This is a genomic window from Paenibacillus sp. FSL M8-0228 (assembly GCF_038007385.1).
GTDB lineage: Bacteria > Bacillota > Bacilli > Paenibacillales > Paenibacillaceae > Paenibacillus > Paenibacillus polymyxa_D.
Window position 1 is genome coordinate 1,383,186 of record NZ_JBBOXA010000001.1, and the last position, 461,373, is coordinate 1,844,558.

Consider the following 461,373-nt stretch of genomic DNA (forward strand, 5'->3'; position numbering starts at 1 on the left):
TTCTTCCGATTGCTGTTACCTCCGTATTTTCTTGATTGTATAAAACATTCAAAGGTTAAAATCCGGGGGTAAAGGCAAACGCTGACGCTTCTTCAGAACAATTCTGCCCGCTCCGCTGCTTTCCGCCGTGGAGTCACAGTTTTTAAACTCCCACCTTATGGGATGGGAGTAGGAAGGGCGTATCGGAAGGAGCGGCACCGTTGAGGCCGCTCCTTCCGGTCAAGCGCCGCTGCGCCGCCCCTGTGGAGCAAGCACTACCATGCGGATACGCTATGCTGCTCCTGCGACGCAAAGACGCCATTGCTGTTGCCGAAGGCGTGAGATTTTTACAGGCTGACCGGACTTAATAATGTCCGGTCGCGCCTTTTGCAATAAACGATATGATCGGCATGATGCATTTTTGAGTAGCGCAGGGGTGGATTTGAATCTGGAGAAGCGATAGCGTTCGCCTTTGTACCGGGATTCAAACCTATATACGATTTTATATAATCGAATGAATCCCGGTCCAACAGCGATCGTAAGATCAAATCCAGCCCGTAGCGGACTACTCAACCCTGCCCCATCCGATCACCCATACATTATAGAGAGGAAGTGGAGAGTTATGAAGCTCGTACTTTTGTCTGGTGGTTCCGGTAAAAGATTATGGCCTTTGTCCAACGATTCCCGTTCCAAACAATTTTTGAAGGTACTGGAGAGCCCGGAGGGGACTTCGGAATCCATGGTACAGCGGGTATGGAGACAATTGGGAGACAACGGATTATCAGAATCCTCGTTTATTGCGACAGGGAGAGCACAGGTCGAAATGATCCAGAGTCAGGTTGGGCCGAATACGCGTATCATTGTTGAGCCAGAACGCAGAGACACCTTTCCTGCGATTGCGCTGACAGCGACTTATTTATATTCCATTGCGGGTGTTTCACCTGATGAAATTGTAGCTATATTGCCTGTAGATCCTTATGTTGAGGATGCTTTCTTCGCCTCCGTAGCCCAACTGGAACATACGCTTCAGGAGAGTGAAGGCAAGCTTGCATTAATCGGGGTTGTCCCTTCCTATCCTTCAGAGAAATATGGTTACATTATTCCGAAAAACGATGCCACCCAAGGTAGCACTGGCTACCGCGAAGTGAGCCATTTTCAAGAGAAACCCGACCGGGAGCAGGCGGAGCGTCTGATTGAACGCAATGCTCTATGGAACTGCGGGGTTTTTGCGTTCAAATTAAGTTATTTGCTGGATATCTTGGCATCCAAGGGATTGCCGCTGAATTATGAAGAAATGCAAAAGCAATACGCATCTCTGGAAAAAATCAGTTTTGACTATGAAGTAGTCGAGAAGGAAAAGGACATTGTAGTTCTTCCGTATGATGGTTTTTGGAAGGATTTAGGTACTTGGAATACGCTCACAGAAGAAATGTCTAATCAACAAGTGGGCAGAGGTGTAGTAACGGAGGATTGCGTCAATACGAGTCTTATTAACGAGTTGGACATTCCTGTGGCGATCATTGGAACGAATGATCTGATTGTAGCCGCTAGCCCGGATGGCATTCTTGTGACCAATAAGGCAGAAAGTCCTCGTATTAAAGAAGTGCTCAAGGCTCATGATCAGCGTCCAATGTATGAAGAACGTCGTTGGGGGCAGTATCGGGTTGTGGATTATGTCAAATATGACGAGGGTAACGAGGTATTGACCAAACGAATCCGCGTACGAAAAGGCAAAAATATCAGCTACCAGCTTCATTTCAAACGGAGTGAAATCTGGACCATTATTAGCGGTGAAGCGGAAATTATTTTGAATGAGAAGCTACACAAAGTAAAGGCTGGTGATGTAGTCCGCATTCCTGAAGGGACGAAGCATAGCATTTTGGCTGTGACCGATGTGGATTTTATTGAGGTGCAGACTGGCTCTGAATTGGTTGAAGAGGATATTGTCCGCTTTTGTATGGATTGGAATGAAATTTCCCGTCACCAATTTATCTCATAATTATTTTCGTGAAAACGAAAAAAAGACAAATTCATGAAAATTCATGGCCCAAACTGTCGAATTTGGGCGAAAACCTGTAAATTCATGAACATGACCTATTAAATTTTGGTAAAATAAAGTCGATACTTAGGGTAAGAAGGAATCCAAACTCCTTCCAACGATAAACGCAGCCCTGTCGAAAGGCAGGTACGCAAAGCTAAAGGGCCTTCCACAAGGATGGCAGCCTGGCTACCGAAAGGAAGAGCGAAAGTGAGATTCAATTTTATTCCTCTGTATCGACTGATACGTCATGTACTCCCCGTTGTTATACTTTTTTCATTGTTGCCCGTCGGTTTTGGTGATTCTCTGTCTGTGGCGAATGCCGCTTCATTACAACCTGTTAATTCGGACGCTTCTATTCAGGCCCGTGAACTATACAATTATTTACTCAACATCTCAGGGAAAAAAATAGTCACCGGTCAGCATGATTATTTGGAAAGTCCGGATGAATTAAGTAACAAGGTCCAAAAAATCAGTCAGGCATATGTAGGTGTACACGGCTATGAGATGGGAGCTATCTCTGGTCAATCTGACGCTACAGAAGCAGCGCAACGTAAAAATGTCGTCGATAGTGCTATCCGTTGGGACAGATCCGGTGGTATTGTGACGATGACTTTTCATGAAGCGCTACCAGGTAGGCCACTGACTTGGGCCAATGTACAGGCGAAAGTAAGTCAGACAGAGTTCAACAAATACGTGACCCCAGGTACTACGCAGTATAACCTCCTCATTGCCGATCTGGATAAGGTCGCTGTATCGTTAAAGCAGCTTCGTGATGCAGGGGTTCCGGTTTTGTGGAGACCTTACCACGAGATGAATGGCGACTGGTTCTGGTGGGGAAACAAAAATAATTTCAATCAGCTATGGAATATCATGTACGACCGTTTTACCAACACACATCAATTGAACAATCTGCTGTGGGTATGGAGTCCGAATGCGCCCAATTCGTATACTGTCCCGTACACCCCGAAATACCCGGGGGATGACAGAGTGGACATCTTGGCAGTAGATATCTACAACAATGATTTTAAGCAAAGTCATTACGAAGGTCTGCTTGGGCTGGCACGGAATAAGCCGATTGCCATTGGGGAGCACGGTGAGATGCCTAGTTCTGAGGTGTTGCAGGCTCAACCTAAATGGGTATATTCCATGACTTGGGGCAAGATGCTGACTGAGAATAACACAACAAATCAAATTCAGGATTATATGAATGATTCGAGGAGTTTGACGCGGGATGATGTGAAGAATGGATTGGAAACGATTCAACCACCTGGGACAGATATACCGACCTTACCGGACGAGGGACAAAGTGAGCCTATCCCGGCTCCGCCAGTAGTGATCGTTCCCCCAGCTCCGACTCCTCCTTCTGTTCCTGATGTGGTATATGTGAACGGGTTGCGTGGCGAATATTTTAACAATATGAATTTGAATGGAAGTCCTGTTTTGATCCGTACAGATAGCAAGCTGGACTACAACTGGCGTGCCAATGCAGCTGACCCTAAGGTGAATGCCGATCAGTTCTCGGTTCGCTGGACGGGTAAAATCAAACCGCAATATAGCGAGACCTATACGTTCACCACGATATCCGATGATGGTATCCGTGTATGGGTAGACGGCAAGTTGGTGATTGACAGCTGGTTCAAACAAAGCTGGACAGAGCGTAAAGGCAGTATGACTTTGGAAGCAGGCAAAATGGTAGATTTAAAAGTAGAATACTATGATGAAAAAGGCGACGCGATGGCACGTCTAATGTGGGAAAGTCAGCATGAAGCGAAAGCGGTGATTCCCGGAAACGCTTTGTTTCTTCCTTGATTAATACTCTTTCCCGGTCCAAAAATTTGAGGAGAGAGGGTCGATCATATGATAAAAAAATGGTTATCCCATAGGTATACAGGAGTTTTATCTGGACTACTAGCGATCGTAGCTATAGCGATGATCGCTTGGTTTATATACACGCCTTCAAGAAGCGCAGAATTGCAGACGGATAAAGTAGCAGCTGCCAGTCCAGTATGGAAGCTGGGGCAGAGGGATGACTCTTCAGCGGAATTCAAAGGTGTGGTCGGCAGGGATAATATCGACATTTCTACAGCAGCTGCCTCTACCGAATCATCTGCTAAAGGAGCAATGTCAGCGTTGTCGGTAGCAGAAGAGAGTACAACAGTTCCGGTATTGCTCAGCAGTGGAGATATTCCTCCCGGTTTGAATGCGTCCACGAACCCTGAACTGACACTCCAGTATAAGCTGAACCAGATACCTCCCAATGGTATGATATTCCGTGTTCGGATTTTGGATGCGGGCAAAGCAGTCCCGCAAATGGCTGTATTTTCAAATCATCAGCTGTCCGGTATTATTCAGATTGCCGGGGTATCCGGTACTGGGAGTACTTATAATTTCAAAAACAACTACGAGTTGTATATACCCAAAGAGCAATTGCAAAGCGGTGTTAACGTACTCAAGCTAAAGACAGCGCGCTGCCTATACTGCTCCTCTGCAGAAGATAAAAATGTGTGGTGGACTTGGGATGACTTGAGCTTGGAGACGTTAGCTTCACCTGCGACCGAACCGGTACACGGTAAATATATACTGACCGGAACAAATGTGAACAATAAAGAATTTTATTATGATCAGGGTGCAGTTAAGCATTTACCATACGTTCTCAAATGGCTGGGCATTGCTTATAGTGGCAACGTCATGAGGGTCACCTGTGCCAGTAATGTGGGTAAGGCATGTACAGACGTGGATGATTACTATCAAACGTTAAAGCAGTATAATATGCAATCGTCTGCTTTGTATTTATATACAGGTGATATTAAGCTGCAAAAAGATGGTTCTCTGCCAGAGACGGCCAAGCAAAAGTTGCGCGATTATGTAAAAAAATACGGTTCTTACCTTCAATATTATGAAGTAGATAACGAACCTGGATTATTTAATCGCTCCAAGGCGGTAAATCTGGCTGTGGCCAAGTGGTTGAATACAGAAGGCAAGCAATTGGCACCGCATCTCAAAACCGTAGCACCCGGCTGGGCCTATTGGCCAACGTACTCTACCAAGGCGTGCAAAAATCAAACCAGTGGTACGCAAAAATGCGGTGACCCAGATGGATGGGAACGGGACCCGGCACAACGTAAACAGCTGGAGGAAGTCACCGACCTGACTAACGGACACGCCTATGGTGAATCGTATAATGAAGAGGGCGGAGGCAGCTTCATTCAAAATTTGAAAACCTTCGGCGGTTCGAGCGACGGACTGGCGAAGAAGATGCTGAACACGGAGTTCGGTACCAATGATACGCATCGAGATAATCCAGATTACGGGGCTAGTCAGCCACAAGCAGCCGCATTCGACCGGATTATGCGTTCACAAATTGGGTTTGCCGATATGTTTATCCAGCACGCTGCTTTTTATAAAGATTATACGCTGTTTAAAACAGGCTTCGATCTGCAAAGTCATAACCCGGCCAACACAGAAATTTATCCGTTCGGGCAGGGACAGGACACTCGTGTTAAGATCATGAGACGCTTGAGTCTAGCCTATGCCACCCATGGGAAACCTCTGACTTATACAGTGCTGAATCCAGAGGATACCAAGGATAAAATGGTGTATGTGCGTGCGGTGGATACGTCCAAGCTTAAACCGCTGGCAGGTAGCGGCGCTACTTCAAACAAATTGCTGGTAAATCTAGTGAATTTCGAATCCACCACGCAGACCGTTCGTGTACGGGTGACAATGCCGAATGCCGGTTTGTACACGGGTGAACGTTTTGGAGCGGGTTCCACTTACAGTCAGGCACAGCGTTCCATATCAGGGCTCAAGGCTTCTCCTGCCCTTGATTTTGAAGAAAAGCTGGGCCCTGGCGAAGCGGTACAATATATTTTGGAATTAAAAAGTACAGATCAGACCGCAGCTTCAGCTCCAACAGGGGTGAAGGCTGCCTCTGTTCAGGATGGGGCGGTAGAGATTAATTGGCTTCAGGCAGAAGGCGTATCTTCCTATGATGTGCTGCGTGCTGACGGAACCGACGGGGCCTATCAGGTGATTGCCTCGCAAGTAGCGGGAAGCACGTATACAGACCGCACGGTAAAAGCCGGAAGCCACTATGTCTACAAAGTCCGAGCGACCGGAGGTACTCAGGTTTCCCAGGCAGCCGAGGCCGCTTAATCAGATCGGAATGCATATAGGACCTTAGAGTTCGAATACCTAACATCATTTCGAAATAAAACAAAAAAGAACCTATCAGGAGAAAATAGGACCTGACAGGTTCTTTTTTGTTGGAAAATCGTTCTGATTTGCCAATACTTTACGTATAATGAAGAAAAAAATAAGAAAATCCTTTTTTATTCTCGTCATAAGACGACAACATTGCAGGTGTGTATTCATATATAATAGTTTTGTTCACGACTATACATACAAGGTTTGTGGGAAATTTCTTTCCGGTGACCAAGAATAATAAAGTGAGGTTAGTGCTGAATGAACAAGGAGACAGAATTAGGGGGGAACAACCCTCTTTTTCAAAACAACGTACAGAAAGCAGGCAAAGCTGCCATCCACTTGGACATCCGGGACATTTTGCTCCAATGTGGGTTCACGATGCCAGAATGGCTAGAAAGCGACGCGGATGGAACCACATACCGGAAGGACAAGCGCGTGTAAATTCCAACGGCTGGTCTTACTTGAGCGAGACGTGAAGCAGTCGGCCGCTTTCTTTATTCCATCATTCGTTCCATTCGGACAAATGCAATAAAACGTTTGGCTTCTTCCTCAGACAAGGTGCGTCCATCAATGGTCAGGTTGAAACGTTGCAGAATATCCTCATCGGACAGTTCAAGCTGGTCCACAAATTCCCTCACATCTGAATCCAATATTGCCGCCGGATGGCTCGTACGTCCCACCAAGTAGTCAATCGTTACCCCGAAAATATCAGCGAGCTTGGTCAGGATCTCGAAATCTGGCTTGCGCCTATTTTTTTCATAGTGAGAAAGAGCTGCCCGCGTAATTCCGAGGGATTGTGCTAGTTCCTCTTGTTTTAATCCCTTATGTTCTCGTAATTCAGCGATGCGGGTGCCATAATTCATCCGTTTTTCCTCCTGAAGGCAAGGTTAAGAAAGGTAAAAAAGCAAGTTTACGCTTGACAAGATACGTTTTGTATCATAAATTAGTTATGTAAGTTACATAACGTATCTTTATTTAATAGTTTTCACTGATGTCTTCGTTTATATACCCTAAGAGGCCACCGATGATGAGCATTTTGTGCTTATTCGCTGGCTAGACCTTCTATGCGCTATTATACAACATTTTACTATAGATTAGAGGGTCATGCACCGTTCTTTTCCCCGTTATGCAGAGGATCAGTACAAGCGTTATTGCATCGAAAACAAGTCAATCAGGGAGGACTGGTCTTGTGCAGTTGAAAGAGTACATCCGTTTGATCCGTAAAAGAATGTGGTTGATTGGTAGCATCGTACTGCTAGTATGTACTGTAGTGGGCATAAAAAATATGTATTTTACCCCGCAGATTTATGAAGCTACCGCAAAGCTCATTATCAACCAGACGCCACGACCGGATCGTGCAGGTGTCGTCGATTACAGTGTAGTTCAAACGAATATAGCCTTAACGAACTCCTATAAGCAAATTATGATCTCCTCGGCGATTATGGATCAGGTGGTCGCCAGCTTCCCCGATCTTAAGGTCACTCCGTCAGCATTGGCGCAAAAATTAAGAGTGAACACCGCAGGTGATTCACAGGTTATGGATGTAACAATCCGCGATTTATCGTATACGAAGGCTGTGAAAACCGTCAATGCGGTAGCCAAAGTATTCAAACGGCAAATCCCCTCTATCATGAAAATGGACAATGTCACCATCCTAAGCGAAGCCAGTCTGAATGATCCAGCAGTTCCCGTGAACAGTAATGCCACTATACAGATATTTATTGCTTTTGCCACCTCTTTATTGTTGGGAATAGGCTTGGCGTTTCTGCTGGAGGTACTGGATGATACATTTAAGAATGAAGAGGATATTGAAATAGAACTCGGTCTGCCTACCCTAGCCCTGATTACGAAAATGAAAAAAGAAGATAAACGCTCTGACAGCTCCACTACAACTCCTAAACAGGTAGGTGAAGGGCAATATGCCGCGATTAATCAATAATCAGCTCGTTACATCCCTACATGCTCAGTCTTCCGTTTCGGAGGAGTACCGCATGCTTCGCACTAACATCCAGTTTTCTTCTATAGACGAGCCGATTGAGGTTATGATGGTGGCGTCCGCTCAGGCGGGTGAAGGCAGAACGGTCACAATTAGCAATTTGGCTGTAACCTATGCGCAAGAGGGGAAAAAGGTGCTGATTATGGATATGGATCTGCGCCGTTCCTCCTTGCACCATATGTTTGGTTTGCGTAATCATACAGGGCTGACACGGGTGCTTGCCAATCAACAGGCATGGCAGGATGTGGTTCAAGAAACCGGGATTGACCATCTGCATGCAATTACAGCCGGACCGAACCCGCCCAATCCGTCCGAGATGCTCAGTTCTCGCAGAATGAATGCTCTGCTAGTTGAGCTGAAAGAACATTATGACGTGATCCTAATGGATACACCGCCGTTGCTGTCCTTTCCGGATGGCTTCATTATAAGCGCCATGTGTGACGGAGTCATTCTGGTGGTGCAGGCAGGGAAGGTCAAAAAGGATGTCGTCAAGAAAGCAAAAGCGAATTTGGAAAGAGTAAAGGCACGCATTCTGGGCGTAGTACTTAATAATGTGAAGCGTTCGAATACCCGTGCCGAGCGGGGGATGGAGGAACGCAATCTGACATGAATAAAAAGGAGGAAAATGAGAGTATATAAAATTCTTTTAACAATGTATAAATAATACTTATTAATAAGGAGCGAGGTGATGAGACGTGTCTTCTTCCCGCTCGAATGAGGTCGAAGTGCGGGGTGCGTCAGTGGATGTTTATTCGGTCGCTCATGGGCTTGAACGGCGGCAAGGATGGAACGTATACCCGTTTGTGAAGCGAAGCATGGACATTATATTGTCTTTCATTGGAATCATCGTGCTATGCCCGGTATTTCTGCTTGTCATTTTGCTGATTAAGCTGGAGGACCCCAAAGGAAGTGCAATATTTTATCAAGTACGTATTGGAAAAAATGAGCGGCCGTTTCGCATGATCAAATTCCGTTCCATGGTGTCTGATGCCGAAGCCAGATTATCTGCACTGCTGGTGGAAAATGAAATTGAGGGTGCGATGTTCAAAATGCGGGACGATCCCCGAATTACCCGTGTGGGTCGCTTTCTTCGCAGAACGAGCATCGACGAGTTGCCACAACTGTTCAATGTACTGCGTGGGCAGATGAGTCTGGTAGGACCCAGACCCCCATTGCCAAGAGAGGTCCATGATTACACAGTGAGGGATAAGCTGCGTCTGACGGTTACACCGGGCTGCACTGGTTTATGGCAGATCAGCGGCCGTAATCATCTAAGCTTTAACCAGATGGTAGAACTGGATTTGGAGTACATATCCAGACGCAGTTTCCGCACAGATATGATTATTATGCTGAAAACATTTCGTGTGCTGCTAGGCTCCAAGGATGCGTATTAAAGTCTTTCATTTTCACGAAGAAGGTAGGGGATAAGTATGGATCTTCATTCCAACATATATGTAGCAGGGCATCACGGACTGGTGGGTTCCGCTATTGTCCGAGCGCTTCAGGAAGCGGGTTACCGTCATATTATTACTCGCACAAGCCGTGAGCTGGATCTACGTAATAAAGAGGCAGTAGATCATTTTTTTGAAACAGAGCCTGTGGATTATGTATTTTTGGCAGCGGCCAAGGTTGGTGGGATTTTGGCGAATAACGAATATCCGGCTGATTTTATCCGTGACAATCTGCTTATACAAACAAATGTGATTGATGCGGCATACCGGGCAAATGTAAGTAAGCTATTATTCCTAGGTTCTACCTGTATCTATCCTAAATTTGCTCCGCAGCCGTTACGGGAAGAATATCTGCTCACGGGTGAACTGGAGCCTACTAATGAGGCCTATGCGATTGCTAAAATTGCCGGGATTAAAATGTGTCAGTCTTACAACCGTCAGTATGGAACCCGGTTTATTTCTGTGATGCCGACGAATTTATACGGTCCGGGCGACAATTTTGATCTCCAGACTTCTCATGTGTTGCCTGCGCTCATCCGCAAGTTTCATGAAGCCAAGCTGAATCAATCTCCGACTGTAGAAGTATGGGGTTCTGGTACGCCGCGGCGAGAATTTCTTCATTCTGATGATTTGGCTGAGGCCTGTCTATTCCTAATGAACAATTATGAGGGAAATGAAATTGTAAATATCGGCGTAGGTGAGGATATCTCCATTCGTGAGCTGGCTGAGCGAGTGAAGAATGTAGTCGGCTATGAGGGAGAAATTACCTTTAACACCTCCGCTCCTGATGGAACGCCGCGTAAGTTGGTAGATGTATCCCGAATTTCCGGGCTGGGCTGGTCGGCGCGTATTTCACTAGAAGAGGGATTAAAGTCTGTGTATCAGGCATTTCAAGGTCTGGATCTGGTTGAACAATAAAAAAACGGTGGGGGAATTGGAATGAAAAAAGCGCTGATCACAGGAATTACCGGGCAAGACGGGTCCTATCTGGCTGAATTGCTGCTATCCAAAGATTATGAGGTGTACGGGATGCGCAGACGAACCAGCACACCGAACTTTGAAAATGTAGCGCATATCCAGAATGACATCCACTGGCTTTCCGGTGATATGACCGATCTGGCTTCATTGATTGAAGCCGTTCGGCAGTCCGACCCGGATGAGGTCTACAACTTGGCTGCTCAATCCTTCGTAGCGGCCTCATGGCCGCAGCCGTTGGCTACAGGGCAGATTACAGCATTATCTGTCACCAATATGCTGGAGGCGGTTCGAATTGCCAAACCGGAAGCGCGCTTTTACCAAGCGTCAAGCAGCGAGATGTTTGGTAAGGTGCTGGAGACACCGCAGACAGAAACGACCCCGTTCTACCCACGTAGTCCCTACGGTGTTGCCAAAGTGTACGGCCATTGGATTACAGTGAACTATCGTGAAAGCTTTGATATGTTTGCTTGCTCTGGCATTCTGTTCAATCACGAATCCCCACGTCGAGGATTGGAATTTGTAACGCGTAAAGTGTCGGATGCGGTAGCTCGTATCAAGCTGGGGTTGCAGCAAGAGCTGCGCATGGGAAATTTGGATTCACTGCGAGACTGGGGTTTTGCAGGGGATTATGTAAAGGCGATGTGGCTGATGCTTCAGCAGGATCAACCGGATGATTACGTCATTTCCACGGGAGAAATGCATTCTGTGCGTGAACTGCTGCAAATTGCCTTTTCCCATGTAGGTTTAAATTATGAGGATTACGTCGTGATCGATCCTCAATTTGTCCGTCCGGCAGAGGTAGATCTATTACTCGGCGATTGTGCCAAGGCGAAAGAAAAGCTGGGCTGGCGATTGGAAGTAGGCTTCGAGCAGCTCATTCGTATGATGGTGGATACAGACTTGGAGCGGGTAAAAAGGCAGGCTGCAGTTGAAGCTTCTGTCGTCGTGTAAGAGATGGAGAGGCCATCCGCCTGAGCGGGGGGTCTCTTCGCTGTACGCAAGGTCATTTTTCAAGATGGAGTAAAACCTATGACATTAGTCGAAAAACGCGCCAAACCGCGCAGAAGTTTGCTGGTGAATACATCCTGGCTGTTCGGTGACAAAATGATTCGCATGGTGTTCGGCCTGGCAGTCAGCATCATCATGGCGAGAGTGTTGGGACCAGAGGAACTGGGAAAGTGGAATTATGCGGAATCCTTTTTCGGGATGTTTCTGATTTTTACGACCCTTGGCTTTGATTCTATATTAGTACGCGATCTTGTCAAAGACCCCAAGGATGAGCATGAGCTATTGGGTACGGCGGTTCTGTTGAAATTGTTAGGTACTCTGATAGCCATTGTACTGTCCTATTCCTTCATTTCACTACTCAGACCGGAAGACAGTTCGGTGCGGTTGATCAATCTGATCTTGGCTACGGCCTCGGTATTTCAATTGTTTGATATCATCGACTACTGGTTTCGTGCGCAGATGCTGTCCAAATACACGGTTGTTGCCAAGAATACCGCTTTTGTTCTCGGCTCCACTGTCAAAATCATTCTGTTGTTATCGGGTGTTCCGATATGGATGGTGGCGTTGTGTGCTCATGGAGAGTTTCTGTTGGGAAGCCTACTGCTGCTGTATTTCTTCCGTAAGGAAGGACGACGCGTGAACCAATGGACGTTCCGTTTAGCCACAGCTCGGCGAATCATGAATCACAGCTGGCCGCTTATACTGTCATCCTCCGCTGTATATGTACAGGCACGGATCGACCAAGTCATTATCGGTGAACTGCTGGGAAACGCTGCGGTTGGGCAATACTCCGTTGCACTCCGACTCATCGAAGTGTTGGGCTTCATTCCGGTCGTTCTGACAACGGCTTATGCTCCGGTGGTGACGCGTTCCAAGCAGAAAGGAAGCGACGAGTACAGACAGACATTGTCCAAGGTGTATCGGCTGATGTTTATATGCTTTCTTGTGACCTCGATACCTTTATTTTTTCTATCCCAATGGGTAGTGGTTGTGCTGTATGGGAGAGAATTTACCGAAGCAGGTTCGCTGTTGTCTCTATTCGCGATTCGTCTGTTTTTCACCAACTTCAGTGTTGCTAAAAGCTTGTTTATTACCAATGAAAATTTGTTCAGATACACGCTGCTGACCTCGGTGGTGGGGGCGGTCACGAATATCGCTTTCAATTACGCGCTAATCCCGTTGCTTGGTGTCCGAGGGTCGTTAGTGGCGACGATTTTGTCCTTTACGATATCTGTATTTCTATTAGATTTGTTGTTTAAGGAAGTTAAATCTAATTTGGGTTGGATGATGAAGTCCATCCTGACCTTCTGGCGTGTTCATATTACAGTACCGAAAGTTGGAGAGAACAATCATGATACCCATTAAACCGTTTGTTCGGCATGAGGAACAGTGCCCGCATTGTGGAGGTAAGGTACGTGGTGGAGAGGTGCTGTGGCAGGGAATCCATGTATGTGTCAGCACTGTGTGTGAGGGGTGCGGACGCGAGTATCTTGAGGACATGAGGGTCGGTCATGCCACGTATTCACCTTATCGTGTAGAAATGCCTGACTATATTCTGACCGGTGATGCGAAGTCGAGAAAATGGCTCGGAGAACCTTTGCGACAATCGTTGATGAATCCTTCCTATGACTTAGCAGTCGGCATGACCGTGCATAAAATGAAAGCTTCTACACGTGTAATCATCGTCAACACAATGGATTATTTGTATGGTCATGCTTTGCTCAAGCTGCTCAATGTGCAACGCGAATACGAGCAATCGCCGGACCTGGGCATCATCGTCATTGTGCAAAAGTCGCTGGAGTGGATGGTGCCAGCATATGTGTCTGAAATTTGGACGGTTGATGTGCCGTTCAGCAGGGCACGAAACTTTTATCCTGTACTACATCATCGGATGATTGAGGAACTGATGCGTTTTGATGAGGTGTATGTCAGCCCGGCGTATTCACATCCCAATCAGTTTGATATTGAGCAGTTTACAGGTGTCTCCCGTTATAACGAGGATCGTGAACCGGAGCCGCGCATTACCTTCGTATGGAGGGAAGACCGCTTGTGGAGCGGCAGCCATCATATCGCAAGAGCGGTACAGAAATTTCCGCAGCTCAAACGTGGGCTAAAACCGCTAATTTATCATCAGCGCAGTAAAATCATACGGCTGTTCCGCAGGCTGAGAGAAAGCTTCCCGGATCATCGCTTTACAGTCGCTGGACTTGGGCGTACCGGGAGCTTCCCGGCATGGATTTCTGATGAGCGTGTCACACGCTTCGACCGGGAAAGTGAGCTGCGGGTCTGCAAGGTATATGCAGCCAGCCGATTAGTGATCGGCATCCACGGCTCTAATATGCTGCTGCCCTCTGCGCATGCCGGTATGACCATTGATTTGATGCCCAAGGACCGATGGGGGAATTACGCTCAGGATATTTTATTTCACGAAACCGACCATCGGCTTACAGCCTACAAATACCGCTTTGTGCCGATGGAATCGAGTGTAACTCTAGTGGCAGATATGGCAGCTGCCCAGCTCAAAGGGGCAGATCATTTTAATATGCAGATGACGGAGGAGAGGCAACGGGAACATTCAAGTTGGAGGGGGGAGGCCGCTTCGGGACGGATTTGATCCTGGAGCGACTTTTGTGGATGGAAGTCCGCTGCGGGACGGATTTGATCTTCCGATCGCTGTTGACGAGGGATTCCCTAGATTGAATAGGCCCTGTAAAAGGGCGGAATCCCTCGTCAAAGGCGAACGCTGCCGCTTCTCCAGATTCAAATCCTTACCCTCCGCTACCCACCGCCGCCAAAAAGAATTTCCCCCAGCCTATTGGGTGGGGAAGGTAAAAGCCGCCTGGTGATAGCTTCGCCCTATCGCCTAGAACTTCTATGCCGGGCATGCATCCCGGCGTAATTAATGTTCTGTACAGTTCTCTGTCAGGGTGACAGGGTCCGGTGGATAACAATCTGGACAGGCGACAGTCTAGCCATAGTTAAGGCATCTTGGTCAGCTAGCGGTAGTAGTTCCATGTTGTTTTGTGAGCTTGCCATAACCGTACCAAGCTCACAAGCTGTTCGACGAGGTCAGCGCCCTGCATGCATTTGCTCGCGTATCCACGCAGCGAGGGCACTTCATACCCAGCATTCCCTTTTTTTAAATGGGGTGACTTTATGGACACGGTGGTCAGCAGCGGAGCGGTCCATTTGAATCTGAAGAAGCGCTAGCGTTCGCCTTTGCAGTGGGATTCCTACCTCGGAATGTTTTATATATCCAGGAATCCCACTGCAACAGCGATCGGAAGATCAAATGGAACGCGCAGCGTTCTCTGAACCCTCCGTGCTCCATAACTCACTCAATATGAAATGGCAGGAGCCCTGATGATGATTCGAAAAATATTGTATCTCCGCAATTTTGCCAGCAAGGTGAACGGGGACTCATACAATTTACAGGAAGTCGGTTTGGGCAAAGCACTCGTTCGAAAAGGCTATGATTGCGACATTGTTTACTACAACGATCGTAAGGAAACCCATCTGGAACAGGTCTACCGTCACGAAGGATGCACCTTGCGTATTATCTGGCTCCACGGGTTTAAGTTCCTAAGCAACAGCATCTACAGAGATGTTCTCAAAGATTCTTTTCTGGATGCTTATAGTCTGGTCATTACTACAGAATACAACCAGATCATGACCTATCTGCTTTCCCGCAAATGTCCTGATAAGCTGGCGTTGTATCACGGCCCATACCGAGATAACACGCACGCGCTGATCCGCAAACTGTACGATATTATGCTGCTGCCGAAGGTAGCAAAATCTCTACGCCGTACCTATGTCAAATCCGATCTTGCCAAGCGCTATTTGGAGAATAAAGGTTTTGACAACGTGGTTACGATTGGAGTCGGATTGGATCGCAGTAAAGTAGAGAGAGCATCCGACAGTGACACCAGTAATAAAAGTGACAACATAAGCGGAGAGCGTGAGGAAAACCGTGAGGTCGCGAATGAGCTACGTCGAATCGGAGATCGTCCGGTGCTTTTGTATGTTGGTGTACTGGAGGAACGGAGAAATATACGTTTTATGCTGAGTACGTTCAAAAGGGTACTCCAAAAGCATCCTAGCTGTCTTTTGTTAATGGTCGGGGATGGACGGAAGACGGACACAGACCGCTATTGGACATATGCTCATGAACTGGGAATAACGGACAGTATTATACATTTTTCAAGAGTGGAGCAACGTCATCTGTGGCAAGTTTACGGAGCGGCGGATGTGATGCTGTTTCCGACCCAATACGATATTTTTGGTATGGTGCTGCTGGAAAGCATGCTGTTTCGCGTTCCGATTATCTCTTCGGTAAACGGGGGCTCGGTTACCTTGATTGAGGACGGAGTGAGCGGAGTGATGCTGAGAAGCTTTTCAGAAGAGGAATGGTCTGGTCGAATAGACGATTTGCTGGATAATGCTGAGCTGAGACGAAGTATGGCGGAGAAGGCCTTCCTTACGGTCGAGCGTATGTCGTGGGATCGCATTGCGGATGAAATCGTAAGCCATCAAGGGATCAAGCCCAGAAGTTCGAACCACGCTATGCAATCAACGCAGGAAAGAGGGGCAACCACGTGAGCCAACAGGTCAGCAGACAGATGAGCCCTCCTGTGAGCAAGGTGCTGATCATCCATAACTTTTATCAGCAAAGCGGGGGAGAAGACAAGGTTGTCGAGCAAGAATCAGCTATGCTGCGTTCCAGAGGAATAGAGACAGAGCATTACTATGTGCACAACGACAGCATTCAAAGCAGAGGGCTAGCGAACATGGCAAAGCTGGCGGTAGAGGCGGCATGGTCTCTGCCGGAATTCAAAAGAATCAAGAAGCTGCTTTTACAGGTGAAGCCAGATGTGGTACATGTGCATAATTTTTTTCCGGTTATATCCCCTTCGGTCTATCATGCTTGTGAACGGCTGGGGATTCCGGTTGTCCAGACACTGCATAATTACAGGCTGATTTGTCCGGCGGCAACCTTTATGCGAGGGAATAAGGTTTGTGAAAAATGTCTGCACGGCACGCTGCTGCATTCCATCCGTCATGGATGCTATCGAGGTTCACAGCTTCAGACGATTCCGGTAGCGGCGATGATTAAGTTCAACGATCTGATCGGCACATGGCAGCACAAGGTAAGTCGCTATATCGCGCTGACAGAGTTTGCACGGGACAAATTTGCCGAAAGCGGTATTCCACTGGATCGTATCGCGGTAAAGCCAAATTTTGTCCATCATAAAACAGTGAAAACCCAATATGACCCGAATGATCGTTATTTATTGTTCGTGGGACGGATTTCAGCTGAAAAAGGGGTTCGCAATCTGCTGCAAGCTTGGTCACAGTTGGAAGATCGGGGGGGATTGAGACTGGTCATCATTGGAGATGGTCCGGAAAAGGCTGAATTGACCGCTGCTTATCCACAGGAAGATGTTCGGTTTCTCGGTAAGCAGGATGGAGACACGGTACTGGATTGCATGAGCCGGGCCATGTATGTCATGGTGCCTTCCATTTGGTATGAAGGATTTCCCATGACCATTGTAGAGTCTTTTTCTGTTGGAACTCCGGTATTATGCAGCCGGCTCGGCGCACTGGAGGAAGTCGTGGAGGACGGGGTGACGGGTTTCCATTTTCAACATGATGATTTGGAAAATATAAAGACCGTGATTCACCGCGCAGTAGCCTATGAAAACTATGCAGCTATGAGACAGAAGGTGTCGGAAAACTACGCTGCACGCTATACGGAAGAAGTGAATGTGAAGCAGCTGATGGCGATATATAGCGAGGCGATGGAGGAGCGTGATTATGAAGCAGCTGCCCCAATATAGAGTTGGAAGGATTGCGGATGCAGATATTGCAGCACTTACGTTTCAGGAGACGGTACACACGCTGGAACAATGGGCAGCCGAACGAAAGGACGGCTATGTATGTATTTGCAACACGCATTCCATTGTCACAGCCGGGAATCATGCTGAGTTCCACAAAGCGCTCACTCAAGCCGATTTGTGTACTCCGGATGGTATGCCGTTGGTATGGGCGCTTAAGCTATACGGATTTGAGCGTCAGGATCGGGTAGATGGTCCCAGCCTGATGCTCAAGTTGTGCGAACGTGCGCCACAGACGAAGGTGAGTATATATTTTTACGGCAGTACGCCGGATACGCTGGATAGCTTAAAAGAGAGAGTAGAACAAGATTACCCTGGAATCTGCATCGCGGGCAGCTTTTCACCGCCATTTCGTGAGCTTCACCCAGATGAGGAGGAGCGGATCATTGATGAAATCAATGCGTCCGGCGCGCATATCATATTCGTCAGCTTAGGCTGCCCGAAGCAGGAAATATGGATGCATCGAAACAAAGACCGCATCCGTGGCGTGATGATTGGAGTAGGGGCGGCCTTTGACTATATCACTGGAAAGGTTCGCAGACCGCCGCTAGCGGTACAAAAGCTGGGGCTGGAGTGGCTGTATCGTCTGATCTGCGAACCGAAGCGATTATGGAAGAGGTATGCCTACAACAATCCGATATATGTATACCGTTTTCTAAAATCTTATCGGCAAAACAAACGGCTTACGCTTTATCAAAATCGGCTTGCAGGAAGAGATATAGAGAAGTGAAGTCGGTAATAGCAGGATGCAATGAGACAGCATGTAAAAGGGGGAGTTGCTTTGAAGCTATGTGTAATAGGTGCGGGGTATGTGGGGCTGGTGTCGGGGGTCTGTTTTGCCGCACTCGGGAATACCGTCGTCTGTGTAGATCAGAATGAGGACAAAATTCTTCAGCTGCGTGCAGGTGGGGTGCCGATTTATGAACCGGGATTAAAGGCTCTAATTAAAGATAATGTAGAACAAGGCCGACTAAGCTTTACAACAGATACGGCAGCTTCGGTAGAGGCGGCTGAAATTGTTATTTTGGCGGTCGGCACGCCTTCACTGCCGGGCGGGGAAGCGAACCTGTCCTATATTGAAGAAGCAGCCTGCGAGGTGGCAGACGCCATGAATGGCTACAAAGTCATTGTCACCAAAAGCACGGTGCCTGTCGGAACGAACGAACGCATTCAAAATTGGATTGCGAGCCGCACAAACTATTCTTTTGGTGTGGCTTCGGTTCCTGAATTTTTGCGCGAAGGTTCAGCAGTCCTAGACACCTTACAGCCAGATCGAATCATCATCGGGGCTTCCGATCCGCATGTGTCCGCAGTGCTCACTACACTGCACGAGCCGTTGACGACAAATATCGTAACCACAGATATCCGTTCGGCGGAGATGATCAAGTATGCGTCGAATGCTTTTTTGGCGACCAAAATTTCGTTTATTAATGAGATTGCAAATATTTGCGAAAAGGTGGGCGCAGACGTTACACGTGTGGCACACGGTATGGGGCTGGATCAGCGGATCGGCTCCTCCTTTTTGTCAGCAGGTATCGGCTATGGGGGTTCCTGTTTCCCAAAGGATACACAAGCTCTAATCCAAATTGCAGGCAACGTGGACTATGAATTCAAGCTGCTGAAATCTGTGGTGGAAGTGAATCAGGGTCAACGCTTTAACGTGATTCGTAAGCTGAAAGAGGCGCTGGGTGATCTGGAAGGAGCAACGATTGGTATATGGGGACTGGCCTTTAAACCGAATACAGATGACGTAAGAGATGCCCCGGCGCTGGATATTATGCAGTCGCTGCTGGAGGCAGGGGCGCAAATCCGTGCATATGACCCGATCGCTACCGCTAACTTCCGCAGACTGCTGGACAGCTCGGAAGTAACGTGGGCAGATAGCGCACGGGAAGCAGCAGAGGGATGCGACGCACTGTGTCTATTGACGGAATGGGAGGAGTTTGGTGAAATCGGGCTGGGTGAGCTGAATGAGCTTATGAAGTATCCTATTATGATCGATGGACGCAATGTGTATAGCGAGGAGCAAATCAGACAATCCGTCTTTGCATACTATTCTGTCGGTAGGCCACAGATGAACAATCTGGATGTAGATCGTCATCAGTCTGTAGTAAATCCGTAAAGGGGAGGCTGCATATGAAACGGTGGCTGAAGATAACATTGGGGGCTGCGGCGTTATTGGTCATAGGGGCTACTGCCTACACCGCTTATGTGTATCATTCTTTTAAAACAGCGGCGAATGCGATGTATCATCCGCGCAGCATCGTGCAGCCTGGGGCGGTTTCTACCCTTGCAACGGGCGGAGCAGGGCGATCCGTAGATACAGACTCTGGATCAATTACACCCAATCCGGCAGCCATCTCCCAGTTCAAGCCGTTCACCGTGCTGGTGCTGGGCGTAGATCGGCGGTCTCACGATCCAGGACGATCGGATACGATGATCGTCTTGTCTGTTAACCCTGCCGAAGGCTCTATGTTGATGTTCAACATTCCGCGCGATACGCGAACAGAGTTGATCGGTAGGGGGCGTGAGGACAAAATCAATCACGCTTTTGCTTTTGGGGGCGTGGATATGTCGATCCGTACGGTAGAACATTTTTTGAACTATCCGATAGATTACTATGTACAGATGAACATGGAAGGGTTTGCGAAAATGGTGGACCTTGTGGGGGGAGTCGAGGTTCATAATCCACTTGATTTTCAATATGAGGGTCATCATTTTGCACAGGGTAATTTGAACTTGAGCGGGGCTGAGGCGTTGGCCTACGCCCGTATGCGTTTCGATGATCCACGTGGGGATCTCGGAAGAAATGCTCGCCAGCGGGAGCTACTCAAGCAAATTCTTGCCCAGTCCATCAGCAAGGAAGGGCTGTTGAGGGTAAAACCGATACTGGAGGCAGCGGGGGAGCAGATTCGCACAGACATTACCTTTGACGATATGACCACCTTCCTGACCCGGATCGGTCCGTCCCTCAAGCAGACGGATACCGTTGAACTGAAGGGACATGGGCGTAAAATCAACGGGGTGTATTATTACATGGTGGATGAACAGGAACGCCAGCGTATCCATGGAGTGCTGGAGAAGCATATGCTTACCACTACCATATCGCCTTAGGTAAGCCTTATGTAGGCGGGTGCCCTGTTGGGAGGTCACCCGTTATTTTCTTCTAAAGTCTTCTAAAAAAGGCTTGTCCCACATACATCTGTAGAGAATTCGGTATAGTCCAACAGAGGGAGGGGCAGTGTGTGCTGTTTAGAAGAAGAGCGGCTTCGGCGTTCGTTCGTAAGCTATTATATTTTGCCATCATAGGTGGATTGTTATGGCTGCTGTGGCTGGGTCTGCGTGGGGTGATGTCTACAGGCGAGGGCGATCAAGCGGTAGAAGCACTGAACGAGTTCTACACGATGGAGCAATCGGGAAATTTCGGAGGTTCATGGGAGCTTTTTCATTCGCAAATAAAAAAGAAATTCGAGAAATCTACGTATGTACAGCAGCGTGCGCACGTTTTTATGCAGGATATGGGGACGGATACGTTCACGTTTGAACTGGGGGAGCCGCAGACTGAATATGACATTCGTACGGATCAGAATGGAGAAGAGTTAGGGAAAGTTTACCGTATTACGGTCACTCAGCATTACAAGACCCGATTCGGTAATTTTGATATCGTACAGCCTTGTTATGTGACGCAGGAAGATGAGAAATGGCGGGTGCTTTGGATATACAAGGACAAGGAATAGAGGTTGCGAGGTGTTTCTAAAAGGTTAAATATGGTACAATACTTCCAAAACCGGAAATGTACAGTAAATGGATAACAGCTTCACTCCGGATGGAAGGAGTTTCATAGCATGCAGCAAGCGACAGGACAGGTTCCCGTCATACGTATGGAGGGTGTGAGTAAAATCATTTCCTCCAAAGCGATCGTGGATGATCTGACGCTGGAGGTTCCGGCGGGGCAGGTATTTGGTTTCCTTGGACCCAATGGTGCGGGAAAAACGACAACCATCCGTATGATGGTTGGCCTGATTTCGATCAGCAAGGGCGATATTCATATTTGTGGAGACAGCATTAATACTGATTTTGAAAAGGCCGTTTCCCATGTCGGAGCGATTGTTGAGAACCCGGAGATGTACAAGTTTTTGACAGGCTATCAAAATTTGCAGCATTTTGCGCGAATGTCTCCTGGGGTGACCCAAGAACGCGTGGATGAAGCGATTCGTTTGGTGGGACTCGGAAACCGGATTCACGATAAAGTAAAAACCTATTCGCTCGGGATGCGACAGCGACTTGGAGTAGCTCAGGCGATTTTGCATCGACCGAAGCTGCTTGTGCTGGACGAGCCGACCAATGGTTTGGACCCGCAGGGTATTCGTGAACTGCGGGATTATTTGCGTCAATTGACCCGTACGGAGGGAATTACCGTATTCGTATCAAGTCATTTGTTGTCCGAGATGGAGCTGATGTGCGACCGTGTAGCCATTATTCAGAGCGGACGGCTGGTTGATATCAAGCAACTGAAGAACACAGGGGAGGAAGTGCAGACGGCGGAAATTGCTTTTGAGGTAAATGATGCCGAACAAGCCTATGCGCTTGCTGGAGCAGGACGCGTTGAAGGTAATCAACTGCTGCTTCACCTGGAGCGGGAACAGATTGCAGAGATGAACAGCCTGCTGGCTGCAAACGGAATTAAAGTATATGCGATTCGCCCGGTTGCCCGTACGCTGGAAGATCAATTTTTGGAAGTGACGGGAGGCGGGTTTATTGGGTGATTTCTTCAAACTGGTACATAACGAAAATCTGAAAATTTACCTGCGTGTGCGCACATGGATTATGCTGGGATTGCTGGCGGTCATCACTGCTGCGATTCCGATGCTGATCTCCCTGGTTTCCGATCAGGTCAGTGTGTGGGATGGGATTGCGTTGACGACGTTGTTTACGTTTTTCCTCAATACGACGTTTACGGTCATTGTAGCTGCTGATTCGGTGGCTGGTGAATTTACTTGGGGAACGATTAAGCTGCTGCTCATCCGACCTTGGACTCGCAGCAAAATATTGTTGTCCAAGTATATATCCGTGATTTTGTTCAGTTTGCTCGGAACGATCATTTTGATCTTGATGGTTACGCTGTCCTCATGGCTGATGTTATCCAAGGATGCACCAGCGGGTTCTGTTCCGCTGTTCAGTGATCCGATATCTTACGTAACGTTGAACTTCTTGTATAGCTATATTGCCTTGTTCGTGACGATGGCCTTTGCTTTTATGCTGTCCGCTGTTTTCCGTTCCAGTGCCTTGGCGATTGGGCTGTCGCTGTTCATGATGTTCACCAAAACAATCTATAACTCTATTGGCTTGTTCAGCACAGATCGTTTTGAATGGACCAAATATGTACTATTTACGCATATGGATCTGAAAAAATATCTAGATATGCCGCCGGGTACGGTAAGTTCCAGTCTAACCTTTTCGCTCACCGTGCTGGCCGCTTATTATGTAATTTTTATCGCCATTGCCTGGGTGGTTTTCGTAAAACGGGATGTTTCAACCTAAATCGCAGTGTCTTAGAGTTACACAAAGGACGTTCAAATGCTCAGCATTTGGACGTCCTTTTGTTATTTCAGGATTTTTCAAAATCCTCTTTAACACTGTTTATCCAGTATCTATGTCATTTTTGTTACATATTCTGCGTGCAGAGGTATATTGTAATCTATTTTCAGCAAGAATCAATCAATAGGGCCATTTTGCGTTTAAAGAGGTAGAGAGAAACAGAACAGAGGGGGCCGCATGGTATGCTGCAAAATAATCGTTTTTTTCGTGTAACTACAGGTATCGTCATGCTATTACTCATCATTTACTTGGGCACCAAAGTAAGCTTTATATTTAGTCCTCTCGTATCTTTGGTCAGCTTGCTGGTGGTACCGTTAATGCTATCTTTTTTCCTCTATTATTTATTGAGGCCGATTGTAGATGTAATGGAACGGAGAAAAATCAAACGATCGATCTCCATCTTGCTGATTTATTTGGTCATTGGAGTGTTATTGTTTGTTTTCTCATGGGGTGTGTGGCCTACACTGCGTGATCAAGTAACCAATTTATTTGAAAATGCGCCGAAGCTCATTAAAAGTCTGGTTGATCAATTGAGCCAATGGCGGCATAATCAATCCTTGAGACAAGTGCTGCCTCCGGGTGAAGACCCGCTGTCACAACTGTCAGATACGTTGAACGAAGCTTTTTCGACGCTATCTGATTATTCGGTAAAGCTGGTATCGTTCGTGTCCTACTTTTTTATCGTATTGGCTACCTTTCCCATATTGCTCTATTACATGCTGAAGGAAGGGAGCAAGTTTGGCCCTAAAATGCTAAACTTCTTTCCTAAAAAATATCACAAGGACGCATTGGAGGTTATGGAAGATATCGATAGTGCACTCAGCAGCTTTATCGTAAGTCGGGTGCTGATCAATGTCGCGTTGGGTGTGATGATGTTCCTTGGATTTTTAATTATTGGTTTGCCTTATGCCTTGCTGCTCGCCGTTATTTCGATTTTTCTTAATTTTATTCCCTATGTGGGGGCAGTGGCTGCTTCTATACCCGTGGTTATTATTGGATTTCTCGAATCACCTTCGATGGCGCTCTGGTCGCTGGTCGTGGTGATTGCTGCACAGCAAATTCAGGATAATTGGCTGTCACCTATAGTTTTTGGCAAGCAACTGGATATTCATCCGTTGACTGTCGTTATTTTACTGTTAGTTGGTGGTGACCTGCTCGGGATTCTGGGCATCATTTTGGTGATTCCATTGTATATGTGCGGAAAAATCGTCATACGCAAGGTATACCAATTATTTTTGGAACGCAGAGTGGAGGATATTATGGAATGAATGGAGAATGCACTGGATTTAAAGGAGTATATCCTGATTTTACCCTGCTTCGGATTGCAGAGTGGCTTGGCTGTCCTCCCTGTCTTTGCTGAAACTAGATTGGGTTTCGTCGTTTGGCTCATCCGTAGAAGCTGACAACTCTACATCCTTTGTTCGGTTCATTTGACTTGTGCCGTCCAGTACACCGCCTTCAGAGATGACCAATGCAGCGGTCGCGGTATTTCCGTACAGCTCACCTGTCGGCGTAATGGTTAGTCGTCCTTCTGTAGTAATGCTGCCGAACACCTTACCGGCAAGGATGACGTCTTGTGCGAAGATGTCCGAACGTACAACAGCAGATTCTCCAATGACGACAGTACGAGTGCTGCGGATATCGCCCTGAAAATGACCGTCAATCCGAATATTGGCCTCTGCCTCAACTGTACCTTCAAAGCTGGTGCCATTAGCGAGCAGTGTATCCATAGCTGGGGTGGAGAGCTTTTTTTTGGATTCCTTGAACATGATGGTTTTCCCCCAATCCTTTATTGTAAAGATTTTGAAAAATCCTCATTGTACATACAGTAATGGATCGACAGGTTGGTTATGCTTGACGATCTGAAAATGAAGATGAGGTCCTGTGCTTCTCCCAGTACTCCCCAGCAGACCGATGGTCTGTCCTTTGTGGACACGATCCCCCGGGGTCACCTGCATGCCGCTCAGGTGCATATACCAGCTCTGGAGTCCGTCAGGATGCTGGATGATGATGCACTTGCCGCGGGCGCCGCTAGAAGCAGCTTCCAAGACGGTGCCTGCTCCTGCTGCATAGACAGGATCACCGGTTTGTCCGGCAATGTCCACGCCTGAATGAAAGGCAGATCTGCCGGTAAAAGGGTCGCTGCGATAGCCAAAGCTGGAGGTCATTCGCCGTGAACCTACAGGCCAAACGGAGGGCTTCCCTTGCTCGGCAAGAGCCAGCCTACGAGTCTGGAGTAACTGTGCGGCTTGTTTGCGCTCCAGATTTTGCTGGACGGCATTTGCTTGCTGAATAGAGCGGGGAACCGTACGCTCCACCGTGTCCAACAGAGATTCGATCTCCTGAAAATCATCCATTGCCTGGCGAGTTAGGAAGGCAGTATTTTCATGTACTGCGATCAGCTCACCCCCAATATGGTCGGAAGCATCCCAGGAGAGCGGAGTCATGGTCTTTTTATGGTTACTTGTGGCAGATGAGTTTCCGTGTTTACGAATGAATTGCTGCATTTGTTGTTCCAGCTCCGTTACGCGCTGAAGGCGTTCACGAATATGGGTGGCTTGATTTGTCAGCTCCATGACTTCCTGCCGTAGTCGCCCAATGGCTGCGTCCTTGTCCGCTACCGTGACCTCCATCTGCAAACTCTGGACAGCAAGATTCGTTTCCATTTGGGAAATAATATGGGAAGAACGGATTTGCAGCCCGATCACGAGCGTAGAGATAGACGCGATCACAAGAGTCGGGACGAGAATGACAGCGGCTGTAGAGCATTGTAGCTGCTTGGGCGGTTGCTGTGCATCCCGAATAACAAGCAGGGTCATCCGGCGATTTAGGCTTCCTTTTTTCATAATCGCTCCTTTCCGGACATCGCTCCTATAGTGCTTGGTTACTATCTATTCAGCTTAAGAGGCAAACATGTCAAAAAAATTGGAGCTTAGTATAAAACGTAGATGAGGATTTTGCAAAATCCTGAGATATATAAGGAGGCTTAGACATGCTGTGGTTGCTGTTGGTTTTAATTGTTTTTATTTTTCAGACCGGGACGATCCTGCTCTTTGAATTTCGCAAGCCGTCCAAAGCGGTAGCCTGGCTTTTTATTTTGTTTTGCTTCCCGCTCATTGGCTTTGTCGTGTACTACTTTGTTGCACAGGATTATCAGAAGCGTAAAGTGGTTCGAAAAGGGGGATCGCAGCTGTTTCGTGAATTCCGCGAGCGTCTATGGGCGCAATCCAAGGTCATTGAACATGTGGAGCAAATGCATAATCCTCATTTCAAACATCAGGAGCGCCTGTTTAACCAGTTAATTCGTATGTCGGAAAACCCGTTGACTGGATGTAACCGCACACGTGTGCTGACGAACGGTGAAGAAGCCTTCGAGGCCATGCTGGCAGCGATGGAACATGCGCAACATCATATCCATGTGGAGTTTTACATATTTCGGGCCGACGAAATCGGAAGAAAGTTTCAAGAGGTCATGATCCGCAAGGCACGTGAGGGAGTAAAAGTACGATTCGTTGTAGACGGTGTGGGGAGCTACAATTTACCCTATTCCTTTATTCGCACCTGTAGTGAGGCGGGAGTGGAATTTCATTATTTTCTACCTCCGTTTTTCGCCACACTGGACCGCCGGATTAACTATCGCAATCACAGGAAAATCGTGGTGGTAGATGGCATGGTTGGATTTGTAGGAGGGATTAATGTAGGCGACGATTATCTCGGAAAATACCCCAAAGTAGGATTTTGGAGGGATACGCATTTGCAGATTGAAGGAGATAGCGTCTATTTTCTACAAAATGCGTTTCTTAGTGACTGGAAGCTGGCCTCAGGGGAGAGACTGATGGATGTGAATTTATTTCCTCCACATACCTGTACCGGGGATGAGGAAGTACAGATTTTGAGCAGCGGTCCCGATCAGGTATGGGATACGATTCAGGAAATGTGCTTTGGGGCGCTCACAGTTGCCAAAAAGCGGATTTGGATTACGACGCCGTATTTTATTCCCGATCCGGGCATTTATGAGGCGCTCAAGCTGGCGGCAGTCAGTGGCGTAGATGTGAAAATTATTATTCCCTATCAGTCCGATTCGAAGTTAGTTCATTTGGCGTCTCTGTCCTATGTACAGGAACTGCTGGAGGCAGGGGTGGAGTTCTACCAATATCGAAAAGGATTTATTCATGCCAAAGTGGTGATTGTCGATGATTTACTCGGCTCGGTCGGGACTGCCAATATGGACATGCGCAGCTTTTTCTATAATTTTGAGTTGACCGCTGTCGTTTTTGCTAATTCAGCGCTGGAACGGCTTTCGGCAGATTTTGTAGAGGACATTTCCAACTCCTCACGCATAGATTTAAACGTGTTCCGCAGACGGCCTAGATCTCAGAAAACAGCTGAAATTCTAACTCGCATGCTCTCTCCACTCCTATAAAGGCGATTTTCGCCGTTTTTATCGCTATAATCCCGCTTTATTGTGATTTATGTGCTCTTTGCTAACTTTTTTGCGCGAAATCACAGTTTTGTGATATACTATTTATATAAATAGCGCGGTAAAGAATAGGGGACTGCGGATAGCAGCCCCTTTTTTGTCCAATATATCATACTGTAACGGGGGGATTTATATATGAGTGTAGTGAGCAAGGAAGTCCAAAGTTTATCTGAGATTACAGATGTGACCGGAGAGTTGACCAAGATCAGCAAAATTCCAGCTAATCCGAAGAACAAAGTAAAACGCCTGTTTCAGCGTGCAGCCATGATTGTAGTTGGTGCAGCTCTGATGGCAGTGGGATTGGAAATATTTCTGGTTCCTAACGGCGTTATTGACGGAGGCGTTACAGGTATTTCCATTATGGCCTCCAAGATTACTGGCTATCCGCTCGGTATTTTCCTGACCCTGTTGAACCTTCCATTTTTACTTATCGGCTACAAACAAATTGGTAAAACCTTCGCTTTATCCACATTATTCGGTATCGTCGTTATGTCCATTGGAACCGCGTTACTTCACAATGTAAGTGCGTTGACTCCTGGTGAACCGCTGCTCGGCGCTATTTTTGGGGGCGTCATTCTCGGTGTTGGGGTGGGTCTTGTGATTCGGTCCGGCGGTTCGCTGGATGGAACAGAGATCGTAGCTATTCTCGTCAGTGAAAAGACTCCTTTTTCGGTCGGTGAGATCGTACTGTTCGTTAACATATTCATTCTGGGAAGTGCAGGTTTTGTGTTCGGTTGGCCAAATGCCCTGTATTCCATGATTGCTTATTATATCGCCATGAAAATGATTGATATTACGATTGAAGGTCTGGATCAGTCCAAATCGGTCTGGATTATTAGTGACAAATACCGTGATATCGGGGATGCCCTGACGGATCGTCTTGGACGGGGCGTAACTTATCTGGAAGGTGAAGGTGGCTTTACAGGCGAAAGCAAGAAAGTGATTTTCGTCGTCATCACCCGACTGGAGGAAGCGAAGCTGAAGAGCATCGTTGAAGATTGGGACCCGCACGCTTTCGTTGCGATCGGTAACATTCACGATGTGAAGGGCGGACGCTTTAAGAAAAAAGGAATACACTAGCGCAAGGGGACAATTCCTCAGCCTAATGGCTGCGGGGTTCGTCCCCTTTTTTGTTCTTCCAAGCATGGATCAGGTTCGGTGTGCCTTGGTGCGCATATGCTTGAGGACATCTTCTACAGGTTGGGGAGGAACCTTGTCGATCAAGTCGCCTACCTGATTTAGTCGTTCCTCAATATTCAGCAAATGGTAGTCAAGTGGTGATACATCTTGCCGTACCTCTTCCCATGTTAGCGGGGTGGAGACCGTAGCGCCGGGGCGTGCCCGCGGGGTATAAGGAGCGGCCAGAGTTTTCCCCTGATAATGCTGCAAATAATCAAAATAGATGGCTGTTCCACGATCCTTCTTTAACCTTTCGAGTGTGAACAGATGCGGGTGCTTTTCTGTCACAAACTGTCCGACTAATAGCCCGATGCTGCGAAGTTCGTCGAAGGTTATGCCTGTACGGATCGGAACGATAATTTGTACACCTGTGGCCCCGGATGTTTTGGGGACGGAGTCCAAACCAAGCGAAGCCAGTACTTCACCGACAATAGAGGCTGCCTCCATAATACGTGGCTCCACCTCTCTGGATGGATCAAGGTCAATCATCCATTCACAGGGCAGCTTGTTTCCCGCTTCGTGCAGAGAGGGGTGGAATTCCAACGCAGCTTGATTACCAAGCCAGAGGAGTTGTGGCAATTTGCCGAGCACGATATATTCAATGCCATCATGCAGGGCGGTTTCAATATAGTCCGGCCGAGGACGTGGGGCATTTTTCTGATAAAAAAAATCACCGTGAATCCCATGTGGCCAGCGGATGACGGTCAGCAGACGATGATGACAATATTTGAGCAGGAAGGGAGCCAGTACCGCGAGCTTGCGAAGATACAGCGCCTTAGTCACGCCTGCTTCAGGCCACAGCGGTTTATCCGGGTTGGTGATAGGAATTTCCTGACCTTCAATGGTAATAGTACCTTTAACAGCTTGTCCCATTGTGCTATCCTCCTTTGGCTAATATGCAGCAAAATCTTTATTTACAGGCTGATTGTTAAGCTTTTAGATCTACATAGGGTTTAACATGAACGTGAAGTGCTGAATTTATCCATCAAAAGGATTGACAAGATACATTATGTATCATAAATTTATAATAAAAATACGATATGTATCTATTAAAGTGTCTTGAGCAGAGGTAGAGGAGGAGTTTGCTTGATTGAAAAGCAAGGCGGAGGGCTGGTATTCCTGTTAAGTGTCCCTCGGAGTGGAAGCTCGTTGCTTACCGCCATTTTGCAAAACCATTCCCGCCTGTTTGCCACGCAGGAAATGTGGTTTCTGCTCAGTTTATATGATCTTCCGCAGTCACATACACGCCCATATGGAGGAACAGGGATACTCCGGCAATTTTTTAAAGGTATGGTCCCCTCCGACGTATTGGAGCAGGCCTCCCGTTCGTATGCACTTGAAATATATAATGGTTTGCTTCAAGGTACAACAGCAGATATGCTTATCGACAAATCCCCGCGTTACTATACGGTGCTGGAATTTATAGACCGTTTATTCCCTGCTGCCCGCAGGTTGTGGCTTATCCGAAACCCTTTGGCCATTGTGGCCTCATTCAAAAAGGTCAATCAGCTACGGAACGGACGTTTTCAACTACTGGAGGAACTGGGGAGTCCGCATTTTAATATGAAAATGACGGATATTACGGTTGGTTTGTTCCGTTATACTCATTATTTTGCTACACCTCATCCACTTGCATACCCGCTTAGATATGAACAGCTCGTATCCAATCCAACGATGGAGATCGAGAAACTGTGCAGTTTTTTGGGAATCCATTATGAAGCGGGGATGGAAAAGTACGGAGATTTCGCGGATACGCCCAAATCCAGTCTTTTTTATAGTATGGGAGCGGGCGATCCATTCGTAGGAGAGCATGAACAGGCGCATCAGGATTCGGTACATAGCTGGCAACATGTGTTGAGTAAAAGGGAAATTGAGCTGTATTGCAGAAGCATTGGGTCCCGCATGTTTAAGCAACTTGGTTACGCGGAAGCGCTGGAGCAGGCTGAACAGATGACTGGAGTTCGCTTTGAAGATGAGCCAGATATGGAGCTGCTGAGTCGACGTACACAACAATTCCTCCAGCAAAGCGGCTTTGAATGGAAGGCAGCTTATCGGATGCTGGAAGAACAGGATACAGATAACAGAGAACTCATGACAAATGCAATCCATCATACTCCACCCCAAGATCCGACATGGATGCATGTGGACCAGAGCGTGAACGATCGACGGATCCAATCACTGGAAAACAGGTTGGCACATAGCTATGAGGAGCGGAACCGTCTTATCGCTCAGCTTCAAAGCTATCAACGCCCACATCAAGGTCTCCGATCTCGCAGCCTCTTGGCCCGTAAACTCAGGTACTTGGCGTCTGTAGCATTATCAAGTATAGGAAAAGAAAAAGGGGGAAGAACGTGAGTGCGATTGCCGGAATCTATAGCTTTGGGCATGAGTCTGTATGCACCGAAGAAGGCGGGAAAATGATGCAGGCCCTGCGGAAATATCCCGCTGACCGCGTATGCGCTTGGTGTGAAGGCTCTATTTTTTTGGGTTGTCATGCCCAGTATGTGACCCCGGAATCTGTTCATGAGCGTCTTCCCTTTTATGATGAGCTAAGAGATTTGGCAATCACGGCGGATGCGATTATTGACAATCGTTCCGAGCTGTTTGAACGGCTGGGAGTTGAGCAGGAACGGCGGCAAGATATCACGGACAGCGAGCTGATTTTGCTGGCATATGACAAATGGGGAGTGGAGGCAGCCAGTTATCTGATAGGTGATTTTGCCTTTGTCATTTGGGATGCCAAGGAATATCGATTATATGGTGCTCGAGATATGACAGGCCATCGTACGCTGTACATCTACCAACATGACCGAGGATTCGCGTTTAGCACGGTAGTCGCTCCGCTTTTGGCCCTGTCCTCTCTGCGAAAAGAACTGCATGAACCGTGGCTGGCCGAATTTTTGTCCATCCGCACCATGCAGGAATCCGTCGATATCGGGACGACCGCCTACAAGCATATCAACCAGCTTCCTCCTGCACATTGGTTCACTATGGAGGAGGGGAAGCGAACCCTTCATAAATATGCATGCCTGGATGAGGTAGAGCCACTGCGGCTCAAAACAGGAGGTGAGTACATAGAAGCTTTCCACGAGGTGTTCACACAGGCGGTCACTGCCCGATTACGGACGCATCGCGCTGTAGGGGCTGCCTTGAGCGGAGGGCTGGATTCCGGAGCGGTTGCCAGCTTTGCCGCGCCAGCGCTGCACTTGCAACAAAAGCCGCTACATGCCTACAGCTATGTGCCTGTTCAAGATTTTACAGACTGGACACCGCCTACATTGCTGGCGAACGAACGAAGCTACATTCATTCTACGGCTCGCTATGTGGGCAACATTCACGAGAACTATATGGATTTTGAGGGAAAAAGTCCGTTTTCAGAAATTGATATTTGGCTGGATTTGATGGAGGCTCCCTACAAATATTTTGAAAACTCCTTCTGGATCAGAGGTTTTTATGAAAAAGCGCAGGAACACAATGTCGGTGTACTGTTGACCGGGGCACGAGGCAATTTTTCCGTATCGTGGGGCCCTGCACTGGACTATTATGCCCGTCAGTTTCGTCATTTGCACTGGTTGCAATCCTTTCAGGGATTGAGGCGGTACAGCAAGCTTACGGGCAGGCGTATGTCTCATCTACTCCCCGTGATGTTGAAGAAAGCGACTTCACTTGAACCTCGTTTATGGCTGCGGCGTGGCCATCGCAGTCCCGTTCCTTCACTGATTCACCCAGAGTTTGCCCAACGGATGAATGTAGAAGATATTCCTGTATTGAGCGGAACAGGTTGGATGAAAAATGCCGATCAGACGAGAAAAGAGAAGTTCTCAAATTTGGCGATTGCCAACAAAAATGGTGTGGTCGCGACCAAACTTTCACTACGTTACGGCCTATGGGAACGTGATCCGACCGGGGACAGCCGGGTAATTCGCTTTTGCTTATCGGTGCCTTTTGAGCAGTATGTACAAAACGGTCGGGACCGTGCCCTCATTCGTACGGCCATGCGTGATCATCTACCTGATGATGTTCGGTTGAACCAGCGGGTACGCGGCGTGCAGCCTGCAGATTGGCTACATCGTATGCTTCCTTGTTGGGATACGTTTATGGGGGAGCTTCAACTGATGTGTCATGATTTACGAGCCGCCGAATATCTCAATATTGAGTTTATTAAGACGGCTATGGCAAAACTTCACCACCCCGGCCCTGAGCAGGCGTCTGATCCGAATATAAGACTACTCATGCATAGCCTGATTGTGTACCGTTTTCTCTGTAGATTCAACTGATCGAATCTGTTCGGTCAGACAGTTCGCCATTCGTTGGAGGGGAGGTGATGAAATGAGTAAAAAAGAATGGCAGGAACCGACGATAGAGGTGCTGGATATTAGCCAGACCATGGCGGGTAAAGGCTGGAGACAGATTGATTGGGTGTCCGACCACGATGCCGATATCTATAATCCAAGCTAATAGATGGTTATACATGTTATACATGCAGCCAATGTTGGACTGGAAGCCAGACAACTGGGCCGATAACGATTGAATGAACGAAAATAGCATGATCCATTGGACTCGTATTCAATATACAGCCGTCTTTATTTCTTTCGGGTTAGAGGTGTTGCCCAAGAAATAAAGACGGGATTTTTAAAGACAGAGGAGTGAGTCCTACGTGCATGACAGGAGTGCAAATGTCAGTTGGACGAAATATACGGCCTTTGGACTCAGGATTGCGAGTGAGCTGAATCTGCCTGAGCTGATGCTGGCAGCACCAGGAGTGGTAGAGGATGTAGTCATTCGACAGGCTGATTTGACTGCATGGAGTGGTCAGCTGGAGCAGGCCAATTTTGTGATGCTGGATGAGCGATTTATGTTCCGAATACCGGGCACGGCCATTTATGCCGTCAGGGAAGGCAAGGAGATCGAGGTAAGTATATTCTCTGGGGCTGATCCTGACACCGTGCGGCTGTTTGTGCTGGGTACATGCATGGGTGTTCTGCTGATGCAAAGACGAATATTACCTATTCACGGAAGTGCGGTCGTCATCGGGGGGAGGGCCTACGCATTTGTGGGTGAATCGGGTACGGGGAAATCGACATTGGCTGCTGTTTTTAGGCAGGCAGGTTATCAGATGGTTAGTGATGACGTGATTGCTGTAAAAGCTACGGGTTCCTCTGCCATTGTGTATCCAGCTTATCCGCAGCAAAAGCTGGGGCTTGAAAGCTTGCTCCAACTGGAGGCTTTACGGGAGAACAAGCATGTACGCAAAAGAAAGCACATACAGTCCCTAACTGACGACAATTCTGTAATGCCACAATACACAGATCTGCGTACGCTTGCAGGTGAGCTGAATAAATATGCCGTACCCGCTGTAGATGATTTTTATAACGATCCGCTGCCCTTAGGGGGCGTATTCGAGCTGGTGGCAGATTCTCCAACCCGTGCGTTGATGCGCGAAGGGGAGCTAGTGTCGGTTACGGAACAGCCCTTGAACGTTCTGGAGTGCTTGCATACATTACTACAACATACATATCGCAGGGTGATTATTCCGCGAATGGGTTTGAGTGAATGGTCGTTTGATACAGCGGCTAGGATGGCTCGGAAAGTGGAGGGCTGGCGCTTGCTGAGGGATAGTTCCGTCTTTACTGCGTCCGAGGTTGTACAACGGGTACTTGAACTCATTCGTAAGGAGGAAAAGAGTTATGGCAGCCACTAATCCAGCTAAGGATCATTATCGCGTCATTTACAATGAAGAGGTCTACGTCAGTGATATGGACGGAGAAAAAGTGATGATGAGCATTAACACTGGTAAATATTACAATTTAGGCTACACAGGAGGACGAATCTGGGAACTGGCAGAATCCGGTCCTTCACTTGGCGATATCGTAACTGTCCTGACGAACGAATATGAGGTGGACGAGGAACAGTGCAGACAGCAGGTACATACCTTTGTGGCTGAGTTGGAGCGGGAAGGACTGTTAAAGCTTCTACGGGAGCCGGTATAACATGCGGATACAACGGCTTCTTCTCCTGTCTCCAGAAGTCAGAAGATTGTTGCCGGAAGCCTGGCTGGAGCTGGGATGGGCGAGGCTGCGCCAGCGTCGTTCTTTTTGGGATTACTCAAGGGCTTGGGGCATACGTATGGAAGAAACCCCATGGCAGTGTGACGTTGGGCAAGAGAAGTCCATTCAGCAGATTTCACACGCTGTAGAGCTGGCAAGCAGTTATACTCCTTGGCGTAGTAGTTGTCTTGTACAAGCCGCTGCGGCGATGACGTTGCTGGGGCGCAGGAAACTGGACTGCACGCTGTATCTGGGTACAGCCAAAAATGCCGCTGGACGCTTGGCTGCACATGCATGGGTACGTAGCGGACCGATTTATGTTACGGGGAAACGGGAGATGGAAGCATTTACGGTGGTGGGGATATTCGGAAGACGTGCTGTGATGGATACAAATAAGAATATGGAAGATAAAAGTAGTTCTTTACTTTAATGCGATGAGACACGAAGGAGAAGAATGCATGCCCACCAAGTCTGTTTTGGAACTTGCGAATTGGAATGAGGATCAAGAATTAACGTTGTTACTCTCTCTATTGGGGAAGGACGTTATTCATTGGCAGGATACGACTGCTGCTACCCAGCTGCGTGAGATGGATTGGGTCCGCTTTTTACGTCTGACCGAGCACCATCGAGTGGTACCTACGGTGTATCTCCAGCTAAAAACATTGAATCAACCATTCATTCCCGCAGAATTGTTGCGAAACCTTCAGGCGCAATATCATCGAAACACGCTTCGCATGCTCCATCTTCAAGCAGAAGCCGAGCGTCTGACCAGGCTGCTCATAGCTCATGGAATTCGTGTGCTTATGTTGAAGGGGCCTGCTCTGGCGCAGCAATTATACGGGGATGTTTCTCTGCGTACTTCCAAGGACATAGACTTACTCATTGCCCCTGACGATATGGATGAGGCTGAGCATTGGATGCAGGAAGCTGGATATTCGTCCAAGAGCGGAGAAGTGCGTGTCCTTGGCAGTTGGAAATGGAAGGACCATCATGCATCCTATTTACATCCGCAAAAACGGGTAGAGATAGAGTTGCATTGGCGGCTTCACCCGGATGGGGGTGGGGAACCCTCTTTTAACGAGCTGTGGAACTGCCGGAAAAAGGGCAAAGCTGCAGGAGCCATTCGGCAGGTACCGTTGGGATCTGCCGACAACAGGACTGTGATGACGTCCTGTATGTATACGCTTGGCAGCGAGCATCAATTTCTGTACTTGAGTGCGCATGGTGCGCGTCACGGTTGGTTCAGGCTGCGCTGGCTGGTTGACATCGACAGGCTTGCGATATGTGCTGTCGATTGGGAGGCGCTACTGCCGATGATGCGCCGCTACGGGGGCCTGCCTGCTGGCGGGCAGGCTTGGGCACTCGCCGCTGCGCTGTTGGGTACGCCGATACCGGAGCCGATGCGTCCGGTATCGGCTACCCGGCAGGCGCATAGGCTCGCGCTGAGCGCGCTGGCCTTCATGCAGGCCAGCGTACCCGCACTGTACCCGATCACCCACGGGTCGGGTACAGGTAGGCTTGCTCCATCAGAGCTGCTGCACAGCAGAGCCTTGGCGGAGCAAGCGGAGGCCGCCCCTCCAGGTGGCGGTCCTTCAGTATGCAGTACCTCTGGCGAAGCAGCCATGCTTGCCACCCGTGGCGTTACTAGCATCACGGAAGATGCCAGTAACGACGATCATAGCCCGATGAGCACCGCTACCAGTTGTGCCCCGATGACTCCAGCTGCTGCCTCCAGCCAAGTCATGACCAAAAACAGGGCTGTCTATCAGCCGGTCAGCCGCACTTACTTGCTTTCCTTAAAAGAGCCAAGACACAGACTATGGTATCTCATCAGCCGTTTGTTTCCTTCTACGGGCGATTCGAGCGTTTTTCCATTGCCTCGTCAGCTGCATTTTTTGTATATCCCTTTACGTCCATTTCTCTGGCTGAAGCGGCGATTTTCAAAGCACTGACTCGATAGAGGATTTTGTGAAAATCCAATAAGCGGCTTTTAATGAACAATATATAGATCGAAATGGTCTAGTTCGTCTATATATTGCACTTTGGAGCGATTGGGATCGAATTTTGCAAAGTCCTGAATAAGGAGTGTGCATTATGGTTCACCTGCGATTATATATGACAAAGCTGTATAGCGTGAACGGCGGTGCGTTATTTCTCAATATTGGGTGTATGATCATTGTCAGTCTACTGGAGGGTTTTGGCATTTATATGCTTGTTCCTATGCTGGCGGCCATCGGCGTATTTGTCGGTCATTCAGGGATGCCATTTCTGTCTGATGGATTGGATCATTTTTTGCCGTTCGTTCCTAAAAGCTGGCTATTGCCGGGGATGTTGATGGTTTTTGTAGTGCTGCTTACAGGGCAGGCTTTGCTTCAGCGTTACCAATCCATCCTGAATTCGCGGATTCAGCAGCGTTTTATGCGTTCTCTTCGAATAGACGTGTACACTTCCTTTATGAAGGCGCAGTGGGCCTTTTATTTGCGTCAGCGTAAATCTGATTTTAGCCATGTGATGACGACCGAGCTGGCGCGTGTCAGTCAGGGAACAAATTTGCTTCTTCAACTGACTACAGCCGTCATGTTTACGCTGATCCAGATTGCGCTGGCTTTTTGGTTATCCCCCTCTTTAACCGGACTGGTATTTCTGAGTGGATTGGGGCTGTTTGTTGTGTTTCGCCGCTCCATTCGAAATGCCAAACAATTAGGTGATCGTACGACTGAACTGTCACAGGTTTATTTTGCTGGAATTACGGATCACATGAACGGTATGAAAGATATAAAAAGCAATCTGTTGGAAGCGGCGAATATCCATTGGTTTCGCTCCCTGACGCAACGCATGGAGGATAATACGACTCAATTTGTCCGGCAAAATGCGACCACACAGTTTTTTCATCGTGCAATGGCAGCTGTTTTTGTCGCTTGTGTCATATTTATATCGCTGCAGTGGCTGCATGTTACACCTGAAAAACTGATTGTGCTGATTCTTATATTTTCCCGCTTATGGCCTCGATTTGCTCTTATTCAAGCGAGTCTGGAATACATCATGTCTATGATCTCCGCTTTTGAAAGTGTCACCAAGGTGCAACAGGAGTGCGAAGCTTTCACAGATCCGTCATTGATTGCACTTGCATCCTCTGAGACTCGCGTTCCATCTGATCCATCGGTAGTCAATCTATCATCTGCATCTGAACGGCAACCCCTGTCCCTTCGTCATGGGATTGAATGCAGCCATCTGGATTATCGCTACGAGGGTGCAGCAGAGCCTGCACTGCGTCATATTAATTTGTTCATACCCGCCCGGGAAATGACAGCCATTGTAGGGAAATCAGGAGCAGGTAAAAGTACAATGGTCGATGTCCTGATGGGTTTTTTACGTCCAACTGGGGGGCAGATTATAATAGACGGGCTTGTTCTGGGCGACGAATTATTGCCCCAGTGGCGGCAGTCGTTTGGCTACGTGTCACAAGATCCATTTTTATTTCATGCGACTGTCCGCGAAAATTTGATGCTAGCGGATAAGGATGCTAGTGAGCAGCAGCTATGGGAGGCGTTACATTTTGCAGCAGCAGACAACTTTGTATCCAGACTGCCCGAAGGGCTGGACACGATCATTGGAGATCGCGGGATTCGTCTGTCTGGAGGAGAACGTCAACGGCTAGTATTAGCACGGGCTATCTTGCATCATCCTCCGATACTTATACTAGATGAAGCGACAAGTGCGCTGGATGGTGAACATGAAGCCGCAATTCAGGCAGCACTGGAACGGATGAAAGGTCAAATGACGCTGATCGTCATCGCTCACCGTCTGTCAACCATCAGACATGCGGATCAAATTGTCGTACTGGATCAAGGCGAGGTCATACAGCAGGGGAACTACCGCCAACTGGAACAAGAGGAGCGGGGGGCGTTCAGTCAGCTACTATCGTATCAAAGCAGTGTCACCGCCACCCCTTAACCAGACCTTTCTGTAACTCAGCTTAAGTTTCTTTACGTTTGGCAGTGCTTCTTTTCTTTTTGACTGGAGTCGGAGTGAGGTTGTCGCCTGCCACCGCCTGCTGTGCTGTTGGGGCTGCTGGTTTACGCGCAGGGCGTTTTTTCGCAGCAGGGCCGGGATCGGTAACGACAGGTTGCACTGCCTCGATGCTGGCCTGAAGGGCGGCCATTAAATCTACTACATTGGTCTGAGGCTGTGTTGGGGCGATTCGCACCTCTTCACCAGCAACTTTATGCTGAATGAGATCCAGCAGACGCTCGCGGTACTGATCCGTATACTTGGCTGCATCAAAAGGTGTAGATAGCTGCTCAATCAGCATTTTGGCCATGGTCAGCTCCTTCTCTTTAACCTCTTCCTGTCCGGGTAAGTTGGGAACTTGAGCAATGGGGCGGATTTCGTCCGGGTAAAACATCGTCTCCACCGCCAAACATTCATCCAACACCCGAATCGCCGCCAAGCTGCTTTTAGAGCGGATGGAGATTTGGGCAATCCCGATTTTCCCGGTATCCTTCATTGCATTCATGAGCAGCTTATACGCATTGGAGCCGGCCTGATCCGGGGACAAATAATACGTTTTCTGAAAGTAAATCGGATCAATTTCCTGCAAATCAACAAAATCCAAAATCACGATATTTTTATCCGCTTGTCCGCTAACTTGCTCCAGTTCCTCCTTGTCGAACATGACAAATTTTCCTTTTTCATACTCGTAGCCTTTTCCAATTTCCTCCCACTCAACCTCCTTGTCACAAACGGGACACTTTCGTACATAGCTAAGTGGGCTTCCACACTCCTTGTGAATGTAACGCATGGAAATGTCCTTATCCTCCGTAGCTGAAAACATTTTAACGGGCACATGAACCAGCCCGAAGCTGATCGCGCCTTTCCAGACCGTATGCATACCGCCAGTCCTCCTTTTCTTTAATCCGCATTTTGCATCCTTCGATTCCGGGCACCCCGGGATATGAGCATATGATTTTCACTTAGTATGCTTCGTATAAGTGATTGTATGAGATGTAGATGAAGACTGCGAATTGCTGCCGCTTGCGCATGGTTACAGCAATTTTGGTACATAGTAAGGCATATCCGATTCAAAGGGGGTACACAATTTATGTCCGGAAAATCCTATCCTCGGCAGATCAGTCATCGTGTGGGTCAAAGCCATATCGCCTTTCGGGGTCCCGCCGCAGGCGAACAAGATGCATTGCCGCCCGAGTTTGCCCTTTCACATGGAACTCAGCCGCCTTTTCCCGTTGCTGTGGCTCATGTGGATTTGGAGGCTGTAGTTTCAACCTCGCCTTCCCATAGCTTTCCTTCATTGGACGTTGAACGACTTATAGATGAAGACTAGGTGACCTACATTTGTAAATTAATGCACAAACAATCAGCAGGAGGAGAACAGCATGAACGTGGAACGAGCAAAAGCCATTTATGATTCATCCGAAAATATTGCCGTACAATTGGATGGCAAACCGATTTGGATTGAGCATGTAGACGAAGCAAACGGTATGGCTACCGTACAGGTGGGCAGCAACCCCGGCAATACTCAAACTGTCCGTGTGGATCGTCTGGAAGAGCAGTAGGAGATGGGAACCAAACATCTGGTCATTATCCATGGCCGTGACAAAAAGCCCAGATGCGACGAAATGCTTCGTCTTATTAAAAAAGCACTGATCGCAGGATTGCGTTGAGTGAACGAGGAAGCGGCACAAAAACTGGAGCAAGAGCAGATTTTACTGACATTTAACGGTTGAAAATGATTTCCATCTGATGCTGAATCGAAATTTAATAGAAACTATTGATGATCAGCCGCTTATTCAGACATTCTGGAAAGATAGTCACACTGGGCGTGCTAATCCCCACAACTTCTTTGCTTATCTTAACCATACGAAGGTGGCTGAGCATGTAGCGGATTGGATTTTACGCTCAAAAAGGCTCGCAATTGCTCGATGAGCAATTAGCGAACCTTTTTTTGTAATAACAAGTGCAGTCGTAGGGACGAATTAAATGCCAGACAAGTTAATTTGAAGATGCAGCTGGTTCCTTTCTATGACCTTCACACTGCAATGGCCCTCAAATGTGGTGAAACTATCAGTTTAGCCTCTGTTGCTAATTGAACGTCTTCCACCGTCAAACCCGGAGCAATTTCTTTTAGCATCAGCCCTTTACCCGGAATAACATCAATGACAGCCTTTTCGGTTACTATGGTCTTTACAACATTTACAGCAGTCAAGGGCAGCTTGCATTGTTCCAGTATTTTCGGCGCGCCATTTTTGTTCACATGCTCCATGGCTACAATCACTCTCTTGGCTCCAACTACCAAATCCATGGCTCCCCCCATACCCGGCACCTTTTTCCCAGGGATCATCCAGCTTGCAAGGTTGCCTTTCTCGTCGACCTCCAGGGCGCCCAGCACGGTGATATCCACATGCCCTCCGCGGATGATGGAAAATGAAAGTGCACTGTCAAAAAAGCATGCTCCTTCCATGGTTGTAACGTAGTTTCCGCCTGAATCGATACAATCGAGCCTTTCTTTTCCCTGAGCCGCTTTGGGGCCTACACCGAGGATTCCGTTCTCAGCCTGCAGCATAATATGAATGTCCTCGGGGATATAGTCCACTACCATTGTAGGCAATCCGACACCAAGGTTGACAACTTCACCACTTTTGAATTCCTGGGCTATTCTTCGAGCAATGAATTCTCTGTTATTCATGCGTTTTCACCCACCTTTACAATTGCGTCGACAAATATTCCGGGAACGTTGACATGATTGGGGTCAATTTCACCCGTCTTTACGTATTCGTCTACCTGAGCAACTACATACTCTGCCGCTGTAGCCATAACCATATTGAAGTTACGTGAAGAGCCGTTGATGACAAGATTCCCCGCTTCATCAGCCTTATGGGCTCTGATTAACGCTACATCCGCTTTGAGCGGGAGTTCGAGCAAATATTCCCTTTCATCAATTTTGATTTTCTTTTTTCCTTCCTCTACAACGGTGCCTACACCTACAGGTGTTAAAACCCCGCCCAAACCGGCTCCTCCCGCGCGTATTTTTTCAGCGAGCGTGCCTTGCGGGAAGAGTTGGACCTCAGCTTCTTTCGTCATCAGGAGCCTTCCCGTTTCCGGATTGGAGCCGATATAGGATGCAAAAATTCGCTTTACTCTGCCGCTTTTTACAAGCTTATAGATAGATAATTCTGGTGTGCCTGTGTCGTTGGAAACAATCGCAAGATTGCTGGCGGGATTGGTGTCGACAAGCGCACGAACCAGCTCCTCCGGAAAGCCTCCTGCCAGAAAACCTCCGACCATCACCGTGTCTCCGTCTTTGACCTTCTTAACTGCTTCTTCAGCGGAGATTACTTTGTTATTCATGGTTCCTTCTCCTTATATATATATTTTTAGGAAAGCAAACTTTATTGAAGATAATCGTAGAGGACTCTTCCATATGGAAGCGTTAAATCAGCAATAAAATGTTTCCCGCCAATATAAGATTTAACCGGCAAATCTGCCACAGGAGCGTTGACATGGGGGATCAGGCTTAATCTGGCAGGCCCTGACCAGGCTCCTTTTACAGTAATGTTCTCAAGATTATACGCTACTAACTGAGCGATTTTGGGGGTACCGTCAACATCAGGAATTAACTTTAAATTAACTTGTGTTTTTGCGATGGCTTTTGCCGTTTCCTTTTCATCAAGAATGTTATATTTGAAAGGCATAGTTCCCGTGGCCACCAGGACGTTGTTATAATGCAATGTACCCGTCAGCGTCTCCGTCTCCTCAACGATCAAGCGAGGCTTTGCCCATTTTTTCGGAAATCCCCAGACTTCGCGTCCCCCCAGAATAGCAGGTGCGTTATCCAAATACATTTGGGCGACAAAATTGCAGGGTTCTCCTTGAAAAGTACACGGAATGACAATACCGCTTTCCTCATAACTTCCTAACCCGGATGAATCGGGCATCTTGATCCATTCATAGGAAACCGTATTGCTTCCATCCGGCTGAAGAGGTTCCGGGACCGCCTGTCTAATCGCAGCGGGATCGGTCTCATAGGTAATGATAAAAAATTCCCGGTTGATGAATCGGTATGGCGGGCGCCCGTAGCTGCCGCTAGCCGCAGGCATGGATTGGAGTGAAAGTACATCTTTTTGATTCATAACGGTCTCCCTTCCTTTTAAGAGATATTCTAAAATTCATCTTGAATACGCACTTTAAATGAGCGCATTTTCAACCAGCATCGCTATGCCCATTCCTGTTCCGATGCATAACGAGGCGATGCCGTAACGTGAAGATCTTCGCACCATTTCATGAACCAACGTAGCCAATATCCTAGCACCGCTGGCCCCGACAGGATGCCCGATCGCGATCGCGCCGCCATTGACATTCACTTTGTCCAGACTGACCCCTAGCTCTTTCACTACCGCTAATGCTTGTGAGGCAAACGCTTCATTAATTTCAAAAAGATCAATGGCATCGATGGATACACCTTGCTGCTTCAGAAGTGTCGAAATGGCTTTCACTGGCCCCATTCCCATATATGCAGGGTCAACGCCAACAAGGGAATAACCCTTGATATATGCCAATGGCTTTAATGCATGTTCTTTGCATTTGTCTTCCGACACCACAAGTACGGCCGCCGCGCCATCATTGATTCCCGAAGCATTCCCGGCGGTAACCGTTCCGTTCTCCTTAAACGCAGGTTTTAATTGAGAAAGTTTTTCTTTCGTTGTATTTCCTCTTATGTGTTCATCCTCTGTGAAAGAAATAGTTTCTTTTTTGTTTTTGATCATGACTGGAACAATCTGCTCTTCAAAAAGCTTCTTGTTTTTTGCTTCTACGGCCTTTATCTGGCTTTGATAGGCAAATTCGTCCTGCTCCATTCTTGAAATTCCATATTTATCGGCAACATTTTCTGCGGTAATTCCCATATGGTAATGGTTGATCGGGCATGTAAGGCCGTCGGCCACCAGGGAGTCTACCAACTCACCGTTACCAAGTTTGTAGCCGTTTCTTGCATTTCTTAGCAGGTAAGGGGCATTCGACATGCTCTCCATGCCTCCGGCCAAGACGATGTTGCCTTGTTCAGCCAATATTGAATTGTAAGCTAAAGCAACGGCATGAAGTCCAGAACCGCAAACCGTGTTTATCGTTGTTTCGGGTACATCAATAGGGATACCGGCTTTTAATGCCGCCTGTCTGGCAGGATTTTGTCCATTGCCCGCCTGAAGAACATTTCCCAAATAAATCTGATCAATCAAAGAAGGCTCTAATTTACTTTGCTGAAGGCATGCTGTCATCACGGTTGCTCCCAGTTCGGAAGCGCTTAGAGGCGCAAGGGTTTTGTTAAAAGAGCCGACCGCTGTTCTTAACGGGCTTACTAAAGCTACTTTTTTCATTAAAAACTCACATTCCTTTCGCTGTGTTAAAACACAATACATCCATGATTGCACTTCAATTGGTAATTTCCGCTCTTAACCTACGAGACGCAGCGATTGCAAGATATATTTGCATGCGGGCATATCATGGTGCCTAAGACAGTAAATGTGACGGTTCGATCGCCTTCTCCCATTGGAAATTAAAACCAGTTTTATCATAGTTCTAATGCAGATTTTGCTCAATGTCCAAATATTTACATATATCTATGTACAGATGTTTATAGGGTCATATAGGCCACAATAATTAGGCCATTCTAACGTTTTCTGTTATTTTCTTGTTTTTTCTGAAAATCATGATCATAAATTGAATTTTATGTTAAAAATGAAAGTTGCAATCCATACGTAAAAAAGTTTTCCTCGCAAATATCATCTAACTCAGCTGGAAAATAAAAAAAGCCTCCAGAATTTTCTGAAGGCGGCTTTGTTTCTGACCAATCTGGTCTTGAAAAAGCTAGGCAGGTTGCCAATCCAATTGAATACATTTGGAATTCCAATAAAAATGATGACGTCTTTGCGAGATAGTGAAAACTTGTGAATTGGATCAATAGCTCACGAAAAATGTACATCTGCTGTCGCGAGTAAACGCACAAAACGATTGCCAAGCAGCTCATTATGATGAGCTACAATTTGTTCACTGCTCAGCACCTTGCTATCAAATGTACTATGCGCATCCAATACGAGCACGTTGTTCTGGTATCCCAGACTATAGGCGCTTCGGCAAGTCGTGTCGAGGCAAAACTCGGTCTGCATCCCCGCGATTACGAGCTGATCGGCCCCCAGTTCCTTCAGCACATGGCCCAATTCGGTTTGGTAGAAGCTGTCCCAGGATGATTTACGGACAATTCGTTCATGAGGAAGAGGGCGCACCACATCGGCGATGGCCCAGCCTACACTGTTTTCCCGGAAATCCTCATCCGCTTCATCGGTATGCTGTACAAAAATCACCGGTGTACCTGTAGCTCTGGCTTTGTCCAAAAGCTGCTGCAAATGCGATACAACTTCCTGCTCGCGATACAGCTTCTCATCATACATGAACATCGCCTGCTGAACATCAATCAAGAGTAAAACGGTTTGTCCCATCGTTTCGTTCCCTCCCTGTGTGTATCATCTAACTTACAATAGCATGTCTTCATGCCTTGCGGCGACATAAGGTGAACTATATAATAAAGAACAAGTTGGAACGGTCCGATTCGGACGAAAGGTGATTAAAATATATGACAATTTCGCAGGAGCAGTTTACGTTCCGTTCTGTCTCAGAGGCACAGACCGGGTCATTGGCAGGTTTTTTGGCAGCCAAAGCGGTTCCCGGAACGGTGATTGTGCTGGATGGAGATCTGGGAGCGGGCAAAACTGCTTTTTCCAAGGCTTTTGCCAGCCATTTAGGTGTACCGGGTATCGTAAATAGTCCAACCTTTACTCTCATTAAGGAGTACGAGGGCCGATTGCCTTTGTATCATATGGATGTGTACCGGATTTCCCAGGACGAGGCGGAGGATCTCGGGCTGGACGAATATTTTTACGGGACAGGAGTATGTCTGGTGGAATGGGGTAGTATTATACCGGATATATTGCCGGAGCAGCGGCTTCATATGTATATAGAAACAACGGATGTGGGGGAGCGCTTGATTCACCTGACCGGGTACGGCGAGCCTTATGAACAATGGTGCCGCAGTTTGCGGGAGAATGGAGTTTGAACCATGCAAAGAGAGCATACAGATGTGAATGTAAAGCCGCGTGAGCGGTTTTTGACGTTAGATACAGCGACGACCGTGATGGCGGCCGCTCTGATGAACGGAAGAGAATTGCTGGGAGAAAGCAACGTCTATGGCGAACGTAATCACTCCGTGCATGTGATTACCGAGCTGGAACGACTGCTGACTGAAGAAGGGCTGACACGAGATGATGTAGATGGTATTGCAGTTGGTGTTGGACCGGGGTCTTATACCGGTATCCGGATTGCGGTGACTGCAGCCAAAACACTCGCTTGGGCCTGGGGTATCCCGGTGACGTCCATATCGACTTTGCACGCTTTGGCGTGGGGTGGTTGGAATCGCGGCATCGAGATGAAGGGACAAGAAGATAAAAATGAGTCTGTGAATAACGGTTCGTCCGGAGCGCAGGCAGCAGACTGGATTGTGCCTGTGCTGGATGCGCGCCGTGGTCAGGTTTACACGGGGCTGTTCGCCGTGAATACAGTTGACGACGTCGAGAGTCCGCAACGGCTGGAGCCAGATGCAATTCGCTTAATGACTGCTTGGACCGATGACCTGCTGCAACGGCTGGAGGCTTTGCCCTCTGAAGAGCGTCCTCCAGTCATTTGGCTAGTCGGTGAAACGACGGTTCACGCCGAAACAGCTGAGCGTCTGCGTGCTTGGAGCGAGCTTCGTATTGTACCTTATGAGCTGGAAGGAAGATGGGTTGGCCGCCTTGGGGCGGATAAGCTGCTTCGTCAGGAACATGACGAGCTACATACGCTGGTTCCTAATTATACCCAGCTGGCGGAGGCGGAAGCCAATCTGCTTCGTCAGCGCTGAAGAGAGCGGTGAACAACATGGCAAAGAACATACAGCGGGAAGAGAAACTTGAGTTTCGCTTGATGCAACTGGATGATATTCCCGATGTGCTGGAGATTGAGCATGAAGCGTTCACGCTACCGTGGACGGAGGAAGCATTCCGCAATGAGCTGACGATGAATCATTTTGCTAAATATATGATTATGGAACTAGACGGACAAGCCATTGGTTACGCAGGCATGTGGACGATTATGGATGAGGCCCATATTACGAATATTGCGATTCGTGAGGCTTATCGCGGACGCAAACTTGGAGACAAGCTGTTGAATGAGCTGATGCAGACCGCCTCTTATTTAGGGATGGAACGTATGACGCTAGAGGTGCGGGTAACGAACCGGATCGCTCAGGGCTTGTATGAGAAAAAAGGCTTTAAGCCCGCGGGTGTGCGCAAAGGCTATTATTCGGATAATAACGAGGATGCCGTGATCATGTGGGCGGATCTTCCCGCGCATGGGGCATCCGGTGAACAGGAAGGAAGCGTGCAGAAGCAATGACGCAAGAGGAAAAAGCAGGTACAGGCTCCGCCTCCAGCGAGCCTTGCTATATACTGGCAGTGGAAACGAGCTGTGATGAAACGGCTGTTTCTGTCGTGAAAAATGGCACAGAGGTGCTCTCGAATCTGATTTCCAGTCAGATTGAAACACACAAAGCCTTTGGTGGTGTTGTACCAGAGGTGGCTTCACGCAAACATGTAGAGAGCATCACCTATATGCTGGACGAGGCCATGCAAACATCGGGAATTACCCCTCGTGAGATTTCGGCGGTTGCCGTAACACAAGGACCAGGACTGGTTGGCGCATTGCTGGTTGGTATTGTCGCCGCTAAGAGTGCTGCTTTGGCATTCGGCAAGCCGTTAATCGGGACGCATCATATCGCGGGACATATTTATGCCAATCAGTTGGAGCATGATATCGTATATCCGTGCATTGCTCTCGTTGTGTCAGGAGGACATACAGAGCTAGTGCTGATGGAGTCCGAAGGTCATTTTCAACTCATTGGTCGTACAAGGGATGATGCGGTTGGGGAAGCCTACGACAAAGTAGCGAGAGCCATTGGATTTCCGTATCCCGGCGGTCCGCATGTGGATCGTGTGGCTCATGAATCGGAGGAAGTGGTTACTTTGCCGCGTGCATGGCTGGAGCCAGATTCTTATGACTTTAGCTTTAGTGGTTTGAAATCGGCGGTGCTGAATGTAATTAACCAGACGAAAATGCGCGGAGAAACCGTTCATGTCGGAGCGATCGCAAGAGGTTTTCAAGAGTCGGTCGTCGAGGTGCTGGTGGAAAAGGCGATTCGTGCCATGCGTGAATACGGTGCGAAGCAGCTCCTGCTTTGTGGCGGTGTGGCTGCTAATCGCGGACTGCGTACAGCATTGCGGGAGCGCTGTGAGCGCGAAGGAATCGAGCTGCTTGTACCATCAATGAAATATTGCACAGATAATGCAGCGATGATCGGCGCTGCGGCCTACGCCAAATGGAAGCGCGGGGAATTTACCTCATTGGATATGAAGGCTGATCCAGGGCTGTCTCTGGAAGAATGGTCTGTCCAAACTTAATTGAAGAAGAATGAGCAAGACATGGCACAGTTGAGCCGTGTCTTTTTTGTTCCGCACCATAACGATCATAAAAATATAAATTCAAGAGGATAAAATACAGGAGTTTGAGCAAAAGAATGGCAGCATCTCATTCCCTCGCATGATTCGTCACAATGGTTCACGATTTTTCATAATCCATCAAAAAAATCTGGAATTTTGATATTACCCGAATAATGATGTGATTTGTCAAGTTGTGAACAAAGTTATCCACATATACCGTTTCAAATGTGGATAACCCAGCCCGAAGCAAGCAGGCTAAGACTTTTTGGAGATAGCAAGTTGGGGGATATGTAACACCTTTAGTTCTTGTGAAATCTGTGGATAATGTGGATAAAAGGGTGGATAAATTTGGTTTTCATTTGAAAGTGGCTTTTTATCAATAAAAAAATGGCCCAAAAGGCCATTTTTCAATCTCACTCATACACATAAGTTGTGGATAATCTTGTGTACAAAAAAATAGAAGAGGAAAATGTGAAATTTTTAAGGCTAATATTTTATGCAGTAGTGTCTATTCTTCTAACAGCTCTTCCCAAGAGGCATAGGTTTCAGTCAATTCCTGTTTATGGGTGTCGAGCTGTGCCTGAATATTCTGAAGCGCTGTGTAATCCTGATAAATCTCAGGTAGGGTCATTTGTTCCTCCAGCCCTAAAATTTGTTCTTCCAGCGTTTTGATCTGGTTTTCCAATGCCTCCAGCTTGCGTTGACGGCTACGTTCCTCGCTTTTGGCTTGTTTGTCTGCAGCATAGGTGGCGGCGCGTGATTTGGATGTGGTCTCGTCTGTCACGGATGCAGAGGTAGCCGATGTTTTGCCGCGTGCGGCCTGATTTGCCTCCAAAGCTTCCTGTGCAATTTCCTCCAATTCCTGCTTTTTGGCTACATAGTCATCATAATTCCCCAGGAAATGTTCTATCCCTCCAGGATGAAGCTCGATGACACGTTCCGCCATTTTGTTCAGGAAATAACGGTCATGGGAAATGAACAACAGTGTACCGTCATAGTCCATCAAAGCCGCTTCCAGCACTTCCTTGCTAAACAGATCCAGATGGTTGGTAGGCTCATCTAGAATTAACACGTTGGCTTCGCGCAGCATGAGCTTGGCCAGAGAAACGCGGGCTTTTTCCCCTCCGCTTAATGCAGCTACCTTTTTTAGTACATCGTCACCGCTAAACAGGAAATTACCCAGCACTGTACGAATACGTGCTTCTTCCATATGAGGATACTCGCTCCACAACTCTTCCAGTACGGTATTGGCAGGGTTCAGGTTCGTCTGCTCCTGGTCATACAGACCGATTTTGATTTTCGTGCCCCAGTGGATGGAGCCCGCAGCAGGTTTAAGTGATCCGGTCAGACATTTGAGCAACGTCGATTTTCCGATCCCGTTCGGACCAATCAGTGCCACGGTATCTCCACGTTTTAAGTCGAACGATGCGTGCTGGAATAAAGGCTTTTTCCCTTCATATCCCACAGAGAGGTCACGGACCTCCAGTACTTCCTTACCTGACATATGGGCTGTTTCAAAGGAAAAATGAGCCTTTTTCAAGTCTCCCATCGGTCGATCCATACGCTCCATTTTATCTAACTGCTTGCGCCGACTTTGAGCGCGTTTGGTCGTGGAAGCCCGCACAATATTACGTTGTACGAATGCTTCTAAACGGGCAATTTCTCCTTGCTGCTTTTCGTAATGTTTAAGATTCGTTTCGTACTCGGCGGCCTTCAGCTCCATGTAGCGGCTGTAGTTGCCTGTATATCGAGTAGAACGATGGCGTTCAATTTCAATAATCGTCGTTACCAGTCGGTCCAGAAAATAACGGTCATGTGATACAACCAGCAGAGAACCGGAGTAGCCGCGCAAATAGTCCTCCAACCAGGTTAGTGTTTGAATATCCAGATAGTTGGTAGGCTCATCAAGCATGAGGACATCTGGTGCGAGCAGTAGGATGCGCGCAAGCGCAAGCCGAGTTTTCTGTCCTCCGCTCAGAGTAGCTACAGGCGTCTCAGGTGCAAATGAGCCAAAGCCCATACCGTGCAGCACGCTGCGAATACGGGTCTCCATTTCATAACCACCGTGATCCTTGAACCAGTCTGAACGACGTGCATAGCGTTCCAGCAGATCTGCGTAGCGTTTTTCGTTTTGAGCATTGGCTAGGTCAGCGATGTCCTGTTCCATTTGCCGCAGTTCCCGTTCCGCTTCAATCAGGGGAGTGAACACCAGCATCATTTCCCCCCAGATAGAACGGTCAGAATTCAAGCCGCTGTTTTGCGCCAGATAACCGATGCTGGTCTCCTTTGCCTTGAAAATTTGTCCACTGTCATAGGATATTTCACCAGCAATGATTTTGAGCAGGGTCGATTTGCCTGCACCGTTCACACCTACCAGTCCAATACGTTCACGTTCCAATATTTGAAGGTTAATCCCGTTCAGAACGGGCTCAATTCCATAAGATTTAGTAATTCCGGTTACTTGCAATAGCATAGCGTATCGTTCCTCCATTACATTTTGCACAGTTCTACCTGCTTTTTTCGCAGGTACCTTCCTTCCAGTTTACATGAAATTACCCACTATTGCACTGCTTTCACCCTGTAAACCCTTGAGCCGCGTGTAGTCAATTTGTATAAACAATGATAAACTTAAGCGAGAAGTGAAAAAGAATGAAAAAAACTTGCAACGTACAGCACTTACTGACAAATGGGACAATAGCAACGTTTTAAAGATTATCGACGATTGTGCGGGAGGGCGGATGTGATGGATGTCTGTAATGTGAAGAACGCGCTGCGTTTACAGCAACGGGAGGCGCGTGACTCCATGGACCCGCTGACAAGGCAGAAGGCATCGGCTGTGGCCTGTCGGCATGCAATCGAGGCATGGGAGCAGCTTAGAATAGACAGAAACGGAGATAAGCTAACCTTATTTAGTTATCTCTCTTTTGGCAGCGAGATTTCGACGACTCCCCTCATTGAGCATTGCTGGTCACAGGGAGATCGTGTCCTGGCCCCAAGAGTGGATTCGGTAACTCGGACGATGGAGCTGAGGGAGATGGATCAGAACGGAGATATTGTACCCGGCATCTGGAACATCCCTGAGCCTGCTTTGACATGCAAGGAATGGTCGCCTGAAATGTGGACGGGAATTGATTGGGTTGTTGTGCCTGGCTTGGCCTTTGATCGTCGTGGGGGCAGGATTGGCTACGGCGGAGGCTATTATGACCGCTTTACCGTACAGGTAGAGGCAGAGAAGCGTAACAACAGCCACGTAGGTCCGCTGTATGTCTCGCTGCTACTGCCGGGACAATTGCTGACACAGGTGCCCATGGAGCCAAGGGATTTGCGAGTGGACGTGCTGTTTACTCTGGATGGACGCTTAGATTGTGATTATGCAAAATTGACAAATGATGAATGAAGTAAAGTTGGGTATGTGAAAGGAGCTGTGAGGGAGTCGTGGATTCCTTTACTCATTTTAACGAACAGGGACGTGCTCGTATGGTAGATATTTCGGGTAAGACGTCTACGGTTCGTACAGCAGTTGCCGTGACTCAGATTACGATGAATCCGGCTACATTGACGGCTGTAAAAGAAGGAAGAATCGGCAAGGGTGATGTTCTTGCTGTGGCCCAGGTCGCAGGGATTCAAGGCGCGAAAAAAACGTCAGACTGGATACCGATGTGTCATCCACTGGCTCTGACAGGCGTGAACATTACTTTTTCCGATAATGGACATGATGTGCTTCATATTGAAGTTGAAGTGAAGACCGAAGGTAAGACAGGTGTAGAAATGGAAGCTTTGACAGCGGCTTCAGCCGCAGCGTTAACCGTGTATGATATGTGCAAGGCGCTGCAAAAAGATATGATCATCGGCCCTACCATGCTGCAATCCAAAACAGGTGGCAAGCATGGGGATTTTCAACGGGAGGACCACCGGGAACCTTGACATAGATAAACATTGTCGCCGAGAGGGTACTGTGATGTGATGCAGGATGCAGCGTGGCTGTTTCTGATTTTCAGAAGAGAAAGTATTCTTTCATGATAGGAGAAGGGTGATCTTATGGTGTGGAAAACGGCGATCCTAACAGCCAGTGATAAAGGGGCAAGGGGAGAGCGTGAGGATACAAGCGCACAGGTCATCCGGGAACTCATCGAAGAAGAACTGGGCGGAGAGATTGTGGAATACCGGATCGTTCCCGATGAACCGGATGAAATTATTGCAGCTTTAATCGAAATGACCGATTATTTTCATGCAGACCTGGTACTAACTACGGGCGGGACTGAGCTGGCCATTCGTGATGTGACACCCGAGGCGACTCGGCGGGTCGTGGAACGGGAAGTGCCGGGTATGGCAGAGGCCATGAGAATGATCGTGATGCAGAAAAATCCAGCGGCTATGCTATTCCGTGGAATCGTGGGAATACGCGGACGAACACTGATCGTCAATTTGCCAGGAACGCCCAAAGGCGTGCATGAAAATTTGGCGGCGATAATGGACCAGCTTCCAGAAGCGTTGCTTATGGTGACAGGTCAGTTCCGGTAGAAGGCAGCACATCGTGTGTGGTATGATACCTATAAGAATTTATAAGGCCGTAAAACGGACAAAGATTCTTATTTTGTTCGTCAACATAAGGAGGATTACTACACATGCCCAATATTGGAGCACCGGGTTATATTTTGTTAATTATTCTGGCGCTGCTGCTATTTGGTCCGAACAAGCTGCCTGAGCTGGGTCGAGCTGTAGGGCGTACATTCCGTGAGTTTAAAAACGGGGCACGCGATATTTTATCAGAAGATGAACGGACTGAGCGTAAAGACAGCAAAGATAGTGTGGTCAAAGCATCACAAACGACGTCTTCAGAAGTTCAACCTCAGCCTCAGTCTGAGGATAAACGCTTGTCATAGATTTAGTGATCGATTCTTGATCTTGTACTAAACAAAAGCCTCTTCTTCAGTGAAGGGCTTTATTTTTTAGGAGGCGCTGCTGCGTTCCGTTCAGAAAGGAGGAGTGGATTTGACCCCATCAGAGCATGAAATGCCGTTAATGGAACATCTGGGTGAGCTTCGCCGCAGAATAATTTATGTGCTAATTGTATTTGTATTGGCACTGGCTGGTGGTCTGTTCGCGGCGGGTTCTGTCTATGACTGGCTTATTCGCTCCGGTTCGGCGCAAGCTTTTCAGTTAAACGCGTTTTCCTTTTGGGACGGGATTGGTATCTACATGAAGATTGCCATGATCATCGGGATTGCGGTGGCGCTACCGTTTGCATGCTACCAACTGTGGAAATTTGTCAGCCCGGGATTAAGGCCGCAAGAACGAAGTGCGACTTTGCGGTATGTGCCTTATGTGCTGCTTTTATTCATCATTGGGACAGCTTTTGCTTATTTCATTATTTTCCCGATGGCGATTCAGTTTACATCGTCTGTCACCAAAAGTATGGGATTACAGGAAACGTACGGGATCGCACAATATTTCACCTTTATGTTTAATATTGTACTGCCTGTAGCGCTACTGTTTGAGCTCCCCCTGCTTATCATGTTTCTGACGGGGATTCATGTTTTAACACCAATGCGGCTTCGCAAATGGCGGAAGATTTCTTATTTTCTGCTGGTGTTTGTCGCGGTTGTCATTACCCCGCCGGATTTTATTTCCGATTTTTTGGTGGCGATTCCGTTGCTGGTGTTATATGAAGTGAGCGTGTACTTGTCTTCGGTCGTGTACCGCAAGCAACTGCGTGCACAGGAGGAACGTGAGGCTCAATTGCGTGTAGCTTCAGAATAATAAGGCAGGACTTGAATGGCTCAGTAAATAATTTATTCGGGTCGCGCTTCATGGCAACTTGCAGATGATGAATAGCATTTGTATATCATGACTATGTACAGAGCATGAACAGTAGCGGCTTAGTCCCCTGAAAAATAACCATTAGCCTTGAGTTAACGGTTATTTTTCAGATAGATGGATATAATCGGGAAGGGCTGTCCATAAAAATTCCCATAAAAAATACATTAGGGACTTGAAATTCAATCCCAAGTTGAGTATCATAAAGTTGGTTGTTAGCACTGACGACTGTCGAGTGCTAATACATACAACATAACAACCAAATTACAGGATAAAACACTTAATAAGGAGGCTATTTTTTCATGATCAAACCTTTGGGTGAACGCGTATTGGTGGAAGCAATTGAGCAAGAGACAACGACTTCCTTCGGGATCGTACTTCCTGACTCTGCCAAGGAAAAGCCGCAAGAAGGCAAAATTATCGCGGTTGGCGCAGGCGCATTGAAAGACGGTGCCCGTATTCCTCTGGAAGTAAAAGAAGGCGACCGTGTCATTTTCTCTAAATACGCTGGAACGGAAATCAAATATGAAGGTAAAGAATATTTGATTATGAAAGAAAGCGATATTCACGCGATCATCGGTTAACCGGAACCCGGACAAGACCTGAATATAGGAATTGAAACAAATCATTCATAATCCATAGGGAGGTTTATCACAAATGGCTAAAGATATTAAATTCAGTGAAGACGCTCGTCGCTCTATGCTGCGCGGGGTTGACGCATTGGCTAACGCTGTTAAAGTAACACTCGGACCGAAAGGCCGTAACGTTGTACTGGAGAAAAAATTCGGTAGCCCGCTCATCACTAATGACGGTGTAACGATTGCAAAAGAAATCGAGCTGGAAGACGCGTTCGAAAACATGGGCGCTCAACTGGTTAAAGAAGTAGCGACCAAAACGAACGATGTAGCTGGTGATGGTACGACTACTGCTACTGTTTTGGCTCAAGCCCTCATCACAGAAGGCCTGAAAAACGTAACTGCTGGCGCAAGCCCAATCGGTATCCGTAAAGGGATCGACAAAGCGGTTAAAGCGGCTGTTGCTGAACTGCAAGCCATCTCCAAACCAATCGAAAGCAAACAATCCATTGCTCAAGTAGCTGGTATTTCCGCTGCTGATGACGAAGTAGGCGAACTGATCGCTGAAGCTATGGAAAAAGTGGGCAAAGACGGTGTAATCACGGTTGAAGAATCCCGCGGGTTTGCAACAGAGCTGGAAGTGGTTGAAGGTATGCAATTTGACCGTGGCTACATTTCCCCGTACATGATTACAGATACGGACAAAATGGAAGCTGTACTGGACAATCCGTATATCCTGATCACAGACAAAAAAATCACAAACACACAAGAAATCCTGCCATTGCTTGAAAAAATCGTACAACAAGGCAAGCCACTCGTTCTGATCGCTGAAGACATCGAAGGCGAAGCGCTGGCTATGCTCGTTGTTAACAAACTGCGTGGTACATTCAACGCTGTAGCTGTTAAAGCTCCAGGCTTTGGTGACCGTCGTAAAGCAATGTTGCAAGATATCGCTGCCCTGACAGGCGGTCAAGTGATCACGGAAGAACTGGGTCTGGACCTGAAAACAGCTTCCGTAGACCAACTGGGTACAGCACGTCAAGTGCGTATCACAAAAGAAAATACGATTGTGGTTGACGGTGCTGGAAACAAAGCCGACATCGACGCTCGTGTTAGCCAAATCCGTACGCAACTGGAAGAAACCACTTCCGAGTTCGACAAAGAGAAACTGCAAGAGCGTCTGGCTAAATTGTCCGGCGGCGTAGCAGTCATCAAAGTCGGTGCGGCTACTGAAACAGAATTGAAAGAACGCAAACTGCGCATCGAAGATGCTCTGAACGCAACCCGTGCTGCGGTTGAAGAAGGTATCGTATCCGGTGGTGGTGTAGCGCTCCTGAACGTATACAAAGCAGTTGCAGCTGTTGAACTGCAAGGCGACGAGCAAACAGGCGTGAACATCGTGTTGCGCGCTCTGGAAGCTCCAATCCGCACCATTGCTGCTAACGCAGGTGAAGAAGGCTCTGTAATCGTTGAGCGTCTGAAACGCGAAGAAGTTGGCGTAGGCTTTAACGCAGCTACTGGCGACTGGGTAAACATGATCGACGCTGGTATCGTTGACCCTGCGAAAGTAACTCGTTATGCATTGCAAAACGCTGCTTCCGTAGCGGCAATGTTCCTGACTACTGAAGCGGTTATCGCTGACAAGCCAGAACCAGAAAAGGCTGCAATGCCTGACATGGGCGGCATGGGTGGAATGGGCGGCATGATGTAATTAGGGCCTCAAAACCCTGTAATACCGCTATTTAAAGGGCTCCCGAGAGGGAGCCCTTTTCTATAAAATCACATAAAAATCACATAAAAATCACATTCTCTGCAACGAGTCAGATTTGAAGGATGTCTGAGAAGTGATTTTTAATCTTCGCATTGGCATTTTTCTTCATTTTCTCCGTAACGTGTGTATAGACTTTCAATGTCGTTTTTGCGTCATCATGACCAACTCGCTTCATGATTGTTTTGATATCAACTTCAGCTTCAGTCAGCATCGATATGTGAGTGTGCCGAAAAATGTGAGGAGTAGCTTTCTTTTTAATTGAGGTTTTCTTGAGAATACGTTCCATACGGATTAATATATTTTTTTGAATGAGTGCCGTTCTTGTGGGCAAAAACAAAGTTGTTTTCATGATAATCATCAAATAATTTCTTGCATTCAAGTCTGAAAGCTTGTTGTTTAACAATGTGTCTTTGGAGCAAATTCATAACGTTATCAATTATATTAAATTTACCAATAGATCCTGTAGATTTGGGTGGAGTTAGAATGTATTTACGCATATTATCAGGATTGTAAAGTGTCTTGGTTATTCGTAACTCATTTAATTCAAAGTTAAAGTCCATATCTTTTAAAGCACAGAGTTCCACAGATCGTATCCCTGAAAAGGCAAGCAAGTGAAAGATTTCAATGTCATCAGCTTGTTCAAGATGAAGGATGCTATATTCAACGAATATTTCTAAATACTTATTAACTGTAAATTGACGTTTTGCTTCGCTAATAATGCATTGCTATTAATTTGATACGATATGCTGATCATTTTCATGAGCGGGGCAATCACACCATTGCCCCCTCTTTTACATAATGCAATACCAGTTGACAGACAAGGAAAGGATCACTGCAAATCCAGTATTTTTTGAATCGTGAGAAGAACACCATTTTCTTCGTTTGACTTAGTAATGAAGTTTGCTGCCTTTTTAGTATTTTCACAAGCATTACTCACTGCAAAACTGTATTTCGCAATTGCCATGAGTTCCACATCATTCTCGCCGTCACCAAATGACATTGTTTCCTCGTATGTGACGCCCAACATTTCTTGCAGTTTCTTTACTGTCTCACCTTTATGCGTATGCAATGCCGTGATATCCAGCCATCTAGCTTCTGAATCAACAATATAAATTTGTCCACCCAACGTATTCTCAACATGCGCTCTTAATGCTGTACTTCGTCCCTCCGTGTCGAAGACCGTAATTTTGATAAAACAGCTATCTATGTTTGCAAAGGAGTCTGTTTTTAATACACGTTCATAGGAGCCTTTAACAACGTTATACATATCTTCTGAAATGGAAGAATGAACGTACGCAGCATCACTTGCACATACAATAAGTGTCATATTGTTGTCGAAGTCTTGAATTTGATCAATCGCCTGTAGAGCTAGATCTCGATCAATACTAAACTCTTTAACTACTTGGCCATCTTTTTTAATTCGAGCAGCACTGTCACCCAATATCCAAACTCCTTTGCCATGTTCGTCAAACAATTTTTCAACACGTTCACATTGTTTACCTGTACATGCGACAAATGTGACTTCTTTTTGCTGCATCTCTGCATAAACTTTTTTGAAAAGTTCGACATCGTACAAACTTTTATTGTTCAGAAATGTTCCGTCTAGATCAGTGACTACAAGTTTAATCATACTTATTACCCTCCTGTTTTTTGTTGGTCTTGTTTATCCTTCTGATTGCAATGATCGACGTATTTCACTTGCATGTTCTCCACCAGAATTTGAACTTTTGCGAATATACAATTGCGCTAATGATAAAATACGAACCCATCAAAACGCACGTGGTCAATATATCCACCTAATATTCCCATCAAATTCGCCTCCTGTGAAATTCATAAAACTCTTTTTTTAAATACTTTATAATGGACATTTAAAATGTCTTTAAAAAAATTCAAAACGAGTTGGTCACATGCTTATCTATGATCTCTCGCTACAAAACAAGATTAAAATATGTAACTGGTTTCATGTCAATAAATTAATTTCAGTACATTTTTCCAAGTTACCAAGCCACAATTATGATATGTGATCGTTAAAATGCCAGCTGTTTAGGAAGAGGTATTTTAGAGAATATTAAATTTCAGAAATATCATTGCTACTTCCTATGCCTCAATATACAATAGAAGGAAATTGTTGATGAGGCCGATATGTGATGAATATTTCGTTATTTGAATCACAAAAAATCACATAAAAAATCACAATCTCGGGAATATGAATGAATATAGGCAAATGAAATTTTCTGAACAGGGAACAAACCATGTTATAAAATAAGAGTTAAGTTCAAAACGTTTATAGGCGAAAATTAATCAAGTTTTTTCACTTCATTACGCTCTAAAATGAAAGCGTTGACATGTGTTTCAACCCACTATATACTTAGCTTAATTAAATGAATAGCACTAGGATTGTTACTGTTACGCAGGCAAAACCTAAGGAACAAAATGTTAAGATCCAAGGATCTTATGTATTTTGTTATACTTAGGTTTTTTTGTTTATAGAGAGAGGGAGGTTAAATACAAGTGGTTTCGGCACTCTGCTGAAGCCATTTTCTTCTATTTATGAGGTCACATCTGAGAGGAGCGATAAACTTGGAATACAAATATGAGCTGGTCCAGGCAGACCATCATTTTCCGTTAAAAATTATAGTTCATTCCTCCAATGAACCAGCATACATACCTGGGCATTGGCACGATAGCATCGAAATATCCTATGTACTTTCAGGAAGAATTGACCATATCTATATTGATGGTGCGAGTTATAGCTCCAAAGAAGGAGATATTGTGCTCATTAATTCGAATGCTATTCATTCCTTTTCTGTGGCTAAGGGAAAAGGAAGAGAGGCCATAACCGTTCTGATTCCTTCTGAATTTATTAGAGCAAATGTCAACGGCAGTAACCCCATTTCATTTGACTGTATATCCATTTTCGAAACTAACGAGCAGAGATTACAGCATTTTGCGGAGCTGCGTGATTTGCTAAACACCTTATTTGTGGCTTATCTCAATCAGCATAATGACTCTTTAGCACATATCCATTTAACATCACTATCTTATAAACTGGTGTATCTGTTATTAATGCATTTTAAAATGAATAATGAATCTATCCGCGGCTTTAACTCCGATAAATATTTGGAGCGGCTGACGCTGATAACCAATTATATCAAAGAGAATTACGATCAAAGCTTATCCCTGGATTCCATAGCCCAGGTTTTTGGACTATCTCCCGAATATTTGTCCCGTTTTTTTGTGAAGCATGTAGGGATGACCCTATTTCAATATATCAATGCCATCCGTCTGGAGAGATCTTATCGTGTTCTTATGAATACGGATCATTCCATCATACAAATTGCGTTGGAGCACGGTTTTCCGAACGAAAAGTCTTTTGCCAGGGTATTTAAGAAGGTTTTCCAGGCAACACCGCATCAATATCGAAAAGAGAACAAGAGGTATTCTGGAGCAAGGAGTCAGTAATTGACCTGAATTAGGCTAATAAAAGACAGGATGCAAATTAAAAAGATTATTAAAATAAACAATGTAAGCGTTCTATTAATGGATCTGGGAGGTAAGACATCATGTTTAAACGGTTTCAAAAGGCTGCTAAGACAACTATGTTACTCACTTTAGCTATCGGTACGACTCTTGTTTTCAGCTCCGGTGCATGGGCCAAGGATGTAAAGATACAGCCCACCTCATACCGGACGGTTGCGGAAGTTAAGGATTGGGGAGCAGCCATTACGAAGATCATTGTTAACCTGGGTAAGCCAGTCCCTAAAGATGCGATAACTAAGGATACATTTAAGGTGCATGTGGGAAGAAGCGACAATCGGTTGTTAAATCCCTTTATTGAAAATGGCAACCGGAAAGTCACCAAGGCCTATGTATCGGACAAAAGTGGCAATCCTGTAAATAAAACCGGAAGCTATGTTGTATTGGAAATGGAAATCGGTCCGACATTAACACTAAGCTCCGCTATTCATTATGATGCGGCAGGATCCGGGTTTAATGCATGGAATGATAACAAATACACGATCACGCAGCAAAAAACTATTAAAACCAAATCCGGAACGATTTCCGATTTGAAGATTGATACTTCCGCAGGACAGATACGGAAGTTGGTTGATCAATTTGCGACCGGTAAATCTACTTTTGATGGAGTTACTTTAACCTACGCAGACTATGCACCGGCAAAAGACAAAGTGAAAAACCCTTTGGTGATCTGGCTGCATGGTATGGGTGAGGGAGGTACCGATCCAACGATTCCGATTGCCGGAAATAAAGCAGCAAATTTTGCCTCTAAGGATATCCAATCCTATTTTGGCGGGGCTTATGTGTTGGCACCTCAGACCCCAACCTACTGGATGGATGGCTTTACAAGCTTTGGGGACGGAACCTCCAAGTATGAGCAAGCATTGATGTCTTTAATTAAGGATTACGTGGCCCAAAACAAAGACATTGATACAGATCGAATCTACATTGGTGGAGACTCCAACGGTGGTTACATGACTATGCTGATGATCCGTGACTATAAAGATTATTTTGCAGCAGCTGTGGTTGCATGTGAAGCCTTGAAGGATAGTCTTATAACCGATGAACAGATTAACGAAATGAAGAACCTGCCGATCTGGTTTGTGGCTGCCAAAACCGACACTGTGGTTCCGCCCAACGATTATACGGTTCCGACTTACAACCGTTTAGTGAATGCTGGAGCAAAGGATGTTCATATGTCGTTATTTGATAACGTAGTGGATACCTCTGGTTTGTACAAGAAGAGCGACCAAACACCGTATGAATACAACGGCCATTGGTCTTGGATTTACGTATATAACAACGAAGTATCGAAGGTGATTAACGGAAAGAAAACAACGATGATGCAATGGCTTGCCTCCAAAACATTGGACTGAAGTATAGCAATGATCTTATTAATTGCCGCGTAAATCGCGGCTTTTTATATTTTGGGGGATGAGTTCCTTTTCAAAACCAAATGCCAAGAGTCTCATACTGCAACGCTATATAAAACTCCGTCAAGAAATAATTGACGGAGTTTAATTCTTCCTTTCACTTATTCACTTCAATCAGCCCATCCGGTTTTTCCCGATTAGAGAGTAATTCAGATACCGTAACGAAGGTATAACCTCTTTTCTTGAGCTCGGGTAGAATAATTTTCAAGGCTTCAACGGTTTGCGTACTTTGATGTACATAATCGTGCATGAGGACAATGTCGCCGTTACGGACGTTGCGAAGGACCTTATTAGCGATACGATGTACACCGGGTTTTCGCCAATCTAAGGTGTCCTGATGCCAGGACCATAAAATAATTTTCAGCCCTTTCTCCTTGGAGAGCTTGACCAGCGAATCGGTATAGGAGCCGCCGGGCGGCCTAAAAAGATGGGTCCCCGCACCAGTTGCCTGTACGATGCTCGCCTGAGCTTGATCCAATTCGGACAGAGCTTTGTTGCGAGAAATATACTGAAAGGATGAGTGAAGGAAGGTATGGTTGCCAACTTCATGCCCTTCTTCTCGTTCCCGCTTGACAAGGTGAGGCAGCTTTTCTACACGACTGCCGACGACAAAAAAGGTCGCTTTAGCATCGTATTCTTTAAGCAAATCCAAAATGGCAGGCGTATTGCGTCCATCCGGTCCGTCATCGAATGTGAGGGCAATCAACTTGCGATGGGTAGGAACTTCCCATACAATGTCGCCGCGTTCTTCATAATAGGCTCTTCCCTTTGTAGGAGTAGGGGAGGCATAAGATGGGGCTTGTGCATTGGTAGATGGAGTGGGACAAGAGCTGATACACAGTAAAGAAACAGCGATTCCAGCGCACAGCAAACGGTTATATTTCATCAGGCTTCTTCTCCGTTCTTACGTATTCTCACATTAGCTTGCCAAGAAAGAGCGCATACCATTCCCCGTTTCTAAGATTCATCATTTAAAATCACTCAAGATTAGATCTATTTGTCGGATTCTAGAGGGAACATCACGCTGATTAATCAGGGTGTGAACGAGGTGTTCACCCACCTGCCGAGTGGAGATTGTATAGAGATAACTAAAACCTCCAACTTCGTAATGGGCCAATGGCAGGCTCCTTACGGAATTGGAGGTTTTTTTGTCTTTTTAACTAGACAGATTGTATTTGGATCGAACGCTAGCTCAACAGGGTTATAACCGTCCTTGTGCTCATACCTATAGAGAGTTGCTTTTACAATAAGAAAAAACATTAACATTTTACTCCAGCCCACTTGACGTTCCCTTTACATCAAAACGATACACTTACTGAGGTTGGTTTGAAAAGAAAGGGGCGCTCCGTTTTGGGTGAGCTTAACAAATCTATGGGACTGGGGACGAGGAGTCAGCAACAGACTTCGTCTAAAGCCCGCATACGCACGGGTTCGCTAAAAATTCAAAGACTGCGCGAAAACGCGCTGGCGTATACCTTTTTGGCTCCATCGCTTATTTTGTTTGCTGTATTTATGTTTTATCCGATGATCAAGTCCGTTTATCTCAGCTTGCATTCTACAGATCCCGCAGGAAACGTTGCAGCATATGTAGGATTAGATAATTTCACTACACTTTTCAGCTCGGGACTGTTTCTGCAAGGGATTAAGGTGACACTCCTGTTTGCACTGTTAACCGTACCAGTAGGTATTTTATTGGCGCTGGTACTGGCTGCACTTACACACAGTAAATTGCGGGGAATGCGTATCTTCCAGTTTGCCTTTTCGCTGCCGATGGTGTTGTCGGTCGGTTCATCTGCGGTCATTTGGAAATTTCTTTTTCATCCAACACTGGGGATGTTCAACTATGTGCTTTCCCTGCTACATATCCATCCGGTTCCGTGGCTGACCAGCCCCGATTGGGCGCTGTTTTCAGTAGCCATAATGACCATCTGGATGAATCTAGGCTTCAATTACATTATCTTATCGAGCGGACTTCAAGGGATTCCAGATGATATGTATGAAAGTGCCAAAATGGACGGAGCTGGCCCGCTCGTCACGTTCTGGCGTATCTCCATGCCACTGTTATCACCGACGATCTTTTTTGTAACCGTAGTTTCTATCATTGGAGCCTTCCAGTCTTTTGCTCAAATTAACATTTTGACCAAAGGCGGTCCGGTGAACAGTACAAATGTATTCGTATATTCCATCTATCAGGAAGCTTTCGTTAATTTCCGGTTCGGAACGGGGAGCGCGCAGGCCATTGTCTTGTTTGCTGTCATTCTGCTGCTCACGATGATTCAGTTCAAATGGGTGGAAAGAAAGGTGCATTACCAATGAAACGACACCTGAATTCTACATTGCTGTATGTGCTGCTTACGATTGCAGCTGCTCTCATTTTGTATCCGGTTATATATACGTTTTTTATGGCAGTCATGTCTCCCGAGGAAGCGAGCGCTTACCCACCAAGCTTTTTCCCGCATTCTTTTCATATGGCCAATTTTACTGAAGTGTTTGAAATCGTTCCGATTGCAGCCTTTATTGGAAATACATTTCTCATTTCGGGTCTTACAATGATTGGGCAACTGATTACAGCGAGCTTGGCGGCCTATGCCTTTGCCAAAATGGAATTCAAGGGAAAAAACTTCATTTTCAGCATGTTTGTTGCGACAATGATGATCCCTTGGGAAGTGACCATTATTCCAAACTACCTGACGGTACGGAGCTGGAATTGGCTTGATACATATCAAGGGTTGACGGTTCCTTTTCTGGCGACGGCATTCGGGACATTCCTGTTAAGGCAATTTTTTCTCCAGCTTCCCAAGGAACTGTTCGAGGCGGCTCGTATGGATGGGTGCGGACATATCCGTTACTTTCTGTTCCATGTGCTTCCGTTATCGCGCCCTGCGCTCGGAACACTGGCTGTGTATTCGTTCCTGAATATGTACAATTCGTACCTCTGGCCTTTACTAATCACCAATAGCGAGAATATGCGCACGGTACAGATCGGCATATCCATGCTCGAATTTCAGGAATCGACTTCATGGAATCTGGTATTTGCGGGTACGGCTCTTGTCATTTTACCGTCTCTGCTCCTGCTGATCTTTGGACTAAAACAGTTGGTTCGTGGAATGGCGGCGGGTGCACTTAAAGGCTGACCACATATGTCAAAAGAAAGCAACACCTGCGCAAGCAGCCCATATACAGAGCTTCAACACACAAGAATATCGCAAGAGAATGCCAATTCAAGAATCATTTAATCAAAGGGAGAGAAGAGAGATTATGAGATTTTTTCGTCTGAAAAGTGCATTGACCCTGCTTATTCTGACTGCCATGGTGGTTGCAGCAGGTTGTAGCAATAATACTGCTGCAGAGAAGCCGAGTAATGGTAGTGATGGGGCAGCAGCGGCTTCTCCAGTGAAGCTGACTTGGTGGCATTCGATGTCCGGTAACGGTGAAAAAGCAATCAAGCAGATCGCTGCTGACTTTAACGCTAGTCATAAGGACATTCAGGTAGAGCCAGTATATCAAGGCAAATATGATGATAGCTTGAACAAGCTGAAAGCGTCGCTTGGTTCCGACAGCGGACCGGACATCATTCAGGTATATGAAATCGGTAGTAAATTCATGATCGACTCCAAAATGATCACACCCGTACAACAATTTATTGATGCAGACAAGTTCGATCTGTCACAGCTAGAGCCGAATATTACACGATACTATACGATTGATGGTAAACTGAACGCCATGCCGTTCAATACGTCAAACCCGATTTTATATTACAACAAGGATGCATTCAAAGCCGCAGGACTTGATCCAGCTAATCCTCCGAAAACGTATGATGAGTTCGAAAAGGCTGCTAAAGCCTTGAGCAAGGATGGTAAATCCGGTGCTTCCATTGCCATCTACGGCTGGTTTATGGAACAACTGTTTGCCAATCAGAACGCAGATTATGTGAATAATGGCAATGGTCGTGATCAAGCGGCAACGGAATCCATGCTGAATTCGGATGCAGGTGTAAAAACCCTAACGTGGTGGAAGAAAATGATCGATGAAAAGGTTGTATCCAATCTGGGACGCAACTCGGACGATACGGCAAAGGCTTTTTCCGCAGGGCAAATTGCAATGACGCTGGATTCCACCGCTTCGCTGCGTAATATTGTGGAGCAGGTTGGCGATAAATTTGAAGTAGGCACAGGATTCCTTCCAAGAGCGAATGAAGCAAAAGAAGGCGGCGTGGTTGTAGGCGGCGCAAGCTTGTACATCATGAACAACAAGCCCGAAGCCCAGCAGAAGGCAGCATGGGAGTTCATTAAATTCGTCGCTTCCCCAGCTGTACAGGCACAATGGAGTGTAAATACCGGGTACTTCCCGATCACGAAAGCGGCCTATGACGAAAAGGTACTTAAAGACAATATGGTAAAATATCCGCAATTCCAGACGGCGGTTGACCAATTGCATGCATCGGCACAATCCACCGCTACACAGGGCGCAGTGATGGGCGTATTCCCAGAAGCGCGTCAAATCGTCGAAGGTGCAATCGAGGCTGTGCTGAGTGGCCAGCAACAGCCCAAACAGGCATTGGATCAAGCTACCCAAGAAATCACAGGCAAAATTGCGCAATATAATCAAACCGTGAAAAAATAGTCGGCCTTCCCTTAAAATCAGATGATAATCCGTAGAATGCGCCTCCTTATCATCCGATTTTATGACATAGCGGATCGAATGAGTGACCCCCTCACTTATTCGATCCGTTTTTGCATTTTCACTTTTAGAATAAGCGTTTAGACGAATTGTCTAAAATGAAATATTTTCATTTTTCCTATTGCTGGATAACTAAAAATGGGCTTATAATAAATACATAATTTTTGTACTGGACGGTCAGTTCAAAAAAGGAGGAAGCATGAAACAGCAGACAAAGGAAATTATTTTTAACGGCGCACTCAAAGCTTTTTCTGAACGAGGATTTAATGAAACAAATATGGAGGAAATTGCCAAAGTTTGTGGCATAGCCAAAGGAACCCTGTATTACAATTTTAAAAACAAGCAAGAATTGTACATTTACATTTTGAAGATGGGGATGGAGCGTTTTGTCCGGGATATCCATGAAGCAATGGCTCATACTCCTAAAGATCAGGTGGAGCTTAGGATTCGCAAGCTAATCCAAGTACATATTGAGTTTATTGTGAGAGAACCGGACTTTTGCCGTCTATTGGTCAGTAAGGGCTGGGTTTCGCAAGAGCAGCATTTTAATATTAGGCAGGTGCTGGCTGACTATTTTGATTTTATGGAGGCAGAGATCGATTCCGGCAAGTTTCATGGGAAAATTTCAAGTAAGCTGGATGCCAAAACAACAGCCAATTGCTTATTTGGGATTTACATTTTTGCACCGATGAGGTCAATGGTTTGGGGCGAAACGATGAATCTGCAAGAGGTTCGTGAAAGTATTGAAGTTTTTGTGTGTAATGCATTGGGCATGCAACATTAATATACAGATGGAGTGATGAAAACATGAAAGCTAAAAAGTATACGATTTATGTCGTACTTATTATTTTAATCGCGGTTGGGATATATGCCTTAACTGCTCTTCCACGGGGTGGAAGCAGCTTGTCTGCGGATCAGTCTTCTTCCATTCCTACGGCTTATGTGGAGTCGGATACCCTCAATGCCAGCTTTAAAATGGCAGGACGGATTGACCAGATGCTCGTCAAAGAAGGCGATCAGGTTAAAAAAGGGCAGGTGTTAGCCCATCTGGAAAGTCGCGAGTTGGAAGATAAGGTGAAGCAGGCACAGGCGGCATTGCTGGCAGCCAAGAGTAATGTATCCAAAGCAAAAGCTGGAGTGTTGCAGGCTCAAGCAGGCGTAGGCCAGGCACAGGCTACTGTGAGTGCTGCTCAGGCCAAGAAAAGCCAAGGCACGACATCGGTCAGTGTGACCGCAGAGGCTTCCTCCAGCCAGATTGAACAGGCCAAAGCGGCTGCGAACGCCGCCAAGGCAAAACTGGATGCCCTCAAGAGCGGGGCAAGACCACAGGAGCTTGAGCAATTGCAAGTATCTGTGAAGGTAGCCAAGGAAACGCTGGACCTGACCGTTAAAAATCTGGAGCGTGCCAAAAAGCTTCAAGAAGCCGGTGCAGCAACCCAGGCATCTTTGGATCAAGCGACATTGGAACATCAACAGGCAGTGGCCAAGTATAATGCAGAGTCGCAAAAATTGGATATGGCACGGGAGGGAAGCCGCAAGGAGGAAATTACGGCGGCTGAAGCTCAATACCGTCAAGCCTTGGCTGCGGTGAAGGAAGCACAGGCAGGAGCGGGCAAAGTTGCTCTGCAACAGGAAGATGTCAAAGCCGCTCAGGCTTCGGTAGAACAAGCGCAATCTGCGGTGAAGGCGGCGCAATCCACAGTTGAGCAGGCTCAATCTGCGGTTGCAGGTGCCAATGCTCAGGTAGCCCAAGCGGAAGCCGCACTTCAAGAGGCTCAGACCTATTTGAGCTACACTACGCTGCGTGCGTCCGAGGATGGAATCGTAAAATCCAAGTCGCTTAGCTTAGGTGAAATGGCTAGCGCAGGGTTCCCGGTCTATACCATTGAAACTTTGACACAACGTTGGGCTAAATTCTATGTACCTGAAACGTCTCTGAACGGTCTTCAAGCAGGGGATACCGTCCAAATTAAATTGCTGTCTGGCGGTAAGGAGCTGAAGGGTAAAGTCATTCTGTTAGAATCGGCTGCTGACTTTGCCATTCAAAAACCGAGCCAAAGCTCCGGTGACAAGGATGTCCGTTCCTTCGGTGTTAAAGTAGCATTGCCAGACCTTGCTGCATCGGTTCCAACAGGCTCCACGGTTCTGTTTACAGGCAAAGGGGCGCAGTAATATGCAGGATTCACAGGAAAGACTTCGTATCCGCGATGTGTTTCGCGAGGAATGGCTGAGCATCTTCCGGGACCGCCGCTTTATGGCTATTCTGCTGATTACGCCGATTGTGTATACGATACTATTCGGCTTCCTGTATTCACATCAGCGGATTACCGAGATGCCTGTCACCGTGTACGACGGAGATAATTCGCAGCTCAGTCGCCAGATCATTCAGGCGTTTGATTCGACCGATTCATTTGCCGTTACACGGCAAGCAAACAATCAGGATGATGTAGTCCGTCAAGTAGAGGCTGGAGAAGCTAAGGTCGGAATCGTCATTCCCGACAACTTTACCACTCGGCTTAAGCATGGGGAGAATCCACCCGTGCTCACGCTGATTGACGGCAGTAATATGATGTATTCCAATAGTGCCAGTCGGATTGCGAATCAGGTTATTAGTAGCGTGAGTGCCGGAGTATCAGTCAATTCCATGAAACAAAAGGGAATGAACGCCGATCAGGCCGCCTCGACGCTGACTACCATCCCGTTCCGATCCAGAGTGCTATTTAACCCGGTATATGATTATAAGCTTTTCATGCCCCTAGGGGTTATCTCTGCGGCTCTCCAGCAGTGTTTGCTGCTTGGTATCGCGTTGTCCTGCACGCGTGATAAGGAAGCAGGGACTTGGGGGAGATTTGGCGCATGGAGAAATACCCCTTGGCGTTTGGCTATTGCCAAACTGGCACCGTATTATGCAGCGGGAGCTTTCAATGTGCTGACTGTATTCAGTATCAGCGCTTTATGCTTCGATATTCCGTTTAGGGGACAGGTACTGCCGTTGATTTTAGTGTCGCTGGTTTTTAACTTTGCCTTGTGCGGATTAGGCTTCCTGTTCAGTCTCTTTTCCAAAACCAGAGTAGATGCGACCCAAACTCTGATGCTGATTGCTGTTCCTTCCTTTATGCTATCAGGCTATACGTGGCCATTAGAGGCAATGCCCGGCTTCTTGCGGGGGCTTGCTGAGATATTGCCACTGACGTATTACCTGGATGCTGTACGGAACATCACGCTCAAAGGACTGGATATCACATACATTTTCAAAGATATGATTGCTCTAGGCGTCATTGGTTGTGTAAGTCTGCTGGTGTCTTTCGCGATCTATCCGTTATTCTTTAGACAGCACCAGACGACAGAGCAGCATGCCGATGTGTCCGCTCAAAAAGGATTCACGCTAAAAGGTTGAGAGCAACTCTAAATATTGGATATCATAAAAAGGCAGATCAGGAGTAAACCCTGATCTGCCTTTACTTGTTTATGGTTTAAAAGCGGAAAAAATATTATTGCGGCGGATTAAGATCCTCGATAGAATCAATCGGCACATAGGATGGAACGACAAGCCCGGACATAACGCCAGTCATGCTGGTTCCGATGTCATCCACCTTATCCTTGTATTGAGCCCAATAATCAGCATGCGTCAATGGAAGCCAAGCGGCTGCGGTAGCATCTACACTTCCGCCGGCCACGCCAGTCCACATCGGGCCGATTTCCACTTGCAGAGCTGTTACTTTATAGCCCAATTTTTGTTCCAATACATATTTCAATACGTTCGTACTGGCAATTTCAGAATCCCAAGCAGCGTAGCTTAGCTTCAAAGGATCGCCGTTGACGGGCTGCAGACCCTTGATCCATTCCTGAACCTTGTCAGGATGTTTATCAGCCCAATTCTTGGCAGCCTGCTGTGGGGCAGTACCGTCCTGAATCGCGATCATCACTTCACCCATATCTTCAGCAGTCCACTTAAATCGGCTTAGAAATTCATTAGCCACAGGAGCATCCTGCTTCAAGCCTTTGCGGGCGATTGTATGAATTTCTTCCTTATCACCGTACGCCTTTTTAGGATCTTTCAAGTATTTCAAATCATATTTATTAAACATCCAGTGAGGAGTCCAACCTGTTACGACGATAGGCTGCTTGGCTTTGATAGCTTTATCCAGTGTAGCGGTCACAGCAGCTCCAGAGCTTTCAAGCAGCTTCCAGTCGGATAAGCCATAGTCATTCATAGCTTTAGCGGTCAGCTTCATTAGTCCGTCGCCGGGAGCGACACCGACAATGCGGTAGCCGACCTCTTTGCCAAAGTCCTCAGTTGTGGCGGAAGCCGGAGCCGCTTCGGCTCCGTTATCCTGCAAATCAGTAATCGATTTAACATCCATGTAAGCTGGAACGACCAATCCGGTTTTAACACCGCTCATATTAGCCCCAAGGTCGTCGAGCTTATCCTTGTATTTAGCCCAGTAATCCGCATGTGTTAACGGCAGCCATGCAGCCGGTGAAGCATCTACATCACCACTAGCGACACCCGTCCACATAGGACCTGCTTCCACTTGAAGTGCGGTTACTTTGTAACCCAGTTTGTTCTCCAAAATATAACTTAGCAAATTGGTGCTGGCAATTTCAGAATCCCAAGCCACATAACTTAGCTTGAAGGTGTCACCATTGACAGGTTGCAGTCCTTGAGTCCATTCCTGAACCTTGTCGGCATGTTTCTCCGCCCAATCTTGGGCAGCTTGCTCAGGACTGGTTCCGGCTTGAATGGCGACCATCATTTCACCCATATCTTCTGGTGTCCATTTGAAACGTTTTAGAAACTCATAAGCGATAGGAGCATCCTGCTGCAAGCCTTTACGGGCAATCGTATGAATCCCCTCGGCTTCACCATAAGACTTCTTAGGGTCTTCCAAATATTTGAGATCATACTTGTTGAACATCCAGTGTGGAGTCCAACCTGTAATAATGATCGGTTTTTTCGCTTTAATGGCTTTGTCCAGTGTGGCCGTCATAGCTGCACCGGAACCTTCAACCAGCTTCCAATCAGACAAATTGTAGTCTTGAATTGCTTTGGCAGTCGATTTCATAATGCCTGCCCCGGCATCAATACCGATAATTTTGTAACCGACTTCTTCGCCAACCGGGTTGGCAGCAGCGTTACCTTTGCCAGATGCGGAATGATCCGTTCCAACAAAATATTGGGATGCACCAGCGATCAGAATGACAGCTGTAACTGCAGAAGTAATCCATACTTTTTGCTTGCTGGATACGCGGCTTTTGCCTTTTTGCGTAGGTTTAAACAGGTTTTGCGTAAAACGGTCAAGCACAATAGCCAGAACGACAACAGCTAAGCCGGCTTCAAAACCTTTACCGATTTGCAGCTGTGTCACAGCACGGTACACAACAGCACCGATGCCTTCCGCACCGATCATGGAAGCAATGACAACCATAGACAGTGACAGCATAATCGTCTGGTTAATACCAGCCATTAAGGTAGGCAATGCAAGTGGAAGCTGAACTTTGAACAGCTTTTGCGCAGATGTTGAACCAAAAGCGTCTGATGCTTCGATCAGCTCACCTGATACTTGCATAATCCCCAAGTTGGTCATGCGAATGGTTGGGGGGATAGCAAAGATAACAGATGCGATAACACCCGGCACAACACCCAGGCTGAAAAAGGTAACCGCTGGGAGTAAGTACACGAACGCAGGCATCGTCTGCATAAAATCAAGTAAAGGCGTGATAATGCGTGATGCCGATTTACTGTATGCACACCAGATCCCGATGGGAATCCCGATAACAATGGATACGAGCGCAGACGTGATGACCAGTCCGAGCGTATTCATTGTTTCACTCCAATAACCAAGATTATCAATCAGCAGGAAGCCGATGACAGTAAATAGCGTAAGCTGAACCCGCCCGATCATAAAGGCGATAATCCCGATGATTACGATGAACACCAGAGGGTGCGGAAGCATGAACAGGCCTGAGAAAAAGCCAACTACAGCTTCTATAATGGAAGAAATAACATTAAACAATCCAGCCAGATGAATACCCATCCAGTCTACAATGGATTGAATCCACTCAGCGATTGGCAGTTTCGGTATCATGGGCATTCACCTCCTTCGTAGTGGTAACATCTCCACCAAGTGCGCCGAGCAATGCTCCACGGACGATAACGCCCAGCAGCTTTTGCTTGTCATCGACCACAGCCAGCGGCACCTTGGACGAGCTTGTAATTTCAAATAAATCATTAATGACTGTCTCGGCAGCAACCTGCGGTCCGTCCGTGATCAAAATATCTTCAATTTTCAAATTATTGCGCAGTGCATGAACAGCATCCTCGGCGTTAATAACACCCAGTAGCTTTTTGGTGCGGTCAATGACGAACAAATTGGAAATCCCACGCTCTCGCATCAATTCCAGAGCCACACGCGGACCACGATCCATGGTGATGGTTTCTGGACGAAGCATGACATGAGCAGCCGTCAATACCTTGGACAGATCCACATCCTCGACGAAGCGGGCTACATAAGAGTTAGCCGGTTGGATCATAATTTCTTCCGGTGTACCGATTTGTACGACCGCACCGTCTCGCATCAATGCAATCCGGTCACCAATCCGCAGCGCTTCATCCAGATCATGGGTGATAAACACAATGGTTTTCTTCATTTTATCTTGAAGCTCCAACAGCTCATCCTGCATGTCACGGCGAATGAGAGGGTCCAATGCACTGAATGCTTCATCCATCAGGAGCACTTCAGGGTCATTAGCCAGCGCCCGTGCCAGACCGACACGCTGTTGCATACCGCCACTTAATTCATCGGGCATTTTATCGCCCCAGTTTTTAAGACCAACCAGTTCCAGCGCTTGTTGCGCCTTTTCCTGACGCTGTGCTTTTTCTACCTTTTGAATTTCAAGACCATATTCTACATTTTCTAGTACAGTCCGATGTGGGAACAGGGCGAATTTTTGAAAAACCATGCTGATGGTTTTACGACGAACTTCGCGAAGTTGTTCTTTGTTCATCTTACGGAGATCTTTGCCGTGGACCAGAATTTCACCGGAGGTAGGCTCAATCAAGCGATTTAGCATTCGCACTAAAGTAGACTTGCCACTGCCCGATAGCCCCATAATTACGAAAATTTCACCTTGCTTAATTTCCATGTTGGCCTTATTGACACCAACAGTAATCTGTTTTTCTTTGGCCAACTTTTCCTTGCCCCAGCCTTGCTCCAGGAGCGGAACACCTTGCTCTGCGTGAGGACCAAAGAGTTTGCTGACATTTTTGACTTCCAAAATCGTCATACATACACCTCTTCTTTCTATACTTTGCTTGGTATTAACCCCATGTTGCATTAAGGATTGAGTATAAAAATCATAATTCTGAACATCCTGAACGGTTAATGACAAAATTAATTGTAACAGAAGCATTGCTTACATTTCAAACAAAAAAACTGTTCATAAAGTACGTACAGAAAAAACTGTACAAAGTTTCCTTCGATATGCTCCTTCGTTCTATAGAATGCTCAAACATTCGGAACTTTACAACCGATAGTGCTTTTTTTAAAATAGACAATGAAATATAACCATAAGAAAAAGATTTATGTATATCCATAATTTAAAAATTTTACTATCATTAGCAATTTTGCGAATTATGATTTTGAACGACCCATGCTGTTGTAATATAGACAGAAGCTTTGCTTTTGAAACATTTCATTTATTGTTGAAAAATTTCATATATTGCGTCAAAGCTAATCTTTTACGGGTAAATCGTTCATACTAGGTTGTGCAAAATGCTCTAAAATTAGGAGGTTGCAAGCATGAGCTTGTACCAGTTAGGTGATGAGCAGCAGGCTTCGCTGCAAAAAATTCGCAAACGTGTCATAGAAGCTATAGGTAAAAACATGGACCTGTATGGGATTACTTTGTCTGCGGGGCATTTATACGGTTTGCTTTTTTTTGCGGATAAACCAATGACGCTGGACGAGATGGGCCGTGAAATGGAAATGAGCAAAACGAGCATGAGTACAGGAGTTCGCACATTATTGGACCTGAAAATGGTAAATAAGGTATGGAGCAAAGGCTCACGCAAGGATTTGTATGAAGTTGAATATGACTGGCATCAAACATTTACTGACTTCTTCGCTATTAAATGGAGAAAAGCGGTAGAAACAAATTTACTGGCACTGCGCAAAGCCATTGATGAGCTGGACAAATTGATGAATCAGGGTGAAGAGTACGAGGAATTTAAGGCGATTCTTCAGCAAGATCGTTTGAAAATGAAGCAGGCCGTCGCTTATTACAAGTGGCTAGACCGACTAATTGACTCTATGGAAAGCGAAGAAATTTACAAGCTGATTCCAAAAGAAGAAGTTCGGGATTAATCGCTATTTCCCTATCTTGTTTATAAAAATGCCGGAGCGCAAAAGTGCTTCCGGTATTTTTTGGTTTGGCCGTGTGCAAAGGGTATAATAGAGATATGTAAAGATTGATATTATACCGATGTGTTGAACATACGAAATAAAGGGGGCTTCATGATGGAGAGTATTATAGTACATACTCGTCTAGGTCAATTGCGTGGGGAATCAGGAAATGGATATCATGTATGGAAAGGTATCCCATATGCACAGCCTCCTATTGGAAAACTACGTTTTCACGCGCCCCAGCCTTTGGAGTCTTGGGAGGGTGTGCGGGCTGCGACGAGTTTTGGGCCAATCTGTCCGCAACCTATGCCATCCGCTGAAAGTATGACTGGAAATCTGGTGGAACCGCCTAAGCAGTCAGAGGATTGCTTATACCTGAACGTTTGGACACCTGCTTCGAAGGCTCCTGAGAAGGGACGTCCAGTGATGGTGTGGATTCATGGCGGTGCCTTTGTCACGGGGTCCGGGATTATACCTTTATATGACGGGGAACGCATGGCGAAGAATGGCGATGTTGTGGTTGTTACGATCAATTATCGATTGGGGCCGTTAGGGTTTTTGCATCTGACTCCAAAGGGAGATGGCCTGACCTCTAATGCGGGACTACTGGATCAGATCGCTGCGCTGAAATGGGTTAGGGATCACATCTCTGCCTTTGGCGGCAATCCGGACGAAGTGACGGTGTTCGGTGAATCAGCAGGCGCGATGAGTATTGCCGCTTTATTGGCGATGCCAGCAGCTGAAGGACTGTTCCAGCGTGCGATTTTGCAGAGCGGTGCGTCGCAGGTATTGCCAACTTCACAGGCCGAGCAAGTGACGGCTGTGTATCTACAGCAGCTGGGTGTGGACACTCAGCATCCAGAGAGGTTGTTTAGCCTGCCGACAGATGCGCTGATGCTAGCGATGGCGAAGACGCATGAAGTCATCGGACCAGGGATGGCGATGATCTATCAACCCGTTGTGGACGGTGTGACCTTGCCAGATGTACCCCTGTCTGCAATCGCGCAAGGTTCAGCAAAGCAAGTTTCCGTTTTGATTGGAACGAACTTGCATGAGGGGGCCTATTTCATCCGAAAAGAATCCCATCTAATGAACAAGTCAACAGCGAGACAGGCATTGGAAATGATGACGGGCATGTCAGACATCGGCGACCTGATAGAACCATTTCCGGTTACGATTGAGGGACAGGCGCAAATGTTGACCGATCTATTTTTTTGGCGTCCTGCGTTGGCTCTTGCTGTTGCACAGTCGGCGCATGCGCCTGTATGGATGTATCGTTTTGATTGGACATTGCCCGGGCATCCTACCTTTGAACAAGCGGTTCACGGTGCAGAGATTGCGTTTGTTTTCGATAATCTGGAGCTGCTAGATAAGCTTGGATTAGAGATTCAACCTTCGATGCAGAAGCTGGCTCAAGATATGCAGCAGGCATGGGTTGCTTTTGCACGTGATGGGAAACCAGTGCTGTCCGAGGGGGCTTGGCCGATGTACGACAGAGAAGAGCGGACTACAGCTATTTTCCATCAGAATATTAAGGTGGAGCACGACCCCGAAGGAGATAGACGCCGTCATTTAACCGGTCAGATGACCCTATAAGTAACAAGAGAGAGAGCATATCAAGAACTCAAATGTAAAAAGCCTTCGCCCGTAATTTGTATACGGACGAAGGCTTTTGTTAGTAGTAAGTTAAATCTTAAATCGCTTAACCAGCTGTTGCAAATCCTGCGCCATGTTGGACAACTCCTGTGACGAAGAGGCGATTTCCTCCATAGCTGCCATTTGTTCCTGAGCAGCAGCAGATGTTGTCTGCGAGCTGTCCGCCGAATTGCGAGACAGGCTTGCCAAATGGGTAACGGTGGCGGAGACTTCCTCTGTACTGGCTGAGATTTGTTCAGCAGCAGCGGACACACTTTGAATTTGTTCCACGATATGAGAAGTAGAGCGCTCAATATTCGTAAATGCACCTTCTGCATCTTGGCTAATACGCATACCTTCACCTACCTGGTTACGAACATTACCGTTCATGGTAGCGGTAGAGCGTTGAATCAAATCGAGCATCTGAGTAATAATCTGACTGATGGAATCCGCGCTTTCCTTGGATTGCTCAGACAGCTTGCGTACCTCTATAGCGACTACGGCAAATCCACGCCCGGCTTCGCCAGCTCTGGAAGCTTCAATAGACGCGTTCAGAGACAACAAATTGGTTTGCTTGGCAATGGCGGCAATAGCCGTATTCATCTGCTTCGCATCGTCTGAGAGCTGGGATAGCTCATCCATTAGGCTAGCCGTTTGGCTGACAGCCTCCAGAATACGGTCCATTTGGGTCCGTACACTACTGATCATTTGACTGCCTTGAGCCACATCATGCTCGGTTTGTCCTGCTGAATCCACGATGGAGCTTGCCGATTCGGCAATGGTGCTGACACCCTTCGCCATTTCTTCAACGGCATTAGCGGTCTGCTCGGATGCCTCGGCGCTGGTGGCTGCATTTTCCGCGGATTCCATAACCGTTTCCGCTACATGTTGTACGGACTCCGTCGTTTGCTCTGTGCTTTCCTTGATTATCAGGGAAGAGGAAGCAAGTCGGGAGGAGGTTTGGTTGACCTCTGAGACCATCGTATGCAAGGAATGCGTCATCTGGTCAAAATTCTGTGCCAGTTCGCCGAACTCATCCTTGCTGGATAGATTAACACGTTCGGTCAGATTTCCGTCACGGACGATGCGTGTTCCTGCTTGCAGCTTGCGCAGCGGAATTAAGAATGAGCGGACCATAAGCACAATGATGATCGCCGCGGCAAGTATGGAAATAACAATCACAATCAGGCTTTGTTTCAGAATTGGTTGGGCTGCATCACTATAATCCTCCAGATCCGACAGTGCGACAATGCTCCAACCGGTGAGAGGGTCCTTAAGTGTAAAGGCCAGCATATCTCGATTCATAAATTGAATTTGCGACATGGAAGGAGTATCATTTTCGACGGTTGTCGCCACTTCGGGAAGTCCTTCTATGGCGTCAGCCGCTTTTTTGCCTGTCTTGTTGAAAGCTGTTCCAGTCCCAGATACAACTTTATGTTCAGAATCAACAATAATGAGTCCTCCGCGCTCACCAATCTTAACAGACTGCAGACTTTCACTCATTTTGTCCAGGTTCAAAGCCAGGGCAACAGCTCCTTCACCGTCCTCCAGCGTTCCCGATATATTAACGACTAAATTCCCTGTCGTGACGCTGGCAACTGGAACACCGACGAATACTTTACCCTTTTCCAGCATCGCGTTTTTGTACCATTTTCTCTCCCTGGGATCATAATCGGACTCCTGTTTTTTCGGCGAACGTATGTATTGCCCCTTCTCATTGCCGAGAAGCGCTGCATCTAGCTCGGGGTGAGCCTTGACGATAACAGCTAACTTTTTCTGAAGGGCTTCTTGGTTGGTACCGATGGAATCAGAATTGATTTCAGTGGTAAGCACGTCCAGATCTTTCATAATGGGCGCTACATACTGATTGACATTGCTTCGGATCAGATACAGATTCGTGTATACGGAACTGCCCATTTGCTGACTGAGTTGTGTCGTAGCCCCCTGATAAGAAAAGTACCCGATAAGTACGCTCGGAATCAATAACACAGCTAAAAAAGATATTATTAATCTTGTCCTCATTAAATAAAACTGCTTGAGAAACCTGTTCCACCACGGAACTGTTTGTTTTGTTTTAGTCATAGTTCTTGCTCCTCTGTGTCTGATGATCACTACATTGTTTTATTCGACATAAACCGACGAATTTTATAGATGTAATCATTGGGAAACGAGGAATAGTAGCATGTTTTAGACACTTTTTTTAAAAGACGGGTCTAAAGAACTATATTTTATATGGATACGAATACATAAAAAAGCCAAATCGGAGATGCAAAAGCATCTTCACAATTTGGCTTGGGTGAGTCATGAAAGAGACATTGAACTGTTAATTTTTTTGCTGACGTGAAATCATAAAGAGCGTAATCCAGATGAGCATAAAACCAGTCAATTGCGCTACCGTAACGATTTGCTGAAATGCGATCCAATTAATCACGACACCCACCATGGGAAAGCTCAATTCTGCCATCGTAGCATAAGACGCTTTGGTCGTACTTAAGCCTTTGTAATACAGCAATAAGCTAAGAAGACCCGGAAGCAATGCCTGCAATAGCAAGTTGATAATCACAGCTGCGCCTGCCCATGTACCGGCAGGCATATTCCATGGCGCATGCTCTACAGAGGTGAGGACAATCAGCAGAGGGAGCGCCACCATGAAGCGGAGGGAGGTTACCGTTTCATATTTCATTGAACGAAGCAAGTAGCTTCCCATGACTGTCGAACCGCCCCACAGAACTGCTGCACCCAGTGCAAGCAGACTACCGACCTGGACAAAATCACGAACATGCCCGAAGGGGAGCGACCAACCGAAGGTCAGAAGATACGTCCCGAACAGAGCGACGACAATTAATAATCCAAAATGACGCGGCAACATTTCCTTCAAAATAATACGGGCTAGAACAATAGCGACCAGTGGTTGAAGCTTCTGGAGCAAGAGTACAGCATTCAAATCACCATTGCTGAGTGCCATGGTAAAAATCACGCTGGCCAGAGCCGAGCCGCCCCACGAGACGAACAAAATAGCGAAAACTTGACGAAGCCGTACCGCTTTGAGTTCCTCACGATGTTTCCACAGCATCGGTGTCAGAGCGAGGAAAAGCAGCATATGCTCCATTAGTACAATTTGTGTTGAAGTAAATGATTTTAGCAAAATAATACGAAACAGCGGATCAGCGCCCCACAAGGCTGCTCCTATTGCGACCAGCCAAAAACCGCTTTTCATGTGGGAGCTATGATCAAAACCTTTGGATGTTAGTACAGTAGAAGATTGACTCATACTCAATTAGCTCCTTGCGAATACAGGACCGGTGGCACAAAAACCCCCGTCCATGGCGAAAGACCATGCAAGACGGGGGTTGATCAAATAAACTTGCCGCTTTATGCAAGTTAAATGAAGTTACTGCAACTGCAAAATCCATAACGCAGCATTCATCCACTTTGCGGCATGTTGATATTTCGATCTTCTTCCATCCGGACTTTACCGTCGGCTTTGGCATCTCACCAAATCAGTCCGTATCCTGTTGCCAGATACAGAGTCGCGGGCTTAGCTCCATGAGCCATACCGCCGGTTGGGAATCTCACCCTACCCCGAAGATCCTTATTCCGTTTTTTAATTTCTCCTATAGGATATACCTGTTTTAGAATGAAGTCCAGTGAAAAATGTGTGTATAACTAACAATGATTTTCATCTATTTTTCGAAAGCGTTTTACTAAGTTACATACTATGAAGTAATATCCTTATACTCAATGCGTCGAATCGCTGCATAAGCCACAAGCATTCCCAGTATAGAGAAGCCTATTTGCACGGGGGCTATGGAGCTAAGTGTAGCGCCGTTATTATTGGAGAAAAGCAATGCTACAATCAGGATTGAGGTCACAATGGTGGTGGGTACAGAGTATCTTCGCATCCCCATATACAGCGGAACCAGTCCCATAAAGCTGGCAGCAACGGCATTGATCAGCGTCCGTGCTGATTGTTGACCCAGTATCGAAAGAGTAAGGTTATCGGGTACAATCAAGACAAACTGGTTGAGCAGATGAATAGCAGCCGTAATGATTATTTCCGAAATAATAATTGATAAGAAGGTAAACAGCAGCACAACCAAGAGCTTGGCGATCATCAGCTTTTGACGGTGAATCGGATACATGAACAGGATCGTAATCGATTTGGACTTAAATTCCCCTACGATAAAGCGGCACAGGAGAACAGAGGCAAACACAATAAATGTGGCTCTGACCAGCATGTCCATGAGATCGAGAAGCTGAGTGTACTGTGTAAATTCGGGTATTCCTGTACTTTGGCTGTCCAGCGCGATGATACAGAGCAGCCCAAGAATGCATGCATTGGCGATCAGTGCTGAACGGATATAACCGGCCAGATGAAATTTTTTCAGCTCCAATTGCATCAATTTAAGCATGGAGATCACCTCCGTTTAACAGCCGCAAAAAGTAGTCTTCCAGCGTACTGCTTTTCTGATGAATGGAATCCACTTCTATATCATTTAAAATGAGCGTCTTCGTAATTTGTTTCTGCGGTACATTTGAATCGTAAATACGTATACTCTGTTCATTGAGCACCCTTATATTATTCAGATTCAGATGATGGGAGAGGACGTAGGCCGCCTTTTTACAATCGTTGGTCGTAAATTCGATGTATTCCGTATTGGTTTCCCGCACCTGCTCCATCGACACTTCCTCAATCAGCCTTCCGTGATTAATCACGCCTACCGTATCCGCAATCTGCTCTATTTCCGCTAAAATATGACTGGACACGAGCAGAGTCATCCCATATTCCTTGCATAGCATGTGGAATAGTTGGCGGATTTCCTTGATTCCCACCGGGTCCAGACCATTAATCGGTTCATCCAAAATGAGTAGCTCTGGCTTAGTCGCAATAGCGCGGGCAATCCCGAGACGCTGTTTCATTCCCAGTGAAAAGTCTTTTACCGACTTGTCACCCGCATTCTGCAAGTTTACTAATTCCAGGGCATCCCGAACAGCCTGCTTATTATAGTAGCCCATGTATTCACAATGAAGTTCGAGATTTTGCTGCGCCGTCAGCCTATCATAAAAAATCGGGTATTCAATAATCGAACCCATCCGTCCGAGCAGATGATACGATTTTGGCGTTAATTTCTCACCGAATAATTCAATTTCCCCCGATGTCGGCTTGAGTAAATTCGTAATCATTTTCATCATCGTCGTCTTGCCTGCCCCGTTAGGGCCGAGAAAGCCATAGGTTTCTCCCTTGCGCACATTCATACTGACTCCTGCTACAATTTCGTTACCCTTCAGGGCTTTGGTCAATTGATGTGTACGTATTACGTAAGTCATGGGTGTTCTCCCTTCGTATACTGCTGATAATTCAAGGATAAAGGGCGAAATGTTCATTTTTCTTTCGTGATTCTTACAAATTTATTAAGTTGAGCATGTTGAGTCCGATTAATAGTTGATTTTCTTCAATGTAAAAGAGAAGACCGTCCGCTCATAAGGTTTACTAGTCAATTGAATTTCTCCGTTCATCGTTTCAACCAGACGTTTGGCAATCGTAAGGCCCAGTCCGCTGCCTTGTACCGCCTTATTGCGGGAGTCCTCCAATGTGTACATACGTTCAAAAACTTTATCTTGCTCAGATTCCTGTATGCCTTTGCCACGATCCCATACCTCTATACGCACTGTATCCTGCTGTTCTGACAGCGTCAGGCCTAGCGTTCGACCATCTGCCCCGTAGCGAATGGCATTCGAGATCAGATTGTTCAGCACCCGCCCAATCGCTCCTTCGTTCCCCAAGGCATGAATGGTATGCTCCGGGATCTCAATATGCACAGTAAACCCCTGTGCAGTCAGCAGGTCATAAAACTCTAAAATGCTGCGTCTGCACAGTTCTCCCACTTCCAGTCGTGTCAACGGAATATCCGTATCATTAGCTTCCAGTTTCGCCAAATTAAAAAAGCTTCCGATCAACTCAATCGCTTCGCTTGTCTTTTGATGAATTTTGGATAGCAGTTTTATACGTTCTTCCGGCAAAATAGTCGGATCGCCATCCAGCATCTCGGCATATCCAAGCACAACCGTAAGCGGGGTCTTGAGATCGTGTGAAATGTTCGAAATCATTTTGCGCATAGCAATTTGGCTACGGTTGTAATCTGCAGACACTCTGAGATTCAAGTCCAGCAGTCGATTAATTTCCGTCATGAGTCGTTGCAGTTCAACGTCACCTGTGACATATAGCAGCTTTTCCGCATGATTCACCGTCACAATCCGCTCTAGTAGGGCACGGATATCCCTTATTTTGCGCTTATTGGCCATACGCTCCCGCCAAAGCCATACTATAACGACTGACATGATGAGGCCGACAATCCATTCAGAAATGTTTTCGATGTTCATATCAGCCATTCTCCCATTTGTAGCCAATGCCCCATAGCGTTTTAATGTGGACAGGATGAGAGGGATCTTCTTCAATTTTCTCACGCAGGCGGCGAATATGGACGTTAATCACGTTCTCGTCGCCCATATAATCGTCTTTCCAAATAAATCCGTATAGTTGTGCTTTTGTAAATACCCGGTTCGGATTGGCTACAAACAGCTTCAAAATATCGGATTCTTTGGCTGTTAGCTGAATTTCATTTTCATTGCGAATGACTGTAAAATGATCAAAATCAATACGCAGACTGCCGTAGGTCAAAACTTGTGCTTGCGGCTGTTCCTCCTGCTGTTGCTGACGGGCATATGTAGTAGATCTGCGGATCGCGGACTGAATACGAGCGGTCATTTCCAGCATTGAAAAAGGTTTGGCAACATAATCATCTGCCCCAAAGCCTAGCCCAAGCGCTTTATCTACGTCACTATCCTTGGCTGACATAATCAGAATAGGTACGGCGCTGTGGGTACGGATTCGGCGGATCACCTCCATACCGTCCACCTTCGGCATCATCAAATCCACCAGTACCAGATCATAGGTATGACGTTCAAAGGCAAGAAGCCCCTCTTCCCCGTCATAGGCAGTGGTTAGGCTGTATCCTTCCTTGGTGAGTGCTTTAAGTAGCATTTCGGCAATGGATAGATCGTCTTCAATAAGTAAAATATGTCGTGACATAGGTGTGGAACACCCCTAATTTTTAGATTAAGCTCGTGTGACGAACTGTACCTGAATTATATAGAGCAGTGGAGGAGATTTCCATAAAAAATATCCAAAGAAAAAATGGAAACTCCCTGGATCGTCCCAAGGAGTTACGTAATCAGCTGTGTCTGGCAATATATCTTTCCTCTATTATACTGAAAGAGTTTATAATCCGGTGTTTGGAATACGATGTTATGATATACGTGACATGCTTTATACAAGAAATCAGGTATGTCGAATCACGCTGCGGTACAGGAGCGTCAATAAAGGAGAGCAACGATGTTTGTCATACGGGGAACACAAAAACTGCTGAAGGAATGGGAGACTGAACCACTTCAAGTTGATATTTATCCGCCTTTAAATAGTTGGCATGCCAGCTTATTTTTACTGAATCGAAGAAAAAATATAGTGTTTATGCATGATATATCCCGCTTAAGCATCACGCTGTTTGGGATTAAAAAATCGCAGTACAAGAACCTGCCGACTCTTTTTATACAAGCCTTGAAGGAATTAATGATCAGCGAAGGGTTTGATGAGCAGATCGTGAAGGCATACACACAGGAAGGCGAGCAGATGCTGGCAACTACGACGAATAGACATAGTGTGTTGGTAACCTTAGATGAGATTATATTTATTATGAAGGAACTGGATATGGAGCATGGGTGCGAGCTGGAAAAAAACCAGTGGAATAACCGGATTGTTTTCAAAACTGTTGAATACAAGTACCCTGTTGATGTTTTTAAAGAAGTGCTGGAAAAGCATTATAAACTAGAGCGGATTTGAGAAATTTATGATTTTACGAAATGAGTTCCATTTATTCCCTCTGTCCTATATAATCTAATATAGTTCTAAAAGACTATATAAAGAGAGGTAAGGGGTAAATGAAGATTAAATTAAGAAATAAAACTGGAATGATCAAGGAACGCAAAGTAGGTTTTTCATGGACTACGCTCTTTTTCGGTTTTTTCCCTGCGTTGTTTAGAGGGGATTGGAAGTGGGCTGTTATTATTTTTCTGGTATCGATCCTTACGAGTGGGGCGTCCAATTTTGTATTTTGCTTCATTTATAATCGCTTACATATTAATGATCTGCTGTCCCAAGGCTATGGCCCTGCTACTAAGAAATCCCAATCTATCCTGATTTCTAAGGGATTTATTGCTGAAAATTACGCTGCTAACTTTGCAGGTTAATTTGAGAGCTGTTTGTTAAACGAGACGTATCAAAAGGGCATCCACCAAAGTCCATACGGGCGGGGGAGGCTCTTTTTTTATAACTCACATGATAGCAACGCTTGCGATGAAATGAATCATAGCGCAATAAGCGGCACACTTTGGTAAAATAAAACGATACAGGGTTTGACACCATCGGTCAGACTTATAAAACGGGGGGTACATAACGAAAGATGAAGAGGATTATTGATATAGCCAAAGAAGCAGGAATTGAAGAAGAACATCTAGAGACGTATGGAAAATATAAAGCAAAGCTGAACCCGTCCCTGTGGGAGCAGTTAAAGGACCGTCCGAATGGAAAGCTGGTGCTGGTTACGGCGATGAACCCCACGCCGGCGGGAGAAGGAAAAACGCTGACCACCATTGGACTGTCACAGGCGCTGAATGCGCTGGGGCATAAAACCGTTGCTGCGTTGCGTGAGCCGTCCCTTGGCCCTTGCTTCGGCATGAAAGGAGGAGCAACTGGGGGAGGACAAGCCCAGATTGTTCCAGCGGAAGACATTAACCTCCATTTTACAGGTGATATTCACGCGATTTCGGCAGCGCATAATTTGCTGGCAGCGATGATCGATAACCATTTATTTCATGGAAATGCTTTGCGGTTGAAACCCGAGCGGATTGTGTGGAAACGCGCTGTCGATATGAACGACCGGAGTTTACGAAACATTGTAACCGGATTGGGGTCAGGTAATGGAGCAGTGAGAGAAAGTGGTTTTCTGATTACCTCGGCTTCAGAAGTGATGGCCGTATTATGTTTAAGTGAAGATATGGACGATCTTAAAGTGCGATTGGGTCGGATGGTGATTGGTTATAACGAAGATGGCGAAACGGTAACAGCTGAGGAACTACATGCGGTGGAAGGTATGGCTGTGCTGCTTCGGGAAGCATTGAAACCCAATCTGGTGCAAACGTTGGAGGGAACTCCAGTTATTGTGCACGGCGGACCTTTTGCGAATATTGCGCATGGATGCAGTAGTTTGATCGGTACGAAGCTAGCCCTGAAGCTGGGAGAGGTGGTTGTCACGGAGGCTGGGTTCGGGGCTGAGCTGGGGGCAGAAAAGTTTTTTGACATCAAGTGCCGTCAATCCGGTTTGCAGCCAGATGCGGCTCTGTTGGTCGTAACCGCCAAAGCGCTGAAATATAACGGCGGTGTAGCTAAAAATGAGCTGGACGCAGAAAATCTGGAGCAATTGCAACTTGGATTAGCCAACATGAATCGGCATGTACGGAATTTGCAAAAGTTTGGCGTGCCAGTACTGGTAGCGGTCAACCATTTTGTAACAGATAGCGAAGCCGAGCTGGAACTGATTTTCTCGGAATGCCGCAAGCTGGGAGTACCCGTAGAGTTGTCACAGGTGTGGGCACAGGGAAGCCAAGGGGGAGAAAAGCTGGCCCAAAGCCTGCTCAACCTGCTCCAGGAGGACAAAGCCCATTTTGCACCATTGTATGAGCATACCCTTGATTTGCAAGCGAAAATTAGTGTTATTGCGAAGGAGATTTACGGTGCGGCAGAGGTAGCTTACACTCCTGCGGCCAAACGGGTGTTGGCCGGTATGGAGCAGCTTGGTTTTGGACAACTGCCTGTATGCATGGCCAAAACGCCGTATTCTTTCTCAGATCAACCTTCTCTGCTAGGTGCACCGGAAGGCTTTACCATTCACGTGTCCAGCGTTGCTTTGTCTGCAGGGGCAGGCTTTGTGGTCGTGGAAACAGGCAATACTATGACGATGCCAGGATTGCCCAAATCCCCAGCAGCTGAGCATATGTCGCTGGAGGCAGATGGAAGCATTCAAGGTCTAATGTAGTATCTTTAGAAAATGGCAGCTTCTCAGGATGAAGTGCCAAGCAGTTTGGGCAGTGCAGTAAGCAGCTTTTGTCGGGTTATGGCATCGCTCCAGTTCCAGCGTTCAGCTTCTACGAAATATACCCGACCTTGACGTACAGCAGGGAGGCTGCGCCAGAGAGGGCTGCTGATCATGCGTTCCAGCGTACGTTTGGATTCTGGGGCTGTCGGGACAAGCATAAAAATGCGGTCCCCGGCGTAATCAGGCAATTCGTTCGGATCTATTTCCGCGAAGCCGTGTCCCTCGTCGAGCACCTTTTGGATCGGCTCAACGGGCTGAAAGCCCTGGGGGTGGTAGAGGGCCGATGAGAATCCGGACATACCCATGACAAAGAGCCGATCACCATGATCGAAGATGAAGACGGAGGCCGTTTCTCCGGCTGTGATTTGCGTACCGAGCTGCTGCCACATTGCCAGATTACGGGCTTTGAAGGTAGACAACCAGCGTTCGGCCTCCCGCTCCTTACCGAGCCAGGCGCCAAGTGTACGCATCCGTTCCTCCAGCGTGGCGAAGGAGTTGAAGGTGACGGTGGGGGCGATGCTGGCAATGCGCTTATATTCCTGTTCGTCCGAATTGGCGATGATAATTAGATCGGGATCAAGAGCACTAGTCAAGCGGGCATCCAGTGGAAGGCCCACATCGGCAACATTCACAAGACGATGTTTATAGACGCTGTATTCACTGAGTTGCAGACTTCCACCGATGGCTTTGGCCCCTAATGCCAATAGATCACCCATCGTTTCTCCATGATAGATGATGCGGCTTGCTCGGCGCGGAATATGAATATGGTGACCCGTCCAATCCTTGACGCGCACAGAACGGGAGACAGAAAGTGCGTACTTGCCAGGGGGAATCCCGGTCATTTGCCTAAATCGTCGATTAAAATAATATTCGTCAGAGAAACCAACCTGACGGGCAATTTCACGTAAAGGCCGTTTGCAATCCAGCAGCAGCCGCTTGGCATGATTCAAGCGCAGCTCAGTGAGGTAATGCAGCGGCTTTTTGCCTGTAATTTTACGAAACATTTGCGAGTATTGCCATATGGAAACGTTCGCCTGCTCGGCAAGCTGCTTGACGGTAATGGGCTTTTCATAGTTGTTTTCCATATATGAGAGAGTGCCTTCTACCGATGCTGGCAATGCCGGATTAGAGGTATTGTTTTGATCAATATCGGTGTGATCTTCCTGCCACAGCAAAAACAACTCTTGAAACATGATTTGCTGCCGTAATACGGATGTTTGGTTATGCGGCTGTACCGTTTGTTGGGTACTATAAAATAACTCTTCAATCAACTGAATAAGTTTGGAGGAAGAAGAGGAGACGATGTATTCGCGCGGTTCCGGCAGGACAGCTCCATGATATATGGATGGCATGCGCGCTGCGTGTTCAGCCAAGGCCATGTCCGCTTGTGGTTCCGACGTCAAAGCGATGACCTCAAACGTGATTTTGTAGTATTCAGGTACAGTTCCATTTAGGGGAGCGATTTGATAGGATTCACCTGGAGCTAGCCAATACCCATGACCTGTATGGAATAGATACTGCTCTAGGCCAATGTCCACCATCCCTGTCCCACTGATGAACATAAGCAGACAGTGATATGAACTGGGATGTGATAATAATTCATCGGTAGGCTCACCAATCAACGCAATTTCTTTAAAATGAAAAAGCAGTGAGCTGAACGGAGGAGGATATACGGACGACGAAGACTGGTTCACAGTATTGCTCCTTTTATTGAGAATGGTTATCATGTATATATGAGTATACCTCCTTTAGGTTCAACAAAAAAGAAGCCTATCAACAAGTGTCGATAAGCTTCTCCAATTTTATCTGATGAGCTTGGGCAATTCCTTCAGCAGCCATTCTCGAGTGGAAGCATCACTTTCAGTTTTGCCAATATCCTGAGTGTACACACGACCCTGTTTGACAGCAGGGAGCTGGAGCCACAGCTTGCTTTTCATTAACTGTTCGGTGGATTGTTCGGCTTCTGAACTTGGTGTTCTTAGTATGAAAATCCGATCTCCAGCGTATTGTCCGATCACTTCCTGAGATATTTGTACAAATCCTTTGTCTTCATCCAGTGCTTTCTGGATAGGAGGGGTAGGTTTGAAACCATTCTTTTCATACAGTAATTGTGACAGTCCTGTCCGTCCCATTGCGAATAAACGGTCACCTGGATAGTAGGTAAAGACTGAAGCAGTTTCCCCCGCCTTAACACCTTCTGCGTGAAGTTTGGTCCACATCTCCGCTTCCTTTATTTTATATTGGGCAAGCCAATCTTCAGCGTCCTTTTTCTTGTTCACAATGTCTCCGAGATGCAGCAAACGTTCGTTTAACGGAGCAAAGGTATCGAACATAATTGTAGGTGCAATTTTTGTTAACGCTGCGTATTGCTTTTCATCTGTATCGGCGGTAATGATCAGGTCAGGCTGTAGTTCCAAGGCTTTTTCCAAATTAATCGGGAACCCCAGATCAGCCACGTTCTGAACCTGCTTTTCGTAAACCTTGCCTTCAATCATAGAAGTTGATGTACCTACAGCTTGTACGCCTAAAACCAATAAATCCCCATAGTTTTCTCCAAAGTAAGCAATGCGCCGAGGAGTCGTAGGAATGTTCACTGTATGTCCCTTGTAGTCTGTGTATTCACGAGTTGTGGCAGCTTCCGATGTTTTTGTAGATGCTATCGTGTTGCTGTTTGCACTCTGATTGTCAGATGCGCCACATCCCAGCAGCAATGCCCCCATAAGAAAGAATAGGCAGATGAGAGCAGTGTATGGTCGAGTAGATTTTTTGTTGATTGTCGAGCTCTTGTTGGTCATAGTAACCTCCGTATAATAGAATGATTCAGAATTTTGCAAATGAGAATTATTATCACAAAAGCTATGATAAGCGCTGAACCCTCAATACTCAATGGACAAACTTGGTCAATGAATCCGATTTTGTACAAAATAAGTCTCAGGTGTTCTTAGCTCATTTCATTCTTCAAATTTTATTGATTTGTCATTTTTTATGGTATAGAATATCATTTTTATACATTTGAAAGGGGTTTTGAAATGGCATTGTTTATTACATATGTTTTACTAGGTTTCTCTATAGCACTACCTGTAGGTACAATTACGGTTGAAATGACGAAGCAAGGGCTAAAGAATGGATTCATGCATGGTTGGATTGTGGGCCTTGGGGGGATGACCATCGATTTGTTATTGATCACTGGCTTGTATTTTGGTCTGGCCTCAGTCTTGTCATTACCTGTTGTACAAGTGATTATGTGGTTCGTTGGAGCCCTTTTTTTGTGCTACGTGGGGTACGACAGCATTAAAAATGCAGATCATGATATTGCGCTAGAAGGAGAGAAAAAGACGAAATCATTATTTTCTTCCTATAAAAATGGGCTGCTTGTAGCTGTTTCACCAGGAAATTTAGTGTTCTGGGTGAGTGTTTTTGGAACTGTGCTGGCAAGTTCATTTGATCGGTCAAATACAAGTCAATTCTTGATTGTTGGCTTAGGTATTTTGTTTGGTATTCTTATCCATGATTTAGGCTTGATGACCCTCGTAGCCACAACACGGAAAGCCATGAATCGAACCGCTATCAAGTGGGTTACGATCGGTGCAGGCGTGGTTTTGATCGGTTTTTCGATTTATTTTCTGTATGAATTTATGATCACTCTCCAAAAGATTTTATAGCATTACGCAAGGATACGTTCAAGCTTGTCATGCCAGTCTGCATAAATCGAACAAGTCCTTCATAGACATGTACTAATTCATTTAAAACATGTGCTGAAGGGGTTGATGACATGCGCCGGATTTCATGGATGCTCGCCATGGTCATGTGTGTAACGCTGCTGCTGGCCGGGTGCGGCAAGAAGAGCGCGGACGATGTGGTTAAAGATTTGAGTGACGTGGTGAGCGACCTGAACAGCTACCACGGTACAGCTTTGATGACGCTGCATACCGGCGACACGCCGCAGGAATACAAGGTGGATATTTCCTACCGCAAGCCGTCCTATTACCGAATTGCCATGACGAACGAGAAAAAGGATATTACGCAAATTGTGCTTCGTAATGATGAGGGTGTATTTGTGCTAACACCCAGCCTGAACAAAAGCTTCCGTTTCAAAAGCGACTGGCCAAACAATCAGGGTCAAGTATATTTATATGAAACGTTGGTTCGCAGCATTATCGGCGATGCCTCCCGTCAGTTGGCTACCGACGATAAATCCTATGTGTTTGATGTGGCAGCGAATTACAACAGCCATGCGCTGGTGAGACAAAAGATATGGCTGTCCAAAAATGACTATGCACCCACTCAGGTACAGGTGTCTGATGCGAATGCCAAGGTAGTTGTTGATCTGAAATTCGATCAATTTGCTTTTGATACGAAGTTTGACAAGGACTCTTTTGATATGGAGCGGAATATGGCTTCAGGTAAGACGAGTACAGGTAGCGCAGGGGCGCCATCTTCCGGAGCAGTAGATCCCAGCAGTCAGCTTGATCCTTCCGGTGCGATGGATGGGACGACTGGCGTGACGACTGGCGAACCCGGACAAGAGCAGGGGACCGCAGGGGATGCAGTCCAGCAACCGTCAGGGCAAGCCAAGGTGGACGGTACTGCCACAAACGATACGTCCAAACCGGACAAAGCAGCCAACGCAGAGAGGCAGCAACAAACCCCGGGCACATCGGATGCTGCAAACGGAACGTCAGCGGGAACAGATGCGGCAGAAGCTGTGATGGGTGAGTTCGGCTTGATCGAACCGTCCTACACGCCAGCCGGAGTACAGATCAAGGATACGCCGGAGCTGGAGGATAGTGGTACACATGCCGTGATGCTACGGTATAGTGGAACATATAATTATACCATTGTGGAGGCACGTCCAAAAGATCGGGCGGTCGCACTGGCCGCAGGCGAACTGGTTGATATTGGAGGAAGCTTCGCCGTGCTGACCGGAAGCGAACAGCAGACGATGACCTGGATGAATGACGGAATCGAGTTCAGAATCACCAGTGCTGACCTGCCTGTGAGCGAAATGATACAAATTGCCGCTTCTATACAGGATCAATCGGGTAAATAAAATTTTATAGACGGATGCAGACGGTCTAGAGTGTAAAAATGCTCTGCTGCCGCCCGTATCCGTCTTTTGTTCATTCGCAGTCTAAGATGTGCATCGCTTGTATATCCTGTTCTATTGTAGAGATGGTAGAGGAGGCTGGTAAAGCCCCCCTGCCATTGACAGCCACGTTTTTGAACATTACCATTAACCTTTGGAAGCAAGCACTTTTGCCACACTCCGAATGGTAAAAGGTTATGTTACAGGCTAACAATTGAAGAAGGTGACTGGATTTGCAAGCACAATACAGATCGACCCGGGCCGAAATCAACCTGGATCACCTTGGCGCCAACTATGAAGCTTTTCGCAAGGCATTGCCAGCGGATAAGCTGATACTGGTCTGTGTCAAGGCGAATGCCTACGGACACGGTGCCGTGGAAATTTCAAAGGAATTGGAACGCCTTGGTGCGGATTATTTGAGCGTCGCTTTTCTGGATGAAGCGTTGGAGCTTCGTCATGCGGGGGTTCAGCTACCGATTCTTGTACTCGGCTATACCCCACCGGAAGCTGTACAAACGGCTTGGGAGCATGATATCTCATTGACTGTGTTCAGTGAAGAAGTGCTGGAGGGTATCCGCAGACTGGACTGCCAAGGAAATGAACGCAAGCTGAAGGTGCACATCAAAATAGACAGCGGCATGGGAAGACTGGGTTTGCTGCCTGGAGAAGAGGCTATGGCTTTTGTCCGGCAGGCTCACGAATTAGAGCAGGTGCTGCTGGAAGGCATGTACACCCATTTTGCCCGCGCGGATGAAGAAGACAAAAGCTATACACTGCTACAATATGATCGGTTTCGGGGCGTGGCGGAAGCGCTAAGGGAACAAGGTATCACCATTCCCATTATACATACGGCTAATAGCGCCGCTACCATTGATACCCCTTCTCTTTCCCCCAATATGGTGCGGATTGGTATCAGTATATACGGTCTGTATCCGTCTGATGAGGTTAACCGGCGAGCGATTGAACTGCTGCCTGTATTGTCATTGAAGACGGCGGTAGTTTATACCAAGACGCTTCCTCCTGGCTGGGGAGTTAGCTATGGCACCCGGTATGTGACTACCAGTGAAGAACGGATCGGTACACTGCCAATCGGCTATGCGGATGGATACTCCCGCATGCTGAGTGGGAAGATCGAAGTATTGATACGCGGTCGCCGCGTCCCGGTACTAGGCACGATTTGCATGGACCAGTGTATGGTATCCTTACAATCTTTCGCAAAAGATGCGGAAGAAATCCAAACCGGCGAAGAGGTTGTTCTCATCGGTCAGCAGTCCGGCGAAACTATCGCAGCGGATGAGCTGGCATCCAAGCTTGGTACGATCCACTATGAGGTGATCTGCATGATCGCAGACAGGGTACCGCGTGTATACACACGAGGCCATGTTCCTGTTATTCGAGTGAACTCGCTTCTTCCAACCCACTGGAATTAATTTCATAACGCAAATTACCGAATAAAAGCAGGAGTTTTCGCAGAACGTCCCGAAATATGTACAAAGGAAAGAAAAGAGCGCTATAACTGTCAAAAGACGCATCAGGCTCCGCTGACACTTGTATTTCGGGGATCAAACGCCTGTACGAAAACGAACTGCGTAGTTTATAATGGAATGCAGCATAGATGATATACGAATATCATATACATTCTTGTATTCCGTTTGAATAAATTACCGGGAATAACGTTATAATGGTACAATGGCGACAAGGTTTTGGGGGTGGAAGAGAAGTTGGCCAATTTGCAGAACACCAAAAGAATAATGATCAGTTTGCCAGATCATCTCTTGCAGGAAGTGGACGGGATCGTAGCTATGGAAAATTCCAACCGCAGTGAATTTATCAGGCAGGCCATGAAGCTGTATGTAGGCGAACGTAAAAAACGTTACATTCGTGAAGCTATGCAGCGTGGATACATGGAAATGGCTAAAATTAACTTGACCATGGCATCCGAAGCCTTTCACGCGGAGGAAGATGCAAACAGCACCTTGGGCCGTACAGTTAGCGGGGTGTAATCCATATTGATCGTAAAGCGCGGCGACGTTTTTTTTGCAGACCTTTCACCCGTAGTCGGTTCCGAGCAAGGTGGCGTCAGACCTGTGCTGATCATTCAAAATGATATCGGCAACCGGTTTAGTCCTACCGTGATCGTGGCAGCTATCACCGCTCAGATTCAGAAGGCAAAGCTGCCTACACACGTGGAAATCGACGCGGCGACGCATGGCTTTGATCGTGATTCTGTTGTTCTTCTGGAGCAAATTCGGACGATCGACAAGCAAAGGCTTACCGACAAAATCACCCACTTAGATGAAGAAACTATGCGCAAAGTGAGCGATTCGCTACAAATCAGTCTCGGTTTGATTGATTTTTAGCGTGATGGAACGACGAGTGAAACGGGAAAAGGGCAGCGCTTGGGCGCTGTCCTTTTGCGTGTCTGATGAAAAATGCAGGTAGGGCTTGCTCTAACGGCACCTGCTGGCGCTTTGAATCATTTTTTGTGATAATGAAAGACAAGCTGTATGACAAGAGTTGTGAGGAAGAAGGGATAGGTTTGTCTAACGAGGAAACGAAGACGGAAATCCGGCAGGAGCCGAACGAAGCAGAACGCCAAGAGCGGATTGTCAAACAAGTGGCGAGAGAGCTGTCGCTGGCACTCAAGCAAATTCGGACAACGATCAGTTTGTTGGATGAAGGGAATACAATTCCTTTTATCGCGCGTTATCGTAAGGAAATGACAGGAGAGCTGGATGAAAATCAGCTACGTGAAATTGAAGATCGTGTAGTGTATTTGCGTAATCTGGAGGATCGTAAGGTAGAGGTCATCCGCATTATTGATGAGCAGGGCAAGCTGACGGAAGACCTGCAGGCGGCTATCACCTCTGCGGTTAAACTTCAGGAAGTGGAGGATCTGTACCGTCCGTATCGGCAAAAGCGCAAAACCCGCGCCAGTGTAGCAAAGGAACGGGGACTGGAGCCGCTGTCCATCTGGATCTGGAGCCAGCCGAAGCAGGGCGATGCTCTGAAAGAAGCCGAGTCTTATGTAAATGCGGAACTGGGAGTGGACAGCGCTGAGGCGGCCATCCAAGGAGCCTTGGACATTTTAGCTGAAAATATAGCGGATGATGCGGCTATTCGCCAATGGGTACGCCGATATACGCTGGACCATGGTATGCTGACCTCCGAAGCGAAGGACGCAGAGCAAGAATCCGTGTATGAGAACTACTACAGCTATCGTGAACTCGCTAAGAAAATGCCACCTCACCGTATTCTGGCGATTAATCGCGGGGAGCGGGAAGGCATTCTTAAGGTTGGTCTGGAGGTAGTGCCAGATTCTATTTACAATTACATGGCAGGCCAAGTGATTAAAGGATCGTCTGTCGTGCAAGATCTGCTGCGCAGTGTCATTGAGGATGCGTATAAAAGACTTATCGCGCCGTCTATCGAGCGTGAAGTGCGCGCTGAAATGACGGAGAAGGGCGAGCAGCAGGCGATCTCCATTTTTGCAGGCAACTTGCGCAGCCTGTTGCTACAGGCTCCGATCAAGGGCCGACGTGTGCTCGGTGTCGATCCGGCCTATCGGACAGGCTGCAAGCTGGCGGTTGTCGATGACACCGGCAAGCTGCTCGAAGTGGCTGTGACGTATCCGACACCACCGAACAACAAGAAGCGCGAGGCTGCTGAAAAGTTCAAGCAGCTGATTGCCCAATACGGGATCGAATTGATTGTCATTGGTAACGGAACCGCTTCGCGCGAGACAGAGCAATTCGTAGCGGAAGTCATCGCGGACATTGGTGACAGCAGTCTAGCGTATCTGATCGTCAATGAGGCGGGCGCAAGCGTATACTCTGCCTCCAAGCTGGCACAGGAGGAATTTCCCGATTTGGACGTGGCCGAGCGCAGTGCGGCTTCCATCGCACGTCGTGTGCAGGACCCGCTGGCTGAGTTGGTCAAGATTGAGCCGAAGGCTATTGGTGTAGGCCAATACCAGCATGATGTGTCGCAGAAACATCTGGATGAAAGCTTAAAGGACGTTGTCGAATCAGCCGTTAACCATGTCGGTGTAGATGTGAACACGGCTTCCTCTGCGCTGTTATCCTATGTAGCAGGGATCAATGCGACGATTGCCAAAAACATCGTTAAGTACCGCGAGGAAAACGGTAAATTCAGCAACCGTCGTCAGTTGCAGAAGGTGCCGCGTCTTGGTGCAAAAACCTACGAGCAATCTGTTGGCTTTATCCGTATACCGGGTGGAGAAAATCCGCTGGATCGCACACCGATTCACCCTGAATCCTATGCTGTCGTAGACCGCCTGTTGGCGGAACTGGCCATCAATGCCCACGATCTGGGCACCAAGGCTGCAACGGAAGCACTGAACGTGTCCAACATTGACGAATTGGCTGCGAAGCTGGAAGTCGGCGTGCCGACACTGAAGGATATTCTGGACAGTCTCCAGCGTCCGGGCCGTGACCCGCGTGACGAGCTGCCGTTGCCGGTATTCCGCAAGGATGTGCTGAAGATCGAGGATCTGGCACCGGGTATGGAGCTTCAGGGAACCGTCCGCAATGTCATTGATTTTGGCGCGTTTGTCGATATCGGTATTAAAAGTGACGGGTTGGTTCATATTTCACAGCTGCGCAGTGGCTTCGTAAAGCATCCGATGGATGTCGTATCTGTCGGTGATAACGTAACGGTGTGGGTGTTAAATGTTGATTTGAAAAAAGGCAGGGTTGGTCTGACGATGAAACCTCCTGCAGAGGCGCAATCGCAGGCATAATACTTTAAATAAAACTGTGCAACCTTCTTGTGAAGGGTTAACAAAAGCCGGAATCTCCGAACTGCATCGGAGATTCCGGCTTTCATTTTGGATGCATTTAGCTTTTACCCGTTGTTGGCATCGAACTCCACGCCAGGTGCTTTATGATAAAAAAACCAACAATCGTTCAACAGTTTAATTTGGCGCCGGTCCTTTTTGTAAAAGGCCCGCATGAGCTGATTGCTGAGCCATTGAGGCAAGCCGATCTCCTCCTCTGCGTTACATCTGTATGCTTAGCATATGGGGTGGGTACCTAAAGTGTGCTTATGAATTGGGGGTTAGACTTCGGTCGTTATTTTATAATATGCTTGTCAGTAAGGAGCGAAGGAGGAGAGACCGTAAGGATGGAGTCCAAGTCCCTGAACAATTCAATGAACCATTCAATGAGCCATTCTATGAGTAATGAAGAGCTTCAAGAATGGGTAGAGCGCATTTCGCTGGAGAGCTTCGGTGTGCCGTTTCGACATCAAGCCACCTTTAATGCACGTCTGTCTTCCACAGGCGGTAGGTATTTTATGAAAAGTCATCATATTGAAATTAATCCACATCAACTCGCAGCTTACGGACGTTCTGAGGTGGAGAAAATTATTAAGCATGAGCTGTGCCATTATCATTTACATTTGCGCGGGATGGGCTATCAGCATCGAGATGCTGACTTCAAAGCATGGTTGGCCCGTGTAGGAGGAAGCAGGCATTGTCAGACTCTGCCGGGAAGAACGGAACGTAAGCCTCAGCCTTATCGTTACAAGCTAGTATGCGTTTCCTGTAAACAGGAGTATATGCGCAAGCGTAAGATGAATACACAGCGATATCGCTGTGGGAAATGTGGAGGTAAGCTTCGCCTGTTGGCACTTGACGGCACCCCCTGAATCATGGTAAATTAACCATACTGTAAGATAATTTACAGTAATGTTCCCTGATAGCTCAGTTGGTAGAGCACTCGACTGTTAATCGAGTTGTCACAGGTTCGAGTCCTGTTCGGGGAGCCATGGAGAGGTACCCAAGTGGCTATAAGGGGACCCTCTGCTAAGGGGTTAGGCTGCGAAAGCGGTGCGAGGGTTCGAATCCCTCTCTCTCCGTTGGTATTTTAAGTAGAAAAAGGACGCTCGTATGCATTGTAATGATGCTTGCAAGCGTCCTTTTTGTCTAGATCTGCTTTGAAAATAACGGTGGACTGAAATTCGTTTAAATGGAGAGACGAACGTGCTGCGTACGCCATGAAGCGACGTCAACCTGTCTTGTAAGCAGCCAATGACTTCTATTTCACAGTGTCAGCCTCAACTGTCTTAAGTATGTTCAACAGAGCATGAGCGACGCCATCTTCCGTATTAGTCAGAGTCACTTCGGAGCAGACGGCCTTAATGTCGTCTTTTGCATTGCCCATGGCAATGCCTCTTCCTGCCATTGTCAGCATGGAGATATCGTTGTAACTGTCCCCAATCGCTACAGCTTCCTGCATGGGAATGCTCAGATGATTCGCCAGATAACGCAATGCATTACCTTTAGACGCGTCCTTATGCTCGACTTCAAAGTTACGGTCTGAAGAGATGACCATGTTCAGGCCCTGAAAACTTTGGTAACGCTCACGGCCCCGATCCAATTTGGCTTGATCAAAGGAGAAACAGAGCACGTTATAAATCTCTACATCCAGTGGAATGTCCTCATATGAAGCGATGCGGGTATGTCCGGTCTGTTCATATTGTTTTTCGGCTGCGTGTAATAATGTATCCAGCGAAATATCCGGGTTGGCGCTCAGCAATCGATCCATTTCAACAGCAAGTAGCTGATGTCCGTTTTGTGGAGAATAAATAGCGCGGTCTGTCATGACCTCATAGTAAAAGTCGTTATCGTGCAGCCAGCTCAGCACTTCAAACGTTTCACTGCGGCCCATAGGAGTAGAGGTTAACTGACGACGATGCACATCGTGTACGGTTGCCCCGTTTGCTCCAATGACGGGAGTTATAAGTTCTGCTTCCTCTAGCTTTGTCCAGGCGTCATAAGCGGCTCTACCAGTGGCAATTGTCACCTGAACGCCTTGCTTTTGTGCTTGGCGTATAGCCTCCGCGTTCACTTTGCTTATTTTTCCTTCCTCGTTCAGCAGTGTTCCATCCATATCAATCGCAAACAGTTTCATTTCTCTCCAACTCCTGTCTTTCGATATCTCTGTGATAAATCTTGAGTTCTAGCTAAGCAGTCTCATATTTTATGAGGGGACAACAACTTCAATATCATGATGTTGCAAAATTTCCAGCATTGCTGGTTCTGGCAAGCGATCGGTGATCACGATATTAACTTCAGATAAATCAGCAAAACGATACGGGAAATTAATTCCGAATTTCGAATGGTCCGCAAGGATGATCACCTGATCCGCCTGTTTCATCATCTGATGCTTCAGCATACCGTCTTCTTCATGAATCAGGCTTAGTCCGTGAGATGATATGCCTCCAATCCCGATAAAAGCTTTGTCTACAAAATAGTGAGACAAAGTGGCGATTACGGACGAGCCATATACATACCGGTGCTCTTTTTGCAGGCGGCCTCCCAACAGATGAATGGAGACACCGTCTTTTCCAGATAGTACGTCGGCCTGATTAATTGAATTGGTGATAACCGAACATTCCTGCACATTCAGTCTTTCTGCACACGCCTGTACGGTGGTAGAGGAATCCAATATAATACGATCCCTATCTCGTACCATGTTGGCAGCCAATTGTCCGATCACTTGTTTCTCCTCAGATACAGTAAGCAGTCTTTCGTTATAATTTCCAATTGGATCGTGATGCAGTTTAGGGAGAAGGGCGCCGCCGCGGGTGCGAATAATTTTTTGATGCTCCTCAAGTTTTACCAGGTCTCGACGGGCCGTATCCCGTGAAACATTAAAAATTTCACAAATATCATCCACCGAAATACGCTTGTGAAGCTGTAAGTAATCAACGATTTTTAACATTCGTTCTTCCTGATACATAGAAAGCTCCTCTGATATATAATGATTTCGGTATCTCGTAAGTGATTATAAGTAAATGTAAGTGATATTGCAATCATTTATCATGATTTTTCAGGGATTAAATGATTCTAGATAAGTTAATGTAAGTGGACATGCATTTTGTAATGATAAAAACTGCTTTTTTTAAAATTTCAAAAATAAGTATTGCCATTTGTTATTCTATTTGATATACTCTTTCTTGTCGCCAAGTTGGCGCATAATAATAAGGCCCGTTGGTCAAGGGGTTAAGACACCTCCCTTTCACGGAGGTAACAGGGGTTCGAATCCCCTACGGGTCATTGTTGTCTTTATAGACTACATGTTGCATGCTTAAGGGAAATTCCTGAGGTCTGGTCTAATGGCGGACAGCTTGGATGAACAGCATGAGCCATTAGCTCAGTTGGTAGAGCACCTGACTTTTAATCAGGGTGTCGAAGGTTCGAGTCCTTCATGGCTCACCATTTATATTTTGTTATGCGGTCGTGGTGGAATGGCAGACACGCTATCTTGAGGGGGTAGTGAGCGTACGCTCGTGGAGGTTCGAGTCCTCTCGACCGCATCAATGGAATGAACGGAAAAGTCTCTCGCGGTAGAGGCTTTTTTTATTTGTGTAATGATGTAATAAAGTAATGATTATGATGAAATAATGATTCCATAGTATAATATAACGCCATAATGTTATAGAATGATAAGTATAAACTTATGAAGTGACGGTGAAAAATATGGACACTCAACTGTTAGGAAATATATCAGAAAATATTTTGGGCTTGTTTCCGATTGTGAAGAAGAAATTTTTCACCTACGGTCCGCTCGATTTCCCATTACACTTGTCGCCTAATAACTTTCAGGTGCTAATGCTCCTGCGTGAAGTACGTTCGTCTACGGTATCTGATTTATCCAAACAGCTCAATGTCTCACGTCCGAACATGACTCCTCTTCTGGACAAACTGGTGGAGCATGGGTTGGCTGACCGCCAGTCGTGTGATTCGGATCGCAGAGTCGTGAATGTGGCGATTACACAGGAAGGCGATGCTTTTTGTGAACAGGTATTTCATACCTTCTCCAATAAAATTCAAGAAAGACTGGTGTATCTGCCAGAAGAAGATTTATTGCATCTGAGTGAAACTTTGAATGAATTGAAGCATATTTTACTTAAAATCGACAACTCTGCTACGTGATTGGCGTAAGTGGACTGGCTTAAAGACCGCCCTTTCTTCGGAAAACAGGCGGTTTTTGTTGCGTGTTGTGGTATAATGGAAACCAACATACATAATTCGGTAATTTTAGCATACGTGATCTTTGAAATGGGAACAGAGAACATGATATCGTTATTTGAGAGCCTGCTAGGGAGGAAGGAACTTCTATGCAATCTATTTACCATCGCATCGAGGAACTCATCAAGGAACGGGGAATGACGAAAAAGGCGTTCTGCCAGCAGTTAGGCATTAGTACAGGGAACTTCGGGGATTGGAAAAGAGGAAAAACGACGCCGGGCACGAATAAACTCATTGAAATCGCTTCTTTTTTTGATGCGAGTCTGGACTGGATTATGCTGGGTCGAGATATACAGGGTGAGGTGCTAAAGGAGTCGCAAGACCCTTATTTTTTTGACGCTTCAGGGCAACTGAATTGCCAGGGGGAACCGCTTAGTGAGGCGGAAAGAAATTTTATACTTGAGTATATTGAATTTACCCGCTTTCGTAAAGAGAAAAACCAGCGCAATTCTACTATAGGGTAATGGTTGCTTAGGATTTAATGGGGATTACTAATGAGTAAGGCTGAAAAATGAAAATTATTTCAGAAAAAGTTACTGTTTCGGAGGGGAAACATTTTGGGAGATCAAACTATTTATCAACGGATTGAAGCTTTGATTAAAGATCGGGGAATGACCAAGAAGGCATTTTGTGAAAAGCTTAAAATCAGTTCAGGGAATCTCGGTGATTGGAGAAGGGGGAAAACAACGCCGGGTACCACTCATTTAATTCAGATTTCGGACTTTTTTAATGTATCGCTCGATTGGTTAATGAAAGGGATTAAGCCGGGAGAAGGCGTACTTCAGGAGCAGAAGGCTGCTTATTTTTTTGGAGTGATGGGGCCACTGAATTGCCAGGCAGAAGATCTTGAGACGGAAGAACAGAATTTTATTTTAGAATATGTTGAATTTGCGAAATATCGTAAGCAAAAAAGTGAGAAGGATAAAACAAAGCCGGAATGATTTTTTTGGCTAAAGATTGTCTGGGTTGAAAACCCGTAAACGAACTGGAGGGGTTCGCTTTACGGGTTTATTTGGTTTCTTGGTGATATGGAATGACCTGTATGTAACTGGAATGCTTGTTGGATTTAGAGTGGCGATGCCTCCTTATAATCGTTATCGTCGATGTTCAGAATTGCAGCAACTTGTTTTCTGTACCTTTGTGCTTTGCGGGTGCCGTGAATCAGATTGGACAAGCGTGAAGGCGGAATATTGTGTGTCTCACAAAATGTTTTCTGATCCAGTCGAAGTTCGACAAGCCGTTGTTTGATGGCCCACCCGAAGGAGGTGACAGGCATTTTGTTGTTCAAAAGAAATCGCCCCTTACGGATTCTTACGGAATAATTGGTGTGTTATAATAATCATCAGTAAACATGTTAGAATTAACCATCTGAAACTATGATACACTTTTATACGTGTTTTTACAATCGTAAATACGTTATTTCGTCAAATTAATTACTTAGTTAAGTGCTAGGTGGTTCTGATAATCCGTAAGGGGGCAACATTAATGCATAGTTCAGCAAGCGGTTATCTTTATGCAGGACGGTATTATTATCGCTCATATATGTAAGTTAAAATAATTATAATATTTTTGTTTACAAATAGTTGATGAGAGAGTATAATAAATCTGTTGCCTCAATACATTATGATTTGCGGTCGTGGTGGAATGGCAGACACGCTATCTTGAGGGGGTAGTGGGCGTACGCCCGTGGAGGTTCGAGTCCTCTCGACCGCATTATATGCAAGACCTAGTTAAAAAAGCATCCTGACACGGTTTACGTGAAAGGGTGCTTTTTTTGTTAAGCATTTTCGTTATATTCTTTAGCCACGGAAGCCACGGTTGCAACAGGTCGTTTATTAACTGTGATAATGAAGAATGTCAGTTTTGCTGCAAAAGCTTCTCTATATCTCCCGCCAGTTTATCTGGAGTGGTTTGCGGTGCATAGCGCTTAAACACGTTACCTTCTCTTGTAATTAAGAATTTAGTAAAATTCCATTTGATCGCTTTGGACCCTAATACCCCCGGAGCTGTTTGGGTCAGGTAGCGAAATAAGGGGTGTGCTTGATCGCCATTGACATCTGTCTTGGCGAACATCGGAAAGGTGACACCATAATTGATCTGGCAAAACTCGGAGATCTCCTCACTGGAACCTGGCTCTTGTTTGGCAAACTGGTTGCTGGGAAATCCCAAAATTTCGAGCCCCTGTTCATGATACTGGTCATATAGCTCTTGTAGCGCTTTGTATTGGGGGGTTAACCCACATTTGCTGGCAGTGTTCACGATAAGCAGAACGTTCCCTTCAAATGTGGATAACGGAATTTGTTTCCCTTGCAGGGTTTGCGCATCATATTCATAAACGGTCATAGCATCTCTCCTCATTCAATATTCAGCAATTAAATTTTAGACAATTTAAAGAAGGGTTGCAAGCCTGGAAAAGCTGTATAAAGCCTTCAGGCGCTGTAAAATCGTATTTTGCTCAAAACAGTAAATCGCACCGCAAATGGAGCGAATTAAGTTGTTTCTTCTTATAAAAGCGGGTTAAATCGGTGTTTAGCTGGTACATATAGCGTATTTTCTTCTCTTTTTACAAAAAAAGGCCAATAACGCTTTACCCTACGCCAATATTGACATGCTTGTCATTTTCAAAAAGGGATGAAAAACAGAGATTAAAGGAGATGTGAGAAGCATAGTTGCATTGTAAGCGTTATTATTAATCTTCTATGCTCTAAAGCCCGATTTATAACCCTGCAGTTGAGCTTTACAGTCTTCCATGCGCGGGTGTATGATTCAAGACGTAATTTCAAATTAACTTGAATGAAGCAACAACGAAATGTCTATAGCGCTGAATTTTGCAGTTGCAAAAGCGGGGGAACCAATCGAGACTGTACGGCTTCGGAAGCCGTGTGTCTCATGGGGTGAATTTTCCGGTCAAGTGCCAGAAATAGGGCGACTCTCACGTCCGAATCCGACAGCTAACCTCGTAAGCGTACAGGGAGAGGCAACAAACCGCCGTGTGCAGCCATGGTTTATTTTATCATGGATATGTCAGAAGCCGGAGGAAAGCCTTTTTCCTTCGGCTTCTTTTTGTTGTCTTTTTATACCGGGAGAGGAGCTACTGATGGAAGGTCGGTTAATTATTGTCACTGCACCGAATGAAGCGGGCAGAAGTTTTGTGAAATTGCTTATTTTCAAAAAATTGGCGTTTGCAGTTCTCACGAATAGCGCCCAGGAGGAACGACAGCTCAAAAAAATGGGTGTGGAGCACATTGTCCGCATCAATACCATGCAAGCGGGAAAATGGAATTTTCCAAAAAAAGAAATTGGTAGTGTGTATTTGTTCGAGAACAGCTTGAATCTGACTTGCCGTTTCCTGCAAATATGTCGACCACTAACATCGGAATCGATCTATGTTATTACACACGGCTGTAATCCACAAGGAATTTATCGGGGATTGGGAGCGGACCATGTGATCTACACATTGAACGGAGAGGTGGGTTTTCTGCTGAACGGATAAGCACTTATGACATAGTTGTTTTATGATTTTATGATGGAATAAGAATGGCGATCTGAGGATCGATACGGAGGGTATAAACATGATGGATATATACATGCTGCTCGTCATGGCTGTGAGTTATGGAGTGATACTGCTGTTTGTACGCTGGTGTGATGCGCAGACCTCTAAAGGAGGACGAAGAGGATGATCGTTATACTCGGGCTTACGGCTATTGTGTTTATGTATTTAATCTACGCACTCCTGAACCCTGAAAAGTTCTAGTCACTTGTAGGGATAGAGCGGGCGGGAACAACAGATCTGAGCATTAAAGCATCATTGGTAGCAGGTTTTCGCAAACGTGTGCACTTCATAGATGGTCTAATCGGGTCTGTTGTTCCAAACGCAGGAGCATTTTGAAGGAGGAATAGAGGATGGAGCTGCTTCAAATTGGAATTGTGATCGTTATATTGCTGCTCTTGGTAAAGCCAATGGGTACATATATGTATCATGTATTCTCGAATGAACCGAATCGAACGGATCGGATTTTTGGCAGAACAGAAAAGCTGATTTATAAGGTAGTAGGCTTGAAGAAAGTGGAGAGCATGCGTTGGACTACGTATGTTATGAGTTTCATTGCTACGAACGTCGTGCTTGTGGCAATCAGCTACTTGCTGTTGCGTTTACAGGGAATGCTTCCCGGTAATCCGGCTGGAAACAGTAATATGGAAGCATCACTAGCTTTTAATACGGTAATCAGCTTTATGACGAATACGAATCTCCAACATTATAGCGGAGAAAGCGGGCTTACGTATCTGACACAGATGGCGTTCGTCACGATGATGATGTTCACTTCGGCTGCTTCCGGTTTTTCGGTTGCTGCGGCTTTTATGAGAGGATTGACGCGGCGCGGTGAAGGGATGGGCAATTTCTTTCAAGATTTTATTAAAGCTATTATAAGGATTTTCCTGCCACTGGCCTTTGTGCTTACGCTGGTGCTGGTGGGATTGAAGATACCACAGACGCTACAGCCTACGGCGGATCTTACGACGCTGAGCGGAACACAACAGCAAATTTCTATGGGACCCATTGCTTCTCTGGAGTCCATCAAGCATTTGGGGACGAACGGGGGCGGTTATGCGGGAGCTAACTCTGCGCATCCTTTTGAAAATCCAAGTCCTTGGACGAACGTGCTGGAAATTTTGGCAATGTGGGTAATGCCGGCTTCGTTGCCGTATACCTTTGGATTGTTTGCCCGTAATCGTAAGCAGGGCTGGATTATTTTTAGCTCCATGATGGTATTGTTTCTAATTTTTCTATCCATTACGTATGTGTCTGAGAAGACAGGTAATCCGTTAATCCAGACACTGGGTGTGGATGCTTCTCAGGGAAGCATGGAAGGGAAAGAGGTTCGTTTCGGTATTGGACAATCGGCTTTATTCACTGCGGTCACAACAGCGGCAACGACAGGTTCGGTCAATAATATGCATGATACACTAACCCCGCTAGGTGGCATGGCTGCTTTGGGAGAAATGATGCTAAACGTCATTTTTGGCGGCAAGGGTGTCGGGCTGATGAATATGCTGATGTATGCGATTCTGGGTGTGTTTATATGCGGACTGATGGTCGGGAGAACTCCGGAATTTATGGGAAGGAAAATTGAAGGCAAGGAAATGAAGCTGATCGCCATTGCCATTTTGGTACATCCGTTTCTCATTCTCGCCCCAACTGCGCTCGCGTTTATGAGTCATTGGGGATATGATGCGGTCACTAACCCTGGCTATCACGGGTTGACTCAGGTGCTCTATGAATATGCGTCATCTGCCGCAAATAATGGTTCGGGGTTTGAAGGTCTTTCAGATAACAACGTATTCTGGAATGTAACAACGGGGATGGTTATGTTCTTCGGGCGATATGTATCTATGATTGCATTGTTGGCTGTGGCGGCTTCGTTGAATGCCAAAGCGCCGACTCCGGTGACGACGGGGACACTGCGCACGGACAACAAGTTATTTGGAGCCATTCTGATCGGGGTCGTGCTGCTGATTGGTGCGTTGACCTTTTTACCTGTCATCGTATTGGGACCTGTTGCTGAATTTTTGACCATGTGAAGAAGAAAATGAGAATGGATGAACGGGGTGTTTGACCATGAAGGAACAACGCAAACACATGCTGGACAGAAGCATCTTGAAGCATGCGATCAAGGATAGCTTTATAAAATTAAATCCGATGATGATGATGAAAAATCCTGTCATGTTCGTCGTGGAGATCGGTACATTGGTCGTGCTGCTAATGTTACTGTTTCCCGGTTATTTTGGAACTGACAAGGAAATAGGCTTTAACCTGGCCGTGTTTGTTATTCTGTTGTTTACGTTGCTTTTTGCCAACTTTGCCGAAGCGCTCGCGGAGGGGCGGGGTAAGGCACAAGCTGCCTCTTTAAAAAAATCCAAGCAGGACACGCAAGCTAACAAGCTCGTCGGAAATGACATTCAGGTGGTTAGCTCAACCGAGTTGCGTAAGGGGGACGTAGTTATTGTCTCCCAGGGTGAAATGATTCCAAGCGATGGTGAGGTCATTGAAGGTTTGGCTTCGGTGGATGAATCTGCAATTACGGGAGAATCGGCTCCGGTCATCAAGGAATCGGGTGGTGATTTTTGCTCGGTAACCGGCGGAACGCGAGTGGTTAGTGACCGGATTAAGGTGCGGATTACGACAGAGCCGGGCGAGACATTTATTGATAAAATGATTTCGCTCGTGGAAGGCGCTCAGCGGCAAAAAACGCCGAATGAGATTGCGCTGAACACTTTGCTGATTAGCTTGACGATTATTTTTCTAATTGTGGTGGTTACGCTAGCGCCGATTGCCCGTCATTTTAACATTGATTTGCCTGTTCCTGTGCTGATTTCGTTGCTAGTCTGTCTGATTCCAACCACGATTGGAGGACTGTTGTCAGCCATCGGGATTGCCGGTATGGACCGGGTCACCCAGTTTAATGTGCTAGCCATGTCAGGCAAGGCGGTAGAAGCTTCTGGGGATATCAACACGATGATTCTGGATAAAACAGGTACAATCACCTTCGGGAACCGGATGGCGAGTGAATTCGTGCCTGTAGAGGGCGTGGAGAAGGCAGAGCTAGTGAAGTGGGCAGCGACTAGCTCTATGAAGGATGAGACGCCAGAGGGTCGCTCGGTTCTCGAGTTGATGCGCAAACAGGAGCATACGTTGGATGAATCCTTGGCGGCAGGTGGAACCTTTATCGAATTCAAGGCGGAGACCCGGATGAGTGGTCTGGATCTGGCCGATGGACGAAAGGTACGCAAGGGCGCAGTGGATTCCGTTCGGCAATGGATCGTATCGCAAAATGGCAGTGTTCCAGCCGATCTGGAGGAAAAAGCGAATCAGGTAGCCTCTGAAGGAGGTACACCGTTGGCAGTCGCGCTAGATGATCAGATATACGGTATTATTTATTTAAAGGATACAGTGAAGCCAGGCATGAAGGAACGGTTTGATCAGCTCCGGGAAATGGGTATCCGTACGATCATGTGTACCGGAGATAATCCGCTGACAGCAGCTACAATTGCTCGAGAAGCGGGTGTGGACGACTTTGTAGCTGAGAGCAAGCCGGAGGACAAAATCGCGGTTATCCGACGTGAGCAGGAACAGGGTAAGCTGGTTGCCATGACTGGAGACGGCACCAATGATGCACCTGCGTTGGCGCAAGCCGATGTAGGTCTTGCCATGAATAGCGGCACAGTCGCGGCCAAAGAAGCGGCTAATATGGTGGACTTGGATTCCGATCCGTCCAAAATTATTGAGGTGGTCGCGATCGGCAAGCAGCTGCTTATGACGCGCGGAGCATTGACAACGTTCAGCATTGCGAACGATGTTGCCAAATATTTTGCCATCATCCCGGCGATGTTCATGCTAGCCATTCCACAAATGGGCGCTTTGAACGTCATGGGGCTTGGCTCCCCGCTGTCCGCTATTTTGTCGGCGTTGATCTTTAACGCGGTTATTATTCCGCTTTTGATTCCGCTGGCCATGAAGGGCGTGAAGTATAAGCCGATGAGCTCGGATCGCCTGCTGGGACGGAATTTGCTGATTTACGGTCTGGGCGGTATGGTCGTACCGTTTGTCGGTATAAAGGCCATTGATTTGCTGGTGCATTTGTGGATTTAGCGCAGAAAGGGTGAACGACATGAGTGGTTTTTATCGGATGATGTCTGGACGCAGATTTGCTGCACACGAAAAAGCTGAATCTGGCGGACAAGGTCATAACAAACATACAGGGACCGGGACTGTGTCGGAAGGAAAACCGGAGAGACAAGAGATGCGAGGAAGTACAGTTATTGGAGTGGCTTTGCGAACTTCGGTGCTGATGATTCTCTTGTGCGGTTTGGCATATCCGCTAGCCAGTACAGGAATAGCGCAGGTTCTGTTTCCGCAGCAAGCAAACGGCAGTATGCTTCGTGACGCGGAGGAGCGGGTGGTCGGCTCCGAACTGATTGGGCAGTCTTTCACTGATTCGGCGTTTTTTCAAGGTCGGGTATCGAGCGTTGATTATAATGGGGTTGGTTCAGGCTCTAGTAACTACGCACCGTCGAATCCGGCCTTGATACAGCGAGTCAAGGACTCTATTGCGGATTGGCAGAAGCATAACCCGGATGTGCCTGTTAGTCAGGTTCCGGTGGACCTGATTACGAACTCCGGCTCCGGTCTGGACCCACACATCTCGCCACAGGCGGCATGGGTGCAAATTCCGCGCATTAGCGGCTTGACGGGTATCCCGCAGGATCAACTGAGAGCACTGGTGCAGGAGCAGACAGAAGGCCGCAGCGCCGGCGTGTTCGGCGAGCCGCGTGTCAACGTGCTCAAGCTGAATCTCGCGCTTGAGGCGCAAATGAAAGTAGAGCATGTCAAGCCATAGATGGATCAAAAAAAGGTATTCCTGAGCGATAAGCTTGAGGGATACCTTTTTTTCAGGGACTGGAATGCTCTGTGGTGTAAAAATATGTAATAAAATGTTTTATTTCTTATGGGGATATGAATTTTTGGCTTTCCTTAAGGTTGAAGCGAGTACGAACATGTATATAAATACAATAATGCCTATGATTAAATAAGAGAACTTAATATTCATTAGATCCGTGAGAGTACTGCTCAAAATAGGGCCGATCATTAGGCCAATCGAGTATGCCGTGTTATAGAGTGCAAAAGTAATTCCATAAGAATGAATTCCACTTCGTTGAGAGATATCAGCAAGTTGAGGTAAGCAGGGAGCAAGGACCATACCCATGCTAACCCCTAAAATAGCTAAAATAACAGCTTGAAGCGATAATATTGCTGGAAGTGCAGTTAGAGGAAGTGCGATGGATACCATAAGTAGACCGAGGAGAATTCCGTTTTTATAGCCGATTTTACTAGAAAACTGTCCTATAAAAGGTGTTGCCAGGCCATAAGCAAGCGTGGGAATAGCAAATAATAATCCAATAATTCCTGGGTTAGCGCTAAATTTGTGCTGTAGGTGTAACGGTAATGTTGGCTCAAGTACGCTTGGGATGGATGCGCCGATAATCACCACTCCAATAACCAAAAGCAAATCTTTATTTTTCATGAACGAGAAAGGGGAAATATACTTTTCATTTTTCGCTTCCGGAATATCATGCAGGAGAATTAGTCGAAGTACAGCATCGATGACGGCCAAGGAGATGGCAAAGTAAAAAGGAAGCTGGTAACTTCCCCATTGATACAACCAACCGCCAATTGTCGGTCCGAGAAGGGTTCCGGCGGCTTGACCGGATAATGCCAAGCCCATAGCTTTACCACGTTCTTCAGAAGGGTATAGATCAGCCAAGAGAGCGAGTCCTGCTGTCCAGGTCATTGCGGCTGCTATTCCCTGAAGAGCGCGTGCCACTACAAGTAGCCAGAAAGTGTGGGCTATGGCAAACATTAAAGTGGAGGCTATGAGTCCAATTAACCCCCATAATAGAGGTGTCTTTCTCCCAATCCGATCCGTTAATAGGCCAAAAACAGGTGTAGCTATAAATAATGCGATTGCATAACTGCTGAATAAAAATCCGATTTCAGTTTGAGTTGCGCCCAAAGAATCTGCATACCTTGGCAAAATGGGAACGACTAATCCATAGATTAACATATCAATGAATACAGCTAATCCGACAACCATTAGTGCAGCTTTTTGCTTATTTTGTGCTCCTTTACTCAGTTTCATTATTACATCCTCCTCATAAATTTCTTCTGATTTCCTCTTTAATTTGTTTGACAAATTTTAATTGAAGCTCACATTGATCATAAATATTTCTGAAAATTAACATAACGTTTACAGGGATATCCATAAGTTCAGCTTTTTGTTCTTGCCCTAGTTTCATTTCTTTATAGATTTTTTCGATGGCTTGCTGCTGGAAACTTAAAGCTTCCTCAATTTCATGGAGCCCAGCCTCATTCATAAAAGTTAAAGCTGTGTACAGTGCTGTTGGAAATACAACAGAAGATTCCTTAAATGATTCGATTAAAAGCCGACTAAACTCACTTTTTCCAGCCTCCGTGATAGCATATATAGCTTTGGACCGGTTCCCTGTCTGTTCTAACGTTTCTAGCTGTACAATTCCTTCTGAATCCATTTTTTTTAAGGCATGATATATGGAAGCTGGTTGCACATAAGCCCATTTATCCGTTTGTGCTGATTGCATTTTCTGTTGTATTTCGTATCCTGACATTGCTCCATATTGCAGCAAGAGCCCAAGAACCATCACACGTGTTGTACTCAAGATAATATCTCCTCCATATAGTTTAATAATAAACTTTTAATACTAAACATTTAGTATTGTGATTTTACTGTAGCATTACAAACTAAGGAAGTAAAGAATTTTACTTAAATGAATAGACATACAATTGAAAATTGGTAATATGACTTTTGAAGTTAAAAAGAGCTTTTGAAAAGCAATACGAACAGGGTTCGTAAGTAAGGGGAGCGCTCTACAACTCGGGAATATTCGATCCGTGTCGGGTAAGGAGATCATGAGAGCATGCTTGATGTTAGATTTGTGGAAAAGAATGCGGAGCTAAGCATAAAGAAAAGAGATATCACTACGCCTTTTATGGCGTTTTGGATATCTCCTGTTTTGGGTGTAGCTAGGCGTCTGTAAGCATTATTGTTCAACCTGAAATCGTTTGGATGATGAGTACTACATTCAAGATGATAATGACTGCGGTCACGAGCCAGGTTAGTACTTTTTGCCACATTTTATTTGCGAATTCGCCCATAATCTTTTTGTCGCTGGTAAAGAGCAGTAATGGAATGATGGCAAAGGGAAGCTGGATGGACAGGATGACCTGGCTCAGCACAAGCAGTTCCTCCGCACCTTTTTCACCTGCGATGGCAGTGACGATGACCGCTGGAATGATCGCGATGAGGCGGGTCACCAGACGACGCAACCAAGGTGAAAGACGAAGATTCAAAAAGCCCTCCATCACGATTTGCCCGGCTAAAGTGCCTGTTACGGTTGAATTTTGCCCTGAGGCGAGTAACGCTACCCCAAATAGTATGCTCGCCAGTGTGGTTCCCAGTAGGGGCGAAAGCAGATAGTAGGCATCGCTAATTTCGGCTACATCTGTTCTTCCTGCCGTATGGAATACAGCAGCTGCCACGATCAAGATGGCGGCATTAATAAATAATGCGAACATCAGCGCTATACTGGAATCCCAAGTTGCAAATGTAATAGCTTCCCGTTTACCTGCTGAAGTCTGCTCAAATTTGCGAGTTTGTACAATAGAAGAATGCAGATACAGGTTATGCGGCATTACGGTAGCACCCATAATACCGATAGCAATATACAGCATGCTTGGATTCGTCAAAATTTGCGAGTCTGGTACAAAGCCACCCAATACGCCGCCCCATTCCGGTTGTGCCAAAATGAGATTAATGCCAAAACAGCCGGCAATCGTCGCCATCAGTACAATGACGAGGGTTTCCAATGCCCGAAAGCCTTTGTTTTGCAGCAGTAAAATGAGCATAACATCAAATGCGGTAATGATAACTCCGTATAGTAACGGTAGACCAAACAGCAACTTCAGCGCAATGGCTGAACCGATGACCTCGGCTAAATCCATGGCTGCTATGGCAATTTCGCACAAGAGCCATAAGCCGATCGCGACAGGACGACTGTAGGCATCACGGCACATTTGAGCCAAATCTTTACCTGTGGCAATGCCAAGCTTGCCAGATAAGGCTTGCAGCAGGATGGCCATCAGGTTGGAGATTAGAATGACACTAAGCAACGTGTAGCCGAATTTTGATCCGCCAGCGATGTCTGTGGCCCAGTTGCCGGGGTCCATATAGCCGACTGCGACCATATAGCCGGGTCCAGCAAAGGCAAGAAACTTCCGAAACCAGGTCCCGTCTTTTGGGATGCTCAAGGAACGATTCACTTCCGACAGTGAAGCGATTTCCGCGAAGTTGCCCTTTATATTTTTCATACGCTTCACCTTCTTTATGGATGTTAAAATATATTATTAGTGACATAACGATTGTGTTATCCCTATTGTACACTCCCAATAGTTTTTGTCTAGTACAACTTTTGTGTGGTCAAGCAAGTTAATCGTATTTTTGAAGCAATATGGCCATCGTATAAGCTGAACCATAGAAAAACCAAGCTATATCGCTCTGAGGGGAGCGGCTTGGTCGTTTTGGATTTTTTAAATTGTTGTCCATCTTCCGGGTGAACGCCCGTTCCATATTTTATTAATTTTTTTCTCGCGTGCGACAGGGTTACCCCATCGAATGGGTAGGATTATGAAATGGTCTTACCTTATTCTGTCCCCGAAAATTAAACGACTGGTGGAGATGGTTGTTCAATGTAGACGGCCCAAGTAGGAGCCTATAACATATAGTGTAAACATGGTGGGGTGGAACTAAACGGTAAATGTACTAGTTTACATCCATATTTCAAATGATTCATTTTATGTAGTTCGTTTAAAGTACATACGAGAAGGAAATCATGTATTAACATGACGATAGGTTCCTGCGGAATGCAAAAAATATAGTGAAGGAGAGATGAAAACATGGAAGCATTATACACAGCATCAGCAACGGTACATGGTGGAAGAGACGGTTCAGTCGCTTCATCCGATGGAGTTTTGAAGCATAAGCTCAGCACGCCGAAGGAACTGGGTGGCGCAGGTGGAGAAGCTACGAATCCAGAGCAATTGTTTGCGGCAGGCTATGGTGCCTGCTATGAGAGCGCATTGGCTAATGTGGCCCGGAAGGCTAAGGTGAAGGTGGACAATGTTGAGGTCACTAGCCACGTATCTATCGGCAAGGATCCAAGCGATGGCGGCTTCCAGCTGGCGGTACGTCTGGATGTGAAAATACCCGGTATTGAACGCGCCCAGGCCGAAGATTTGGCACGCCAAGCGCATGATTTTTGTCCGTACTCCAAAGCAACACGCGGTAACATTGATGTCGAGCTTAATGTCATTTGACTGCATTTCTATAACTTCTACACTCTGGCCGCCGATTTATCGGGGGCTTTTGCACATAGATCTTGATTCGCTGAGATTCACGACCATTTGACATCATCGCCAAAATTCATTAAGATGGCTTAGGTGATTCTGGTCATCAGGTACGAAACAAATTTGAAAAATACGGGTGATATGATGTCTTACAGACCGAATATTGTTAATTTCACGCTGGCTGGCAGCAACGAAAAAGAAGGGCTTTATGAGTTTAAAATGAGTTTGGCCGATGGAACGGAGTGCCGCGTTTTTTCTCAACGTCATCCGGAGTGGACCTTGACGAATATTAGTCGACTGCTAACGACGCCTTGCCCGGTATGCCATAAGGATTTTATCTGCAAGTGTATGGATAAGTTCCATGAGGAGTTTTTAGAGCAAATTAATACGAAACAGCTGTTTGAGAAAGCATTGAGCTAGTTTTTCGAACAGGTAAAGACTATACATTTCTAAACAAGCGTCGGATAATTTCGGCGTTTTTTTGTTTATATTCATATGGTTGCGTTGATTGTATTCATGCCGTTGATTTCCTGGAGGTGAAATGCTATATGAACCAGTCTGATCATGCTCATTCAGATTACTCCATTGTGTTGGTGGATGGGGTATGCCACTTTTGTCAGGGAGCAGTCCGCTTTATTATCAAGCGTGACCCTAAAGGGAAATTTCATTTTGGTTCCCTGCAATCCGAGGCAGGACAAGAACTATTACGTGCAGGAGGACTATCTGCGGATCAGCTGGATACGTTCGTGCTGATTGAAGACGGTACGTATTATACAAGGTCCACCGCGGCTTTGCGAATTGCCAAACGTCTTCGTTTTCCATACCCGCTGGCCTATGGTTTCATCCTGGTACCCCGCTTTGTGCGCAACGCAGTCTATAACTGGGTGGCGCGTAACCGATATCGTTGGTTTGGCAAGGATGAAGAGGATCAATGTCTGATCCCCCCACCAGAAATTAGACAACGATTTTTTTAGTTTCTTTTTTAAGTTTCTTTTTTGGAGCGATGTCTACGAATTAGTAAGATCACAGCGATCACGATCAATATCAGGCTCGTAACAGCTACATACATGATATGTCGTACATTGGGCACGTTAACAGACAATTTTAGCTCGTTAGATTCCAATGGAGCAATGTTCCAGTACAGTGTTTTTCCGTCTTCCGACACACGGTCCGCATTATGGGTAGCAGGTTGGATGGGTAAGGATAGGCTGAAGTTAAGATCCAGCTGCCGCTCCAGTAATTTGCGCGCAAACACATTCATTTGCTTAAATTTGTCACTCAGTCCTTGAGCTTCTTCAGGAAGCATCCGTGGTAGATCGAGCTTCATGGTAAGATCAATATTCGTTGTGAAAAAATGTTGGCTCACAGCGCGCTTTATTTCTAATCCCTCAGGTAGATGTAATCCCTGACTGGGATTTTTTTTGTTTGTGCTCCAATCTCCTTGATAATGCCCCTTGATTTGATATCCCTTTCTTCCCTGTTCAGCTAGCGGCTGTACATCTACATTGTTGCTTTGAATACGCTTGACTAATTGATCTAGCACCCCGGGATTGTCCAACATCATCAGTGTCTGGTTGTTTACGCTGAACGTCGCATCCATATCTACACTTTGATCGAGATGAACATCTACATGGATGTCACCTCGAGCACAGGAAGTTAGGGCAAGCAGACAGCATACCAGCATAAAAATGAGCAGTATTTTTCGTATCCGAACTTGCCGACGTTTGTTCCGATATGGGCTGTACCCTATTGGCTTCATGACCTACACCTCTTTATATGTATTCTTTGGTTTAACGATTGGATATCTTCTATATATTACACATTGGGAGAACGAAAATCGAACGGTATAACGAAATACATAAGAAGAATTATATTTCACAAAATGTTTCCCTAGGTAAAAACTTTAGTGTATACTCTAAAATATAGTATTGATAAAAAATAATTGAATCAAGGAAATAGTTTGTCCCAAAACGAAATTCAAAGGAGGATTTTAAAACATGAAAAAGCAGTTTAAGAAGGCTTTGCCGCGCTGGGTAACGACAGTTGGAGTATTGTCTCTAGCTCTGGTTCTAGCGACTGCATGTACCGATGCTAAGAAGAAGGAGCAGGGAAGTGCGAGAGAGACGGGACAAAAAATAAAGGCTACGGCTACCATCGGTATGATCTCTGACATTGTCGGCAAGGTCGGCGGTAATTATGTGGAGGTCACGGGAATTATGAAGTCAGGCGTTGACCCGCATTTGTACAAGGCTTCACAGGGAGATATGCGCAAGCTGGATCAGGCCGACGTTATTTTTTATAACGGATTGCATCTGGAAGGAAAAATGCAGGACATTCTGGAGAAAATCAGCAAGCAAAAACCCGTCATACCCGTGTCCAAAAACATCGCACAGGATCAGTTGCGTGCAGGTAGCCCGGAAATGGGATCTGAGCATGATCCACATATCTGGTTTAACGTACAGAATTGGATGTCTGCAGTAGAAACCGTCAGAGATGAATTGTCGGCGCTAGACGCTGTTCATGCGGAGGAATATAAGGCCAACGCAGAAGCCTATCTTACTGAGCTGCGAGAGCTGGATGATTACACGAGAGAGCAGATTGCCAGTATACCGGAAGCCCAGCGCGTGCTTGTCACGGCACATGATGCTTTCGGCTATTTCGGAGATGCCTACCACATTCAAGTGAGAGGACTTCAAGGTATGAGCACAGAATCAGAAGCGGGTTCTCAAGATGTGACCAAGCTGCGAGATTATTTGGTGGAGCATAAAATCAAGGCCATATTCGTAGAATCTAGTGTTCCGAGAAAGGCCATAGATGCGGTTATTCAGGGGGCCGCTCAGCAAGGTCATACAATTGAGGTTGGTGGCGAGCTGTATTCGGATGCCATGGGTGAAGAGGGCACAGAAAATGGAACATATATCGGAATGGTCAAGCATAACGTCAATACGATTGTTAAAGCTCTTAAATAAGGAGGCAGAGATACATGGGGCATTCACCACTTGTCGTTCGTGATTTATCGGTAGCTTATCAAAAAAAGCCCGTTTTGTTCGATGTTTCCTTTGAGGTGCCGGAAGGCAAGCTGATTGGTATTATCGGCCCGAACGGGGCTGGGAAATCTACACTGATCAAGGCAACGCTTGGATTGATTCCAAAGCTTAGGGGCGAGGTGCTAGTTTACGGCAAGCCCTATAAGCAACAGCTGCTTAAGGTTGGCTATGTACCACAGCGGGAGTCGGTGGATTGGGATTTTCCGACGAACGCATTGGATGTGGTTTTGATGGGACGGTATGGCAGATTGGGCTGGTTTAAGCGTCCGGGAGCAGCAGATCGTCAGGCTGCAATGGAGAGTTTGGACAAAGTTGGAATGAGCCAATGTGCAGACAGACAGATTAGTCAATTGTCTGGCGGCCAGCAACAACGTGTTTTTTTAGCCAGAGCACTCGCGCAGGACGCTCAGCTTTATTTTATGGATGAACCGTTCGTCGGTGTGGACGCTGCAACGGAAAAAGCCATTATTTCATTGCTCAACGATTTGAAACAGCAGGGTAAAACCGTGCTTGTCGTTCATCATGATTTATCTACAGTCACGGATTATTTTGATCAGGTTATGCTGTTGAACGGGCATCTTATGGCGTTTGGAGAGACGACAGATATTTTTACCGAGGAAAATCTGCAGCGTACGTATGGCGGGCGTCTGAGTATACTCAAAACAGGCCCGGATTCCGGCACGATACTTGGAGTGAGGTGAGCAGTATGACAAGCTTGGCAGCGCTTTTGACCGATCCAAACATGCAGTGGATTTTGCTGGGCTGCATTTTGCTCGGTTTAAGCAGCGGGGTGATTGGCAGTTTTATGTATTTGCGCAAGCAGTCGCTCATGGGAGATGCTTTGGCACATGCGGCTTTGCCGGGGGTATGTGTGGCTTTTATGATCATAGGTACAAAATCTGTGTTTGGATTTATGATTGGGGCCGCCATTGCAGGGATTGTTGCGACCTTTGCCATCAGTGCGTTAACCCGGTATTCGCGAATTAAAAGCGATTCGGCGATTGCAGCGGTGCTGTCGGTATTTTTTGGCTTTGGCATTATGTTGTTGACCGAAATTCAGCATAGTGGCGCAGGAAACCAAAGTGGATTGGACAAATTTCTATTTGGTCAAGCTGCGGCAATGGTATTGTCTGATGTCTATACGATGGCGGTAATTTCAGTGGTACTCATCGGAATATGTATATTATTTTTCAAGGAATTTAAGCTGCTCAGCTTTGACCCTGGCTTTGCGCGCGGACTTGGTTTTCCGGCAGGTTGGCTGGATAAGTTGTTGATGCTATTGATTGTCATTGCGGTGGTTGCTGGCATTCAGGCCGTGGGAGTCATAATGATGGCTGCCTTGCTGATTACCCCGGCAGTGTCGGCAAGATACTGGACAGAGAAGCTGGGTGTCATGGTGTGTTTATCAGGCTTGTTTGGTGCTATAGCGGGGCTTGGTGGGACGCTCATTAGCTCTCTGGGGCAAAATCTGCCTACAGGACCGTTATGTGTGTTGTGTGCGACTGTGGTGTTTGGAATGAGCTTGATTTTTGCGCCGCAGCGCGGGATGATCTCCAAGGCTATCGTTCGGTTGAACGCCAGGAAAAATCTGGAGCTGACAGTCGGAACACAGCCAAGGGAGGAGCGTGCCCTATGAGTTCATTTTATGTAATTTTGACGGGAATGTTAGTGGCAGGGGGATGTAGTATCGTTGGGTGCTTTCTTGTGCTCCGAAAAATGGCTATGATCGGTGATGCAATCAGTCATGCGGTACTGCCGGGGATTGTCATTGCCTTTCTCATCAGCGGATCGAGAGATTCGGTGTGGATGATGTTTGGTGCGGCAGTGCTGGGTCTTCTAACGGTGTACCTGATTCAGCTGTTCCAACAAAGCGGTCTGCAAAGTGATGCTGCCATTGGCGTGGTGTTTACGACATTGTTTGCTATCGGTGTTTTGCTGATCAGCGTGTTTGCTTCCAATGCCCATCTGGATATGGATCACGTTTTATATGGGGAAATTGCTTATGTGCCGTGGAATACGTTAGAGATAGCTGGCTTTGATGTCGGTCCGAGGGCTGTGTGGATTACGGGTGCGATGTTTTTGATCAATTTGCTCGTGATAGGGGGCTTTTTCAAGCAATTTAAAATTACTTCCTTCGATCCCGCTTTGGCAGCTTCATTAGGCATTCCAGTTGTTTTTTTTCATTATCTGCTGATGAGTCTCGTCTCATTAACGACGGTGGCGTCATTTGAGAGCGTGGGCGCAATTCTGGTGGTTGGCATGCTCGTTGTACCGCCTCTTACCGCTTATTTGCTGACGGAGAAGTTGTCCCGTATGATTGTATACAGTGTCGGACTTGGAGCCATCAGCTCGGTCGCAGGCTTTTACACAGCAAGTGTATTGGATGCTTCTATTGCGGCATGTATGCTGTGTGTATCGGGTGTGTTGCTGCTTTTGGCTTTTCTCTTTTCCCCGTCTCATGGTGTGGTATGGCAAAAGTTAATTCAACAACGGGGGATCGTTGGCGAAGATAGCAAGTGATTGTAGGAAGTGATCCCATATGAGTTACCCAAAATAGCGTGCATTCAGGCATAGGAGACCTGAATGCACGTTTTTTTGCGCTTATGCTACCCTGTGCGGCTTTTTTTGGGGCAAGCTTGATTGATCATCTTGAATTGATTGGGACACGGGAGTACATTCATTACAACCATATAAGATGGACGGAACGAGCGGCTACGCTGTGGGGAGGAACGAAAGTGGAGAGCTTCAAACGTAAATCACCAGAGGAAATACTGGATTCGATTAACAAATTGCATCGAGGCAGACTCAAAATATACATGGGTGCGGTCAGTGGCTCGGGTAAAACGTATCACATGCTGCATGAGGGACGGTCGCTGCAGCATGAAGGTATCGATGTTGTGATTTGTGCGGTATCGACCATGCAGCGGCCTGAGACCGTGGAACAGGTCGGCACGTTGGAGCGAGTGCCTAGTATTCATTGGATAAAAGATGGTGAGGAGCAAAAGGATCTGGATGTGGAAGCTTTGGTGGCACGAAATCCTGAGGTGGTACTGGTGGATCATTTGGCACATCATAACCGGAAAGACGCCCCATTTCCAACACGGCTGGAGGATATTCGGTATTTGCTGGAGCAGGGGATTAGCGTCATTACGACGGTCAATGTTTATGAACTCGAAGGAATTACGGAGTGGGTATATCAGTTGACAGGCTTTGAAGCGGAATATACGGTTCCGGTTGATACACTGGAGCTGGCGGATGAAATTCGTCTGATTGATGCCACCCCGGAGATGATTTTGGAACGGCTGGCGAAAGGCTACATGCATACGCCCAATCCTGAGATGTTTCACCGGGGAAATCTGGGTAAATTGCGTGAGCTTGCCTTGCGATTGGTAGCAGAGGATGTGAATGATTCGCTGGAACGGCACCGGGAGGAGTTGGGCTTGCACGGGGCGTCAGGAGCCGCAGAGCGTATTTTAGTACCTGTCCAATATCATTGGAATGGGTCCATTTATGTACGCAGGGGGGAACAGGTCGCCAAGCGGTTGGGTGGAGATATGCTAGTAGTCTCCTTTGTCAGCTCGAAGCGCAAGCTGTCCAAGGAATCAGCAGCCTTTAAGCGCTCAATTGAGCAATTGGCCGACAAGATAGGATCAACATTTGAAGAAATCCCGCTTTTTTCCCGCAGAAGGTTGCCTCGCCAACTGATTCATTATGCGGTGACGCACAATGTTACCCGTATTGTTATGGGACATTCTCGGCAGACTCCGTGGCAGGAGCTGATGAAAGGATCGCTGGTGAACGGGATTTTAAAACGAATGAAAAATATGGATCTACTGCTGATTGCGGACCGAGCCGAGCAGGAGGGTGAGCGAATTTTACCAACGATGAGACAGGAGGTAGAAGAGAATGACCCGTATCATCGTTTGAGCGTTGAGGAAGCACAGGCTGAGGCAGCCAAAATCCTGCGAGGCAAGCTCAAGGTATACATTGGCGCTGCTCCGGGGGTCGGCAAAACATACACGATGCTGAGAGAGGGAAACGATCTGCTGGAGAGCGGGATTGATGTGGTTATCGGATTGCTGGAAACGCACGGAAGAGCAGAAACATTGGCCCAGGTAGGCTCTCTGGAGATGATCCCTCGTCAGTCCATTGAGCGTCATGGCGCACACTTGGAAGAAATGGACACCGAAGCTATTCTCAGGCGCAATCCCGAGGTGGTGCTAATTGATGAGCTGGCTCATACCAACGTCCCAGGAAGTCTGAGATCCAAGCGCTATGAGGATGTGCTCGCCATTTTGGAACAAGGGATCTCTGTGATATCCACAATGAATGTACAGCATCTGGAGAGCTTAAATGATGCGGTAGAACAGATTACTGGCATACGAGTGAGAGAGACTGTTCCCGACCATATGATGCGTCTGGCCGATGAAGTGCAGCTTGTTGATGTGGCTCCCAAATCGTTGCAGCAGCGTATGCGTGAGGGCAAAATATACGATCCTGCGAAGGTGGAACAGGCACTTAGCCACTTTTTTAAACTGGGCAATCTGATTGCGTTGCGTGAACTTGCTTTGCGGGAATTGGCAGATGACGTAGATGAGCGGCTAGAATCCTGGGATCGACACGAATCACTTCGGGGACCGTGGCGCAGGGAGGAAGTGATCTTCGTAGGCGTGACGCTAAGCGAAAATGCTGAAAGGTTGATCCGCCGTGGTTTTCGTATCGCCTTTCGGCTAAAGGCTGTGTGGATTGTGACGTATGTTCATGTCGGTGAGTGTATACCCGAGAGACTGAACCCTCGTCTGGAACAACTAAAGTTGTTGACCCACCGACTGGGGGGAACCTTTGAGATGCGGCTTGTTTCCAGCCGACGCGAGATTGCCGACATTTTGATTGCTCCGGTGGAAGGATATTCAGGTACGCAGCTCATCGTGGGGCAGTCTTCCCGAAGTAGCTGTTGGGGGAAGTCTGCGGTTGTGCCGAGGATTCTTCGTCAAGCACGTCATATGGATGTTCTAATTGTGGCGGATTATGATCCGGATATTAAGCTGGAGGTAGATCATTAATTCGCCCAGTAAATTCATAAATAGTCATATGCTGGTTACCGATGGTTCGCTGCTTCCATAGTATATTCTATCTCAAAGAAATGGAGGCGAATTTAAATGTTTAAACATCGTAAGCATCATTGTCATTTTCCAAAGCCAAAAAAACGTGTCTTTAAGAAGATCATTAAGGTGACTGTCATTAAGTTTAAACCTAAATTTGAACGTGATCATCGGAAACATGAAGATTTTGATATGAAATGTCATTGCCGGAAACGTCATCATCGCCATCATCGCCATCATGACTGTCATCGTCGTCACCACAAATTCTACTAAGATGAAGATGGTAGGAGGCGGGGCTAGACTGCCCGCCTTCTCTTAGTACGAGGATTTTGGAAGATACTTGCACAAAAAATACTTGCTCTAATATAAGCGCTATGCTATTCTACCAGTAATAGATTGCACGTGACGGAAGCACCGTTCACCAACCGTATGTACTTACGGATGGATGAACGGTGCTTTTTTGCGTTGTTGTGTTAGGGAAGGGATGAGCATTATGATTCCAGTGAAAGTGGTATTAGCCGTAGAAGGTCGGGATTATATTGAGCCGCTGCTGAATTATGTTCACGGAAGCGAGTATGCTAGAAGGCTGAGAATAACGGCTTTTTCGCAACCGGAGGCATTTCATCAATACATGATGGAAACCAGCGGAATGAAAAGACCGGATGTGGTGGTTGGTGAAACTGCCTTTTTGAATCTATGGACAGACAGGGAAGCTGCTGATATTCCTTGTTTGGTATTGCATGAGGGAGAACAAGTTAGGGAATATGGACAGCCTTTATTAAAATATCAGCCTTTATCTGAACTGGTCGGTTTTATTTTGGAAACGGCGAGACAGAAGTCAAATGGTCGGAAAAGTGTAAACAGCCGGGAAGGTGGGATGATTATCGGCATGGTAGCAGCTTCCGGAGGACTGGGCAAGACAACGGCCGCACTCAATATGTCCAAACAGCTGGGGAATGAGGGATATTCGGTATTCTATCTGAATCTGGAGACGGTGGATTCAAGCTCATTATTCACTGGTTCAGGCAGTGCTAGCGGAGCAGAAGGAGAAGGGCTGTCCAGGCTGCTCTATGATCTCAAGGCAGAAGGGAGTGAGGAGACTCCGTTATCCATGGCTTCCTATTGTGTTCGTCGCCCTGAAATTCAGGCGGATACTTTTCAGCCTGTCTATAATCGCAAGGAGCTGACGGACATGACTTGTGATGAAGCGAAAGAGCTGATTCGAACAGTTGCCGAAAGTGGACAGTATGATGTAGTGATCGTAGATGGCGATTCTGAAAAAGGTGATCGGGCTCAAGCCGTGCTTGAAGCTAGTCATAAGCTGATTTGGCTGCTGGCAGACGATTTAATGAGCATGCACAAGTGCGGATTATGGCTGGATGTTTTAGAAACCACGCGGCCTGAAGGGCTTGAAGACATGATATGCAAAACCAGCTTTGTGGTGAACCGCTATATGGGAACTATGATCAACTCGTTACCTCGTGACTTCATGGAGCTAAACGGAGCCTTACCCTATATACCTTCATGGAAACAGATGCAGCACCGTGAGCTGTTGCTAAGTTCACCGATTTATCAGCGGGAAATTCGTCATCTATGCCGCGAGCTGCTGAATGTGGACGGTGTAACACATCCGGCCACCGTTTGGTCTTAAAAGGGGCTGATGAACATGAATGAGGGACGATTTAAGGCATTGCGAGCAGATATCCGAAACGGGCTGGACGTAACGTCTTCGGTAAAGGATGCAGATCTGGTACGGCATATTGAAAATCGAATTTTACACGATGTAGAGCTGGTGGGCTTAACTTCCCGTGAGAAGCACGCACTTGTCCGCAAGATTTTTAACTCTTTCCGTGGGCTGGACGTACTCCAGCCATTGATTGACGACCCGACCGTTACGGAAATTATGATCAACAGTCACCGGGAAATCTTTGTGGAGCGGGCTGGTGAGGTGATGCAGATACCCGATCAATTTGAATCCCGCGAGCGACTGGAGGATTTAATCCAGACGATTGTAGCCGGGGTGAATCGAATTGTGAATGAGGCTTCCCCCATTGTGGATGCCCGATTAAAGGATGGATCACGCGTAAATATTGTGCTACCTCCGGTTGCTCTCAAGGGTCCGACGATGACCATACGGAAGTTTCCCGAGCGTCCTATGACGATGGATGACTTGATACGAATGGGTGCGCTGGATGCAGAAGCCGCTGCTATGCTCAAGGACTTGGTACGTAGCAAGTACAACATTTTTATAAGCGGAGGAACGGGTTCTGGTAAAACAACTTTTCTGAATGCATTATCCCAATTTATCCCGCCATCTGAACGGATTATTACCATTGAAGATTCAGCAGAGCTGCAAATTGTGACGGTCCCTAATCTGGTCTCCATGGAAACACGGAACGCGAACACCGAGGGGAAGGGAGAAATCACAATTCGTGATCTGATTCGTTCCTCCCTGCGTATGCGGCCCAACCGCATTGTGGTGGGTGAGGTCCGGGGAAGTGAGGCATTGGATATGCTGCAAGCGATGAATACTGGCCATGATGGGAGCTTGTCAACTGGGCATGCGAATAATATCCGCGATATGGTCAGCCGGCTGGAAACGATGGTGCTGGGAGGGGCAGAGCTTCCGCTTGGAGTAGTACGACAGCAGATCAGCTCGGCTATTGATATATTTGTTCATCTGTCACGGATGCGCGACAAATCCAGACGAGTGCTGGAAATTAGCGAAGTGATTGGTTTTGAAAAGGGTGAGGTGACGCTTAACCCCCTTTATCGGTTTCAGGAGCGAGGAGAAAGCAAGGGGCGAATCGTAGGAGGTCTGGAACGTTGTGGCGAGGGTCTGCAACATACTTTGAAGCTGCAAATGGCCGGGATCAATCCGGAAAACTGGCACAGGGGAGGCGTATCAGTGTGAAGTCAGGAAAAACGGCGGCCAAGCAAGTATCACGTGAGGCCCCTTCTCTGCCAGATTATACGGTGTATACATTATCGACAGTACAAAAAAGTCTGTGCATATTCTTTAGTGGCGTGTTGTTCGCGATGATCGGTTATCTATTTTATCACCAATGGATATTATCGTTGCTGTGCGCTGCCGGGGCTGGGGTGATGCCTCGTTATTTTAGGCAATTTTTGCTGCAAAGACGCAGGTCTGCCCTAAGCATCCAATTCAAACAGGCTTTATATTCGCTCTCGTCTTCTCTTTCAGCGGGAAGGTCGGTGGAGAATGGTTTTCGTGAGGCAATAGAGGATTTGAGATTGCTTAGTCCAGATGGAGATCACGACCTGATTTTTGAATTTAACATTATTACCGCCTGTCTCGAAATCGGACAGCCTGTAGAAACCGCTTTGCAGGATTTGGCCCGTCGGGCGCAGATGGAAGATATTACGAATTTTGCGGACGTATTTGCGGCTTGCAAACGAACCGGAGGTGATCTGGTGGAAGTCGTAAGACGAGCTTCAAGTGTCATTGGTGAGAAGCTGGAAATTCAGCAGGAGATCGGTGTAATGATTGCGCAGAAACGTTTTGAATCGAGGGTTATGTTTGCGGCGCCTTTTTTGTTTGTATTGTTTATGACCATGACAGCGGGTGATTACATGATGCCCTTATACAGCGGTACAGGTATGATTTTATCAACCTTTTGTTTATTGGTGCTTGGTGGGTGTCTCGTGTGGATCAACCACATTATGAAGATTGAAGTGTAAGGAGAGATGGGTGTGGTGATGTTGATTTGTCTGGTCATGCTGGTTCTGCAAGTGGGAGGTTGGGTGGTGCTGAACCAGATGCACGGTGCTAAGTATGCGCATTTTCGCCATATGAAGTTGGAGGGACTGCGGCTGCAAAGACTTTCAGTCCCATTTGTACACATGATTCATGCTTCACGTGCTACTCATAGACTGCCTTTGCTAATGTTCAAGCTCCAGCGTTCGGTGCAAAAGCTGTATGGTATGCGTAACAGCGGAGAAAAAACGATGCTTTTTCTGGCAGAAATGTTGGGTTACGGATATATGATGGCTGCTGGTGGAGCTATAATATCGCTTTTGCTGGGTGGGGATGCGACCGGGCTGGTGCTCGGATTGGGACTTGGTCTTCTGGTACCCATCGCGCTGATCAAGGATTTGCACGGGAAAGTACAGAAGCGGGATCAGCAAATTTTAATGGAACTGCCTGAACTGTTGAGTAAAATGATGCTTTTAGTAGGTGCAGGTGAGACGGTACAACGGGCATTGCTACATTGCGTGGAACGTAAAGGGGCGGATACGGAACATCCGTTGTATCGAGAACTGAGGCAGACGGTGGCAGAATGGGAAAGCGGCTTTTCCTTTCAACAGGCATTTGAGCACCTGAGCAAACGTTGTGGTATTCAGGAAATGACAGTATTTACGACGACAGTTTTGTTGAATTTGAGGCGCGGCGGGAGCGATTTCGTGATGGCTTTACGTGAGTTGTCCCAGACGTTATGGGGCAAGCGGACTTCAATTAGCCGCACAAGAGGGGAGCAGGCTTCATCTAAGCTGGTATTCCCGATGGCGCTGATTTTGCTAACGGTAATTGTGCTGGTGGGCGCTCCGGCTTTAATGATGATGAATATGTAGGAGGAATACAACGATGATGACATTAGTAACGGGCAGTATTCGTAAATTGTACAAGGATGAGGATGGTCTGGGTACGTTAGAAATGATCCTGATCATTGCCATTCTGATTGCGGTGGCAATTATTTTCAAGGATCAGATCAAGAAAATTGTAGAAGGGCTTTTGAAAAAGGCGGATAAAAAAAGTAACGATTTTATGGATTCATAATGCTGTGCAAATTGGCACAAAAAGAGGACGGGAGCTTCTCCTTGGAAGCTTCCCTCGTCTTTCCCATTCTACTGCTGGTCATTTTTGTGATGTTATTTTTTTGCCTATATATATATCAAAAATCTATATTGGTGCAAGTCGCTTCTACTGCTTCAGAAAGAGCCGCTTACAGCTGGGATAACAGCTTCAAGGACCCACGTACAGGAGCATTTGCGCAAGGGCAACGGGATTCTCTCTATTGGCGCTTGAAGGATGATGTTATGCTGGGAGCCCTGTTTGGCTGGACCGGAGCCAACAATCAGGAAAATGTACAGGTGCCGGGCGGCAATGGGGGAGGCTCGTTACCTGCTCAAAAGCTGTCCAATGCAGAAAATAAAATGCCTGCGGGCATGCAGGGGCAGATGACATATGAGAACAGTATGATTCACCGTAAGGTGACCACAAAGTTAAATAAGATCGTGAAGGTACCTTTGCTGAATCAGTTTTTAGATCAGACAGATTTGCAAGGGAAAATGAGCTCTGGCGTGGTCGAACCTGTGGAATGGATTCGTACGGTGGAGTTGGTCCGTTATTATGGTGCGAAGTTTATGGGCAGAGGATCAGGTGAAAAGGTAGATTCGGCAGTTGTAGGCAAAGTATTGATGCAATATGGTCAAAATGGTCAGTGAGAAGTAAGGAATAGGAATGTAACTGGGAAGGAGGAAGCGGGTGTTTGGTAAGGGTCACAATACAAAGGACGGGGAATCAGGTGCTGTCACGGTCTTTTTAATTCTGATTTTGGCGGTCATGTTCGGTTTTATTGCTGTATTTATTGATTACGCGAGAATTGCTGCACTGCATGTGCAGACCGAACGGCTGACCCATGCGGCGGTTCGTTCAGTGATGTCTGCTTATGATCCGACATTACAACAGGAGTACGGTTTGTTTGCTTATGGCGAAGGCGGCGGAGAACAAATTATGGTCAAAGTGCTGAATGATAGCGCGCGGCGTACGGCACGCGCAGAAACGCTACCGCTTATGAATATGAAGCTGGATTCTAGTTCCCTGCAAATGGAAAGGGAGCTTGGTAAATATGCCGTATTTAACGAGCAGATCCGTGAAGAGATGAAGTATAAAGCACCTGTCGATTTTACGTTTGAAGTGCTCGAAAAGCTGAAGCCGCTCTCTCAAAATATGAAAGAGGCTTCTCATACGGTAGATTTGCTGAAACGGCTGCAAAAGCTATACGACAGACGAGAGGCCAAACTTGATGACATGCTGGAGAAGCAGCGTAAAGCAGGAGCTTATATGGAAGAGGTTCGCAAGCGGATTATTAAACAGAGGGGCACCTATATGCCCAATCAGTATATATGGGACCCGCTTGAGGTTGTAGCCGATATTGCCGCTCAATATAAGCATTACGTACATGTATATGAAGACAATAAGAAGAGTGTGGACGACGTTAAAATCATGCAGATGGAAAAGTATGCACGTAGAGCGAGGGCAGCGCTTGATCGCCTGCGTCAGATCATGGTTCAGGCTGGGGAAGAACATGATAAGTTGCTTCTGGAAGCCAAGGAACCGTTAAATGAGGCCCAACAGATTAATGAAGAGATGCGCAAAGTCATTGCCCAATATAAGCAGAGGGCGGCCAATGCAGGCTACGATGAGGTTTCAGCAGCCCCTACTCCAAGCGGGACAGGCTCCAACGCAGATCCTTCGGTAGGAAGCGCACGGCAAAAAGCAGAGGATTTGTTGATTCCAGACAAGGAATTTGAGCAATGGGAAGCAGAAATTGAAAAGCAACGGACTTCTATAAATACTGCTAACAATAGAATAACGAGTATGATGCGTACGTTATCCTTTTATACAGATCCGTTTTTGAATGCAGACATGCTCAAGCAAGAAGTCGCTTCTACGCTTAAGGAGATAGATAAATACTTAAATGCGTATGCTTGGGCGGGACCCGCCAATGTGCTCGACGGTGAAGCCAGGACGATGGATACGCGACGCGGCCCGGACAAAGAACGCAAGAAAATGGAAAAAGAGGCGAAAAACAAACTCAAACAAGCCTATCGGATTATTGAGGTTCTATCCAAGGGTAAACAAAGTGCAGAACAATTCCAAAATCTGGAGCAGTATTACAATGAAAGTATTTCGTTTAACCAGTCTACATCCAGTCCATCTGTATCCGCTGATTTGTCCTATGACACCTATGATGCAGCAGGATCTTCCATGGATAGTATGGATGGTCTATACGGTGCGGCATCCAATTTACTGACTCAACTGGGAGACGAGTTTTACCAGAATGAATACGCGCTTTCTTACTTCCATCATGTGGATTTTAGTCGTTTTGGCAGTTTGGCCGGATCGGGTGGAAATGTGGGAAATGCTGCACAGATTTTGGGAGATCAGCTGGAGGTGAATAATCAGGAAGTTGAGTACATCTTGTATGGGTTCCATAATCCGACGGGTAATCTGGCATCCGCCTATGGAGAAATTTTTGCTATGAGACTTGCCATTCGAACAATGGAGGGATTGGTTAAGAACAGCTCAAAAGGTAATCCGCTGGTCGTTTTGGCGGCAGCTTTGTTATATGGAGTAGAAAAAGCGATAGAAGACATGATTATGCTGGCACAAAAGGGGGACGTGCCATTGTCTGATTTTCTGAAATTTCGAATGACATACAAGGATCATCTGCGATTGTTCCTGATGCTCCATAGCAATAATGAACGAAAAATGTCCCGTATGCTGGCTCTGATCCGTCTGAATACAGATGTCAATCCTGCTGAGCGGCAAACGTATGCAACGGGTGAGGTCAAGAATGGGATGAGGCTGTGGTTTCTACCTGGGGTAATGAAGATGCTCGGGACCGCCTCAAAAGAAGGCGAGAGTATTAAGGGAAGTGTGTACTATGTCACGAAAACAGCGCATTTTTCCTATTAATCGGTGTTTACGGAAAGTTTGTGGGCAAAAGCAATGTGAACAAGGAAGTATTGTTTTAGAAGCGTCATTGGTGTTGCCAATGTTTCTGTTTTTTATTATTTTTCTCATTTATATGGTTCAGATGACACTGGTATCTACAGCGTTGCAGACCACCGCTTCAGAAGCGGTTAAACAGGTTTCGGCTAAAATCTACCCAGTTTCTCTAGCCGTGGAGGCGGCGTCCGCAAAAATAGATGCAGTGCGTGAACCGCTGGATGAACTGCCCAAGTTATCTGTGAGTGAATATGCAAGCCAATTCGCTGCCCAGTTGCCACCTCCAATTGGTGATTGGGTAGAAAGCGCTGTTCAGGGCGGTCAAAAGCCGATGGAGGAACTGCGGGGGCGATTTACGGAAGCTGCACTCGATCCTGTTTTGAAGCCGATGCTAAAGCCTTTTATGGAGGAAAGCATTCTGGAATATGACCGTATTCATATAACGAGCGTACATGTACCTGCTCTTACAGGAACTAAGGACCCTTATTTTAGAGTAGAACTGTCGTATGAACTGCCGATGAAGGTTCCTTTTCTGTATCGCAGCATTGTGCTTCAGGCGGCAGCTGAGGAACGTCTTTGGATTGGCGACACAGGGGAAGGGGCAGGTACAGGAAATGCGACGGGGGACAAGGATGCGGAGCATTCCATACAGTTGCTCGTTAAGCCTGAACCTGCTGTGAAGGGTGTGTACAATTTAATCAAGGCCAAGGTTGAGCCTGGGACGACTGCTAACCTTTCTGTGCTTTATAAGTCGGGTGAAAGCACAGCTCAGCACTTGGGCTGGACCTCTGCCAACGCGGACGGGATTATAGAATGGAACTGGTTTGTGGGAACGAACACAACACCTGGTCAATGGAGCTTTGTAATTGAAACAGAGGTTGGTCAACGTATAGAAGTTCCGTTTACCGTGGAAAAGCCAGCTGATGGATAGGATGGATATAGACTTGTAGGGATAGCTACGATGGAAAATGATTTGGCAGTCTGCTAGTTCTATTTTTATAAAGGGGGAAGATCGCATTGACGTGGATGTATATTGTATGCGGAGTTCTGCTCGCGATTGCGTTAGTTACGGATTTACGTAGCATGAAAATCCCTAATAAGCTTACATTACCCGGCATAGTGGTAGGCTTGGTATTCAATACTCTATTTGGGGGGTGGCACGGTTTTTTATTTGCTGTTGCTGGACTGGGTACCGGATTTGGGTTCATGCTGATTTTGTACTGGATGGGAGCTGTTGGTGCAGGAGATGTGAAGCTGTTCGGCTTGATTGGAGCATGGACAGGTGCCGCTTTTGCATGGCAGTCAGCTTTATATTCGATTTTTTTTGCAGGTATTATTGGCATAGGGATTTTGCTATGGAAGAGGGAAACCATCATGAGACTGCAGCGCGTAGCTTTTAATTTAGGAGGATTTTTTCTATTTCGCAGCGGAAAAGCACTGACCAGTGGAAATGAAGCACACCTCAGGTTTCCTTTTATGACGGCAGTCATTCCGGGGGCGATCAGTGCTTATCTTTACTTCTTGCCATGACATGTCCGCTGGGGGAGATCATGCTACCTCACGGAGATAGGAAATTGTTAAGGAGGTCATGAATTGTTTGGTTTAAGCAGGGATTTTGCCCGGAACGGCGGGACATTTATGATTCTAAACAAGGAAGACGGGCTCAAAACCGATGATTTAAATTCCGTACAAACTGGAATGATGACTGGTAATCGGATTCCCGGTCTACTGGAACTTAGAATAAAGGAAGTCGATTTTCAGATTGAGTTACATTACGACATTTCGGGGCAACGCATGCTTTCCCAATTATGGAAAGGTGGGGGCGTGTCGACTTCTGATTTCTACCGGATTCTTTTTGAAGTGGCAGATGCCCTCCATCGCAGCCCGCAATATATGTTAGATATTCGCCAGTTTATTTTGCACGAGGATTATATTTTTCTAAGTGGTTCAGGTACAAGGGAAACCGCCAGTTTAACCTATGTTCCTTTACGCAGTGTACAGTATGCAGGGCAAACAGGCAGTCAATTTAAGCAGATGGTTATTCGTTTAATGACTCGTGTGGCCCACTTTCAGGGAGAAAATATACAACGCATACTCGATCTGTGTGATAGAAATGAATTTGAATTGGGTTTGCTAAAGGAACTGCTGTTGCAAGGAATGAAGGCTGGTACAGAGAGTGCTAGCGTGCAGGCAGAAAGTATGGAAGAGCGAGCCTTTTCATCAGCCGATCCTATCCTATCTGCTCATACCTCACAGGGGAACTATACGGATCGTGGCGGAACATACGCGCGAGAGCATCGGGAAACTCTACAGGAGATTCAGGAGCTTAAACGGATCAATCGGCTCAAACCGTCCGTGAAACCAGAGGAGAATTCCGAGCATGTAACAGAAAACGAAGTAGAAGATGTGGAGCCTGGATTGCAAAAATATAAAACCTACATTGCTCTCGGATGTCTGCTCGCTTCGGCCATCGTGTGGCGTTATATTTATCTGGACCATCCAGAGACGGTACCGTTGATTATTTCCATGGTGCTGACCTTGGTACTTGCCGCTGTTGCTTATATAAGCTGGACGGGGAAATGGGAGCGCAATCGAACTTCATCTCATATGTACAGCGATTCAGTACCTGTATTGGATTCGGAATGGTTAGGAACTACTTCTTCCCCAGCACAGCGCAAAAATGATCGTTATCAGGTAGATAAGCTGACCGGATTTGTAGCGGGACGTCATCATCAAGACAAGCAATCTTCCGATTCGAGTGATCAAGGGCCGGAGAACTGGAGATGGACTTTTCCAAACTCAGAATCTAAGAGCGTGGGAAATCGAGTTACGGAAAATAGTAAGAAAACTTCAGCAAATTGTGACTTACACGAGCCATCGTGGAAAGGTGCGGAACGGGGAAATGAATTGGAAGCCAGTGATACCAGCGAGGCTTATTATAAGTCTCTCTCCGGGGTAACGGAGCTTCTAAATGCTGCATCTAAGCAGGAAACGATGCTGCTTCGTGCAGATCAAGAGATGCAGATTTCACCAGTGCAGCAATCACCGATGGCTTGCCTGGATCGCAAGCCACCAGGTAGTGGAGGGACAGAGCGCATCCGGTTGCAGCCAGACCAATTCGTTGCAGGCAGTTTTATCATCGGGAGAGATCCGCAACTGGTTCAGTTTGTAGAGCATACGGATGGAGCTTCCCGTTCTCATATTGAGCTTTGCATAGTTACAGGAGAACATAGCCACATTGTTAAGGATTTATCCTCGACGAATGGAACTGTTCTGAATGGAGAGCCTATGGTGCCTTATAAGGAGTACACAATGAAGGATGGAGATACTTTTAAAATCGCTGGAGTTTCTTATACTTACCGGTTGGACTCTTTTAAATCCTCCAATGCATCATAAATGAAGGTTATATGGATATATGTCAAGAAGAGGCCTGTTATATTCAGAGCTTCTTTCTTTATGAATAGTGGACTATTCATGGGAATAAAATGGGGCATCTTAATAACTTGTAGTCTGCTTGAGAGATTGTATCTGACTAAAAAGAGGAACCCTAAGCTGGTAGTGACACTACCTACCAGCCAAGAGTTCCTCTTTTTCAATTCAATGCTGTTTTTGGGAAGAATGGAGTTCTTTAAGAGCGTCCTTAAGTGAAGGATAGTGAAACTTAAATCCGTGCTCCAGCGCTTTGCGCGGTATTACCTTCTGACCATCCAATACTAGCGTGCTCATCTCACCAACTAGCTTTGAAACGAGAATGCTGGGGACGGGAAACCAGTGCGGACGGTGATATACCGTAGCTACTGTCCTCCCAAACTGGTCGTTCGTCAAGGGTTGTGGTGATGAAGCATTCACTGCTCCGACGATTTCCGTCGTATGGATGCAGTACGTGATCAGACGAACGATATCTTCAATATGAATCCAGCTCATCCATTGATGGCCGCTACCTATTTTGCCGCCGAATCCGAAGCTATAAGGCATCTTCATGAGTGGGAATGCCCCTTTTTTTCTGTCCAGCACAAGGCTAATGCGTAACTTAATTAAACGGGCTTCAGAAGGGTAGGCATTGGCTGCTTCTTCCCATTGCTCAACTACCTGAGACAGAAAATCTCCCGAACAGCGCGGGCTCGTTTCATCGAATGTTTCGGTCAGGGATGTACCATAGGCGGCAACAGCAGAAGCCTGAATGATTACTTTCGGTTTTTTTTGTAGAGCATTCAATGCTTGAGCCAACCGGGCAACAGATAGCAGTCGAGATTGAAGAATTCTTTGTTTGGACTTATCCGTCCAGCGCTGATTCAGCGTTTCGCCTGCTAAATTAACGACCGCATCTGTGCCTTCCAGTACTTCAGGCTTTTGTTTTAATTCGTTCCAGCTCATATATTGCAAGCGGGGGCTCGCTTCGTGTCCTACCAGTGGCTTGCGGGTAACGACTTTCACGGTGTATCCGTCGTCTAGCAGGCTTTTGACCAGTGCACTCCCCACCAATCCAGTTCCTCCACATACGATGATGTTCATGGAGCCAGCTCTCCTTCCAATTCACAAAAAATACATCCGTTATAGAATATAACCCTTTTCGAGAGAAAAAAACTTCATATGAATGTCCTTTATACGGTTAAGTGTCAATCCATGATTTTATTTACCCCTGTTTGACTAACATATATTCTGATGTGTACTTTATCTACGTATTCCCTTAATAGAGTTATTTGAGGATTTTGCAAAAGCCCAATAAGCGACTTTCAATGAAGAATATATTGATCGAAATGGTCTGGTTCGTCTGTATATTGCACTTTGGAGCGACTGGAATCGAATTTTGCAAAATCCTGATTTAAGAAAGTTGCCATAAAAGCTATGTTGTTTGATTTCAATAATCACGTTAAAATGATTAAATTAAAATAAGACAAGCATAACAGGATAAGGGGATGAATCAGGGTCATGCTGAAAATTGGTTCTCATGTGTCCTTCTCGGACAAGGGTCTGCTCAGCGCTACAAAAGAAGCGTCTACTTACGGGTCCAGCTCCTTTATGATATACACGGGAGCACCGCAAAACACGCGTCGTAAGCCGATGGAGTCCATGTATTTGGAGGAAGGCAAGCAGTTAATGGCTGAGAAGGGAATGGAAGATATCGTGGTGCATGCCCCGTATATCATCAACCTTGGCTCTTACAAAGAAAATACCTATGAGCTTGCGGTCAGCTTTCTTCAGGAGGAAATTCGGCGCACACACGCGATAGGTGTGAAAAATATTGTGCTGCATCCGGGCGCTTTTACCGATAAGGATGCGGAATATGGAATCGGGCGTATTGCCGATGGTTTGAACGAGGTACTGAACGGCGTGAAGGAGACAGATGTTAACATCGCGCTTGAAACGATGGCAGGCAAAGGAACGGAAATGGGGCGTAGCTTTGAGGAGATTGCCTCCATTATAGATAAAGTAGAGCGTAACGAGCGTCTTACGGTTTGTATGGACACCTGTCACATTCACGATGCGGGTTATGATATCGTAAATGATCTGGACGGTGTATTGGAGCAGTTCGACCGTATTGTCGGCTTGAATCGCATTGCAGTTGTTCACATTAATGACAGTAAAAATCCAGTTGGCGCTCATAAAGACCGCCATACTCCGATCGGATCAGGCTGGATTGGCTATCAGACTATTCATAATGTGGTGCATCATGAAGCACTTCAAGGACGTCCGTTTATTTTGGAGACGCCATGGATTGGGAAGGAAGCCAAAACTCAGCGTCCGATGTATGAGGTTGAAATTGCCCTGCTTCGCGGAAATGTAAAGGAGCGCTTTGGGGATGAGTTTTTGGGTCAGGTAGAGCAATTGCATTCGTTTTTCAAAAAACAGGATGTGGATGTCCGCAAATTTGTTCTGGACACCTGGGCTCTGCTGAAAAATGATGCCAAAGCAAGAAAAGCCGATCCACGTGAGCCGTTGGAACGTCTGTATGACATGATAACGGAAGCAGCACTATTTCCAGATTTGAGCGAAGAACACATTAATCAACGGTTGATTGCCTGGTTTGCCGGCAGTCATTTGCCAGTGACGGTATAAGCTAAGGGGGATTAATAGCCACATGGAAATTCACGTAAAACATCAGCCAAATAGCACTCTATCAGCCCATGAAAACCGCGCGCGTATGCTTGTATCTTGTCCAGATGGACCAGGTATTGTAGCGGCCGTGTCCCGTTTTTTGTACGAGCATGGGGCCAATATCGTTCAATCTGACCAATATACAATGGACCCGTCGGGCGGTATGTTTTTTATGCGGATTGAATTTGATCTGCCGAATTTGAGTGCAACCCAGCCACAGTTGGAGCAGGATTTTGCCGCTGTTGCTGAGCAATTCCGTATGGAGTGGACGATTTCTGCGGTTAGCCGCAAGAAAAAACTGGCCATTTTCGTTTCCAAAGAAGATCACTGTTTGGTAGAACTGCTGTGGCAATGGCAGGCAGGAGATCTGGACGCGGATATTTCATTGGTGGTTAGTAATCATCCGGATATGAAGGAGTATGTGGAATCGTTTGGTATCCCATATCACCATATTCCGGTAACCGCCGATACCAAGCCGGAGGCGGAGCGTCGCCAACTAGAGGTTATTGGCGAAGAGATAGACGTTATCATTTTGGCCCGTTACATGCAGATTATATCTCCCAAGTTTATTGAGCATTATCGCAACCGAATTATCAATATCCATCATTCCTTTCTGCCTGCATTCGTGGGTGGGAAGCCATATGCCCAAGCCTATAATCGCGGTGTGAAAATTATTGGTGCTACTGCGCATTATGTAACTGAAGAATTGGACGGCGGCCCGATCATTGAGCAGGACGTGCAGCGTGTAAGCCACGGAGATGATGTAAATGAGCTAAAACGGATCGGTCGCACCATAGAGCGGGTCGTTTTGGCAAGAGCCGTGAAGTGGCATGCAGAGGATCGTATTCTGGTTCATGAGAACAAAACAGTCGTTTTTAACTAATCTTAAAATTTTAGGAAAAATTTGTGAATCTATATTTTTTGTTAAACAAAGCCCATCGCATAACGGGCTTTGTTTTTTTATATAAGGATTTTGCAAAATCCTCATGTGAATTATTAGCCTTATAGCCGGTCAGTACATAATATTTTTGTGATTTTATATTTTTTTAAATGAGGTTAATACATTACGGGTATATTTATATGAGGACACGGTACTACATTTCCCACAATCATCTTTATAAACGATCTGGCAAACTTTCACGGCAAATGGTACAATACTTAAGAATGTATAAGTCATATTGAAACATTCAAGCAGATTCACTCACTTCAACAGATATCGTTTTTGTATCAGGCGGTGATGTTGGGGAGTATGACCGAATGCAATTGACATACTTTTTACAATATGAGGAGGCTAACCATGACTGACCAGAACCAAGCGATTCAAAAGGATGAAAACTCCACGATCGACAATTTGTCCATCACAACTATTCGTACGTTGGCAATTGATGCCATCGAGAAAGCAAACTCGGGACATCCTGGTATGCCGATGGGCTCCGCGCCAATGGGATACCAACTTTTTGCTAAAACGATGAATCATAATCCCGATCAACCTACATGGGTTAACCGTGACCGTTTTGTATTGTCTGCAGGACACGGTTCCATGTTGCTATACAGCCTTCTGCACCTGAGCGGCTATGATCTTCCTATGGAAGAACTGAAACAATTCCGTCAATGGGGCAGCCTTACACCGGGCCACCCTGAGTTTGGCCACACTGCTGGTGTAGATGCTACAACCGGTCCTCTGGGACAAGGTCTAGCAATGTCCGTAGGTATGGCAATGGCTGAAGCTCAACTGGGCGCAACCTATAATAAGGACGAATTTAAAGTTGTAGATCACTTCACATATGCAATTTGCGGCGATGGCGATCTGATGGAAGGTATTTCCCACGAGGCTGCTTCGCTGGCTGGTCGCTTACAACTGGGCAAACTGATCGTATTGTTTGATTCCAATGATATTACACTGGACGGCAAGCTTAATCTGTCCTCTTCCGAGAGTGTTGCCAAACGCTTTGAAGCTTACAACTGGCAAGTACTGCGCGTAGAAGATGGTAACGACCTTCCAGCCATCCAAAAAGCCATTGAAGAAGCGCAAGGCGACTCGACACGTCCTACGTTGATTGAAGTGAAGACAGTCATCGGCTACGGAAGCCCGAACAAACAAGGTAAAGGCGGACACGGCGGTACTCATGGTTCCCCACTGGGATCAGAAGAAGCCAAGCTGACTAAAGAATTCTACAAATGGGTATACGAAGAGGACTTCCACGTACCACAAGAGGTTCGCGAGCATTTTGCTAAAGTAAAAGAGCGCGGTATCGCAGCGAACAAAGCATGGGATGAACAGTTCGCCAAATACAAAGCTGCTCACCCTGATTTGGCAGCTCAGTTCGAAACAGCTGTAAACGGCGATCTCCCAGAAGGATGGGATCGTGACCTTCCGAAGTACACGACTGAAGACAAAGCCGTTTCGACTCGTGTAGCTTCTGGTAATGCTTTGAACGGATTGGCTCCAAACGTACCTTTCCTGACAGGCGGTTCTGCCGATCTGGAGAGCTCCACAATGACACATTTGAACAACCTGACGAACTTTACGCCAGAAGACTACGCCGGCCGTAACATCTATTTCGGTATCCGCGAATTTGGTATGGCTGCTGCGATGAACGGTATGGCGTTGCACCAAGGTGTAAAAGTATTCGGCGGTACATTCTTCGTATTTACAGACTATCTGCGTCCAGCCGTTCGTCTGGCAGCTCTGATGGGATTGCCTGTAACCTACGTTCTGACTCACGACAGTATTGCTGTAGGTGAAGATGGTCCGACTCATGAGCCGATCGAGCAATTGGCTTCCCTGCGTATTATCCCGAACTTGACAGTAATTCGTCCAGCGGACGGTAATGAAACTTCTGCTGCTTGGGCTTACACGCTGGAAAACAAGAAAAACCCGGTTGCTCTGGTATTAACTCGTCAAAACCTGCCAATCCTGGCTGCTAGTGCTGAGCATGCACGCGAAGGTATCAAACGCGGTGCTTATGTGGTTGCAGATGCAACAGATGGCAAACCAGTTGCTCAAATTCTAGCTACAGGCTCCGAAGTGCAATTGGCTGTTAAAGCTCAGGAAGCACTGGCAGAACAAGGTATTCAAGTACGTGTTATCAGCTTCCCAAGCTGGGATCTGTTCGAAAAACAAGACAAAGCATACAAAGATTCCGTTCTGCTGCCAGAAGTGAAAGCTCGTTTGGCTGTAGAAATGGCATATCCACTGGGCTGGGAAAAATATGTTGGCGACCAAGGCGACATTCTCGGTATCAGTACATTCGGCGCATCCGCACCTGGCGATCGCGTGATTAAGGAATACGGCTTTACAGTAGAGAATGTTGTTAGCCGTGTGAAAGCTTTGTTGAAATAAAACATTGGAGCATCTAAAACAGACAGTCGTAACCTGAGTAAGGCTTACGGCTGTTTGTTTCATACAGTTGATGTTTTGCGAAAAGATCACTTTGGAATTCCAGTGTATTGTATACGTGATACAGTGTGTATTTTCATACTGAAGCTGGAATCAAATCTATGTTATGATGCACCAATATTCATTCAACCATTGAGAGCAGATGAGGGGATAACGAATGACACAGTTTGATGGAGTAAGCGTAGTTAAAAAAGCAAACGTTTATTACGATGGTCAGGTTACAAGCCGTACAGTCATCCTGGGTGACGGTAGTAAGGTTACACTGGGGATTATGCTGCCAGGAACGTACGAGTTCGGCACGGATTCCCGTGAGATTATGGAGATTTTGGCAGGGGATCTGAGAGTGTTACTTCCAGGTACTGAGGAATGGCTGGAAATACAAGGGACAGCAACCTTTCACGTACCTGCAAAGTCTTCCTTCAAGCTGGAAGTACGAAGTGTAACTGATTATTGCTGTTCTTATCCCGAATAGTAAGCTAAAACGGGTAAGCACACTCAGCCTTCAAGCTAAGTGTGCTTACCCTAAAGCTATGCCATATGTACACAAGCACAGCCGTATGGTTACACAGAAAGGTACAGCTTATTCGAGAGGTTGACCACCAATGGTGCGGCCAATCCATGCTTCGTATGTCTTCACGACAGCGGATAGGTCCTCGTCGCCGTAGCCTTGCGTTTGCCCGGCTTGAAATAGGCTTTTGGCAATGGATAACATAGGTGCGGGGATGGACAGGCTGTCTGTTAGTGAGGAAGCAAGCTTCAAGTCCTTAAGCATCAAGGCAAGTGAGAACTGGTTGCTAAAATCATGCTCAATGATTTTGCGCCCTTTCAGGTCAGCGGCCTTGCTGCCTGCCGATCCGAGTTGTACCAATTCAAGGAAGCTGTCTGCCGGGATGCCGGATTTAGCCGCGATAGCAAAGCCTTCAGCCAGAGCGAGGTTATGAATACCGACCATCGTATTATGAGCGAGCTTGGCTACGGCCCCGCTTCCATTAGGTCCCATATGAAGTACCTTTTTGCCCAGGGTATCAAAAACATCTGATTGTGCCGCAATGGCTTCTGCATTACCACCAACCATGAACACGAGTGTGCCGTCTACAGCGGCAGGCTTACTGCCTGTTACGGGAGCATCAATGAAGGAACAGCCCAGCTTGTCCGCTTCGGCGGCTAGTTGTTTGACCAGCTCAGGTGAAATCGTGCTGTTGTCCATCACGGTCATGCCAGCCGTAAGGCCGGCAAACACACCGTCTTCGCCGTAATAGATGTCACGAATGGAATGATCATCACTGACCATGGTAATGACCAAGTGCTGACCTTCAGCTGCTTCACGAGGGGTTGAAGCTGTACGTGCGCCTTGCTCTTCCAGTGGCTCGCAGCGCGAAGCGGTGCGATTATAAACTGTGACTCCGAATCCCTGCTTTAGCAGATTGGATGCCATCGGGGCGCCCATGGTGCCCAGTCCGATAAATCCGATGTTTTTCATTGCTAATCACCTTTCTTGTTGGAAGTTGCCGTCCGATGCAGATGCGAGTCGGCCCTGAATTGAATATTGAAACAGGTTGATCTCAGTTAATTGTAGCATGGGCATGCTACCCTATCTACAGGAGGGGCTGTCAAGCACAGGATACATAGGTAACGCAAGCTTGTCAGGCCCAGCAAATTAAAGTATCCTATTCCTAAGTCCTTATGTTCGTATTCATGGTCTTAGTAATACCAAACAGGAGGTTCCAAACATGTCTAAAAAAGTTATTTTTGATTACACTAAAGCTCTCTCCTTTGTAGGTCAGCACGAAATTGATTATTTTGCAGAGCCTATCAAGCTGGCTCATGAGCAACTGCACAACCAAACCGGTGTAGGTTCCGATTTCTTAGGTTGGATCGACCTGCCTACCAATTATGATAAAGAAGAGTTTGCGCGCATCCAAAAGGCTGCTGCTAAAATTCAAAGCGATTCCGAAGTACTGATCGTAATCGGTATCGGCGGTTCTTACCTTGGAGCACGTGCTGCGATCGAAATGCTGTCGCATTCTTTCTACAATGCACTGCCTAAAGATCAACGCAAGGGCCCAGCTATCTATTTTGCAGGCAACAACATCAGCTCTACATATGTGAATCATCTGTTGGAACTGATTGAAGGTAAAGACTTCTCTGTGAACGTCATTTCCAAATCAGGTACGACAACAGAGCCAGCTATCGCATTCCGCGTATTCCGTGCAGCTCTGGAGAAAAAATACGGTAAAGAAGAAGCGCGCAAACGTATTTATGCAACGACCGATAAAGAACGTGGCGCTTTGAAAAAACTGGCTAACGAAGAAGGCTACGAATCTTTCATTATTCCTGATGATGTGGGTGGTCGTTACTCTGTGCTGACAGCAGTAGGCTTGTTGCCGATTGCTACTGCAGGCATTAACATCGAAGAAATGATGCAGGGGGCGGCAGACGCTTCCAAAGAATACAGCAACCCGAATGTAGCTGAGAACGAGGCTTATCAATATGCAGCCGTTCGTAACGCTTTGTACCGCAAAGGTAAAGCAATTGAAATTCTCGTAAACTATGAGCCGTCTCTTCATTTTGTATCCGAGTGGTGGAAACAGTTGTACGGAGAAAGCGAAGGCAAGGATTACAAAGGCATTTATCCTGCTTCTGTTGATTTCTCGACAGACCTGCACTCCATGGGACAATTCATTCAGGAAGGCAGCCGCAATATTTTCGAAACGGTAATCCAAGTAGAAAATGTACCTAGTCACATCACCATCGAAGCAGATGAGGATGATCTGGACGGACTGAATTTCCTGGCAGGCAAAACTGTGGATTTTGTAAATAAAAAAGCATTCCAAGGTACATTGCTGGCTCACACAGACGGACAAGTACCGAACTTGATTGTAAATATTCCTGACTTAAGCCCTTACTCTTTCGGCTATCTTGCTTATTTCTTCGAAAAAGCTTGCGGCATCAGCGGCTACCTGTTGGGTGTAAATCCGTTCGATCAACCGGGCGTAGAAGCTTACAAGAAGAACATGTTTGCGCTGCTCGGTAAACCAGGCTTCGAAAAAGAAAAAGCTGAGCTTGAAGCGAGATTGTCTGAATAAGAGTGCTGTAATCTCTGATGCGAAACAGGATTTCGGTCAGAAGTGTTATAGTGTATAGCATCAATTAAAGTACAGGAAAGCAGTTCACCAGCTGCCAGTAGCGGGGGACTGCTTTCTTGTAAAATGAAGTAAGGAAGGTTATACGTGTATGTTGGAACAATACCGAACCGTACGCGGTGCCGGCAACAAGGAAATTGTGATCCGAAAATCCCGTTTTATCGGCCATATTCAGCCTGTTCAAACTGAGGAAGAAGCAGTTGCTTTCATAGAGCGCATCAAAAAAGAGCATTGGAACGCTACCCATAATTGTTCTGCTTACATGATTGGGGAAAGAGACGAAATCCAAAAGCAATCGGATGACGGAGAACCGAGTGGTACGGCTGGAAAGCCTATTTTGGAGGTGATCCGCAACCAAAAGCTGAAAAATGTCGCTATTGTTGTTACCCGTTACTTTGGTGGGATTTTGTTGGGAGCAGGCGGTCTGATTCGCGCGTATTCAGATGGTGCTGTTGCAGCAATCGAGGCAGGGGATGCAATTACACGTGTGCTGCATCGTGAAGTTTTTGTAGAATTGGATTATACCTGGTTGGGCAAAGTGGAAAATGAATTACGCAATCGCAGCATCCGTACTGGAGAAACAATGTTTACGGATAAAGTTACCTTAACCTGTCTGCCGCTGGCTGGTGATGCGGAATCCTTCAGCAACTGGATAACAGACTTGACGCAGGGGCAATCGCTTGTGTCGGAGGGAGAGCAGCTTTACTTTATTGAAGGGGAATAAATAATATGGCTAGAAGAGCAGTAGAACAGGAGTTGTCAAGAGGGCGGATTCTGGAAGCGGCTAGGCACTTGTTTATTACCAAGGGCTACCGTGCGATTTCAATGCGCAGCATTGGCCAGCATCTGGGGTACAGTCATGGTTCGTTATATTATCATTTTAAAGAGAAGGCTGAACTGTTCTATGCTATTGTGATTGAAGATTTTAATACATTGCGTGGGATTCTACTGCAAGCAGCAACAGGTACGCCTGATAATGGCTTGAGCAGGCTGGAGTACTTGATGCTGGAATTTATCCGTTTTGGTTTGGAAAATCCATATCAGTACGAAATTATGTTTATGATGCACGATGAAGAACTATTTGCATACTGTCGCACAGAGCAAAACCGTTGTGTGGAACTATTTGCGTCCATGATCCGTCAAGAATTGAGTGGTCTGGGGCATTCGGAGGAAGATTGCTCAAGGGTACCGAAAAGCCTGTTTTTATCCATGCATGGCTTTGTATCCTTTTATATTCAGGACGGTTTAACATTTGAAGAAATTAGGCCCGCTGCTTTAGCACATGTAAAGCTGCTGTGCAGACACCTATGAGCGTACCTGCATTCACACGCTTCACCCATGAACATGTAGGGCGCTTTTCTAGGTGTATGCACTTCATGACGGTGACTTATCATTACGGTACTTTGCGAAAGCGACTAAGAATTTAACAGACGATGATGCATCCAGTAGGAAAACATCATGGTCTGTTTTTTTACCCGTTTCCGTCAGCCCTTCATGATTTTCACATGGTATTGACGTCTGCGTGGTCCGTCGAATTCACAAAAATAAAGTCCCTGCCATCGTCCGAGCAACAGCTTTCCATCATGGATGATGATCGTTTGTGAGGGGCCTGTCGTGATGGATTTTAGGTGGGACGCTGTATTTCCCTCCATATGGCGATATTGGGGATGCTCCCACGGATAGACTTCATCTAGTCTTAACATCACATCATGTTTGACATCTGGGTCTGCATTTTCATTAATGGCGATGCCGGCTGTCGTGTGTGGACAATAAACAAGTGCGGTTCCTTGTTGCACCCCGCTTTTTTCGATCAATGAAGCAACCTCTCGTGTAATATCACGAATTTCATCTCGCCGTGTAGTGGATAATTCTAAAGTATGCAACAATAACTCCATCTCCTTTCTTCCTAATACTTTACCCTTTTAATTCCTAATATAATATATAGAGTTGACGAAAATTACTTTCCTTTGATAAAGTATCACATAAGAAAAAACATAGTATATGCATTGGAATAATTAAATGATTTTAAATGAGGTACGTGCTTTGCGGTAAGCAAGGCTGCTGCTGTTCCTGAACAGGTCCAGAAGCGGAAAGGAAGTGTACGGATATGCATGTGGAAGTAAGAGGATTAAACAAGCATTTCGGTAATTTTCATGCAGTAAAGGACGTATCTTTTGATATTCAGGCGGGCCATCTTATTGGCTTACTCGGTCCAAGTGGTGGGGGGAAAACCTCCATTCTTCGCATTTTGGCGGGTCTGGAGCAACCGGATGCGGGAGAAATTCATTTTCATGGAAAAAGGGTAAACGAGCTGTCCCCGCAGGAACGTGGAATCGGATTTGTATTTCAAAACTATGCTTTGTTCAAGCACATGAGCGTCTACGACAATATTGCCTTTGGTCTGAAAGTGAAAAAAAGCTCCAAAACCCGTATCAAGGAACGGGTCACGGAGTTGGTCGAACTAACGGGGCTCAAAGGATTTGAGCATCGTTATCCGCATCAGTTGTCAGGTGGACAGCGACAGCGAGTTGCTTTTGCGCGTGCTTTGGCACCAGAGCCTCAATTGCTGCTGTTGGATGAGCCTTTTGCAGCTATTGATGCCAAGATTCGTCAGGAGCTGCGCACCTGGCTGCGAGAGTTGATTGAGCGGGTGGGCATTACTTCAATTTTTGTCACCCATGATCAGGATGAGGCGATTGAAGTAGCGGATGAAATTATGGTGATTAATCAGGGACGACTGGAGCAGAAGGGAACGCCTTGGGATATTTATAAAAAACCGGGTACCCCGTTCGTGGCTTCCTTCATTGGGGAATCTACGGTGATTGAACAGGCAGGCAGTCTCAAAGGCTTCGAAGAAGCTGCTGGAGTGGGAACACGTGCCTTGATCCGTCCGGAGTATATTGATGTCGGGCCAAGCGAGGAATTTACGCTTCTGTCGGCGACCGAGGAAGGCGTAGTGAAGCATTTGCATTTTCGTGGAAGTGAGTGGATGGTTGAAGTACAAGTTGGGGACCATCGTCTCATGACGTACCGTTCGCTGGAGAAGTCTACGCTGGAACCTGGTCAGCAGGTGCGAGTGTTGGTGCATCGAGCCTATCTATATAATGACCAGTCCAGCTGGATGGTGGAAAACCGCCTGAAGGAAGATCCCATGCCTATCATCATTTAAAAATCAGGCTTTTGCAAAATTCTCAAATATATATGATCACGCTTGGGGGGATGTCTAGCCTGATTTCACGGCTTTGGGCATGCTCCTTTTGGCGTTGGACGCTGGAAGGATTTACGCAGATGATTTACGTAGAATCGGTCTGTTCGTTATAATAGTAGTAAAAAGACCCAAATAGATAGGAGTTAAACCATGAATCGGCTTATTTTTCTTGGCACGGGGGATGCAATGGGGGTTCCGCGTGTATATTGTGATTGTCTCGTATGCACAGAAGCTCGCACGACAGGGGCGAACATAAGATTGAGATCGTCTGTGCTGATCGAAAGCGAGACGGAGGACTTTATGATTGATTGTGGCCCGGACTGGCGCAGACAGCTAGAATTACGCGATCTGCGTTTTATCCCTACGATCCTTGTGACACATGCACATTTTGACCATATTGGAGGATTACCAGAATGGGCAGATGCCTGTCGCTGGACTGGGAACAGAGGTCGATTGTACGCGCCACAGGAAGTGATCGACACGATCTTGCGGCAATTTTCCTGGCTCTCTGGAAATTTGGATCTTATTCCAGTAGATCAGGGAGCCCAACTTGGCGGGTGGAATATCCGGGGATGGCGTGTGAATCACGGGAAGAACGGATATGCCTACGCTTATCGCCTGGAAAAGGACGGCTTCTCGTGGGCCTACTGTTCGGATTCGATTGGATTAAATGAGGCGGAAATTCTGCCTTTGCACAATCTGAATTTGCTCGTCCTGGGAACGAGTTTTTATCATGAGGAGGCCGAGTATGCCACCCGCTCTGTATATGACATGCTGGAGGCACAGGAGCTTATAGGAAGGCTTAAGCCCCAAAGCACAGTGTTTACACATATGTCCCATGATGTGGATGTCACACGCAATTATGGGCTTCTGGAAGGGATTAGTTTGGCACACACCGGCATGAGTTTGCCGTTAGAATAAAGGTGCATTTTACCTTTACATCGTTCGACTGATACGTAGAAGGGCGGAGATTCCTTCTTTGATTTGTAGCTCGTTGGCGTATGAATAGGACAGTCGTACATGCGTTTTACCCTCTGCGCCGATGGGATCAAATACATTGCCGGGGACAAAGGATACAGATTCTTGTACACTTTTGGCAAGTAATTCATTAGGTTTCAACGTAGAAGGCAGCTGGAGCCACAGGTTGAGTCCTCCCGCTGGGCTGGTCCATGTCCAACCGGAATCGCGGAGACTGTCTTCCATCGTTTCCTTACGAATCTGGAGCGCGATACATAGTTTTTTAATATGCTGCTGCATACGTGGAGATTGAAAGTATTCTAAAAATAGCTTTTGATTCAGCAGTGGCGATCCATTGTCCACCAACGCTTTGACGTTGAGCAGGCTGTTCATGAGCTGTGGTCGGCAGGTCACGGCTGCGATTCGTAGACCGGGTGCGACATATTTACTGTAACTTCGAATGTAGACGACGCTTCCCGAAACATCATAGGCGAAAATCGGAGAAGGAGGCTTTTGCCCAAAGCTGATGTCATAGGTGCTGTCATCCTCAACAATGAGGCAGCCGTAGCGCTCGGCTAGTTCAGGCAGTCGTTTGCGTTGCTCATCGGGGACCGTAAAGCCCGTCGGGTTGTGGAATGTCGGATTCATATAAAAGAGACGTGGTTTTTCCGTTTTCATGCACCACTCAATCTGGTCCATATCATATCCTTCTGGTCGAATATCGGTCATGGTCAGACGTGCGCCTTGTCTGCGGAATATTTCCATGGCAGGACCATAAGCAGGGCGTTCGATCAATACACGGTCTCCTGTATGGAGCAGAGATCGGGCAATTAAATCAATGGCTTGCTGTGCTCCCGAGGTAATCATCACTTCATCCGGTGATAAAGCAAAATGCTTATCCACGCTAAAATGCTGCGCCATGGCCTCCCGAAGCTCGGTATCACCCTGTACAGCGGAATAGGTGGCTGCTACTTTCGGATGCTTTTCAAAAACCTGCATCATCAGCTCTCCCCAAAATCGGTTGGGCAGGAGAGAGGGGTCAATCAGCGCTTTGGAAAACTGGAAATTCGCATTCACTGATTGAACGCGGGTAAGTCCATCCATTCCTCTCCAGGCTGAAACTGACGGATCATCTGCCGCATGGGCAGATTTGGAGTGAATCGTGAGGTCTATGGACGTATGTCTCGAGTAGCCAGCATATTTTGCATGTCCAGTCGCTTGGGAAGCATGAACGTAATATCCTGATTTGTCCCTTACATAGACCAGTCCTCGTTGCTTCAACTCCTGATATGCCCGGAAAACAGTTAGCCGATGTACACCCAGCTCCTGAGCCAAGCTTCGTACGGACGGCAGCTTCATGTCTGTTTGCCAATCCCCGCGATCGATCCGCACAGTTACATAATGGATAACCTGCTCATACAGCTTTAAGGCATGATCGGCTGGAAAAAGTAGTTCGCTGTTGTTCTTACCCATGCTATCCACGCTCCTTTGTGTGTATTGTACTATATAGCACTTCAAAAACGTATACAACTGTTCTGTAGTTATACAACTGTTCTGTTCGTCTCCCTGTATGCTTAAAAGCAACTGAAGGGAGAGGGACGTATCATGATTGGGATCGCGTTTACAGTAATGTGTCTTATTTTTGGCACAACGTTTTTGGCCATAAAAGTGGGAGTGGAAGCCGGGCTTCCGCCGTTTTTATCGGCAGGGGTACGTTTTTTCGCCGCAGGTGCGATATTATTTATTGCTATGAAGCTGACCGGAAAGGTGAAATGGTCGTTATTATGGCGTAAGGAAATGTTGCTGATTGGAGCAGGAACGACCTTCGGTACCTTTTCGGCCTTGTATTGGGCAGAGCAATATGTCAGCTCCGGGATCGGAGCTATTCTGTCAGCTACTGGGCCGATGATGATCGTCATTTTGCAATCTGTACTGCTACGGCAAAAAACGTCACGGATTACGGTCGTTGGCTGCATGATCAGCTTTCTTGGTGTGGTGCTGGTTGTGCTGCCCGGATTGGCGGTTCAGATCAGTGGTCTGTGGCTGGCGGGATGCCTTGTTATTTTGCTGGGGGAGCTGTGTTATTCAGGGGGAGCTCTTTATTCCAAGCGAGTGATGGATGTATTTCGTGAAACGAACCCGATTGCCCTGAATGCGGCGCAAATGATCCATGGGGGATGGATGCTGCTGTTACTGTCTGCGATCACGGAACCGTGGAGTTCTGAGGGGTGGCAGTACCTTCCTGCCATGGGGTCTTTACTCTATCTGATCCTGTTTGGTTCGATGATTGCACATACACTGTTCTACTGGCTCATGGAGCGTACAAATCCCCTGTTTCCGACGACGTGGCTGTATATATCACCGCCGATTGCGGTGGGCTTGGGAGCGTTGTTGTATGGAGAGCATGTAAGCTGGTGGATGCTGGTTGGGGTGCTGCTCATTGTGACCGGACTAATCCTTATGAACAATGGAATTATCCGTTTGGTGAACAGGCGTAAGTTACGTTCTGCTGCCTGATATTTTATAGCGGTCAGGTTATTATATGATCTGACAGAAAAGGCCTCCAAACTGTCGTATGTTACTGATCATGCGACAGTTTGGAGGCTTTGTTGTTGTATTACTTTATTTAAGAATTATGGGAGCAGGCACTTTTTGCTTATTCAACATTGAGTACGAATTTGTCGATGGCGTGCTTAACACCATCTTCGTTATTGCTGCGAGTGATGTAATCAGCCAGCTTCTTCAAATCAGGAATGGCATTCTCCATCGCTATGCCGAGACCAGCGCATTCAAGCATTTCATGGTCGTTCCAAGAGTCGCCGATGGCAATCGTTTCCGACAGTTCACAGCCAAAATGGTTTGCAAGGAAGGTAAGCGCGTGACCCTTGGTGCCTTCATGGTGCATAATTTCCAGAAAGTGAGGCTTGGATTTTGTAATGTGAACTTCATTGCCAAGCAGTACGCGAAGTTCAGGAATTAATTCATCCAACACTTCCGGCTCGTCGATAATCAGCAATTTAGGAGCCGGCTGCTCTATAACTTTACTGAATACAGGCTCTACAAAATATTCCGTGTTGTTCAGCTCCGTGTAATCTTTGATTTTCTGATTATCTTCACGTGTGTACAATTTGTCATCAATATACGTTTGTAGATGCAGATTGCGTTCCACGCAGAATTCATACAGACGACGTGCAGCCACGAGTGGAACATAACGCTCATACAGCACGTTTTCGTCCAGCAGGTTTTTAACCAAAGCTCCTTGATACGTAATGATCGGCACGTTCAAACCAGTCTGGCGAGCAATTTTGTGTGCAGAGGCATAAGCTCGTCCAGTAGCGAGGGTAACCACCACACCTTTCGCTACAGCAGCTTCTAATGCCTGTTGTGTCGCTGGTGTAACTTCTTTTTGGTCGTTAATGAGTGTATCATCAATATCAATGGCAATTAATTTATACATATCGGTATTCTCTCCTTTATCTCTATCATGGGGCAATGCTAAAATTGTATCTTATAATATTCAAAATGACAATATCGCAAGGAAAAGGGGACGGCTCCTATAAGAGCCTGTCCCCTTATAACCACTGAAGTATTGGTTTGAAACGATGGGAAAAAGTAACGGTTAGTCTTCCAAAAATACAAGTCCAACAAAATCGTCCAACTCAATATTACCAAAATAGTGCTTCAAATCGAGAGAGGATAAGGCTTGACGTACCTCACCTTCATCATAACGCTTGCCGCGCAGGATGTTTTCAATATCAGCAACGTCACCCACACCGAAGAAATCCCCATAGATTTTAATATCACGGAGGTAGCCTTCCTTAAGATCCATGCGGATATCAATAATACCGACTGGAAATTTACGTGTGTGCTTGATATTGCTCTCGGGGGATAGACCGTAGTTCCAATCCCACGATTGGTAGCGTTCTTTGGATATTTCATGGATTTTGGCCCAATCGGTATCGGTGAGCTTATATTGAGGTACTTGATCCAATTCTGATTCGAATATGAAACGCAACAGTTCCTCGCGAAATTGCTCTATGGTCATCTCACGGTCCATCAGTTCGCTGATGTTAGCTACGCGACTGCGGACAGATTTAGTGCTTTTGGATTTGAATTTTTCGGGATTGGCATGCAGTGATGCAGCCACATTGTCCAGATTCAGGTTAAACATCAATGTACCGTGGCTGAACATACGTCCGCGTGTGGCAAATTGGGCGTTTCCTGAAATTTTACGTTCTCCGACCTGCAGATCGTTGCGGCCTGTCATTTCAGCTTCTACTCCCATTTGGCGCAGAGCATCAATCACAGGTTGCGTAAATTTAAGGAAATTATGAAAGGACTCCCCGTTATCCTTGGTAATAAAACTGAAATTTAAATTACCGAGGTCATGATATACAGCACCGCCGCCGGACAGGCGACGAACGACTTGAATATTGTTATCTCTGACAAACTCGGCGTTGATTTCTTCAATGGTATTTTGATGCTTGCCTATAATAATAGAAGGCTGATTAATGTAAAACAGCAAATAGCTGTCGTCCAGCGGTAGATGCTTGAGCGCGTATTCCTCAATAGCAAGATTAATGGCTGGATCGTGTATCCCCTGGTTGTCGATGAACAGCATGTCCATTCCTCCGTATATAAACTGTGTAATTTTATGTGTGCCTCCTTCTATTGTAACCCAAGTGAGCCATGTACAAAAGCTCATTTGCATTGACGGGACGCAAAAAGCAGCCTCATAATGGAGCTAAATGATTGGAAACGGGCGGAAAGGATGAGAGGCAATGATAGAGGTTTACGGTCATGGCGGGGACAGGGAAACAGCTGCGGCGACATTTGGCGGGACTGCTGCTGATTTTGTAGATTTTAGTGCAAATATTAATCCGCTTGGTCCACCGCCTGAGGTGCTTGAGGCGCTGCAACACTCATTTGACACTGTGATTCGCTATCCAGACCCTGGGCATCGGAATTTTAAAAATATGCTCGCACGGCGACTGCATGTTCCACCGGAGTCGTTAAGTATCGGAAACGGAGCGGCTGAGAGCATGGCGCTCTTGTTATTGGGACTAGCTCCTAAGCGTGTGGGTACAGTGGAGCCGTGTTTTTCGGAATATGCCGAGCTGGCTGGCAAATTCGGAGCCGAGGTCAACCGGGTGTATGGGAAGGCCTCGCTTCAATGGAAGGCGGACGTGGAGGACATCCTTCAGCTCATGGAGCAGGTAGATGTTTTGTTCCTCGGGCAGCCGAATAATCCAAACGGTGTGCAGTATGGTGAGCAAGAGCTGTGCGAGCTGGCAGAGGCGGCTGGCACAACGGGGACCGTGCTGGTGGTGGATGAAGCATTCATTGATTTTATTCCGCTGGAACGGCGAATCTCACTGCTGCCTGTGCTGGATCGCTATCCTCATGTGATTTTGATCCGGTCAATGACCAAATTTTATGCCATTCCTGGCCTACGATTGGGTTGTGCGATTGCTCATCCGGACTATATCCGGCGAATGACGGCCAAACAGGTGACCTGGAGTGTGAATGGATTGGCGTTGCTGGCTGGCGAGGCGTGTTTGAGAAGTGGGCAAGCATATGAGCACCAAACACAGGAGCTGATTGCTGCGGAGCGCAACCGTCTGTTAACCGCCTTGGCGGAATGGGGCTGCGGTGTCGTTCCCGGTGAAGCCAATTACGTGCTGGCAAGGGCGCCGGGTACGTGGAGTGCATCGGCTATTCAGCAGGCGCTTGGACAACGCGGAGTTCTTATACGTAGCTGTGCTATGTATCCGGGACTGACGACGAGCCATTTTCGGATTGCGGTCAAGGATGCAGAAGCCAACGACAGGCTGCTATCTGTATTGGGTGAAGTGCTGGAGGAGGAACAGCGGCGTGACAGTTAGCTTGATTATCCTGGCAGCCTACCTTTTGGACAGGATGATCGGTGATCCGAGGTGGTTGCCGCATCCAGTCATCGGTATGGGACATGCCATTTCGGCATTGGAAAAATTGATTCGCCGCCAGGTCCGAAGTGACCGGGGGCTGAAACGTGCGGGTATACTGCTTCCACTCATTGTGGCGGGAGGCTCCTTTGCGCTCGCCTGGGCGCTGTTGCAATTGCTTGCCTGGATTCATCCGTGGTTATCTGTCGGCGCAGAAATAGTGCTGATTGCGACCACGATTGCTTCCAAAGGACTAAAGGATGCAGGAATGGCAGTCTACCGAGCGTTGCAGGCGGATGACCTGGCTGCGGCACGGCGGGAGCTGGGCATGATAGTCGGGCGGGATACGCAGCAACTTGATGAGCCTGAGATTGTACGCGGTACGGTTGAAACGGTCGCTGAAAATATCGTGGACGCGATTATTTCCCCGCTTTTTTATGCCTTGATCGGGGGAGCACCCTTGGCGCTGGCTTATCGTGCTGTGAATACGCTCGATTCCATGGTTGGCTACAAAAATGAAAAGTATCTGCATTTAGGCTGGGCTTCAGCACGTCTAGATGATGTGGCTAACTACATTCCAGCACGCCTGACAGCGGCAATGCTTGTGATAGCGGCGTGGATGTACAAACGAGATGCTGCAAGAAGCTGGCGCACAGTCAAGCGAGACGCTCGTCTGCACCCAAGTCCGAACAGTGGCTTCCCGGAATCGGCTGTTGCTGGTGCATTGGGGATTCGTCTTGGAGGATATAATGTGTATCATGGCGTGCGCTCCTTTCGTGCATACATGGGGGATTGGATACGACCGCTAGAGTCGAAAGATATACGGCATACGATCCAGCTGATGTTCGCCGTGTCCAGTATGTTTGTAGGATTGTGTTTGTTAGGAGCCGCAGGTTGTTTTGCCTTGGGATGGGTGCGGTGAGGGTGAGGAGTGACACACTGAATAATGATCGAGCAGGAAGTGACATTTCTTGAAACAAGATATAGCAGCAAAAAGGACAGTAGAATACGCACAAAGACCGAACTCACAGGAGGATAAGGTGCCGTATGATGCTAAAGAAGATCTGCATTGGGATATGGAGCTCGTGTTAGTTCGTCACGGCACAACCTTATGGAACAAGGAACGTCGATATCTGGGACACTCCGACTTAGGTTTGCTACCGGGGGCAGAGCAGGAATTAAAGCCTTTGCAGGAAAAATTGCAAGGTCAGTCCTTTGCTCGAATCTATTGCAGCGACTTAATGCGATGTCGCCAGACCTTGCAGATCATTGTGCCGGAATCAGAGTTGACGTCTGGGCGTTCCCTATCTACTATGCCTCCTATGATGGAACCATGTCTGCGAGAGCTTCATTTTGGCGAGTGGGATGGAAAAACGTATGACATGCTCAAGGATGTGTCGTTGTATCGGGCTTGGATTGATGAGCCGCAACGGATCACCCCACCTGGTGGAGAGTCTTGGACAGATTTTGTAAATCGTCTGCGCAAATTTCTTGACTCTCTGTATGAATGGCGTGTTGCTATGGAAGTTCAACCCATGGATTTGACTGCTACGTCGCCCTCTGTTTTGGTCGTTACGCATGGTGGCGTAATTCGTCAGCTAGCTTGCATGCTGATACCGGGCCATGATTTTTGGAGTCTGAATCCGAAGCCGGGAGAAGCATTAAGGATTCAATTGAGGCTGGCAGGACCGCACAATTACATAGCGGAAATGCTTCCTCATTAGGTTAGACACCAGCGGATAAAGAGGCTGTTTGGGTTGTAAGCCGCCTCATTTTAACCTATAATCATCAAGTAAAAGAACGGCTTGACTACCACTACATCAAATATCCAGCAGACGAGGTCGGCGCAGCGTGATGAAACTATGGTTTCCCTCCCTGCGCTGTTAAAAGGGAAGTCGGTGTGAATCCGGCGCGGTCCCGCCACTGTAAATGGAAACATGCCCGTTAGTCCTCTTTATATGTTACTAAGCATATGAAAGAATTTCAGGACATGTATTTTACCATAAGTCAGGATACCTGCCCGTCCGCCTGTCACCATAATCCTTCGAGGAAAGGATGACGTGTTCGCAGTGACTGTCCATGCGGAAAGAAGCTGCCGCCTGCGCACGATCTGCGCTAACGTGACCCCTGTGTCCTGATATGAGGATGCGGGGGTTTTTGATAGGAAAAGAAGGCTAGATTTAGAAGATATCTGATGATGTTCAAGTAACGCTCTTAACGATTTATTTATGAAGGGGTGCAAATCATGGCAGGAAAAAAAATAAAGGTGTGGACAACAGGTCTATTGGCTCTGATTTTGGCAGTTGTGCTGAGTGCATGTGGCGCTAATGGAAAAAATGCAGAAAATAAAGAGGGTCAGGCTTCTTCACAGCAGCCGGGACAGGCAGTAAACGCACAAGAGCCTCCGGGCAAAACGGTTTACCCGCTCACAGTTAAAGATGCAACAGGACAGGAATTTACATTCAAAAAAGCGCCGGATAAAATCGTTTCCGTCTCCCCGGCAGAAACCGAGGCGTTGTTCGCCATTGGGCTGGATAAGGAAATTGTCGGCGTCTCCGACTACTCTGATTACCCGGAAGCAGCTACGAAAAAGCCTAAAGTGGGCGGTATTATGAAACCGAACGAAGAGGCGATCATTGCTGCGAACCCGGAAGTCGTTTTTGCAGGGATATCACTTAGTGAACAGGCTACGACCAAGCTGCGCGACATGGGAATTATGATTTTTAAAACGGAACCGAAGACAGTGGAAGATGTCATGGCTAACATCGAATTGTATGGGAAAATCACCGATCATCAGAGAGAAGCAAGAGCGGTGACTGACAAGATGAGAGCAGATGTAGCAGAAGTAAAAGAAGGAATTAAAAATATCGGTAAAGGGCAGAAGCTGCGGGTATACGTCGAGTTTTCACCAGGCTGGACAGTGGGTAAAGGCGAGTTTATGGACGAGCTGATTACGTTGGCGGGCGGCGAAAATGTAGGTGCCACGCAGAAGGGGTGGTACCAAATCAGTGAGGAAAATATTATTGCTGCGAACCCTGACGTGATTTTGTACAGCAAAAGTGTCAAGGACGACAAAACGGGCCAGACGCTCGGTGATATCATTAAAGCTCGCAGTGGATGGGATCAAATATCGGCTGTTCGCCACAACCGGGTGTTTGCCGTGGATGATAATTTGATCAGTCGTCCGGGTCCACGCGTAACGGAAGGTCTCAAGGAAGTGGCCAAGGGCGTGTATCCTGAAATTTTCAAATGAACCGTAAACTGATCGGCTTTGGAGGGACAGGTCTTGTCCTGCTGTTGCTGACGCTGCTGCTCTGTCTTGGCATCGGCTCGGCCAAGCTTCCGGTCAGCCAAATCACGGGCATTCTGGTTAACCACCTACCGTGGTTAGGCGATACGTTTACACCGGATTGGAATACATCCTCAGAGCAGATTATTTTGAAGGTCAGATTGCCACGAGTGTTACTGGGAATGTTGGTAGGAGCAGCGCTGGCGCTGGCGGGAGCCGGATTTCAGGGTGTGCTGCGTAATCCTTTGGCTGATCCGTATACACTGGGGGTATCCTCGGGGGCTTCGGTAGGAGCGGCAGTACTGATTTATTGGGGCCTTCAATTTTCATTTGTTGGCATATGGACGCTGCCGCTAGTGGCATTTACGACCGGAATGCTTACGCTGTGGATGGTGCTGACGTTGGCACGGGAAGGTGGGAAAATTCCGACACAAAGTCTCATTTTGTCGGGTGTGGTGATGCAATCCTTTCTGGGAGCGGTTGTTTCCTTTCTGACAGCCATGTCGAAGGAGACGGTCAATGAAATATTGTACTGGACGATGGGAAGTCTTAGTCTGCGCGGTTGGTCATATACAGGAATCCTTTTACCTTATGTGGTCATAGGGCTGGTATTTCTATGGAACCGGGCACGTGTGCTGAATATTTTGGCTTTGGGTGAACGTCAGGCGGCGCACATGGGAGTTCATGTAGATGCGACGAAGCTATCTGTTCTGATTATTTCCACGCTGCTGACAGCAGCCGCTGTCTCGGTGTGTGGCGTGATTGGCTTTGTTGGACTCGTTGTACCGCATATCATTCGTCTGGTGACAGGTCCTGATTACCGTATGATTGTTCCATTATCTGCGCTCGGCGGAGCTGTTTTTATGGCTTGGGCAGATACGGCGGCTCGCACATTGTTAGCCCCCACAGAAATTCCTCTGGGCGTGATGACGGCCTTTGTTGGGGCACCGTTCTTCGCATATCTCCTGTACCGAAACAAGAAGCTGCGCAGGGGAGGACTGCTGTGACAGAACAAAGTGAATCACAGAAGGTGCGTGATCGGGCATTAGAGGTAGTGGGTCTGACACGTGCCTATGGAGAGTTCCATGCTTTAAAAAATATAAGCTGGAGCGTCGACGAAGGAACTTGGTGGGGGATTATTGGTCCGAACGGCAGTGGAAAATCGACCTTGTTGCATTTGCTTTCCGGTGTAGATCAGCCAACTTCGGGAAACGTTCATATCTATGGCAAAAAGGTCGGTAGCTACAGCAGGAAAGAGCTTTCCCGACTCATAGCCGTACTCCAACAGGAAGGGCTTCCTCCCGTGGGATACACCGTCAGGGAAGTCGTAGAAATGGGACGTTTTCCCCATCAGGACTGGCTAGGCAGGGAAAAGGGTGTTGATGTGGAGGCGATCGCGGATCGCGTGCTGGAGCGATTGGGTCTTACCACGCTGGCGGACAGAGCATTAGACCGTTTGAGTGGGGGACAGCGACAGCGTGTAGCTTTGGCAAAAGTAATGGTGCAGGAGCCACGAATATTGCTGCTGGACGAGCCTACGACCTATCTGGACTTGCGCTATCAGCTTGAATTTATGGAACTGCTGGCAGATTGGCGCCAAGAAACGGGTGTGACGATCATTGCGGTCTTGCATGATCTTAACTTGACAGCCCAATTTTGCGAAGATTTGCTTGTACTCAAGGATGGAATGGTTGAAGGATTGGGAGCTTCATCGAAGTTATTAACTGAGGATCGGATTCGACGAGTATACGGTGTTGAGCCTGTGATGCTTCCGCATCCTGATAGCGGTGTGCCGCAGCTCTTGCTGCGCAGGAGCGCTTCGGATACAGCAGATTAAATAAACGATGAAACACACTTAAAAAGAGCAGGGAGTGGAAGGTATGAACGACAAGCTGCGTCAGCTGATCGATAGCATTGCCCAGCCGGATGGGGTGGCGGCCTCGGCAGCTTCAGCCCATTTGGACCAATTAACAAAGCCACCGGGAAGTCTTGGAAAGTTGGAAAGTGTGGTCATTCAGCTAGCAGGAATTACAGGAGTGGATAAGCCTGAATTCGATCGTAAAACGGTTATGGTCATGGCTGCGGATCACGGGGTGTGTGAAGAGGGAGTCAGTGCCTTTCCGGCTGAGGTTACACAGCAAATGCTGTATAACATGCTGTCAGGTGGCGCAGCAATTAATGTGCTGGCACGCCATGCGGGCGCAGATGTCAAGGTGGTAGATGTTGGCGTGAATGCGGATGTCGCTCACGCGAATCTGGTGGACCGAAAGGTACGCATGGGTACTTCGAATATAGCTAAAGGGCCAGCGATGCTGCGTACGGAAGCGGAACAGGCGATTTTGGCCGGAGCTGGAGCTGTAATAGAAGCGGTCAAAGGTGGCACACGGCTATTCGTTACTGGAGAGCTGGGCATCGGGAATACCACAGCCAGCGCTGCGGTCGTATGTGCTCTTACCGGGCTAGAGCCGGAAGTTATCGTAGGCCGGGGAACGGGTGTAAATATGGCTGGGCTTACCCGCAAAATAGCGGTTGTCTGCCGCGCATTGGACGTGAACCAGCCAGATGCAAATGATGCGCTCGACGTGCTCACTAAGGTCGGCGGTCTGGAGATTGCCGCCTTGGCAGGAGTTATCCTCGGCGCAGCCGCACATCGCTGTCCAGTCGTGTTGGACGGCTTTATTTCCGGCGCAGCTGCCCTCGCAGCGCGTGCACTTGCGCCTGCAAGCGCTGCGTACATGCTCGCTTCGCACGCCTCGGACGAGCGCGGGCACGCGGCGGTGCTCCGCGAGCTCAAGCTGGAGCCCATGCTTCATTTGGACATGCGGCTCGGGGAGGGCACAGGTGGTGCGCTTAGCTTGCACCTGATTGATGCGGCGTGCCGCATTATGCGCGAAATGGCGACCTTTGCCGATGCAGGCGTATCGGACGGTCAGGGAGCCGCGCAGCGATGAAAGCGCTCGTGACCGGCGGGGCACGCAGCGGGAAAAGCGGCTTTGCCGAGCGATTATGCATGTCGCGCGCGCCTGGCGCATGCTACATTGCAACGGCGCAGGCCTACGACATGGAGATGAAGGAGCGCATCGCCCTTCATCGGGTCCAGCGCGAGTCTGCCGGGTACGACTGGCAGACGCTGGAGGAAGCGCAGGCGCTGCCGGAGCTGCTGCGACGGCTTGGCGGCGATCAAGCGTCGCAGCCATCACCCGCGCCTATGGTGTTAGTCGACTGCCTGACCCTGTGGCTGTCGAACGTGCTGCTGGCCGCAGGCGAGGACGGCGAAGCTGCGTCCAAAGTTGCCATTAATGAACTGACGGCAGCTGTGGAGCAGTATCCGGGGCAGCTTGTCATCGTGACCAACGAGGTTGGTGACGGCATTGTGCCCGAATATCCGCTTGGTCGGCTGTATCGGGATTTGAGTGGGGTTATGAATCAGCGGATTGCCCGTCTTTGTGATGAAGTATTTTTGGTGACGGCGGGTATTCCCGTAGAACTCAAACGGCTGGAATATAAGCTATGAGCCGCGAACGTCAGGCTGTTGCTGCTGCTTTTCAATTTTTAACGCGTCTTCCGGTGAAGGCGGAATTGGATTTTTCCCCGGATTTGCTTAAACGCAGTGCAAGTTATTATCCGCTGGTGGGAGTGGTCATTGGCATCATCGTCTGGGGCTTTGCGGCGCTTGCTTCTATGGTGCTGCCGCCGTTGCCGTGTACGATTCTTACTCTTGTTGTCTGGGTTTGGTTGACGGGTGGATTGCATTTGGACGGGTGGATGGATGCAGCTGATGCCTTGTTCAGCTACCGATCCCGTGAACGGATGCTGGAGATTATGAAGGATAGCCGTGTAGGGGCAATGGGCGTTATTGCTTGCGTGTTGCTGCTCATGCTCAAGGCTTCTTTGCTATATACGGTGCTGGTTGAACGGAATGTGTCTGGCTTGCTGCTGCTTCCGATGGTTTGGAGCCGCTGGTTTATGGTACATGCGATGAAGCGCTGGCCTAAAGCCCGTAATGATGATGGACTGGCTGCGCGTTTTGCTGATATGAGTGGTGGCCGCGTAGGGTTGGCCGTATTCTGGGCTGTATTAGTGACCCTGAGTGCTGCCGTAGGACAATATCTTCTGGCAGGTTTGGCTACAGCAACAAGGGATACTGGGAATCTGTCGTTGGCAGGATCATGCTTACAAACCTTGCCTTCATATTCTGAAAGCCTTCCAATCTCGATAGGTTTTGTGTTGATTCCGCTCTTGGCTTACGGTGTTGGAACCTTCACGGCAAACCGTATTAACCGCCGCTTGGGTGGACTTACGGGAGATATATACGGAACTTTAAACGAATTGCTGGAGACTGTTTTATTGTTGTTTATTGTCATTTTGTACGGGTTGTGACCAGATTTGAAATGAATTCGTTAAAGGGGAAGAGGCAATTGTCAACTTTCGAACCGTCCTGCACGAGCCCGGCAGCCGTATTGATGCTTCAAGGAACAGCGTCGGATGTGGGCAAAAGCGTGGTGACGACTGCGCTTTGCCGTATTTTTACGCAGGACGGATATCGTCCAGCACCGTTTAAGTCGCAAAATATGGCGTTAAACTCTTATGTTACCGAAGACGGCAAGGAAATTGGACGCGCTCAGGGGGTGCAGGCTGAGGCCTGCGGTATTGAGGCCACGACCGACATGAATCCGATTCTGATTAAGCCGGTCAAAGATATGCACTCACAAATTGTTGTACACGGTGTACCTTATGCCTATATGAGCGCCTCCGATTACCGGAGGGATTTTTTGCCAAAAGCCAAGCAGACCGTTATGGATGCTCTGAATCGGTTGCGCGATACCTATGATATTGTCCTTATGGAAGGGGCAGGCAGCCCGGCAGAGATTAATTTGAAGGACCGCGATATCGTAAATATGAATCTGGCAGGTTGGGCGGATGCTCCAGTGTTGCTTATTTCAGATATCGACCGGGGCGGTGTTTTTGCCTCTCTCGTAGGAACCATCGAGTTGCTGGAACCCCATGAAGTACAGCGTATCCGCGGATTTATCATTAACAAATTCAGAGGCGATCTGTCTCTGCTGCAGCCGGGATTAGACTGGCTGGAGGAACGGACAGGCATTCCTGTACTCGGTGTATTGCCCTATCTACCAGACATTCGCATTGAAGCAGAGGATTCGGTAGTACTGGATAAGAAGCCCAAGCTATCTGCAAAGGATAAAGAACTGGATATTGCAGTGATACGATATCCGCGGATTTCCAATTTTACGGACACGGATGCTCTGGCCGCAGAGCCGGATGTGAGTGTTCGTTATGTCACAGAAGCCGGACAGTTGGGCGTACCGGACGCCATTATCTTACCGGGGACCAAAGACACCATTGGAGACCTGTTGGAATTGCGTGAGAGAGGTCTGGAGAAAGACATTCGGCAGGCTATGAATACCGGCTGCACACAGCTAGTTGGCATTTGTGGAGGTTATCAGATGCTGGGTACAGCGCTATTTGATCCCGAAGCCGTCGAATCTGGGTTGCCGCAGCAGGCAGAGGGGTTAGGTTGGCTGGCTCTGTCCACGACCTTTTTGAAGGAAAAGCAAACCGTACGCGTACAAGGAACCCTGTCTAATCATTGTCCGCTTTTGCTTAGCGCTACGCCTGATTCGGGTTATGCCTCTAAGCCAAGCATTGAAGGTTATGAAATACATATGGGCGTTACGGAGTATGTTACGGAACCATACGCACCTACAGATGGAACTTTAAAACTAAGCGAAATGAAAAGGTTATTCCATATCCGGCGTGGCGAAGGAACAGTTTTTGAGGAAGGCTGGGGTACGACAGACGGTAAAATATGGGGAACCTATTTGCACGGTGTGTTTGATAATGACCGTTTTCGCCGATGCTGGCTGGATGGATTGCGACAAGCCAAGGGCTTGGCACCTTTAGAAAGCACTTTTACTGTACGTGAAGCCAAGGAACGAGAGTTTGACCGTGTCGCAGAGGTGGTTCGGGCTCATTTAGATATGGAGCAAATTTATCGTATGATGGGAATGAATTCATAAACTTCATAAAATGATTATTTAAATCGCTCTTAAAAATAAAGAGGTATCTCTACAGCCATTTTCATGACTGAGAGATACCTCTCTTTATTCAGGATTTTGCAAAATCCTCTATGGTATCGGCTTACGTAATTTTAAATTTTTGGACAGCCTTTTGCAGCTCGGTTGCTTGTTTGCTTAATTGGCGAACAACCTCGCTGTGGCTTTCCATTTCATTCAGTTGCTCATCGGCATTTAAACCGATTTCCTGAATCATATGCTGTGCATTGGCAGCGATGAGAGCTGTCTCTTCCACGGAAGCAGATACTTCTTCCGAGCTGGCGGATACTTGTTCCGTTGCTGCAGATACCGTTTGAATCGTAGCATTGATCTTTTGCATAAGCTCACTTAGCTGGTTAAAGGCTGAGCTCGCTTGTTGAACCATTTCCGTTCCCGAATGAATTTCACGGCTCACCTGGGTCACAGAGTCCACAGATTGTTGCGATACTTCTTGAATGGTAACCAAATAGTCGGAAATTTCTTGTGTGGCTTCTTTAGATTGCTCCGCAAGCTTGCGCACTTCTCCGGCTACTACGGCGAAGCCCCGTCCATGTTCGCCCGCACGGGCAGCTTCAATGGAGGCATTCAGGGACAACATTTGAATTTGCTTCGTGATATCGAAAATAGCCGAAACGATACTACCAATGGCTTCTGAGCGCTCATTCATACTATGGATGTATCGAAGCGATTCATCGGCAGCATGTCCTACCTGTGACATTTGAGCTACAGCTTTTTGAGCGAGCGTAGTACCGTTAACCGTTTCTTTTGTCGCTTCACTGATTTGATCGGATACATCATTGGCAGAGGAGGCGATGTGCTGAACACCTTGAGCGATTTCCTCCATAGCCTGCGCATTTTCAGCAGCAGCTGTAGCTATGCTGGTACTGCCCTTTGCTATTTCCTCTGCGGCAACTGTAGAATCCTGGACTTTTACACTCATAGCCTCAGTCCGACGAAGCAGCTCGTCCGATCCTCCAACAACCGCACCGGATGTAGAAAGCATATGGCCGATCATTTCTTTTAAGTTATGAGACATCGATTGGAAGCTGCGGGCAAGTTGCGCAATTTCATTGACGCCATGAACCTTCGCTTCTTGTGAAAGATCACCTTGAGCAATTTTTTCGCTATGACGAACCAATTCAGCAATGGGTTTTACAACTTTACGTATCACGAGGGTAGAAATAATTCCGCCCAGCAGGAGTGTTGCCACTGTAATACCTATGCAAATCCATAGAATTTGTTGGGATTTTTCTTGTACGAATCCAACATCTTCGTTCACGCCCAGAACTAAATTACTACCCGATATAGCAAAGAAGGCGGTTTTGTGTACTCCGTACGAATCGCTATAAATTTCACTGATATTCATCTCGCCTTGTTTTGCTTTTTTTACATCCTCTACAGGAATGAGTGCATCCTTGACCTTGTATACTGATTTTACATTCCGTGCGACGACTTCGGCTTTACCATCCTTCACTACCGCGATATATGCCGATTCTAATTTGAGGGTATCGACTTTGTCCTGCAGATAGGATTCCATCTGTATAGCGGAGCCGGAATCAGAACCGCTTCCTTGCCCGGCCTGAACAGCTAAGGAAATATTGAGATCCTGATATACATTTTTAGCCCCAATTTCTAGCAATTGGTCTACCTGAGGCATGACACTGTTATTAATGATACTCATGGATATTGCATAGAAACTGATGCTGAACAAAAGGGATGCAAAGAGCTGAATCAGCAAAAACATAATTCGTAATTTCGCGCCAATGGAACGATTAAAACTCTTCATGAAAATTCTCCTCTCACATGATGGTAATAAAGTCAGACGAATTCCCCTGCTTGATGTAGGCCGCTTGTCCAATAAGATGCTAGACACGCCATGATCTACTTGTTTTCCTCTCCTTGCTTGAAGAAAAGACTGAAAATGTTCGGATTCTATGTATATTTCAGCTGTATTCAAGGAACAAGAATGTGAAAGGGAAGTAATCCATGATTTACTAAAAAGTAGGTTAGACCTATTTTACATAATTAACAGGCGGTTGAATAGTCATATTTGCCCAAAAACAAACAAAAAATATATAACTATGGTCTTAGGTGTTTAGATGTAAGTTTGATGTAAATTATCAGGTGCATAAAAACGAATAGATTACTCCTTCTATAAAACTATTGTAAAAAAGAAGTAATATAAGTAGCATAAGGAATACCGCTTTTACGACAATATTCTTCTAAGCTTGGTTTGGTAAGTTCGAAAGTGTTCTTCAATATACATATAAAAGGGGAAAAGGTAGTTATGAATGGGGATTTACTTTCCAAAGAAATGATTTCGCAGGTCAGAGGAGAAGATGAACTAGAGCCGACTTCCGGCAGTAACAGAGCTGCTACAGGGGGAAATCCGATAAGTCGTCTATTAGATTATGTATCAGGCGTATTCACTCCGATCTTGCCGGCAATGATTGGGGCAGGAATCATCAAGGTAATTATATTAGTTTTAATGTCCTTCGGTTTATTGTTGTCTGATCCGCAGGTATATACTATTTTAATGGCTATCAGCGATGGGATGTATTACTTTCTACCTATTTTTGTTGCGGCAAGTGCGGCAAGAAGGCTGCGCAGCAATGTATTTGTTGCGGCAGCCATCGCAGTATCCGTATTCCATCCCCAACTAACAAGTTTATTCCAGTCAAGTGAGGAGGTACGTTTTGCCGGTCTGTCAGTTATAGACCCACAAGCTGCTTCATCTATAGTACTCATACTTGTTGTCGTTTGGATAGCATCGTGTGTCGAAAGATGGTTAGACAGGTATACCCCTTATTCACTTAAATTATTGGTTGTCCCGACTTTGACACTGATACTCACTATACCTTTGATGGTGTTCGCTTTCGGACCACTGTGGAGTTATCTCGGCCAATATGTATCGGATGGACTAGGCTGGTTGTTTGACAATGCAGGAATATTTACAGGGCTGTTGCTCGGAGGTGCGATGTCTTGGCTTATTATTGCAGGCATGCAATATATAATGCTACCGATTATGATCAGCTCGCTTACAACATTGGGTTACGACCATATTTTTCCCGTGGTCATTGCAGCGGCTTTCGCTCAGGCTGGCGCAACATTTGGCGTATGTGTTAAATCCAAAAATGCCAAAGTCAAAACGCTGGCTGCGTCCACAGGTTTGTTAGCCATGCTGGGAATCATTGAACCGGCCATGTATGGTGTCAATATCCGTTTCAAAAAACCGTTAATAGCAGTTATGATTGGCGGAGCCGTTGGTGGGGCTTGTATGTGTTTGTTTGAAACAGAGCTTACTGCTATTGGTACGTCTGCTGGGCTGCTCAGCTTACCTTTATTTTCTGAACCCACGCTTGTGTACGGTATTGTGGGTATACTGATTTCGTTTGTTACGGCTGGCGTAATTACGTATTTTATGGGCTTTGTGGATGAAAAAGATGAGCATTCGCAAGTAGTATCTACATCTGGCATGAATGCTTCTCCGAACTCGGTTGTGGAAAAGAGCCCCGGCAGCTAAATCGAATACGTGTCGTTGTGTCAGGATAACAAACAGCAAGCCTTCATCTTACGAAGGCTTGCTGTTTGTCATTTTGATAAATCTAAGGCTGGAGCAGATTTATTATTTTTATTTCAATAAAACCTACAAAAATAGTTGGCTTTGTGATATAGTAATCTTCGGATTGAAGGGTCACTTTAGAAAACATCTTACGTTGAAGTTTGGAGGAAATGATATATGGATACCTTCTTTATTATTTTGAATGTCATCGTGCTGCTTGCACTGCTCGGCGTGTTGGTCTGGATGCAGAAAAAGCACATCTCCTTTACAAAAAGGGTATTTGCCGCACTTGGCTTCGGACTGATCTACGGGGCTATTCTACAATATGCCTATGGGGCAGGCTCAGAGGTCATTACAAAATCAGTTGATTGGTTCAACCTCGCAGGTAATGGTTATGTCCGTTTGCTGCAAATGGTCGTTATTCCGCTTATCATGGTGTCGATTATTTCGGCTATTATGAATTTGAAGGGAAGACAGAACCTTGGCAAAATCAGCGTGTCCATTATTGCAGTACTACTGATTACAACGGCAATTGCTGCTTCAGTGAGTATTGTAACCAGTCTGTCATTTGATTTAAAGGCCATTGAGATTCAAGGTGGAGAAAAGGAACAAGCACAGGGCTTGAAGATGGAAGAGCGCCTTGGAACAGTTCAGGACATGACCATTCCACAGCAGGTGCTGGAATTTATTCCTTCAAATCCTTTTGAGGATATGACGGGAGCACGTCGTACGTCGACGCTGGCGGTGGTTATTTTCTCGGCTTTTATCGGGGTGGCTGTGCTCGGATTGGATCGTAAAAAACCGGAACAGGCGCAAACCTTCCGTAAAGTGATCGATGCAGTGTACGCTGTAGTGATGCGGATTGTAACGCTGGTGCTGAGATTGACACCTTACGGTATTTTAGCACTGATCACTAAAGTAGTAGCTACGACCAATCCAGATGAAATTTTGAAGCTAATCAAGTTTGTGCTCGCTTCTTATGTGGCTTTGTTGGTCATGTTTATCATTCATCTTATTTTGCTGGCCTTGTTCGGCTATAATCCGGTGACGTATGTGAAAAAGGTATTGCCTACACTGGTTTTTGCTTTTACTTCTCGTTCCAGTGCGGCGACCATTCCGTTAAATGTTGAAACGCAAACGAAAAAACTTGGTGTGTCCGATGGCATCGCGAATCTGTCTGCGACCTTGGGAGCGACTATTGGACAAAACGGCTGTGCTGGTATTTATCCGGCGATGCTGGCGGTTATGATTGCTCCAACCGTGGGTATTGATCCAACGAGCTGGGATTTTATCCTCACGCTTATTCTAGTCGTTACGGTCAGCTCGTTCGGCGTGGCGGGTGTAGGCGGTGGTGCCACTTTCGCTTCCCTGATCGTGCTTTCCACCATGAATCTTCCAGTGGCATTGGCAGGATTGCTCATCTCAGTCGAACCGTTGATTGATATGGGTCGCACAGCGTTAAATGTCAATGATTCTATTACCGCAGGTCTCATTTCAGGCAAGGTGCTCAAAGAGAACGATCAAGACGTGTTCAACAATCAAGGTATGGATTTGGATGCAACGGCGCACTCTTAAGTAAAAGATAGACAAGATGGTGTAAACTACAGTCTCATATCGCATCTATCGCATATGTAACACATGCACTGTGCACCTCAATACTTAGAGTCGACCTTAAGGTCGGCTCTTTATATTAGGCTTAGGACAGTGTAAATTATAGCTGTTCACGAATCCTAATCTATGATACATTAAAATAATGTTTTTCCGGCTTGCTTCGGATGAACCGCGGTTCGCAACCATCCCGCGCTATCAAAACTAGGAGGATTTCATGTTTAATCTGTTATGGGGGGCAGCTTTTGTCCTCGTCAATTTTATGTTCTTTTTGTTATGTTTTCGGTTGTTCGGTAAAAAAGGGCTGTACGCCTGGATTGGTGTTGCTACTGTACTAGCTAACATTCAGGTAACCAAAACGATTGATCTGGTCGGCATTACCACGACATTGGGAAATACGATGTATGTTTCTATGTATATGGCCAGCGACTTGCTGAATGAAAAATATGGGCCTAAAGAGGCGCGTAAAGCTGTGTGGTTCGGCTTTTTCACTCTGATTATGACGACGGTCACGATGCAAATGGTGCTGCAATTCGAGCCTACTGCAACGGATTTTGCCCAGACCCCGATGCAACAGCTGTTTGGATTGTTGCCAAGGCTTGCGCTTGCCAGCTTGACAGCCTATGCAGTCAGTCAATTGCTGGACGTGCGTCTGTACGCCTGGATTCGCAAGTTTTTCCCGGAACGTCATCAGCTCTGGATTCGCGGCAACGGCAGCACGATGATCAGCTCGTTTATAGATACGCTCATTTTCTGTACTATTGCCTTTTACGGTTATGCATGGGGGATATGGATCGAGATATTATTCACCACCTACATTTTAAAATTTGTACTGACCGCGGCGGGTACACCCATTTTGTACATTGCACGCAATTTCCGCTTTATAGAAGAGGAGGGGCAAACCCTAAAGCCATGATGGCTTGGGGTTACCCCTCCTTTTTTCTGCTTTTTATATAATGAATAGCGATGGGTTTATCCGAGCACTGTCAGTTCTTTTGGAAAAGAGGTAAGCACTTCAACACCATCAGAGGTGACCAGAACGTCATCTTCAATCCGCACACCGCCGAGGCCTGGCACATAGATGCCGGGTTCGATTGTGAACACGAAGCCTTCATGAAGCAGATCGCTATTGCCTCCGTGTACAGATGGATATTCGTGAACACTCATGCCAAGGCCGTGTCCAACTCGATGGTTAAAGGCAGGGCCATATCCAGCGGATTCAACAACAGCCCGTGCTGCCTGATCTACGGATGCGCAGGAAACTCCCGGGCGAATGGCGGCAATTCCTGCTTCGTTCGAGCGAAGAACCGTATTATAAATTGTTTCGAGCTCAGTCGATAGCTTTCCAAAAGCAAAAGTACGTGTAATATCCGAAGCATAACCATCGGAATATACGCCCATATCAAACATGAGCAGATCGCCGTGTTGCAGCTTGCGGGTACCCGGAACACCATGAGGCAAGGCTGTTTTGGGTCCAGACAGCACTGTTGTGTCAAAAGACGGGCCATCTGCACCGATTTTTTTCATCTGGTATTCGATTTCGGCCACCAGCTCGACTTCCGTCACCCCTTCACGCACATGGGTGAGACCGTGACGAAGGGCATCTTCCACCAAACGAGCTGCATGTTTCAGACGTTGTACTTCCTCAGGAGTTTTTCTCACACGCATTTCTTGAAGCACTGGACCCAGGTCCACATATTGAGCCGCGCCAATGGCAGTATGTAGCTGTTCGTAACGGAGGACGGAGACGTGCTCCTTTTCCAGTGCGAATGCTTTCACACCGGTGCCTGTGCGTTGACGAAGCAGATCATATGGATTGTCCGTATCGGTGTGGGTGGATATACGAGTCACAGAAGAAGCAGCTTGGGCGGCTTCTGCATCCAGGGCGGGTACGATCAGTTCTGGTTCTTGGTCCCGAAGCAACACCAGACCAAGAAAACGCTCATGCGGATCACTGGCAAAGCCCGTCAGGTAGTAAATATGTTTAGGATCGGTCACAAGCAGGCCGTCCCAAGACTGTGACTTCAGTTCATCATACAGTCGGGTTATTTTCTCATTCATAAAGTCTCATTCCTTTCTGCCTATTTATTCATTATAGCTCTTCATACATCATTATTTATAGCATGGAATGACTTATTCTCTTTCCTGACTTAATGTTTGCAGACGTGCCTGTACATTCTGATCATAGTAACCACCATGGTAGCAGAGTACCTTATCAACATCCAATACAGTCAGTTTATCGAGGCTCTTTAGGGCCAGTGGCATATCCGGCGTAGCCGACTCAGCGGGACCGACCAGTTCACCTTCGACTACCAGCAGTTCATCTGCTGCCAACAGCAGCTTTTGTGCGGGCACATACAAGCTGATATGCCCGGGAGTGTGGCCGGGTGTATGTATAATCTGTATTCCTCCACCATAGGGTAGATGCTCACCATCCTCAAGAATATGAGCAAAGCGCAAATCTGGCAGGCGGCGAATCAGATCCTCTGCTTGTTGCTTGAGCGTAGTATCCAACTGATTAATCCGTTCCGGCGTTAGCTTCACAAATGGTCGCTCTCCTGTCATATAAGGGACGTCATCCTTATGGGCTAACAGGGCAGTATTCGGCAGCAAGTCCAGCAGTGCATGAACATTTCCGATATGGTCAATATCTTGATGTGTTAAAATAATTCTTTTCAGGCGGCTGATATCCTCACCCACATCTGAAATAGCCTTGCGTAATGGCTCCAATTGGCCGAGCATTCCCGTGTCAATCAGTGTAAGTCCATCCTCGTCCTTGAGCAGTACAGGATAAATGGTTGTTTTTCCAAAAAAAGATTCCATAGGTATTTCCAAAATCAAGAGTTGAGTTCCAATATTCATATTAAGCTGCTTCAGAATCCTTGACTCCGAAACATACCTCCCGTCTCGTCATGTTAAATCGCTTACTCCGTTTTTGTTTTTCTTCAAGCTCTATTATAAAACCCTTTGGGACTAATCCGCAAAACAACTCGATATGGCTGATCGGGCGCTTGTCTTGTACAATAAATAAATCACACAATAGGAGGCGGATACGAATAATGAATAACGACCAATCTTTTTCCATTGAATTTGCATGCAAAGAGGATCTTCCCGATATTGTGGACATTTATAATTCTACGATCGCAGGACGAATGGTCACGGCAGATCTGGAACCGGTGACAGTGGAAAGTCGAATTCCATGGTTTGAGGCTCATCAGGAAAACCACCGGCCTTTGTGGGTTTTAAAACAAAAGGGTACAATTGCCGGATGGGCCAGTCTTCAGTCCTTTTATGGGCGTCCAGCTTATAACGGTACAGCAGAAATTAGCATATACGTCCATGAGGATTCTCGTGGAACCGGAACAGGAAGTCGACTGGTGCAGCACTTGCTAAATGAATGTCCGAGACTGGGGATTACCACGTTGTTGGGATTTGTTTTTGGTCATAATGAGCCAAGTATTGGGCTGCTACGGAAGTTTGGTTTTGAGCAATGGGGGTACTATCCGCGTGTAGCTGTGCTGGACAGCATAGAGCGAGATTTGGCGATATTGGGTAAGCGAGTGGATGAATAAGCTTATGACATATAAATATTCTTTGTAACGTGTACAGAAAAAGGCTGTTTCCAAAATCGTCTCATACACTGCAGATGATTTTGGGAGCAGCCTCTTTTGCTTTTCTATTTTCATCGCTTTTAGCGCTGTGGTTTAAAACGTATACTGTGAAAAATCTGATTAAGCACTTCAGACAGCACCAAACCAACAGCAATCGCTCCTGCGATCATCAGCGTGCTCATCGCCAGCTCCAGTGCCTGCGGATAATGTTGTTGTACGAACTGGCGCATGGCATTATAGGCCATTCCCCCTGGAACGAGCGGAATCATGCCTGCGACACTGAAAATAATCACAGGCATTTTGTACAGCCGCGCAAAGCCTTGACTGACGATGCCGATGAGGATCGTTGCCAAAAGGCTGGCGCTCACAGGTCCCATGCTGTCCGTAGTTGAATAATAGACCAGCCAGCCTAGCATACCGACGAAACCGCATTGCAGCAGCGAGCGCCGGGGGGCATGGAAAAGTATGCCGAATGCAGCGGTGGCAATAAAGCTTGTGAATAATTGTGCAAGCATAGACTTGAATCTCCTCCGAATCACATATAAGAAATGATCACCGCAACGCCAGCTCCAATGCCGAAAGACGTCAGGCAAGCATCGGCTCCCTTGGAAAGACCCGAAACAAGGTGCCCGGACATTAAATCACGGATGGCATTTGTAATTAACAAGCCTGGAACCAGTGGCATGACAGAGCCAATAATAATTTTATCCATCATCTGTCCCCAGCCTACTATCGTTAATAGAGCCGCCAGCAAACCGATTAGAAAAGATGCAGAAAACTCTGAGAAAAACTTAACCTTAACGAGCCTGTGAAAATACTGTACGGCTGCAAATCCGATACCTCCGCATAACACAGCTGCGGGGAAATCTCGCCAAACTCCACCAAACATGATCATAAAGCAACCGCTGGCCAACGCAGCAGCCATCAGCTGTATACGGTTAGAATAACGGAGGGGACCACATTCAATCTCCGAAAGCTCCTTGACGGCAGCGCGGGGAGACAAATCACCTGTGCTGATTTTACGTGAAATGGAATTGACCTCTGTCACCTTGTGCAAATCGGTGGTCCGCTCTACGATGCGAATGAGCGTGGCAGGCTCCGAGTCATTAATGGCAAAAAAAATCCCAGTTGGTGTGACATAGCTATGGGACTGGGATATGCCATAGGCCGAAGCAATGCGGGACATCGTGTCTTCAACACGATAGGTTTCGGCTCCATTTTGCATCATCAGTTTGCCCGCCAACAGACAAACCTCAATGATTTCAGGAGTAGGATAGGAATGATTATTCATGCTCGCTCTCTTTCATTCGTACCGGGCCGTTCGACCCTATTATTTTCATTTATTGTAGCACAAAAAGCCGCCTTTTCGGAGGCGGTTAGGTTAGGGGAAATCCAAGGAATTCGTCATGATTCTATCATATCAGGAATAACGGTATAGTAGGACTCTTCCAGATATGTTGCGGCCTCAGATAGGCCCATCAACTTAAGCTGTCCAGCTACAAAAGCACGAAGGGCAGAATGGGTGAACAGATGCCGTGTCTGGGCATCTCGAATAAAGGCCAGTCTGGCTTCACGCGAACCGTTGTGGAATAACTCACGCACAGCTTCGCCTTGTTGTTCCCAAAGGAAAGGCTCCGTTACGGTCAAGAGTGCACTCTCCTTAGAAGAGCTATGCTTCGCAGAAGAAGATACCTGAATGCCCAAGCCGTTCAGCGTAGGAGCTGCTTCATTGTGCTTCCGTTCTGTACGCAAACTATCGATATAGGCAGCCATATCCTGAATCGGTTCGATACCAAAGCGTTCCCGGAAGCATTCGCGTACAAACGCGGTACGTTCATCTACAACCTGAGGCAGTCGCTGACCTGCATGTCCAGAATAGTCATCTCCACTGGCGTAGTATCGTTGTAATGAACTGTTCTCTGTATAAACAACACTTAAAAAATCCTGCAAATGACGGGCAACCACCCATACACCCGTCCAATCGACGGGAGATACGCATACGATAGGGGCCTGTGAAAGGTCCTTTTCAAGACCAAAATCCGTTAAAAAGCCATAATGTATTCCGTCCACCCCTGCATGGGCAAAAGGAATAACATCTGGTGGTGTAGCCATATATCGTGGCGCGCGGCCCTGCTCCATAATCAATCCCAAATCAAAACTCAAAGAATGCCGGTTCGCTTCGAGCTCCTTTTCAAATTCTATAAGTGCCTCAATCAAAGGTGTAGCTGATCCATAGGCTAGGTTAGAACCGGAATCCATCGTGTATGCCTCCCTTATCCAATACATCCATAAAGCGTCCATCCCTAAAAGGTACGTGATTTTACACGAAATGTAAACCTGTATGACGAATCTTTTCAAAAATGTGACCTTTTACCCGTGTGTTGTCAAATAAAACGCTTTCGGGCAAAGCAGGACAAGATACCTATATTAGCTCGGTAGAGAAGTAAAGTGAGTTTGCGAAAATGCGGTCTTTTTCAGTGTATGTTAGCAACCGTGAAGTGTGAATGCAGGAGCGCAGTGTGAAGGACAGGGTGCAACGCAACAGGCCAACGGGTATAATATCAGGACAAGGTGAAAAGGAGCGACATCCGAAGATTTAACAGAAAGAAGTGGGCATATGAACTTGCAAAAGAAGGCTATTTTTTTTGATGTAGATGATACGATGTACGATCATTTGCACCCTACACGCGATGCATTGCGAACAGTATTAGGATTGAGTGAGCGTTTTCCTTTTGAGAAAGCCTACCATCGTATTCGCTATTATAGCGATGTACTATCGGCTAAAGGAGGACTACTGGAGGGGAAGGCAGGGACGCATGAACTGGATGAGATGAGAGAAGGCCGTTTCATTCTGGCTTTACAAGAATTCGGGATAGAAATTACCCGTGAGCAGGCAGAACATGTTCAAGAAGAATATTTGGATCGTCAGTACCGAATTGAGCCTTTTGAGGGGGCTACCTCGTTAATAAATGATTTGAGCTCGGCTGGCTTTTTAGTTGGATTAATTACCAACGGTCTTGAAGAACACCAGATGAGCAAGATCAAGGCTATGGCGTTGGAAAATCATGTTGCAGCAGAGCATATCTTTGTATCTGGAACCGTTGGCTATGCCAAGCCTGATCCGCGCATTTTTGAAGTAGTGAACGAACGGACAGGAACGTTAGCAGAGCACTGCTGTTACATTGGGGATTCCTGGCGCAATGACGTGGCGGGAGCTATAGCTGCGAATTGGCAGGTGATCTGGTTCAATCACAGGAACGCTCCCCCGGAAACTGACGTGCTAGGGATCTATAAAACAGCAGCAAGCTATGCAGAGTTAAGAAGGTTGCTTTTGCCGGACGCTCGTTAGACACGGCACATACCGTTTTTTCTAAAAGAATCAACCTATTTTGAAGCCATTCCCAAAGCTAACCCGTAATACTATTTATCTGTTATAGATCTAATTTCATTGGTAATGGTTTAGAACAGAAAAGGAGGGGATCGCGCATGGTAGAACAATGGAGGCAGGCAGAAGACATCATAAGTCAAGTGACCGTATACAGTACAGAGGATAATGATCCGGTTACCATTAAAACAGCCACTCAAGACGTCCGCTGTATTGGCATCGGGACAGATGCGGCCGTATTTACGCTGGATACGTTGCCAGGCTACGCATTCAAGGTGTACTCAGACATGGCGATCGACAAGAAAGATGCGGAGGCCGACGTATATGAGCGTTTGCGAGGGTCTGACTTTTTTCCTCATTATTACGGAAAAGGCGACAAGTATATTGTCATAAGTTATGAATCCGGTATTACGCTGCTGGATTGTTTGCTGCAAGGAATTCCTGTGCCAGAGCAGGTCATTCTGGATGTGGAAAAGGCGAGAGAATTTGTCCGATCCAAGGGGCTGAACCCCCGTGACATCCACCTCAAGAATGTACTCATGCAAGACGGGCGTGCCAAGGTATTGGACGTATCTGAATACGTGAAGGAAGGCGATGACAAGCGCTGGGAGCATTTGGTGTGGGCGTATCATACGTTTTATTCCGGTATCTCGGAGGTTAAAGTTCCCTCATGGATTTTGGATACGATTAAAAAATGGTACTACAAGCTGGACAACTCCAACTTTAATCTGGAGGAATTTGCCCAGCGTGCCAGTCAATTGTTCTCTAAATGGAGGTCATAACCGCTGTGGAGATAACGGATATGCAGCCTGATCTTCCCATAGCAAAAAGGATTGCACCCGCATTAGGGGAGCAATCCTTTTCTTTTATCTGAAATCCCGAGGCACTCTTCTCGCTGTACCGCTCGCAATCGCGGCTTGAATTACCTTTTCACGCACCCGTTGAACCGCACTCTCGTTAAATACACCAGGGATTATATACAGCTTGTTTAGTTCTTCAGGACGGATCGTGCCTGCGATGGCTTCTGCGGCCGCCAGCTTCATCTCTTCGTTGATTTCACGGGCACGGCAGTCGAGCGCCGCTCGAAAGATGCCAGGGAAACAAAGCACATTGTTAATTTGGTTAGGATAGTCCGAACGTCCGGTGGCGATGACACCCGCAATGTCCTCGACGTCCTCTGGCGCAATTTCAGGAACCGGGTTAGCCATAGTGAACAGTACCGGGGCTTCTTTCATACGTTTCACGTCTTCTCGTTGCAGTAGCCCGCCTGCCGAGAGTCCGATAAACACGTCAGCGTCCTTCAGAACCTCGGACAGCGTGCCAGACAGCCGTTCGGGGTTGGTATGCTGTGCATACCAGTTCCACATCTGATGCTCGTATGTTTCATCCGCTGTAAGCGCTCCGTGACGATCTACGCCAATGATATTGACTGCTCCTGCAGATAGCAAAATTTTCGTACAGGCCACACCTGCAGCCCCGATACCACAGACGACAATTTTGACGTCAGACAGGGCCTTGCCGACAACCTTGAGCGCATTGATCAGCCCTGCGTACAAAACGACAGCTGTGCCGTGCTGATCGTCATGAAAAACAGGTATGTCCAGCTCGTTACGTAACCGCTGTTCAATCTCAAAGCATCGTGGCGATGAAATATCCTCCAGATTAATACCGCCAAAGGCTGGGGCCAATTGCTTAATGGCCTTAATGATTTCTTCGGTGTCCTGCGTATCCAGACAGATGGGAAAGGCATCGACGGACCCGAGCTGCTTGAACAGCATAGCTTTGCCTTCCATAACTGGCATGGCTGCATAGGGACCGATGTTGCCTAGCCCGAGGACAGCGCTTCCGTCAGAGACGACGGCGACCGTGTTGCGCTTGATCGTCAAACGGAAAGCTTTGTCCGGTTCCTCGTGAATCGCCATACATACGCGTGCCACATCGGGGGTATATACCCGGGATAAGTCATCGCGGTTTTGAATGGGGACCTTGGGCTGCATTTCAATTTTGCCCCCGAGGTGTAATAGGAAGGTACGATCAGAGATGGATAATACCTTAACACCTTGTGCTTTTTTAATCCGGGCAATCATTTGATCGATTTCTGCTGGATCAGCAATGGTGACTGTAATATCTCTCACAGTGACCTTCTCAGAGGTGCGGATGACGTCAATGGCGATTACATCCCCGCCATGTTCGTTTACCAACGTAATCAATTGACCAAATTGGATGTGCTCTGTGGAAATTTCCAATCGTAAAATGATATTTTTACCGCCAATACCGCCTTGCATGCAAATTCCTCCTTTGTCTTCCATGACAAAATCATACGTAGGATCGATTGATTGCGCTTACAATATGAAGCGGATGTAAAATCTATGCTGATATTTCAAATTAATGGTTTCTTCCCCTATCATAGTGAACAATCACTCGCTTGTACAGATTAAGTTGAGTAATATCTTTTATTTTGCATCAAAAAAAGGACGAAAGCCTGGCTGTATTTCAGTCCAAGCGATCATCCTTTTTTTCAATGAAATGATTCACTTTATTTTCACACATTCGATCTGTTACGTCATATTTTTACCGTAGTAAATTTCGTCCATTTCAATTTTGAGACGTGTTGATATATTTTGTTGCTCTTTTTCAGTCAGACTTTCCTTGGTGTAGCCGAACAGGTAATTGTCTAAATCGAATTGTTTTAGCTTACATTTGGTATGGAAAATATTTTCCTGATACACATTCACGTCGATCATGTCATACTGACTGCGCACTTCGTCTGGAATATAGTTTTGAATGGAGCCGATATCATGGTCGATGAAAAGCTTATGTCCATTCATATCACGTGTGAAGCCGCGTACCCGGTAATCAATCGTCATAATGTCGGTGTCGAAAGAATGAGTCAAATAGTGGAGTGCCTTGAGCGGGGAGATTTCCCCACAGGTAGAGACATCAATATCTGCTCGAAACGTACTGATCCCCTCGTCTGGATGATATTCCGGGTAGGTGTGAACCGTAATGTGGCTTTTATCCAGCTGTATCACGACAGATTCAGGTAGGGGGCCTGGTGACTCGGCATAAGATTCAGTCGGAACCTCCACAATGGGTCCCTCTGATATAAGTACTGTCACGCTGGCTCCTTGAGGAACATAATCCTGCTGGGCTACGTTGAGCACATGGGCGCCGATAATGTCAGATACATTTTTTAAAATAGCTGTCAGCCGATCTGAGTTATATTGTTCATCAATATATTCAATATACGCCTCGCGTTCTTCTTTGGTTTTGGTGTAACAAATATCGTACATATTGAAGCTCAATGATTTGGTCAGGTTGTTAAATCCGTGCAGGGTAATCCGCTGTTCCGGTGTTATGGTCATAGGCTATTTCCCCTTATAGTCGCAGTATTCATACATAATATTCCCAACACGCCTTTTCATATACCGATTCATAAAATCAGTTCTGTAGCTGTTAGATTAAAGGCTTGAACAAGTATGTCTTACCCGTTTGGCATAATTAAAAACAGGCAGGGGAGTGGCTTTGTTTTTACATGTATGGAAATTTTAATGTATATATACTTTATTTCTTACTCAGCAATTTTTAAGTAACAGGACTTATAATATGAACTATGTATACGAAGAAGGAACTGAACTGACAGAGAACTCGTAGTAGAACTTAAGAACCAGGTTAGTAATTCAGTAATTTAATGTGTATCACCTTCACAATGCCGAAAGCTTAACCGAATATGATTATAGACCCGGAAAAATAGTGATTTTGTATATTGCATAAATCGAGAAAGCAACTTCAGCTAATAATATGCGTATAATAAAATAAACGTAAGAAGCTGAGAATTATGAAGTTAAAATGAATTTGTTAGCGAGTTTAATTTACAAACCGATCCCATGTTACTGTCAGGATTTTGCACAATTCGATTCCAGTCGCTCCGAAGTGCAAGATATAGACGAACTAAACTACTTCGTTCTATACCTTTGTTCATTGGAAGTCGCTTATTGGATTTTTGCAAAATCCTTTACTGTAAGAAAAACGGTGGAAGGAGTATCAAGATGCTGGCTTTGTCCGATCCGGCCTGGACTCTGCTCCAAGGCCCTTATGGTTCTTCTCAATACGTCCCGGAAATGTTGAAGCAGCTCCAAGCCGGATATGATGGCGAAATGGCTGACACCTTGTATTGGGAGGAGCTGTATCACCAAAATACGTTGTATACTTGTACATTTGCGGCTGTACCTTACCTTGTAGACATTGCGTTAAAAAGTTCTGATATAGGGATTCGTGCAGATATATATAACATTTGCGGAATATTCGAAGCGAAGAATAACAATCCCTTACATACCAAAGTTCCTTTGGAATTTACAAGGGATCAGGTGAAAGTGGATTCTAGTCTGGCTGAATATATTTACGCGCAATATCGGTGTGCCATTGTCCGACTTGCAGAATTGACTGAAGAAATGATGCTCTATGCGAAAGAACACGAAGGAGATGTCGGTAAACGCTATGTTCTGGCTGCGGGTGCCGCTTTTCAGGGTTATCGCAGCATAGCTTATATGCTACAAAGCTTCGATACTGGTGACGAATATACGCTGGATTGTCCGCATTGCGGTACCCCGCTCTATATTTGGCCTGATGAACAGAATGACACCCTGGTTGTCTATGATAAGGATCCTGTAAATTCAGATAATCTGGTTCCCCGACCGATCCGCCCCCGTTCATTAGATCATAGAGGTGCTAATATGCAGTGGTTACACGAATATGCCCAAAAAATTGAAGAGAACAAGCTGATTGCCCAATTACCCTATTTAAATGGTTGGGTAGATTGTCCAGTGTGTAATACGCCCATATATATATGGGATGAGTTGATGAAAATGGCTGATGGTGTTCGGAGGTATACCGCTTAATCAATCAAAAAAGGGTGCTGTCCTTCTACAGCCCCCTCATTTCCTCTTCTATTTTTCTATCTAATCTCCGTATGCTTTGCTCAATTCTACTCCCGGAACGGATTCAAAAAGGTTTTAGGGATGTCGGATTCAAAACGCAGCAATACCCCGGTGACGGGATGAATAAAAGACAATACCCTCGCATGTAGGCCAAGGCGCCCAATCGACTTGGATTTGGAACCGTATTTTTTATCTCCAACAATGGGATGACCGATATCCTCCATATGTACGCGGATTTGATTTTTGCGTCCGGTTTCCAAACGTACTTCCAGCAAAGAAAAATGCCGATTGGCTTGAAGTAGCTTGTAATGAGTGACTGCGTGTTGTCCGTCATTCGGATAAGGACTGGAATACATTTTTAGCGTCTTGCTTTCTTTCAGCCATGAGGTGATTGTACCCTCAGCTTTTTTAACCTGTCCTTCTACAAGAGCAATGTATGTTCGTTCATACACAACTTCCTTCCACGCTTTTTGCATTTCCTGCTGTATGGCTTCGCTTTTCGCAAACATCATCACTCCTGATGTATCACGATCCAAACGATGCAGTACAAAAATACGATTGTACGGATGCTCGCGTCTCACATGGGCCGTAAGCTGGCGATAGGCTGTTACTTCCTGCTCCTGCGCTGAAGCCACGGACAGCAACCCGGCATCCTTATGGATAACGATAATGGCTTCATCCTCATGCAAAATACGTAGCCCAGTCAGTGGTACGACGGGAATTACCTTTTCCTTGGAAAGAGCGACAGTCTGACCTTGCTCCAGTGGAAAATTATGCACGGTACGCGGAATGCCGTTGACGGACACCTGCCCACGAGCCAGTGCTGATTTAATGGAGTTGCGACCCATGCCAGTCACATGCTCTACTAAAAAGCTTAACAGCTCGGCAGGCTCCTGGACGATGTATGTTTTGGCAGGGGCTTTATCAAAAGCATTCGTTCTCCGTGGAGCTTCCGGTCTATGGGAGCCAGATCTTCCGGCAGGTTTATGACTGCGTTTGGAATGGCTTGCGTTTGACGTAGATTTTGTATGATTTTTCCGTTGGGGTTTCCGATTGTTCATGGGTTCTTTCTCCTTCTTGGAACCGTGTCTCTTCATAATTATGGACAAATTTTCGGCACCGTGTTCACTATATCATGAGAAAACAGCGAACGCCATAAGGGACTAAACCAGATTGGCAGTCTTCTAGCGGTTGAACATTACCCTGAACCCCGGTAAACTAAAGGTAACGAAAGAAAAGCCGATATGCGTCAAGGACGCTAGAAATATGAGGAGTTTTGAAACTATGAGTGTACAAGCACCAACCTTGGAACGGGCGCAGGACTTGCTGCAAAAATTTTATGGCTATCCCGATTTCCGGGAGGGACAAAAGAAAATTGTGGCCAGTATGCTGGAGGGCAACGATACGTTGGGCATCATGCCGACAGGGGGCGGAAAATCGATATGCTACCAGATCCCCGCGTTGTTGCATGAGGGGCTGACCATTGTCGTGTCACCGCTCATTTCGCTGATGAAGGACCAGGTGGATGCGCTGACCACGATGGGGATTGCTGCTGCCTACATCAATAGTACGTTGAGTGGTCGAGAAGTGAATGATCGCATACGAGCCGCACGGAATGGTGACTTGAAGTTACTGTATGTCGCACCGGAACGACTCGAACTGGACTGGTTTCGCGATGAAATGGCTCAGTTGCCGATTTCCTGCGTAGCGGTAGATGAGGCTCACTGCGTATCCCAGTGGGGCCATGATTTCCGTACCAGCTATCTGGCTGTGGCTCCATTCGTGGACGGGCTGTATGAACGTCCAATCGTGGCTGCGTTTACGGCAACGGCGACACCGCAGGTCATGGATGACATCGTGCGCTTGCTTCGTCTGCGCTCACCGGAGACGTTCGTTACAGGCCTTGGACGGCCCAATTTGGCGTTCAGTGTGCTGCGCGGGGAAGACAAACGCAGCTTTTTACTGAATTACGCCCGTGAGCATGAGGGTGAATCCGGCATTATTTATGCTGCGACACGTAAGGACGTGGACGATTTGTACCAACGGCTGCGTGACGCAGGCATGGCGGCTGGACGCTATCATGCCGGGATGACAGATCAGGAACGTGAAGATAGCCAGGAAGGGTTTCTGTACGACGATATCCGTGTCATTGTAGCAACCAATGCCTTCGGCATGGGGATAGATAAATCGAACGTACGCTATGTCATTCACTACAACATGCCTAAAAATATGGAGGCGTACGTGCAAGAGGCGGGACGCGCAGGACGTGATGGCGACCCGAGTCAATGTATTTTGCTGTTCGGACCGCAAGATATTGTGACGCAGAAGTTCCTGATTGAGCAAAATCCACAGGATGAAGACCGCAAGCGTAATGACTATCGCAAGCTCCAGCAGATGGTTGATTATTGCTACACGACTCGTTGCCTACGTACAGCACAGCTTGAGTATTTCGGAGAAGCGGAGGAGCATAAAGCTTGCGGCATATGCAGTTCATGTACAGATGAACGGGAACTGGTTGATATGACCATAGATGCGCAAAAGATTTTTTCGTGCATTCATCGCATGCGGGAACGTTATGGGGTCTCGATGGTCGCCTCGGTATTGAAAGGCTCGCGTAACAAAAAAGTGCTGCAGTATGGTTTTGACAGCCTACCAACCTATGGCGTGATGGGCAACCGGACGGAAAAAGAGATCGCCGAAATCATCAATGTTCTTGTTTCGGAAGGCTATCTGATGTTGTCCGAGGGACAATATCCAGTCGTACGCTTGCAGCAGCTTGCCGCTGAAGTGCTGAAGGGCCAGCGAGAAGTCATGCAGCGTGTTGTGCGACATGCCACGGCTTTTGCAGGTGGAGCAGGTTCACGCGGACGACAGGGACGCGATGCATACCCGGCTGCAGTCAACGAAACCGTGTTCGAGCAATTGCGCCTGATCCGCCGCGATCTGGCCGCTCAGGAGCATGTACCGTCTTATATCATTTTCAATGATGCGACGCTGCGTGAGATGAGCGTAGCGAGCCCGCAATCCGAGGCAGACATGTTGCGGATCAAGGGTGTCGGAGAAGTGAAGTTCCGCAAGTACGGCAAGCCGTTTCTTGATTTTTTTCAAAATCAAGGGAATATCGGAGGAACGGTAAGTGAGGACGAGATTTATACAGACGATGTGTACGAGGATTTTGAATAGCCATACTAAGATAAGGATATAAAAGTTCATGCAAACTATAGAAGGTTGTGACCTATGAAAGTCATTTTATCAACGTTAAATGCAAAATATATTCATACCTCGCTGGCCATCCGATGTCTCAAAGCCTACAGTGAAAAGGACTTTGATATCGAGCTAGCGGAGTACACGATTAAAGACCCGGTGATGAACATCGTATCCGATTTGTTTCAACGGGGGGCAGATGTCATCGGCTTTTCCTGTTATATTTGGAACATTGAAGAGACGATTAAAGTCATCGATGTATTGAAAAAGATTATGCCCGAAGTCAAAATTGTTCTGGGTGGTCCAGAGGTATCCTACGATACGGATCACTGGATGAAGCGTTTGGCGAATGTGGACTTTATCGTGGTTGGTGAAGGAGAGGAAACATTCCATCAACTGCTGCAGGAGCTGGAAGGGGATCGCAAGTTCCATTTTGTGTATGGACTGGCTTACCGTAAGGGAGAAGAGGTTATTCAGATGCCCGGTCGTCCGAAAGCGGACTTGAACGAGTTGCCGTCGCCCTATCGTTTTGCTGAAGATATACCGGAACTCGGGAAACGGGTTGTTTATTTCGAAACGAGCCGGGGCTGTCCGTTCAGCTGCCAGTTTTGTCTGTCAAGCATCGAAGTTGGGGTGCGTTATTACGATATTGAGCGCACAAAGTCAGATATTTTATATCTGATCGACAATGGAGCCAACCTAATCAAGTTCGTGGATCGGACGTTTAATATTAAACGCGATTATGCACTGGAAATGTTCAAATTTTTGATTGAAAATCACCGTGGATGTGTCTTCCAGTTTGAGATTACGGCAGATATTATGCGTCCCGAGGTATTGGATTATTTGGCGGAAAACGCGCCGCCGGGCGTATTTCGTTTTGAAATCGGCGTCCAATCAACGAATGATCCTACTAATGAGCTGGTTAAGCGTCGCCAGAACTTTACCAAACTTTCTCGTACTGTTACAAAGGTCAAACAAAGCGGTAAAATCGACCAGCATTTGGATTTGATCGCCGGATTGCCCTTGGAGGACTACAACACATTCCGTAAAACGTTTAATGACGTTTTTGCGCTCGGCCCGGAAGAGCTTCAACTTGGCTTCCTCAAAATGCTGCGTGGCACCGGACTGCGTATCGACGCAGACAAGTATAACTATACGTATATGGATGTTGCGCCGTATGAAATGCTGAGCAATGACGTCCTTTCCTTTGCCGATATCGTCCGACTCAAGCGCTTGGAAGATGTATTGGAAAAATACTGGAACTCTCATCGTATGGATCATACAGTCAACTATCTGATTGAGCGTGAATTCTCGTCCGCCTTTGATTTCTTTCAGGAATTCGGAGACTACTGGGAAGGACAGGGCTGGCAAAAAATCGGACATCAGCTCGAAGACTTGTTCACACGTCTCCAGTCCTTTCTGGAATCGCGTGGAACAAAGCGAATGGATATGGTGCTTGGACTGATGAAGCTTGATTATTTCCTTAACCATAAATATAAGCCGCGTAAAATTTGGTGGGAGCATAGCTTGGAGAAGAATGATTGGTCCAGCTATATGAAAATGGTTCTCCAGCACCCGGATGCGCTGTTGTCACCTGTGGTTGCAGATTTTGTGGCAGATGCGAGCAAGGAGAGTACAGGCGGAACGGATGTAGGCAGTCAACAGCCGCAGCCATACCGCGAGATTATCCCAGCCTTTGCTTCCTTGAAGCTGAGTGAAAAAGAACTGCAAAAGCACGCTGTGCTGGATGTACTGCCGTTCAGTCTGGATCATATCCTGAGTGGGGGTAGCCCATTGACTGCCGAAGGCCGCACGCTTCTGCTTGTAGTCTATCAGCAAAATGGACAGCAAAAGCCGCTCTACTACACCATGCCGATCGGCAAAAATATCGCTGCGATTTAATATAAGAGGCATCGACTTTGATATACCAAGAGTCGGTGCCTTCTTTTGTCTTATAAAAAACAGGTGAGCACTCCAAATTTTACATTCGTGTAATCTATTGCTTTACGATGCTTTACAAAGCAGATATATGATTACTTTATCATATATGAATATTAAATTTATTGGAGTGTGACCTTGTGAAAAAGCGTTCGATGAAAAAGAGTATCCTTGCTTTAGGTGCCATTACCGTTTTGAGTGCGCCATTGTTATCTGCTAATATCCCTAACGCTTTTGCAGCCTCATCTAATACCAAGTCTACTACGACACAGGTATCCAAAGGACAGAAAACCTCGTCAGCGAAAGTCGATGCCCCTAAGAATGTCATTCTCTTTATCGGCGATGGTATGGGAGAAGCAAGTCGCAACGCGATTCGCTTGGCGACGGTAGGGAAATCGGGATTACTTGAAATGGACAACATGCCTGTAACCGGCCTGGTTAGCACAAGTTCAGGGGATAACCTGGTTACGGATTCTGCCGCCGCTGCGACTGCTATTGCAACAGGTGTGAAAACGTATAACGGCGCGATTGGAATGGATTTGAATAAAAAACCAGTGACAACGATTATGGAGCTGGCTAAAAAAGCAGGCATGTCTACAGGTGTCGTGACGACAAGCCAAGTGACAGACGCAACGGGGGCTGCCTTTGGTGCGCATGTCGAAAAACGCTCCGCTCAAAGCGAGATTGCCAAACAGTATTTGGAGAAAAGCAAGCTGGATGTTATTCTGGGCGGTGGTGAGGATTTCTGGTACCCTGCCGGAACAGTAGGCAAACATCCAGATGCTCCGGCAGAAGATCCTGAGGAAGCGAGTAAGGGAACTCAAGGGAATTTGGTAGAACAAGCGAAGAAGCTGGGTTATAGCTATGTGACGGATCAGACAGGAATGAAAGCAGCCAAAGGTTCTAAGTTGCTGGGGCTGTTCGCCAATGAAGAGATGTTCCAAGCTCACAACAAGCAGGGTAACTCTTACAATCCAACGGTTTCTTTACCGGATATGACGACCAAAGCGATTGATGTTCTTTCCAAAAACCAAAAAGGTTTTTTCCTGATGGTAGAAGAAGAAGGAACGGATGAGATGGCGCATGACAATGAAGGTGAGCTAACGATTAAGGCTGGGCAACAGCTCGATAAGGCCGTTAAAGTAGCTAAAGATTATGCCAAAGCACATCCAGATACATTAGTGTTGGTGACGGCAGATCATGAAACGGGCGGTTTGGCGATTGAAGGCGAAGATGCGGAGGATGAATCCGGTGAGGGTGTTTCCAAAGAGGACGGCCCTTTTACTGTAAAAGGCTCTAATGAAAAGTTTTATATTGACTGGACCACGGGAGGACATACATCTGTTGATGTGGCGTTAACCGCGATGGGCCCAGGTTCTTCTCAGTTTAGCGGGAATTACCCGAATACTGCCATTCATGATAAGCTGGTTAAGTTGCTTCAATTAAAGAAATAGCTCGGGTGTAAGCCGCCACTTTAAAGGCTTTCCATATTGGCAATATGGTTTTTCCTGTGATAAACTAAAGCTAATAAGTATATACTGAAAAATAGCAAAGATGCAGCCAACATCCTCACTCTTTTACAACAGCCGCTTATAAGGGCGGTAGTTGTAGGGTTGAATTAGTAAAATAGACCGCATTCCTTTTCCAGAGGGCGGTCTATTTCTTTTTGTTGAAGGAAAGAATCAAGATCACCAATGTCGCAAATTGAATCATCAACATCAATGTATCTTTAACCTCCACAGGCATCACCTCCTTTGCAGGAGACTAGCCGACCGTGTTCTACCTTTACTCCTCCGTTGTTTTCTTTCCCCATACTAATTTCATTATAAAAAATATAATGGTCAGCATGATGACAAGCAATGCCATCTGCAAGCCATAACGATGAATCAGTTCTCCTACTGCCTGTACATGATCGCCAAAGATACGCCCGAGTAGAAAGAAGATCAGCGTCCAGATCAAACCCGTTGAATAAGAGAAGAGGGCATAGCGCTTGAAGCTCATTTTATTGATTCCGACAATATAAGGAATAATGTGACGGACGATCGGCAGCAAATAACTGATGCAAATAGTGAAGTTCCCATACTTATGTATCAATTTTTCCGAAAACGTAATGTACTTGTCCATTTTTTTCTTCCGGCGTAAACGTTCTAGAATCGGTGTGCCCACGGTTCTCCCCAATACATAACCTAAGGACAAGCCTGATATAACCCCAAGATATACAATTAAAAAAGCGGGTAACGGATGAAGTATGCCCATGCCTGTTACAGCCCCGCCAGTCATCACAATGACTTCATCCGGGATGGGTAGACCCACAATCCCAAGCCATAGAGAAAAGAATAATGCTGCATAGCCGTATTGTTCGATGATGGAAATTAAATATTCCACGTCCATACCCGTACTCCTTTCTTAAGCTTTCTTTCGGCATACATACACGAATGCGGGTGGAACATTCATGGGCACAAACTTGATTTCTTCAATATCAAACCATTCACCTAACTGCTGCTTCATCTGTTTAGAGTATTGAAAGGCCACAAACATTCCTCCATCCCTGAGCGATAGATGAATTTGTTCTACAATTTGATTCCGCATCGCTTGTGGAAAATTGAAAAAAGGCAGCCCGCTGATTATGCAATCAAGCTGTTCTATTTGGGCATTTTTCATAGCAAGCTGAAGCTCACGCGAGTCGGAATAGCATAGATAATTCGGGAATCTTCTTTTTAAACTCTGCTGCATGGTTTGGTCTTTCTCAAAGAGTAAAACCTTAGGTTGAAATTCAGCAGCAGACGGGATGTATTGGGTAATTGCCCCTGTTCCAGCACCAAGCTCGGCAACAGCATGAACTTCACTCCATGGAATGGATTCTATCATATTTTTAGCTAAAAATCTGGAACTTGGTGTTACACTACCCACGTATGCAGGCGAGTACAAAAATTTGACTAGGAACATAAGTCTCTCGTGAACCAAATGGCTAATACGGATCATACATCATTTCCCTACTTTCAATTTTTAAAATACGTTCATTTATTCTTTGCTAAGAGTAACAAATTATCCCTTTACTTACTCCTGTCTCAAGTAGGGTTGATCCCCCCGTCTTGCGGAGGGGATTTTCCTTGACTATGGTCTAGGAAATAATAAAAGGGTTACGGTATTAATGAGTCTGTATTGATTCAGTTATCATTCAGCATACCCTCAGGTTGCATTCAGATTTGCTACCGATGAAAGGTAGGTGGGCAGCTAAAAACATTATGTACACTGAGAGGGGATCTACTTTGTCACTATCCATTAACAGGCATCTCATCACGACTTCCTATGATCATTCGAACATGGTGAAGTCATATGAGAATGGACTAAATACCACGGGGCATACCACACACAAGAAATCTAACGATTCACTCGAACTGAGCAAGGAATTCATGAAATACACGGGAGGAATGCAGGCTCCGCTTCCTACGAATGCCACAGAGTGCAACACCATAGCTTAGAACCGGTTAGCCCACACGTGTAAACTCATACTTTTATAAAGGGGAAATCTCGTATGAACATTTCATCCACATCCAGCAGTTCTATATCTATTTCAAGCACTTCATCTTCATCCAGTACCAACGATACAGCTAGTCTGGAAAAGCAAAAAGCTCAACTTGAAGCGGAGTACAACAAGGTACAGCAAAGTAAGGATAATAAAGATACAAAAGAAGCAAAAATGAAGCAGCTTCAGCAACAAATTAAACAGATTGAAGCTCAAATTGCACAGCAAAGTTCGCAATCCAGCAGTACGTCAACTCCAAAAATGGAAAAGCCCGCTCCAAGTAACACAGAAACAACTCGTATCAACAGCGCTAACAGCAGCGATATTACGGGAGTTGGGAGATCACTGGATATTTCAATTTAATCATCCCCTCTCTTCTCCTGTATGGCAGACGATGGATATAAAGGATAGCAGGTTCTCCGTTTCAGAGGGGCCTGCTTTTTTCGTTACTAAATATTTTGCATGAATCCAGGGAACGACTTTAATCAGCGATATTTAGATTAGAATAATTCTGTCCATCTAAATTGAATCATGTGACTAAACACAGAAAAATATATACAATATATAACAGTAGAAAGATAAAAGTATTCTAATCATAGTGTTTTATATATTTGAATTAGGAAGGTGTTATTATTCATTTCAAATTGGAGGATTTATGCCATGACGCTGGAACCTCAGATGAATCGAAGTAGTAGAGATGAAGCCCGTTTAGTCAGAAATAAGTTGATTGAGTTTAATGCGAAACACGTTCCAACAGATATTCGAACCCAATACGAAGAGATTAATCTTACGCTTAAAAATGAAGACGGTCAGGTGATAGGCGGTCTCCTAAGTGTACTATGTTGGAACTGGGTGGAGGTTGATATTTTGTGGGTAGATCAGAGCTACAGAGGAAAGGGCTACGGTTCACAACTACTTGGTGAAATTGAACAAATTGCTAGAGATAAAGGGTGTGATTTTATACAACTTAATACCTTTACTTTCCAAGCGCCCGAATTCTATGAAAAGCAGGGGTATGAAGTCGTTGGTGTCATTGACGATGCTCCGAGAGGCTTTAAACACTATTATTATAAGAAAAATATCTACTGAGGACTCTATAGATGCGCGTACAGATCAAGGAAATAAATAAAGATCAGCATATCACCATTCGTAATATTGGCAAGGAAAAAGTATACGGCTACTGGACATATTTTTGGCATGAACTGACTTCTGGATATGCGTATGTTGTCCCGTATGAACAAAGCTTAAATAAGATGATTCCCGGTTGTGTAATTTCGGTCGAGACTTCTCAATCCAGTATAGAGGGGTTCAGGAGGCTGAAGCCTACTGAAGAGACAGGGATTTTTCGACCTCAACCAAAGCTAGGCGACTATTGGATTCAAGGAACGATACATCAAGTGATGCAAGGCGAAGCAGACGAGATAGAATGTGTGGAGATTGTAGTAGGAGACACTACGTTTATTTTGGATTCTGAAGAAGTGAATGGTGATGTCAACGTTAAAGCGGGCGACGGTGTCGCCTTTGAAATCATAGGCCTACAGTTGTTTGACGAGGGACTGTGAGCGTTCTATAGCGATTGATTCGAAAAGAGGTAACACATGTCTAATGATAATAGTAAATCGAAAACGTTGGGAGCTTTTCTGAAATCACGTCGAAATCGACTTCAACCAGAGCAGGCAGGTCTTAGACTTTCACAGGGTCAGCGAAGAACACCGGGGCTTCGCCGAGAAGAAGTTGCGATGCTGGCAGGTGTCAGTGCGACGTATTACACATGGCTGGAACAAGGTAGAGAAGTAACAGCATCTAAGGAGATTATCGAAAGTATAGGAGAAGCTCTACAATTAACTCATGATGAGAGAGCACATCTAATTCAATTGTGGAATCCCAATGAGGCGGTTGCGATTTCGCCCATCCATACAAGGCTGAATCCACAGTGGCAACATATTATTGATCAGTTGTCCTATCCTTCCTTTATCAGCAATGAAAAAGCGGAAGTGCTTGCTTGGAATAGCGCGGCGAATGAGGTGATTACCGATTTTTCTTCCCTGTCCGTTTCTGAACGTGTCATGATTCGTTTATTGTTCGTGGATTCCGAATTACGTCGTCGAATGGTTAACTGGGAAGAATTCGCGTCCTATTCGGTAGCTGTTTTTAGAACCTATTATGACAAGTATTTAGGAGATCCTTGGTTTGAGGAGACGGTAGAACGGCTGCGTGTGGAAAGTATGGAGTTTGACACCATGTGGAAGCAGCATCATATCCAGCTCAAAAAGGTGAATCGGGTTTCCCTTCAAATCCCTGGCGCTGTGGAAGCAGTTTCCTATGATATTAATTCTTTAGCAAGCATTACGGACCAACCGGGTCTGCACTTTTGTATCTACACGCCAGTAAGCCAATCCTCTGCCTGGTAATCTTGTTACTAGTATAAACGTACTGTGGTTGCCTCCATATGGGTTCATTAGAATGAGTACATGTTCATTCCATCCATTTACCCAAAGAAAAGAGGGAACCATGATATGCTGAAAAGGAAATTGGGACATGAAGGGCTGGAGGTATCAGCTCTGGGCCTTGGCACGATGATGATGCCGAACAACGAGGAGTCGGTGCGTACACTTCAGGGAGCGCTGGACCTTGGTGTAACGCTGTTTGATACAGCAGATCTTTATGGTGAAGAATACGCACAGCAGAAGTTCGGCGGCAATGAGAAGCTGGTTGGACGTGCGCTCAAGGGTCGTCGAGAGGAGGCCGTGATTGCCACTAAATTCGGGATCACGCACACTCAGGGGCCCAAGGGAGATCCGGCATATCTCAAAAAATCCGTGGACGCCAGTCTATTTCATCTGGGGATTGATTATATCGACCTGTATTATCAGCATCGAGTCGATCCCAATACTCCGATTGAAGAGACCGTCGGAACGATGGCCGACTTGGTTAAGGAAGGGAAAATCCGTTATATCGGCTTGTCGGAAGCGTCGGCTGAACAGATCCGCCGCGCGCATGCGGTGCATCCAATTAGCGCGGTAGAAACCGAATATTCCTTGTGGAGCAGAGAAGTGGAAGATGATGTTCTTCCGCTACTGAACGAATTGGGAATCGGCTTCGTACCCTACAGTCCACTGGGTCGAGGTTTCCTCACGGGACAGATCAAGAAATTTGACGATCTGCCAGTGGATGATTACCGCCGTCATTTCCCTCGCTTCCAAGGCGAGAATTTCACCAAAAATCTAGAGGTTGTCCTCCTGATCGAAAAGCTGGCTGCCCAAAAAGGTTGTACTTCTGCTCAGTTGGGGCTGGCATGGCTGCTTGCGCAAGGCGACCATATCGTCCCGATTCCAGGAACGAAGAGATTGGAAAGAGTGCGTGAAAATCTTGGTGCCCTACAGGTCTCTTTGTCGGAAGCAGAGCTTCAAGAGATCGAGCGTATTTCGCCTAAAGGTTTCGCAGCAGGTTCTCGTTATCCGGAGCGTGCCTAGAAAACGGAGTATTGGCATGATGATTAAGTTTAGGATAAGACCGTTCCTTTCTGGAGCCGCTTGGTAGTACCAGCGGCTCTGTAGAAAGGCGGTCTTTTTTTTACTAATTTTGACCGACTTAGGCATGAGTTCTCAAGTCTAGTCTATGGTTAGAGTTATTGCGCTCTACAAAATAACGAGTTAAAGTATGGGAAATGCCATATTTAACCACAGTTTGTCGGTGTGAAAGTAAAACTAGATTTTAGTGAATCGTGAATAAAGAAAGGTATGATCGGATTGACAACAGAAGTGACACACAAAATATATACCATGTGTATGATTCAGGACGGAAGTAAGGTATTGCTTATGAATAGACCCAATCGAAAGGGGTTTCCGGGTTATATTGCTCCAGGAGGAAAAGTAGAGTTTCCAGAAAGCATTGTGAATGGGGCCATTCGTGAAGTAAGGGAAGAAACAGGCTTAACCGTTACGAAAATCGTATTTAAAGGAATCGACGAATATTGTGACCCAAGCCAAGGGCTGAGATATATGGTCTTTAACTATTTGGCTACAGCCACTGAAGGTGAACTATTAAAAAATCCCCCCGAGGGAGAACTGCTGTGGGTGGATATGAAGGAAGCGCTAAATCTGCCGATGCAGGATTGGTTTAAGCGGAGATTTCCATTGTTTTTTGAGCCAGGAACGTTTGAAGTTAGTTCCGTGTGGCTGGCGGATACAGATGAAACTCTGGAAGCAACGATTAAGAGCTATGGTGTATAGAGATGACGACGACCATATATTTCTCATCTAATCGGCTAGGCGAGGTAACAATTGAACAAGTGCAAAGGATGCTGAATCGTTTTGATTTGGGACGTTTGCTGTCTTACGAAAAAACGGCAGAAGGTGTCCTAGGGCAAACTCTCTATGTTTCCTCAACGGCTGGGCAGTTTGTGCTGAAGGGGAACCCGCTTTTTCCAGGGCAATGGGTAGAAGAAAAATTTATGGTGGAGCAAATACAGACGCGGACTCCAATTCCCGTGCCAACGCCGTATCTTGTGGATCATACAGAGGACATTTTTGGCTGGAGCTATGCACTTATGCCCCGTCTATACGGTCAGCATATACATACACCTGAGTTGCAAGCAAAGCTGACCTCGCTGGATAAACAGCAAATGGCTGAAATGCTTGCTACTGTTTTGTTAGTGCTTCATAGATGGAAGGTTAAGAATAGTGGAGAGCTGGATACAACAACTCTAGGCATTCGTCCTTTTGAAGTCTCTTATCGAGTATGGTTGTATGGACGAATTCGCTATTGGCTAGAGGATGCCCAAAAATACTCGAACATTTCTGTACAGGATATGGAATGGGTAGAGGAAATATTGGAGGGCTCCCATCAAGCATTCGATCAGCTGGAAGCTGCCACTTTCGTGATGGGGGATTTTAAACCGCAAAATTTCCTTGTGCAGAATGGGAATAAAGGCTGGGGAGTCAGTGGTCTTTTTGATTTTACGACAGCCTATTTTGGGGATGGGGTTGCAGATCTTCCGAAAATAACCACCATGTATCTGGAGAACGGCGAAGAAGAATTGGCAAAAGGTTTTCTTACTGCTTACGCACAAGGGATGCAAGCTAAAGAAGGATTTACTGAGCGTTTCCGGGTGCATATGCTGCATCAGCAGGTTCTAAACTGGGGATGTGCCAAAGCGATGAAGCAAATCACTTGGGATGATAAGCTCTCTTTTGCAGATTGGGCGCAAAAATTCATGGATATTGAGGTATAAAGCAATAGCAGACAAATTGAGTGTTTAAAGAGGAGGTAGTGAGTGGGATGCAGACCGTCAGATTGGTAAAGCCGGATCAGGACTGGAAGGAAGCTTATCTTTCATTTTATGAGGAATGGAAACAGAGCCAGGAGCATATGGTACCTTGGGTGATCTCTGTAGAGCCGTACGATTTTGAAGGTATGCTGACGTTTTTAAGTAATCAGGAAAATGGAATGAACCTGTCTGAAGGCTGGGTCAAAAGCTCCACATACTGGCTTGTGAATGCGAATGAACAGGTTGTGGGAGCGGTGAATATCAGGCATGACCTTAACGAACACCTAATGAATGCCGGAGGTCATATCGGTTACGGTATCCGTCCTTCTGCACGAGGGAACAGGTACGCTGTTACAATGCTGGCCTTGGCGCTGGAAAAAGCAAAAGAGCTGGGGATTTCCCGAGTCCTGGTCGTATGCGACTCCGATAATATTGCCTCCAAAAAAACAATCATACAAAACGGCGGAATGCCGGACAAGGATTACATAGAGGAAGACGGAAACCGTGTAAACCGGTTTTGGATCGAACTGTGAGTGAGAAAGAGAGGAACGCGAGAAGCTCATGAAATTATGGCCTGAATATGCGCAAAATATCATTGTTGGTGTTATTTTTGCAGGAAAATGGAATTGGTATGTGACGGAAAGAGAATATTGGTTTTTGAATACCGAGATGGAAGAACGGTTTGGTATCCCTATTTTGGATGAAACCACAGCAGGAGCATTTTTGGATCACATCTGTGAATATAAGGTGGCTACAGGGGAACTAACTTCAATGCTCCAGTTGCTGGATGATGCTATTCAGCATCAGGATGAAGTGCTGGAGTTTTATCCTGCTCTGTATGTTAACTTTGATGAGAAAGTTCTCTATTCGCTATTTCCTGAGCCAGCTTCGTTTGAACACTATGTCCCAGTGGGGTGGAAAGGAGAATATCAAAACTTTTTGAACGAGGTACCTTCATCTGAACAGTATTGGATGATCGATGGAAGTAACTTTTTTGAAACATTCACTTGATAGAACGAAAGAGGAAATGAATATATGGATGCTTCCATGCATGAGTAGCTATATTAACCCATAAAATGTAGTTCTAAGGTCACGAAAACCTCTCCAAGGGCCATGTTTTTATTTCCTAATTGATATTGATAATTATTATCACTTATAATAAAAGCAGACATATTACGCTATGATAGGGAGAGTTGCAGAGTGACAGTGTCCTTGGAATTATATGATGTAACGATCATCGGCGGTGGTCCTGCCGGTATGTATACCGCATTTTACAGTGGAATGAGAGATATGAAGACCAAGCTGATCGAAGCCAAGCATGAGCTGGGCGGACGGATGCGCATATACCCAGAGAAGATGGTATGGGATGTCGGGGGGGTTACCCCGGTTTTATGTGAAAAGCTGATTGATCAGCTGGAGCAGCAAGCGCGGACGTTCGAGCCTACCATTGTGCTGGGGCAGCAGATCACTGGTTTGGATCGGCAAGAGGATGGCACGTTCCTGTTAACTTCTGCCACAGGGGAACAGCATTGGACACGCACGATCGTTCTGGCAGTAGGCTATGGTATTCTCAAAATGGCTAAGCTGGAGATTGAGGGGGCGGACCGCTATGAGGTTACGAACCTGCATTATACTGTACAAGAGCTGGAGCCGTTCCGGGACAAGCACGTTCTGATTTCCGGTGGAGGCGACTCGGCAGTGGATTGGGCGAATGAGTTGGAGTCTATTGCGGCGAGTGTGACCGTCGTACATCGTCGGGATCACTTTGGCGGACATGAGAAAAATGTAGCTCGTATGAAGTCATCTTCGGTCCGTGTTCTCACACCATACGCGGTAAGTCAGCTACATAGTAACAATGGAGAGACGATTGAACAGGTGACGATCAGTCATATAGATACGGACGAAATACAGGTGTTGAATGTCGATGCAGTCATTGTAAATCATGGACTAAAATCCGATTTCGGCCCGCTTCGGGATTGGGGACTGGATATGGGGGAGTGGCATGCCCGAGTGAGCGAAAAGCTGGAAACGAATCTGCCAGGGATTTTCGCGGCAGGCGATTTTGTCGAGTACGGAAGCAAGCTGTATCTAATTGCTGGTACGTTCACAGATGCCGCCCTTGCATTGAACAGCGCCAAGCTGTACATTGATCCAGCAGCTGACAAAGCGGCATATGTATCTTCTCATAACAGTCGGTTCAAGGAAAAAAACCGTGAGCTTGGTGTCGTGGAGTAAGATAAGGAAACATAAGTTATATAGGATTAGAGATAGGGTAGGGAAAATGTAAAAGAACTTCCGCGACTACGATTGATGTGGTTTGCATTAAAAAATCAAACGAACCTACCATAGAAAGTATGGACTGGATTGAAAGGTGACATATGAAGAGACGAACGGAGCAACAGGAAGCGATTTGTGCAGATATTATTCAAAAGGCAGAGCCCTTTGTACAGCAACAGTTGGAGCATGATCATAGTGGTCACGATTGGTGGCATATAGACCGGGTGAGAAAGCTGTCTCTTAAAATTGCTGCCAAAGAGGGCGCAGATTCGTTTATTTGTGAACTGGCAGCACTGCTGCATGATGTAGCGGATGAAAAATTAAATGATTCCAAACAAGCCGGGCTAGATAAAGTAGAGCAGTGGCTGCTTCTGCATGTAAGTGATCTGGATATAATCGCGCACGTAATGACTATTATAGCTACGATGTCCTACAATGGAGGACAAAACCCGCCTATGGAGACGCTGGAAGGTCAAGTTGTGCAGGATGCGGATCGGTTGGATGCTCTTGGAGCGATTGGGATTGCAAGAACCTTTATGTATGCGGGCTCAAAAGGCAGTATGATGCATCACCCGGATAAAGATTTTTCACAGCATGAGTATCGTGCCGCAGGTAAAAGTGCCATATACCATTTTTACGAAAAGCTGCTCAAGCTCCAGGATTTAATGAATACCACTTATGCCCGAGAGCTGGCGGAGGTTCGGCATCAATGGATGGAGATGTACCTGGAGCAGTTCTATAGAGAATGGAATGTGGATGATAAATAGGGTGATTTAATAAGGCTGTTTCCTCTAACCGAGCGTATCGGAGGGGAAACGGCCTTTGTTTTTTATAAATGTCATATTGATATTATCGGAAACGTGTGTTATTTTATTGATAATAACAAAATGATAATAACAAAATAATATAAACTGTAAAGAAAGCGAGGAAGCGGCTATGTTTGGATTTAATTTTGTTAAATTTCAGCCCAGTGAATATGTGATGAAGGTGAAAAACGGGAAGGTGGTTCGGGAGGGTGTTGGATTATCCTTTTATTACTACGCCCCGACCACCTCGGTTGTTGTCGTGCCCGTCTCTTCCATTGATGCGCCGTTCATGTTTGAGGACATGACGAATGATTTTCAGGCGGTGACGGTACAGGGGCAACTGACTTATCGAATTGTGGATTACCGGAGAACGACGCAGATTTTAAACTATACGTATGACTTGAAGGAACGATGTTACATTTCCGATGATCCAAGCAAGCTGGCCCAACGGGTGATTAACATTGCCAAGGTGCTTACCAAAAAGTATTTGGAGCGTGTCCCGCTCAAAGAAGCTGTTCAGTCCAGTGAACGTCTGGCCCAAAACATGACGAAGGATATTGCTCAGCATACGGAAATGGAAAAGCTCGGCATTGAGGTTATGGGGCTGTCGATTTTGGCGATTCTACCTAATAAGGAGACGATGAGAGCGCTGGAGGCTCAAGCGAGGGAAGAGATTCTTCGCAACGCGGATCATGCTTTGTATGAGCGTCGTAATGCATCTATTGAGCAAGAGCGGCGTGTGAAGGAAAACGAGCTGAACACTGAGATTGCAGTGGAGACGAAAAAGAAACAAATCCGCGAAACTCAACTCGATGCCGAGCGTTCTGTGAAGCAAAAGCAAAGCGAGATGAAAGAGGAGCAGCTACGATTTGACACGGCCTTGGAGGAGAAAAAACGCGAGCTGATTGAGCTGACCGTCACGAATAAAAAGGCAGAAGCCGATGCCAAGGCCTATGAGCTGACAGCCGTCATGAAATCGTTGCAGGATGTTGAACCGAACGTACTTCAAGCTATGGCTAACATGGATATGAGCCCGGATAAACTAATTGCGATTGCATTCCAGGAGCTTGCAGAAAATGCAGGAAAAATCGGTCAGCTAAATATTACGCCGGATCTGCTGCAAGGTCTCATGTCAGATACGGGAGCAAGCGGATCAGCAGGATCGAGAGGGTCTGGAGGAAGAACACGATGAGCAGCCGAATGACAGAGCAGAAGATCATTTTGGTGAAACGTAAAACGCGACTGGAAGAACTGATTGTCCGATACAATACAGTACAGCAGGCTCGCTTCTTTATGGAACGGCTGGGTGCGGATTTCAGTGATTATGTGCTGGAGGACGAAAATTACCGCAGGGCGGTGGCAACGGCAACGTCGGAGTTAACGGCCTTGGGACGTGTTCAGATTGTGGAGCGGGAGCATGTGCCGAACTTTATTTTTGGTGAGCAGGATACAGTGGTGGTGCTGGGTCAGGATGGGCTGGTAGCCAACACATTAAAATATTTGACAGAGCAGCCGCTTATCGGTGTGAATCCAGATCCATTGCGCTGGGACGGGGCATTGCTGCCGTTTACCGTATCCGACCTGCGCTGGGTAGTGCCGGATGTGTTTGTGCACAGACGGCCAATTAAGGAAGTTACGCTGGCTAAGGCCCAATTAAATGATGGACAATCCTTGTATGCTGTAAATGATTTGTTCATTGGGCGCAAAACTCATGTCTCCGCGAGATATGAGCTAAGGCTGGAGGATCAGGTTGAGCAGCAATCCTCCAGCGGCATTATCGTTTCAACCGGGTTGGGAGCGACAGGTTGGCTGACTAGTGTGTTGGCTGGAGCGGCCGGAATTGTCGGCAGTGCTACACAGCATCCAATCTCGCTGACTCCAGGCCAACTGATGCCCGGTGCAGCCTTCAGTCAGGAAGGGACAGCAGACGGAATGAGTCATGATCATCGTGCAACCTGGAGTTCGCCATCGCTTTATTTTACGGTGAGAGAACCATTCCCCAGTCGAACGACTGCTGCGGATCTCGTGTTTGGCCAGGTAGCAGCCGAAAAACCGTTACGGATTGCATCGCAGATGCCGGAAAACGGAGTTATTTTCAGTGATGGAGTAGAAAGTGACTTTCTGGAGTTTAATGCTGGCATTGAGGCGACCATTGGACCGGCGGAGAAAAAAGGTCATCTGATCGTATAGAGGTTTGTACAGGACAGCAATGGGTAATTATGAGTAAGGTACAACCATCAGATGAAATTAAAAAAGGAGGAATCAACATGAGCGACCACACTCAAGACGAAGCGAAAATCCGCAACAAGAAGGACGAGGACGGAGATTCCTTGATGGAGAAAACGAAGCTGGAAAATGGCGTGGATATCGAGCCTGAGGCTGATGAATGGATTGCGAAGCCCTCACCAGTGTCATACGATGATACGAACTCCTCTTCGAAGAAATAAGGCTCTGGCATTCCAATAGAGCAGTGATGCAAAGACAGATGATCCCTAATCGGGTCATCTGTCTTTTTTACATAGGTTAATTGAATCTGGAATATACCTTCCATACTAGCTCACGACGGCTGCTTACATCTGTTTTCAAGAAAATCGCTTTCAGATGATCCTGCACCGTGTAGGCAGTAATATGAAGTGCGCTGGCCAGCTCCTTGGTCGAAAAGCCCTGAACAATGAGTTGGACAATTTGTCTCTCTCGTTCGGACCATGAGTACACCTCGGCCATAAGCGGTAGCATGTCAGTTGCTTTAGCAGCCTCAAACCATACGGCTAGCTGCTTCTGGCCCGTATGCTTCTGTCCGCCTTGCAGAAGGGTGGCTCTGATGGTTACCCATGGGGTTCCTGCGTCTGCGGAAGGGATACATAGTCGTGCTGGTGCAGTGGCAGTGGATAGCGCTCGCAAGCATACCGCCCGGACAGGAGCCGGAAGGCCGTCTTCATGGATTCCCTCCTGCTGCCGAAGCAGCTTTAGCCACTGTACTGCTACTGTATTGGACGAGATCGGTTCTAGCTTATCGGAAAGCATTAGAACTCCTGGCTCAAGTTCATTTTCCGTGATCATGGCAGGGGCTGAAGATAAACCTACACTGGCCTGACGCAAATGGTAGGCTATGGACGGCGCTAACGTTTCAAGCAGTTGTTGCTCTTCCACGCTAAATACAGGCTTTCCGTGATGACGGAACAACGTAAGAAATCCCCAACAGCTCCCTTTGTACATAAACGGAACACGTAGCTCGTCCCCGAATCCGGCGGGTTGCAAAACATCTCTATATCGTGTGCTCTGATCCGGTTGGCCTTGTGTAGACCCATGTAGCGTCGCTACAGATTGTCCTTCTCGCACCAACTGATCATATTTCATCATATCGTCGTGCAGGTATTCGTATTCTAGCAGTTTGTTATGAATGTCCTCCACACCCGACTCTGTAAATGCCCCTGTGGAGAGCAGCGTACGCGGATCTACCGAGGTACAGCAAGCCGCATCGAAAGTAACCTGAGTGCGCAAGCGGTTGATTAGGGTGTGCTTGTAGTGTGCGTTCATCATTTACTCCTATCGAGAAAGCTGGAGATTCTCAAGCGCGATTATTAAATCCCACATTTATGGGATGGTGGATATTCGTATTGTCTTTATAATTGAGAATGATTCTTAATTAAATCTACAATAAACGAATGGCCTGGGAAGATCAAGGCTAAATGATTGGAGGAAAGCACATATGAAACATACCCCTATTGGAAATACGGACTCAAATCAACCTATGAGCTGGAATCATCCGAATGTGCACAAGTACGCGGATACGATTGCTTTAAAAATACCTGGATATGCTCATTTGTACGAGATGACAGACGGTTTGATAACCGCACAGCTTGAGGCACAAGCTCATATTCGAAATATAGATCCAAATGTGCTAATTGTCGGAGCTGGAGGCGGCCAGGAATTGATTACGCTCGGAGAGCGCCATGAAGCATGGTCCTTTACGGCAGTAGATCCCTCTGAGCACATGCTGGATTTGGCACGTAAGCGTGTGACACATGCGGGCATCAGTTCAACAATATCGTTTGTTGCAGGTACGTTGGAAGAGTCATCCAGAGGACCGTTCTATGACGCTGCAACCTGCCTGCTGGTGCTTCATTTTCTTCAGAACTTGGAAAGTAAACAGGCATTGCTACGTCAGATATCCGCTCGACTCAAGCCAGGTGCGCCTTTTTGTCTAGCTTCTATTAATGGGAATCCGCAGGATCCTTCTTTTACCATCCAAATGCAGGCGTGGAAAGGTCATATGCTAAGTCAAGGCATTTCGCTGGAGGATTGGGAACGATTCTCTGCTTCCATCGGTCGTGAGTCAAACCCGGTATCCAATGCGGCAATACAGGAACTGTTGATAGATGCGGGTTTTACCCACATCACCCGGTATTATGGCGCTTTTTTAGTAAACGCATGGTTTGCGGTTAAAAAGGGAGAGACGGCTTATGACAAAGGATAACATCATCATTATTGGTGGGTATGGCCATGTTGGAAAAATGGTATGCACGGAGTTAAGTGAAATGTTTCCCGGCAAGGTATTTGCCGCAGGTCGTAGCCTGGAGCGGGCCACTGAATTTAGCCAACAATCGCATGGTAAGATACGGCCTTTGCAGCTTAATATTCATGAGCTGATGGACCCGTCGATATTAGAGCAAGCCAAATTGGTGATCATGTGTCTGGATCAGGACAATACGGCCTTGGTACGTGCCTGTCTTCGACATGGGGTGCATTACATGGATATTACCGCGAATGCGGACTTTTTGAGTCAGGTGGAGCAGTGTCATCAGGAGGCCCGAGATTATCAGGCCACAGCCTTGTTAAGTGTAGGATTAGCTCCGGGACTGACCAATCTGTTGGCACTGCAAGCGACACAGCTCATGGATCAGACGGATGAGTTGAATATATCTTTGATGCTAGGCTTGGGGGATCGACACGGTCAGGCTGCCATTGAGTGGACAGTAGATCAGATTCATGCCGATTTAGAGGTTATAGAACAGGGACGTCCTGTGACTCGAAAAAGCTTTACCGATGGCAAAGTAGCAGATTTTGGTGCAGGAGTGGGTCGTCATCGGGCGTATCGATTCCCTTTTTCGGATCAGCAGACACTTCCTCGTACGCTCAAAGTTCCTACGGTTAGCACACGCCTTTGCTTCGATTCGCGCCTGACCACCCGGCTTCTGGCAGGACTTCGAACGATAGGAGTATCAGGTCTACTCCGACAGCAAACCGTGCGTGATGCGGTGGTTCGCAGCTTTGGCAAGGTACATCTAGGAGGGAATGCTATAGCGGTGAAGGTAGATGCTCGAGGAATTCTCAATGGCAAGGAGACGAAGGTCGAATGCCGGCTAAGGGGTCACCACCAGTCTGAATTAACCGCTAAGGCATCCGTCTTTGCAGCGCTCGCCCTGTACCGTTCAGAACTTCCATATGGTGTATTTCACATGGAGCAGGTTTTTTCGTGGAATCGCATGCGAGTTTGGTTGGGACAGCAAGTATCCGTAGATATTCAGGTGAACGGACAGCAAGCATAGAAGTCATACATTCTAATGAAGGACTCTCATATAATCCAAGCTTATTCAGCAATGTATTGCGGATAGGTCTTGGATTTCTTTTCCTATTGAACTACACTAGAAAGAAGTACATATGATGATCATGGATACCGAGCGCGCTAGCTGCTGAGGAGTCGATAAGAGATGGATATCGCTTATATCATAGATTTATTACGTAAACACGATGTGACCCTAGCTCCAGGCTTATCCATGCAGGAGATTACCGACGTCGAAGGCAGGTATGATATTCACTTCCCGCCCGATTTGAGGGAGCTTCTGATGAGTGTTCTTCCCATCGGTAAAAGCTTTATCCCTTGGAGAGATACGTCACCACAGCGGATGGGTGTAATCCGGCAAAGGTTGAATTGGCCGCTGGAAGGTATGATTTTTGATGTAGAGCAGCATATATTCTGGCCTCCCGAATGGGGCGAAAAACCGACAGATTCGGCGGAAGCTGTTGATATATGTAAACGTGAGTTTTTACGTGTGCCCAAGCTAATCCCAATCAACGGACATCGATATATCCCAGAGCAGCCATCTGAAGAAGGAAATCCGGTATTTTCCGTATATCAAACGGATATTATCGTGTATGGGGAATGTTTGCAGGAGTATTTCAAGCTGGAATTTGGGGAGAAGCCTTATGAACAAATTGATTTTAGTGCCGTAAAAAAAGTGCGTTTTTGGAGCAACTTGTGTGAGTGAGTGTCAGGAAGATGAATAAGTCGAAACGAGGGAAGGGGAGCATGATGTGAAGGTGGAGCAGGATTTGGAAGAAATCAAAGAAAGGTTGACCCAGATCGAGACCAAATTAGAACAAAAGTCGACCTCCAAGAGAATCTTGAAGTACATGATCATTATTTTCTTGTCTATTTTTTTTCTTTTATTTCTAATCGGAATTATTCAGTTTGTTTCAGCCTAATCAGTGCAAAAGGATGAAGGAAGGGAGCTATTTATGTCCATAGAAGCAATCATTTTTGATCTGGATAATACTCTTATTCATCGTAAACAGGCGTTTGCGGCATATACAGAGCGCTTTATAGAACGATTTATTGTGGCAGAAGAACCCGCGATCCGCGCGGCTGTCGTTGAACAGATACGATTGGCGGATCAGGACGGATACCGGGATAAGAAGGAACTGTATACCGAGCTGCATGCAGATTTGGAACTGAAAAATCCCCATACGTCAGTACAAGAGATGCTGGGCTTTTGGTATAGTGAATTTCATAAGTTTACGGTGTTGATGGACGGGGCCAAGGAAGTATTGTCCGAACTGCGGTCCCGTGGCTTGAAGCTTGGTATTATTACCAACGGCTCACTCCGCACGCAGCAAGCGAAAATCGACCGAGTTATGCTGAGGGATTATGTGGATTCTATTATCGTATCAGGCGGCGTCAATATCCAGAAGCCTAATCCTCGAATTTTCGAGTTGGCTCTGAATGAGCTGGGCATTGTCGATCCCGGCCATGCCTGTTATGTAGGCGATCACCCGACAAATGATATTCGTGGTGCACAAAGTGCAGGATTGCATACCATCTGGCTGGAAGGCTTTATGACGTGGCAGGAAACGGGCATTGTACCGGACTACCAGATTGGGAGTTTGCGTGAAATCACAGGTTGGCTGGATCGTCGCAGTTATTCAACGAATAAGGAGGAGGGTGCATCATGAGTATGGAGCAGCAACCGAATCCCATTCTCTTATCGTTCCCTGACCAATTCCAGACGGAGCGATTGACCATACGCGCCCCGCAGTGGGGGGATGGAGCGGCAGTCAATGAGGCGATGCGAGAAAGTGCGAATGAACTGCGGCCTTGGCTTCCGTTTGCAAGAAATCTTCCTACGGCAGAGGAATCTGAAATCCGTTCGCGCCAAGCCAGACTTAAATTTCTGGATCGGTCTGATATGATGTTGTATATATTTGATACGGTTTCGGGAGAATTTGTAGCCAGCAGCGGTCTGCATCGTATTGATTGGGAAGCACGAAGATTTGAAATTGGGTATTGGCTCAGAACATCATGGACTGGAAAAGGCATTATAACAGAGGCCGTGCACGGTATTACGGATTTTGCCATACAGCATTTGCATGCCAATCGGTTGGAGATTCGTTGTGATTCCAGAAATACGCGCAGCGCCAAGGTAGCGGAACGTGCAGGTTTTACACTGGAGGGGATTTTAAGAAACGTCGAGTACGATGAAAAGGGAAGCATGGCACACCAAATGGTTTTTGCCAAGGTGCGTGGTATTGAATTTTAGTATCCTCACATGAACAGTTTGGAAGTTGCTGATACGTTTGTACGATATTACGGAGGCTCATTATGATTAATTATATTATGAAAAATACAGACAAGTTGGTGTGCATACAATATGACATCAGCAAAAGGTTCAGCAATCTTGCAAGCGCTATCCAAGAGAGGATGCTTTACGAATTTCCATCAGCTTGGCGAAGATGTCCCAGCATTAGGACAGGTGATTTAGCATGAGGAGCGTTCGTAAGAGTGTCAGCATGAAGACCAATCGGGAAATAAAGGCGAAATTCCGCTGGAAGGCCCGCGCTGCGTACCTAGTTGCTGTGCTGGCCACGATTTTGTTGGGTTTGGGAAGCCGAGTCTTCTCCTCCCGGTTGCCTGAATTTGTTGCTAATCACTTTGGGGATGCCTTGTGGGCGTGCATGATTTATTTTGGGCTGAGAATGTTGTGGGTGAATCGTCAATTGTCCGTAGCCCTGTGGGGCAGCTTGCTGTTTTGCTTCGCCATTGAGTTCAGCCAGATGTATCAGGCTCCCTGGATTAACCACATTCGGGCAACGACGCTGGGCGGCTTGGTGCTTGGGAAAGGGTTCCTGGCTGCGGATCTGATCAGGTATACGGTTGGCATTGTGGTATCCTGGACGCTGGACCAAGGCTGTCAAAAGCTAGCGGGGAGCAATACACGTATAGAAGATGACAAACCACCCAAATAATCTGAAAAGCGAGGGTTGCGCTTGAAACAAAAGGGAAAGCGTCACAGGTTGTTCGGTAAGATGATTGGATTATGCGCAGGGTTCAGCTTATTGTTTGCAACCATACTTATCCCGGGGCAGGCACTGGCCGAAAGACAGCTTGCGGCGCCTCTTCGATTTGACTTTGGCCCCGGCAACGTAGCTGACGGCTACACCCAAGTCACTGCCAATGATGTTTACACGCCTGAGCGAGGCTATGGATTTACCGATCTTTCCAAAGTGAATGAAGAAGATCGTGGTGGAAGTGATGCTATACGCTCAGATTTTGTTCGTGTTCAAGGATCATCCTTTGTTGTCAATTTACCACCTGCGGATTACACGCTTTCCCTGATTGCCGGAGATATTGCCGGAAACACAGACATTACGGTTAAAGCCGAGTCCATCGTCAAGGTAGAACCTACTGCCAAAACAGCAGGACAATTTATCGAGGTTGGATTTGAACTTGCACTCATCGACGGTCAGCTCGAATTGTATTTCTCAGGTAATGAAGCGAAGATTAACGCTTTGGTTATTACCCCTAAGGATGCTCGAACGGCTGGAGAACGTCCTTCGGTATACCTTGCGGGAGATTCTACGGTTCAAACCTATAAATCCGCGATGAAGCCTCAGGCGGGCTGGGGGCAAATGATTGCTCCGTTCTTCACAGATGAGCCTATTTTTGTGAACCGTTCTATTGGTGGACGAAGCACGAAAACCTTTCTGGTACAAGGGCGGTTAGATGATATTTTACGCAATATCCGTCCAGGAGATTATCTGCTCATACAGTTTGGGCATAATGATGCCGCGATCAACAACCAAGAGCGTTATGTTTCACCCACGGATTACAAAGTTTACTTAAAAACCTACATTCAAGGAGCCATCCAACGCGGTGCAACACCTGTGCTAATTACTCCTGTTGGCCGCCGGGATTATGATGCGGCAAGTGCCTCGTTTCGGATTAGTTTCCCGGAATATGTGCAGGCCATGAAGGAAACAGCATCGGAGACAAATGTTGCACTGGTCGATCTTAGCCGCTTGAGTGTAGCGTACTATGATACACTTGGACTGGAAGGAACACTCCCGTTATTTTTGCATGTGGAGCCAGGGGTGTATCCTGCATTTCCTGATGGAGTGAAGGATGATACTCATTTTCAGGAATATGGTGCGGAGCAAATAGCTCGGCTGGTAGCTCAGGGAATACGTGAGCTGAATATTCCTTTATCCTCTTATGTACAGGTGGAAGATTCGCAATAAAACATTATTTCCATAGCCATGGTATACTTAGAAAATAAGCTGGCCCTACCCAAAGATAACATTGTTTAGGCTTGGGTAGGGCTTTAATGTTCTGGATCTTAAGGAGGAAGCGAGAATGACAGTCGCTCAACTTCATAAACTTATTAACGGTCAACTCCTGTACAATCAGCATCGGAGTTTATTTTATATGCGTGAGGGTTCTGTTCTGTTAGGACCTTCAACGGAAATGACGTACTGGCTGACGCAGAGAAGCTCAGAACTGATCCTCATGCTTCAAGGCTTGAAGCGCCAGCATATGTATAACGCTTTTGTGACGGATGTAGCGGCTAAAATACTGTCCCAGTTTGTAAATACCAATCAATATCTACATTTTCACACAGCTCATGTGAGGGAGCTTACGGAGCTGTATGATCGACTTTTCACCCGGATTGAGAACCTGTTCCAGAAGAAATGTATAGATAGAGCAACCTTGGACTTACTGCTTCAGCAGCATTACGGGCATTTGAGAGATTTTTTAACTCGTACCAACGGACGTGAAATGTTTGCTAAGTATGCAGAGTGTGAGTATACCTTTTGGATACCATGTGAGGAATATACGCCGGAGTTGCAAGCCAATCTGCTAGGATTGGACATTGCTCGTTTGCAAGAGCCTGTTCTAGATGTTGGTTGCGGATCTGAGGCACGGTTGGTTACTTATTTACGTGCCTGTGGAATTGAGGCTTACGGAACAGATCGGTTGGCTGAAACAGAAGGTTGGGTCACTCAAGGAGATTGGTTAGAGACCACCTTTGGGGAACGCACATGGGGAACGATCGTTTCACATATGGCATTCTCCAATCATTTTATACATCATCATCTGAAGGCAGATGGTAATATTCATGAGTACGCTCGCAAATATATGGAATTGCTTAGAGCCATTCGGCCAGGAGGGAGTTTTATTTACAGTCCGTGCCTTCCATTTATGGAAGGGCTTTTGGATGCCCGAATGGGTTATCAAGTAGAATATATCCAGTCATCTGAAGGTTACAGGGCCACGAAAATAACGCGTATACATTCATAAGCGCTAGTAGTAGTCCATCCATTCATTTGTCAGATTCCTTCTTGGAATGGTAGTATAAGGATAGATATTACTCTATTTGGGATTCAGTTGATGATAGAAATTCTCATGAAGCTAATTTGACACCATAGAGGATGATCATTAGCAGCATGGCTGCACTGAATAATAATGATTAGCCTACGGATAACTGAATTTTAGGGAAGATTAAACCATATTTTCCTAAAAGCCGATATATGGGAATGAGGCGAGAACATACTGTTATTATACCCGCCCGAAAATGGATGTATATAATTGGGTTAGGAGTGTAGAAGAAGTGTCAGATCTGTATACGAAAAAAGAAGTAGAAGATTATGTAACCAACGTGGTTTTCGAACGACCTTTAGGTGTAAGCATTTCAGCCATTTTATTGATCTTTAATGGAGCACTTTTGTTGGTGACCCAGCTATTGACGCTTAATGCATTAAATGAGGCTTCTACGTTAGTAGGCATTTGTAGAGGCATGTTTCAAGGATTTATCGCGTTACTCGGTATGGCAGGGACGACTGCCGGTATCGGCATGTTATTTGGTAAGAAGTGGGCTTGGTGGCTGGCAGTATTTTATTTTACATATGAGACCATGCGTTATACGTGTGCAATTCTGTTTATTCCGGATGTCCCTCCAACGTTGGGCGGTGTACAGTTAAACCCTGCTTTATACTACGTAAAATATGGTATGCGTATTATTTGGAATTTGTTGTTTACATTGTTCATGTGTCGTAGTAAAGTAACAGGTTTTTTTCAAACAAGTGGAATCAGCAAGTGGAGAGCATGTATTGCATTATTCTTCATCAATGGAGTGATAGTTGGGATTGGCTGGTGGCTGATAAGATAGGGTTCTTCGATGTGAAGGAGGAGATAGATCATGGCAATGGAAACGTTTCCGGTTTTAGAAACCGATCGGCTTCGTTTAAGACAGCTTACAGTAGGGGATGCGGAGGATGTGTTCGGTTATTTCTCCAAGGATGAGGTCACACAATATTACGACTTGGAAAGCTTTACAGAGGTAGAGCAAGCCGAAAAATTTATTCGTTCGATGCTAACCAGATATGAGAAGCAAGAGGGCTTTCGTTGGGGGATTACGTTAAAAGAAGCTCCTGAGCGGATCGTGGGTACAATTGGATTTCATAACTGGCACAAGGAGCACTCCCGTATTGAAATCGGCTATGAGCTGGCACCGGAATATTGGCGGCAAGGTCTGATGACAGAGGCGATGAAGGTGGTCGTGAATTATGGCTTTCAATTGCCGAAGGTTCACCGTATAGAAGCCTTCATTGATCCAGATAACGAAGGCTCCAAACGGCTGCTACTCAAAAGTGGCTTTACTAAAGAGGGTCACCTGAGAGACTATTTTTATGAAAAGGGTCAATTTGTCGACGCTGTTATTTTTGGATACCTTCGGGAAGAGCATCCCGTGAATCGGTAAGTTTAGTTTACAAATACCCTTTGTCCCCGTAAGGCTGGAGTCGATCAAGCCAGGTCTGCTCCAGCTTTGCTAGTGCATCTTTGACATCAAAGAACGCTGATTCCTTTTTCTTCAAAACGTCCAGCACTTCAAATTCAAACGAATCTTCGCCGTACTCATTCCATTCCTGTTGTAGCTGTTTATTCTTAAATCCACCCATATTTAGCTCAAAACGCCGTCCATTCAGCGACTTTAAATTCGGTGTGGAAGAGACGAAAATTTTCCCATTATGTGTATTGCGAATGCAATAGATTCCTGCCTCTGTCTTCATCTCCATGTATTGCTGCACCAGTTCTTTTCTTCGATTCATTGTCGAATCCTCCTATTTGAGCATTTTGCATAAATCCCAAGAGCATTTTCAAATCAACAATGTATAGATCGAAACGCTTTAGTTCGTCTATATATTGTACCTACGAGCGTTGGGATCCGAATTATGCAAAATGCTGATTTCATAAGCGCCTAGCTTCAAGATTCCTTCAACCAATATTCACTGCCATCCGGTTTGCGATCCAACAGACTGTATTCAATCATATATCTTCGCACCGTGACATAATCATCATACACTTCCTGTAAAATCGCATTGATATCCTTCTCATGATATATTTGTCCCTTTACAAAACGGCCCGCAATTTCACACAGCACAATCAGCTTGTGCTTTTCTTGCATTTTAAAGGTCTTAAGGCGCCCGTCTGTACCATTCGGAAAATACTTCGTGAGTACCTTTTGCTTTTCGTCTTCTGTAATGTTGTAGCGTTCGTCCACCATCCGTGCTCCTATGGGTACTTCTACAATGGCGGGAGCGTGACGGTCCTTCTCCTTTAGCAGCTCCATTAATGTGAGAAATACCTTGGCCTGCCGTTCTTTTTCTTTGAGACCAAAGCGATGATTACGTATGGTGGATGCGCTACCGATTCCGGTTTCCTTTTGAATATCCGCATCACCCATGCCTTGATAAAATAACTGAAGCAACCGATTCTGATGATCTGTCAGTCCAGTCAGCTTTTTGTCCAGGCCGATCAAATAGTCAAAGACCGAACCATACGTGCGCTCAATATGAAGGCGCATGTACCTCTCCGCGTCATAAAATACCCCTTGATCCTGATATATGATGCCTTGCTCAAATCGCTGTCCGTCCAATAGGCAAATTACCTGCTCTCCTTGGCGAATATATCCACGCTTCAGTTCTTCAATACCAGCATTCCAGAATAGTTCGGAATGATCCATTTTAGCAAACACCTCAATTAAATGATGATTATTTTATAGACAATATAACATTTTGTTTATTTTAAATCAATGAGTGGATATCTCTTTAGGGGTTCGACAATGTTCGCTATATACAAAAGAGACATAGGATTGTTATCATATGTAAATTATTGAATTGTTTTAAGACTGGATAGTTGCTATATATTGTAATAAGGTGGGTTGGTAAACTATGAACAAAATGCGTTTAGAAGAAGTCATAGAAAGTGGAGATTTAAAGGAAGCGGTAAAGATTATAGAGGATGTGGGTGAAAAGCTGGATCATACATTCACTCCAATATTATTGAAATATTTAGTAACGACGGATAGTGTATTGCTAAGAAATGTAATCGCCATTACGTTAGCTGATCTAGGAGACAGTGAAGCGGTGTTGCCTCTTATCGACTTATTAAGAAATCCAAAGACCAAGGGGAATAGAGGAACACTGTTATATGCTTTAGAATTTTTTGATGTATCTACTCATGTTGTGGCGCTGGTAGATTTACTGGATGATACCTTTGAAGCGAGTAGACAATCTTATCAACTGATAAGTAACGTGCAAGATAAAATTACTAAGGCGCAAAAGGACATATGTAGACAATTGATAAGAAGAAAGTTGGATGATCATAAAAACAAATATAAGCGTGACTTCTTGCTGGAATCTTTAGAGCTTTTTACATGAGGACTTACTGGATAAACGAGGAGAAGTCTACACCTTAGACGGCGAATACATATCTGATTTTACAACATTTTATAGCACTTGGTGAAGCGATTAATGGGCCCGGAGGGTACTATGGATTTAGCTTGGACAGTATATCGGACTGTCTCTGTAGAGGTTTTGGGACAGTAGGACCGTTCACGATCCATTGGAAAAACGCACATTATTTCTTGGAAAGATTCGAGGGAAGTTGTAAAAAGTAATCATAGTGGGTTGGATTGAGGCATTGTTTTTAAACCAAAGTCTTATATTAGCGTAAATCGTCTTGTTATCACTGGTTTGACTAAGGAAACAGATATGGATGTGATCATGATCGTAACGAATAAAATGTATCTGGTTCTAGACGGAGAGCGTAACCCCAATGCTTTATTCGACATTTATAATACGTGGGAGAAATATATTTAAAGTTGATAGAAAGGGATTACGAAGTTCGGATCTAATTTGAATGGGAAGGTCGTTAAAATTCGAATATTATATAAAGAACAGAGAGCCGTTAAGCATGTTAACGGCTCTCTTCGTCGTCTTCTGGCAAGTATTCGATCAGTTCACCAGGGAGTACGCCAAGGGTTCTACAAAGTGTGTTCAAGGTAGGAAAGTCAATTCGGGCATTTGCGTTGGAGGCCAAAGCTTTAACCGTATTCCTATTAATTCCCGTAATAGAAACAATATCTTTCTGTTCGAGTCCACGGTCTTTCATAATTTTATCAAGAGAAAATCTAATCACAACAATTCCTCCAAAAGTAATCAAGTAAACTAGTTGACAAGTGTAGGTTAGGGGTTTATATTTGTAAATAAGTAATCTAGTTAACAAGATTATAAGTGAACTAATTTAATGCCTTCATAGTATCAAAATGCTTTAAAATTAGCAACAGTTACTATTTTGATAATCCTAAACAAATAAATGCGTGAGGAGGCTTAAAAACCGTATAGAGGTTTTCTTATGAAATGCATATAACAACGCTTTAAGATTATTTTGAGTGGATTTAAAATGGATAAATTGTAATTCAGGTTAATATTTCATCGAACTAAGCTGTGATAACTGAACAAAGGAATGGAGCGAGGATGTATGACAGAATGGGTAATGGGATTGGAACGGGTATCCATGGTTCAGGGACCGTATGATTCACCTCATATGTATGAGATATGCGAAGGGGTTCTTTATGACCAACAATATTTCTTTTACCTCGAAAATGGCATACTGTGTTTGCGCCATGTGAAGAAGGTGGAGCAATCATATCATACACATCTTTACCTAGATGGAGAGAGCGGAGGATTGCAACTGGCAGAGGGAATACAAGGGGAAGTTATGCAAGTTGTCACGGAGATCATCGAACGCTTACGCGCCAAGGATGGACTGGCATTTTTATTCGATGAACTGCTGTGGCTACATGGTAGGGGGCCCATTGAATTAAACCTTTTCGATAAGAAGGATGGAGTGACCTCAGGTGGCAGACAACTTGCTACGAAATAAATGATCCTTTTGCTCCATATCATGGAACTTGCCGCATAGAAAAAAAGCTTATGATTTCAGTGAATGTAGCAGTTGTTGACTGATAAAAATGAGCGGATACCGAATCAATATGGTCAATTTCACCACAACAGCATCAACAGCAGGAGTAAACCCAAAATCACCTCCCAATAATATGTTTTGCTGCTGCTTTGATGAAGGGAATTCCGGTTCATCCAAGCCATACTGTTCTTTGAATCTCTCTTTCGTTTCATGATCTATAACAAGGTTATCCTGTGCAAAGGTATAGCCGATAGGAACACTTAACTGTATTAAAAGAAGTAATGCAACGGGTATAAGCACTTTTTTGCTTTGCATGGTTAGCTCCTATGATCTCTGTTTTTGACCTCTTAACTTTTGTATCTACCATATAGAAAACAACTTAAAAATGCAACGAAAGAATGAGAAAATAATCCCTTTACAGGATTTTATGGCCAGAATATAATGGTGAATAACAGCATCGATCTACATACACTGGGTTATCGGGGTATAGCGCAGCTAGGTAGCGCGCACCCTTGGGGTGGGTGAGGTCGTGGGTTCGAATCCCGCTACTCCGATTTCAATCAAAATGTCCTGCTGATGCAGCTAATGCGTCTGCCGGGCGTTTTTTTTTGAAGATTACATACCCTATTAGTCTTTGTCTCTACTGGGTTTTGACGAGCTAGTCGTATGCAACGAATGTATGAAGCCACCTCTGAACTGGATTCGGAGGCAGAAGTGGCAACTCAACAATCGCAATCGCTGGCGGAATGGTCTGCTGTATGACTTTTTTAATTTGCCTATAAAGATTCCTGAAGGGTCTTGGAAGAAGTACTGTAATCAGCATAACGGGGAAGCACAATAGTGTAGTATATTCCTACAATAACGGTACAGATCCCAACTAATAAAAACAAGAGTTCAATTGAAATAAATGAAGGAAAGCTTATAGCAATGAAACCTAATGTAAGAGACTGGGACAGCATCATTAACGGATTAATTAAACCTTGCACACGTCCCATCATTTGAGGATCTACAATACGAGGAAGCCATCCTCCTATGCCAATGTTAATGAACGGAAGTATCAGTGCAATGACAAAATTGATAATCAGAAAAGCGTAGATGTGGTCAACAAATCCTAGTATGCACATACCTATTCCGGCTACCAGAACTCCCGCTGCAATCATTTGGTGTAGCTTTAGCTTGGCGGAGATGAGAGAAGCGATTAGGGTACCAAGCAACACACCAGCTCCAAAAATAATACCTGTCCAAACCATATACTGCTCATAGTTGCCTGGAGCTAGCTTATATTTAAGAATAAACATCGGTAAAACGCTAAAACCACCATTTAAAATACCGAACATAAAAAAGCCTGAAACCAACCAAAGCAATAGTCTGTTGCGTAATATGTAAAGAAACCCTTGTTTAAAATCGATCATGACAAGTTTGAATTTTAATTGTTTGAATTGATGTGCCCCGTTCGGAAGGCGTACTTCCTTTGGAATTTTGCAGGAACGAATAAGCAGTGCAGACACAATAAAAGAAATAGCATCAATTAGGATGGCTCCAGTAATTCCAAAGTGCCAGTAGACGACGGCCCCTAGAGTTCCTCCAAATAACATGAAAAGACTCCCCATCATTTGATTGAGGCCTGCGGCAATGGTGTAATCATCTTCGCTTAATATCCCCTGTATAATGGCACTTTCGGCTGGGAAGAAAAATTTGGAGGCAGCACTACGAATGAAGAGGAGGGCAAATATCAAAGGAATCGAATCGACCCAAATAAAAATAAGCAAACATAAGGATAAAAAAGCGCTGATCCAGTCACAATTAACAGCAATTTTTTGTCTGTCCATCCGATCTGCCAGCACTCCAACCACGAGAAATACTACCAGCATCGGGAGCGAATACATTAACTCGGCAAGCGTTGCATAGTATGGCTGATTTGTAAACCGTTTCAACAAATAAAACATGAATGCAGTAACCCCGATAATTCCTCCCATTTGTGAGGCGAAGGTTGCCAGAAAAAACCTGACATAATTCTTGTTTCTGAGTACTTGTTTTAGTCCAGTCACAGTTCCATCCCTTTCGCTTTCAAAGCGGTTTTTAGATGCCTAATTAAAATAATAGTGAAAAGTAGGAATATTGTACAGAAAAGTGACTTTAATGTCACTTTACGTTTGAATTTGCATCGTATCGGACCTTCTGCCTTTTAAATTCTGCTGTTGACGGTAATTATAGTGGGGTGGACTGGGAAGTTGCATTCAAACTCGTTTGGCGTTATGAGGTGCAACATAGACTAAATAACCAGCTGTCAGTTGATATTCGACGGCTGGTTATTTAAGTTGCCAGGTGTTTGATTACAGGTTAGCCCGATTCATCTCATTTACGCATGGATATGTTGAGAAAAAGGAAATGCTCATAGCTAGAAAACTTTATACAATGGAAGAGGAATAAGAACTGTGAAATTCGACTTTTGATGAAGGATTTCATATAATGTGATCATATTGTGAACAACTTAAATTAAAGGCTTAATAAAAATGAAAATGATTTCCGTCCAGCTATGAATTTCAAAATTTGACGGAGGGAACGAGATGACAATGGAAGAGAGCAGTAGACAGGTACCTTGGCAGGCGTATTACGGACCTAATTTAGGTTATGTGCAGGACCAGTATGAGAAGTATGTAGCGGACCCCGGAACAGTTGATCCGGCTTATCGCGAGCTGTTTGATCAATGGGGTGAGCCGCCACAATCCGAATACTCGGCTGCTTCCATGATAGACAACAAATTGCAAGGCCCCCCCACAAGTGCTTTGGGGCATCTTGATTCGAATACATTACAGAAAGCGGTTACAGCGGGTAAAATGGTATGGAATATTCGTGAATACGGACATTTAGCCGCCCAAATCGATCCGTTGGAACTGGATGCAGAGCAGGATACACGCTTGCTTAATCCAGCATCTTACGGTTTAACTGAACAAGACTTGAAGGCTTTTCCAGCCTCTTTAATATGGGATAACGCTCCTGCGGGAACACTTAACGGATGGGAAGCCATTCAACGGTTACGTGTAGCATACACAGGTCCGATTGCCTATGAATTTAGTCATATTCATAACGAGGAGGAACGCCGCTGGCTGAACAGCTATGCAGAATCCGGTTGGTCCTCCAAGCCCCTCACCACACAGGAACGCAAGTCGTTGCTGGGCAGATTGGTAGAAGTAGAACAGTTCGAAGAGTTTTTGCATAAAACATTTGTCGGACAGAAACGTTTTTCCATCGAGGGTAATGATGTGCTTGTCCCTGTTCTCGACGAGATTATTCGTCTAACCACAAATGCAGGAGCAAGTCATGTCCTGATGGGTATGGCGCATCGCGGCCGTTTAAATGTACTGGCACATGTGCTGGGCAAGCCTTACAGTAAAATTTTCTCTGAATTTCATCATTCGCCGAATAAGGATTTGATCCCGTCGGAAGGTTCTACCGGAATTAACTACGGCTGGACTGGCGATGTGAAATATCATCTGGGTGCTGATCGTTTTGTAAAAGATGGGGGAGCGGTGCAGGCCCGTCTGACATTGGCGAATAACCCAAGTCACCTGGAATATGTGAATCCGGTGGTACAAGGATTTTCACGAGCTGCACAGGAAGACCGCAGTGAGGCTGGTTATCCGAAGCTGGATGTGAGCAAGGCAGCTACCATTATTATGCACGGTGATGCTGCTTTCCCAGGTGAAGGTATCGTGGCAGAATCACTTAATTTCACGAATTTGCGCGGCTTCCGCAATGGCGGTTCAGTTCATATTATTGTGAATAATCGTCTGGGCTTTACGACAGAGAGTGTTGATTCCCGTTCGACCCGTTATGCCAGTGATCTCGCTAAAGGCTATGAAATTCCAATTGTGCATGTGAACGCGGATAATCCCGAAGCTTGTATTGCAGCTGCTCGTATGGCTGGCGAATATCGCAATCGTTTCAAGAAGGATTTTCTGATTGATCTGATTGGTTACCGTCGTTATGGTCACAATGAATCCGATGACCCGGAAACAACACAACCGCTGGTATATCGTAAGGTGAAGAATCATCCGACGGTGAGCAAATTGTATACTCAAAAGCTGATGAAGCAGGGGATTGTGGACGAAGCGTTTAGTGCCGGCCTCATTGAGAAGGTGCAAAACAGACTGAAGGAAGCGCATGAGCAGGTGAAGAATCAACCGGAACAAGAGCCGGAGATTACTCCTGTGAAGGCGAAAAAGAATCAGAGTTCTGTGGTACGTACTGCAGTGGAATTGAAAAAACTGCGCCAAATCAATGAAAACTTACTCAAATGGCCACAGTCTTTTCACGTATATCCGAAGCTGGATCGAATTTTACAGCGTAGAAAAACCGCTCTGAACGAGGGTGAAAAGGTAGATTGGAGTTTGGCGGAGACGCTGGCTTTGGCTACCATTCTCGCAGACGGCAAGCCTATTCGTATGACAGGCCAAGATGCGGAGCGAGCTACATTTGCTCACCGTAACCTTGTGCTGCATGAGCCTGAAACAGGCCGTACACATTGCCCGTTGCATACATTGCCGGAAGCACGTGCTTCGTTCAGTATTCATAACAGTCCATTGTCTGAGGCATCTGTCCTTGGCTTTGAATATGGCTATAACGTGTATTCTCCTGAAACGTTAGTGATTTGGGAAGCACAATTCGGCGATTTTGCCAACTGTGCACAGGTTATTTTTGACCAATTTATTTCCGCAGGCCGTGCCAAATGGAGACAGAAATCGAGTCTGGTGATGCTGCTACCGCATGGTAGCGAAGGACAAGGACCAGAGCATACGAGCGCACGTCTGGAGCGTTTTCTCCAGTTGTCCGCACAAAATAACTGGACTGTCGCTAATTTGAGCAGTGCCTCCCAGTATTTCCATCTGCTGCGCCGTCAGGCTGCATTAAGCGAAAGTGAGGAAGCCCGCCCGCTGGTGATGATGTCGCCGAAGAGCCTGATTCGCAACAATCGTGTCGCTTCGCCTGCTTCTGAATTCAGTGAAGGAGTATTCCGTCCTGTATTGGAACAGCCTGGTCTGGGTGCACGTCCGGATCGTGTAGAACGCATTGTACTGTGCAGTGGCAAGATTGCCATTGATCTCGAAGAAGCATTGGAAAAGGATAAGAATGAGGCCGAAGAGCGTCTGCATATTATTCGTGTGGAGCAGTTATACCCTTTCCCGGAAGAGGAAATTCGGAATATTTTCGGACGCTTCCCGCATGTTAAGGAGTTCGTATGGGCTCAGGAAGAACCTAAAAATATGGGGGCTTGGAGTTACATTGAACCTCGCCTGCGGAATGTTGTGCCACAGGGAGCGGAAATTCGTTACGCAGGCAGACCAGATCGTTCAAGCCCGGCCAGCGGTTATCAGCAAGTACACAGCCTAGAGCAACAGCGAATTATTCAATCGGCGTTGAAGCAGGATTCCAAAAACAATATTACACTGGGGAGGTAGCGGCTGTGAGCGATATTATAGTGCCGGCAATGGGAGAATCCATCACGGAGGGAACAATCTCCAAATGGCTTGTGAAGGAAGGGGATTCCGTAGGACAGGGAGATGTTCTGCTGGAGTTGGAAACCGATAAGGTCAATCTGGAAATTAGTGCGGAAGAAGCAGGTGTGGTGCAGAAAATCCTTCGTCAAGAGGGAGATACTGTGGTCATCGGTGAAGCTGTTGGTCTGATCGGAAGCGGCAGTGGTAGTGCGGATTCAACTGGTGCTGGAGAAGTTGCAGCGACTCAAGCGCCTGAAGCACCGTCCGTAGCGACTTCACCGTCTTCCGTAGGAGGCGGCGTTAAAGCAGAAGAAAAGTCTGCACCGCCTATTTCATTGAATAGCGACGGAAATGGGCAGACGGCATCACCATCTGCCCGGAAATTGGCGCGTGAGCGCGGGATTGATCTTGACCAGGTACAGGGAAAGGACCCGCTCGGACGTGTATTCCAGGAGGACGTAAAAACGCATAACAGCGCTGAAGTATCACGTGCAGCATCTATATCTGCGTCTCCCGCTACTAGCAAGCCTGCGCCTCCGTCTCCAGCTCAAACGGAGTACAGCAAGCCTGTGGAACGCCAGCGCATGTCTCGTCGCAGAGCGACGATCGCTAAGCGTCTTGTTGAAGCACAGCAGACAGCTGCCATGCTGACCACTTTTAATGAAGTGGATATGACCGCCATTCTCGATGTGCGTAAACGCCGTAAAGATAAGTTTAAGGAAAAACATGATGTAGGCTTGGGTTTTATGTCCTTCTTTACAAAGGCAGTGGTTGGTGCTCTCAAGCGCTTCCCTACCGTGAATGCTGAAATTAATGGCGATGATATCGTACTGAAAAAATACTATGATATTGGGATTGCTGTATCTGCCAAGGAAGGTTTGGTTGTGCCAGTTGTGCGGGATGCCGATCGTCTTGGCTTTGCTGAGATTGAGAAGAGCATTGCAGATTTGGCTGGCAAAGCACGCTCCAATTCGCTTTCTCTGGCCGACTTGCAAGGAGGAACTTTTACCATAACCAATGGAGGTATTTTCGGTTCCCTGCTGTCTACGCCAATTCTCAATACGCCGCAAGTGGGGATTTTAGGAATGCATAAAATCCAACTTCGCCCGATTGCCATCGACGAGGAACGAATGGAAAATCGTCCGATGATGTATATCGCGTTGTCCTACGATCACCGGATTATTGATGGTAGTGAGGCAGTTCGTTTCCTAGTAACGGTCAAAGAATTGCTGGAAGATCCGGAATCATTGTTACTAGAAGGATAAAATAAATGGGGTAAGTGTATCTCCTCTTTACGTGTATGACAAAAGCAGACTCTTGCGAGTCTGCTCAGGCTGTCGAGAAAGTCTCGACAGCCTATTTTATGTTAATTTTGTTTAAGACGACACCGCGTTAATGTTGTATAATATAGGTAACTATTGTAGAACGGATGGTGTTGATATGCTACGCTCCAACCGCGAAAAACAACAATCCTACGAATTTGTTTCCATCGAAGATCTGGTTCCTCAAGATCACTTGCTCCGCAAAGTAGATAAGTATATCGATTTTTCGTTTATCGATGATAAAGTTCGATCACTGTATTGTGCAGACAACGGGCGTCCTGCCATTGATCCTACCGTATTGTTTAAAATGATCTTTCTCGGTTATTTCTATGGCATTCGCTCAGAACGGCAACTCGAGCGAGAAATTCAGACGAACCTAGCTTATCGTTGGTTTCTGGGGTTGGGCTTAACGGATAAAGTTCCGGACCATACGACGATTAGCTGGAATCGTCGCACTCGCTTTAAAGACACCACGATCTTTCAAGATATCTTCGATGAAATTGTGCTGCAGGCGATCTCTCACCGAATGGTGGGTGGGCGTGTTCTCGTCACCGATTCCACACACGTCAAAGCCAATGCTAACAGGCACCAGTACACCAAAGAACAAGTGTTGCAGAATACTAAAGACTATATGGACGAGCTGAACGAAGCGGTGAAGGATGACCGGAGAAACCACGGAAAAAAGCCTTAAAATCCCGAGAGGAAGTGAACGAAGAAAAAGAAATTAAAGTGAGCAAAACAGACCCGGACAGCGGCTATATGATCCGTGATGGCAAGCCCGAAGGCTTCTTCTATCTGGACCACCGCACGGTGGATATGAAGTACAATCTGATTACGGACGTGCATGTGACACCGGGGAATGTACATGATTCTGTCCCCTATTTGTCCCGTTTGGATCGCCAAAGAGAACGTTTTGGTTTTCAAGTAGAAGCTGTTGCACTAGATTCAGGTTATTTAACAACGCCGATTTGCCGAGGTTTGCAGAACCGAAAGATTTTTGCCGTGATTGCTCACCGAAGATTCCATCCCAGACAAGGACTGTTTCCGAAATGGAAGTTTGAATACGATGCCAAACGCAATGCGTATAGATGCCCAGCCCAACAGGAACTGCCCTACCGAACGACGGACCGTAAGGGATACCGGCAGTATGCCTCTGACCCAGCTCAGTGCCAGCATTGCCCACTGCTAAGTCAGTGTACCCAGTCTCGAAACCACCGCAAAGTGGTGACTCGGCATGTCTGGGAAGACAGCAAAGAGTGGGTACGGAGCAACCGGCTGAGCCCATCTGGTAAAAAGCTGTACCGCAAACGAAAAGAGACGATTGAGCGAAGCTTCGCGGATGCCAAAGAGCTCCATGGGTTTCGCTATTGCCGTTTGCGCGGTCTTCCAAACGTCAGGGAACAAGCCCTTATGACGGCAGCCGTGCAGAACATGAAGAAGATGGCGATCCACCTAGATCGCCTGGAGAAACAGGGGTAACCCCCCCTGCTTCTCCAGAGACCAGAGCATTATGATGTAAAAAAGAAACCCACGTCTCAAAATGACGGGGTTTCTCGACAATCTGAGCAGACTCTTGCGAGTCTGCTTTTTTTCCTGCATAGTTAACACATAAGGCTACAGACATTACTGTCAGTAGATGTAGAGAAGGGCGGGAACTGTTTTGGACAAAGACTTGCGCTATCCGATAGGATCATTCGTTGTTCCAGACACCATTACAGAAGAACAGCTTATCGCATGGATTCACGACATTGCTGAATTGCCTGCACAGCTGCGTCTGGCGGTCGAAGGACTGAATGAGCAGCAGCTAAATACGCCTTATCGTGAAGGGGGCTGGACGATTCGGCAGGTAGTTCATCATGTGGCAGACAGCCATATGAACAGCTATATCCGTTTTAAGCTGGCGCTGACGGAGGATACACCGACGATCAAGCCATATGATGAGGGACGTTGGGCTGAAATACCAGATGCCAGGGAGCTTCCACTGGAGCCCTCGTTGCAATTGCTGGAAGGGCTGCATGAACGGTGGGTGACCGTGTTGCGATCGTTGGGAGAGGATCAGCTACACCGATCGTTTATTCATCCTGAATCGGGCCAGACTATCCGTCTGGAACGAAACATCGGCATCTATGCTTGGCATGGCAAACATCACACAGCTCATATTACTTCCCTGAGAGAACGAAATGCATGGTGATTTTTAAAACTATACCCAAATGAAATATAAAGGAATAAGAAAAGAAACCTTCAATCCCACTTTAATCGTGGTTTTAAAGGTTTCTTTTCTTATTTCCTCACAATGCTGATGACTTGGGCGAGGTTGATTGTTCAGGTTCATCGGAGGCTCCAGACAATGTGGAAACAGAGGTCACCTCTGTATTAACATGACGGTCGAGCCAGTCTACGATGTCACTCATCACCTCGTCGCGGTTTGTTTCATGAAGCATCTCATGGCGACCATCAGGATAGAGGCGATACTCTATGTCCTGAAGCTCCAGGCTTCGATACATTTCCACTAGTGACAACACGCCTTTACCGAACAAACCCACTGGATCACGATCCCCGGCAAAAATATAAACTGGCAGTTTGGGATTGATATGTTTCAGCGAGGAAGGCCAGTGGATTTCTTGCAATAGCCTGAAAAAATCCAGAAAAAAGCCTGTCGTGCAAATAGCTCCACATAATGGGTCGTGCACGAACTGATCTACTTCCTCAGGATCACGGGACAGCCAGTCGAACGCTGTGCGCACCGGACGAAAGGCACGATTAAAGCCTCCAAAGACCATAGCGTTGAGCAACATACTGCGATGATCCATTCCTTGCAGTTTGGCTTGCAGTAGAGCAACTTGCTCACCGAGTTTTAGAAGACCACGTCTTCCGTTGGTTCCCGATAAAATAAACCCATGATACGTCTGCCGATCGTCATACATAATTTTCTGGGTTAAAAAGGACCCCATGCTGTGACCCAGCAAAAAACGAGACTGATCAGGGAATTCCTTAGCCACAATTTCGCCTAGCTCCAGCATGCCATTTGCCATTCGATTAAACGCATTAGCTCCCGGCATACCCAGCTTATCAGGATCACCAGCCGTGCGCCCGTGACCGATATGATCGTTGGCATACACACCGTAACCGCAAGCAGTAAGCTTTTCGGCCAGTCGGATGTACCGATAGGACGTCTCGCACATACCATGCGAAATTTGAACAATCCCCTTAATGGGCAAATTCTGATCAGGCAGCCAGCGGTAGGCAAAAAGCTCTGTTCCGTCATTTTCAGCGATGGTGAAGGTGTATTCCCGCATAATTAGACATCACATCCTTTAAGCCTTAAGGAAGATAAGATCTAAGTACGGTCATTCCGTCATTCAGCGTGTAACCGCTCAGGTTAGCGGGCAACAGGAAGCAATCTCCAGCTTTACAGGAAAGAGACTCGGTATTATTGTTCCATGTTATGGTCCCACTGCCTTCACATATCACGAGAATGGTGAAGCTGTCTTCCGTTGTAGAAAGTGCCCAACTTCCATCTACGATACCCTTTTCCACAACAAAATACTCACAGGCTGCCAGCTGGAGCCATTTTCCAGGCTGTAAGCCGTCCGTTTTCATCGTTGTTGCGCCTGCACCTTCGTAGGAGGTTACATTGAGGGAATCCTCGATATGCAACTCACGAGGCTTGCCATCCAGTCCGGGGCGATTATAGTCATATAAGCGATAGGTAGTATCCGAATTTTGCTGGATTTCAGCAACGACAACGCCTGCACACAGTGCATGTACGGTTCCAGCGGGGATGAAGAATGTATCGCCTGCTTCGACTGGAACCTGACGCAAACTGCCGAGGATGTCCCCACTTTCAAGAGCTGTACGCAGACTCTCGCGGGTTACACCTTCGGTCAGACCATAAATAATCTTGGCATCCGGCTTGGCATCAAGCACGTACCACATTTCAGTTTTTCCTAATTCTCCGGCTGGAAGTCCTTTGTAATCATCTGTCGGATGTACCTGAACGGATAAGTCATCATTACAATCCAGTAGTTTGATCAAAAGTGGGAATCGTCCGCCTTTTTCCGATACACCCTTGGCCCCGAGCCAATCTTGCCCGTAGGTCTCGCGAATTTCATCCAGTCCTTTGCCTGCCAGCTCACCATTGATGACCGTTGTTGTTCCGTTTGGATGATCGGCAATCATCCATCCTTCCCCGATATGTCCTTCTGGTGGGGTTAGACCAAATTGCTCTAAGGCCCGTCCTCCCCAAACTCTCTCTTTGAACTCAGGTTGAAATTGCAGCGGGTATGGCTTTAGCATAATTTCTCTCCTCCATAATGAGTAAATGAGTGTGATCTAACAGAATAGGGAAATCAATAACGTGCCGATGGGCAATAAACTGGGATGAATAGCGCCCAAACGAGCTAAAAAAATGATATATGTAAGGCGGCTAAAAAAGCCGCTCATAACCTGAGTTTAAAATCCGACATTATTTCTTCTCAACTGCCACTACGTAAGGTGAAGCGGCTCGTTGTAATTGACGATAAATAATGCTTTGACCGCTGGAGACCGGGAGAGCAGAAGCCCATTGAAGAACGGCATCTGCTTCTTCACTTCCTCCAGCATGCCCTGGATAGAGTACGGCAGTCAGAATGCCGCGTGATCGCAGCAATTGCAAGGCAGCATCCAGTGCGACGAGCGTACTGTCCGTATGCGTGATGACCGTAGGATCGGCGCCTTCGGACGGCAAGTAGCCGAGGTTAAACATGACCGCAGCGACTTTGCCATGCAGCATGTCTGGAACAGCCTCCCGCATTTGCTCATGACCTTGTAGTAGTAGCGATACTTCCGCTAATGAAGGTGAAGCGTTTTCTTCCAGTCGACGACGGGCGCAATGCAGGGCTTCTTGTTGGATATCGAAGCCGTAGACACGACCCCGTTTGCCAGCGGCTTTTGCCAGAAATAACGTATCTGCTCCTGTGCCGACAGTAGCGTCTATAGCAGTATCGCCTGGCTGCACCCGCGTAGCCACCAATTGATGAGCGTAGCTCAGGACGGATAGGAATCCCATTTAAGGCTGCCTCCAGTATTTTCCCTGCCACGTTTCGCGTGACTTCAGTTCATGATCAATGGCATTGAGCACTTCCCATTTTTTAAGCGACCACATGGGTCCCACTAGCAAATCGCGCGGGGCATCTCCGGTTAACCGGTGAACGATCATTTCGGGAGGTAAAAACTCAAGCGTATCAACAATCAGCTTCACGTATTCGTCCTTTTCCAGAAAGCGTAGCAATCCCGCTTCATACTGCTTGACCATAGGCGTTTTGCGCATGAGATGCAGCAGGTGGATTTTGATGCCCTGCACATCCATAGCCGCTACTGCACGTCCCGTATCAAGCATCATTTCATGCGTCTCTTGGGGCAGACCATAAATAATGTGGGCGCACACGCGGATATTCCGCTTGCGCAACTTTTCCACCGCCTCCAGATAGCATTGAGTATCATGAGCGCGGTTAATCAGCTCTGAGGTCGATTCATGGACGGTTTGCAGACCCATTTCGACCCACAGGTACGTGCGTTCGTTTAGCTCGGCAAGGTAATCCACTACATCGTCAGGCAGGCAATCAGGACGTGTAGCGATGGACAGACCGACAACGCCGGGCTGCTCCAGAATTACCTCAAAGTATTCTCGCAGTTCCTCAACCGGGGCATACGTATTCGTGTAGGCTTGGAAATAGCCAATATATTTGGCGTTTGGCCATTTTAGATGCTGTCGATCCCGAATCGTATTAAACTGGGTGACCAGATCATCACGACGACGCCCGGCAAAATCACCCGATCCGCGTGCGCTACAAAAGGTGCAGCCCCCTTTAGCGATGGAGCCATCGCGATTCGGACAGGTAAAACCCGCATCTAGCATGACTTTGAACACTTTATTTTGAAATTGCTCACGCATTTCGTAATTCCAAGTGTGGAACCGTTTATCTCCCCACAGGAGAGGAGCAGGCAATAAATCTGTTTTCATGGGTGTACTCCTTTTTTTACGATCACCCTATTGTAACAAAAATTAGTCTTCATTGGGAATCATTTGACCGAACAAGTCAATAAAATGTGCGGATTTCATGGCGTTTCGGATTGAAAAAGGTTACACAATATGTTATATTGTAAGCGGTACCAGACATACAATAAAAGGACTGTTTTCGATCCTGAAGATAAAAGTTATCCGTTGCTAATGATTATTCTTCAGGGAGGCAGCTGTGCTGTTTCTATCGCCTGTTTTAGGGTAAGTGCACGTCGGTTCCATCACAAATAACCCGTGAGGTGATCTTTTATGAATGCGCAGGATAAGACGCGTATGGATAAAGTTACTGTTGAGTTAACCTTTGATGAGGCGTTGGCATTAACTGGTGTCCGTTTTGGGCAGGATCGTCAGATTGGAACGACCGCACGTCAAAAAATCAGAGCGGCTTGCCAAAAGACAATTGATTTTTCACCTGCTGATGGGGTAGACTATGAACAATTAAATTAGTTGGACCCCAATCCAAATATATTGAAAAAGGAATTTCATTTCCGTATCTTCAAGCGGGGGTGAAATTCCTTTTTCCTTGATAACAGAGTATATGGAGGAGTAACATGCGTTTACGCGGAAGAAAAGGAATACGGGAAAGTCTGGAAGAACAGCAGGACCTAGTCATCTTGGAGCCGGCACAGTATAAGGGGAAATGGCAACAGCTTTTTGGTAATGATCGTCCCATTCATGTAGAGTTCGGTATGGGTAAAGGGCAATTTATAAGCCAAATGAGCTTCCGGAATCCGGAGGTTAACTATATTGGCTTTGATATGTATGATGAGCTGGTTCGCCGTGCAACAGAAAAGTCCCGTCTGGCCTGGAGTAATTCAGAGGTTGATACGCCGCCTAATATTAAATTGGCACTGGCAAACATTGAACAGATCGAGAATGTTTTTGAACCAGGAGAAATTGAACGCATTTATCTGAATTTTAGTGATCCCTGGCCTAAAGCCAAGCATGCACGTCGTCGTTTGACGCATCCGCGTTTTTTGGACAAGTACCGTCAGCTTTTGAACAGTAAAGGACAAATTCATTTTAAGACTGATTCGGAGACACTATTTGAGTTTTCTTTGAATTCGTTTGCCGATAGCGGTTTACAAATGACGAATATTTCGTTAAACCTTCATCGTGAGGGGATCAACGAGGAGCATGTCATGACGGAATATGAACAAAAGTTCATGGGCAAGGGTATGAATATTCATCGAGTCGAGGTGCTGATCGGCCAAGATGCTTTGGAAGAGTACGGAAAAACACGCCTTGAAAAGTACGGGAAATAAAAAATAGATCAAATGGATAAAATAAGACAGGGTGCTTCCTTTTAGGAAAGCACCCTGTTCGGTTCCAGTATATCCAAAATACTCTGTGCGCTCTGAAGAGGATAATATCGCGCTACATTGTGGACGTGCTCCTGTCGTTTGCGGACGATTTCTGGAAAATCGTGTAGCAGTCGGTTCATCCATTTCACGACAACATCCAGCGAAGTAATCGGTTCTCCGTAGCCTTGAGCCGTAAAGTATTGACAATTTTCCTCCTCCTGTCCAGGGAGAGGTTTGTGAAACAGCATCGGAATCCCTTTAGCCAATCCCTCGGTGCATGTCATTCCGCCGGGTTTGGTGATGAGCAGATTCGATACCTCCATTAATTTGTCGATTTCCCGTGTAAATCCGAAGATATGAATATTTGGATGATTAAACCTGGGATCTAATTGCATTTTACGACGAATTTTATCATTATGCCCCAAACAAAAAATAAATTGAATGTTCTCTCTCCACTGAGTAAGCGAACGATGTATGACTTCGTCATTCATAAGGCCCCAGCCGCCACCCATAACGAGTACGGTCGGGATGGGTTTAAGTCCAAATTGTTCTCTAATTTCATCGTGCCCAGGATGTTCCCAAAAATTTGGATGAACGGGAATACCGGTCACCTGGATTTTCGAGACGGGTACTCCGCGTGCTCGCAGCTTACGCATGACTTCAGGCGTAGATACAAAGTACCGGTCAACCTCGGGACTAATCCATGTTCCATGTGCATCGTAGTCTGTAATAACAGTACAAAGCGGAACATGTAAACCTAAGCGCTTCAAACGTGAAATTACCGCGCTTGGGATGGGATGAGTACATACCACCAAATCGGGACGAAGCTGCCGGAGAATGTTTCGGGTCTGCGTGTAGAACAGACGGTGCAAAGCGAGCGTTGTAAGACGGTTTAATGATTTTTTGTACTGATGACGGTAAACCAATCCGACTAGGCGAGGCTGCGATACGACAGTCTTCTTGTATGCTGTAATAATAAGGGGGGCCATTCTTGGATTCAAAAAACTCCCCAGCTCCAGCACTCTTGTCTGCACATTCGGAGAAAGCTTCCGCAAACTGCTTGAGAGCGCGTAGGCAGCTTGAGTATGTCCGGCACCGAAACCTTCCGATAATAATAACACTCGTTTTTTAGCCACTCTCATTTCACCTGTTCCTGCTGGGATGTTCTCAATCATACCATATCGGCTTTAAGGCCAGAATGCAACCGTTCCTATTGCTGCAGACGTTCCGATCACCGCTCCTGCAAGTACATCCGTTGGGTAGTGGAGACCTAGATAAATCCGAGAAAAACCTACAATTGTCGCTACAGGCAACAGCAGCAGTGTTAGCATCGGTGACTGTAGCATAAAAGGCACGGTAGCTGAAAAAATAGCGGTCGTGTGCCCTGAGGGAAAAGAATGGTCCGACAAGGGGTTACGGAATGTATTTGTACCTGGTAGCGCTAAATACGGGCGAATCCGCGGGTACAGCTTTTTAACGATGGCTACGGGGATGTGACTGACCCCAAGAGCGATGGCTCCCTTCATACCGGAATCTTTCCACGGGTTCGGAGCGAGCCACCAAATAAGGAGTGTGGAGGCTATAGTAAAGGTAGCCCCGCCTAAATGTGTGAGATAATAAAGCCAGAAGTTCAAAAAACGGTTGTGTAAGCGTCCGTTGATCCATTTGAACAACTGCTGCTCCAGACTTACAAGTTTTACGACTAGACGTTGCATTTGGTTTCCTCCGGTTGCCGGTTCAGGTCAGTCGGCAAATATTTTGAGTCATTTTGACATAATCAGACCATAAGTAATTATTCTCTTGCTCTCATCATATTTTTAAACGCTGTTCATTTCAAGAATCACTAAAGATTCATAACTTACTTGGTTCAATTCTACACAAAAATGTTAATGGAATATAAGCTGTATTGTATAACTTTCTTTGCGTTCATCCGTCTAATAAGATAGAGTGTTGAGAAGTGGTTGCTAATTGGCCCACAAAAAGGAGGGACCAAAGAAATAAAAAGTTAGCAAATGGATGAAAATAAGACCTAAACGTCATGAATGAGAAGTCCAGCGCTGCATTCCCGGTTTAAACGGGAGTTTGTTGTGTTTTTTTGCTGCTGAGACCGGTTTAAGGGCTTTGACAAAAGATTGAAAACCAACGAAAATCGTAATGGCGTTCCTGTGTCAGCCAAAAGGGGGCTGCGCACAGCCAATGAAGAAAGCAAGGGTCGGGTCAAAAACTACAGAAAAGGCGCGAAAAGCGCCGCAACTTGCGCTACACAGATAGAAAACAAACAAACGCAAGATTTTAAGGGGTATAAAAAGGGGGTAACAAGAGATCATGTTAGACGCTATTTTTGTGACGCTCCAGGTCATACTGGCGGTGATCGCAGTCTATCAGTTTGCATTCTCCTTGTTCGGATTGGTTCGGAAGAAAAGGAAAGAGCACGCGGCTCCAGAAAAGTCATTTGCCATTTTAGTCGCTGCCCACAATGAAGAACAGGTTGTCGGAGCGTTGATGGAAAATTTGAAGCAACTTGATTATCCGAAGGAACTTTACGATGTGTTCGTAATCTGTGATAACTGCACAGATAAGACTGCGGACATCGTTCGCGCTCACGGCATGAATGCTTGTGAACGTACGAATCCGAATCTGCGTGGTAAAGGCTACGCTATTGAGTGGATGCTCAAGGAATTATGGGCTATGCCACGCCAATATGATGCCATTGTCATGTTTGATGCTGACAATTTGGCGCATACCAATTTTTTGAGTGAAATGAACAATGATCTGTGTACAGGTGCCCGTGTTATCCAGGGGTACATTGATACTAAGAATCCTGAGGATTCTTGGATTACAGCGGCATACGGGGTATCTTATTGGTACATCAACCGTTTGTGGCAGCTGTCACGTCACAATCTGAACATGGCTAATTTCCTCGGTGGTACAGGCATGTGCTTTGAAACAAATCTGCTTAAGGAAATGGGCTGGGGTGCGACAAGTCTCGTAGAGGATTTGGAATTCACCATGCGCTGCACGCAGTGCAACGTATATCCAAGATTTAATTACGATGCCAAGGTATATGATGAAAAGCCGTTGACGTTCAAAGCCTCGTCCAGACAGCGTCTGCGCTGGATGCAAGGTCATTTCACGGTCGCTCGTCGTTATTTCTTCCCGTTGCTGTGGCAAAGTATCAAGCATAGAAGCCTGATTAAATTCGATATGGCTCTTTATGGTCTGAACGTGTATATCGTACTGCTCACCTTCTTGATGACAGTAGCTATGTGGATAGATATCGCCTTCTTTGGTGGACCTAATATCGAGAACATCTATGTACAGTTACCAGCTTGGACCGGTGTTATAGCTATTGGTTTGAATGTTGCTACTTTTGTGCTCGCAATGATTTTGGAAAAGGTCACATTCAAAAAAGTATATCTGTACTTATTGCTGTTCCCGGTCTATGCGATATCGTGGTATCCAATTACGGTCTATGCGTTCTTCACACAAAACAACAAGCAATGGAGCCATACCCAGCATACGCGTGTCGTTCGCCTAGAAGAGGTTCAGAGCAAGCAAGGGTAATTAGACGGTGGAATAGGACTAGAGATCGGTGTCATCAATTTTTATTAAAGTGTTGACACCTCGATTGCACCGTGATAAGATATTTGAGTATGTTAATTGAAGAGTATGGATTAACAAGTAGAAGGTCCGACTTCTCACCTGCCCGGTATTGCCGGCTGGTCATGATCCAATGATTTGTGAATTGAACTTTCATGATGAATTGAGTATCAGACAGGGATGTCGGCTGTGTAGTCGTCATCCCTTTTTTGTGCTTAAACACAATACAACAATAACAGGTTCTGGAGGTGGAGGGTTATTAGTAAGGAACATATGATCAATGATGAGATTCGAGTGAGAGAAGTACGTCTAGTTGGTGCGAACGGTGAACAAATCGGGATTAAACCGACGCGTGAAGCTTTGCAAATGGCGATTGACGCAAACTTGGATCTCGTGAACGTGGCGCCTCAAGCGAAGCCGCCCGTGTGTCGGATTATGGATTACGGAAAATTCCGCTATGAGCAACAGAAGAAAGAAAAGGAAGCCCGTAAAAACCAGAAGATCGTTGACATCAAAGAGGTATGGTTCCGTTCCAACATCGAGGAGAATGACTACCAAACCAAGTTTCGCAATGTGGTGAAGTTCCTGAATGAAGGGGACAAGGTGAAATGCTCCGTTCGTTTCCGCGGTCGTGAAATTACCCATGCAAGTGTGGGTCAAAAAATTCTCGAACGTGTAAAATTGGAAGTTGCTGATCTTTGTACCGTGGAGCGCCAACCCAAGCTCGAAGGACGCAGCATGATTATGATATTGGCTCCAAAGAGTCAATGACAAATTAAGGAGGAAGTTCAATGCCTAAAATGAAAACACATAGCAGCCTTAAAGGCCGCTTCAAAATTACCGGTACTGGTAAAGTAATGCGTTACAAAGCTTACAAAAACCACTTGCTTTCCCACAAATCCAAACGTGCAAAACGCGTTCTGGGTACTAACCCTGAGATGGCACCTGGGGACGTTAAGCGTCTGAAACAAGGTCTTGCTAACCTGAAATAGCACAGCACGGCAATGAATGAAGTATAAACATTATTTGGGAGGTCATTTGATATGGCAAGAGTAAAGGGCGGATTCGTCGTTCGTCGTCGTCATAAAAAAGTATTGAAGCTTGCTAAAGGTTATTTTGGTTCCAAACACCGCATTTTTAAAACAGCTAACGAGCAGGTAATGAAATCGCTTGTTTACGCATACCGTGACCGTCGTCAGACGAAACGTAACTTCCGCAGACTGTGGATCGTGCGTATCAACGCAGCAGCTCGTTTGAACGGTTTGTCTTACAGCAAATTGATGCACGGCCTGAAATTGGCTGGTGTGGACATTAACCGCAAAATCTTGGCTGATCTTGCAGTCAATGATATTAATGCATTCAACTCTTTGGCAACTGTTGCTAAAGGCAAAATCAACGCTTAATTATTCATAATGAAGGCGTGGAAACCACGAAAGTGGTAAAGAGGTATCCCAAGCAGTACGCTGTGTAGGGATGCCTTTTTTTGTACATACTCAATGTTACGGAAAAGACTTTGTTTTCTTCAAAACACGAATAAATATGACGTGGGATGGAAGAATGTATGTTTTTTTTAATATTGTAGCGCTTACATCGATGAGATTTTAAAAAAAATTGACCCAAGGTTATTAATTGTCTAGATTTTAGCCGATCATAATTGTATAATCTCTAAAGTAAGTCTTCTGTACGATCTGTCTCGTCAGTAAATGACATGCATGAGCATGTACATGTTCAAAGAAAAGAGACAGTCCAGGGATCTAACACTAAGGGGGAACAGTATCAGCATGAAGAAAATGTTCAGTATGTCTTTGGTTATGCTGCTGGCGATCTCGGTCATTCTCGCAGGCTGCGGTAACAAAAATCAAGGTGCGTCCAACGCAAATGGTGGAGACACAGGTGGTTCTGCCAAAACATCGAATGTCCAAATCGGCATGGTTACAGATGTGGGTGGAGTAAACGACAAATCGTTTAACCAATCTGCTTGGGAGGCACTACAAGCCACTGAGAAAGAATCAGGCGTTAAAGTTAAATACTTGCAAAGTAAATCTGATCAAGATTATATTCCTAACCTGAACCAATTTGTTAAGGGTGACTTTAACCTGACTTGGGGAATCGGTTTTAATCTGGCGAATGCGATTGGACAAGTAGCGAAAGACAACCCAAGCAAGAATTTGGCGATCATTGACAGTGTCGTGGATGCGCCTAACGTAAAATCGGTTGTTTTTGCTGAAAATGAAGGTTCCTTTTTGGTGGGGGTTGTAGCTGGTAAGCTTACCAAAACAAACAAAATTGGTTTTGTGGGTGGACAAGACAGCCCATTGATCAAACGTTTTGAAAAAGGATTCGAAGCAGGCATTAAAGCTGTGAATCCAAATGCAAAATTGGAAGTTAACTACACAGGTGCATTTGATAAGCCGGACCTGGGTAAAGCAGCAGCTGCGACGATCTATAACAGCGGTGCGGATATTATTTTCCATGCAGCTGGCGGATCTGGTACAGGTGTATTTAATGAAGCACTCGCACGTAAGCAACAAGGTCAGCAAGTATGGGTTATTGGCGTAGATAAAGACCAATCGCTTGAGTTTGGTGACGAGGTAACATTGACTTCGATGGTAAAACGTGTAGATGAAGCTGTAAAACGCGTATCTAAAGAAGTAATTGATGGTAAATTTAAGGGCGGTGTCGAGACATTGGCTCTGAAGGATAATGGTATTGGTTTGGCAGACACATCAACGAAAAACGTACCTAAAGACGTGCTTGATCTTGTAGAACAATACAAGCAAAAAATTATTAAGGGCGAAATTACAGTTCCTTCGAAATAAGTTTTGGCTTGAAGAACATAGAAGTGGCGACAAGGCTGGTTCATAAGACTAGCCTTGTTCTTACGTCTGGAGTTATATGGATTATAACGGGCAAAATCAGCTCATTGGAGCACATACTATAAAGTGTATAAGGGTGATCTCATGGATGCAGCGACCCCCGTCGTTGAGTTAAAGCAAATTACAAAACGATTCCCCGGCATCGTTGCCAACGACTCTATCAGCATCAAGCTGCATAAGGGAGAAATTCATGCCCTTTTGGGTGAGAATGGCGCGGGTAAATCTACGCTTATGAATATTCTTTTCGGACTGTATCAGCCGGATGAAGGGACCATTGAAATCGGAGGTAAACCTGTACAGATTGATAGTCCAAATAAGGCGATTGATCTAGGGATTGGCATGGTGCATCAGCATTTTAAACTCGTACAGCCGTTTACCGTTACCGAAAATATTGTCCTGGGCTCGGAGCCACGTAAGGGTCTGAAAATCAATTATAAAAAGGCTGCCGCAGAAGTACAGCGGTTGTCTGAGCAGTACGGCCTTCAGGTGAATCCGAATGCCAAAATTGAGGATATATCTGTGGGTATGCAGCAACGTGTAGAAATTATTAAAACGCTTTATCGCGGTGCAGATATTCTGATTTTCGATGAGCCTACAGCTGTACTGACACCACAGGAGATCACTGAGTTGCTGGACATTATGAAACGTTTGGTGGCTGAAGGCAAATCAATTATTCTTATTACTCATAAACTTAAAGAAATCATGCAAATTGCGGATACCGTTACGATCATTCGCCGAGGTCAGGTTATTGATACGGTCAAGACGTCTGAAACAACACCAAATGAGCTGGCTGAGAAAATGGTGGGCCGTCGTGTGTCCTTTAAAGTGGACAAGCAGCTTGCGCAACCAGGACAAACGGTATTGGAAATGAACAATGTAATTTCTAAAAACAAGGATGGTATTCATGTTCTAAATGAGTTGAACCTGCAGGTCAAGGCGGGCGAGATTTTGGGGATTGCCGGAGTAGATGGTAATGGACAGAGTGAGCTGATCGAAGCTTTGACAGGCTTACGCAAGGTGGATGGCGGGAGCATTCGTTTGCTCGGACAAGAGGTGGCCAATCAGTCACCACGCAAAATTTCAGAGGCAGGCGTTTCACATATACCAGAGGACCGTCATAAGCATGGGTTGGTGCTCGATTTTTCTATGAGTGAAAATATGGTGCTGGAGACGTATTACCAGGCGCCTTACAGTAAAAATGGCTTCTTGAACAAAGATGCTATAGAGAAACAGGCTAAAAGTCTCATCGAAAAGTTTGATGTTAGAACACCGGATATTCACACGAAGGCAAGAGCATTATCTGGTGGGAACCAGCAGAAGGCTATCATTGCGCGTGAAATTGATAAAAATCCGGACCTTCTCATTGCAGCACAGCCTACACGCGGTTTGGATGTTGGAGCTATTGAATTTGTCCAGAAACAACTGATTGCGCAGAGGGACCAAGGTAAAGCTGTATTGCTCATATCTTTTGAACTGGACGAGATTATGAATGTATCCGACCGAATTGCTGTCATCTATGAGGGCAAGATTGTCGGGGAAGTGCTGCCAGAAGAAACGAATGACCAGGAACTGGGACTGATGATGGCAGGAAGTGCAGTGAAGAAAGGAGTAGAGAATGGCTAATCTATTGAAAATATTCACAAAAGACTCCTTTGTACTGGCGCTGGTCTCTATTATTTTGGGTCTCCTTCTGGGTGCTATCGTGATGCTGATTGGCGGGTATGACCCTATTGTGGCCTATTCTGCTTTGTTTAGCCGTGTATACGGAGATTCTTATAACTTTGGAGAGGCTATCCGCGAGATGACTCCGCTGATTTTGACGGGGTTGGCATTTGCTTTTGCGGCCCGCGCCGGATTGTTTAATATTGGTGGCGAAGGTCAGTTTCTGGTAGGTATGACAGCTGCTTCGATTGTGGGCATTAAACTCCACGGACTGCCAGCTATCATTCATGCACCGCTAGCTGTGATTGCAGGCGCAGTTTTCGGAGGCCTGTGGGCTGCGATTGCTGGCTATTTGAAGGCCAAACGAGGCGTGAATGAAGTTATTACATGTATTATGATGAACTGGATCGGCCTGTATTTGGCTAATTTGGTGATCAATCAGTTCGCACTTATGGAAGGTGAGAATCGTTCTGTGGATATTCAGCCTTCTGCTTCAATTTCCATCGAATGGCTGTCCCAGATGATGGGGAATGCTCGGGTACATTGGGGTACGGTTATTGCTGTGCTGGCAGCAGTCTTTTTCTACATTTTCATGTGGAAAACAAAGCAGGGCTATGAGCTACGGGCTGTCGGATTTAATCAGGATGCATCCCGTTATGCAGGTATGAATGTAAATCGTAATATTATAAAAGCGATGTTCATTAGTGGAGTTTTTGCCGGATTGGCAGGGGCCTTTGAAGTGCTGGGAGTATTCCATTATCAATCTGTCATGGCAGGATCACCGGGAACGGGTTTTGACGGTATCGCTGTAGCTCTGATTGGGATGAATAACCCATTTGGTGTGCTGCTTGGTTCTGTTTTGTTCGGAACGCTTACGTATGGTTCTGCGGGGATGAGCTTTAGCGCAGATGTACCGCCCGAAATTATCCGGGTTGTCATCGGCTCTATTATTTTCTTCATTGCGGCCCAAGGTATTGTACGTTGGGTTGTGAAGCCGCTCTACTCCAAGCGGAAGAAAGAGAAGGTGTTGTAAAATGAGTTGGTTAACACTTGGTGAATTAATCCATACAACGCTCGTTTTTGCGACGGCGATTATTTTTGCGTCTCTCGGCGGAGTTTTTTCAGAAAAATCCGGTGTGACGAACCTCGGGTTGGAAGGACTTATGGTATTTGGAGCGTTTGCAGCGGGTGTTGGCGGATTTTATGCCGAGCAAGCTGGACTAGGAGGCACCTCTGCGGCTTGGGTAGGTGTGCTGTCAGCTGCGGTGTTCGGTATTCTGGTTTCGCTAATTCATGCTGTAGCCTCTATTACCTTTAAAGCTGATCAGGTAATAAGTGGTATAGTTATTAATTTTCTGGCAGCAGGTAGTACACTGTATATGGTCAAGCTTTTATTTGAGGGTGATGGTGACACTGGTCGGATTCAGGGTTTCAACGAAATATCCATCCCTTACCTTGTGGATATCCCGATTGCAGGAAAAGCCTTTTTCCAAGCTTACCCAACGACATATCTAGCCATTCTATTGGTTATTATTGGATATTTCACCTTGTATAAAACACCGTTTGGCTTGCGTTTGCGTTCCGTTGGGGAGCATCCAGGAGCGGCCGATACCGTGGGAATTAAAGTAAATCGTCTTCGTTATATTGGTGTGATGATTAGTGGGGCGTTGGCTGGGATTGGTGGAGCTACAATCACTCTAACTACAACCAACATGTTCTCACACAATACAGTTTCGGGGCAGGGATATATTGCTATTGCCGCTATGATTTTCGGTAAATGGAATCCGCTCGGTGCTTTTGGCGCAGCAGTGTTTTTTGGTTTTTCACAAGCCATTCGCAACTATGTGCAGCTGTTCGCATGGTCACAAAGTATTCCCCAGGAAATTATTTTTATGTTGCCGTATCTCCTGACGATTATTGTACTGGTAGCGGCTGTCGGACGTTCACGCGCTCCGGCCGCTTTGGGTCAACTTTATGATCCAAGCAAGCGTTAAACTTATAAACAACTGATGCTGTATGTTTTGCAAAATGTACATGGGTGTATAAAAAATCTGGTATCTGCATATGCAGGTATCAGATTTTTTTATATTGTGCAGGCATTTAAACATACGCTACTGGCATGAATGGAATAGACTGTGCTATGCAGATTGGACGGGACGCTCGGCCCCTGTCAGCTCCGGTCTATTTTGTGGTGGTGATGAGCTATCAAGGAGCCGTTCAATCTGTCCATCCGTTGAGAAGAAGGAGGAAATACGATGAAACAGGCAGTAACCAGAAAGCAGGTGGAGAAGCTTGTCGGCAAAGTCATCTTTGCTACTCGCAAAGATGGTTCCCAGGTCAGCGGCAAGCTGATTCGCATTTCGGGTAACCGACTGGTTCTTCAACCAAACCGCAAGAAAAAAGTAAACACGAAGGCAATTATTCCTCTGGTGCTGTTTGACTTGCTTGCCATCGGCACAGCTCCATACATTGGTGCCTATGGTGGGGGATATGGTGGCTACGGTCCGGGCTATGGAGGACCAGGATATGGTCCGCAGCCAGGCCCGTATACAGACGGGGGATACCCCGGGGTAGGATATCCGTATTACCCTAATTTATTTTAGTCATACAAAATCCTGAGCCCGAAAAAGATACTTTTTACAGTAACTTTTCGAGTTCGTGGCATCGGCTCAGAGCTACGTATCGCAGCATTTGATATTGATGACGCAGATAAAAGTGGATCCCCCTGATATTGTCTTCATCCACCATCACTTTAGCCCGCTTGCAGCGACGCAGTCGTCCGTAGTGTTCGGCATGCTCAAGCAGTTTTTTTCCGTATCGCATACCTTGATGAGCCGAAGAGATTGCGATCAAATCAATGTATAATAGTTCGCCATGCAGCATAACATGAATGAAGCCAACAACCTGTGCATTATCCGGTCTGCAAGCTACAAAAGTGATGCCCCGGTTTAAGCGCCGGGGTAATTCTTTGCGTATTTGTTCCATTTCTTGGGCACTTAAATGCGATAGGGGGACAAGCTCTTGCTCGATTAGACGAAAGATGATGTTGTCATCTTGAGAGCTGCGTTTTCGAATCATAAACGGGCCTCCTTTTCTACCCTTTTAACAAGATAAGACGTGGCTTTGGAGGAGTGTACTGTCTCACCGTGTGGTCTTTTTTATAATATGCGGGTACCTCTTACAAGCGTGCGACTCGGAGGTGCTTCAGAAAAGAAACATAAATTTTTATGAAATATGGGTATTGACTATCCCAGATGGGAGACATATAATGTGTCTAAACATTTGAAAGAATGACATGAACTCAACGGCAATGAAGAGGACGAAGTGATTAGGGCTCTTTTGTTCAGAGAGTGAGGCATTAGCTGCAAGCTTCACCAAAATCCCTTTTTAACGAGCTCACCTTGGAGCTGTTTTCCTGAAAAGTATTTGGGCCCGATGACATTAACGGTGCGCTGAATCACCTATTAGGGAAAATCGTACGGTCTACGTTACAGACGCCAGATATGGAGATCCTTTGTGATTTCTGTACCTGCCAAGGTTCGATATTGCGAAATATCGGGCAAACACGGGTGGTACCACGGAAGCTACAGCCTTTCGTCCCTCAGTAACAGCAAGTCTGTTCTAGGGATGAAAGGTTTTTTTGTTTTTACAAATGTCAGATGTATGTAAATTTTGTAAAGGAGGATGACCAATGAGTGCACAAATTCCTGAAGTTAGGTCAACCAATGAATTACGTGAAAAGTGGATGAAGCCTGAAGTGATTACAGGTTCGGAAATTTTACTCCGTAGCCTGTTGCTGGAGGGAGTAGATTGTGTCTTCGGATATCCTGGTGGTGCAGTGTTATATATCTATGATGCCATGTATGGCTTTAAGGATTTCAAGCATGTCCTCACTCGTCACGAACAAGGAGCTATTCATGCGGCAGATGGTTATGCACGGGCGAGCGGTAAAGTGGGCGTCTGTATTGCGACTTCCGGACCTGGAGCGACAAACCTGGTAACTGGTATTGCGACGGCTTTTATGGATTCGGTGCCGTTGGTGGTCATCACGGGTAACGTTGTATCTTCCCTGATCGGTACGGATGCTTTCCAGGAAGCCGATATTACGGGAATTACAATGCCGATTACGAAACATAGCTATCTGGTAAGAGATGTAGAGGATCTACCGCGAATCATCCATGAGGCATTTCATATTGCCAACACAGGGCGCAAGGGACCGGTACTGATTGATATTCCGAAGGATATTTCTGCAGCCCAGACGTTGTTTGTCCCACAAACGGAACCTGTGACCATGCGGGGTTATAACCCGAAAGTGTTGCCCAACAAAATTCAACTAGACAAGCTAACTCAAGCTATTTCCGAAGCAGAACGTCCATTCATTCTGGCAGGTGGAGGAGTTGTATACTCCGGTGGACATGAAGCACTTTACGAGTTTGTTCGTAAAACGGAAATTCCTATCACGACAACATTGCTCGGATTGGGTGGTTTCCCAAGTGGACATGAACTGTGGACGGGGATGCCGGGGATGCATGGAACATACACCTCCAATCAGGCGATTCAACAGTCAGATCTGTTGATCTGTATCGGAGCCCGCTTCGATGATCGGGTAACAGGCAAGTTGGATGGGTTTGCTCCTCAAGCTAAAATCGTCCACATTGATATCGATCCTGCTGAAATTGGAAAAAATGTTGCAGCGGATATTCCTATCGTGGGTGACGTGAAGGCAGTGCTGGAATTGCTGAATCAGGATGTGAAACGTGCGGACCTGGCAGATGCATGGAGAGCGCAAATTCAGCATTGGAAGAATGAGAAACCTTATTCTTATAAGGATTCTGAAACGGTGCTTAAACCACAATGGGTTGTTGAGTTGTTGGATGAAACGACCAAGGGTGGTGCAATCGTAACGACAGACGTGGGACAGCATCAAATGTGGGCAGCGCAGTATTACAAATTCAATCAGCCACGCTCATGGGTCACCTCTGGTGGACTCGGTACGATGGGATTTGGTTTCCCTTCTGCAATCGGTGCTCAAATGGCCAATCCCGACAGATTGGTAATATCGATTAACGGGGACGGCGGTATGCAGATGTGTTCGCAGGAATTAGCCATCTGTGCAATCAATAACATTCCGGTTAAAATCGTAATTATCAACAACCAGGTGCTTGGAATGGTTCGCCAATGGCAGGAATTGATCTATAACAATCGGTATAGTCACATTGACCTGGCGGGAAGTCCGGATTTTGTGAAACTTGCCGAAGCATACGGTGTCAAAGGGCTGCGTGCTACGAATAAGGAAGAGGCACGTCGGGCTTGGCAGGAGGCGCTTGATACACCCGGACCGGTCGTTGTCGAGTTTGTAGTCAGCAAGGAAGAGAACGTATATCCAATGGTGACGCAAGGTTCGACAATTGATCAAATGCTGATGGGGGACGAGTAAAATGACAACAAAAAATACCATTGCTGTACTGGTAAATGATCAACCCGGCGTTTTGCAACGTGTGTCCGGCCTGTTCGGTCGCCGCGGCTTTAACATTGAGAGCATAACTGTGGGACAATCGGAAGAAGTTGGATTATCCCGTATGGTCATTGTGACTGTAGGGGATGAGAACAACCTAGAGCAGATTGAAAAGCAGCTTTACAAGCTGGTTGATGTGATCAAGGTCATCGATCTCAGTTCCAAACCAATGGTAGCCCGGGAATTGGCGATGATAAAGGTAAAGGCAGAACCGCCTCAACGGCCAGAGATTATGGGCGTGGTAGAAACATTCAGAGCAGCTGTAATTGATGTTGGAACGACGAGTTTGATTGTACAGGTCATTGGCGATACAGAAAAAATTGATGCCATGATCGAGTTGTTGAAGCCTTACGGTATTCGGGAGTTGACTCGAACCGGGGTTACAGCTATGATACGTGGCAATGCTTAATATGGAGCTTTAACGAATTACCGCTTATAGCGCATTACATCAATAAAGAACCGCCCGCATAAGAGCGGGGACTCGAAGAGATTTTTAGATGCTAATCACGAGGGAAAGTCTCTTGGAGTACCCGCTCATTATGAAGGGTCCAATTAAAAGGAGGAAATTAACCATGGCAGTTACAACGTACTACGAAAAAGATGCAGAACTCAGCGTATTGAAAGGAAAGACAGTGGCCGTTATTGGTTACGGTAGCCAAGGGCATGCTCAAGCACAAAACTTGCGTGACAGTGGTGTGAATGTTGTTATTGGTTTGCGTGAAGGCAAATCGGCTGATGTCGCAAGAAACGACGGTTTTGAAGTTCTGAACGTAGCTGATGCAACAAGCCGTGCAGATGTGGTTCAAATTTTGTTACCTGATGAAACTCAAGCTTCTGTGTACAAAAATGAAATTGAACCTAACCTGAAAAAAGGCGCAGCTCTTTTGTTCTCCCATGGTTTTAACGTTCATTTTGGACAAATCGTAGCTCCTAAAGATAGCGATGTATTGCTGGTTGCTCCAAAATCCCCAGGACATATGGTACGTCGTACTTATGTAGAAGGGTTTGGAGTACCGGGGCTGATCGCAATTGAGCAGGACGCAACGGGTCAGGCCAAAGAAATCGGACTTGCTTACGCAAAAGGCATTGGCTGTACACGTGCGGGCGTAATTGAAACCTCCTTCCGTGAAGAAACGGAGACGGATCTGTTCGGTGAGCAGGCGGTATTGTGTGGCGGCGTGAGCGCACTTGTAAAAGCGGGCTTTGAAACATTGACTGAAGCAGGTTATGCTCCTGAGATGGCATACTTTGAATGTTTGCATGAGCTTAAGCTGATCGTTGACTTGATGTATGAAGGTGGATTGGCAACGATGCGTGATTCCATCAGTAATACAGCGGAATATGGCGATTATGTAACTGGACCACGTGTGGTAACGGAAGATACGAAGAAAGCCATGAAGGATGTGTTGACTGACATTCAACAAGGTAAATTTGCTCGTGACTTCATCCTTGAAAATCAATCTGGACGTGCATTCTTGACGGCTACTCGTCGTAATGAAGCTAACCATCCGATTGAAGTGGTGGGCGGACAATTGCGTGAAATGATGCATTGGATCAAAAAGTAATAATCTTTTGTACTATGAATTCGACTACATGCATTATTTATAAATATTAATTACAATGCGGCCCTGCTTATTGCGTGAGCCGCATTGTAATTTAAGGGTCCTAATCCTGAGGAGGTGCGTTAGGTTGCGCAAAATATATATATTTGACACAACGTTGAGAGACGGAGAACAGTCACCTGGCGTGAACTTGAATACTCGTGAAAAAGTGGAGATCGCTCATCAGTTGGAGAAGCTGGGAATTGATCGTATGGAGGCTGGGTTCCCGGCTGCTTCTCCGGGTGATCTGGCAGCTGTTAATGCAGTAGCAAAAGCTGTAAAAAATTCGACGGTGATTGGTCTTTCGCGTGCAAGGGAACAGGATATTGATGCAGTTCGCGAGGCACTCAAGGGAGCTCAGGACCCGTGTATCCATATTTTTTTGGCAACCTCTCCTATTCACCGTCAACATAAGCTGCGGATGGAGAAGGCACAGGTTTTGGAAACTGCTCGTGCTGCCATACGCTATGGGTTGAAATATTTGCCTAAAGTGGAGTTTTCCTTGGAAGATGCAGGCCGTACAGAGCTTGATTTTGTGGTTGAAATGGTCACCATGGCTGTACAAGAAGGAGCTTCTGTCGTCAATATTCCAGATACGGTAGGTTACTTGACACCCTATGAGTATGGAAATATATTCAAACATATTAAGGAAAATGTAATCGATGTGGAGAAGATTCAATTGAGTGCACATTGCCACAATGACCTGGGAATGGCTACTGCTAATACACTTGCTGCCATCCTGAACGGCGCGGATCAGATCGAGGGAACCATTAACGGTATCGGTGAACGTGCTGGAAACACGGCCATTGAGGAAATCGCCATGGCACTGGAGACGAGACAGGAATTTTTCCAGGCCAAAACGTCTCTTCAATTGTCTGAAATTGCGCGCACGAGCCGTTTGGTTAGCCGTTTGACGGGGATGGTAGTGCCGGGCAACAAGGCAATTGTTGGAGCCAACGCTTTTGCGCACGAATCAGGTATTCATCAAGACGGCATGCTGAAAGAGAAAACGACTTATGAAATCATGACACCAGAAAGTATCGGTCTAAAAGAAAGCAAGCTGGTACTTGGTAAGCACTCAGGTCGTCATGCTTTTCGTGAGCGTTTGATCGAGTTGGGCTACGAATTGAACGAAGAAGATCTGAATCGCGCTTTTGGGCAGTTCAAGGATTTGGCTGATAAGAAAAAGGAAGTTTCGGACGATGATATTTTGGCATTGCTGGAAGAAAAATTGGCTGATGCACCTGAAGTCTTCAAGCTGGAAACGATTTTTGTTACCTACGGGAATAAGGCTACGCCTTCCGCACAAGTGCGTCTGGTTAACGATGAAGATCAGGTTATTGAGACAGAAGCTGAAGGAAATGGTTCAGTCGATGCGATCTATAATGCGATTGATCAAGCCAGCGGTGAGAGCGTTGTACTTTCAGATTACTCCATCAAGTCTGTTACCCATGGTAAGGACGCTCTGGGTGAAGTCCATGTAGTGCTGACGCAAAACGAACTGTCTGTACAGGGACGCGGGGTAAGCACCGATATTCTGGAAGCAAGTGCTCGGGCTTACGTGGATGCGCTGAATGGTTTAATCGACAAGCGTAAAAACTACAGTAATCGCGTAGATTATAAATCTTAGTTTTTATGCAGACTTAAGAGTTGGGTTTACAGGGTCGGGTTTTTCCGGTCCTGTTTTCTTTTTTTCTGATGAAAAAACCAGCTTATAGGCTGTGCCTATTGAATTGATAGATTCTATATCTTGGTCAAAGCCCTGCCATATATGTTACAAAGAAGGTATGAAAAATACGGTTGTATGGCTGTATAACAAGAGGAGTGTACGTGATGGCAGACGTTAAAAAGATTGCGGTAATAGCGGGAGATGGAATTGGACCTGAAGTGGTCGCAGAGGCAGAGAAAATTTTGAAACGTACGGAAGAAGTATTCGGCTTTTCATTTGAAACGGAGCATGCGCTGTTCGGCGGGATTGCCATTGATAAGAAGGGCACACCATTACCGGAAGAAACACTGGCAGTATGTCAGTCTGCAGATGCTGTTCTGCTGGGTGCGGTAGGAGGGCCACAATGGGATAACAATCCAAAGGAACTTCGTCCTGAAACCGGGCTGCTGGGCATTCGCAAAGAGCTCGGTCTGTTTTCGAATCTTCGTCCTGCTGTCGTCTTTGACTGTCTCAAGGACGCGTCTACATTGAAACCGGAAGTGTTGGAAGGAACGGACCTGATCGTGGTGCGCGAACTGACGGGCGGCATTTATTTCGGCGAGAAGTTCAGACGAGAAAGTCCTCAGGGTGAGGAAGCAGTTGATACTTGCGCATATAATGTAACAGAAGTAGAGCGTATCGTGCGCCAATCTTTCGAAATTGCACAAAAACGTCGCAAAAAACTTGCATCGGTGGATAAGGCTAATGTACTGGAAACTTCCCGTTTATGGCGTGAAGTAGTGAACCGGGTTGCTGTAGACTACCCGGATGTCGAGCTGGAGCATGTATTGGTTGATAACTGCGCCATGCAATTGCTGCGTCGTCCATCTAGCTTCGACGTCATCGTGACGGAAAATATGTTTGGTGACATTCTCAGTGACGAAGCGGCTATGCTGACTGGATCCATCGGCATGCTCTCCTCCGCATCACTGGGAGAAGGCAGCTTCGGCCTATACGAGCCGGTACATGGCTCGGCGCCTGACATTGCAGGTCAAGGCCTGGCGAATCCCATTGCAACGATTTTGTCCGTTGCTTTGATGTTCCGTCTTACCTTCGGGTACGAGAAAGCAGCAGATGCCATTGAGAAAGCCGTAGCTGAGGTACTGGATGCAGGGCACCGTACGGCGGATATTGCGGTGGATAAATCTCAAGCAATCTCGACAACTCAAATGGGTGATCTGATCGCTGCAGCTATTCGCTAAAAGCTCCGTAAATGCACCCGTTCTGAAAAAAAGCTTCCTATTATATAGTAAGGTTATACAGTCTAGCTTTTTGGCAAATGTTTAGCACAGTAGCTCCTGAGCAATCAGGAGCTATTTGTATATTCAAAGGTTCAAAATGTGAATAAAATGTGAATTTTTAAGCTAGTTTAAAATAATTATAAAAAAGTAATGGTTACAATATTGACTTTGATTTCAGCGAATGATAACATTTATCAAGTAAGTTGTTGTTTATTACAATACAGATGATTGAGGAAAGCACATTTGGTGTTTTTCTTACATATTTTAAAGGAGGATTTCATATTATGGCAGAAAGATTGGTAGGAAGACCCGCCCCTGATTTTGCATTGGAAACAGTGACTGGAGACGGTCAAGAATTTGGTTCGGTGAAGCTTTCCGATTACCGTGGCAAGTGGCTCGTATTTTTCTTCTATCCACTGGATTTCACTTTTGTGTGCCCTACGGAAATTACAGCATTGAGCAATGCTGCTGACCAATTCAAAGAGCTGGATACTGAAATTCTGGGTATCAGTGTAGACTCCGTGCACAGTCACAAAGCATGGATCAACACAGCTAAAGAAAACAACGGTCTAGGCAAACTGAACTTCCCATTGGCTTCTGACATCACGAAGAAAACAGCAAGCGATTATGGCGTTCTGATCGAAGAAGAAGGCGTTGCATTGCGCGGCTTGTTCATCATTGATCCAGAAGGCGAATTGAAATATCAAGTGGTTAACCACAACGATGTAGGTCGCAGTGTAGAAGAAACATTGCGTGTACTGCAAGCTTTGCAATCCGGTGGCTTGTGCCCAATGAACTGGAAACCAGGCGATCAAAATCTGTAATATAAGCTTCACAAGTTGAAATTAATTAAACAAACAAGCCCCCAACTAGCGGTTACTCTACCGTTATTGGGGGCTTGCTTGCCTGCTCTGTGCAGCGGAAAATGTGAGGACAGCCTGTTTAATGAGGCAACGCAGAGTGAGGTAACAAATAATTATGGAAATGTTGTTGTGTTCTGGAGGAATTTTGCCTGACGAAAGCGAATAAGGTATTGTAGAAGATAAGCAAGGCAGAACAGGTTTTGTTCAGAGGAGGCTGAGCCCGGATGAGTTATTGCTGTGGAGCAAGCATGGTAGGAACCAAGGGAACGCTGAAGCATTACCGCACCCAAGTTCATAATGTTCCTTTGCTGTTTTGCCCGGTATGTCGTCGCATTGAAGTTCATTATAAAGTCGAAAATGAGTATGAAATCTTGGCTGAATATGCACATGGAGATGGGGCAAGCGAGATTGATTTTCAGGATTATGTCATGGAAGACGATGATACGATATTTGAAAATTGTGTGAATCGTGAAAGTGAAGATGCGTTTGAAATTGTGAAGCGTCAAATTGACATATCCCTGGATTTATTGATGGTAGCCAAACAGATGAATGATGAAAAATGGCAGGGAGAGCTTAAGAGAAGACTGGCCGTTATGAGCCAAAGACGATCCCGGCTTCAACATAATAAGAGCGGCAGTTGACATCCTACACACCAAAGAAGCTCTCAATTCTGGAGAGCTTCTTTGGTGTGTAGGGCGCTTGTTCCTAACTTCATTTTTCATTTTGGTAATGTTGCGCAGATATTATGACGAAAGAAAACAGGATAAAAATTTGGATTCGACACTTTTTCCGATTGACTGCGATCCTTAATCTTGTCTATCATAAAATAAGACTGGAATTGGAAAGAGATGGTCGGATTTCTGTGTAACTGTTTTCTACACCATTGAAGGGTAGTCGATAGATGCCTTTCTTTTCTTCAAGATTATTACGCGTCCGATACGGCCAGTTTGTCATTCCGAAACAAGGGGGAAGCCTGGCATGATCAGTGAATTCCAAGAAGCCTTGCTTGATACCGTGGGAGCTTGTCCTTCCACACAGATCGCCAATAACAAGTATGAAAATGTGCTGGAGAACCTGGATAGTGGTATCATGCTGTTTGACAGTGACGGGGTACTGACCTTTATTAACGTGCAAATGGCGAAATTGCTGGAGCTACCACGGAGTTCGCTAGCAGGTCGCAATTTGATGCAAATTTTGCATCATCCTGAGTTAAGCCGGTTTAAGAAGAAGAAAATCATGCGGATTTATAAAGAAACTATCTTTCATAGAAAGCGCTATCATGAGTTAATTGATGAGTATGGTCGGCATTGGTTGATAACAGTAACCTATGGTGATCAGATGGATGGCGATTTTTTGTTTAGCGTCAAGGATGTGTCGGATTATAAGCAGATTGAGCAGACAGCATATCAAAACGATAAGCTGGCGATGCTGGGACGCATCTCGGCCTCTATTGCTCATGAAATTCGTAACCCGCTTACCGCAATCCGGGGCTTTATTCAATTGCTTCGACCGCATTTGGTGGAGTTGGGCAGGGATGAGTATGCCCGCATTATATTAACAGAAATTGATCGTGCGAACGACATTATTTATGAGTTCTTAAATTCGTCCAAGCCTTCGGCTCCGCAAAAAACGGCTGTATCTGTGATGGGGCTGCTGAAAGAAGTAGTGATGCTGACAGAAAGCGAAGCATTGATGAAGGGTTGCCAGATTGCATTGGACGAAAATGATGAGCTCATGAAGGTTTCCATTGATGTGAAGCAGATTAAGCAGGTTATTCTCAATATGATTAAAAATGCAATGGATGCCATTGAAAGCATGGGTGGGGAACGAGAGGGCTGCATCGATATTCATACAGTGCTTGAGGGCAATTATGTCCACATTTGTATTGAAGATAACGGATTAGGTATGGATCACAATACATTGACGCGTTTATTTGATCCTTTTTTTACAACAAAAGAAAGTGGAACCGGATTGGGATTGGCTGTGAGCTATCGAATTATCAAAAATCACGGAGGTTTCATACATGTAGACAGTAAACATGGAAGTGGCACACAATTCAAAATCACGCTTCCTGTAGTTTAATATGGAGAGGTTTTCGCAGAGGGGTCCTGTACATACTATTTCTTTTATGTTGTGCAGCGTTGGGGTATAGGTATCACCTTTTTGGAAAAGGTTATCTGAAGCGCATAATCTGACAAGATGATGCGCTTTTTTGGTGCTGTAAGCTCGGTTATTTGCGTAAATGCGAAAATGAATTCATGAATTTAAGACAAAAAAATGATTCACCTTTCACAGATTAAATGCTATTATATACCAGAATACAACATTATTTTTGATACTATAGACTTAAATAACGGCTTCCAAAGCTGTCAAACGTCTTAGATGATCGGAATCTCCGATATGCAGGGGGCTGAAGAGGCTGAATGAGTATACGGCTGGAAGTAAAAAAAACGATAGGTATCGGCATTGCTGCGATAGTTTTGTTTGTCTTGGTTCAGTTATTTCACGTAACTTTGAATAAGATATACTCCCATAATGTTTTTTTCTTGTTATATCCGATCATAGGGTTTGCCTGTGCTGCGATTTGTTTTTCTATTTTTTATCAATCCTGGTCCGTTTTACTGGAACAGTTATCCTTGCAGAGACTTCTTATTGCCCCGACGTTTTTGGTGGCTGGTCTGCTTTACCTTGTTCATATTGTTTCGTTTAGTTTCGTGAGCCTGACGGACTTTGCTTTGTCTCCGGGCGTTTCGTTATGGCTGCTGTTTGTAAATCGTGCCTTTACCTCTGTCTTGCTCTTATGCGTTTGTTTCCTCCCGTTTAACAAGACGAAATCTGAATACAAAGCGGTGGCTTTGTGGGCAGGGATAGGCTGCACTTTGCTGATTCTAGGAGTTATTAAGACATTTGGTGCAGGCTTACCGGATCTACGTATAAGATACGAAATAGGTAACCTGGGCTGGACGTTAAATCTGGCTGTCATGTTACTACTTGTGTTCACTTTTATTTTCGGGGTGCGAAAATATCGGAAAGTTCGCCCGGCGGAGTTGGGCATGTTGCTTATGGTTCGTGGAATTGGACTGTGTGTTGTGAGTCAGTTGTTCTATTTATTTTCTGAGCAAATGAGCGATATTAATCACCTATTGGGACTTTTGACCAACGCGATAGCATTCTATAATATGTTGAGCGGGCTGGTCCGGTTGATGGTTCTGGTTCCTTATCGTGAAAAGCAGGCAGCCGAATCTGAGTTTAATCACATTGCTTATAATGATGATATAACAGGACTCCCCAATCGTCGCCGCCTTTCCCAACGTTTAGATAAAATATTGCGCAAATCATTGAAATCGGATGAGACAGTAGCACTTTTAGTTCTAAATATTGATCGTTTCAAGGCGATTAATGATTCGCTTGGACATATGGCAGGAAATTATTTGCTGTATGCAGTAGGCGAACGCTTGGGGCATTTTAGCCATGAAGGGGAAGCTGTCTTTAGCATGGGCGGAGATGAATTTGCCTTTCTTCTAACGGGATACGAAGATACAGATGCTATGAGAAGTCGTATTGATGATATGGTGAAGCTGTTCGATCTGCCTTTCGATATTGATGGTGAGTCTTATCATGTGACGGTGAGCGTTGGTATAGCTTTGTACCCGTTGGATGCGAATCAGAGTGAACAGCTTATTCAGCAGGCGGATACGGCTGTACATAGTGCTAAAGAGCAGGGAGTGAATTTTCAGCGGTATGCTAGTTCGATGCAGATGCGAGCGCATGAAAGACTCCAGCTGGAAAATGATCTGCGGCGAGCGCTTGAAAATGAGGAATTTTCATTGGTGTATCAACCTCGTGTCCACCTGCAAAGTGGCGAGCTAACGAGTTTGGAGGCGCTGGTGCGTTGGAATCATCCTCATCGTGGGATGGTGATGCCAGGCGATTTTATTCCGGTGGCTGAAGAAAGTGGTTTAATTGTGCCCTTGGGGGAATGGGTGTTACGGGAGGCCTGTCTGCAAAATAAGCATTGGCAGGAGCTTGGGTACCCACCAATCCCGATTTCGGTCAATTTATCCATGCGCCAATTTCAGCAAAAAAAGCTGGTGGATGTAATTCGGGGCATTTTGACCTATACGGAACTTGAAGCACGCTATCTAGAGCTGGAGATTACCGAGAGTATGACCTTTGATAAGGATCGAGCCTTTGAACAGTTAAAAAAAATAAAGGCTATTGGTGTCGCAATCAGTATTGATGATTTTGGAACTGGCTATAGCTCATTGCATTATTTGAAGAATCTCCCGATTGATCGTCTAAAAATTGATCGTTCCTTTGTAAATGAGGTACTGGTCGACAGCAAAAATGCAGCAATTGTATCTACTATTGCCTCCATGGCTCACCATTTGAAGCTGAAGGTTACGGCTGAAGGGGTAGAAAATGAGGAGCAGCTTCATTTTTTGCAGGCACAAGATTGTCATGAGGGTCAGGGGTATTACTTTAGTCGCCCCATTCCGGCAGAAATCTTTGAAAATTTGTTTTTACGTGAACCTATGAATTGGCTGGCTCAGGATAGTATGTAGTATGCTTGCATTTTGCTGAAAGGTAAGTTATACTAAATAACATCCTGATTCAGCTGGTTGACGATAGGTTAAGCGTGCCATACATAAGAATCGAGATATTATAAAATGCGGGTGTAGTTCAATGGTAGAACTTCAGCCTTCCAAGCTGATAGCGTGGGTTCGATTCCCATCACCCGCTTACTATTTTAAGAAGTTCGAAACCCTTGTGACGCAAGGGTTTTTGTTTTGTTTGGAGTAGATAAATACATTATAGCCGGGGTGCCAATGGGGTATCACGGCTTTTTGCGTTCTTACGAACTATTTTTACATTGCCACACAAAATAAAATATAAAATATTTAGCTTATATGCTATAAATAAACAGATAAAAAGAACTATTTACCATTTACTAAAAAATAAGTATAGTCGCATTGTTGGGATTTAACTTAAAAAAGGATGGTGTAGCTGCAATGAGGAAAATTTCTTTTCTGTTTTTAGCATTAACTTTGGTGCTGCTTACTTTCCCTGCAAGTTCTACGTTCGCCGCTGCTGATTTTCCGAATACGTTGACGAATGGAATGACTGGTTTTGCCGGACAGGCTAAAAGTGAAAATGGAGTTACTAAGCCTGCCACAACAGGGGGAAAAGGCGGTCAGATTATCTATATCAATAATCTAAACGATTTAAAAAACCAGTTAGGGGATTCAACTCCTAAAATTCTGGTCATCGAAAAAAATATTTCTGCCTCCTCTAAAACCGTGGTCAACATTGGTACTAACAAATCGCTCATTGGTTCTTATGCGCAAAACAAACTGGTTAACATTCATTTGAAAACAACAAATAATTCGGGAAATGTGATCTTTCAAAATTTAACTTTTGAGCACAGTGCCAACATTAACGGTAACGATGACATCCAACTTTATCTTACTGCGGGCACAAATTATTGGATTGATCATGTTACGTTTGCAGGTCACAGTTATAATGCGAATGGCTCGGATCTGGACAAACTTTTGTACATAGGCCAATCGGCTGATTATGTAACCATTAGTAACTCCAAATTTGCTAATCATAAATATGGTCTCATTTTGGGATATCCTGATGATGGCAATAAAAATTATGATGGCATGCCCCATATCACGATCGCTAATAATTATTTTGAAAACTTACTTGTACGTGGTCCAGGACTCATGAGATATGGATATTTCCATGTTAAAAATAATTATATTAATAATTTTCAGCTTGCTTATACCATTGCTACGAATGCAAGAATCTATTCTGAGTACAACTACTTTGGAAAAGGTAGTGAAAAGGGCGGTATTCTTGATGATAAAGGCAATGGCGAGTTTAAAGATGAAGGGAGTTTTCCCACCATCAACAATCAAAAATCGCGTGTAACCAACTGGAATCCAAGCAAGAACTATAGCTATCAAGTTCAGACTCCTGAATATACTAAAGAGTTTGTAACGAAATATGCAGGCTCGTCGAATACAACTTTGGTATTTGGAAAATAACGAGGGTTATTTGCAAATGTGTTGTGATCTGCTATACTAACCGCAAGTAATTATCCCATGAAAAGGAAGGTAACCATACGTCCGATGAAGTAAGCACACTGATTTTCCCACTTAACTGCACAGTTACTGGCAGGCGGCTGTAAGCTGCAACGGGAGAAGTGTGTCTGAAAATGAATGTAGGGACGTATGCGTTTATTCTGGAACGGGATTTGGCTTATTCGTTTACGGTGTTATTTTTCATAAGCGTATATGTTCTGAAACGATTCATAACAGTCATTCTATATTCCTTGTATGCAAGCCGCAGCCTTCTGCGGCTTTTTTTATTGCTTCCGGGGTCAAAAAACCGGGCTGGGAAAGGATGATCGGTATGAGAACGATTTTGCGTATTCGCAATGTAGTAAAGGATTGGAACGGGACATCTTTATTTGAGAATGTGTCGTTGGATGTGATGGAAGGAGAACGGCTCGCACTGTTTGGAAGAAATGGAGCAGGTAAAACGACGTTATTGCGAATATTGCTGGGAGATGAAGTGCCAACCTCTGGTCAAGTAGAGCATGATTTGCCACTGGAAGAGCGGGGCTGGCTGAAGCAGCAGGATACGGTGGATGGGTCTCGAACCGCACTGGAGGCCGCACAGCAGGCCAGCCCTCGGCATTGGCTCCTCAAGCAAGCGTTGGGACAGCTGGAAGCTGACCTAGCCGATGCTGGGAAGGATATGGAGCATCATCTGGAGCGTTACGGCGAGCTGATGGATGAATACGAACACCTGCAAGGCTTTGCCTGGGAGTCTGAGGTGGAAAAGGCGCTCACTCGAATGGGAATGCCTGCCCAGACGTGGTCCATTGCTTATGGTGACCTGAGTGGCGGACAGAAGACGAGAGTGCGGTTAGCCGGACTGATGGTCAGGCAGCCGAAGCTGCTGGTGCTGGATGAGCCGACCAACCATTTGGATGCCGAAAGCTTGCTTTGGCTGGAGCAGTGGCTGTCCACGTATCCGGGAACGCTGCTGTTTGTATCGCATGACAGAGCCTTTTTGGATCGAGTGGCTACGAGTATAGTTGAGCTTGCATCAACGGGTATTGGGCGCTATAAAGGCGGCTATAAGGAATATAAAGCGCAAAAGGAGCGGGAACTGCGAGAGCAGGAAGCCAGCTATCGAAAGCAGGAGCTGGCGAAACAGGCGCTGGAGGAAACGATTCGAAATTACAGGGAATGGTTTCACCAGGCACATCGTAGCGCATCCAAAGTCGAAGTGGCTATTACACAGAGCTTCTATAAGGCCAAGGCTAAAAAAAATATCTCCCGTTATCATGCGAAAGAAAAAGAACTGGAGCGACTGGAGGCTAACAGGGTAGAACAACCACGTGAAGCTCCGTCTTTGCACATGAAATTAAGTGACAGCGGGTTTCAGGCAAAATATTTGCTGCGTGCTGAGCAGGTTGACTTTAGCTACGACGACCGTATCATTGTGAAAAATCTAAATCTGATCGTTGCACGTGGAGACCGTCTGGCTGTTCGGGGGCCCAATGGAATTGGTAAAACCACACTGCTTCGGTTATTAACAGGTCAACTGGAGCCGCAGACAGGAAAAATCACAGCCAACCCACAGTTGAACATCGGATATTTTTCACAGGAGCTGGAGCAGCTCCCAGAGGATCAAACGTTGCTGGACAGTCTGCTTGCGCTTCCGACGATGACGCAAACAGAAGCGAGAACAGTGTTGGGCTGCTTTCTTTTTGCGAAAGAGGACGTGTTTAAAAGGATCGGGACACTTAGTATGGGAGAAAAATGCAGGGTAGCTTTTCTGCGTCTGTACTTTAGTGGAGCCAATCTGCTGGTGCTGGATGAACCGACGAATTATTTTGACATTGAAACCCGTGAAATTGTAGAGGATTCTTTGCGTAACTATGATGGAGCACTGGTGCTCGTCTCACATGATCGGGAGCTGGTGAGGAGCACGGCAACTCGGTTACTCGATATGAAGCCGGGGGGCAGATATGAAATCTATGAGGGGACAGCCGACGAAAAGCAAGAAGATGAACGGAGCCGTCAACGGGAGCCAGAAGACCAGGAGCGGCGTGAGGAACGTCTTCGATTACAATTGCGTCTTACAGAGTTGATAGGAATGACAGGCACGAATGACGAAAATGAAAAGTTGTTGAGCGAAATCAGGCGCATTCGTGCAAATCTGGAGCGGTTGGATGATCTCGATATCTAAAGGGTTGAAACGTATGCCCTGCTTGCCAAAGCGCGGTAGTTTGCATATAATAATGAACAATAGTTCGAATTTTTGAAAATGTCTTGATGGAGAAGAGTAGACAGTGTCCGATTGAACAGGGAGGAAGCGTCGTAGGATTGAGAGCGTTTCTGCAAATACTGGGCTGTTGAAGTTCGCTCCGGAGCAGTTCCTTGAACCTCAGGCGCCATGTGAATGGCGAATGTGCAAGTAGGGGATACCGGTTCACGACCGTTATAACGTGCAGAGCGAGACGATGATGCATAGCATGAACAACCACCTGTAGCTAGTTGCCGTAAGGCAGAACGCCAGGTGAGCTAAGCTTATTGTCTAACGAGGGTGGTACCACGGTCTTTTCGTCCCTTACCGGGAGGAAAGACCTTTTTTTGTTGTCTGAAAAGCTGGATATGAAGAAAGGGGACTGAACAGGCGATGAGCGAAACCATCCAAATGAAGGAACATTTGCTGGCCTTGAAGGAAGAAGCACTGGAAGTATTGGAGAAGGTGGCAACACCCAAGGAGCTGGCTGATCTACGGGTCAAATATTCGGGGAAAAAGGGCGCATTGACTGAAATTTTGCGCGGTATGGGCAAGCTGAGCGCGGAAGAGCGTCCGGTTGTTGGACAGGTAGCCAATGAGGTGCGGGAGGCGATTGAAGAAGTCGTTAACCGTAAGCAAGACGAGTTCACGAAAGCGGAAACGAATGAGCGTCTGCAAGCGGAAAAGATCGATGTTACGCTACCTGGACGCACACTGCCGCAAGGCGGACTGCACCCACTCAACAAAGTGATTGAGCAAATCGAGGATATTTTTACAGGCATGGGATATCGAGTGGCTGAGGGTCCACAGGCTGAGACGGATTATTATAACTTCGAAGCATTGAACCTGCCTAAAAATCACCCCGCACGCGATATGCAGGATTCATTTTACCTGACTGAGGATCTGTTGATGCGTACCCATACGTCACCAGTTCAGATTCGCGCGATGGAAGCGATGAAGGGCGAAACACCTATTAAGGTTATCTGTCCGGGTACGGTTTTCCGACGTGATGATGACGATGCAACACATTCTTTTCAATTCCACCAGATTGAAGGGCTTGTCATTGGAAAAGACATTCGCATGAGTGATTTGAAAGGAACCTTACTTCAATTTGCACGCGAAATGTTCGGAGAATCGACCGAAATCCGTTTGCGCCCAAGCTTCTTTCCGTTCACAGAGCCGAGTGCTGAAGTAGACGTAACTTTTGTGAAGAAAAATGGCGAACGCGTGTGGATTGAAATTTTGGGCTGTGGCATGGTCCATCCGAAAGTGCTAGAGATGGGCGGTTTTGATCCCGAGGTGTACAGCGGCTTTGCATTCGGTATGGGTGTAGAGCGGATTGCTATATTGAAATACGGTATCGATGATATTCGTCATTTTTATAACAGTGACCTGTCGTTCCTGAAACAGTTTGCGCGTCAATAAACAACTATATCAAGGGAAGTGAACCCATATGAAAGTATCATTCGAGTGGCTGTCCGAGTATGTATCGCTGGATCAGGTAAGCGCGGAGGATCTGGCAGAGAAAATCACCCGTTCGGGCATAGAAATTGATGAGGTCGAGCAGCGCAATCAAGGGATTACTGGCGTCGTTGTCGGCTATGTTAAAAGCAAGGAAAAGCATCCTGATGCTGATAAGCTGAATGTATGTATTGTCGATGCAGGTCAGGAGGAAGATCTGCAAATCGTGTGCGGTGCCAAAAACGTGGATGCAGGTCAAAAGGTTCCTGTTGCAGTTGTAGGTGCAAAGTTGCCGGGAGATTTCCACATTAAAAAGGCCAAGCTGCGTGGTGTAGTATCCATGGGTATGATCTGCTCGGCCAAAGAACTGGGCATGAATGACAAGCTGCTTCCAAAGGAATTGCAAGAAGGTATTTTGGTGCTGCCTGAGGATGCTGAAATTGGTATGCCAATTACGAAGCTGCTGGCGCTGGATGATCAGGTGCTGGATTTTGATCTGACACCCAATCGTTCGGATTGCCTGAGCATGCACGGAGCAGCATATGAAGTGAGTGCGATTCTGGGACGTGATATTTCTCTGGCTGATCCGGCTAAGGATCTGGTGGAAATTAGCGATGCAGCGGCAGATCATCTGTCTGTGAAGGTAGATACTCCTGAACTGTGTACGCACTACGCGGCCCGTTATATTACAGGTGTAAAAGTGGGGGCTTCCCCATTATGGATTCAAAACCGTCTGATGGCGGCAGGTGTTCGTCCGATCAACAACATCGTAGATATTACGAACTACGTCATGCTGGAATACGGTCAGCCGTTGCATGCTTTTGATGCGGATAAGCTGGAAAATGGAAATATTGAAGTTCGACTCGCTCGTGCAGGCGAAACATTGATTACACTTGATGATCAGGAGCGTAAGCTGGAGCCGCATATGCTGCTGATTACAGACGGTGTGAAACCAATAGCATTGGCAGGCGTGATGGGTGGAGCCAACTCCGAGGTTACGGATGCGACGGTCAGCATTGCGCTGGAATCTGCGAAGTTTGACGGCGGTACAGTTCGCAAAACGTCTCGTCAACTTGGACTGCGTTCAGAAGCAAGTCTGCGTTTTGAAAAAGAGGTTGATCCAGGCGCTGTTGTGCCTGCTGTGAATCGTGCAGCTGCGCTGATTCAGCGTTATGCAGGAGGCACTGTACACCAGGGCATCGTAGAATCTGCGTCTGCAAAAGCTGAAAACCGCATTATCAAGCTGTCGCTAGATAAGATAAACCGATATTTGGGAACCGAACTGTCGCTGCTTGAGGTGAAAACGATTTTCGGTAGACTTCATTTCGGATGTGGCGACGCAGAGCAAGGGGTACTGGAAGTTCAAGTTCCTACACGCCGTGGAGATATCACCATTGACGTGGACTTAATCGAAGAGGTTGCTCGTCTGTATGGTTACGACAATATCCCGACCACGCCGATTGAAGGTCCTACAACTCCGGGAGCTTTGACAGCATCACAATCATTGCGCCGCTCCCTGCGCAGATTGCTGGCTCATGGTGGCTGGCAGGAGACGATCAGCTACTCTTTTGTACATCCGCAAAGTACGGGGTTATTTAATGCCCTGACAGAAGGCAGCCATCCGGTACGTTTGGCTATGCCTATGAGCGAAGACCGTAGTGTTTTGCGTACGAGTATCATTCCGCAGATGCTGGATACAGCGGTGTATAACATGAACCGGAAGCAAGACAATCTGGCGATTTTCGAGATGGGAACAGTATTTTATACAGAGGAACAAACATTAACCCGTCAGCCGCAGGAAATTCAAGTGCTGAGTCTGTTGTTGACTGGGGTACGCCGTGAAAAACAATGGAATATTGGTGCTGAAAAGGTTGATTTCTTTGATATTAAAGGCGCGCTTGAAACGGTGTTTGACTATTTCGGATTGAGTGCCAGCATTCGTTATGTCGCTGACCAACCGCAAAGCTACCACCCGGGCCGTTCCGCTTCGGTATGGCTGGATGTGAATGGAAGCTCTCAACGGATCGGTACCCTTGGGCAGATTCATCCGGAGCTCCAACAATCTTATGGGCTGAACGATACGTATGTTGCAGAAATTGCGTTGCAACAGGTCATTGAACACGCAAACTCTCATATTCAGTTCAGAGAGCTGGCTCGCTTCCCATCCGTGGAACGTGACATTGCCCTCGTGGTCAATAAAGACGTTGAGGCAGGCGAACTGCTTCGTGTTATTCACGCTGCAGGCGGAGAGCTGTTGCAGGATGCACGAGTGTTTGATGTATTTACAGGCAGTAAGCTTGGTGAAGATAAGAAGAGCGTAGCTATCTCTCTGACCTATCGTCACTGGGAACATACGTTGACGGATGAAGAGATCAATGCGGCGCATACTCCTGTCGTTACGTCTCTGGAACAAACTTTTGGAGCGGAATTGAGAAAGTAGCAGGAAATGCGGGAAGCCGTATCGAATCTTAGTGACAGAGGTTCGATACGGCTTTTTGGCCTATCATCATAGAAGCTCTCTTACTCTGATAATTACCCGCTGCGGGGAAGCCGGACTAATAAGGTTGAACGCTTCACGGAAGGCGGGTTACCATAGTACCGGACACACCTTAGAATCAACATACAGTAGTATTGAAGGAGGGCATAATTGTGACTACACCAGATCGTACTCGCGTCACTGTAGAGATCTACGGTACTTCTTATAAACTCGTCGGCAGCAATACCGATTATATGAAGCAGGTTGCCAATTACGTGGATGAGCGTATGCACAGCATTTCTCAAGCTCATTCGCGTCTGGATATGCCCCGAATTGCCGTGCTGGCTGCGGTTCATATGGCAGAAGAAGCTGTACAAATCCAGGAAATTCAGAGTCATATGAACCGCTTAGCAGCGGAACGAGCAGAGCTCCGGGGAGATCTGGCGCAACTCCAGACAGCTCTAGGGGAACAACAGCAGAAAAATACAGATATGCATCAATCTCTTATTCAACTGAAGGAAGAAAAGGAAGCAACGCAGAAGAAGCTGATGGAAACCGAATCTGTATCAGCCAAGGAGATTGCCCAATTGAGGGCAAAGCTGGAACAGCAGGAGAAAAAAGCGGCTGAACTTGAAAATGGACAAAAACAAGCTAAACGTGAATTGGAGGAGTCCCGTCAAGAAGCTTCTCGCAAGCTGAAAGAGCAGCAGGAGGCGGCCAATGCGCGTATCCGGCAGATAGAAGAGCAGATGAAGAAGGAAGTATCTGAAGCGGCTAAACAGGCAGAAGCCAAGCTGTCAGCTGCAGAGAAGACTCATCAGGAGCAAAAGCGCACAAAACTGGACAAGCTGCGATCTGCTTTGCAGCAAGAGCATAGCAAGAAGGTAAGCGAATGGCAAACCAAGTGTTCCGGACTGAATGAGCAGCTGGAGCAGGAACGTAAACAGGCTGAATTGGCGTTGAATGAGGAAAAGCTCCAGCATCAGGAAGCGCAGAAACGAGCTGATGAAGCTGCACTGGAGCAGGAGATTCGGGTCGAGGAGCTTCAGGAACAATTAGAACAAGTACAGGCAGGCAGTACAGAGCTTTCTTCTCGTCTGGGAGAGGCTCAAGAGCAAGCAAGAGTACTGAAGGAACAACAGTCCGAGCTGGAGTCTGTGCTGGAAACACAGCGACAGGCTGCGATAGAGCGAGAGCAGGCAGATACGCTTGCACGTGAAGAATTGCAAAGTCGATATGATCAATTAGAAGCTGAAGCCAAGGCTAAGCAGCAGCAGACGGCTAAGCTGGAGGAAGAACAGCGACGGATGCAGAAGCTGTTGGAGCAAGCTCACGTATCTTCTCGCAAGCTGCAAAGTGAGCTGGCTACGCTAGCTGAAAGCGAGAAGTCATGGAAGAAGCTTGCAGAAGAACGCCAGGTGGCAGTTGATGAGCTGGAGCTCTCCTTGCTGGAAGCACGTGAACAGAAGGAAGAAATACAAGAGCAATTACAGCACGCAGCGGCTGAGCTCGAAGCTATTAATGATAAATTTGCTTCACAACAGCAACGGCTAGTTCAACTCGAAGCGAGAATCAAGGAGCTTTCACCTGAGCTGATTCGCGTGCAGGATGAGCTTGAGAAAGCCAAAGTCCGAGAGCAAGAGGGAACTAAGGCGTATCAATCGCTTCAGGAGCAATATGGAAGCATGAAGAGCCGAGCTGGACAGCTGGAGCAAAATATCAAGCAGCTCCAGCAGGAAAATCGAGAACGGCGGAGTGAACTGGAACGTGCTGAGGAAGAATCCCTGGAATGGCAGCTTAAATACGATCAGTTGAAGGCTGAAGCGGAACGTTTGGAAGCCGAAGATGCTGCCCGTAAGGAAGAATTTGCTTCTTGGGAGCGGGAAATAGCGGTAACGGTTCAACAAAAGGAACATCTTCAGGAGGAGATTCGTTTGGCTGTTGAAACTGCCAAAACGGCGAAGGCTGAACAGCAGTCCATAGAGCAGGAACGAATGGCCTTGCAGTCTGAATTGGACGAAGTGGGTCAAAAATATGAAATGGCGGCGCATCAGCTTCGTCTGTTGCAAGTACAACAGGACGTAGATCGGGAAAATTCGGAGAGGATTTCTACGGAATTACGTCAATTACAGGAAGAATACACCAAGCTTCAAACTGAGTATAATGAATGGATTGAACTTATTGAACAGGATCAGTAGATACGGATTAAACATGTAAGGCAATCCCCGGCTGCTCATCGCCGGGGATTGTTTGTTTATTGTATCCACTCAGAGGTGTAAATGACAAAAAGCTGTCCTTTGGCAGATGAATTCTGCTTCGGGACAGCTTTGCCAGAAGCGATTACTGAAATTAATTCCCGTTTTTGCGACCGGCTTCAAACGGTGTCGATACCGGAATGAACAGGTCGATAATCCCGATAACCAATGCAGCGAGCAATGCGCCCAGAACGGAAACACTGACATGAGCGACGACATATTGAGCGACCCAGATCACCAGAGCGCTCACAAGAAAACCTACGATACCGCGTCCAAATGGGGAGACGCGTCGACCAAACACCGCCTCGACGATATAGCCAATCAAGGCAATGACAATGGCTAGGATCAGCGCGCTCCAAAAGCCGCCTACACTAAATCCGGGAACGATCCAGCTTACGACCATCAGCACCAGAGCGGCAACGATGAAACGTACAATGTGCCCGAGAATGCTCACGGAATAACCTCCTTTGTTTTTTGAATCAGGGTTAGACAAAGGTTAGTGTGTGGCATGAAGAGCTTTCTTATGTGTAAAACAGAGTTGGCAAATAGCGTAAGTTTGCTGCTTTCGGTATAATATAGATATAAGTGAAAGGAGTAGTGAAGTTGGACTCTAAAATTTTCAAAACCCTTGAATATCAAAAAATTCTAAATAAACTAAGTCACTATGCCCAAACGGCAACGGGACAACAGACAGCCCTTCAGCTACAGCCCAGCGATGATTTGGAGCATATCAAGAAAATGCTGAAAGGTACGGATGAGGCCTATGCTGCTGATCGCCTCAAAGGAGTGCCTTCATTTAACGGAGTAGTGGATATCACTCCGGCGGTGAAGCGTGCCCGTATTGGTGGAACATTAAGCCCGCATGAGTTGCTTGGCATTCGGACAACGGTTCAGGCCGCACGCCGTATACAAGTATACGTGACAAGTTTGCATGAAGAAAATCCTGTCGAAACATTGCTGTATTGGAGTGAGCAGCTTTCGGAGCAGAGAAGTTTAGAAAACTCCATCAAAGGCTGTATTGACGAAAATGCAGAAGTGTTGGATTCTGCCAGCACAGAGCTTTCACAAATCCGTCGGGAGCTGCGCTCGGGAGAAGTGCGTATTCGTGAGAAGCTGGATTCCATGATTCGTTCCTCAACTGTATCCAAAATGCTTCAAGATCAGTTGATTACGATTCGTGGAGATCGGTTTGTGATCCCGGTTAAGGCCGAATACCGTTCTTATTTTGGCGGAATTGTTCATGATCAATCCGGGTCAGGTGCAACATTGTTTATCGAGCCTGAATCTATCGTAGCCATGAACAATAAGCTGAGGGAAACAAGGCTGAGAGAAGAGCGTGAAATTGAAGTCATTTTACAAAAGCTGACCGCACTTGTCGCAGAACAAGCGGATATGTTGCTGTATGATGTGGACGTTTTGGGCAATCTTGATTTTATTTTTGCAAAAGCGCGTCTCGCCCGTGAAATGAAGGCAACCTTGCCTTTAATGAATGACCGAGGGTACTTGAAGCTGAAAAAAGGCAGACATCCTCTAATTCCGTTGGAGCAGGTCGTTCCCATAGATGTGGAGCTGGGCAATTCATACACCTCCATTATCGTTACCGGACCGAACACAGGGGGGAAAACCGTTACCCTGAAAACCATTGGCCTGCTTAGTTTGATGGCGATGTCTGGACTGTTTGTACCTGTTGAGGATGAAAGCCAGCTGTGTGTATTTGATGCAATCTATGCTGATATTGGTGACGAGCAGAGCATTGAGCAAAACTTGAGTACATTTTCCAGTCACATGACCAATATCATTAGCATCCTGAAAAATATGACGCCCAAAAGTCTTGTATTGCTTGACGAAGTGGGGGCAGGAACGGACCCCGCGGAAGGTTCGGCTTTGGCTGTGTCCATTTTGGAGCATATACATGCCATGGGTTGCCGTATGGTTGCGACGACTCACTATAGTGAATTGAAGGCGTATGCCTACGAGCGTAAAGGAATTATTAATGCAAGCATGGAGTTTGATGTCGCTACATTAAGCCCGACTTACCGCCTTCTGGTCGGTGTCCCCGGACGAAGTAACGCATTTGCCATTGCCGAGCGATTGGGATTGCCAGGGCGCATATTAGACTATGCCCGTGGTGAGGTAACAGAAGAAGACCAGCGCGTTGAGCACATGATTGCGTCACTGGAGCAGAACCGTTTGACAGCTGAGCAAGAACGGGAAAAAGCAGAGCAGTTGCGTAAAGAAATGGAAGCATTGCGTAGCCGTCATCAGATGGAGCTGGATAAGCTGGAGTCCCAACGGGACCGTATGCTGGAAAAAGCTGAGGACGAAGCAAGAGTTCTCGTGGATAAGGCTCGTAGCGAAGCTGAGAAAATCATTACTGATTTGCGTAAATTGGCTCAGGAAGAAGGGGCCTCGGTTAAGGAGCACAAGCTGATTGCAGCTCGCAGAGAACTGGATGAGGCTGAACCGAAGCAACGCAAGAAAAGTACTGTCAAACGCCCGGCCGCTACGCGTACTCGTTCTATCATGGCTGGCGATGAAGTATCCGTTCACAGTCTGAATAAAAAAGGCCACGTGGTTGAACTGTCCGGTACCAAGGAAGCTGTGGTTCAACTGGGGATCATGAAGATGAAGGTCAGTCTGGATGACCTGGAACTACTGCAACCTGCCCAAACAACGACTCCAAGAGTTCAAAAACCAGTCACTGGCGTTAAACGGACACGGGATGATAACGTACGAAGTGAACTTGATCTTCGGGGGGCGAACGTGGAGGAAGCCTTGATGGAAGTGGACCGCTTCATGGATGAAGCGTTTCTGGCCAATCTGGGTCAGGTACACATTATTCATGGCAAAGGTACGGGTATTCTGAGAACCGGTATTCAGGAGTACCTCCGTAAGCATAAACATGTGAAAAGCTACCGTATCGGTAATTACAATGAAGGCGGTACAGGCGTAACCGTTGCTGAATTGGAATAGTTATGGGTTGCGGCTTTGCCCGGGAACGCTTGGTAGAACGGGAGGGACGAAGTGAAGATGGCGATTGATGAATTGCTGTCACATCCGTTGGGGATGATGCTGGGTTATTTCTCGGTGGCGGTGCTGGAGTTAATTGTATTTTTGTCGTGTTTTGAGCTGGTAACCCGCTATAAATGCTGGGAAGAGATCAAGCGCGGCAATGTTTCAGTAGCCATGGCTACGGGAGGGAAAATGTTCGGTATTTGCAACGTGCTCCGCTTTGCAATGGAAGCCAAATCGAGCGTGTACGATACGATGATTTGGTCGTTCGTTGGCTTTTTACTGCTACTTGCGGCGTACTTTCTTTTTGAGTTTCTGACACCGGTATTTTCTATCGATCAACAGATTAAAGAGGATAACCGTGCTGTCGGCTTGTTTTCCATGATTATTTCAATATCGTTATCTTATGTGATCGGTGCCAGTGTAACTTGACACATCCTGTATACTAGAGCTTGGTATACGCTTGGAACGGAAGGATGATAAAGCTTGGAAATGACTATTTGTCCATGGTGTAACATGGAAATTATTTGGGATGAAGAATTGGGCCCTGAGGAAGAGTGTCCCTATTGCCATAATGATCTGAAAGGTTACTCTGACATCACTGATGATGATGAAGATGAGTCTGTTTCTCCACCTGTTCATAGACATGCCGGTGAGCATGGACATGAAGAGACGAAACATGATCATGTGACTTCTGTAACCCCGGCGCCTCACGCTCATGGAAAAGAAGACCTGAAGGGTTATCGTACATTGAGTATTCAGCTCGGTGATGATGAAGAGCAGGATATTTTATATGAGGCAGAGGATGAAATCGTAGTTGAAAAACCGGTTGATGCACCGTTGTTGCAGGATAATGAGCTTCATAAGCTGCCGGTGCTGCATACTTTGCAAAAATTTGAAGAAAGCGGTGCGGATCTGATGGCTTATGAACAAGGCGCTGAACAAATACTCGACAGACAAGATGAAGTTCTTGAATGTTCCCAATGTGGAGAGTACATGCTGCATGCGGGTTCGCAAACCGTAACCAGAGAAGGCTTTGAACCGTCGATGTCGCCAGCACTCGGCAAACCTGTTCTGGACTTGCCATTCGTCTTGAATGTTTATGTGTGTCCTAGCTGTTTTCATGTCCAGCACACATTGTCAGAGAATGACCGACTGCGGATGCTGGAGAAGCTCAGCGGTATTTCCAACAATTAATTAGCAATCCCCCGGATAGGCCCAAGCTCAATACGGGCATCTTAATCGAAGAAATCTTTGAACAAGCTGGCTTTAAACAAGCTGATTGGTGATTTTTCGGTTAGGGGGAACTGCATTGAAATCAAACCTAAACGGACAATCCATTCTGCTATTAAGCTTGAATGGATTGTTTGTGTTTGCAGCAGCATTGTCAGGCACATTTCTCAACGTATATTTATGGAAGAGCAGGCAGGATTACGCGATGATTGGCTGGTTTAATGTCAGCCAACAAATTGCGCTGGGAATTATGGTCTGGGTGGCTGGAAAATGGGTCAAGGAACATAACAAAATGAATGCCCTGCGCGTGGGGACAGCACTGTCCGGTCTGTTTTATTTAATCATGTTATATACGGGACCGCAGGCTGTAAACTACATATGGCCGCTCGGAATGTTATTGGGTGCAGCATTAGGTTTATTCTGGCTGGCGTTTAATGTCATTTTTTTCGAAGTCACAGATCAGGCAAGTCGCGATCATTTTAACGGATGGGTCGGTCTGCTGGGTTCGTTTTCCGGTATCGTGGGTCCTTGGCTGTCTGGTTGGATTATTGCTCGTATGGAGGATGATGCGGGTTATCGAGTAATATTCAGTATTTCCTTAGCTTTTTATGTCGTAGGAGTGGTGCTTAGTTTTTTTCTTCGCAAGCGTAAGCCGACAGGAAATTACAATTGGAAGGAGCCTAAGCAACGATTGTCACAAAAAGGGAGCATGTGGCGTCCCTTGTCGTTATCACTTGTTACCCAGGGCATTCGTGAAGGGGTTTTTGCCTTCCTGATTACGCTGCTCGTGTATGTAGCTACTCAACAGGAATGGAAGCTGGCACAGTTTTCACTTATCACCTCGGCGGTTTCATTTTTCAGCTTTTGGGCTGTCGGAAAATGGCTCAAGCCACACTATCGCTCGGCTGGTATGCTGTTGGGTGCTGTATTGTTGGTGATTGCGCTGTTACCATTATTGTGGCGTATGGAGTATATCACGCTACTGATTATGGGGATCGGCACCGCTATATTCCTGCCCTTGTATTTAATTCCTATGATCTCAGCGAGTTTTGATTTAATGGGTACGAGTGAAGGAGATGCGAATCAGAGAGTGGAACTGGTTGTACTGCGTGAACTGTGCTTAATGGTAGGACGGTTGACCGGTACACTCATTTTCTTGGGCGTCCTAAGTATCAGCAAGGCTCCTACAGCGATGATTTGGTTGTTGATTGGACTTGCATTAATGCCAGTGATCGGCTGGTTTTTTATGCGAAATGTGCTGAAGATGGAACAGAAGACAAAGCGAAGCAATTCTCATTCCCATGCACAACGCTGGCGCAAGCAAACGGAGTAACAGGAAAATTCAACACAAAAAGAACCTCAGAATTCACTTATATAGGCGAAAGGAGGTTCTTTTTGTATTCATATGTTAAACCATTGGTTTTGTTGCTTCTGGCGAGGGTTTGGTCGTACGGGTCAGAGAATACAGCTCCATTTCAGGTCGGTGTGTGCCCGTCAGTTCATCAGCCAATAGCTGTGCGGCCATCATATTCGTAACCGTCCCATTTCCCCCGTAACCCTCCAAGAAATAGCAGTTTGGAAAACGCGGATGTGGACCAATATACGGCAAGCCGTCGTGAGAGGAGCCGAATACAGCCGCCCAAGCGTAGTCGATCTGAAATGGCACACTGGGAAAATGCTCCTGTAGTGCTTGCAGCAGCTTTTGTTGTTGGTGTAGTAGCCTGATTTCACGTTGGTTGGCGTCCAATACAGGTTCATCCAAACCACCAATAATGATACGTCCTTCCGGTGTGGAGCGCATATATAGATAAGGACGGGCCGTTTCCCAGATCAGACACTGCTCATGCCACAAGGGAGCATCTCCGATTGGATTGGTGGCGATAGCATAAGAGCTTTGCAGAACGGCTCCCTGATCGGTTTTAATCTCTTGTGTTTCATAACCCGTTGCAAAAATGATTTTTTTCGCTCGGATCATTCCACCGCTGGTATGACAAACGACTTCATTTTCATTGAATTCAAAATGCTTGGCTTCCGTATGCTCATATAAGCGTACACCGAGACGGCTGGCGGATTGCAATAGTCCTTGGGCAAACAAAAATGGATTAACCTCGGCATCTTCGTGTGTGTACAAGGCTGCCGGTTTTCGAAAAGGAAATCGGGTAGCCACTTGTTGCTCATCCCAGTACTCCACTGGAAATCCAAACCGGGTTAGCTGTTTGTACTCTTCCTGAAGCACCTGTACATCTTCTAGTGTACTTGCATAGTACAGGCTGCTTCGCCGAATAAAGGAAGGGTCTGTATCCAGTGTGGCAGCCAGCTTATCTAACTGATCTAGTGCATCCTTGCACATGCGGTAAAACAGTACACCGTTCGTTTCACCAAACGTATTGATGAAAGAGGTTAAGGTCTTGTCATTGCTGTATTGCAGCAGGCCAGTATTGGCCGAAGAGCTTCCAGTTACCAGTTTGCGTTTGTCAATAACCACGGTGTCTACCTGTCGTTCTCCCAATAACCGGGAGCAGATGGCCCCTCCCATCCCTCCTCCGATGATCAATACATCACAAATTAAATCCTCTGCCAAAGGCGGAAAATCCAGTGTCTGCTCCACGGAATTCGGCCAATATGTATTCCCGCTTATCAACTCCATATAAAATAGCACTCCTCATAGGCAATATGTAGTATTTCTTATGTGTACATAGTATTTCGCCAAACGGACAAGATAACCAGCGTGCAACAAAACTTTTAAGGAGGCACAGAGATTATGCAATCTACGAACATGCAACCCCTGTCAGGCAAAGAGCTGGAGTACATCGTGGACTCCATCTCCAATGAAGAACTACTACTCAAACAATGTGCGGCCACAGCGGCGTCTATTCAGCACCCAGCCATCCAACAAGCCTGTTTACAACTGGCAAGAACTCATGAGCACCACTTGAATCTGCTTTCTAATGCTCTTCAACAGCATCAGCAGCTTGCTCCAATGCAACCACAGCAGTAATTTGGATTTACCAATAAAGGAGGTTTGACAGAATGTATTCACAAAACAATATGTCATTTATGCCCGAAGAAGATTTGCTCTATACCATTCTTGCTGATATGAAACGTACAGTGCGCGAATACACAACGGCGACGACAGAATCCAATTGTCCGTCTGTGCGTCAGATGTTCACCGACCTTACGAATGATACATTGCGTCTGCAAGGTGATTTGTATCATCTGATGAGCCAAAATAATATGTACGCCACTCCAACTAAAGCACTGCGCATCGATTTGGACAAACAGATTCAAGAAGCTCGCAAGACCCAACAAGAATGCCAACAGTTCATTCAGCAAAAGTCGACATCCGCGGGAGTATATGGTCAATCTATGCACCAGCAAGGCCAGTCTACACACCAAAACAACCCTTATTATATGTAAACGGGATTTTCTGTTTTTGAAGCAGATTCCCATAACAGCCGTCCACCTGCCGGGTTTACCGGAGTGGACGGTTTTTCTTTGCAGGTTTAAAGTGCGTATTGTATGATGTATAGTAATCTCTTTCGATGGAGGCCTTATGTAGAATGACAGAGCTGAATGAATTGAAATTAAAAGTGCTGGAATTGTTAAAAGAAGATGCAAGAAGAACACCGACTTTATTGGCTACTATGCTGGGGGTTGACGAGCAGGATGTACGCATCTCAATGAAAGAGCTCGAAGACCAACACGTGATTGTCAAATATGCCGCTGTAGTTAATTGGGACAAAGTCGACGACGAAAAGGTTACCGCTTTGATCGAAGTGCAAATTACACCCGAGCGTGGAAGAGGCTTTGAAGGGATTGCAGAACGGATTTATTTGTATCCGCAAGTTAAATCGGTCTATCTCATGTCCGGAGCATACGATTTGCTGGTAGAGGTTGAAGGCCGCAATCTTCGTGAGGTCGCTAACTTTGTGTCGGAGAAACTGTCGCCTATTGATTCGGTCTTGTCTACCAAGACTAATTTTACGCTTAAAAAATACAAGCAGGACGGAATTATCTTTGAGGACCATCAGGAAGATAATCGTCTGATGATTTCGCCGTAAAGGAAGATCATGATGAATCTCAAAACAGAAGCATTTACCGACAGTAACAAAGCTATGAGTTCCTATTTGTCCCCGTTGGTGCGCGAGATCCCATCTTCGGGTATTCGTAAGTTTTTTGACTTGGTGGGTGGCAACAAGGATATTATTACCCTTGGTGTAGGCGAACCGGATTTTACAACCCCTTGGCATATGCGGGAAGCCTGTGTCTATTCATTAGAGCGAGGTTTTACCAGCTATACGTCTAATGCGGGAACGCCAGAACTGCGTGAAGCGATCAGTGATTATCTGAATGAGCAATTTGAAGTCCGTTATGATCCTAAAAATGAGATTATCGTGACCGTTGGGGGAAGCGAGGCGATTGATCTTGCTTTGCGTGCGTTAATTGTACCTGGCGACGAAATTCTCGTGCCCGAACCGTGCTACATTTCATATTCTCCAATCACTGCAATTGGAGGCGGGATTCCGGTAGGTATTGAAACCTTTGCTAAGGATGAATTCAAGCTGACGGCTGAGGCGCTGGAGGCAAAAATTACACCTAAATCCAAGGTGCTGATTTTATGCTATCCGAGCAATCCAACTGGGGCTACGATGACTTATGAAGATTGGCTTCCGATTGCCGAAGTCGTGGAAAAGCATGATTTGATCGTCATTTCTGATGAAATTTATGCTGAATTGAATTATGGAGAGAAGCACGTCAGTTTTGCCGCTATGCCTGGTATGATGGATCGTACGATTCTCGTCAGTGGTTTTTCCAAAGCCTTCGCCATGACAGGTTGGCGTATTGGATATACATGCGGACATCCCGATCTGATTGCCGCTATGCTCAAAATCCATCAGTACACCGTAATGTGTGCGCCTTCTATGGGGCAAGTTGCGGCACTGGAAGGGTTGCGGAATGGTTTGGGTGAGAAAGATCGTATGGTAGAAGCCTATAATCAGCGTCGCCGTCTGATGGTTGAAGGGTTTCGGGAAATCGGCCTGGAGTGCCATGAGCCAAGAGGGGCTTTTTACGTTTTCCCTAGTATTCAAAGCACGGGACTCAGCTCAGATGAATTTGCACAGCGTCTTTTGGCAGAGGCTAAAGTTGCGGCTGTACCAGGTAATGTGTTCGGTTTGGGAGGCGAAGGCTATCTTCGTTGCTCATACGCGACTTCTGTTGCTCAGCTGACGGAGGCACTGGATCGGATTGGTCATTTTGTAGAAAAAGTAAGAAAAGAAGGTTAAAATTATTTTTTTATGGGTAATTCATAAAAAATAGTATTTTATTTCTAAATTTCTATGCTATAATTTGAAATCGATAGCAGGAAGTTCAATTTTTCAATTGTAGGAGGAATGCTCATGTCATATGTTGGATTTAATTCGTCTAGTTCAATAGGATACGACATTTCTCTGGAAGATGAAATTTTGTTCCTGCGCAATGAGATGATGCGGACGTTTCAGAAAGAGCAGTCCTTCACCTCTGATCTTGTCATTGAGATCAGCTGCAAGCTCGATTTGAAAATCAATGAATATATGAAGCTGTATGGTACGGAATGCAAGGTTTAACCGTGTGAAGTCAGCCAAATGTAAGAAGAAGGCCGTCGAGCCTTCTTTTTTTGCGTTCACAACTTATGATATATTAATGGCATGGAAGAGGGGGCGTACATATGAGAGCGGGGCTAAAAAGGCTATCGCCGTGGATCATCGGAATGCTGACACTTGTATTATTGGCTGGATGTGGGGGACGGGACAAGGACAGCTTCTCCATTTTTATTATGGATAAAGGGGATGCTTCAGTCATCCGTGAGGAGCTGGCACAAAAGCTTAAGGATAAGCTGGGTGAACAGGCTCCGACTATTGAGATTTCAGTCAGTCCGCTGTATAACCAGCAGAAGCTGGTTGTAGAATATGCGGCCGGGGAACATGATCTGTTTCTTTTGCCGGAAGAGGACATGAAGCTGTATGGACAGAATGGTTCGAATCTGCCGTTAGATGATGCTTTTGACAAGAAGACGTATGCCCGGGGCGTGTTCGAGGGCGGCGTATTTAAGAAGAAGGGGCAGGAGGAAGAAGGAACAGATGTGAGCAAGGAAACTCATTTGTTCGGAATTCCGGTGGAGCAGATGAAGATGTTTAAGGAGCTAAAATATAACTCCAAAACATTATTTGCTACCGTTCCGCCTCGTACAAGCAATAAGGAAGAAGCCATCAAGGTGCTGAAAGCACTTACGGAATGATAAAGGGGATGAAATGGAATGGGAATCTATACTAGAACAGGTGATGAAGGACAAACTTCTGTGATCGGCGGTCGAGTGTCCAAAGATGATGATCGTGTGGAAGCGTACGGAACAATTGACGAGCTGAACAGCTTTGTAGGACAAGCGATCAGCTTTGCCGAAGGGGAAGAGTTTGCGGATATTCGGACTCAATTGGAAGAAATACAGCAGGAGCTGTTTGATTGTGGTTCGGATTTGGCATTTGTTAAAATCAGTGAAAGCAAATATAAGGTGAAGGACGAGCTGGCAGAGCGTCTGGAAGGTTGGATTGATGCATGTCAGGAGGAAAATCCGAAGGTGGAGCGTTTTATTATACCAGGTGGTAACACATTATCCTCAACGCTTCATGTTTGCCGTACGGTTTGCCGACGCGCAGAACGCCGTGCGGTTACACTAGGTAAACATACGGACATCAATCCGGCGGTACGTCGGTATTTGAACCGCCTTTCTGATTATTTCTTTGCCGTCGCTCGCACAGCGAATGTCCGTCAGGGCGTACCCGATGTCGAATATGTGCGCAGCAAAAAAGTGTTCCGCAAATAAGGAGGCAACCGGGAATTTGTATGAGCTTGTACTATGAACCTATCGTATATACGATCCCTCCGGAGGAGGAGGGCATGCTGTTGAAGACTATTTTACAAAAACGTATGAACATTTCTCGAAAGTTAATATCCAAACTCAAGCTGACCGAGCAAGGTATTATGCTGAACGGGACACGTGTGTACATCAGCGTAAAGGTGAAATCCGGGGATCGAGTAGAAATTCGCATGGAGCGCGAGCGTTCTGATGATATTTTACCGGAACCCATTCCTTTTGAGATATTGTTTGAGGATGAACATCTGTTAGTGGTGAATAAGGCGGCGGGCATGATTGTCCATCCGACTCATGGTCATTACACAGGAACACTGGCTAACGGGGTTGTGCATTATTGGCAGACCAAGGGGGAGCTGTTCCGATTTCGTCCTGTTCATCGTCTTGATCAGGAGACGACGGGGGTGCTGGTCGTAGCCAAAAATCCATATGTACACCAGCATATTTCTGAACAGATGATTGCGGGAACGGTGGATAAGCGCTATACGGCTCTGGTGCATGGGCGCCCTGAGCTGCAGGAAGGTAAGGTAGACGGACCGATTGACCGCAACCCGGATGATCCGCATTTACGTATGGTGACTCCGGATGGTTATCCTGCACTTACGCTGTATAAGCTGGAGGAAGTGTGGAGCGGGGGAAGCCGCATCGGACTAAAGTTGGAATCCGGGCGTACGCACCAAATTCGAGTGCATATGACTTATATCGGTTGTCCGTTGATCGGAGATAAAATGTACCGGATTACACCTGATGATGCTGCGCAACGTGAGCGATATGATCAGCTTGATGCCAGGATGCCTCGACAAGCCTTACATGCTTCAGAGCTGTCCTTGGAGCATCCTGTAACCGGGGAGCGGCTGACATTCTATGCTCCCCTACCTGACGATATGGCTGAAATGCAGGAGCTTTTAAGAGAAAACCAAATGGAGGTTAATCTAGCGATGAGCCAACTGAAAGTATATCAGTATTCTAAATGCAGTACCTGCCGTAATGCAGTGAAATGGCTGCAAAACAAGGGGCATGAGACGGAACTGATTCCTATTTTTGAACAGCCGCCTGGCCCGGAGGAATTGGAAGAATTGATTCGCAAAAGCGGGCTGGAGCTGAAAAAGTTTTTCAATACAAGCGGTGAGGTGTACAAAGAGTTAAAGCTGAAAGATAAGCTGGGAGACATGAGCCGTGAAGAGCAAATTTCGCTTTTATCCTCAAATGGAAGATTAATCAAACGCCCGATTGTAACCGACGGTAACAAAGTAACGGTAGGATTCAAAGAGGAAACATTTGAGGGCACATGGGGAGCTCAATAACGCCCAATTTACCCCCACGATATGTTATACTGTGGGGGTTAAATATTATGATGAATGGGAGCAATACAATCTGTGACACAACGCAATGAACAATCCGTAATGCTGGTTGACGGCATGGCCCTGCTATTTCGCGCTTATTATGCAACCGCCGCAAACGGTTATATCCGTCGTACAAAAGCTGGGGTGCCAACGAACGCCATATATGGTTTTATTCGATATTTTTGGGATGCAGTCCAAACGTTTAATCCTACACATGTTATTTGTTGCTGGGATATGGGCGGAACGACATTCCGTGGGGAACATTTTGCTGCGTATAAGGGAAATCGAGCCGACGCACCAGATGATTTGATTCCCCAATTTACATTGATTCGCGAAGTGACGGACAGCCTCGGCATTCCCAACATTGGAGCGGAAGGCTTTGAAGCCGATGATTGTATCGGTACGCTTGCACGCCATTATTCGCAAAATGAGGACATGGATGTAATGATTCTCTCGGGAGATCATGATTTACTTCAATTAGTGGATGATCGGACACGGGTCATTATTATGAAAAAAGGCCACGGCAATTATATGGTATACACCCCGGAGACCCTGCTGACTGAAAAAGGACTTAAGCCACGCCAAGTGGTGGACCTTAAAGGCCTGATGGGGGATGCAAGCGATAATTATCCAGGAGTACGAGGTATTGGTGAGAAAACGGCACTCAAGCTGGTGCAGGAATACGACTCTATTGAGGGCATTCTGGAGAATCTGGATCAATTAACACCATCGGTCCGCAAAAAAATTGAGAGTGATTTGGATATGCTGCATCTTTCACGCAAACTCGCTGAAATTCACTGTGGTGTACCTGTAGCATGTGCTTTGGATAGTTGTCTGCTGACGTTGGATCACGTGCAAATTGTAGACAAGTTTGAGCAGCTTGAAATGAAAAGCTTGTGTACATTGATGGGTGTCGCAACCGGATCATAATGAAGCTATTAGGCCTGGTACGACAATTTAAATAAAGTAAGTTATATAGGGATGCTGAGGCGGGATGCGTCAGTGTCCTTATTTGTATACGTTATGTTAACGGAGTTATATCGTCTTGTGAAGGATTATATACAATTGCGATTAGGGGATTGACCTCAGGTACATTTCAGGTGAATATAGTGGAGAGAGAACCGGATTATCGAAAGGGGACAACAGCAACTATGACAGTATTGGGAGCAATTGAGGCAGGCGGTACCAAATTTGTATGTGGAATTGGCAACGAACGTGGAGAGGTACTGGAACGAGCGAGCTTTCCAACAACCACACCAGCAGAAACAATGGAGAATGTCATCGCATTTTTTGAAGGCAAGGGCATTGAAGCATTGGGCGTAGGATCGTTCGGGCCGATTGATCCTATCGAAGGTAGTGATACATATGGTTATATTACAACAACGCCAAAGCCACATTGGGGAAATTACAATCTGATTGGTAAACTGAAAGAGCATTTTGATGTGCCTATGGGGTTTGATACGGATGTGAATGGAGCAGCACTTGGTGAGTCTATTTGGGGTGCCGCCAAAGGATTGGACAACTGTCTGTATATCACGATAGGCACAGGCATCGGGGCAGGTGCTTTGGTTGGTGGAAAGCTGATACATGGATTATCTCACCCGGAAATGGGGCATATTCTGGTACGTCGTCACCCAGAAGATACTTACGAGGGGACATGTCCTTATCACGGAGATTGTTTGGAGGGTCTGGCAGCAGGTCCTGCGCTCGAAAAAAGATGGAAGGTTAAAGGACATGAGCTTTCTGTCGATCACCCGGCCTGGGAAATGGAAGCGTACTATCTGGCACAGGCTTTAATGAGCTATGTATTAATCCTGTCCCCGCAAAAAATTATTATGGGCGGGGGAGTAATGAAGCAAGACCAATTGTTCCCGCTCATTCGTACCAAACTACAAAAACTTTTGAACGGATACGTGCAGCATTCGAGTCTGACAACAGGTATTGAGCAATATATCGTATCTCCAGGATTGGGTGATAATGCTGGATTGTGCGGTGCTCTGGCATTGGCAAAGGAAAAACTGAATCATTAGAATTTAGGGTTGACGGCACTCCAAGGTACGGTTATTATATAGGCAACAGTATAGTACGGCTCAAAAAGGGAAGCACCTTTCTTGCGAATACGCAGGATAGGTGCTTTTTTTTGCGTTTTTGTGTTGTGCGGGACTGTCTTTCAACGATATGAGGGAGGAAGAAATCATGGAGATAGTATTTTTAAATCGCTTGTCCAAACGGAATGAACAGGGCTATGAGGACTTTGCTCAGGTATGGATTGGGCAGCATGAAGGGGAATGGAGTGCAGGCTGGAGCACACACCATGTCCCGGATGAAAGTATAGACGACCTTTGGTATGAGGGCAGCTTGTGGCAGGAATTACTACATGTATACCGTCATGAGCTGGCGCTCAAAATGGCTGAGGGCTACAGGCCCCTAATCCATGGTGTATTTCATGAGCAAGAAGGATCATCAGGACGAGGACAAACGCTGCAAAAGCTGTATTGCTACAGTGATTTGTTTCCACGTGATGAAGTGTATGAGCAATTGACGATGTGGAGACGGCAAAAAGCAGCAACGGAACGAAAAGCACCTTATTTTATCGCTACGAATCGATTGCTTCGACTCATTAGCGTTTATCTTCCCCATACCGAAGAAGAACTGTTGGAGCTGCCTGGTATGGGTCAGGGTAAGGTGTCGCAATATGGGACGGAGCTATTGGCTATTACGACACAAAATGACCGGACCACGCCATTTCCGTTGAACTGGGTAACAGAGACGCTGGAAGAAGAAGTTTTTTTGTCATGGTTATACAAGCAAAAAGAGAACCAGTACAGGCAGGAGCTGAACAAATTCAGCTTAACTAGAACGATTATTGAAGGCATTTCGGACGGTCTTTCACTGGAGCATATCGGAATGAAGACAGGTTTGCATCGTAGAGAGATGATTGAAGCTGTGGAGCATTTGGATAGAGACGGTATTGATATGGACAAGCTGATCCACAAGGAATTGGTGAATGTATCTGAGGCGGAGCAGGCAGCTATCTGGTCTGCTTATGAAGAGTTGGGGGATACGTTGCTCAAGCCCGTCATGCTGAAAGTGTATGGGGAAGAAAAGGCAACCGAAACAGGACTGGATCAGATTTATGAGCGTCTGCGTCTGATCCGTATACGGTTTCGTCATCAGCAGGTACCCGGCCGACATGTTGGATAATATAGAACTATTTGGATAAAGATGGGTATTAAAGTATATTCAGGGTCCAACATACTAAAAAGCAGCAGCCAGTTCCTCACAGGACACGGCTGCTGCTTTTTATGACCAAGCTTGAAAATAGAAAAAAGTATCCAATTTGATACTTTTTCCCCTTTTATTTTTAAACCCAGTCTTTCTTACGGAAAATACAGAACATACTGACGCCTAATGCCACCATAATACCAATGACGACAAAATAGCCATAACGTGTATGAAGCTCAGGCATATTATCGAAGTTCATCCCATATATTCCGGTAATGACCGTCAATGGCATAAATACGGTCGTAATTGCTGTAAACACACGCATAATTTCATTGGCACGGTTGGCGATACTGGATTGATAAGCTTCTCGAAGGTTACCCATCAAGTCGCGGTAAGTTTCGAAAGTCTCCGAAATTTTCACAGCATTTTCATAAATGTCGCTAAAATATTTTTGCAATTGATCGTCGATGAGCCGCAAATCCCGCTTGTTCAGGGTATTGATGACTTCTTTTTGCGGGCCCAACACTTTTTTCAGCCACAGAATCTCACTGCGTAAGCCGATGATTTCGTTCAAATGCGACTTTTTCGTATGCATTAGAATATCTTCTTCCAGCTTTTCAATGCGGACCTCAATCCGGTCACCAACCAGAAAATAGTTGTCAACAATTAAGTCGACCAACAGATACATAAAACGGTCAGGCTGGCTGACTTCTTGCTCCCACAGCATAGGCTTGAGGGTACGAAGCTCATTGATTTTCTGCTTGGTCACCGTAATGATAAAATGGCGGCCGAGAAAAATGTTCAAAGCTCGCAAAAATATTTCTTCATCATCAAAACGAATGCTATTTACAACGATAAAATAATGGCTTTCATAAATTTCAATCTTCGGACGCTGTTCTTCTTCACTCAAACAGTCTTCTACTGCAAGATCATGCATGGAAAATAAAGGCTGGAGCACTGCCAAATCATCGACATCGGCATCAATCCAATAAAAACCTTCTGCCGGTGCAGTAAGCGCCATTTCAATTTCTTCGACAGGGGTAAAAACCCCGTTGTTGACCAAACGGATTTTCATATACGTCACTCCTTATGCTCCGCCGTAACGGAAATACGTTTACCTTAAGCATAAGGAATGGACTCAGTTAGCCGGTGCGGGTAAGCGTGCACTCTCATCAAAAGCCGGAGGCTTTTGGAGCATGCAGAGCCTGGCGTCCCGTCTTTCGGCAAGCTGAAGTCATTCCTATGCTGTTGTTCAGGGATCGCCGCCTATTCGGACTCGGGTCGCCTTCCATTCCGGATTCACCTCTCAAATGTTCTTTTTTTAGATTGCCACAGTATCGCAGGAAACACTCAAGTCTGCACTACTGCTCCATATTTTTGCCTAATAGCACTTGTATAGTATAACGCTCGGCCTACGGCCTTTCAAGCGCAAAATCATGGGCAAAATCAACAGTAGTGTCAAGAGCTTCAGCGATAGGAGGGATATGATTTAACCTATGGAAAAGGTAGACAAAATGTGAATGCAGGTTACAAATTTGCAAGTCCCATCTTGACGAAGCCCAGCCGATGCATTAAAGTGAACAACAAGAACTTTGTGAACCCAAAATGAATATAGCGAAATCTTATCAAGAGCAGGTGGAGGGACTAGCCCGATGATACCCGGCAACCGGCGATTTTAATCGCACGGTGCTAATTCTTGCAGGACGCGCGCTTTGTACAAAGCGCGTTGCCCTGACAGATGAGAGAGGCGCATATGGATACAAATATGACCTTTCTCTAACCAGAGAAAGGTCTTTTTATTATATGCCCGGCATCTCAACAAGACGATTTTCGCAAAACTTACCGAACAAGGAGTGAGTTTACATGCCGATTAAAATCCCAGACACATTACCTGCTAAGGAAGTGCTGGAGGGCGAAAATATTTTCGTAATGGATGAAAGCTTGGCTTATCATCAGGATATTCGTCCGTTGCGTATCGCCATTTTGAATTTAATGCCTACAAAGGAAACGACGGAAACCCAACTGTTGCGCCTGGTCGGCAATACGCCGTTGCAAGTGGATGTCACGCTGGTGCATATGAAGTCTCATGTATCCAAAAATACATCGCAAGAATATTTGAACATGTTCTATAAAACGTTTGACGAGATCAAGAACAGTCGTTTTGACGGCATGGTCATTACAGGAGCCCCGGTTGAACAGCTTGAGTTTGAGGATGTGAACTACTGGGAGGAAATCCGGCAAATCTTTGAATGGACGAAAACGAATGTAACTTCGACCATGCATATCTGTTGGGCCTCACAGGCAGGCTTATACCATCATTTCGATGTCCCTAAATATGGGCTCGACTACAAATGCTTCGGTGTATTTCCACACACCGTGATTAAACCTAAAGTAAAATTGTTACGCGGCTTTGATGAACTGTTTTATGCTCCTCATTCCAGGCATACGGAGGTTCGTCGGGAAGATATTGATCATATCGCCGAATTAGAAGTTTTATCCGAATCCGAAGAAGCTGGAGTGTACCTCGTAGCCACGCTTGACGGTAAACAAATTTTTGTAACTGGGCATTCTGAATATGACCCGCTTTCACTGAAATGGGAATACGACCGCGATGTAGCCAAAGGAATGGATATTGAAGTCCCCAAAAATTATTTTCCTAATGATGATCCTGAGCGCACCCCCCCCTCAATTTGGCGGGCGCACGCCAATTTATTATTCTCGAATTGGCTGAACTATTATGTATACCAAGAAACACCTTATGATATCGGGCCCCAGATTTAAAAAAGGAGCATGTAGTTTACCTTTGTAGAGTATCACCTTGCAGTAGCGCAGCAGTATAGTCTTTGACATCCATTTTTGCAGGATTGGTTATAGCACCCACTATGGAAGTTAACAGGAGGATTCATATGAGTGAGAAACAGTGGAAAATCGAAAGTAGATTGGCACAAATCGGTTCAGTAGAAGAGCCAGTAACCGGGGCTGTTAATTACCCGATTTACCAATCTACGGCGTTCCGCCATCCCCGTCTGGGTCAAAGCACAGGATTTGATTACATTCGGACGATCAATCCCACGCGAAAGGTACTGGAAGAGGCTTCTGCTGCACTTGAATCGGGTGATGCAGGCTTTGCATGCAGCTCAGGTATGGCGGCGCTGCAAACGGTATTTGCATTGTTTGGACAGGGAGATCATCTCATAGTATCGCTGGATCTGTATGGCGGGACGTATCGTTTGCTGGAGCGTATTTTGTCTAAATTTGGTGTGACAGCCAGTTATGTGGATACGAACGATCTTGAAGCGCTCGAACAGTCATGTCGACCGAATACCAAAGCTGTATTCATAGAAACGCCTACAAATCCGTTAATGATGATTACTGATATTCGAGCGGTGGCTAAATGGGCATCACAACATCAGTTGCTTACCATTGTAGATAATACGCTGCTAACGCCATATTTCCAGCGGCCATTGGAACTGGGCGCGGATATTGTGGTACATAGCGCAACCAAATATTTGGGCGGACACAACGATGTGCTGGCAGGGTTGATCGTAACCAAAGGCAAAGAGCTATCAGCTGAAATTGCATTCCTGCACAATTCCATAGGGGCAGTGCTTTCCCCAAGCGATTGCTACCAGTTAATGAAGGGCATGAAGACGTTAGCGCTGCGTATGGACCGGCACGAGCATAATGCAACAGTGCTGTCTAACTATTTACTGACGCATCCGGCTGTGGCGGAAGTATTTTATCCAGCTCTAGAAGGCCATCCAGGTCGTGAGATTCAAAATAAACAATCCAGCGGAAATACGGGTATCTTTTCCTTTAAAGTAAAGGATGCTCGTTATGTGGAACCTTTGCTTCGTCACATTAAGCTCATTGCGTTTGCGGAAAGTCTCGGCGGTGTGGAATCGTTAATGACCTATCCCGCTGTGCAGACACATGCGGACATACCAGCAGAAATTCGGGATGCAGTCGGGGTAGATGACAGGCTGTTGCGTTTCTCCGTAGGCATTGAGCATACAGACGACCTAATTGAAGATTTACGTTCGGCGTTGGAAGCGGCACGTCAAGAAGTAGAAGGAGGAGAGCTGCAATGATAGAGGATGCGAGGAGGATCGGGCAGGATCTGAACAAAGAGCGGAAGTTCGCTACCAAGCTGCTGCATTTTGGCTCTGAAATTGACAGCGTTACGGGGGCATCGAGCGTCCCGATCTATCAAGCTTCTACCTTCCACCATCACGATATTTTTAATCCTCCACAGCATGACTATAGCCGTTCAGGTAATCCGACACGACAAGCTTTGGAGGATTATATCGCTTTATTAGAAGGCGGGGCGTGCGGTTTTGCCTTTGCATCAGGTATGGCGGCCATCTCTACTACATTTATGCTCTTGTCTGCTGGAGATCATGTCATTGTTTCCGAGGACGTATATGGAGGAACATATCGACTGCTGACCTCCATTTTGAAACGGATGAATATCGAAACGACCTTCGTCGACATGACGGACCTCAACCTTGTGAAAGATGCGTTGCAGGAGAATACAAGGGCTGTATATATGGAAACTCCGTCCAATCCGACACTCAAAATTACCGATGTGGCAGGAATAACTTCTTGGGCACAGGACAACGGGCTTTTAACGTTATTGGATAATACTTTTATGACACCTTATTATCAACGTCCGATTGAGCAGGGAGTTGATATTGTATTGCACAGTGCGACCAAGTTTCTGGGCGGACACAGCGATGTGCTGGCAGGACTTGCGGTAGCACGTACCGAATCGTTGGGAAGACAAATCAAGCAGCTCCAAAATGGACTGGGTACCGTGTTGGCTCCGCAGGAGTCATGGTTGCTCATGCGCGGTATGAAGACACTGGAGGCTCGTATGGCTCACAGCGAAAAGAGCGCAGCGAAGCTCGCTAACTGGCTGAACGAGCGCAACGACATTGAGGCGGTATACTACCCGGGTCTGGAGAATCATCCAGGGCGTGAAGTTCATGAGCGCCAATCCAGCGGTTATGGTGCAGTGATATCTTTTGATGTGGGTTCTGGTGAGCGTGCAAAAGAAGTCCTCAGTCGCGTACGTATTCCAATTGTAGCGGTGAGTCTGGGAGCTGTGGAAAGCATCTTGTCGTATCCGGCGATGATGTCACATGCGGCTATGCCCCATAGTGTACGATTGGAGCGCGGGATTACGAACGGACTGCTCCGTTTCTCCGTAGGTTTGGAGGATATTGACGACCTGATCAGTGATCTGGATGAGGCGCTGCGCTAGAGCGTTAGCACATCCGCAGCATCTTTGTCGTTTTCACGCTGAGAGCAAATATGTACAGTACTAAACAGCAAGTTTCCAGTATTTCAGGAGGCTTGCTGTTTTCTATAAAATAACATGAACGACAGTGTGAAAAAAGACACTTTTCAGTTCTGTTTTCTTATTTTTTGGCTATATGCAACGTTGAGATAAGCTTGGCAGTTGCCTGTTTTCCTAGGTGAAAAGCAGAAAAAAGCGGGAATAAGTATGGTTGCTTACCTAAAGATATGTTAGTATTATCATTAGGTTTTACTATGCTAAATAGCACAGACAACATACAAGGCTAGTCATGAACATACATTACGGCAGGGTTCGAACGCAGGTTTGTGAAAGCATTCTCGTTCATAAGTCCTGTCGTTCATTTCGTCGCCCTGTGACAGCGAAGGAGGATACACCATGAGTGTAATCGACCATATTTTAGATAAAGCCCTACGCGGCGAACGCCTGAATTTAGAGGATACCGTTGCTTTGTTCGAATCAGACGAGGTAGAAAAAATCGGTCATGCGGCGAATAAAGTCATGAATCGCATGCATCCCGATCCCGTTAAAACCTTCGTTATCGGACGAAATATTAACTATACAAACGTGTGTGACGTATACTGTCGCTTCTGCGCTTTTTATCGTAGACCAGGTTCTGATGAAGGTTATGTTTTGCCGGATGAGGTGATCTTTCAGAAGATCAAGGAAACGCAGGAAGTAGGTGGCACCGAAATTCTAATGCAAGGCGGTGTGAACCCGAATCTGCCGTTCAGTTATTATACCGATTTGCTGAAAGATATCAAGGAGCGTTTTCCCGATATTACGATGCACTCCTTCTCGCCAGCTGAAATTCACAAAATGAAGGAGAAATCTGGTCTTTCTATGGAAGAAACAATCCGCGCCATTCATGAAGCTGGATTGGATTCGCTTCCGGGCGGAGGTGGAGAAATTTTGGATGACCGCACACGCCGCAAAATTAGCCGTCTCAAAGGCTCTTGGCGTGATTGGATGGATGTCATGCAAACGGCTCATAAGGTTGGGATGAACACGACTGCTACGATGGTTATTGGCTTTGGCGAGTTGATGGAGGAGCGTGCGCTGCATTTGTTGCGTGTTCGTGATGCTCAGGACGAATGCATTGAAAACAAATATAATTCTGAAGGATTTTTGGCCTTTATTCCTTGGACCTTCCAGCCAGACAATACCAACCTGAAGAAGGAACGTCAGACGCCGGAGGAATATCTGAAGACCGTTGCGATCAGTCGTCTTGTATTGGATAACATCAAGCATATTCAATCCTCATGGGTAACTATGGGACCTGAAATCGGTAAAAAATCGTTGTACTACGGTTGCGATGATTTTGGTAGCACCATGATTGAGGAAAACGTAGTTTCCGCTGCAGGCGCAACGTATAAGGTTAACATTGAATCCATTTTACAGTTGATCCGCGAGACGGGTCACATTCCGGCACAGCGTAATACCCGTTATGATATTATTCGTACTTTTGACAGTGCCAGCAGTATTGAACATGATTTTATCATGCAGAATTAATATCCGTTAATATAGTGTTCATTACAAAACGCCTATCTGTACTAATCGTTATACATAGATTAGTGCAGATAAGCGTTTTTTGATGTGTTACTTTGCTATGCTTTCCATCGTTTCATATACATGATCTCAGCTTGCGGGTCTGCCATTTGGATGACTGCCTTAAAGCGCTGCAAATCCAACAGATGAACGCTGTAAACGATGACCATTTGTTCTTTTTTATCCTCAGATTCGCTTTTGATCTTGCCCTCTATCTGGGCAGAGCCTTCAACAGGCGTGCTGTGTATACGCAACCTGCGATATATAGCATCCTCGACGGTTGGCTGCTTCTTGCTGACAACACAAACCATACGCGTCAGACCGGTAAACATCAGCCGGGTCGTTTCGTAGGCGGCGAGGCAGGATAAGGCTGAATATAGAGCTGGCTCCCAGCCTAGCACAAAGCCAGCTGTAATGAGCAGCAGACCGTTACATAGCATAACAATCTGTATTAACGGAATCTTGCGGTGTGTTAGCAACAATGTGGATGGACGGCCATCGCCTGTTTCGTTAAGTCCTAGTGAATCAAGCAGACCACCGTGACGAGCTGCCAGCCCTGCGCCAAGACCGATACAGATTCCGCCGCCCAAAGCACATACGACCGGATGGCCGCTCACTGCCGGAAAAGGCGAAAGAATGATGGCTGAGCCTGAAAAGGCGAACAAGCCGGGTAGTGCACGGAGCAGCATGGGTTTGTGAGTGGATAATGAATACAGCAGCATGAGTGGCAAGTTCAAAACGAATAGCAATAACCCAAAATGCTCTTGTGTATAAAGCGACATGAGTCTGGAGATCCCCGTGACGCCTCCAGCGATCATATCATGCGGATGCAAAAACAATTCCAGACCGACGGATGCCGTAATTCCGCCAATCACCGTATAAAAGACAGGGAACCTGCTCGCATCTTCTGAAGCGGGCTTCACAAGCCGCCTCATAGAGTTTCGGCATGTTTAATAGCGTGCGGCATAGCCTTCCCTCCTATGGATTGTCGTATCCAGCTTTACAGTTACGCCGAGTTACTTTCTTCTTTTCGTAGGCGGGGGTCCTTGAACTTGAATATTTTGTTTAACATATTAAAAATAGGTTTTGACTGCTTTGTGAGAAGTGGTCCAAGAATGGCCAGTATGAGTACATAGATGGCTGCAAAAGGTTGAACAATATCAAGTAAACCACCTTCTTTACCCAAGTTGGCCATGATAATCGAAAATTCACCCCGTGCCACAATGGTCAGTCCGATATTTGCTGACGCTTTGGGAGATAAGGAGGCCGTACGCCCAGCCAACATTCCTGCCCAAATGTTCCCAAATAACGTGAGAACGACTGCTGCCAGCGCAAGCCATATCGCGTTTCCTCCTAGGGACAGTGGATCAATGGATAGCCCAAAGCTGAAAAAGAACAGAGCGCCAAAGAAATCGCGGAAAGGAACAATTAAATGCTCGATCCGTTTGGCATGTTCCGTTTCGGCCAGTACGAGACCGACTAACAGGGCGCCGATAGCTTCCGCCACATGAATCGTTTCCGAAAAACCAGCCACCAGAAACAGGGAGCCGAAAACAACAAGTCCGAATACCTCATTGGAGCGAATACGGAGAATCCGATTTAACAGAGGGACGGCCTTACGACCCATAATAATGACTGCAAGCATAAAGCCAAGCGCGATTAGCGCTGATAGCAGTACACCCCCGAGCGAGGATGAATCGCTAAGAACCAATCCGGAGAGGATGGAGATGTATACGGCGAGGAAAACATCCTCGAACATAATAATGCCCAAAATCATTTCAGTTTCAGCATTGGCAGTCCGCTTGAGATCTACCAGCACCTTCGCAGCAATAGCACTGGATGATATGGTTGTAATTCCGGCGATAACCAGTGTTTCTGCTACAGGAAAGCCGCTCAGGAAGCCAAGAGCCAGCCCCAGTGTGAAATTGATGCCAATATAAATGGTGCCACCCACGGCAATGGAGCGGCCTGATTTAATTAACCGACCTACTGAAAACTCCAGACCCAAGTAGAAGAGAAGAAACAGCACTCCGATTCTTCCCATAAAATCAATAAAAGGGGCGCTTTCGATAAAGCGAAAATCAAAATGCCATAGCTCCATCGCATGCGGTCCAACTGCCATTCCGATCAGGATATAAAAAGGGATGACCGAGAAGCGCAGTTTGGAGGAAATAAGTCCGGCTGCAGCGATGAGAGCAATAGCCAATCCAACCTCAAATACCAGATGATCCATCCAATCACCCGCTTCCGTTCATAAGGATTTGTTTAAAGCGTTTTTGCTGATCGCGTTCCCCAACAACAACTACAGTGGCATCATCGTTAATAATCACTTCAGGACCAGGATTTACATATTTCATTCCCTTTTTCTCCACAATGGCAATAACAGTGGCTCCCGAATTTTGTCTAATATCCAGCTCACCGATGGATTTGCCAACACTTGCATAGTGAGATTCCACTCTATACCATTCGATAATAAAATCGTCAAACGTCATTTCTACACTTTCAAGCTGTTTCGGCTTATAAGTCATACCCCCGATGATGGAGGCTACCAATCGTGCTTCCTGATCATTCAGGGTTGTCATAGAAATACTTTGTTCCAAATCCTCGTAATCAAAGTGATACAACTCACGCCTGCCATCATCATGAATAATAATGACAATTCGGTCGCCACTCTCTGCATCTATTCGATACTTAATCCCGATTCCTGGCAAAATAGACTCTCGAATATCCATTTGTAAAGCCTCCTGTGCGATACGTTATTTAAATGAATGGTATGGGAAATAAATCACATGCTTTGGGAGTGACATGGAAACTTTCTTTTTGTATTAAATTTTATAAATTAACATAGAAAACCTGATAAATATACTTAACGTATTACACTTATTGGGAACGGTTAACAAATAGACATGCAAATGTGGTGATGTGCATGCTTAAGGGAGGTTAAGCCACATAACTAGAGGTAAATTTGATGGGGAACAAGTACAATTGCTTCTTTAGTTTGCAAATGACAGGAATAAAAGGCAGACGTAGTTTAGGGATGCTCAATAGCAGCACAAACGCTATCAAAATGACAAAGGGAAGTGATTTGGCCGCAGCGATCACCAGATGAAGTAAAGGGGAGGATTTGCGTATAGCTGGTTTGGGATGGTGCTCCAGACCGTGAGAATCGGTTTCTAACGAGGAAACATCAGCATGAGACAGGAGAGAAGATCCCGCAGTAAACTGAAGGGATTGAGTAGTGTCTTCCGCATGAAACGTCACAGGAAGGGACAAAATCTGAACGAGGCTCAATATGACGATCATGAATGTACGCAGCATGTTCAGCATCGTTGACATCTTATCTCCTCCCTCTTGTGAAAAATTCATATTAATTAACCTTAACATACCCCACCCTAAATATTCAAACGTCTTTCGTTTTTTTCCTATACCACAGTAATTGTTTATAACACGCCAACCGGCTTTTTGAAACCTGATCATCCTCTTTTGACTATGTCTTTCTGTTTCCAGTCGTTCACTTCGTATAACCCTTCAGAGGCCGCCATATACTGAAAGCAGTGATCGAAAGGAGTGAGCCAATGGAACTGTTTACAGTGTGGACCAATACAAACGGAGATCAGGAAACCGACCGGTTTTACGAAGTGGTCAAAAGTAGAACAAAGGGGCTACATATGTCACGGCGCGGATTTCGATTCACTTTCAGACAGCTGGACAACAAAGTGGCATGGACCTGCAAGGGCACAGAAAGCAATTCGGCGTTTGAAAGCTTTCTCCCCTGTGTATACAGCATCATGTCTTCGGCAATAGCGGATTATATTATCGAGGTCAAGGAGTGGGGGCTGCTTAATCTCATTCTCACCAAAGCCTGTTCGCTGCTGGAGAAAGAGGATACAGAGCAAATTCGCAGTATGATTCGTTCACTGTTAAACGATGATGGCCCGAGAGGTCGTTTGAAGCGTCATGGTAAGCTGACCACTCTCCTGGAGAAGGATTTTAAGGAGCTTCGTGTGATCAATTTGGAAGGACTGATTCAATTTAGGCTCCATGCGTATAAAAAAGAGCTTGAAGAAATCGTCGACTATGCCATGGAAGAATTCTGGGCAGATCGGCAATACGAAGAATTTATGGGGTTGCTTAAATATTTTGTTTTTTTTCAGGAAAGCAAAGTTCCGCTCGTACACGTACTTCACCAAGGCGGACATAATTTTACGATTCTGGATAGTGCCATGGTGCCGATACCGACTCCCGATGCAGATGACATCATTGTCGAGATGCCAGGCATTGAACTGGAAATGGAGGTCGAGGATCGAATCGTGAGCACCCTTATTTCGATTTCTCCTGCTTCCATTATATTGCATACAGACGATGAGCACACCCCCATAGTGCGGACACTCCTGCATATTTTTGAAGATAAAGTGAAGCTGAGCAGATTTTATCCAGGTCAGGATGTTCAAAAATAATAATCTGTTCGTATAAACCAATGGATTTCTGGAAAGCCTTTGCCTCAAGGGGAGGTTTTTTATGAGATCCATGTTGGTATGGAAACGGATTTTGGGAACCGTGTTAATCGCAACCTGTCTGGTATTGCCCGGCAATGAAGTTTACGGTCACAAAGAACCGGTCCAGCATAAGAAATGGCAGTCCACACCTGTTTTAGCTCCACGTGAAGAGCAGGTTATTACGACCATGACGGTCACAGCAACAGGATATACAGCAGGCTATGAATCGACTGGCAAACGGCCAAGTCATCCCGGTTACGGTATTACGTATTCCGGTGTAAAAGTGCGTCGTGACAAGAACACGCTGTCTACGATTGCGGCTGATCCCAAAACGTTTCCTTTGGGAAGCATATTGTACATTCCTGGTTATGGATACGGGATTGTAGCAGATACAGGTTCTGCGATTAAGGGCAATAAAATTGATTTGTATTTTAAAACAACCCGGCAGGTGTATTCTGAATGGGGCAAGAAAGATGTGGATGTTCAAATTATAAAAAAAGGTAACGGAAAATGTACGGAAAAGATGGTGAAATCGCTCCAAAAGGCGATAGAAACGCATAAAACCATTCCGACCGCGACACTGGATGCTTCCATATAATCCTTGAATATTGTTTTTTCCAACATCACATACTATGTTGCGGGATGAGTTTATCCCACAAAACATACTGGGAGGTTGAGAATTATGCCAAATCAAGGCGGAAGTTCTTTCACGAACAAAGGCTTCAATGCAAGCACAGGAAATCAGTTCAGAGCGGAATTTGCACAAGACAATACGGTAGGTGTTGTTTCACAAAAGGTAAAGCAGTCTGAACAAAATAAAATTCAAGACAACTTCCAGACACCAAATGAGAAGTATGATGAAGAATTTGCAACAGATCAAGGCGGTACAGGTGCAGTAGCACAAAAAGTTCAAAACTCTAGTCGCAACAAAATTCAAAACAATGCTCAAACACCGAATGAAAAGTTCGACGAAAACTTTAACACGAAATAAAAAAGCATATACAATCGATTATGCTCCGGATTATATCCGGGGCATTTCGTTTTGAGTAAAGTGGTTAGGTACAAATAGGTCTAAGGTTTTATCTCCTTTTTAATTGTTTTTAAGGTGGAATTAAGGTTTAAAGTGCAAAATAAAGTCAGTTAAACAACACCACCTTGAAGCATAGGGTTTGGGAGGAGATATACAATGGACGAATTTAAAAATAATAACTCCGGACGCCGGAACGACAACGATCAGGTTGATACCGATAACGTAACTCGGCAAAACGATTCGAACGGTTCCTCATATTATTATTCTTACGGCCCTTTTTCTTCAGTTCAATCGGACGGACAACGTAAGGAAGGGCAGTCGGTGGAAAAAGATGTTGAGATCACGCCACCGCAGGCAGTAAGACCCCTTCCTCCCTCATACCATCGTGCTATGCCTGAGCAACAGGATGGTTCGGGTCGAAATGGCGGCAACTGGCAATTCAAACCGAATAAGCCCAAGTCGCAGGTGAAAACAATTTTCTTATCTTTTTTGGCCGGGATGCTGGTCATTACAGTATTGATGTATACAGCTGACCGAACAAATATGTTCACACCCGAGACGGCGTTGACTTCGGCGGCAGCTGAAAGCGGAGAAACGACTAATTCAGGAACAACCAGTTCGACTCCAAGCGCAGTTCCGGCTGTGATGCCTTCAGGTACCGCTGATGTTCAATCTGTTGTGGCTAAGGCTGGACCGGCAGTCGTCAAAATCGAAACGCTTGCCAAACAAACCAGTGGCAGCAGCGGCAGACAAAGTAGCCCTTATTACAATGACCCGCTGTATCAATACTTTTTCGGTAATCAGTATGGTGACAGTGGCAGCAGCGGTAACAGTAATGAAAATGAAGGTAGCAACAGCGGACAGCTGACTCCGCTTGGTATTGGTTCCGGTTTTATTTTTGATAAATCGGGTTACGTCCTAACCAATAACCATGTTGTTGAAGGGGCGAGTGTGGTTCAGGTTACAGTAGAGGGAACTAATAAGCCTTACGAAGCCAAAGTCTTGGGCAAAAATGCTGATCTTGATTTGGCGGTACTTAAAATTGAAGGCAAAAATAACTTTCCGACAGTAACTTTGGGTGACTCCGATAACGCTAAAGTCGGCGAGTGGATGGTCGCAATTGGCAACCCTGAAGGCTTTGAGCATTCGGTAACAGCCGGGGTGCTAAGTGCGAAAGAACGTACGATCACCATTAATAGTGAATCAACTGGAAAACCGACGCAATACAAGCATCTCATTCAGACGGATGCGTCCATTAACCCTGGTAACTCTGGTGGACCGCTGTTAAATCTGCAAGGGCAAGTTATCGGTATGAACGTAGCTGTTAGTGCAGACGCACAGGGAATCGGGTTTGCGATTCCGTCCAATACGATTTTGGAAGTCGTCGATAAGCTGAAAAATAACCAGCCTATCCCTAAAGAACCTGTGCCTTTCATTGGTGCAAGTCTGTTAAATTTGAGTCCTGAAGTAGCCAAAGAACTGGGAACAACCCTGACCGAAGGCTCGGTTGTGCGGGATATTATATACAAATCACCAGCTTATCAGGCTGATCTGCGTCCTTACGATGTGATTATCGGAGCCAATGGCACGCCTTATAGCACATCACAAGAGCTGATCCAGTTCATTCAAAAACAAAAAGTGGGTACAGCACTGACGCTTAACATCGAACGAGCTGGGCAGAAAAAAGATGTTCAACTGAAAATTGGCAACAAAAATGACTTTAGCTCGACGCTCCAGCAATAAGATGATAACTTTACAAAAATGAACATGTGCACGCAAGAAACGGAAGGAAGATCCCTTCCGTTTCTTGCTGTATGAAGTAGCGAGATGCTACGCGCGTGTACTCCTGCTACAATAGAGGGAAAAGAAGAGATAAAGGAGTTCGATCGTGTATGCGTTCTACTATTTTGATCATTGATGACGATGAAAAAATTGTTTCCATGCTGCGCAGAGGGCTGGCATTTGAAGGCTATGAAGTGCTGACAGCCGCCAATGGAGCAGAGGGATTAAATAAAATGCTGACAGCTGAGCCTGATGTAGTCGTGCTGGATGTAATGATGCCGCAAGTCGATGGTTTTGAGGTATGCCGTCGCATGCGGGAGGGGGGGAGCACGGTACCTGTCCTAATGCTTACAGCCAAGGATGAGGTTGAGAATCGGGTTAAAGGCTTGGATCTAGGGGCCGATGATTATCTCGTCAAGCCGTTTGCTCTGGAGGAGTTGCTGGCACGAGTGCGAGCGCTTTTGCGGCGTAAAACCGAACAACAGGGCAATAACGGAAATAGACTTACCTTCGAGGATTTACAACTGGATAACGAATCCCGTGAAGTGGTTCGTGGCGGCAAACGCTTGGAACTGACGGCCAAAGAATTTGAACTGCTCCATTTGTTCATGCAAAACCCGAAGCGTGTTCTGTCGCGTGATCTGATTATGGACAAAATTTGGGGCTATGACTATAGCGGAGAATCGAATGTGCTCGAAGTATATGTTGCCATGCTACGACAAAAAACGGAGCAGGATGGCGGTAAACGTCTCATTCGTACAATTCGGGGAGCTGGCTACATTTTAAGAGGTGATGTGTAATATGTCTATTCGGTGGCGGCTGACAGCTTGGTATTCGAGCATCTTGGCTATAGTGCTTGTCATTTTTGGTCTGGCTATTTACGGACTGGTTTATTATTACACATACAATGAAGTAAAAAGTCAGCTTACGACTCAGGCGCCACGGATTAACAAGCAGCTACTGCTTACAATTAAAGGGGGGTTATTTGAAGTCCCCAATCTGGATTTGGGTTTAGTGCAAGAACGTGGAATTGATGATTCACAGCTATATGTACAAATTTACAATTATACATCAGGTGTTACCAAAACCACCCAAAACATGAAAGACCTCAATATCACCTTCCCTGTTCCATCTACAGCGACAGGAGCAGTTCAAAATGAGGGAATCCGGCGTGTGAACGTAAATGGGGATACCTTTATGATTTACCAACAGCCCATTAAGTCCGAGGAGTTGGGCTTGGTAGTCGGGTTGCTACAGGTAGGACAATTCACGGGCTCTCAGGATCGACTCATGAACAGGTTGCAAAATGTGCTTGTATATGGTTCGTTGTTTGCATTACTTGCTGCTGCGACTTCAGGTCTCTTTCTGGCCCGCAAGTCTATGAAGCCGCTGGTCAAGGTAATTGAGGGGGCAAATCAGATTCAATCCAGTAATGATTTGAGTGTTCGGATTGAATATGACGGACCACCAGATGAAATTGGACAATTAATCGGGACAGTTAACAACATGCTGGGGCGTACAGAGGTGTTTTACAAGGAGTTGGAAGATGCGTACGGTGCACAGCGCCGCTTTGTGGCTGATGCTTCCCATGAGCTTCGTACGCCGCTAACGACGATCCGTGGCAACGTTGATTTTTTGCTCAAAATGTGGACTACCGAACCAGGAGAGCGACCGAATATGGATGAAGAGATGATTCGTGAGCTTTCTATGGAGGCATTAAATGACATGGCAGATGAAGGCAAACGGATGAGTCGTTTGGTGAGTGATATGTTGTCACTTGCGAGAGCAGACACAGGGAAAACGTTCGATAAGACTCCCGTTGCGCTGGAACCCCTTGTAAGTGAGGTTGCCCGTCGTGCTCAGTTTTTAGAGCGAACGGCCGAATGGAATGTGGGAGATTTTTCGTTGCTGAATGGTATTTATATGGATGGGAGCAAGGATTATTTACAGCAAATGCTATTCATTTTCATTGATAATGCATTCAAATACACACCTGAAGGCACGGTCCGATTTGATGCCATTGTTTATCAAGGACAGGTAGGGCTACGGATCAGTGATACGGGCATTGGAATGGACAAGAGTGAGGTTCCCTTTATTTTTGACCGCTTTTACCGGGCAGATGAGTCGCGCGGGGTGACAGAGGGAATTGGATTGGGGCTGTCTATTGCCAAGTGGATTATTGATGAACATCACGGGTCTGTGGAAGTGGTTACGCGTCAAGGAGAAGGAACGACATTTGTCATCTGGCTTCCGGTCAGCTTTTCCGCGCCTTTGGAATAGGCTATAATAGGAAGGCAACTACATCATAGAATTGGCCGGTAAAGGCTTGGATGCCCACAGCTACCGAGTTATCGGAGCTGTATACTGTGTCGAAGAAAGCGGGGGCTCATTTTGGAAGTACTCAGAATTTCGCCCCGGGGTTACTGCTACGGCGTAGTCGATGCCATGGTATTGGCTCGTCAGGCAGCCAGAAATCTGGACTTACCCCGGCCTATTTATATATTGGGCATGATCGTGCATAACAGTCATGTCACGAATTCCTTTGAAGACGAAGGGATTATTACACTGGACGGCCCGAACCGTATGGAGATTTTAAGCCAGGTAGAGAGCGGCACTGTTATCTTTACTGCTCATGGCGTATCACCAGAGGTACGCAAGCTGGCACGAGACAAGGGGCTGACTACGGTAGACGCGACTTGCCCTGACGTCACAAAAACGCATGATCTGATTCGGGAGAAGTCTGCCGAAGGCTACCAGATTGTTTATATTGGCAAAAAGAATCATCCAGAGCCGGAGGGAGCTATCGGTATTGCTCCTGACCATGTTCATCTGATTGAAAAGGAAGAAGAGATCGACAGTCTTACGTTGCCAGCTGGCAAAATCCTTATCACGAATCAGACGACCATGAGCCAATGGGATATCAAGCACATTATGAAGAAGCTGCTGGAGAAGTTCCCGGGTGCTGAGATACACAATGAAATCTGTTTGGCGACGCAGGTACGTCAGGAAGCGGTAGCTGAGCAAGCTGGACAGGCGGATCTGGTGATCGTTGTCGGTGATCCACGCAGTAACAATTCAAACCGATTGGCTCAGGTGTCGGAGGAAATTGCTGGTACAACAGCTTATCGTATTTCTGATGTAAGCGAGCTGAAGAGAGAGTGGCTTGAGGGCGTAGCCAAAGTGGCTGTGACTTCTGGGGCTTCAACGCCGACACTGATTACCAAAGAGGTTATTACGTATTTGGAGCAGTATGATGCGGCTAACCCGGATACGTGGGAGATTCAGCGAACCATAGATATGAAAAAACTGCTGCCTCCTGTACGAGAGAAGTCAAAAACGACGAAATAGTATGCAATTGATTACAGCCGTTATTCGGATACAACCATCCGGATAGCGGCTTTTCAATTGTTTAAATTTATAGATATTATCCGGTAAGCTTCACTAAGTTTGAATATTGAATAATTCGGGATAATTAAACCTTGACGAGTATAGCTAAAACAGGTATAGTTGCTTTAACGAATAAAAGCTTAAAAGCGAACAAGCGTCTAAGTGTCATAATATCAATCTATTACTGGTTAATAAAATATGTTTCATAGAGAGGAAGAAAAAAATGATCGTTATCGCTGGTGTTCAAACACCTGAAGAGCATATTCAAGCTATTGTTGAAGTTATTGAGAAAGAAGGATTGCAGGCTCATGTATCAAGGGGATCGGATCGCACGATCATCGGACTGATCGGTAGCGTAGAGCCCAAGCTGGCTGAACATCTGCGTCAAATGAAAGGCGTAGAAAATGTGGTTAAAATATCGAAGTCCTATAAATTGGCCAGCCGTGATTTTCATCCGGAAAATACGGTTATCTCCATTAAAGGTGTAAATATCGGTGGGGGCGAGCTTGTCATTATGGGTGGACCATGTGCCGTTGAGTCTGCTGCACAGATAGATGAGATTGCCGGATTGGTCAAAGCAGCAGGTGCGCAAGTTCTCCGTGGAGGTGCCTTTAAGCCGCGTACAGGGCCTTACAGCTTCCAGGGAACTGGTGTAGAAGGACTGATCATGATGGCTGAGGCCGGCCAAAAGCACGACCTCCTGACCATCACAGAGGTCATGACACCTGAATACGTAGACATTTGTGCGGAATATGCCGATATCCTGCAAGTAGGTACACGTAATATGCAAAACTTTGATCTGCTGCGCAAGTTGGGAACTTGCGGCAAGCCAGTGTTGCTCAAACGCGGTTTTAGCTCGACTTATGACGAGTTTTTGAATGCTGCCGAGTACATCCTGGCAGGTGGCAATCCGAATGTTATGCTGTGTGAGCGCGGTATCCGCACATTTGAAACCTACACCAGAAATACACTCGATTTGTCCGCGATCCCTGTGTTGCAACAATTGAGCCATTTGCCAGTTATTTCTGATCCTAGCCATGGCACGGGTAGACGTGAATTGGTTGTTCCTATGACGAAGGCTTCGGTTGCTGCCGGAGCGGACGGACTAATTATTGAAATGCATACAGATCCCGACAACTCGATGACGGGTGATGGTGTGCAATCCCTGTTCCCGGATCAATTTTCAGATTTACTAAAAGATTTGGAAATATTGGCTCCTGCTGTGGGGAAAACATTTCACACGCCTAGTACCATTGCCTAAAACCAATGTTTAACATTAATGCATAAAAGTTTTGCTGCAACGCAGTAATGAGATTTAAATTGCCTAAAAGCCCGATGTTTCGGGCTTTTTGTGCTATCCAAATGTTATCAAGGGCGTAAGCATATCTAACATTAGTTTAAAAAATACCTTACATAGCTATTGACCCGTGTCATGTTTGAGATTTATAATGACGACAGAAAAAAACATTCGATCATGAACATTTCAGGGTTGTATAAGACTTAATGTTCGGAAAAATTGGGAGGAAGAAGACATGTCCGTTGAAAACGTATTGAAAACAATTCAGGAAAATAATATTGAGTGGGTAGATTTTCGTTTTGTAGATTTGTCTGGTCGTGCTCACCATATTTCATTGCCAGCTTCCGAAGTAGATGCAGAAACATTTGTTAACGGTGTTGCTTTCGACGGTTCTTCCATTCCCGGCTATCGTGGCATCGAGGAATCCGACATGGTTATGCTGCCCGATGCAGAAGCGGTTTTTATTGACCCTTTCACTCAGCATCCTACACTGAATATTCTGTGTGACATTGCTACGCCAGATGGCGAAAAATACGACCGCGATCCTCGCGGCATTGCAAAAAAAGCTGAGGAATTTCTGCAATCCGCAGGAGTCGGCACAGCAGCATTTTTTGCACCTGAGTCCGAGTTTTTCATCTTTGATGATGTACGCTACGAAAGCGGCATGAATAGCTCCTCCTTCTTCGTAGATTCCGAGGAAGCAGCTTGGAACACGAACCGTAAGGAAGAAGGCGGCAACCTGGGCTTTAAAGTGGGAGTGAAGGGCGGATATGTACCTGTAGCGCCAGTAGACACCCAACAAGATATCCGTAGTGAAATGTGCCGTTTGCTTGAAGAAGCAGGTCTGAGAATTGAGCGCCATCACCATGAGGTAGCTACGGCAGGCCAAGCGGAAATCAACTTCCGTTTTGACACACTCAAGAAAACAGCAGATAACCTGCTCGTTTATAAATACATTGTACACAACACAGCTCGTCAATATGGTAAAGTGGCAACATTCATGCCGAAACCGATTTTTGGGGATAACGGAAGCGGTATGCACGTTCACCAATCTATTTTCGATGGGGACACTCCTTTGTTCTACGAAAAAGGTGGTTATGCTAATCTGAGCGAAATGGCTCTTCATTACATTGGCGGTATTCTGTACCACGCACCTGCGTTGATCGCTTTGACCAACCCAAGCACCAACTCGTTCAAACGTCTCGTTCCTGGCTACGAAGCACCAGTTAACCTGGTATTTTCCAAAGGTAACCGTTCTGCGGCTGTACGTATTCCAGTAGCAGCTGTTACTCCTAAAGGCTGTCGGATCGAGTTCCGTACACCGGACTCCACGGCTAACCCTTACCTTGCCTTCTCAGCAATGCTGATGGCGGGTCTGGATGGCATCAAGCGCAAACTGAACCCAATCGAATTGGGATATGGTCCACTTGACAGCAACATCTACGAGCTGTCTGATGCTGAAAAAGGTAAAATCCGTAGCGTACCTGGTTCATTGGATGAGGCTCTGGACGCTCTGGAAGCTGACTACGAATTCTTGACTGAAGGCGGCGTATTTACGAAGGACTTTATTGATAACTATGTAGAGCTCAAACGTTCTGAAGCTAAATCGGTGAACATCCGTGTTCATCCACACGAATACAGCCTGTATTTTGACTGCTAATAAGTCGATAGCATAGCTGCTTTGAATAAAAAACATTAGCTTACGGGTAACACTTGTTATTCAAAATAGGTCTCCGGTCTTATGCCGGGGACCTTTTAATATTAAAGTGAAAATCACAGAATAAAGATGTTAAATATGTTAACATTCACAACTTTGTCACATCATAAATGAAATTGAAAACATTTTTATACAAGTCTTGAACGCATTTATGAATACTGCTATCATAGCGATAATATCCACACCAGAGTAGAGAAGGGATGGGAATTTGTTGAGTAAGAGAGCCTACAATTTTAATGCAGGACCAGCGGCATTGCCGCTCAAAGTACTGGAACGTGTACAAGCTGAATTCGTAGATTTCCAGGGAACAGGGATGTCGATCATGGAAATGTCACACCGTGGAGCTGTGTATGAATCTGTTCATAATGAGGCGCAGGAACGTCTGTTATCTCTGCTGGGCAATCCACAGGGCTACAAGGTGTTATTCCTACAAGGGGGCGCAAGTACGCAGTTTGCAATGCTACCTTTAAATTTCTTGCGCGAAGGACAGACTGGGAGCTATGTAATGACAGGTAGCTGGTCGGACAAGGCATATAAAGAAGCCAAGCTACTGGGCAAGGCTCATATTGCTGCATCCTCCGCTGATGAGAAGTACATGCGTCTTCCGAATGTGGATTCCTTGGACTTGCCTGAGAATACTGCTTATGTGCATATGACGTCCAACGAAACGATTGAAGGTACACAATTTAAGCAATTTCCGGATACGGGTTCCGTACCATTGATTGTGGACATGTCCAGTGATATTTTTTGCAAGCCTTTTGATGTTACTCAATTTGGATTGATTTATGCTGGCGCACAAAAAAATCTGGGACCTTCTGGTGTGACGGTCGTGATTGCCCGTGAAGAGTTGCTGACTTCCTCACCGGACAATATTCCTACCATGTTGCGTTATAGCACATATGAAAAAAATAACTCTCTCTACAATACCCCCCCATCTTTTGCCATATACATGGTGAATGAAGTGCTGAAATGGATTCAGGAAGAAGGCGGTTTGGAAGGTATTGAGCGTGTGAACCAGCAGAAGGCTGCTTTGCTATACGACCGTATTGACAGTAGCGAAGGCTTCTATCGTGGTTGTGTGGACAGCGCTGATCGCTCTATTATGAATGTAACCTTCCGCCTTGCGAATGGGGATCTGGAAAAACAATTTATTAAGGAATCCGAACAGGCCGGGTTCATCGGACTGAAGGGACATCGCAGCGTAGGAGGGCTTCGCGCCTCGATCTACAATGCTGTTCCATTGGAGAACTGTCAAGCATTAGCCGAGTTTATGGACGGATTCAAGCAACGTAACAGTTGATTACGTCGACATATATTTCGATACACGATATTTGAAATCGAAAAAGTAAATGTAGAGCCTTCCCTGAATGTGTATAGGGGAAGGCTTTTAGTGGTGTGGGTTGAAATTTTTGTCGTTTGATGTTCATATCTGTCTGATTTTGTTAAAATAGAAGAATGTGTATGTTTTCAATGTATACACTTTGGTTAAACTGTAGGTTATTTGTCTGATGAATTTAATGATGAAGGGAACGAAACGAGATGCCATTACATATTGTGCTTGTCGAGCCGGAAATCCCGGCCAACACAGGGAATATTGCCAGAACGTGTGCTGCAACCGGAACTCATCTGCATTTGGTGAAGCCACTCGGCTTCCGTACCGACGATGCCACGTTAAAACGCGCCGGACTTGATTATTGGTACGCTGTCCACATTGAATATCACGAGTCTTTTGCTGAAGTGCAGGAGAAATATCAGGAAGGTCGCTTTTTTTATGCGACGACCAAAGCAAATCAGCGGTATAGTGATATTGCATTTCAGGATGGAGATTTTTTGGTATTTGGTAAGGAAACGAAAGGCTTGCCTCCTGAATTGTTAGCTGCTAATCCAGATACATGTATCAAGATGCCTATGTCTGATAAAGTAAGATCTCTAAACTTGTCGAATTCCGCTGCAATTATCGTATATGAAGCGCTGAGACAAATGGATTTTCTGGATTTATCATAAAGAGCATCAGGTGAACAAGTATAAATGCGAATAAAGAACCAGGACCTTAGTTGCTAATAAAAGTTTCACTTTTATTGCTCAAAAGTATATGACAGTGGAGCTTAAATCAAGCTTGTATGGTCAAAAATTTGCGAAATTTCTCAACTAGGGCTAATAATAATTGGCTTTCCGGTCGATAAAAATATTATAGACATTCTGTACCATACTTTGATATGGTTCATGATTTTATGAAAAAATGTAATAAAATTTCCTGTGATCAGCAGGATTCGACAAAAAGACAGCGAATACTACATAAAGAATAGTGTCTTTGTACCTAGTTTTTCGCATGGTAAGAAATTGTAAGTTATTACTCAATAGGAGAGGTGTACGATCACGATGAAACCTGCCGGTGTGGTACGTAAAGTTGATCAGCTGGGGAGAATAGTTTTGCCTAAGTCACTGCGTAAAAGATATCAAATGAATGAGGGAGATCCTGTCGAAATTTTGGTTCAGGGTGACCACATTATTTTGGAGCGTTACCGTCCAAAATGTGTATTCTGCGGGTCAGTAGAACAAGTGAACGATTTCAAAGACCGTTATATTTGTGCTCAATGCCTGACAGAAATGACACAGTATTCCTCCTAAATGAGGCAAAAGCATCACGACATTCGTTCGTGATGCTTTTTTTCGGATAGAGACGTACGTCGGCAAGCATATTTAATTTGGTAGCAGACTACACATAACTATTTATAGAACAAAAAATGAGTAGGGACTGGACGCAAATTACCATCTGACGGTTTGTTTACGACTCGACCGTTAAGTATAAGCGACGAGGAACCGCCTCCGTCCAAATTATAGGCATCTTGAACACCTAGATTGTACATTTTTCCTTGCAGTTCTTCGAGCGTCGCGCCCGAACCCCCGCTTTCATTGTAGCCGTCTACGACAATAATGAGCAACTGATCATCTTTATAGTTGCCAATGACCGTACGTGGGGCCCGCTTGGGGGAGACTTTCCATTTGTCAGGAATAGGCATTTTTTGTCCCCTTTGCAGCAGGACGGGAACGAAGGTAGCCCCAAAGGTAGGCTTTAAGCTGTCAAGTGCACCTTGACTGTAAAATTTGCCACCGATAAGCTTGCCATCGTTACTCAATCCGACGAAGGATAAATCCTTAAAACTGGACTGAAAGCCAGTAAGGTAGTGGCCATTCAAGACAGTAGTGCTTAATGGATAGCGTTTGCCGTCTCCATCCGCAAAGCCGCCTGCATTGATGCCTGCAATAGCTCCGTGTCTCAAGACTGCACGCATGGTGGTTTCGGAGCCACCCAATTTGTCACTTCCCAAAGACATTTTCATAGCAGTAGGATCTTTAAGTTTGACCTTCATAGCGTAGCCATGATAAATTCCCGGGTTTACCTTAAACAATTCAATGGTAATCCGGTTGCTATCTACCCGCTCATAGGGAACCCCCAATTTGGCGGTGATGCGTCGATCATAGATGACCGCGGGCCGCTTGGACTGCGTAGAGGCAGTCACGACAAGCTGATTCATCGTTTGGGTCGTTTGCTTGTAGAGCTCAGAAGTCCGGCGAATTGTAGATAAGGTGTACGTTGCCGTTTGCTTGGCTTCATCAAGCTGCTTGCCTACTGATTGCGTTTGTAGAGTGACTTCAGCTTTTTGCAGACTTGAAGAAGTAGACCCAGGAAAGCTCAATGAGGGATGCACTAACAAAATACACCCTAACAAACCGATAAAAGGAGCAAGGGCCAACATAAAGAACCGATTCACTTGTTTTGCGTCTACATTCATTTTAGCAAGTCCATTTTTTTCTGAAGTGTATTGAGCTGCTGCTTGACTTCGTTTAATTGGGTGTACAGTTTATTACTGTTATCGGTCTTATTGTTTGCATTATCCTTCGTGAAGGTCAGTAGTTCATTGAAGGACTGGACTTTGCCTTGCAATCCGCTAACTTCCTTGGAAAGAGCAGTCAGTTGCTTTTCATAGTCAGATTTGAGTGCTTGAATCTGTTGGTCTGTATGGGTTTGCATCTCGTTTAGCATTTGCTGCTTCAAGTGATTGCTATACAGATAGGTTGCGAGAGCACCTAGTATAATAAGAATGAACCAAAATAGCAGAAAAGCCTTTATGGGTAACCCCTTTCTTGAATTGCTCCGCCGAGCTTCGGCAGAAGGACGTTCAGGTGAAGCTTGCATACGATTTTCAACTCCCGTGTAAAGTCAAATTTCCAGTCTTTATTTGCAGTTCCAATTCTATCATGGGCCTATTTATTTCGCAAAAGCGAAATAGTCGTATAAAAATATTGGAAAAAGAGATTGCATCGGAAGGAAGTCCTAGGATACAATTTCCTTAAACGTTTTTCGCTTCCTATACGTTCACATTCGCGCAATTTCTACATATGCAATCACCAATTTTAGGATTATTTTCGCTATTAACTATGTATTTTTTTGTAAAATCAGGAGGTTTAGATATGAGAAAAGTATGGCAGGTGGTCATCATAGATATCCATCCTACAAGTATGCTGGGAACAAAGCTTATTTTGGAAGACCAGCAGGATTTGCTTGTCAGAGGGATGTCTTCCTCCGGAACGGAAGGCTTGGAGCTGGCTTGCTCCATTCGACCAGAAATCGTTTTAATGGACTACAGGTTGCCTGAGGGAACGGCGGAACCATTTTTGACACAAATGCGGGCCTTGTCTCCGGACAGCCATATTGTTATTATGACGGATGAGGATAATATTACTTTGTTTCAGCAGCTAATTTCGCTCGGAGCAAATGGAATGTTATCCAAACAGGCATCACCGAGCCAGTTAATCCATCTGATCAACGGTTTACGCGAAGGATTTGCTTCCTTGCCGATGGATTGGATTCGGTATGGAAACTGGCCCTTTATGCCGTTAATGGCATCCGAGCCTTTTGACGAATTGACACAAACCGAAGTGTTTATTATGGAACGTATTGTACAAGGAATTACATATGACAAAATTGCTATCGAGATCGAAGTTAGCCGGCGCTCCATTGATAATTATCTACGTAAAATTTATGCAAAATTAGGCGTGTCCAGCCGGGCGCAGGCGATTGAACGTTATGCCTTATATGCGCGTCAGAGGAAGCAGCTATATGCCTGATGCGTCAGCCCGGAGATCATGACCTATTTTTCAGGAGAAGGAGGATGTTCATGCAATATTCCTTTGCTTCACGAACGGCTGCGATGTTGGCTTCTCCAGTGCGTCATATCCGGGAAAATGCGAGAAGACACTCCTTTATATCTCTGGCTGAAGAATTGCCTGCACAAGAGCTGTTTCCGGTGAAGTTGCTGGAAGAAGCGGCCCATGATGTGTTTGGCTCCGGCCCTGATGCCCTCCAGTATGGTGAACCGGAGGGCTATTTTCCTTTGCGAGCATGGCTTGCGGGTGAGTGGGAACAGCGTAAAGGAGTAAGAGTACCACCAGGTCAAATCCTTCTCACGACAGGTAGTCAGCAGGCCATTGACCTGATCATAAGGCTGATGGTGGATGAGCGTGATCCGGTATTGGTCGAAAATCCTACATCTCCTGGATGTTTACAAGTACTATCTATGCAGGGTGCACAGATCGTTCCTGTAGAATCAGATGGGGAAGGTGTCATTCCTGATAAGCTTGAAGCTTTAATGATCCGTTATCGACCCAAGCTTTTTTTTGCCACGCCAACGTTTACGAACCCCACGGGCTCCTTGTGGAGCGCGGCAAGGCGGCAGGAAATTTTGGACCTGTGTAGGCATCATGAGGTACTGGTAGTTGAGGACGATTCTTATGGTGAATTGCATTTGAAGCAAAAAAATGAGTCCCATGACAAGAGTCCGCATGGTCAGAGTCGAAAATTCGCAGAGACTTACCCCTCACTATTTGCGCTGGATCATGCGGGTCAGGGCGGTCAAGTGCTCTATATCGGTTCGTTCAATAAAACCGTTGCTCCTGCGCTGAGAACGGGTTGGGCTGCTGGTCCTGCGCCGCTGATTGAAGGAATGTACGCCTTGAAGCAGTTGGCTGATATGCAATCCAGTACGATGAACCAACGGCTGCTGTTCCAATTGTTGACCAGCTCGCGTTTTCAATGGCACGAGCACTTAGCGATGCTGAACAAGGAATATTCGACTCGACTTCAATTAATCTTGGAGTTGCTCAAGCGTCCGTTTTGGAAAGACGTGACGTATCATATTCCGTCCGGTGGCATGTATGTATGGGTGCAGTTGCCCGATGGGCTGGACAGCGCATTGCTGCTAAAGGCGGCGTTACCCAAAGGCGTAGCATTTATGCCAGGTGCGCTATGTGCGGTTGGTAGTGAAGGCGCGTCCCATATTCGCCTCAATTTTAGCCATCCGGGCCGTGAGCAATTGCTTATGGGCATGAATCTGATCGGTGAGACGATTAGTGAATTTACTGCACGGAGCTAGCAAAAACCATCGCCCCATGTCAGTCATCCTCCGTTTCCGCAGCAACGGTGGAGTAAGTGATTGGCGCTTCCGCAATCTGGCGCTGTCCACTATCCTCGTCAAGCTCTGCGTCCATTCCAGCGGCCGTTTTAATGCCATGTTCTTGCAGTACTGCCGCATACTCATTTAGGGCAGCTTCGCCAAACGGAGTCAGTCGATAGCGGCCGCGGGATACGCGCTCAAACCAGCCGTAGTAGTTATGCTGAAGCACGGCAGCAGCTGTGCTGACGGCTGCTATGCGAGCGAGCTGCGCCGGAGCGGCTTCCCCCAAGCTCTGCAAGGCTGCCGCTACGCGCAGCGCTTTTTCCCGATAGGCAGTGACCAGCTTGCGTCGGGTGCTGCCGCCAGTATTGTGGTCACCGCTGCGTGCGTGAAATTCCCGCAGTAGCTTTTCCTTGCGCGAGCCCGGGCGTACCGCTGCTGCATTGCGGGCATTGTCGCTAGGTAGCGCAGGGTTACACAGTACCTCAACGAGCGGCGGCTTCGTTTTGAAATGGGTGACGGTAAGCAAGCCAAGTCCTAACTGGCGGCACAGTCCCACCAGTTCGTTCCAGCGCTGATTCACGGCCCCTTTTTTGGCACGATTCCGTTCTACAGCCACATATACATTGCTGCTTAGTTTCAAACGCTGCATGCCTTGCAGCACAAGCGCCAGGTTAAACGTCTTTTTGATCTCTACAATCAGTGGTGTCTGTTGCCCTGGCTTGATACCCACCAAATCGCAGTTGCGCACCTCTCCTCTGACTTCATATCCCAAGCTCTCAAAAAAGGCTTTCACCGGAGCGTACAGCTCCGTCTCATGCCGAACCGCCATGACTTCTCCCGCTCCTTTATCCCATTATTCCGAGCTTATATTGTACCATAATGCGTCAGGTCCGCGTCGTTGTTGTATATTTTAGCACAGTGTATCCCTTGGTTTTTTCGATAAAGCAGAGAGACCTGTCACAAAAAATAGGTCAATTCTGAAATCAATCTGCATAGGTATGTATTACACTTTTTTTAAGGGGATTGCATCATATCCTGAAAGGCGTGACGAGTGTAGCCATAATCATCCGGAGTGGAGGATAGTCATTACGCAGTCATGGGAGGAACCGAGCATGAATATTTTTGAACGCGTTGCGGAGTACCGGGCGGAAAACAACCGTCTGGCCTGGAGCGGCACTTTTAGAGAGTATATTGAGATACTCAAGAAAGACCCGACGCCGGCGATGACAGCTCATGCACGGGTTTACAAGATGATTGAATCTTTTGGTGTAGAAGAGGTTGGGGGACATAAGCGATATAAATTTTTTGAGCAGGAGATCTTTGGACTGGATCGAGCGCTGGAAAAGTTGGTGGAGGAATATTTCCATTCCTCAGCCAGGCGACTCGATGTGCGCAAGCGTATCCTTCTTTTGATGGGACCCGTCAGTGGGGGGAAATCGACACTGGTCACGTTGCTAAAGCGTGGCCTGGAGAAATTTTCGAGAACGGATCAGGGAGCCGTGTACGCGATTGAAGGCTGCCCGATGCATGAGGACCCGCTTCATCTGATTCCCCATGAGCTGCGTCCCGATTTTGAAAAGGAGCTGGGTGTACGGATTGAAGGTAATCTCTGCCCATCCTGCCAGATGAGATTGCGCACAGAATTTGATGGCGATATTGAAAAGGTCCGCGTGGAGCGGGTGTTTATATCGGAAGAAAACCGGATTGGTATTGGTACGTTCAGCCCTTCTGATCCGAAGTCACAGGATATTGCTGATTTGACGGGCAGCATCGACTTTTCCACGATTACGGAGTATGGTTCGGAATCCGACCCGCGTGCGTATCGGTTTGACGGAGAGTTGAACAAAGCAAATCGTGGACTGATGGAGTTTCAGGAAATGCTGAAATGCGATGAGAAGTTTTTGTGGAATTTGCTTTCTCTGACCCAAGAGGGGAATTTCAAGGCCGGGCGGTTTGCGCTCATCAGTGCAGATGAATAGGTTATATACTCATAAGGCTAAAGAAATCACGCGCAACCAAACCCGGCTTTAAAACTGGGTACAATACATATTTAGCAGGAATACGGCCCCGACCTCGTTCCGTTAATTCCACAATAACACGATCAAAGACACTTCTCAGTATTTTATTACGATCAGATTTATCTTCTGCTGCTTGGTACGCCTCAAGAACAGATGTTAGATTATTCTTCACCACATCAATATCAATTTGATTTCTCTCCGTAGGAAGTGGTTTACTTGCTTCTGCTTTTAGAAGGGCAAGTTCCTGTAACTCCGAATCAATCTCCGCTTTTCTTTCGTCAAACATTTCATCTGTATACTTGCCAGTTTCATATTTTTCATAAATGAAATTCATCCGGTTCTTTAGTTCTTTGCTTCGCGACTCAATATATGAAGATACGTCTTCTTTATAATTAACCTTTTTATCTTCTGCAATAAGTTGGGAGAGTTGTTCTTGTAGAATATCCTTATCTAAATTTGAGAAATGCCGCAAAACTTCCAGTAAGTCTTCTTCTATAGATCTATATTTCAAAAATGTACAGCCGGAAGTAGTACACCACAAAAATTCTTTGTGATATTTACTTATAGCCCCCGATTTTGTTTTGTAGTTTTGAACGCTGTATTGTCTAACCATTCTCCGGCCACATTTATGGCACACACATAGGCCAGCAAGTTCACAAGGGGAAAAATCCATCTTGTTACGCGGTTTATGAGCAGAGTCAATTAATTTGCCCTGTGCCTGTAACCATATGGTAGGGTTAATGATAGCCGGGAATGCATCCGGCACGATTATATGTTCTTCTTCTGGACGCTGGACCATTTTCCCATTGATTCTCTGTGTAGTTCGGAAGCGCAATGTTCCTATATACCGCTCGTTGCTTATTAGCTGTAATAGTTGATTTGGATGCCATTCTTTTTTTCCTTTAGGTGTCCGTATCAATGTTTTTTTGCTTATATATGTAGCCAAAGCCCGGAAGCTAACAGCACGTCTTGTTCCGTCAGATTCTGGCACACCATTTACATAATAATCAAATATCATACGCACAATACTAGCTTCCTCTTCATTTATAACTAGCTTTTTCGAATCCTTATCATAATCGAATCCGAACGGAGCAGGACCAGCAACCCAACGGCCTGCAATTGCGTTGTTCACTCTACCTCCAAATAGACGTTCTCTAGTTGTTTCGAATTCTTCACGAGACATAAAGAGTTCAAAGCGGATTTGTCGTAGGTCAGACGGGTTACGAGGATCATATAATTTGTAAGGAGTTAGAATGAAAATCCGATTATCAACTATTAAATCATAAATAACACCCATATCAGTATAAGAGCCACGGCCCATACGTGATATCTCTTTAACTGCAATAGCCTGGTATTTCTTCATGCGAAGATCATCAATGACACCTTGGAAAACTGGCCGTGTTGATATTTTGTCACCGGACCCTACTTCGGGACGCTGTGTATAAGGTATTCCCAAAGGTTCAAGGACTCTATCCATTAACTCTTTTTGGGCTTTTAGAACATCTTCGCCCGTTCTTCTTTCATGTTCTTCGTCTGCTCTGGATTTACGCAGGTAGTTAATTATGTTTTCAATTCCTAAACTAAGTAGAAAATCAGCACTTACAGGAGCCATATACAACATCCTTTAGTTTTTATTTTGGTATGTGTAATGTATTATATCCCAAACAAAAAAGTAAAAGAACGAAAATCTTAGAAAAATAATAGCAAAATGATAGAAGATAGTTATCACATTTTTTATTTTTGATCTGATATATTTATAACATCGAAATTTGGTGATCAGGAAACTTTTCCTTAGCTTCACCAATCCATAAGCAAGCATGAGGGGAACGAAAATTCGTTCTCCTTTTTGCTATGCCAAAACAAGGAGGAAACTAGCATGTCTGTAAAACCACGTTTCGCATTTCTTAGTTCTGACGGTATTTTGCATCTACATGATGAAGAACACGCAGCACAGCACGGCAAGCACGTTCAAACATCCCTGACGGATGATGAAAGCGGCTTTCCGATCGTAGAGGGCCAAGGCGTTGTCTATTATGCCAAAGAAGATAAAGCCTACATCAACGGCAACGAGTCAGACGGTAAACTTATTTCCACACCACCAGTGCTCAAGCAACTTGCAGCAGAGTTATTGTAATACCTTACCCGGCTCATGCCGGGCTTGTGGTGCATAAAGGACTATGGGCGGTTCGACTCCGCTGTGCGCCATTTATTAATTGGGGGAAGACATATGTTTAAATCAACCAAACGACCGCCGCCTGTGCCTGCTGTGTCGCCTCAACAGCCTACCAAGTGCCAAGGGTGTGTATGGGGTAACTGGACAGGAACAAAGCAGACATGCATGTGGGCGAACTGTAGAAAGGGGATCATCAATGGGACATGAACAAGATTACTATTGTCAGATGAATCTATTGGATAACGGGGAACTGAGAGTCGTTGTTAATCTAAAGAAGGACGTACCTCATTATCAACTAAAACAGGAGATAGCAGCTAAAGTTATACAGTATGCCAAAGACAACAAGGTGGATGTACAGTCAGTCAAAATGATTTTGACTGAACCGCCGTCCTTTATAGATTTTGAAGTCAATTATAAGTAGGTGCAAATATGAAAATACTCAAGTGGATTGTACGACTAACGGCAGGCAGGGCGAATACTCCACGCAACCGAAAGGAGCGTCGTGGTGATAAGTCAATTCATAGATGACATGATACACATGACAGAGGGAGAGAAGCTAATCGCTTATTGGCCTTTATGGATCGTTATATTGATCATATGTGTCATAGTATCAATAGTCGTTCACCGTAAAGGCAGTGGAGAATAATGAGCGATGAAGAACTGAAAGAATCATTTATTGATATGGGGTTTATACTCGACACCTTCACGCATGAAGAAATAAGCAAGGCCATTGAAGCGGATGAAGTCAAGTTGTTCAATACTCTATACCAAGAGAAATATGGATATGAGTTGAATACAGCACAACTATTCTTCTTAGCAGGACTCAACGAGAAGGGCTTAGAGCATTACGGAAATAAGCTTAATTTGTAAATTATTTTAAATTTGGGTCCTTCCCAGGCCGGGGGTACCATGCGGGTACGAATGACCCCGAAAATTCGATATTTTTTATGAAAAAAAATCACTGTGCACTGTGCATTTTGGGGGTGGTATTTTGGGCATGGAAAAGCAGGTGAAAATGATAGATGAAGTCTTGTGTATCAGCGCTTCTTACGCTGCTGAACTGTTCGGGGTACACCGCAACACACTTGCACAGTGGGTGAAGCTTGGAATGCCCAAAGCGGGGAACGGTTGGTACCCTCTAAAATCTTCTTTCGATTGGGTCATGGAGTACCGTTTGGGTGGAGACGATGAGTCTGACGATGAGGAACCAAAAAGCGATGCCGCGCGGAAACTGCGTTTTGAAGCAAAGTTGAAAGAGAAGCAGGCGGAAGCAGCGGAATTTAAAAATGCAGTTACCAAAGGCCAGTATATAAAGCGTGATGAGGTAGTTTCAGAGCTTCAACGTTTTTTTACTACGTTGAAACGTTCTGTGTCCGGAATTAGTCGCCGTGTTGCAATGGAGGTCGCACCTTACGTTGACCCTGAAACGGTCAGGATGATTGAACAAAATATAGCCGACACAACAGGAGCAGTCTTGCAACAAATGTCTGTCCGGGGCGTGTATTATGCCAAAAAAGGCAAAAAGTAAGTGGGCTGACTGGCTTACTGAGGCTTTCCAAGTATTGCGACCGCCTGAAAAGTTGACAGTAGCAGAATGGGCAGACCGATACAGGGTGTTAGATAGCAAAACATCCGCCGAACCAGGGCAGTGGTCCACGGACAGAACACCTTATTTACGCGGGATTATGGACGCTTTTACCGATCCACGAGTAGAAGAAATTATTTTCTTAAAGCCGACACAGGTCGGAGGCACAGAATGCCTTAATAATATGCTGGCTTTTGTTGTTGCCCAGGACCCAAGCCCGGCACTTGTTATGTATCCCAACTTGGACATGGCTAAATTTACGTCAGAAAACCGATTGCAACCGATGATGGAATTAAGCCCCGCCTTACGTAGTCGCTTTCGCCCGGGGAATTCTAAAGATTTGGAACTCCAATTTGACGGGATGTACACGGTTATAGCTGGGGCGAACAGTCCAGCAACACTTTCCAGCCGCCCGATTCGCTTCTTATTCATGGATGAAGTGGACAAATACCCTAAATCGGCAGGGAAGGAAGCGGACCCGCGTTCTCTGGCGAGAGAGCGTACCAAAACATTCCCATTTAACAAAAAGATTATGCAGACTTCTACGCCGACCGTTCGCACCGGACCCATCTGGCAGGCGTGGGAAGGCGCAGACATCAAACTGGAATATTACGTGCCGTGTCCTCATTGTGGACAGTATCAAACGTTCAAGTTCAAGAAAATAATCTTTGATAAGAGCTTGGATACGGAGTCTATCCGGGGGGCAGCTCACTATGAATGTGAGCATTGTAATGAAATTATACGGGACGCTCACAAGCCTGCTATGCTTCGAGCTGGAGAATGGCGAGATCCGTCTGGAGAAACTAAGCTGCGCCGAAAAACAGGCTTTTGGCTCAATGCCATATACAGCCCGTGGGTGCGTTTTGGTGATGTGGCTGCCGAGTTTATGACTTCAAGGAAAATACCGGAAGAGCTTATGAACTTTATCAATTCCTGGCTGGCCGAGCCTTGGGAAAACACGCAGATAAAGCTTAACAGTGACAAGGTGCTTGAGAAGGACAGCGGATATGAGGAAGGGGTAGTGCCTGACCGGACTATTCTGCTGACTGGAGGGGTGGACGTTCAGAAGGATCGGTTTTACTACACCATCCGAGCCTGGGGCGATGGAATGGTCAGCCAAAATATACGTCATGGTGTAGTGGAAACATGGGCGCAAATTGAAGATGTGATGAATATTTCATATTGCTCTAGAGATGGCACAGAACATTTAGTCAGGTTGTGTGCTATTGACTCCGGTTATAATGCGGATGATACCTATACATTTTGCGTCAATAACAGCGAGTGGGCAGTAGCAGTAAAGGGTTCCAGCAAGACCCTAACTAAGAAATTCAGTCTATCGAAAATCGACCGAGAGGAACGCGGCATGTACGGTATTTCTTTATATATGGTCGATGGCGGATATTATAAAGACTTCATTTTCAACCGTTTGGGGTTCAAGAATGACGACCCAGGCGGTTGGTTTGTTTATACAGGCTGTGATTTGGATTATGCCGAGCAAATCACAGCGGAAGAAAAAGTGATTGAGAAGCGCGGACGTAATGAATATGAAGTTTGGCGACCAAAGACAGCGCACGCAGATAACCATTACCTTGACACAGAGGTTTATGCCGCTTTTGCTGCGGATTGCTTGGGTATCCGGTACTTGCGATACGAAGAGAAGCCAGAACCCAAAAAAGAAGTTAGTAAAAAGCCTGCGAAGCAAAATTCATGGGTAGGGGGAGGAAATGGTTCATGGCTATGACACAGGAAGAAAGGCTCTTAAAGCTGCGCGAACAACTGCTTGAGGTTGAAACAGCAATTAGCGCCATACAGTCAGGGGCACAAGAATATTCAATCGCAAACAGGTCGCTTAAACGGGCAGATTTAGCCACATTGTACACTGAACGGAGCCGATTAGAACAGGAAATCGAAGCACTGGAAAGCGGAAACGGAATGTTCAGAAAGGTTTATTTTGAAGGGAGGTAAAGTTGATGAGTTGGCTTGATCGTTCGATAGCTGCTATTAGTCCGCGTTGGGCGTATAAACGCATGGCGTGGCGCACCGGGATGGATGTATTTGATTCCGGCAGTCGCGGACGACTCAATCATAATTGGAACCCATCTCAAACGCCAAACGAGCACATGAAGGCAACCGAAAGGTCACTAATCCGGGCACGGGCGCAGGACATGGAGCGAAACAGCGATATAGGCGGTGCGATCATCTCCGCTTTTGAACGAAATGTGATAGGGACCGGGATCATGCTTCAAGCGAAATTGCCGCATGACATGCCTGGGAATGCCAATGGCGAAATGAATAAACAGATTGAGGATCTATGGGAAGAGTTTTGCAAGGCAGAGAATGTGGATATTACCGCTACGCAGTCTTTAGAAGAAATTGAGGAAATGATGATCCGTCGTTATATTGTCGATGGCGGTATTTTCTTGATAAAGGTCTATGTCAAAGGTGAAAAGTTCCCTTTCAAAATTCAGGTTCGTTCCGTTGATGAACTTGACACGAAAAACACTATTGTTGCACCTGGTGATGGTAACCGAATTGTTGAGGGGATCGAGATAGACCAGTACAACAAGCCCGTGGCATATCATTTCAAGGTATCAGATGGATATTTTCTTAATCCGGTCGAAAATGTACGTATTCCTGCGAAGGATGTTATTTATCTATTCAAAAAGACCACGCCACAGCAGGTTAGGGAAGTTTCTAATCTGGCAACAGCATTACCACGTGTCAAGGACGCTAATCAATTCATTGAGGCCGTCTCCATAAAGGAAAGAGTTCTGGCCTGCTTGTCTGTTTTTATTAAGAAAGACACCCCGAGCGGCGGTAGAGTGGGACGCGGAGTCCAAACAGATAATGAAATTGACTATTCGGGTGTATCACTGGCTCCAGGGATGATTGGGGAACTTAATCCAGGTGATGAAGTTCAAACGGTTGTTCCTTCCGGTCAGGCATCGAATGCCAAAGAGTGGATTACCACATTGGTCCGGCTTGTATCAGCAGGAATTGGGCTGAGCTATGAAGCTGTATCTCGTGACCTATCACAAGTTAATTATTCATCGGCCCGACAAGGACTGCTTGAAGATCGTAAGCTGTACAAAAAAATGCAGAAGATGATTATTAAGCGCGTGCTGACACCGATCTATCAAGAGTTTTTAGATGCAATGCATCTCTCAGGCCAATTGGAATTGCCAAAGTACCAACAAAACAAGGAGTCGTACAGGGCGCATGTCTGGATACCGCCAGGAAGTGCTTGGATTGACCCTTTGAAGGAGGTGAAAGCAAATGAAACAGCTCTTGCTTCCAACCAAGACACTTTAGCCCGTATATGCGCCGAGCGCGGGGAAGATTGGCGTGATGTGGTGGCGCAGCGTGCAGCAGAACAGCAATTAATACGTGAGTTGTCCGGTTCAGAACCGACAGCCACGGATATTCCAAAGAAAGGAGCAGACAATGAGCCAGATGAAGAAAATAAAGATGCAGAAGATGCCGATGACGCTGCATAGAAATGCAACTGTACCGGATAAGCAATTATCTCGTGTATTGACTATCAATACTGAATCTGTAAACGAAGAAGATCGAACGATTGAGCTTTCTTTTTCATCCGAAGCACCTTATGGACGCTGGTTCGGTGATGAAATTTTGTCTCATGACCCCGGAGCGATTGACCTTTCTAGGTTGAACGATGTCGGGGTTTTATTATTCGCTCATGGCCGTGACCCTAATTATGGGAACATGCCAATCGGTACTATTAAACAGGTCTGGACAGATGATACCGAACGGAAAGCACGGGCTGTTGTGGAGTTTGATGACGACCCTGATAGTGACCGGGTGTTTCAGAAGGTTAAAAAAGGGACCATCAAAGGCGTATCAGTTGGCTATGAAGTCAGCTCCTGGGAAGAAGTTAAGGCGGGTAAGACTTCCGCCAATGGTAGATTCACTGGGCCAGCTTATGTAGCTCTTAAATGGCAGCCGTTTGAAATAAGTATCGAGCCTACACCTGCCGATCCGTCAGTAGGTATAGGACGTAATTTACAAAATGAAAGCGAGGATGAAAGAATGAAGGGATTGAAAATGTTGGCTTTGGCAGCGCAGGGATTGATGCACGCGCCGGATACAGGTGGAGAAATTGGAGGCGGAACCCCGGCAGGCGCAGGCCAACGATCCGGCGAACCACAGGCACCACCAGCGCCACCGATTAACGAAGATGGTATTCGGGCAGCGGCGGCAGCGGCAGAACGGAGCCGCGTAACGGAAATTAATGCGCTGTGCCGTAACTTCGGCGTGGATGCTTCACCGTACATTGAGGATGGCAGCGGAGTTGATAAGGTCCGTCAGGCCATTTTGCAAAAACAAATCGAAGATCGTAAACCACACGCCTCCGGTGTACAGGTCACGACAGAGGAAACGGACAAATTCCGTGCAGCTGCATCCGATGCCCTGCTTATGCGTGCGGGCAGAGGTGTTGCAAAGCCAGCGCCGGGGGCGCCAGAACTACGCTCGCTGCGGTTGCGTGATTTGGCTGTTGAGTGCTTGGTCCGTGCTGGAGAGTCGGGAGCGCATTTGTTGCGTGACGAGGACCTTTTACGCCGCGCTCTGTCGCCTGATAGCACATTCCAAGGCATTATTTCTAATGCCGCCAACAAAACGCTGTCACAAGCCTACGCAGAAGCTCCAACCACGTTCCAACATTGGACAGGTCGTGGTAGTAACTCCGATTTTAAGGCAGCAGAACACTATCGCATTTCTGAGGCTGGTGGTTTGGAGTTGACAGCGCAAAACGCTCCAATTCCATATGATGCAGCGATGAAGGATGAAAAGGTCACAAAAGCAGTGCTCACATACTCCAAGCGCTGGGGATTTACGCGGGAAGCGTTCATTAATGACGACCTGGACATGCTTTCCAAGGTGCCACAAGCCTATGTAATCTCAGCAAAACGTGGTATCAACGCTTTGGTGTATAAAATGCTGGCCTCAAATCCTCTTATTTGGGATGGTAAAGCCCTATTTGGTACGGATCATAAAAACTTGGGTACCGGGGCAGATATCAACACTGTTTCAATGTCTGAGGGTCGCACGGCTATGAGAACACAAAAAGGACAGCGCGGGGAAGCTACGCTGAATATCGCACCGCAATTTTTGTTGGTTCCCGCTTCTTTGGAAACTAGCGCTAATCAATTCCTGCACAGTGATGCGGACCCATCCGGCAAACACAGCGGAGTATCCAACGTTTTCCGTAACTCAATGGATATTATTGTGGATGCGGAACTCGATCAATATTCTGCCGCTGCTTGGTATATGGCTGCTAACCCGAATATTGCGGATACAATCGAGGTCACCTATCTGCGAGGACAAGAGGAACCGACGTTGGAAACAGACATTCCTTTTGACCGTCTTGGAATGGACTTCCGTATCTTCTTTGACTATGGTGTAACCGTGCTGGACAGCCGTGGATTGTTCAAAAATCCGGGTGCAACAGGAGGTAGTGGACAATGATTTTGAAGAAACCACTTAATTACGCTGGTCGTTTATGGGAAGCTGGCTCCAATGTAAAGGGCCAGCTTCCTATGGATTTTATTCTGGAGCTTCAAGCAAATGGAGCAATTGAGGATTCTCAGGAGCAGGAAACAGAAGGCGTAACGCCTGCTGCTGTTTCCGCTGCTGATTTTGGCGCTATGGGAGCCGAAGAACAAAAAAAGCTCCTTGAATCACTTGAGTTTACAGCATCCAGTAATAAAGAGGGTCGGCAAGAGCAATATGAAAAATGGCTTGCTGAAAATCCTGCCAAATAATAACGGAGGTGCGTTATGAGTTTGCGCGATCAAATCATTCATGATGTGCCAAATGTGTTTTTCAACCCTTTGGAGTTTTCGGAACTGCATGTGCTTGTAGCTGGTGGCAATCCTCGTCGTCTTAACATGATTGTGGAGACATTTACGTTAGATGGTCGTCCAATCCAAACGGCAGAGGGTGTATCCGCGCATAATGCAATCATCCATATTGATCCGCGTGTGTTGGGCTTTACACCCGCAAGGGAACAGGTAATTACCTTAGACAATCTCAAATATCGTATCACAGCGGTTTCAAACGACATGGGAGTGCTTAAAATTTCCCTATCCTCAAATGGTGGTGGGCGATAATGTCTTTTCTTGATGTCAGGAGTAATCTTCGGGCAGCTCGCAAGCAAATGGCGGTCATGGACAAGATACTCAAACAGGCTACACGTTCAAGCGTTAACCGCGCCACACAGCGTTCCAAGACAGAGTTGGGACGAAAGATAAGGGAAAGGTATGTTATTAAGCAATCTGAGGCTACAAAGACCGTCACGGTCCGCAAAGCGGCAGGTACGGGCATGTCTTCCGAGATTAAAACCAAAGGGAAGACTATACCTCTGATTAACTTTAGTGTTAATCCAAAACAACGACCTGCTAGACCTAAGACGGTCAAGGCGGGTGTGTTGAGAGGGTCGCCGCGCAAACCACTCAAAAGGGCGTTCATATCCAACATGGGCGGTCATACGGGTGTATTTGAGCGAGTTGGAAAGAAAAGACTTCCTGTACGCGAATTGAGGGGGCCAGCGGTGCCAGAAATGGCGAACAATGAAGAGGTTGTTACGCATGTGCAGGAGGTATATGCAGACGAAATGAACAAGCGTATGCCACACGAACTCAATAGGTTATTAGGGAGGTTGTAAAGATGGAATTGACACCAGCCAGTATGACGGACAGGATTAGGGACCACATCCTTGAAATCACGTCCGGTATGTACCTTGGCGACAAGACCAGTGACGATAATACCGATGGAAAAGTCAAAGTATTTACAATGGATTTGCCTCCTAGACAGGTGCCTGAGTTTGAGGCTATGCCTGATCCTTACGCGCCGCAGACACTAGAGCCTGTGCCTAACCAACAAACGCTGGAAACATATAGAGACGAACGATTCCCTTTTGTGATCGTTCGTTTTTTGCGTTCAACGGACACGGACGACATGATGCGGCTGTGTGAAATTGATCTGATATGTGGCGTTGAGGCAGAGGGTTTGCAGGCGCAGAAGGATACACTCCACTTGATGGAAGTTATAAGACAATCTTTGCTCAAGCATGATTACTCAGGGTGGGGGTTCAGAATAGCCCGTCCACTCGACATTGATTTTCATGAAGAGCAGACGGACCCCTATTTTATAGGCGTGGTCAGCACCAATTGGGAGGCACCCACAATACAAACGGAGGTACGACTATGGTAGAAAAAACTGAAGATAAAAGCGAAGAAACCAAGAGCACTCGTAAAGCCAAGGTTGTCGAAGCTGAACAGAGTGGTGTAATCGGGAATGAGCAACCACCTGTAGATGATCAACATCTTGTGTATATCGGCCCAAGATTGGAAAAGGGGCGATTGCGCACATATCAAATTTTTGTCGGTGGATATCCAGACCACTTGCAAGACCTGTACGACAAGTACCCGCAACTCAAGTCCTTATTTGTGCCTGTTACCCAGCTCTCTCAAGCGCAGATTGATGTAGGTGTCACAGGGCATCCACTCAACGTGGCTTATAAAATTGTGAAGGATGTGCGCTAATGACTGAATATCACGGCATTAGAACAAAGGAGTTATTCCGGGACCGCAGTGGTAGCACGGTGCAAACTACCACATTGCCAGTCTTTTTTGGTGCAGCTCCGGTCAACATGACACAAAGCCGGACACCTGTCACAAATAAGTCAATTTTGGTGTCGAGTATGGATGAATTCGAATACTACTTTGGCTATTCGGATGATTGGGCATCGTTCCCGCTTTGCGAGGCTGCTTTCTACTTTTTCGAGATTGCAAAGCTGTCTCCGGCAGTATTTATAAACGTGCTTGATCCTGCTACGGATAATACGGCGGTTGTTCCTGCTGCTGCTACGTTTACCGATGGGGTGTACACTGCTGCTGACAGCGGCGTAGTAAATTCCACAGTAATCGTAAAGTCTTCTGATGGTGCGACTACGTATGTGGCTGGCACTGACTACGCTACAACCTATGATGACAACGGAAAAACCGTGGTTACGATTATTCCAGGTGGTGCAATCCCTGCCAACACTACGGTGTTGCAAGTAGGTTACTCCAAACTAGACCCTTCAAAGGTGACAGCGGCTAAGATTATAGGCGGGGAAAACTCCACAACAGGCGTTAGAACGGGGTTGGAGGTTATCGAGGAAGTGTTTCTCACGACCAGACTTGTACCTAATCTGCTGGTTGCACCAGGATGGTCAAGCGACCCTACAGTCTATGCGGCGATGGTGGCTAAGTCTCTTAACATTAATGGACTGTTTGAAGCCCATGTTATTGCTGACCTGGACGCATCCGAACGTTACATTAACTTGGTCAACTGGAAAAACGACAATCGTTATACCAGCCCATACAGCTTTAATGTATGGCCTAAAGCCAAGTACAACGATGTGACCTATCACATGTCAGTGGTCGCGGCTGCTCGCACTGTGGCAACAGATGCAGATAATGGCGGTATCCCGTTCGAGTCTCCATCTAATAAAGATATTTTTGTGGATAGCTTGGTCATGGAGAACGGTTCAGAGGCTTACGTTCCGTTTAACCAAGCCACTTATCTAAATAATAACGGTATTGTCACAGGTCTTAATATGGGCAGAGGATGGAGGTTGTGGGGCAACCGCACAGCAGCCTATCCAACTTTGACGGATGCACAACGCGCCTTTATTCCGGTTCGTCGCATGTTTAGCTGGGTCAAAAACAATATTGTTTTGCAATATTGGAACAAGATTGACCGTCCGCTAAACAACCGCCTGATTGGAGAGATAACGGATGACGTAAATTTCTGGCTAAATGGATTGGTTGCAGCTGGTGCGCTGCTGGGTGGTCGAATTGAATACCGTGACAGCGATAACACGGTTTCCAACTTGGAGGATGGTATCCTGACATACCGCTTGTTCATCACACCTCCAAGCCCAGCACAAGATATTGAATTTATCGTTGCTTATGATCTGGCGTATCTGACTACGCTGGGCGCAGCGGCATAAGGAGGGGTAGACATTGGCTAAAAATATTCCGGTTAAATTGGTCGGTATGTCGATCTATGCAAATGGTTCAAGTACCGATTTTTCCACGGGTGACATTACGTTGCCCAACTTCACACCTTTGACAGATACATTGTCCGGGGCTGGCATCTTGGGTGAGCTTGATATCCCAACGCCAGGTCATTACGGTTCGTTAGAACTTGGTATTGCTTGGCGTACGATTGATAAAGATGCGTTTGGGCTGATAGGTACAAAACTCAAGTCGCTGGAGATTCGTGGTGCATTTACCGAGTTTAATACCACATCCGGCGAGCTGGAAACACGGGCCGTTAAGATAGTGGTTAAGGGCATCGGCAAAGGGATTGACCTTGGTACTTTCGCTCAAAATGCCACTACTGGCACCACAACTACGCTTGAAGTCACGTACATCAAAGTGTTTATTGATGGCGTAGCTGTCAAAGAATTGGACAAGCTCAACGGCGTAAGTCGTATCAATGGCGTGGACGATCTATTTGACATCAATAAAGCATTGGGCAAAGCCTAATCCTAAAAATAGAAAGGTTGATTAAACATGAGCGCACAAGGGACAACAGAAGAACAAATGAAAGAGGAAGTAGCACAACCAACAGGGACAGTCATTAGGCTGTCTCTTTCTGTTAATTGGGAGGATGTTGATTATAAAGAGCTTAATCTTGAATTCGACAAACTCACAGGCGAAGACATTATCTCTCTTGAGGGGGATTTTCTCGCTTTGAATCAAGGCAAGAACTTCCTACCAGCTTTCAAAAACGAACATCCGGCGTATCTGGCTGTCTTGGCTGCTAAAGCTGCTGGCGTACATCCCAATTTCTTAAAAAAGCTTCCTGCCAAAGACTTTAACCGGGTGATTGGAGCGTCTCGCCGTTTTTTGGACGGCTTGATCTAATTGGTAACCCGTCCGCGAAATTGATGGAGGATTGTATAGCTCTTGCCAAATTCGCGGGCGGTAGCCCGTTAGATTACATCAAGCGTCCGGCAATCGAACTGGATGATTGGATCGTTGCCATGAACAATTTTCACAGGAAAGTTGAGGAACGGCGTAAGGAAGACAACCCACAGTAGAATTGAGGTTTTTTAAATGGCTGGAGCTGGCGGAGGTTCGGGCGGTTCGAGACGATACGAGCTAACATTTGAGCTATCGGGACAGATTGACCCACGCATCATACGTAGCTTCACCGACTTGAGCCGAGATGTAGCTTTGCTTGAACAAAATCTAGATGAATTAAGGCGCACGCGTCCAATACCGGACGATGTGCCTGACTCTATACGGGATATAACCGACCGCGCGCGCGAGTTTGGTGATGTATTTCAACGGGCTTTGGACTTCACAGGTGCTAAAGCGATTATAGACGGTGTTACCGGGGCATTTGGTAACATGATCAACGATGTGGGCGAGCTTGAGGAATCTTTATTTAAGGTGCAGGCAGCTACTGGAGCAAGCGCCGAAGAAATGAAGAGTCTTGACGATTCCATCCGTGGCATGTATGAGGCAAACTACGGTGAGGGTTTCGGAGACATAGCCGATTCCCTGGTAAATGTTAAAAACGCCACAGGACTCACGGGCCAAGCGTTAAAGGATGCTACAGAATCAGCGATGTCGTTGCGTGATGTTTTCGGGTATGAGGTCAATGAAACCATGCGAACTGTCGGCGTGATGATGAAAAACCTTGGCATTACATCCGAGGAAGCATTTAACCTCATTGCACAAGGTAGCCAGAAGGGACTTAATCGTGCTGACGACTTTTTGGACACGCTGAACGAATATTCAGTGCAATTCAAGGATGCGGGCTACAATGCCCAACAAATGCTAAACGTACTCAATAGTGGCATGGAAAAGGGCGCTTTCAACACAGATAAAGTGGCAGATGCGTTGAAGGAGTTCCGTATCCGTATCAAGAGCGGCGACAAAGCTGTGGTTGATGCAATGGACGAACTGTTTGCAAGCGATAATGTAGGCGGTTATATCAAACAGCTTCAAAAAGGCGGACAAAAAACCAAGGAATTTGCCGATTTGACCGCTAAGACAAGTAAAAAATCTGCAACAGACCTGCTTAAAGCTTTGCAATCCGGTAAAAGTGGCCAAGTCGACAAAGCGAGCAAGACGATTAGCAGCTTGCTGAGCGGAAGTCAAAAGATTTTCAAAGGCATTTCTGATGGGTCAATTACAGCTAGGGATGCTCTTGCATTAGTAAACGATCAACTCCTTACAATAGACGATTTGCAGCAACGCAATGCCTTATCTGTATCGTTGTTCGGAACACAATATGAGGATATGGGATCTGGCATCACGCAGGCGCTTAATGATGTTACAGGCTCATTCGATAAGAATCTAAACACGATGGAGGATATCAAAAAGCTTAATATGGAGTCCTTTTCCAAACAGCTTCAAGGTTTGGGCAGGGAAATCATGACGGAAATTGTTATCCCAATCGGTGAAGAACTTTTGCCAATGCTTCATGAAATGGTGGATTGGGCAAAGGATAACAAGGACTTTATCGAATTTGTAGCACTGTCAACTCCTGCTGCTTTGATTGGCAAGAATGTAGCTGTGCTAGGCAAGGGATTATGGGGCTTGAAAGGTAAGTTGATCGAAGCGGCTGGAGCCGGAGGATTGCTAAGTAAATCACTGGCTTTCATGAAATCGCCTGCTGGTATTGCTGTTGGCGCTATCGGTTTAGTGACCGCTGGGGTAATTGCGTATAGAGAGCATCAAGAAGCTGCGCGAAAGTCTATGATTCACATGGGTGACACGCTCAAAACTGCTTTTGACGACTACAACGCTACGGACAAGCAACGTGATAAGCTCACAAACTTGGTCAAAGAGTATGATCGGTTAAAAGAAAAAATTGATAATGCCAAAACACCTGCTAATGAACTTGCCGAGGCGCAACGCAAGATAGCCGACATTGAACAGCAGATTATCGCCCAAAGTGATGGTTATATTACTGCTCAAGACGCTAAAACTGATGCATTACGGCAACAGGCAGGTGCTCAGCTTGATCTTTACAACAACATGGCTAAAGCCTCAGAACAAGAAGCGCGTTTCACAATTCTTGATAAAGAGGCGCAACTTCCTGATTTGTTAGAAGAGTACGGTGACCTTCAAAACAAAGAAAAAGATTTGAACACAGCGCAAGAACATAGTAGAAATGTTCTCACAAAGTTAATAGCTCTGCGCACAAAATACAACGATGTCATGAACAACACCCCGGCAGGGGCGGAAAAAGTAGCGAAGTTAAAAGCTCTTACTGATGAACTCCAAGAAATCACTAACCAAGATAATGCTAGATTGCCCGACATTAGCGAGCATGTTGACACGGCAAGAATGGTTATGACGAAAACGAGGGAAGACCTGGCAACAAACGCTGAAGAAATGAAAGCTTCTAAAGCTTCGATGGACGAACTCTACAATGCTAGATACCGCATGATAGAAGTCGAAGAACTAAATGGTGAATCCTTAAAGCAACTAACGAATCGTTATGGAACGCTATCCACCGAAGTTAGAAAGAACGTGGACGAGGCGGCGAAAAGGGTTAGGGAACTCAATCAGGAATTCGCTACTCTTCCCACATCAAAACAGATAGACGTTACCGTTGATATAAAACAAAAATATGGACCAATGGCTACTCCAAACAGTTTTCCGAACGTGGTGAAAAACACACATGGTTTCCCTCTCCAAGCTATTCCACCTCTTAAACCTCAAAAGTTTGCAGACGGTGGCATTGTAACAAGCCCTACATTGGGTCTTGTGGGCGAGGCTGGAGACGATGAGGCAATTATCCCCCTCAATAACTCCAAGCGCTCACGCGACCTCTACGCAGCCGCAGGGAGTGCATTAGGAATGGATGGTGGAGGGGGTGGACACTTTGCTCCTGTGTTTAGCCCTCAGATTATTATTCAAGGGAACGCAGACGAAAAGGTGATCCAAAAGTCATTGCGAGACTCACAACGCGAATGGGAAGCCAATATGCAGGAGTGGGAGCGCAAGAACAGAAGGAGGGCTATGGCCTGATGGCGACATATCGAACCATACAAGGTGACACATGGGATAATATCGCCTATAAACTCACAGGAAGCATCAATTTTATGACCGATCTAATGGCAGCTAACTTTAACCATGTAGATACGGTCTTTTTTGGTGCTGGCGTTATCCTGACTGTCCCTGCTATACCGGATGAGACATCGACCACATTGCCACCTTGGAGGATTGGAGAGGAAGAGGAGGGAGATGGGTAATGGCTGTCGTGAATGATGGGCGCACAGCAAGTGTCGCCCTTACTTACAATGGCAAGGTTGTCAGCAGCACGGTACTAGATCAATACCTAATTGATTTTACCTATTCAGACGGATATAACGGTCAGATTGACACCATTACAATAACACTGGATGACCGTAACAACGATTGGATTAAGGGCTGGGTGCCTTATATTGATGATAAGATACGGGCCGAAATTGTCACCCGAGATTGGCATAAAAACGGCGAGGTCAAAAAGCTGGTATGCGGCACGTTTTATGTCAAAGCGTTTCGGTTTACCGGGAAGCCTGACATGATCGTCATTGAAGCGAGCGCGTTACCTTTATCCGGGCAGTCTACCAAGCAACAAAAACGATCCAAGTCATATGAAAAGGTTCAGTTGCGGACGGTAGCTGCAGATATTGCTAAACATTCGGGTCTTGCACTTAGTTACAACGCCAAGGTAAACCCGCAATATGAGCGATTAGACCAGTCGGACGAAACCGACTTCGAATTTTTGATTAAGACCTGTCAGGCTGAGGGGATAGCTGTTAAGCTGTCCGGCAAAAAGCTGGTCTTGTTCAGCGAACTAGATTTTGAGAATGCCGCTCCTGTGATGGATATCGTCAGGGGTAAAAGCGATATCCTCAGCTACGAGTTTTCCAAAGACAGCGAAAGCACGGCATACGGAAAGGCTATTGTGAGCTACACAACAGCCAAATCCAAAACAGAAAAGAGCAAGACGGTAACCGGGACATATAGCGCTCCTGGCATGAGTAAATATCCGACCTTGAGGCTGAATGAACAGGCTGGTACCGTGGCAGAAGCCACCAGAATAGCCCGTAACAGGCTGAGGGAGCAAAACAAGAAGTCAGGCAAGGCAAAGCTTGAAATGAGCGGAGACACGCGCCTGGCGGCTGGAGTGACAGTAAGCGTGCTGAACGTTGGTTTTTATAGCGGCAAGTACATTATTGAGAGTGCAGAGCATCATATCAGTGCGGGTTCTCCTTATACGACAACACTTGAAATCAGAAAGGTGCTGGGGTGGTAAATATGTTAGCTAAATGGGGCACCTGCTCAACAGCGGATGAGGGGTCTGGCACAATCACAGCCACGTTCCCGGACCGGGAAGACTTTGTTACGGGTGACCTGCCCGTTGTGTTCCCAGCTGGGATGTTGCGGAAGACACTTCCCAAACCGGGAGACGAAGTTTTTGTTTTCATGTTTGACCGTAGTAATGGCGTGTGCTTTGGCGTTTCATCAGAGTTTGTTAATACAGAGGGTAACGGTGAAATGAAAGGCACGTTAACGATAGATGGAAACGTAAAAATAATTGGCACGCCACCGGAAACAGGTGGTCTTAAAGCGGTTGGAGATATCAAGGGCAATAACATATAAGGCGGTGTTAGCATGGCAAAGGATTGGGGCGGGTTAGCCACACTTGGCGATATTGTTTTTATCGTTACTCACTACAAGATAAGGACCTTCACCGACTTTACCCGCACCAACAATGACAGATGGGCGGCGAATGAAATCATCGGCAAAAAACCCCGTTCGCAATTCCTAGGGCCGGGGCTTGATACGATAGATTTGACGGTCCGAATTGACGCGTCCTATGGCATGAATCCCCGTAAAGAGGTGGATAAGCTTGTTGACTACAGCCGAAAGGGGAAGGTGATGCCTTTCGTGCTTGGTAACAAAGGGTTGGGTGTAAAGTGGTGGAAAATCAAAGGCATGTCGCAGAAATTTAACAATATCGACAACAAGGGTCGGCTCATATCCGCTACATATTCCCTATCATTGGAGGAATACGTATGACGGATCTTTACGAGATTACAGGGATATACAAGCCTTTTAAGTTTGGCTTAACAGGTATAGACGCAATTAAACAGCGTGTTCGAATTATCACTTCGACAGTGCTGGGAACGTGTGTTATGGACCGGGAACTGGGTGTAGATGATGTGAGTCAGGACTTGACCACGCTGGGCGCTAGACAGCTCATGATTGCAATGGTAATCACAGCAATCAATGAGCAGGAGCCTGCGGTAGAGATACAAGAGGTTGATATCGTCGAGGATGCAGACTTTGAAAAGACAGGCAGACTCGTGCCCATAATCAGATTTACGATCAATGAAGGCGGAGAGGGGACAGGCGTTTAATGGCACAGCAAATAACTTTACCGGATATCCAGTTTACAGATTACGATGTGCAAAAAATATTAAGTGAGTCCCTTGTATCTCTCCAAAACAAGACTGGAAAGGTCTACGAAAAGGCCGATCCTGACCGAATTTTGTTCCTGGCTTTGATGAATGAGATTATCCAATTGCGTGTGCTGATTGACCGGGAGAAAAAAGCGGACTTACTCAAGTATGCTACAGGCATCATGCTTGACTATATAGGTGATTTATACGGCGTGGTGAGGCTGGGCGCTAACGCAGCTACAACACAGCTACGGTTCACGCTATCCACTCAGCTCAGTACAGCGTCAACTATTCCGGGAGGGACAAGGGTAGGGTTACAAAATGGAGATGGCACGATCTACTTTACAACCAATCAAACCATTATTATACCCTCCGGCACGCTCACAGGCAGCGTAGAGGCAACAGCTAACGTTACGGGCATTGCAGGCAATGGGTTTGCAGTTGGTCAGGTTAATGTCCTGATGGATCAGCTACCTTTCATTGCGAATGTGTCCAATACAACCATTACGGGCGGCGGAGCTGCGGTAGAAGGAGACGATGCATTCAAAGAGCGTATTCGGTTGGCTCCTGAGTCGTTTTCAACGGCTGGTCCAAGGGATGGATACGAATATTGGGCTAAATCTGCCTCATCGTCAATTGTGGACGTTGGATTGTCATCCCCTGAGCCTTACGAGGTCATTATCGTACCTTTGTTGGAGGGTGGAGAGATACCGGGCGAGGAACTTATACAGAACGTTTACGACAGCGTAAATGACCGAACGCGCCGCCCGCTCACTGATTTGGTTAAGGTTCAGGCTCCGGTACAAGTGGCCTATGACATAAATGTCAAGTTCTATATAAATCGAGCTAACGAGGCCGAATCACAGACCATTGAGGCAAACATCCGTCAGGCTATACAGGATTATATCCTTTGGCAAAAGAGCCGTCTTGGTAGGGATATCAACCCCACCAACCTGATTGGACGTATGTATGCTGCTGGCGCGCTACGGGTTGAGGTCACAAGCCCTGTTTTTAAAGATATAGGTGAGCTTGAGATACCGAAGGAAACAACGCCTAATATCGTTTATGGAGGTCTTGTTAATGATTGATATTAAAGACGTTAGTATCGTTGACCTCCTGCCTCAAAGCTTAAAAGATGATCCTACCATGCAAGCCTTTGCCCTCACGTTGGACGAGTACCTTAAAGTAGCTAAGGACGAGGTTTACAAGCTGCGTAGGCTGACAAGGATTGACGAGCTAACAAATGACGAAGCAAACGACATGGCGTATCAGATGCATGTGGACTTTTACGACCCTAACCTTCCACTTGATACACGCAGGCAACTTATTAAAAATTCTATAAACTTTCACCGGATCAAGGGTACTCCAGCAGCGGTTGAACAACTTATAGATATTTTATTTGGTGACGGGGTTGTTGAAGAGTGGTTTCAATATAACGGAATACCAGGACACTACAGAGTTAAAACAAGCAATCCAGCAGCCACACGAGATAGAGTTGCGGAGTTTTACCGGGCTATCGATTCGGTTACTCGCTTCTCAGCCAAGTTGGACAGCGTGGTACTGGAGCAAACAGAGCAAATGGAGTTGTATTTTGGCGCAGGTTTGCATATGCGAGATATCATAACAGCAAGGATGGTGTAATATGGCGGCATTTGGTGGTTTGGTATTAACCATAAAAGGACGCAACCTGCAAGCTAAGGTACAGGCAGGTCAGCAGCTAAAATTTAGCAGGATGGGTTTGGGTGACGGTGTAATAACAAGCCAGTCCATCCCAAACATGACAGGGCTAATCACGGAACGCAAAAGTATAGCGGTCAGCCGGGTGTATACACCTAGCGCGGGCAGGGCAACGGTAAGCGCGATCCTTTCCAACCAAGATATAACAACAGGATTTTTCTTTCGTGAATTAGGTGTGTTTGCAGTTGACCCGGACGAGGGAGAAATCATGTATGCATACGGTAACAGTGGCAGCGGATCGGCAGAATACATCCCTCCAGGTGGTGGAGCAGATGTAATTGAGAAGCTGATAAACGTCAATTTGCTTGTGGGCAATGCTACGAATATCAGCATCACAGCAGACCCGTCACAAGTGTATGTAAGCTTGCAGGATTATACAGATTACACGACAAGCAACGATGTTAATATATTGGATTTGAAAAATCGTATGACAACCGTTGAAACAGATGTTGATGATTTACAAAATCGTCTGAATAATGTAGACACTAAACGGATAACGTTGGCTGGCGGAGTGCAAGTTTTAAACTCCATCAAGTCAGCGTTATTTAGTTTGGATGGCATTACGGGACGAATGATGGTTAACCTTCTTGGGCGCATGGGAAATTGTGAAAACGTAGGCTCCTGGTCATCTAACGTAGCTATTGTGAGTGATGCCACTAATAAAACCAGCGGAACCAGCTCATTTAAGCTTACGGTTGGCTCTGTGCCGGCTACGGCCTCGGCAACATTTTTGACCACGCCAGGTAAAAAATATGTTGCGATTGCTGATGTGAAAAACGGCAATACCAGCAAAGTAGCCATATCCATAAACGGCATCGCCGGAGCCTCGGGTAATGAGGTGACTTCAGCTTCTGCTTTTGCTCCGTCTGTTGTTCGATTTGTAGCCACAGACTATTTCCACATCTTGACCATTACAGGCACAGGTGCAAGCGGCAATACGTTTAATATGGATTCGGTACGGGTCCATGAAGTTTCAGACGCAGACTATGCAGCAGCCGCGACCCTTACGCCTGCCCAGGTAGCTGCTAAATGGCCTTACGTAGACAGCGTAATGCCTGTGCGTAATCCGTATGCAATTCGGTACGGGGAAAACCTGTTACCGAGCTTTTACGAATGGACGCTAGTTGAAACAAAGGCGACAGAGCCATATGCGGCAGCCATGACACCAACTGTTTCTAACCGCGTTACCTATTACGAGACATCTACAGCCCCAGGCAATGTATATACTCTTTCGGCGCAGCACAATGGTAATATTGCTCTGTCATTTTTGGATTCTAGTGGTAACGTTATCGGTACGCCTTCATATACAACATCACAGATGGTATCAGGTACAGCGCCAGCAAACGCGCAGCGGATGAGGGTGTCTTTTTCGAACCTAACCGTCACAACGGGTACGCTGAATATTTCAAACCCTATGCTAAACATCGGTAGTACAGAAAAACCATTCAAACCGCGCGAAGACTCTATGTTGGCGTTACAAACAGACCTGTACGCCGATCCAGTTACAGGGGCAAACACTGATATGGTGTTCGAGCGTGATGGGCAATATTTCAAGTCCAAGAAGTGGCAAGGGTTGACGCTTGATGGTAATAGAGCGTGGGTACAAGGTGAGGGCGGCGCTACCGCTGGAGTTAGACAGGTAAAACTGGTAGGGGCCGCAATAGGTGCAGTAGCGGGTAGCGGCATCGGTGTGAAGTTTGACGGTAAGATTATACCCCAGGGAAGCACAGGCAACACCGCCGACAGCAACGCCGTAACAGCAGCAGGAGATATATACTTCGGTATTCCAGTCGCAGACAGCGGGTGGGCAGACAGCTACGGACCGTCGCAGGATGACATCAAAGCCTACTTTTTCGGCTACAAAGCCTATGACGCTAATACCATCACTCCTGCAAATGCTCAAGCATCCACTACAGCAACATGGAACGGTACAGGCACTAAATATTGGGTTCAGCGTGTGGGCGCACCTAACTTCACTCAGACCGTACCACAACAGGCATACGCAGGGTACACACCGTACCAACTTGTATACCAACTCGCAACGCCTGCCGTCGAGCCTATCGTATCAGAGGGGCTACTATCCTTCAACGAGGGCGATAATCAGGTTGAGGTGGGTACAGGGATTGTGCTGCGTGAATCTGCCAGACCAAAACTGCATACTAATGGGTTTTATTACATCAACAATTCGAACGTCGCCGGAACTAATCTCACGTATTCGGTCAGTAAGGTTTTGGGGATATACAAAGGTTTACGACCCGACACTGAAAAGTGGGCGCTGTATATAGGTTCAGGCAGCACCAACGGCACGACAGCAGAGGCATCCGCCGCTAACTATGACGCAGCAGCAGCTTACAGCGTTACGTATCTTGTGCTTGCACCATCGCCAGTCGTACCGTTTACAGGTTCCTATGCAGCCAACGAAAAGACGCTGCTGTCAGACTTGGTGGACAGTGTACAGCAAAACACGGCGCGTGTGTCGGTACTGGAGAACAAGAAGGCTGACGAGGATAATCCTGCATGGCTTACACCTACCTTGCTTAATGGGTGGGTTGTGTGGGTAGGATCACAAGGAACATACACGCCAGGATACTACAAAGATAGCGCGGGCGTTGTGCACCTTCGTGGATGGGTTAAAGATGGCGTAAAAGCACAAGCTACGGTCATTTTTAGACTTCCAGTTGGGTATAGACCTTCACAGCGCAGCTTGTTCACAGTATACGATTCCAGCGATACGGGCACTAACCTGAAAACATCGGCAGTAGTTGTTAACGTAGATGGAAGTGTTTCTGTAGATGCCGTATCAGGAACAAGCGTGTCGTTTTATCAAGTTAGTTTTTTAGCCGAACAATAAGGAGGTCATAGACATGAAAATAGTACCTATAGTAAATACAGACGGCTTCTATATTGAGGACGAGCTAGTGGACGATGCCTTTAATGGTGTCGTCCCTTTTTATACCCAGCCGGATAACACTGATCAAGACGAGGATACCGAACCGAAAACGCCGGAGCTTGTAGGCTACACGGTTGGCGTACCACTTACAACACCGGGTCTATTTAAGCCAAAGTTTAATCTTGCCGTGTGGGAAATGTATCAAGCAGCCGTATACGAGGCACAGGAGGCGTATGTACAAGCGTTACACGATTGGCAGGCTAAGGGTTGGGCGGCAGAGGAACAGCCTGTGTATGTTGCTCCTAAGCAGCCTGATAACCTTTGGACAGAAGGACTAACACCGGAGCAAATAGCAGAGCTAACAAAGCCAGCTACGCCAGAGCCAAACGAAACAGATTTGCTCCGTCAACGTCTGTCCGATCTGGAATTAGTGCTTACGGAAATCATGCTAGGTAAATGAGGGGAGGTGAAGGAATATGGCAGCTATGTCCATGCCGCGCGTTCGCATTTGCGCCAATGCTTGTATTACCCGGTATGAACGCGGAGAACGAGGAATTGAAAATGTTGTTGATAGTTATCAGATGGATGATGAAAATCGCAACTTAGTTTTGGCCGAGATTTATTCCAAGCGTCCAGACCTTGCAGCCGATCCAGTACCTGAGCAACCGAAAGAACAAGTGTAACCAGCGCACCCAAAGGGATGCGCTATTTTTATGCCCCTGGAGTGGTCGGGGGCTTTTCTCTGCGCTGGAATAATTAAGAGAATATTTAACGGAATAATTTACACGGATTTTGACAAAGGTCAGGAAAAGTTTCCTGAACAGAGAGACGGGGGAGAACGATGGACGACAGATTAACGCAAATCATAAAAGGGGCGGCGGCGGGGTTTGGGGCGGTTGCTGGCTACCTGTTTGGAGGGTGGAGCGTCATGATACATTTGCTTTTTATGTTTGTAATTGCGGACTGGCTGACTGGGTGGATAGCTGCATGGATTCGCGGAGAGTTGCGAAGCCGGATAGGTTATCACGGAATAGCAAGAAAGGTCGTCATTTTCTTGATCGTGGTGGTGGCGCATTTTATAGATGTGGCATTGGGCAACTTACACTATTTCCAGGATGCAGTGATCTTTTTCTATTTGGCAAATGAGCTGTTGTCCATTATTGAGAATGTAGGTCGCATGGGTGTACCGATGCCGGATGTACTCAGGAATGCGGTCAAGATTTTTGAGTCTCGGTCACAGGCTCCTAAAAATCCAAATATGCCAGACCCGGAGCCAGATAAAAAAGATCAGGGACAAAAGCCTGCTGTATAAGGGGGAGTTATTTTGCAATCACGTAAAAAAGGTAACGCGCGGGGAATCGACGTATCCCGATATCAAGGAAACATTGATTGGAAGGCGGTTAAGGCTGACGGTATTTCATTTGTCTTCATTAAAGCAAGTCAGGGGCAACGTTACGTTGATCCTACATTCACCACGAATGCAAAAGGAGCCAGAGCAGCCGGGGTATTGCTGGGTGCATACCACTTTCTAGATGCCACCAGTGTTGAAGCAGCGAAAGCGGAAGCAAGGCATTTTGCAGAGGTATTGGAACAGGTAGGGGGTGGGAAATCACTGGACTTGCCGCCAGTGATGGACTTTGAAAACAATCCAGGGAACCTGTCTAAAACACTTATTAGTGCTGTAGCGTTGGCCTTCTTACTCGAGCTGGAGCGACTTACAGGACGCAAGCCCATTATCTATACAGGCAATGCATTCGCAGCCAATTTTAACGCATCATTGAGCGGTTATCCATTATGGATAGCCCGGTATGGTGATATTCGTGTCCCGAGCGATACAGTGACGTGGAAACGTTGGGATATTTGGCAATACAGCGACAGCGGCAAGGTAGCAGGGATAAAAGGGAACGTGGATATGAATGAGTATGATGGTACAACGGACGAACTACGAGAACGGTTCACAAAGCGCCCTGAGAAGACTGAGACAGTCACGTCCGGTTCATTCGTCGTAAATGGAAAGCAGGTAGGAAAGACTTTGCTTTTTAGTGGCAGGACGTATGTACCGCTGCGCGTGCTTTCTAATGCCTTGGGTCTGTCGTGTCATTGGGACACCAGCCTCAAGATTGCTTACCTAAACGGAGCCAAGCTGCAATCTGTTCAACTGGTTGAAGGTATGGCATATGTGCAGCTAAGACCTATAGCGGAGGCATACGGTGCTGTAGTGTCCTGGGATCCAAAATCGAAAATAGCTGTTCTGAAAACGAAAGGGGAATAACCATGATTGAACAATACATCACAACAATTGCACTGTCCGTTGTCGCTTTGGTTACTATCGGAGCTTTGACGCTTGGCACAGTAGTATATCGCAAAATCAAACCAATCTATGAAGCACGATTTAGCATTGAGCAACGCAACCGGATTGGGCAATTGGCAGGGGATGCTTATGCATGGGTGGAGCGCAATTATGCAGTAGCTGGCGCAGAAAAGTTTCACGAGGCTGTTAAGTACCTAACCGTCAAACTGGACCAAATTGGCGTATCCATCAAACCGGAAGAAGTCGAAGCAGCCATTCAGAAGGCGTGGGAAGAATATAATCCGAATAAAATTAAATCAGCTTAATGAATAACCCTACTGGCATTTAGCTGGTAGGGTATTTTTTTTGTTTACGTAGCTATGTTCCTATATTCGTGTAAGCTATGCGGAAAGTTCGCATCAAACATTAGTTGCATAACATATTGACAGGTGGTTAATTTTGGTGAAAAATGAAGTGTGTTTTTAAAAATTATGGAATATTTATGCGAAGGGTGGCTATGGCATGAAGCATACACCTACGATTCGAGCAGAATTAGACAGATACTTGCAACAAGAGGGCATGAGTCTAACACAGTTTGGGCATATAGCGGGCATGAATAGGGGAGCAGTAAGCGCCATTGTGTCAGGGAATAAGTCTATGTCAGTTAACCAACTTGACCTAATTACTGAGGCTATGGGCTTACCAGAAGGTCACTTTTATGATCTGTTTATAGAAAACTTTATCATCGACCATCCCCCGAATATGAGACGAATCGAGCCGTTTTTGTTTCGCTGTGCGGAGTTGGGCGAGTTGGATGCGATCCGTCGAGTAGTTGGAGCCATCATGGACAATCTGCTATATTCGCCCAAGCTATTTGAAATTGCAGAAGAATTATTGTCGCAGGGAAGAAATGAGGCTGCTTTGCTGCTTTATGAGGGTGTAGCTGAAACGGAGAGATATCAACATTCTGAACGCTTGGCAGTCTGTCAATATCGTATATTCACGATTCAAGTTGGAGACGACCAAACCCAAAATCTCCACGCTGCTGCGATACTTGAAGCTTTTGTTGAGCGATTGAATGAAATAGACCAACTTGACGCATTGAAGGACTTAGCGAATTTGTATCGTTCATTGAATAAGTGGAACAAGGTTGATGAAATGGCAAGAAAAATGAGAGAAAAAGCGGAAATCCAATATACAATTAAACATCAACAGAAGAAACGAGAGTGTGACGAACCTGCTAAGAAGTTAAGTCGTCCCTTGTTTGTGTACATCACATATGCCGATTTACTATGTGCAAGTGTCTGCGAAGCCCAAGGCAATTATCAACAAGCTCTAGAATATACATATGCCTACACTGAGTTAGATTGGGTATTGGAGACAGACGAAGATACTTTATATTGGCTAAATCTTTATAAGGATTGGGCGCAATGTAATAGTTACATTTATAAACTTTTGTCCGGTGATACAAGTGTGCTTCCAGATTATGTTGAATACATTGCCAAATCAAAAGTAGATAAAGAAATGGTAACTAAGATATTGAACGTACTGCTTGCAGCTAACCAGTATCAACTAGATATAGACGATATACTTAGACGTTTTGAAACTATAATTAATTCGTTTACTCAGAAGGTGCAGCCATCATCCGACATGTATACTAGTCAAGTTATACCAGAACAATATGCACGATTTGGATACGAGTTAGCTTATTATTATTTATATAGAGGATCATACGGTGATGGCTTTAAACATTTGATGTATGCAATGGTAAAGTCACATATAATAAATAACGAAACTTATTTTATAAACTGCATGGGGCTATTCGTGAAGTTTAGAACACATGCAGTTCCTGAGATCAAAGAAGAGTTTTTAAATCTTATTGAAAAGGTGTGGTTAAACAATGTTGAGAAAAATGGTTCTTCTGATCGTCGCAGCTAGTTTTTTATTTATTGTGAGTGGGCCTAATCATGCTTATGACCAGCACCCTACTATTCAGCTTAATGCTACCGTTGGAGGTTCCTAAGCTTAGATAAACACAAAAAACTCTGCTAACCTTAATTGGTCGGCAGAGCTTTTTTTTGTTAGCTTACTCTCTCCAGTATCCAGAAGGCGGCAAATTATCGTTATCGTATGCATCCTGTGCAAATATCACATTTATTAGTAACCTAGGGGGCAAGGATACAACAGTTTCACCGTTTTCCAGTAACTCCCGGACAGACTTGTCATCATCTTCTGTAAGATCAAAATCCGTTGCGGGCGCATTGCTTTTTAACCTTTGGTAATCATCATACACTTTCCTGAGTTCACTCGCTAAAAATGTGACCTCGGTTTTGCCCGACTCGCCTTGTAGCCGCGCCCACATAACGGTTGATTCTTTCATCGACTGCGTTAGTATTGTAGGCTTGATGGGCTTACTATGATCCCCATCCATATTCCCGATAATATGCATTTCCATAGTCATAGTCCTCCTATCTAATTAATTTACCGATCAGTTTGAACACAGTACACCTTATGGTATGCCGCCTTACGTGGGTTGCGGAGCCATCCCCAGCCCCGTGGCATCTTGAGTCCTGCACGGTGTGTAATCTGCCGTTTGAGGCTGGTACGGGCTGCTATACGCTTATTTAGGCTGGGTTTACGGGCCGTATTTCATTCTTCATTCTCCAATGTAGCAGAGCCTTTGAACATGTTAAGATCCAAATCAAATAGTATGCCGATCCGTACCAACTCAGCAGCAGTAAAACGGTCCTTTTTTAATTTTAATGAAAAGGTGACCTCTTTAATGCCTACTTGTTCGGCCACCCATTTATTTTTATATCCTCGCTTATCAATTTCGCGTACGATCATTTCCGCGATGGTCATATATTATCAGCCTTTCAGTACAATAATTAGAGTGATTACACTGATGATAAACCCGGCAATACTCATGATAAAGCTGGCAGCGTTTAACTTGCTCATATCAGGTGTAACCTCCTTCGCTTCGTGGTATACTTAATTAAAGAGAGAACATAAGCCCCGTTACAATCCGCCCCCTTCGGGGCGAACCGTAACCCTCAGCTTACTACCTAAGTAGTAAGACTATGAGGTTGATGATCGCTGTCATAAATGTAATCAGGACCGTCAAGAACTGGATTACATCTTTGACTTCAGGGGGCTTACGTTTTCTCTTTTTCTTTGCCATTCTTTTTCCCTCCCTTCTGATATTAATTATACACCTAAGTTATACTAATGTCAAATAAAAATTATATAAAAGTATAATAATGAATGAAGCAGGACAAGAGCCTGTTTGTTTTTTGTCTTGAATAACGAACGCTTGTTTGCATATAATATTTGCAGAGGTGATCAACATGTTACCAGACATCGAACGAAAACTACTGCGGATATTGTTTAATTTTTTTCGACAGAAAAGAAGAATGCCAACAATGCCAGAATTGGAGGTCAAGACAGGTAGGAATGTAACGGATATAAAGTCGGGTCTGTTATCATTGGAGAAGGAAAATTATATTCTGTGGGAAGACAAGTCAGACACGCGAAATATCGTCATTATAGAGGGCTGGGAGCGTGGACAGATCAGGCCTATGTCACCGGGAGATGCGACTAGATACTTCACGGAATATTAAAACCCCGGATTGCTCCGGGGCTTTTTTACGAATCGCGTTTCCAACTGTATTTAGTTACATATTTCTCTTCTATTTCATCACATAACCTCTGAGTCTTTTCTGGATCACCGTCTTTGATGGCTGCTGCAACCTCTATAAATTTCTCTTTAACGTCCTTATCAAATGATTCTGCTGAACTTTCCACAGCAGACGCAATCGTTTCTTGCATGTCAAAGTCTTCTTTTACATCATCATAAAGTCGTGCTAGTTTCAAAGTCGTTGCAATGAACCTCGTTTCATCGTCAACGTATACAATATCGTCCTGCGGATCGTTAGTAATTTCACTATCGGATGTTTGTATTTGTTTGGTTGCACAACCTGAAATCAAAAGGACAAATAGGACTAGAAAAATAACTGTTGTCTGTCTAAACCTCTGACCCAATTTGTTCCGCCTCCTTATTAATGGTCATTGAGGGTGTTTCTTTTTTATGTTCACCCAAGCGATCCATAATAAAAAAGAAGCATCCAATTATAGCGAACACAAGGGAAGCGACTCCATATAGGATACCACGCATACCCATAATAATGTAATTGTAGGCATCACCACCTACAACATGACCCATCTTATCCCAGGAACTGTCATACAACGAAGAGTATTCCGCGTTATAATCCCCGTAGTGATAGGCAACTACAAAACCAGTTATAAGTAATACAAACGAAAGCAAAAAGAAAAAATATGAAGCTTGCTTCATTTTTCAATCCCCTTTAGGTCTTATGATACGGTTAGTCTATCAGACCTAGGAATATTTTTCTATATTTTATTACTCTAGAAAATAGAGAGTTGACTTTCTAATGAGTGTTATGGTAAAAAATATTTATTAACGAATTCTAATTATCTTTGTCGATACTAATTGACAAAGGAAAGATTTGAACTTTTAAAGTTCAATATTACATATAGGCTTATTTAGCCATGGGATCATAACACCTCGTATGGGTGTTTTTTGCATTCCATGGCTTTTTTTGTTTGGTGGAGCAATAAATTCATGACAGTAACGGCTAATAGATGTTAGCAGCAACGAACGGTAAATATAGTTTGCTATTGTCAGAAAATTTTGGTAGAATAATTTCATAAATTATTTTTAAGACAAATTATTTTTTATATTAAATTACATGAGGTTTTATTTTTGAAATACTAAAGTAGTTTTGAAATACTAAAGTAGTATATAAAATGTTTTTTTAAGGAATGTTTGAATTAAGATAGAATGTTTTAATGAAGAGTTTAGGCGTTTGTCCCGAACGCATATGGATTTTGGAATGTGTAAGTGAAAATGATGTTTAAAAGATGGCAATAATGAGTAACAGGTAAGCGCACAATGATGCCACTGTAAATAATGATTACATCTAATTATTTATCAAATGTAAGGACGCTTTTATCAAAATGTATAGCAGTGAGCAAGTCGGGACCTTGCTCTAAAGTTAATTTTAACTGCGAAAAGAACATTTTGGTGAAGTCTGCCCATTTGAATGAATATTGATGGAATCTCTATTTACAGTGGTTTTTTTTGTGCGCTTTTTTTCGTTGATTCCTTTAAGGTGGTGATGCTGGATTTTCGTACTTATTTAGGTGAAAAAATACTTATAAATAGATGAAGAGGAGAACGACTATATGGAAAACGTATTTGAACCGTTGTTAGCAGTTGCAGCAAACCAGTCTGTTCAAAATGTGGAAAGCAGTGAGGGAGAAACATATTCCCGAATTGGTGAGCTGTTGGATGAACTTCAAAGTGACGATCCAAAGATGTCGAGATACGCTCTGGAATTAGAATCCATAGTTAATTATTTGGTGGGTAGCGCTGCTGAGGATGGAGTAAAAAAAGGTTTTGAGCTGTGCTTGGAACTAAAAAAGCAATTGTCCTAATAAAATAAAGAGGCCCGCAAGGGCCTCATTTATAAAATGCAATCATCTGGCTGGGAATGCCGTTTCGTTTAAAGTAACTTTCAAAGGTTTCGTCAGGTTGCATGGAATCTTTGGCGAGTAGTAGAGTTACAGCGAACTCATTAGCTTCACGTTCATACTTACCGGGATTGAAGAGGGTGTTTTGATCAATGAAGTAGTATCCCAGCCCTCTATGTAAAAAGTGGTGCCCGAGTTCATGGGCGCATACAAGCCTTTGATTCTCATACGGCAAAGCGTTATGTATTCCGATGTAACTTCGGCGCAACTTACGGAAATAAAAGCCCCGAGTTACTTTTCCGAGATCGTCATAAAAAATTCTGACCCCTAAATGTTCAGCAAGTTTAAAAGGGCAGTTGGTCCCATATTTTTTTACGAGTCTCTTTATAATTCCAATTGTGTCCATGGGCGTCAGTCCTCCTGCTGTTATTCGTCTACAGGTTTCCTTTTGTTTTGTTTCTTGGCATCCCAGAACATGGCTTCAATAACCTTTTTCAATTTTTCTTTATCATCTTCATCAATAGGTATACCATCAAATAGCACGGGTTCATCTTCTTCAAGCATTTTTTTGAAATCTCTTTTATCTTTATATGTCGCCCATTCTGGGTGTGTAAGTGTTCCAGAAGGATCGTCAATACGACCAAGTAAATAATCAGTGGAGGTACGCAATATGTTGGCTATTTCTGCAAGCTTGTCACCAGGAGGCACAGCTTTGTTTCTTTCGTAGTTAGAGAAATTAGCACGGTTCATGTCCAATTTTTCTGCCATATATTCCTGAGTGTATCCGCGTTTCATACGCAAGTCTTGTATTCTTTTACCAACTGACAAGGGTATCTCTCCTTTATAATAAAAAAAGAAAATTTAATTTACAATTTGGTGTTGCGTAAATAATATTTACGTGATATTATTCAAATCAAGAAAGGTGGTGCAAAGAAATGACAGAATATCGTACTGTTCGACATCGTCTAAAAGAACTTCGTAAAAAGAAGGGAACACAGGAACAAGTCGGTATGGCGTTAGGTGTAACTGGAACAATGATCCGCCTTGTGGAGAATGGTTACACAACGGGCAGCGGAAATCTGATGATACGATTGTGTAGATATGTGGGTGGGACGGTCGAAGAATGTTTTCCTGATGTTCACCAAAGCTCAATTTCATACTTAAATAGTAAATAATATTTCCTTTTGTTATTATATAACGTTAATATTATTTACGCAATAGGTTTTGTGATTTTCTTAAACCTTATTTAGTCACGCCTTCATAGTAAATTATATTTACATTGTGTCCGAACGAAGCAATAAATATTCACATCAACGTTGTATTGTAAACACTTTTTATTATGCGATAAGGAGAGAAGACATGAATAACAATGAACTAATGCTTTTTGATGGCCGAGAAGTTACGGTGCTGTTTCCGGCAGATGTCTCTTTCAAGTTTGTGGGTGATTTCATCATCAGCGCGAAGAGTGTTGCTGATGCATTGGAGTATCAAGGGAAAGCTTCCTCGAATCATGTTTTGAAATTTTGTAAAGAAAGTCATATTTATCACGTTGTGAATTCAGACCTTTTGAATCAGAAGGTCCGAAAATTAAACAATGCTGGAGAGAAGTTCATATCAAACCTTTCTCTAAACCGGGTGATGGGACAATCGGGACAACCAAAAGCAGAATCATTTCAAGACTGGCTGTATGAGGACATGCTTCCATCAATACAGAAAACAGGAAAATATGAGATGCCAGGATCACCAGAACCGGAATTAATTCACTTTAAGAAAGAAGCTTATATGTTGAGTGTTTCTGCTGATGTACTTCGCTTACCTGATTCTGGCCGTTTGAAGCTTTTAGGAGATTTTAATAAGCAACATGGATTGAATGTTCCTCTACCAGCTTATGCAGATGAAGGACATACCAAATCAGCTACGGCACTCCTACAAGAAAACGGGGTGAGGATGGCGACAGACAAGTTCAACAATCTGCTTATCCATCACGGGCTACTTGAGATAAAAGAGCGGCCTGCCAAGAAAATCGGCATACGCCAATTCAAGTCCCTTACTGATGAAGGTCTTTCATTTGGTAAAAACATTATCAGCCCCAATAATCCAAGGGAAACAGCACCGCACTACTACCCTGACACATTCCCAGCTTTGCTTAAGCGAGTTGGATTAGAGCAATAAGCAAAAACAAAAAAAACAAAATTCGAAGGGACGAAGAATAATGAACAAATTTGAAATGAAACAAAAATTGAATGCTTGGATGGTTAAAACAAATGAAAAGCTAGAGCAGTACAGCACTACACGTACTCAATTAGGGATCGACCTTATAGACCTTAATTTAAAAATAGGCGAATCAGTAGCGACTTTTTCCATTCGTAATATGTCACCTTCGGATGTTGAGATTGCTAGGAAGGAAGTAGGCAAGAGTTACGATCTTGACAAAATGTTGGCCCTTCCTTCATACAAAATGTCCAACGTTTTTGCAGCATTGAGAATTTACGGACGCAAGATAAAGGCCATTAACAGAAAGTTTAGAGTAGCAAAAGAAGAAATTGTTACTTTGCAAAATGAGATTAAGGAAATGAGCAAAGCTGCAAAAGAAATGGCGCAGACTGATTTTTCAGAAACTCTTGATACTCTTGTTTTTCAAACAAAGGATTATTGGGATCAATTAAAGAGAATTGTAGAAAAGCCCCTGCCGGGTAATGACGTTGATTTTATGTTGTACATTGAGGCTCTTTTCGTTAATGGAAGAGTTATCAACAAAGATGATTTTTTACAAGTCATTACTTTGGACAAGAACTCGAAATATTGGGATGGTAGCCCGAAGGAATCATTTGCAAGTCGGTACATCAAAATTCCTGATGAAATAGATAGCGAGGTTTTTAAGGAATTAATCTTTATTGAGAAGCTAGAACATGACCAAGATAGCTATTTATTGGACATCTTCATGAATCACATGTTCCGAACTATGGATAGATATAAGGCTGAAACAGGCGAGAATATGATTGATACTTTCGGGATCTTGGAAGAAATCACAGGTAAGCCCGTGCAGACCTATACAGCAGAGTTTGATGAATACGGGGATGTAGTGGGAATGACTCCAAAGAAACCTAATCTTAAGGTTGTGGAAACCAAATGAACGAGGTTATGACTCTTCCAGAACTGGCCCGATTATGGTTTGGCAATCCATTGCAACACGCTATTATCGTTCGTAACATCATTAAAAAATCACAGCGGTAAAGTACCGTTCAATAAAGGAGATAAAGACAAATGCAAAGTTTATTGCCTATGTGTGTGACTAAACAAGAACGTGAGTTAATTCAATTTATTAGAACCCTCTCTTTTGAAGATGTGTTGGATGCAGTAGATGGCATTTCTGGTGAACGAAAAAATTCAGAGACCCAATCTATTGTGAATTTCCACAAAGGAAATGAAATCAATGGGGCTGGCTTCAAGGAACGGGCTGAGCGTTTGGAAAGGCTGGAAGAATTGCTGGGCGGCGCCAATGAAGATTATCGGTCTCACATTTACGCTGATAAACCGGGGGTGATTCAATGAGCCTCGCCAACCAATTAACCCTGAAACAAGTTCGTGAGAACTGTAAAAAGTCAATTGAACAGGTTAGTGATGAAACGGGGATTTCAGTTTCAAAGTTAAAACGCTGGGAGAAAGATGCATCAAAAGCGGAAACGTACGAGTTCTTTTGTCTGTTGCAATACTACAAAATATCTTTCAATCATGTTCATGCAGGAAAAGCAGAAGACGTATACAAAGCTCATAGAGAGGCGGTGAGCGTGTAATGGGAATGGACCCTATGGTAATTGATCATTTGAATTGTCATGATAATGTGACGCAAATCAAAAAGGATTTAATCGAATTACTTTGCATTGTTCAGCAGGATGAAGTGTTCACGAGAGAAATGATTTCAGAAAAGATATTTAAAGCTGTTCAAGACCTAACATATGCAGAAGAAATCCATTTTGGTGTAATCAAGGGTTTCTATAATGAGCAAACAAAAAGCCTTAACAACACCTTGGCCGGGCGTTAAGGCAACATAAATCAAGGGACAAGCCCACGCGCAAATTATAAGTCATGTCTTCATAAAGCGCAAGGGCTGTCCCCAAAAATGGGGAGAGTTGAACATGAATAGATGCCAGATGGTTTCTTTTGGAGCAATTGAGACTGAATTTTGCAGACTTCAAGGTAAAGACCCTATGAATAGTGAACCTGTGTTAACGGATGTATTCGAAAACGGAATGATTGAGGTTCTTCGTGAACTGGCTACACATAAATTTTTAACCCGTAACACTTCCCGGGATATGCTCCCACACATCGAAGAAGCCAATAAAATTCTTTGTGATAATTTTTCTGCCTTACGCGATAAATTGCCTAAAAAGGAAAAAGAAGCATTAGGCGATCTGGAAGGCGATTTCAATATTGTTGCTGGATATGAAGAAGAAGAAGCCTTTGTTAAAGGGTTCATTGAGGGATATCGCTTTTTAAAAACATTACATGTGTCAACGGGGAAAGATTGAAACAATCGGCCCAAGCAAATGACACTTAAGTCACAGAATAGTGTGGTGGTGAAATGAATGACTTTATCCCTAATGGATATATCATCTTAGCGCGAAAAATTAGGAAGTCTAATCTTTGGCTTTCTCTCAAGGCTACTCATAGATTGGTAATGATTGAACTGCTTTTGCAAGCCGCATATCAAGATTGCGAGGTTGTTAGAAATGGTGAGATTATCCCCCTTAAACGGGGGCAAATTGCAACCTCTTATCAAATGATAGCGGATGATATTGGAGACAAAGCGGTAACAGTAAAAGTTGTGCGTAACGCGATTGAAAAATTAGAAAAACATGATTTTTTGGCAAAGGACGAGGCAAAAGCAAGGGCAAAGCGTGGATTGCTCTTAACCATTGTTAATTACGGGGTTTATCAAGATTCCGATAACTACAAGGGCAAAGCAGAGGGCAATGAAACGGGCATTATAAGGGCAAAGCAGGGGCAAAGCGAGGGCAAAGCAGGGGCAATACACAATAAGTTAAAGAACTTAAATAAATCTAATAATGATTTAAAAGATATATATGATTATTGGAATTCGCTTGAGATTATCAAGCATCGGGAACTAACTCAGAAAATGCAATCCAGCATAAACGCCAGATTGAAAAATATGAGTTTCGAGGAAATGAAAGAAGCCATAAGCAATTACAACACCATCATTAAAAGTGAGCTATATTGGTACACCTACAAATTCACTTTGGAAAAATTCATGAATGCTAAAAACATTGATCAGTTCTTGAGCGAAAACAATCCATTTGAAACATTTAGAAAGCAACAGGGAGGTGGAGGACGTGGACAGCGTAAAACCAGTCATGCGGGATCTTCTCAAGCGAGTGGAAGCTATGAAAGCTCAACAGAGGACCTCATCCTTGGAAAACCAATCGACGGAGAAGACGAAAATCTTTCCGAAGAGTTATTACAGCGAATTAGGAACACATGAGGGATGTCCTAAGTGCGATTACACCGGGACCATCAATTCTTTCCGTTGGGTGACTGACGAAAGCTATACAGACAAGAATGGAAACCCTATGCCAAGAGAAGTGGCTACGGTGGAACCGTGCTCTTGTTTACTGGATCGGCAGTTAACAAAATATACGGCAAACAGCAGCTTCAACCATGAGCAAAAGCAGCACACTTTCAAAAATGCTGATATCGACGCGAAGAATGCCCAACACTTTGCTATGGTTACGAAATTCGTCGATAACATCGAAGCCCACCAAGAGAAAGGGACCTGGCTTTATATCTTTGGGGATGAAACCCGGATTAAGGGGAGTCAGAGTGCATACGGCACTGGCAAAACGTATCTGATGGATTGTATAGCTAACGCGTTGGCTGAAAGACACATACCGGGTCTCTATGTTACTGAGGAGACACTTTTCGGGGATATCAGGTCTACCTATAGTCGGAACAGTGAAGAGAGTGAAACGGAAGTTTTGAGCCGCTACTATAACGTGCCCGTGCTAATGATAGATGATTTGTTCACCGCTTCATATTCTGAATGGGCTGAAGGCAAGTTGTACAGCATCCTAAATGAACGCATGGATAAAAACAAGATTACAATTATCACCAGCAATTACGCAACGGAACGTATACATCAGCGCTTGCCTCTGAATGGTCGGAAGATTGCCAGCCGAATTATTGGACAAGCTCAGAGAATTGAAATGATTGGTCCCGATCGGCGGGAAAAGAAAGCGCGAGATAGATTTCAACTGGAAACGGGGAACGAGTCATGAAGATAATTGTACGTTCAGCTCCAGTAGGAGCGCCATATGAAAAATTGGTCGGTAAAGAAGTGCATGTTATGTATAACGATCCAGCATGGGGGACAAATGATTTCATAGTGAAAAACGGGCCTTACTATGAGGGTCAAAATAACCTCCTTACTATTCCTTTTGGGGACGCTGTAATTACAGATATGAGCGGATCTGAATTTGAGGACGGACTTGAGCTAGGAATGAAGTTTGGAAAGCATGATAAAGCCCCTATAAAAAAGGGGAGATGAAAATTGAGGATAGAAGCCACAGAAGTAGCCCAACAGCTTAGTGATATTTTGAAGGGCATCAAAACAGAGTATGAACACCTTGACCGTGAAGTTCGATATTACGATTTGGAATGTACGGACCTGCTTCACGCTTTAGAGTTCATGGAAATTGATAACGATATGCGATTAAATATCTCTCAGCAGCTTCAAGATAACCGGAAGAAACGTAGAGTAATCAAAAACGAAAGAGAGCGCCTACAGCCCTTGTACGATGTCTCAGAAGGACATCCGCATTTAGTCTATGAATTTGAAAAAGCGAAATGGAGAGCTGAAAAGATTGAGTGCATACAGAAGCATCGTATGTACACACCGCGTATTAGAACGGATATGCAGCAGGCTTTTGACAAGGCCAACCGCAGGAATGATATAGCAGGGGGTTGAGTATGAGCCAACCAACAACCGATTTACCAAAGCTAGATGATAAGAAGACGAAAAATGCAATAGAAGGTGTTTTTGAAAAATATCAAATATTTAAAAATACGATAATTGAACAGAGAGAGGCAACCATAACGGCCAGTTATCAAGATCGTCCGAGTGGTCCGACCAATGTAACAAGTGATTCGACCGCAGATATTGCAGTGTCCAATGTGTTCAGAACCGAGCACCGCAGACAATTTTGCGAAAACGTCGAACTGGCTGTCAGTCGCCTATATCCAAAGTATAGAGAGATAATCGAATTGAAATATTTGGGTGACGACATGCCAACTGATTACGCAGTTTACAATTTCAAAATGGATCATCCCATTAGTAAGGACACTTATGCAAAATTGCGAAGAAAAGCATTTCAAAATTTAGCATATAGCTTTCATGCTTTTGGGATTATCAACATACAAAGCTTAGTGGACACAAAACGCGCGAACATACGGACAAGCAGCAACGAATAAACTATACAACCAAGATCGGAGGGGAGGGAACGATGTTAAGTCCAAAGGATTATGGCGACTCACACGCTCATAAAAAAGTGGAAATTGAAAATAAGGTCACAACGTACATCCAAGGCAAGAACGGACTCATTGGAATTATAATCCCGCCCTGTGAGGGGCCGACAAACGCATTAGAAGACCTTCACCGCACAATCGCTGAAATAGCAATTAAACAAGCTATAAAGAAAGAAGCCACTCCAGAATAAGGGGTGGCTTCTTTCTTTATAGCTAGGTAGCTTATGAAAAAAGGCTGCTACACCAACGTTTTTCTTTTGCATATATCATGACATAACAGATGAGATGATCGTGGCTCACACCAATGAATCCGAGTATAAAAGTTTCATTGCAAACAAAAAGAACGAGGCATTGCAATCAAGGATGATTGTAATGCCGATTCCTTATAACCTGAAGGTGTCTGAAGAAGAAAAGATTTACGCCAAGCTCATTAAACAAAGTGATATGAGACATATCCACATTGCGCCTCATGCGCTGCGTACGGCTGCCATTTTCTCCGTGCTTACCCGCTTGAAGGAGACGAAGAAACAAGGGATGGATCTGGTCAAAAAGATGCGCATGTATGACGGTGAAGAGGTCGAAGGATACAAGGAAGCCGATCTGAAAGAAATGCAAAGTGAGTTTCTGGAGGAAGGTATGTCCGGGGTAGACCCGCGGTACGTCATTAATCGCATTTCTAGTGCATTGATTAAGCAAAATGTGGAATCCATCAATGCCCTGGACATTTTACGAGCAATCAAGGATGGTCTGGATCAACATGCCTCCATCACAAAGGAAGAACGGGAGCGCTATCTGAATTTCATTTCCGTGGCTCGTAAGGAGTATGACGAATTGGCGAAAAAAGAAGTGCAGAAGGCATTTGTGTACTCTTTCGAGGAATCAGCCAAGACGCTGTTTGACAACTATTTGGATAACATCGAAGCTTTTTGCAATTGGGCGAAAATTCGCGATCCGCTCACAGATGAGGAACTCGACCCGGATGAGCGGCTCATGCGCTCTATTGAGGAGCAAATCGGGGTATCGGAAAATGCGAAAAAGGCATTCCGTGAAGAAATATTAATCCGTATTTCTGCGTATTCTCGCAAGGGACGGAAGTTTGAGTATCATCATCATGATCGGCTGCGAGAAGCCATTGAGAAGAAGCTGTTCGCCGATTTGAAGGATATTGTGAAGATTACGACTTCAACCAAAACGCCTGACGCTAATCAGCTCAAACGGATGAATGAGGTGATTAAACGACTGATTGAGGAGCATGGCTACACAGGAGCCAGCGCTAACGATCTGTTAAGGTATGTAGGTAGCCTCCTGAATCGGTAAGACGAAATAATAAATAAGTACAGCATGGTGAAACTATGGATTGATCTGGATGGTGCCACACAGTTGTGAGGTTCCGATAAACGTGTTTTAGAGGGAATTCGGCAAGCACAGGGGGGTCAGGTGCCTGTCGAATTCTTTTTTTAGTATCATTAGGCAGCGGAGAGTGCCTGCAATATTGCTTCTTCGCAGGAACATACAGAGGAATTGGCTTCGTTCACGAAGCTGATAAAACATGGTGAAGGAATTGGAAATGCTACAGCACTCCTCGGAAATGTTAAAGGTGTAAGATGTGGCTTGAAGACTATCCTTACGTTGGAAGCTTTACTATTGCAATGATTCAGTCATAGACTTTTTCCATTCCATATGAGCCGCAAGTACTCTTTTCCATAACTCGTCCCGTTCCTGGCGACTGTAGTTAACGAGCGGCTCGCCAAATACATCTGCCAACACTTCCAGCCACTGCGATTTCTGATCCAGCTCTATTTTTTCCAAACCGTTTAGCCCGCGCTTTTTCCAAATACATCCTCTGAGTTCATTCGCCTCTAATGCTTGCCTTTGCCGAATCAGAAATAGGTTAAACCATGGAGATTCCGCTGAGCGGCTATAGAAATGATGTTTCGGCATGAATTCTTCCAAATCCTGAACAACCGCAGGAGCAAAATCAACGCCAACAAATGAAGCAAGCGAGTCATGCTCTAACCGCCAACCTTTTGTAACAACTCCGGATTCCATGACTTTATAATGAAGAGGAGCCTGTTCATAAGTTCCCATACGGAGTGGAAGAGGCTCATATGGCATATCGCCCAGCCCGACATCAACAATCCATACTTCATCTTCATGTTGCTCATTTAGCAAGTTCACTGTTAGTCCAAGATGAAATGAATTAATGCGTGGTTCAGCTCCCAGAGGTTGTACCCCGGCACGATGCAGAGAAACTTTGTACCCTAGTGAATATAGTAGTGCACTAAAGGCACCATTCAGATGAAAACAATAACCACTTCTCCCATGTAGAATGAGTTGAATGGATTCTTGAAAACCAATGGCTGCCGGCTTCCTTGCATAAATGTCCAATGTTTGCCATGAAAGATGTTTTACATGAGCCTTATGCAGCTCAACTAAATAGGGAAGGGTAGGAGGTTGAATTTCGGGAATTCCGATTCTGTTTAAATAAGCTTTTATTTCTTCTTTTGTCATGGTGTACATGTACAGTCACCTCTATTGTTGTTAGTTTCCCAGATTCTCTTCTCGAAACCATTGAGCATTGAGTCTTAGCATCATTGTAGAAGGGAGAAGTGATGTTTACAATGCTATAAATTTTTGATTGTACCGGTACAGTTAGCAAGTCGATTGGCTTTAGCGGCATGCGCTTTTCCTGTAGTTGTTGTCAGAACACAAAAAAACAGACCGTTTCATCGGGTCTGTTTTTTTGTTTAGTTCCAAGCTGACCGATTATAATAGTGATCTGAGTTCACGTCGGTATTTGTTCAAATGAACGAACGAGGGAATGACTCGTTTGGCAGAACGGAAGCCGCCTATTCTGATATTGCGGACCACATGATAGGGAGAGATCAATAGTGCGTGAAGCAGATGCAAATCATGGGTGCTCAATGGACGATATCGTTGATAGTAATCTATCGCGCGCAGCATCTTTGTCCCATTCCAAAGACAATTCCGATGAAGAAGATGGGAGAGATCTTTCATCCTTACATGTAGGGAGCAATTTTCAAAGTCGATCAAATGGATTTTGAGCTGTTTGTCTTTAATCAGATTGGGATAATTATAGTCGCCGTGTATAAATGCGGCGGCTTTTTGCTCCCGAGCAATGGCTTCTCTAACTTTGGGCTGCTGTAGACGATGGGACACTTCTTCACAAAGAGCTACGAGATGTGCTGTGCCTCTGTATGGGATGAGGCGTTTTTTGTATCCAGCTATTTCATCGCTCAAGCCTTCATAACGGATTCTGGATGGCGGAGCTTCAGTGACAGGAAAGCCCATGGCACTGGAATGGAATTTGGCTAAAGTAGCAATTCCCTTTTTGAAGTCTATTCTTTTTGTGAATTCTGGTCTGAGTCCATGAACCCAATTGGTTAATGTATACGAAACACCTTCATAGGTCATGTAAGCCGTTTGTTGTACTGTTGGATAGACCTTTTGGCTGCGTGTAAACCCGCGCTCATCCAGGTAGGACAAGACACGTGTAATAAAACGGATCTCTTCTTCCGGGAATTTGTAGGGTTTTAAGCAATAAGTCGTATTAGCGGTCTCAATCTTGTGAATGTCCTTCATTTGACGGGTACGCTGAATTTTGATTCCATACATCTGCTCAACGTTCGATAAAATCGACATTTTGCTCCTCACTTTCTTTTATACATGAGCCCACTCCTGCAAAATATGGATGATTTGTAATCGAAGAGGCCACGACTGATCCCAATGGTCCAGGATTTCACGATCTCTTGAACGGTGCGGGTGTCGGGAAGCATGCCAGGCTTCTCGTGGTAGTTTATATAAAGCCGTAACAATCTTCCGTTCAGTTCGGCTTAGTGGCTTGCGTTTTTGGTATCCCTTCAGCAAGGACTGCACAAATTCAGGATTGAATTGAGTCGTATTCATAAGGGCCTTTGCCAAATCAGCATAGACTGAGCCGATCTTAACCCGATCCCAATCAATGATTTTGAGATGACCATCATCCGAAATAATGACATTTGGGGTAGTGATATCACTGTGTATCAAGGAGGGGTGCCGATGTTCCATCCGAAGCAGCCTTATGATGGATGCATCCTGCAAATCCTTCCATGCTCGCCTGGATAAACGTTTGCAGTTTTCGCCGTGAGCATTGTACCAGTTACGGTACGTTTTATCATGGCGACTGTTTTTTATCATTTTTTTTTGAAAAAGACGATCTTGGTTTTTCCATATCCGCAATTGTTGAATGGTCGGAGGGGACTTTACTTTATCCATCCGATGCAAGCCGGTGGAGGTGGCGTGAAGTGTGGCAAGTGCCCGCCCCAGTTTTTCGAAATCTTCAGCGGTCTCCAGTCCCCGTCCTTTGACCCACTGGCTTACATAAAATGGCGTTCCTTGATATAGAGTCCATAACTTGCCGGAATGAATGGGGAGCCATGCGGGCATGTAGGTATACTTTCTCTTTTTCAAAAGCCTTATATGGCTCGCAGCTCGTTCCATCTGTTGAATCGTATTTGAACGGACCATCTTTGTACGACTAAAGGGTTTTAATGCATAAGTTCCTTTTTTCGTTTTCACCTGGATCACTGCATTTTTTCGGTATAATGATGAGACTAAGCTTGATTTTAATGGAATCAGGCCGAAACGACGGGTGATTTTGCGAATCTGTGCTTTAGTATAGGATTTCGCCATAAGAACCTCACTTGACTTTGAATTGAAGAACAAGGTAATCCTCTGTTAGTTATCAGTCTATTCATAAGGAAATAATAGGTGCAGTTTTATGAAGCTATCTTCGTTCTTTTCTTGTGTCACATGGGTCAAAAAAAACGGAGCAGCGAAAGTTCGCTGCTCCGTTTTAATTAGCTCTGTATTTAGTTACCCTGATTATTGACCTGGGTGATTAATATTCGTTGTCATCATCTTCGTCTGTATCCACGATTGTGCCAGATGATGCATGGATTTCAAGTTCAACGGTTCCTTCGTTGGTGAGTACCTTTACCTCGTAGATGAACTGTCCATTCTCCTTATCCAATTTAGAAGACAAAAGGGTACTCCCGGGCACGTGTTTAAGCGCAATTTGCCCAGCCTGCTTTTCAGTCAGGGTGATGTGATTTGGCTTGTTAAGGATGGACTCGTCATTCGAGTCATGATCAAGCTCAGAATGGGAACGGATGGTTTTCCCAGTATAAGCATCAACATCTATATCCCAATCTTTATCTCCTTGTTGGAGATCCACCTCATAGTAGACCTTTCCGTTTTTGCGCTCCAGTTCGACATCTTCAACTTGTGCATTATTCCCCACAGCTTTCTTGGCAATGTTGGCAGCGGCGGTCGCTCCAATAAGACCCGTAGGTTTAGCGGCCCATACGGCACTCGCTGAGACACCCGTAACCGTAACTCCAAGCAGAACCGTGGCTGCCATAATTCCTAATGTATAATTTTTTTTCATTACATCATTCCTCCTTGTGCTATAAGCATGAATACAGCTTATCTCTTGAACATGAGAGGAACATAATAGAATCATGAGAAAACCATGAGAAACATGAGCTAAGATGATCGTCAAATCGTCATGATTCGTCGTGCTCCTGTTTTTCTTTTTCCCAAGTTATAGAGTCAATAGAGCCCGATACTGCATTGACCTGTACTACTGCTTCACGCCCATCTTTTACCTCAACCTCAACCAGATAGTAGAGGCCTTTGTCGTTGCGATGAAGCTCAATATCATCGGATGTTCCGTTAACTGCTTGGGCAGCAAGCTTGGCTGCTTCTTTCTCCGTAATGACGAGAGAAGCTGGGTCAGGTTTATTAGTTGGATTCGATGTGTCTCTGGTTGGTGAGGTACCGGGCTTGTGGTCCTGGGGCTCCTGCTTCGCATCTGTATAAGCCTGTGCCCGCTTAATGGATTCGATGACACCGTTATAGGCATTGGCCTTTATGTCGTACTTGCCTTTAGCGTGTTCCAGCCTGATCAGATAAAAATCACCCAAGCGTTGCGTTTCAAGCACCTCACCGGGATACTGATGTAAAACGGATTGGATGACGGCCTTTTCTTCCAATGGAGAAGCTGCTAACGACCGTGCCCAAGGCCACTGTAAAAGGCAAATTGTGATCAATACAGCCGCCAGCGTACCCCCAATCATCCACACATAGATGGCTTTCATCGTTATTTCCTCCTTTGGCTTATTATTTTGGAACGGCAGGGAGGATGATCGTTGCAGTTGTTCCGCTTCCCTCTACACTTTCTAGCCCAATTTGAGCATGTATAGCTTGTGCAATTCCTGTAGCCAATGATAAGCCTAGTCCAGTCCCACCTTCCTCGCGGCTTCTGGCTTCATCCACACGATAGAAGCGGTCGAATACTTTAGATAACTTTTCTTCTGGGATTCCAATTCCTTGATCTGTGATTTTTATGCAGGGTTGAGATGTACCGTCCACGGTATCAATCATCAGGTATATCGGCTCGTTACTGTATTTGCGTGCATTATCCAAAAAGATAAATAGGAGCTGTTTCAACTTATTTTCATCGGTATAGCCAATGCATTCTGCCTGAACATCCAGTTGAATTTGTCGGGCGAACGCATTTTCAAATGTAGCTTTTAATTCTGTCGCGATGCTGGTCAGACGTACAGGCTCCAGCACGACATTCCACTGTTCTTCGTTTCTGGCCAACAAAAGAAGCTGCTCTGCCATGTCCTTCATTCGGATCGCCTCGGAATGGATCGCTTCAACGGATTCGGCAAAAATCTTGGGATGCTGCAACCCCCGCCGTTTGAGCAGGCTGGCATAACTTTCAATAATGGTGAGCGGTGTCTTCAATTCATGGGACGCATTAGATACAAATTGTTCTTGCCTGACGAAATTTCGCTCCAGCAGTTCAATCATGTCATTAAATGTTTCACCCATTTCGACCAGTTCGTCGCGTGATGATGAATGGAGCGGAAGACGTTTAAATTTCCCGCTGCGCTGAATTTCTTTCATCGTGCTAATCATAGATGTAATGGGACGTGTAATCAGTCTGCCGAGCAGTCTTCCCGATACCACGACAGGAATGAGCGCAATGCCAGTGACAGCAACAAGTACGATTCTGAGTACCTGTAGCGTCTGCATCGTCGGTTGCAGACTTTCGGTCACCTGGAGATTGACAACCTCGCCATTGGTCCAAATCATGGGGGCCGATACAAGAATGTAACGGTTGCTTTCATAGGTAATGATGCGAACCTGCCGTGTTTCATCAAAAACGCCCTTCATCAAGCTAAGAGATTGCTCGGAAGAAGAGGTGATAGGGGGAAGAAAGTCGCCTTCTGGTTTCATTAGCCGAAGCATGCCATCCAGCGGTACATAGGCTCGGAGAAGATCCTCAGCGGCTACGGATACCGGAGCACGTTGAATCCCACGAATCATGTTCTCTGCTGCGGCCTCTACCTGGTCTTTTCGACTGTCTATCGAAAGTTGGCTGAATAGGAAATAGACTGAGAAATGAATGGCCACAAGTAAAATCCCGAATAATAACGAGGTATACGTATGGATTTTGTTTTGTAGCTTCATAAGGATTCCTTCAGAACATAACCAATTCCGCGTACAGTATGGATCAGCTCAGGGAGCTGGCGCGTAGGGTCGATTTTATTGCGCACGTAGCGAATATACACATCGACCACATTGGTATCGCCCATATAATCTATGCCCCATACATTCTCCAGTAATTGTTCACGGCTAAGTACCTGCCGCTGATGTCTGAGTAAATGAACGAGCAAGTCAAACTCTCGCGGTGTAAGCTCAATGTTGTGCTCTCCTCGAAGAACTTCACGAGTACCTTCATGGAGACGTAAATCTCCGGCACTAAGCCATTGATCTACCACTTGTGGAGCCATGTCTTTCGTTGCACCCACTCTGAGTGCGGCCCGTACACGTGCAAGCAGCTCTTCGATCACAAACGGTTTGGTAACATAATCATTGGCTCCCAAATCGAGCCCCTCGACCTTATCTGCAATGGAACTTTTAGCCGTCAGCAAAATGACAGGAACGTTCGCATCATGCTTACGAATCCTCCGAAGTAGCTCGATGCCATTGAGACCGGGAATCATAATATCCAGCAATACTAGATCCCAATTGCCTTTGCAATACGTTTCCAACCCATCAATTCCGTTTTTTTCTTTACATACTTGATAGCCTTCAAATTGAAGCTCGATCTCTAGAAGCCGGGCAATCTTCTCTTCGTCTTCTACGATCAAAATAGAATGTTTCATGATCATGCCCTCCTGTAGGCGAATAGCCGATACGGGAGTATTTTAGCATATACGGACAGGTAAGACACTTCAAAGCGCAAGGCAGTGAGGGAAGAGATGTTTATACTGCGTCATATTTCCTTGACATTAAAAAGGGACAAAGTGTAACGATAGCGCTATGGAAAGTTGCAGTAACATAAGTTCAGGCCGCGGGCTTGCCCTTTGTCGCCAGGAGCGTAAAATAAAATGAAGCGAAAGCAGGGAGGGCAGGACATGGATAAAAAAATACTGATAGCGGACGATGAGGCGAGCATTCGAAATGCGCTGGCTTATGCGTTAAAGCGAGAGGGTTTTTTGGTGGAAACCGCCGTTGACGGGGAGGACGCCTTGGAAAAAATACGTTTGTTCCATCCGGATGTGCTCATATTGGATGTGATGATGCCCAAACTGGGTGGATATGAGGTGTGCCGCCGTTTGGAAAGTCGGAAGGGCATCGGTATTTTACTGCTGACGGCCAAAAACGATATCGTTGATAAGGTACTCGGACTGGAGCTGGGTGCGGACGATTTTATGAGCAAACCGTTTGATCTGAGGGAGCTGCTCGCTCGTATTAAAGCATTGGTACGGAGACTGGAGCGAGAAGGAGCACCTGCCCCGGAAGGAACAGAAATGGTACTCGGCCCATTACGGGTACGTCCGTCCAGCCGAACAGCTGAACTTGGAGCCATAGCGCTGGATCTGACCCCCAAGGAGTTTGATGTGCTGGCGCTGTTGGTGTCTCATGCCGGAAGGGTGTATACACGGGACGAGCTGCTGGAGCAGGTATGGAGCTTCGATTATGTGGGCGGAACGCGGACGGTGGATATTCATATCCAGCGTTTGCGCAAGAAGCTTGAGCCGCATCAGGCGATATTGCAGACCGTGTATGGTATCGGCTATAAGGCAGAGAAAATGACGTGAACGAACATCATTCACTCCATCAGCAAGGAAGCTTGCGGTCCACCGACCAGCAGAAGCGCAAACGCAAACCTACAGGCTTGAGCCTGCGTTGGAAATTTCCGCTGGTACTGGCGGCTTTGCTGCTGTTTACTGTCGGTGTGCTGAGCTGGCTCGTGCTTACTGGTATTCGCGCTAACCAGACAGACCAAATGGAACGCAGCTTAAAGCGTCAGGCCGAAATTGTAGAAATGCGTGTAAAACAGTCTTACCTGTTGGGAGTGCGCCAATCACCGGAAGACTTTATGAAGAAGCAGGCACCTGGGCTCGCAGTGGAACTGGGCGTATCCAGTAATATGCGCGTTATTTTATATGATGGTCAAGGGCATGAGGTTGGCAATTCTCTACCGCTGGCTTTTAGAACAGATGTCAGCCAGGCGCTCTCCTATGCAATCCAAGGCAAAATTGCATACATTACGGAAGGAAGCGCAATCACTTATTTGGCTCCGCTTCAAGGTCCGGACGGCTTACTGGGAGTGGTACAGCTTCACAGCTCAATAGAAGCGCAGCAGCAGTTCTACCGGGCCATTGCCCACTTGTTTCTATGGACGGGGGGTGCGGTGCTGGTATTGAGCTTTATCTTAGGTTTAGGCTATGTCAGCCGCCAGACGAGGGACATCGGAAGACTAACTCGCGCTTCTGAACAGATATCGGCAGGGCATTATCCGGAAGCCAGACTGCTGCGGCGGCAGGATGAGCTGGGAAGACTGGATGAAGGAATGCTCCAGATGAGCCATGTGATCCGGGAGAGCATTACCGCGCTGGAAAACGAAAAGCTTCGGCTGGAAGAAACGGTTCAGCGTTTGAGAGAGCTAGAGCAGCAGCAAAAATCTTTTATTGGAAATATCAGTCATGAACTAAAGACCCCGTTAACCTCTATTCAAGCTTATGCTGATTTACTGGATATGTATGGGGATGATCCTGAACTGGTGCGTGAAGCGAGAGAAAGCATCAGTAAGGAAACAAAACGGTTATACGAGCTTGTCGAGGACTCGCTGCGGCTATCTGTGCTGGATAAATATGATTTTGAATTGCATACGGAGGTTGTGGAACTGCATTCGTTACTGGAAGATGCGGGGAGCCATATTCGAGGAAAAGCGGCAGCGCGTAGACTGGATTTTTCGATAGATACCGTTCCAGCCCAGGTGTGGGGAGACCCTAAGCATCTGATGCATATTGTATTGAATTTGCTGGATAATGCAGTAAAGTATAATCAAGACGGTGGATGGATTACGTTATCGAATCGGGTAGAACAGGACACTGTGATTGTGTATGTACGCAATTCCGGTCCGTGGATTCCTAGGGAGAAATGGGACATGATTTTTGAGCCGTTTGCTACTTTAAGTCGTGATCGATCTCGTCAGGACAGCGGTACGGGACTCGGTCTTCCTCTGGCGCGCAGACTGGCGGAGCGCATGGGGGGAGAGTTGCAGCTTACAGCTTCAGATTATAGTAGCTTGGAAAATGACAAAAGCCATACGAATGTAAGTGGGAATGAATTTTCGCTTAGACTTCCCCTCTTGGTTCACGATATCTCCCTGTAAACGGCCGATTGTTAGCACAGGGCTAGAATGGTGTCTTGTTTACAACTTGGAAACAATTCGATGTATTCATGAGATGTTCGGGCATTAAACTGGGGGTATCGTTAACAAGGAGGCCGTTGTACATGATAAAGAAAAACATAGACAGCTATGGGCAAAAGAACGGCTCCTCTCATCGCGAAGATTCCCGTACAAGAATTTTCAGACAGAAAGCCACGGGGCTGCTTATGATCGGCTTAATCGCCGGGGGATTGCTCAGCGGTTGCGGCATGAAGAGCACAGGAGAGACAAATCCAGCATTCGGTATGAAACCGGGCCAACAGCTTACTGTGATTGACACGGATGCAGCCCAGCAGCAAGTAACGGACGAGCTGGTAGTATCGTCTATCGACAGGCTGGGGGATGTCTACGCGAGGTCTTGGCTGAGCGACGAAGAGCTGATTGTGGAGCGTAAAACCCAGCTGTGGATTCATAATGTAGAGACAGACAAGGAGCGGATTTTAACACCAGGTCGTAAGGCTCCACAGTTACTTGCTGTGGTATCACCGGATCAGCGCCATGTCTTCTTTACTGAAGGTAGCCCCAACAGCAAATATGATATTCAGGGCTACATTTTGGAACTAAGCAGTGGTAAGGTTACATCGATTGGCAAGCTGGATATAACTAATGAAGTGAGTTGGAGCGATGAGAATCATCTCATTACAGGCACACCGGATGGTAAAATCCGACTGATTGGTCTCGACGGCAAAGCTGAAGAATTGAGTTTTCAAGATCCGAATCGCTCTGAGTTGATTTCTCATGTCGAAAAAGTGGGCAACGCCATATTTTATACAGGCAGTGATAAACAAGGGTATCCGGTGCTGAATCGGTTCACCCTCAATCATCCTCAGGCTGTGACCATTGCTGAGGGTGCCATGTCCTTTGCCGTGTCGCCTGACGGTGAGTCTATCGCCATTGAAAAGCGGAAATGGAATACATCCGAACCAGCCCGTATGATCATTTTGGATGAACAGGGCAAAGAGAAAGGAATCGTCGGTCAAGGCACTTTAATGAGTCGTGGAAGCTGGTCCAGCGACGGGTCCAAGCTTGCTTTTTCCATTTATGATGAGGATCAGCAAGGCATGAGAGGGCTGTATGTATTTGACCAGTCCACGGGTAAAACCACTCCGGTTACGACCGATATCCAATCTTATGACAGCCCAACGGTATGGAGCCCATCCGCCCGGTTTTTATCCATGTACCAGAACATTTCGGAAGGTGGAAAACAGCTCAATCAAAGCTATATCGTCGAATTTAAGGAAAAGTAGTAAAAGACGCATATCCGTTTGTTCGGAATGCGCCTTTTTAAATGTAGGCTGGCTATTGATTTTATATGAGAATCAATTTCATAACTCATTAAAGTTTGATGGTTGTAACTAGAAATAGACAAATTAAAACATTTTGATCTATATCTAGTTTTAATTGAAGCAGCTAGAGGTATTATGAAATGGATGCATGACTATACAAACTTACGATGATGCTTCTTACCGTCATATGAGAATAAGGCGAGCTTACCCTCAATCATCGTTTCCAAATGAACGGTGCGCCCCCACAGCTGATATACATACGGAAGCGTGCGCTCCATATATTTTAAATCTAGCTCAATGCCTTCGTACTGGTGCTTGAGCTTCAACTCGCCCGTATGCAGGTAATCTCCATCCTCGACGACGATATAAGGGGAGCCTCCATTCACACGTGAAAACACGAGCTGATCCCGTATGTTTTCCCAGGATTTATCGGTAATTTTCCAATCAGGTCCTCGTTTCTCAAACACGTACAGATCCAAATCCTCTGTCAGCTTCTTGGTCATGTAATTGCGTATAAAAGAGGTGTCTGAGTCAAACTCTCGCACCTCGAACATTTTAGCTCGACCCTCGCCCGGTTTGCGCCCTTGTCGCTCTTGCTCCTCACGGGTTGGGTTATCCCAACGTTTTTCAATATCCTCAAATATTTTCAGTCCCAAATAGTACGGGTTCAGGCTTTGCTTGGAAGGCTGTACGACGGAAGCATTCAGCATCGCAAATTCAACGGTTTCCTCCCCGGTCAAATCCAGTTCCCTTACAATCCGCTGATGCCAATAGGAGGCCCAGCCTTCATTCATGATTTTGGTTTCCATTTGGGGCCAGAAATATAGCATTTCGTCCCGCAGCATCGTCATAATATCTCGCTGCCAGTCCTCCAGTACCTCGGAGAATTCCTGAATAAACCAGACGATATCTTTTTCAGGTTCCGGTGGGAACTGGCGTACCTTAATACCCTCGGTCTCGGCCGAATCATGCTGCTTTACTGTGTCCAGTGACCACAGATCATCGTAAGGTCCGATGGGACGCTGGTGTTTTTTGGGTTCTTTTTGCTCCTTGATTTTGAGTTCCATATAGCGCTGTTTATCCAGATGCCTTGGTTTGATAAGCTGTGGGTCTACATGCTCCTGTATCGCCAGTACAGAGTCAATGAAGGATTCAACAGTCTTTGAACCATATTCCATTTCATAGCTGTTGATTCGATCTGCTGTGGCCGACATACTCTCCACCATATTGCGATTAGAAGCTGAAAAGCGGGCGTTGTGTTTGAAAAAATCACAGTGTGCCAGTACATGAGCGACAATTAGTTTATTTTGCACCAAAGAATTTCCTTCCAGCAGGAAGGCATAGCAGGGATTGGAGTTAATGACCAGCTCATAAATTTTGCTCAATCCAAAATCGTACTGCATTTTCATCTTGTGAAACGTTTTTCCAAAACTCCAGTGGCTGAAGCGCGTGGGCATACCATAGGCTCCGAACGTATATACAATATCCGCCGGACAAATCTCATATCGCATCGGGTAGTAGTCGAGCCCGAATCCATCGGCAATCTCCATAATTTCTGATATCGCATATTCTAGCTCCTTCTGGTCGGTGCTCATCCCACCGTTCCCCCTTCCCGTTTGCGAAAAAAGGTGCGTAAGGCTTGGTATACCTCACCTTTTTCCTTGATGACATAGTACATAAACTGATCCTTTTTAATATTCTTGTAGGCTGACATCAGCGTGCTGCTGCGATTATATTGATTCACTTCGCCATAGCCGAACATATTGCTCCGCTTTATAAGTTCCTCGATTAGCTTCACGCACCGCTCATTGTCTGAGGTCAGGTTATCGCCATCCGAGAAATGGAAGGGATAAATATTGTAGCTGGAAGGAGGATATCGTTTGTCGATAATCTCTAGTGCTTTCAAATAAGCGGAAGAGCAGATCGTGCCGCCACTTTCTCCGCGGGTAAAAAATTCTTCTTCCGTAACCTCTTTAGCCTCGGTATGATGCGCGAGAAAGACAATTTCCACCTTTTCATACTGACGGCGCAAAAAGCGGGTCATCCAGAAAAAGAAGCTGCGAGCACAATATTTTTCAAAAGCGCCCATTGAGCCTGAGGTGTCCATCATGGCTATAATGACCGCGTTGGATTGGGGAATGGTCTTCTCTTCCCATGTCTTGTAACGAAGATCGTCCGGACTAATATGATGAATGCCGGGCTTCCCTTCACGGGCGTTGCGACGTAGATTTTCGAGAATGGTTCGTTTCTTGTCAATGTTCGCTTGCATGCCTTTTTTACGTATATCATTGAACACGATAGATTCAACCTCAATTTGATCCTTGTCTTTTTGCTGTAAATTCGGCAATTCCATTTCCTTGAACAGCATATCTTCCAGCTCTTCTATGCTGACTTCCGTTTCCATAATATCGTGTCCCGGCTGGTCGCCGGCTTTCTCACCTTTACCAGGCTTCTGGGAGGCAGAATCACGCCCGATGACATCTCCCACCTGACTATCTCCATCCCCTTGGCCTACATGCTTTTGCTTTTGATAGTTATAAATGAAGCGATATTCATCCAGGCTGCGAATCGGCACTTTAATAATCTGTTGACCGTCCGACATAATAATATTTTCTTCCGTTATCAGATCGGGTAGATTTTGCTTAATGACATCTTTGACCTTCTGCTGATGACGTTGCTGGTCCTGGTACCCTTTGCGATGCAGCGACCAATCTTCGCGGGATACGACGAATGAATATGGCTGGCGTGGTTCCGGCATTATTAGGCACCCCCCAAGTGGATACACGGCACAGTTTGGCCTTGTTGGTTATTAAGTATATTCACGGGGATGAACGATATGTGATGGAACTCGATTTAAATTCTGCCCGTTTGCTTTTATAATGAAAGTAAAAAATGTAAAAAAAGAATGGAGAACCTTGGGTTATGGAAGAAATTGCAGTACTTATAGTAGACGATGAGCAGGGGTTGCGGGATATGCTGACAACGGTGTTAAAAAAAGAAGGGTTCCTTCAAGTCAGGCATGCTGCAACGGGGCGGCAAGCGCTGCAAGTCGTGATGGAATCTCATATAGATGTGATTGTACTTGATGTCATGCTGCCTGATAACGATGGGTTTGAGATATGTCGTCAAATGCGACTATATACGGATGCCCCTATCCTTTTTTTGACGGCAAGAGATACAGATCTGGACAAATTAATGGGGTTCGGTATCGGAGGAGACGACTATATTACCAAACCGTTTAACCCGCTGGAAGTCGTTGCCCGTATGAAGGCTCGAATGAAATATCGGAAAGTTTCGACAGTGGTCATGAAACCGACCTTACGCACTTTAGATTTTGGATATTTTCGACTGGAACTGGAATCCGGTGTGTTGTATGTGGAGGACAAGCAGGTCGAGTGTCCGGCGCGTGAATGGCTACTGCTGGCATTTATGTGCAAGCATCCTAACCGTATTTTCAGTGTACGGCAGCTTTACGAGGCGATATGGAGCGAGGCCTTCTTGGGTGATGAGAAGACTGTAGTGATTCATATCTCCCGTTTGCGGAAAAAAATAGAACCTGATCCCAAGCACCCGCAATTTTTAATCAATGTAAGGGGGCTTGGTTATAAAATGATGTCAGTCAAGATGGAGGAATGAGGATGAACTCTCTGGTTAAGATGTCCTTCCGTTTTATGAAAGTAACGTTATGTTTTGTACTGGCCTATGTCCTATGTTTTGTTATTTGCACGATCTTATATATTTTTATAAAAAGTATATTTGGAGCATCTCAAAATATAAATATTAATCTATTCTGGACAGGACTTGGTATCGTGCAGAGTGCTGTGTTCATAGCTGCCTACGGATGGTATATAGGCAAGCCTTTGGTGTATGTAATCAAATGGATTGGAAATATTGCCACAGGGGAATTTCAAGCGCCACTAACTGAATTGGAACTACCGGAGCGTAAAAAAAATCAGAAAAATAGTTATAAACCTCCGTATCAATTGTATAAAGAAGTTTTTGAACAAATGAACATCTTATCGGCTCAATTGCGCAGCAATGAGGAAGAAAGAATGGAAATAGAGAAACGAAAACAGCAGTGGGTAGCAGGTGTCAGCCATGATCTCAAAACACCATTATCTTATATTGAAGGATATGCGGCCATGCTAACTGCTCAAGAGTATGACTGGTCTGATGAAGAAAGAAGAAGCTTTAGTATGAGTATCAGTGAGAAAGTGACTGAAATGAAGCAGTTGATTCAGGATTTGAATGCTTCTATGCAGCTTAATGAAAGTCCATTGCCCGTCCAATTGGAGAAGGAGGACATTGTGGAGTTTCTCCGTAGTGCAGTCATAGATATCGCTAACCATCCTTCGGCTGAGCAATACGAATTTTCTTTTACGTCCATGGAGGCGACTTGTATTATGTCCTTCGATAGCAAGCTATTAGGCAGAGCGCTGCAGAATTTTTTGATTAATGCTATCATTCATAATCCTCCAGGTACACACGTTTCCATGGAAGTAAGCAAAGCGAACGATAAGCTTCATATTTCTATCGAAGACGACGGAATAGGAATGAATTCCAATGAGTACATGCAGGTATCTCATTCCCAAGGGCATGGAATACCTATTGCCAAAAGCTTTATTGAGGCGCATAACGGAACGCTTCGTATCCTACCAGGCAGTAAAGCGGGTACAAGGATGGAGATTTCACTGCCGCTAAATATCTAATTTTTTAACATCTAATCTCACATTTTGCAGTTTGCTCGGTTTTTTTGCCTGTTGTTTAGGGACTGTTTACCTGATGTTTACTTTACTTCAGTAAACTGTATGTAACTTAAGCTTCAGCATTAGAAGTCGAGAGGAGATCAGGAAATGTCTGCATATGTAATACATACACAGCAGCTAACTAGGCGTTTTGGAAAACGGGAATTTGTAAAACGAATAAATCTCCAGGTACCCGGACAGCAGATTTATGGATTTTTAGGACCTAATGGAGCGGGTAAAACAACCACGATTCGTATGCTACTTGGGCTGATTAAATCCACATCCGGGGAAATTGAGATTTTTGGGAAAAAGCTGAAGGATCAGCGTATGGAAATATTGAAGGATATTGGTTCCTTGGTTGAATCACCTGCCTATTATGCCCATTTATCCGCATATCGAAATTTAGAAATCGTTACAACCATGCGTGGACTGCCGACCCGAAGAATTCATGAAGTGCTGGATTTAGTGAGATTAACCAAGGATGCGTATCGTCCGGTAAAGGGATATTCCTTGGGGATGCGACAAAGACTGGGGATTGCTATGGCGCTTATTGCCAACCCCAAATTGTTAATACTTGATGAACCGACGAATGGTTTGGACCCGTCTGGTATTCAGGAAATTCGGGAGTTAATTATGAGCCTTCCTGGCGCCTACGGAATGACGGTACTGGTTTCGAGCCATTTATTAAGCGAAATTGAGCAGATTGCAACCTATGTAGGAATTATTAATCAGGGTGAAATGATCTTCCAGGGAACGATGAAGGAACTCACCGCCAAAAGCAAGCCTCAATTATTCATTGAAACCCCAGATCCTGTTCTGGCTGCCGGTGCACTGATTCAGCATGGGTGGACGGCCGGGGCTGAATCGATTGAACAAAATGAGGTCGTGACTCCTATTGTAGATCGGCAACAATCTTCGGAGATGATCAAGGTGCTTGTGGAACACAATCATCCCATTTATCGGGTCACAGAGAAGAAAAAAACATTGGAGGAGATATTCCTGGAACTGACAGGTAAGGAGCGAAGCTTATGATACTCCGGGTTATAAAGGCAGAGGGGCTTAAGCTGAAGAAAATATGCTGGTGGATTCCTCTTATACAGGGGTGTGTACTTACAGGCATGACTGCTGTGGAATGGTATCTTTACTTTCGGCAAGGACCGGGAGGTGTCTACGCTGGTTTTGCCGTTATGTTTATGTTCCTTTCGTTTGTGATGCTGCTTGGCGGTACACTTTTGGCGAGCATTATGGCCGGTACAGAGCATGATACTCAAACATGGAAGCAGCTTATGGCCATGCCTGTTCCCAGAAGTTATATCTATTTATCCAAAATCGTATGGATTGTGATTCTGCAGTTGGGTACCGCCTTGATCACTGTAGCAGGTATGAGCCTCATCTGGGTGTTATATACAAACGAACCCATTCCTTGGCGGATCATGTTGTTACAGCCGATTAATGCAAGCTTGGCTACCCTACCAGTACTTGCAATTCAACTTTGGCTGTCTACGCTTTTCACTAATCAGGCATTCCCATTAGCGTTTGGTATATTCGGTTCAATTGCAAGCTTGTTTTTGGCACGCACAAGTATTCTGTGGATTAAAATATTGCCTTGGTCGTACCCTGCATTATCAAGTCCTCTGATGAAGGAACACATGATTTGGGTGATCGTTGCTTTAAGTGCAGGAGTCATCTTTACGGGACTTGGTACACTACAGTTTACCAAGCATGAATTCAAATAGAGAGGAAAAGATACATGGGCTCTATTTTACGCGTGGAGACAATAAAGCTTCAATGGATCATGGTTTGGATTCTCATTATATTGGATGCGATCATAAATTCTTTAATGGGAGTCCTGGAACTGAATGATTTGAAGCAGTTTTTTTCACCCAGTTGGTTAACTTTATATACTTATTCAGCGCAATTTCACTCTATGTTTTTTTATCCGCTCTATTGTGGAATTATTGCTTCTCTTTTGTGTGCGTACGAGCACCGGGATGGAGGATGGAAGATTTTATTGAGCAGCCCGTATCCTCGTCAGCAAATTTATTATGCAAAATATATATTGCTCATTCTCATACTGGGTCTGGATCAGCTTATATTTATAGTAGGCTATTTTGTAAGTGGAAATATAGCAGGTGCTCCAGGAGAAATCCCTTGGTCTGTCGTTCTTTCTACCGGTTTGGGAGGTTGGCTCGGGATTTTTCCCCTGGCAGCACTACAGCTTATGCTCTCGATAAAAATTCGGAATTTTGGAGCTTCTCTGGGAATGTCCATTTGTTGTGTGGTTCCTAATATTGTCATAACAGGCTTTCACTCTTCCATAGGTGCGTGGTTTCCTTTTACGATTCCTTATTATATTATGATGCCGCAAACAGCGACTTATGCACCCAGAGTTGAGCCTTATAGTCTCGGACTGATTGTCATTTTTACGTTTTTAGCCTATCTGTATGGTGGAAGAAAGATGTTTGTGAATAGGGACTGGTTGTAGTTAGGATAGCATGAGGATGTAATCCATAAGCGATCCTTTCAGTCGACAAGTTAATTGAAATAAACAATGATTACAAAAATAACGACAAAATCTTGCGGAAAAATTGCGTTGTTTACTTTCAAATCAGATAGTAATATATAGAAGAAAGAGCACTTCTTTTGGAAAAAATGTGAAAATAAAAAAGTTTTAAATAATATTATAGGATACTTATAAGGGGTTGGTATATTGGATTATATATTGAATTGTAATAATGTTACAAAGAAGTATGGTAGTAAAAAAGCTCTTGACTCATTAACTCTTTCAATAAAGCCTGGAACTATCTTAGGACTTCTTGGTCCCAATGGAGCAGGGAAAACGACATTAATGAAACTCATCGTATCTCTGCTGAGGGATTATAGAGGTGAGATTCGTATTAAAGGTTTGAAACCTAGTGTTGAAACGAAGAAGATCGTTTCTTATTTGCCTGACAGAGAATTTCTTTACCAGTGGATGACCATCGAGCAAGCTATTGCTTTTTTTGAACATTCTTTTGTCGATTTTAACCGAGGTTTAGCATACAAAATGGTGAAATCATTGGGTTTGGATATAAACGACAAAATTAAATCTTTATCTAAAGGAATGCAGGAAAGATTAAGTATTTCCTTGGCTTTTGCAAGGAAAGCAACGCTGTATATTTTGGATGAACCTTTGGCGGCTGTGGATCCTTCTACACGGGATAAGATTATACAAATTATACTTGATAACTTTGATCCTACTAGTGCGGTTATTATAAGTACTCATTTAATTAATGATGTTGAAAAATTGTTTACTGATGTAGCATTTGTGAATGACGGAAAGGTACTGCTACAAGGAAATGTAAAAGATATAAGAGACGAATATGAACAGTCTATAGAGGAAATATTCAAGTCTATGATCTAAGATGAGGAGGATTAATTTTGCGAGTTTCATCTTACAACGAATATTTGCTATTAAATGATTCTGATGAGGAAAGTTATTTAATTTATAACAGCTTATCGAATGGATTCGGTGAAATACATAAGGGTTTGTATAATGCCTTAATTCAAAAAGATATGGACTATCTTGAACATTGTGCAGAGAAAGAACAATTACTTCAAGGTCAGTTCCTATATGTAGGGCCTATAAAAGAACTAGACCAGATGGAGGAACAGTTCAAAATAGTTAGACATCAGAATGAGACCTTGAATTTAACTATTTTGCCTACATTTAGCTGTAATTTTAGATGTTCTTATTGTTTTGAAAATTTGACTTCTAAATCAGGAAAGAGAGCTTTTTCGCAAAAAATACAGAATGAAATTCTGACTTATATAGAAAAGTCGGTTGAAGAATTACATTTTAAACGTATTATTGTGAATTGGACAGGAGGTGAACCATTACTTGAATTTAAAAATATAACCAGTCTTATGGAGCGTATAAACTTTATCGCTAATAAAAATAAAATATCCATTGATCATTTTATGGTAAGCAATGGATATTTACTTACATCTGACCGGGCTAAGAAATTGAAAGAATTAGGTGTTAAAAGGATCCAAATTACAATAGATGGTTCAAAAAAAAGCCACGATCAAAGAAGAATATTAGCTAATAAAGAGGGCACTTTTGATAAAATTATAGAAAATATTAATAAATCATGTGAATTTATCCATATTACGATTAGAACAAATGTGGATTTGGATAATATTCATTTTATGAATGAGTATATTGAATATATGGGAAGGCAACTTTTCAAAGACAAGGTAAGTATTTATTTTTCAGCAACTACTGAATATAGCGCAGGGGGATGTGTTAGCAACAGCAGTTGTTATGCGAATAAAGATTTTTCAAAGGTAATTATAAAATTATACGAATGCGCATTAGAAAAAGGATTGAATATATCTTACTATCCTCAGTATGAACCGGTTGCTTGCGCTGCAATCGCAGCTAACTCTATGGTCATTCAGCCAGATGGAGGCATTCAGAAGTGCTGGAATACGGTTGGAAATAAGAACTATTTAATTGGACATATTAGCGAAAACTTTAGTATTGAACAACTTAATTCTAACAAATGGATAGATTATTCTCCTTACAAATTCGAAAAATGTAGGGGTTGTAATGTTTTACCTTTATGTGGTGGAGGATGCGCTCAGCAAGCATTTGAAAGTGAAGAAAAGCAGCCTGTTTGTAGAGAATTTAAATATAATTTAGAGGAAATGCTTGCGTTTAACTTTCGTCATCAATAAATCTAGGGAATTTAACTATAACTATTAATATATTTGAAAGGAGGTGAGTTGAATGCGGTGGATTGTAAAACCTCAAAAAGTAATGAACAATGTAACTCCTGCATTTTGTCTTGTAGATAACAAAAATTCTTGTGTCTTGTATGTTTAAACAAAATATTCTGGAATTACCGCCTGTTTTTTACTAAACAGGCGGCTATTTCATTGAAAAGGGGCCTAATATGTTATTTTCTCATATATTTAAAGTAGAAGTTAAAAGACATTTTATGGTGTTTGCTATTCTTACGATCTTAAGCGGTATATTTAGTCTTCATTTTTTAATTAATAATCATCAACAATTAGCATTCTCTTATCTACTAATCAATATGGTTATAGGGATATTGATACCCATTTACATATTTATGGACTTTTACAATGAGTTTTTTATAGGAAAAATGACACTTAATCATATGCTACCACTCAAAACATCAAGTCTATTCTTTATTAAATCAGTAGTGTTTTTAATTGGTATTATGGTTGTGTGGGGGGCAACTCTCATAGAGATTTTTCTTAATCCGCAAGGGCTATACTTAACACGCATTGTGCAGTCAACTAGTCCTTCCGAAGGTATTATATATTTATTTTGCTCAAAGTTTTTTGGAATGTTAAGTGGGCTTTCATTAATGGGGTTTGCAATCTCTTTAGCAAAATGGTTGAGTAAAAAGGTAGCGACAGGTCACCTATTGATTGCCTTTATTTTTATTGCAGTTATCGGCTTTCAATTTGCTTTAATAATAAAAGGATCTTGGCATTGGAGCATTGGAACATCATCACTAGAATCGTTTAAACAGTACGCCAATATGCTTACAATAAGTACCTTTTCCAATCGATCAACCTTTCCCGACATTAAAGAAACAATTCATTGGGATACAGTTGTAATAAATGTAATTGTTACAATAATTTCAGGAAGTTTTGCAGCTTTATTATTTAATTCAAAAAGGTACGAAATTTATGGTAAATAAATTGGCTTACATTCAGTGAGCCTTTATTTTAGTTCTAGGAGGCAAGGGGATGAGCGATATAAATACCATTGTAATCATAGAAAATCAATTGGCTTGGCAAAACAAACTCAAAGTATGGATTGAGCCGGAAAAGGACATGTATGCATTATTTTTTAAATCGTATACTGATTTTATTGAAAAAGGTATATTTGAGGATTACCAACTATTAATTTGTGATATAGAATTAATCAGTTTGGATGAACAGGAGCCCATATACAGAAGAGATCGGCCAATAATAACAAGCATTTCAAACCATAAGTCTCCCAAAATAAAGCAGTTAATGAAACTTGGCATCTCAGGCATTGTGTATAAGACAGCTACATCGGCACAATTGTTGCGGACCATTAGTAATGCTTTGGATGGATTGGCCACGTTACCAATGGAATTATTTCAAAGCTTACATACCATTCCAGAATATGATGATATATTAATCAGTCCTAAGGAACTCTCAATTCTAGAAGGGTTAGCACTAGGAAAAAGCAACAAAGAGCTAGCAACCCTTTTATATGTTAGCCAGAGGACAGTAGAATATCATTTGACACATATATTTAGTAAATTCAATGTTCATACAAGAACTGAGGCCGTAATGGCGGCTAAGTCTAAAGGAATAATTCATGTGTGAATACCTTTTTCTGGAGGAAAGAAAATGACTTTATTTCTATTTAAATATAAATATAGGTTTTTTGTAGTCATTTTTATGATCAGTCTCGCTAGTTTGCTCGATATTTATCTAGCCTTTATATTCAAAAGTTTAATAGATACCGCCACATCGCAGGGGGAAAAGCAGTTTATTGAAATTTCCTTAATTGCAATAGGCTTCATTATAATTAACTCTCTCGTAAAAATGTTTTCCAATTTATCGCAATCTTCTTATCTCTGTAAGACGGTGTTGTTTTTAAAAGAGATTGTTTTCCAACATATTCTATATAAAGACCATTCTCAGTTTACTTCAAACCATAGTGCAAAGTACATTTCGATCATGAATAATGATATTAAAATGATTGAGGATGATTACTTAAAAAATATATTTTCTTTGACCAGTACAGGAGTTTCGTTTTTGGCGGCTCTTTTTGCTATGTTTGTTTTGAGTCCTAATATTGTTGTTATATTACTTTTACTTACACTAATATCTATTTTAATTCCACGTATTTTTGAAAAAAAAATCCGAGCTAGAAAACGAAATATTGCAGATGCTTTAGAAAAATTTACGATAAAAATAAATGATGTTTTTTCTGGATTTGCTGTTATTAAAAGCTATGGAGTAGAGCAACATGTGGAGCAGCAATTTCGTTTGAATAATACTGTCGTTGAAAATAATAAGTATTTATTTTTTAAATTAAATGCTTATGTAAGCTCATTGAGCGATGTATTTGGCGGAGTAATGTTTATCTCTGTATTTCTTGTTGGCAGTTTTTTATCCATTCGAGGAGCTATCACACTAGGTACTATGATCGCTTGTGTACAGTTGACTAATAAAGTTGTCAATCCAGTATATATGAGTATTCAATACATAACTCAAATTAGGGCATTGCGTGATATTTCGGCTAAAATATTAGAAATTTTACACGAAGATCAGGATGGTAACCAATATATAAAAAAAACATCAATAGAACACTCAGTTCGTTTTACAAATGTGAGCTTTGGTTATGCCCGAAATCACCTAAATTTACATGATATTAATATGGTTTTGAATAAAGGGGGAAAATATGCCCTTGTAGGGCCTAGCGGGTCTGGAAAGTCTACTTTGCTTAAGCTCCTAATGAAACAATATGATGATTATGATGGAATTATTTATGTAGATGATTTGGATTTAAAGTTCATATCTGCTGAGGATTGGTGTCGGTTAGAATCGGTTGTGCAGCAAGACGTTTTTTTATTCGATGGCAGTATTAAAGAAAATATTACAATGTATCAATCGTTCCAAGATGAGATTCTTTCCAATGTGATAAGTGCCTCTGGGCTTAATAAACTTATCGATAAATTGCCTTATGGTTTGGACACACAGATTGGTGAAAAAGGAGGGAGGCTATCAGGGGGAGAAAAACAAAGAATTGCGATTGCCAGAACCTTAATTAGGCAAACACCGTTATTACTCCTTGATGAAGCAACTTCATCTTTGGATAGTGAAACGGCGAATGCCATTGAAGAGGTGATATTAGGTCTCGAAACTATTACATGTTTGGTAGTAACGCATCGTTTGTCTAAAGCTGCATTGCAGAAATATGATAAGATATTTGTTATGTCAGATGGAAGAGTAGTAGAAGAAGGTTCCTTTGATTATTTAATAGAGAATAAAGGTTATTTTTATCATTTATATAAATTTGTAAATGATTCTTCAATAAATCAGACACAACCTATATATACTTGATTTCACGATTTAACTATAGTTAGTTCTACACCCTTTTTTGATCTACCCCATCCATAAAAGTCGAACTACAGCCATACTCACAATACCGACAACGACGGTAGCCAGCAGGTTTTTGCTCCACAAGGCGGTCACTAGCGTTGGAAAGACAGCCATAAGCACTTGCCCATTAAAAGTGACGGAGGTCTCGGTTCGGACGAGCAGATTTTCCATCACGAGTGCAGTGAAAATACAAATAGGAATATAGGAAAGCCATTGTAGCACTGGCTTGGGTAGCGCCAGCCTTTGCAGCACGACAAAGGGAATGATCCTTGGGATCGCCGTGACAATCATGGCACCGATAATGATATACAGGACATGGGGATTAATGTTCATTTGTCGGTTAACACTCCAATCGTTGCGGTGATCATGGTCGCTACAATGACAGCAATATGTGACGGCACCCACCAGGACAAAAGGTACATCAGAACAGCCATACATAGCACAAGCAGCAGACGATGCTTGAGTTTGGAGGTATGGACACTTTGGAGCTGGGAAATGAGTAGGGCAAGAAACATCGCAGGCAAGGCAAAATCCAGACCAAAAACCTCCGGTCGGGAAATCCAGTTTCCGAGAATCCCTCCTGCCACACAGGATGCAATCCAGGCGAGATAAGCTGTAATATTAAGCCCGTTCATCCAACGGTCACTGACCTGTCCGCCTTTAGCCAATTTATCAGACGCTACCCCAAAGGATTCGTCCGTCAAAAGAACGCCGATACCTATGTTTTTCCATAGTGAATATTTAGAAAAGTAAGGAGCCAGCGACGCACTTAACAGCAGGTGGCGGGCATTTACAATGAATGTCGTTAAAATAATGACGGATGGAGGACTGGCTACAGCCAGCATTGAGCACATAATAAACTGGGAGGCTCCTGCATATACAAGCGCCGACATCAGGGCAATTTCCATGGTGCTAACCCCTGACGAAGCGCCCACAATCCCTGCCGCGAACCCAATGCATACATAACCAAGCAATGTAGGAATGCAATCTTTAACCCCTTGTAAAAAGCTGAGTGAATCGTGCTTCGTTCCGCTCAACTCCGAAGCTATGGACATTTTAACCTTACCCCCAGTGTATAAATTTTATAATAGTATATAACGGAAGTTATGAAGTATCAATATATTATACAATTGTATGTTATATTGAATAATCCTTAAAAAGCTGTTTGATTTACTATGACAACCCAAAGAAGACTATGTATTTACCAAAAAGCTTCGCTCGTGTTCCGGTTGCAGACGATTTGGCAGCAGCCAGTATCCAAAAGCGGTGTTCAAATCGGATGTGTTCATACAAGGACTGTTTTGGCTGAATGGGGAGTTCGTAAAAAAAGGGCGTCCCAGTCAGTTCATGACTTATGGGACAACCCTAAGATGGTGACTTATATAAGCTCCTGCCGTTTTTTCAGATATCTGTAGAGAATAATTCCCGAGACCGCGCAGATGGCTGCGCATAGACCGATAACTCCATATCCCGCCTGAAGCCCGCGCAGCATGCCAAGCTCAGTAGTTGCGCCGTAGACTATCTTGACCCCTTCGATTACCCAGCCGATCACATAGTTGCCAATGACACTACCTATACCCATCAGCGTGACGACGAACGTAATAGCTGTATCACTGTCCTTCGGATATCTCCGTGCTATGAACGCCATCACGGTCGGATAGATCATTGCAATGCCTGCACCCGATACGGCAAAGAGAAACGCCAGTCTCTCCCCACCCGCGATTGCTGCGAACGTACATATCGCTGAGAAGGCGGAGAATAGAATCGTCGAAAGCACAAACCCCATCCGGTCAGTGAGCGGACCAAGCAACAGGCGCCCCAACGAGAAGGTAAGAAAGAACGCTGAGAGCATGCTGGACGCCTTCACCGTACTCCATGAATACGCTTTCTCTAAGAAGTTGACTAGCCAGCCCCCAACTGCGAGCTCAGAGACTACCCCAAACGACAGGATCATTACCATCATCCAGAGTGCCGGATCGCGGGTTAGGGTCTTGAGTGAGGTCCGTTCCTCATGCTGCAGATCGTCTCCCGGGAAGGTGCTGAGCAGTGCGGCCACAATCGGCAGCAGGCAGAGCGACAACATAGCCAGATACATCCCCCGCCAGTCCAGCGTATGTCCAAATACCGTCAGTGACATGACTCCCGTCGCCAGCAAAGGGGCGACTGTTGAGCTGAGCCCATAGAAAAAGTGGGACAAATTCATCATCGTGCCGGTATTTTTCACAAAAATCCTCGCCCCCAAAATGGCGAGCGCAATCTCCAGCATGCCGTTCCCAATATACATCAAGAAGTAAGACGAGGCGAAGAAAGGATACGTGTGCGACAGATAGATGAACACTCCCGAGATGATCATGGAAGCAAAGGAAATGATGCTGACCGCCTTGATTCCCCACTTACGGACAAGAACGGCGGTGAACGAGCAGGCAATCAAATAACCAAGTGCGTTTAGAGACAACAATGTTCCGAGCTGCTGTTCATCCAGATTGAAGTCGAATTGAATGCGTGGAATAGCAGGGCCTTTAATATTTTCCGAGATGCCAAATACAATAAAGCCAATAAAAATTGTCGCCAGCTGCATCGTGTACATGTAACGGGACTTGCGGGTTTGCGGATTCAATTTAGTCCCTCCTAGATAGTCAACGTTGGTTTTCTCACCTGTTGGGTGTTCAGGGACGGAAAAGTTGTAGGATAGCAACCCTCCTTCAGGATATTACAATAGTTTTCAAAAACGTTTTAATAAGTGAAGTTTAAGGACATTTATATTCAATGTCAAATGTTTTTATTGGCATGTTGAAGTTAACGAGGAACCTGACCATATTACAGTAAATTATAGCATGCCTACTTCCCGTTTAAGCCTTGTATATACCTTGATCGGCTTCTATATATAGCGAACACACAGTCTTTTGTGTATTCTTCTTATATAGACTTTTGGATACAAGGAGGCATCGTCCGTGGATTCAATGCAGTATATTATTGGCTCTAATTTGGCTCAAATCAGGAAGACTAGAGGATTAAGTTTGGATAAGGTGGCTGAACTGACAGGGGTCAGCAAAGGGATGCTGGCTCAGATTGAGAAGGGGAAATCCAATCCTACGGTAACAACCCTTTGGAAAATTGCGAACGGTTTGCACGTATCCTTCTCCACCTTTCTTAAAGAAGACCCGCCGCAAATCACGAAGATTCGAAGGGAAGACCTGCATCCGGTTATTGATGAGGACGGTAACTATTTTGTTTACCCTGTATTCCCGTATCACGCGGAAAAGAAGTTTGAGGTGTTCACGGTAAGTCTGAAGCCAGGCTTTACACACCAGGCAGAGAAGCATCTGGGAGAGGAAACGATTCTCATGATCCGTGGGGAAATGTACTTTGAGATGCAGGGGCAACAGCTCAAGCTGAGTGCAGGGGATGCCGTGCAATTTCAAGTATCTGACATACATACCTACCGTAATGATTCGGATGAGGATGCCGATTTTTATGTATTGATTTATTATGCGGATTAGTGGGATGATTAGCATAGTCTAAAACAGGCTTCCACATCAGGATTTTGCAAAATCCTGAGATATAAAAGAGAGCAACGAGGAAAAGAGAGGAAAGAACCCATGGAAAGCAAGTACATCCGAGAAACCTACTGCTTTAAGACATCCCGAGTATTTCCCAACGATATCAACAATCATAACACGCTCTTCGGCGGCCGATTGATGTCGTATATCGACGATATCGCATCTATTGCAGCTGCTAAGCTGTGTCGTACGAACACAGTTACAGCCTCAACGGATTCGGTGGATTTTTTGCTACCTATCCATCCGAGTGATTCTGTCACGCTAGAAGCGTTCGTAACCTGGACAGGCCGTAGCTCGATGGAGGTGTTCGTAAAGGTAATTCGTGAAGGACTAATGACTGGCGACCGAAAAATCGCAGCCACCGCCTTCCTGACCTTTGTGGCATTGGACGAGAACAACCGTAAAGTGACCGTGCCGCAGGTGATTCCAGAAACAGAAGAGCAGTTACAATTGCACCAGACGGCTCCATCACGCGCAGCCATACGGCGTCAGCGGAGGGAAGAAAGCAAGCAGCTGGCTAGTTTTCTGACAACAGATTATCCGTGGGAACTATAACGTACTAAAGATTATCAATTTCATCGTTTTACGTAAAAAGGAGCCGTTATTTCCGTTAGCAGTCACCATGATCTGCTCGGAATACGGCTCCTTTTGAAAATAACTTGGGCTATTCTACTTTAACTACACGGAAATGCTGATTTGTCCCACCATTATCGCCCCATTGAATGGCTTTGGCTCCATCGGCGGTGGCGCCTTCAGAAATATCGATCAGCTTGCCAGTTGCCCGATTTTTCAGCTTGTAATAACCACCGGTTACGGATACTAATTGCCAGTGCTGACTGGACCAGCCTCCGTCGCTCCACTGCTCAATAACTGTACCATCCGTTGTAGTACCGCTTTCAACACCAATTAGCTTTCCGCTGTTGCGGTTCACAATTTTATAATATCCGCTGCCTGCATCTTTGAGTTGCCATTGTTGGCTTGCTGTTCCCGCATCTGCACGCTGTTCCAGGTCTGCGCCGTCCGTCGTTGCATTGCCAATAATGCTTAGTGGCTTATTGCTCTTGCGATTCACTAGCTGATAATAGGCATCCGGATCAATGGCAATTGGGGTCGTTATCCCCTCGACCACACCACTGGCGGTGTCAATATTAATGCTGTCGAACCAATCCATAGCTAATGAAGTCGCTGTTGGAAAACGCAGTGGCAACCATACATATTGAGAATCCTGCACAGGACCGCTCCACGCACCCGCCCAACGGTCGCCCAAATACAGGTATGAAGTTGTCTGGGCACCTTCAACAGGAATCACGTAAGCCGACTGTGAACCATAAGTCGTACCGTCCCCAAAGTTTATCGTATTACTCCAGGTTCCTTCAATGCTGGATGCGGTAGCATACTTGGCCTGATTGGGATTCCAGCCGGTCGCCCCTGATGTAATCAGGAAGTAGACGTCTCCTTTTTTGAACATCGCTGGAGCTTCACGATATTGTCCTGGCCAAAGTGTAGTCACTAGCGACTCAACTTGCAGAAAATCCGGTGTCAGACGATAAATGTTCAGATCCGCGTTTACCCGGGTAGCCGAAATAAGGTAAGCTGTACCGTTATCGTTGTATACGGTCATATCGCGCGAATCGTAATCCAGAGGACGGAAGCTACCCTGATATGTGTAATCGCCGTCCACCGTATCGGAGGAGGCGACAGCCACTCGGGCCTCGTTGTAATTAACCCCATTCTCCTTGTGCATCCATAATACGTATTTGCGTGTTTTTTCATTATAAATCACTTTCGGACGTTCAATATTCGAAACATTCAGCTCTACGGCGGAGCTGCTGGTCAGTACGTTTTTACGAAACTCCCAGTTTTTTAAATCAGAGGAACGGTAGGCGGATACCGCCTTGAACGTGCCGTTAGGATTACGATTTTCACCAAACCAATAATAGTAACCGTCTACTTTAATCATACCACCCCCATGGGCATGGACCACGTTTCCATCTGTATCTTTAAACTGAATGCCATTCACGACATTCGCTGAAGCGGCTGAAGCGATCTTTGGTGAAAACATCTGAAAAATGCTCAACGTCAGCAAAATAGAGAGCATAATACACAGCAAGCGGGCAAAATCATATTTCATTGTTTCGTCCTCCTCTGTATGCTTTATTTTAAAGCGCTTTCATTAATGGACTCTATAAAGTAGTTTTAATAGAGCTACTTATCCCAATTGTATCCATATTGAATTGAAAGTGCTAGAGTAGTATATTGACCATGTACACGGCACACGCCATCCATATCTAACAGACTTCCATCGAACGGTGAGTGTTACAAACTGGCTGATATTCATTAGGTATATAGGAGGCGACCATGAAAATATACGCGATTGATACGAGCAAGCCGGAAGCTGAGGAGCATTACGAATTACTGGTACCTCGGGTTTCACTAGAAAAGCAGCGTAAGTTAGATCGTTTTTTACATCGGGAAGATGCTTTGAGGGGCTTATATGCCGATGTACTGCTAAGATGGTTGGCCTGTCGGCAATTGAAGGTATCGAATGCCAGTCTTCAATTTACATACAATGCATTCGGTAAGCCTTCCTTAATAAATGCACCTGCATTCCATTTTAATGTTTCTCACTCGGGAAAATGGGTGGTATGCGCTATTGATGATCACCCGCTTGGAATCGACATTGAGCAGCTCCGTCCTATTGATTTTGAGGTAGGTAGGGTGTGCTTTTCGGACACAGAGTATGATGCGTTAATGCGTCAGGATGCAGACAGCCGCTTATCCTATTTTTACGATCTATGGACGCTTAAGGAAAGCTTTGTGAAGGCCGAGGGGCAGGGACTAACCCTACCGTTGAAGTCTTTTTCATTTGAGCTAAAGGCACAACCATTCATAGGCTTCACGACAGAGGGCTTTACCACCGAGTATTATCATTTTAAGCAGTATGGGCTGGATCAGGATTATAAAATGGCTGTCTGTGCAGCTCATGACCAATTTGCCGAGCAGGTGCAGCAGATAGATATAAATACACTACGCTTGGAAGTGGCAACACAGGCGTAATATGAAGTGGGTATGCGTATAGTTGAAAAAAGGAGATGAGTGGCGTTGACATTCGTTTTGTTCAAGCACGGCCGGTTGTATGGGGAGTGGGCTTCCAAAGGAGACTCCATCGTTGTACAGCAGGGTCGGATACAGGCCGTCGGATATGCTCGGGAGCTTGAATTGCAGTTGTCCGGTAAGGAATATGAAACCGTGGATTGGGAAGATGCCTATGTACTGCCAGGCTTAACCGATTCACATATGCATTTGTCTATGCATGGTATGAAGTTATCTATGCTCGATTTAACATCAGCTACCTCCAAGGGCGAGATGCTGGCTATGCTACGCAAACGGGTCGCTGTAACACCGCCGGGAGAGTGGATTTTAGGACTTAACTGGAACGAAAATGCTTTTATTCCTGTTGAAATTCCGGATATATCCGAGCTGGATGCCATTACAGATCAGCATCCGGTATATCTCACTCGTACGTGCTTTCATACGTTTTTGGCCAATTCAGAGGCATTTCGACGTGCGGGTATTAACGAGGACACCCCTGACCCGGCTTCGGGGGCCTATGGACGAGACGCAGATGGACGGTTGAACGGATTGGTTTATGAGGAAGCCTCCTTTGCCTTTACTAGCGTGCAGCCAGAACCGGATTATTCGGTTAAGAAGGATACGATTCGGCGGGCTTCTATGGATGCGTTAAGGCTTGGTTTGACTGCTGCACACACGGAAGATTTACGTTTTTTGGGCAGCGTGGAGACGATGCAGCGAATTTACAGGGAGCTGAGGGAAGAAGGTCTTCCTTTTCGCACACACCAGCTCATCTATCATCCATTTTTGGAAGAAGCGAAAATGCAAGGGCTGCGTGCAGGTACTGGAAATGAGTGGATTAAAATTGGTGCGATTAAAATGTTTGCCGATGGGGCTATTGGCGGAAGAACGGCATTATTGTCTGAACCCTATAGTGATGCTCCGCATACCTGCGGAATGGCGATTCAACCGCAGCCAGAGCTGAATCAGATGGTGGCAGCTGCCAGGGCCGCAGGCTTTCCAGTGGCTGTACATGCAATAGGGGATGGGGCAGCGCACATGATTTTGACAGCGATGGAGGCCCATGCGCTCACGGAGGAAAGCGGTTTGCCAGATCGCCTGATCCATGGACAGGTGCTTAGGGGGGATTTGGTCAAGAGAATGGCGAAGCTGCCGCTGATTGCGGACATCCAGCCCCGTTTTGTCGCAAGTGACTTCCCTTGGGTACTGGATCGGGTGGGGAAAGAGCGGACGGAATATTTATACGCCTGGAAAAAGCTGCTGGAAGCAGGTATTCCATGTGCTGGAGGTAGTGACGCGCCGATTGAGCCGTTAAACCCTTTTCTTGGTATTCACGCGGCAGTGACTCGTGCCAAACCGGAAGAAATGCATGAGGGCTATCTTCCCGCTGAAAAGCTGGATGTACATGAAGCCATTCGTTTGTTTACCACGGGAAGCGCAGTAGCAGCTGGTGAGGCTGATGAAAGAGGGACGATAGCTGAAGGGAAAGCCGCTGACTTTACAGTCATTGACCGTGATGTATCGGAAAGCCCGCAAGCTTTACTTGATGTTAAGGTACGGATGACCGTTGTAAACGGGAAAGTTGCATATCGGTCATAGGCCGATGCTAAGTATGTATGCCAAAAGCCTTCAACTTCACTTTTCATGTGAGGTTGAAGGCTTTGTATTTTATAAACCACGCTCTATAAATCGGTCAGCGTTTTTTACACTGGACCACAGATCAGAGCTGGCTCCGCCCGCATACCAGTAGGCGAAGCCAGCAAACCCAGCATCCTGTCCCAAGCGATACTTACGAGTGAAGGATCGTCCTTCCTCGAGCCACAACTTATGAAGCTGTGTGTCTTTGTAAGACACGGTATACTGCTGAATATCCTCATTCCAGATTGGTTTGGAGCCGTAACGAGATACGAGCTGGTTTTGCTGATCTAGTGAAATATCAGAGGAAGCGATTGATTGCCCGCTAGCGTTAAGCGTCCAGTTCCGTGTAAATAATGGCAACGCCAAGATCGCTTTCTCCGGATAGGTGGTTTGTACAAAACGCCGCACGCTTTCACGAAGCCATGGCAGTGAGGACACAGAGCCGGGGATCGAGCTACCTCCCCAATGCTCGTCATATCCCATCAGGATCAGATAGTCTGCCGCAGCGCCAAGCTGTTTATAATCAAAGGCGGCAGTCCAGTCCGTTCCGTAATCAGGAGATACACAAATCGCCAGTACCGTATTCTGACTTTTTAACTTAGCTTTTAATTGTTGGACGAACAATGTTAAATGGGCACGATCCGGACCATCTACATTTTCAAAATCAATGATAAGTCCATTCAAACCGTGTACAGATACAGCATTAGCAAGCTGACTTATGGTTGTATTTCGTAGAACCTCACTGGACAAAATTTGGTGCGTCAGTGCCAGGTTGGAACGGTTGCCTACCATCGCCCAGATATTTTTATGATGCTGTTTGGCCCAGGTGAGCAGCGATGAATTGGTATAATCGCTGATAATACCTGTTTCATTCAGAAAAAACCAACGTGGTGACAGGGTGTTGATGTTGGATTGGAGCACCGTATTTTCAAACTGCTGAATGGTTTGATCATATTGCCAGCCAATTCGGATGGAAGAAGCGGTGGAAGCAGTTTGGTTAGCATGTTTTGTTGAATACGTTAGCAGTCGCTCCAGTAAGACCGCTGTTTCTTCACGAGTCAGAGAGGATGCAGGACGAAAATAGTTACTTTCACCTTTCATAAAGCCGTAACGATTTACGGTGGTTACCGCATTCAGAGCCCAATCTGCAATTTCTCCAGTATCTGTGAAGGAGGAAGTAGCATCTCCTGATCCGCTCGAAGAGCGGATGAGACGTGCGATCATCAAAGCCGCTTCTTGACGGGTTATAGGACTATTAGGTTGGAATGTGGTAGACGTTCCCCCCTGAACGATATTGAGCTGCGAAGCCGCTTCAATCCATCCATAGTACCACGTCTTTTTGGCAACATCTCGGTAGGAGGGAACGGGTGCTTGTACAGGCTCCAGACCGAGTGTACGGTCCAGTGCGGTAACCCATTCGGCTCTGGTAACAGCCTTTTTAGGAGAGAAGTAACCAGGTCGTGTACCGTTCAAAATTCCTTTAGCGTGCAGGGAAATAATAGACTGATAGGCATAGCTGTGTGCAGTATCCTGGAACGTAGCGCCGGATGCTGCTGCTGGAGCAGCTAAGTATGAAGAGAATGTTGTGAATATTGTGATGGCTGCCGTTGCTGATAGGGTAAGCTTGGCTAACCAACGTGATCGTTTGGAACTCATACCAAATAACCTTCTTTTTTATGATAGATTGTAGATTCATAGTTCGTTACTCGACGAATAATACTATCAAAAAGAGGAAAGTTATTCATTGCTAAATTGCTGGAAAAATACCAAAAAACCCGCTACCTATGCGGCAACGGGTCTGATATTGGATAAACTATGCCTTTTTGGCATACATAATACCGATAGTCTGTGGACCACAATGACTGGAAATAACACAGCCTGCTGTAGTTAGCAGTACCTCATGTGCGTTCGTTTCTTCTTTCAAGCGAGCTTGCAGCATCAGCGCATCTTCCTCGGCCAAAGCGTGCACGACAATAATGATATCGTTATCCATCTGATCTCGTTGATTCAGAGCGTTTTGCAGCATCTGATCCAGTGCTTTTTCACGTTTGCCGCGGACTTTGTAGGCTGGCGTCATTTTTCCGTCAATTACTTTGATCACCGGACGAATTTTGAGAAGACTGCCGATCAGATTTTGCATGCCTGAGCATCTTCCGCCTTTATACAGGTATTCAAGTGTATCAATGACAAATTCCGTATCTATTAACGGCCTGGTTTTCGTCAACATGTCTACAATCTGCTCTATCGTATTGCCGTTGGTTGCCGCACGAGCAGCTTTCATCACAAGCAGGCCAAAGCCACACGACAAATTCAAGGAATCAAAAACCGTAACGCGGCCTTCCGGAAATTCAGAGGCAGCGAGTAGCGCATTCTGGTACGTTGATGATAGCTCGGAAGACAGACTGATATATAAAATGTCGTCCCCTTGTTCTATGTAAGGAGCAAAGGCTTGAATAAAATCCGACGGAGAAGGTGCGGCGGTACGTGGTAAATGTCCCTCGCGACTTACACGTTGAAATAATTGTTCCGGGTGAATGTTCACCCCGTCCTGCAATGCTTCATCACCAAATACCGTATACAAAGGTACAATGCTAATCTCGTACTGTTGCCGCCAGTGAGTAGGAATATCACTGGTACTGTCGGCAAAAATTTTAATTTTGTTCATACATTGAATCCTCTCTGTGTGATGCAGAAAAATTATAAAGATTGCACGGAGGAAGGATAGATATCCGCTGTGCTATTCGGAACGGAAAGACCGATGGCAAGAAGTGCAATAAAGCCTACAATAATAAGTGCATTAATGATTAAGCCTGTAATAGCAAAGGTTTTCTTACGATTTTTTAACGCAATTCCAATGATACCAACGACAAGTCCGCTACAATTCAGCAACAGGCTGCCTAAAAAAATAAAAGGAAGCAATACCGTTCCGGTTTGCTGCAGAGCGATTTCCGGGTTCATCGTCTGGTATTGGCCGAAATGAGCCAGTAGATTAATAACCATAATAGCCAGAATAATATATCCGATCAGACTGACAAGCGACATAATAAAAGAAGCAATTCCGGGACCAGAATGTTTGAGCTTGACCGGAGGCTGGAACACAGGAGATTCTGAAAAAACAGGGTGCTCCTCAGACGCAGCAGGCTTTTGCAAATTAGGATCTTGGTTACTCATTTTTTCCACTCCTTGAACATAGTCCGAACAGGTACTAATTTTCCACAAAATAAACAAAAAAGCAAGCCACCCTACACATTACCCTTCAAAAGACAGGGTCTAATCATCCAATTCTGTATGCGGTCTGTTCACACACGCTGGCTGGTAAACTTCATACGGTTTCGATAAAATAAGAAGAACATTCGGCTAAAAAGGATGAGATGAAAAGGAGTACACAAACATGCAACGAAAATGGATACTTGTGGGATCTATAATGATGATGTTGGCGGTAGCCATTGGAGCGTTCGGGGCACATATTGTGAAAGCCCGGATCGACGCGGATGCTTTGGCCGTATATGAAACAGGTGTGAAATATCATATGATTCACGCTGTCGGTTTGCTGATCATTGCGTTGGCTGCTGGACAGTGGGGGCCTTCCAACCGTCTAAGATGGGCAGCTCGTCTGTTATTGACGGGTATCATTTTGTTTTCTGGTAGCTTGTATGTGCTAAGTCTGACCGGAATCCGTGTGCTGGGGGCTATCACCCCTCTAGGAGGCGTGTGTTTTATAGCAGGATGGATATTACTGGCCTGGGCTGCCATGGGTCTGAAGAAAGAGGATTAAAGTTTTTTTCAGATAATACAAAAAAAGAGAATGGACAAGAAAGACATCATGTTTTTCCTGAACGTTCTCTTTTTTCATGCTTCGTTTTTTTGTGAAGTATTTACATTTACGATGTGATTTCATCGATCTCATTCATTTTAAAGGAGTACACTTGCTTCTCATCTACATGATACACACTCAGCAGGCTATTATCATGGTCCAGATTGAGGATGCGGCAAGGAATGCTGCGTTGTCCACCATAGCGGTTTACGATTAACCGTACAAGCGTATTATCATGTATATAGCGTTTGATCCATTCATACGTACTAAGGTCTTGTTGTGTTGCAGGCTTTGGCTGTACGTGGGATTGTTTGATCTCTTGAACGACTGGCGGCTTGTTCGTAATTGCGGCTGATTTCTTTTTAGAAAATTTTTCCGCGAGCGTAGCGGCTGCATCAGATGGGCTATTCACGGCTGACTGTTTTTTTAGGTACAGTGCAGCTTCAATTAAATTGCCAAGTTCGATACCGGATTGAATCCGGCTATCCGCAATGTGTTCGTTTTGGCTCAAGAGATTAAGCAGGAACTGAAGGGCCTCTACATTCGAACGGCCTTTAACTAATACATCTACATTAAATAAATAACTGGTTTCGTCTTGATTTGATTCCTTTTTCATACATCCTCCAGCCCAAGCCATGGGTAATTAGTCTTTTATGGTACCTATCAATATATCATTAAAATGTAATCTATCATAGTGCCTAAGGCCCTGTTGTTGGATATTAACAAAAATAAAATCTATATAAAGCTTTATGTGTAAAATTTTAATGGAGTACACTGGAATTGTACATTTTTTGCATGTGTATACGAATGAGGAAAGTATGTGAGCATCGGATATAGATAAGCAAAGACAGAGTTACATATACAGAGAATAAAGGAGGTAGTGGGTGAAATCAAGTAGTTTAAATTTTAAATATATTACAGTGGAAAAACATAACGAAGAAGTATTATTCATCCAGAAGAAAAGTAAAATCCCCCCTTAACGAAAGGGGGACTTGGCCTATCAAAAACATGATAAATTATAGTAAGCGCAATTAAAGCAAATTTTAATTTCGATTAAAAGGGGATCCGTTGTGATCGAATAAGGTAGTCATGTTCGACTGCCCAATTCACAAGACCACTCCAGAAATCTTCACAGGCTGAAATGATCTTCGCTGGTTCAGCTAAATCTCCGGACATAACCAACTTAACTACATGATCAAGTCCTTCTGGACGACTCGGCAGTTCCAGGGCCTCCGGTAGAACCATTGAACCCGTTGAGAAGAGCTTCTGATTGTGTAACCCAACTAACATAGCCCCATATTGGGCAAACTGCATTACCAAGTATGGCAAGTAGGTATGAGGACCATTTACACGGACATTCCTAAGCTTTCCTATAAACTCGTACATTTCACCTACAAGCACTTCGTTGATGGCATGCCTGAAATCTTCCTTTGTGGGGGATTCGGCAGCTTCCTTTAATATAGAAAAAAAGTCTTCAGGATCATACAGACGAAGTGGGGAAAAGAAGGGGCCATGTGTCAACGGCCATTCGCCCTCAACAGTAGAGGCAATTTTAAGAAGAACGTCTGAACTACAGACGTTCACCTCCGCTTTCCAGGGTCCCGCTGACCATTCATGGCTAAATTCTACGGGGCCGTTTGATTCACTTAGTACACAAAACATTTCAATGTCCGAGAAAGGGCCGTCAGTACCTTTGGCAACAGATCCATAGACCCCTATAGCCAGAATTTTGTCTCTATATACTTCATGTAACCTCGCAGCTATATCGTGGCAAGTCTGAAGTCTCTCACTTCGAGAAATGTTGACAGGTCCATTCATGTTCATTAGTATCCTCCTCTGTTTTATTAGGGTGAGTTGAAACTAAAACATGGATGGAGGAGCTCGGGCTTAACGGGGGACATTTTTTCGATTCATTCGAATTCCTCCCAAGCGATTTTGTTATGGGGATTGTACCCAAACGGGTTTATTTTAGCAAGCATGTTGCCTTTTCTATCTTGCTTACGGCTATGATAGGGCGGTTATAGGGTGAATCCATAGCTGAAAATTGTTGCTGGAGAGCTGTGGAAAATAGCGGCAAGTTTAATGCATATATTTTATGAGTAAAGCGATGATCTGAAGAAGTTATTTTTTAAGGGAACTAGAAAAATTATGGTCAATAATTTTCTTTTCTCGAATCAATCTTCGTAAACCCAATACTTGCGCCCTACGCTATAGCACTTGGATGGGACTAGCCCAGAAAGAAACAGATGAAAACGGGACAGGCTGATCTTCTCATAGCTGAACTAGGCATAAGAGGAATGAGTCATATGTTCAGACCTCGAGGGCAACAAAAACTCAAGGTCTTTTTTATATGGATCGAGTGAGAGAAAAAATGCAGATTAGGAGTCTTAGAAGCAAGACAAACAAAAGCCAGACCTAAAAGGAGGGGAACGCGTGGAGCTGACAGACGATCATTCAATTATTGAAGCTGTACTAAAAGGCAATAAACAAGCGTACGCGGGCATTGTCCGGCGCTATCAGAATAAGCTTTACGGATTGTTCCGCAAGATGGGGTCTTCCGAAGCGGATGCTCAGGATCTGACTCAGGAGACACTACTTAAAGCCTATCGTAAACTGGGAGCGCATAACCCGACGCAGAGTTTTGCCGGTTGGATGTATACAATTGCTGTCAATTTGCAGAAGGACCGTGGACGCCGAAAAGATCCAAAGTCTCTGACACAGGAAGATACATATGAACGTGAAACACCTGAATCGAAGTTGCTGCAAAAGGAACTGCGTTTCGAATTGGATTGCTTGTTAGAGACGCTGCCCGAGCATTATCGACTTGTGTTGATTCTGCGCTACACCAACCAACTGAGTCACAAGGAGATCGCTGGTATTACTGGCATGTCGGTTCGGCAGGTTAACAACGCCGTCCACCGTGCTAAAATCAGTCTGCGCAAAACCGTAGAAGCCAAGGAGGGGCAACGTTATGAGAGTCTGGGATCGTACAACAACGAAAAAAGCCAATCTTGAAACAGAGGACGGCAAATCGACGATAGAAGACAGAAACTGGGAAATTTTGTTGTTTCACGAAAGGCTATCTAATGAGTTTACCGACCAGGTGATGCTGGCGCTGGAAGGAATCGAGATCGAACCAGCTGACAGAGCCGACGCGAGCGATCATGATGTATCCAGATACTCTCCGAGCGAGCAACCAGCGGAAACGGAGGCACAGATCTTGACGGGACCGACTGAATACAGGAATCGGCAACAGAACGCAGCCGCGTACGATGACACGTCCATCGTCGCCCAGGTGAAACATTACCGCGCTGCCAGACGCACTTCACAGTTTAAAGTATGGAGTTTGGTGGTCGCCGTCGTTGTATTTGTGGTTAGCACACTGCTGTATACGCAGCCGACTCTTGCAGATATGGTGAGGTCGCTGTTTGCGAAAGACAGCTATGTGGATAATGGCATGAAGAAGGTCCGTGAAGCAGGACTGGTACAGATTTCGGGTGCCAGTGCTAAAGATCAGGGTTACACTCTGAAAGTCAACGAACTTATCGCCGATTCGACTAGAATGATTATCGGAATCGAAGTTTTCGATGTTGAAGGAAATGCTGTAACCGGGGATTTTAGTATTCAAGATGTCGATTTCAGCCTCTTTGATAACCAGAGAGGTGATGTTGGCGCTGTTCCTTTTGAAGTAAGCACAGGGGGCAACGAGAATATTAGTAGGATTGAGTTCGACTTTATGCGGCCGGTACTGACCGACAAGCTGCAGCTTAGTGCACATATCCGTGAATTGAGGCTGTATGCGGACAAACTTAATGTGGAAGCTCCTATTAAAACGGTAAAAGGAGATTGGAGACTGGATGTGGAGGCAGATCTAACCAAAGCCAAAGCGCAAACGTTGCTGACTCCGATTGATAAAACGTATGAGACGCCAAGCGGCTTACGTATTCACATGCAGGGAGCTACCCGGACGCCGAGCGGCGGATCATTGGAATATACTACAGAGTTGACCCCAGAAGCCGCAGACCGAGCGCTGAACGGACAAAGCGGGTTCCACGAGCTTAAGTATCATCTGGAAGATGCACACGGGAAATGGCTTGGGGATAACAGAGACCCTGAATTCGGACGTCGATCTGGATTGGACCGTTGGAGTGGCAAGACGCACTGGTTCTACCAGTTTAATGATTTTGCCTATGATAAGCAGCAAATTCGATTCGTATTGGACGGCTATATAATTCGAGAGAGAAGCGAGGCGTCGGTCGTACTCGACCCGGCTCAAACTTCAGCTGTGCATCCCGTTAAATTCGAAGACTCGGGTGATGCTTATCTGTTCAAGGGGCTCAAACTTCGTCCCAACAGTTCTAATTCGGGCAAAATGTATGCGACCATTCCGATTGGCGGTATCTTCAGTAGTCCTAACTTCACGCAAGACATTTGGGTTGCCGTTGACGAGAATAATAAGGAGTATTCGATGTTTTTTGGCGGAGGCTACACAACAGATCGTTCAGGTGTAATCGAGATGCAGGAGGATGCCGGATATTTCGTCGATGGGCTAAATCAAATGCCGAAACAGCTCACGCTAAAACGAAAGGTCGTCAACCATTTGTACAAGGATGCCGATTGGTCGTTTGTCATACCGCAAACGGGAACGAACGGCGTCATCCTAAAATAAGCAAGCGGGTATGTATCGAGGTTGATGGATGAGAAGCGTTTTTGGTATGCTCCCTTGGTGCAAGTAGCTATGACAAGAAAGAGCCTGAATCATACCCTGTAACCAAGGAATTTATAACAGAGGGCCGAATGGGCCCTCTGTTTCCTACGGTCTAAGTGACTGGTCCAATTTACGGATTCGCCATTCAGCGAGGGTTTAATTTCACTTGTGAGCCCTTGCCGCCCGTCTGGATTCCAGTATCCTTCACTCCGGCTTCCTTCAAATCGATTAGTAGCCGCTCTAGTACCGCTTTGGCGACAGGCGCTTCTTTTGCACCAGACGCTTTAACGACCAGCTGCACCGGTTTGCCGGAACGCAGATGTTTGTCTGCCTGACGCAGCTTCGTGTCGTAATCATGTTCCTCAATATGAGCAGTGAAGCGAAGCTCCTTGATCTTTTCTTTGCCGCTGTTTTTTGCGGCTCGGCCGACATTTTTGCTTGCTGCGGCTTCTTTTTGCGCCAGCGCTTTTCCTTTACCCTTCGCGACCAAGCTACAGGGTGGTGGACTGCTCATCAATGAGGTGCAGACCAGGTCCACCCCTTTGGATCGGGCCATAGCCAAGGCTTCTGACTTGGATACAACGCCGAGCTTCTCCCCTGCGAGTCCAGTGAGTACCACTTCGTCAGCTTTAATTTGCTCGTTGGTTAATACCGCCACGTAAATGAAGCCTCCCTTAAACAATGATAAAGCTATCATATACGGAACCTGTTTGCGATTCAATTTTAGATTTATCTGTATTGACAAAAGTCACTAAGCCCTATAATCTTTTACTGATAATGATTATCATTTTCCAATGCAATATACATACAGGGGTGATTGAGAGAAATGAAAAAGATGTTGAATAGCCTATTATTTTTTGTAGTTTTTACTATTGTATTGGCGGGCTGCGGTGCGGCTGGGGATAGCTCGAAGACGGAAGGTACTGCAGGGTCTGAGCAGACATCCACAACGGCTGGTCCGGTTACGGTTAAGGATGACCATGGGGAAGTCAAGCTGGACAAGCCAGCGGAACGTGTGGTTGTACTCGAATGGACGTTTACCGAGGACCTCATTGCACTTGGCGTACAGCCTGTCGGCAATGCGGACAATGAAAACTACAAGCTGTGGGTAACACCGGAGGCGAAGCTGGCTGATACCGTAACTGATATCGGTACACGGGGCGAACCGAATCTAGAAGCGATTGCGGCGCTCAAGCCGGATCTTATTATCTCTAACGCCGATAACAATGCAGCGATCTATGCACAGCTAAAGGGGATTGCACCAACGATAGAATTCGATCCTTACAAGGGGAACGGCTATGATTACGACCGTATGGTCGAAATTTTCAAGCAAGTCGCTGTGGCTACCGGAAAAACGGAACAGGCTGATAAGGTCCTAAGCGAACTTGACCAGCACTATGCAGAAGCAAAGGCTACATTAGAGAAAGCGGGCAAAGCAGATTTCCACTATGCGCTGACACAGGCCTTCACAGCTCAAAATGCTGCTAGTCTGCGAATGTTCAAGGAAAATTCGGTTGTAGTGGGAACGCTCGCGAAAATTGGCATGGTGAACGACTGGAAGTCGGACAAGACCGAGAAGTATGGGTTTAGCACCGTTGGCATTGAAGCTCTTCCAGCTGTGCAGGACAGCAATTTTATCTATATTACGCAAAAGACGGACGATGTATTTGGAGCCGCGATGAAGAACAACTCGGTATGGAACGGACTAAACTTTGTCAAAGAAAAACGGACCTATCCACTGGACGGTACAACATGGACGTTCGGCGGCCCAATCTCATCCAAAGTACTGGTTGATCAGGTAGTCGGAGCCCTGACGAAATGACCCGAACAGACACAACGGGTTTATCGAAGACTTGGCGTGTAGGAAGCATCTTTGGGGGCGGATTGATCGTCCTCATCGTGCTTTTTTTTGTAAGCTTGTGTTATGGAGAGGCTTCGATCCCGCTTCACACGGTAATTGAGGCGTTGACCCAGCGTCAGGATACGCTTGAACATAACATGGTGTGGGATCTCCGGATGCCGCGTACGGTCATCGGAATCCTGGCTGGTGGTGCGCTTGCCATCGCTGGTGCTTTGCTTCAGGCCATCACCAAAAATCCGCTGGCGGCTTCTGATACACTCGGAATTAACGCTGGTGCCTACTTTGTGGTTGTCCTTGGCGCGGTGATGTTTCCCGGACTGCTGCATCAGGCGCCGTTTCTATTTGCCGCTGTCGGCGGCCTGCTGGCAGCGGTACTCGCTTACTTCATGGGCGGGGGACGAGCGGGAAGTCCGATTCGGTTGGCGCTTGCCGGCTTGATTGTATCCATGGTTCTCGGTTCGTTTACCGGAGCTTTGCATATCTTTTATTCATTTGAAACGCAGGGACTGTTTCTCTGGGGTTCTGGCTCGCTTGTGCAAAACGACTGGAGCGGGACGACTTACGCCTGGCCCTGGGTCGTAGGACTCTCGGTCATTGCCTTTCTGCTGTCAAGACAATTTGATGTCCTGGATCTGGATGAGTCCACATCCACGTCACTTGGACAAAAGGTTAGTTTGACCCGGGCGGTGGGTATTGTATTAGCTGTCCTGCTGTCGACCATTACAGTTAGCGTCATTGGACCTATTGGTTTTGTGGGTTTGGTAGCTCCACATTTGGTGCGCTTAAGCGGCCTAAAAATGCATCGCTGGGTGCTGCCTGGTTCCTTTCTGTGGGGAGCATTACTGTTGACAGGCGCTGACGTGCTGGCGAAGATGGTCCACCAATCAAGCATGGATCTGCCGACCGGAGCAATGATGGCCTTGATTGGGGCTCCTTGGCTAATTTGGTTGATTCTGTGGAAGATGAAGCTGCCTTCTGGGATTAATGGACAATCTTCAATGAACATAGGTGTGCGCTCTCGGAAATCACCCTATGGCAGGCTGGTCACGTTGCTTGGGTGCGGTGCCGTGCTGTTGACCGTATTCAGCCTGATGTTTGGAGGGATGCGAATTCCGGTTGGCGATTTGCTATCTGGCCTATTTGGCGGTGAGAACGCAAATTCGGCCCTGCTGCAGTTTAGAATTCCGCGCACGCTGGTGGCAGCCGGGGCTGGTATCGCGCTTGCGGTCAGCGGTGTCTTGATCCAATTAGCCGTTCGTAATCCCTTAGCGGATGCCTCGATCATTGGTGTTTCTTCAGGGGCTGGCTTTGGCGCGCTTGCAGTGATTATCGTTTGGCCTGGGCTGCCTGTTTATATGCTGCCTATCGCGGCGATTGCCGGAGCGACGGTGTCGGCGGCGGTGATCTTCTTTTTATCATGGAACAAGCACCTAAACCCGTCTGTGGTCATCCTACTTGGGATTGCTGTATCAGCGATCGGAGCAGCTGGCATTCAGATACTGATTATCCAAGGTTCGCTTTGGGGCAGCACAGGCTATATTTGGCTGACGGGTAGTACCTACGCTCGAAACTGGGGGCAGGTGGCGACGATTTTGGCTTTTCTGCTCGTGTTGTTGCCAATAGCCTGGTGGCTAGCTCGCCGCTTCGATCTTTTGGTGTTTGACGACAGCAGCGCTATGGGACTGGGACTTCCGGTGCGCCGCACCCGGTTGCTGGCGATGGCAGTGGGGGTGCTGCTGGCGGGCGGAGCGGTAGCCTGTGTAGGTACAGTTGGCTTCATCGGGCTGATTGCTCCGCATATCGTGCGTACGTTGATTGGGCACCATGTACGTCGCTCTATCGTTCTGTCTAGCATCTTGGGAGCGGTAATGCTGGTGCTGGCTGATACGATTGGACGGACAGTGCTTGCGCCGACTGAAATTCCTTCCGGATTACTGATCGCACTGATCGGTGCACCGTATTTCCTGTACTTGATGTATCGCTCCAATAAGAGTAAGTCAGTGTAGTTGAATATGTACTTGAACAGGCTGTTTCCCAACGGATTTCCCGTGGGAAAGCAGCCTTTATTATTTATTTTTCTACGTAATCATTGGACTTTATATTTACAAATCTAATAAAATAGATATAATGTTTTATATGGAACCGTCATTGATTTATAAAGCATTGTCAAACGAAACTCGCCGTCTAATTATGCTGTGGTTAAAAAAACCAGAAGAGTTTTTTGATGAACAGGCTTATCTGAAGCAAGGGCTTAATTTTCAAATTGGTGTATGTGTGGGAGATATTCAGGCTAAAGCGGGACTTGCGCAGTCTGTGATTTCAAGTTATTTATTAACGATGCAAAAATCCGGTTTGTTAGAGTCTGAGCGTATTGGGAAGTGGACGTACTATCGTCGGAATGAAAAAACAATCCGGGAATTTGCCGAGTATGTTCAAAAGGAATTATAAATAGAAAGGAGGTTTTTTTTCACAATACATATCTACAAATCTATATATATAATTAAATTGGAGGCTTATACTTAAAATGAAAAAGGTTAACCCGTTACTTATTATCATTCTGGCTTTAGGCGTATTCGGTATTATTACAACGGAAATGGGGATTATAGGCGTTCTTCCTCAAGTAACTCAAAAATTCAATGTATCAGCTGCCCAGGCGGGTTGGCTCGTTAGTATATTTTCTTTCGTTGTTGCCCTTTCAGGTCCGTTTTTGACCTTACTCGTTTCCAGCATGAATCGTAAAGTCATTCTATTAACCGCTGTATTCAGTTTTGTCATCTCCAATATAGTCTACGCCTATACCACTCATTTTGAGGTCATGCTCATTTTTCGTGTTCTTCCCGCTATTTTTCATCCTGTCTTTTTTTCGGTCGCCCTCGTGACTGCAGCTCATCTGGTCCCTCGTGAAAAGAGTAGTAAAGCCGTCACCAAGGTTTTCGCTGGAATTACGGTAGGATTTGCGTTTGGCGTGCCTTTGACTTCCTATCTTGCTGAAAAGATATCGTTAGAAGCTGCCTTCTTATTTGGAGCTGTCGTAAGCATGATTGCATTTGTGGGAATACTCGTATGGCTTCCTTCCCTGCCAGTTCAGGAAAAGATGTCTTATGGCAAACAGCTTGGTATATTACGTAAACCTCAATTGTGGTTCAACATTGTGACTGTTATTTTTATCTTTGCAGCTATGTTTTCGGTGTATAGCTATTTTGCCGAATATCTTGGAGAAGTAACTCTGATGAACGGGTCATGGATCAGCATGATGTTGATGGTCTTTGGAATCGTCATGATTTTTGGAAATTTTTTATTCGGGGGATTATTACATAAAAATCTGACCAAGACCGTAATTATGTTCCCATTGCTATATATGGTCATTTACGTATTCACCTATGCTCTGGGTGCTTCTTTCCTACCGATGATTGTGGTTGTGCTCATTTGGGGGGCCGTGCATTCTGGGGGGCTTATTATTAGTCAAACATGGTTAACCACGGAAGCGAAAGAAGCTCCAGAGTTTGGTAACAGCCTGTTTGTCTCATTTTCTAATCTAGGTATTACGATAGGGGCTGCTACGGGCGGGTGGTTTATCTCTCACTTGGGAATACACCAGCTCATCTGGAGCGGAATGATGTTCGCATTACTAGCTTTTTCATCCATTATCATAAAAATAAAAATATTCAATTCGAATGCAGCGGAAGCCAACGTGCGTTAAAATATGGAGAGACATTAGAAGAGTACTCTACAAGATGACCATAAAATGATGCATGGGGTGATGTTGATTGCATATCGTATGGACTTCGATCTTAATGACATTCGTAATCGTTAGCGGGATCTTGGCGTTGCTCATCTGGGGAGTGATATCCTTAATCAAGCGCTTTCGCTAAACGCAATGAGGAGTAGACATCTCTATGTGTTGAACTTATATTATCCAATTGGGAGGAATAGATGAATATTCGAATGTACCACGATCTGGAGGCTCAATTGGAAGAAGAGATTTGGGAGCTTGGAGAGGATGCAGCTCATACACTCCCATTAGATAGCAACTTGGCTGTGGAAAAAGCCCAGAAGGCTTGGGATCTAATACCCGAGCCTAAGCATAAATGGGGCATCACAGGTGTAACCTTGCATCAATACGTTCAAATTCTCAATTATAACGAGCATACTCAGCGATCAGTAGAGCTTTTAAATGAGGAGATTTTAGATTTGGAAGGTACAGGGTACCGCATTATACATGCTGAACCTTATATTCAGATGGCGGAAACACTTCTTCATCAGAGCAAGCCTGTATTAGCTCATGAATATCTCCAGAAGGCATACTCGATTGGGAGGGCAAGAGCGTTTCGGGACCAGCCCGAGCTTTATCTCGAAATAGCAAAAAGTAAAGCTCTAGATGAACAGGATATACTACTTCAATTTGCGGCGTTAGATGTGAACGCCAAATTTTTAAGCGACTTAAAGGATAATAAACAAACATTGTAATGACCTCATATAGTCTGAGATAAAATGCTGATATGGATTAGACGGACAATGGGTTTCAAAATTATTTGTGGGGAGGACCAGTGCATTGAAATTAAAAGAAGTGCTCTTAGGCACCCATAGTTTCGAAGCGATAAAAGCTTTTTACGGCTCTCTCTTGGATTTGCAGATTGCGGAGGAAAGCCCTTCGCGGCTGTCGTTTCAAGTAGGGGAATCGGTTCTTGCTTTTCAGGAATCCTCCCATATGGAAAATGAGTTTTATCATATTGCGGTTACGATCCCAACGAATAAATTCATAGAAGCAAAACAGTGGGTAATCGACCGTGGAATTTCATTGATTTCAAGACCCCAAGAAGATGAGTTTTTTTTCGAAAACTGGAATGCAACAGCGCTTTACTTCTATGATCCGGATCATAACCTTGTCGAGTTCATCGCTCACCATACACTCGACAATGCAGTCACTGAAGCTTTCGGGCCCAACTCTCTACTTCGTATAAGCGAGATCGGTCTTCCTGTCGATGATGTCCCTGAAGTATCTAGGATAATCACCCAAACGTTCCAACTTGATCCATGGGGAGGGGCTGGACAAAAATTTGCGCCGCTAGGGAATGTTGAAGGATCATTTATAGTCATAGACAAGCAACGGCCTTGGTTTCCTGATGATAGGCTTCCGGCCGTATTTAATACCAGTGTCTTGTTTGAAGGTCCATACTCTGCCCGTCTTTCACTGCATAATGGTTTGTATAAATTGAGGTCAACCTGAGTTAAGGCTTCATCTCATCGCCATCACCCCCGGATTTCTGGAATAAAGCTTACGATAAGGGGGGAAACCCGGGGGCCATAATACATTCAGGAGAGAATATATGAATATTAGACTACTTAATTCAAATGAAAAATATCCAATAGATCTCTTGCTACTAGCTGATCCTTCGCGCCAACTTGTTGAGGAATATTTGAAAAGAGGGCAGTGTTATGTAGCAGAAATTGACAATCATATTGTTGGAGTCTATGTTCTTTTACCTACAAGACCTGAAACAGTTGAGTTAGTGAATATAGCAGTATCAGAAGATATGCATGGTAAAGGAATAGGCAGACTATTAGTGACACATGCCATTGAAACAGCTAGGGCACAAGGTTATAAAACGATGGAAATGGGCACAGGAAACTCTAGCATTGGGCAGTTAGCCCTCTACCAAAAATGCGGGTTTAGAATTGTAGGTGTAGATCTAGATTTCTTTATCAGACATAACTATGTAGAAAAAATTTATGAGAATGGCATACAGTGTAGAGATATGATTCGTATGTCTCAGGATTTATAGAGCTTAATCTTCTTTACAAACCCTTCAAAGGTATCTTAAGTAAGGTTCTGAAAGGTATATGATATTGTGCCAAAAGATGGTACAATGAATTGCGGAAAGGCTATACAATCATTGGATTGCAATAGTCCTTTTTTAATGAGTTGATATCCTACTAAGTTCCTGACAAGGGGTGGTTACTTTGTACAACACAACAACCACGATACTCACAGAGATAACAAAACATATGAAAGATCATGATTTAATCCTAAGTGATTTAGCTAGAGAAGCAGAAATGAATCCGGGCACCATGAGCAGTATTATTAATGGGAACCGCACACTTTCAGTCGATCAGTTAGATCGAATTACAAAAGCAATGGGGCTTCCCGTTGGCTATTACTACGAACGGTATGTGTCTGAGTATTTAACAGAGGCTAATCCGAATTGGCGTCGAATGAGTCCTTTTATACATAATTGTGCGAAATTAAATAAATTGGACTGCATTCATGATGTGGTTAATTTATTGATGGATAAACTAGGCTATTCAGAATCTTTATTTGAGCTTGCCGAAGAACTTTTTAGAGAAGGGCTTTACGAAGCGGCAACTATTCTATATGAGAATGTGGCTCTAAGTGAGAAAAAGCAATATTCAGAACGTCTGGCTATGTGTCAGTACCGTTTGTTCCAAACGAGACAAGGAGATAATCAAGAGAAAAACTATGAAGCAGCCGTTCAATTTGAAATATACGTTGATCGACTAGATGAGATAGAACAGTTAGATGCATTAAAAGATCTGGCGAATACATACCGTTCGTTACGAAAATGGGACAAAGTAGAATTATTCGCTAAAGCTTTGGGAGACAAGGCAAAAATTCAATATAACATGGAGCAACAACGGCATCCTTCCAAAAAAGAAAATGCAAAGAAACCAAGCTTTCCTCTGTTTGCTTATTGGGCTTTTTCTCATTTACTTCGTGATGAAGTTTGCGAAGCACATAAAGATTATGAGAAAGCGCTTCAACATACGTACACATATGCTGACCTAAGTTGGGTGAAGGAAACTGATGACATTACCATGGAATGGAAAAGGCGATATGAAGAATGGGCTGAAGCCAACGCTTATGTAAATAAACTTCACGCTGGTGAAATTGGTGTTTTGAATGATTATGTAGCGTTTTTTTCTTCAAGGAAAGAAGAGACACTTCCTGGATTAGATAACGTAATTGAAGCTGCTAATCGATTTAATTTAAATGTTGATCATATTCTAAATCAATTTCAAACGGGAATTTTAGCTATGCGAGATAAACATGAGGGTGTAGGTGTCTACAATCAACAATTTATTATAGAACGTTATGCTCATTTTACATTTGAATTAGCGGTTTACTACTTTAATAAAAATAATTTTGCAGATGGATTTACTTTTTTATTAAGTTGTTTGGAAAAATCTACATTAGCAAACAATAAATCGTATATAATTAAATGTGTAAAGCTGTATGAATCCTATCTGGAGTATGCATCGTTTGAAACGAAGGCAGCATACAGAAATTTGATTAATAAGGTGGATGAGGATGGGACGTAAAGTGATGATAGCTTTCTTGGTAACAAGTCTTACACTAGCAGCGGTAATGGTTATCCCCCTTCAGTATCAAGACAAAGGATCTACTTACGAGCCGACTGGAAAACACGGAGGAATGTGAGAATAAAAAGGTCTCAAGTTCAAGGTCACAGTAGAACCTAGAAAATCACCATTATTAAGTGGTTAGACGGAATGATCCGTCTAGCCTTTTTATTACCTATTTTGCTGTATATCAGCAATATGAGGAAATCTTCTTTTGAGGAATATATGTAAAAAGTGCAAAAATGTAATGTGTGTTATTGTACACAACTGAAGGGTGTATGGCTTTGTTCTAAAAGACGATACAATTATGGGTGATAAAGTGATTTTTACTAACCATTTCTCTATTACATCGTTTAACTGCATATTATATGTCGAGTTTATGTTGAAAGGGTGGCTTATCTATGGAGATCACACCTACGATTAGAGCAGAAGTACAAACCTATCTGATACGGAAAAGCTTAACCATGACCGAGTTTGGTCACATGATTGATTTGAACGTAGGTACAGTTAGTGGCATTGTGACGGGCAACCGATCAATTTCAGTTCACCAGCTAGATCGCATCACTATGGGAATGGATTTACCACCGGATTATTTTTATGAACGTTATATTGATGAATGTATTGAAGAAGAACCGCTCAACTGGCGAAGAATCAGTCCTTTTTTGTACCGCTGCGTGGAGCTAGGACGACTTGATTGCTTGCGAAGAGTTGTAGGTATGTTGCTAGATAATCCTGTTTATCTTCCTTCACTTTTTGAAGTAGCCGAGGATTCTTATAAAAAAGGTTATACTGAAGCAGCGGCGTTCCTTTATGAAAATGTGGCAGAAGGGGAAAAGTATCAGTATTCAGAACGATTAGCCGTTTGCCAGTATCGATTGTTTACGATTCGTATTGGAGACGATCAAGAGAAAGACTATGATGCAGCCATTCAATTTGAGCCTTACATTGAACGGTTAGATGAGGTAGATCAGTTAGAGGCATTAAAAGACTTGGCGAATACATATCGTTCGTTACGAAAATGGGATAAAGTAGAACTATTCGCTAAAGCTATGGGAGACAAGGCAAAAATTCAATTCAAACTGCAACAACAGCGGCATCATGTACACAAAGATAATTCGAAGAAACCTAATTTTCCTTTGTTTGCGTATTGGGCATTCTCGCATTTACTTCGTTCACAAGCATGTGGTGAGAGGAAAGACTATGAAAAGGGACTTCAACACATTAAAAAATACGCTGATTTAAGTTGGGTTACTGATACAGATGAAGAAGCTTTGAAATGGAGAAAAAAGTACGAAGACTGGGCAGTAGTAAACACGTATGTTAATAAGCTTCTTTCTGGTGATAAGAGCGTTCTTTCTGATTATGTAGCTTATATTTCTTCAAGAAAAGATGAGATTCTTCCCGCACTTGATATTATGATTGAGGCAGCTAACCGATACCATTTTGATGTAGATAATATTTTAAAGCAATTCGAAGAAGAAATCATCTCCTTTCTGGAGCAGAAAAAAGTTGAAGGATTGTATACTCAACGATTCACAACGGAGCGATACACTCATTTCGCAAGGGAATTGGCGATCTATCTTTTGCGCAAGGGGAGGTTTTCAGAAGGCTTCGCATTTTTGTTTAGCTGTTTGGAAAAGTCTGCTGAATCTAATAATAGAATACAAGCAATCAGATGTATGAGATTGTTTACACATTTTAAAGAACATGCATCTGCTCACACGAAGGAAGTCTACGGAGATCTGATTAAAGCGGTTAACGAAGATGAAGAGTAAGCTGATCTCACCATTCCAGTTTTATGTTAGTAGCCAGTGAAGGCACCTCCTATTGAGCATTGAGAGAATGGCTCGAATTACGGACCAACGGGTCACCACGTGGCAGTCTGAGAATAAAATGCTCTCAAGTTCAAAATCACAGCCATTAGAAGGAGTAAGAGGATGAAGATAGATAAAATAAATGATACCTACTATGCTGGCTTTGAAGGAGAACCAGAAATAAGATTGATTTATACAAATTCAGATAAAAGCTATGTATTGAAGATATGGAATGGATACTTTGATACATTAATGGATTGTTTGGTTCAACTAGAATCTGCACAAAGTAATATACTAAGTGAATATTATGCTCACGAAGGCTGGTATGAGGAAAGTCCATGGGAAGTGGAAAATATTAGAGAGACCCTACAATTGTTTGATTCATTTGATATTAAATATTTGACCGAGGAAGAAGCGAAAAGTTTGACTAATATATTACCTGTACTTCCTGATCTTAAGAACGATATAATTATATTGTTACAAAAAGCCGTCAATGGAAACGGCAATGTGTTCATTGAGTATGATTAATATTTTATAAGCTTGCTCCTTAACATTAAAATGGGAGCAGGCTTTTTTGCATAGTTTGTCAATTAAATAAAGGGTCGATAAAGAAAAGGAGCTATTGCGATGGGTTGGCTCCTTTTGTTTTGGGATTATTCTGGGAAATCTACTTATTTCCTTTTATACATAAAAAAACGATTGTATACACCACTCCAGCAATGAGGCTTAGTATAAACGAGATTGATAAAGTTCTGAAAATAAAAGTAGAAGTGGGTACTGTATAAAACTCAAACATACCGTTGATTGAAGAACTCATTGTTGTTGGCCCTTTAATAAAGGAATAATAAATTCCTACACAAAAACCGTAAGACAAATACTTAATTAGATTTTTTTCAAATTTACTCATTTACTAGCCTCCAATAATGTTTATGGAAAAGGAGAAATTTGTACTATGAAGCCATTCAAAGTTATATAGGAAAAGCCTTTAAATATAGCGTCCTAGAATTATATAGTAAGGATGTTTATTGATATTATGTCAATTATATTGTTATAAATCAAGAAAAAGTAATAATGATATAATCAACATTAATCAATACTTGATCACTAGCCTGCGGATAGAACAGCTAAAACTAACTTAGGCATCATCTAACAGCGTTATACACTACTTTAGACATAATAAATCTGTTTATTTCAGTTCAAATGTCACATGGATTAAAAGGAAATAACAGGATAGCAGATGGATTTCCCTAAATCACCCCTTCTGATAAGATTATTTCCATCAAAATTAAAGTGGGCGTGGTAGAATGGGGAGAATATTAGTTCTACCTGACAAATTGATGGAAGTGGCTGACCAGTTCTTACACAGAAAGCATGAAATGGAACGTATGCTGAATTTTTTGAGTGGACGAATTGATTTTGTCCAACAAGGCTGGTCTGGAGCTACCCAAGAGAGATTTTTTCAGGAATTTCAGGTTTCTCGACAATCCATGAGTGTGACGATTGAACGACTATTGACAGTAGCACAAGAACTTATTTTTATTTCAAAAAACTTTGCACAGGTGGACGGGGAGAAAGTCGTACTGGATGTGCCGTGGCTAGGAGCTCCTGTTAAAACGGCATCCACAGGTGAAGGTTGGTTACATAAAATCTTTGAACAGATTGGACAAGCTGAGATCACTAAGGCTGAGGCTCAAATGGAAGCTAGCAAACTTCAAGGAGAAATCCTTTGGGATACTGCACAGGGAGCAAAAGGAGCTATTCAGGGGAATTTGACAGTGGGGATATGGCCTGATAAAGAACGGAATTATGATCATCCCATGGCAGCTAAAGTAGGAGAAATTCTCGGAAATGTAGCTACAACATTGCAAGGGGCAGGTGAGGTAGTAGCTGGAATAGGTGGAGAAGGATTATCCGTTGCTGTTTCATCTACAGGTGTAGGGAGTATCATTGGGGTACCCGGATTAATTGGATCGGCAGCTTTGGCGGCGCATGGAGCTACAACTGCGATTAAAAGTGCAAAAGGAGCAGGGGAAAGCTCAGCAGAATTGTGGCAGATGGCGAAAGGAGAAGGTGGAGGCTCATCAAAATCCACTCCTTCTTCGGGAGCTAAGGCAGAAAAGGCACCGCATGTCGTCGAGGGAACCCACAATTACAATAGGGGTAGCATAATTAAGGAAGGAAATAAGACGAAATATACAAACCCTGCTGGCAATGAACTGACATGGGTTGATCAACATCCCAAAAATATTAACCGTGATATTGAAAACTTTATGAATAGCTCAGATGTAGGAAAGGCAACTGAAGCAAAAGTAGCTGGCTTTTTAAAAGAAGAACGTGAAGTCACTGGTTTTGGGCAAAAAATATTAAAGAAAGATGGTCAATTTGCAGGTGATTTAGATGTGGTTACAAAAAATGAATTAATTGAGGTAAAGGCTTCGATCAAAGCAGTTAAAGAAGGACAACTTGAGAAAATGACAATTACTACTGATAAGCTTTATTTTAATCCAGAACAGAAGAAAGTTATACTTTATATTGATAAGCCTTTGGGCAATCTATCTCAAAGTAATATAGAAAAATTAGATAATATCAAGAAGCTAGGAGTAACTGTTGTAAATTCCTTGGAGGAATTAAGAAAGGTGGTTAAGTGATGGGGAGTTCGGCTTTTATTTTAATAGAACGAGAAAAATATACACCTGAGAAATTACTAGGAGATGCAATCGTAGCTGCCTTTCATGCAGATGCTGGATTATATTTTGACAATGATAAAAAATATAAGAACGAACAGTTTTTTTCAACAACTCTAAATATATCTTATAACCCACTAGGTGCTGAAAATAACCAGCAGTTTATATTCTATATTGATGGAATTTATAATTACGAAATTAATTATGAGCATGATGAGGATATTAGTGGATTAGATTCAAGCTTGTCCTTGTATCAAGTAGGATGTATTGAAGATGTTTATGGTGTTGAAGAGCTGATTTTTCGATTTATATATGAATATCTCAAGCTAAATCCTACTGACTATTTTTGGATTCCTGATTACGATTGGGTCTACAGTTGGGAAGATATGCAGAAGTTCAGATCTCTGCCCTATGATCCAAACTGGTGCTATAAAAATCCTAAATCAATATAATTCACAACGATTAATGAATATCTATAAGCTTGCTCCTTTAACAATAAAATGGGAGCAAGCTTTTTTCATAGTAATTTATCTGATAAAGAAGATAATTTGCATGCACCTAAGAATTAAGAGGTGGGTTTAAACAGGAGAGTCTCCAATCAGGCTACTAACTTAGCGATATGGGTAAAGTATACGGAAGGTGCGTGAATGTTATGAAGTATGAAGTATGATACATTCTTAAAATTATGGGAAGAACAAAATAGTCTAATGAGACTATTGTTCTGTGAAAATAAAGTGTTAGACTGAAAAACAAAGCATTAGACCGTGAAAAATAAAGTTGTAGACTGGCAGCCGGCATTAGCCAACGGGCAGGATAACGCAACCATCAGATGGACTTATGGTTCTCATTTGATACAATTTATCCCAGAAGTATCTTCGAGGGTTAATGAAAAGCAGCGGTGATGAACTAATAGGAGACCAACACAAAAAAAGTGGTAGTTTATGGATATGCAATAGTCTACTATAGGATCTTATTCTCGGTTCGTCTGAACCGATTGTAACGGAGATTCATGAAGTGCCTGGAGAGATGGAAATAAAAGTGTTGTCTGACAATGGACAGAGCGGGATTGGAAGAGCGGAAGTGAAGTGGCAAAGCCCGTAAGCGTAGGTCACAGCTCATAATACGAACGGAGAACTATAGCTTAACCAAGAAATTACTGGAAAATGCGGAGGGTAATTTGGATCGTAATTCGCTGGAATCGAGCGGAGATTCACTTCGCAGACAACTGGTGGCACTACGCGCCGAATGGAACTTGGTACTAAAAGGAGGGGCAGGACACATGCAAGAAGAACAGGAAATATTCGCGGGCGACGGATATAACAGGTCGTACGCAATGGCTACGGGTATGCCGATTTTGAATCTTAGGGGTAGCATACCGCGTGAAAGTAACGGCCAACTACCGTTTCCGTGGGTGACAACGGGCATCAGGATTGATAAAGAACAGATGTTGGAAACCGTTATGAAGCAAAAGACACTCGAGTATTTGTTTAATATGCAATTCAGTAAGGAGGAAATGACCGACCGCAATTTGGTTGTAGGCTGTTATGAATACAGGAATCCGAATGACAAGGAACAAATAATGCTATATGCGCTGGTTTCGTTGAAGGAATTTCTCGCGAGATACGGCGATGAACGGGCATTGGAGATTCTGATGCGAGTTGGCTGCACATACGAGAAGATTATGGAGGAATGTGATGAAGCCATTAAAGAACACTTTGCAGTGTTGCGCCGGTCACTTCATTTAAAGAATTTGAGGGACAAATATGATGTCGTTTACGAGTGGAGTGAAGAGGAAGGGGTAAAGACGTACATAATCAGATACACCAAATCGAGTTATACGAAGATTAAAGCTAAATCATTCGAAGAGTTGACCAAACTCTATGATGAGCAACGGAAGAAGGATGCAAAGAAGACGTTCGCGACTCTGGAGCCGTTAGAAGCATTCATGCAAGCATAAGAAAACCGCCCCTTTACGGGGTGGTTATTCAACATTTCATTGAACGAAGATTCGAGGAATATCCAGCGATAGAGAGGATTCTCGACAGTCGCATCGGAAAGTGCTGACCCGTACGCCAGATATGGTCGAATGGGGACTGATGGAAGACGTTGATCCAGCCGATTATTTCGGCAAAACCAATAGAGGTAGAACGATTTAAGGCGATTGGAAGCCTAGCGATTCAGGGAGAATTTATCGCCTCGGTGTTTCTTACTGACGGTAAGCCGATCGGCAGCACCGAAACGGTTGTAGATATATCGCATGAAATAATTTAGCACCACTTGTTACGCTAACAGAGAACGTTAGTTCAATAAACCAGCGGCAGTCTAGGACTTTATTTTCAGGTCCTTGACTGCCGCTGGTTTTATATTTGGGTCAGTCTAAAACTTATTATTCCAAGTCTGACGATTTAGCAATTCAGAATCAGCTTAGGACCAACAAATCCAGTCTAAATCTTTATTTTCATCGGACAACTATTAGAGAGGAGGGATTTAAGAATCGGAAAATTTTTTATCATGGATTTGATAAGAAGTATTTTCGGTTATTTTCATTGTGGGCTGGGACTTGCAAAAATATTGGAGGCTTATAGCATAAACAAAGAGGAGGTGCATGAAATCACCATGATACACATGGAACCTATTCAAGTGGGTGAGCATACATTTATCGGAGTCGAGGTCAAACTGCCTAAAACAACGCTGTTAACGATCTCTAACTCCCGTGGTTACATCATGTGTGGTGCGTCTAAGATGCGGCTATTTCAGGGGATATAAAATTTTCTTTATTTAAGCCTTAAAGTCAAGCAGGACAAGCTTTCATAGCAGTTTTCAATTTACTGATCTTTACTGATTCATTCTATTGAAATCTTATAAATGACTGAATTTTGTGACCTCTTGGAGGAGGACAAGCATGTGACTGTGCATTGCATTTCCGTTATAATCCTTCAAAGAATAATTATACGCCCCATCATCTACTCCTTTAATGGGGGCTTAGCTACGCTGAATAATTTTATCTTGCTCTTTTAAAATACCTTGCATTGGTTTCGTCCTTAAAAATAACTTGTGTACTAACTAAGGGAGCTTTACCTATTTGAGTTTTAACTGAATAAATTTCAGATGGTTTGTATCCTTGAATTTTTACAAGATAATCGAATACTTTATTTTGAGTATCACTTTTAGCGTAACTACTAAGCATCCAAACGCTTGCGAATATCATTACTATAAAGATTGATATTCCATATTTTCTCATAACTATCTCCTTTGTTGGAGCAAGCTAAAGTGGCGCTACCAATGACGTAATATTTGCTTCGAACCGTTACTTAAGAAAAGGAGCCGTTGCGATTTGGACAGCTTCTTTTGCTTTGGAGTTATTCAAAGAATCTACTTATTTCCTCTTATACACAAAAAAGTAATTGTATACACTACTCCAGCAAAGAGGCTTAGTAGAAACGAGGTTGATAATGTTCTAAAAATAAAAGTAGAAGTGGGTACCGTATAAAATTCAAACATACCGTTGATCGGAGTACTCGTTGTTGTTGGCCCTTTAATAAAGGAATAGTATATTCCTACAATAAAACCGTAAGACAAATACTTAATTAGATTTTTTTCAAATTTACTCATTTGTGAGCCTCCAATAATGTTTTTGGAAAAGTAGAATTCTTGTACTATGAAGCCATTCAAATTAGTATAGGAAAAGCCTAGTATTAAAAAAAATCTTTGTTAAGCTAACGGGAAACGTTAGTTGAAATCTGTTCATTGAGAGGAATGTTACATGAATGAAAAACAAAGTTTGAAGATTATTGTTACCATTTAGCTGGTATTAGATCTGGAAGAGAAGAATTATGGGTTTTTCTTGGTTTTAGGCAACACTTCGACTGCTATCTCAGCCCATTTGACAGAGCCGTACGGTGAACTACCTCCCACAAATACATCTGGACTTAGAATATTGACCAGATAAGTGCCAGGTTTTTGAATAACGACAGAACCGCTAAAGAATTTATCCTGTTTGAGGGGGATAACGGTCTTTTTTTCAACTTCAACAAAATCACCGTTCTGAAATGCTGCCACTCCAAAAGAAACTTCATTGCTTTCCAGATACGTAGCTGTCACGACTCCAGCAATTGCTATTGGGTCTCCAGCCTGTACACGGAGGTACCCCTGTGTCGGCTTGGTGAAGCGGATGTCATGCTCGTTCTCGGGATGGTTGTATCTAATAGGGACGGAGGACGGGTTTAATACTTTGCGATGCACCATAATCTTAACAGATCCTTTATCATTAGTGGTAATTTCCAACGGATTTGGACCGGGACGAAGCTCAACTGAATATTCAATCCGCCGAAATGTTTGCCCATTTATTATAATCGGCTTTCCAATGCTTTTTTCTTTTCCCTTAAACGTGCTAATGCTACCTCCAATGGAACTTGTCATGCCACCGTGCCCTGTATTTACCATAAGATAAGCATGCCCGAACTCTTTTTGTACTAATGCACTAAAAGTGATTTTTTCCTTATCCGTTGTATACGTTGGATGAAGCGCTTTAACTACTTTGTCGTTCCAGACCCAGTGCATGACTCCATTACTCCATGTATAATTTATTCCCATCTTAGGCAGAAGTGACGCTGGAATATACAATTGATCGTTTTTCATAAACGTTTTAGGGATTGGCTCATCCAGCGCTGTCATGGTTCCGTCTTCGTATCTGAAAATCTTTGCTTGGTTAGGCATCAACCGAAATGAGGAAAAAGGTACCGAGTTCTCAGTGTCAAACTCCGCCCACGTGCTGCCTGTCTTTGCATCCCACTTGGTGGTTGCCAAGTGAGCTGTTTCCAGCCATTTGAACGGGAAATACAAGTGATTATTTTTCTTCAGCAGGGGAGCGGTCTTTATGGAGACGGAATCCAGCGATAAAGAAGATTTGTTTAATTCGGCAGTCAGTTGGTGCGGAACCAGATAGAACACAGCCGCATCCTCTACTACAACGGGAAGATTGGAATTTGAATTCTCCGCATAACTCAGAGGCGCTAGAAGCAGGCCAGAAATAAGAAGGCAGGAAGATACAAGTAGAGAAACAAAAATTCGTCTCATTGAATAAACACCCAGTTTCATTTTTTTATCATATATACCAGAAAAACGAAAAAAAAGTTGCGTATATATAGTCTTTTACTCTGACCATTAGCCTTTTTGAATAACTTAGTTCTTTCATTCAACTGCTTTCTTATTTTGTTTTATGACAAGCTTTATGATACTTCGACACGACTTTTACTATAAGATAAAAAAGACTAATTTACTTTGGAGGTGTCTTTTTGGAGTTATTTCTATTTATACTTAACATTTTAGTTATCCTCCTTTCTATTGCTGGCGGAGTGCTTTTAATTGGATTAGTGTACAGAGGATATGTACTGCTAGGTTTACTTATTGCTGAGAAAAAGAGAAGAATAACGAATCAATCTCAAAATCAGGCTTGACTATTAGCCCAACATCCGATGGCGGTTACATTCTATAGAATGGCTGCTTTATAGCGGATACGCTTGTTGCCATTGGCATATAAATCCCTCCTCAAAATGAGTGCAAAAAAGCCGCCATAGCTTTGGCGGCCGTGATTGGTAGGTATGTTTATACCGATTATAAAATTGAGGAATCCAAGCGGACGTCCGAAGTCAACACGGAGTCAATGCTCATCCTCGAAAAAGCTACGCTGCATCAAAACTTTGACAGTTTGAATATAGGCCTCAAAATCTTGCGAATCCCAAAAGCAAATACAGTCATAGCGGTCCATGAGCTGCGCATATTCTGGATGTATTGATCGTTGATTATATAAGTCCGAGTGGAAGTAGGGCTCTTCAGACCGAACTCTTCCCACTCCGCCGGATCATTCGAACCTCCGAGCCTTACAAGCATATTCGCCGACTCGCTATTTACTTTAGCTGGAATTTGTTCGTATGCTTGGGTGATTTGTGCATGAAATTCGTCGATCGGATTGCCGCTGACAAGGCTTTCCAAGTGGATGCCTTCACGAAGGTAAGAAACGTATGCTAGATGGTCGGCCCAGAACTTGTCGATATAAAAAAGCCGTACGCGTTGCTCCAAAGGACTCATCAGCTTCTTGCCTTTTAAAATTGCGAGCCGCTCCTCGTATAGAATTCGTCGCTGTTCCTCTACCATATCCGAATAACGGTTTAGTTCTTGATGGATATCGAAGTTCTGGCCCATAATAACGCGCTGAATATGCGCGATTTTGCTGCGTAGCACCGGGTCTTCGAGAGTCTCATCCTGCCTGTGGGCGCGAATCGCTTTATCGATGCCGAATCGAAGTAACAACTCGTCCTCTAAGCTTACGAAAAATACGGAAGCTCCAGGGTCGCCTTGGCGCCCAGAACGCCCGCGCAGTTGGTCGTCGATCCGCACGCTTTCGTGCACATGCGTACCAATCACGTACAACCCGCCCAGCTTGGCGACAACTTCTGCTTGCGTAGGGTTGCCACCGCCGATCCGAATGTCGACGCCGCGTCCCGCCATATTCGTAGACACCGTCACGGCGCCGATTTCTCCCGCTTTGGCAATGACCTCGGCTTCTTCTGCGTCGTTTTTCGCATTCAGGATATGGCAAGGTACGTCGGCAACCGCTAGCGCCTTTGCCAGCATGTCCGACTCCTCCACGCTTGACGTACCAATGAGAATTGGGCGTCCCGTCGCATGTACGGACGAGATTTCTTGTACAAGCGCCTTAAGCTTGGCTTCTTTATGTGTATAAATTCGGTGCGGATGGTCGATCCGTATGTTTGGCCGGTTCGGCGGAATTTGCACGACCTGCAGTGCATAAATCTCTTTGAATTCCATGGCGGAAGCGTACGCGGTAGCCGTCATTCCGCAAATTTTTGGATACAGGCTAATGAAGTGTTGAAGGGTGATCGTCCCGAGAATTTTCCCGCCGACTTTCGAGTGCAGCCCTTCTTTGGCTGCAAGCGCGGCTTGCAGTCCTTCTGGCAAATGCCTATTCTCCGCCACGCGGCCGGTATATTCGTCGATCAGCTCGATTTTCCCGTCCCGGACGATGTAATCGACGTCTTTTTTCAATAACGTTTCCGCATACAACGCGCAATTTAACGACGACAACAAATGACTATTATGGCTTTCGTACAAATTGCCGCACCCCAGCAGCGCCTCCGCTTTCGCAGCGCCCGCCTCATTCAAATAAACGTTCCGCTTGAACTCGTCGAAGTCGTAATACTTATCTTGCTCGAGCTGCCTAGTCACATCTGCGAAACGAATTACGTCGTTGCCGGAAGAATCCGGCTCGCCAGCGATGACTAGCGGCACCCGAGCTTCGTCGAGAAGCAGTGAATCCGCTTCGTCGACGATGACGTAGTGGAAAGGACGATGCACGGTATCGGCTTCGCTTAGTGTGATCGTGTCGCGCAAATAATCGAATCCCGCTTCTTTGGCCGTCACATAGGTTATATCCGCGGCGTACGCTTCTCGTTTCTCGGACAAGCTCATGCCCGCTTGAACCGATTTTACCGTTAACCCGAGGAAACGATAGATCGGACCCATCCACTCCGCATCCCGATTTGCCAAATAATCGTTAAAAGTGAGCACATGAACGCCTTCGCCGGTCAGCGCATTTAGATAAGCAGGCATAACAGCAGAGAGCGTTTTTCCTTCGCCGGTATGTTGCTCGATCACAAATCTCTCGTGCAGAGCGATGGCAGCCATAATCTGAACATCGTAAGGCTGTAATCCGAGCTTTCGCTTCGCTGCCTCGCAGACTAGCGCATAGGCATCGACAAGCAGTTCGTCCAAAGGCGTACCCGATTCTGCTTCCTTTTTCAGCCGGAGAGATTCCGCTTTCAGCCGCTGATCGTCCCATGCTTCCAAATTCCGTTTCCTAATGAGCTCCGCTTTGTCCCGATAGCCTTTCAGCTTATTCTGAGTATCGCGGTCTTTGAATTTTTGCATCAACTTGACGGCTAAATTCATTGGAATTTGATCCCTCCTCGCTAGAAACACGCAATTCTAATAGTGGCTAAAGTATAATCAAACTCTATAACAATAGCAAAGTTTGGAATAAAAAAAATATATGGAAATGTCAAGGGTCAGCTTGATAGTTGGGTATTCAACTAAAGCCTATGAAAAAGAAAACTATTTTTATCATTATCGGAGTCGTTTTAGCAATTTTTATCGTCTTTTTCCTTTTTAACTTATGGGCGATTAATAATCTGCATGTTCCTGCTCAATAACTACAATGTGTCCAAAGATATTAAGCCTTCCTTTATTGGGAAGGCTTTTTGTATTATTAAAGTGGAAGCGTGGTTAACATAATGATTACATTTAAAATAGGAGGCTTAATCGCAATTCACGAGAAACAAATAGCTGGACAGTCGCTATTTGAGATTGGGCACGACAATTGAAGCATGTGAAAGAGAATGACTTAGTTCATGGTGAGTGGGAGAAGTGGCTAAAGACAGTCGATTTTACTCCCAGAACAGCACAAAGAATGATTAAAGCATTTGAACAATTCGGAAATGCGACGACGTCGTCGCTTTTGGCAAACAGTAAAATATTTGAAATGCTATCTTTGCCTGAATCTGTAGACCGCTTAGAGTTTATTGATCAGGAACACACCATCCCCTCAACTGGTGAACAGAAAACAGTGGATGAAATGACTGTGCGTGAGCTGCGGTATGATTCAACGCTGAGACAATTTGTCTTAGGCTTCAGCTATTACATATGAGTTGAGTAAGTATGATAGAGTGTTTGAATCGATTTTCTTATTGATAATATCGGAATGACTATTATAACACTCCCACTCCGCGATTCTTGTTACGATTTACGATACGTGTTTGCTGTGTTTAAAAATGTAGATAAATAAAGGATTTTCTAATTTTGATTTCGCACAATTTAATTTATAATAACTTAAAATTCACTTGATGCATCAAGCTTTTTTACACATTACTCCTCGATACCTACGATTGAAACCACAATGTAAAGCAATTCTTCACAAATCCCTTTATTTATCTATGTTTTAGCTATTTTTCGATACGGCAACAATTTAAATATATTCTGGCACAATTTTGAACCACAATGACTCAAAAAACCATATGAAATAAGTGTTTTATGCACATAAGATCAATTTTTACGATTGAGCTTCGATACGGGTGTAGTTACAGACTATCTCTACAGTGCCTCCCAAATTGGTGATACCCTCATATGGTTGACACAGCGTCAACTTCCTATCCACTTTACTGAGAACATCAAAATATTACTTTCAAACTATGATTACAAATAGCTTAAAAAATGTTGATCAATTTGACTTTTATTGAATCTATGTATATAATTTGAATATATTGGATAGGAATTTTTATCCAGTAGCTTAGAATATACATTTTTAATCAAAATTAGAGATTATAGCACATGTATAGATCGCCCAAATCTATATTTACTGGTACATACTTTTTCATAAATCTCTGTTTAAAAAAATTGATTGTTATTGGACGGTTATCCTGCCGGACATAAACAATATATTCGCAATTGCTACTTCTTACTTAGAAGGTGATTGCGTAAGCTCGTATTTCTATTTGACTTATGGAGCTAACTAACTAAATTTAACATACATCATCCTCCAAAAAATAGACATACGAGACTTTGTTATATGGAGGGACAAAAAATGAAGTATGGATAAACATGTAGACAAACTTTGAACAAGTACTCTCTTATATCAATTAAATCCCATTTGGAGGTATAATCATGAAAAATGTTCTTAGTTTGGCTTTTTCCGCTAGTCTTGCTCTAAGTATCCTTCTTCTTCCCAGTGCAAACATTTATGCCGCCGATGAAACATCGCCTTCTTTCAGTGTTAATGACAATTCTTATCAGAAAATGAAAGATGCTGGAATGAGTGATAATGATATTGAGTTACTCCGTAAACATAATGAAAATGATCTTCAGATCCTAAAAAGCGGGGAATTGGAAGAGAAGGCATTGAATGACCAAAAAACTAGCCAATCGCTCACTGATAGCTCGGAGAATCCTAGGCTAGCAGCATCAAGTTTAGGAACAGTCGGTGATATTTTGGTTGCCTATAACGCAAGTTCGTGGGGTATTGATTTCGGATATCCAGGACATGCTGCTATTGTTTCCTTACTAAGTGGTAAAACAGTAGAATCGTTCCCAGCTGATGGAGTTCAATATCACACAAATGATTGGAGAGGTCGCTCAAATGTTTATGGAATGAGCGTTAAAGGGGCTTCGGGTTCCCAATATAGGGCAGCTGCACAATATGCAGCTAATCAAATTGGAAAACCCTATAACTGGAATTTTGTTAATCCATGGACAGAAGCTAAATTTTATTGTTCACAATTGGTGTGGAAGGCTTGGAAAACTCAGGGGATTGATGTTGATTATATAACAATTGATCCTATTGTTACCCCAATGGAAATAGCTAAATCCGGTAATACTTCAATTTACTATAGTAACTAACAAACCTAATCACTCACAGGAATATATATTTTTTCCTGTGAGTGATTTCACTAAGGGGGGACATTATGCTCTTTAAAAAAAGAATAAGAATTATTGTTGCAACTTTATTTTTACTTGGATTGGCAGTTTCAACGTTTTGGTTTACTACAACACATCATTCATTGAAAAATATAACAAAATCCGAGACATTTACTGTTGTTTATTCAAATGCAATGGATGACGGTGCAGAAATTGTGAAATACAGTAATAAAGGCGAGATTTTAGACAAAAAAAACTTAGTTAATGCCCAGTCACTTTATTATTTTGCCAAAGTAAAGAATGACTATTATTTAATGTCTGAACGAAAAAATAGACATTACATACTTAATCAAAATGGAATTCTTCAACCATTTTTTGGACCTAATAAATATGGAAAAGATAGGAATATCGGAACTTCATTTTTGAAAGAAAGCGACAATCATCTATTTTTCTCCATGAACGTGGGTATTAATCCGAGTTATTCTCCCACACAGTACACCAATGAATTGGTTTATTTCGATAAAAAAAATTTGAAATATAGAAATATTCTTTTGAATGGATATTTATTATCAACCGTTGAATACAATAATATGGCATACACTTTATATGTGAACAATAATGATAATTCTGTAGGTATTTATGTCATTGATTTAAAAACATCAAAGAAGATCAAACAATTCACTATAGAAAATCGTTTACATGGTTTAAAAGAATACTTTCCGGTAGGCCAAAATGGAGCATCACTACAAATATTTAAAGGCAAGCTTATTGTATTTCTTGATGGCAATACATCTGATACACAATTTCATCCTATAATGCAGATAATTGACCCTAAAAATGGTAAGTTGGAAAATGAAACATCTTTGTCAGATACTTCATTTTTGTTTTATAACAGCCAAATTTACAACGATAAATTATATATTCTCTCTGAAGACTTAAATTATACTATTTTCAATGACCTCAACAAAAAGCCTAAAAAGTTGAGATTAAAACAAAGCAATTCCGTCTCCGAAAAAATACAAAATGAGAAAGGAGTAATATCTGGAGTACAGTATTTTGCAGGATCTGTTTTTGTCCTATATGATTATGTCAAAAATTCTCCTGTTGATAGAATAAGGGAAATAAGAGAATATGACTTATTGACAGGCAAAGAATTACATGTCATTCCTCTAGCATTTAAATCAAACAAGGAAATGATTCGTTTTTTTCTGACTAATTAACTTTAAGGAGTGATTATTATGATTTACTGGTTATTTCCAAAACTTAATCCCCTCTTCCCTACTTTTATATTTTGCCCCATTCTGGCAATCTTGATCGGAGTATGTTTCGCCTATTTCAAAGGAAACATCTACTTAGGATTAATACTAGCCTTGCTACTGCCTCTTATATTTATTGCCACCAATTTAGAAACCATTGCAGTTAATATAGATGCTTGGCTTCTATATGGTTTTATCTACGCAATTATTACGTTTGTGGCTTATAAGATGGTGTTTTCACAGTTAGGAAAATCGAGTTAATTTTTTTACACTATTATCAATAGTCACCACGATCAAATTTTCGCACACTAACTTAGGTATAACAGGCGACGATGCATCTTTTGAGTTCAATCCAGTTTATTTGCTAATTGGAAATCATTCCGGAAATGATGGGTCTGGTTACCCGATTAAAATTTCTGAGAATGGATATGCAAATTAATTAATGAAGGGTTAGGGAAGAAGTGAAGGCTAAATTGAAATTTTTGGGGTTGGCTGCCCTTACTGTTACGTTTGCTGTAGTTATTGGTAATAATGTTTTTGCTAGTGACGATACTTCTGAAGAAATGAAGGGCGTTACAAAAGCAATAGTCCCTGACAGTGTATTAGAAGAACTTAATCATCCTGATAAAATTTATACTAAAGATGGGTTATTTATAAAAAAACCGCAATCTCTCCATGATGAAGATAAGTTCAGTCAAGATGAAGTAGTCTACGACGTTTCAAAGGCTACGAACAAAACAAAAGCGATCATTCAATATGACGCTACTTACATCAAGGAAGAAGACAGTAAATAGATTTGTGTACTAAAGGATTTAAAAGTTAAGTTGTATAATGGAATATCTAGGGCGACTTCGGTTGCCCTTTTTATTATGCTCAATTTAGCCAAGTCTTTTTCCAACACTTTGTCATATAGTATATACTTTGACATACTTTGCTAAATACAATTAATGACATAGTAGAGGATGATCCATATGAGTGAGATTAGACGCTATGGTTACATAAGAGTATCGAGTAAAGATCAGAATGAAGCTAGACAATTAGAATCGATGAAGGACTTAGGTATTATGGAACGTGATTACTTCATTGATAAGCAAAGTGGCAAGAATTTTGACAGACCACAATATCAAACATTAAAGAGCGTACTTAGACACGGAGACATTCTGTTCATTAAGGAACTTGACAGACTTGGACGGAATGCTAAAGAAATCAAACGTGAATGGCAAGATATAACGTATGAGATAGGTGCACACATTGTTATCCTTGTATGCCTATCCTTGACACTAGACAATATCAAAATGGTTTGGAAAAGGTTATATCTAGTATCGTGCTTGAATTACTCAGCTACATGGCAGAACGTGAACGTGAGAAGATAAACGGTAGACAATCTGAAGATATAGCAGCAGCCAAAAATAATGGTGTGGTATTTGGTCGGCCTAAAAACGCAATAAGTGATGAGTTTATTACAGCATATGAGGAATGGAAGCAAGGTGGAATAACAGCAGTCGAAGCAATGAAGCGCGTAGAAATGAAGCCTAACACGTTCTATCGCAGGGTAAAGGAATATGAGCAACAGAAACAAGTAGGATAAATTGTTCATGTGTATGGAGCCTAGATGATTATGTCTAGGTTTCTTTGTTATGTCTGCTGATCAAATACTAGCAGGTACAATAAAACGGACGGGGGGTATTTTACATCATAAACGTCTATTTAATTTCCAAAATTGCCCCTAACACATTCACTTTCACACTCAAGTTATTTTTTGACTCGATACCGTCCCTAATATCATTAAGGTTGCTTGTATGCCATACATCCAATCAAGGCTCAATTCATAGATTAAAACACAAGGGAATGCGAACCTGACTATTAATCTGGTACTTTGTATTGGATGAGTTGTGTTCTAATTTTTTAAATAAACTATACATCAACATAAAGACGATATCCTTAATCATGAAATCATACGTAACTATCCCAAAAGGTATCTTGAGTACTATATGAAAGGTATATGATTTTATACCAAAAGATGGTACAATCAAGATCGTTAGAGCATTTTACTACTTGTTTCACAACTACATAATAATTTTTACTATGCATCGTATTGTGAGTCTACATTGAAAGGGTGGTTTATCGATGAAAATTACACCCACGATTAGAGCAGAATTGGAACAATATCTTAAACAAGAAGGCTTAAACCTATCGGAATTTGGACAAATTACAGGGATGAATAGGGGAATAATAAGTAGCATTGTAACAGGTAATAAATCTATGTCTATTAACCAGCTCGATCGTATTACTGAAGCTATGGGCTTACCAGAGGTTCACTTTTATGAATTGTTTATAGAAAATTACATCATTGATCATCCTCCAAATATGAGGCGAATCGAGCCGTTTTTGTATCGCTGTGCGGAGTTGGACAAGTTGGATGCGATCCGTCGAGTAGTGGGAGCCATCATGGACAATCTACTCTATTCACCCAAGCTATTTGAAATAGCGGAAGAATTGTTGTCGCAGGGACGACTAGAAGCGGCATTGATACTTTATGAGGGGGTAGCTGAAGCGGAGAGATATCAACATTCTGAACGCCTGGCAATCTGCCAATATCGTATTTTTAAAATTCAGATTAATGACGATCAAAATCAAAATGTTGGGGCGGCAGCCGTATTTGAAGCTTTTGTCGAAAGACTAGATGAAATAGACCAGCTTGACGCATTGAAGGATTTGGCTAACGTGTACAGATCATTGCGTAAATGGGATAAGGTTGATGAGATGGCGAGGAAAATGAGAGCTAAAGCCGAAATACAATATACACTGAACCATCAACAGAACAGCCGAGAACAGATCGAATCTAGCGACAAGCTAAGTCGTCCCTTGTTTGTGTACATTGCTTATGCAGACTTGCTCTGTGCTAATGCATGTGAAGAGCAGGGTAATTATGAGCAGGCATTACACTATACATATGCCTACTCCAATTTAGATTGGGTTAGAGAGACCGATGAGGATACCCAGCACTGGATTGGTTTGTTTAAACATTGGTCACAAGCTAACATACTTGCATATAGGCTTTTATCTGGTGATGTGAGTGTGCTTCATGAATATCTAAACTTTATTGATGACTCATCAGATACGATTCAAGAAGATAGGGTAACTCAACTACTTAACATAATGACGGCGGCTAACCGTTATGAGCTTGATTTAAACGATATACTTAAACGATTTGAAACAGAGATTGCGTCTTTATCTCAGCGACCATCATCAGATGATATGTATACCCAGCAAGTAATACCGGAATACTCTGCACTTTGTGGATATGAATTGGCTTATTATTATTTAGATCATGGGATGCACAATGATGGCTTTAATCATTTGTTTTGTGCAATGGTAAAAGCGCATATACTAAATAATGAGACATATTTTATAAATTGTATGGGGTTGTTTGTGCGTTTCAAAGCCCATGCGGTATCTGAAACCAAAACAGAGTTTTACAATCTCATTGAAAAGGTGTGGTTAAACAATGTTGAAAAAAGTGGTAATGTTGATCGTTGTTAGTAGCTTTTTGTTCACCTTAGCTGTACCTATTTATCTGGATAGTCATGATGGAGGATTTCAAGTCTTTGCAACACATGGAGGAGCTTAAATACGAATTGATTTGAAAATTCGTTAAAACTGCACCCCTGAAATAGGTTTAATTACGGAACCCAATAGGCCAACGCAGGGGAACCTCAAAAATTCTATTATTAAATAATGTTCTATTCCAAGACCTACAACTAAAGTAGGTCTTCTTTATGATTTGTTCAAACTTTTTTTGTGAACTAATCCATTATTAACCAAGACGAGGATTTGAAGAAGGAGGTGCATTATGAAAAGGGACGACGGTTTACGTCAAAGGATGGGATACCTTCAACGTTGTGCGTAATTAAGGAAGTAGCAGGATACTGTTTTATTAAAATTGTTGATATTTTAACACTTAAAGGAAAATGATTAATATAGTGGTGAATTACTATTTTTGCAATAATATTTAATAAAATGTTATATTATTGTATTTTCTGTATTATTATTGTATTGTATTCCAAATAAGAAAAAAGGAAGTGTCATTACATGAATAAAATAAAAATGACAGCATTTGTGCTTATGGGGGTATTAGCACTTAGTGCTATCGCTCCATTAACATCAGCCCAAGAGATCAATTCAGACAAAATCACACCTAGTTACATAGATTACAAATCTCTTCCTGTGCCTTCGCATAAACAAGAGAAATCTAATTGGTGCTGGGCTGCTACTTCACAGATGGCTATAGAACATTTAGGTGGAAATAAAACTCAATCTCAAATCGTAAAATATATTAAAGGTAGCCTCGTAAATAAGGGAGGCACGGATAAGGAAGTAAAAAGCGCGTTAGCATATGGGGGGTTGAACTCTACAATTGATAAAGAGCCGATACCCTTTGGAACTATTATCTCTCAAATAAAAAGAAATCAACCGCAATTAGCACATATCGTGTGGAAGGACGACTCTGATCTTGGACATATGTATCTAATAAATGGATATTCCGATAATACAAATTTAGGATTTCAAAAAGTATATTACAAAGACCCTGCCGTTGGTGAGAAGATGGATAAAATAGATTACTATGATGGATTTGTTAATAATAGAGATTTTAGTTGGTACAGCACTATAAACGAAATTTATGTTAATTAAAACGAGACTAAGGAGGACTGATAAAATGTATAAAAAAATAATTGGTATTGCGTTTTCTTGTATCTTATTGTTTCCTATAACCGTCTTAGCGGCAAATGAGGTTCCGAAAGAAGTTGAGCAATCTATTGAAAAGGATTTGGGGAATTTCAAAGATGATATTAGAAAGAATACAGGATTTAAAATAACAACTACTAAGGAAGCGGAAAATTTAACTCTTGATGAAGGTTTTAAGGTTTACACTGTTAATTCTAAAGCTGTTAGATCAGGGAATACAGATAGAGCTAATGACATTTTAAAATCTAAAGGGTACTTATTTTCCATAAAAAGTGGACAACAAAATAATGGTATTGTTTTTTCAGAAGATGGGAAAAGAATACGATCAGCTTATAGTGATCTTGAGTTTCCGAGTCAATTCGAAGAAGCAAAGAAATTGATTGGCTACGATGAAAGCAGCAAACTGATATATGATGATCGACTGGCTACGGTTGCTCTAATTTCTGATATAGATGGGAAGGAAGTTGTGGTTCCTCTTAGAGAGAGCGTATACATGGAATTTAAGCCATTGAAAGTATACAATTTACAGGAGTTTGTAGAGTTTCTATCTGCCAATGAGAAGGCTCGGCAAGAAGCTTCTGAAAAAAATGATTCAGATGAACTGATCTCTGGGGGGAGTCCATCTAATCTAAACTCGACTACTTCGCAGCTCATTACAAGCAAAATCAGCACAGAAAAAGTGTCACTATTTTCTATTGCAGGGTTAGCAATTATTGGTGGCATTTTTTTCGTAATTAAAAGAAGAAAAAAGTTATAGATTAATCTTGTATACAATAAACTGTGTAATAGTTTTGATATAATTAGACGGCTTGGCGGGCTGGAATTATCTATTTAAATTCAACTCAGATAATGAAGTGTTGTAGGTGGCTAGATGGATATTCCGTCTAGCCTTTTTGATTTGTGTTGATTTGGAAAGAATCTGGAGTGAGGGATGGGAGCGCCAATCTAGAAGGGAATAATCAGCATACATATGAAAGTGCTGAGCAAAATAATTTTGGTCAGCAAAAAACACAGGCTGATATTGCACATGAGTTAAATATAACAACTCAGCAACTAAGAAACTACAAAAAACTCCTTACGCTTATCCCTGGGTTGCAAGATATGGTTGAAGATCATGGCACGTTTTAAGTCTTTAGACGTAGGTAGAAAGGTTAATCCTTCATATAACAATTAGGAATTAAGTTCATTTTCCATAAATCGGAATAGTGTTACTATGTCATAACGAATTCATGACTAGAGGTAACTAACCTATGACAACTATTAAAGTGACGCCTGAGCAACTTATGACTATCTCCAAGCAGTTTGAGTTAGCACAGCAAACGGCAACTCAAGTGAATAGCAATTTAGTAAAACAAATTTCATCTATGGGACAATTGTGGGAAGGACTGACTAAAGAGCACTTTTACTAGACCTCTCAGAAGAATATGAATGACTTTGTTACCCTGATGGATTCTATTGCTAGGGAGTTACGTCACCATGCAGATAAATTCAGATTAGCAGATCTGATGGAAACAGGTAACATTGATGCAAGTTGTTTACCACCTCCACCGAATTCATGTGCTGTTCCTGCTCCAGATACACGAAATGCATTCCAGAAATCGGTAGATAGCTTAACTGAACTAGGTCAGGATTTTGTAGATGCTAATTCAGTACGTTATGAGAAAAAGTTTGATTCGGTTTGGAGCTTCTTAGATTATATGTCGTATGGTATTCCAAAAGGAATGTATCAAGGGTACATGGAACGAGCAGCTAAACAAAACGATTCGTGGAATGACATGCTCAATTTCAGTACATTTGGAATAACGGGTATGATTCAGGGCGCATTTAATCCTACCAATGCGTGGTCAAAGGAACATTGGGCTAATATGATTGGTACAGCAGGATTGTTTGGAGGAGTCAGCTCAGTTATTAAGCCTAAAATTGGTTTGAAACCATCTATTCAGTATGAGATTCCGAAGAATAATACGAGTTCCAGCTTACGGAATTCAATAGAATCTGAATCTAAAACAGAAGTACAAACAGGTGGGAGAAACGATCTTTCAATTGATGAATATTTTCGTAGAGAAGCTGAAGCAGATGAGATGTATGATCAAATCAGAGCTTCAGATAGTGATGTAAGAGCAATAGCTGAGAATTCTGGAATGAAGGAAAGTAGGATTCAAAGAATCAAAGAACACGTTTTCATAAAAGAACACATAAAATCAAGTGGTTATGGCAGATTTCATTCTGATTACGAAATAGCTCAAGCATGGGATAGATTACAAAAAGGGATACAAACAGAAAAAGATATGGATTTGCTTAACCATGAATTGTTTGAATCTAGATTTGAGGGTATATTTAAAACAGACTATGAGACTGCTCATAACGCTGCGGTAAGGTCGGGTCGTCCATGGGAAATAGAATAGAGGAGATTTTATAATGGGAGCATTTGTTTTACTTTTTAAAGAACATGAAGATGATACAGTAGTTATTTATAAATATGGTCCAAACGAACACACTATGGGGAAAATTCAATTAAACAAGGATACTAAGCTGTTCTCTGAAATTGAACCTTTACCAGATTCGAATCATTCAAACAAATTTTATTTTGATAGGGCTGCACAGCGGATGGCACGTTGCTTCGTTAAAGAAGGTGGTATATTTCCTGACAAGATGACATTTGAATCATAAAGTAGCTTCAGGAATACGAACCGAGCTTGCTCCATTGATAATAAAATGAGAGTAAGCTTTTTTCATTGCAATCTATCTGATTAAAGAGGAAAATTTTTATCCACCCTAGAATTAAGAGACGATTTTAGAAGGAGCATATCATGTTAACGCCAAAACAAGAAGAGAGCCTTAGTAAATTTATGAGTAAGATTCTTAGGCATACACCAGAACAGTTTGGTCTTGAGCTAGACCATGAGGGTTATTGTGACATTCAAGACCTGATTCAAGGAATAAGATCAGAGAATAGATGGTCTGACGTAAGCGAGTCGGATATCAAGCAAGTAGTAAGCCATTGTCCAAAACAAAGATATGAGATTGTTAATGGGTACATAAGAGCTAATTATGGGCACAGTGCAGGCAGATTGGATTATAAGGAGGCCACTCCACCAACCATTCTCTATCACGGTACAAACACAAAGGTAATCCATAACATTTTTACTGAAGGAATTAAGCCAATGGGCAGAAAGTATGTACATCTGTCTGAAGCCCTTGAGTTTGCAATTCTGGCAGGTAAAAGACGTGGGGAACTGGTGATCCTTGAAGTAGATACAGAAAAGGCATTGGCTAATCAAGTGAAGTTTTATAAAGCCAACCACGGTGTTTGGCTTGCCGACCTTGTGCCGCCACAGTACTTAAAAAAGTTTGAATAAAGCGTAACCCAGACCGTTAACGATGATCACCGAGACTAGATGAGAAAAAATTCGTCTGGTCTTTTTGATATCGTCTATTTTGCTGTACATACATTCCCCTCCTAATATTTTGAATGTATCCACGAGTGTCCACACTTACCCGCAAATGCCGCATAAAATATCCCGGATGAACAAAGAGGAGGTGCATGAAATCACCATGATACACATGGAACCTATTCAAGTGGGTGAGCATACATTTATCGGAGTCGAGGTCAAACTGCCTAAAACAACGCTGTTAACGATTTCTAACTCCCGTGGCTACATCATGTGTGGTGCGCTGGATGTTGGATTGCTCAATGAACGGCTGGCGGATCGGAAAATTCTTGCCGCACGAGCTGTGGGGGTAAAAACACTAAAGGAACTGTTGGAAGCGCCGATGGAGTCAGTGACGACAGAAGCCGAGCAACTTGGAATTAAACCAGGGATGCCAGGCTATGAAGCACTATTGAAACTGGTGTAGTGAAGCCTATGTGCATATGTTGCATAAAAGTAGAGGAACAAGAACCGAAAAAAACCGGACTTTTTGGCTCCGGTTTTTTTCTATGAAAAGTTACACTCTATCGAGCAGACTATTCGGCTTTATACGAACGGTATGATCTGCAAGAACGATTAATCGGCAAACAAAGCGGGGAGGTTGTCGCTAAAGGGTGCTTGGACAATTCCTTTTTCGGTAATGATGGCGGTAATGTACTCATGAGGTGTAACGTCGAAAGCCGGGTTGTAGACTTTGATGCCCTGCGGGGCAGTCCTTTTACCAAAGCTTTCGGTAACTTCCTCCGCAGAACGCTCCTCAATCGGAATATCTGCGCCTGTTGCGGTCTGCAAATCAATGGTAGATAGTGGCGAAGCGACATAAAAAGGAATGCCATGCGCCTTCGCTAACACGGCTAGGCTATAGGTGCCGATTTTGTTGGCGACATCGCCATTAGCAGCGACTCTATCTGTGCCGACAATAACAGCCTGTACCCATCCTTTGGACATCACCATGCCCGCCATATTGTCACAGAGCAGGGTGACATCAATGCCTGCCTGCTGAAGCTCGAAAGCGGTCAGGCGCGCTCCCTGCAGCACGGGGCGAGTTTCGTTGGCAAATACTTTGAGTTGGATGCCGTTCTCCTGCGCAAGGTACATCGGCGCGAGCGCTGTTCCGTATTTGGCTGTCGCCAATCCGCCTGCATTGCAGTGAGTGAGTACGCCCATCCCGTCCTCGAACAGAGGTAAAGCATGGATGCCGATCTGGCGGCATACTTCCTCATCCTCTGCCTGAATGGCTATGGCTTCACGCTCCAGCCCGGCATTCCAGTCTTCGACCTGACTTCCGCTAGCTTCAACGATGAGTTCCCCGGCTCGCTTCTTCATGCGATCCAACGCCCAGAACAGATTTACGGCAGTTGGCCGTGAAGTAGCCAAATGTCCGCACACGTCGTGTACATGCTGCAGCCACCCAGCAGCGTCGGTGTCGTCGTAGGCGGTAGCTCCTAGCACAACGCCGTAGGCCGCAGCCATCCCGATGGCGGGCGCACCGCGTACCTTCATGGCGTGTATGCCATCCCATACTTCCTCGACCGTGAATAAATCTAGCATGACAATCGTTTCGGGTAGCAGACGCTGATCCAACATGGACAAGTGGTTGCCTTTCCACACCAGCGAAGATAGAGCCTGACTGGACACTGCAGCTTTCCCAGAGGTCACGGGCGCCGCTTCTTTCTGTTCACTCATATTCATTAAGCTCCTTTAGTTTGGGCAGCTGTTGCTGTCCGAACAATGTCTCCCAGTTCCCGAATCGAATGAAGCCCGCGATTGCGAAGAACCAAGGATTTACCGATAGATAACGCCAGACGTTCCGCAGCTTCCTTGAGGTCAGGATCGGCTATTGTCTCGATATCTGCCACATGCGACAGGCTGATGATACGGCGGATCACTTTGCACCCTGCAAAACCAATCGTATCTTGTAGTACTTTCTGAAGATACAAGTCCTGATACCCCGCTGTACGTGCCATATGATCGGTGACATGCTCGTCCCACAGTTTGCGGAACCTACGCTCAAACTGCTCCCATACCTGAATGGCAGTCTCCAGAACCCAGTCGCGCCTTTCTTTTAGAGCCTTCTCACCAGAGGTCCATCCGGGCTGTGCAGCGTAGTTCAACAGCAGATTGGCGATCACCGCTCCGATATCAAAGCCCATGGGTCCGTAGTAGGCAAATTCAGGATCAATGACTTTAGTTGATTCGGTCGTTACAAAAATGCTACCAGTATGAAGGTCACCGTGCAGAAGCGCTTCGGTTCGTGTCAAAAACTTTTCTCGCAGCAAAGCCACTTCCAGATGAAGCGCTTGATCTGTACGGAGTGCCTCTGCTTCGTCTTCGATGTACGCACCATAGTTGTTATTATCTGAGAACCGATACGGTTCATCCAGAATCAGATCCTCAGTTATTTTGCAGAGATCCGGGTTGATAAAACGTTTGACTAGGTCTTTTTTATCCTGCTGATTCATGCCCAAATCTGAGGTGAAGAAGAGCGTGCGTGCCAGAAACTCCCCAATATGATTAGCGAAATATGGATATGTGTTTCCTTCTATTAGTCCCTTGCGCATGATGGTGTGGGAGCTAAGATCCTCCATTACGGTCAATGCAAGCTCATCGTCATACGCCAGTATCGCAGGAACCAATTCGGGGCAAATGTGGTGCTCCTGCTGAAGTGCCTCGCGTTCAATACGGGCACGATCCAGTGAGAGCGGCCAGGATTCACCCACAATTTTTACATAAGGAAGTGCCTGCTTGGCAATGATACTCTTGTTAGATTCAGAATCCGTAATATGAAAAACCAGATTTAGGTTACCATCACCGATTTCCCGGCATTCCAGACGAGCTTCCTGACTAAAAAATCCGGGGATGTTCTTCACGAATTCGATTGCTTCTTCAGTCGTTAAAGGATGATATTGGGACAACGAAGTCACCTCCATAAATTGTGCACATGTAAATAGTCTGGAAATATCACAATATTAAACCAAGTATTTTGATATGATAGATAAAGTATAACGAAAATCATTGAAGTTTTGTACATTTTTTTTATGGAGGATCGAAAGAGGGAGAAAGGAGAACTCTTCTTTTTGTTTCGTTTCCGTATAGAGAGGGTAAGTATGAAACAGACGTCCGGCAGGTGATTAGGATGCCCGCTGGCGTCTTACCGTCAGCAATGACGGTGATGGATACGTAAACGTTCCTGAAAATCAATTTGATGAAAAAGGAAGGGATTTATGATGGCTAAAACAACAAGTAACTCGAAAAATACGCAAACCAAATCGGTGGAGGAACTTTTAAACCGTCAAGTCGCTAACCTCAATGTGTTATATGTAAAAATTCATAACTATCACTGGTATGTGAAAGGCTCCAGTTTCTACACACTCCATGTTAAATTTGAAGAGTTATACAATGAAGTGACATTGAAAATGGATGAGATCGCCGAGCGTTTGCTCGCGTTGAAAGGTTCACCTTCCGCAACATTGAAGGAGTACCTGGAGCTGTCGTCGATTCAGGAAGCAACCGGCAACGAAGATGCTCCCAAGATGGTACAAACCTTGATCGAGGATTTTGCAACGGTATGCGAGGAGTTTCAGGAAGGTATTGAACTGGCGGAAAGCAATTCCGACCAACCAACTGCAGATTTGCTGATCGGCTATAAAGCGGATCTGGAGAAACATATGTGGATGCTTCGCTCTTATTTGGGCTAATTGTAGTGATGGGATTACGCTTTGAAATAAACTTTTTACATGTAAAACGCTACTGACGTCATGCTGTCAGTAGCGTTTTTATGGCTGAAAAGAGATCATGCATCTCATGTTTTTTGTACAAATTTATAATTATATAAACATTTGCAGGATGTATTTTGCCATTTGTGTGCTTGGTAGGGTGAACATTTTATGAAGAAAGTTGGATAACGTGTGTCTGTTGGTTGCACCCTTCAAGATATTTATTATAAAATAACTTGAGAATCATTGAGAATCAGTTTAGAATGATTATAAATAAATTTTTAAATATTACTTGAAATCAGGGGGCTCCCCTGTTTAAATATACTTTCTGATTTCGACACCACACTACATTTTTTGGAGGGTATTGCGAATATGGCTACAAACTTTAAGATTGAAGGTCTCAAAGCGACCATTGAAGGCAAGGAAATTTTGAAAGGTATTAACCTCGAAATGAAGGGCGGAGAAATCCATGCCATCATGGGTCCTAACGGTACGGGTAAAAGTACACTTGCGTCTGCTTTGATGGGTCATCCAAAATATGAAGTCACAGATGGTAAAGTAACTTTGGATGGAGAAGACGTGCTGGATATGGAAGTGGATGAGCGTGCACGTGCAGGATTGTTCTTGGCGATGCAGTACCCGAGTGAAATTGCAGGGGTAACGAACTCCGACTTTTTGCGTAGTGCGATCAACGCGCGCCGTGAAGAAGGACAAGAAATCTCCTTGATTAAGTTTATCCGTCAAATGGAAAGCAAAATGAAAGAGCTTGAAATGAACCCTGAGTTTGCTCACCGTTACCTGAACGAAGGCTTCTCTGGTGGTGAGAAAAAACGGAATGAAATTTTGCAAATGATGATGATTGATCCGAAAATCGTCATTCTTGATGAAATCGACTCCGGTCTGGATATCGATGCTTTGAGAATCGTGGCTAGCGGTGTCAATGCTATGCGTTCCGAAGAGCGTGGTTTCCTCGTGATTACTCACTACCAACGTCTGTTAAACTACGTTAAACCAGATTATGTACATGTAATGATGCAAGGACGTATCGTTAAATCCGGTGGTCCTGAGCTTGCTGAGCGTCTGGAAGCGGACGGTTATGACTGGATCAAGGAAGAGCTGGGTATCGTTGATGAAACTGTAGGACAAGAGGCGTAAGCCGGAAGCGAGGAGGAAAACTGATGACAACACAAACAATCCTTCCGGTAGATTCCGAGCAACTGCGTGTTCTGTCCGAACGTAACGGCGAGCCATCTTGGCTGGCTGAAGACAGACAAAAAGCACTTGAGCTTGCAGGCAAACTGGAGCTTCCGGTATTTGAAAAAACAAAAATCGAACGTTGGAAATTAAACGATTACGGTCAACATAAACAGAGCGAGGTCATTGCATCGGTAGGGCAGGTTCCTGCAGCCATTGCTGATCTGGTTAAAGAGCAACAGGAGGGCGGTCTGATTATTCAGCGCAACTCCGGCGCGGTATACGTGAAGCTGAGCGAGGAATTGGCGGCGCAAGGCGTCATTTTCACGGATTTACAAACAGCGGTTAAAGAGCATGCTGATTTGGTTAAAGCTCATCTGAACACAGTGATTAAGGCAGAAGAAAATTCATTATCTGCATTGCACGCAGCACTCTGGAACGGTGGAGTATTTGCTTATGTGCCTAAAAATGTAGAACTGAACGTTCCGCTTCAAGCTGTATTCCTGACAGACGATGCGACTGCAACGTTTGCGCCGCATGTGCTGCTTATTGTCGAAAGTCATAGTTCCGTGACGTACGTAGACAACTATGTATCTGCGGATTTGGCGGCACCTGTTCTTCATAACGGTGCGGTAGAAGTTGTTGCAAATGCTGGGGCTAAAGTTCGCTATGCGACAGTCCATCAGTTTGGAGAGCAAGTAACGGATATTTCAATTCGTCGTGCCACGTTGGGAAATGACGCAGCTATCGAATGGATTGTGGGCGAAATGAACAACGGCAATACAGCAAGCAATACCATGTCCGTGCTCAAAGGCAATGGCTCCAATTCGGATGCCAAGATCATTGCTGTAGGTTCCGGCTCACAAAAGCTGAACTATACGACACAAGCACAGCATTTCGGCAAAAATTCCGCTAGTCAGATGATAACGCGCGCAGTGATGCGTGAAGAAGCGTCTTCCATCATTAACGGAATTACAAAAATTGAAAAAGGTGCTACCAAAGCAGATGGTCAGCAAACAGAACGTGTTCTGATGCTCAGCCCGAAAGCGCGTGGTGACGCTAACCCAATCCTGCTGATTGATGAAGATGATGTAACAGCAGGTCACGCAGCATCGGTTGGTCAGGTTAACCGTGAACAAGTGTATTACTTGATGTCCCGCGGAATTAGCCGGGCAGAAGCTGAGCGTCTGATTATTTATGGCTTCTTGGCACCTGTCGTATCTGAGATTCCGCTCGAAGGACTTCAACATCAGCTGCAAAGCCTTGTTGAAAGGAAGTTAGGCCAATGAATACTGCATTGATCCGTGAACAATTCCCGATTTTACATCAGGAGATTAACGGTCATCCGCTGGTTTATTTGGATAATGCGGCTACTTCGCAAAAACCGCTGGCGGTCATCGAGGCGATCAAGCACTACTACGAATATGATAACTCAAATGTTCACCGTGGTGTGCATACCTTGGGTAGCCGGGCGACGGATGCTTATGAAGGTGCGAGGGAGAAGGTAGCTCGCTTTCTGAATGCCAAGCGCAGTCAGGAAATTATTTTTACACGCGGAACAACAACGGCGCTGAATCTGGTGGCTTCTTCTTATGGTAGAGCTAACTGTAAGGAGGGTGATGAAATTGTCATCACACAAATGGAGCATCACAGTAATCTGATCCCGTGGCAACAGGTAGCCAAAGCCACAGGCGCAACTTTAAAATATATTCCACTTCAAGAGGATGGTAGCGTTGATCTTGCTGATGTGGAGAATACTATTACAGAAAACACCAAAATTGTAGCGATTGCGCATGTCTCCAATGTGCTTGGTGTTGTGAACCCTGTCAAAGAGATTGCAGCTATTGCGCATCGCAAAGGCGCAGTTATCGTTATAGACGGTGCACAAAGCACACCACATATGAAAGTAGACGTGCAAGACATCGATGCTGACTTTTATGCCTTTTCGGGTCACAAAATGTGTGCGCCTACTGGGATCGGGGCACTGTACGGCAAGAAGGCGCTGCTGGAAAATATGGAGCCCATTGAGTTCGGCGGGGAAATGATCGACGATGTGGGATTGTATGAATCCACATGGAAGGAGCTGCCTTGGAAATTCGAAGGTGGAACTCCGATTATCGCTGGAGCTGTTGGTTTGGGAGCTGCTATTGATTTTCTGGAAAGCATCGGAATGGACGCCATTGCACAGCATGAGAGCCGTTTGTCCAACTATGCCCTCAAACGTCTCCGTGAAGTGGAGGGGTTGACGATATACGGACCGGCAGAACGTCATGTTGGGCTCGTAACATTCAACCTGGATGATGTGCATCCGCATGATGTAGCTACTGTACTGGATAGCAAAGGGGTGGCTGTACGTGCGGGACATCATTGCTGCCAGCCATTGATGCGCTGGCTGAAAGCCAGTGCAACTGCACGTGCCAGCTTTTATCTCTATAACACGGAAGAAGAAGTCGACGCTCTGGTCAGCGCCTTAATCCAAACAAAGGAGTATTTTGGCGATGCAACTTGATGACTTGTACCGACGCGTGATTATGGATCATTATAAAAATCCGCGCAATCGCGGACGTTTTGAGGATGATGCCGTTACGGTGGATTTGAATAATCCTACGTGTGGTGACCGGATTTCCCTTCAACTCAAAACGAAAGACGGCGTGGTCGAAGATGCCCGTTTTACTGGTGAAGGCTGCTCGATTAGTATGTCCTCAGCTTCGATGATGACAGAAGCAGTCAAAGGAAAAACGATTGATCAGGCATTGGATATGGCGAGCCGCTTCTCTTCTTTAATGAAGGGAGAAACCGTTGAATTTGATGATTATGAAGAATTGGAAGCTTTGTCAGGCGTAAATAAGTTCCCGGCCCGCATCAAATGTGCGACATTGGCTTGGAACGCGCTGCGCAAAGGGATTGATGAAGATAAATAATTTAAATAGAACAGAGGAGGTTTGAGAAACATGGCCAAGAAAGCACCGGAAATGGAAGAGTATAAATACGGCTTTCGTGACGAGCACAAGTCCATTTTCCAAACAGGTAAGGGTCTCACTCCGGAAATCGTAAAGGAAATCTCCAAAATTAAGGATGAGCCAGAATGGATGCTGGAGTTCCGTCTGAAGGCACTGAAGCAGTTTGAAAAAATGCCAATGCCAAACTGGGGCGGAGATATGGATGAACTGGATTTCAACGATATCCAGTACTATGTAAGACCTTCCGAGAAACAAGGGAAGACGTGGGAAGAGGTTCCTACGGAAATTAAAGAAACCTTTGATAAACTGGGTATTCCTGAGGCGGAGCAAAAGTTTTTGGCTGGTGTATCCGCACAGTATGAATCCGAGGTTGTCTACCACAGTATGCAAAAGGAACTGGAAGATCAGGGCGTTATTTTCATGGATACCGATACGGCGTTGCGTGAGCATCCTGAGATTCTGAAAGAGTATTTTGCAACAGTTGTACCTCCTGCGGACAATAAGTTTGCAGCACTGAACAGTGCGGTATGGTCAGGCGGGAGCTTCATCTATGTACCAAAAGGTGTGAAATGTGAAGTTCCATTGCAGGCTTACTTCCGTATCAACTCGGAAAACATGGGTCAATTTGAGCGTACGCTCATTATTGCTGACGAAGACAGCTTTGTGCATTATGTAGAAGGCTGTACGGCTCCGATTTACAGCACGAACTCGCTGCATAGTGCCGTGGTCGAAATTATTTGTAAGAAGAACGCACGCGTTCGTTATACAACGATCCAGAACTGGGCACCAAACATCTATAACCTGGTAACCAAACGTGCGGTTGCAGAAGAAAACGCAACGATGGAATGGGTCGATGGTAACATCGGTTCCAAGTTGACGATGAAGTATCCAGCCGTTGTATTGAAAGGCCGTGGAGCGAAAGGGATGGTCTTGTCCATCGCTGTTGCAGGCAAAGGCCAGCATCAGGATGCAGGTGCGAAAATGATCCACTTAGCACCAGACACCACGTCCACCATTGTATCCAAGTCGATCAGTAAGCACGGCGGTAAAGTAACGTATCGCGGATTAGCTTCATTCGGTCGTCAGGCTCAAGGTGCAAAATCCAATATCAAGTGTGATACGTTGATTTTGGATAATCAATCAACCTCAGATACTATTCCTTATAATGAAATCATGAATGATGACATCACGCTTGAGCACGAAGCAACGGTGTCCAAGGTATCGGAAGATCAGCTGTTCTATCTGATGAGCCGCGGTTTGACCGAAGCTGAGGCAACGCAAATGATCGTTATGGGCTTTATTGAGCCATTCACAAAAGAACTGCCGATGGAATATGCGGTTGAGATGAATCGTTTGATCAAGTTCGAAATGGAAGGTAGTATTGGTTAACGGAACAGCTAAGCGTATCGGCTATTCTTGGTTTTATTTATTGGTCATGATACCGATTAGTCGAATACGCTCATTGCTTCACGCTTTCTTTCGACGTAAAGGTGCCCGTAGGTGTTGGCTGTTTGCTTGATGTCGTCGTGTCGCATCAGTTCCTTTACGAGATAGATATATACACCTTTGTTAATCAGGTAAGATGCGTAGCTGTGACGTAAGTCATGAATTCGCAGTTCAGGAAAAACGCGTTTAAAATGTTTGCGAAAGTGTGAATAGTGGTATGGGGCCACTATACCGAATACAAACATATCATTATTGAATCCGTAGTTTTTCTCTGCGGATTCTTTTTTTATGCGTTCCAGCATTTCGCCTATAAAGGCAGGAAACGGAACATAACCTACACTGCCCTTAGTTTTGGTCGTAGTGATTTTGCGTGTGATTATATCAAGTGTTTTGTTTACGTGGAGCAGATTCTTTTCAAAGTCCATATCTGACCACTTTACTGCAAGTCCTTCTCCTACTCGTAAACCCGTGTAAAACAGTAATCTAGCCAACTCCTGGTAGTGTAGATGCTCAAGACCCTTAACCCGATGGTCAAAATCCTCACGTCTTATGAAATTAATATTCGGTCGCACTCGCTGAATTGAACCGGCCGCCAGAGTAGGATCAACTTTAACCCGAACTATTTCCACGACGAAGGATTGACCCTGGCTGTATATGATCGACCGCCTGTAAAGGTTGAAATCCCTGATCCCTACCAAAGTTATTCTGCTTTTCAAGGAGGAGGTAAAGGTGAGTGAACGGACATATAAGCTATAAAAGGGCGATCAGGTTGTAATACACGGTTGCTATGAAGCCAGTAAGGAGAAGTACAAGGATAAGGTATGGACAGTAGAATCTGAGCCTTGGGACTTGGGACTTGTGTGGTTCGGAGGTTGTGCGGCTTGAAGGGTACAACGGAGGATTTGCTACGGAATATTTGAAGAGGGTTGAGGCATAACAGCCTTTACCCCCGTACTCTAAAACCCTTCAGATTTATAAAACTACTTGCAACTACCAATTCAATTATAACTGAGAGAGGTATTCTATACCTTCTGTAACTATAAAAAATCCCAAAACGATAAATATAAAGTAAGCAAAAAAGGTTAGAGCTTTTAGTGTCGTTTTTGGGATTCTTTTTTTTGCTTCTGGATCACGAGTGATTATAAAAGCTCTGAATGCAGCATAAAGCGGAATACACATAAGAAGTACTGTTAAAAAGTTCATGTTTCTCTCCTGATTTTTTGAATTTAATTTTATCAGATTTAATTGAGGTGAACAATATGTTAAATGAAGTTATAGACAATATGAGAGACAAAGTTTTAACTCGATACTTATGATGATTGGATTGTCAACAGTAAATCTGGATTACTAAGGAATATTTCTTTTAAAAATGAAAATGGGAAAGTTTTAAAGCAAGTTTCCTTGGGTGGAGGAAGTGTCCAAGAAAATCTAACTGTTAATTTAACAGGGGTTCATAAACTTGACATTGAAATAACAGGAGACGGTTTTGGCATCGTAGATTTTATTAACCCTACTATTAAATAGTAACGATCAGTCATATAAAGTTTTTTTAAGCCACCCGATGCTGGTCATACCCCTGTCAAGTAGACAGAACTAAAAAGACATCTTTAAGCGGCAACCGTTTCTCGGTATTCAATTGGGGAACGGTTGTTTAATTTTTTCTGAAATCTATTTTCATTATAAAATGAAATGTACTCCCGTACGTGTTGTTCTACCTCCGCTAGGGTTCCGGGTTTCGTTAAATAAATCTTCTCTGTTTTAAGATGGGAAAAGAAGGATTCTATACAGGCATTGTCTAGGCAATTTCCACGCCTTAAATGGCTTCCAAGCATTCCAAGCCGCTTAAGTTTGCGGTTAAACGGCTTGGAGGTATACTGAAACCCCTGGTCTGAATGGAGAATGACACCCTCCATGTTCACGTTCTTACTTAGAACGTCTAGCGTCTCGCTAACTAGAGCAAGGTCATTTCGTTCCGAAAGACGCCAAGCCACAATTTCATTGTTAAACAGATCTTGAATGACAGAGAGATATACAAACCGCTCTCCAGCTCGTATGTATGTAATATCGGTAACCAGCTTGGATAAAGGAGAATCTGCCTGACATTGTCGATCTAATCGATGGGCATTTACCACAGATGCCTGTTTGCCGAAAAAGCGCCGCTTCTTTCGAATGACGGAACGGATTCCTAATTCCTTCATTAGGCGGTACACCTTTTTGTGGTTGACCAAGATACCTTCTCTACGTAAGCAACGGTCATACGCAGATAACCAAAATAAGGGTGAATCCGGTGGATCGACAACATATGCAATTCTAGGAGCTCTTCCTCTTGCTTACGCTGCTGGGTTGTTTGCTGAGTCTTTCTCCATTTATAATATCCTGCCCGAGATACATAGGCTAATTCAAGTAACCATTTCAACGAATATCGTGTTCGCATTCCCTCAATAATTTCAAACCTTGTTTCTTTCCTCGTCACTCCTTGTGTAGATTTGGATACTGCTTTTTTAAATATTCAATCTCCGCCCGTAGATACGCCATCTCTTCTTCCATACTGGAAAATTTCGTTTTGGGTCGTCCCTGCCTTGTGGTCGTTGGCTGGAGGTTCTCCCCCGCTCGATATTTCATCACCCAGTTTTGCACTTGGGATTTATTACGAATGTCCAAGTGTTTCGTCACTTCACGAATACTCATATGTTCTTCGTTCACCAACCGGACTGCCTCCATCTTCACATCTAAGGAGTATTGCCGGAATGATTGTCCCTTTTTAGCCATGAAAAATCCCCTCCGTTCAACAAGTTAAGTCCATCTTACCAGGTGTGTTTTTTCTCTTGTCTACTAGAAGGGGATAATACCATAAACAGAGGGCTTTTACTTTTATAAAAGAGGATTAGTATTAGACTGCCTTCAATAATAGAAATAACCCTATGCCTTAATACGTTTATTGAATCGGAACGCAAATTTCGCAATAATGATTATTAATAAGTTCAACTGTATATCGCTCCAAGATAGGTCTGGTTTCATCTAAGCTGAACCTTTGATTTTCCAACTCCAGGAATATTTCAGTCCAAGCCTTTTGAACAGCTTCTGCTGTATGATTTATTTTAAAAACAGCGTATCTTCCTCCACTAATGTTGCTCAGACTTACTTCAACAGTATTAACACAGTAATCATCAGGAAGAACCAAACATGCATCGTAGCGACAATTTTTCGGCTTCACAAATGCAGGATTATCTTGGGCAATACCAAGGATAATAGACTTATCATTAAATAATTTATTAGATTCTACCCAGTATTTAAATTTCTCCATTAGTTGTGAATTTGCAATTCCATAAGGACCAATCTGTCTCATGTATACAATTCTACAAGAAGGTATTTTTTCAATTTCAGCTTTCATTTTTTCTTCTCTTTCTTTTTATAGTACATCGATGTCTGAAACCATCATATAATGCTTTAAAATTAGAAACAAATCAATTTTTAAAATAGTCAAATTGGCGCCTAGTACCCACCGTTCTTTATTCTAAGAAGGCTTGGTAAATAATTGTTTTATAGGCTTTCTTACTTAATTCAGTGCCAACTCTTTTTAATTATTTTATCGTCTTAGGATTCCGATTAGAGTTTAGATTTAAGCCTATTAGTTCAGAAAACGGCAGCCACTTTATCGGCTGCCGTCTCTTCATGTTTATTGAGTTATTGTGTCCCGTTAGCTTTATATAAATATTTATCAACGTACAAAAACATAAAGGATTGACGCACTAAAAGGAATAGGTACCTTCACTGCCTTAAATAAATAAGAATATTATAGACACTATGTGCAATCGTTGGAGCCCATATCGAAGAAGTCTTTTTATATATAAATCCAAGAATGTATCCTACGAGAAATATGGTCACATAGTTAAGAAGTGAATATCCTGAAATAATACCTATTGGAAAGTGTATCCCCATAAAAAGTATCGCTTGTATAAAGCTATATCCTTTTACCCGATGGTCTCTTAGTTTATTCATAACGAATCCCCGGAACACCACTTCTTCAGAAAATGCCGCTAATGGTGTAATGATCCATCTGATTCCTATGTCAAATCTAAAACCATTAAAGATAGTAACCTCGATTACTACCAATAATAATCCAATAATTCCGCCAGTAAATACTCCCTTGATAATATTTTGTTTTAATTTTATGTAGTCAATGATTTGTTGCAACCTTACTCGATCGATATATACGAAATAAATGAATACCAGCCCGATCCAAAAAATCAGTTTTATTAAGAATGATATCAAATAAAGATTCAAATCAGATATTTTTGGATGGAATGTTAGTTCCTTAATTGTCCAGCCTATGTAAAAAAACAATATAAAGAGAATAAGTTTACTTTTAGTCATTTTATTGTTTCCTTTAATAAATTTCAGCTGATGGTTTAATATTACCATAAATTATTCTGTAACTCTAATATCTGTAGTGATTTTAGATTCGCGTTTATTGGGGATAAATAGAACAATGTTTCCCTTTAAAATCCGCAGCGTTATAGCAACAGAAGTAATTTAAGATATGAGTATGAAAGCCTCTGATAACTCAGGGGCTTATTTGGCGTCCCAAGGAGGTGATTATAAAAGTGACAAAAATAAAATCTGCATTGGATATACAACTGGATCTAACAAGGCCGGTTGAAGAATTGACGGAGGTAATTTCTGCTGTCATTGCTTCGCAACCAGCGCGCCGGAAGGAAATACTTAAAGGATTGGATATAGCTGTAGGAAATGCACTAGCAGAGATACAGGCTCAAGAGGAAAAGGATCAGAAAACAGATGATGATAGTTCAGGAAAAGTTTCCTGAACGCAGAGACGGGGGGGACACGATGGATATTACAGTTATTTTTTCGTTAATTGCTGCGATTAGTGGGATTATTTTAGGTTGGGCCGGGCGCAGCAGGTCAATGTGGCAAGACATCATTCAAGAGGCGGGAGCGGAAGCTTTGCAGCGTGCGGATGTTGATTACATCAAGCGCGGCGTGGACGACATTCGGCTCGAACAGCGGGTGCAGGGGCAAAGGATTGATGCCTTATCCGAACGGGTTACGCGGGTTGAAGAATCAGCGAAACAGGCTCATAAACGACTTGATCGAAAAGAAGAAACGGGAGGAATTTAACAATGGATTGGAATACAGTATGGTCGTTAATCGGCCCTGAATTGTTAATCGTTGTAGCTGTTTGTTGGGTTATTGGTATAGGGATCAAGCAAACGCCTAAAGTGCCGAACTGGAGCATTGTATATATCGTCACGGGTGTTGCTGTGATCCTAACGGTCTGGATTCAAGATTGGGGGCCGCAGGCAGTCATTCAGGGCGTGCTTGCTGGAGCATTCGCCGTGTACGGGAATCAGTTGGTCAAGCAAATGAAAAAGGGGGCTGACAAGTAATGCGGAAAATATCGAAAGCGGGCCTTAGTTTAATTAAGAACTTCGAGGGTTGCCGCTTGACAGCTTATAAAGCTGTTCCGACCGAAACGTACTGGACCATAGGTTGGGGGCATTACGGACCGGACGTTAAAGCAGGTATGACCATAACACAAGCCAAGGCCGATGCTATGCTGGTGGAGGATTTATCCAAATGCGAGGCGTATGTAAACAACCCGGCCTATGTCCCGGTAACCGACCAGCTCACGCAAAGCCAGTTCGACGCGCTCACTCTGTTACAACTGCGGGGCCGGAAGTCTGAGAACACTCTGTAAAGGACGCGCGGTGGCGCAGATTGCCGCCAACATCACGAAATATAACAAGGCTGGCGGGAAGGTGTTGGCTGGTCTGACACGCCGTAGAATTGCAGAGTGGGCTCTGTTCAAAAATACTGTCGCAGACACTAGAGATTATAAGACAGTGGACAAGGTTAACGTGGTTGTAAACGGTAAGGGTATCGCTGACGTTAAGATGATCGATGGCAAAACCTATGTTCAGCTACGTGCCGTGGGCGAGGCGTGGGGCGCTACAGTGAATTGGAACGACAAAACTAATACAGCTACAGTAAGCAAATAGGTGCAAGAAGAACGTCCTAATTAACAGAAGGGCGTTCTTCTATAAAGTAAGTTATTTTTACTATATGAGCACGATTTAATAATATTTCGCTATTATTAAATCGTGCTCATATTTACTATAAAGTCACCTTTTTTCGTAATGGTAATTAATCTAGCATTTAATAATTCTCCATTTATCATCTCAATGTTTAAGTAAACATTTTTAAAAAATGAACTAAGTGTTTTTTCAAGTAGTTCGTTTAACATAACAATAAATGAGTATGAAAGAACATACCCTATGAAAATTACCATAAGAAATAACAAAAATGATTGGGAGAAAATAGATTTTTGGTTTCGATAAAATTCCAATGAAAAATTTATTATATAAAAATAGACCATTATTAGCCATAAAGTTATAATGATAAATATGTATCTTCTAGGCATTTCTATATTCTCTTTTTTAATTTTCCTTGTAGAAATTATTGTAAAAGTAATATAAATGAGAAAAGCTGATACTGTTGCTAAATAACCATTTACGTATTTTGATAAAAAGAACGATACTGCAATTATCAATACCATTGAAATGGGAATTACTGTCCAATTACTTACTTTTCTTTTTAGCTTATATCTATTCTCCATTTTTTCAATCATACTTATATTAGTATCTAAAAAGTTTGCTGCTTTAACTATTGTCCCTAAATTTGAAAAAATCATTATTATGAACCCCTCACATTGATTAAAAATGAATTAAATTAAGATTTATTTTACAAACGATTCGACAGAAAGGATGATTTTTCCTTCTAACTATACAGTAGCGTTTTCATAATTAGCAAGAGCCTCTTTATAGCTATAAAGGGGCTCCATTAGAATAATTCTGTCTAACAAGGGATGATAATTTTTGTATAACACTAAATTGAAAAGAAAACATCATTTTATTCCACAAACTCATCTTGCTAATTTTACTAAGGATGGAACTATAAATAGCCGATTGTGGGTTTTTGACTCTCTAAATAGTGGTCAGTGGGAGTCAAAAATCCGTGAAGTTGCCCACAAAAGAGATTTATATAGGGTTCATTATCCAGAAGTCAAGCCTGATATTTTTGAGGATATATTTGGAGAAATTGAAGACAAGGTAGGCCCTATAATAAGAGGTGTATGTGAAAAACTACTTATGCCGATGGGCGATGAATACATATGGTTAATGAATTATATAGCTTTGTTGGCTGAAAGAACACCTGCTCGACGCGAAGTGATTTCAAAACCTATGAAAGAGTTACAGAAACTATTTGTTGAAATGGATTCTTCCGCTTCTGAATATCATAAAACCATGATGGAAGAAACATACATGGATAATATCACCAATAAAGAACGACGTAAGGTTACATTTGAAGATGAGCATTCCATTAGGCTTGATAATAATACACATATGAAATACTTACTTACTGCGATTGATGCTATCATACCTTTTCTAATTGATAGAAACTGGAGTGTTGTTTACTGTCCTCCAACATTAGGGGATTTTATCTGTTCTGATAATCCTGTCAGCTTACATTGGGTAGAAGATAAAGATCGAGGGATATATTCTTCTCCAGGGTATGGACTTATGGGAACAGAAGTGAGCATTCCATTAAGTAGCAGAGTGATGCTTTTAGGACGCTTCGAGCAAGTCCATCCTGCTTCTGGAATTATTCCTTCAAGAAGAACGCTCGCAATTTTAAATAGCTACACAGGTATGTTTTGTGATAGGTTTATATTTTCACGTAAAAACGATTTTTTTTGGTATACTGCAAAGAATAAAATAGGGAATATAAGAGATTTCAAACAGATAGTAAAAGAAGAAGCTGAATCCAAATAAGGAATATGAGGAAGAGGAAGTGGAATTGTTTATGAATATAGCTGGGTTAATTTTAAATATGTTAGGTACTGTGATAATGGCAATTGATGTGTTATGTGTAGATCCGCAAGCAGGAACATACGCTGATTTAACAGATGGAAAGAAGAAGGCATATAAAAGTAGAAAATTTGCAATTGTAGGATTGTTATTTATATTTCTGGGTTTCTTACTTCAATTTTTTGTTGAAGTATCAAAATAAGATGTAATTGAGATATTATGTCAGATAAGTAGTTATTGAGTATCTCGTTGAAGGATTGTCTAAACATTCACCGAATCATTATTTGAGGTTAACAGCATGAAACATACATATAAGATATTTGCAAAATAACCCAAATCGATTATACTCTCCATATAAATCCGAAAGCATCGGTGATACCCTGCTGGCATACGCTGGTGGGGGGTTTTTCTGTTTGCCGTTGGAAGGATATCAAATTAAACAGTTCAATTTCCGATATTATATTTAGTAATGCAGTGTATAATTTTATAAATCATACAGGGATTTTAAATATGAAACTTATAAACTGTAATAATGTAAAGGAATAATATAACATTTAGATCTTGAGTATGTTAGGAGGAAGTGTTTATATATGGGAGAACAAGCTATTTTGTGGATTTTTGTTATCGGTGCTTTTTCTGTTTTTTGTATAATACCGATTATAATGCAAACATGGGAAGACATCGACAACAAAAAGAAACCTATTGTGACCCGTGTGGCTAAGGTACTTGATAAGCGAATGTACCAAAAGGAAGACAGTTCGATTAGATACTACTATTTTACCTGTGAATTTGAAGATGGAGAAAGAGGAGAATTTGAAGCACCTGAATCTGAATACGGAGTAACTATTGTTGGAGATAGAGTTATTGTACTTCAGCAAGGTACATTTTCAAAGGTCGAGAGAGTTGTTGGCAATTAATAAGCATTGAGGTTCTACTTGCGTACTGATAACAACACATCTTGAAGCGCCGTGGCACCCTATTGGCTAAGTTGGTGGGGTGTTTTTATGTTATGGAATACTATATAATTTTGAGGAGTGAATAAAATATGCTCGAAGCGTTTCAAATTTTTCTTACCATGATCGGTTTAATATTAGTTGTTTTTGTGCCTATTATAATATCTTCAAACCGAGAACATGCTAGAAATTTAAAACAACCCAAAATTGAACGAATCGCAAAAATAATTGATAAACGAGTAGACTGGGTGGAGAATTCTTCAACAAAAAAATATTTTATTACATGCCAATTTGAAGGATCGGATCGGAAAGAAGTCAGAGTACAGGAAAATGAATATGGCATTTTAATCGTTGGAGATGAGGTTAAAGTAATAACCTAAGGTACTTCAGAAAAGGTGGAACGTATTACAACATGAGGTGATCAGCATGAACCAAACATATAAAGTGTTAAAGTCGGATATAGAATTATTTGCAGCTGCATTAAGCCAGGTAAAGGTGTACGTTGTTCAGTCATTGGGAGAGGATTTGATATCGGTTATAGACTATGGTGGCACTATAGAAAAGTTTTCGACTGATTCGGTTAAGATTGCCGAGCTTATTACATACGGAACCAGTTTGAACTTAGAGTAGATGTGAAAGAGGATTCCAACGGTATATAGCCGATAGAGTCCTTCTCTGTTTTATGTGAGGCGGATGTATATGAAGCCACTTAGTAATTTCTGTACATTAATTAGAACTGTCTTGCGCTTATATTGAGGTCCATCTGGGAACCGTCTTGGGTGTAAATGTATACACTATATGAGTTTTTACTTTGGGAATAAATTTGCAAGGTCTTTTGACTACCAGGTGAAACCGAAGTGTCTATAGAGGTGCTAGAACCTGCTTTCTTAATCTCTACATAAACTGTTGAACTTCCATTATCTTTAACGAACACATTGGCGTCTTCTCCATTCTCAGGGATCATGGTGAAGGTTTTCTCAAATGCTCCTTTTCCAGTGTGATGTATCGGATTAATCAATTGAACATCAAAAGGAGTAATAACATGCCCGTCCTGATTCTCAGTATTTTCAATCACTTTAATGAAACCATTATCAGTTTGATTTGCTGAAATTGAATCCTGTGCAAAAGCAGCAGGGCTTAGTGACAGAAGCAATGATGTGGCGATACCAAAACTCATTAATCTTTTCAAATTAAATCACTTCTTTCTATAATTTAACTACAAAAATAATTATAATTAATCTGCACATCTGTGTACATAGTCACTAAGTACCATTAAATGATGTTGTTATGTGAATCAACTGGGGGGATAGTTTGATTTATCTATATATAGTAAAAAGCTCTGCTAACCTTAATTGGTCAGCAGAGCCTTTTTCGTTGATCAGTTTGAATTTAGAGTGACGCGAAAAAGGCACTTAATCAAATGTGTATTTTTCATGTCAGACAAAACTCCCCTTACTTTGACAGTTATTAAGCTGTATGTTTATTGATGAAGATTAAAAGAAGGAGGGGACAGAAAAATGAGTATGAAATTAGGAAGGAAAGCTACTTTATGTTTTTCCACAATCGCTCTCTTGTTTTCAGTTATCGCTCCGCTGTCAGCTTCTGCAGATGCAGCAACTGTAACGCTTGACACTTACAAAAAATCTTCAAATCAAGAATTAGTTTTATCACAATCGGTAATTTTTAAAGATGACACGGCATATACAGATGTATCTATTATAGGGAAAAGAGTGAAATTTTCAATTAATGGTTTAGAAAATCCTTTTAATGCTAATTATTATAATCGTTTGGCCTGGACAAGTGATGAAAATACACCGAGTATAGAAAATACGTTATCAGTAAAAATTGCCCCAAAAACAGGGAGTCTTTACGGTTCCTCCAGCTATGAGAACCTTTCTCTGATAAAACAAAAAATCACCTCTGATTCAAAAGTATATGGATGGATTCAATTAGAATCAAAAGAGTGGGCTAAAGCAGGATCAGCTATAATTAAATATTAAAAAATCCTTAACGTTTGAAGTAAGTGAATACTCTAGATAAATTGAAAAGCTCTGCTAACCTTAATTGGTCGGCAGAGCTTTTTTCGTTGATCAGTTTGAATTTAGAGTAGATGTGACAAAGGACTCCGCTGGTATGTAACTAGTATGGAGTCCTTTGTTGTTTATTATTTTATTCCAATCTTAAAGGTATATAGTCTTAACGGTTGCTGAATGGTCCTCTATTAATATAGTGGTTGTTGTTATCATAAAACGGGGGTTTATTATATGTATAATTTTATAAAAAATTGAAAAGTTATCTGTTCTTTTGTCTAAAACCCCATTACATACTATATTTATGATACGATTCGTGTGTTACATAAATTCAATTAATTGGAGGGATTTATTATGAAAAAATTATTATCTGTTGCCGTTACGTCTATTCTAGCTGTCACCATGGTGACCCCAGCTTTTGCTTCTGAAGTTAGTCATGCTGTAGTTCCAGCCTCAACAGACGCAACATACAACATAAAATCTGTAACTCCATTTGCTGAGCCGGTAACAAAGATGTCTACAGAGAAGCAGAATCAAAAGCATCGCTTCAATCAATTTACTATTACACGTTAAATGGTGTGAACAGCTATACTATATCAGATGAGGCATTCAATATTTCCGGAGGAAATGTAAATATTACATTAGTTCAATATTTAGAAGATAGTCGTTACAATCCTGTTGTTAGCTACCAATTAGTGGGGTGGGGAAATAATAGTCATGAGCAAATAATTTCAGTTCCAGGGACATTTACTAATCTGAATACAACAAGAACTTTTTACAATGTTAAGCCAGGAACATATAAGTTAAGAATCGGTAATGTGGGAGAACTAAGTCCTTTATGGGGAAATGGATATCTTACTTATTGATTTTTAAGTATGTGAAAAGTTTCTTTAACTATGAAATACCTCGTGGAACATATCAGAGGCGATTGAAAAAGTCCCTTTGTTGCAAAAGGTAAAGTTACTCATGAAAAATGAGGAGTCTGTACCTTTTTTCTGCCAACAGCATAGAACCCTGAGATAAAGACAGGAAGGCGCACAGAGGACATAAAGGCGGGGCTACTGGCTTTGGAACAAGACAACAATATTGCATGGGATAACAAGAGCGATACCCGCCACATCATGATAATAGAGGGCTGGGATCGCGATCAAAAGATCGTTACGCCTCCTGGCTGCAAATAGGTACTATACAGAATAAAACAACCCCGGATTGCTCCGGGGTTGTTTTATTCGAGACCAAATTGTGCTTTTGCTTGTAGTTTGTTGCCTTGGAATGTGAAAACGGCATTTGCACCAGGTCCGACTTCACCTTTATACGAATACATTACAGTATAAAATTCGTCTCCTTTTTCACCAACCTCTGAAACAGCCTCACCGGGACCACCGATAATTTTCGCAACTTCCTCATAAGTCATTCCATTTTTAATGTTGTTATATTTAGCTTTGGTAATAATTCCGAGGTTTGGCGATTCTGCTACTGTCCGACCCTCTATTTTTCCGTTATATAGTTTCCAATGGGCTTCTCCCTTAACACCACGGGAACCAAGTTCACCCTTAAAGGTAACTATATCCCCCTGGTTAAGACCATTTAATTCTGAACGATCTGAAACTTTTACAACAATAACATCCCCGAGTTTTTTCTTTTCAGCGCTAATATCTGACCATGATTCACCGTTGTAATCTGCTGGTTTACCATAGACATAAAGGCTGCTTGATCCAGCTTCAATAACAACGCCTGACCATGAAACAACTTGATTTCTTACACTGTCGAATGCTTCCCCTTGCTTGGATACTGGCAATGCAAAGAGAGCAGATGAAAACTTATCAAAAGGAAGCGATGTGTCAATCAATGTTTTTTTAGCATCAGTCTGTCCCTTTTGAACTGGTTCAGTAGTAACTTCGTTCCCTTTAACAGGTGTGGTAGCTACCGGTTTGGAATTAGTTTCGGTTGGTTTCTGAGTGTCAGCGACTGATATTCCAATAATAAATACTAGGAAAGCACCTAAACCAAAGAGAAACATTTTCTTAGCCTTGCCGTTCTTTTTTATTAAAGCTATAGCCCACAAAACAAAAAACACAAAAAAAGCCAGCAAAGCAATCACAGCAATTGCAGTCATTACATAACCCCTATCTATTGGTAATGTTATAGTAAAATTAGTATATATGACCTAGGAATAATTTTCTAGAACAAAAGTCTTAGAAGTAGAAAACAAAAGCCCTTGTAAGGAACATACGTTCGGGATATAATTTGAACATATTACATCAGGAGGCTACATACATGTCTAAAAAACTAGAAGATAACGGATTATGGGAAAGCAGTCGCATTATCATACCAGAGCATAAAGAGGCTTATCTGAAGCTAATGAAAGACCGTCAGCGGCGCGGTAAACCGGAGTTGGATGACCAAGAGGTACAATTAATCGAGCATGCTCTAATAGAGTCTTACAATTCACGTCAGCCTGTGACAGTGGTTGTTTTCAGTCCGTTTGACGATGCGGAGTTAACAGGTGTGGTTACATCAATAAACACCGCTAGACGTGAAGTAAAACTATTTCGTGATGAGGATGATTTTAGTTGGATTAAGCTAGAGGATATTATATCAGCTATTGTATAGTCCCCTAAAAAGGAACGGGCTCACTGAGCCTTCTTCGAACAATGGATTTTTGAGCAGTAAAAAGAGCCTTCGATTTCTCCCGAAGACTCCGCATGTGGACTAATCTTGAATTGCTGTTACGACTCCATTTTCGAAATAGATGTACTTGTAATGATCATAGACCCATTGTTCGTTTACACCGTAAGTAGTAGTGTTCTTATTAATATGTTTGGGTAGTCCCCATTTTGAATAAGTTACTTCCTGTTCAGACATACCAATTTGGGGAGCGAGTTTTTCGGGCGGGATATCCTCGTAATATCCAATCTTGGTGAAGGTGTTGACTCCAAGGCTTTCATCCTTTGAAATAAGCTTGTCATTCTTTAGGTAATAAATTGTGCCGTTATCAGCATGTAATTCTGTACCAATTAGGATAACAGGCCAGGTATAAGTGCTTTCATCTTGAGAATTAAAGGAGAGTACCTTGGTTACTTCTCCATTTTTAAAAGTCAGTTTCTCGTAACCTGATTCATCTTCCCAAATGCCTTGAAAGCTATTATACAAAGAAGCTTGAGTCAAATATTGTATTGAGTCCTGATAGTCTTTACTTGCATGAATAATTCTTTTGCTTCACGAAAGTTATACGCCCTAAATTGTTTAACTCCTTCCCGATAATTCGCTTCTCTCAGTAAATTAGAGGAATCTTTATAATCTTGGATTGGTTCAAGTAATTCAATTGCCGAAGCGTAGTTACCTTGGGAGGAATTTTGCTTTGCCAGTAAGTATATTGATTCTGTTTTTAGCTTGACACTATCTTTGTAGTTGACTAAATTGATAAACAATTCAATAGCCTTTTCGTATTCTTTATTTTTTAGAAGGTGTTGTGCCTTTAGATAATTTGTTTCATTAATCAACTCATCGGAATCTTTGTACCCATCCAAATTGGTGAAGGTGGCTTGAGTTGCTTTGTCAAATTCACCGTTATTCATTAATGACTTGGCCTGAATATAACTGATATAGGGAGCTGCGATTAAAAAGCCTACGATAATAAGGCATAAAATAAGAAATGGAGCAATTGAGATAATAATTTTCTTTCTATAGCTGATCTCTTTAGGAATCGGACCATCATTCCTAATTTCGGATGTTTTTTCTTGCGGTGCTGTATTGATAGTTACTTCCCTTCCGCAATAATTACAGAAGGCGCTTCCTTTGGGTATTTCTTTCCCACATTTATCACAGAGCATTCTTTTTTACTCCTGCCTTTCCTGGAACTCTGCTGCTTCATAAAAAGTAGTCTATCAAACATAGGAATATTTTTCTAGGTCTAATTACATGAGAAGAATTCGGATAACCTGTCTATAAATAAATCTAACGAGGTGATGCATAGATGCATATTGAATTTATTACATCTGATTCTACTGATATTACGAGCCGCTTGTTATGAGTATAATTATAAAAAATATGGAAGTGTACAGCGTGACAGGCGTTATGTAAGAATTTCAACGGAAGAACAGACGTGCAAGATCATCTGGAAAGATCATCGTTTGAAATTGCTGACCAATGATGATGTTACAAAATACTTGATAATGATTTTTAGGGAATTTCTTAGAGACATTCTTAGTAAAACAATAATGGCTACTGGAGTATGAAAATAGCTTATTTCTAGAGTCAGGTGATCAATATTGAAAGGAGGTTGTTTTAACCGCCCTTGTGAATTCGGAAAGTAGTTTGCGTAAATACATAGTAGAAATGACTACAGGCCGACGAGCTGCTTTGGTTCTGGGTGGGGGGCAAGTCTAACAGTTGTCCTAAAGGAGGTATTGGATGAGGAAAAGAAAGGCGAATGTTAATCGCCAAAGAAACATCATATATAATAGAAGAAAAAATTTAGGCTTTCGGTAAAATGTGATACCATCCATGATACCGAAAGCTTTGAAGACTAAAGAAAAATCGTTAATTTAGCTGTGCGCACAAATACATACATCCTGTAATTAAGCGGATTCTCGTTTCGTTTGCACCTAATCCAAATCGAGATGGAAGGCAGTATCGGTTAAAATCCATTAACCCTTGGTGTCACGAGTTTTTGAAGTAATCTTAAGCTTGTTAAATCCGAGTCATGCCGATTTTATGCCGACTCGGATTTCCTGCTAGTATAGGAGACGAACTTTTTAAGTTCGTCTTCTTTTGTTTTTTCTGTGATACCTAAGTCCATAAGCCTTCTTTCTACTACAAAAAAAAAATTATGCTTAGGACTGCAGATAGTTGCCTAGCACTTATGTATGTTTGCTTAATAGGATGTTGTGAGTGACATAAACATAAGGAGGCATGCCAACAGATGCAGAAGAACAGAGCTGGAGTGAAGAAGAAAACCCTCTCTTCTAAGCAGACACAGAGACATGTACATGAATTTGAAGGTAGCACCAAACTGGCCGAAGAAGGTGCAGACCGACATAACCACCGCTTTGCAGGTGTTACTGGGCAAGCGATTCGAGTTGGAAGAAGTCATGTCCATGAAATTGATCTTACCAAAACTGATTTCGTGAACCATTTTCATAATCTGAGAAGGATTAGAACAGGGCCCGCTATTCCAGTCGGAAATGGTAAGCATGTACATTTTGTTACGGGCCAAACTACATTAAATGATGGTCATGTACACCAGTTTAATTTTGCAACATTGATTCAGGCACCTCTTATTTAATGAACGGTGGTTTGACCGAAGCTGAGGTAACACAAATGATTGTTATAGACATCTGCTCATACAGAATGAGAGCATCGTCTTTGAAATCAAAAAGCTCTGCTAACCATAATTGGTCGGCAGGGCTTTTAGACTTACATTAATTCTGTACTTCATGATTTATGATCGGCTATGATTTTATGCCTTATGATAAGCCGCCTTATTCGAATATTAAGTATATATTTTTTGTAACATTTTTATGGTCAGTGTCACCAATAAGCAATTCTTTAATGTTGGGACAGCTTGTCTGCCACTTGTTTATTTATCTGAAGTTTTATGGTCTAAGTCATGATGTAACTCGGTTGCTGGTATTTTGGCATTATAGATTTGTCCTTTGGCAACTGGTTTTGAGATGTATACATAGCTCCCGGTTCCATCCGGCGCACTTCCTGTTGCCCACAAACCTTCACTAGATTCTTCGCCCTCAGACAAATTCCAAAACTCATAAGCTTCAGGCTGAGACTCTTGCTCTGCCTCAGGAGGAAAAGAAGCCGGGACCACAACACCGTTTTTCTCTTCTAATTCTTGGATTGCCGCCATCCACTGATACTGGTGATAGCGGTCACGCGCTAGCATTTTCCGTAGTGTAGCTCTGACGCTTTCATCTTGTGTCATATGATATAGCCTTGCTACCTGCAATCGACCCTGACTCTCTGCGTGCAAATTGGATCGCATATCCGCCAAAAGGTTGCCACTTGCGACGATATAAGAACCGTTCCATGGAACTCCATTTGAATTAGTAGGCAATCCGCCTAGACCGCTGACTAGCAAGTGCTGCGGGTTAATTCCCCCCATTATGGCAGCTGTAACAGGGTCTTTTGCAGCTTGTTCTTGATCTTCTGGTTTAGCTCCATCAAGTAGTTGACTAATTAAAGCACACAGCATCTCCACATGCCCTACTTCTTCAGTTCCAATATCCATTAACATATCTTTGTATTTTTCATCACCGCGACAGTTAAACCCTTGAAATAAATATTGCATCATCACGGTCATTTCTCCAAATTGCCCTCCCAAAACTTCTTGTACCTGCCGGGCAAAAAGAGGATCAGGGCGCTCTACTTTCACTTCAAACTGCAACTCTTTTTGATGTCTAAACATATTTACTCCTCCTATAGCTAAAGCAGCTTAGTGAATTCTAACTGTACTTAACCTTTTCAAGATGTAATAAAACGAGGAGCGGCATCACAACAATCTGATACGGGTCTTTATATTTAACTTTCTGTTTGTTTGGTTTGTATATAAATTATTAAAGAGGGAAGCCTATGTTTCACTTTAAAATGAAGAGTCTAAGGAGGGGATTTGAATTGTATTTTTATAAAGAAGATTTAATTAACTTAATAGTACCCGATAAGCCCGATCCCGCTGCTGCTAAAGTGATTCAAGAAGTGTTAGGTGGTCGATTCGGAGAAATGCGTACTATGATGCAGTTTTTCTTTCAAAGTAATAATTTTCGTGGTAATGCTGTGCAGTACAGGGATTTGATACGAGGAGTTTTTCTAGAGGAGCTTAGTCATGTTGAACTGGTCCAACATACTATAAATCAACTTCTGACTGGCTCAGGCGCAGACCAAGCCGGCGATGCGGGAATGGATCATGCTCCTTTAGATGAGGCGATAAAACACGCAAATCCTCATCATTTTATTATGGGAGCCCAAAGTTCCTTACCTGTTGATGCAAGTGGGAATCCTTGGCTAGGTAGTTATGTTTATTCCCACGGGAATCTGGTTAGTGATTTGCTTGATAATCTCGTACTCGAATCTACAGGGGTTCTGCAAAAATCCCGAATTTACGAAATGAGCTCGAACAAAACATTCCGGGAAACGTTGGCTTTTTTGATTGTGAGGGATAATGCTCATCAAAACGCGTTTGCCAAAGCATTAGAGACACTTGGAGTTGATTGGGGAAAATTGTTCCCGGTTCCAAATTACGATATTAACAAGTATCCAGAATGCCGGAAGTATGTTGAGATGGGCTTTCACAATGCGCAGTTTAATTTTCGATTGGATTCTACCCGTATTGGGGAAATATTCAATGGGCAAACTCCAAGTAGAAACGGTGGGGATTTGAGTGTAATAGATCCTCCTGAGGGTTTTCCTCTTCCGTATATGCCCGAATTGCCTAATGAACATAGTCCAGGGCTACACGATCTTACCACTTAGGATTAAACCATAAATAAAGATAGTAACAAGGTTAATATCCGTAACTTAAAAAGAGGCTGTCCTTCGTAGAAGAACCTACGAATCAAGGACAGTCTCTTTTTATTCGCGTAGTCTGTGTTTCGGCAAAACATTTCGTTCCACCGAAGTAACGCCGGGAGGCAGTAGCGGATCAGGATTCCAAATAAATTTCATCAATGGATACATGGCGTTCCCTAGACAAATCTACATATTCATCATCGTTAATTCTTACTAAGGGTCTGAAGTAATCAGCAGGATTGTTCAGAATGATCGTTCCTGTCTGACCTGTAGTCAACAGAACCTGCTTATTAATGAAATTAGGAAGCATGTGTCTGATGAACACTTGGGTAGCTTCTGGGTTTAGATGTCCAAAACTCATGCTGTGCAGCTCGCGTAATACGGTGAGTAGCTCCTGCTTCGTCTGATACACACGATTGGAAATCATCGCGCTATACACGTCGGCAATAGCTGTTATGCTGGCAAAAGGATGAATTTCTTCCTTGAACAGACCATGGGGATATCCACTTCCATCTTCACGCTCATGATGCTGTAAGGCGACAATTGCAGAAATCTCATCGCTGGTTGAATTGCGAATAATATCATAGCCATATAGCGAATGTTTCTTCATTTCATGAAATTCTTCAGGTGTCAGTTTATCTGGTTTGTTCAAAATTTCATCGGGTATCATGGACTTGCCTATATCATGTAAATATCCAGCTTTACCGGCGGCATATGCTTCTTCTTCCGTATATCCAAGCCATGTGGCAATGTAATATGACAGTACGCCTACTTGGAGAGAATGATTATAGGTATAGTGATCTCCCCGTTCCATAATTAACAGCAGAGATACGACATCTTTTTGACGAGCCAGCTCTGAAACGAGAGGGCCGAACAGCTCATCAACTCGATATTCATCAAATTTGCCAGTTGAGGAAGCTTCGAGAAACATGCTTTCAAAGCCACTGATCGTCTGCTCCATGAGAGGAACGGCACGTTTGAGGGACTCGGGCGAAGCTGGAACATCGGGGGCAAAGTCAACCGGAATGCTCGCAGAACCGGCATCAATGTCGATATAATCGACACCGTGCATAATGAGCTTGGAAATATCGTCATGCTGTAGCTCGGTGCCCTGAACCATGACAGGCACACCGTGCCCATTGTATGTATCGGATTTGAGGCGATCTCCTGGCTTGGCATCGGTAACGTGTACTCTCATGCGCTAACCTCCTTATTGTCGTAAATTTGTCGAAAATACGAAACAAACTTAATATATCAAGAATTATATGGGATGACAACGACTAATTTACTATTATTCCAAGCTGTAAAATAGGTCCCAGGAACCCGATTCCTATCAGATACCTACAGTAGATAACGACAATACTTTTCACTATGTTTGTAATATGAGATTGCCCAGAGACTACAGCGAAGCTTAAGGACTATGTCTACCCATATGTACCATATTGCTAAATAACATGATATGCTTAAACATTAGAAGCTCCAAAGTCGATATATAAAATATAGAGGAGGGCGGTTATGGAGATGACGACTCGGCAAACGTTGACCATTTTGCATACCAATGATATCCATAGTCATTTTGGCAGTATGCCTTCGATAGCCGCGATGATTAATGAACGAAGAGCTGCATTAGGGGATGCGCTACTTGTGCTTGACATAGGAGACCACATGGACCGGATGGCCCCCGAAACGGAAGGAACGCTAGGTGGGGCAAATGTGGATGTGATGAATCTAACAGGATATGATGCCATTACGATCGGTAACAATGAGGGACTGACTTTTACCCCGGATATGATTGAACAGGCATATGCGGGCATTCATTGTCCGGTCATATGTGGCAATATGACTGAGTGTGCCACAGGGATGAGTCCTGCGTGGATGAAGGAATCCCTTATCGTAGACAAAGCAGGAATCAAGGTCGGTTTACTCGGTGTGACGGCTCCTTTTGTAGAGTATTATCAATTGCTGGGCTGGGATGTGCTCAATCCGTTTGATGTGCTGGGGAAGCAGATCGCGGCACTGAGAAAGCAGGTTGATGTTTTGGTCGTGATGTCGCACCTGGGTCTACCTTCCGATAAAAAGTTAGCGTCGCAATTTCCTGAGATTGACGTTATCCTTGGAGGTCACACCCATCACGTGCTGGAGGAACCGCTTTGGATCGGGAAAACAGCTTTATGTGGGGCGGGTAAGTTCGGAACGCTGCTGGGTGAAGTGACGCTAAGTCGTAACAATAGCCTCGAACCGTTTCGAGTCACGTCAGGCGGTGTAGTTCCTGTGGATCTGACAATACTGGACGAAAAAGTGGCATCGGCCATTGTGGTGCATCGCAGACAAGCAGAGCGCGCCATGGAGAGCACGGTTGCTGTGACGGATCGGAAACTGGAGATCGCATATGATCAGGAATCCCCTTTCGGGAATATGCTGGCACAATCAGTGTCCCATTTTACAGGAACAGAAATTGCCCTCGTCAATGCGGGACAACTGCTCGGCCCATTACCTCAAGGGGATATCAGTAAAGGAATCCTGCATTCCTTATGCCCTTCACCGATTAATGCCTGTGTTATGAAGTTGCGGGGGAGCGATATTCGGTTGGCGCTGGAGCAGTCTTTGCTGCCTGAATTTGCGGACAAGCCTATGACGGGCTTTGGCTTCAGAGGCAAAGTGCTTGGTACGATGTGTGTGGAAGGCTTGGCTATTCAGTATGACCCTGGCCGTGCTCCTTATGAAAAAGTAACGGACATTCGTGTAGCAGGTCAACCTCTGGAAGAGCATGAGGAATACACAGTGGGCACGTTGGATATGTTCACTTTCAAAGCAGGTTATGAGGTGCTTGCGAACGGAACAGATCTCCGATTTATGCTTCCAGAATTTTTACGGGATTTGATTGAAATGGAGTTGAAGCGTCCGGGCGCGATGGAAGAATGTTTTGCAGCTAGGTGGCTTCAGGTATCAAAACAATCGGGAGAGGATTAAGCTGCGACTGGTACCTGTTACATTATTGAGAGCCGGCATGAAGCTGGGCAAAAAAATATACAATGAAAATGGAATGGTGCTGCTCTCGGAAGGTGTTGAGCTTACTTCGCGATTGATTGAACGTCTAGGCCAAGTCGGTATTGGATATGTATACATTGAGGATGCTGTGACAGAAGATATCGTCATTCCTGAGATGATCCATGAACAGACAAGGGCGGCGGCGCTACAGGAAATCAAAAAGCAATTTCAAGGGTTGTCATCCTACTCCGTAGATCATAAGCACAAATATTTTGGCAAGTCATTTTATAAGGTGATGGAATCTATTCTGGACGATATTGGAGGCCGGCAGGACGCCGTCATTATGTTGATGGATATTGGGGCCGCAGATCAGGATTTGTATCATCATTCTTTGAACGTATGTCTATATTCACTTGTACTGGGAATTTCCAACGGCTACGATAACAATCAGCTGATGGAGTTGGGAATAGGTTCACTACTGCACGATATCGGTAAAATGAAAATTTCACCTCAAGTACTCTATAAGCCGGGCAAATTGACCGACGAGGAATATGAGCATATGAAAACACACACGGTGATCGGCTACAAGCTGCTTAAAGACGAACCTGGAATTCCCTTGTTGTCGGCTCATTGTGCATTACAGCATCATGAGCGTATTGACGGCAGCGGATACCCACACGGTTGGAAAAAGGACCAGATCCACGAATATGCGAAATGGATCGGCCTGGCAGACTCGTACGACGCAATGACAGCAAGTCGGATATATAAGCAGGCTTTGTTGCCTTATGAGGCGATGGAAGTGCTGTACGCCGGGGCAGGAACGTTATATGAGCAGCGAATGCTAGAAGCCTTTCGTGACTGTGTGGCTATTTACCCCTTGGGACTCTCTGTGGTGCTCAACACGGGGGAAGAGGGGGTCGTGGTGCGTATACATTCCAAAATCCCGCAAAGACCCGTCATTCGCATTGTAAGGGACCGGGATGGGCAGGAAGTGAAAGCACCTTATGATGTGGATTTGTCCATATCCCTCTCGGTTATGATTACAAATACATTGGGTGCTACTGTGGCCCCTTTCGGAGGAGTACACGTAGATTAGCAGATGATGTGGAAGAAAGCATGCAGACACTTTACACATCATGATATGATAATTATACGTCTTTTGAGGTTAATAACAGAAATAAGGTGAAAACATAATGACAGTTCTACAAAATAACACGCTACCCCAAATATCGCCAACCTATGATCCGTGGGACCCGATTGTCTCATTGCGTACACATGGTCGTCATTTGCTTACGAGTGTGGAAATGACCGTAACGCATCTGTGTAATATGCGCTGTGAGCATTGCGCTGTTGGCGACATGCTGGTTATGAAGGAGGCCCCTTTCCTTCCGTTAGACCTAATGCTGAAGCGTCTGGATGAAGTCGAGCATCTGGAGACCATCAGTATTACAGGCGGGGAACCTGCTTTGCTCGATAAAACAGTGGATGAAGTGATCGTTCCACTGTTGAAATACGCCAAAGAGCGCGGTATTCGCTCGCAAATCAACTCCAATCTGACGTTAGATATTCGCAGATATGAGAAGATGCTTCCTTATCTAGATGTGATGCATATTTCGTTTAACTATTTGAATGCGGACGATTTTTATGAAGTGGGTTTTGCAAATACAGGCCGGCCGACCCCACGTGCGGGTGCTGTTCGCCTGTATGAAAAAATGATCGAGAATGCCTGCAGATTAAGTGAAATGGGAATGTTCATTTCAGCTGAATCCATGATTAATTATCGGACACACACGAAGCTGGAGGGCATTCATCAGTTGATCAACGAAATGGGATGCCGACGGCATGAGGTTCATCCAATGTATGCGTCAAATTTTGCCTCTGCTTTGCCTGTGCTTTCACTCGACGACATGCGGAACTCTATCCATAAGCTGCTGGATGTACGTAATCAGGACATGTGGATGTTGTTTGGCACATTACCGTTCTTTGCTTGTTCGGACCGGGAAGAAGACCGCAAACTGCTTCGCCGCTTGCGTCAGGAACCGAATATTACGGTGCGTAATGATCCAGACGGAAGAAACCGTGTGAATGTGAATATGTTCACGGGTAGCGTGTATGTGACGGATTTTGCAGACATTCCGGCTTTTGGCAACATTCAGGAAGACGGTCTGGACGATATTTTTGGTGAATGGCTGAATGAGCATCCGCTGAATCAGACTGTGAACTGTCATTGTGATGCCGCTGCCTGTTGTGGACCGAACCTGCTCGTAGCGGATATGTACTACAAAGGAATAGACTTTAAATCAAGAAAAGCATTACAACTATAGAAATGGGGAGTTCGTATTGGATGGTCATACCGAGTTTCATTGGGGATTGCTAGCTGTGAATCTCCTCTTGGTACTGCTGCTTGTCTTTCTAAATGGTGTATTTGTGGCCGCAGAATTTTCGTTGGTCAAAATGCGCCAATCCCGATTGACGCAGCTCCAAAGCGAGGGTCATCGCCTGGCAGGCTATGCGCTGAAGGTGAACCAAAGGTTGGATGCTTATCTGTCCGCCACCCAATTGGGCATTACGCTGGCTTCATTGGGTTTGGGTTGGATTGGAGAGCCAGCAATATCCGGCTACCTGATAGAGCCACTCATGCACAAACTCGGTGTAACTGACGGCACCCTGATTACAACGATATCCGTTGTCGTCGGATTTTGCGTAATTACCTTTTTGCATATTGTATTGGGGGAATTGGCTCCCAAGTCTTTAGCGATTCAGAAGACTGAAGGTGTGGCGTTGTTTTTATCGGCGCCTTTGCTGCTTTTTTATAAGGTCTTTCTACCTGTGATCTGGGTATTGAATGCTGCGGCAAACTTGCTGTTGCGTGCATTCGGGATTCAGCCGGCGAGTGAAGCCGAAGCGGCTCATTCGGAGGAAGAGATTCGTATATTGATGAATCAGAGCGCCAAAAGCGGTGTGATTGATAAGGACGAAATTAAGCTGATGGATAATATTTTTGATTTTTCCGACTTGCTTGCACGTGAAATCATGCTGCCGCGTACAGATATGGATTGTTTGTATACGAATTTGTCGTTTAAGGAAAATCTCAAGATTATCAGCGAGACCAAGCATTCCCGCTACCCGGTAGCGGTTGAGGATAAAGACCAGATTATCGGTTTTGTCCATATCACGGATCTTCTGCTAGCTGAGCAGGGGGAACAACTGGATCTGGCTTCGGTGGTACGTCCTATTTTGAATGTGCCGGAGTCTATGGAAGTGAGTCACGTGCTACGCCTTATGCAGAAAAAACATTCCCAAATGACTCTCGTGGTAGATGAATACGGCGGAACGGCCGGGTTGCTGACAGCGGAGGAAATTTTGGAGGAAATCGTCGGGGATCTCTATGATGAGTTTGAGGATGAACGCCCAAGCGTGGAAATCAAGGAGAACTTCATCTCTGTGGACGGTCGTATGCTCATTGAGGATGTCAATGATTTGACTGGAGTAAACATTGAAGACGACGAGGTGGATTCCATCGGAGGATGGCTGTTCAAGGAATTGGAAGGCATTCCGGTGAAAGGGAAGAAAATTGAGTTTTATAACCTTACCTTCGAGGTGGAGGAAGCAACAAGGCTTCGCATAATGAGAGTGAAGATTCACCGCAAGCCTGAGCCTGTGATTGAAGATGAGCTTTCTACCGATTGAGTCCTGATCCACAGAGATAGGTAAGATCAGTTCAGGTATGTAAGTTATTATAGTGTGCTGAAGCAAGAACCTTTAGATCCACGTTACCGTGGTTTTAAAGGTTCTTTTTGATTAGAAACAGTTTTATAGTTATTTTTTTTGAACAATTATTTTTATCTGTGATTTTTTGTTCGAGACTTGGGCGATGCGGCATATGTTGAATAGTAAAGCAGATGGATCAACCAAAGGAGGTCCCGGCCCGTGAAATTTCCACAGCAAGGTGAGTATGCCCCGTTTGTCGGCCCGTTCGATCCGTGTCCGCCCGTTCTGTGCAAGACTTATGTGCTTCCGCCAAACTTGTTTGTGCAATTTCAGCCCCCTGGTCTACCGCAATTCAGTCCAGATGAGGCGCTGACGAAGGGAACGCTATGGCCTTTGCTTTACAGCCCTTATGAGCCTAGAAGAAACCAGGGGGGAGGCGAATAGAATGGAGAATCCAAATCAGGGTCAGTCCCCATTCCAATTCCAGCAGCAAAATCAGCATGAGAGTGGACAGCAACAGCCGAATCCATATCAAAGCCCTTATTCAAATCCGTATCCATACCAGAACCAGTATCAGAACCAAACTCAGGGCTATAGTCAAGCCGGAAACCCGACCCAAGGCTGCACGTCCCAAACCAAGCCGGGGGATGCCCAGTTTTATGCGTTGCTGGAGAAGCTCCAAGCGGTGGATTTTGTGTTGGTGGAGCTGAATTTGTATCTGAATACGCACCCAGATGATTTACAGGCCATCGAGCAGTTCAATAAGCTGACGCAGGAAAGAACGGCGATTGCTAACGAGTATCAGATGCTATATGGGCCTTTACAAAATTTTGGTCGTGCCTATTCCAAGTATCCTTGGGAGTGGAGTCAATCCCCTTGGCCGTGGCAGGTCTAGGCAGGTACAACCTTTTAACAACCTTTTATAAAGGAGGGGACATGAATGTGGGTATATGAGAAGAAACTGCAATATCCCGTACGTGTCAGCAAATGTGATCCTCATATGGCCAAACTGCTTATGGAGCAGTATGGTGGAGCGGATGGCGAGCTGGCAGCGGCATTGCGCTATCTGAATCAGCGATATACGATTCCCGATAAGGTGATTGGTGTACTGAACGACATAGGCACGGAGGAATTTGCGCATCTCGAGATGATTGCGACTATGATTTATAAGCTGACCAAGGATGCGAGCGTAGAGCAAATGAAGGCTGCCGGTCTGGGTGAATATTATGCGGCACACGACCATGCGCTATATTATCAAAACGCTGCCGGAGTTCCTTTTACAGCGGCTTATATTCAAGCCAAAGGCGATCCTATTGCCGATCTATATGAGGACATAGCGGCAGAGGAAAAGGCACGAGCTACATATCAGTGGCTGATTGATCTGACAGACGATGTGGATTTGCAAGATAGTCTGAAGTTTCTACGTGAACGTGAAATAATCCATTCGCTCCGTTTCCGTGAGTCAGTGGAAATTTTGAAGGGGGAAAGAGACCGGAAGAAAGTGTTCTGATAAAATGATATACGAGGTCTCTTGGTGAGCTTAAGCTTGCAGGAGACTTTTTTTCTTTTGAAGTAATCTAAGCTAATGAAATGGTCCTTCCCGAGGAGCAGCAATGGGCATTTATATATAAGAGGGGGTAAAAATAAAAGCCCCGAAAAATTGCAGGCTGTCCGCCGGGTATCGTGCCGAGCACATATCGGCATGATGACTAAGGTCGGCTACATTGAACGACCTTTCCCCGGCGCGTCTTTCTCATCCCTATTGCTTCAGTTGTGCGAAATACTTCTCGTTATATAAAACACTTGGATGAGTAGGGTGGTGCAACTGAGCTATGCGATGATGCGATTTTGCCTTTTCGATGTCACCGATTCGGTCGTAACACAGGCATAATTGCAAGTGTGGAAACCAGGTATAGTACGACGAATTGGTTAGGGCCATCACATCTTGTGGAGGCTCTATCAACGTTGCCTGGTGAAACCAGTAAATGGCTTGAGTATACTGTTCGTCTTCAATCAACAAATTGCCAAAGACACAGCAGAACTGGGCGCGTGGTACATCAAGGTTAAGTGTGCGAAGCAGAGCCATACGCTGCTCCTGTTTTTGACCCTGGTGGGCGTAGCAATCCGCTAGCTTAAAGCAAGCAGCAATCCGATCCTCAATCCATCCTTGATCGAGTCCCAGATAGTGCTCGTACTGCTGGATGGCTTCTAGTATGCGTCCGTTATCATATAGTTCATTCGCGAAGTAGTAGTGATCTCGCTCAGAAAATGCAGTGCCTTGCTCCCGATGCTTGAGATATATATGCAAATTACGATTAGTGTAGGCACGTGTCTTTTTATGAGTCACCGCTATATTACTGTGAAAGGTGCTGCCAGTCACATGCAGGAATTCGTGCACAAAGCCGATCCATCTGAATCTTCGATCACGCCGCACAATTCGGTTTCTTTTGAGCTTATACAACGGCTGTCCTTGTTCATCTACAGACAGCACATAATCCATCGTAATGCTGTCATAGGAGAGGGTGGCTTGTTTCTTCCAGTTGAGAAATGATATTCGGTCTTTTTCTTCCAGTATGTCATCAGCGTCCAGCCAAAATTGATATTCTTGCGTTGCCTGATTAAACGCATAATTGCGGGCTGCAGAGAAATCATCGCACCATTCAAAATGGTATACCCGAGCATTGAACGATGCAGCGACCTCTTGGGTACTGTCAGTGGAACCAGTATCTACGATAATGATTTCATCTACCAGGTCATGGACTGATTTCAGACAGGTATGAAGGGCTTCTTCTTCATTTTTGACAATCATACATAAGCTGACAGTTACCATGCTCTTTGTCCCTCCCAAAAAACTTGGTATAATCTCCATTTTATTAGGATAGCTTGCTCATTATGTAGTAATTCCTATGGATCGTTTAGAGGATGTGCGATGATCATAAATTCAATCTTGCTCTAATAAATTAGAAAATCAAAGTCTGATATGAGGGGGAGGAGATTGTGCGAAATTCGATATTATCAAGCGACCGGGAAATAAATTTGATGGCTAAATGTAGTTAGAAAACGGGTAGAAAACTGAAAAAGAGTAGTTGTTTGGATGGTAAGATTGTATTTTTGTATGGATGTCGTTTTCATTGATATTTCCAGGTGCAAGTCCATTCATACTACGCTCACTCCCATATCGCTCGGTTGCAATTATGGTATGCCTTAGGATATGGAGGGGGAACGGTTATGAGGCTTCTGCCTGATGGAGGCGTTGAATCATGCGTATACTAATCGGTAGCCCGGTGCACCAGAAACCGGAAATATTGTCTTTATTTCTTCAAGCTTTAGAGCGACTGGAGGCACCTGATGTGCTGCCCGATTATTTATTTGTCGATGATAATGACAATCCGACTTCAAGCCAATGGCTTGCCGATTTTTCCAATCGGCTGCCGGGCAGGGTTTTGCCCTTGTTAACAGGTCCACAGCAAGTGGAGAACCGAAGTGATGAGCACACTCATTATTGGCCGCCAGCCCTCGTCTGGAAAGTGGCCGACTTCAAAAATCGTCTTATTGATTATGCACTTCAGCATAATTATGACGCGCTGTTTTTAGTCGACTCAGACCTGATTCTCCATTCCCGTACCTTATGTAAACTGGTAGAGGCGGAGAAGGATATTGTATCTGAGATTTTCTGGACACGCTGGCAGCCGGAGGGGCCTCTATTGCCTCAGGTGTGGGTTAGTGATGAATATAATTTGTTCCATCGTGAAGAAGGGGAAGTGCTGTCGGCAGAGGAGCGAGCGCAACGCGAGTTGCATTTCATACACCAAATGCATGTTCCTGGTTTGTACGAAGTGGGGGGTCTAGGCGCTTGCACCCTAATCCGCAGACGTGCACTGGAAGCAGGGATTCACTTTGGTAAAATCAAAAACGTTTCCTATTGGGGAGAAGATCGACATTTCTGTATTCGGGCAGCTGCATTTGGATTTCCACTTTTTGTGGATACACACTATCCGGCGATGCATCTGTACCGGGAAGCGGACAGAATGAAGGCAGAGCAGCTACTATTCACCCTAAATTATTTTACAACGAGCGCTGTTCATACGGACCAATCAGAACATTTAGCATATCTAAATCACTCCGATACTTCTACTAACTCTCCTGCCTTCAATCCTTCTGCATCATCAAGTCCATCTAAGTTCCCTGAACCTCCTGTTATACCGTATGACCTCCGTGAGTCAGCTGTCTTTGCCAAGTACACGGCAGATTCTTTTGTTATACCACAAACGTTCCCTGGTCCACGACAAAGTGAACTTCATACGCCGCCTGTCTCCAAACCCAAATTGACGCTGACCATGACGGTATACAATGAGGCAGATCGCAAGCTCATTGACGTGCTGCGGAGTCATCGAGAATATATTGATGAAGCGGTCATTATTGATGATGGCAGTCAGGATGATAGCGGAGAGTTGTGCCGTGAGATCCTAAAGGGAATCCCATTACGTTTAATACGCAATGAAACAGCTTCTTTTAGCAATGAATTGGAACTACGTAAGCAACAGTGGAGAGAGACGTTGGCTTCTTTTCCGGAATGGATATTAAATATGGATGCTGACGAAATGTTCGAATCTCGTTTTGCTCAAGGGGTACATTCTTTGTTAGCGGGAACGAAAGCGGATACGATTTGTTTCAGGTTGTTTGATATGTGGAATTCCACGCATTACCGCGATGATGATTATTGGCAGGCTCATCAATATTACCGTCCTTTTTTAATTCGATATAAGGAAGGGTTCTCTTATAAATGGAAGGAGCAGTCCTTGCACTGTGGGAGATTTCCGGAAAATGTGCTTGACCTTCCCAGTGAAATCAGCAACTACCGCATCCAGCATTGGGGATGGTGTACACCTGCTATTCGCATGGCCAAATTTCAGCGATATCAGTTGCTTGATCCAAGTGCTCGTTATGGCTGGAAAGAGCAATATGAATCTATTTTGGACCCGAACCCCCGACTCACGCTTTGGGTAGATCAGGACAACATAAATGGAGAAAAAGAAACTACACCAGAGTATGAAGCTACCCATGATGTGAACGCCATGGATGTTGCCGAGATTTCAAGTGTCCAGGTTATGAATAATTCCGGTCTACAAATTAAAAGTGAAACAAAGAACGTATTTTATAGTAAATGCAAACTGTGTGGTTCGTCTGACACGGGAGTATTTCATAACTATGAACGCTTTACCTTGATGGGGTGCGGCTCCTGTGGCTTGGTTTTTCGTAATGATGTGGATCATATACAGCCGGAGGATATGATTGCAGAGATTTATAATGCCGATTGGGTTGCTATGCGGGATAGTGCAGCAGCGTCAACTTATGGGGATCATGCCCTTTTTGGACTCATGCTACTGGATATGTTCAGCTCCGGTAAAGGAAAATTGCTTGAGATTGGATCAGGTACCGGAGAATTTATCCATGCTGCCCTTCAAGCCGGCTGGGATGCAGTGGGTACTGAACCTTCCATAGACTCGCGTGCTTACGCCAAACACAAATATGACGTGGATTTATTGCCGGGTTACTGGAACGGTGAAACCGAAGAAGATACTCAAACCGATGAAGCATGTGATATGCAGGAATTGAATGAAGCACAAGAAATACAAGAAGTAGAAGAAGATACTGAATTACCACTGGATCACAAATACGAGGCCGTAGCATGCTGGCATGTGCTGGAGCATATTGCGGACCCTGTTGCATTTTTGACGGATTTACGCGAACAGCTTCAACCTGACGGGACGTTATATATTACAGTGCCCAACAAAAACTCGTTCACCAATGAGGCTTATGGTGTTTATTCACCTTTATTTACCGAGGAAGATCATTTATATCATTATTCTGAGCATACGCTGGCGCTCTTACTGGAAAAGTCCGGATTGCGTTCGGTGGCTATGTTTACCCGCCAGCTTCCCTCTGGTTTGGATGCCTTGCTGCAAGCCCATCCTTTGTACGGTGATCTTGCCTTTACGGAGCAAATGGGATTGTTGGCCAAACTTCAAGGCGAGAAACGGGGTCATGAACTGTGCTGTGTTGCAAGAGTAATTTAAATCTCTCCAAAAGGAGGCAGCATCCATGAACATGTCTGACCCGTATCTGTCTCGCTTTTTTGTATATTCTGACCCCAACTCCTCCAGCATGATTTACAGACTCCCCCAAAGCTGGTGGAGTCGCCCCTATGAGTATGAGTGGTGTCTTCAATTTATGTCCGGTCAAGATTCGGTGCTGGATGCAGCGTGTGGAATTCCACATCCATTCAAATTTGAGTTGGCCCGCCGTTGCGCTCAGGTCTATGCTTGCGATCTGGATATACGGATCGTTTCCGTGGATGCCATTTTGGCCGAGGTGCGGCGGGATATCGGAGAGGAGGCTGCCGAGCGCATTCAGGAGATTTTACCGGTTCGGCTCCACTCCGCACATGCCAATCTGACAGCTCTGCCTTATGAGGATGCCAGTTTTGACAAAATTGTATGTATTTCAGTGCTGGAACATTTAACACCTGAGGAGTCTTTGGCAGCCTTACATGAATTTCACCGGACCATACGCGATGACGGAATGCTTCTGCTGACGTTTGATTACCCTACAGTGGATCTATCAGCGATGGAGCAATGGATAGAGCAGGCGGGATTTTCGTATTGGAATGGTGTGGATCTCAACCTTCCAAGGGGTGCCTTACACACGGATATGTGGGGTGGTTTGCATTGTTTCAGGACTGTTTTAAAAAAATATAAGAGTTAGCGGTATGCGCAATGAGGTTTACACGGACCTCTCTTATTGCTTATCATGAGAGGGGTTAGAGTTGTAAACCTACATAGGAAAGGAATGACTGATAACTACATGAACAATGCACCTGTGTTGAAGAAACCTGAGGCTATGGTATTTGATATGGACGGTACACTTTTTCAGACGGAGACGCTATTGCTTCCTGCGTACCACAAGCTGTTTGATACGCTGCGCGCCGAAGGGCTTTATGAAGGAGAGACTCCTCCCGAGGAGCTTATTTTGAATAGTTTGGGCATGCTGCTGGATGAAATCTGGAGAAGAGTGATGCCGGAAGCCAGCGAAGCGGCCCATAGAAGAGCGGACGAGCTGCTGCTTCAGCTGGAACTGGAGGGATTGAAGAGCGGAAGTCATGCCCTGTATCCACAAGTAAAAGAAACACTCCAGGCCCTTCATGAGCAAGGTGTCCGATTGTTCGTAGCTAGTAACGGTCTGGAGGACTATGTAAAGGGGATCGCTGCTGCGTATGAAATGGTTCCCATTTTTGAAGGACTGTACAGCGCTGGGGAGTACAGCACGCTTTCCAAAGTGAATTTGCTGGAAATTCTATTGAGCAAGCACGATATTTCGAACGTATGGATGGTAGGAGATCGTTCCTCAGATGTGGAAGCAGGCAAAAAGAACGGACAGACGGTGATCGGTTGCGCTTATGCGGGATTTGGTGTGGACGATGAGTTGAAGGGGTCCGATGCGATTATTACAGACTTTACGCAACTGCTTACACTTTATAAAAACGCTGAGTAACTGTGAAACACAGGTTATTGGTTATAAATAGGCTCGACGCACCATATAATTAAACATGCTGTTACTGTCGGACAGATGAAAAAAAGAAAGGAAGGCAGCCACTTTACGCGGAGCCTTCCTTTGTCTTATTCTCTGTCTTATTCTCTGTCTTATTTTCTGCTTTATCTTCTGTTTTATCTTCTGCTTTGTGGTCAGCCTGAGGCTTTGGATTAATTTGTGTGTGGTAGACCCACAAGGCATATTCCATGGGCTTGGCGATGGAGCGGCGATAGGTTTCTTTTTCACCAATACGCGAAAAGACCTCGCGGGCTGGCTTCGGGTTGACTTCCAGCACATATATATGACCGTGCTTATTAATTGCCAAATCGAGTGCAAGCTCACACAATGCCCCGTAGCTTTCTTCCAGATACGCAGCGATGTCCAGTCCGAGTTTTTCCCCTTGCTTGATGATTTTCTCTCTATGGCTTTCATCACGAATCCATTGCGTTAGCAATTGGCTCATCGGTACTGCCTTGCCTCCACCATGCAGGTTGGAAGTGACACTCCGATGCGCCCCGATGCGCCCGGCGC

At 45.0% G+C, this 461,373-nt stretch carries 451 protein-coding genes, 8 tRNA genes, 9 pseudogenes and 5 riboswitches (1 of these 473 cut by a window edge); of the genes and pseudogenes, 348 read left to right on the plus strand and 120 right to left on the minus strand.

The features are described from left to right. Nucleotides 1-200: 200 nt before the first annotated feature. The 5 genes from MKY98_RS06295 to MKY98_RS06315 all read left to right on the plus strand — a co-directional run bounded on the left by MKY98_RS06295 (nt 201) and on the right by MKY98_RS06315 (nt 6,667). Nucleotides 201-347, plus strand: a complete 147-nt coding sequence (locus MKY98_RS06295) for a hypothetical protein (protein WP_176715759.1) — start codon at nt 201-203, stop codon at nt 345-347. 254 nt (nt 348-601) lie between these two features. Beyond that, complete coding sequence (locus tag MKY98_RS06300) at nt 602-1,978, plus strand: sugar phosphate nucleotidyltransferase (protein WP_029516201.1); 1,377 nt, start codon at nt 602-604, stop codon at nt 1,976-1,978. Nucleotides 1,979-2,133: 155 nt separating this feature from the next. Beyond that, nucleotides 2,134-2,214: riboswitch (cyclic di-GMP riboswitch) on the plus strand. A 13-nt stretch (nt 2,215-2,227) separates the two neighbouring features. Beyond that, the gene (locus MKY98_RS06305) at nt 2,228-3,829 is read left to right on the plus strand and encodes a glycosyl hydrolase (protein ID WP_029516202.1); all 1,602 of its coding nucleotides are present in this window, start codon (nt 2,228-2,230) and stop codon (nt 3,827-3,829) included. 48 nt (nt 3,830-3,877) lie between these two features. Then, nucleotides 3,878-6,175 (plus strand): hypothetical protein, encoded by a 2,298-nt coding sequence (locus MKY98_RS06310; protein ID WP_069012563.1) that lies wholly within the window; start codon nt 3,878-3,880, stop codon nt 6,173-6,175. 309 nt (nt 6,176-6,484) lie between these two features. After that, complete coding sequence (locus tag MKY98_RS06315) at nt 6,485-6,667, plus strand: hypothetical protein (protein WP_069012564.1); 183 nt, start codon at nt 6,485-6,487, stop codon at nt 6,665-6,667. Between the two features lie 53 nt (nt 6,668-6,720). Here the strand turns inward: MKY98_RS06315 and MKY98_RS06320 are convergent, their stop codons facing one another. Then, nucleotides 6,721-7,089 (minus strand): helix-turn-helix domain-containing protein, encoded by a 369-nt coding sequence (locus MKY98_RS06320; protein ID WP_025720479.1) that lies wholly within the window; start codon nt 7,087-7,089, stop codon nt 6,721-6,723. 326 nt (nt 7,090-7,415) lie between these two features. Between MKY98_RS06320 and MKY98_RS06325 the strand changes: the two genes are divergently transcribed. The 16 genes from MKY98_RS06325 to MKY98_RS06400 all read left to right on the plus strand — a co-directional run bounded on the left by MKY98_RS06325 (nt 7,416) and on the right by MKY98_RS06400 (nt 24,419). Then, nucleotides 7,416-8,165, plus strand: coding sequence for a YveK family protein (locus MKY98_RS06325; RefSeq protein ID WP_029516205.1), 750 nt, complete (start codon nt 7,416-7,418; stop codon nt 8,163-8,165). Beyond that, entirely contained in the window at nt 8,146-8,832 is a 687-nt protein-coding gene (locus MKY98_RS06330; RefSeq protein ID WP_069012565.1) for a CpsD/CapB family tyrosine-protein kinase, read from the plus strand. Before MKY98_RS06325 ends, MKY98_RS06330 begins: the two co-directional genes overlap by 20 nt. Before the next feature lie 85 nt (nt 8,833-8,917). Then, complete coding sequence (locus MKY98_RS06335) at nt 8,918-9,616, plus strand: sugar transferase (RefSeq protein ID WP_029516207.1); 699 nt, start codon at nt 8,918-8,920, stop codon at nt 9,614-9,616. A 36-nt stretch (nt 9,617-9,652) separates the two neighbouring features. After that, nucleotides 9,653-10,591 carry a GDP-L-fucose synthase gene (gene fcl, locus MKY98_RS06340; RefSeq protein WP_069012566.1) on the plus strand — a complete coding sequence of 313 codons (939 nt, stop codon included), beginning with the start codon at nt 9,653-9,655 and terminating at the stop codon, nt 10,589-10,591. A gap of 21 nt (nt 10,592-10,612) precedes the next feature. Continuing rightward, nucleotides 10,613-11,602 (plus strand): GDP-mannose 4,6-dehydratase, encoded by a 990-nt coding sequence (gene gmd / locus MKY98_RS06345; RefSeq protein ID WP_029516209.1) that lies wholly within the window; start codon nt 10,613-10,615, stop codon nt 11,600-11,602. 78 nt (nt 11,603-11,680) lie between these two features. Next, on the plus strand, nt 11,681-13,024 hold the full coding sequence (locus MKY98_RS06350; protein ID WP_029516210.1) for a flippase: 1,344 nt from the start codon (nt 11,681-11,683) through the stop codon (nt 13,022-13,024). Continuing rightward, nucleotides 13,011-14,273, plus strand: coding sequence for a hypothetical protein (locus MKY98_RS06355; protein ID WP_029516211.1), 1,263 nt, complete (start codon nt 13,011-13,013; stop codon nt 14,271-14,273). The genes MKY98_RS06350 and MKY98_RS06355 overlap by 14 nt, the downstream gene beginning before the upstream one ends. 752 nt (nt 14,274-15,025) lie before the next feature. After that, entirely contained in the window at nt 15,026-16,258 is a 1,233-nt protein-coding gene (locus MKY98_RS06360; RefSeq protein ID WP_029516212.1) for a glycosyltransferase family 4 protein, read from the plus strand. Further along, nucleotides 16,255-17,496 carry a glycosyltransferase family 4 protein gene (locus MKY98_RS06365; RefSeq protein WP_069011097.1) on the plus strand — a complete coding sequence of 414 codons (1,242 nt, stop codon included), beginning with the start codon at nt 16,255-16,257 and terminating at the stop codon, nt 17,494-17,496. Before MKY98_RS06360 ends, MKY98_RS06365 begins: the two co-directional genes overlap by 4 nt. Further along, entirely contained in the window at nt 17,474-18,283 is an 810-nt protein-coding gene (locus MKY98_RS06370) for a WecB/TagA/CpsF family glycosyltransferase (protein WP_069011098.1), read from the plus strand. Before MKY98_RS06365 ends, MKY98_RS06370 begins: the two co-directional genes overlap by 23 nt. 51 nt (nt 18,284-18,334) lie before the next feature. Then, a complete protein-coding gene (locus tag MKY98_RS06375; protein ID WP_029516215.1) occupies nt 18,335-19,675 on the plus strand; it encodes a UDP-glucose dehydrogenase family protein in 1,341 nt (446 codons plus the stop codon). A 14-nt stretch (nt 19,676-19,689) separates the two neighbouring features. Next, entirely contained in the window at nt 19,690-20,667 is a 978-nt protein-coding gene (locus MKY98_RS06380; protein WP_029516216.1) for an LCP family glycopolymer transferase, read from the plus strand. A gap of 131 nt (nt 20,668-20,798) precedes the next feature. Then, nucleotides 20,799-21,290: a hypothetical protein gene (locus MKY98_RS06385; protein WP_029516217.1), complete on the plus strand. Its 492-nt coding sequence runs from the start codon at nt 20,799-20,801 to the stop codon at nt 21,288-21,290. Between the two features lie 108 nt (nt 21,291-21,398). Next, complete coding sequence (locus tag MKY98_RS06390) at nt 21,399-22,319, plus strand: ABC transporter ATP-binding protein (protein WP_029516218.1); 921 nt, start codon at nt 21,399-21,401, stop codon at nt 22,317-22,319. After that, complete coding sequence (locus MKY98_RS06395; RefSeq protein ID WP_029516219.1) at nt 22,312-23,094, plus strand: ABC transporter permease; 783 nt, start codon at nt 22,312-22,314, stop codon at nt 23,092-23,094. Before MKY98_RS06390 ends, MKY98_RS06395 begins: the two co-directional genes overlap by 8 nt. A 239-nt stretch (nt 23,095-23,333) precedes the next feature. Then, entirely contained in the window at nt 23,334-24,419 is a 1,086-nt protein-coding gene (locus tag MKY98_RS06400) for an AI-2E family transporter (protein ID WP_029516220.1), read from the plus strand. A gap of 39 nt (nt 24,420-24,458) precedes the next feature. Here MKY98_RS06400 and MKY98_RS06405 read toward each other — a convergent pair whose 3' ends face one another. Together MKY98_RS06405 and MKY98_RS06410 are read right to left on the minus strand one after the other, a co-directional pair. After that, entirely contained in the window at nt 24,459-24,920 is a 462-nt protein-coding gene (locus tag MKY98_RS06405) for a bactofilin family protein (RefSeq protein ID WP_029516221.1), read from the minus strand. A gap of 45 nt (nt 24,921-24,965) precedes the next feature. Further along, on the minus strand, nt 24,966-25,997 hold the full coding sequence (locus tag MKY98_RS06410) for a M23 family metallopeptidase (RefSeq protein WP_069011099.1): 1,032 nt from the start codon (nt 25,995-25,997) through the stop codon (nt 24,966-24,968). A gap of 146 nt (nt 25,998-26,143) precedes the next feature. Here MKY98_RS06410 and cls point away from each other — a divergent pair, with 146 nt between their 5' ends. Together cls and MKY98_RS06420 are read left to right on the plus strand one after the other, a co-directional pair. Next, nucleotides 26,144-27,574, plus strand: a complete 1,431-nt coding sequence (gene cls / locus MKY98_RS06415; RefSeq protein WP_069011100.1) for a cardiolipin synthase — start codon at nt 26,144-26,146, stop codon at nt 27,572-27,574. A 192-nt stretch (nt 27,575-27,766) separates the two neighbouring features. Next, nucleotides 27,767-28,711, plus strand: coding sequence for a YitT family protein (locus MKY98_RS06420; RefSeq protein WP_029516224.1), 945 nt, complete (start codon nt 27,767-27,769; stop codon nt 28,709-28,711). A 69-nt stretch (nt 28,712-28,780) separates the two neighbouring features. Here MKY98_RS06420 and ligD read toward each other — a convergent pair whose 3' ends face one another. After that, nucleotides 28,781-29,683, minus strand: coding sequence for a non-homologous end-joining DNA ligase (gene ligD / locus MKY98_RS06425; protein ID WP_029516225.1), 903 nt, complete (start codon nt 29,681-29,683; stop codon nt 28,781-28,783). A 213-nt stretch (nt 29,684-29,896) separates the two neighbouring features. Between ligD and MKY98_RS06430 the strand changes: the two genes are divergently transcribed. The 8 genes from MKY98_RS06430 to MKY98_RS06465 all read left to right on the plus strand — a co-directional run bounded on the left by MKY98_RS06430 (nt 29,897) and on the right by MKY98_RS06465 (nt 38,811). Further along, nucleotides 29,897-31,165 (plus strand): sulfotransferase family protein, encoded by a 1,269-nt coding sequence (locus MKY98_RS06430; RefSeq protein ID WP_029516226.1) that lies wholly within the window; start codon nt 29,897-29,899, stop codon nt 31,163-31,165. After that, nucleotides 31,162-33,087, plus strand: a complete 1,926-nt coding sequence (locus MKY98_RS06435; RefSeq protein WP_029516227.1) for an asparagine synthase-related protein — start codon at nt 31,162-31,164, stop codon at nt 33,085-33,087. Before MKY98_RS06430 ends, MKY98_RS06435 begins: the two co-directional genes overlap by 4 nt. 52 nt (nt 33,088-33,139) lie before the next feature. Further along, nucleotides 33,140-33,268: a paeninodin family lasso peptide gene (locus MKY98_RS06440; protein ID WP_134902123.1), complete on the plus strand. Its 129-nt coding sequence runs from the start codon at nt 33,140-33,142 to the stop codon at nt 33,266-33,268. Nucleotides 33,269-33,467: 199 nt separating this feature from the next. Next, nucleotides 33,468-34,511 (plus strand): serine kinase, encoded by a 1,044-nt coding sequence (locus MKY98_RS06445; protein ID WP_069011101.1) that lies wholly within the window; start codon nt 33,468-33,470, stop codon nt 34,509-34,511. Further along, entirely contained in the window at nt 34,498-34,800 is a 303-nt protein-coding gene (locus tag MKY98_RS06450) for a lasso peptide biosynthesis PqqD family chaperone (protein WP_029516229.1), read from the plus strand. Before MKY98_RS06445 ends, MKY98_RS06450 begins: the two co-directional genes overlap by 14 nt. Nucleotide 34,801: 1 nt before the next feature. Continuing rightward, complete coding sequence (locus MKY98_RS06455) at nt 34,802-35,287, plus strand: lasso peptide biosynthesis B2 protein (protein ID WP_029516230.1); 486 nt, start codon at nt 34,802-34,804, stop codon at nt 35,285-35,287. Nucleotides 35,288-35,315: 28 nt separating this feature from the next. Then, entirely contained in the window at nt 35,316-36,809 is a 1,494-nt protein-coding gene (locus MKY98_RS06460) for a nucleotidyltransferase domain-containing protein (RefSeq protein WP_069011102.1), read from the plus strand. A gap of 142 nt (nt 36,810-36,951) precedes the next feature. Beyond that, complete coding sequence (locus MKY98_RS06465) at nt 36,952-38,811, plus strand: ABC transporter ATP-binding protein (protein WP_069011103.1); 1,860 nt, start codon at nt 36,952-36,954, stop codon at nt 38,809-38,811. A 22-nt stretch (nt 38,812-38,833) separates the two neighbouring features. On the opposite strand, the gene ku is transcribed toward MKY98_RS06465, so the two are convergent. Further along, the gene (gene ku, locus MKY98_RS06470) at nt 38,834-39,748 is read right to left on the minus strand and encodes a non-homologous end joining protein Ku (RefSeq protein ID WP_069011104.1); all 915 of its coding nucleotides are present in this window, start codon (nt 39,746-39,748) and stop codon (nt 38,834-38,836) included. A 210-nt stretch (nt 39,749-39,958) separates the two neighbouring features. On the opposite strand from ku, the gene MKY98_RS06475 reads away from it, so the two are divergent. Next, entirely contained in the window at nt 39,959-40,198 is a 240-nt protein-coding gene (locus MKY98_RS06475) for a hypothetical protein (protein ID WP_029516234.1), read from the plus strand. A gap of 52 nt (nt 40,199-40,250) precedes the next feature. Next, nucleotides 40,251-40,430: an H-type small acid-soluble spore protein gene (locus MKY98_RS06480; protein ID WP_069011105.1), complete on the plus strand. Its 180-nt coding sequence runs from the start codon at nt 40,251-40,253 to the stop codon at nt 40,428-40,430. Nucleotides 40,431-40,903: 473 nt separating this feature from the next. On the opposite strand, the gene MKY98_RS06485 is transcribed toward MKY98_RS06480, so the two are convergent. The 5 genes from MKY98_RS06485 to MKY98_RS06505 form a co-directional block, all read right to left on the minus strand. Beyond that, complete coding sequence (locus tag MKY98_RS06485; RefSeq protein ID WP_029516236.1) at nt 40,904-41,560, minus strand: 3-oxoacid CoA-transferase subunit B; 657 nt, start codon at nt 41,558-41,560, stop codon at nt 40,904-40,906. Further along, nucleotides 41,557-42,222 (minus strand): CoA transferase subunit A, encoded by a 666-nt coding sequence (locus MKY98_RS06490; protein ID WP_029516237.1) that lies wholly within the window; start codon nt 42,220-42,222, stop codon nt 41,557-41,559. Before MKY98_RS06490 ends, MKY98_RS06485 begins: the two co-directional genes overlap by 4 nt. Before the next feature lie 41 nt (nt 42,223-42,263). Beyond that, nucleotides 42,264-43,004 carry an acetoacetate decarboxylase gene (locus MKY98_RS06495; RefSeq protein ID WP_039269579.1) on the minus strand — a complete coding sequence of 247 codons (741 nt, stop codon included), beginning with the start codon at nt 43,002-43,004 and terminating at the stop codon, nt 42,264-42,266. 54 nt (nt 43,005-43,058) lie between these two features. Then, on the minus strand, nt 43,059-44,243 hold the full coding sequence (locus MKY98_RS06500) for an acetyl-CoA C-acetyltransferase (RefSeq protein ID WP_029516239.1): 1,185 nt from the start codon (nt 44,241-44,243) through the stop codon (nt 43,059-43,061). Between the two features lie 588 nt (nt 44,244-44,831). Then, nucleotides 44,832-45,362 (minus strand): cysteine hydrolase family protein, encoded by a 531-nt coding sequence (locus MKY98_RS06505; protein ID WP_029516240.1) that lies wholly within the window; start codon nt 45,360-45,362, stop codon nt 44,832-44,834. Nucleotides 45,363-45,496: 134 nt separating this feature from the next. On the opposite strand from MKY98_RS06505, the gene tsaE reads away from it, so the two are divergent. From tsaE to tsaD, 4 genes are read left to right on the plus strand one after another with little or no spacing between them, the layout of a single operon-like run. After that, a complete protein-coding gene (tsaE, locus tag MKY98_RS06510; protein WP_029516241.1) occupies nt 45,497-45,976 on the plus strand; it encodes a tRNA (adenosine(37)-N6)-threonylcarbamoyltransferase complex ATPase subunit type 1 TsaE in 480 nt (159 codons plus the stop codon). A gap of 3 nt (nt 45,977-45,979) precedes the next feature. After that, nucleotides 45,980-46,816 (plus strand): tRNA (adenosine(37)-N6)-threonylcarbamoyltransferase complex dimerization subunit type 1 TsaB, encoded by an 837-nt coding sequence (tsaB, locus tag MKY98_RS06515; protein ID WP_029516242.1) that lies wholly within the window; start codon nt 45,980-45,982, stop codon nt 46,814-46,816. 17 nt (nt 46,817-46,833) lie between these two features. After that, nucleotides 46,834-47,349 carry a ribosomal protein S18-alanine N-acetyltransferase gene (rimI, locus tag MKY98_RS06520; RefSeq protein WP_029516243.1) on the plus strand — a complete coding sequence of 172 codons (516 nt, stop codon included), beginning with the start codon at nt 46,834-46,836 and terminating at the stop codon, nt 47,347-47,349. Then, nucleotides 47,346-48,410 carry a tRNA (adenosine(37)-N6)-threonylcarbamoyltransferase complex transferase subunit TsaD gene (gene tsaD / locus MKY98_RS06525; RefSeq protein WP_208332462.1) on the plus strand — a complete coding sequence of 355 codons (1,065 nt, stop codon included), beginning with the start codon at nt 47,346-47,348 and terminating at the stop codon, nt 48,408-48,410. The genes rimI and tsaD overlap by 4 nt, the downstream gene beginning before the upstream one ends. A 547-nt stretch (nt 48,411-48,957) precedes the next feature. On the opposite strand, the gene MKY98_RS06530 is transcribed toward tsaD, so the two are convergent. Further along, nucleotides 48,958-50,922: an ABC-F family ATP-binding cassette domain-containing protein gene (locus MKY98_RS06530; protein WP_069011107.1), complete on the minus strand. Its 1,965-nt coding sequence runs from the start codon at nt 50,920-50,922 to the stop codon at nt 48,958-48,960. A 270-nt stretch (nt 50,923-51,192) separates the two neighbouring features. On the opposite strand from MKY98_RS06530, the gene MKY98_RS06535 reads away from it, so the two are divergent. From MKY98_RS06535 to groL, 7 genes are all read left to right on the plus strand, one after another. Then, the gene (locus tag MKY98_RS06535) at nt 51,193-51,846 is read left to right on the plus strand and encodes a 5-formyltetrahydrofolate cyclo-ligase (protein WP_069011108.1); all 654 of its coding nucleotides are present in this window, start codon (nt 51,193-51,195) and stop codon (nt 51,844-51,846) included. A 38-nt stretch (nt 51,847-51,884) separates the two neighbouring features. Beyond that, on the plus strand, nt 51,885-52,373 hold the full coding sequence (gene moaC / locus MKY98_RS06540; RefSeq protein ID WP_029516247.1) for a cyclic pyranopterin monophosphate synthase MoaC: 489 nt from the start codon (nt 51,885-51,887) through the stop codon (nt 52,371-52,373). Between the two features lie 114 nt (nt 52,374-52,487). After that, nucleotides 52,488-52,970: a MogA/MoaB family molybdenum cofactor biosynthesis protein gene (locus MKY98_RS06545; RefSeq protein WP_013309212.1), complete on the plus strand. Its 483-nt coding sequence runs from the start codon at nt 52,488-52,490 to the stop codon at nt 52,968-52,970. 104 nt (nt 52,971-53,074) lie between these two features. After that, the gene (locus tag MKY98_RS06550; RefSeq protein ID WP_039269589.1) at nt 53,075-53,332 is read left to right on the plus strand and encodes a twin-arginine translocase TatA/TatE family subunit; all 258 of its coding nucleotides are present in this window, start codon (nt 53,075-53,077) and stop codon (nt 53,330-53,332) included. 109 nt (nt 53,333-53,441) lie between these two features. After that, entirely contained in the window at nt 53,442-54,209 is a 768-nt protein-coding gene (tatC, locus tag MKY98_RS06555) for a twin-arginine translocase subunit TatC (protein ID WP_069011109.1), read from the plus strand. Nucleotides 54,210-54,568: 359 nt separating this feature from the next. Further along, nucleotides 54,569-54,850 (plus strand): co-chaperone GroES, encoded by a 282-nt coding sequence (gene groES, locus MKY98_RS06560; RefSeq protein WP_007429271.1) that lies wholly within the window; start codon nt 54,569-54,571, stop codon nt 54,848-54,850. A gap of 73 nt (nt 54,851-54,923) precedes the next feature. After that, the gene (gene groL, locus MKY98_RS06565; RefSeq protein WP_013309215.1) at nt 54,924-56,552 is read left to right on the plus strand and encodes a chaperonin GroEL; all 1,629 of its coding nucleotides are present in this window, start codon (nt 54,924-54,926) and stop codon (nt 56,550-56,552) included. A 109-nt stretch (nt 56,553-56,661) separates the two neighbouring features. Here groL and MKY98_RS06570 read toward each other — a convergent pair whose 3' ends face one another. Next, a complete protein-coding gene (locus tag MKY98_RS06570) occupies nt 56,662-56,970 on the minus strand; it encodes a tyrosine-type recombinase/integrase (RefSeq protein ID WP_029516300.1) in 309 nt (102 codons plus the stop codon). A gap of 471 nt (nt 56,971-57,441) precedes the next feature. Next, on the minus strand, nt 57,442-58,242 hold the full coding sequence (locus MKY98_RS06575) for a Cof-type HAD-IIB family hydrolase (RefSeq protein WP_029516304.1): 801 nt from the start codon (nt 58,240-58,242) through the stop codon (nt 57,442-57,444). 950 nt (nt 58,243-59,192) lie between these two features. Here MKY98_RS06575 and MKY98_RS06580 point away from each other — a divergent pair. Continuing rightward, the gene (locus MKY98_RS06580) at nt 59,193-60,074 is read left to right on the plus strand and encodes an AraC family transcriptional regulator (RefSeq protein WP_069011110.1); all 882 of its coding nucleotides are present in this window, start codon (nt 59,193-59,195) and stop codon (nt 60,072-60,074) included. A gap of 101 nt (nt 60,075-60,175) precedes the next feature. Further along, nucleotides 60,176-61,504 (plus strand): prolyl oligopeptidase family serine peptidase, encoded by a 1,329-nt coding sequence (locus MKY98_RS06585; RefSeq protein WP_069011111.1) that lies wholly within the window; start codon nt 60,176-60,178, stop codon nt 61,502-61,504. A 154-nt stretch (nt 61,505-61,658) separates the two neighbouring features. Here MKY98_RS06585 and MKY98_RS06590 read toward each other — a convergent pair whose 3' ends face one another. Next, the gene (locus tag MKY98_RS06590) at nt 61,659-62,447 is read right to left on the minus strand and encodes a polysaccharide deacetylase family protein (protein ID WP_069011112.1); all 789 of its coding nucleotides are present in this window, start codon (nt 62,445-62,447) and stop codon (nt 61,659-61,661) included. Nucleotides 62,448-62,911: 464 nt separating this feature from the next. Between MKY98_RS06590 and MKY98_RS06595 the strand changes: the two genes are divergently transcribed. The 6 genes from MKY98_RS06595 (at nt 62,912) to MKY98_RS06620 (ending at nt 69,638) form a co-directional block, all read left to right on the plus strand. After that, a complete protein-coding gene (locus MKY98_RS06595) occupies nt 62,912-63,877 on the plus strand; it encodes a carbohydrate ABC transporter permease (RefSeq protein ID WP_069011113.1) in 966 nt (321 codons plus the stop codon). Beyond that, nucleotides 63,874-64,695, plus strand: a complete 822-nt coding sequence (locus tag MKY98_RS06600; RefSeq protein ID WP_029516315.1) for a carbohydrate ABC transporter permease — start codon at nt 63,874-63,876, stop codon at nt 64,693-64,695. Before MKY98_RS06595 ends, MKY98_RS06600 begins: the two co-directional genes overlap by 4 nt. A 124-nt stretch (nt 64,696-64,819) precedes the next feature. Beyond that, entirely contained in the window at nt 64,820-66,184 is a 1,365-nt protein-coding gene (locus MKY98_RS06605) for an ABC transporter substrate-binding protein (protein ID WP_069011114.1), read from the plus strand. A gap of 256 nt (nt 66,185-66,440) precedes the next feature. Further along, complete coding sequence (locus MKY98_RS06610) at nt 66,441-67,025, plus strand: TetR/AcrR family transcriptional regulator (protein WP_069011115.1); 585 nt, start codon at nt 66,441-66,443, stop codon at nt 67,023-67,025. 23 nt (nt 67,026-67,048) lie between these two features. Then, entirely contained in the window at nt 67,049-68,413 is a 1,365-nt protein-coding gene (locus MKY98_RS06615; protein ID WP_069011116.1) for an HlyD family secretion protein, read from the plus strand. 1 nt (nt 68,414) lies between these two features. Then, the gene (locus tag MKY98_RS06620) at nt 68,415-69,638 is read left to right on the plus strand and encodes an ABC transporter permease (RefSeq protein WP_069011117.1); all 1,224 of its coding nucleotides are present in this window, start codon (nt 68,415-68,417) and stop codon (nt 69,636-69,638) included. 94 nt (nt 69,639-69,732) lie between these two features. On the opposite strand, the gene MKY98_RS06625 is transcribed toward MKY98_RS06620, so the two are convergent. Both MKY98_RS06625 and MKY98_RS06630 read right to left on the minus strand, forming a co-directional pair. Beyond that, nucleotides 69,733-72,330 carry a glycine betaine ABC transporter substrate-binding protein gene (locus MKY98_RS06625; protein ID WP_069011118.1) on the minus strand — a complete coding sequence of 866 codons (2,598 nt, stop codon included), beginning with the start codon at nt 72,328-72,330 and terminating at the stop codon, nt 69,733-69,735. Next, nucleotides 72,305-73,528, minus strand: a complete 1,224-nt coding sequence (locus tag MKY98_RS06630; protein ID WP_029516322.1) for a quaternary amine ABC transporter ATP-binding protein — start codon at nt 73,526-73,528, stop codon at nt 72,305-72,307. The genes MKY98_RS06625 and MKY98_RS06630 overlap by 26 nt, the downstream gene beginning before the upstream one ends. A gap of 515 nt (nt 73,529-74,043) precedes the next feature. Here MKY98_RS06630 and MKY98_RS06635 point away from each other — a divergent pair. Continuing rightward, nucleotides 74,044-74,607: a GbsR/MarR family transcriptional regulator gene (locus tag MKY98_RS06635; protein WP_069011119.1), complete on the plus strand. Its 564-nt coding sequence runs from the start codon at nt 74,044-74,046 to the stop codon at nt 74,605-74,607. A 153-nt stretch (nt 74,608-74,760) separates the two neighbouring features. Further along, nucleotides 74,761-76,242: a carboxylesterase/lipase family protein gene (locus MKY98_RS06640; protein WP_069011120.1), complete on the plus strand. Its 1,482-nt coding sequence runs from the start codon at nt 74,761-74,763 to the stop codon at nt 76,240-76,242. A 90-nt stretch (nt 76,243-76,332) separates the two neighbouring features. Here the strand turns inward: MKY98_RS06640 and MKY98_RS06645 are convergent, their stop codons facing one another. The 6 genes from MKY98_RS06645 to MKY98_RS06670 all read right to left on the minus strand — a co-directional run bounded on the left by MKY98_RS06645 (nt 76,333) and on the right by MKY98_RS06670 (nt 83,371). Continuing rightward, nucleotides 76,333-78,363, minus strand: a complete 2,031-nt coding sequence (locus MKY98_RS06645; RefSeq protein ID WP_069011121.1) for a methyl-accepting chemotaxis protein — start codon at nt 78,361-78,363, stop codon at nt 76,333-76,335. A 241-nt stretch (nt 78,364-78,604) separates the two neighbouring features. Then, entirely contained in the window at nt 78,605-79,552 is a 948-nt protein-coding gene (locus MKY98_RS06650) for a DMT family transporter (protein WP_039269607.1), read from the minus strand. Between the two features lie 178 nt (nt 79,553-79,730). Further along, a riboswitch (FMN riboswitch) is annotated at nt 79,731-79,875 on the minus strand. Between the two features lie 122 nt (nt 79,876-79,997). After that, on the minus strand, nt 79,998-80,693 hold the full coding sequence (locus tag MKY98_RS06655) for an ABC transporter permease (RefSeq protein WP_069011122.1): 696 nt from the start codon (nt 80,691-80,693) through the stop codon (nt 79,998-80,000). Then, nucleotides 80,686-81,609 (minus strand): ABC transporter ATP-binding protein, encoded by a 924-nt coding sequence (locus MKY98_RS06660; RefSeq protein ID WP_069011123.1) that lies wholly within the window; start codon nt 81,607-81,609, stop codon nt 80,686-80,688. The genes MKY98_RS06655 and MKY98_RS06660 overlap by 8 nt, the downstream gene beginning before the upstream one ends. 108 nt (nt 81,610-81,717) lie before the next feature. Continuing rightward, a complete protein-coding gene (locus tag MKY98_RS06665; RefSeq protein ID WP_069011124.1) occupies nt 81,718-82,662 on the minus strand; it encodes a sensor histidine kinase in 945 nt (314 codons plus the stop codon). A 1-nt stretch (nt 82,663) separates the two neighbouring features. Further along, a complete protein-coding gene (locus MKY98_RS06670) occupies nt 82,664-83,371 on the minus strand; it encodes a response regulator transcription factor (protein WP_069011125.1) in 708 nt (235 codons plus the stop codon). 303 nt (nt 83,372-83,674) lie between these two features. Between MKY98_RS06670 and MKY98_RS06675 the strand changes: the two genes are divergently transcribed. The 3 genes from MKY98_RS06675 to MKY98_RS06685 all read left to right on the plus strand — a co-directional run bounded on the left by MKY98_RS06675 (nt 83,675) and on the right by MKY98_RS06685 (nt 86,429). After that, nucleotides 83,675-84,178, plus strand: a complete 504-nt coding sequence (locus MKY98_RS06675; protein ID WP_029516337.1) for a DUF6933 domain-containing protein — start codon at nt 83,675-83,677, stop codon at nt 84,176-84,178. A gap of 98 nt (nt 84,179-84,276) precedes the next feature. Next, on the plus strand, nt 84,277-84,585 hold the full coding sequence (locus MKY98_RS06680; RefSeq protein WP_029516338.1) for a hypothetical protein: 309 nt from the start codon (nt 84,277-84,279) through the stop codon (nt 84,583-84,585). A 212-nt stretch (nt 84,586-84,797) separates the two neighbouring features. Then, complete coding sequence (locus MKY98_RS06685; protein WP_069011126.1) at nt 84,798-86,429, plus strand: formate--tetrahydrofolate ligase; 1,632 nt, start codon at nt 84,798-84,800, stop codon at nt 86,427-86,429. Nucleotides 86,430-86,452: 23 nt separating this feature from the next. On the opposite strand, the gene MKY98_RS06690 is transcribed toward MKY98_RS06685, so the two are convergent. Together MKY98_RS06690 and MKY98_RS06695 are read right to left on the minus strand one after the other, a co-directional pair. Then, entirely contained in the window at nt 86,453-88,183 is a 1,731-nt protein-coding gene (locus tag MKY98_RS06690; RefSeq protein WP_069011134.1) for an ABC transporter substrate-binding protein, read from the minus strand. A gap of 108 nt (nt 88,184-88,291) precedes the next feature. Beyond that, nucleotides 88,292-89,284 carry an ABC transporter substrate-binding protein gene (locus tag MKY98_RS06695; protein ID WP_069011127.1) on the minus strand — a complete coding sequence of 331 codons (993 nt, stop codon included), beginning with the start codon at nt 89,282-89,284 and terminating at the stop codon, nt 88,292-88,294. A 234-nt stretch (nt 89,285-89,518) separates the two neighbouring features. On the opposite strand from MKY98_RS06695, the gene MKY98_RS06700 reads away from it, so the two are divergent. From MKY98_RS06700 to MKY98_RS06725, 6 genes are all read left to right on the plus strand, one after another. Beyond that, on the plus strand, nt 89,519-90,151 hold the full coding sequence (locus MKY98_RS06700) for a LysE family translocator (RefSeq protein ID WP_039269618.1): 633 nt from the start codon (nt 89,519-89,521) through the stop codon (nt 90,149-90,151). Between the two features lie 110 nt (nt 90,152-90,261). After that, nucleotides 90,262-91,539: a DUF4367 domain-containing protein gene (locus MKY98_RS06705; protein WP_069011129.1), complete on the plus strand. Its 1,278-nt coding sequence runs from the start codon at nt 90,262-90,264 to the stop codon at nt 91,537-91,539. A 269-nt stretch (nt 91,540-91,808) separates the two neighbouring features. Further along, nucleotides 91,809-93,005: an alanine racemase gene (alr, locus tag MKY98_RS06710; RefSeq protein ID WP_069011131.1), complete on the plus strand. Its 1,197-nt coding sequence runs from the start codon at nt 91,809-91,811 to the stop codon at nt 93,003-93,005. Nucleotides 93,006-93,296: 291 nt separating this feature from the next. Next, nucleotides 93,297-93,578 carry a CopG family ribbon-helix-helix protein gene (locus MKY98_RS06715; RefSeq protein ID WP_007429334.1) on the plus strand — a complete coding sequence of 94 codons (282 nt, stop codon included), beginning with the start codon at nt 93,297-93,299 and terminating at the stop codon, nt 93,576-93,578. A gap of 6 nt (nt 93,579-93,584) precedes the next feature. Then, the gene (locus MKY98_RS06720) at nt 93,585-93,935 is read left to right on the plus strand and encodes a type II toxin-antitoxin system PemK/MazF family toxin (RefSeq protein WP_007429335.1); all 351 of its coding nucleotides are present in this window, start codon (nt 93,585-93,587) and stop codon (nt 93,933-93,935) included. Between the two features lie 179 nt (nt 93,936-94,114). Then, on the plus strand, nt 94,115-96,337 hold the full coding sequence (locus MKY98_RS06725) for a Tex family protein (RefSeq protein WP_029516344.1): 2,223 nt from the start codon (nt 94,115-94,117) through the stop codon (nt 96,335-96,337). 104 nt (nt 96,338-96,441) lie between these two features. Here the strand turns inward: MKY98_RS06725 and cmpA are convergent, their stop codons facing one another. After that, complete coding sequence (gene cmpA, locus MKY98_RS06730; RefSeq protein WP_007429337.1) at nt 96,442-96,576, minus strand: cortex morphogenetic protein CmpA; 135 nt, start codon at nt 96,574-96,576, stop codon at nt 96,442-96,444. Between the two features lie 144 nt (nt 96,577-96,720). Between cmpA and MKY98_RS06735 the strand changes: the two genes are divergently transcribed. The 3 genes from MKY98_RS06735 to MKY98_RS06745 all read left to right on the plus strand — a co-directional run bounded on the left by MKY98_RS06735 (nt 96,721) and on the right by MKY98_RS06745 (nt 97,455). Further along, entirely contained in the window at nt 96,721-97,245 is a 525-nt protein-coding gene (locus MKY98_RS06735; protein ID WP_069011132.1) for a SprT family protein, read from the plus strand. A gap of 44 nt (nt 97,246-97,289) precedes the next feature. After that, a tRNA-Asn gene (locus tag MKY98_RS06740) sits at nt 97,290-97,365 on the plus strand. 1 nt (nt 97,366) lies between these two features. Further along, nucleotides 97,367-97,455: transfer RNA gene (locus MKY98_RS06745), tRNA-Ser, on the plus strand. Nucleotides 97,456-97,634: 179 nt separating this feature from the next. Here the strand turns inward: MKY98_RS06745 and MKY98_RS06750 are convergent. Further along, complete coding sequence (locus tag MKY98_RS06750; RefSeq protein ID WP_029516346.1) at nt 97,635-98,510, minus strand: Cof-type HAD-IIB family hydrolase; 876 nt, start codon at nt 98,508-98,510, stop codon at nt 97,635-97,637. A 69-nt stretch (nt 98,511-98,579) separates the two neighbouring features. Then, nucleotides 98,580-99,341 carry a DeoR/GlpR family DNA-binding transcription regulator gene (locus tag MKY98_RS06755; protein WP_029516347.1) on the minus strand — a complete coding sequence of 254 codons (762 nt, stop codon included), beginning with the start codon at nt 99,339-99,341 and terminating at the stop codon, nt 98,580-98,582. A gap of 245 nt (nt 99,342-99,586) precedes the next feature. Between MKY98_RS06755 and MKY98_RS06760 the strand changes: the two genes are divergently transcribed. From MKY98_RS06760 to MKY98_RS06785, 6 genes are all read left to right on the plus strand, one after another. Continuing rightward, nucleotides 99,587-99,658, plus strand: a tRNA-Glu gene (locus MKY98_RS06760). Nucleotides 99,659-99,744: 86 nt separating this feature from the next. After that, nucleotides 99,745-99,820: transfer RNA gene (locus tag MKY98_RS06765), tRNA-Lys, on the plus strand. A 15-nt stretch (nt 99,821-99,835) separates the two neighbouring features. Then, nucleotides 99,836-99,918: transfer RNA gene (locus MKY98_RS06770), tRNA-Leu, on the plus strand. Nucleotides 99,919-100,081: 163 nt separating this feature from the next. Next, nucleotides 100,082-100,537 (plus strand): MarR family winged helix-turn-helix transcriptional regulator, encoded by a 456-nt coding sequence (locus MKY98_RS06775; RefSeq protein ID WP_023987598.1) that lies wholly within the window; start codon nt 100,082-100,084, stop codon nt 100,535-100,537. Between the two features lie 185 nt (nt 100,538-100,722). Continuing rightward, complete coding sequence (locus MKY98_RS06780) at nt 100,723-101,097, plus strand: helix-turn-helix domain-containing protein (protein ID WP_069012207.1); 375 nt, start codon at nt 100,723-100,725, stop codon at nt 101,095-101,097. Nucleotides 101,098-101,190: 93 nt separating this feature from the next. Then, a complete protein-coding gene (locus tag MKY98_RS06785; protein ID WP_013309253.1) occupies nt 101,191-101,574 on the plus strand; it encodes a helix-turn-helix domain-containing protein in 384 nt (127 codons plus the stop codon). Between the two features lie 125 nt (nt 101,575-101,699). On the opposite strand, the gene MKY98_RS06790 is transcribed toward MKY98_RS06785, so the two are convergent. Then, on the minus strand, nt 101,700-101,921 hold the full coding sequence (locus MKY98_RS06790; protein WP_029516349.1) for a hypothetical protein: 222 nt from the start codon (nt 101,919-101,921) through the stop codon (nt 101,700-101,702). A 342-nt stretch (nt 101,922-102,263) separates the two neighbouring features. On the opposite strand from MKY98_RS06790, the gene MKY98_RS06795 reads away from it, so the two are divergent. Continuing rightward, nucleotides 102,264-102,346, plus strand: a tRNA-Leu gene (locus MKY98_RS06795). Between the two features lie 144 nt (nt 102,347-102,490). Here the strand turns inward: MKY98_RS06795 and MKY98_RS06800 are convergent. Continuing rightward, entirely contained in the window at nt 102,491-102,976 is a 486-nt protein-coding gene (locus MKY98_RS06800; RefSeq protein WP_069012206.1) for a glutathione peroxidase, read from the minus strand. Between the two features lie 466 nt (nt 102,977-103,442). After that, nucleotides 103,443-103,615: riboswitch (cyclic di-AMP (ydaO/yuaA leader) on the plus strand. A gap of 115 nt (nt 103,616-103,730) precedes the next feature. On the opposite strand from MKY98_RS06800, the gene MKY98_RS06805 reads away from it, so the two are divergent. From MKY98_RS06805 to kdpC, 5 genes are all read left to right on the plus strand, one after another. Beyond that, nucleotides 103,731-104,126, plus strand: a complete 396-nt coding sequence (locus MKY98_RS06805) for a hypothetical protein (protein ID WP_023987603.1) — start codon at nt 103,731-103,733, stop codon at nt 104,124-104,126. Between the two features lie 183 nt (nt 104,127-104,309). Next, nucleotides 104,310-104,387, plus strand: coding sequence for a potassium-transporting ATPase subunit F (locus MKY98_RS27040; protein WP_071559652.1), 78 nt, complete (start codon nt 104,310-104,312; stop codon nt 104,385-104,387). Between the two features lie 149 nt (nt 104,388-104,536). Further along, nucleotides 104,537-106,213, plus strand: coding sequence for a potassium-transporting ATPase subunit KdpA (gene kdpA, locus MKY98_RS06810; protein WP_029516351.1), 1,677 nt, complete (start codon nt 104,537-104,539; stop codon nt 106,211-106,213). A gap of 37 nt (nt 106,214-106,250) precedes the next feature. Next, the gene (gene kdpB / locus MKY98_RS06815) at nt 106,251-108,281 is read left to right on the plus strand and encodes a potassium-transporting ATPase subunit KdpB (protein WP_029516352.1); all 2,031 of its coding nucleotides are present in this window, start codon (nt 106,251-106,253) and stop codon (nt 108,279-108,281) included. A gap of 19 nt (nt 108,282-108,300) precedes the next feature. Beyond that, entirely contained in the window at nt 108,301-109,029 is a 729-nt protein-coding gene (gene kdpC, locus MKY98_RS06820; RefSeq protein ID WP_069012205.1) for a potassium-transporting ATPase subunit KdpC, read from the plus strand. 99 nt (nt 109,030-109,128) lie between these two features. Here kdpC and MKY98_RS06825 read toward each other — a convergent pair whose 3' ends face one another. From MKY98_RS06825 to MKY98_RS06835, 3 genes are all read right to left on the minus strand, one after another. After that, a complete protein-coding gene (locus tag MKY98_RS06825) occupies nt 109,129-110,328 on the minus strand; it encodes an MFS transporter (protein ID WP_069012204.1) in 1,200 nt (399 codons plus the stop codon). Nucleotides 110,329-110,341: 13 nt separating this feature from the next. Beyond that, nucleotides 110,342-110,884: a PadR family transcriptional regulator gene (locus MKY98_RS06830; RefSeq protein WP_069012203.1), complete on the minus strand. Its 543-nt coding sequence runs from the start codon at nt 110,882-110,884 to the stop codon at nt 110,342-110,344. A gap of 388 nt (nt 110,885-111,272) precedes the next feature. Further along, nucleotides 111,273-112,592, minus strand: a complete 1,320-nt coding sequence (locus MKY98_RS06835; RefSeq protein ID WP_069012202.1) for an Nramp family divalent metal transporter — start codon at nt 112,590-112,592, stop codon at nt 111,273-111,275. 585 nt (nt 112,593-113,177) lie between these two features. Between MKY98_RS06835 and MKY98_RS06840 the strand changes: the two genes are divergently transcribed. From MKY98_RS06840 to MKY98_RS06850, 3 genes are all read left to right on the plus strand, one after another. Beyond that, nucleotides 113,178-113,597, plus strand: a complete 420-nt coding sequence (locus MKY98_RS06840) for an organic hydroperoxide resistance protein (RefSeq protein WP_013309264.1) — start codon at nt 113,178-113,180, stop codon at nt 113,595-113,597. A 123-nt stretch (nt 113,598-113,720) separates the two neighbouring features. Further along, nucleotides 113,721-114,047 (plus strand): hypothetical protein, encoded by a 327-nt coding sequence (locus tag MKY98_RS06845; protein WP_013309265.1) that lies wholly within the window; start codon nt 113,721-113,723, stop codon nt 114,045-114,047. 128 nt (nt 114,048-114,175) lie between these two features. Beyond that, nucleotides 114,176-114,601: a thiol-disulfide oxidoreductase DCC family protein gene (locus MKY98_RS06850; RefSeq protein WP_069012201.1), complete on the plus strand. Its 426-nt coding sequence runs from the start codon at nt 114,176-114,178 to the stop codon at nt 114,599-114,601. Nucleotides 114,602-114,609: 8 nt separating this feature from the next. On the opposite strand, the gene MKY98_RS06855 is transcribed toward MKY98_RS06850, so the two are convergent. After that, the gene (locus MKY98_RS06855; protein WP_049816931.1) at nt 114,610-115,386 is read right to left on the minus strand and encodes a DUF3153 domain-containing protein; all 777 of its coding nucleotides are present in this window, start codon (nt 115,384-115,386) and stop codon (nt 114,610-114,612) included. Between the two features lie 238 nt (nt 115,387-115,624). Between MKY98_RS06855 and MKY98_RS06860 the strand changes: the two genes are divergently transcribed. The 15 genes from MKY98_RS06860 to MKY98_RS06930 all read left to right on the plus strand — a co-directional run bounded on the left by MKY98_RS06860 (nt 115,625) and on the right by MKY98_RS06930 (nt 132,928). Further along, on the plus strand, nt 115,625-116,596 hold the full coding sequence (locus MKY98_RS06860; RefSeq protein ID WP_069012200.1) for a metal ABC transporter solute-binding protein, Zn/Mn family: 972 nt from the start codon (nt 115,625-115,627) through the stop codon (nt 116,594-116,596). Nucleotides 116,597-116,610: 14 nt separating this feature from the next. Beyond that, nucleotides 116,611-117,375: a metal ABC transporter ATP-binding protein gene (locus tag MKY98_RS06865; protein WP_069012199.1), complete on the plus strand. Its 765-nt coding sequence runs from the start codon at nt 116,611-116,613 to the stop codon at nt 117,373-117,375. 5 nt (nt 117,376-117,380) lie between these two features. Continuing rightward, nucleotides 117,381-118,310, plus strand: coding sequence for a metal ABC transporter permease (locus tag MKY98_RS06870; protein ID WP_069012198.1), 930 nt, complete (start codon nt 117,381-117,383; stop codon nt 118,308-118,310). Continuing rightward, complete coding sequence (locus MKY98_RS06875) at nt 118,307-119,194, plus strand: metal ABC transporter permease (RefSeq protein WP_069012197.1); 888 nt, start codon at nt 118,307-118,309, stop codon at nt 119,192-119,194. The genes MKY98_RS06870 and MKY98_RS06875 overlap by 4 nt, the downstream gene beginning before the upstream one ends. A gap of 215 nt (nt 119,195-119,409) precedes the next feature. Beyond that, nucleotides 119,410-121,737, plus strand: a complete 2,328-nt coding sequence (locus tag MKY98_RS06880) for a histidine kinase (protein ID WP_069012209.1) — start codon at nt 119,410-119,412, stop codon at nt 121,735-121,737. A gap of 532 nt (nt 121,738-122,269) precedes the next feature. Next, nucleotides 122,270-123,427: a hypothetical protein gene (locus MKY98_RS06885; RefSeq protein WP_069012195.1), complete on the plus strand. Its 1,158-nt coding sequence runs from the start codon at nt 122,270-122,272 to the stop codon at nt 123,425-123,427. Between the two features lie 15 nt (nt 123,428-123,442). Next, the gene (locus tag MKY98_RS06890; protein WP_069012194.1) at nt 123,443-124,690 is read left to right on the plus strand and encodes a CpaF family protein; all 1,248 of its coding nucleotides are present in this window, start codon (nt 123,443-123,445) and stop codon (nt 124,688-124,690) included. Next, on the plus strand, nt 124,687-125,478 hold the full coding sequence (locus MKY98_RS06895) for a type II secretion system F family protein (protein ID WP_069012193.1): 792 nt from the start codon (nt 124,687-124,689) through the stop codon (nt 125,476-125,478). Before MKY98_RS06890 ends, MKY98_RS06895 begins: the two co-directional genes overlap by 4 nt. A 6-nt stretch (nt 125,479-125,484) precedes the next feature. Beyond that, the gene (locus MKY98_RS06900) at nt 125,485-126,369 is read left to right on the plus strand and encodes a type II secretion system F family protein (protein ID WP_081317600.1); all 885 of its coding nucleotides are present in this window, start codon (nt 125,485-125,487) and stop codon (nt 126,367-126,369) included. A gap of 13 nt (nt 126,370-126,382) precedes the next feature. Further along, nucleotides 126,383-126,574 carry a Flp1 family type IVb pilin gene (locus tag MKY98_RS06905; protein WP_013309278.1) on the plus strand — a complete coding sequence of 64 codons (192 nt, stop codon included), beginning with the start codon at nt 126,383-126,385 and terminating at the stop codon, nt 126,572-126,574. Further along, nucleotides 126,574-127,242 carry a TadE family protein gene (locus MKY98_RS06910; RefSeq protein WP_069012192.1) on the plus strand — a complete coding sequence of 223 codons (669 nt, stop codon included), beginning with the start codon at nt 126,574-126,576 and terminating at the stop codon, nt 127,240-127,242. Before MKY98_RS06905 ends, MKY98_RS06910 begins: the two co-directional genes overlap by 1 nt. Before the next feature lie 40 nt (nt 127,243-127,282). Beyond that, nucleotides 127,283-129,499, plus strand: a complete 2,217-nt coding sequence (locus MKY98_RS06915; protein WP_069012191.1) for a DUF5702 domain-containing protein — start codon at nt 127,283-127,285, stop codon at nt 129,497-129,499. Beyond that, nucleotides 129,468-130,463 (plus strand): TadE/TadG family type IV pilus assembly protein, encoded by a 996-nt coding sequence (locus MKY98_RS06920; protein ID WP_029516369.1) that lies wholly within the window; start codon nt 129,468-129,470, stop codon nt 130,461-130,463. Before MKY98_RS06915 ends, MKY98_RS06920 begins: the two co-directional genes overlap by 32 nt. Nucleotides 130,464-130,549: 86 nt before the next feature. Further along, nucleotides 130,550-131,062: an A24 family peptidase gene (locus MKY98_RS06925; RefSeq protein ID WP_029516370.1), complete on the plus strand. Its 513-nt coding sequence runs from the start codon at nt 130,550-130,552 to the stop codon at nt 131,060-131,062. 63 nt (nt 131,063-131,125) lie between these two features. Continuing rightward, nucleotides 131,126-132,928 (plus strand): DUF6382 domain-containing protein, encoded by a 1,803-nt coding sequence (locus MKY98_RS06930; protein WP_069012190.1) that lies wholly within the window; start codon nt 131,126-131,128, stop codon nt 132,926-132,928. Nucleotides 132,929-133,129: 201 nt separating this feature from the next. On the opposite strand, the gene MKY98_RS06935 is transcribed toward MKY98_RS06930, so the two are convergent. Then, complete coding sequence (locus MKY98_RS06935) at nt 133,130-134,044, minus strand: TIGR01777 family oxidoreductase (protein WP_069012189.1); 915 nt, start codon at nt 134,042-134,044, stop codon at nt 133,130-133,132. A gap of 417 nt (nt 134,045-134,461) precedes the next feature. Between MKY98_RS06935 and MKY98_RS06940 the strand changes: the two genes are divergently transcribed. From MKY98_RS06940 to ppnP, 4 genes are all read left to right on the plus strand, one after another. After that, nucleotides 134,462-135,589 carry a deoxyribonuclease IV gene (locus MKY98_RS06940; protein WP_029516373.1) on the plus strand — a complete coding sequence of 376 codons (1,128 nt, stop codon included), beginning with the start codon at nt 134,462-134,464 and terminating at the stop codon, nt 135,587-135,589. Between the two features lie 22 nt (nt 135,590-135,611). Then, on the plus strand, nt 135,612-136,511 hold the full coding sequence (gene purU, locus MKY98_RS06945) for a formyltetrahydrofolate deformylase (RefSeq protein WP_029516374.1): 900 nt from the start codon (nt 135,612-135,614) through the stop codon (nt 136,509-136,511). 414 nt (nt 136,512-136,925) lie between these two features. Then, nucleotides 136,926-138,971, plus strand: coding sequence for a transketolase (gene tkt, locus MKY98_RS06950; protein ID WP_029516375.1), 2,046 nt, complete (start codon nt 136,926-136,928; stop codon nt 138,969-138,971). Between the two features lie 214 nt (nt 138,972-139,185). After that, a complete protein-coding gene (ppnP, locus tag MKY98_RS06955; RefSeq protein WP_013309288.1) occupies nt 139,186-139,500 on the plus strand; it encodes a pyrimidine/purine nucleoside phosphorylase in 315 nt (104 codons plus the stop codon). A 108-nt stretch (nt 139,501-139,608) separates the two neighbouring features. Here ppnP and MKY98_RS06960 read toward each other — a convergent pair whose 3' ends face one another. Next, nucleotides 139,609-140,508: an NAD(P)-dependent oxidoreductase gene (locus MKY98_RS06960; RefSeq protein WP_029516376.1), complete on the minus strand. Its 900-nt coding sequence runs from the start codon at nt 140,506-140,508 to the stop codon at nt 139,609-139,611. 250 nt (nt 140,509-140,758) lie between these two features. Here MKY98_RS06960 and MKY98_RS06965 point away from each other — a divergent pair, with 250 nt between their 5' ends. The 3 genes from MKY98_RS06965 to MKY98_RS06975 all read left to right on the plus strand — a co-directional run bounded on the left by MKY98_RS06965 (nt 140,759) and on the right by MKY98_RS06975 (nt 143,482). Further along, entirely contained in the window at nt 140,759-142,114 is a 1,356-nt protein-coding gene (locus MKY98_RS06965; RefSeq protein ID WP_013369975.1) for a glucose-6-phosphate isomerase, read from the plus strand. Between the two features lie 148 nt (nt 142,115-142,262). Continuing rightward, nucleotides 142,263-142,895 (plus strand): YigZ family protein, encoded by a 633-nt coding sequence (locus tag MKY98_RS06970; protein ID WP_029516377.1) that lies wholly within the window; start codon nt 142,263-142,265, stop codon nt 142,893-142,895. Between the two features lie 5 nt (nt 142,896-142,900). Beyond that, nucleotides 142,901-143,482: a TetR/AcrR family transcriptional regulator gene (locus tag MKY98_RS06975; RefSeq protein ID WP_069012425.1), complete on the plus strand. Its 582-nt coding sequence runs from the start codon at nt 142,901-142,903 to the stop codon at nt 143,480-143,482. Nucleotides 143,483-143,655: 173 nt separating this feature from the next. On the opposite strand, the gene MKY98_RS06980 is transcribed toward MKY98_RS06975, so the two are convergent. Then, complete coding sequence (locus MKY98_RS06980) at nt 143,656-144,057, minus strand: secondary thiamine-phosphate synthase enzyme YjbQ (RefSeq protein ID WP_029516379.1); 402 nt, start codon at nt 144,055-144,057, stop codon at nt 143,656-143,658. A 221-nt stretch (nt 144,058-144,278) separates the two neighbouring features. Here MKY98_RS06980 and MKY98_RS06985 point away from each other — a divergent pair, with 221 nt between their 5' ends. Both MKY98_RS06985 and MKY98_RS06990 read left to right on the plus strand, forming a co-directional pair. Further along, nucleotides 144,279-145,340 (plus strand): sulfate/molybdate ABC transporter ATP-binding protein, encoded by a 1,062-nt coding sequence (locus tag MKY98_RS06985; protein ID WP_029516380.1) that lies wholly within the window; start codon nt 144,279-144,281, stop codon nt 145,338-145,340. 189 nt (nt 145,341-145,529) lie between these two features. After that, nucleotides 145,530-146,300 (plus strand): MBL fold metallo-hydrolase, encoded by a 771-nt coding sequence (locus tag MKY98_RS06990; RefSeq protein ID WP_029516381.1) that lies wholly within the window; start codon nt 145,530-145,532, stop codon nt 146,298-146,300. A 15-nt stretch (nt 146,301-146,315) separates the two neighbouring features. Here the strand turns inward: MKY98_RS06990 and MKY98_RS06995 are convergent, their stop codons facing one another. After that, nucleotides 146,316-147,809, minus strand: coding sequence for an aminotransferase-like domain-containing protein (locus MKY98_RS06995; RefSeq protein ID WP_069012424.1), 1,494 nt, complete (start codon nt 147,807-147,809; stop codon nt 146,316-146,318). 132 nt (nt 147,810-147,941) lie between these two features. Here MKY98_RS06995 and MKY98_RS07000 point away from each other — a divergent pair, with 132 nt between their 5' ends. Beyond that, the gene (locus MKY98_RS07000; protein ID WP_029516383.1) at nt 147,942-148,853 is read left to right on the plus strand and encodes a DMT family transporter; all 912 of its coding nucleotides are present in this window, start codon (nt 147,942-147,944) and stop codon (nt 148,851-148,853) included. Between the two features lie 139 nt (nt 148,854-148,992). On the opposite strand, the gene MKY98_RS07005 is transcribed toward MKY98_RS07000, so the two are convergent. Then, nucleotides 148,993-149,793, minus strand: coding sequence for a Cof-type HAD-IIB family hydrolase (locus tag MKY98_RS07005; protein WP_029516384.1), 801 nt, complete (start codon nt 149,791-149,793; stop codon nt 148,993-148,995). Between the two features lie 162 nt (nt 149,794-149,955). After that, nucleotides 149,956-150,957, minus strand: a complete 1,002-nt coding sequence (locus MKY98_RS07010; protein ID WP_069012426.1) for a lipoate--protein ligase — start codon at nt 150,955-150,957, stop codon at nt 149,956-149,958. A gap of 160 nt (nt 150,958-151,117) precedes the next feature. On the opposite strand from MKY98_RS07010, the gene cobD reads away from it, so the two are divergent. The 10 genes from cobD to MKY98_RS07060 all read left to right on the plus strand — a co-directional run bounded on the left by cobD (nt 151,118) and on the right by MKY98_RS07060 (nt 161,587). Then, a complete protein-coding gene (cobD, locus tag MKY98_RS07015; RefSeq protein ID WP_341010725.1) occupies nt 151,118-152,221 on the plus strand; it encodes a threonine-phosphate decarboxylase CobD in 1,104 nt (367 codons plus the stop codon). After that, entirely contained in the window at nt 152,211-153,182 is a 972-nt protein-coding gene (gene cbiB, locus MKY98_RS07020; RefSeq protein ID WP_069012422.1) for an adenosylcobinamide-phosphate synthase CbiB, read from the plus strand. Before cobD ends, cbiB begins: the two co-directional genes overlap by 11 nt. A gap of 49 nt (nt 153,183-153,231) precedes the next feature. Further along, a complete protein-coding gene (locus MKY98_RS07025; protein ID WP_029516388.1) occupies nt 153,232-153,984 on the plus strand; it encodes a histidine phosphatase family protein in 753 nt (250 codons plus the stop codon). 122 nt (nt 153,985-154,106) lie between these two features. Then, a riboswitch (cobalamin riboswitch) is annotated at nt 154,107-154,298 on the plus strand. 207 nt (nt 154,299-154,505) lie between these two features. Beyond that, a complete protein-coding gene (locus tag MKY98_RS07030) occupies nt 154,506-155,513 on the plus strand; it encodes an ABC transporter substrate-binding protein (RefSeq protein ID WP_029516389.1) in 1,008 nt (335 codons plus the stop codon). Continuing rightward, nucleotides 155,510-156,556, plus strand: a complete 1,047-nt coding sequence (locus MKY98_RS07035; RefSeq protein WP_029516390.1) for a FecCD family ABC transporter permease — start codon at nt 155,510-155,512, stop codon at nt 156,554-156,556. The genes MKY98_RS07030 and MKY98_RS07035 overlap by 4 nt, the downstream gene beginning before the upstream one ends. Next, the gene (locus tag MKY98_RS07040; RefSeq protein WP_029516391.1) at nt 156,553-157,386 is read left to right on the plus strand and encodes an ABC transporter ATP-binding protein; all 834 of its coding nucleotides are present in this window, start codon (nt 156,553-156,555) and stop codon (nt 157,384-157,386) included. The genes MKY98_RS07035 and MKY98_RS07040 overlap by 4 nt, the downstream gene beginning before the upstream one ends. A gap of 43 nt (nt 157,387-157,429) precedes the next feature. After that, a complete protein-coding gene (gene cobT / locus MKY98_RS07045) occupies nt 157,430-158,500 on the plus strand; it encodes a nicotinate-nucleotide--dimethylbenzimidazole phosphoribosyltransferase (RefSeq protein WP_029516392.1) in 1,071 nt (356 codons plus the stop codon). Further along, nucleotides 158,497-159,063, plus strand: a complete 567-nt coding sequence (cobU, locus tag MKY98_RS07050; RefSeq protein WP_069012672.1) for a bifunctional adenosylcobinamide kinase/adenosylcobinamide-phosphate guanylyltransferase — start codon at nt 158,497-158,499, stop codon at nt 159,061-159,063. Before cobT ends, cobU begins: the two co-directional genes overlap by 4 nt. After that, the gene (gene cobS, locus MKY98_RS07055) at nt 159,060-159,929 is read left to right on the plus strand and encodes an adenosylcobinamide-GDP ribazoletransferase (RefSeq protein WP_069012673.1); all 870 of its coding nucleotides are present in this window, start codon (nt 159,060-159,062) and stop codon (nt 159,927-159,929) included. Before cobU ends, cobS begins: the two co-directional genes overlap by 4 nt. Nucleotides 159,930-159,967: 38 nt before the next feature. Then, complete coding sequence (locus MKY98_RS07060; RefSeq protein ID WP_069012674.1) at nt 159,968-161,587, plus strand: cobyric acid synthase; 1,620 nt, start codon at nt 159,968-159,970, stop codon at nt 161,585-161,587. Nucleotides 161,588-161,708: 121 nt separating this feature from the next. Here MKY98_RS07060 and MKY98_RS07065 read toward each other — a convergent pair whose 3' ends face one another. Next, a complete protein-coding gene (locus MKY98_RS07065; RefSeq protein ID WP_069012550.1) occupies nt 161,709-163,409 on the minus strand; it encodes a methyl-accepting chemotaxis protein in 1,701 nt (566 codons plus the stop codon). Nucleotides 163,410-163,910: 501 nt separating this feature from the next. On the opposite strand from MKY98_RS07065, the gene MKY98_RS07070 reads away from it, so the two are divergent. The 3 genes from MKY98_RS07070 to MKY98_RS07080 all read left to right on the plus strand — a co-directional run bounded on the left by MKY98_RS07070 (nt 163,911) and on the right by MKY98_RS07080 (nt 167,709). Continuing rightward, complete coding sequence (locus MKY98_RS07070; protein WP_069012551.1) at nt 163,911-165,146, plus strand: PTS transporter subunit EIIC; 1,236 nt, start codon at nt 163,911-163,913, stop codon at nt 165,144-165,146. Nucleotides 165,147-165,362: 216 nt separating this feature from the next. Then, a complete protein-coding gene (locus MKY98_RS07075) occupies nt 165,363-166,760 on the plus strand; it encodes an L-cystine transporter (RefSeq protein WP_029516398.1) in 1,398 nt (465 codons plus the stop codon). A 250-nt stretch (nt 166,761-167,010) separates the two neighbouring features. Then, nucleotides 167,011-167,709 (plus strand): queuosine precursor transporter, encoded by a 699-nt coding sequence (locus MKY98_RS07080; protein WP_029516399.1) that lies wholly within the window; start codon nt 167,011-167,013, stop codon nt 167,707-167,709. Nucleotides 167,710-167,765: 56 nt separating this feature from the next. Here MKY98_RS07080 and MKY98_RS07085 read toward each other — a convergent pair whose 3' ends face one another. Together MKY98_RS07085 and MKY98_RS07090 are read right to left on the minus strand one after the other, a co-directional pair. Continuing rightward, nucleotides 167,766-168,854, minus strand: a complete 1,089-nt coding sequence (locus tag MKY98_RS07085; protein WP_069012552.1) for a M24 family metallopeptidase — start codon at nt 168,852-168,854, stop codon at nt 167,766-167,768. 72 nt (nt 168,855-168,926) lie between these two features. Then, the gene (locus MKY98_RS07090; RefSeq protein ID WP_069012553.1) at nt 168,927-169,655 is read right to left on the minus strand and encodes an MBL fold metallo-hydrolase; all 729 of its coding nucleotides are present in this window, start codon (nt 169,653-169,655) and stop codon (nt 168,927-168,929) included. 197 nt (nt 169,656-169,852) lie between these two features. Between MKY98_RS07090 and MKY98_RS07095 the strand changes: the two genes are divergently transcribed. After that, nucleotides 169,853-170,365, plus strand: coding sequence for a GNAT family N-acetyltransferase (locus MKY98_RS07095; RefSeq protein WP_069012554.1), 513 nt, complete (start codon nt 169,853-169,855; stop codon nt 170,363-170,365). Between the two features lie 119 nt (nt 170,366-170,484). On the opposite strand, the gene MKY98_RS07100 is transcribed toward MKY98_RS07095, so the two are convergent. The 3 genes from MKY98_RS07100 to MKY98_RS07110 form a co-directional block, all read right to left on the minus strand. Continuing rightward, nucleotides 170,485-170,919, minus strand: coding sequence for a threonine/serine exporter family protein (locus tag MKY98_RS07100; RefSeq protein ID WP_013309318.1), 435 nt, complete (start codon nt 170,917-170,919; stop codon nt 170,485-170,487). 20 nt (nt 170,920-170,939) lie between these two features. Continuing rightward, nucleotides 170,940-171,695 carry a threonine/serine exporter family protein gene (locus MKY98_RS07105; protein ID WP_029516404.1) on the minus strand — a complete coding sequence of 252 codons (756 nt, stop codon included), beginning with the start codon at nt 171,693-171,695 and terminating at the stop codon, nt 170,940-170,942. Between the two features lie 113 nt (nt 171,696-171,808). Then, a complete protein-coding gene (locus tag MKY98_RS07110) occupies nt 171,809-172,663 on the minus strand; it encodes a hypothetical protein (RefSeq protein ID WP_029516405.1) in 855 nt (284 codons plus the stop codon). Between the two features lie 358 nt (nt 172,664-173,021). Here MKY98_RS07110 and MKY98_RS07115 point away from each other — a divergent pair, with 358 nt between their 5' ends. Both MKY98_RS07115 and MKY98_RS07120 read left to right on the plus strand, forming a co-directional pair. Beyond that, entirely contained in the window at nt 173,022-173,753 is a 732-nt protein-coding gene (locus MKY98_RS07115; protein ID WP_069012555.1) for an HAD family hydrolase, read from the plus strand. Nucleotides 173,754-173,890: 137 nt separating this feature from the next. After that, nucleotides 173,891-174,571, plus strand: a complete 681-nt coding sequence (locus MKY98_RS07120; protein ID WP_029516407.1) for a serine/threonine protein kinase — start codon at nt 173,891-173,893, stop codon at nt 174,569-174,571. A gap of 84 nt (nt 174,572-174,655) precedes the next feature. Here MKY98_RS07120 and MKY98_RS07125 read toward each other — a convergent pair whose 3' ends face one another. Further along, a complete protein-coding gene (locus MKY98_RS07125; RefSeq protein WP_029516408.1) occupies nt 174,656-176,074 on the minus strand; it encodes an NAD-dependent malic enzyme in 1,419 nt (472 codons plus the stop codon). 273 nt (nt 176,075-176,347) lie between these two features. Next, on the minus strand, nt 176,348-177,154 hold the full coding sequence (gene speD, locus MKY98_RS07130) for an adenosylmethionine decarboxylase (protein WP_029516409.1): 807 nt from the start codon (nt 177,152-177,154) through the stop codon (nt 176,348-176,350). A gap of 684 nt (nt 177,155-177,838) precedes the next feature. On the opposite strand from speD, the gene MKY98_RS07135 reads away from it, so the two are divergent. Beyond that, nucleotides 177,839-178,687, plus strand: a complete 849-nt coding sequence (locus MKY98_RS07135) for a hypothetical protein (protein WP_069012078.1) — start codon at nt 177,839-177,841, stop codon at nt 178,685-178,687. An 86-nt stretch (nt 178,688-178,773) separates the two neighbouring features. Here MKY98_RS07135 and MKY98_RS07140 read toward each other — a convergent pair whose 3' ends face one another. After that, nucleotides 178,774-179,787, minus strand: coding sequence for an RluA family pseudouridine synthase (locus MKY98_RS07140; RefSeq protein WP_069012016.1), 1,014 nt, complete (start codon nt 179,785-179,787; stop codon nt 178,774-178,776). Nucleotides 179,788-180,010: 223 nt separating this feature from the next. On the opposite strand from MKY98_RS07140, the gene recQ reads away from it, so the two are divergent. From recQ to MKY98_RS07155, 3 genes are all read left to right on the plus strand, one after another. Continuing rightward, a complete protein-coding gene (gene recQ, locus MKY98_RS07145; protein WP_069012018.1) occupies nt 180,011-181,909 on the plus strand; it encodes a DNA helicase RecQ in 1,899 nt (632 codons plus the stop codon). 54 nt (nt 181,910-181,963) lie between these two features. Beyond that, nucleotides 181,964-183,832 carry a B12-binding domain-containing radical SAM protein gene (locus MKY98_RS07150; RefSeq protein WP_069012020.1) on the plus strand — a complete coding sequence of 623 codons (1,869 nt, stop codon included), beginning with the start codon at nt 181,964-181,966 and terminating at the stop codon, nt 183,830-183,832. 176 nt (nt 183,833-184,008) lie between these two features. Beyond that, entirely contained in the window at nt 184,009-185,322 is a 1,314-nt protein-coding gene (locus MKY98_RS07155) for an alkaline phosphatase (protein WP_029516414.1), read from the plus strand. 202 nt (nt 185,323-185,524) lie between these two features. Here the strand turns inward: MKY98_RS07155 and MKY98_RS27045 are convergent, their stop codons facing one another. The 3 genes from MKY98_RS27045 to MKY98_RS07165 are packed head-to-tail and all read right to left on the minus strand — an operon-like array spanning nt 185,525 to nt 186,850. After that, complete coding sequence (locus MKY98_RS27045; RefSeq protein WP_367988533.1) at nt 185,525-185,614, minus strand: putative holin-like toxin; 90 nt, start codon at nt 185,612-185,614, stop codon at nt 185,525-185,527. A 39-nt stretch (nt 185,615-185,653) separates the two neighbouring features. Continuing rightward, on the minus strand, nt 185,654-186,259 hold the full coding sequence (locus MKY98_RS07160) for a DedA family protein (RefSeq protein WP_029516415.1): 606 nt from the start codon (nt 186,257-186,259) through the stop codon (nt 185,654-185,656). Between the two features lie 15 nt (nt 186,260-186,274). After that, nucleotides 186,275-186,850, minus strand: a complete 576-nt coding sequence (locus MKY98_RS07165) for a class I SAM-dependent methyltransferase (RefSeq protein WP_029516416.1) — start codon at nt 186,848-186,850, stop codon at nt 186,275-186,277. A 287-nt stretch (nt 186,851-187,137) separates the two neighbouring features. Between MKY98_RS07165 and MKY98_RS07170 the strand changes: the two genes are divergently transcribed. The 15 genes from MKY98_RS07170 (at nt 187,138) to MKY98_RS07240 (ending at nt 198,193) form a co-directional block, all read left to right on the plus strand. After that, nucleotides 187,138-187,350 carry a hypothetical protein gene (locus MKY98_RS07170; protein WP_245249060.1) on the plus strand — a complete coding sequence of 71 codons (213 nt, stop codon included), beginning with the start codon at nt 187,138-187,140 and terminating at the stop codon, nt 187,348-187,350. 53 nt (nt 187,351-187,403) lie between these two features. Next, the gene (locus MKY98_RS07175) at nt 187,404-187,757 is read left to right on the plus strand and encodes a FlxA-like family protein (protein WP_069012023.1); all 354 of its coding nucleotides are present in this window, start codon (nt 187,404-187,406) and stop codon (nt 187,755-187,757) included. Nucleotides 187,758-188,054: 297 nt separating this feature from the next. Then, a complete protein-coding gene (locus MKY98_RS07180; protein WP_069012025.1) occupies nt 188,055-188,483 on the plus strand; it encodes a GNAT family N-acetyltransferase in 429 nt (142 codons plus the stop codon). A gap of 11 nt (nt 188,484-188,494) precedes the next feature. Then, nucleotides 188,495-188,956 (plus strand): hypothetical protein, encoded by a 462-nt coding sequence (locus MKY98_RS07185; protein ID WP_069012027.1) that lies wholly within the window; start codon nt 188,495-188,497, stop codon nt 188,954-188,956. A 36-nt stretch (nt 188,957-188,992) separates the two neighbouring features. Beyond that, the gene (locus MKY98_RS07190; RefSeq protein WP_069012029.1) at nt 188,993-189,805 is read left to right on the plus strand and encodes a helix-turn-helix transcriptional regulator; all 813 of its coding nucleotides are present in this window, start codon (nt 188,993-188,995) and stop codon (nt 189,803-189,805) included. Between the two features lie 105 nt (nt 189,806-189,910). Continuing rightward, on the plus strand, nt 189,911-190,867 hold the full coding sequence (locus MKY98_RS07195; RefSeq protein WP_069012030.1) for an aldo/keto reductase: 957 nt from the start codon (nt 189,911-189,913) through the stop codon (nt 190,865-190,867). A 267-nt stretch (nt 190,868-191,134) separates the two neighbouring features. After that, entirely contained in the window at nt 191,135-191,626 is a 492-nt protein-coding gene (locus MKY98_RS07200; RefSeq protein ID WP_069012034.1) for an 8-oxo-dGTP diphosphatase, read from the plus strand. 2 nt (nt 191,627-191,628) lie between these two features. Further along, a complete protein-coding gene (locus tag MKY98_RS07205; protein WP_069012035.1) occupies nt 191,629-192,627 on the plus strand; it encodes a phosphotransferase family protein in 999 nt (332 codons plus the stop codon). A gap of 47 nt (nt 192,628-192,674) precedes the next feature. Further along, a complete protein-coding gene (locus MKY98_RS07210; protein WP_069012036.1) occupies nt 192,675-193,196 on the plus strand; it encodes a GNAT family N-acetyltransferase in 522 nt (173 codons plus the stop codon). Nucleotides 193,197-193,224: 28 nt separating this feature from the next. Next, the gene (locus MKY98_RS07215) at nt 193,225-193,674 is read left to right on the plus strand and encodes a hypothetical protein (RefSeq protein WP_069012037.1); all 450 of its coding nucleotides are present in this window, start codon (nt 193,225-193,227) and stop codon (nt 193,672-193,674) included. A 189-nt stretch (nt 193,675-193,863) separates the two neighbouring features. Next, the gene (locus MKY98_RS07220) at nt 193,864-194,898 is read left to right on the plus strand and encodes an NAD(P)/FAD-dependent oxidoreductase (protein WP_069012038.1); all 1,035 of its coding nucleotides are present in this window, start codon (nt 193,864-193,866) and stop codon (nt 194,896-194,898) included. Nucleotides 194,899-195,041: 143 nt separating this feature from the next. Next, nucleotides 195,042-195,707 carry an HD domain-containing protein gene (locus MKY98_RS07225; RefSeq protein ID WP_069012039.1) on the plus strand — a complete coding sequence of 222 codons (666 nt, stop codon included), beginning with the start codon at nt 195,042-195,044 and terminating at the stop codon, nt 195,705-195,707. Nucleotides 195,708-195,876: 169 nt separating this feature from the next. After that, nucleotides 195,877-196,938 (plus strand): SPFH domain-containing protein, encoded by a 1,062-nt coding sequence (locus MKY98_RS07230; RefSeq protein ID WP_069012040.1) that lies wholly within the window; start codon nt 195,877-195,879, stop codon nt 196,936-196,938. Further along, nucleotides 196,935-197,936: a sugar kinase gene (locus tag MKY98_RS07235; RefSeq protein WP_069012041.1), complete on the plus strand. Its 1,002-nt coding sequence runs from the start codon at nt 196,935-196,937 to the stop codon at nt 197,934-197,936. The genes MKY98_RS07230 and MKY98_RS07235 overlap by 4 nt, the downstream gene beginning before the upstream one ends. A gap of 77 nt (nt 197,937-198,013) precedes the next feature. After that, nucleotides 198,014-198,193 carry a hypothetical protein gene (locus MKY98_RS07240; protein ID WP_013309345.1) on the plus strand — a complete coding sequence of 60 codons (180 nt, stop codon included), beginning with the start codon at nt 198,014-198,016 and terminating at the stop codon, nt 198,191-198,193. A gap of 76 nt (nt 198,194-198,269) precedes the next feature. Here the strand turns inward: MKY98_RS07240 and MKY98_RS07245 are convergent, their stop codons facing one another. Beyond that, nucleotides 198,270-199,283 (minus strand): LuxR C-terminal-related transcriptional regulator, encoded by a 1,014-nt coding sequence (locus MKY98_RS07245; RefSeq protein ID WP_245231548.1) that lies wholly within the window; start codon nt 199,281-199,283, stop codon nt 198,270-198,272. 172 nt (nt 199,284-199,455) lie between these two features. Between MKY98_RS07245 and MKY98_RS07250 the strand changes: the two genes are divergently transcribed. The 11 genes from MKY98_RS07250 (at nt 199,456) to MKY98_RS07300 (ending at nt 208,060) form a co-directional block, all read left to right on the plus strand. Beyond that, entirely contained in the window at nt 199,456-200,223 is a 768-nt protein-coding gene (locus MKY98_RS07250; RefSeq protein ID WP_069012043.1) for a class I SAM-dependent methyltransferase, read from the plus strand. After that, nucleotides 200,210-201,295, plus strand: a complete 1,086-nt coding sequence (locus MKY98_RS07255) for a saccharopine dehydrogenase family protein (protein WP_069012044.1) — start codon at nt 200,210-200,212, stop codon at nt 201,293-201,295. The genes MKY98_RS07250 and MKY98_RS07255 overlap by 14 nt, the downstream gene beginning before the upstream one ends. 162 nt (nt 201,296-201,457) lie before the next feature. Further along, nucleotides 201,458-202,015: a hypothetical protein gene (locus tag MKY98_RS07260; protein WP_069012046.1), complete on the plus strand. Its 558-nt coding sequence runs from the start codon at nt 201,458-201,460 to the stop codon at nt 202,013-202,015. Between the two features lie 46 nt (nt 202,016-202,061). Next, complete coding sequence (locus MKY98_RS07265) at nt 202,062-202,232, plus strand: hypothetical protein (protein ID WP_176715740.1); 171 nt, start codon at nt 202,062-202,064, stop codon at nt 202,230-202,232. Between the two features lie 33 nt (nt 202,233-202,265). Beyond that, entirely contained in the window at nt 202,266-202,979 is a 714-nt protein-coding gene (locus MKY98_RS07270; RefSeq protein ID WP_069012048.1) for an HAD family hydrolase, read from the plus strand. Beyond that, nucleotides 202,976-203,563 carry a GNAT family N-acetyltransferase gene (locus MKY98_RS07275; protein ID WP_069012050.1) on the plus strand — a complete coding sequence of 196 codons (588 nt, stop codon included), beginning with the start codon at nt 202,976-202,978 and terminating at the stop codon, nt 203,561-203,563. The genes MKY98_RS07270 and MKY98_RS07275 overlap by 4 nt, the downstream gene beginning before the upstream one ends. 223 nt (nt 203,564-203,786) lie before the next feature. After that, nucleotides 203,787-204,269 (plus strand): ribosomal maturation YjgA family protein, encoded by a 483-nt coding sequence (locus MKY98_RS07280; protein ID WP_069012052.1) that lies wholly within the window; start codon nt 203,787-203,789, stop codon nt 204,267-204,269. A gap of 60 nt (nt 204,270-204,329) precedes the next feature. Continuing rightward, a complete protein-coding gene (locus MKY98_RS07285) occupies nt 204,330-205,541 on the plus strand; it encodes a rhamnogalacturonan acetylesterase (RefSeq protein ID WP_069012055.1) in 1,212 nt (403 codons plus the stop codon). A gap of 115 nt (nt 205,542-205,656) precedes the next feature. After that, nucleotides 205,657-206,601 (plus strand): class I SAM-dependent methyltransferase, encoded by a 945-nt coding sequence (locus tag MKY98_RS07290; protein ID WP_069012057.1) that lies wholly within the window; start codon nt 205,657-205,659, stop codon nt 206,599-206,601. A 310-nt stretch (nt 206,602-206,911) separates the two neighbouring features. Next, entirely contained in the window at nt 206,912-207,469 is a 558-nt protein-coding gene (locus MKY98_RS07295) for a hypothetical protein (RefSeq protein WP_069012059.1), read from the plus strand. Between the two features lie 30 nt (nt 207,470-207,499). Then, complete coding sequence (locus MKY98_RS07300; protein WP_069012061.1) at nt 207,500-208,060, plus strand: GNAT family N-acetyltransferase; 561 nt, start codon at nt 207,500-207,502, stop codon at nt 208,058-208,060. Between the two features lie 7 nt (nt 208,061-208,067). Here MKY98_RS07300 and MKY98_RS07305 read toward each other — a convergent pair whose 3' ends face one another. Both MKY98_RS07305 and MKY98_RS07310 read right to left on the minus strand, forming a co-directional pair. Continuing rightward, nucleotides 208,068-208,409 carry a GIY-YIG nuclease family protein gene (locus tag MKY98_RS07305; protein WP_069012063.1) on the minus strand — a complete coding sequence of 114 codons (342 nt, stop codon included), beginning with the start codon at nt 208,407-208,409 and terminating at the stop codon, nt 208,068-208,070. Between the two features lie 155 nt (nt 208,410-208,564). Continuing rightward, a complete protein-coding gene (locus MKY98_RS07310) occupies nt 208,565-209,323 on the minus strand; it encodes a DUF2087 domain-containing protein (RefSeq protein WP_069012064.1) in 759 nt (252 codons plus the stop codon). A gap of 208 nt (nt 209,324-209,531) precedes the next feature. On the opposite strand from MKY98_RS07310, the gene MKY98_RS07315 reads away from it, so the two are divergent. Next, nucleotides 209,532-210,020: a hypothetical protein gene (locus MKY98_RS07315; protein ID WP_069012066.1), complete on the plus strand. Its 489-nt coding sequence runs from the start codon at nt 209,532-209,534 to the stop codon at nt 210,018-210,020. Between the two features lie 122 nt (nt 210,021-210,142). Continuing rightward, nucleotides 210,143-210,259 (plus strand): hypothetical protein, encoded by a 117-nt coding sequence (locus tag MKY98_RS27050; RefSeq protein WP_245231549.1) that lies wholly within the window; start codon nt 210,143-210,145, stop codon nt 210,257-210,259. Between the two features lie 299 nt (nt 210,260-210,558). On the opposite strand, the gene MKY98_RS07320 is transcribed toward MKY98_RS27050, so the two are convergent. Continuing rightward, entirely contained in the window at nt 210,559-210,780 is a 222-nt protein-coding gene (locus MKY98_RS07320) for a helix-turn-helix domain-containing protein (RefSeq protein WP_010349271.1), read from the minus strand. A 342-nt stretch (nt 210,781-211,122) separates the two neighbouring features. On the opposite strand from MKY98_RS07320, the gene MKY98_RS07325 reads away from it, so the two are divergent. Continuing rightward, nucleotides 211,123-211,527, plus strand: a complete 405-nt coding sequence (locus MKY98_RS07325; protein ID WP_069012068.1) for a hypothetical protein — start codon at nt 211,123-211,125, stop codon at nt 211,525-211,527. 48 nt (nt 211,528-211,575) lie between these two features. On the opposite strand, the gene MKY98_RS07330 is transcribed toward MKY98_RS07325, so the two are convergent. Next, complete coding sequence (locus MKY98_RS07330) at nt 211,576-211,881, minus strand: hypothetical protein (RefSeq protein ID WP_069012070.1); 306 nt, start codon at nt 211,879-211,881, stop codon at nt 211,576-211,578. Between the two features lie 165 nt (nt 211,882-212,046). Between MKY98_RS07330 and MKY98_RS07335 the strand changes: the two genes are divergently transcribed. Next, a tRNA-Pro gene (locus MKY98_RS07335) sits at nt 212,047-212,120 on the plus strand. Nucleotides 212,121-212,342: 222 nt separating this feature from the next. On the opposite strand, the gene MKY98_RS07340 is transcribed toward MKY98_RS07335, so the two are convergent. Continuing rightward, complete coding sequence (locus tag MKY98_RS07340) at nt 212,343-213,614, minus strand: MFS transporter (protein WP_069012072.1); 1,272 nt, start codon at nt 213,612-213,614, stop codon at nt 212,343-212,345. A gap of 519 nt (nt 213,615-214,133) precedes the next feature. Between MKY98_RS07340 and MKY98_RS07345 the strand changes: the two genes are divergently transcribed. From MKY98_RS07345 to MKY98_RS07360, 4 genes are all read left to right on the plus strand, one after another. Next, nucleotides 214,134-217,025, plus strand: a complete 2,892-nt coding sequence (locus tag MKY98_RS07345) for a 2-oxoglutarate dehydrogenase E1 component (RefSeq protein WP_069012074.1) — start codon at nt 214,134-214,136, stop codon at nt 217,023-217,025. Between the two features lie 5 nt (nt 217,026-217,030). Further along, complete coding sequence (gene odhB, locus MKY98_RS07350) at nt 217,031-218,329, plus strand: 2-oxoglutarate dehydrogenase complex dihydrolipoyllysine-residue succinyltransferase (RefSeq protein ID WP_069012075.1); 1,299 nt, start codon at nt 217,031-217,033, stop codon at nt 218,327-218,329. Between the two features lie 175 nt (nt 218,330-218,504). Continuing rightward, nucleotides 218,505-219,865 (plus strand): IS1182 family transposase gene (locus MKY98_RS07355; RefSeq protein ID WP_341011424.1). Its coding sequence is split into 2 segments (ribosomal slippage): nt 218,505-219,072 and nt 219,072-219,865, totalling 1,362 coding nucleotides; the frame shifts between segments, so codons are not numbered across the junction. A 181-nt stretch (nt 219,866-220,046) separates the two neighbouring features. After that, nucleotides 220,047-220,577, plus strand: a complete 531-nt coding sequence (locus MKY98_RS07360) for a YfiT family bacillithiol transferase (RefSeq protein WP_029516462.1) — start codon at nt 220,047-220,049, stop codon at nt 220,575-220,577. A gap of 97 nt (nt 220,578-220,674) precedes the next feature. On the opposite strand, the gene MKY98_RS07365 is transcribed toward MKY98_RS07360, so the two are convergent. From MKY98_RS07365 to MKY98_RS07380, 4 genes are all read right to left on the minus strand, one after another. Beyond that, nucleotides 220,675-221,682, minus strand: a complete 1,008-nt coding sequence (locus MKY98_RS07365) for an alpha/beta fold hydrolase (protein ID WP_069012854.1) — start codon at nt 221,680-221,682, stop codon at nt 220,675-220,677. 25 nt (nt 221,683-221,707) lie between these two features. Continuing rightward, nucleotides 221,708-222,682: a type I phosphomannose isomerase catalytic subunit gene (locus MKY98_RS07370; RefSeq protein WP_069012853.1), complete on the minus strand. Its 975-nt coding sequence runs from the start codon at nt 222,680-222,682 to the stop codon at nt 221,708-221,710. Nucleotides 222,683-222,851: 169 nt separating this feature from the next. After that, nucleotides 222,852-223,433 carry a class I SAM-dependent methyltransferase gene (locus tag MKY98_RS07375; RefSeq protein WP_069012852.1) on the minus strand — a complete coding sequence of 194 codons (582 nt, stop codon included), beginning with the start codon at nt 223,431-223,433 and terminating at the stop codon, nt 222,852-222,854. Beyond that, nucleotides 223,434-224,387 carry a TIGR01212 family radical SAM protein gene (locus MKY98_RS07380; protein WP_029516466.1) on the minus strand — a complete coding sequence of 318 codons (954 nt, stop codon included), beginning with the start codon at nt 224,385-224,387 and terminating at the stop codon, nt 223,434-223,436. Nucleotides 224,388-224,693: 306 nt separating this feature from the next. Between MKY98_RS07380 and MKY98_RS07385 the strand changes: the two genes are divergently transcribed. Both MKY98_RS07385 and trmB read left to right on the plus strand, forming a co-directional pair. After that, the gene (locus MKY98_RS07385) at nt 224,694-224,891 is read left to right on the plus strand and encodes a hypothetical protein (protein WP_013309373.1); all 198 of its coding nucleotides are present in this window, start codon (nt 224,694-224,696) and stop codon (nt 224,889-224,891) included. Nucleotides 224,892-224,995: 104 nt separating this feature from the next. Next, on the plus strand, nt 224,996-225,709 hold the full coding sequence (gene trmB, locus MKY98_RS07390) for a tRNA (guanosine(46)-N7)-methyltransferase TrmB (RefSeq protein WP_029516467.1): 714 nt from the start codon (nt 224,996-224,998) through the stop codon (nt 225,707-225,709). Nucleotides 225,710-225,750: 41 nt separating this feature from the next. On the opposite strand, the gene MKY98_RS07395 is transcribed toward trmB, so the two are convergent. Together MKY98_RS07395 and MKY98_RS07400 are read right to left on the minus strand one after the other, a co-directional pair. After that, a complete protein-coding gene (locus MKY98_RS07395; protein ID WP_029516468.1) occupies nt 225,751-226,884 on the minus strand; it encodes an MGDG synthase family glycosyltransferase in 1,134 nt (377 codons plus the stop codon). Between the two features lie 51 nt (nt 226,885-226,935). Continuing rightward, the gene (locus tag MKY98_RS07400; protein WP_029516469.1) at nt 226,936-227,463 is read right to left on the minus strand and encodes a phosphatase PAP2 family protein; all 528 of its coding nucleotides are present in this window, start codon (nt 227,461-227,463) and stop codon (nt 226,936-226,938) included. 610 nt (nt 227,464-228,073) lie between these two features. On the opposite strand from MKY98_RS07400, the gene MKY98_RS07405 reads away from it, so the two are divergent. The 9 genes from MKY98_RS07405 (at nt 228,074) to MKY98_RS07445 (ending at nt 236,489) form a co-directional block, all read left to right on the plus strand. Beyond that, on the plus strand, nt 228,074-229,312 hold the full coding sequence (locus MKY98_RS07405) for a glycosyltransferase family 2 protein (protein WP_029516470.1): 1,239 nt from the start codon (nt 228,074-228,076) through the stop codon (nt 229,310-229,312). Between the two features lie 309 nt (nt 229,313-229,621). Next, entirely contained in the window at nt 229,622-230,119 is a 498-nt protein-coding gene (gene infC, locus MKY98_RS07410; protein WP_069012851.1) for a translation initiation factor IF-3, read from the plus strand. A 20-nt stretch (nt 230,120-230,139) separates the two neighbouring features. Further along, nucleotides 230,140-230,340 (plus strand): 50S ribosomal protein L35, encoded by a 201-nt coding sequence (gene rpmI / locus MKY98_RS07415; protein WP_013309379.1) that lies wholly within the window; start codon nt 230,140-230,142, stop codon nt 230,338-230,340. A gap of 51 nt (nt 230,341-230,391) precedes the next feature. Then, nucleotides 230,392-230,751 (plus strand): 50S ribosomal protein L20, encoded by a 360-nt coding sequence (rplT, locus tag MKY98_RS07420; protein WP_007429517.1) that lies wholly within the window; start codon nt 230,392-230,394, stop codon nt 230,749-230,751. A 378-nt stretch (nt 230,752-231,129) separates the two neighbouring features. Beyond that, a complete protein-coding gene (locus tag MKY98_RS07425) occupies nt 231,130-232,167 on the plus strand; it encodes a BMP family lipoprotein (protein WP_013309380.1) in 1,038 nt (345 codons plus the stop codon). 141 nt (nt 232,168-232,308) lie between these two features. Continuing rightward, entirely contained in the window at nt 232,309-233,847 is a 1,539-nt protein-coding gene (locus tag MKY98_RS07430; protein WP_029516472.1) for an ABC transporter ATP-binding protein, read from the plus strand. Beyond that, complete coding sequence (locus tag MKY98_RS07435; protein WP_069012850.1) at nt 233,840-234,919, plus strand: ABC transporter permease; 1,080 nt, start codon at nt 233,840-233,842, stop codon at nt 234,917-234,919. The genes MKY98_RS07430 and MKY98_RS07435 overlap by 8 nt, the downstream gene beginning before the upstream one ends. 1 nt (nt 234,920) lies before the next feature. Then, on the plus strand, nt 234,921-235,880 hold the full coding sequence (locus tag MKY98_RS07440) for an ABC transporter permease (RefSeq protein WP_010349245.1): 960 nt from the start codon (nt 234,921-234,923) through the stop codon (nt 235,878-235,880). A gap of 261 nt (nt 235,881-236,141) precedes the next feature. Next, complete coding sequence (locus MKY98_RS07445) at nt 236,142-236,489, plus strand: hypothetical protein (protein WP_023987757.1); 348 nt, start codon at nt 236,142-236,144, stop codon at nt 236,487-236,489. A 34-nt stretch (nt 236,490-236,523) separates the two neighbouring features. On the opposite strand, the gene MKY98_RS07450 is transcribed toward MKY98_RS07445, so the two are convergent. Next, on the minus strand, nt 236,524-236,964 hold the full coding sequence (locus MKY98_RS07450) for a GNAT family N-acetyltransferase (protein WP_029516474.1): 441 nt from the start codon (nt 236,962-236,964) through the stop codon (nt 236,524-236,526). A 613-nt stretch (nt 236,965-237,577) separates the two neighbouring features. On the opposite strand from MKY98_RS07450, the gene ilvB reads away from it, so the two are divergent. From ilvB to zapA, 15 genes are all read left to right on the plus strand, one after another. After that, nucleotides 237,578-239,323, plus strand: coding sequence for a biosynthetic-type acetolactate synthase large subunit (gene ilvB / locus MKY98_RS07455; RefSeq protein ID WP_029516475.1), 1,746 nt, complete (start codon nt 237,578-237,580; stop codon nt 239,321-239,323). Between the two features lies 1 nt (nt 239,324). Then, on the plus strand, nt 239,325-239,810 hold the full coding sequence (gene ilvN / locus MKY98_RS07460) for an acetolactate synthase small subunit (protein ID WP_023987760.1): 486 nt from the start codon (nt 239,325-239,327) through the stop codon (nt 239,808-239,810). Between the two features lie 163 nt (nt 239,811-239,973). Next, on the plus strand, nt 239,974-240,966 hold the full coding sequence (gene ilvC / locus MKY98_RS07465) for a ketol-acid reductoisomerase (protein ID WP_013309387.1): 993 nt from the start codon (nt 239,974-239,976) through the stop codon (nt 240,964-240,966). A gap of 124 nt (nt 240,967-241,090) precedes the next feature. Then, nucleotides 241,091-242,632 (plus strand): 2-isopropylmalate synthase, encoded by a 1,542-nt coding sequence (locus MKY98_RS07470; RefSeq protein WP_069012849.1) that lies wholly within the window; start codon nt 241,091-241,093, stop codon nt 242,630-242,632. 203 nt (nt 242,633-242,835) lie between these two features. Then, the gene (leuB, locus tag MKY98_RS07475; protein ID WP_029516477.1) at nt 242,836-243,912 is read left to right on the plus strand and encodes a 3-isopropylmalate dehydrogenase; all 1,077 of its coding nucleotides are present in this window, start codon (nt 242,836-242,838) and stop codon (nt 243,910-243,912) included. Nucleotides 243,913-244,235: 323 nt separating this feature from the next. Further along, nucleotides 244,236-244,775 (plus strand): peroxiredoxin, encoded by a 540-nt coding sequence (locus MKY98_RS07480; RefSeq protein WP_069012848.1) that lies wholly within the window; start codon nt 244,236-244,238, stop codon nt 244,773-244,775. 263 nt (nt 244,776-245,038) lie between these two features. Beyond that, on the plus strand, nt 245,039-245,455 hold the full coding sequence (locus MKY98_RS07485) for a hypothetical protein (RefSeq protein WP_029516478.1): 417 nt from the start codon (nt 245,039-245,041) through the stop codon (nt 245,453-245,455). Between the two features lie 337 nt (nt 245,456-245,792). Beyond that, a complete protein-coding gene (locus MKY98_RS07490) occupies nt 245,793-246,896 on the plus strand; it encodes an ATP-binding protein (protein WP_039269745.1) in 1,104 nt (367 codons plus the stop codon). Nucleotides 246,897-247,237: 341 nt separating this feature from the next. Beyond that, nucleotides 247,238-249,379, plus strand: a complete 2,142-nt coding sequence (locus MKY98_RS07495; protein WP_069012846.1) for a bifunctional diguanylate cyclase/phosphodiesterase — start codon at nt 247,238-247,240, stop codon at nt 249,377-249,379. A 107-nt stretch (nt 249,380-249,486) separates the two neighbouring features. Next, nucleotides 249,487-249,557 (plus strand) — tRNA-Gly (locus tag MKY98_RS07500). A gap of 269 nt (nt 249,558-249,826) precedes the next feature. Further along, nucleotides 249,827-250,867, plus strand: coding sequence for a polysaccharide lyase family 1 protein (locus MKY98_RS07505; RefSeq protein WP_069012845.1), 1,041 nt, complete (start codon nt 249,827-249,829; stop codon nt 250,865-250,867). A 367-nt stretch (nt 250,868-251,234) separates the two neighbouring features. Further along, the gene (gene abc-f / locus MKY98_RS07510) at nt 251,235-253,085 is read left to right on the plus strand and encodes a ribosomal protection-like ABC-F family protein (protein ID WP_069012843.1); all 1,851 of its coding nucleotides are present in this window, start codon (nt 251,235-251,237) and stop codon (nt 253,083-253,085) included. 450 nt (nt 253,086-253,535) lie between these two features. Next, entirely contained in the window at nt 253,536-254,567 is a 1,032-nt protein-coding gene (gene pheS, locus MKY98_RS07515; protein ID WP_273041806.1) for a phenylalanine--tRNA ligase subunit alpha, read from the plus strand. 28 nt (nt 254,568-254,595) lie between these two features. Beyond that, nucleotides 254,596-257,043 (plus strand): phenylalanine--tRNA ligase subunit beta, encoded by a 2,448-nt coding sequence (gene pheT, locus MKY98_RS07520; protein WP_029516482.1) that lies wholly within the window; start codon nt 254,596-254,598, stop codon nt 257,041-257,043. A 209-nt stretch (nt 257,044-257,252) separates the two neighbouring features. Beyond that, entirely contained in the window at nt 257,253-259,277 is a 2,025-nt protein-coding gene (gene zapA / locus MKY98_RS07525; protein WP_069012842.1) for a cell division protein ZapA, read from the plus strand. A gap of 151 nt (nt 259,278-259,428) precedes the next feature. Here zapA and MKY98_RS07530 read toward each other — a convergent pair whose 3' ends face one another. Continuing rightward, nucleotides 259,429-259,788, minus strand: coding sequence for a phage holin family protein (locus MKY98_RS07530; protein ID WP_029516484.1), 360 nt, complete (start codon nt 259,786-259,788; stop codon nt 259,429-259,431). A 149-nt stretch (nt 259,789-259,937) separates the two neighbouring features. Here MKY98_RS07530 and MKY98_RS07535 point away from each other — a divergent pair, with 149 nt between their 5' ends. From MKY98_RS07535 to MKY98_RS07550, 4 genes are all read left to right on the plus strand, one after another. After that, nucleotides 259,938-262,307 carry an endonuclease MutS2 gene (locus tag MKY98_RS07535; protein WP_069012841.1) on the plus strand — a complete coding sequence of 790 codons (2,370 nt, stop codon included), beginning with the start codon at nt 259,938-259,940 and terminating at the stop codon, nt 262,305-262,307. 57 nt (nt 262,308-262,364) lie between these two features. Beyond that, nucleotides 262,365-262,778: a DUF350 domain-containing protein gene (locus tag MKY98_RS07540; RefSeq protein ID WP_013309402.1), complete on the plus strand. Its 414-nt coding sequence runs from the start codon at nt 262,365-262,367 to the stop codon at nt 262,776-262,778. A 54-nt stretch (nt 262,779-262,832) separates the two neighbouring features. Next, on the plus strand, nt 262,833-263,543 hold the full coding sequence (locus tag MKY98_RS07545; RefSeq protein WP_069012840.1) for a hypothetical protein: 711 nt from the start codon (nt 262,833-262,835) through the stop codon (nt 263,541-263,543). A 115-nt stretch (nt 263,544-263,658) separates the two neighbouring features. Next, nucleotides 263,659-264,912 carry an MFS transporter gene (locus MKY98_RS07550; RefSeq protein WP_341010741.1) on the plus strand — a complete coding sequence of 418 codons (1,254 nt, stop codon included), beginning with the start codon at nt 263,659-263,661 and terminating at the stop codon, nt 264,910-264,912. A 75-nt stretch (nt 264,913-264,987) separates the two neighbouring features. On the opposite strand, the gene MKY98_RS07555 is transcribed toward MKY98_RS07550, so the two are convergent. Then, entirely contained in the window at nt 264,988-266,226 is a 1,239-nt protein-coding gene (locus tag MKY98_RS07555; RefSeq protein ID WP_069012838.1) for an NAD(P)/FAD-dependent oxidoreductase, read from the minus strand. Between the two features lie 114 nt (nt 266,227-266,340). On the opposite strand from MKY98_RS07555, the gene MKY98_RS07560 reads away from it, so the two are divergent. The 12 genes and pseudogenes from MKY98_RS07560 to MKY98_RS07615 all read left to right on the plus strand — a co-directional run bounded on the left by MKY98_RS07560 (nt 266,341) and on the right by MKY98_RS07615 (nt 275,033). After that, nucleotides 266,341-266,577 carry a hypothetical protein gene (locus MKY98_RS07560; RefSeq protein WP_013370103.1) on the plus strand — a complete coding sequence of 79 codons (237 nt, stop codon included), beginning with the start codon at nt 266,341-266,343 and terminating at the stop codon, nt 266,575-266,577. 32 nt (nt 266,578-266,609) lie between these two features. Continuing rightward, nucleotides 266,610-266,996 carry a spore coat protein gene (locus MKY98_RS07565; RefSeq protein ID WP_069012837.1) on the plus strand — a complete coding sequence of 129 codons (387 nt, stop codon included), beginning with the start codon at nt 266,610-266,612 and terminating at the stop codon, nt 266,994-266,996. A gap of 143 nt (nt 266,997-267,139) precedes the next feature. Next, nucleotides 267,140-267,640 (plus strand): Lrp/AsnC family transcriptional regulator, encoded by a 501-nt coding sequence (locus MKY98_RS07570; RefSeq protein ID WP_069012836.1) that lies wholly within the window; start codon nt 267,140-267,142, stop codon nt 267,638-267,640. Between the two features lie 12 nt (nt 267,641-267,652). Continuing rightward, nucleotides 267,653-268,864, plus strand: coding sequence for an aminotransferase class I/II-fold pyridoxal phosphate-dependent enzyme (locus tag MKY98_RS07575; RefSeq protein WP_029516491.1), 1,212 nt, complete (start codon nt 267,653-267,655; stop codon nt 268,862-268,864). 114 nt (nt 268,865-268,978) lie between these two features. Beyond that, nucleotides 268,979-269,185, plus strand: a complete 207-nt coding sequence (locus MKY98_RS07580; RefSeq protein WP_069012835.1) for an aspartyl-phosphate phosphatase Spo0E family protein — start codon at nt 268,979-268,981, stop codon at nt 269,183-269,185. A gap of 101 nt (nt 269,186-269,286) precedes the next feature. Beyond that, nucleotides 269,287-269,856 (plus strand): hypothetical protein, encoded by a 570-nt coding sequence (locus MKY98_RS07585; RefSeq protein WP_069012834.1) that lies wholly within the window; start codon nt 269,287-269,289, stop codon nt 269,854-269,856. A gap of 18 nt (nt 269,857-269,874) precedes the next feature. Further along, entirely contained in the window at nt 269,875-270,438 is a 564-nt protein-coding gene (locus MKY98_RS07590; RefSeq protein ID WP_069012833.1) for a cob(I)yrinic acid a,c-diamide adenosyltransferase, read from the plus strand. Nucleotides 270,439-270,458: 20 nt separating this feature from the next. Continuing rightward, nucleotides 270,459-271,412, plus strand: a pseudogene (locus tag MKY98_RS07595) (RluA family pseudouridine synthase); the annotation flags it as partial. Nucleotides 271,413-271,424: 12 nt separating this feature from the next. Further along, nucleotides 271,425-271,790, plus strand: coding sequence for an arsenate reductase family protein (locus MKY98_RS07600; protein ID WP_141695545.1), 366 nt, complete (start codon nt 271,425-271,427; stop codon nt 271,788-271,790). A 72-nt stretch (nt 271,791-271,862) separates the two neighbouring features. Then, a complete protein-coding gene (locus MKY98_RS07605; protein ID WP_080710677.1) occupies nt 271,863-272,759 on the plus strand; it encodes a 5'-3' exonuclease in 897 nt (298 codons plus the stop codon). A 221-nt stretch (nt 272,760-272,980) separates the two neighbouring features. Continuing rightward, nucleotides 272,981-273,859: an ROK family protein gene (locus tag MKY98_RS07610; RefSeq protein WP_069012832.1), complete on the plus strand. Its 879-nt coding sequence runs from the start codon at nt 272,981-272,983 to the stop codon at nt 273,857-273,859. Between the two features lie 166 nt (nt 273,860-274,025). Next, a complete protein-coding gene (locus MKY98_RS07615) occupies nt 274,026-275,033 on the plus strand; it encodes an HRDC domain-containing protein (protein ID WP_069012831.1) in 1,008 nt (335 codons plus the stop codon). Nucleotides 275,034-275,193: 160 nt separating this feature from the next. On the opposite strand, the gene corA is transcribed toward MKY98_RS07615, so the two are convergent. Next, entirely contained in the window at nt 275,194-276,129 is a 936-nt protein-coding gene (corA, locus tag MKY98_RS07620; protein ID WP_023987788.1) for a magnesium/cobalt transporter CorA, read from the minus strand. 544 nt (nt 276,130-276,673) lie between these two features. Next, a riboswitch (SAM riboswitch) is annotated at nt 276,674-276,799 on the plus strand. Between the two features lie 118 nt (nt 276,800-276,917). Here corA and metA point away from each other — a divergent pair. The 4 genes from metA (at nt 276,918) to mqnC (ending at nt 281,886) form a co-directional block, all read left to right on the plus strand. Continuing rightward, on the plus strand, nt 276,918-277,835 hold the full coding sequence (metA, locus tag MKY98_RS07625) for a homoserine O-acetyltransferase MetA (protein ID WP_039269776.1): 918 nt from the start codon (nt 276,918-276,920) through the stop codon (nt 277,833-277,835). 125 nt (nt 277,836-277,960) lie between these two features. Further along, complete coding sequence (locus MKY98_RS07630) at nt 277,961-279,145, plus strand: PLP-dependent transferase (protein WP_069012830.1); 1,185 nt, start codon at nt 277,961-277,963, stop codon at nt 279,143-279,145. Beyond that, complete coding sequence (locus MKY98_RS07635; protein WP_069012829.1) at nt 279,142-280,320, plus strand: aminotransferase class I/II-fold pyridoxal phosphate-dependent enzyme; 1,179 nt, start codon at nt 279,142-279,144, stop codon at nt 280,318-280,320. The genes MKY98_RS07630 and MKY98_RS07635 overlap by 4 nt, the downstream gene beginning before the upstream one ends. 432 nt (nt 280,321-280,752) lie before the next feature. Next, nucleotides 280,753-281,886, plus strand: coding sequence for a cyclic dehypoxanthinyl futalosine synthase (gene mqnC / locus MKY98_RS07640; RefSeq protein ID WP_069012828.1), 1,134 nt, complete (start codon nt 280,753-280,755; stop codon nt 281,884-281,886). A gap of 95 nt (nt 281,887-281,981) precedes the next feature. Here the strand turns inward: mqnC and MKY98_RS07645 are convergent, their stop codons facing one another. The 4 genes from MKY98_RS07645 to MKY98_RS07660 form a co-directional block, all read right to left on the minus strand. After that, nucleotides 281,982-282,845, minus strand: a complete 864-nt coding sequence (locus tag MKY98_RS07645; protein WP_069012827.1) for a YitT family protein — start codon at nt 282,843-282,845, stop codon at nt 281,982-281,984. Between the two features lie 83 nt (nt 282,846-282,928). Then, nucleotides 282,929-284,155, minus strand: a complete 1,227-nt coding sequence (locus tag MKY98_RS07650; protein WP_069012826.1) for a cation:proton antiporter — start codon at nt 284,153-284,155, stop codon at nt 282,929-282,931. 4 nt (nt 284,156-284,159) lie between these two features. Next, nucleotides 284,160-284,654, minus strand: coding sequence for a cation:proton antiporter regulatory subunit (locus MKY98_RS07655; protein WP_039269782.1), 495 nt, complete (start codon nt 284,652-284,654; stop codon nt 284,160-284,162). 208 nt (nt 284,655-284,862) lie between these two features. Then, nucleotides 284,863-285,258 (minus strand): hypothetical protein, encoded by a 396-nt coding sequence (locus MKY98_RS07660; RefSeq protein ID WP_069012825.1) that lies wholly within the window; start codon nt 285,256-285,258, stop codon nt 284,863-284,865. Between the two features lie 239 nt (nt 285,259-285,497). On the opposite strand from MKY98_RS07660, the gene MKY98_RS07665 reads away from it, so the two are divergent. The 12 genes from MKY98_RS07665 (at nt 285,498) to MKY98_RS07720 (ending at nt 298,259) form a co-directional block, all read left to right on the plus strand. After that, nucleotides 285,498-286,379 carry a putative sporulation protein YtxC gene (locus tag MKY98_RS07665; RefSeq protein ID WP_069012824.1) on the plus strand — a complete coding sequence of 294 codons (882 nt, stop codon included), beginning with the start codon at nt 285,498-285,500 and terminating at the stop codon, nt 286,377-286,379. 61 nt (nt 286,380-286,440) lie between these two features. After that, nucleotides 286,441-287,016: a 3D domain-containing protein gene (locus tag MKY98_RS07670; protein WP_013309429.1), complete on the plus strand. Its 576-nt coding sequence runs from the start codon at nt 286,441-286,443 to the stop codon at nt 287,014-287,016. 84 nt (nt 287,017-287,100) lie between these two features. Next, nucleotides 287,101-287,409, plus strand: coding sequence for a hypothetical protein (locus MKY98_RS07675; protein WP_069012823.1), 309 nt, complete (start codon nt 287,101-287,103; stop codon nt 287,407-287,409). A gap of 195 nt (nt 287,410-287,604) precedes the next feature. Beyond that, entirely contained in the window at nt 287,605-289,191 is a 1,587-nt protein-coding gene (locus MKY98_RS07680; protein ID WP_029516508.1) for a S1C family serine protease, read from the plus strand. Between the two features lie 149 nt (nt 289,192-289,340). After that, nucleotides 289,341-290,030 (plus strand): response regulator transcription factor, encoded by a 690-nt coding sequence (locus MKY98_RS07685; protein WP_069012822.1) that lies wholly within the window; start codon nt 289,341-289,343, stop codon nt 290,028-290,030. Nucleotide 290,031: 1 nt separating this feature from the next. Next, complete coding sequence (locus tag MKY98_RS07690; RefSeq protein WP_029516510.1) at nt 290,032-291,510, plus strand: sensor histidine kinase; 1,479 nt, start codon at nt 290,032-290,034, stop codon at nt 291,508-291,510. A 111-nt stretch (nt 291,511-291,621) separates the two neighbouring features. Beyond that, nucleotides 291,622-292,578, plus strand: a complete 957-nt coding sequence (locus MKY98_RS07695; RefSeq protein ID WP_069012821.1) for a 4-hydroxy-3-methylbut-2-enyl diphosphate reductase — start codon at nt 291,622-291,624, stop codon at nt 292,576-292,578. 262 nt (nt 292,579-292,840) lie between these two features. Next, nucleotides 292,841-293,878, plus strand: a complete 1,038-nt coding sequence (aroF, locus tag MKY98_RS07700) for a 3-deoxy-7-phosphoheptulonate synthase (protein ID WP_023987802.1) — start codon at nt 292,841-292,843, stop codon at nt 293,876-293,878. Between the two features lie 271 nt (nt 293,879-294,149). Continuing rightward, entirely contained in the window at nt 294,150-295,574 is a 1,425-nt protein-coding gene (glnA, locus tag MKY98_RS07705; protein WP_029516512.1) for a type I glutamate--ammonia ligase, read from the plus strand. 265 nt (nt 295,575-295,839) lie between these two features. Continuing rightward, entirely contained in the window at nt 295,840-296,931 is a 1,092-nt protein-coding gene (gene serC / locus MKY98_RS07710) for a 3-phosphoserine/phosphohydroxythreonine transaminase (RefSeq protein ID WP_029516513.1), read from the plus strand. A 239-nt stretch (nt 296,932-297,170) separates the two neighbouring features. After that, a complete protein-coding gene (gene trmL, locus MKY98_RS07715) occupies nt 297,171-297,635 on the plus strand; it encodes a tRNA (uridine(34)/cytosine(34)/5-carboxymethylaminomethyluridine(34)-2'-O)-methyltransferase TrmL (protein ID WP_029516514.1) in 465 nt (154 codons plus the stop codon). A 375-nt stretch (nt 297,636-298,010) separates the two neighbouring features. Further along, nucleotides 298,011-298,259, plus strand: a complete 249-nt coding sequence (locus tag MKY98_RS07720) for an AbrB/MazE/SpoVT family DNA-binding domain-containing protein (protein WP_013309439.1) — start codon at nt 298,011-298,013, stop codon at nt 298,257-298,259. A gap of 98 nt (nt 298,260-298,357) precedes the next feature. Here the strand turns inward: MKY98_RS07720 and MKY98_RS07725 are convergent, their stop codons facing one another. Beyond that, nucleotides 298,358-299,425 (minus strand): phosphodiester glycosidase family protein, encoded by a 1,068-nt coding sequence (locus tag MKY98_RS07725; protein WP_029516515.1) that lies wholly within the window; start codon nt 299,423-299,425, stop codon nt 298,358-298,360. Further along, nucleotides 299,422-299,829 carry a hypothetical protein gene (locus MKY98_RS07730; protein ID WP_029516516.1) on the minus strand — a complete coding sequence of 136 codons (408 nt, stop codon included), beginning with the start codon at nt 299,827-299,829 and terminating at the stop codon, nt 299,422-299,424. The genes MKY98_RS07725 and MKY98_RS07730 overlap by 4 nt, the downstream gene beginning before the upstream one ends. A 275-nt stretch (nt 299,830-300,104) precedes the next feature. On the opposite strand from MKY98_RS07730, the gene MKY98_RS07735 reads away from it, so the two are divergent. Both MKY98_RS07735 and MKY98_RS07740 read left to right on the plus strand, forming a co-directional pair. After that, nucleotides 300,105-300,761, plus strand: a complete 657-nt coding sequence (locus tag MKY98_RS07735; RefSeq protein ID WP_029516517.1) for a response regulator transcription factor — start codon at nt 300,105-300,107, stop codon at nt 300,759-300,761. Nucleotides 300,762-300,811: 50 nt separating this feature from the next. Beyond that, nucleotides 300,812-302,065, plus strand: a complete 1,254-nt coding sequence (locus MKY98_RS07740; protein ID WP_029516518.1) for an aminotransferase-like domain-containing protein — start codon at nt 300,812-300,814, stop codon at nt 302,063-302,065. A gap of 19 nt (nt 302,066-302,084) precedes the next feature. On the opposite strand, the gene MKY98_RS07745 is transcribed toward MKY98_RS07740, so the two are convergent. Then, complete coding sequence (locus MKY98_RS07745) at nt 302,085-302,918, minus strand: DUF2161 domain-containing phosphodiesterase (RefSeq protein WP_069012819.1); 834 nt, start codon at nt 302,916-302,918, stop codon at nt 302,085-302,087. Between the two features lie 283 nt (nt 302,919-303,201). On the opposite strand from MKY98_RS07745, the pseudogene MKY98_RS07750 reads away from it, so the two are divergent. Continuing rightward, a pseudogene (locus MKY98_RS07750) lies at nt 303,202-304,065 on the plus strand (protein prkA); the annotation flags it as partial. A gap of 4 nt (nt 304,066-304,069) precedes the next feature. Here the strand turns inward: MKY98_RS07750 and MKY98_RS07755 are convergent. Continuing rightward, on the minus strand, nt 304,070-305,719 hold the full coding sequence (locus tag MKY98_RS07755; protein WP_341010745.1) for a recombinase family protein: 1,650 nt from the start codon (nt 305,717-305,719) through the stop codon (nt 304,070-304,072). Between the two features lie 264 nt (nt 305,720-305,983). On the opposite strand from MKY98_RS07755, the gene MKY98_RS07760 reads away from it, so the two are divergent. The 31 genes from MKY98_RS07760 (at nt 305,984) to MKY98_RS07910 (ending at nt 332,210) form a co-directional block, all read left to right on the plus strand. Continuing rightward, complete coding sequence (locus MKY98_RS07760; RefSeq protein WP_341010746.1) at nt 305,984-306,241, plus strand: hypothetical protein; 258 nt, start codon at nt 305,984-305,986, stop codon at nt 306,239-306,241. Nucleotides 306,242-306,476: 235 nt separating this feature from the next. Beyond that, nucleotides 306,477-306,701 carry a hypothetical protein gene (locus MKY98_RS07765; protein WP_341010747.1) on the plus strand — a complete coding sequence of 75 codons (225 nt, stop codon included), beginning with the start codon at nt 306,477-306,479 and terminating at the stop codon, nt 306,699-306,701. A gap of 224 nt (nt 306,702-306,925) precedes the next feature. Beyond that, complete coding sequence (locus MKY98_RS07770) at nt 306,926-307,150, plus strand: hypothetical protein (RefSeq protein WP_341010748.1); 225 nt, start codon at nt 306,926-306,928, stop codon at nt 307,148-307,150. A 127-nt stretch (nt 307,151-307,277) separates the two neighbouring features. Next, nucleotides 307,278-307,808: a hypothetical protein gene (locus tag MKY98_RS07775; RefSeq protein ID WP_341010749.1), complete on the plus strand. Its 531-nt coding sequence runs from the start codon at nt 307,278-307,280 to the stop codon at nt 307,806-307,808. Next, nucleotides 307,786-309,606, plus strand: a complete 1,821-nt coding sequence (locus MKY98_RS07780; protein ID WP_341010750.1) for a phage terminase large subunit family protein — start codon at nt 307,786-307,788, stop codon at nt 309,604-309,606. Before MKY98_RS07775 ends, MKY98_RS07780 begins: the two co-directional genes overlap by 23 nt. Then, nucleotides 309,597-309,830: a hypothetical protein gene (locus MKY98_RS07785; RefSeq protein WP_341010751.1), complete on the plus strand. Its 234-nt coding sequence runs from the start codon at nt 309,597-309,599 to the stop codon at nt 309,828-309,830. The genes MKY98_RS07780 and MKY98_RS07785 overlap by 10 nt, the downstream gene beginning before the upstream one ends. 5 nt (nt 309,831-309,835) lie before the next feature. Continuing rightward, nucleotides 309,836-311,362, plus strand: a complete 1,527-nt coding sequence (locus MKY98_RS07790; RefSeq protein WP_341010752.1) for a phage portal protein — start codon at nt 309,836-309,838, stop codon at nt 311,360-311,362. Further along, complete coding sequence (locus MKY98_RS07795; RefSeq protein WP_341010754.1) at nt 311,310-313,352, plus strand: prohead protease/major capsid protein fusion protein; 2,043 nt, start codon at nt 311,310-311,312, stop codon at nt 313,350-313,352. The genes MKY98_RS07790 and MKY98_RS07795 overlap by 53 nt, the downstream gene beginning before the upstream one ends. Next, a complete protein-coding gene (locus MKY98_RS07800; protein ID WP_341010755.1) occupies nt 313,349-313,648 on the plus strand; it encodes a hypothetical protein in 300 nt (99 codons plus the stop codon). Before MKY98_RS07795 ends, MKY98_RS07800 begins: the two co-directional genes overlap by 4 nt. Nucleotides 313,649-313,663: 15 nt before the next feature. Next, a complete protein-coding gene (locus MKY98_RS07805; protein ID WP_341010756.1) occupies nt 313,664-313,996 on the plus strand; it encodes a hypothetical protein in 333 nt (110 codons plus the stop codon). Beyond that, nucleotides 313,996-314,550: a phage tail protein gene (locus tag MKY98_RS07810; protein WP_023990517.1), complete on the plus strand. Its 555-nt coding sequence runs from the start codon at nt 313,996-313,998 to the stop codon at nt 314,548-314,550. Before MKY98_RS07805 ends, MKY98_RS07810 begins: the two co-directional genes overlap by 1 nt. A gap of 2 nt (nt 314,551-314,552) precedes the next feature. Further along, entirely contained in the window at nt 314,553-315,098 is a 546-nt protein-coding gene (locus MKY98_RS07815) for a hypothetical protein (protein WP_341010757.1), read from the plus strand. Beyond that, nucleotides 315,092-315,430 (plus strand): hypothetical protein, encoded by a 339-nt coding sequence (locus MKY98_RS07820; RefSeq protein ID WP_341010759.1) that lies wholly within the window; start codon nt 315,092-315,094, stop codon nt 315,428-315,430. Before MKY98_RS07815 ends, MKY98_RS07820 begins: the two co-directional genes overlap by 7 nt. Beyond that, a complete protein-coding gene (locus tag MKY98_RS07825; protein ID WP_341010760.1) occupies nt 315,430-316,884 on the plus strand; it encodes a phage tail sheath family protein in 1,455 nt (484 codons plus the stop codon). Before MKY98_RS07820 ends, MKY98_RS07825 begins: the two co-directional genes overlap by 1 nt. Nucleotides 316,885-316,897: 13 nt before the next feature. Then, the gene (locus MKY98_RS07830; protein ID WP_341010762.1) at nt 316,898-317,425 is read left to right on the plus strand and encodes a phage major tail tube protein; all 528 of its coding nucleotides are present in this window, start codon (nt 316,898-316,900) and stop codon (nt 317,423-317,425) included. Nucleotides 317,426-317,452: 27 nt separating this feature from the next. Next, nucleotides 317,453-317,806, plus strand: coding sequence for a phage tail assembly protein (locus tag MKY98_RS07835; RefSeq protein WP_341010766.1), 354 nt, complete (start codon nt 317,453-317,455; stop codon nt 317,804-317,806). A 192-nt stretch (nt 317,807-317,998) separates the two neighbouring features. Beyond that, nucleotides 317,999-320,932: a phage tail tape measure protein gene (locus MKY98_RS07840; protein WP_341010767.1), complete on the plus strand. Its 2,934-nt coding sequence runs from the start codon at nt 317,999-318,001 to the stop codon at nt 320,930-320,932. Continuing rightward, on the plus strand, nt 320,932-321,156 hold the full coding sequence (locus MKY98_RS07845; protein ID WP_341010768.1) for a tail protein X: 225 nt from the start codon (nt 320,932-320,934) through the stop codon (nt 321,154-321,156). Before MKY98_RS07840 ends, MKY98_RS07845 begins: the two co-directional genes overlap by 1 nt. After that, nucleotides 321,156-322,205: a phage late control D family protein gene (locus MKY98_RS07850; protein WP_341010770.1), complete on the plus strand. Its 1,050-nt coding sequence runs from the start codon at nt 321,156-321,158 to the stop codon at nt 322,203-322,205. Before MKY98_RS07845 ends, MKY98_RS07850 begins: the two co-directional genes overlap by 1 nt. Nucleotides 322,206-322,207: 2 nt before the next feature. Beyond that, nucleotides 322,208-322,552 carry a hypothetical protein gene (locus MKY98_RS07855; protein ID WP_341010771.1) on the plus strand — a complete coding sequence of 115 codons (345 nt, stop codon included), beginning with the start codon at nt 322,208-322,210 and terminating at the stop codon, nt 322,550-322,552. A gap of 12 nt (nt 322,553-322,564) precedes the next feature. Beyond that, nucleotides 322,565-322,972 (plus strand): phage tail protein, encoded by a 408-nt coding sequence (locus tag MKY98_RS07860; RefSeq protein ID WP_023990506.1) that lies wholly within the window; start codon nt 322,565-322,567, stop codon nt 322,970-322,972. Then, on the plus strand, nt 322,969-323,313 hold the full coding sequence (locus MKY98_RS07865; RefSeq protein ID WP_341010772.1) for a hypothetical protein: 345 nt from the start codon (nt 322,969-322,971) through the stop codon (nt 323,311-323,313). The genes MKY98_RS07860 and MKY98_RS07865 overlap by 4 nt, the downstream gene beginning before the upstream one ends. Beyond that, nucleotides 323,313-324,443 carry a baseplate assembly protein gene (locus tag MKY98_RS07870; protein WP_341010773.1) on the plus strand — a complete coding sequence of 377 codons (1,131 nt, stop codon included), beginning with the start codon at nt 323,313-323,315 and terminating at the stop codon, nt 324,441-324,443. The genes MKY98_RS07865 and MKY98_RS07870 overlap by 1 nt, the downstream gene beginning before the upstream one ends. Continuing rightward, complete coding sequence (locus tag MKY98_RS07875) at nt 324,436-324,996, plus strand: phage tail protein I (RefSeq protein ID WP_341010774.1); 561 nt, start codon at nt 324,436-324,438, stop codon at nt 324,994-324,996. Before MKY98_RS07870 ends, MKY98_RS07875 begins: the two co-directional genes overlap by 8 nt. Before the next feature lies 1 nt (nt 324,997). Then, nucleotides 324,998-327,943, plus strand: a complete 2,946-nt coding sequence (locus MKY98_RS07880) for a phage tail-collar fiber domain-containing protein (protein WP_341010776.1) — start codon at nt 324,998-325,000, stop codon at nt 327,941-327,943. A gap of 13 nt (nt 327,944-327,956) precedes the next feature. Then, a complete protein-coding gene (locus MKY98_RS07885; protein ID WP_341010778.1) occupies nt 327,957-328,442 on the plus strand; it encodes a hypothetical protein in 486 nt (161 codons plus the stop codon). Between the two features lie 16 nt (nt 328,443-328,458). Beyond that, complete coding sequence (locus tag MKY98_RS07890) at nt 328,459-328,665, plus strand: hypothetical protein (protein ID WP_142611826.1); 207 nt, start codon at nt 328,459-328,461, stop codon at nt 328,663-328,665. Between the two features lie 158 nt (nt 328,666-328,823). Continuing rightward, a complete protein-coding gene (locus tag MKY98_RS07895) occupies nt 328,824-329,294 on the plus strand; it encodes a phage holin family protein (protein ID WP_326401925.1) in 471 nt (156 codons plus the stop codon). A 12-nt stretch (nt 329,295-329,306) separates the two neighbouring features. Then, nucleotides 329,307-330,254, plus strand: a complete 948-nt coding sequence (locus MKY98_RS07900; protein ID WP_341010782.1) for a GH25 family lysozyme — start codon at nt 329,307-329,309, stop codon at nt 330,252-330,254. Between the two features lie 2 nt (nt 330,255-330,256). Further along, nucleotides 330,257-330,598 (plus strand): phage holin, LLH family, encoded by a 342-nt coding sequence (locus MKY98_RS07905; RefSeq protein ID WP_341010783.1) that lies wholly within the window; start codon nt 330,257-330,259, stop codon nt 330,596-330,598. A 196-nt stretch (nt 330,599-330,794) separates the two neighbouring features. After that, on the plus strand, nt 330,795-332,210 hold the full coding sequence (locus MKY98_RS07910; protein ID WP_341010784.1) for a transcriptional regulator: 1,416 nt from the start codon (nt 330,795-330,797) through the stop codon (nt 332,208-332,210). Between the two features lie 148 nt (nt 332,211-332,358). On the opposite strand, the gene MKY98_RS07915 is transcribed toward MKY98_RS07910, so the two are convergent. Beyond that, complete coding sequence (locus tag MKY98_RS07915; RefSeq protein ID WP_151255878.1) at nt 332,359-332,727, minus strand: hypothetical protein; 369 nt, start codon at nt 332,725-332,727, stop codon at nt 332,359-332,361. A gap of 194 nt (nt 332,728-332,921) precedes the next feature. Then, on the minus strand, nt 332,922-333,134 hold the full coding sequence (locus tag MKY98_RS07925; RefSeq protein WP_341010787.1) for a hypothetical protein: 213 nt from the start codon (nt 333,132-333,134) through the stop codon (nt 332,922-332,924). Between the two features lie 560 nt (nt 333,135-333,694). On the opposite strand from MKY98_RS07925, the gene MKY98_RS07930 reads away from it, so the two are divergent. Next, a complete protein-coding gene (locus MKY98_RS07930) occupies nt 333,695-333,892 on the plus strand; it encodes a hypothetical protein (protein WP_341010788.1) in 198 nt (65 codons plus the stop codon). A gap of 25 nt (nt 333,893-333,917) precedes the next feature. On the opposite strand, the gene MKY98_RS07935 is transcribed toward MKY98_RS07930, so the two are convergent. Then, nucleotides 333,918-334,313 carry a hypothetical protein gene (locus MKY98_RS07935; RefSeq protein WP_341010790.1) on the minus strand — a complete coding sequence of 132 codons (396 nt, stop codon included), beginning with the start codon at nt 334,311-334,313 and terminating at the stop codon, nt 333,918-333,920. Then, nucleotides 334,297-334,623: a hypothetical protein gene (locus MKY98_RS07940; RefSeq protein ID WP_341010792.1), complete on the minus strand. Its 327-nt coding sequence runs from the start codon at nt 334,621-334,623 to the stop codon at nt 334,297-334,299. Before MKY98_RS07940 ends, MKY98_RS07935 begins: the two co-directional genes overlap by 17 nt. Before the next feature lie 914 nt (nt 334,624-335,537). Between MKY98_RS07940 and MKY98_RS07945 the strand changes: the two genes are divergently transcribed. Next, complete coding sequence (locus tag MKY98_RS07945) at nt 335,538-335,789, plus strand: hypothetical protein (RefSeq protein WP_341010793.1); 252 nt, start codon at nt 335,538-335,540, stop codon at nt 335,787-335,789. Between the two features lie 25 nt (nt 335,790-335,814). On the opposite strand, the gene MKY98_RS07950 is transcribed toward MKY98_RS07945, so the two are convergent. Together MKY98_RS07950 and MKY98_RS07955 are read right to left on the minus strand one after the other, a co-directional pair. Further along, on the minus strand, nt 335,815-336,231 hold the full coding sequence (locus MKY98_RS07950) for an ImmA/IrrE family metallo-endopeptidase (protein ID WP_341010794.1): 417 nt from the start codon (nt 336,229-336,231) through the stop codon (nt 335,815-335,817). Nucleotides 336,232-336,251: 20 nt separating this feature from the next. After that, the gene (locus tag MKY98_RS07955; protein ID WP_341010796.1) at nt 336,252-336,653 is read right to left on the minus strand and encodes a helix-turn-helix domain-containing protein; all 402 of its coding nucleotides are present in this window, start codon (nt 336,651-336,653) and stop codon (nt 336,252-336,254) included. A 107-nt stretch (nt 336,654-336,760) separates the two neighbouring features. Between MKY98_RS07955 and MKY98_RS07960 the strand changes: the two genes are divergently transcribed. The 14 genes and pseudogenes from MKY98_RS07960 to MKY98_RS08025 all read left to right on the plus strand — a co-directional run. After that, nucleotides 336,761-337,000 carry a helix-turn-helix transcriptional regulator gene (locus MKY98_RS07960; RefSeq protein ID WP_341010798.1) on the plus strand — a complete coding sequence of 80 codons (240 nt, stop codon included), beginning with the start codon at nt 336,761-336,763 and terminating at the stop codon, nt 336,998-337,000. 184 nt (nt 337,001-337,184) lie between these two features. Further along, on the plus strand, nt 337,185-337,997 hold the full coding sequence (locus tag MKY98_RS07965) for a BRO family protein (protein WP_341010800.1): 813 nt from the start codon (nt 337,185-337,187) through the stop codon (nt 337,995-337,997). A 40-nt stretch (nt 337,998-338,037) separates the two neighbouring features. Beyond that, nucleotides 338,038-338,958 carry a hypothetical protein gene (locus tag MKY98_RS07970; protein ID WP_341010802.1) on the plus strand — a complete coding sequence of 307 codons (921 nt, stop codon included), beginning with the start codon at nt 338,038-338,040 and terminating at the stop codon, nt 338,956-338,958. Between the two features lie 131 nt (nt 338,959-339,089). After that, complete coding sequence (locus tag MKY98_RS07975; RefSeq protein WP_341010803.1) at nt 339,090-339,377, plus strand: hypothetical protein; 288 nt, start codon at nt 339,090-339,092, stop codon at nt 339,375-339,377. After that, nucleotides 339,374-339,619 carry a helix-turn-helix domain-containing protein gene (locus tag MKY98_RS07980; RefSeq protein ID WP_341010804.1) on the plus strand — a complete coding sequence of 82 codons (246 nt, stop codon included), beginning with the start codon at nt 339,374-339,376 and terminating at the stop codon, nt 339,617-339,619. The genes MKY98_RS07975 and MKY98_RS07980 overlap by 4 nt, the downstream gene beginning before the upstream one ends. Next, nucleotides 339,619-339,867, plus strand: coding sequence for a hypothetical protein (locus tag MKY98_RS07985; protein WP_341010806.1), 249 nt, complete (start codon nt 339,619-339,621; stop codon nt 339,865-339,867). Before MKY98_RS07980 ends, MKY98_RS07985 begins: the two co-directional genes overlap by 1 nt. A 94-nt stretch (nt 339,868-339,961) precedes the next feature. After that, on the plus strand, nt 339,962-340,354 hold the full coding sequence (locus MKY98_RS07990; protein WP_341010808.1) for a DUF6809 family protein: 393 nt from the start codon (nt 339,962-339,964) through the stop codon (nt 340,352-340,354). Between the two features lie 53 nt (nt 340,355-340,407). After that, complete coding sequence (locus MKY98_RS07995) at nt 340,408-341,325, plus strand: hypothetical protein (RefSeq protein WP_341010809.1); 918 nt, start codon at nt 340,408-340,410, stop codon at nt 341,323-341,325. A gap of 88 nt (nt 341,326-341,413) precedes the next feature. Next, entirely contained in the window at nt 341,414-342,118 is a 705-nt protein-coding gene (locus MKY98_RS08000; RefSeq protein ID WP_341010811.1) for a DnaA ATPase domain-containing protein, read from the plus strand. After that, nucleotides 342,115-342,387, plus strand: coding sequence for a hypothetical protein (locus MKY98_RS08005; protein WP_341010813.1), 273 nt, complete (start codon nt 342,115-342,117; stop codon nt 342,385-342,387). The genes MKY98_RS08000 and MKY98_RS08005 overlap by 4 nt, the downstream gene beginning before the upstream one ends. A 3-nt stretch (nt 342,388-342,390) precedes the next feature. After that, nucleotides 342,391-342,807, plus strand: coding sequence for a hypothetical protein (locus MKY98_RS08010; RefSeq protein WP_341010815.1), 417 nt, complete (start codon nt 342,391-342,393; stop codon nt 342,805-342,807). A 2-nt stretch (nt 342,808-342,809) separates the two neighbouring features. Continuing rightward, nucleotides 342,810-343,310, plus strand: coding sequence for an ArpU family phage packaging/lysis transcriptional regulator (locus MKY98_RS08015; protein WP_341010816.1), 501 nt, complete (start codon nt 342,810-342,812; stop codon nt 343,308-343,310). A 32-nt stretch (nt 343,311-343,342) separates the two neighbouring features. Further along, entirely contained in the window at nt 343,343-343,555 is a 213-nt protein-coding gene (locus MKY98_RS08020; RefSeq protein ID WP_341010817.1) for a hypothetical protein, read from the plus strand. 88 nt (nt 343,556-343,643) lie between these two features. After that, nucleotides 343,644-344,681, plus strand: a pseudogene (locus tag MKY98_RS08025) (protein prkA); the annotation flags it as partial. A gap of 324 nt (nt 344,682-345,005) precedes the next feature. Here the strand turns inward: MKY98_RS08025 and MKY98_RS08030 are convergent. From MKY98_RS08030 to MKY98_RS08060, 7 genes are all read right to left on the minus strand, one after another. Continuing rightward, a complete protein-coding gene (locus tag MKY98_RS08030; RefSeq protein ID WP_029516522.1) occupies nt 345,006-345,884 on the minus strand; it encodes an arylamine N-acetyltransferase family protein in 879 nt (292 codons plus the stop codon). A gap of 246 nt (nt 345,885-346,130) precedes the next feature. Then, nucleotides 346,131-347,027, minus strand: a complete 897-nt coding sequence (locus MKY98_RS08035; protein ID WP_069012818.1) for an aminoglycoside phosphotransferase family protein — start codon at nt 347,025-347,027, stop codon at nt 346,131-346,133. Nucleotides 347,028-347,045: 18 nt separating this feature from the next. Continuing rightward, nucleotides 347,046-348,056, minus strand: a complete 1,011-nt coding sequence (locus MKY98_RS08040; protein WP_069012816.1) for an aminoglycoside phosphotransferase family protein — start codon at nt 348,054-348,056, stop codon at nt 347,046-347,048. A gap of 208 nt (nt 348,057-348,264) precedes the next feature. Then, a complete protein-coding gene (locus MKY98_RS08045) occupies nt 348,265-348,813 on the minus strand; it encodes a PepSY domain-containing protein (protein ID WP_069012814.1) in 549 nt (182 codons plus the stop codon). 118 nt (nt 348,814-348,931) lie between these two features. Continuing rightward, a complete protein-coding gene (locus MKY98_RS08050; protein ID WP_069012813.1) occupies nt 348,932-349,525 on the minus strand; it encodes a PepSY domain-containing protein in 594 nt (197 codons plus the stop codon). Between the two features lie 22 nt (nt 349,526-349,547). Next, a complete protein-coding gene (locus tag MKY98_RS08055; protein WP_069012811.1) occupies nt 349,548-350,909 on the minus strand; it encodes a sensor histidine kinase in 1,362 nt (453 codons plus the stop codon). Continuing rightward, nucleotides 350,906-351,607: a response regulator transcription factor gene (locus tag MKY98_RS08060; protein ID WP_069012810.1), complete on the minus strand. Its 702-nt coding sequence runs from the start codon at nt 351,605-351,607 to the stop codon at nt 350,906-350,908. The genes MKY98_RS08055 and MKY98_RS08060 overlap by 4 nt, the downstream gene beginning before the upstream one ends. 252 nt (nt 351,608-351,859) lie before the next feature. Between MKY98_RS08060 and MKY98_RS08065 the strand changes: the two genes are divergently transcribed. The 3 genes from MKY98_RS08065 to MKY98_RS08075 all read left to right on the plus strand — a co-directional run bounded on the left by MKY98_RS08065 (nt 351,860) and on the right by MKY98_RS08075 (nt 355,430). Next, nucleotides 351,860-352,546, plus strand: coding sequence for a response regulator transcription factor (locus MKY98_RS08065; RefSeq protein WP_029516529.1), 687 nt, complete (start codon nt 351,860-351,862; stop codon nt 352,544-352,546). Continuing rightward, the gene (locus tag MKY98_RS08070; RefSeq protein WP_069012809.1) at nt 352,543-354,126 is read left to right on the plus strand and encodes a sensor histidine kinase; all 1,584 of its coding nucleotides are present in this window, start codon (nt 352,543-352,545) and stop codon (nt 354,124-354,126) included. The genes MKY98_RS08065 and MKY98_RS08070 overlap by 4 nt, the downstream gene beginning before the upstream one ends. Before the next feature lie 122 nt (nt 354,127-354,248). Continuing rightward, nucleotides 354,249-355,430, plus strand: a complete 1,182-nt coding sequence (locus MKY98_RS08075) for a dipeptidyl aminopeptidase (RefSeq protein ID WP_069012808.1) — start codon at nt 354,249-354,251, stop codon at nt 355,428-355,430. 191 nt (nt 355,431-355,621) lie between these two features. Here MKY98_RS08075 and MKY98_RS08080 read toward each other — a convergent pair whose 3' ends face one another. Further along, the gene (locus MKY98_RS08080) at nt 355,622-357,064 is read right to left on the minus strand and encodes a SpoVR family protein (protein WP_069012807.1); all 1,443 of its coding nucleotides are present in this window, start codon (nt 357,062-357,064) and stop codon (nt 355,622-355,624) included. Further along, nucleotides 357,061-358,227, minus strand: coding sequence for a sporulation protein YhbH (gene yhbH / locus MKY98_RS08085; RefSeq protein WP_069012806.1), 1,167 nt, complete (start codon nt 358,225-358,227; stop codon nt 357,061-357,063). Before yhbH ends, MKY98_RS08080 begins: the two co-directional genes overlap by 4 nt. 164 nt (nt 358,228-358,391) lie before the next feature. On the opposite strand from yhbH, the gene MKY98_RS08090 reads away from it, so the two are divergent. From MKY98_RS08090 to MKY98_RS08135, 10 genes are all read left to right on the plus strand, one after another. Continuing rightward, nucleotides 358,392-359,105 carry a response regulator transcription factor gene (locus MKY98_RS08090; RefSeq protein ID WP_069012805.1) on the plus strand — a complete coding sequence of 238 codons (714 nt, stop codon included), beginning with the start codon at nt 358,392-358,394 and terminating at the stop codon, nt 359,103-359,105. A gap of 2 nt (nt 359,106-359,107) precedes the next feature. Next, nucleotides 359,108-360,178, plus strand: a complete 1,071-nt coding sequence (locus MKY98_RS08095; RefSeq protein WP_069012804.1) for a sensor histidine kinase — start codon at nt 359,108-359,110, stop codon at nt 360,176-360,178. A 144-nt stretch (nt 360,179-360,322) separates the two neighbouring features. After that, complete coding sequence (locus MKY98_RS08100) at nt 360,323-361,246, plus strand: ABC transporter ATP-binding protein (protein WP_069012803.1); 924 nt, start codon at nt 360,323-360,325, stop codon at nt 361,244-361,246. Next, nucleotides 361,243-361,950, plus strand: a complete 708-nt coding sequence (locus tag MKY98_RS08105; RefSeq protein ID WP_023987832.1) for an ABC transporter permease — start codon at nt 361,243-361,245, stop codon at nt 361,948-361,950. Before MKY98_RS08100 ends, MKY98_RS08105 begins: the two co-directional genes overlap by 4 nt. Before the next feature lie 14 nt (nt 361,951-361,964). After that, the gene (locus MKY98_RS08110; protein WP_013309463.1) at nt 361,965-362,699 is read left to right on the plus strand and encodes an ABC transporter permease; all 735 of its coding nucleotides are present in this window, start codon (nt 361,965-361,967) and stop codon (nt 362,697-362,699) included. A gap of 225 nt (nt 362,700-362,924) precedes the next feature. Continuing rightward, the gene (locus MKY98_RS08115) at nt 362,925-363,617 is read left to right on the plus strand and encodes an ABC transporter ATP-binding protein (protein WP_029516538.1); all 693 of its coding nucleotides are present in this window, start codon (nt 362,925-362,927) and stop codon (nt 363,615-363,617) included. Nucleotides 363,618-363,634: 17 nt separating this feature from the next. After that, nucleotides 363,635-364,936 carry a radical SAM/SPASM domain-containing protein gene (locus MKY98_RS08120; protein WP_069012802.1) on the plus strand — a complete coding sequence of 434 codons (1,302 nt, stop codon included), beginning with the start codon at nt 363,635-363,637 and terminating at the stop codon, nt 364,934-364,936. A 218-nt stretch (nt 364,937-365,154) separates the two neighbouring features. Next, the gene (locus tag MKY98_RS08125) at nt 365,155-365,934 is read left to right on the plus strand and encodes a hypothetical protein (RefSeq protein ID WP_069012801.1); all 780 of its coding nucleotides are present in this window, start codon (nt 365,155-365,157) and stop codon (nt 365,932-365,934) included. Nucleotides 365,935-365,983: 49 nt separating this feature from the next. After that, complete coding sequence (locus tag MKY98_RS08130; RefSeq protein WP_069012800.1) at nt 365,984-366,595, plus strand: response regulator transcription factor; 612 nt, start codon at nt 365,984-365,986, stop codon at nt 366,593-366,595. 24 nt (nt 366,596-366,619) lie between these two features. Further along, nucleotides 366,620-368,341 carry an ABC transporter ATP-binding protein gene (locus tag MKY98_RS08135; RefSeq protein WP_069012799.1) on the plus strand — a complete coding sequence of 574 codons (1,722 nt, stop codon included), beginning with the start codon at nt 366,620-366,622 and terminating at the stop codon, nt 368,339-368,341. A gap of 42 nt (nt 368,342-368,383) precedes the next feature. Here MKY98_RS08135 and MKY98_RS08140 read toward each other — a convergent pair whose 3' ends face one another. The 3 genes from MKY98_RS08140 to MKY98_RS08150 all read right to left on the minus strand — a co-directional run bounded on the left by MKY98_RS08140 (nt 368,384) and on the right by MKY98_RS08150 (nt 370,997). Then, nucleotides 368,384-368,713 carry an AzlD domain-containing protein gene (locus MKY98_RS08140; RefSeq protein ID WP_029516541.1) on the minus strand — a complete coding sequence of 110 codons (330 nt, stop codon included), beginning with the start codon at nt 368,711-368,713 and terminating at the stop codon, nt 368,384-368,386. Beyond that, nucleotides 368,710-369,435, minus strand: coding sequence for an AzlC family ABC transporter permease (locus MKY98_RS08145; RefSeq protein WP_069012798.1), 726 nt, complete (start codon nt 369,433-369,435; stop codon nt 368,710-368,712). Before MKY98_RS08145 ends, MKY98_RS08140 begins: the two co-directional genes overlap by 4 nt. A gap of 323 nt (nt 369,436-369,758) precedes the next feature. Beyond that, nucleotides 369,759-370,997: an MFS transporter gene (locus tag MKY98_RS08150; protein ID WP_029516543.1), complete on the minus strand. Its 1,239-nt coding sequence runs from the start codon at nt 370,995-370,997 to the stop codon at nt 369,759-369,761. Between the two features lie 334 nt (nt 370,998-371,331). Here MKY98_RS08150 and MKY98_RS08155 point away from each other — a divergent pair, with 334 nt between their 5' ends. Both MKY98_RS08155 and MKY98_RS08160 read left to right on the plus strand, forming a co-directional pair. Then, nucleotides 371,332-371,880: a helix-turn-helix domain-containing protein gene (locus MKY98_RS08155; RefSeq protein WP_029516544.1), complete on the plus strand. Its 549-nt coding sequence runs from the start codon at nt 371,332-371,334 to the stop codon at nt 371,878-371,880. Nucleotides 371,881-371,979: 99 nt separating this feature from the next. After that, nucleotides 371,980-372,495 (plus strand): acyl-CoA thioesterase, encoded by a 516-nt coding sequence (locus MKY98_RS08160; protein ID WP_013309488.1) that lies wholly within the window; start codon nt 371,980-371,982, stop codon nt 372,493-372,495. A 109-nt stretch (nt 372,496-372,604) separates the two neighbouring features. On the opposite strand, the gene MKY98_RS08165 is transcribed toward MKY98_RS08160, so the two are convergent. After that, entirely contained in the window at nt 372,605-374,071 is a 1,467-nt protein-coding gene (locus MKY98_RS08165; RefSeq protein ID WP_069012797.1) for an RICIN domain-containing protein, read from the minus strand. Between the two features lie 227 nt (nt 374,072-374,298). Here MKY98_RS08165 and MKY98_RS08170 point away from each other — a divergent pair, with 227 nt between their 5' ends. Together MKY98_RS08170 and MKY98_RS08175 are read left to right on the plus strand one after the other, a co-directional pair. After that, nucleotides 374,299-374,997, plus strand: a complete 699-nt coding sequence (locus tag MKY98_RS08170; protein WP_069012796.1) for a 4'-phosphopantetheinyl transferase family protein — start codon at nt 374,299-374,301, stop codon at nt 374,995-374,997. A 45-nt stretch (nt 374,998-375,042) separates the two neighbouring features. Beyond that, nucleotides 375,043-376,632 (plus strand): amidohydrolase, encoded by a 1,590-nt coding sequence (locus tag MKY98_RS08175; RefSeq protein ID WP_069012795.1) that lies wholly within the window; start codon nt 375,043-375,045, stop codon nt 376,630-376,632. A gap of 69 nt (nt 376,633-376,701) precedes the next feature. On the opposite strand, the gene MKY98_RS08180 is transcribed toward MKY98_RS08175, so the two are convergent. The 3 genes from MKY98_RS08180 to MKY98_RS08190 form a co-directional block, all read right to left on the minus strand. Next, a complete protein-coding gene (locus MKY98_RS08180) occupies nt 376,702-378,327 on the minus strand; it encodes an S-layer homology domain-containing protein (protein ID WP_069012794.1) in 1,626 nt (541 codons plus the stop codon). 157 nt (nt 378,328-378,484) lie between these two features. Further along, nucleotides 378,485-379,336: a DegV family protein gene (locus tag MKY98_RS08185; protein ID WP_069012793.1), complete on the minus strand. Its 852-nt coding sequence runs from the start codon at nt 379,334-379,336 to the stop codon at nt 378,485-378,487. 32 nt (nt 379,337-379,368) lie between these two features. After that, nucleotides 379,369-379,842: a hypothetical protein gene (locus MKY98_RS08190; RefSeq protein ID WP_069012792.1), complete on the minus strand. Its 474-nt coding sequence runs from the start codon at nt 379,840-379,842 to the stop codon at nt 379,369-379,371. 220 nt (nt 379,843-380,062) lie between these two features. Here MKY98_RS08190 and MKY98_RS08195 point away from each other — a divergent pair, with 220 nt between their 5' ends. Continuing rightward, nucleotides 380,063-380,446: a DUF423 domain-containing protein gene (locus tag MKY98_RS08195; RefSeq protein WP_069012791.1), complete on the plus strand. Its 384-nt coding sequence runs from the start codon at nt 380,063-380,065 to the stop codon at nt 380,444-380,446. 106 nt (nt 380,447-380,552) lie between these two features. Here the strand turns inward: MKY98_RS08195 and MKY98_RS08200 are convergent, their stop codons facing one another. Continuing rightward, nucleotides 380,553-381,101, minus strand: coding sequence for a hypothetical protein (locus MKY98_RS08200; RefSeq protein WP_029516552.1), 549 nt, complete (start codon nt 381,099-381,101; stop codon nt 380,553-380,555). Nucleotides 381,102-381,538: 437 nt separating this feature from the next. After that, nucleotides 381,539-382,309, minus strand: a complete 771-nt coding sequence (locus tag MKY98_RS08205; RefSeq protein WP_069012790.1) for an ANT(4')-I family aminoglycoside nucleotidyltransferase — start codon at nt 382,307-382,309, stop codon at nt 381,539-381,541. A 609-nt stretch (nt 382,310-382,918) separates the two neighbouring features. On the opposite strand from MKY98_RS08205, the gene MKY98_RS08210 reads away from it, so the two are divergent. Further along, nucleotides 382,919-383,500: an RNA polymerase sigma factor gene (locus MKY98_RS08210; RefSeq protein WP_238794812.1), complete on the plus strand. Its 582-nt coding sequence runs from the start codon at nt 382,919-382,921 to the stop codon at nt 383,498-383,500. Beyond that, nucleotides 383,457-385,154, plus strand: coding sequence for a DUF4179 domain-containing protein (locus MKY98_RS08215; RefSeq protein ID WP_069012789.1), 1,698 nt, complete (start codon nt 383,457-383,459; stop codon nt 385,152-385,154). The genes MKY98_RS08210 and MKY98_RS08215 overlap by 44 nt, the downstream gene beginning before the upstream one ends. Before the next feature lie 184 nt (nt 385,155-385,338). On the opposite strand, the gene infC (MKY98_RS08220) is transcribed toward MKY98_RS08215, so the two are convergent. Beyond that, nucleotides 385,339-385,851, minus strand: coding sequence for a translation initiation factor IF-3 (gene infC, locus MKY98_RS08220; RefSeq protein ID WP_069012788.1), 513 nt, complete (start codon nt 385,849-385,851; stop codon nt 385,339-385,341). A 168-nt stretch (nt 385,852-386,019) separates the two neighbouring features. Between infC (MKY98_RS08220) and MKY98_RS08225 the strand changes: the two genes are divergently transcribed. From MKY98_RS08225 to MKY98_RS08270, 10 genes are all read left to right on the plus strand, one after another. Further along, nucleotides 386,020-387,015 (plus strand): ABC transporter substrate-binding protein, encoded by a 996-nt coding sequence (locus tag MKY98_RS08225; RefSeq protein WP_069012787.1) that lies wholly within the window; start codon nt 386,020-386,022, stop codon nt 387,013-387,015. After that, the gene (locus MKY98_RS08230; protein ID WP_069012786.1) at nt 387,012-389,060 is read left to right on the plus strand and encodes an iron ABC transporter permease; all 2,049 of its coding nucleotides are present in this window, start codon (nt 387,012-387,014) and stop codon (nt 389,058-389,060) included. The genes MKY98_RS08225 and MKY98_RS08230 overlap by 4 nt, the downstream gene beginning before the upstream one ends. A gap of 130 nt (nt 389,061-389,190) precedes the next feature. Continuing rightward, the gene (locus MKY98_RS08235) at nt 389,191-389,502 is read left to right on the plus strand and encodes an ArsR/SmtB family transcription factor (RefSeq protein ID WP_023987858.1); all 312 of its coding nucleotides are present in this window, start codon (nt 389,191-389,193) and stop codon (nt 389,500-389,502) included. A 76-nt stretch (nt 389,503-389,578) separates the two neighbouring features. Beyond that, a complete protein-coding gene (locus MKY98_RS08240; protein ID WP_069012785.1) occupies nt 389,579-390,754 on the plus strand; it encodes an MFS transporter in 1,176 nt (391 codons plus the stop codon). A 233-nt stretch (nt 390,755-390,987) separates the two neighbouring features. Further along, nucleotides 390,988-391,521: a hypothetical protein gene (locus MKY98_RS08245; protein WP_069012784.1), complete on the plus strand. Its 534-nt coding sequence runs from the start codon at nt 390,988-390,990 to the stop codon at nt 391,519-391,521. Between the two features lie 85 nt (nt 391,522-391,606). Then, nucleotides 391,607-392,281, plus strand: a complete 675-nt coding sequence (locus MKY98_RS08250) for a VOC family protein (RefSeq protein ID WP_069012783.1) — start codon at nt 391,607-391,609, stop codon at nt 392,279-392,281. A gap of 100 nt (nt 392,282-392,381) precedes the next feature. After that, complete coding sequence (locus tag MKY98_RS08255; protein ID WP_069012782.1) at nt 392,382-392,837, plus strand: GNAT family N-acetyltransferase; 456 nt, start codon at nt 392,382-392,384, stop codon at nt 392,835-392,837. 223 nt (nt 392,838-393,060) lie between these two features. After that, nucleotides 393,061-394,392 carry a helix-turn-helix domain-containing protein gene (locus MKY98_RS08260; RefSeq protein ID WP_069012856.1) on the plus strand — a complete coding sequence of 444 codons (1,332 nt, stop codon included), beginning with the start codon at nt 393,061-393,063 and terminating at the stop codon, nt 394,390-394,392. Nucleotides 394,393-394,832: 440 nt separating this feature from the next. Beyond that, nucleotides 394,833-396,206: a transcriptional regulator gene (locus tag MKY98_RS08265; protein WP_069012781.1), complete on the plus strand. Its 1,374-nt coding sequence runs from the start codon at nt 394,833-394,835 to the stop codon at nt 396,204-396,206. Between the two features lie 162 nt (nt 396,207-396,368). Beyond that, nucleotides 396,369-396,773 (plus strand): hypothetical protein, encoded by a 405-nt coding sequence (locus MKY98_RS08270; RefSeq protein WP_069012780.1) that lies wholly within the window; start codon nt 396,369-396,371, stop codon nt 396,771-396,773. Between the two features lie 139 nt (nt 396,774-396,912). Here MKY98_RS08270 and MKY98_RS08275 read toward each other — a convergent pair whose 3' ends face one another. Beyond that, the gene (locus MKY98_RS08275) at nt 396,913-397,152 is read right to left on the minus strand and encodes a hypothetical protein (protein WP_039269860.1); all 240 of its coding nucleotides are present in this window, start codon (nt 397,150-397,152) and stop codon (nt 396,913-396,915) included. 397 nt (nt 397,153-397,549) lie between these two features. Between MKY98_RS08275 and MKY98_RS08280 the strand changes: the two genes are divergently transcribed. The 5 genes and pseudogenes from MKY98_RS08280 to MKY98_RS08300 form a co-directional block, all read left to right on the plus strand. After that, on the plus strand, nt 397,550-398,893 hold the full coding sequence (locus tag MKY98_RS08280) for a WXG100 family type VII secretion target (protein ID WP_069012778.1): 1,344 nt from the start codon (nt 397,550-397,552) through the stop codon (nt 398,891-398,893). Continuing rightward, nucleotides 398,893-399,381 (plus strand): hypothetical protein, encoded by a 489-nt coding sequence (locus MKY98_RS08285; RefSeq protein WP_029516567.1) that lies wholly within the window; start codon nt 398,893-398,895, stop codon nt 399,379-399,381. The genes MKY98_RS08280 and MKY98_RS08285 overlap by 1 nt, the downstream gene beginning before the upstream one ends. 725 nt (nt 399,382-400,106) lie before the next feature. Continuing rightward, complete coding sequence (locus MKY98_RS08290; RefSeq protein WP_230584964.1) at nt 400,107-400,886, plus strand: hypothetical protein; 780 nt, start codon at nt 400,107-400,109, stop codon at nt 400,884-400,886. Nucleotides 400,887-401,035: 149 nt separating this feature from the next. Then, on the plus strand, nt 401,036-401,200 hold the full coding sequence (locus MKY98_RS08295) for a hypothetical protein (RefSeq protein ID WP_155271686.1): 165 nt from the start codon (nt 401,036-401,038) through the stop codon (nt 401,198-401,200). A 345-nt stretch (nt 401,201-401,545) separates the two neighbouring features. Then, nucleotides 401,546-401,665 (plus strand): annotated as a pseudogene (locus MKY98_RS08300) (DUF1805 domain-containing protein); the annotation flags it as partial. A 265-nt stretch (nt 401,666-401,930) separates the two neighbouring features. Here the strand turns inward: MKY98_RS08300 and MKY98_RS08305 are convergent. The 3 genes from MKY98_RS08305 to MKY98_RS08315 all read right to left on the minus strand — a co-directional run bounded on the left by MKY98_RS08305 (nt 401,931) and on the right by MKY98_RS08315 (nt 406,897). Continuing rightward, complete coding sequence (locus tag MKY98_RS08305) at nt 401,931-402,170, minus strand: DUF3139 domain-containing protein (RefSeq protein WP_245231550.1); 240 nt, start codon at nt 402,168-402,170, stop codon at nt 401,931-401,933. A gap of 590 nt (nt 402,171-402,760) precedes the next feature. After that, a complete protein-coding gene (locus tag MKY98_RS08310; RefSeq protein WP_029516570.1) occupies nt 402,761-404,005 on the minus strand; it encodes a hypothetical protein in 1,245 nt (414 codons plus the stop codon). Nucleotides 404,006-404,620: 615 nt separating this feature from the next. Next, a complete protein-coding gene (locus MKY98_RS08315) occupies nt 404,621-406,897 on the minus strand; it encodes a preprotein translocase subunit SecA (RefSeq protein ID WP_029516571.1) in 2,277 nt (758 codons plus the stop codon). Between the two features lie 436 nt (nt 406,898-407,333). Here MKY98_RS08315 and MKY98_RS08320 point away from each other — a divergent pair, with 436 nt between their 5' ends. From MKY98_RS08320 to MKY98_RS08385, 14 genes and pseudogenes are all read left to right on the plus strand, one after another. After that, a complete protein-coding gene (locus MKY98_RS08320; RefSeq protein ID WP_230584987.1) occupies nt 407,334-407,651 on the plus strand; it encodes a DUF3102 domain-containing protein in 318 nt (105 codons plus the stop codon). A gap of 1,013 nt (nt 407,652-408,664) precedes the next feature. Then, nucleotides 408,665-409,396 carry a YiiX/YebB-like N1pC/P60 family cysteine hydrolase gene (locus MKY98_RS08325; RefSeq protein ID WP_029516572.1) on the plus strand — a complete coding sequence of 244 codons (732 nt, stop codon included), beginning with the start codon at nt 408,665-408,667 and terminating at the stop codon, nt 409,394-409,396. Between the two features lie 65 nt (nt 409,397-409,461). After that, on the plus strand, nt 409,462-410,634 hold the full coding sequence (locus tag MKY98_RS08330; RefSeq protein ID WP_245231551.1) for a hypothetical protein: 1,173 nt from the start codon (nt 409,462-409,464) through the stop codon (nt 410,632-410,634). Nucleotides 410,635-410,652: 18 nt separating this feature from the next. Continuing rightward, entirely contained in the window at nt 410,653-410,931 is a 279-nt protein-coding gene (locus MKY98_RS08335; RefSeq protein WP_069012776.1) for a hypothetical protein, read from the plus strand. Between the two features lie 200 nt (nt 410,932-411,131). Continuing rightward, nucleotides 411,132-411,464, plus strand: coding sequence for a hypothetical protein (locus tag MKY98_RS08340; RefSeq protein ID WP_069012775.1), 333 nt, complete (start codon nt 411,132-411,134; stop codon nt 411,462-411,464). A 177-nt stretch (nt 411,465-411,641) separates the two neighbouring features. Next, nucleotides 411,642-412,258, plus strand: a pseudogene (locus MKY98_RS08345) (recombinase family protein). A 539-nt stretch (nt 412,259-412,797) separates the two neighbouring features. Then, entirely contained in the window at nt 412,798-414,213 is a 1,416-nt protein-coding gene (locus MKY98_RS08350; protein WP_069012774.1) for a helix-turn-helix transcriptional regulator, read from the plus strand. Nucleotides 414,214-414,762: 549 nt separating this feature from the next. Then, nucleotides 414,763-415,362 carry a C39 family peptidase gene (locus MKY98_RS08355; protein ID WP_245231552.1) on the plus strand — a complete coding sequence of 200 codons (600 nt, stop codon included), beginning with the start codon at nt 414,763-414,765 and terminating at the stop codon, nt 415,360-415,362. A gap of 25 nt (nt 415,363-415,387) precedes the next feature. Then, entirely contained in the window at nt 415,388-416,173 is a 786-nt protein-coding gene (locus MKY98_RS08360; RefSeq protein WP_245231553.1) for an LPXTG cell wall anchor domain-containing protein, read from the plus strand. A gap of 167 nt (nt 416,174-416,340) precedes the next feature. Continuing rightward, a complete protein-coding gene (locus MKY98_RS08365; protein WP_165145182.1) occupies nt 416,341-416,544 on the plus strand; it encodes a hypothetical protein in 204 nt (67 codons plus the stop codon). 122 nt (nt 416,545-416,666) lie between these two features. Then, nucleotides 416,667-417,821, plus strand: a pseudogene (locus MKY98_RS08370) (WXG100 family type VII secretion target). A gap of 13 nt (nt 417,822-417,834) precedes the next feature. Then, nucleotides 417,835-418,086 (plus strand): hypothetical protein, encoded by a 252-nt coding sequence (locus tag MKY98_RS08375; protein ID WP_029516580.1) that lies wholly within the window; start codon nt 417,835-417,837, stop codon nt 418,084-418,086. Between the two features lie 140 nt (nt 418,087-418,226). Next, the gene (locus tag MKY98_RS08380) at nt 418,227-418,775 is read left to right on the plus strand and encodes an RNA 2'-phosphotransferase (RefSeq protein ID WP_069012772.1); all 549 of its coding nucleotides are present in this window, start codon (nt 418,227-418,229) and stop codon (nt 418,773-418,775) included. 196 nt (nt 418,776-418,971) lie between these two features. Continuing rightward, nucleotides 418,972-419,274, plus strand: a complete 303-nt coding sequence (locus tag MKY98_RS08385) for a YunC family protein (RefSeq protein ID WP_017425931.1) — start codon at nt 418,972-418,974, stop codon at nt 419,272-419,274. 149 nt (nt 419,275-419,423) lie between these two features. Here MKY98_RS08385 and mtnA read toward each other — a convergent pair whose 3' ends face one another. Both mtnA and mtnK read right to left on the minus strand, forming a co-directional pair. Further along, nucleotides 419,424-420,533 carry an S-methyl-5-thioribose-1-phosphate isomerase gene (gene mtnA, locus MKY98_RS08390; protein WP_069012771.1) on the minus strand — a complete coding sequence of 370 codons (1,110 nt, stop codon included), beginning with the start codon at nt 420,531-420,533 and terminating at the stop codon, nt 419,424-419,426. 5 nt (nt 420,534-420,538) lie between these two features. Further along, nucleotides 420,539-421,762 (minus strand): S-methyl-5-thioribose kinase, encoded by a 1,224-nt coding sequence (gene mtnK / locus MKY98_RS08395; protein ID WP_069012770.1) that lies wholly within the window; start codon nt 421,760-421,762, stop codon nt 420,539-420,541. 312 nt (nt 421,763-422,074) lie between these two features. Here mtnK and MKY98_RS08400 point away from each other — a divergent pair, with 312 nt between their 5' ends. The 6 genes from MKY98_RS08400 to sufB all read left to right on the plus strand — a co-directional run bounded on the left by MKY98_RS08400 (nt 422,075) and on the right by sufB (nt 428,106). Next, the gene (locus tag MKY98_RS08400; protein ID WP_013309551.1) at nt 422,075-422,545 is read left to right on the plus strand and encodes a Dps family protein; all 471 of its coding nucleotides are present in this window, start codon (nt 422,075-422,077) and stop codon (nt 422,543-422,545) included. A 390-nt stretch (nt 422,546-422,935) separates the two neighbouring features. Continuing rightward, nucleotides 422,936-423,718: a Fe-S cluster assembly ATPase SufC gene (gene sufC, locus MKY98_RS08405; protein ID WP_069012769.1), complete on the plus strand. Its 783-nt coding sequence runs from the start codon at nt 422,936-422,938 to the stop codon at nt 423,716-423,718. Between the two features lie 23 nt (nt 423,719-423,741). After that, nucleotides 423,742-425,046, plus strand: coding sequence for a Fe-S cluster assembly protein SufD (gene sufD, locus MKY98_RS08410; RefSeq protein ID WP_025719242.1), 1,305 nt, complete (start codon nt 423,742-423,744; stop codon nt 425,044-425,046). Further along, nucleotides 425,043-426,266: a cysteine desulfurase gene (locus tag MKY98_RS08415; RefSeq protein WP_029516586.1), complete on the plus strand. Its 1,224-nt coding sequence runs from the start codon at nt 425,043-425,045 to the stop codon at nt 426,264-426,266. The genes sufD and MKY98_RS08415 overlap by 4 nt, the downstream gene beginning before the upstream one ends. Further along, nucleotides 426,256-426,678, plus strand: coding sequence for a Fe-S cluster assembly sulfur transfer protein SufU (gene sufU, locus MKY98_RS08420; protein ID WP_069012768.1), 423 nt, complete (start codon nt 426,256-426,258; stop codon nt 426,676-426,678). The genes MKY98_RS08415 and sufU overlap by 11 nt, the downstream gene beginning before the upstream one ends. Nucleotides 426,679-426,708: 30 nt before the next feature. Beyond that, the gene (sufB, locus tag MKY98_RS08425) at nt 426,709-428,106 is read left to right on the plus strand and encodes a Fe-S cluster assembly protein SufB (RefSeq protein ID WP_013309556.1); all 1,398 of its coding nucleotides are present in this window, start codon (nt 426,709-426,711) and stop codon (nt 428,104-428,106) included. Between the two features lie 56 nt (nt 428,107-428,162). On the opposite strand, the gene MKY98_RS08430 is transcribed toward sufB, so the two are convergent. The 5 genes and pseudogenes from MKY98_RS08430 to MKY98_RS08450 form a co-directional block, all read right to left on the minus strand. Next, complete coding sequence (locus tag MKY98_RS08430; RefSeq protein WP_256026147.1) at nt 428,163-428,792, minus strand: site-specific integrase; 630 nt, start codon at nt 428,790-428,792, stop codon at nt 428,163-428,165. Between the two features lie 373 nt (nt 428,793-429,165). Beyond that, the gene (locus MKY98_RS08435) at nt 429,166-429,366 is read right to left on the minus strand and encodes a hypothetical protein (protein ID WP_069012767.1); all 201 of its coding nucleotides are present in this window, start codon (nt 429,364-429,366) and stop codon (nt 429,166-429,168) included. A gap of 404 nt (nt 429,367-429,770) precedes the next feature. Then, a pseudogene (locus MKY98_RS08440) lies at nt 429,771-430,932 on the minus strand (IS3 family transposase). 166 nt (nt 430,933-431,098) lie between these two features. Then, complete coding sequence (locus MKY98_RS08445; protein ID WP_069012765.1) at nt 431,099-431,554, minus strand: AraC family transcriptional regulator; 456 nt, start codon at nt 431,552-431,554, stop codon at nt 431,099-431,101. Nucleotides 431,555-431,931: 377 nt separating this feature from the next. After that, nucleotides 431,932-432,537: a CPBP family intramembrane glutamic endopeptidase gene (locus tag MKY98_RS08450; RefSeq protein WP_069012764.1), complete on the minus strand. Its 606-nt coding sequence runs from the start codon at nt 432,535-432,537 to the stop codon at nt 431,932-431,934. A 230-nt stretch (nt 432,538-432,767) separates the two neighbouring features. On the opposite strand from MKY98_RS08450, the gene MKY98_RS08455 reads away from it, so the two are divergent. From MKY98_RS08455 to MKY98_RS27055, 5 genes and pseudogenes are all read left to right on the plus strand, one after another. Continuing rightward, on the plus strand, nt 432,768-432,989 hold the full coding sequence (locus MKY98_RS08455; RefSeq protein ID WP_208332473.1) for a hypothetical protein: 222 nt from the start codon (nt 432,768-432,770) through the stop codon (nt 432,987-432,989). Nucleotides 432,990-433,011: 22 nt separating this feature from the next. Next, a complete protein-coding gene (locus tag MKY98_RS08460; protein ID WP_069012763.1) occupies nt 433,012-433,302 on the plus strand; it encodes a hypothetical protein in 291 nt (96 codons plus the stop codon). Nucleotides 433,303-433,304: 2 nt separating this feature from the next. Further along, nucleotides 433,305-433,571, plus strand: a complete 267-nt coding sequence (locus MKY98_RS08465) for a phage holin family protein (RefSeq protein WP_069012762.1) — start codon at nt 433,305-433,307, stop codon at nt 433,569-433,571. Next, nucleotides 433,571-433,919 (plus strand): annotated as a pseudogene (locus tag MKY98_RS08470) (lysozyme); the annotation flags it as partial. The gene MKY98_RS08465 and the pseudogene MKY98_RS08470, both read left to right, overlap by 1 nt. A gap of 123 nt (nt 433,920-434,042) precedes the next feature. Further along, nucleotides 434,043-434,183, plus strand: a complete 141-nt coding sequence (locus tag MKY98_RS27055) for a stalk domain-containing protein (protein WP_432420082.1) — start codon at nt 434,043-434,045, stop codon at nt 434,181-434,183. Between the two features lie 95 nt (nt 434,184-434,278). Here MKY98_RS27055 and MKY98_RS08480 read toward each other — a convergent pair whose 3' ends face one another. After that, nucleotides 434,279-434,875 carry a hypothetical protein gene (locus MKY98_RS08480; RefSeq protein ID WP_208332475.1) on the minus strand — a complete coding sequence of 199 codons (597 nt, stop codon included), beginning with the start codon at nt 434,873-434,875 and terminating at the stop codon, nt 434,279-434,281. Between the two features lie 184 nt (nt 434,876-435,059). On the opposite strand from MKY98_RS08480, the gene MKY98_RS08485 reads away from it, so the two are divergent. The 5 genes and pseudogenes from MKY98_RS08485 (at nt 435,060) to MKY98_RS08505 (ending at nt 437,664) form a co-directional block, all read left to right on the plus strand. Next, nucleotides 435,060-436,016 carry a DUF4238 domain-containing protein gene (locus MKY98_RS08485; RefSeq protein WP_069011227.1) on the plus strand — a complete coding sequence of 319 codons (957 nt, stop codon included), beginning with the start codon at nt 435,060-435,062 and terminating at the stop codon, nt 436,014-436,016. Nucleotides 436,017-436,035: 19 nt separating this feature from the next. Further along, nucleotides 436,036-436,254: a hypothetical protein gene (locus tag MKY98_RS08490; protein WP_141695483.1), complete on the plus strand. Its 219-nt coding sequence runs from the start codon at nt 436,036-436,038 to the stop codon at nt 436,252-436,254. Between the two features lie 388 nt (nt 436,255-436,642). Next, entirely contained in the window at nt 436,643-436,969 is a 327-nt protein-coding gene (locus MKY98_RS08495; RefSeq protein WP_069011225.1) for a DUF2500 family protein, read from the plus strand. Between the two features lie 128 nt (nt 436,970-437,097). Continuing rightward, nucleotides 437,098-437,385, plus strand: a complete 288-nt coding sequence (locus MKY98_RS08500; RefSeq protein WP_069011224.1) for a DUF2500 family protein — start codon at nt 437,098-437,100, stop codon at nt 437,383-437,385. A gap of 46 nt (nt 437,386-437,431) precedes the next feature. Beyond that, nucleotides 437,432-437,664, plus strand: a pseudogene (locus MKY98_RS08505) (hypothetical protein). 71 nt (nt 437,665-437,735) lie between these two features. Here the strand turns inward: MKY98_RS08505 and MKY98_RS08510 are convergent. Next, the gene (locus MKY98_RS08510) at nt 437,736-438,194 is read right to left on the minus strand and encodes a hypothetical protein (protein ID WP_069011222.1); all 459 of its coding nucleotides are present in this window, start codon (nt 438,192-438,194) and stop codon (nt 437,736-437,738) included. A gap of 328 nt (nt 438,195-438,522) precedes the next feature. On the opposite strand from MKY98_RS08510, the gene MKY98_RS08515 reads away from it, so the two are divergent. Next, the gene (locus MKY98_RS08515; protein WP_069011221.1) at nt 438,523-439,005 is read left to right on the plus strand and encodes a hypothetical protein; all 483 of its coding nucleotides are present in this window, start codon (nt 438,523-438,525) and stop codon (nt 439,003-439,005) included. Between the two features lie 384 nt (nt 439,006-439,389). Next, on the plus strand, nt 439,390-439,608 hold the full coding sequence (locus tag MKY98_RS08520) for a hypothetical protein (RefSeq protein WP_069011220.1): 219 nt from the start codon (nt 439,390-439,392) through the stop codon (nt 439,606-439,608). A 652-nt stretch (nt 439,609-440,260) separates the two neighbouring features. Here the strand turns inward: MKY98_RS08520 and MKY98_RS08525 are convergent. Next, entirely contained in the window at nt 440,261-441,151 is an 891-nt protein-coding gene (locus MKY98_RS08525) for a hypothetical protein (protein WP_245231554.1), read from the minus strand. Between the two features lie 161 nt (nt 441,152-441,312). On the opposite strand from MKY98_RS08525, the gene MKY98_RS08530 reads away from it, so the two are divergent. Further along, nucleotides 441,313-441,648: a YolD-like family protein gene (locus tag MKY98_RS08530; RefSeq protein ID WP_069011219.1), complete on the plus strand. Its 336-nt coding sequence runs from the start codon at nt 441,313-441,315 to the stop codon at nt 441,646-441,648. A gap of 99 nt (nt 441,649-441,747) precedes the next feature. Here the strand turns inward: MKY98_RS08530 and MKY98_RS08535 are convergent, their stop codons facing one another. Together MKY98_RS08535 and MKY98_RS08540 are read right to left on the minus strand one after the other, a co-directional pair. Continuing rightward, nucleotides 441,748-442,203, minus strand: coding sequence for a hypothetical protein (locus tag MKY98_RS08535; RefSeq protein ID WP_069011218.1), 456 nt, complete (start codon nt 442,201-442,203; stop codon nt 441,748-441,750). Beyond that, nucleotides 442,200-442,868, minus strand: a complete 669-nt coding sequence (locus tag MKY98_RS08540; protein ID WP_069011217.1) for a zinc-ribbon domain-containing protein — start codon at nt 442,866-442,868, stop codon at nt 442,200-442,202. The genes MKY98_RS08535 and MKY98_RS08540 overlap by 4 nt, the downstream gene beginning before the upstream one ends. 1,091 nt (nt 442,869-443,959) lie before the next feature. Here MKY98_RS08540 and MKY98_RS08545 point away from each other — a divergent pair. Further along, on the plus strand, nt 443,960-444,322 hold the full coding sequence (locus tag MKY98_RS08545) for a YmaF family protein (protein ID WP_069011216.1): 363 nt from the start codon (nt 443,960-443,962) through the stop codon (nt 444,320-444,322). A 294-nt stretch (nt 444,323-444,616) separates the two neighbouring features. Here MKY98_RS08545 and MKY98_RS08550 read toward each other — a convergent pair whose 3' ends face one another. Further along, nucleotides 444,617-445,456 (minus strand): manganese catalase family protein, encoded by an 840-nt coding sequence (locus MKY98_RS08550; protein WP_029516588.1) that lies wholly within the window; start codon nt 445,454-445,456, stop codon nt 444,617-444,619. A gap of 206 nt (nt 445,457-445,662) precedes the next feature. On the opposite strand from MKY98_RS08550, the gene MKY98_RS08555 reads away from it, so the two are divergent. Further along, nucleotides 445,663-446,517, plus strand: coding sequence for a manganese catalase family protein (locus MKY98_RS08555; protein ID WP_029516589.1), 855 nt, complete (start codon nt 445,663-445,665; stop codon nt 446,515-446,517). Nucleotides 446,518-446,686: 169 nt separating this feature from the next. On the opposite strand, the gene MKY98_RS08560 is transcribed toward MKY98_RS08555, so the two are convergent. Then, on the minus strand, nt 446,687-447,751 hold the full coding sequence (locus MKY98_RS08560) for an HD-GYP domain-containing protein (RefSeq protein ID WP_029516590.1): 1,065 nt from the start codon (nt 447,749-447,751) through the stop codon (nt 446,687-446,689). Between the two features lie 317 nt (nt 447,752-448,068). On the opposite strand from MKY98_RS08560, the gene MKY98_RS08565 reads away from it, so the two are divergent. The 7 genes from MKY98_RS08565 (at nt 448,069) to MKY98_RS08595 (ending at nt 454,762) form a co-directional block, all read left to right on the plus strand. Then, nucleotides 448,069-449,523, plus strand: coding sequence for a bifunctional metallophosphatase/5'-nucleotidase (locus MKY98_RS08565; RefSeq protein WP_069011215.1), 1,455 nt, complete (start codon nt 448,069-448,071; stop codon nt 449,521-449,523). Continuing rightward, the gene (locus MKY98_RS08570) at nt 449,477-450,637 is read left to right on the plus strand and encodes an HD-GYP domain-containing protein (protein WP_069011214.1); all 1,161 of its coding nucleotides are present in this window, start codon (nt 449,477-449,479) and stop codon (nt 450,635-450,637) included. Before MKY98_RS08565 ends, MKY98_RS08570 begins: the two co-directional genes overlap by 47 nt. A gap of 97 nt (nt 450,638-450,734) precedes the next feature. After that, nucleotides 450,735-451,865, plus strand: coding sequence for a radical SAM/CxCxxxxC motif protein YfkAB (yfkAB, locus tag MKY98_RS08575; protein ID WP_069011213.1), 1,131 nt, complete (start codon nt 450,735-450,737; stop codon nt 451,863-451,865). Between the two features lie 16 nt (nt 451,866-451,881). Continuing rightward, nucleotides 451,882-453,231: a hemolysin family protein gene (locus tag MKY98_RS08580; RefSeq protein ID WP_029516594.1), complete on the plus strand. Its 1,350-nt coding sequence runs from the start codon at nt 451,882-451,884 to the stop codon at nt 453,229-453,231. A gap of 240 nt (nt 453,232-453,471) precedes the next feature. Next, nucleotides 453,472-453,696, plus strand: a complete 225-nt coding sequence (locus tag MKY98_RS08585; RefSeq protein ID WP_029516595.1) for a spore coat associated protein CotJA — start codon at nt 453,472-453,474, stop codon at nt 453,694-453,696. Between the two features lies 1 nt (nt 453,697). Further along, nucleotides 453,698-454,147: a spore coat protein CotJB gene (locus MKY98_RS08590; protein ID WP_081317561.1), complete on the plus strand. Its 450-nt coding sequence runs from the start codon at nt 453,698-453,700 to the stop codon at nt 454,145-454,147. A gap of 45 nt (nt 454,148-454,192) precedes the next feature. After that, nucleotides 454,193-454,762, plus strand: coding sequence for a manganese catalase family protein (locus MKY98_RS08595; RefSeq protein ID WP_029516597.1), 570 nt, complete (start codon nt 454,193-454,195; stop codon nt 454,760-454,762). 249 nt (nt 454,763-455,011) lie between these two features. Here MKY98_RS08595 and MKY98_RS08600 read toward each other — a convergent pair whose 3' ends face one another. Next, on the minus strand, nt 455,012-456,082 hold the full coding sequence (locus tag MKY98_RS08600; protein WP_069011212.1) for a glycosyltransferase family 2 protein: 1,071 nt from the start codon (nt 456,080-456,082) through the stop codon (nt 455,012-455,014). A gap of 430 nt (nt 456,083-456,512) precedes the next feature. On the opposite strand from MKY98_RS08600, the gene MKY98_RS08605 reads away from it, so the two are divergent. From MKY98_RS08605 to MKY98_RS08615, 3 genes are all read left to right on the plus strand, one after another. Further along, nucleotides 456,513-459,329, plus strand: coding sequence for a bifunctional glycosyltransferase/class I SAM-dependent methyltransferase (locus MKY98_RS08605; protein ID WP_069011211.1), 2,817 nt, complete (start codon nt 456,513-456,515; stop codon nt 459,327-459,329). Nucleotides 459,330-459,354: 25 nt separating this feature from the next. Continuing rightward, nucleotides 459,355-460,017: a class I SAM-dependent methyltransferase gene (locus MKY98_RS08610; RefSeq protein ID WP_069011210.1), complete on the plus strand. Its 663-nt coding sequence runs from the start codon at nt 459,355-459,357 to the stop codon at nt 460,015-460,017. Between the two features lie 84 nt (nt 460,018-460,101). Next, entirely contained in the window at nt 460,102-460,803 is a 702-nt protein-coding gene (locus MKY98_RS08615; protein WP_081317560.1) for an HAD family hydrolase, read from the plus strand. Between the two features lie 103 nt (nt 460,804-460,906). Here the strand turns inward: MKY98_RS08615 and MKY98_RS08620 are convergent, their stop codons facing one another. Beyond that, nucleotides 460,907-461,373: the final stretch of a YheC/YheD family endospore coat-associated protein gene (locus tag MKY98_RS08620; RefSeq protein ID WP_165145276.1), read on the minus strand. Its footprint extends 736 nt past the window's final position; 467 of the gene's 1,203 nt are visible here — the last part of the coding sequence; its start codon lies off the right edge, out of view; the stop codon is at nt 460,907-460,909.

What these genes read in the sequence shown, in the direction of transcription:
- MKY98_RS06300 (WP_029516201.1), top strand. Translation starts at nt 602, where the DNA reads ATGAAGCTCGTACTTTTGTCTGGTGGTTCCGGTAAAAGATTATGGCCT.
- MKY98_RS06310 (WP_069012563.1), top strand. Translation starts at nt 3,878, where the DNA reads ATGATAAAAAAATGGTTATCCCATAGGTATACAGGAGTTTTATCTGGA.
- MKY98_RS06315 (WP_069012564.1), top strand. Translation starts at nt 6,485, where the DNA reads ATGAACAAGGAGACAGAATTAGGGGGGAACAACCCTCTTTTTCAAAAC.
- MKY98_RS06320 (WP_025720479.1), bottom strand. Translation starts at nt 7,089, where the DNA reads ATGAATTATGGCACCCGCATCGCTGAATTACGAGAACATAAGGGATTA.
- MKY98_RS06330 (WP_069012565.1), top strand. Translation starts at nt 8,146, where the DNA reads ATGCCGCGATTAATCAATAATCAGCTCGTTACATCCCTACATGCTCAG.
- fcl (WP_069012566.1), top strand. Translation starts at nt 9,653, where the DNA reads ATGGATCTTCATTCCAACATATATGTAGCAGGGCATCACGGACTGGTG.
- gmd (WP_029516209.1), top strand. Translation starts at nt 10,613, where the DNA reads ATGAAAAAAGCGCTGATCACAGGAATTACCGGGCAAGACGGGTCCTAT.
- MKY98_RS06350 (WP_029516210.1), top strand. Translation starts at nt 11,681, where the DNA reads ATGACATTAGTCGAAAAACGCGCCAAACCGCGCAGAAGTTTGCTGGTG.
- MKY98_RS06355 (WP_029516211.1), top strand. Translation starts at nt 13,011, where the DNA reads ATGATACCCATTAAACCGTTTGTTCGGCATGAGGAACAGTGCCCGCAT.
- MKY98_RS06360 (WP_029516212.1), top strand. Translation starts at nt 15,026, where the DNA reads ATGATTCGAAAAATATTGTATCTCCGCAATTTTGCCAGCAAGGTGAAC.
- MKY98_RS06370 (WP_069011098.1), top strand. Translation starts at nt 17,474, where the DNA reads ATGAAGCAGCTGCCCCAATATAGAGTTGGAAGGATTGCGGATGCAGAT.
- MKY98_RS06380 (WP_029516216.1), top strand. Translation starts at nt 19,690, where the DNA reads ATGAAACGGTGGCTGAAGATAACATTGGGGGCTGCGGCGTTATTGGTC.
- MKY98_RS06390 (WP_029516218.1), top strand. Translation starts at nt 21,399, where the DNA reads ATGCAGCAAGCGACAGGACAGGTTCCCGTCATACGTATGGAGGGTGTG.
- MKY98_RS06400 (WP_029516220.1), top strand. Translation starts at nt 23,334, where the DNA reads ATGCTGCAAAATAATCGTTTTTTTCGTGTAACTACAGGTATCGTCATG.
- MKY98_RS06405 (WP_029516221.1), bottom strand. Translation starts at nt 24,920, where the DNA reads ATGTTCAAGGAATCCAAAAAAAAGCTCTCCACCCCAGCTATGGATACA.
- MKY98_RS06410 (WP_069011099.1), bottom strand. Translation starts at nt 25,997, where the DNA reads ATGAAAAAAGGAAGCCTAAATCGCCGGATGACCCTGCTTGTTATTCGG.
- cls (WP_069011100.1), top strand. Translation starts at nt 26,144, where the DNA reads ATGCTGTGGTTGCTGTTGGTTTTAATTGTTTTTATTTTTCAGACCGGG.
- MKY98_RS06420 (WP_029516224.1), top strand. Translation starts at nt 27,767, where the DNA reads ATGAGTGTAGTGAGCAAGGAAGTCCAAAGTTTATCTGAGATTACAGAT.
- ligD (WP_029516225.1), bottom strand. Translation starts at nt 29,683, where the DNA reads ATGGGACAAGCTGTTAAAGGTACTATTACCATTGAAGGTCAGGAAATT.
- MKY98_RS06440 (WP_134902123.1), top strand. Translation starts at nt 33,140, where the DNA reads ATGAGTAAAAAAGAATGGCAGGAACCGACGATAGAGGTGCTGGATATT.
- MKY98_RS06450 (WP_029516229.1), top strand. Translation starts at nt 34,498, where the DNA reads ATGGCAGCCACTAATCCAGCTAAGGATCATTATCGCGTCATTTACAAT.
- MKY98_RS06455 (WP_029516230.1), top strand. Translation starts at nt 34,802, where the DNA reads ATGCGGATACAACGGCTTCTTCTCCTGTCTCCAGAAGTCAGAAGATTG.
- MKY98_RS06460 (WP_069011102.1), top strand. Translation starts at nt 35,316, where the DNA reads ATGCCCACCAAGTCTGTTTTGGAACTTGCGAATTGGAATGAGGATCAA.
- MKY98_RS06465 (WP_069011103.1), top strand. Translation starts at nt 36,952, where the DNA reads ATGGTTCACCTGCGATTATATATGACAAAGCTGTATAGCGTGAACGGC.
- ku (WP_069011104.1), bottom strand. Translation starts at nt 39,748, where the DNA reads ATGCATACGGTCTGGAAAGGCGCGATCAGCTTCGGGCTGGTTCATGTG.
- MKY98_RS06475 (WP_029516234.1), top strand. Translation starts at nt 39,959, where the DNA reads ATGTCCGGAAAATCCTATCCTCGGCAGATCAGTCATCGTGTGGGTCAA.
- MKY98_RS06480 (WP_069011105.1), top strand. Translation starts at nt 40,251, where the DNA reads ATGAACGTGGAACGAGCAAAAGCCATTTATGATTCATCCGAAAATATT.
- MKY98_RS06485 (WP_029516236.1), bottom strand. Translation starts at nt 41,560, where the DNA reads ATGAATAACAGAGAATTCATTGCTCGAAGAATAGCCCAGGAATTCAAA.
- MKY98_RS06490 (WP_029516237.1), bottom strand. Translation starts at nt 42,222, where the DNA reads ATGAATAACAAAGTAATCTCCGCTGAAGAAGCAGTTAAGAAGGTCAAA.
- MKY98_RS06495 (WP_039269579.1), bottom strand. Translation starts at nt 43,004, where the DNA reads ATGAATCAAAAAGATGTACTTTCACTCCAATCCATGCCTGCGGCTAGC.
- MKY98_RS06500 (WP_029516239.1), bottom strand. Translation starts at nt 44,243, where the DNA reads ATGAAAAAAGTAGCTTTAGTAAGCCCGTTAAGAACAGCGGTCGGCTCT.
- MKY98_RS06505 (WP_029516240.1), bottom strand. Translation starts at nt 45,362, where the DNA reads ATGGGACAAACCGTTTTACTCTTGATTGATGTTCAGCAGGCGATGTTC.
- tsaE (WP_029516241.1), top strand. Translation starts at nt 45,497, where the DNA reads ATGACAATTTCGCAGGAGCAGTTTACGTTCCGTTCTGTCTCAGAGGCA.
- tsaB (WP_029516242.1), top strand. Translation starts at nt 45,980, where the DNA reads ATGCAAAGAGAGCATACAGATGTGAATGTAAAGCCGCGTGAGCGGTTT.
- rimI (WP_029516243.1), top strand. Translation starts at nt 46,834, where the DNA reads ATGGCAAAGAACATACAGCGGGAAGAGAAACTTGAGTTTCGCTTGATG.
- tsaD (WP_208332462.1), top strand. Translation starts at nt 47,346, where the DNA reads ATGACGCAAGAGGAAAAAGCAGGTACAGGCTCCGCCTCCAGCGAGCCT.
- MKY98_RS06530 (WP_069011107.1), bottom strand. Translation starts at nt 50,922, where the DNA reads ATGCTATTGCAAGTAACCGGAATTACTAAATCTTATGGAATTGAGCCC.
- MKY98_RS06535 (WP_069011108.1), top strand. Translation starts at nt 51,193, where the DNA reads ATGGATGTCTGTAATGTGAAGAACGCGCTGCGTTTACAGCAACGGGAG.
- MKY98_RS06545 (WP_013309212.1), top strand. Translation starts at nt 52,488, where the DNA reads ATGGTGTGGAAAACGGCGATCCTAACAGCCAGTGATAAAGGGGCAAGG.
- MKY98_RS06550 (WP_039269589.1), top strand. Translation starts at nt 53,075, where the DNA reads ATGCCCAATATTGGAGCACCGGGTTATATTTTGTTAATTATTCTGGCG.
- groES (WP_007429271.1), top strand. Translation starts at nt 54,569, where the DNA reads ATGATCAAACCTTTGGGTGAACGCGTATTGGTGGAAGCAATTGAGCAA.
- groL (WP_013309215.1), top strand. Translation starts at nt 54,924, where the DNA reads ATGGCTAAAGATATTAAATTCAGTGAAGACGCTCGTCGCTCTATGCTG.
- MKY98_RS06570 (WP_029516300.1), bottom strand. Translation starts at nt 56,970, where the DNA reads ATGATTATCATGAAAACAACTTTGTTTTTGCCCACAAGAACGGCACTC.
- MKY98_RS06575 (WP_029516304.1), bottom strand. Translation starts at nt 58,242, where the DNA reads ATGATTAAACTTGTAGTCACTGATCTAGACGGAACATTTCTGAACAAT.
- MKY98_RS06585 (WP_069011111.1), top strand. Translation starts at nt 60,176, where the DNA reads ATGTTTAAACGGTTTCAAAAGGCTGCTAAGACAACTATGTTACTCACT.
- MKY98_RS06590 (WP_069011112.1), bottom strand. Translation starts at nt 62,447, where the DNA reads ATGAAATATAACCGTTTGCTGTGCGCTGGAATCGCTGTTTCTTTACTG.
- MKY98_RS06600 (WP_029516315.1), top strand. Translation starts at nt 63,874, where the DNA reads ATGAAACGACACCTGAATTCTACATTGCTGTATGTGCTGCTTACGATT.
- MKY98_RS06605 (WP_069011114.1), top strand. Translation starts at nt 64,820, where the DNA reads ATGAGATTTTTTCGTCTGAAAAGTGCATTGACCCTGCTTATTCTGACT.
- MKY98_RS06610 (WP_069011115.1), top strand. Translation starts at nt 66,441, where the DNA reads ATGAAACAGCAGACAAAGGAAATTATTTTTAACGGCGCACTCAAAGCT.
- MKY98_RS06615 (WP_069011116.1), top strand. Translation starts at nt 67,049, where the DNA reads ATGAAAGCTAAAAAGTATACGATTTATGTCGTACTTATTATTTTAATC.
- MKY98_RS06620 (WP_069011117.1), top strand. Translation starts at nt 68,415, where the DNA reads ATGCAGGATTCACAGGAAAGACTTCGTATCCGCGATGTGTTTCGCGAG.
- MKY98_RS06625 (WP_069011118.1), bottom strand. Translation starts at nt 72,330, where the DNA reads ATGATACCGAAACTGCCAATCGCTGAGTGGATTCAATCCATTGTAGAC.
- MKY98_RS06630 (WP_029516322.1), bottom strand. Translation starts at nt 73,528, where the DNA reads ATGACGATTTTGGAAGTCAAAAATGTCAGCAAACTCTTTGGTCCTCAC.
- MKY98_RS06635 (WP_069011119.1), top strand. Translation starts at nt 74,044, where the DNA reads ATGAGCTTGTACCAGTTAGGTGATGAGCAGCAGGCTTCGCTGCAAAAA.
- MKY98_RS06640 (WP_069011120.1), top strand. Translation starts at nt 74,761, where the DNA reads ATGGAGAGTATTATAGTACATACTCGTCTAGGTCAATTGCGTGGGGAA.
- MKY98_RS06645 (WP_069011121.1), bottom strand. Translation starts at nt 78,363, where the DNA reads ATGACTAAAACAAAACAAACAGTTCCGTGGTGGAACAGGTTTCTCAAG.
- MKY98_RS06650 (WP_039269607.1), bottom strand. Translation starts at nt 79,552, where the DNA reads ATGAGTCAATCTTCTACTGTACTAACATCCAAAGGTTTTGATCATAGC.
- MKY98_RS06655 (WP_069011122.1), bottom strand. Translation starts at nt 80,693, where the DNA reads ATGCTTAAATTGATGCAATTGGAGCTGAAAAAATTTCATCTGGCCGGT.
- MKY98_RS06660 (WP_069011123.1), bottom strand. Translation starts at nt 81,609, where the DNA reads ATGACTTACGTAATACGTACACATCAATTGACCAAAGCCCTGAAGGGT.
- MKY98_RS06665 (WP_069011124.1), bottom strand. Translation starts at nt 82,662, where the DNA reads ATGAACATCGAAAACATTTCTGAATGGATTGTCGGCCTCATCATGTCA.
- MKY98_RS06670 (WP_069011125.1), bottom strand. Translation starts at nt 83,371, where the DNA reads ATGTCACGACATATTTTACTTATTGAAGACGATCTATCCATTGCCGAA.
- MKY98_RS06675 (WP_029516337.1), top strand. Translation starts at nt 83,675, where the DNA reads ATGTTTGTCATACGGGGAACACAAAAACTGCTGAAGGAATGGGAGACT.
- MKY98_RS06680 (WP_029516338.1), top strand. Translation starts at nt 84,277, where the DNA reads ATGAAGATTAAATTAAGAAATAAAACTGGAATGATCAAGGAACGCAAA.
- MKY98_RS06685 (WP_069011126.1), top strand. Translation starts at nt 84,798, where the DNA reads ATGAAGAGGATTATTGATATAGCCAAAGAAGCAGGAATTGAAGAAGAA.
- MKY98_RS06695 (WP_069011127.1), bottom strand. Translation starts at nt 89,284, where the DNA reads ATGACCAACAAGAGCTCGACAATCAACAAAAAATCTACTCGACCATAC.
- MKY98_RS06700 (WP_039269618.1), top strand. Translation starts at nt 89,519, where the DNA reads ATGGCATTGTTTATTACATATGTTTTACTAGGTTTCTCTATAGCACTA.
- MKY98_RS06705 (WP_069011129.1), top strand. Translation starts at nt 90,262, where the DNA reads ATGCGCCGGATTTCATGGATGCTCGCCATGGTCATGTGTGTAACGCTG.
- MKY98_RS06735 (WP_069011132.1), top strand. Translation starts at nt 96,721, where the DNA reads ATGGAGTCCAAGTCCCTGAACAATTCAATGAACCATTCAATGAGCCAT.
- MKY98_RS06750 (WP_029516346.1), bottom strand. Translation starts at nt 98,510, where the DNA reads ATGAAACTGTTTGCGATTGATATGGATGGAACACTGCTGAACGAGGAA.
- MKY98_RS06755 (WP_029516347.1), bottom strand. Translation starts at nt 99,341, where the DNA reads ATGTATCAGGAAGAACGAATGTTAAAAATCGTTGATTACTTACAGCTT.
- MKY98_RS06775 (WP_023987598.1), top strand. Translation starts at nt 100,082, where the DNA reads ATGGACACTCAACTGTTAGGAAATATATCAGAAAATATTTTGGGCTTG.
- MKY98_RS06780 (WP_069012207.1), top strand. Translation starts at nt 100,723, where the DNA reads ATGCAATCTATTTACCATCGCATCGAGGAACTCATCAAGGAACGGGGA.
- MKY98_RS06800 (WP_069012206.1), bottom strand. Translation starts at nt 102,976, where the DNA reads ATGACCGTTTATGAATATGATGCGCAAACCCTGCAAGGGAAACAAATT.
- MKY98_RS06805 (WP_023987603.1), top strand. Translation starts at nt 103,731, where the DNA reads ATGGAAGGTCGGTTAATTATTGTCACTGCACCGAATGAAGCGGGCAGA.
- MKY98_RS27040 (WP_071559652.1), top strand. Translation starts at nt 104,310, where the DNA reads ATGATCGTTATACTCGGGCTTACGGCTATTGTGTTTATGTATTTAATC.
- kdpA (WP_029516351.1), top strand. Translation starts at nt 104,537, where the DNA reads ATGGAGCTGCTTCAAATTGGAATTGTGATCGTTATATTGCTGCTCTTG.
- kdpB (WP_029516352.1), top strand. Translation starts at nt 106,251, where the DNA reads ATGAAGGAACAACGCAAACACATGCTGGACAGAAGCATCTTGAAGCAT.
- kdpC (WP_069012205.1), top strand. Translation starts at nt 108,301, where the DNA reads ATGAGTGGTTTTTATCGGATGATGTCTGGACGCAGATTTGCTGCACAC.
- MKY98_RS06825 (WP_069012204.1), bottom strand. Translation starts at nt 110,328, where the DNA reads ATGAAACTGAGTAAAGGAGCACAAAATAAGCAAAAAGCTGCACTAATG.
- MKY98_RS06835 (WP_069012202.1), bottom strand. Translation starts at nt 112,592, where the DNA reads ATGAAAAATATAAAGGGCAACTTCGCGGAAATCGCTTCACTGTCGGAA.
- MKY98_RS06840 (WP_013309264.1), top strand. Translation starts at nt 113,178, where the DNA reads ATGGAAGCATTATACACAGCATCAGCAACGGTACATGGTGGAAGAGAC.
- MKY98_RS06850 (WP_069012201.1), top strand. Translation starts at nt 114,176, where the DNA reads ATGAACCAGTCTGATCATGCTCATTCAGATTACTCCATTGTGTTGGTG.
- MKY98_RS06855 (WP_049816931.1), bottom strand. Translation starts at nt 115,386, where the DNA reads ATGAAGCCAATAGGGTACAGCCCATATCGGAACAAACGTCGGCAAGTT.
- MKY98_RS06860 (WP_069012200.1), top strand. Translation starts at nt 115,625, where the DNA reads ATGAAAAAGCAGTTTAAGAAGGCTTTGCCGCGCTGGGTAACGACAGTT.
- MKY98_RS06865 (WP_069012199.1), top strand. Translation starts at nt 116,611, where the DNA reads ATGGGGCATTCACCACTTGTCGTTCGTGATTTATCGGTAGCTTATCAA.
- MKY98_RS06870 (WP_069012198.1), top strand. Translation starts at nt 117,381, where the DNA reads ATGACAAGCTTGGCAGCGCTTTTGACCGATCCAAACATGCAGTGGATT.
- MKY98_RS06875 (WP_069012197.1), top strand. Translation starts at nt 118,307, where the DNA reads ATGAGTTCATTTTATGTAATTTTGACGGGAATGTTAGTGGCAGGGGGA.
- MKY98_RS06885 (WP_069012195.1), top strand. Translation starts at nt 122,270, where the DNA reads ATGATTCCAGTGAAAGTGGTATTAGCCGTAGAAGGTCGGGATTATATT.
- MKY98_RS06890 (WP_069012194.1), top strand. Translation starts at nt 123,443, where the DNA reads ATGAATGAGGGACGATTTAAGGCATTGCGAGCAGATATCCGAAACGGG.
- MKY98_RS06900 (WP_081317600.1), top strand. Translation starts at nt 125,485, where the DNA reads ATGGGTGTGGTGATGTTGATTTGTCTGGTCATGCTGGTTCTGCAAGTG.
- MKY98_RS06905 (WP_013309278.1), top strand. Translation starts at nt 126,383, where the DNA reads ATGATGACATTAGTAACGGGCAGTATTCGTAAATTGTACAAGGATGAG.
- MKY98_RS06910 (WP_069012192.1), top strand. Translation starts at nt 126,574, where the DNA reads ATGCTGTGCAAATTGGCACAAAAAGAGGACGGGAGCTTCTCCTTGGAA.
- MKY98_RS06920 (WP_029516369.1), top strand. Translation starts at nt 129,468, where the DNA reads ATGTCACGAAAACAGCGCATTTTTCCTATTAATCGGTGTTTACGGAAA.
- MKY98_RS06935 (WP_069012189.1), bottom strand. Translation starts at nt 134,044, where the DNA reads ATGAACATCATCGTATGTGGAGGAACTGGATTGGTGGGGAGTGCACTG.
- MKY98_RS06940 (WP_029516373.1), top strand. Translation starts at nt 134,462, where the DNA reads ATGCTGAAAATTGGTTCTCATGTGTCCTTCTCGGACAAGGGTCTGCTC.
- purU (WP_029516374.1), top strand. Translation starts at nt 135,612, where the DNA reads ATGGAAATTCACGTAAAACATCAGCCAAATAGCACTCTATCAGCCCAT.
- tkt (WP_029516375.1), top strand. Translation starts at nt 136,926, where the DNA reads ATGACTGACCAGAACCAAGCGATTCAAAAGGATGAAAACTCCACGATC.
- ppnP (WP_013309288.1), top strand. Translation starts at nt 139,186, where the DNA reads ATGACACAGTTTGATGGAGTAAGCGTAGTTAAAAAAGCAAACGTTTAT.
- MKY98_RS06960 (WP_029516376.1), bottom strand. Translation starts at nt 140,508, where the DNA reads ATGAAAAACATCGGATTTATCGGACTGGGCACCATGGGCGCCCCGATG.
- MKY98_RS06965 (WP_013369975.1), top strand. Translation starts at nt 140,759, where the DNA reads ATGTCTAAAAAAGTTATTTTTGATTACACTAAAGCTCTCTCCTTTGTA.
- MKY98_RS06970 (WP_029516377.1), top strand. Translation starts at nt 142,263, where the DNA reads ATGTTGGAACAATACCGAACCGTACGCGGTGCCGGCAACAAGGAAATT.
- MKY98_RS06975 (WP_069012425.1), top strand. Translation starts at nt 142,901, where the DNA reads ATGGCTAGAAGAGCAGTAGAACAGGAGTTGTCAAGAGGGCGGATTCTG.
- MKY98_RS06985 (WP_029516380.1), top strand. Translation starts at nt 144,279, where the DNA reads ATGCATGTGGAAGTAAGAGGATTAAACAAGCATTTCGGTAATTTTCAT.
- MKY98_RS06990 (WP_029516381.1), top strand. Translation starts at nt 145,530, where the DNA reads ATGAATCGGCTTATTTTTCTTGGCACGGGGGATGCAATGGGGGTTCCG.
- MKY98_RS06995 (WP_069012424.1), bottom strand. Translation starts at nt 147,809, where the DNA reads ATGGGTAAGAACAACAGCGAACTACTTTTTCCAGCCGATCATGCCTTA.
- MKY98_RS07000 (WP_029516383.1), top strand. Translation starts at nt 147,942, where the DNA reads ATGATTGGGATCGCGTTTACAGTAATGTGTCTTATTTTTGGCACAACG.
- MKY98_RS07005 (WP_029516384.1), bottom strand. Translation starts at nt 149,793, where the DNA reads ATGTATAAATTAATTGCCATTGATATTGATGATACACTCATTAACGAC.
- MKY98_RS07010 (WP_069012426.1), bottom strand. Translation starts at nt 150,957, where the DNA reads ATGCTGTTCATCGACAACCAGGGGATACACGATCCAGCCATTAATCTT.
- cobD (WP_341010725.1), top strand. Translation starts at nt 151,118, where the DNA reads ATGATAGAGGTTTACGGTCATGGCGGGGACAGGGAAACAGCTGCGGCG.
- MKY98_RS07030 (WP_029516389.1), top strand. Translation starts at nt 154,506, where the DNA reads ATGGCAGGAAAAAAAATAAAGGTGTGGACAACAGGTCTATTGGCTCTG.
- MKY98_RS07035 (WP_029516390.1), top strand. Translation starts at nt 155,510, where the DNA reads ATGAACCGTAAACTGATCGGCTTTGGAGGGACAGGTCTTGTCCTGCTG.
- cobT (WP_029516392.1), top strand. Translation starts at nt 157,430, where the DNA reads ATGAACGACAAGCTGCGTCAGCTGATCGATAGCATTGCCCAGCCGGAT.
- cobU (WP_069012672.1), top strand. Translation starts at nt 158,497, where the DNA reads ATGAAAGCGCTCGTGACCGGCGGGGCACGCAGCGGGAAAAGCGGCTTT.
- cobS (WP_069012673.1), top strand. Translation starts at nt 159,060, where the DNA reads ATGAGCCGCGAACGTCAGGCTGTTGCTGCTGCTTTTCAATTTTTAACG.
- MKY98_RS07065 (WP_069012550.1), bottom strand. Translation starts at nt 163,409, where the DNA reads ATGAAGAGTTTTAATCGTTCCATTGGCGCGAAATTACGAATTATGTTT.
- MKY98_RS07070 (WP_069012551.1), top strand. Translation starts at nt 163,911, where the DNA reads ATGAATGGGGATTTACTTTCCAAAGAAATGATTTCGCAGGTCAGAGGA.
- MKY98_RS07075 (WP_029516398.1), top strand. Translation starts at nt 165,363, where the DNA reads ATGGATACCTTCTTTATTATTTTGAATGTCATCGTGCTGCTTGCACTG.
- MKY98_RS07080 (WP_029516399.1), top strand. Translation starts at nt 167,011, where the DNA reads ATGTTTAATCTGTTATGGGGGGCAGCTTTTGTCCTCGTCAATTTTATG.
- MKY98_RS07085 (WP_069012552.1), bottom strand. Translation starts at nt 168,854, where the DNA reads ATGAATGAGAAAATAACCCGACTGTATGATGAACTGAAGTCACAGTCT.
- MKY98_RS07090 (WP_069012553.1), bottom strand. Translation starts at nt 169,655, where the DNA reads ATGAATATTGGAACTCAACTCTTGATTTTGGAAATACCTATGGAATCT.
- MKY98_RS07095 (WP_069012554.1), top strand. Translation starts at nt 169,853, where the DNA reads ATGAATAACGACCAATCTTTTTCCATTGAATTTGCATGCAAAGAGGAT.
- MKY98_RS07100 (WP_013309318.1), bottom strand. Translation starts at nt 170,919, where the DNA reads ATGCTTGCACAATTATTCACAAGCTTTATTGCCACCGCTGCATTCGGC.
- MKY98_RS07105 (WP_029516404.1), bottom strand. Translation starts at nt 171,695, where the DNA reads ATGAATAATCATTCCTATCCTACTCCTGAAATCATTGAGGTTTGTCTG.
- MKY98_RS07110 (WP_029516405.1), bottom strand. Translation starts at nt 172,663, where the DNA reads ATGGATTCCGGTTCTAACCTAGCCTATGGATCAGCTACACCTTTGATT.
- MKY98_RS07115 (WP_069012555.1), top strand. Translation starts at nt 173,022, where the DNA reads ATGAACTTGCAAAAGAAGGCTATTTTTTTTGATGTAGATGATACGATG.
- MKY98_RS07120 (WP_029516407.1), top strand. Translation starts at nt 173,891, where the DNA reads ATGGTAGAACAATGGAGGCAGGCAGAAGACATCATAAGTCAAGTGACC.
- MKY98_RS07125 (WP_029516408.1), bottom strand. Translation starts at nt 176,074, where the DNA reads ATGCAAGGCGGTATTGGCGGTAAAAATATCATTTTACGATTGGAAATT.
- speD (WP_029516409.1), bottom strand. Translation starts at nt 177,154, where the DNA reads ATGACCATAACACCGGAACAGCGGATTACCCTGCACGGATTTAACAAC.
- MKY98_RS07135 (WP_069012078.1), top strand. Translation starts at nt 177,839, where the DNA reads ATGCTGGCTTTGTCCGATCCGGCCTGGACTCTGCTCCAAGGCCCTTAT.
- MKY98_RS07140 (WP_069012016.1), bottom strand. Translation starts at nt 179,787, where the DNA reads ATGAACAATCGGAAACCCCAACGGAAAAATCATACAAAATCTACGTCA.
- recQ (WP_069012018.1), top strand. Translation starts at nt 180,011, where the DNA reads ATGAGTGTACAAGCACCAACCTTGGAACGGGCGCAGGACTTGCTGCAA.
- MKY98_RS07150 (WP_069012020.1), top strand. Translation starts at nt 181,964, where the DNA reads ATGAAAGTCATTTTATCAACGTTAAATGCAAAATATATTCATACCTCG.
- MKY98_RS27045 (WP_367988533.1), bottom strand. Translation starts at nt 185,614, where the DNA reads ATGCCTGTGGAGGTTAAAGATACATTGATGTTGATGATTCAATTTGCG.
- MKY98_RS07160 (WP_029516415.1), bottom strand. Translation starts at nt 186,259, where the DNA reads ATGGACGTGGAATATTTAATTTCCATCATCGAACAATACGGCTATGCA.
- MKY98_RS07165 (WP_029516416.1), bottom strand. Translation starts at nt 186,850, where the DNA reads ATGATCCGTATTAGCCATTTGGTTCACGAGAGACTTATGTTCCTAGTC.
- MKY98_RS07175 (WP_069012023.1), top strand. Translation starts at nt 187,404, where the DNA reads ATGAACATTTCATCCACATCCAGCAGTTCTATATCTATTTCAAGCACT.
- MKY98_RS07180 (WP_069012025.1), top strand. Translation starts at nt 188,055, where the DNA reads ATGACGCTGGAACCTCAGATGAATCGAAGTAGTAGAGATGAAGCCCGT.
- MKY98_RS07185 (WP_069012027.1), top strand. Translation starts at nt 188,495, where the DNA reads ATGCGCGTACAGATCAAGGAAATAAATAAAGATCAGCATATCACCATT.
- MKY98_RS07190 (WP_069012029.1), top strand. Translation starts at nt 188,993, where the DNA reads ATGTCTAATGATAATAGTAAATCGAAAACGTTGGGAGCTTTTCTGAAA.
- MKY98_RS07195 (WP_069012030.1), top strand. Translation starts at nt 189,911, where the DNA reads ATGCTGAAAAGGAAATTGGGACATGAAGGGCTGGAGGTATCAGCTCTG.
- MKY98_RS07200 (WP_069012034.1), top strand. Translation starts at nt 191,135, where the DNA reads ATGATCGGATTGACAACAGAAGTGACACACAAAATATATACCATGTGT.
- MKY98_RS07205 (WP_069012035.1), top strand. Translation starts at nt 191,629, where the DNA reads ATGACGACGACCATATATTTCTCATCTAATCGGCTAGGCGAGGTAACA.
- MKY98_RS07210 (WP_069012036.1), top strand. Translation starts at nt 192,675, where the DNA reads ATGCAGACCGTCAGATTGGTAAAGCCGGATCAGGACTGGAAGGAAGCT.
- MKY98_RS07215 (WP_069012037.1), top strand. Translation starts at nt 193,225, where the DNA reads ATGAAATTATGGCCTGAATATGCGCAAAATATCATTGTTGGTGTTATT.
- MKY98_RS07225 (WP_069012039.1), top strand. Translation starts at nt 195,042, where the DNA reads ATGAAGAGACGAACGGAGCAACAGGAAGCGATTTGTGCAGATATTATT.
- MKY98_RS07230 (WP_069012040.1), top strand. Translation starts at nt 195,877, where the DNA reads ATGTTTGGATTTAATTTTGTTAAATTTCAGCCCAGTGAATATGTGATG.
- MKY98_RS07235 (WP_069012041.1), top strand. Translation starts at nt 196,935, where the DNA reads ATGAGCAGCCGAATGACAGAGCAGAAGATCATTTTGGTGAAACGTAAA.
- MKY98_RS07240 (WP_013309345.1), top strand. Translation starts at nt 198,014, where the DNA reads ATGAGCGACCACACTCAAGACGAAGCGAAAATCCGCAACAAGAAGGAC.
- MKY98_RS07245 (WP_245231548.1), bottom strand. Translation starts at nt 199,283, where the DNA reads ATGAACGCACACTACAAGCACACCCTAATCAACCGCTTGCGCACTCAG.
- MKY98_RS07250 (WP_069012043.1), top strand. Translation starts at nt 199,456, where the DNA reads ATGAAACATACCCCTATTGGAAATACGGACTCAAATCAACCTATGAGC.
- MKY98_RS07255 (WP_069012044.1), top strand. Translation starts at nt 200,210, where the DNA reads ATGACAAAGGATAACATCATCATTATTGGTGGGTATGGCCATGTTGGA.
- MKY98_RS07260 (WP_069012046.1), top strand. Translation starts at nt 201,458, where the DNA reads ATGGATATCGCTTATATCATAGATTTATTACGTAAACACGATGTGACC.
- MKY98_RS07270 (WP_069012048.1), top strand. Translation starts at nt 202,266, where the DNA reads ATGTCCATAGAAGCAATCATTTTTGATCTGGATAATACTCTTATTCAT.
- MKY98_RS07275 (WP_069012050.1), top strand. Translation starts at nt 202,976, where the DNA reads ATGAGTATGGAGCAGCAACCGAATCCCATTCTCTTATCGTTCCCTGAC.
- MKY98_RS07280 (WP_069012052.1), top strand. Translation starts at nt 203,787, where the DNA reads ATGAGGAGCGTTCGTAAGAGTGTCAGCATGAAGACCAATCGGGAAATA.
- MKY98_RS07285 (WP_069012055.1), top strand. Translation starts at nt 204,330, where the DNA reads ATGATTGGATTATGCGCAGGGTTCAGCTTATTGTTTGCAACCATACTT.
- MKY98_RS07290 (WP_069012057.1), top strand. Translation starts at nt 205,657, where the DNA reads ATGACAGTCGCTCAACTTCATAAACTTATTAACGGTCAACTCCTGTAC.
- MKY98_RS07300 (WP_069012061.1), top strand. Translation starts at nt 207,500, where the DNA reads ATGGCAATGGAAACGTTTCCGGTTTTAGAAACCGATCGGCTTCGTTTA.
- MKY98_RS07305 (WP_069012063.1), bottom strand. Translation starts at nt 208,409, where the DNA reads ATGAATCGAAGAAAAGAACTGGTGCAGCAATACATGGAGATGAAGACA.
- MKY98_RS07310 (WP_069012064.1), bottom strand. Translation starts at nt 209,323, where the DNA reads ATGGATCATTCCGAACTATTCTGGAATGCTGGTATTGAAGAACTGAAG.
- MKY98_RS07315 (WP_069012066.1), top strand. Translation starts at nt 209,532, where the DNA reads ATGAACAAAATGCGTTTAGAAGAAGTCATAGAAAGTGGAGATTTAAAG.
- MKY98_RS07325 (WP_069012068.1), top strand. Translation starts at nt 211,123, where the DNA reads ATGACAGAATGGGTAATGGGATTGGAACGGGTATCCATGGTTCAGGGA.
- MKY98_RS07330 (WP_069012070.1), bottom strand. Translation starts at nt 211,881, where the DNA reads ATGCAAAGCAAAAAAGTGCTTATACCCGTTGCATTACTTCTTTTAATA.
- MKY98_RS07345 (WP_069012074.1), top strand. Translation starts at nt 214,134, where the DNA reads ATGACAATGGAAGAGAGCAGTAGACAGGTACCTTGGCAGGCGTATTAC.
- MKY98_RS07365 (WP_069012854.1), bottom strand. Translation starts at nt 221,682, where the DNA reads ATGCGGGAATACACCTTCACCATCGCTGAAAATGACGGAACAGAGCTT.
- MKY98_RS07370 (WP_069012853.1), bottom strand. Translation starts at nt 222,682, where the DNA reads ATGCTAAAGCCATACCCGCTGCAATTTCAACCTGAGTTCAAAGAGAGA.
- MKY98_RS07375 (WP_069012852.1), bottom strand. Translation starts at nt 223,433, where the DNA reads ATGGGATTCCTATCCGTCCTGAGCTACGCTCATCAATTGGTGGCTACG.
- MKY98_RS07380 (WP_029516466.1), bottom strand. Translation starts at nt 224,387, where the DNA reads ATGAAAACAGATTTATTGCCTGCTCCTCTCCTGTGGGGAGATAAACGG.
- MKY98_RS07385 (WP_013309373.1), top strand. Translation starts at nt 224,694, where the DNA reads ATGAATGCGCAGGATAAGACGCGTATGGATAAAGTTACTGTTGAGTTA.
- trmB (WP_029516467.1), top strand. Translation starts at nt 224,996, where the DNA reads ATGCGTTTACGCGGAAGAAAAGGAATACGGGAAAGTCTGGAAGAACAG.
- MKY98_RS07400 (WP_029516469.1), bottom strand. Translation starts at nt 227,463, where the DNA reads ATGCAACGTCTAGTCGTAAAACTTGTAAGTCTGGAGCAGCAGTTGTTC.
- MKY98_RS07405 (WP_029516470.1), top strand. Translation starts at nt 228,074, where the DNA reads ATGTTAGACGCTATTTTTGTGACGCTCCAGGTCATACTGGCGGTGATC.
- infC (WP_069012851.1), top strand. Translation starts at nt 229,622, where the DNA reads ATGATCAATGATGAGATTCGAGTGAGAGAAGTACGTCTAGTTGGTGCG.
- rpmI (WP_013309379.1), top strand. Translation starts at nt 230,140, where the DNA reads ATGCCTAAAATGAAAACACATAGCAGCCTTAAAGGCCGCTTCAAAATT.
- rplT (WP_007429517.1), top strand. Translation starts at nt 230,392, where the DNA reads ATGGCAAGAGTAAAGGGCGGATTCGTCGTTCGTCGTCGTCATAAAAAA.
- MKY98_RS07425 (WP_013309380.1), top strand. Translation starts at nt 231,130, where the DNA reads ATGAAGAAAATGTTCAGTATGTCTTTGGTTATGCTGCTGGCGATCTCG.
- MKY98_RS07430 (WP_029516472.1), top strand. Translation starts at nt 232,309, where the DNA reads ATGGATGCAGCGACCCCCGTCGTTGAGTTAAAGCAAATTACAAAACGA.
- MKY98_RS07435 (WP_069012850.1), top strand. Translation starts at nt 233,840, where the DNA reads ATGGCTAATCTATTGAAAATATTCACAAAAGACTCCTTTGTACTGGCG.
- MKY98_RS07440 (WP_010349245.1), top strand. Translation starts at nt 234,921, where the DNA reads ATGAGTTGGTTAACACTTGGTGAATTAATCCATACAACGCTCGTTTTT.
- MKY98_RS07445 (WP_023987757.1), top strand. Translation starts at nt 236,142, where the DNA reads ATGAAACAGGCAGTAACCAGAAAGCAGGTGGAGAAGCTTGTCGGCAAA.
- MKY98_RS07450 (WP_029516474.1), bottom strand. Translation starts at nt 236,964, where the DNA reads ATGATTCGAAAACGCAGCTCTCAAGATGACAACATCATCTTTCGTCTA.
- ilvB (WP_029516475.1), top strand. Translation starts at nt 237,578, where the DNA reads ATGAGTGCACAAATTCCTGAAGTTAGGTCAACCAATGAATTACGTGAA.
- ilvN (WP_023987760.1), top strand. Translation starts at nt 239,325, where the DNA reads ATGACAACAAAAAATACCATTGCTGTACTGGTAAATGATCAACCCGGC.
- ilvC (WP_013309387.1), top strand. Translation starts at nt 239,974, where the DNA reads ATGGCAGTTACAACGTACTACGAAAAAGATGCAGAACTCAGCGTATTG.
- leuB (WP_029516477.1), top strand. Translation starts at nt 242,836, where the DNA reads ATGGCAGACGTTAAAAAGATTGCGGTAATAGCGGGAGATGGAATTGGA.
- MKY98_RS07480 (WP_069012848.1), top strand. Translation starts at nt 244,236, where the DNA reads ATGGCAGAAAGATTGGTAGGAAGACCCGCCCCTGATTTTGCATTGGAA.
- MKY98_RS07485 (WP_029516478.1), top strand. Translation starts at nt 245,039, where the DNA reads ATGAGTTATTGCTGTGGAGCAAGCATGGTAGGAACCAAGGGAACGCTG.
- MKY98_RS07490 (WP_039269745.1), top strand. Translation starts at nt 245,793, where the DNA reads ATGATCAGTGAATTCCAAGAAGCCTTGCTTGATACCGTGGGAGCTTGT.
- MKY98_RS07495 (WP_069012846.1), top strand. Translation starts at nt 247,238, where the DNA reads ATGAGTATACGGCTGGAAGTAAAAAAAACGATAGGTATCGGCATTGCT.
- MKY98_RS07505 (WP_069012845.1), top strand. Translation starts at nt 249,827, where the DNA reads ATGAGGAAAATTTCTTTTCTGTTTTTAGCATTAACTTTGGTGCTGCTT.
- abc-f (WP_069012843.1), top strand. Translation starts at nt 251,235, where the DNA reads ATGAGAACGATTTTGCGTATTCGCAATGTAGTAAAGGATTGGAACGGG.
- pheS (WP_273041806.1), top strand. Translation starts at nt 253,536, where the DNA reads ATGAGCGAAACCATCCAAATGAAGGAACATTTGCTGGCCTTGAAGGAA.
- pheT (WP_029516482.1), top strand. Translation starts at nt 254,596, where the DNA reads ATGAAAGTATCATTCGAGTGGCTGTCCGAGTATGTATCGCTGGATCAG.
- MKY98_RS07540 (WP_013309402.1), top strand. Translation starts at nt 262,365, where the DNA reads ATGGCGATTGATGAATTGCTGTCACATCCGTTGGGGATGATGCTGGGT.
- MKY98_RS07555 (WP_069012838.1), bottom strand. Translation starts at nt 266,226, where the DNA reads ATGGAGTTGATAAGCGGGAATACATATTGGCCGAATTCCGTGGAGCAG.
- MKY98_RS07560 (WP_013370103.1), top strand. Translation starts at nt 266,341, where the DNA reads ATGCAATCTACGAACATGCAACCCCTGTCAGGCAAAGAGCTGGAGTAC.
- MKY98_RS07565 (WP_069012837.1), top strand. Translation starts at nt 266,610, where the DNA reads ATGTATTCACAAAACAATATGTCATTTATGCCCGAAGAAGATTTGCTC.
- MKY98_RS07570 (WP_069012836.1), top strand. Translation starts at nt 267,140, where the DNA reads ATGACAGAGCTGAATGAATTGAAATTAAAAGTGCTGGAATTGTTAAAA.
- MKY98_RS07575 (WP_029516491.1), top strand. Translation starts at nt 267,653, where the DNA reads ATGAATCTCAAAACAGAAGCATTTACCGACAGTAACAAAGCTATGAGT.
- MKY98_RS07580 (WP_069012835.1), top strand. Translation starts at nt 268,979, where the DNA reads ATGTCATATGTTGGATTTAATTCGTCTAGTTCAATAGGATACGACATT.
- MKY98_RS07585 (WP_069012834.1), top strand. Translation starts at nt 269,287, where the DNA reads ATGAGAGCGGGGCTAAAAAGGCTATCGCCGTGGATCATCGGAATGCTG.
- MKY98_RS07590 (WP_069012833.1), top strand. Translation starts at nt 269,875, where the DNA reads ATGGGAATCTATACTAGAACAGGTGATGAAGGACAAACTTCTGTGATC.
- MKY98_RS07600 (WP_141695545.1), top strand. Translation starts at nt 271,425, where the DNA reads ATGAGCCAACTGAAAGTATATCAGTATTCTAAATGCAGTACCTGCCGT.
- MKY98_RS07610 (WP_069012832.1), top strand. Translation starts at nt 272,981, where the DNA reads ATGACAGTATTGGGAGCAATTGAGGCAGGCGGTACCAAATTTGTATGT.
- MKY98_RS07615 (WP_069012831.1), top strand. Translation starts at nt 274,026, where the DNA reads ATGGAGATAGTATTTTTAAATCGCTTGTCCAAACGGAATGAACAGGGC.
- corA (WP_023987788.1), bottom strand. Translation starts at nt 276,129, where the DNA reads ATGAAAATCCGTTTGGTCAACAACGGGGTTTTTACCCCTGTCGAAGAA.
- metA (WP_039269776.1), top strand. Translation starts at nt 276,918, where the DNA reads ATGCCGATTAAAATCCCAGACACATTACCTGCTAAGGAAGTGCTGGAG.
- MKY98_RS07630 (WP_069012830.1), top strand. Translation starts at nt 277,961, where the DNA reads ATGAGTGAGAAACAGTGGAAAATCGAAAGTAGATTGGCACAAATCGGT.
- MKY98_RS07635 (WP_069012829.1), top strand. Translation starts at nt 279,142, where the DNA reads ATGATAGAGGATGCGAGGAGGATCGGGCAGGATCTGAACAAAGAGCGG.
- mqnC (WP_069012828.1), top strand. Translation starts at nt 280,753, where the DNA reads ATGAGTGTAATCGACCATATTTTAGATAAAGCCCTACGCGGCGAACGC.
- MKY98_RS07650 (WP_069012826.1), bottom strand. Translation starts at nt 284,155, where the DNA reads ATGGATCATCTGGTATTTGAGGTTGGATTGGCTATTGCTCTCATCGCT.
- MKY98_RS07655 (WP_039269782.1), bottom strand. Translation starts at nt 284,654, where the DNA reads ATGGATATTCGAGAGTCTATTTTGCCAGGAATCGGGATTAAGTATCGA.
- MKY98_RS07660 (WP_069012825.1), bottom strand. Translation starts at nt 285,258, where the DNA reads ATGTCAACGATGCTGAACATGCTGCGTACATTCATGATCGTCATATTG.
- MKY98_RS07665 (WP_069012824.1), top strand. Translation starts at nt 285,498, where the DNA reads ATGGAACTGTTTACAGTGTGGACCAATACAAACGGAGATCAGGAAACC.
- MKY98_RS07670 (WP_013309429.1), top strand. Translation starts at nt 286,441, where the DNA reads ATGAGATCCATGTTGGTATGGAAACGGATTTTGGGAACCGTGTTAATC.
- MKY98_RS07675 (WP_069012823.1), top strand. Translation starts at nt 287,101, where the DNA reads ATGCCAAATCAAGGCGGAAGTTCTTTCACGAACAAAGGCTTCAATGCA.
- MKY98_RS07680 (WP_029516508.1), top strand. Translation starts at nt 287,605, where the DNA reads ATGGACGAATTTAAAAATAATAACTCCGGACGCCGGAACGACAACGAT.
- MKY98_RS07685 (WP_069012822.1), top strand. Translation starts at nt 289,341, where the DNA reads ATGCGTTCTACTATTTTGATCATTGATGACGATGAAAAAATTGTTTCC.
- MKY98_RS07690 (WP_029516510.1), top strand. Translation starts at nt 290,032, where the DNA reads ATGTCTATTCGGTGGCGGCTGACAGCTTGGTATTCGAGCATCTTGGCT.
- aroF (WP_023987802.1), top strand. Translation starts at nt 292,841, where the DNA reads ATGATCGTTATCGCTGGTGTTCAAACACCTGAAGAGCATATTCAAGCT.
- glnA (WP_029516512.1), top strand. Translation starts at nt 294,150, where the DNA reads ATGTCCGTTGAAAACGTATTGAAAACAATTCAGGAAAATAATATTGAG.
- trmL (WP_029516514.1), top strand. Translation starts at nt 297,171, where the DNA reads ATGCCATTACATATTGTGCTTGTCGAGCCGGAAATCCCGGCCAACACA.
- MKY98_RS07720 (WP_013309439.1), top strand. Translation starts at nt 298,011, where the DNA reads ATGAAACCTGCCGGTGTGGTACGTAAAGTTGATCAGCTGGGGAGAATA.
- MKY98_RS07725 (WP_029516515.1), bottom strand. Translation starts at nt 299,425, where the DNA reads ATGAATGTAGACGCAAAACAAGTGAATCGGTTCTTTATGTTGGCCCTT.
- MKY98_RS07730 (WP_029516516.1), bottom strand. Translation starts at nt 299,829, where the DNA reads ATGCAAGCTTCACCTGAACGTCCTTCTGCCGAAGCTCGGCGGAGCAAT.
- MKY98_RS07735 (WP_029516517.1), top strand. Translation starts at nt 300,105, where the DNA reads ATGAGAAAAGTATGGCAGGTGGTCATCATAGATATCCATCCTACAAGT.
- MKY98_RS07740 (WP_029516518.1), top strand. Translation starts at nt 300,812, where the DNA reads ATGCAATATTCCTTTGCTTCACGAACGGCTGCGATGTTGGCTTCTCCA.
- MKY98_RS07745 (WP_069012819.1), bottom strand. Translation starts at nt 302,918, where the DNA reads ATGGCGGTTCGGCATGAGACGGAGCTGTACGCTCCGGTGAAAGCCTTT.
- MKY98_RS07755 (WP_341010745.1), bottom strand. Translation starts at nt 305,719, where the DNA reads ATGGCTCCTGTAAGTGCTGATTTTCTACTTAGTTTAGGAATTGAAAAC.
- MKY98_RS07760 (WP_341010746.1), top strand. Translation starts at nt 305,984, where the DNA reads ATGTCTGTAAAACCACGTTTCGCATTTCTTAGTTCTGACGGTATTTTG.
- MKY98_RS07765 (WP_341010747.1), top strand. Translation starts at nt 306,477, where the DNA reads ATGGGACATGAACAAGATTACTATTGTCAGATGAATCTATTGGATAAC.
- MKY98_RS07770 (WP_341010748.1), top strand. Translation starts at nt 306,926, where the DNA reads ATGAGCGATGAAGAACTGAAAGAATCATTTATTGATATGGGGTTTATA.
- MKY98_RS07775 (WP_341010749.1), top strand. Translation starts at nt 307,278, where the DNA reads ATGGAAAAGCAGGTGAAAATGATAGATGAAGTCTTGTGTATCAGCGCT.
- MKY98_RS07780 (WP_341010750.1), top strand. Translation starts at nt 307,786, where the DNA reads ATGCCAAAAAAGGCAAAAAGTAAGTGGGCTGACTGGCTTACTGAGGCT.
- MKY98_RS07785 (WP_341010751.1), top strand. Translation starts at nt 309,597, where the DNA reads ATGGCTATGACACAGGAAGAAAGGCTCTTAAAGCTGCGCGAACAACTG.
- MKY98_RS07790 (WP_341010752.1), top strand. Translation starts at nt 309,836, where the DNA reads ATGAGTTGGCTTGATCGTTCGATAGCTGCTATTAGTCCGCGTTGGGCG.
- MKY98_RS07795 (WP_341010754.1), top strand. Translation starts at nt 311,310, where the DNA reads ATGAGCCAGATGAAGAAAATAAAGATGCAGAAGATGCCGATGACGCTG.
- MKY98_RS07800 (WP_341010755.1), top strand. Translation starts at nt 313,349, where the DNA reads ATGATTTTGAAGAAACCACTTAATTACGCTGGTCGTTTATGGGAAGCT.
- MKY98_RS07805 (WP_341010756.1), top strand. Translation starts at nt 313,664, where the DNA reads ATGAGTTTGCGCGATCAAATCATTCATGATGTGCCAAATGTGTTTTTC.
- MKY98_RS07810 (WP_023990517.1), top strand. Translation starts at nt 313,996, where the DNA reads ATGTCTTTTCTTGATGTCAGGAGTAATCTTCGGGCAGCTCGCAAGCAA.
- MKY98_RS07815 (WP_341010757.1), top strand. Translation starts at nt 314,553, where the DNA reads ATGGAATTGACACCAGCCAGTATGACGGACAGGATTAGGGACCACATC.
- MKY98_RS07820 (WP_341010759.1), top strand. Translation starts at nt 315,092, where the DNA reads ATGGTAGAAAAAACTGAAGATAAAAGCGAAGAAACCAAGAGCACTCGT.
- MKY98_RS07825 (WP_341010760.1), top strand. Translation starts at nt 315,430, where the DNA reads ATGACTGAATATCACGGCATTAGAACAAAGGAGTTATTCCGGGACCGC.
- MKY98_RS07835 (WP_341010766.1), top strand. Translation starts at nt 317,453, where the DNA reads ATGAGCGCACAAGGGACAACAGAAGAACAAATGAAAGAGGAAGTAGCA.
- MKY98_RS07840 (WP_341010767.1), top strand. Translation starts at nt 317,999, where the DNA reads ATGGCTGGAGCTGGCGGAGGTTCGGGCGGTTCGAGACGATACGAGCTA.
- MKY98_RS07845 (WP_341010768.1), top strand. Translation starts at nt 320,932, where the DNA reads ATGGCGACATATCGAACCATACAAGGTGACACATGGGATAATATCGCC.
- MKY98_RS07850 (WP_341010770.1), top strand. Translation starts at nt 321,156, where the DNA reads ATGGCTGTCGTGAATGATGGGCGCACAGCAAGTGTCGCCCTTACTTAC.
- MKY98_RS07855 (WP_341010771.1), top strand. Translation starts at nt 322,208, where the DNA reads ATGTTAGCTAAATGGGGCACCTGCTCAACAGCGGATGAGGGGTCTGGC.
- MKY98_RS07860 (WP_023990506.1), top strand. Translation starts at nt 322,565, where the DNA reads ATGGCAAAGGATTGGGGCGGGTTAGCCACACTTGGCGATATTGTTTTT.
- MKY98_RS07865 (WP_341010772.1), top strand. Translation starts at nt 322,969, where the DNA reads ATGACGGATCTTTACGAGATTACAGGGATATACAAGCCTTTTAAGTTT.
- MKY98_RS07870 (WP_341010773.1), top strand. Translation starts at nt 323,313, where the DNA reads ATGGCACAGCAAATAACTTTACCGGATATCCAGTTTACAGATTACGAT.
- MKY98_RS07875 (WP_341010774.1), top strand. Translation starts at nt 324,436, where the DNA reads ATGATTGATATTAAAGACGTTAGTATCGTTGACCTCCTGCCTCAAAGC.
- MKY98_RS07880 (WP_341010776.1), top strand. Translation starts at nt 324,998, where the DNA reads ATGGCGGCATTTGGTGGTTTGGTATTAACCATAAAAGGACGCAACCTG.
- MKY98_RS07885 (WP_341010778.1), top strand. Translation starts at nt 327,957, where the DNA reads ATGAAAATAGTACCTATAGTAAATACAGACGGCTTCTATATTGAGGAC.
- MKY98_RS07890 (WP_142611826.1), top strand. Translation starts at nt 328,459, where the DNA reads ATGGCAGCTATGTCCATGCCGCGCGTTCGCATTTGCGCCAATGCTTGT.
- MKY98_RS07895 (WP_326401925.1), top strand. Translation starts at nt 328,824, where the DNA reads ATGGACGACAGATTAACGCAAATCATAAAAGGGGCGGCGGCGGGGTTT.
- MKY98_RS07905 (WP_341010783.1), top strand. Translation starts at nt 330,257, where the DNA reads ATGATTGAACAATACATCACAACAATTGCACTGTCCGTTGTCGCTTTG.
- MKY98_RS07910 (WP_341010784.1), top strand. Translation starts at nt 330,795, where the DNA reads ATGAAGCATACACCTACGATTCGAGCAGAATTAGACAGATACTTGCAA.
- MKY98_RS07915 (WP_151255878.1), bottom strand. Translation starts at nt 332,727, where the DNA reads ATGGAAATGCATATTATCGGGAATATGGATGGGGATCATAGTAAGCCC.
- MKY98_RS07925 (WP_341010787.1), bottom strand. Translation starts at nt 333,134, where the DNA reads ATGACCATCGCGGAAATGATCGTACGCGAAATTGATAAGCGAGGATAT.
- MKY98_RS07930 (WP_341010788.1), top strand. Translation starts at nt 333,695, where the DNA reads ATGCCAGAATTGGAGGTCAAGACAGGTAGGAATGTAACGGATATAAAG.
- MKY98_RS07940 (WP_341010792.1), bottom strand. Translation starts at nt 334,623, where the DNA reads ATGAAGCAAGCTTCATATTTTTTCTTTTTGCTTTCGTTTGTATTACTT.
- MKY98_RS07945 (WP_341010793.1), top strand. Translation starts at nt 335,538, where the DNA reads ATGGAAAACGTATTTGAACCGTTGTTAGCAGTTGCAGCAAACCAGTCT.
- MKY98_RS07950 (WP_341010794.1), bottom strand. Translation starts at nt 336,231, where the DNA reads ATGGACACAATTGGAATTATAAAGAGACTCGTAAAAAAATATGGGACC.
- MKY98_RS07960 (WP_341010798.1), top strand. Translation starts at nt 336,761, where the DNA reads ATGACAGAATATCGTACTGTTCGACATCGTCTAAAAGAACTTCGTAAA.
- MKY98_RS07965 (WP_341010800.1), top strand. Translation starts at nt 337,185, where the DNA reads ATGAATAACAATGAACTAATGCTTTTTGATGGCCGAGAAGTTACGGTG.
- MKY98_RS07970 (WP_341010802.1), top strand. Translation starts at nt 338,038, where the DNA reads ATGAACAAATTTGAAATGAAACAAAAATTGAATGCTTGGATGGTTAAA.
- MKY98_RS07975 (WP_341010803.1), top strand. Translation starts at nt 339,090, where the DNA reads ATGCAAAGTTTATTGCCTATGTGTGTGACTAAACAAGAACGTGAGTTA.
- MKY98_RS07980 (WP_341010804.1), top strand. Translation starts at nt 339,374, where the DNA reads ATGAGCCTCGCCAACCAATTAACCCTGAAACAAGTTCGTGAGAACTGT.
- MKY98_RS07985 (WP_341010806.1), top strand. Translation starts at nt 339,619, where the DNA reads ATGGGAATGGACCCTATGGTAATTGATCATTTGAATTGTCATGATAAT.
- MKY98_RS07990 (WP_341010808.1), top strand. Translation starts at nt 339,962, where the DNA reads ATGAATAGATGCCAGATGGTTTCTTTTGGAGCAATTGAGACTGAATTT.
- MKY98_RS07995 (WP_341010809.1), top strand. Translation starts at nt 340,408, where the DNA reads ATGAATGACTTTATCCCTAATGGATATATCATCTTAGCGCGAAAAATT.
- MKY98_RS08000 (WP_341010811.1), top strand. Translation starts at nt 341,414, where the DNA reads ATGCCAAGAGAAGTGGCTACGGTGGAACCGTGCTCTTGTTTACTGGAT.
- MKY98_RS08005 (WP_341010813.1), top strand. Translation starts at nt 342,115, where the DNA reads ATGAAGATAATTGTACGTTCAGCTCCAGTAGGAGCGCCATATGAAAAA.
- MKY98_RS08015 (WP_341010816.1), top strand. Translation starts at nt 342,810, where the DNA reads ATGAGCCAACCAACAACCGATTTACCAAAGCTAGATGATAAGAAGACG.
- MKY98_RS08020 (WP_341010817.1), top strand. Translation starts at nt 343,343, where the DNA reads ATGTTAAGTCCAAAGGATTATGGCGACTCACACGCTCATAAAAAAGTG.
- MKY98_RS08030 (WP_029516522.1), bottom strand. Translation starts at nt 345,884, where the DNA reads ATGTACACCATGACAAAAGAAGAAATAAAAGCTTATTTAAACAGAATC.
- MKY98_RS08035 (WP_069012818.1), bottom strand. Translation starts at nt 347,027, where the DNA reads ATGTCGATTTTATCGAACGTTGAGCAGATGTATGGAATCAAAATTCAG.
- MKY98_RS08040 (WP_069012816.1), bottom strand. Translation starts at nt 348,056, where the DNA reads ATGGCGAAATCCTATACTAAAGCACAGATTCGCAAAATCACCCGTCGT.
- MKY98_RS08045 (WP_069012814.1), bottom strand. Translation starts at nt 348,813, where the DNA reads ATGAAAAAAAATTATACATTAGGAATTATGGCAGCCACGGTTCTGCTT.
- MKY98_RS08050 (WP_069012813.1), bottom strand. Translation starts at nt 349,525, where the DNA reads ATGAAAGCCATCTATGTGTGGATGATTGGGGGTACGCTGGCGGCTGTA.
- MKY98_RS08055 (WP_069012811.1), bottom strand. Translation starts at nt 350,909, where the DNA reads ATGAAGCTACAAAACAAAATCCATACGTATACCTCGTTATTATTCGGG.
- MKY98_RS08060 (WP_069012810.1), bottom strand. Translation starts at nt 351,607, where the DNA reads ATGAAACATTCTATTTTGATCGTAGAAGACGAAGAGAAGATTGCCCGG.
- MKY98_RS08065 (WP_029516529.1), top strand. Translation starts at nt 351,860, where the DNA reads ATGGATAAAAAAATACTGATAGCGGACGATGAGGCGAGCATTCGAAAT.
- MKY98_RS08075 (WP_069012808.1), top strand. Translation starts at nt 354,249, where the DNA reads ATGATAAAGAAAAACATAGACAGCTATGGGCAAAAGAACGGCTCCTCT.
- MKY98_RS08080 (WP_069012807.1), bottom strand. Translation starts at nt 357,064, where the DNA reads ATGAGCACCGACCAGAAGGAGCTAGAATATGCGATATCAGAAATTATG.
- yhbH (WP_069012806.1), bottom strand. Translation starts at nt 358,227, where the DNA reads ATGCCGGAACCACGCCAGCCATATTCATTCGTCGTATCCCGCGAAGAT.
- MKY98_RS08090 (WP_069012805.1), top strand. Translation starts at nt 358,392, where the DNA reads ATGGAAGAAATTGCAGTACTTATAGTAGACGATGAGCAGGGGTTGCGG.
- MKY98_RS08095 (WP_069012804.1), top strand. Translation starts at nt 359,108, where the DNA reads ATGAACTCTCTGGTTAAGATGTCCTTCCGTTTTATGAAAGTAACGTTA.
- MKY98_RS08100 (WP_069012803.1), top strand. Translation starts at nt 360,323, where the DNA reads ATGTCTGCATATGTAATACATACACAGCAGCTAACTAGGCGTTTTGGA.
- MKY98_RS08105 (WP_023987832.1), top strand. Translation starts at nt 361,243, where the DNA reads ATGATACTCCGGGTTATAAAGGCAGAGGGGCTTAAGCTGAAGAAAATA.
- MKY98_RS08110 (WP_013309463.1), top strand. Translation starts at nt 361,965, where the DNA reads ATGGGCTCTATTTTACGCGTGGAGACAATAAAGCTTCAATGGATCATG.
- MKY98_RS08125 (WP_069012801.1), top strand. Translation starts at nt 365,155, where the DNA reads ATGTTATTTTCTCATATATTTAAAGTAGAAGTTAAAAGACATTTTATG.
- MKY98_RS08130 (WP_069012800.1), top strand. Translation starts at nt 365,984, where the DNA reads ATGAGCGATATAAATACCATTGTAATCATAGAAAATCAATTGGCTTGG.
- MKY98_RS08135 (WP_069012799.1), top strand. Translation starts at nt 366,620, where the DNA reads ATGACTTTATTTCTATTTAAATATAAATATAGGTTTTTTGTAGTCATT.
- MKY98_RS08140 (WP_029516541.1), bottom strand. Translation starts at nt 368,713, where the DNA reads ATGAACATTAATCCCCATGTCCTGTATATCATTATCGGTGCCATGATT.
- MKY98_RS08145 (WP_069012798.1), bottom strand. Translation starts at nt 369,435, where the DNA reads ATGTCCATAGCTTCGGAGTTGAGCGGAACGAAGCACGATTCACTCAGC.
- MKY98_RS08160 (WP_013309488.1), top strand. Translation starts at nt 371,980, where the DNA reads ATGGAAAGCAAGTACATCCGAGAAACCTACTGCTTTAAGACATCCCGA.
- MKY98_RS08165 (WP_069012797.1), bottom strand. Translation starts at nt 374,071, where the DNA reads ATGAAATATGATTTTGCCCGCTTGCTGTGTATTATGCTCTCTATTTTG.
- MKY98_RS08170 (WP_069012796.1), top strand. Translation starts at nt 374,299, where the DNA reads ATGAAAATATACGCGATTGATACGAGCAAGCCGGAAGCTGAGGAGCAT.
- MKY98_RS08180 (WP_069012794.1), bottom strand. Translation starts at nt 378,327, where the DNA reads ATGAGTTCCAAACGATCACGTTGGTTAGCCAAGCTTACCCTATCAGCA.
- MKY98_RS08185 (WP_069012793.1), bottom strand. Translation starts at nt 379,336, where the DNA reads ATGAACAAAATTAAAATTTTTGCCGACAGTACCAGTGATATTCCTACT.
- MKY98_RS08190 (WP_069012792.1), bottom strand. Translation starts at nt 379,842, where the DNA reads ATGAGTAACCAAGATCCTAATTTGCAAAAGCCTGCTGCGTCTGAGGAG.
- MKY98_RS08195 (WP_069012791.1), top strand. Translation starts at nt 380,063, where the DNA reads ATGCAACGAAAATGGATACTTGTGGGATCTATAATGATGATGTTGGCG.
- MKY98_RS08200 (WP_029516552.1), bottom strand. Translation starts at nt 381,101, where the DNA reads ATGAAAAAGGAATCAAATCAAGACGAAACCAGTTATTTATTTAATGTA.
- MKY98_RS08205 (WP_069012790.1), bottom strand. Translation starts at nt 382,309, where the DNA reads ATGAACATGAATGGACCTGTCAACATTTCTCGAAGTGAGAGACTTCAG.
- MKY98_RS08215 (WP_069012789.1), top strand. Translation starts at nt 383,457, where the DNA reads ATGAGAGTCTGGGATCGTACAACAACGAAAAAAGCCAATCTTGAAACA.
- MKY98_RS08225 (WP_069012787.1), top strand. Translation starts at nt 386,020, where the DNA reads ATGAAAAAGATGTTGAATAGCCTATTATTTTTTGTAGTTTTTACTATT.
- MKY98_RS08230 (WP_069012786.1), top strand. Translation starts at nt 387,012, where the DNA reads ATGACCCGAACAGACACAACGGGTTTATCGAAGACTTGGCGTGTAGGA.
- MKY98_RS08235 (WP_023987858.1), top strand. Translation starts at nt 389,191, where the DNA reads ATGGAACCGTCATTGATTTATAAAGCATTGTCAAACGAAACTCGCCGT.
- MKY98_RS08240 (WP_069012785.1), top strand. Translation starts at nt 389,579, where the DNA reads ATGAAAAAGGTTAACCCGTTACTTATTATCATTCTGGCTTTAGGCGTA.
- MKY98_RS08245 (WP_069012784.1), top strand. Translation starts at nt 390,988, where the DNA reads ATGAATATTCGAATGTACCACGATCTGGAGGCTCAATTGGAAGAAGAG.
- MKY98_RS08255 (WP_069012782.1), top strand. Translation starts at nt 392,382, where the DNA reads ATGAATATTAGACTACTTAATTCAAATGAAAAATATCCAATAGATCTC.
- MKY98_RS08260 (WP_069012856.1), top strand. Translation starts at nt 393,061, where the DNA reads ATGAAAGATCATGATTTAATCCTAAGTGATTTAGCTAGAGAAGCAGAA.
- MKY98_RS08265 (WP_069012781.1), top strand. Translation starts at nt 394,833, where the DNA reads ATGGAGATCACACCTACGATTAGAGCAGAAGTACAAACCTATCTGATA.
- MKY98_RS08270 (WP_069012780.1), top strand. Translation starts at nt 396,369, where the DNA reads ATGAAGATAGATAAAATAAATGATACCTACTATGCTGGCTTTGAAGGA.
- MKY98_RS08275 (WP_039269860.1), bottom strand. Translation starts at nt 397,152, where the DNA reads ATGAGTAAATTTGAAAAAAATCTAATTAAGTATTTGTCTTACGGTTTT.
- MKY98_RS08280 (WP_069012778.1), top strand. Translation starts at nt 397,550, where the DNA reads ATGGGGAGAATATTAGTTCTACCTGACAAATTGATGGAAGTGGCTGAC.
- MKY98_RS08285 (WP_029516567.1), top strand. Translation starts at nt 398,893, where the DNA reads ATGGGGAGTTCGGCTTTTATTTTAATAGAACGAGAAAAATATACACCT.
- MKY98_RS08305 (WP_245231550.1), bottom strand. Translation starts at nt 402,170, where the DNA reads ATGAGAAAATATGGAATATCAATCTTTATAGTAATGATATTCGCAAGC.
- MKY98_RS08310 (WP_029516570.1), bottom strand. Translation starts at nt 404,005, where the DNA reads ATGAGACGAATTTTTGTTTCTCTACTTGTATCTTCCTGCCTTCTTATT.
- MKY98_RS08315 (WP_029516571.1), bottom strand. Translation starts at nt 406,897, where the DNA reads ATGAATTTAGCCGTCAAGTTGATGCAAAAATTCAAAGACCGCGATACT.
- MKY98_RS08325 (WP_029516572.1), top strand. Translation starts at nt 408,665, where the DNA reads ATGAAAAATGTTCTTAGTTTGGCTTTTTCCGCTAGTCTTGCTCTAAGT.
- MKY98_RS08330 (WP_245231551.1), top strand. Translation starts at nt 409,462, where the DNA reads ATGCTCTTTAAAAAAAGAATAAGAATTATTGTTGCAACTTTATTTTTA.
- MKY98_RS08335 (WP_069012776.1), top strand. Translation starts at nt 410,653, where the DNA reads ATGATTTACTGGTTATTTCCAAAACTTAATCCCCTCTTCCCTACTTTT.
- MKY98_RS08350 (WP_069012774.1), top strand. Translation starts at nt 412,798, where the DNA reads ATGAAAATTACACCCACGATTAGAGCAGAATTGGAACAATATCTTAAA.
- MKY98_RS08355 (WP_245231552.1), top strand. Translation starts at nt 414,763, where the DNA reads ATGAATAAAATAAAAATGACAGCATTTGTGCTTATGGGGGTATTAGCA.
- MKY98_RS08360 (WP_245231553.1), top strand. Translation starts at nt 415,388, where the DNA reads ATGTATAAAAAAATAATTGGTATTGCGTTTTCTTGTATCTTATTGTTT.
- MKY98_RS08375 (WP_029516580.1), top strand. Translation starts at nt 417,835, where the DNA reads ATGGGAGCATTTGTTTTACTTTTTAAAGAACATGAAGATGATACAGTA.
- MKY98_RS08380 (WP_069012772.1), top strand. Translation starts at nt 418,227, where the DNA reads ATGTTAACGCCAAAACAAGAAGAGAGCCTTAGTAAATTTATGAGTAAG.
- MKY98_RS08385 (WP_017425931.1), top strand. Translation starts at nt 418,972, where the DNA reads ATGATACACATGGAACCTATTCAAGTGGGTGAGCATACATTTATCGGA.
- mtnA (WP_069012771.1), bottom strand. Translation starts at nt 420,533, where the DNA reads ATGAGTGAACAGAAAGAAGCGGCGCCCGTGACCTCTGGGAAAGCTGCA.
- MKY98_RS08400 (WP_013309551.1), top strand. Translation starts at nt 422,075, where the DNA reads ATGGCTAAAACAACAAGTAACTCGAAAAATACGCAAACCAAATCGGTG.
- sufC (WP_069012769.1), top strand. Translation starts at nt 422,936, where the DNA reads ATGGCTACAAACTTTAAGATTGAAGGTCTCAAAGCGACCATTGAAGGC.
- sufD (WP_025719242.1), top strand. Translation starts at nt 423,742, where the DNA reads ATGACAACACAAACAATCCTTCCGGTAGATTCCGAGCAACTGCGTGTT.
- MKY98_RS08415 (WP_029516586.1), top strand. Translation starts at nt 425,043, where the DNA reads ATGAATACTGCATTGATCCGTGAACAATTCCCGATTTTACATCAGGAG.
- sufU (WP_069012768.1), top strand. Translation starts at nt 426,256, where the DNA reads ATGCAACTTGATGACTTGTACCGACGCGTGATTATGGATCATTATAAA.
- sufB (WP_013309556.1), top strand. Translation starts at nt 426,709, where the DNA reads ATGGCCAAGAAAGCACCGGAAATGGAAGAGTATAAATACGGCTTTCGT.
- MKY98_RS08435 (WP_069012767.1), bottom strand. Translation starts at nt 429,366, where the DNA reads ATGAACTTTTTAACAGTACTTCTTATGTGTATTCCGCTTTATGCTGCA.
- MKY98_RS08445 (WP_069012765.1), bottom strand. Translation starts at nt 431,554, where the DNA reads ATGAAAGCTGAAATTGAAAAAATACCTTCTTGTAGAATTGTATACATG.
- MKY98_RS08450 (WP_069012764.1), bottom strand. Translation starts at nt 432,537, where the DNA reads ATGACTAAAAGTAAACTTATTCTCTTTATATTGTTTTTTTACATAGGC.
- MKY98_RS08460 (WP_069012763.1), top strand. Translation starts at nt 433,012, where the DNA reads ATGGATATTACAGTTATTTTTTCGTTAATTGCTGCGATTAGTGGGATT.
- MKY98_RS08465 (WP_069012762.1), top strand. Translation starts at nt 433,305, where the DNA reads ATGGATTGGAATACAGTATGGTCGTTAATCGGCCCTGAATTGTTAATC.
- MKY98_RS08480 (WP_208332475.1), bottom strand. Translation starts at nt 434,875, where the DNA reads ATGATTTTTTCAAATTTAGGGACAATAGTTAAAGCAGCAAACTTTTTA.
- MKY98_RS08495 (WP_069011225.1), top strand. Translation starts at nt 436,643, where the DNA reads ATGGGAGAACAAGCTATTTTGTGGATTTTTGTTATCGGTGCTTTTTCT.
- MKY98_RS08500 (WP_069011224.1), top strand. Translation starts at nt 437,098, where the DNA reads ATGCTCGAAGCGTTTCAAATTTTTCTTACCATGATCGGTTTAATATTA.
- MKY98_RS08515 (WP_069011221.1), top strand. Translation starts at nt 438,523, where the DNA reads ATGAGTATGAAATTAGGAAGGAAAGCTACTTTATGTTTTTCCACAATC.
- MKY98_RS08520 (WP_069011220.1), top strand. Translation starts at nt 439,390, where the DNA reads ATGAAAAAATTATTATCTGTTGCCGTTACGTCTATTCTAGCTGTCACC.
- MKY98_RS08525 (WP_245231554.1), bottom strand. Translation starts at nt 441,151, where the DNA reads ATGACTGCAATTGCTGTGATTGCTTTGCTGGCTTTTTTTGTGTTTTTT.
- MKY98_RS08530 (WP_069011219.1), top strand. Translation starts at nt 441,313, where the DNA reads ATGTCTAAAAAACTAGAAGATAACGGATTATGGGAAAGCAGTCGCATT.
- MKY98_RS08540 (WP_069011217.1), bottom strand. Translation starts at nt 442,868, where the DNA reads ATGCTCTGTGATAAATGTGGGAAAGAAATACCCAAAGGAAGCGCCTTC.
- MKY98_RS08545 (WP_069011216.1), top strand. Translation starts at nt 443,960, where the DNA reads ATGCAGAAGAACAGAGCTGGAGTGAAGAAGAAAACCCTCTCTTCTAAG.
- MKY98_RS08550 (WP_029516588.1), bottom strand. Translation starts at nt 445,456, where the DNA reads ATGTTTAGACATCAAAAAGAGTTGCAGTTTGAAGTGAAAGTAGAGCGC.
- MKY98_RS08560 (WP_029516590.1), bottom strand. Translation starts at nt 447,751, where the DNA reads ATGAGAGTACACGTTACCGATGCCAAGCCAGGAGATCGCCTCAAATCC.
- MKY98_RS08565 (WP_069011215.1), top strand. Translation starts at nt 448,069, where the DNA reads ATGGAGATGACGACTCGGCAAACGTTGACCATTTTGCATACCAATGAT.
- yfkAB (WP_069011213.1), top strand. Translation starts at nt 450,735, where the DNA reads ATGACAGTTCTACAAAATAACACGCTACCCCAAATATCGCCAACCTAT.
- MKY98_RS08590 (WP_081317561.1), top strand. Translation starts at nt 453,698, where the DNA reads ATGGAGAATCCAAATCAGGGTCAGTCCCCATTCCAATTCCAGCAGCAA.
- MKY98_RS08595 (WP_029516597.1), top strand. Translation starts at nt 454,193, where the DNA reads ATGTGGGTATATGAGAAGAAACTGCAATATCCCGTACGTGTCAGCAAA.
- MKY98_RS08600 (WP_069011212.1), bottom strand. Translation starts at nt 456,082, where the DNA reads ATGGTAACTGTCAGCTTATGTATGATTGTCAAAAATGAAGAAGAAGCC.
- MKY98_RS08605 (WP_069011211.1), top strand. Translation starts at nt 456,513, where the DNA reads ATGCGTATACTAATCGGTAGCCCGGTGCACCAGAAACCGGAAATATTG.
- MKY98_RS08610 (WP_069011210.1), top strand. Translation starts at nt 459,355, where the DNA reads ATGAACATGTCTGACCCGTATCTGTCTCGCTTTTTTGTATATTCTGAC.
- MKY98_RS08615 (WP_081317560.1), top strand. Translation starts at nt 460,102, where the DNA reads ATGACTGATAACTACATGAACAATGCACCTGTGTTGAAGAAACCTGAG.